The sequence below is a fragment of the Nevskia ramosa DSM 11499 genome (assembly GCF_000420645.1).
GTDB lineage: Bacteria > Pseudomonadota > Gammaproteobacteria > Nevskiales > Nevskiaceae > Nevskia > Nevskia ramosa.
Genome location: NZ_ATVI01000006.1, coordinates 55,411 through 509,857, shown reverse-complemented (window position 1 = coordinate 509,857; position 454,447 = coordinate 55,411). Strand labels below are relative to the sequence as shown.

Genomic DNA, 454,447 nt, shown 5'->3' with positions numbered 1-454,447 from the left:
TCGTCCCAGGTCGCGGACCAGCGCCTGGTGACAGGTTCAAAGCATTGGCTGCATAGGGAAAACTCAGCCGTTAGGGTTCCGTTAGCGCGCGGTTATGACAGGCGGCCGGCGGCCGTTGCCCACTGCAGGCCTCTTACCCACCGCAGAGGCCGCCCGCCATGATGCCCAGCCGCCGTTCCTGTCCGAGCCTCCGTCCGCAGCGTGGCCGCATCGCTGCCGTGCTTGCCATCGCTTTGCTGCTGGTCGCCTGCGGCAAGAGCGGCAGCCCCGGCAATCAGCCCGCTGCTGCGGCGGCATCTGCCAGTACTGAACGGGCGGGCGATGGCCTGCCCGAGGTCGACTGTCCGGCGAAGATCAGGAGCAAGGTCGATGGTCCTGACATCGCCGGCCTGAAGCTCGGCCTGACGCGCGACGAAGCGCTGAACCTGGCGCGCTGCGCGCAGAAGAACGCGGTGGTGGTCAACGAGGACCGCTTCTTCTCCGAGCTGAACACCGGTGCGATGAAGCTCGGCCCGCAGCAGTTCACCGTTCAGTCCGGCGAGACCGCCGAGTGCAAGTACAAGAGCATGGCCGACATGCAGGCCTGCGGCCTTGGCAACCGAGTCTGGAAGCATGTCGACGAAACGGTGACCGTGGCGACACCCGGCGTACCGGGGCGCGAGACCGCGGTCGGCATCTGGCGCACGCAGTACTACCGGCCGGGCGAGCAGCCCGCCGCCGACTCTGTGCAGCAGGCGCTGATCGCCAAGTACGGTGCGCCACAGCGCACCCAGAAGAACGATGGCGGCAATCGCCCCTGGGTGCAGATCTGGTGGCTCAGCGATCCCGGCGGCCAGCCGATCTCGGCCCAGAATCCGCTCGCCAGTCGCTGCCCGACGATCAATGCCCGCGGTGATGTCCACCAGGGCTGGAGCGAAGCCTGCGGCATAACCGTCGCCGCGATGATCAATCTGGCGCCGGACAATCCGCTGCTGGTCAACGAGCTGAGCGTCGGCATGGCCGACCAGGCCAGGCTCTACGCCTACGGCACGGCGATGCAGGAAGAAATCCTGGCGCTGGAGCAGCAGCGCCAGCAGAACGAGCTGAAGGCCGCCCAGCAGGGCGCCGCGGCGCCGAAGCTGTGAGCGGCGCGATGACTTTCGCTCCGCGAATGCTTCCAGGCCCGGTTGTCTTCGCTGCCCTGGCGACGCTGGTCCTGCTTGCCGCCTGCAGCAAATCGGCCAGTCCGGCGGCCCCGCCAGCGGCGGTCTATGGCGCAGCTCCAGCAATGTCGCCGACACCCGCGCCAACGGCGTCCGCTGCTTCGTCGTCCGAAGCGTCGCCGTCATCAGCGCCGGGTGTCGTCGGCACCGGGACGCTGGACTATCCGGACAACCTGCAATTGCTGCTGCTTGCCTACCGGCTCGTCGGCCAGACGCCGCCGCTGGAAGCCTGGGCGGCGCAAGCCCCGACAGTACGGACGGCCGACGAGTTCTCGCGCGCCGCCGCACTCAAGGCCGAGCTGGAGCGGCTGGAGGCGATCGCCGCGTCGACCGCCGAAACCGGCTTCCTGAAGCTGAAGACCGACTGCAACCTCAGCGAATACGACGCTGGCCGCGGCGGCTATTACCTGCCGGCCTTCGAACCCGGTGTCAGCTACAGCTTCGAGGCTTACGGCGAGAAATTCGCGCTGCAGCTGGGCAACAGCGCCGATGCCTATCTCTGGCCACTGGCGCCGGACGCCGCCCGCGAAGCGCTGCGCAAAGCCGGCATGCGCGCCGTCGACGTCGACATGCGCATCGCCATCGGCCGGGCCACGCGCCGTGCCGGCGGCCTGCTGATCGAAGGCCGGGTGCTCGACTACCGCGTGATCAGCCGCCAGTACGGCAATCCGGCGCAGCTCGGCGCCGTGGCCCTGCGCTGAAACCGCTCGAACCCTTCGTCCACCAGGGAGACATCGCCATGAAGAAAGCCGCTTTGCATCTGCTGCTGATCGCCACGCTCGCCGCTTGCGGCGGCGGTGGCCTGTCCGGCGAGTACGGCAGCGTCAACGAGATCAACGGCCGCTGGGACACGCTGTACACGTTCAAGGGCGATCGGGTCGAAATCGACCTGCTCGGCAACATCCAGGTCGGCAGCTTCAAGGTCGAGGACGGCAAGGTCTACATCACCTTCGCCGGCCAGACCCAGGCGATGCGCATCGACGACAGCGGCTGTATCGACGGCGGCCTGCTGCTCGGCCGCGCCTGCAAGAAATCCTGAACGCGACGTTCGGCCCCGATGCGCCGAGCGCGACCCATGCCGTCCTCTTACTGGCTTTTCCACGCAACCGGATGTGAACGATGACCAAATACTGCGGTGAAATCTCTGTCGGTGCGGTTGACGGCGGCGGCACGGTATCGGCCGGCAGCCGCGACCCAATGACGGGCCACTACAACCCCGGCTTCACGGTTCCGGTGGCCGTGGAACTGATCAGCTTCCGCATCGGCACGACCTTCTTTCGGAAAATACGGCTCTGCCAGGCGTTCGTGTCGCAGTTCGTCCACCCCGGCGACCATGCCTGCATCTATGTCTTCAAGCAGCTCGGAATCACCAACGTCATCATCGGCATCAAGTCCAGCCAGTTTCCGTCTTACGCGATCAGCCGGCGGCGCATGGTGCTGATGGTCTTCGCGCAATACCTGTTCGGCGTATTGCTGGGCATCATTCCCGCGCTGATCCTGCTTGGCTGGCTCAGCCCGGTGCTGGCAATCCTGGCGACGTTTGCGCTGCCGACCTACGGGGCCTGGACGCTGGTCGAGGCGTACAAGGAAATGAGCGCCGATTTCGCTGCCGCACCGGCCTGACGCCGCGTCGCCGCGCACGAAAAAGGCCGGACGAGATGAACTCGTCCGGCCCGGTTTTCAGCACATCCGGATCAGGCAGCGGCAGCCATCTTCGGCGACTTCTTGGCCGGCACGCCGTACTGCTCGTTGATCGCGTCGATCTGGTTCAGGAAGTGGCGGTTGTCGTGATCCCAGGGATGGAAGCCCGGCTTGAAGTAGTCCAGCCAGGGCAGCGCGATGCCGCGCAGGCCGCCGGCCGGGCCAACCATGAACCAGGCGAACTTGGCCCATTCACGCAGCCCCTTCTTGGTGGTCTTGTCGGCAATCAGCATGCGCGCCATCGCTGCCGCGATCAGCGACAGGAAGATGCTGGTGATCACCACCAGGGTCGAGGTGCGCAGCAGATAGGCGCGCAGATCGCTGCCGACCACTTTCGAGTAGACGTCGAAGGCCACGGCCTTGTGCTCGGTTTCCTCGAGCGCATGCCATTGCCACATCGCCGTCATCGTCGGATTGCTGCCCTCGATCAGTTCCGGCTTGCGCAGCAGCAGATCGCCATAGATCGCGGTGAAATGCTCCAGCGCGATGGTGATCGACAGCTGCGCCGGCTCTGGCAGGCGCTTGGCGGCTTCGATGATCTTGAAGATGCTCTGCACCAGCTGTTCGGCGGGCATGCCCTGCTCGGCGAGGCGCTCGTTGTATTCCTCATGCTCGCGGCCGTGCATCGCTTCCTGGCCGATGAAGCCGGTGACCTGGGCCTTGAGCTCCGGATCGGTGATCTGGTCGCGGTAATGACGCAGGGAATGGATGAAGAAGCGCTCGCCGTCCGGAAAGAACAGCGACAGCGTATTCATGTAGGCGCTGACCAGCGGACCATTGGCATTCCAGGTCTTCAGATCGACATCGGCCAGCTTGAACTGCAGATCGCGGCGGACGGGCATCATGGTGCGGCTCCTCGGTTTGTAAGGTCAGCGGTAGCAAGCTAGTGCTGGGCTGAAACTGTGACATCAATTGATGTCACAGTGCAATAGTAACAATGCCAGCAAGGAGACTGTCAAGCGGCGGGTGTCGATCGGTATGATGGCGACCATGAAAGGCATTCTCGGCCGCTTGTCATCGCTTTCCTTGCCCGAACTGGGGAGGGCAACTCCCGTGCCCGTGCCGCCGGTGGGGCCCGAATACACGATCGACCAGCTGGCGCGGCAGGCCAACACCACGGTGCGCAACGTCCGCGCCTATCAGGATCGCGGCATCATTCCGCCGCCCGAGCGCCGCGGCCGGGCTGGCGTCTACAACGCCGATCACCTGTCGCGCCTGCGCATCGTCGGCCAGCTGCTGGCCCGCGGTTACACGCTGTCGTCGATCGGCGAGCTGATCGAAGCGCTCGACCAGGGCCAGAATCTGGCGCAGGTGATCGGCATCGAATCCGCCGTTGCCAGCCCCTGGAGCGACGAGCAGCCGGTCACGTTCACCCTGCAGGATTTGGTCAAGCTGTTCGACGGCAATTTCGACCCGCGCCTGCTGGCCAGCGTCGTCGATCTGGAAATCCTGCAACAGCAGGGCGGCAAATTCATGGCGCCCAGCCCGAAGATGATCCACGCCGCTTCAGAACTGGTGCGGATCGGTATTCCGCTGGCCGACATGCTCAATGTCGTCGGCCTGCTGCGTGCCAATGTCGAACGCGCTGCGGAAGCGATGGTGCAGTTGATCGACCGCCACCTGCTCGACAAGTACGGCGACGGTCTGCCGCCGCCCGAGGAATCCGCCGAGATCGGCGATCTGATCTGGCGCCTGCGGCCACTGGTGGAAATGGCCGTGCACGCCGAGGTCTCGCGAGCGATGCAGCGGGCGGCCAGTCAGCATCTGGGCGATCGCCTCAGCCACGTGCTCGAGCAGTTCGAGCGCAGTCGTCAGCCTGCACAGCCGGTCGACGACGACGCCTGAGCTGTGGCGAGGCTTCAGCCAGCCGTCACCGCCAGCGCCCGATCCGGGTAGTCGCTGAACACGCCGTCGACGCCCATCTCGCGCAGCATCCGCATCTCCGCCGGATCGTTGACCGTGTAGACGAACACCTTGATGCCGTGCTTGTGAGCGTCCTCGATCAAGCGCGGATCGACGAATTCGGATGACAGGTTCAGCGTTGCCGCACCCAGTTCCACCGCACAGCCGGCCCAGTCCAGCGGCACACCGCAGATCAGGGCGCCGATCGGGATTTCCGGTGCGTACTGCTTGAACTCCCAGAGTTCGGGCAGGTGGAACGAGGACACCAGGAATTTCTCCGGCGGCCAGCCCGCCTCGAGATAGCTGCGGATCACGCTGGCCACCGCTTCGCCGGTGCCGCCGGCGCTCTTCAGCTCGATGTTGACGCCAACCTGCTGCTCGACCAGATCGAGCACCTCGGTGAGCGTCGGAATCTGCTGGCCCTGGCCGGCGTCGAGCGCCCGCAGCATGCCCAGCGACTGGCTGGCCAGAAAGCCCTGGCCGTTGGTGGTGCGATCCAGGGTCAGATCATGGAACACCAGCAGCTCGCCGGAATCGTGCAGCTGCACGTCGAACTCGACCCAGGGCGCGCCGAGGCGGATCGCGGTGTCGATCGCCAGCAAGGTGTTCTCCGGCGCGTGCCCGCGGGCGCCCCGGTGACCGATCACGGTGAACTCGTTCGCGTACATGAATGCCTCGTCTGCAAAAGGCCCATTGATACTTTACGCTCCGCCGTCAGCAGCCGGACCGGGCCGTTCAAACCGGTATGTGCTGGCGTCGAAAAGGTCTTGGACGGTTTCGACGCATGCCGATAGTGTCGATTTTTCAAGGGGTTGGCGAGCGATTGTCCGGCGACCTCACGACTACCTCCACGGAAGGGATCAGCCATGACCGTGTCCTCGCGCAGCGAAGCAAAGCACCGCCCGTTCCGACCAGCCATCCGCCAAGCCGCCGCCGGTCGCCACTGCCGCACGATGGTCTCGCTGCTGGCCGGCCTGTTCGCCGTGGTGCTCCAGACGCCCGCCCAGGCCCAGGCCCCGACCGCTGGCCTGACCGGCTGCGACTGGTACGAAGCACCGATCAAGCTCGCCTATCCGGAAACCAACGCCCGCTATTACCAGGCGGATCTGCCGGTGCGGCCGCCGGCCGGTTCGCGCATCCGCATCGAGGGCCAGTATCCGGCGACGCGTTATTTCTCGTTCCAGATCTACGATCCGAGCTATGCGCCGATCGATGACCTGAGCGATCACCTGATCACGGCCGACCGCGGCAGCCAGTCGACCCTGCTCGGCCCGACGACGGGCAATCCCGACGTCGAACCCGGCGGCCGTTACACCGCCTACGTGAGATACGGCGCGGTGCCCAAGACCCGGCAGCGCAACACCCTGTACACCGATGACAGCATCGGTGCCGCGCGCCAGTACCGGCTGACGATGCGCACCTATCTCGAAGACCAGCGGGTGCCGCTGCCGAAACTGGTGCTTGAAACGCCGAACGGTGATCGGCCGATCGGCGTCGGCCTGTGCCGGCCGCCGATCAGCCTGCCGCCGCTCGAAGAACCGTCCCTGACGCCGCCGGTGAGCGGCGTGGTCAGCCTGCTCGGTTCGCGCCGGGTGCCGTTCGAAGTGTTCTATGGCGCGCAGAACGGTGACAGCGAGTTCGGCCTGAACCAGAACGCCGCCTACATGTCGGCGACCGTGCGCAATGTCGGCGAATTGATCCTGATCCGCGGCCGGGCGCCGACGTTCCGCGAGCGTGACGGCCGCGTGCCTCTGCTGCCGGACGTGCGCTACTGGTCGTTCTGCCAGAACGCCAAGGTGCTGACCACGGTGATCGCCTGCCGGGCCGACCGCGAGATTCCGGTCGATGCCAGAGGCAATTACCACATCGTGGTGGCCGATGGCGCTGCCGAGCGCCTGCCGAAAGACAGCGGCTACGCGGCCCTGCCGTTCGGCCCCGTGGTGCTCGGCTTCCTGATCTATCGCCAGTTGCTGCCCGACGCCGATTTCGTCGGCGCGATCGGCCAGGTGCCGCAAGGCACACCGCCACGAGACGTGATCGGCGACTACACGCCGGTTGCCACCTACTGCCCGCCAGCGCTGTTCGAGGCGAGGGTCAGGGCCGGCGACACGCCGTACCAGGTCTTTGCAGCCTGCGCCGCGGCGCCCTGAGTCGATTCAGACGATGCTGACGATCTTCATCGTGTTGGTGCCGCCGAGCTCGCCGGTGAGATCGCCGCGAGTCAGCAGCACCCGGTCACCGGTGGCGATGACCTTGCGATACTTGAGGCAGTCGATTGCTTCGCGCTCGGCCTGCATCGCATCGGCGGTCGAGGGATCGAAGGCCACCGGGTAGACGCCGCGGCACATCGACATCTTGCGGCGCGTGGTTTCGTGGCGAGTCAGCGCGTAGACCGGGATCGTCGTATCGGTACGCGACACCATCTGCGCCGTCGAGCCGGATTCGGTCAGGGACACGATCGCCTTCGCCTGCATGTGCTGCGCGGTCCAGGTGGTGGCCATCGCCACCGCTTCGTCGACTCGGCCGAAATGCGCGTCCATGGTTCGCCGCGAACGCTCGCGCGACGGCATCGCCCGTTCGGCGCCGAGGCAGACGCGGGACATCGCTTCGATGGTCTTCACCGGCCAGCGGCCAGTCGCGGTCTCGGCCGACAGCATCACCGCATCGGTGCCGTCCATCACCGCATTGGCGACATCGAGCACTTCGGCGCGGGTCGGAATCGGATTGACGATCATCGATTCCATCATCTGCGTGGCAGTGATCACCATGCGGTTCGCTTCGCGCGACGCGGCGATGATCTTCTTCTGCCAGCCCGGCAACTCGGCATCGCCGATCTCCACGCCGAGATCGCCGCGAGCGACCATCACCACATCACTCGCCGCGATGATTTCTTCGAGATTCGGCAGCGCTTCGGCACGCTCGATCTTGGCGACCAGGAACGCCGAACCACCGGCCGCGTTCATCAGCGCGCGGGCTTCGTCCATGTCCGCCGCCGAGCGCGGGAAGCTCACCGCGATGAAATCGGCGCCGATCGAGATTGCGTGGATCAGGTCTTCGCGGTCCTTGTCGGTGAGCGCTGCGGCGGACAGACCACCGCCCTGCTTGTTGATGCCCTTGCGGTTCGACAGGATGCCGCCAAGCACCACGACGGTATCGATCCGCGTGCCTTCAACCGCTGTCACCCGCAAGGTGATCGCGCCATCGTTGAGCAGCAGGATGTCGCCGGCCACGGTGTCGCGCGGTAGATCGGCGTAAGCGCAGCCGACCGCGTTGACGTCGCCGGCATCGGCGCCGATCGAGGTATCGAGCACGAAGGCCGCGCCCTCGATCAGTTCCACCGGCCCGTTGGCGAAGCTTTCGATGCGGATCTTCGGGCCTTGAAGGTCAGCGAGGATGCCGATGTCGTAACCCATCTCGTGAGCGACGGCGCGCACGGCCGTGGCGCGGCGGGCGTGATCGCTGGCCTTGCCATGCGAGTAGTTGAGGCGGACCACGTCGACACCGGCGATCAGCAGCCGCTTCAGCACGGCGGGGTCATCGGTGGCCGGGCCGAGCGTGGCGAGAATCTTGGTACGACGAGTCATGGCAGCTTCGTTCTAGTTAGGGCCGACTGGTGGCGCAGTGTGACGAGCGCCTGTGACAGTATTCTCCCCCTTCTCGGCCCCGATGCACGAATACGTTCACCCGAATATGCACACGACAACCGCTACCGTCCTCGGCACCCCGCTCGCTCCCAATGCCACTCGCGTGATGCTGCTGGGGGCTGGCGAACTCGGCAAGGAAGTGGTCATCGAGCTGCAGCGGCTCGGTGTCGAAACCATCGCTGTCGACCGCTATGCGAACGCACCGGCGATGCAGGTGGCCCATCGCAGCCATGTGATCAAGATGCTCGATGCCGCCGAACTGCGCCGGATCATCGCGTTGGAAAAGCCGCACTACATCGTTCCCGAGATCGAAGCGATCCACACGGTGACCTTGCAGGAACTGGAAGCCGAAGGCGTTGCCACGGTGATTCCGACCGCCCGCGCCGCGCGCCTGACCATGGACCGCGAAGGCATCCGCCGCCTCGCCGCCGAAACGCTGCGCCTGCCGACCTCGCCGTATCGCTTCGCCGACAACTGGGATGACTACGCGGCCGCCGTCAAGACGATCGGCATTCCCTGCGTGGTCAAGCCGATCATGTCCTCGTCCGGCAAGGGCCAGAGCACGATCAAGTCGCAGGCCGATGTGAAGAAGGCCTGGGACTACGCGCAGGCCGGCGGCCGTGCCGGTGCCGGGCGGGTGATCATCGAAGGCTTCATTCCGTTCGACTACGAAATCACCTTGCTGACCGTGCGCAGCTTGGGTGCCGATGGCGCGATCCAGACCCGCTTCTGCGCGCCGATCGGCCATCTGCAGATCGACGGCGATTACCGCGAATCCTGGCAGCCGCACCCGATGTCGGTCACCGCGCTGAAGAAGGCCGAAGCGATTGCCGAGGCGGTCACCGCCAACCTCGGCGGCCGGGGGCTGTTCGGCGTCGAGCTGTTCGTCAAGGGCGATGACGTGATCTTCAGCGAAGTGTCACCGCGCCCGCACGACACCGGCCTGGTCACCCTGATCTCGCAGGATCTGCCGCAGTTCTCGCTGCACGCCCGGGCGATCCTCGGCCTGCCGATTCCGAGCATCCGCCAGCGCGGTGCGGCGGCGTCCTGCGCACTGCTGTTCGAGGGCGAAGTGATCGCACCGCGCTATACCGGCCTGGCGCAAGCGCTGGCTGATTCGGACACCCAGCTGCGCCTGTTCGGCAAGCCGGAAATCTCCGGCCGCCGGCGCATGGGCGTGACCCTGGCGCTGGCCGCGACGGTTGACCAGGCGCGCGCCAAGGCGCGCAAGGCGGCCGCGGCGATCAAGCTGGCGCCTTGAATCAAAGTCCCCGTCATGCCCGCGGAGGCGGGCATCCAGTTCTCCGGCTTCCAGCGGTTCGCCAACGTCAAAACTGGATTCCCGCCTGCGCGGGAATGACGTGAGCTAGAAGAACGCCATCACTCGAACTTCGATGCTTTCACGCGGCTTGGCATCAGGCGCGGTGTGCGGATGCTCGAAGGCGCTGTGGAACATGAAGCGGGCGCGGCCGTCGGTTTCGCTGTCGTAGGTTTTCAGCAGCAGCGCCTGGCTGGCGTCCATGCCGGGAAAGTAGTTCCAGCGATGCGCCGGATTGGCGCGCATCACGTGGATCTCGCCGGTGCGCTCGCGATACTTCAGATCCATCGTCAGCAGGTCTTCCGGCACTTGCGTGCTGGCATCGCACATCGCCAGCGGTAGTTCCTCGACCCGGGCGCGCAGCGGCTTCCAGACGTTGTAGAAGGCGACGCGGCGAGTCAGCAGCGTCTCGGCTTCTGCCGGCAGCAGATCGCGCAAGCGCTGCGGGCCGCTCTGCTCGGTGTAGTCGCTGTGCACCACCAGCACCGCCGGGCGCTGCACGGTGGTCTGTGCGCTGAGGTCCGCCGGCAGGCGCTTGCGGATGGTGTGATCGAACACTTCGACGCGCTGCGCGCCGGTGTGCGCTTTCACGTAGGCGATGATCTGCGCATAGAACGCCGACTTGATCGCGGCATCGTCCTCGAAGCTCGCGAAGCCGGGTGCGAAATCGTGCAGCTCGAAGCCTTCACGATCAACCGAGAACGCAGAGGCGCGCGGCCAGCCATCGTGGATCAGCACTTCGCGGGCTTCGGTGCCGGGCGGGTTCGGCTCGACCGCAGGGTCCGGCTCGTAGAAGTAGGTATCGAGGCGGCGACCGTTGTCGACGCTGTAATTCATCGTGGCGCGCACGGAAGCATGGGCGGCGGCGGTCATCGGACGAGACTCCTTCTTCAGGTGCAGCGAGTGCAGCGAACTTCAGTCGATTGAGGCGACATAGGGATTCTAAAGAGCACGGGCGGCAACCGGCAGTCGGCGCAGCCCCTGCCACGGAACTGTCATCAGCCGGGCTCAGGCTGCGCGTCCCGAGTCCTCGTGACGTTTTCGCCTCGTTCGATGAGCCAGATCTGCGGCCTGTTTGCCACGCCCCTGATGCGCGTCGAGCGTCTGCTGCCGGCCCCGCTGGTGCAGGCGCTGGTCGCAGGCCATGTGGACACCGCCGTGAAGCGCAACACGCAGGACGTTCGGCTGAGCCATACCGAAATCCTCACCGAACAGACCTCGCCGGAGCTGATCCAGCTGCGCAGCCTGCTGACACCGAAGCTGGCCGAGTTCGGCGAGCTGCTGTTCGGCGAAAAGCTGGCCTGGTCGATCAAGGAGCTGTGGCTGAACGTGCTCGAAGCCGGCGGCCATCAGGCGATGCACAACCACGCCAATTGCTTCGTGTCCGGCGTGCTGTATCTGACGCCGACCCATCCATCGGCGAGCACGGTGTTCGTCAAGGCGCTGGGCGGCAGCGGCTATGTGTTCGCCAACGCCCATCGCAACACGCGCCCCGGCCCGTTCAACTCGGACAAGTGGATGGCCCCGGAAGCCGCGCCCGGCGATCTGATCCTGTTCCCCAGTCATCTGCTGCACGAGGTGCCGGCCAACCAGGGCGGCCGACGCATCACCCTGGCTTTCAACGCGATTCCGGAGCGGCTGGATTCCTGGGGCTACGCCCTGCGCTTTGCCCGCGCCTGAGCTTTTTCGAGAACCCGAGATGCCCTCACGCTTGACCGCCGCCTGCCTGGCATTTGCAACGCTGCTGCCGTTCGCGGCCAGTGCCCACGACTACACCACCGGCAAGATGAAGGTGCTGCATCCCTGGACCGATCCGACGCCGGCCGGTACCGCGTCGGCGCCGCTGCGGCTGCGGATCGTCGAGATCCAGGCGGACGATCGCCTGCTGGCAGCGGAGACGCCGGTGGCTGCGCGTATCGAAGTGATTCCGGCTGCCGGGGACGCCGAACCCGGCATCGCCCTGATCAACGGCCAGGATCTGAAGCTGGGCGATGAAGATGCTCGGGGTGGGGCTCGCCTGCGCCTGCACGGCATCAACACGCAGCTGTTCTTCGGCCGCGAATACCCGCTGAATCTGCACTTCGCGAAAGCCGGAATGGTCGAGGCCGGGCTGATCATTTCCGACCCTGAGTGAACGAAATGTGAAGGGTGCGTACGGCCGCAAGTGAGTGATGCGTAAGACAAAAAACTGATTTCGCACATCGCTTGACGCTTCATCAAAGCTTCACCGAAGCGTCAACTGCGGCCTCTACGGTCTGGGTCTCGCGACAGCTGCCAGTGGGGCCGGCGACTGATCGCGAAAACGCTGCCCAAAAAATTCCTGGATTCCCAGATTCCTCATCGGAGATTCTCAATGCATCACTCGTTCAAGCCGAACGTCTTTCGCGTGGCTGTGACCGCCGCGTTCGGCGTTGCGGCCGCAGTGGCCGCCACCTCGGTCAGCGCCCAAACCCGTGACCAGGGTCGCTATGTCGTTGGCGATTTCCACAATCACACCACCTGCTCCGACGGCCAGATCTCGGTCCAGAAGCTGGTCAACAAGTCGGTCGATACCTACGGCCTCGACTGGTTCATCCTCGCCGGCCACGGCGGCGGCGGCACCCGCAACTGCACCCTGGCCGACGACGAAACCGTGTTCACCCCGTCCAGCAATCCGTTCGTGCCGGGTCAGGGTCCGGGCACGTCCTGGGCGGATTCGATCGGCATCGCTGCGGTGAAGGGCGATCGCGCGGCCGAGGGCTACATGTTCCGCTGGCAGTCCACCCAGCAGTTCGAATACCCGCTGCTGGAAGCGATGGCCGAAGCCAAGCGCAAGCCGATCTTCATCGGTCTGGAATCGGTGGTTGCCGGTCATGAGCACTCCGATACTGCCGTCATCACCGGTCAGCTGCCGGCCACCGGCCGCGGCAATGCCGATCCCGGCGCGCAGTGGGAATACTGCTTCGATCGCGCGGATACCGATCTCAGCCGTGGTGCCGACAACCAGTGGGATTGCACCGTGCCGGGCGGCGCCCGCAACGAATTCCTCGATGCCCGCGGCCGCAAGCTGACCGGCGCCCAGGACAGCGGCACCCTCGGCCACCTGAAGACGGTGGAAGGCGTGCGCTGGCTGCAGGCCAAGTACCCGACCAGCAGCTACTACATCCCGGCGCATCTCGAGCGTGCCGGCGTGTTCAATCCGAACGGCAGCAACGGCTTCAACATCGAGCACCTGCGCAACTTCAACAACGCCGGCCCGACCGTGGCGTTCGGCTTCGAAGGCGGCCCGGGCCATCAGGCCAGCAACAACCGCAGCTACGGCGCTGGCGCGACCGGCGGTGGCACCTACGGCGGCGCCGGCTACTACACCGGCAAGCTCGGCGGCGTCTGGGATGCCCTGCTCGGCGAAGGCCGCAACTGGTGGATCTTCAACAATTCGGACTACCACAGCCGCGGCTCGTTCGGCCCGGATGATGTCCGTTCGACCAGCGATCAGTACCCGGGCGAGTTCAACCGTTCGCACGTGCTGGCCAAGACCGGCGGCAAGCCGCTGACCCCGCAGGCGATCGTCGATGGCATGCGCAGCGGCAACTCGTACTACGTCAACGGCGATCTGATCGACCGTCTGGCGTTCGTCGCCTGCCGCAGCACCGGCGTCAGCGCTGACGACCAGCTGGCGGCAATTGCTGCGGTCACCCGCGCGGCCATTCGCAATGAAGGCTTCGAAACCTCGCGTTGTGCCCAGCAGGGTGAAAAGCTGGTGATCAACAAGGGCGAAGAAGTCACCATCGTCGCCGTGCTGCGTGATCCGGAAGGCACCAATCTGTCGCCGTACACGATCCCGAACCCGTCGCTGCTGCAGGTCGGCATCACCCAGCCGCTGAACCAGCCGGTGCTCGATCACGTCGATCTGATTTCCGGTCTGGTCACTGGCTACATCTCGCCGGACAGCCCGCTGTATGCCGGTGCTGCTCCGGGCGGCGTGGGCGGCGCGCAGGACAGCCCGAACGCGACCAACCCGTCGACGGCCATCCGTGCCACCTACAGCGCGGCCAACTGGACCGCACTGCCGGGCGGCTACAAGGTGATCAAGCAGCGCGTGCCGAACGTCAAGCAGTCGCAGTACATCCGCCTGCGCGGCAGCAACATCCCGGCCGCCGTGCCGAACGAGACCGATGCTGCGGGCAACCCGCTGGTCGACACGCTGGCCAACAACATCACGGTGTTCCCGGATGCCGTGGCCTGCGCTGATCCGACGGCCGCTGCCGCCAACGTCAACTGCCTGACCCATCTGCCGGTGCAGGGCGCCGGCCGTCGTCTGGACGTCGACGTCGAAGCGTTCACCGATCTGTGGTTCTACTCGAACCCGATCTATGTCGAAGTTCGCGGCGGCACTGTAGTGGCCGGCGTGAAGTAAGGCAGTAGCGTTTGTTGAACCCGGCTGCGGGCGTTTGCCCGCAGCCGGTTTTTGACGTTGCAGTGTCTTGATGGATTGCTCGTTGCCCTTGAATTCTCCCGCTGTTCCGCTGCCGTCGCCCGCGACGGCTTTGCCATTTCTGCAAGCCGTGCCACGCCCTGCCGGCGTGGCGCTGCTGATGCTCGTGTCCGGCTTCGCCGGGCTCGTTTACCAGATCGTCTGGACCCAGCAGCTTGGCGTCTGGCTCGGTCATGAAATCGTTTCGGTGCTGGCCGTGGTCGCCGCGTTCTTCGGTGGCCTGGCACTGGGTGCCTGGCGCTGTGGCGCCTGGATCGCGCGCAGCGCACGGCCCGGCCGCGGCTACGCGTTGCTCGAACTGACCATCGCGCTCTGGGCGCTGCTGCTGATCCCCTTGATGCCGATGCTCGGCGGCGCGCTGACCGTCGCCATCGGCCCCGAACCCGGCGCGCTGCGCCACTGGCTGGTCGCCTTCCTCGGCCCGCTGCTGATCCTGCTGCCGGCCACGGCAGCGATGGGCGCCACCCTGCCGGCGCTGGCACAGGTGTTTGGCCGGCTGCGTGCGCAGGGCTACGCGATCGGCGGCCTGTATGCAGCCAACACGCTGGGTGCGGTGTTCGGTGTGATCGCCAGCGCCTTTCTGCTGGCGCCGAAGCTCGGCTACAACGCCACGGCTGCGATCGCCGCTGCCTTGAATCTGCTCTGCGCTGTGTATGCCTGGCGCGCTTTCGGTGGACTTGAGTCAGCTGCCGAAGCGCCGGCCGCTGCGCGCAGCGCGGTACCGCTGCTGCGCCTGGCCGCGACCGGCTTGCTCGGCATCGGCTACGAGGTGCTGATCGTCAGAGTGATCAGCCAGATCGCCGAGAACACCGTCTACACCTACGCCGCAGCGCTGGCGATCTATCTGCTCGGCACCGCCCTGGGTGCGGCGCTATATCAGGCTGGGCAGCGCTGGCTCGGCGCGCATCGCGATGCCGCAAGCTTGCGCACGCGTCTGCTGGTGCTGACCGCGTTCGGCGTGCTGCTCGGCGGCCTGGCGATGACCCGGGGCGTGGCGGTCAAGCAGATCGTGGCCGGTGCGCTCGGCGGCGGTTTCGAAGCCGCACTGATCGCCGAAGCCACGCTTGCCGCGCTCGCCTTCCTGATCCCGACGCTGGCGATGGGTGCGCTGTTCAGCCACCTGAGCGTCGAGGCTCGCGACGCTGGCTGGCGGCTCGGCGATGCGCTGGCCGCGAATACGCTGGGCGCAACTTTCGCTGCGCCCTTGATTGCCGTCGCGCTGCTGCCGCTGCTCGGCGCCGGGCCGCTGATCGGCCTGCTGGCGCTGGCTTATCTGCTGCTGTTGCCGATCCGCCAAGCGCGCCGCGTGCCTGTGCTCGCCGCTGCGGCCGCCGGCATCGCCTGGCTGCTGGTCGCGCCCTCGCTGCGCTTCGTCACCGTGCCGGACGGCGGGCGGATTCTCAGCTATCGCGATGGCGTGATGGCCGCGGTTTCGGTGATCGAAGACGCCGGCGGCGAGCGGCGTCTGCACATCAACGATCGCGCTCGCGAAGGCTCCAGCCAGACGCGTTTCACCGATGCCCGCGAAGCCTGGGCGCCGCTGCTGCTGCATGGCGATCCGAAGCGCGCGCTGTTTCTCGGGCTTGGAACGGGCATCACGTCCAGCGCCGCAGCGGTTGACAAGAATCTGAGCGTCGACGCTGTCGAGCTGTTGCCGGAAGTGATCGAAGCCTCGCGGCTGTTCGTACCAAGCCCGGCGCCGCAACCGCACATCGTCGCCGCCGACGCACGCCGCTACGTGCGTGCCAGCGAGACGCTCTACGACGTCATCGTCGCCGACCTGTTCCACCCGGCGCGCAGCGGCTCGGGCGCGCTGTACACCGTCGAGCATTTCGATGCGGTGCGTGCGCGGCTCGCGCCCGGCGGCCTGTTCTGCCAGTGGCTGCCGCTGCATCAGCTCGATCTCGCCAGCTTGCAGGCGATCGTCGCGGCCTATCTGGCCGTCTATCCGGATGCCGTCGCGATGCTCGCCACCTACAGCCTCGATACGCCGGTGCTCGGGCTGGTCAGCGGCGCGCCGTTCGATCGCGCGCAGCTGGCTGCGCGTCTGAGCGCAGAGCAGCGTGGTGACGCCTTGGCCGGCTTGCAGTACGACGATGCTTTCGTTCTGCCCGGCAGCATCGTCGCCGACGCTGCGTCGCTGCGCGCTTTCAGTGCCGGCGTGATCGCCAATCGCGACGATCATCCCGTCGTCAGCTATCGCGCGCCGCAACTGACCTATGCGCCGGACAGCCGCCCGCGTGATCGACTGATGAGCGTGATCGATCAGTGGACGGCCAGCCCGGCCGCCGTCTTCGGCGCGCCACGAGCCGCGGCCGACACCGAATGGCAGAGCCGCATCGCCGCCTACTGGCAGGCCCGCAACGCTTTCCTCAAGGCCGGCATGAATGTGCAGCCAGTCGCCGATCCACAGGCGATGCTCGCGCAGGTTCACGAGCCGCTGCTCGCCGTGCTGCGCCGGAGCCCCGATTTCCGTCCGGCCTATGAGCCGCTGCTGCGGATCGCGATGGCGCTGGCCGAGCGCGCGCCTGACGACGCCCGCGCCGTGCTCACCGAACTGGCCGCGATCCAGCCCGATCGCCCCGAAGCCGCTGCCGCCTTGCGCCAGCTCGAATCCTTACCCTGATGCATCCCGAGAAACCATGAACGCCACCACCCCTTCCGCGCTCGATCGCCAGACCGATGTTTCTGCCAAAGGCCCGCGCCGCTGGCTGCGCGAACCGCTGCTGCACTTCTTCGTCTTCGGCGGCCTGCTGTTCGCGCTCGACAGCGCGCTGGTCTCGCGCCGCGACAGCGGCAACGTGATCCTGCTCAATGCCGGGGCCGATGCCGAGCTGCACCAGATCGTCCGCGATGAACTCGGCCGCGAGCCGACCGCTATCGAACTGGCCGCGATGCGCCGCCGCTGGTTCGACAACGAACTGCTCTATCGCGAAGGCCTGGCGCTGGGCCTGGATCGCGGCGATACCTCGATCCGCGAGCGGGTGATCTTCAAGGCGCTGAACGTGGTGCAGGCCAATCTGGTGTTGCCGAAGCCGGACGATGTCGAACTGCGCGCCTGGTTCGAAGCCAACCGCAGCCGCTACGACAATCCGCCGCGTATCGATTTCCTCGAAGCGGTGATCGCCGGCAAGCCGAGCCTGGCCGAGGCCGAAGCCTTCGCGACAGTGCTCAACAGCAAGGCGACGACGAAGCCCGACACCGATGTCGAAAGCGGCCTGCGCATCTATCGCGGCCGGCCGCTGTCGACCTTGACGCCGGCCTTCGGCGAAGCCTTCACCACGCAGCTTGCGACCCTGCCGCTGAACCGCTGGGTGGCGCTGAATGCTCAGGACGGCCCGCGCGCAGTGCTGGTCGAAAAGCGCGCCGATGGCCAGCCGGCCGAGTTCGAGCCGCTGCGCGACAAGGTGCTGCTCGACTGGCGCGATCAGCGCATGGCCGAGCTGCGCAGCGAAGCAGTCCACAAGCTCGGCGACAAGTACACGCTGAAGGTCGCCGGGGAAGCGTCGTGATTCGCAGCCTGATCCGGAGTCTGGGTGTTGCGCTGCTGGCGCTGCTGCCCTGGTTCAATGCTTCGGCGCACGAGATGTCGATCGCCGAACTGAATCTGCGCGAAGTGCTGCCCGGTGAATTCCTGTGGAACTGGGGTCAGGGCGGTATCGGCCGCCAGCCGCAGGACGAGCTGACGCCGCGCTGGCCGGACGGCTGCCGCACCGAAGGCGACAAGCTGGTCTGCGTCGGCGGCCTGAGTGGCGTGGTGGCGATCGACGGCGTCGGCGACAGCTACTCAGCCGCGATGCTGAGAGTGCTCTGGCTCGACGGCACGCCGCAGGTCTACACGATCACCGCGTCGCAGCAGAGCGCCCGCCTGTACGGCAGCGCCAAGGACAGCCGCGGCGGCGGCGAGATCGCTTCCGCGTACACCATCCTCGGCGTCGAACACATCCTCGGCGGCATCGACCATCTGCTGTTCGTGGTCTGCCTGCTGTTCCTGGTCGGCTTCCGGCGCAAGCTGATCTGGACGATCAGCGCCTTCACCGCCGCCCACAGCCTCACCCTGATCGCCAGCGCGCTCGGCTGGCTGACCCTGCGCGGCCCGCCGGTGGAAGCGGTGATTGCCGCGTCGATCGTGCTGATGGCGGTCGAAGCGCTGAAGCGTGAGGACACGCTGGCGCGACGCGCACCGGCGATCGTCGCCTTCGGTTTCGGCCTGGTGCACGGCCTCGGCTTTGCCGGCGCGCTGAAGGAAATCGGCCTGCCGCAGGATCATCTGCTGCTGGCGCTGCTGACCTTCAACGTCGGCGTCGAGATCGGTCAGCTGCTGACCGTGGCCGTGGTGTTCGTCGCGACGCGTGCCGTGTCGCGGCTGCCGATGATCGCAGCCCGTGTGCCGGTGCCGGCGCTCTACGCGATCGGCAGCATCGCCGCGTTCTGGACCTGGCAGCGGCTGGCGGCGGTGCTGGTCGGCTGAGGCCTAGCGCCGCTCGACCTCGACCACCGACACTGCCGGCGCATCGTTGCCCCATTCGCTGCGCACGTAGGTCAGCACGGCGGCGACGTCCGGACGGCTCAGGGACTGGCTGAACGGTGGCATGCCGTAGGGGAACGGATTGCCGGCCGTCGATGGCGGGAAGCCACCGTTGAGGGTCAAGTTCAGCGCGTTGGTTGCCGACACCGCATTGACGTTGGCGTTACCGGCCAGCGCGGGATAGACGTTGGCGCGGCCTTCGCCGGCATCGCCATGGCAATCGGCGCAATGCTCGGCGTAGACGATCTTGCCGCGCGCCCGCAGGCTCTGGCGCTGCTCGGGCGAGACCTGCGCTACGCGCGCCGCTGGCGGTGAATCGGCTGGCGGCAGTGCGCGCAGGGTCGCGACGATCGCGGCGAGGTCGGCATCGTTCAGGTGCTGCAGGCTGTGGAACACCACTTCGCTCATCGGCCCGGCAACCGCCTTGTGGGTGTTGATGCCGGTCTTCAGCAACTGGCCGAGTTCGTTGGCTTCGCTGTCGGTCATCGGTTTCGATGGCACCAGGGAAAGCGCATCCCAGCCGAGGCTGGCGATCTCGCCGCCCATGTAGCTCATCTTGTTGCGCAAGCCGCCGAGCGCGCCGCGCGAGGTATGGCAAGCGGCGCAATGGCCCAGACCTTCGACCAGATAGCGGCCGCGATCCATCGCCGCGATGTCAGCCGTGGTCGCCGGCTTGAAGTAAAGCGCGCGCCAGGCGCGGGTCGCCAGCTGAGTGCCGTACGGGAAGCGCAGCGTGTCCGGCGTCTGCGCGCGTTTGACCGGCGGCAAGGTCTGCAGCCAGGCAAACATCGCGTCGGAATCTTCCCGCTTGAGGTTCGTGTAGCTGGTGTACGGGAAGGTCGGCGACAGCCAGCGATCGTCCTTGGAACGGCCGTGGCGCATCGCCCGGTAGAAATCCTGATTGGTCCAGCGGCCGAGGCCGGTTTCGTCGTCCGAAGTCAGGTTGCTGCTGTAGACGTCGCCGAACGGCGTCGGCACTGCCCGTCCTCCCGCAAACGGGGCGCCGCCCTGCGCCGTGTGGCAGGCCACGCAGTTGCCGATCTGGACCAGGTATTCGCCGGCCTTGATCTGCGGGAGCGTCGGCGATTCCAGCGTTGCCGGCGCCAGCGGTTCTAGATCGAGATCCGGCTTGTTCAGCCAGATCGAGAATGCGAATGCGGCCGCGACGGCGCTGCCGAGAACGATCACCCGGCCCTTCATGGCAGCACTCCGCAATCCATCGGCATGGTGTTCGGCAGGCTGTCCAGGGGTTTGGCGTCAACGGCATACGGCTGGCTGGCCAGCCAGGCGCTGACGGCGGTGATCTCTTCGGGCTTCAGTGCGCGGGCGATCTTGCCCATGCAGTCCGGCTCGCGGGCATGGCGCACGCCGTTCTTCCAGGCGCCGACCTGGGCATCGAGATAGCGCGCCGGCAAGCCGCGCAGGCCGGGGATCATCGGCACCACGCCGGTCAGCTGTTCGCCGTGGCAGGCCTGGCAGGGCGGGATCTTGCGTTCCAGATCGCCGAGCACGGTCAGCCGTTCGCCGAGGGCCAGCTGCTCCGGCGTGGCGCCGGTCATTGGCGGTTGGGCGGCGTGCGGGCGTGCCGCGTAATACAGCGCGATCTCGCCGAGATAGGCATCGGACAGATTGGCCAGCAGGCCGGCCATGATCGTGTGCTGGCGGCGGCCTTCGCGGAAGCTCAGCAGCTGGTTGTACAGATAGCCGGCCGGCTTGCCGGCGATCGACGGGTAATAGTCCTCGCCCACCGTGCGGCCTTCATCGCCATGGCAGGCGGCGCAGGCGGCCAGACGCTCGCCCATCACCTCGGCAGGTTCCGCCGCGCTTGCCGGCAAGGCCAGCAGATTCAGCAGCAGAGCGGGAACAGCGAGCCATCGGATAGTGCGATTGCGGCGGCGCATCGGATTCGTTCGGACTTGGTTCAGGAGGCGGCGACATGGTGCAGCATCAGGCGCTGCATCGGTATCGACAGTTGCCGCGTCGAAAGGCAGGGCAGATGGCTACTTGATGGTCGCCGCTTCGGGCGGCACCGCAGTGCCTAGCGGCCGACGCCGCGAGCGCAGCAGGCCATCGCCGCCGTAGATCACCAGCGCCATCCAGATCATCGCGAAGCCGATCGCCCGGGTGGCGGTGAACGGCTCGTGGTACAGGAAGATGCCGAGCAGCAGCTGCATTGTCGGGCCGATGTACTGGATCAGGCCGACCGTGGAGTACGGGATGATCCTCGCGCCGAACGCGAACAGCGCCAGCGGAATCGCGGTGACGAAACCGCCGGCGAACAGCATCAGGTCGATCACCAGCGTGCTGTGGCTGAACGCGCCCTGGCCGCTGTACTCGAGCCAGCCGAGGTAGATCGCCGCGAACGGCGCGATCAGCAGGGTTTCCGCACCGAGCCCGGCAATCGCATCGACCTTGACCAGCTTGCGGATCAGGCCATAGAGCCCGAACGAGATCGCCAGGCTCAGCGCGATCCACGGCAGCTTGCCGGTCTGGATGGTCAGCCAGGCGACACCCAAGCCGGCGAAGGCCACCGCTGTCCATTGCGCCTTGTTCAGGCGCTCGCGCAGGATCACCACGCCGAGCAGCACGTTGACCAGCGGATTGATGAAGTAGCCGAGGCTGGTTTCCAGCACATGGCCCGAATTCACGCCCCAGACGTAGACGATCCAGTTGACGCTGATCAGCAGTGCGGTGAAGAACAGCCGCAGCCGCGTCGGACCATCGGCAAGCGCCGTCCGGACATTGCCGAGCTGGCCACGCCAGGCCAGCCAGGTCATCACGAACAGGCAGCACCAGAGCAGGCGGTGCGACATGATCTTCAGCGCCGGCACTTCGTGCATCGGCTTCAGGTACAGCGGCAGCAGTCCCCAGATCAGGAAAGCGCCGACGACGGCGAGGATGCCGCGATTGAACGATGCCGGCGCAGCGGCAGCGGGGGTAGTCATGGTTCCTGGACAGCTGCGGGCGGAGAGGCGCGCGATGATACGCCTGCCCGCCCGCCGCAATCCCCCTCGATTTCATTACAGCCGACTCGCCGCCCGATCTCCATATGCCGACGCTTAGCCATATCGAAGCCTGGTACGCGCGTCGCCGCTGGACTGTTTTCGACTTCCAGCGCGCCTGCTGGGCTGCGTATGCGCGGGGCGAATCGGGTCTGATCCACGCGCCCACCGGCACCGGCAAGACGCTCGCCGCCTGGCTCGGGCCGCTGCTTGAAGCCGAGAGCGCCGACGAGCCGATCCGCGTCTTGTGGATCACCCCGATGCGCGCCCTGGCGGCCGATACCGCTGCCAGCCTGCAGGCGGCCTGCAAGGAACTGGACGTGCCCTGGAAGGTGGAATGCCGCACCGGTGACACCAGCGCCGGCGCGCGGGCAAAGCAGCGCAAGCGCTTGCCGCATTGCCTGGTCACCACGCCGGAATCGGCCTCGCTGCTGCTCAGCTACGCCGACCTGATTCCGCAGTGGCGCGGCCTGCGTGCGGTGATCGTCGATGAATGGCACGAGCTGCTGTCGACCAAGCGCGGCGTGCAGACGGAGCTGGTGCTGGCGCGCTTGCGGGCACTATGTGAGTCAGCAACTCCGTCCCCGGTAGGGACGGAGCGGCCGGAGCTTCGGGTCTGGGGGCTGTCGGCGACGCTTGGCAATCTCGATGAAGCGCTTGCTGCGTTGCTCGGCTCATCCAATGCTCTCCCCCCGGGAGAGGGTGGCGCGCAGCGCCGGGTGAGGGCGCGCGGCCAGACCTACGGCGCCGACCTCCCCAAGACCATCGCCATCGAAACCCTGATCCCCGATGCCGTCGATCGCTTCCCCTGGGGCGGGCACATGGGTTTGCCGCTGCTGCCGAAGGTCGCCGAAGTGCTGGATCGTGCCGGCTCGACGCTGGTGTTCACCAACACCCGCGCCCAGGCCGAGCGCTGGTTCGAAGCGATCCAGATGATTCGCCCGGAGCATGCCAGCGCGCTGCATCACGGCTCGATCGACGCCGCGGCGCGCGCTGCCGTCGAGCAGGGCTTGAAGGACGGCAGCCTGCGCGTGGTCGTTGCCACCAGTTCGCTCGATCTCGGCGTCGATTTCTCGCCGGTCGAACAAGTCGTGCAGATCGGCGGCCCGAAGGGCATCGCCCGGCTGCTGCAGCGCGCCGGCCGTTCCGGCCATCAGCCGGGGGTTGCCAGCCGGATCGTCTGCGTGCCGACCAACGCGCTGGAACTCACCGAGTTCGCGGCTGCGCGCGCTGCCGTCGAGCAGCGCCGCATCGAACCGCGTCGGCCGCTGACCAACTGCCTCGATGTCCTCGCCCAGCACGTCGTCACCCTGGCCTTGACCGGCACTCTGACCGCCGCTGCGATCCGCGCCGAAATCGCCACTTCGCACGCTTACGCCACGCTGCCCGATGAGCAATGGCAATGGCTGCTGGATTTCGTGATGCGCGGCGGTGCGCTGCACGCCTATCCGCAATTCCGCAAGGTGATGGCGCGCGAGGATGGCGTGCTGTTCGTCGAGGACGCCACCATCGCCCGCCGCCATCGCATGAGTGTCGGCACCATCACCGCCGATTCGATGATGCGGGTGAAGTTCCTGAGCGGCGCCGGCATCGGCCAGGTCGAAGAGAGCTTCATCGCGCGCTTGAAGCCGGGCGAAAGCTTCCAGTTCGCAGGACGGAAACTGACCCTGGTTCGCGTCAAGGACATGGCCGCCTACGTGAAGGCCGGCGGCAACAGTCAGACGATTCCGCGCTGGGCGGGCGGCAAGATGCCGCTGTCGTCAACCTTGGCGGCGAGCCTCGTCGAACTGCTCGCTGCGGCCGATCCCGGGTCGCCGCCTTCAAACCTTCGTCATTCCCGCGAAGGCGGGAATCCAGTTTTCGCGCCATCGACGGACAGCCCGGAAATGCAGGCACTGGCGCCGCTGCTGGCGATCCAGCGGCAGTGGTCGCAGCTGCCGCGTCCCGGCGTGCTGCTTGCGGAACGCTCGAAATCCCGCGAAGGCGAGCACCTGTTCGTCTATCCGTTCGCCGGCCGCCACGTCCACGAAGGGCTGGCGGCGTTGCTTGCGTGGCGGCTGTCGAAGCAGCAGAAACTCACCGCGACGCTGACGCCGAACGACTACGGCTTCGAACTGCTCGCGGAAACCTTGCCGCCGCTCGATGGCGCAGCGCTGAAGGCGCTGCTGTCGCCCGTCGATCTCGACATCGATCTGCCCGCCAGCCTCAATGCCGCCGAAATGGCGCGGCGTCGCTTCCGCGAAATCGCTCGAGTTTCCGGCCTGGTCTTCGAGGGTTATCCAGGTAACGGCAAGACCGTGAAGCAGGTGCAGGTTTCGTCCGGCCTGCTCTATGACGTGCTCACCAAGTACGACGGCGATAACCTGCTGACCCGCCAGGCGCTCGCCGAAGTGCTCGAACAGCAGCTCGACTATCGGCGGCTGCGGTTGGCTGTCGAAGCCATCGCCACGCATGACGTGATGATCGTCGACACGCCGCGCTTCACGCCGTTCGCGTTCCCGCTGTGGGCCGAACGCATCGGTTCGAGATTGTCGACCGAAGATTGGAAGGACCGCGTGCAGAAGATGGTCGCCACGCTGGAGAAAGCCGCCGCACCCAAGCTGCGGAAATAGACACGCCGAGCACATCGCCATCGACATCCTTGTTGCCAACGAAACGCTTAACGCCTGCGCGGACCGCTCACTGTGGTGGCCGCGCGAGCGCACGCTGATCGTTGCCGACGTGCATCTGGGCAAGGCGGCCGCGTTTCGCCGAGCTGGCGTGGCGGTACCGAGCGGTGCCACCGCCGCCGATCTCGCCAGGCTGGATGTTCTGATTGCCGAACACGCGCCGCAACGGCTGCTGGTGCTCGGCGATCTGTTCCATACCCAGCTCAGTTTCGATGAGCCCGCCGTCGCGGCGATCGATGCTTTCCGCGGCCGGCACGCGCAGCTGCAGATCAGCGTGATCCAGGGCAATCACGATCGCCAGATCGAACGTCTGCCTGCGGCTTGGCGTCTGGAATGGATCAGCGGCGCGCTGCATCAAGCGCCATTCGTGTTCGCCCACGAGCCGGCTGCGGACTCGCGTGGCACCGTGCTGGCCGGCCACATCCATCCGGTAGTCCGGCTGCAATCGCGACGCGATTCGGCACGACTGCCGGTGTTCTGGTTCCGGCATCGGCAGGCGATCGGCGTGCTGCCTGCGTTCGGCAGCTTCACCGGTGGCTATGCAGTGACGCCGTTGAAGGAGGATGCGGTGATCGCCGTCACGCCCGACGGCTTGGTCAGGCTACAGTCCGGCGAACCTTTCGGAACAAAAGCACCATGCACGTCCTGATCACCGGCGGCACCGGTTTCATCGGCCGCGAACTGGCCATCGGCCTGCTGCGAGACGGCCATCAGGTGACCGTGCTGACCCGCGAACCGGATGCCGCCGCCAAGCGGCTTCCCGAGGGAGCCGAAGCGATCGACGATCTCGCCCGCACCGAATCGGTGGATGCCGTGGTCAACCTCGCCGGTGCGAACCTCGGCGGTCAGCGCTGGAACCGGGTGAGCAAGCTCGGCTTCCGCAGCTCGCGCATCGATACCACGCGGCGGCTCATCGACTGGATGAGCGAGCTGGCAGTGAAGCCGAAAGTGCTGGTCTCCGGCTCGGCGATCGGCTGGTACGGCCCGCGCGGCGATGAAAAGCTCAGTGAGGCCGATGCTCCCGGCAGTGACTACTCGGCCCTGCTGTGCAGTGACTGGGAAGCCGAAGCCCTCAGGGCGGAAGCGCTCGGCGTACGCGTCTGCCAGTTGCGCACCGGCATCGTGCTGGGTTCCAAAGGTCCGGCCGGTGGCGGCGCGCTGGCGCAGATGCTGCCGGCCTTCAAGCTCGGCGGCGGCGGCCCGATGGGTTCCGGCCAGCAATGGATGAGCTGGGTGCACCGCGCCGATCTGATCGCGTTGATCCGCTTCCTGATCGAGCACGACAGCGCACAAGGCCCGTTCAACGGCACCGCGCCGGAGCCGGTGCGCAACGGCGAATTCGCGCAGACGCTCGGCCGCGTGCTGCATCGTCCGGCGATCCTGCCGATGCCCGGTTTCATGCTCAAGCTGATCGTCGGCGAGATGGCCGAGATCCTGCTGACCGGCCAGCGGGTGATTCCGCAGGCGGCGCTCGATGCCGGCTTCGTGTTCCGCTTCAGCAGCCTCGAAGCGGCGCTACGCGACGTCCTTGGGCGCTAGCGCTTTTCGTAGCTGCGCAGCCTGAAGACGGATCGCGTCGATCGCTTCGGGTTTCAGCCGATCCAGATTGCGCACCTGCATCACCAGCCGCGGATGGCTGGCGAAACGCTGGCGATGGCGATCGAGAAAATCCCAGTACAGGGTCGTGAACGGGCAGGCTTTCGGGCCGGTGCTGAGCGCTGGATCGTAGCGGCAGCCGGTGCAGTAGTTGCTCATCTTCTGGATGTATTTGCCGCTGGCGATGTAGGGCTTGGAGCCCATCAGGCCACCATCGGCGAACTGGCTCATGCCGATGGTGTTCGGCAGCTCGACCCACTCGACGGCATCGACGTACACGGCCAGATACCACGCGTGGACGGCGCGCGGCTTGACCCCGAACAGCAGCGCGAACAGGCCGGTGATCATCAGCCGCTGGATGTGATGCGCGTAGCCGTGCGCGAGCGTGTCGCGCACCGCCTGATGCAGGCAGTTCATCTCGGTATCGGCGGTCCAGTACAGCGCCGGCAGCGGCTGCTCCGCGCCAAGCGCGTTGTCATCGAGATAGTCCGGCATGTGCCACCAGTAGAGGCCGCGCACGTACTCGCGCCAGCCGATGATCTGGCGCACGAAGCCTTCGACACTTTCGATCGGCGCCTGCTTCGCGTGATACGCCGCGACCGCCGCCGCGATCACCTCGCGCGGGTTCAGCAGCTTCAGATTCATCGCTGCCGACAGCCGCGAGTGATAGAGCAGCGGCTCGCTGTCCCAGACCGCATCCTCGAACGGCCCGAACGCGGCGAGGCGTTGGTCGATGAAGTCCTGCAAAGCGAGCAGCGCATCCGCGCGGGTCACCGGCCAGTCGAAATGTTCCAGCGCGCCGGGATGATCGGCATAGCGCTCGGCGATCATCGCCAGCACCGCGGCAGTGATCGCATCCGGAAGGAACCGGCGCGGCTTCGGCACGAAGCCCGGTCCTTGTTTTCCGAAGGCCTCGCGATTGTCGTGATCGTAGTTCCAGGCGCCGCCTTCGGGCTCGCCATCAGCGTTCATCAGCACGCCGGTGCGCTGCCGAACCGCGCGATAGAAGTGCTCCATGCGCGGCTGTTTGCGGGCGCCCATCCAGTCACGGAACTCGGCGACCGTGGTGATGAAGTGGCGATCGCCGCGGACTTCGAAGCCCAAGCTCGCCGCCGCACAGACCCGCTCGATATCCCGCGCCAGCCGCCATTCGCCGGGTTCGACGACGATCAGATGCCTGGGCTTGAGTGCGGCAATCGACGCCGCCAGTGCTTCGGCCAGCGTCGCGTGCGGATGCTCGGCCGTGGCCAGGTAATCGACCTCCCAGCCGCGTGCCTCGAGCGCAACCCTGAAGTGGCGCATCGCCGAAAGGAAGATCGCGATGCGCGCCTTGTGGCTCCAGGCGTAGGTGGCCTCGGCCGTTGCCTCGCACATCCAGATGCGGTCCTGTGCCGGGTCGTAGCCGTCGAAGGCGGCGGAGTGATCGTCCAGCTGATCGCCAAGGACGACCACGAGATTGCGCATGGGAAGAAGGAGTGTCAGGTCAGAAAATCAGCGCAACGCGGGATCAGCCTTGGCTGGCGAGCTGCGCCGAGCCCGGCAGGCATCCGAGCAATAACGCACCTCGTCCCAGACCTTCTCCCACTTCTTGCGCCACGCAAACGACCGCCCGCAGACCACACAGGTTTTCTCTGGAAGATGGGGCTTTCGATGAATCAAGGGATTGAGCGGCACACAAGGACGCGCGAGTGCCGGCATTGTGCCCGAGCGGTCGTCGCCAACCGCGTCAGTCACTGCTGACTGAGGCCCTGTTTCGATTAGACTACGCATCTCGCGCCCGTAGCTCAGCTGGATAGAGTGCTTCCCTCCGAAGGAAGAAGTCACAAGTTCGAATCTTGTCGGGCGCACCAAAATCAATGACTTAGAGCCCGCTTCGGCCTTGCCGACGCGGGCTTTTTGTTATCTGTGCGTCGCTGGCCTTTAGCGCCAGACCATGAAAAAGCGCTTCGCAGGGTTGTGATCACTGTGCCCGTCGGGTGACTTGCCAGTGCCCTTGCTGAGCCAAGGTTCAAAAGCCTTTGGCTTCTTTTGGTGAGTGGTCTCCGCGCCCGCAATCTTGGCGGCTTCAGACCTCAGTCTGGCCGTGTGCCAGCACAACGCGAAGAGCCCGGCGCGAACCGCTCCTTGGCGAATAAGGTTTATCACCATCACGAAAAGACGATGGCGTACGAATAGTCGAGACTCGCCGTCGACGAGGAGCCATGACGCGCCACGGAGACGCGGCAGGACCCTCGCCGGGATGGAGGAGAGCCGAACATGTACGAATCCAGCAATCTCGAGCTGAGCACGGGTGGCAGGGCAGTGACGGTGGAGATCGTTTCCCGCAGCGAGGACGCGCACCCGCTCGCGCACATCCGGTCGCTCGTCGACGATCTCTGCGATGGCGCCCCGGATGCCGCGGCGCGCCATGCGCCGTTGATCCGTGCCGCTCTGTTACAGGCGCTGTACTCGTTCCCCACGGATGAACAATTGCTGGAGCAGCTGCGCTACAACGCGCTCTATCGCTGGTTTGTCGGCCTGCGCGGCGGTGAATCACTGTGGTGCGAGTCGGATTACGCTGGTGCGCTGGAGGCATTGCGCAGCGACGAGTCGGCCGCCGCACTGTTCCGTCGTGCAGTGAACGAGGCGCGTGCTTATGCGGCCTTGATGCCTGGCAGATTTCGGGTCGACACGGCGCTGATCGAAGCCTGGGCACGAACACCGGCGCCGTCACCCTTGAACGGCACGGACTGGTTCCGTTCCGACGCTGCGCGCACCAGCCGCCTTGATCGCGCTCGTGCCGTGATCCTGCGCAGAGTCGCCGATCCCAAGCTCGATGCCGATGCTGTCGCCGCTGAACTCCACATGTCGCGCCGCGCCTTGTATCTACTTTTCGAGCGCTGTGGCTTGACGCCTGCACGGGCCATCCGCGAAATCCGTCTCGACTGCTGCTTTCGCTTGCTTCGCGATGAGCGCTATTGCCACCGCAAGATCACCGACATTGCGATGGATCATGGATTCAAGCATTTCGCATCATTCTCGCGCCAGTTCAAGATGCGCTACGGCATCTCTCCGAGCGCGGTGTTACCGTCGATCGCGAAGCATTGAATCTAGTTGCCGTAGGGATGGAAGGGGTCGGCGTGGAGATGATCCTCATCGATTCCACGCCGGCGCAGCAGATGTACCGCAGCATCGATCGCGAAGGGCGAGCCGTACAGGTTGGCCTGCCAGTTCTTGAAATGGCTGAAGTCTGCTTCCAGAACTTCGGTCAACAGACCGCGGCGCAAGCCGCGCTTCAGCTGGCCGTAGGCGACGACGAGATGTGAGGCCCTGAGGTTGGGGAGTGCTGCCAGGGCCGCCGCAAGCTCGTCGAGCCCGTAGATGTCTTCGCGCGACATGAAACTGGTGTAGACGTGCACCGGATTCTGCAGGCGCGCCGCGGCGATACCGCGCAGCACAGACAGCAGCGGACCCAGGCCAGTGCCCGCCGAAGCCAGCAGCATCGGGCCTTCCTGTTGTCGACGCAGCCAGGCAACGCCATAGGGCGCGCGCAGGCGCAGCATCGCGCCCGGCTGGAGCCGTTCCGTGATCAGCTGGCTGGCGCTTCCCTGGGGATGGATGCGGATGTGGAAGCGCAGCTCGTCGTCGCCTGGCAATCCAGAGAGCGAATAGGCCCGCGACAATCCACGGCCGAATTCCAGTTCGACAAACTGGCCCGGCGAGAACAGCAGCTTGTCGGCATTGCTGAGGCGCAGCAAGCGAACGTTATGGGTGATCGACTCGATCCCCAGCACCTGAGTGCGTAGTCGTCGAGGCGGATGGATCACGGGCTCGCCGGCATCGGGAATCTCGATGGCGCAGTCTTCCGCTGCCGAGCTCTGACAGGCGAGCAGATAGCGCGTGCGACATCCGAACAAGGGTCGCGGTGGACGACCAGACTCGACTACCGTTCCCCGTAGCAGCTTGCAGCGGCACAGTCCGCAGCGTCCGTCCTCGCAGCTGTAGGAAATCGGCAGCCCCTGAGCGCGCAGCGCGGGCAGCAGGGGTTCTCCCGGCTTGAGGCTCAGTACATGGTTGCCCGGGCGAATGAGGACTTCCATCCGTCAGGTGCTTCCCTGAGCCTGATCGGAGAACAGCTTGAAGATCAGCCGCCGCAGCCACTGGTTGGCGGGATCCCGTTGCAGGCGTGCATTCCAGAAGACGTCGATGGAAATTTCAGGGAGCGCGACTGGATGCGGCGCGTGGCCGATGCCGAACGGGCGCCGCAGCATCTCGGCCAGATTCAGCGGCACGGTCGCCACCAGATCGGTCGCTTCCAGAATGGGGCCAACGGCGTCGAAGTAAGGCACGGTGGTCCGGATACGACGCTCGATGCCTTTGCGCTCCATCAGGCGATCGATGTCGCCATGCCCGGAGCCCTGCGAGACTGCGACATGCTCGCAGGCGATGAAGTCATCGAGGCCGATCGCCGACTTCTTCGACAGCGGATGATCCTGGCGGAAGGCCAGGACGAAGTTCTGCCGGAACAGGCGCTGCCTGAAGAAGTTGCCCTGCAGCTGCGGCATCAGGCCGATCGCGACATCGATCCGGCCGGTTTCCATGTCTTCCTTCAGGCTGGAATTGATACTTCTTGCCACGTTGATCCGCACGCCGGGCGCCTGCTGACAAACCTGCACCAGCAGCGAGGGCAAGAAGAACATCTCTCCGAGATCGATCAGTCCGAGCACGAAATCCCGATGCGCAGTCGCCGGATCGAAATGAACTTGATGGTTGACGACCGAACGGATCGCGTCGATCGCGTAGGCGATGGGTTCGGCGATCTGCTCCGCCAGCGGTGTCGGCAGCATGCCTTGCGCAGTGCGCTGGAACAGCTCGTCTCCCAGCAGGCCACGCAATCGCTTCAAGGCATTGCTGACTGCCGGCTGCGACACGCCCAGTGATTGCGCCGCGCTCGACACACGGCGCTCGATCATCAGCTGATGGAAGACGCGAAGCAGCTTGAGATCCAGATCATTCAGGTTCATCAGATGCTCGGTGGTCGGGCCCGCGCTCGTTCCCATTCGCGAATCCGGGCCCGGCGTCTGTCTTCTCTTGTGGACGAGCAGATATCAAGCACCTTTGCGATAGTGGCCAGCGGTCATCTCCGCTCCGCCACGCGCTGTAGTTTCCTTCACTACCGAGCCGCCGTGCATTCACCGCGATGATGACTTCCATCATCTCCGGCTTATTGAAGCTTGCACTGCATTTGTCGATGCTGTCGGCATTCAAGATGAAGCATGAAGGAGCGTATGAACAGGAACGAGATGCGCTGCGACGCGAAGCTGGAACCGGATCTGGCGCAATGATGATGCGTATCAAGCTGCCCGGCTGTGCTCGGCCTCGTGCCGCTGGCGCCATCGGGCAAGGAAGGGTGCGCTGATGTCTGCGGAAGGTGGTGCCGCAGGCTATAGCATTCGTCTCACTGACGGTGGCCCGGAGTTCGCATGCATGCCAGGCGACACCGTGCTGCGCGCTGCGCTACGCAGCGGCATCGGCTTGCCGTACGAGTGTGGCTCTGGCGGCTGCGGCACTTGCCGTGTGCAGCTCAAGAGCGGCGAGCTCGAAGATCTGTGGCCCGATGCGCCAGGTCTGACGGCACGCAGTCGTGATCGCGGTTTTCGGCTGGCTTGCCAGTCGCGGCCTCACTCTGACTGCACGATCACCGTGCGTGTACCGCTCAAGCTTGGCCTGGAACAGCGGCCGCGGCGGCGCTCTGCGGTGCTGGTTTCAAAGATCGCCATGACCCACGACATCACCGAGTTCACATTCAAGACGGCCGATCCCGCGGAGTTTCTGCCCGGACAGTTCGCCTTGCTGAGCCTGCCGGGTGTGACCGGTGACCGTGCCTATTCGATGTCGAACCTGCCGAACGAGCAGGGCTCGTGGAGTTTCGTGATCAAGCGCATGACCGAAGGCGCTGGTGGCCGCGCGCTGTTCGACAGCATGAGCGTCGATGACCAGATCATGCTCGATGGCCCTTACGGCTTGGCGCATTTACGCGCGGACAGCACGCGCGACATCGTCTGCATTGCCGGTGGCTCCGGGTTGTCACCGATGCTGTCGATTCTCTCGGCCGCATCGCGCTCCGGGCCTCGTGAACGCAAACTCGATTTCTTCTATGGCGGCCGTCGTCCTGCTGACCTTTGCGCGTCGACGATGATCGAGCGCGATGCGCTGCTGCGTAAGCGCGTTTCGTGCTTCAGTTCGATTTCTGATTCGACCTACGCGGAGCCTTGGGGTGGCGCACGCGGCTTCGTCCACGAGGTCGCTCGCAGAAGTCTCGAAGCAGGCAGTGACCCGACGAGCAAGGACTACTATTTCTGCGGTCCGCCGGCGATGACCGATGCCGTGCAGCGCATGCTGCTCGATCTGAAGGTTCCGGTTTCGCAGATGTTCTACGACCGATTCGTCTGATCCTGCGCTGAGTGGTCAAGGCTTCAGGCTTTCAGTACGAGTGAAGCCCGGCCTGCTCCTTGTGGCAGCAGGCCGGGCTCCGATTCAGATTCCCAGCGATTGCCGGAACTTCTCCGCAGCTTCTTTCGCGTTGCTGGCTGCTTCCGGTGACTCTGTCAGAGCGGCGCAGTAAGCATCGACTGCGGCATCGGCGAGCGGCGTCCATTTCGCGACCCAGCCACGGATCACGTCGCCATTGCCTTCGGTCCCCAGCGCCATCTTGACCAGCGCTGTTGCCCAGCGGCGGTGACGTGCGGCATCGATCAGTTGCGCGTCGGCCAGCAGGCTCAGCGTCAGATCGCCATGGTGCCGTCCGGCGTTGCCGAGCTGGCGCAGCACACATTCCTCGATCGCCGGCTTGGCAACCAGGTTCAATGCCGTGAAGCATTCCGCCCAGTCGTAGGCGACGAGCAGTTTTTCCATCAACTCGCGGATTCCCTGCCAGGCCGGGTCCTGCTCCCAGTACGTCCGTTCGTTGATGCAGAAACCCTTGTCCGGGAAGGTGGCCTGAAGTTCCTTGGTGCGGTAGGCGGTGTGGCTCAGCCACCGGAACGCATCCATGCCCTGGAAAGTGGCGACGTTGCTGATCGTGCTTGCTGGTGCCATCTGCGCCAGGTAGGCGGAGGCCATCTGGATGGTGTGGAACAGATAGCGCGCAGGCGTGTATAGCCGTGCGAGCGTGCCGGCCCAGAGCGGGCTGAGCGCCTTGTCGTGCTCGCGCTCGTTGAACTGATCGAACAGACCATGGACATAGGTCTCCTGGCCGTCCTGCAGCAGGCAATAGGTGCGATAGATCAACTCGTCCGGATCGCGGAAAGCATTCCAGTCGGCATGCTTCAGCGGGCTGCCATTGCGGTGCTGGACATACCAGCGGTTCATGAACAGATTGGTATCCAGTTCGTACGGCGCGGCCGAACCCGGGCGATCGTTGTAATGCAGCGACACCGAGACGATTTCGTACTCGCTCGGTTTGCGCCGCCTTGCAGCCAGATGGCTCCAGGTTTTCAGCGGCTTGAGAATTTCGACTTCGCTCATGACAGCTCCTAGAAGGTTTTTTCGAAATAGAAACGAATCTGCTCGGCACCATTCTCGATGCGGCCCGAGAAAGAGCTCAGCTCCACTTCCAGTTCGTTCATCTGGAATGATTTTCCGAGCATTTCTTCGATGGTCGTGCGGCGCAGGATCATCTCGCCCTCGGTCGAGATGCGCACGTAGGCGACCTTGTCATCGATGGTGATGGTCTTGTCCGGGTTATCGACTTCAGCGGCTTCGGCAACGGCCTTGGCCAACGCTCCCTGACGCAGCACGGGCCCGACCCGGTTGTTGAGATGTGCGTTCGCAATATCGTTTCTGGTGCCGTTCATCAGCTTCCTCAGGTCGCGGAAAACAGAGGCTTGATGCCCTCTATCTGCACCAGTACATCGCCGTTTTCGACCTTGATCGGATAACGGGCGAGCTGGGTGTGGTCGGGATTAAGGCCTTTGCCGGAGTTGGCGCAGAAGCTCCATTGGTGGGCGCGACAGATGACGGTCTTGCCGTCGAACTTGCCTTCGATCAGCGGAATGTCCTGATGCGGGCAGGCGCCCTGGAAGGCGCAGGGTTCGCCGCCTTCGGGCCAGACCACGAGCACTTCCTCGCCGTCGACATCGAAGGCTTCCATCTCGCCTTCCCAGAGGTCGTCGAGCTTGCAGACTTTGTGGAACGTCATGACCGTTCTCAGTGGCGCGGGTCGCGGACGCTGCCGGCCGAGCCTTCCCAGTAGATCTCGACGCATTCCATCGGGCGCAGACCGGCATCGCCGACCTTGAGGTCTCGCGGAAACGCTTCGTCCGTGCCCTGACGGCGCACGCGCAGCACGCCCGGCCGTGGTTTCACCCGGCGTCCGACCGAGTGCACGGCAGCAGCGGCGGCGACTTCATCCATGCTGTTGTCAGTATCGACCGCGACCAGCTGGAGGACGAAGTCTTCCTGGAAGTTCGAAGTCAGTGGAAATAGAGCCATCGGTCTCTTGTCCCTGTAGGGTTCGTTATGTCGTGTTTGCAAGGACCGCAAGCCTTCCGCCTGCGGTCCTCGTCCTCGATGCGCGCCTGCTCAGCTCGCCTTCTTCATCCGTTCGGCGCGAACTTCCTCGAGCCAGGCGAACTTGAGGGCGTCATCGCCCATTTCGCCGGGCGCCAGACCCATATACTTCACCGCGCCGCCGAGATCCGGCGGCTGAATCTGGCCGGCAAGGAAGCGGTCGACCAGCGACAGGTGATCCTGGTAACGGGTCGGCTCCTGTTCGAAGCACCAGCGGCAGCCTTCCGAGCAGAAGTGATAGTCGCGGCTCTCATAAGTGAGCGGGAAGTCGCGCATCTTCCAGGCCGCGCCCGGCGTGAAATTGATCGGCAGCTGGCACATGTTGCAGACCACCGGCAGCGTCACCGGCAGCGTCTGCTCCATCTTGTTGTCCAGCGCGTTGTCGGTGATGACATCCCAGCACTGACCCCAGGTCGCGTTCCAGCCCGGATACTTCTCTTCCAGCCACTCGCGTTCTGCGGGGGCGACGCCGGCCGCCGGATTCCACCAGACGGTCGGACGCCAGAACCAGACGCCAAGATGCATGCCGTGATGCTGTTCGTCGATCTCGTGCAGGAAGTCGTCCCAGAACCAGGGCTTGTCGAGGCCCAGTTCAAGCAGCGAGCGCTCGAACTGCACCACGATCCACTCCTGCATGAACTCCTTGAACGATTGCTTCCGGTGCTCGAGCGGCGTGTAGTAATCCATCACCGGGCCGGTGAGGATCGAGAACAGCTTCCAGGCGCGCCAGATGGAAATGTCCACCAGCTTCTGCGCTTCAGCCTTCTTGCCGTTCTTGACCAGGATCTGTACCAGCGGAGCGCCGATCTGCGCGTGGCGCGATTCATCGGTCTGGATGCTCGAAATCAGGCTGGAGAAGGTCCAGTCTCCGGCTTCGGCCGCGTCAGCTGCGAGGCCGAGGAACTGCATGTTGGTGAAGCCGGACTCGAAGGCGAAGGTCAGCGTCAGCGCCACGCCGACGGCACCGCGGGTGACCATCACGTCGTCGAAGAAGTGGCGCGCGGCGATCATTGCCCATTCGTTGGTGTCGTAGGCCTTGAAGGCCCAGTCGAACTGACGGTCCTTGGACACGTACTGATGCGGGAAGAACAGCTGCAACTGGCTGTGGCGGATCTCGTCCATCATGCCGAAGGTCGCCATGTTGCGCATGCCCGGCGCGCGGCCGAAGCGGACCATGCGTGCCTCGGCGCTCGACGCCGAGTACTCGCCGCGGGCAATGGCCCCGAAGTGCAGCTTGAGCACCGACAACCAGCCCGGCGACGCATTCTCGAACATCTTGCTGCGCTCCAGCGCAGCCTTGACCGAGTAGGCACCCGCATCCTTCTCGCGCTGCACCTTCACGTATTCCGGATACGTGGTCTTGTACGGCTCGTCGTAGGTCTCGAACACTTCGGCCGGCAGGCCGAACGCACTCGAAAGCTCTTCGGGAAACAACTCGCTCTCCGCGACGTACGTGGGCGTCCAGTTCGTGTTGCGCGCGATGTCATACCAGTCGAGACGATTCAAAACGGCCATGGGCTTGCTCCTCGGTGCTCTTTGGAATTCTGTTGCCCCGCACGCCGTTGGCGAAAACGCGGAGCAGCAGCCAGATCGATTGTTGAGCGATGAGTATTTGCACGCAGCCGCCGAGCCGGCAACCGTCTTTGCAGCGATGTGCACGCGATAACAGCCACATTGCACTCTGAGTCATGCGCGCACTTCTGCGATGGCGTCTTAATCATCCGTGCTTGGTTGTGGCCGGTCTTGCCATGGGGGAGCGCCTGTTGGCGCGTCGAGATGACGGCGCCTCGCTCAGGCTGACGCTCGTGTTTGGCTGCCCTGCTTCCTGGTCGTAGAGCGCCTTCCAAATGGAGTGTCCCGCGGCAGTTTGCGCCTGAATGCAGGACGGGCCGGCCCAGGCCGCCAAGGTCCGCGTCAGCAGCAGGCAGAACGTTGTGCACTCGGGGACAGCGAAATTGCACAAGCCGTCAAGCGTCGCCGAACCACCTCCGAATACTCTAATCCTCACGAAGGCCGCAATTGAAGGGCCACGCACAGAAGAGCCGGATCGGGAATTCGGCCCGATCATTATTAGGAGGCGTCATGTTGAATCCGCTCGTCGGCAGCAGTCCGGTAATTGTGATGTGCGTCGGTGAAAATTCCCCCGCGACCGCAGTCCAGTGCCTTGTCTGCTCACGCAAGAACGAGGTCGTCTGCCGCTAATGGATAATTTCCGCTTCCGGTTGGCTGCATGGATCGTTGGTCGGCGCAAGAGCGTCGGCATCTTCTTCATTCTGGTCACGCTGGCCTTTGCCGCCGGCTTGCCGAGGCTGGACATCCGGACGATCTTCGCCGATCTGCTGCCGGCCGATGATCCCTTCGTGCAGACGTATCACGATCACCCGAATTTCGGCGATCCGCTGACCGTCACGATCATGCTGAAGCGGACCGACGGCCAGAAGATCTACAACGCCGACACGCTGCAAAAGGTCTGGACGTTGACCCGTGACGTCGATCTGATTCCCGGCATCGATCACGACCGCATCCTGTCGATCACGACCGAGAAGGCGACTTATGCCGAGGCGACCGCCGACGGCATCCAGATGCAGCCGCTGATGGGCAACGAGGTGCCGACAGATGCCAAGGACCTCGCGGATCTCGAACGCAAGGTCGAGCGTTCGCCGGTGGCCCGCGCCTTTCTCGTATCAGCCGACCAGACGGCGACCTTGCTGCGTCTGTCGTTTCGTGAAGACGACCAGCTCGACTATGCCAAGGTATTCGCGTCGATCGGTGACCTGACGCGTGCCGCGACCGACGACAAGCATGCCTTCAGCATCGTCGGCCAGCCAATCCTGACCGGCTGGGTCTACAAGCTGCAGAAGCAGACCTACATGATCTTCGGCGTGACGCTGACCTTGCTGGTCCTGGCGCTCGCTTTCTACATGCGCAATGTCACCGGCATCGTCGTGCCGATTGTCTGCAGCTTCGTCGCGGCGATCTGGGGCTTCGGCATGGTCGGCTGGCTGCGTTCGCCGATCGAACCGCTGCTGATGGTGGTGCCGCTGCTGCTGGTCGCGCGGTCCTTCTCGCACTGCATCCAGTACACCGAACGCTACTACGAGATCTACGCGCACGTGCGCAATCGAGTGAAGGCCTCGGAGATGACGCTGGCCGTGATGATGGCGCCGAGCGTGCTCGGCATCATGACCGACGTGATCGCGATCTTCGTGATCGGCGTGGCGCCGATTCCCGCGATGCGCCGCTTCGCGCTGTTCTGCGGCATGTGGGCGGTCTACCTGATCCCGACCGGCGTCATGCTGATCGCGATCCTGCTGTCCTATCTGCCGGCGCCGAAGAACATCGACGCCATCGTTGGCGGAGCGCCAAAGAAGGGCATCCACAGGTTGCAGGAGGTCCTGCTGCTGGGAATGGCCAAGCTTACTTATGGCAACAGGGCTCAGATCACCCTGATCGTGCTCACCGCAGTCACCACGGCCGCGATCGTGCTGGCGGGCCGGATTGCGATCGGCAATCCTGTCGAGGGCAGCAATCTGCTGTGGGCGAAGTCGGAATTCAACACCGCGGTCCGCCAGATCAACGACCATTTTCCAGGCGTGAACTCCCTGGAGATCATCCTCGAGTCGAAAGATCCTGAAAATGCCCAGGTCCGCGCAGCCCGCACTCTGGAGGCCTATCAGCTCTCGAAATCGATCCAGAGAGCGGCCGAGAGCGGTCCATTCCCGGCTCGCGCAACGCGCTCGTTCTCCGATGTCGTCGACGAGGGCAATCGTCTGTACTCGGGCGGCTATCCGGGCTGGCTGCCGGTCGATCCCAGCGACAAGTCAGTCGGTGCGGCTGCCACGGCGGTGGCCTTCGGTCAGAACCCGCTGAACTTCGCCGACATGACCGACTTCCATTACCAGCATTCGACGGTCTCGCTGTTCTATCGCGACAACAAGCAGGCCACGGTCGACGGCGCACTGGAAACGGCGCGCAAGGCTGTCGCGGCGGTGGGAGTCGAGCACGAGCACATCCGTGTCCGTCTCGCGTCCGGAACAATCGCGTTGCAGCAGGCGATGAATAGTGTCGTCGAGCGCTATCACTGGATTCTGGTCGGCCTGTGCTGCGCGGCGATCTTTCTCATTGCGACCTATGCCTACCGCTCTGCAGTCGCCGCGATCATCCTGCTGGTGCCGACGCTGTTGGCGAACTTCTATCTGCTGGCAACGATGCATCTGATGGGCATCGGCCTGGACATCAACTCGGTGCTGGTGACCGTGCTCGGTGTCGGTGTCGGTATCGACTACGGCATCTACCTGCTGTCGCGTATCTGCGAGGAGTATCACGCGCAGGGCCAGGACTGGGACAAGGCGATCACCGTTTCGATGACGACGACCGGCAAGGCGATCATGTTCACCGCCTCGATCATGCTGGTTGGCATCCTGCCCTGGTACTTCCTCTCGGACCTCAAGTTCATGGCCGACATGGGGCTGCTGCTGGCCGCGATCATGCTGATCAACATGGTGCTCGCACTGATCATGCTGCCGCTGCTGGTCTGGCTGATCAAACCGAAATTCGCAACTCGCACCGATCTGATGATTGGCGAGGGTATCGATCTCTCCAAGTATGTAGCAGAGAGCAGTGGGGATTCATTGCACCCTATGGACGCAGGCAAAGACGGTTCCGCCCTGCTAGCCAACAAGTAAAAGAGGGGCACCGGTTTATCGTCCCCGGGCATCGATCGGACGCTTACTAGTGATGAGGAAATGACATGTTCAGAATCAGAAAGTACGACGTAGATTACGGTCGCCGGAAGATGATGCAGTCTGTGGCTTACGGACTCGGTTCCGGCGTGCTGATGCCGCTCGACCAGGCCTACGCGAAGGACATCAACGACATCAGCAAGGCTTATCCGGATGAGCTGCTGTCGATCGAGACCCAGAGCAAGGGCAAGGTCAAGGTCGGCGACTACATCACCAAGGACAACGTCGAGCACGTCAAGCACCTGCTGGATCCGGGCGCCTACGAGCAGATCACCGGTGTGGAAGGCCGCAAGATCCGGATCAAGGCACCGACCTTGAATCCTCGCGATCTGGACAACGGCGACTACTACGAAGCGACCATTGCCGACATCAAGTCCGGTCACAAGGCCAAGTGGGATGCCGACGGCAATGCCGTGGACGAAAACGGCAAGCGCTGGCAGGGCGGTCTGCCCTTCGTCAATCCGACGGAAGCCAAGCAGGTCTGGTGCAACATGGCCATGAACATCGGCCGGAACGACGCCGCTGCTTACGTGGTCGAGCAGAAGGACATCGGCGTCAGCGGCAAGCTCGAGTACCACTACAACTTCCAGTGGGTCGAGGTGAACAGCACCGGCCGTGCCGATCGCAAGGTCTTCAAGGGGCTGGAGAATGAGCTGCGTCGTCAGGCCGTGTTCTTTGCCGCCTCGCCAGACGTCCGCGGTACTTCGTTCCTGAGCGTCTGGGATTACGATGCGCGCAAGATTCCAGAGCTGTATGGCTATCTGCCGGAGTTCCGCCGGGTACGTCAGTTCCCGTCGAATCAACGCTTCGAGCCGCTTGTTCCCGGCGCCGTGTGGTTCCTCAGCGATCCCTGGGCTGCCGGCGATCCCTTCCTGACCTGGGGCAATCACAAGATCGAGGCGCGCAAGCCAATGCTCGGCCCATGGTCTTCCGAGTTCGCGACCCACGACGCCAACTGGGAGCCGCCGCGCCAGAAGGACAACCCGAAGTTCTTCGACATTGCCTACGAGATGGCGCCGGAAGTCATCGTCACCAGCTGCGAGCCAACTGGCTATCCGCGTTCGCCGGTGTCCAAGCGCGTGGCCTATGTCGATGCGCGCAACAGCATCGCTTCCAGCAACATTCGCTACGACCGTCAGGGCAAGCTCTGGTCGAATTTCGAAATGGCGCATGGCCAGCTCAAGGGCGGTGGTTCGGACGGCAAGCGCGTCATCGTTGGCCGCGATGGCAAGACTCCGCAGTTCACCTGGACCTACGTGCATATCTACGATTTCCAGAATCGCCGCATGTCGCTGTGCAACCACAGCAAGGGCGCCGCGGGTGTCGAAGCACGCTTCCAGGCCGATCCGGAATGGCTTTACAACACCTACTGCACCGCACAGGCGCTGCAGTCTCTGGGCCGTGCGTAATCACGCGGCACTGAAGTAGTCCTCTTTGTGGCGGCCGCCAGTCCGCGGCCGCCACATCTCCATTCGATTTCTCTGTCGGCTCCTGCCATGAACGTATACGCACGCCCGTTGTCAGCAATATTCCTGGTACTTATGGCCGTGGCGGGTAGTTTCGCGGTGGCTGCCGATGGCCGCGGAAGCCGCGCGCTGAACCAGTTGACACCTCACGATCGTCTCTACTCAGTCGCCTTCAGTGGCGACTTCGGCGAAGCGGTAGGCGACGGTGGTCTCGTACTCGAAACCACCGACGGCGGCAAAACCTGGGCGCGCGACAAGAATCCGCCAACCAATCTGTCTTTGCTCAGCGTTGCCATCGCGGGTTCGCGTTCGATCGCGGTCGGGCAGCAGGGTCTGATTCTGATCCGTGATCAAGGCAAACCCTGGCGCAAGATCGAGCCGGTCACGGATCGTCGTCTGCTGCGAGTCAGCCTCAACAAGAATGGCCTTGCGGTGGCCGCTGGTGCTTTCGGTACCTTGCTCAAGTCGACCGACGGCGGAGAGACCTGGGCCGATCTGAAGCCGGATTGGGCGACGCTCTACCAGACGGGCGTCACCGGAGCCTTCGAAGCGATCCGCGACGAGCCGACCATCTATGCCGCCAATGTCTTCGATGATGGCGCCATCGTGATTGGCGGCGAATTCGGCCAGCTGAATCGCTCGACCGATGGCGGCGTGACTTGGGCACCGGTGTTTCAGGTGCCGGCGGCGGTGCAGGGTTCGATTCCGCCGACGATCTTCGGCATGCATTTTCGCGACGACGGCGTCGGCTATGCGGCCGGTCAGACGGGCTTGATCGTCACCAGCACGGACAGCGGCAAGACCTGGACCCAGCTCGCCACCAATTCGGAGGCCAGCCTGTTCGCCATCGAGACGACGCAGGATGGTCATGTGGTCGTCGTCGGCATGCGCAGCGGCCTGGTCAGTGCTGACGCTGGCAAGACCTGGCAGCCGCTCAAGGCCCTGGATCTGAGCCTCAACTGGTACTGCGGCCTCAGCCGTGGCGCAAGCACGCCGGATGGTTCGGTGATTGCCGTGGGTCACAGCGGCCGGGTGCTCGAACTGGCAACCGGCGGCAATTGATTCAGAGCAGGAAGAACGCACGCAAGGGATAGAAATCAGCAAGCGCCATTGGCCACAACGGCCGGGCTTTTGAACTGGCAGCAAGCGGCAACTGATTGCAACAAACAAACGACAAGTACTGGGGGAGCAGAAAAATGGATTCAGCTCAGCGTGCACGCCGACTCATTTGTGCCGGCATAGCAATGATGGCCGCATCGACAACGGTGTGGGCCGATGATGGCGACTCAAGTGGATTTCTATCCAATCTCTGGGGGCGCACGACGTTCAACGGCCTGTTGCGCAATGACACCGGGTTCAGGACGACGGGCTTCCAGAACTACAATAACCAAGGCAATGCGCCTTTCCAGCACGTCGATGTGCCGCGGCAGGCTTATGTGCCGCCAGCGTTGAGCAGTCAATTGCTGGGTATCCAGCTGCTGCCACAGGCGACCAACTGGAATGTTCCCATTCCGAACTCTGCCGGGCTGATCCATACCAACGATACCGTACGTCGCGACAACTTCGTGCCGGGTAGTGATCCGTACCTCAACTATCAGGAGTACCGCGCTTCGGGCGAAATGAATGTGTCGTTCACGGACAGCTTCCGGCTGAACATTCAGGCGCGCGCAATCTTCGATCCGGGTATCTACAACAGCTTCGATGCGAAGGACGTTGCCAATATCCAGGGCGGCATCGATGGCGGCGGTGGCAACCGCTATGCCGACACCGGCAAGGCGCAGTATTTCCAGTCCCTGGGACGCAACGGGGGCAAGCTGAATCCGACGGAATTCGCCGGGCGTCAGTACCTGATCGATTTTCCGACCGCGCTCCTCGAATACAAGAGCGGCGCCTACAACATTCGTTTCGGCATGCAGCAGATCGCCTGGGGACAGGCAATCTTCTTCCAGTCTTTCGATGTGCCGGATGGTCTCGATTTCCGTCGGCACCTGGTGCTTGATCGGGCAATCGAGGAATTCTCGGACAAGCGCGTTCCGGCCCTGGCGCTTCGCGGCACGATCCAGGCGTCAGACGCGATCATCGTCGACGGCTACGTGCAGAAGTTCCAGCCCTCGGTCCTGCCGAATCCGAACACGCCTTACAACGTCATTCCGTCGCAGTTCTACAAGCCGCTGGATAACTATTTCACTGGCGACAACGACACCCGGCTGAGCTACGGCATCCGCATGAAGGCCGACTACGGCAACTGGGGTTACTCGGCGCTCGCAGGCAGCCGCATCAATCCGCTCGGCGTTTTCAGCTGGGCAGAGAGCGGTATCAACAAGGGCCTGACGGGAACCAATCCAGACGGAAGCCGGTACGGCAACTTGCTCGGTGCTGCCGTCGAAACGGCTTACGCCGCCAAGCTCGGTCCGGACAGCCCGCTCTGCGCCGGCAATCTCTACAACCCGACGACCTGCCGCTTGTACAGCAACCTGGGTGAAGCGCTGTCGCACACTCCGTTCACCGTCGGACCGGCTGGCGTCTACAGCAACAAGGAGTACTTCGGAGCCGCGGGCAGTGTGCGTCTCGATGCCACGAAGACTGTGAATACGGCCATCGACGAGTTCGCCGCGCTGCGGGACGTCTATGCGTCACATGTCGACGACAACCGGGAGGCGAGCAATCTGCTGAATACGTTCTTCCTCGCTTCCGACGGCAGCCTCCGCGGCAACGTGCAGCGCGACTACTTCCGCGAGGAAGTGTTCGGTCTGGGTGGCAGTTATGTGATCGAGACCGAGAACGCCGCCTCGTTCTGGAACCAGTTCATCGTCAACGTCGAAGCCCAGTACACGCCGAATCGGCGCTTGACGGATACCGGCCTTGGTCGCGGCGGAGACAAGACCGACGAGTACATCATCACGGTGGTCGGCGAGCGCTGGTATCGCTTCACCCCGGCATTCCCGGCGGCCTATCTTGCCTTCGAGTATCAGCACCGCAGCGCCACCGATATCGTCGGTCTGAATCTGAAGGGCTATGGCGGCAACAGCGGCACCTTTGGCGTGAGTGATCCGGTCGGTCTTCAGGGCAACGACTACTCGGGTCTCAGGAGTCCGAAAGGACTTACCGATGTCGGAGCCAATTACCTGGTGTTCGCCGGCTTCCTGCCCGCCCCGAACCGCAAATTCGTGCTGGAGTGGGCCTTCCTGTACGACGTGCAGGGCGGTCTGCTGGCGCAGCCACTCCTGAAGTGGAATCCGGGAAACAACATCAGCGTCGATTTCTTCTACAACTACGTGAACGGCCATCTGTACGGCAACCCGACCAACAACGTGGTCCGTGCAATCAGCTTCGCCGACGAAGCCAATATTCGCATCGGCTATCAGTTCTAGTCCTTCAGATCTTCACGGATACAAGTCAAGCGCAAGACGTCCGCACGCCGAGAACTGGATCTCGGAACTTTTGCCGGCGGTGCTCATCACGCCGCCGGCTACCTTTATCTGTCAGGACGACCGGCGAGCCCCTGGAACATGCGGATCACGCGATACGACGGTGGCTACAGCCGCCGCAAATTTCTTGCCGATGCGAGCAGAGGCGCGCTTGCGACGGGTGTGCTGATGCCGCTCTCGCAGGCCATTGCGCAGCATGGCGACATCAGCAAGGCCTATCCCGACGAGTTGCTGTCGATCGAGGGCTACACCAAGGGTCGGATCAAGACCGGTGACGAGATCACCGCCGCCAATGTGGAACTGGTCAAGGATCTGATCGAGCCGATCCGCTACGAGCAGATCCTCAAACAGGGCCGCAGGCTCAGGGTCGTCAAGACGACGACGGATATCATGCGGACCTCGCCGTGGGAGTATCTCGAGGCGACGCTGCGCAATGCCGGCAAGGCCAAGTTCGATGCCCGCGGCAACGTCGTCAATTCCGCGGACGGCAAACCCTGGATCGGCGGCAATCCCTTTCCCGACCCCAAGACTGCCGAGGAGTTGTTTGCCGCGCAGACACTCAGCTGGGGCCGTCATGATGGGTCGTTCTACGCCATCAAGATCAAGAACGTCGGCGCCGATGGCAAAGTCGGCTTCGAATACGAATGCGGCTGGGCCGAGCTGTCGGCGGTGTCCCGCGTCAGCATGGAGCCCAAGCCGTACTGGCCGGAGCATCTCGACAAGCTGCGTTATCAGTCGGTGTTCTTCACCAAGCCAGGCGTCTATCGCGGCACGTCCTTCCTGAATATCTGGGATTACGACCAGAGCACGTTTCCGGTGCTCTACGGCTATGTCCCCGAGTTCCGGCGCATCCGCCAGTTTCCGACCAATCAGCGCTTCGAGCCGCTGGTGCCGGGGCTGACCCTGTTCCTCTCCGATGTCTGGGGCGCAGGCGACCCGATGTACACCTGGGGCAACTACAAGATCGTCCACCGCGGGCCGTTTCTCGGCGGTGTATCCGGCGGCTGGAACGCCGATCATCCGAACTGGGAGCACAAGACCCACGGCGGACCGAAGGATCTCTCGTTCTGGAATACCGATGTGGAGTTGGTGCCGGAAATCGTTGTGGTCGAAGCCGAACCGACCAAGTTTCCGCGCGCGCCGGTATCCAAGAAGCGGGTCTGGTTCGATGCGCGCAACCAGACCTTCGCCGGCATGACCACTTACGACCGCAATGGTCTGCCCTATCGCTCGTTCGATGGCTGCTATGGGCTCTACGAGTCCGGCGAGAAGAAAGTGATGGATGGCAAGCATCCGTACTGGAGCTGGGGCCACCTGACCTGTTCGGATATCCAGACTGGCGCCATCACCCGCCTGGAACAAGTGAAGGCAATAGATGGCATTCATCAGAGCGGGGCGAACGATCCGAGGATGTACGACCGCTACCTGACCCAAGGGGCCCTGATCGGGCTCGGCTCAAGCTGAGGGGATCGACGCTGCACCTCTGTCCGCGGGTCTTGCCGTTATCCGGGAAACATCGAGGCCGCGCCATCAAACGAGTTGGCGCATCGCGTATTGCAGATTCCTGTCCCTGGGTGTCTCTGACGGACCTGAGTGCCCGTCTGGTGTTTTGACCGCCAGAATCCGTCCTGGCGGCGTTGGCCATAGGTCGGCCACGGCAGGCGCTGCGTCCGTGCAGCGGCGCCTGCCGATCTTTTTTTCCGTGGCAGCGAGCGGAGCTGAATCCGATCATCCATCCGATCGGAACGAGAAGTTTGCTCAGAGCGAGCCGCCGAGCCCGCGCTGATTGAGCCGATAGACCAGCCTTGCCCGAGTGATGCCGAGCAAGCGCGCGGCGGCCGACAGATTGCCCTTGGCTTTCTCGATGGCGTGCTGCAGCAGGGTGTTCTCCAACTCCGCCTCGATTTCGTCCAGCGAGCCGCTGTCGGCCAAGCCCTGGCCGGACATCAGGCGTTCTATGCGATCGGTGATTGTCTTCAGCGGATTGCCGAGACTGCCAGCAAGGTTCTCGTCGATGTCATCGAGCCTGCCGCTGGTGGCGACGCGGCCATCGCGGCTCAAACCCCAGGTGGGGCTGTCCCAACGCTCGCCGGCCGTGAACAGGTGGCTGACGTCGATGGCGCCGCCGGGGCGAGCGAGGATCACGCCACGCTCGATCATGTTTTCCAGCTCGCGGATATTGCCCGGCAGCTCGTAGCTGAGCAGCGCGTCGATGGCACGTGCAGTGAAGCCGGTCACGTCGCGGCGATGGCGACGAGTGAACTTCTGAAGAAAATGGTTCATCAGTACCGGGATGTCCTCGCGGCGCTCCCGGAGCGGCGGCACCTTGATCGGGAACACGTTGAGTCGGAAATAGAGGTCCTCGCGGAAGCGTCCGGCGCGAACCTCGGCCCTCAGATCCAGATTCGTCGCCGCCACGACGCGGACATCGACCTTGCGCGTATGACTGTCGCCGACTCTCTCGATCTCGCCCTCCTGCAGCGCGCGCAGCAGCTTGCCCTGCGAAGTGAGGCTCAACGTGCCGATCTCATCGAGAAACAGCGTGCCGCCATGGGCGCGCTCGAAGCGGCCCTCGCGAGCCGATGTGGCGCCGGTATAGGCCCCGCGCTCGACACCGAACAGTTCGGATTCGATCAGCGTTTCCGGAATCGCCGCACAGTTGACCGCGATGAACACCTTGTCGGCTCTGGCACTGATCCGGTGGAGCGTGCGGGCGAACACTTCCTTGCCGACGCCGCTTTCGCCGAGAAACAGCACCGTTGCGTTGGTGTCTGCGACACAGCGCAGCATGTGGCAGACCGCGTTGAAACCGGTCGACACGCCGACGATGTCGCCATCGGCGAACATCGCCGCAGTCTCGGCGTTGGGCGCTTCGCCGACCGGCTGGCGGCTGGTCGCGGATAGCCCGCGAGTGAACTGTTCGGCCTGCAGGAAGCTGGCGTCGACCTCGGCATCTTCCCAGGCTTCCACCGGTTTGCCGACGATACGACAGTGGGCGTGGCCCATCGCTCGGCATTCGACTTCGCGGAACAGGATCGGCCGGCCGACGAACACGCTGGTATAGCCGCTCGCATAACCGATCTGGCTCCAGCACACGGGCTCGGCGCTGATGCCATAAGTGCGGACATGCTCCTCCGCTTCCGAGGAGCCGCGCCAGATGAATTCGCCGCGGTAATGGCCGCGCTCGATATCGATCTCCATCGATACCGGCTCGACCAGCACGATGCCTTCCAGCGCGTGCAGCTGCGGACCCACCACGAACATGTCGTGCAACGGCGCATTGGGCCGCAGCTTGCGGGCCAGGTGGGCGTCGTGAGAGCCGGAGTTGTAACCCATCCGGGTCAGCAGGCCGCGTGCGCGCTCGATGCCCAGGCCTTCGATCAGCTCACGACGCAACACGCCCATCGCAGAGGTATGGATCAGCTGCATGCGCTGGTCGTCGAGCCAGATACGGCCATCTCCCGGCGCGAAGTGCAAGCGCGCCATCAAGTCGGCCATGTCGGGCAGGCGCTGGGCATCGACGCCGGCGCTGCTCGGCGTCCAGGCCTGCTCGCGCCGCGGCCGGCTGTTGGTGTCGACAGTCATCGAAAGCTCCTCCTGACATGCCCGCGCTCGTGCGCGAGTCATTCTGATGCCGGTGCAGTCGCGATGAACGACAGACCGCGCGGCAGTGTGGGCGGATTCCTCTCCATCCGCGAGCCCTTTGCGCGTCGCCTTGTTCGCGGCATCGATACGTTTGCAGATTTTCATCAAAGCACCGCAGACGCAGGCTTCTGGATTCAATGAATTTATGAAATCGCTGTGATGAAAGAGCGGAATTCCAATGGATTCCAAAGGCGCTCTGATACCCATAATTCCATTCAACTGAAGCACTTGCCGAGTTGTTGCGCTGCGATCTGCGCGGCATGGCACAACCGGTGCAATGAGCGAGATAACAAACATCTGATTCGACGAGCGCGACGGCATCAGCCGGCACCGATCGAACCGGACTCAAGCGCGGAGGAGAGGCGTGGCACTTCAATCATTTCGCGGGTCACCGCCCGAGCCTTTGCGCACGCCTGATCCGGCATTCGACGTTCATCGCCGCTACGTGCGCTTTCGTGAACTGAACCAGGACAACTATGTGCTGTTCGATTTCGCGATCGGCGATCCCGAGCTGTGGATTGAACTCATCTTGCCGGTACCGGCCTATCAAACCTTCTGCCGCGAGAACGCGGTCACTTACCTGACCCGCGAGCAGGAAGACGCAGTCGATCACGAACGATCCAAGTGGCGTTACGGCCAGCCTGGAATGAACAACGAACAGGAGCAGGACGGATGAACGTCGATATCAAGACCACCGCGGTCACGCAGATACGCCAGACCTTCTCGCATGTCGCGAGGCAGATCGGCGGTGACAAGCCGGCGTCGCGTTACCAGGAAGCGACGATCGGCATGCAGCCGATGGTCAACTTCCATTACCGGCCGCTGTGGCAGCCGGAAATGGAGGTTTACGATGTCCGCCGAACCAAGCTGGTGATGCGCGACTGGTACACGTTCAAGGACCCGCGCCAGTATTACTACGGCACCTACACCATCGCCCGCTCGCGCCAGCAGGAGACGATGGAGCGGAACCTGGAATTCGTCGACAAGCGCGGCCTGCTGCGCGATCTGCCGGAAGCCTTGCGCGCCAAGCTGATCTTCACGCTGGTGCCTTTGCGTCACGCCGAGTGGGGCGCGAACACCAACAACTGCTACATGACCGCCTACGGCTTCGGCGTGGCGATCACCCAGGCGACGATGTTCCACTCGATGGACCGCCTCGGCCTGGCCCAGTACCTGAGCCGCATCGGTCTGTCGCTGGATGGCAACAGCGGCGACTCGCTGGCCGAGGGCAAGCGCCTATGGCTGGAAGAACCGGCCTGGCAAGGCATCCGTCGCCTGATCGAGAACATGATGGTCTGCGAGGACTGGTTCGAGCTGTTCGTCGCTCAGAACCTGGTGCTCGATGGCCTGCTGCAGCCCTTGGTATTCCAGAATTTCGAACAGGGCTTCGCCAAGGCCCATGGCCCGGCGCTGAGTCTGGTCACCGAGTTCAGCAACAACTGGTTCGACGAAACCTCGCGCTGGGTCGACGCCACGATCAAGACCGCCATCGCCGAATCGCCGGCAAATGCCGAACTGGTTCAGCAATGGATTGCCGACTGGCGACTTGCTGCGCGGGAAGCGCTGGTGCCGTATGCCGCGGCGGTGTTCGTCGAAGCTGCCGATGACGAATTGAGCAGCGTTGAAGCGGTATTCGACAGCCGGCTGGCCAAGCTTGGTTTGAAAGCGAAGGCAGCTGCCTGATGAATGCCATTGCCAAGGACAAGGTGTTCATCGCCTTTCAGACCAATGACGAAACCCGGTCGATCGTCGAAGCGATCGAGGCCGACAACCAGGAGGCCATCGTCATCCGCTATCCGGCGATGGTGAAGATCGAAATGCCGGGCCGCCTGGTCATCCGCCGGGAAACGATCGAAGAACTTATCGGCCGCGCCTACGACCTGCGCGAGCTGAATCTGAACCTGATTTCGCTATCCGGAAACATCGACGAGTCGGACGACGAGTTCGTCCTGTACTGGAACCAGCACTGAATAGACTGAGGAATTGACCGATGAACATGCCAACCAATCCGCAGAAGCCTGCGAAGAAGCTCAGCCTGAAGGAAAACTACAGCCATCTGACCCGCGGACTCGGCTGGGACACCAGCTACCAGCCGATGGACAAGGTATTTCCGCAGGACAAGTTCGAAGGCATCAAGATTCATGACTGGGACAAATGGGAGGACCCCTTCCGTCTGACCATGGATGCCTACTGGAAATATCAGGGCGAGAAGGAAAAGAAGCTCTACGCGATCGTCGATGCCTTCCAGCAGAACAATGGTCAGTTCAACGTCACTGACGCTCGTTACATCAACACGCTCAAGCTGTTCCTGACCGGCGTCAGTCCGCTGGAATATGCGGCCCATCGTGGCTTCGCGATGGCCGGCCGCAACTTCCGGGGAACCAGCGCCCGGATCGCAGCGCAGATGCAGGCGATCGACGAGCTGCGCCACGCGCAGACGCAGGCGCACACGATCAGCCACTACAACAAGTTCTTCAACGGCCTTCACGACTACACGCACATGCATGATCGCGTGTGGTACCTGAGCGTGCCGAAGTCCTACTTCGAAGATGCGATGAGCGCCGGGCCGTTCGAGTTCGTCACCGCAATCTCGTTCTCGTTCGAGTACGTGCTGACCAACCTGCTGTTCATGCCGTTCATGAGCGGTGCGGCCTACAACGGCGACATGGCGACGGTGACCTTCGGCTTCTCGGCGCAGAGCGATGAATCGCGTCACATGACGCTCGGGCTCGAAGTCGTGAAGTTCATCCTCGAGCAGGACCCGGGCAATGTGCCGATCGTCCAGAAGTGGCTCGACAAATGGTTCTGGCGTGGTTACCGCCTGCTGGCGCTGGTGTCGATGATGATGGATTACATGCTGCCGAAGCGCGTGATGTCCTGGGCCGAGGCCTGGGAGATGTACTTCGAGCAGAACGGCGGAGCACTGTTCAACGATCTGACTCGCTACGGCATCCGCATGCCGAAGTACCACGAGGTTGCGGCGAAGGAAAAGCATCGCTTGAGCCACGAGACCTGGGCGACGTTCTACAACTACACGCACGCCGCTGCCTTCCACACCTGGGTGCCGGAAGAGAGTGAAATGAAATGGCTGTCGGAGAAGTATCCGACCACCTTCGACAAGCTCTATCGCCCACGCTTCGAGCATTGGCGCGAGCAGCAGGCGAAGGGCGAGCGCTTCTACAACGGCACCCTGCCGATGCTCTGCCAGCTATGCCAGATCCCGATGTTCTTCACCGAGCCGGACGACCCGACCAAGATCTGCTATCGCGAAACGACATATCGCGACGAAAAATTCCACTTCTGCTCGGACGGCTGCAAGGACATCTTCGATAACGAGCCGGAGAAGTACATCCACAGCTGGCTGCCGGTGCACCAGATCTACCAGGGAAACTGCTTCCGCCCGGGCACCGATCCGACCGCGCCCGGCTTCGATCCGCTGGCCGAGGTGCTGCAGTACTACGGCTTCCATGTTGGCGAGGACGGCGGTGAATACCTCGGCTCGCTGGACGCGAAAAACTGGAAAGCCTGGACCGGCAAGCCAGCCGTTTCCGAATAAGCAGAGGAGACACGACATGAGCGTTGTCGCACTGAAGCCCGGCTACAGCGGGGACATGAAGGACCGCGTGGAGAACTTCCACGGCAAGCAGCTGCTGTACATCGGCTGGGAAGACCACCTGATGTACTGCGCGCCGCTGTGCATTCCGATCGAGGGATCGACCCCGTTCGGAGCGCTTACCGCAGCGGTGATCCCGAGCCTGTATCCGGCCCATCCGGACACCGGAAAGATCAACTGGGACGAAGTCGAATGGTTCCGGTCCGGCGAGCGCTTCACGCCGGACCCTGCCCAGTCGCTGGCTGCCAACGGCCTCGGCCACAAGGCGAGCCTGCGCTTCCGAACCCCGGGACTGACCGGCATCAAGGGCTCCTGCACGTAAGCCAGATGAGCTACCAGATCACCATCGAGCCGTTGGGTCATACGGTTGAAGCGGAGGAGGGTCAGACGATTCTCGACGCCTGTCTGCGCGCAGGCGTCTGGCTGCCGCACGCCTGCTGTCATGGCCTGTGCGCCACCTGCAAGGTGCAGGTCGTCGACGGCGATTACGAGCATGGCAACGCCTCGCCGTTTGCGTTGATGGATTTCGAACGCGAGGAACGCAAGGCGCTGGCCTGCTGCGCGACCGTCACCTCCGATGTGACCATCGAGGCCGATGTCGACGAAGATCCCGATGCGCGTCACTACCCGGTGCAGGACTTCGAAGGCGTGGTCGAAGAGATCGTCGCCCTGTCGCCGACGATCAGGGGCATCCGCATTCGCCTGCCCGGTGAAGGCATCGCCTTCCAGGCCGGGCAGTACGTGCAGGTGCAGATTCCCGGGCTCGATCAGCCGCGTGCGTTTTCCCTGGCCAGCCGGCCGGACGATCCGACCTTGGTGGAACTGAACGTGCGCCGGGTGCCGAACGGACAGGGCACCACGTATCTGCACGATGTGTTGAAGCAGGGCGACACGATCCGCTTCACCGGGCCGCTCGGGCGCTTCTTCGTGCGCCTGTCCGATCCCCAGCCGTTGATCTTCATGGCCGGCGGCTCCGGATTATCGAGCCCGCGTTCGATGATTCTCGACCTGCTGGCCAGCGGCGAGCAGCGCGACATCACGCTGGTCTACGGTGCCCGCAATCGCGCCGAGCTTTACTACGACGAGGAGTTCCTGGTGCTCGCGAGCCAGCATCCGAACTTCCACTACCTGCCGGCATTGAACGAGCCGACCGAAACCTGCAACTGGACCGGTGCCCGCGGCTTCGTCCACGACGCAGCGGTGGCTCACTTCGGCAACGACTTTCGCGGTCACCGCGCTTATCTGTGCGGGCCGCCGGTGATGATCGAAGCCTGCATCCGCAGCTTGATGCAGGGACGCTTGTTCGAGCGCGACATCTACACCGAGAAGTTCCTGACCTCGGCTGACGGCGCCAATGCGCTGGCGCGTAGCCCCTTGTTCCGGTCGCTTTGAATGAGCCATTCGATGCACGTGTGCTCTCGCTGGTCGGCACACATAGGCGTTGTGAGCACGCCTGGATGAGCCATCGCATTCGCATCGTTGGTCTCGCCGACGAGCAGCCTTCACCGGAGAGCACCAGCTTCGAGGTTCGCGCCGACGAACACCTGCTGTGCGGCATGGAGCGTCTCGGCCGCCGAGGCATTCCGGTGGGCTGCAGGGGCGGCGGCTGCGGCGTCTGCAAGGTGCAAGTGCTCGCGGGTCGGTACCACACCAACAAGATGAGTCGTGATTGCGTCAGCAGCACGGAAGAGACGCAAGGCTACGCACTGGCCTGTCGGTTGTACCCGGACACGGATCTCGATATCCGCGTGGCCGGGAAGATGGGCAGGGCATTCACGAAAGCGGAACTGAGCCCATCACAGGGTGGAGATTCCGTCACCGCCGGCAAATCGCCGGCATTCGATATGAGCTGGAGGAACTGAAATGGCTTTGACTGGAGTGCTGCGTCCGGGGCATGTGGCCCTGCGGGTGCTGGACATGGAAGCATCCATCCACCACTACACCCACGTGATGGGTCTGCTGGAAACCGCCCGCGACGACAAGGGCCGGGTGTTCCTGAAAGCATGGGATGAACATGACCATCACAGCGTCGTGCTGCGCGAAGCGGATTCTGCCGGCATGGACTACATGGGCTGGCGCGTCGATTCCAATGCGACCCTGGAGAAGTTCGCGAAGGAAATCGAAGAGTCGGGTCTCGCCAGCGAACTGAGCTGGGTCGCGGCCGACGAACATCCGCAGACCGGCCGTCGATTCCGCTTCACCACTTCCACCGGCCACGTCATGGAGTTGTATGCCGAGAAGGGAAAGGTCGGCAATGGCATGCCGACGCTCAATCCGGAGATCTATCCGGACGGCCTGAAAGGCATGTCGCCGAGCCGCTTCGATCATTGCCTGCTGTACGGCGATGACCTCGACAACACGATGAAGCTGTTCATCGAGATCCTTGGCTTCACACTCACCGAACAGGTGATTGCCGGGCCGGACAAGCTGGTGATCAGCGCGTTCATGACCTGCTCGAACAAGCCGCACGATGTCGCCTTCATCCGGCAACCCTGCAAGGGCAAGTTTCACCACGCCTCGTTCCTGCTCGACAACTGGGGCGAAGTGCTGAAGGCCGCAGACCTGATCAGCCGCAACCGCGTGTCGCTGGATATCGGCCCGACACGCCACGGCATCACGCGCGGCGAAACCATCTATTTCTTCGACCCGAGCGGCAACCGCAACGAAGTGTTCTCCGGCGGCTACATCAGCTATCCGGATCGCCCGGTGCTGACCTGGACCGACGACGAGCTGGGCCGCGCGATTTTCTATCACGACCGCAAGCTCAACGAAGCCTTCCTGTCGGTCGTGACCTGAGAGCGGGAATGAATGGGGCGCGATGCAGAACTTGTATCGCAGCCTCCTGAAAACAACAGCACCTCAACAAGGTTCATGAACAATGCGTGAGCGAGACAGACTGTGAAGCAATTCCTGCATTTCATCGGCGGCGCCTTCGTGCCGTCCGACAGTGGCAAGACGTTCGAGAACCGGAACCCGATCGACAATTCGCTGATCGGCCTGGTCAGCGAAGGCGGCCGCACGGAAGTCGAGGCAGCCGTCGCCGCTGCGCGCGCAGCAATGAAAGGGCCTTGGGGCAAGATGCCGGTCACCAAACGCGCCGAGCTGCTGCACGCGGTGGCCGACGAGATCAATCGCCGTTTCGATGACTTCCTGGCCGCCGAAGTCGCCGACACCGGCAAGCCGATGGCGATGGCCTCGCACATCGACATTCCGCGTGGCGCCGCGAACTTCAAGATGTTCGCCGACGTGATCAAGAACGTGCCGACCGAGACGTTCGAGATGGCCACACCCGATGGCGGCGAAGCGCTGAACTACGCGATCCGCAAGCCGCGCGGCGTGATTGCCGTGGTCTGCCCCTGGAACCTGCCGCTGCTACTGATGACCTGGAAAGTCGGCCCGGCGCTGGCCTGCGGCAACACGGTGGTGGTCAAGCCATCCGAGGAGACGCCAGCCACGGCGACCCTGCTCGGTGAAGTGATGAACAAGGTCGGCATTCCGAAAGGCGTCTACAACGTCGTTCATGGCCTCGGTCCGGATTCTGCCGGCGAGTTCCTGACCTCGCACCGCGATGTCGACGCGATCACCTTCACCGGCGAAACCCGCACCGGCCAGGCGATCATGGCTGCGGCCTCGAAGGGCTTGCGGCCGGTGTCGTTCGAACTGGGCGGCAAGAACGCCGGCATCGTCTTCGCAGACGCCGATTTCGAGGCCGCCATCGATGGCATCGCCCGGTCTTCGTTCGTCAACTGCGGGCAGGTCTGCCTCGGCACCGAGCGTGTCTATGTCGAGCGGCCGATCTTCGACAAGTTCGTCGCCGCCCTGAAAGTCCGCGCCGAAGCGATGAAGCCCGGCGTGCCCAGCGACAAGGCCACCGGTATCGGGCCGCTGATTTCCCAGGAGCATCGCAGCAAGGTGCTTTCGTACTACGCCAAGGCCAAGGCCGAAGGCGCGACCATCGTCACCGGTGGCGGGGTGCCGGACATGCCGGGCGAACTGGCCAGCGGCGCCTGGGTGCAGCCGACGATCTGGACCGGCCTGCCGGAAACCGCGAGCGTGGTTCGCGAGGAAATCTTCGGGCCCTGCTGCCACATCGCGCCGTTCGACAGCGAGGACGAAGTCGTGGCACTGGCCAATGACACACCCTACGGCCTGTGCACCACCGTGTGGACGCAGAACCTGGGGCGCGCGCATCGCATTGCCGGCCAGATCGATGTCGGTCTGTGCTGGATCAACAGCTGGTTCCTGCGCGATCTGAGAACGCCATTCGGCGGCAGCAAGCAGTCCGGCATCGGCCGCGAAGGCGGCGTGCACTCGCTCGAGTTCTATACCGAGCTGCGCAACGTCTGCATCAAGTACGCATGAGGACGCCATGACTGCCAACAGCAATCCGGAAATCGGCCTGAGCATCGTCGCCGCAGGCATCCGCACCAACTATCACGACCTCAACAGCAGCGCGCCGGGCGTGCCGCTGCTGCTGATCCACGGCTCCGGCCCGGGCGTCAGCGCCTTCGCGAACTGGCGGCTGGTGATGCCGAAATTCGCCGAGACCCGCCGCGTCATCGCGCCGGACATGGTCGGCTTCGGTTTCACCGATCGTCCGGTCGATCATCAGTACTCACTGGATCGCTGGGTAAGTCATGCCATCGGCCTGCTCGATGCACTCGCGCTGCCGCAGGTCGATCTGGTCGGCAATTCCTTCGGCGGTGCCTTGTCGCTGGCGCTGGCCATCCGCCACCCCAAGCGCGTGCGCCGACTGGTGCTGATGGGCGCAGCCGGTGTGCACTTCGAACTGACACCAGCGCTCGATGCGGTCTGGGGCTATCAGCCGTCGTTCGAAAGCATGCGTCGGATGATGGATCTGTTCGCCTACGACCGTTCCCTGGTCAATGACGAACTCGCGCAGCTGCGCTATCAGGCCAGCATCCGCCCCGGCTTCCAGGAATCGTTCTCGGCGATGTTTCCGGTCCCCCGTCAGCGCTCGATCGATGCGCTGGCCAGCCCGGAAGCCGACATCTCCCAGCTTGCCCACCAGACCCTGGTCGTCCACGGCCGCGAGGATCAGGTGATCCCGCTTTTCACTTCGCTGAAGCTCGCCCAGCTGATCCCGAACGCGCAGCTGCATGTGTTCGGCAAATGCGGCCACTGGACCCAGATCGAACATTCGGCGCGCTTCGCGCGGCTGGTCACCGATTTCCTGCAGGAAGCGGCTTGAGCGCTGGCCTGCACTGAACAGACAAGATCGACATGAACCCACAAGACATTCGCCAATACGGCGACGAGTTGTACGAAGCACTGGTCTCGCGCCGTGCCGTGGCACCGCTCACCGAACGCCAGCCCGAGATCACGCTTGATGATGCCTACCGCATCCAGCTGCGGATGATCGAGCGGCGTCTGGCCAACGGCGAAACGATCGTCGGCAAGAAGATCGGCGTCACCTCGAAAGCGGTGCAGGACATGCTCAAGGTCTACCAGCCGGACTTCGGTCAGCTGACCTCGGCCATGGTCTATCACGAAGGTCAGCCGATCCCCGTCGACACGCTGATTGCCCCGAAGGCGGAGGCCGAGGTGGCCTTCATCCTGAAAGCCGATCTGAATGGCCCGGGCATCATCGCGGCCGATGTGTTGCGCGCCACCGATTACGTGCTGCCGTGCTTCGAGATCGTCGACAGCCGCATCCGCGACTGGAAGATCAAGATTCAGGACACCGTCGCCGACAACGCCTCCTGCGGCGTGTTCGTGCTCGGCGGCACGCCGCGATCCCTGCGCGGCTTCGATCTGTCGGTGGCCGGCATGGTCGTCGAGAAGAACGGCGACATCGTCAGCACCTCGGCGGGTGCCTCGGTGCAAGGCTCGCCGGTCAATGCCGTCGCCTGGCTGGCCAACACCCTCGGTGCGCTCGGCATTCCGCTGAAGGCCGGCGAAGTGATCCTGTCCGGCTCGCAATCACCTCTGATGCCGGTTGTCGCCGGCGATTCCTTTACCTGCAGCGTCGGCGGCCTCGGTGGCTGCTCGGTGCGCTTCGTCTGAGCTCGTCATGACTCTCGATAACAACACCATCCAGCAACTCGCCGCCCATCTCGAAAACGCCGAGCTGAGTGCCACCGCCGTCACCAAGATCACCGATGCCCATCCGCAGCTCGACTGGGATGATGCCTACGCCATCCAGGCCGCGATCCGGACCCGCAAGGAGTCGCGCGGCCATCGCATTGCCGGCTTGAAGGCGGGACTGACCTCGCGCGCCAAGATGAAGCAGATGGGCGTGGAAACGCCGGTCTTCGGCCTGATCTTCGATTACATGAGCGTCGCCGATGGCGGCGAGATCGATACCAAGAAGCTGATCCATCCGAAGGTCGAAGCGGAGATCGCGTTCGTGCTGAAGAAATCGCTGCGTGGTCCCGGCTGCCATGTCGGCGCCGTGCTCGCGGCCACTGATTTCGTGGTGCCGGCAGTCGAGATCATCGACTCTCGCTACGAGAACTTCCGCTTCGATCTCGCCAGCGTGATCGCCGACAACACGTCTGCTTCGCGCTTCGTCGTCGGTGGCGTCGCCCGCAGTGTCGAAGGCCTGGACCTGCGCACGCTCGGTCTGGTGATGGAGAAGAACGGCGAGATCGTCGCGATGGCCGCGGGTGCCGCCGTGCTCGGCCATCCGGCGGTGGCGGTGGCTGCGCTGGCCAATCATCTGGCGACGCGTGGCGAGGAGATTCCTGCCGGCACTTTCATCATGAGCGGTGGTGCGACCGAAGCGATTCCCGTCGCGGCCGGAGACGCCATTTCCGTGCGCTTCCAGGACCTCGGGTCCGTATCGATGCGCTTCGTCTGAACCTGAGATCCAAACCATGAAAAGAATCCGCTGCGCGATCATCGGCCCTGGGAACATCGGGACGGACCTGCTGTACAAGCTGAAGCGTTCGAGCGTGCTGGAGCCGGTGTGGATGGTCGGCGTCGATCCGGAATCGGAAGGTCTGGCGCGGGCGCGGGAATACGGCCTGAAGACCACGGCCGAAGGGGTGGACGGCCTGCTGCCGTTCGTGGCCAGCGACAACATCCAGATTGCGTTTGATGCCACCAGCGCCTACGTCCACAAGCAGCACTCCGATGCGCTGACCGCGCTCGGCGTGATGATGATCGACCTGACGCCAGCCGCGATCGGCCCGTTCTGCATCCCGCCGATCAACCTGAAAGCCCATGCCGGCAGCCGGCAGATGAACGTCAACATGGTCACCTGCGGCGGCCAGGCGACGATTCCGATGGTCTACGCCGTATCCCGCGTGCAGAAGGTGTCGTACGCCGAGATCGTGGCGACGGTGGCCTCGAAATCGATTGGCCCCGGCACCCGCAAGAACATCGACGAATTCACCCGCACCACGGCCGCTGCCGTGAAATCAGTCGGCGGTGCCGAACGCGGCAAGGCGATCATCATCGTCAACCCGGCCGAACCACCGTTGATCATGCGCGACACCGTCCATTGCCTGACGGTGGACGCACCGAAGCAGAAAGAGATCGAAGCCTCGGTGCGCGAGATGCTCGCCGAAGTCCAGAAGTACGTGCCCGGCTACCGGGTCATGAACGGCCCGGTGTTCGACGGCAACCGGGTCACCACCTTCCTGCAGGTGGAAGGGCTCGGTGACTACCTGCCGAAGTACGCCGGCAACCTCGACATCATGACCGCCGCGGCCGCCCGCACCGCCGAAATGTTCGCCGAAGAAATCCTCGCCGGGCGCATCACGCCCGTGGCCGCCTGAAGGAAGCACGATCCATGAATCTCAAAGGCATCAAGGTCAGAACGCATGACATGTCGCTGCGCGACGGCATGCACCCGAAACGCCACCAGATCAGCATCGAACAGATGCAGAAGATCGCCACCGGCCTCGATGTCGCCGGCGTCCCGCTGATCGAAGTCACCCATGGCGATGGCCTCGGTGGCGGATCCGTCAACTACGGCTTCGCCGCCGCCAGCGACGAAGACTATCTGCGCGCCGTCATCCCACTCCTCAAGCAAGCCAAGGTCTCGGCCTTGCTGATTCCGGGCATCGGCACGGTGGACGACCTCAAGGTCGCGGCCGACTGCGGCATCCACACCGTCCGAGTCGCCACCCACTGCACCGAGGCGGATGTCAGCGAACAGCACATCATCGCCGGCCGCAAGCTCGGCCTCGACACCGTCGGCTTCCTGATGATGGCGCACATGTCCGAGCCGGAAGCCCTGCTCAAGCAAGCCAGATTGATGGAAAGCTACGGCGCCCAGTGCATCTACGTCACCGACTCCGCGGGTTACATGCTCCCGGACGACGTCAGTGCCCGAGTCGGCCACCTGCGCCAGCATCTGAACGCCGACACCGAACTCGGCTTCCACGGCCACCACAACATGGCCATGGGCATCTCCAACTCATTGGCGGCGATCGAAGCCGGAGCAAGACGCATCGACTGCGCCTGCGGCGGCATGGGCGCCGGTGCCGGCAACACGCCACTGGAAGTGTTCATTGCGGTCGCCAACCGGATGGGCATCGAGACCGGGGTCGACCTGTTCAAGGTCACCGACGTCGCCGAAGACCTGGTCACCCCGATCCTCGACTTCCCGGTGCGCATCGACCGCAACTCGCTGACTCTGGGCTATGCCGGCGTCTATTCGAGCTTCCTGCTGTTTGCCCGAAGAGCCGAGGCCAAGTACGGCGTGCCGGCCCGCGAAATTCTCATCGAACTGGGACGCCTGAAGATGGTCGGCGGCCAGGAAGACATGATCGAAGACACCGCCATCAATATGGCGCGTGAACGTGGGTTGAGCGCCGCCTGATCTCGTTATTCCCTTCACAGGAGTGCAGGCCGATGCCGATTGCCCATGTCCATCTGATCGAAGGGCGCAGCGATGCGCAGAAGGCGGCTGTGATCGCCAAGGTGACCGCCGCGCTGGCCGAGGCTGCGGAGGTGTCACCCGAGGCCGTGCGCGTGCTCATCCATGACGTGCCCAAGGTGAACTGGGGGATCGGAGGCCACTCCGCCAAATCCCTCGGCCGCTGATCTCGCGCCATACTCAGGTCCTCGCATGCAGCCGAGCGGACAACCTATAAGTCCGCCGCGCCCGCAGAGAGGAGGAGGAGCCATGTCGCATAGCAGCAGCCTTGGTGCGTCATTGACGACCAAGCTCATGCCGCCGACACAGCGAAGCGTGCTGGTCGACCGGCCCCAGTTGATTGCCCGCATCGAACGCGGCCAGGAGCAGAAGCTGCTGCTGGTCTGCGCGCCGGCGGGTTATGGCAAGACCAGCGTGCTGGTCCGCGCGCACTCGCAGCTCAAGGCCGCAGGACGCAGCGTCGGCTGGATCAGCCTCGACGAGAGCGACAAGGATCTGAGCCGTTTCATCTCATATCTGGTCGACGCCGTGCGCCGCACCGGCATCCGCTTCGGCCAGGGGCTCGCGATCCTGCTCAGCGGCGGCGCGAGCCTGCCATCGGACACGCTCAAGACGCTGCTGCTGAACGAGCTGTCGACCCTGGATCAGGACTTGTTCCTGATCCTCGATGACTACCATCTGATCGCCGATGAGGACATCCGGGATCTGGTCAACGCCATCCTGCTGTCGCCGATTCCCCACATTCATTTCCTGATCGCGACGCGCACGCACAATGAGCTGCCGGTCAGCCGGCTGCGGGCGCTCGGACAACTGCATGAGGTCGCCGTGGCCGACCTGATGTTCTCCGAGCTGGAGGTCGGGGAGTTCGTCGCCAAGGTCAGCGGCGTACAGCTCAGCGAGGCGCAGGTCACGCGCCTCCGGGAAGGCACCGAGGGCTGGGTCGCCAGCCTGCAGATGGTCGGCATCGCGCTCAGTGACAGCGGCGACATCGATCACTTTCTCGATCGCTTCTCGGGCGAGCACCGGAGCATCGGTGATTTTCTGGGCGAGGAAGTGCTGCGGCGCCAGCCCGAGGAACTGCAGGACTTCCTGCTTGCGACATCGATCCTGAACCGGTTCAACTGCAGCCTGAGCAATGCCGTGCTGGAGCGCGAGAACGGACGGGCGATGATCGACGAGATCGAGCGTCGCAATCTGTTCGTCTTCTCGCTGGATGCCGAGCATCACTGGTATCGGTATCACCACCTGTTTTCCGATTTCCTGCGCCGCCGCCTCAAGGACCGCCACCCGGATCGCGCCGCGGAATACCACCGGCATGCGTCGCGGTGGCTTGCCGAGCACCGGTTCATGATCGAAGCGATCGGGCACGCCTTCAATGCAGGCGATAGCGCCCGCGCCGGCGAGCTGCTCGACAGGGCCAGTGGCGATCTGTTCGCGGCGGGCCAGACTGCAACCTTGCTGTCGCTGTCATCGCGCCTGCCCGGCGAACTGCTGCATCGCTTGCCGCGTCTGCAGCTGGAGTGCGCCTGGCACAGCGAGCTGTCCTGGAAGTTCACCGACGCCAAGCTCGCGCTGGAACATGTGCGGACGGCGCTTGACGAGCGGCTGGAGCACGGCGAAGCGGGCAGCTGCCCGGAAATGGTCTTTCTAGAGGCGAAGCTGGCGCATCGGCAGATGATGCTGGCCCTGCTGTCGGATGATTCGGCGACGACGCTCCGATTGGCGCAGGCCTGGTTGAAGGACGGCAAGACACGGGATCCCTTCATGTGTGCGTCGGCGGGCTCCGCAATCATGGCGGCGAATCGCGAGCTGTTCCATTGCGAGGGCGTCACTACGTCGAGTCGGATGCTGCATGAGCGCTTCATCGAAGGCGGTGCGTCTTACGGGGTCGTCTTCCATCAGTCGATCGCGGGGGCGACGTTCATGGCCCGTGGTGATCTGGCGCATGCGCAGGAGGCGTACGAACGAGCCCTGCAGGTGGCGGTGGAGCTCCATGGCGAGCACTCGACGCTGTACAACATGCCCGCCCTGATGTTCGCCGAGTTGTACTACGAGCGAGACCAGCTGCATCAAGCGGAAGAGATTCTCGCGCAGCGCGAAATCGCTTCCGAGCTGGGCTTCGTCGACAACCTGATTGCCGGCTTCGTCACCTCGGGACGACTGCTGATGCTGCGTGGGCGCCGCATCGAGGCCGAAACGCTGCTGGAGGACGGCGCCTGGCTGGCAGCGCAATACGGCTTCGAGCGCATGCAGGCCGCCATCCTCAACGAGCGTGTGCGCGTGCTGCTGCTCGGCAACGGCGTGAAGGAAGCTCAGGCCCTGGTTCGGGCCAGTGAGTTCAAGGATGGTCCGGAGGCCGCGCTGGCACCCAGGGAAGGATCGACGACCCGGGAAGAGCTGCTGGCGCTGGTCGCGGCGCGCTTGCTGCTGGCTGCCGGCAACGCCCGGGAGGCGGCGACTCAGCTCCGGCTCTGGTACGTGTTCACCAAAGGCCGGCACTGCCATCGCTCCGCGTTGCGCTGTGGCGTCCTGCTGGCGAAAGCGCTGTCTGCCGCTGGCGATCGCCGCGCGGCGCTGAGAGTCATGGTCGAATGTCTGCAGATGGGAGAAAGCGGCTGCTTCATCCGCTCGCTGATCGACGAGGGCGCCGATATCGTCGATCTGCTGATGGAGATCGAGCGGACCAGCCTGCCCGAGGGCGGTTCCTGCTCCCAGGACTATCTGCGCATGGTGCTGGCGGCAGTAGGCGTGCTCGATCGCCTTCCCGCTGAACGTTCGTCGCCGGAGAACGGTTCCGCGGATCACGCCTCCTTGAGTCAACGGGAAATCCAGATCCTCGACCTCGGCGCCAAGGGCTACCAGAACCTCGATATCGCGGAATCCCTGTGCCTCGCGGAAAGCACGGTGAAATGGTACTGGCAGCGAATCTTCGACAAGCTCGATGTGCGTCGAAGGCCGGATGCCATCAAGCGCGCGCGGCAGCATCACTGGATCAGCTGAGTATCAGCGCGCAGTTTCAGTTTCTGGACGCTGCCTGGCGGAGCATCACTTCGCGGAAAGCCAGTGGCTGGAAACCATAGCGCTGCTTGAACTGCCGGCTGAACGCGGCGGCGCTCGAGAAGCCGAAATTCAGGGCGATATCGATCACTTTGCGGCTTTGCTGGCGCGGATCTCCGAGGGCTTCCTTGCAGCATTCCAGACGGATGTTCCGGATCGCTTCATTCGGCGTCAGATTCTGTCGCTCGAACAGGTAGTACAAGGAGCGACGGGACATTCGCAGCGCCGTGGCGAGCGAATCCGAGTTCAGTGCATGGTCGCCGATCCGCTTGATGATCACTTCCAGTGCCCGGTCCAGGGGGCTGCGCTCCGGTGGCTGGCAGGCTGCGGCTTCGAGATCCTGCCGTTGCCGGAGCGACAGCGGAAGATCGCTGACTTTCCGATGCCGCTCGATCCCGAGCCAGGCATCGAACAGGGATTCATCGATCCGGAAGTGTCGTGACCACTGCAGCGCGACGGTGCGTACCCGGCCGAGAACCAGGCGGAACGCAGCGCCCTGCTGAAACGAACCGAGCATGGCCGACCGAAGCCGTGCAAAGGTCTCCGCGTCCCAGACGTCCTGCGGATTGTGCAAGCCGACGAACCATCGATAGAGCAGGTTGTATTGCAGTTGCTCGGCCAGCTGGTTGTCGCAGCGGAACGAGTAGAGGGCCTGCAGCAGTAGCGCCCGGATGATCCGCTCATCAAGGAGCGGGAACTCGGTGCCTCTGGTCGCGACAGTGGCCTCGGCCTTGTCCAGCGAATGGCGGACGATCTGGTCGATGACGTGAAGCGGATGGCACTCGCGGCCGTCTGCCTGCCCGGGCGGTGGATCGACGAAGACGGACCGAGTGCCGATGCCGGAAAACTCGACATCCATGACGGAGTCGCCGCTCGACTCCGAGTAATCAAAACGTTCCATGCCGTCTCCTCTCTGATCGCGGTCGTGCCGGATCTCGCGTTATCGATGCGGCTCAAGCCGCTTTTTCCGTCGAGCGATCGTCCGGTCTGATGCGATCTCTGTCACCGACCGCGAAGACGGGTGAACTCACCGCGTGTTGCCCGCGAATCCACCCGTTGGTGGCACGGGTGGTGGCCGCCGACCTTACTTCCAACCTTCTCGGAGGGTGATCTGTCTCTGCGCGAGTCCTAGATTGCCGGCACAGGCAACTCGGTGGAGCGAGTTCGGCTTGAGCGACCCATAGCGAGCGGTCGCTTTGCATCCATAACCGAATAGGAGATCGACATGTTTCTGAAGAACGCCTGGTACTGCGCCGGCTGGGACTACGAAATTCACCAGGGCCGCGATGCCATCGTTTCAAGAATGATGGCCGGCGAGCGTGTGGTGCTGTACCGCAAGCCTGATGGCGGCATGGTGGCTTTGGAAGATCGTTGCCCGCACCGGCAGGCTGCGCTCTCCCTGGGTCGCAAGGAAGGAAACTCGCTGCGCTGCCTGTACCACGGCATGAAGTTCAACAGCGAAGGTGTCTGCGAGGAAATTCCCGGTCAGACGACAATTCCCGAGCGCGCCTGCGTGCGCGCCTATCCGGTGGTCGAAAAGGACAACTGGATCTGGGTCTGGATGGGCGAGCCCGCCAAGGCCGATCCCAAGTTGATCTGCTTCTCGGTCGGGCCGGGTGATCCCAACTGGCATATCAAGACCTCCCAGATGCGCGTGGAGACCAACTATCGCTGGGAGATCGAGAATCTTGCCGATCTCAGTCACCTGACCTGGGTCCATCCGAACACGGTCGGCGGCGACCGCGCCTACGGCGAGATCAAGCCGATCCACACCATCACGCCACGCGGCCTCAACACAGTGTTCTGGGTTCGCTCGGTTGCGCCCACCGGATCGGTGAAGCACATCTTCCCGGAGGACATGAAGCTCGACATCTGCTTCGATATCCAGCACACCGTGCCTTGCAACTGGATCATGCGCTTCCGCGCGTTCAGCGCCGGAACCAACACCGAAGGCGAATCCAACGGCCAACTGCTCGTCGATACCTGGACTTGTCAGGCGGTCACGCCTCGGGATGAGGATTCGGTCGATTACTACTATTCATGGGGCGCCAGCAAGGAAACCGAGATCAAGGGGCTGAGCGATCTGCTCGGCAACGCGCTCGATGAAGCCTTCACCGAGGACAGGATCATGCTCGAGGCCCAGCATCTTCGGCGCAAGGAGAAGCCCAATCTGAAGATGATCAACATCTCTCATGATGCCGGCCCGGGAAAGATGCTCTGGGTGCTGGACAAGCTGATTCGCGAAGAAGGACAGGCTCAGCCAGTCGCCGAACCCGCCTGACCATCGGCGTCAGCCTGCCCGGTCGAGCCTTGTCGTCGGGTTGCCAGGATTTCCATACGTGACCAACATTCTGCAACTCGAAGTGGCAAGCATCCGCAGCGAAGCCAAGGACGTTCTTGTGCTGGAGCTGCGCGCTCGATCGGGCGTGCCCTTGCCGGCTTTCAGTGCCGGATCTCACCTCGAAGTGAATCTTGGCAATGGCCTGATCCGGCATTACTCGCTTTGCAACGATCCGGCCGAACGGGATCGTTATTGCATCGGCGTCGGGCTTGCACCCAGCAGTCGAGGAGGGTCTCGCCGCATCCATGATCTGGTGCGTCGGGGCGACCTGCTTTCCGTCAGCCAGCCGAGAAACAACTTTCCCCTCGTTGCGGATGCAGAGCAGTACTGCTTCGTGGCGGGAGGCATCGGCATCACGCCGATCCTGTCGATGATCCGATGGTGCGTGGCGGCCGGGAAGCGATGGCAGCTGTTCTACTGCGTCCGTTCACGGCAGCGGGCGGCGTTCTACGAAGACATCAAGGCGCTGGGCAACCCGGCTGCAGTCCATTTCCACATCGACGAGGAGCAGTCCGGTCGATTCTTCGATGCGGAGTCCGCGCTGCGCGCCGTACCGGCAACGGCCCACGTCTACTGTTGTGGCCCCGCTCCGTTGATGCGGGCGGTGCAGGAAGCCGGCCGTGATCGGCCCAGTGATCATGTGCACTTCGAGTGGTTCTCCGCCGAGCCGAAGACGCAGGAGGACCTTCAGGCATTCGATGTCGTCGTTCGAAGCTCGAAGCAGCGTTTCAGGGTCGGCGCCGATCAGAGCATTCTCGGCGTCCTCGAAGACAACGGCATTCTCCTTCCGAGCGCCTGCCGTGAAGGTCTCTGCGGCACTTGTCAGGTTTCGGTCCTGTCCGGAATTCCCGATCACCGCGACACCGTGTTGTCGGCGGAACAGCGGGCATCGAACCAGACCATGCTGGTCTGTGTTTCGAGAGCGCAATCGGACGTTCTGGAATTGGATCTGTAGCAGGCGCTGCCGCTGGCGACTAAACGCCCGCGGCCGACAACCGCCCCACGCTTGCCTCGGCCACCGTCAGCGCCGTCATGTTGACGATGCGGCGCACCGTCGTGCTCGGCGTCAGGATGTGCACCGGTCGCGCGCAGCCGAGCAGGATCGGCCCGACGGCGACGTTGTTGCCGGCGGCGGTCTTGAGCAGGTTATAGGCGATGTTGGCGGCGTCGATGTTCGGCATCACCAGCAGGTTTGCCGGGCCTTCGAGCGTGGTCTCCGGGAGGATGCGTTTGCGCAGCGCTTCGTCGAGCGCGCAGTCGCCGTGCATCTCGCCATCCACTTCCAGATCCGGTGCCTGTTCGCGCAGCAGCGCCAGGGTCTTGCGCATCTTCAGCGATGACGCGGTGTCGTAGCTGCCGAAATTGCTGTGCGAGAGCAGCGCTACCTTCGGCACGATGCCGAAGCGGCAGACCGATGCTGCGGCGAGCTGGGTGATCTCGGCGAGCTGTTCGGCGGTGGGATCGGCGTTGATGTGGGTGTCGACGATGAACACCTGGCGGTCGGGCAGGATCAGCGCGTTCATCGCGGCATAGACCGAGCTGCCGGGCGCATTGCCGATGGTGCGATCGATGAACTGCAGGTGCCGCGCGGTGCTGCTGATGGTGCCGCAGATCATCCCGTCCGCTTCGCCCTTGCGCATCAGCATGCCGGCGATCAAGGTGCTGCGGCGGCGCATCTCCAGCTTCGCGTACTGCGCGGTGACGCCGTGGCGGGCCATCAGCGCGTGGTACTCGGTCCAGTACTGGTGGTAGCGATCGTCGTGCTGCGGATTGACGATGGTGATGTGCACGCCAGCCTTGAGCCGCAGGCCGAAGCGCTGGATGCGTTCCTCGATGACATCCGGACGGCCGATCAGGATCGGCTGCGCCAGCTTTTCATCGACGATGATCTGCGCCGCCCGCAGCACCCGCTCTTCTTCACCTTCGGCGAACACCACGCGGCCGGTGCTGGCGGAGGCCTTGCGTGCCGCGGTGAACACCGGCTTCATGAAGGTGCCGCTCTGGTAGACGAACTGCTGCAGCTTCTGCCGGTAGGCCTCGAAGTCCTCGATCGGCCGACGCGCCACGCCGGAGTCCATCGCCGCCTGTGCCACCGCGGGCGAGATCTGCACGATCAGTCTCGGGTCGAAGGGCTTGGGGATGATGTAGGCGCCGCCGAACGACAGGTTCTCGGTGCCGTAAGCGGCGGCCACGACATCGCTCTGCTCCATGCGCGCGAGATCGGCGATGGCACGCACGGCGGCGATCTCCATTTCCCGGGTGATGGTCGTCGCGCCGACATCGAGCGCGCCGCGGAAGATGAATGGGAAGCACAGCACGTTGTTGACCTGGTTCGGATAGTCGGTGCGGCCGGTCGCGATGATCGCGTCGCCACGCACGGCCTTCACATCTTCCGGCAGGATTTCCGGATGCGGATTGGCCAGCGCGAAGATGATCGGCTTGGTCGCCATCGACGCGACCATCTTCGGCTTCAGCACGCCGCCGGCCGACAGGCCGAGAAACATGTCGGCACCGTCGATCACTTCGGCCAGGCTGCGCTGCTCGGTAGGCTGCGCGAAGCGCGCCTTGTCCGGGTCCATCAGTTCGGTGCGGCCGCTGTAGACGACGCCGGCGAGATCGGTCAGCCAGATGTGTTCGATCGGCAGGCCGAGATCGACCAGCAGGTCGACGCAGGCGAGTGCTGCCGCGCCGGCGCCGCTGACCACCACCTTGATCGCGCGGATGTCCTTTCCGACCACCTGCAGCGCATTCAGCGTGGCGGCGCCGACGATGATCGCGGTGCCGTGCTGATCGTCGTGGAACACCGGGATCTTCATCCGCGCACGCAGCTTGCGTTCGATCTCGAAGCACTCTGGCGCCTTGATGTCTTCGAGGTTGATGCCGCCGAAGGTCGGTTCGAGTGCTGCGATGATGTCGACCAGCTTGTCGGGATCGGTCTCGTTGACTTCGATATCGAAGACATCGATGCCGGCGAACTTCTTGAACAGCACCGCCTTGCCTTCCATCACCGGCTTGGCCGCCAGCGGGCCGATGTTGCCGAGGCCGAGCACGGCGGTGCCGTTGGTGATCACCGCAACGAGGTTGCCGCGCGCGGTGTAGCGATAGGCGTTGAGCGGATCGGCGGCGATCTCCTCGCAGGCGGCGGCGACGCCGGGCGAATAGGCGAGGGCCAGATCGTGCTGGTTGGTGAGCTGCTTGGTGGCGGTGACCGCCAGCTTTCCGGGAATCGGGAACTCGTGATAATCCAGTGCGGCCTGGCGCAGGCTTTCGCGGACCTTGCTTGCGATCGGTGTGTCCTGGCTCATGCGTCTCTCGGTGTTCGCAACGAAGTGGTTCGGATGCGCCGGCAGGTCTGCCGGGCACAGCGAAGGGCGCGGCGATTATAGGAGCCGCATGCCGACGAGCCGGCCGGCAGCAGCTAGTACATTCGGGTTAGGCAGCACGGCAGTTACTACCATCCGGCTATTCCGTGAAGGCCGTTGCACGGCGCAGGATCAGCTCATACCCAGGAAGGCTTGAAACCATGAGCCGCCGCAACCCGCGATCAGGAGACACATGACCACTTCAACGCATGCATCCGCCAACTCATCCAGGCGCCTGTACCTGTGGGTGCTGCTGGCGATCGTGATCGGCGGCTCGATCGGCCACTACTTCCCGGAAACCGGCGTGGCGTTGAAGCCGCTCGGCGATGCCTTCATCAGCCTGATCAAGATGCTGATCGGCCCGATCATCTTCCTGACCGTGGTCATGGGCATCGCCGGCGTGTCCGATGTGAAGAAGGTCGGCCGGGTCGGCGTCAAGGCGATCCTCTACTTCGAAGTGGTGTCGAGCTTCGCGCTGGTGATCGGCCTGATCGTCGTCAACCTGTTGAAGCCGGGCGCCGGCTTCAATGTCGATCCGGCCACGCTCGATGCCGGTGCGGTGGCCAAGTACGCCGCTGCTGCGCACGACCAGAGCACCGTCGGCTTCCTGCTGCACATCATCCCCAAGACCTTCACCGATGCCTTCACCGGCAATGGCGATCTGCTGCAGGTGCTGCTGATCGCGCTGCTGTTCGGCTTCGCGATGAGCGCGGTCGGCGAGCAGGGCAAGCCGGTGATGAGCTTTCTCGATGCGATCTCGAAAGTGTTCTTCCGGATGATGAGTTCGATCATGCGCCTGGCGCCGATCGGTGCCGGCGGCGCGATGGCCTTCACCATCGGCAAGTACGGCCTCGACAGCCTCGGCCCGCTGGCCAAGCTGATGGGCAGCTTCTATCTCACCTGCGCGCTGTTCATCGTGCTGGTGCTCGGCACCATCGCCAGGCTCTCCGGCTTCAGCATCTTCCGCTTCCTGCGCTACATCCGCGATGAGCTGCTGTTGGTGCTCGGCACCTCGTCGTCGGAATCGGCGCTGGTGCCGCTGATGCAGAAGCTGGAGCGCCTCGGCTGCGGCAAGCCGGTGGTCGGTCTGGTGGTGCCGAGCGGTTACTCGTTCAATCTCGATGGCACCAACATCTACCTGACGATGGCGGCGATCTTCGTGGCGCAGGCGCTCAACGTCGATCTGACCCTGACCCAGGAGATCACCCTGCTGGCGGTGGCGATGCTGACCTCGAAGGGCGCTTCCGGCGTCACCGGTGCCGGCTTCATCACCCTCGCCGCAACCCTGGCCGTGGTGCCTTCGGTGCCGGTCGCCGGCCTGGCGCTGATCCTCGGCATCGATCGCTTCATGAGCGAAGCGCGGGCGCTGACCAACCTGGTCGGCAATGGTGTGGCGACAATCGTCGTCGCCGGCTGGGAGAACGAGCTGGATCGCGATCGCCTGCGCCGCGAACTGACCGCCGGCCCGGATGCGATGTCGGAACCGTTGCCGGAAGGTCTGACGCAGAGTTAGCTTGCGGCTTCACCTGATGGGGATCGCGAAATGACTGACAGCAGCTGCCTGAACGCGCACCGCGCTCGTGGCTGAAGCTGCTGCGCCGGGTCCACGGCGACAGGGCCACCGGCTGCGGCTGGTGGCCATCGTGCTGCTGGTCATCGCGGTGCTTGGCGGCGCGATGACCGCGGTGGCGCGGCAGGCCACGCAGCAGGCGCTGCGCGAATCGGCGGCGCGCAGTGCCGAGCAGCTCGGTCTGTATGCGGCGTCGCTGCAGTCGATGATCGACCGCTACCGCACCCTGCCGACGGTGCTGGCGCTGGACCCGGAGCTGCGCCAAGCATTGAGCCGGGCGCAGCGCGCGCCGATCGATGTCGCCGCCAGCCAGCAGCTCAGCCGCCGGCTGGAAGTGGTCAACGGCGCGGCCCATACCTCGACCCTGACCCTGCTCGATCGCCAGGGCATCGGCGTCGCCGCCAACAACTGGCAGCTGCCGGGCAGCAATGTCGGCGTCGACTACCGCTTCCGGCCGTACTTCCAGCAGGCGATGCGCGACGACCGCGGCAGCTTCTACGGCATCGGCGTCACCACCGGCGTACCCGGCTACTACATGACCCAGGCGGTGCATGACGATGACGGCAGCCGCATCGGCGCGGTGACCGTCAAGGTGGAACTCGGCGAGCTGGAGCAGGAATGGCAGAAGGCCGCCGATGTGGTGCTGATCAGCGACGCCCACGGCATCGTCTTCCTGGCCAATCGCGAGGCCTGGCGTTATCGCCAGCTGAAGACTCTGAGCCCGGCCGAGCTTGATGAGCTGGCGCGTACCCAGCAGTACGCCGGCCAGCGCCTGAAGCCGCTCAGCCTGCGCGATGCCAGAGGCCCTGAAGGAACGCGGAGGGTGAAGCTCGAAAGCGCGGGTCTGCGGGGCGACTTTCTGTGGCAGTCGCTGCCGCTGGCCAGCGATGGCTGGACCCTGCATCTGCTCCATGAAACCAGTGACAGCGAAGACGCCGGCCTGATCGCCGCGCTCGCGGCCGGCGGTGCGCTGCTGAGCCTGTTGTTCCTGGTGCTGTTCGTGCAGCAGCGCCTGCGCTTGTCGCGCCTGCGCCGGCGCAGCCGCGAGGAACTCGAGCAGCTGGTGCGCCAGCACGCGGAAGCGCTGCACAGCGCGCAGGACGGCATCGTCATCGCCGCCGAACGGGCCAGCGTCGGCCAGCGCCAGAGCCTCGAACATCTGGCCCAGGGCGTCAGCGTCATCGATGCCGATCTGCGCCTCGTGGCTTGGAACCGCCGCTATGTCGAAATCTTCGGCTATCCGCCGGAACTGATGCGCATCGGCCGGCCGATCGAAGACCTGCTGCGCTACAACGCGCGCCGCGGCCTGCTCGGCAGTGGCGATGTCGAGGTCGCCGTGCAGCGGCGGCTCGATCATCTGCGCGCCGCGCGGCCGCACATGTTCGAGCGCGAGTGGGCCAACGGCACGGTGATCGAGATTCGCGGCAATCCGCTGCCGGCCGGCGGCTTCGTCACCTCGTATGCCGACATCACCGCGTATCGAAATACCGCGCGCGAGCTGCGCACCCTGGCGGTGTCGCTGGAGCGCCGGGTCGACGAACGCACCCAGGATCTCGATGCCGCGCGCCGCGAGGCCGAGCGCGCCAATCGCTCGAAGACCAGCTTCGTCAGCGCCGCCGTCCACGACCTGCTGCAGCCGCTGAACGCGGCGCGCATGTACACCTCGGCCTTGCGCGAACGCCTGGACGACGCGCAGGCCGCGGCGCTGGCCGACAACATCGAGGAAGCGCTTGCCGCCGAGGACGGCATCCTGTCGAGCCTGCTCGATATCTCGCGTCTGGAATCCGGCGCGCTGCAGACCCAGGTGGGGGATCTGGCGCTCCAGGATATGTTCGACACGCTGCGCCGCGAGTTCGAGCCCACCGCGCAGCTGCGGGGCCTGAGCCTGCGCGTGGTGGCGACGCACGCCGTGGTCAAGAGCGATGCCGCGCTGCTGCGGCGCATCCTGCAGAACTTCCTGTCCAACGCGCTGCGCTACACCGTGCGCGGCAGCGTGCTGATGGGCGTGCGGCGCAGCGCCGGTGGCTTGCGCATCGAAGTCTGGGATACCGGTTGCGGCATCGCCGAAGCGCATCGTGTCGTGATCTTCGAAGAGTTCCGCCGCCTCGATGGCGGCTCGGCACAGTCCGATCGCGGCGCCGGCCTGGGCCTGGCGATCGTCGAGCGCATCGCGCGGCGGCTCGATCACCGGATCGGCCTGCGCTCATGGCCGGGGCGTGGCAGCGTGTTCAGCGTCGCGCTGCCGGCCGGTGATCGCAGCGGCGTGAGCACGCCGGCCACGACCATCGCTGAGCCGGCCACCGCATTGCAGGGCCGCCATATCTGGTGCATCGACGATGACCCGCGTGTACGCGAAGCCGCCCGTGCGCTGCTGCAGGCCTGGGGCTGCCAAGTGACGCTGATCGGCAGTCTGGAAGAGGCGGCTGCATCAACCGCCGAAGCGCCTGATCTGGTGCTGCTCGATCATCGCCTCGGTGCCAGCACCGGTGCCGATCTGATGCCGTCGCTGTTCCGGCGCTGGGGTCGCCAGCCGCCGGTGATCATGATTTCGGCAGAGCGCGAAGCGGCTTCGGAAGCCGCCGCCGATGCCGGCTGGGCGTTCCTGCCGAAGCCGGTGCGGCCACCGGCCTTGCGGGCCTTGATGCGGCAGTTGCTGTTGCGGAGCGGCTAGCCCGGATCGCCAGCTTCAGGCTCCGGCTGCAGCGCCTTGACCTTCACCGCGGCCTGCGTGCGGCTGTAGCACTCCAGCTTGCGCAGCACGGCGGTGATGTGGACCTTCACCGTGTTCTCGGCCAGACCCAGTTCGTGGGCGATCTGCTTGTTGAGCAGGCCATCGGCCATCGCCATCAACACGCGGAACTGCTGTGGCGTCAGCTGGGCAAGCTGTTCGGCCAGCTTGGCGTCTTCGGCGCTGCGCGCGGCACGCTGCGGCGGAAACCATTCATCGCCCTGCATGACCACGCGCAGCGCGTTCTGCAGCACCGCCGGTGGCGCGGACTTCGGCACGAAGGCCGCCGCGCCGAACTGCTGGGCGCGGCCGACGGTGCGCGGATGATCGTTCGACGAGATCACGATCACCGGCAGCGCCGGCCGTTCGCCGCGCAGATAGACCAGCGACGAGAAGCCCTGCGCGCCGGGCATGTTCAGATCGAGCAGCACCAGATCCAGTTCGGGATTCTCGATGACGGCAGCGCTCAGCGACGCGAAGCTCGAGGCTTCGGCGATGCTGCCGCCCGAGCCAGTGAACGGCTGCAGCGCATGGACGATGGCGGCTCGGAACAGCGGGTGATCGTCGGCCACCAGGATGCGCAGATTGCCGGCGTCCATCGCGGTCATTTCCATGACAGCGCGGTTGCTGTGATCGGGCCGCCGGGCGTCGGGACATGGTGCATGCCGTCAGTGTAGGCAAACGCTGCACAGGCAGCTAACACCATCAGGCCGGATCGAGCCGGCCTAGCTCCATGGTGTTATTTCCCGGCGCGCGCGCCGCGACCAAGATGGCGACATTCAACCGGCCTGCCATGGCACCCGCCAGGCAACCGGAAAAACGATTCCCGACCCTTCCCTGACGCGCTGCCCGAAGCGGGCGGATCGACTGCGGCCTGCGGCGAGGGATCACAGCCTGATCATCGTGCGAGGAGTCGTGCATGTCCTGGAATACCACGCTGTCGCTGCGCCTGGCCTGCGGTGTCTTGTCTGCGGTGCTGGCACTGGCCGCCGAAGCCGCGACCGAGGCCAGCGGCGCCGATCCCGAGATGCCCGCGGCTGTGGACGCGCCGGCCGCCAAGGTGCCCGCGCCGCCGATGCCAGGCGGCTACCCGGTCGCTGCGGTCGGACAGGGTGCGACGGTCAACGGCTACAACGTCGCACGCTGGGCCGAGGACTGGCAGCGCATGGGTGATCCCGGCCAACGGCATGATTTCCTCGACCGGATCAAGTACCTGCCGATCGGCCGGCCGGACGTCTACCTGAGCTTGTCCGGCGAACTGCGCGGGCGCATCAACTACACCGAGCACGCGCAGCTGCGTGACGGCGAGCAGCGGCAGGACATCTATCGCGTGTTCGTCGGCACCGACCTGCATCTCGGCCCGCATCTGCGGCTGTTCGGCGAACTCGGCCGCGGCGTCATCGAGGGCCGCAACATCGGCGCGCCGTCCGGCGCGCTGCGCAACGATCTGTTCCTGCAGCAGCGCTTCGCGGACTGGACCGATCACTTCGGCACGGTCGAGGTCGGCGTGCGTTACGGGCGGCAGTTGTTCATCGATGGACCGAACCTGCTGGTCGCGGCGCGCGACAACAACACGCTGCATGTCACCGTCAACGGCCTGCGCACCTGGATCAACGGTGAATACCTGCGCGCCGATATCTTCGATTTCGACTTCAACCGCCTCGGCAATGGCGGCATCGACGACGACCACCGGGACCGTGATCGCCGGTTCTCGGGCATCACCGGCGGCATCGTGCTGCCGCGTCGCTGGCTCGACGGCAAGCTCTATCTCGATCCGTTCGTGTGGCGACAGCGCCAGCGCAATGCGACCTGGGGCGCGCTGTCCGCACGCGAGGAACGCTATTACGGCGGCCTGCGGCTGTGGGGCGAGATCGGCGCGGCGACGCTGGACTGGACCGTCAACCACCAGTGGGGCGATCACGACGGGCGTCGTCTCGAAGCCTGGCAGGCGCTGTTCGCGCAGAACTGGCGGCTGGGCCAGGACCGCCTCGCGCCACGCCTCGGCTTCCATGCCGACTACGCGAGCGGTGGCGGTGCCTATGGCGGACGGACGCTGCGCAATGCCTCGGCGCCGTACGGCAACAACATCTACTACGCCTACGGCCTGTTTCTGACGCCGACCAATCTCGCTGCATTCGCGCCGAACCTCGTGCTCCAGCCGCTTGCCGATGTGCGGGTGACGCTCGAATACCAGTGGACCTGGCGTGTCGACCGCGACGATGCCGTCTACCGCGCCAACGGTACGGCCTATGCCGGCACGGCCGGCGCGGGTGGCAGCCACACCGCCGATGTCGCGCGCCTGCAGGTGGTCTGGAGCCTCACGCCGCGGCTGTCGCTGACCACACGGCTCGAGCACCTCCAGGCCGGCTCCGCGCTCGAACAAGGCGGCTACCGCAGTTCGAACTTTGCCGCGGTGTTCGCGAGCTACCGTTTCTGAGCCGCGTCTGATCGCCGAAGACAGCCGTAGGGGAAACGCAGCGGGTAGATGGCCGGAGGGACGAGCCGGAGAACTTGACCTTGCGCTTCCGGATGAACGGGTGAGTGTCGATCGGCAGCCTTGAATCAGCTGTGGTTGCGCTACCGGCCGCTGCTGCGAATGCGACATCTGAAGCTTGCCGCAAGTGGTTCCTGCAGCGGCATGACGCTGCTCCAGCTACTGCCAGACGGGTGATTGAAAAAGTCGCCGGAAAAGACCCGGTTCCACGGTTTCGTCAATTCGCTTTGTGCGGCGGGAGCACTTTAAGATTTGCCGCGCTGAACAGACCGATCGTTCACGACAGGGAGACGGAAGACGAGTATGGATACCGGAGCAGATGATCGTGCTGCGCCTGAGCGCGACCAGGCCGCGCTGAGCGTCGCCGTGATCGGCGCCTCCGCCGGTGGCGTGGAGGCGCTCAGCCGCCTGATCGAGCACTTCCCGGAAGTGCCGCGTTTCGCGATCGTGGTGCTGACCCATCTGGATCCGGATCACGAAAGCCAGCTGGTGCCGGTGCTGCAGAAGTGCACGAGCATCCCGGTGCAGTCGATGAGCGATGGCGACATGCTCGAAGCCGGTCGCATCTATGTGCTGGTGCCGGCGATGACCGCCACCCTGCTCGATCGCAAGCTGGTGCTGACGCCGCGCGGCCCCGGCCTGAATCTGCCGATCGATATCTTCCTGTCATCGGCCGCACGCGACAGCGAGATCGATGTCGCCGCCGTCATCCTGTCCGGCACCGGCCAGGACGGTACCGCAGGCGCTGCCGAAGTGCGTCATGCCGGTGGCTATGTCGTGGTCCAGGAGCCGGCCACGGCAACTCATGACGGCATGCCGCAGTCGGTGCTCGACAATCAGCTGGCCGATGCCGCACTGACGCCGGAGCAGATTGCGCCGGCGATCCAGCGCTATCTGGAAAGCGATGCGCCGAGCGACCCCGCCGTGCTGCCCGATGCCAAGGTGCTCGACGAGGTTCATGCGCTGATCCACAAGCAGTCCGGCCTCAACCTCCGTTACTACAAGGACGTCAACGTGCGCCGGCGGTTCATGCGCCGCGCCTTCCTGCAGTCGGGTGGCGATGTCGGCCATTACCTGGTGCGCCTGCGCGACGATCCGGACGAAATCCTCGCCCTCAAGGACGATCTGCTGGTCGGTGTCACCGCCTTCTTCCGCGATCCGGAACTGACCGAAGGCCTGCGCCAGTTCGTGATCCCGGCGATTCTCGAATCGAACGCCAACCCGATCCGCGTCTGGGTGCCCGGCTGCTCGACCGGCGAAGAGGTGTATTCGATCGCCATCCTGTTCGTCGATGCTATGGCCGCGGCCGGTGTCACCCGCAAGCTGCAGATCTTCGGTACCGACATCAACGAGCGGGCGATCAGCCGCGCGCGCCTCGGGCGTTACTCGGCAGAAGCGATGGCGGCGGTGCCCGAAACCTGGCGCGCGCAGTATTTCGTGGCCGAAGAGGGTGGCTGGCGGCTGACCAAGGATCTGCGCTCGCTGTGCATCTTCGCGACCCACAATCTGCTCGCCAATGCACCGTTCTCCGGCGTCGATCTGGTGTCCTGCCGGAACCTGCTGATCTACCTGCACAAGGATGCCAAGCAGCAGGCCTTCGAAGCGTTCTCGTATGCCGCGGCGAACGGCGGCAGCCTGCTGCTGGGCCGTTCGGAAGCAGCCGATCCGGAACTGTTCGAGGAAGTGTCGACCCGCCACAACCTCTACCGCCGCCGGCCGAAAGCGCCGCGGCCGGTGCGCGGCTTCACTTTCACCGAGCCGCTGCCGGCCGGGCTGCTCGGTTTGCCGAGTGGCGAGAAGCCGGATTTCGCGCTCGAGAATCTTGCCGATCAACTGGCCCTGGCCCATTTCGGGCCGCCCGGTTTCGTCGTCGATGCCAACGGCCGGGTGCTGCAGTTCCGCGGCGATACCTCGCCGTTCCTGCTGCCGAGCAGCGGTGACGCCACCTTGTCGATCGCCCGCCTGGTGCGGCCGGAACTGCAGGTGGATGTGCGTGCCGTGCTGATGGAAGCCGCGCGCAGCAAGCTGCCGGTGCGCCGTGATCGGGTCTTCGTCGACAACCATCAATACACGCTCGAAGTGCTGCCGCTGCAGGCCGGTGCCTCGCAGCGCTACTTCCTGGTCGCACTGCAGCGGCGCGATCTGACGGCACTCGTACCGGCGGTGTCGGGCGACCCCGATGTCCGCAACGAGGAGCTGGAGCACTACATCCGCGTGCTCAGCGATGAACTCGAACAGAGCCGCACCCAGTTGCGCGCGGTGGTCACCGAGTACGACACCACCAGCGAGGAACTGCGCACCGCCAACGAGGAAGTGCTGTCGGCGAACGAGGAACTGCAGAGCGCCAACGAGGAGCTGCAGACCGCCAAGCAGGAACTCGAAGCAGCGAACCGCGACCTCACCGGCGTCAACGACGAAATGGCGCGGCGCAACCAGGAGCTGGTGCAGCTCAACGATGATCTCAGCAATCTGATCAACGGCATTCCGGTGCCGGTGCTGATGCTCGACCGGCAACGCCGGGTGCGCCACTTCTCGCCGGCGGCCGGGCCGATGTTCGGGCTCACCGCGGCCGATCTCGGCGGCGCCTTGCCGAGGTCCAGCGCGTTCGCGCCGGAAATGCTCGATGCCATCCTCGACGACGCCGTGCAGGAACTGCGGCCGGTGGAGCAGGAAACGCAGGATCTGCAGAGCCGCAGCCACATCATCACGGCGCGCGCCTATCAGACCAGCGACAACCGCATCGAAGGCGCGGTGCTGGCCTTCCAGGACATCCAGCGCCTGCGCCTGGCGCTCGACGAAGCCAATGCCGCGCGTGCTGAAGCGGAGCGCGCCAACGCCGCCAAGAACGAATTCCTGGCGCTGGTCAGCCACGAACTGCGCGCGCCGCTGAACGTCATCACCGGCTGGAGCGCGGTGCTGCAGAAGCTGTCCGGCGATGGCGACACCTCGGCGATCACCAATCGGCCGACCATGCAGCGCGCGCTGGACATCATCGATCGCAACTGCCGCCTGCAGGCCCGGCTGATCGACGATCTGCTCGATGTCTCGCGCATCATCAGCGGCCGTCTGAGCCTCGATCTGCGGCTGACCAATCTGTCCAGCCTGATCCGCGCAACGGTTGAAGGCATGGCGCCGACGGCGGAAGCCAAGAAGATTTCCCTGAGCGCCGACGGCATGGACGAAGCGACGATGCTGCTCGCCGATACCCGGCGCGTGCAGCAGATCATCGCCAACCTGCTGCAGAACGCCATCAAGTTCACGCCGGAGGGCGGCCGCATCGTGGTGTCGCTGGCGCGCGTCGAGACCTGGGCCGAGCTGACCGTCACCGATACCGGCATGGGCATTCCCACCGATCGCCTGCCGCGCATCTTCGATCGCTTCAGTCAGGCCGACACCAGCCGCACCCGCGAGCACGGTGGCATGGGTCTGGGACTCTCGATCGTCCGCCACCTTGCCGAAGGCCATGGCGGCACCGTGGCCGCGCACAGCGAAGGCCCGGGCAAGGGCGCGCGCTTCGTGGTGCGGCTGCCGCTGGCACCGGCGCAGATGTTCGAGGAAGTGCCGGCCAGCAACGGTCAGACGCTGAACCAGTCGCTGCGCGGCTATCGCATCCTGATCGTCGATGACGAAGTCGGCGGCCGCGAGGCGATCACCCATCTGCTGAACGCTGCGGGTGCTGAAGCCACAGCGGTGCCTTCGGCTTCGGAAGCGCTGCAATTGCTGGAATCGGAGCGTTACGACGCCATGGTTTCCGACATCGCGATGCCGGGTACCGATGGCTACACGCTGGTCCGCGAACTGCGGGTGATCGAGGCCGCGCGGCGCTTGCCGAGAACCCTGGCGATTGCACTCACCGGCTTCGCCAGTATTGCTGATCGCGACGAGGCAATCGCCGCCGGCTTCGATGGTCATCTGACCAAACCGGCTGATCCCACCGAACTGGCCAATCGCATCGCGGCCGGCTGCGCGCGCTAGGCGCTTTTCTTCGCAGCCCTTGAACCCGTCATTCCCGCGAAGGCGGGAATCCAGTTTGGGCCGTGGCGCGCCGCATCAGAACTGGATTCCCGCCTGCGCGGGAATGACGACCGGATGTTGGTAGCTGCAAAAAGAAAACTGCCCTAGGCGTCGATCAAGCGCAGCGGCGCCAGCGGATCGAAGTCGGTCCATTGGCCTTCGACGAGCGTGCCTTCGGTACGCTCGATGTCGGTGCCACCGCGTGTCCTCAGGATGTCGGCAACCTTGCGCTGCAGCTCTGGCGTCGGTGCCGCCACGGCGATCAGCGAGCCGGCCTTGCGGCGTGCCGACGGGTCCGGAAGCACTTCGGCGGGCGTCTCGGCACTCGGCTCGTTGTGATCCTCCACCTTGAGCATCGCGCCGGCGAACGAGCCGACATAGGCACCCGCGCCAGCCACCGCAACGGCAGCCGGGCCGAGCAGCGGCAAGGTCGCCAGTCCGGCAACCGCACCGATCGCAGCGCCGACGGCGGCGCCGGATGCACCGCCCTTGGCGGCTTCATCGACAGGCGGCGGACCATCGCCTTCGAAGTACTGGTCCGGCTCGGCGGACGGGCTGACGAAGAAAGTGGTCATCTGCCCGGCGGCGATGCCGGCGTCAGCGAGATCGGACAAAGCCTTCTGGGCGTCGGGAAGCTGCTCGAAGTTGCCGGTGATGATGATGGTCATGGAGCCTACTCGTGGCGGGCCCTGCCGGGTCGTTTGGGGACCCTGATCAGTGCCATTGCGGGATCTGGACTGCCTGCGGTTCAAGCGGGCGCGATGGGCGCCTGCGGGGTGCCGAAGCTCGGTGCGCGGGGGCTTCGTATCAGTACCGAATGTCATGGATTCCTCCATTGGTCTGGTTGACGAAGAAAGGCGATTGCATCGCGCGTGCCCGCTGCTGGTGCGCGTTCCCGATCGTGGAATCGGGCAGTTATTACAAGGCGGCGGGCAGAAAGGGTGAGGTCGGCGCGGTCGTCAAACCGCGCTGACCCCGCACCCATCAGCGAGTGGAGCGGCCGATCAGACCGCCTGCTCGCTGCGCTCGTAATGCTTGAGCCTGGCGATCGCGGCGATCACCGCAGCCCACTCGGATTTCGACGAGGCGAAGCGGAACACGCCGATCGAATCCGCCTTGACACCAGCGGCTGCGAGTAACGGTGCGGCGTCCTTGCAGGCGACGATGGTCTTCAGGTGGTTGTGGGTTTCGCGCACGAACGCCGTGCCTTCCACGGTCTTCGCCAAGGCGGCCGGCGAGGCGCCGCCGGGAATCACCAGCGCATCGAAAGCCACCGACGGCATCGTCGCCAGGGTGTGATCGACCTGCACCTCGCCATGCTGGCCCTTGAGCGTGCCGAGCTTCGCCGCCAGCACTTTCACCGTGGCGCCGGCCGTGGTCAACGCCGTCTTCGCCGAAGCGATCTGCTGATCGTTGCAGCCGGGCCCGGCGAGCACGGCGATCTTCAGGCCGCGAACGCCATTGCTGCCCGGACGGAACATCAAGCTCAGCGCTGCCGACTGCTTGATCGGATTCTTGACCTTCACATCGACCGCCGGACCACCCTTGCGGGCATCGGGAACGATGTTCAGGTTGTCGCCGATGGTCTTCGCCAGTTCGCTGCTGACCTTGGCCAGATTGCCGAGCATGCGTTCACGGATCGCCGGCGTTTCGAGCTTGCCGAGTTCGAAGCTGAAGGCAGCCGCGATGTGGACGCGTTCGACCGTGGTTTGACTGTTGTAGAACAGCGTCGCCTGCGAGAAATGCTCGGCGAAGCTGGCGGCGCGGATGCGCTGCTTGACGCCGGATAGCGGCGCCGGAAAGGTCTTGAAGCCCGGCCGTCCGGTCATCGGGCAACCGCCGCCGACCGAGTTCGGCGAGTACGCGGCACGGCCCTGGTTGATGGTCATGCGCATGTGGGCATCACGCTGGTTGCTGTGCACCGGCGAGCGCGAGCGGTTGATCGGCAGCTCGTTGAAGTTCGGGCTGCCGAGGCGCGACAGCTGGGTGTCCTGATACGAGAACACGCGGCCCTGCAGCAGCGGGTCTTCGGACAGATCGATGCCCGGCACCAGATGGCCGACGCTGTAGGCCACCTGTTCGGTCTCGGCGAAATAGTTGTCCGGATTGCGGTTCAGCACCATCTTGCCGACCACCACCACCGGGCACAGTTCCTCGGGCACCAGCTTGGTCGCATCGAGCACGTCGAACGGCCACTTGGCGGCGTCCTTCTCGGTGAACATCTGCAGGCCCAGCTCCCATTCCGGGAAGTTGCCGGCTTCGATCTGCTCCCAGAGATCACGGCGATGGAAATCCGGATCGGCACCGGAGATCTGCACCGCTTCATCCCAGATCAGGCTGTGGGTGCCGGCCTTCGGCTTCCAGTGGAATTTCACCAGGGTAGCGGCACCGGCCGCGTTGATCAGGCGGAAGGTGTGCACGCCGAAGCCTTCCATCATCGCCAGCGAACGCGGCAACGCGCGATCACTCATCACCCACATCAGCATGTGCGTGGTTTCGGTGGTCAGCGAGGCGAAATCCCAGAAGGTGTCGTGGGCCGACGCGGCCTGCGGAATGGCGTTGTGCGGTTCCGGTTTCACCGCGTGGATCAGATCGGGAAACTTGATCGCATCCTGGATGAAGAACACCGGGATGTTGTTGCCGACCAGATCGAACACGCCTTCTTCGGTGTAGAACTTGGTCGCGAAGCCGCGCACGTCGCGGGCGACATCGGTGGAGCCTTTCTCGCCGGCCACGGTGGAGAAGCGCACGAACACCGGTGTCTGCGCGCCGGGCTTCAGGAACTTCGCCTGAGTGACATCGGAGATGTCCTTGCTGGCTTCGAAGTAGCCGTGGGCACCGACGCCGCGCGCATGAACCACGCGCTCCGGAATGCGCTCGTGATCGAAGTGCTGGATCTTTTCCAGGAAGTAGAAATCTTCCGCCAAGGTCGGCCCGCGTTCGCCGGCGCGCAGGCTGTTGTCGTCATCGGGAATCGGAATGCCCTGATTGCTGGTCAGGCCGGAACCTTCATCGGATACCCGATAAGCATCCAGTACATCGGTATTGCCGCGCGGAGCTGCGCGGCGCGGGTTTTTTGCCTTTGCCATGGTGTCGGTCTCCTCGGATGGGTCCCATCGCGGATATCGACGATGGGAAACAGCAGGCGGTCCGGACGTAGTCCGGAGCAGTGGTGGATTGCGGGAAACTGCGGTTGAAAAAAGCCTGCGCAGCGCTCAGGTCTGCGCGGACCGCTGCTGTTGCGGGATGGCGGCAGCAGTCTCTTCGGGGTGTTCTGCTGCGTCGTTCTCTGCATCGAGCTTGTGGCTGCGGCCCTGGGCCTCGAGCAGGAAGTAAACCGGGATCGCAGCGCACAGCGGCATCAGGTAATAGAGCGCGCGGTAGGTGAGCAGCGCGGCAAACAGTTCGGCATGCGGCACGCGGCTGCCGAGCACGGCGAAGAACACCGCTTCGGTGACGCCGAGACCGGCGGGCACATGGGTCGCTGCGCCGGCGATGGCGGCCAGCAGGAAAACACCGAGCACCAGCGGAAAGTCGACGTGCTGGCGCAGCAGCACGTACAGGATGCCGGCGATCAGCAGCCAGTTGAGGCTCGATACCAGCACCTGCAAGGTAGCGAAACCGGCGCTGGGCAAGCTCAGTTCGCGGCCGCGTATCGTCCAGCTGCGCCGCTTCGCCAATGCCGAAGCACCGATGTAGAGAACCAGGGTCGCCAGCAGCGCGACACCGGCGATGGTCAAACCCAGCCTGCCGATTTCCCAGCCTGCCGGCGGCTTGACGAAGTTGAACGCGAAGGCCACGCCTGCAAGCAGGAAGTAGCCGGACCAGTTGGTGACCAGACTCATGCCGACCACTCGCGTGACCTGCTCGGCATCGAGACCGATGCGCGAATAGAGCCGGTAGCGGAAGCCGATGCTGCCGACCCAGGAGCCGAAGTTCAGATTGAAGGCGTAGCAGACGAAGGCGATTGCCATCGCCTTGGCTTTCGATACCTGCAATCGCAGCGCATGGCGTGCGAACAGATCGACGCAGGCATAAACGGCGTAGCTGCCGATCGAGCAGGCCGCAGCCAGCAGCAAGGTGCTGCGATCGATTTGCTGCACCGAGCGCCAGATCTGCTGCCAGTCCAGCGTTCGGCCGTAGCGATAGATCAGCCAGGCGACGAGCAGAAAGAACGCGACCGCGAGTCCGCGCTTGAGCAGCTGATAGTGATGTTGGCGGCTGGGCGGATTGGTCTGCATCCCTGAGCCGGGGCAGTTAGCGTGCCTGTCTAGCTCCGCGAACTGGGCGGCAGGCGCAGGAACGGAACGTGCCGCTACTGCCAGTGGACACTGACCAGATTCCGTCGCGCCGTATGCCAGCAAGCCTTCCCACGCTGACCCTGATGACCCTGAACATCCACATGGGCTTTGCCCAGTTCAATAGGCGCTTCGTGTTGCCGGAGCTGAAGGCGGCGGTGCACGCGGTGCACGCCGATATCGTGTTCCTGCAGGAAACGCTGGGCAGCCATGCGGGTCACGCACTGCGTCATGCCGGCTGGCCGGCGGAAGAGCAATCGAGCTTCATTGCCGACACCCTGTGGGGCAACGTCGCCTACGGCCGCAACGCGGTCTATGCCGATGGCCATCACGGCAATGCGGTGTTGTCGAAATTTCCGATCCTGCGCTGGGACAATCACGATATTTCCATTCTCGGCACCGAGCCGCGCGGCTTCCTGCATTGCGTGCTCGCAGTGCCGCAAGGCGGCAAGCGGCCGCCGCTGGAAGTGCATGCGATCTGCACCCACCTCGGCCTGCGTGAAGCGCATCGCCGGCAGCAGCTGGAACGTCTCTGCGACTTCATCGCCGAGCTGCCTCCGGAAGCGCCGCTGATCGTCGGCGGCGATTTCAATGACTGGCGCCAGCGCGCCGGCCCGATGCTGGCCAAGGCCGGGCTGGTCGATGCCTTCGTTGCCACCGGCCAGCTCAGCCCGCGCAGCTTCCCGGTGCGGGTGCCACTGCTGCGCCTGGATCGCATCTACGTCCGTGGTGTCACTGTCGCCGCTGCCGAAGTGTTGTCGGCGCCGCCGTGGAAGCATCTCTCCGATCACGCCGCACTGACCGCCACCCTGCAGCCATGAACGCTCCCGCAAGTAGCCGTCCTACCAGCATGGCCTCCTCCACACGGCACTGGACCGAAGGCAATCGACTGCGCCTGCTCGAGAACGGCGAAGCGTTCTTTCCGCTGGTGTTCGACGCGATCGCCAGCGCCACGCAGGAAGTGCTGATCGAGACTTTCATCCTCTTCGAGGATCAGGTCGGCAACGAACTGCAGCTGAAGCTGATCGACGCTGCGAAGCGCGGCGTTCATGTGGAGCTGGTGGTCGATGGCTATGGCTCGGAGGAATTGACGCCCGCGTTCATCACCGCGCTCATCGATGCCGGTGTCCACTTCAAGCTGTTCGATCCGCAGCCGCGCAAGCTCGGTTATCGCACCAATATCTTTCGCCGCCTGCATCGCAAGACCGTGGTCATCGATGGCAAGCAGGCACTGATCGGCGGCATCAACCTGTCGGCCGAGCACCTGAGGGCCTACGGACCGGAATCGAAGCAGGATTACGCGGTGCTGGTCGAAGGCCCAGTGGTCGAGCACATCCACGCGCACTTCAGCAAGAACAACGATGTGGCGACCAGCCCGCGCTGGCGCTGGCGATCCTGGCCGTTGCGGTCGCGCAAGCCCGAGACCGGCGATCACGGCAAGACCGGCGCCATGCTGGTGGTGCGCGACAACGATCAGCATCGCGACGACATCGAGCACGTCTATCGCATCGGCATTCGCAACGCGAAGCGCGACATCATTCTGGCCAACGCCTACTTCCTGCCCAGCTATCGGCTGATGCGCGAATTCCGCCGTGCGGCCGAGCGTGGCGTGAAAGTCCGGCTGATCCTGCAGGGACGTCCGGACATGCCGATCGTGCGCTGGCTGGCGCGGGCGCTGGATGACGAACTGCTGCGTGCCGGCGCGCGGATCTTCGAGTACACCGAGCGGCCGCTGCACGCCAAGGTTGCGGTGATCGACGATGACTGGTCGACGGTGGGATCGAGCAATCTCGATCCGCTGAGCCTGTTCCTGAATCTGGAATCGAATCTGGTGATGCGCGACGCCGAATTCGCGGCGACCCTGCGCAGCAATCTGGAAGGCCTGATCGAAACCAGGTGTCAGGAGCTGACGCTGCACAAGGCGCGTCTGCCGCCGATGCTGCGTCGGCTGATCAGCATCCTGGCCTACCACCTGCTGCGCCGGCTGCCGAGCCTGGCCAGCGGTGTGCCGGTGGGTTCGTCAAAGCCGGTGGTGGTGACCGATCAGGGCTTGCCGCCGTTGAGCGAGCATTCCTGAACCCTGTCGAAACGAGTCAGGCCGAGCTTGCGCCCGGCCTGACTCGGACTTGGTTCAGTGCGGCTTCGGCGTCTCGGATTTGCCCGCGCCGTAGTCATGGCCGGCATCCGGTTCGCCGGTCTTCTTGCCGCTCTGGGTGTCGCTGCTGCCCGGCGTGGTCGGCTTGCCTGCGGTGCCTGGCTCTTCCGCCGGCGTCGCCGTCGGCGTGCCGGGCTTGGCACCGCTCTGCGTGCCTTCGGTGCCGCTGCGCTTGTTCTTCTTCGCTTTCATGTTCGACTTTTCGTCCGGCCCGCCGGGAGTCGGATTGCCGTCGGTCTTGCCGTTCGAAGTGCCGGCACCGACGCCGCCGGTGGGTTTGCTGTCGGCCTGGCCTTGGGCGTGGAGTTGCGTGGCACTCAGCAGCAGGACGGTTGTCGCGATGAGGGTTCTGACTTTCATGATGGTTTCTCGCTCGATGATCTGTTGATGGAAGGACTGGCGGGCTGATCTCCCACTCCAGCCTCGAACGAGCCACAAGCGCCCAGACAACCAGCTGCAGACCTATCGGAGAGCGCAGCAGGCTCGTGACGCTCCATGGGCAAGCCCCGCTCCTGCACCGATGGCATGAGTTGGGGCGATGACGGGCACGTTGGCTGCTGCGGAGTCAAAGACGGACCCGGCTGGCAGCAAGCGCACTGCGTAGCAGCGTGCGTAATCAGTATCAGTGAGGGTCTTTGGTACCGGCAGCCTGTGTTTCGGCTCGCCACTTTTACTTTCGGGAGCAAATCCGACATGCATTACGTAACCACCGACGACAACACCCGACTTTTCTACAAGGACTGGGGCACCGGCCGCCCGGTCATCCTGATGTCCGGCTGGCCGCTGTCGTCCGACAGCTGGGACGATCAGGCGATGGACATCGCCGCTGCCGGCTTCCGTGTCATCGCCTATGACCGTCGCGGTTTCGGCCGCTCATCGCAGCCCTGGAGCGGCTACGACTACGACAGCCTGTCCGACGATCTCGCCGCCGTGATCAAGCACACCGAGGCCAGGGACGCGACCCTCGTCGGCTTCTCGATGGGCGGTGGCGAGGTGGCGCGCTACATGTCGCGCCATCAGGGCGCTTCGGTGATGCAGGCCGCGCTGATCGCCTCCGTGGTGCCGTACATGATGAAGACCGAAGACAACCCGGAAGGGACCGAGCCGGCGGTGTTCGAGGAGATGACCGAAGGCATGAAGAAGGACCGCGCCAACTTCTTCGCCAGCTTTGCCCGGGACTTCTACGGTGACGGCATGCTGACCCATCCGGTCAGCGAGGAAGTGCTGGACTGGACACGCGGCATGGCCTTGCAGGCCAGCCTGCGTTCGACCCTGGAATGCGCCAAGTCCTTCGCCACCACGGATTTCCGCAAGGACCTGCCGTCGTTCAAGGTGCCGACTCTGATCATCCACGGCACCGCCGACAAGACCGTGCCGATCGACGCATCGGCCCGCGCTGCCGCCCAGGCGATCGCCGGCTCCACGCTGATCGAATACGAAGACGCGGCGCATGGCCTGTTCGCCACGCACAAGGAACGCTTGAGCGCGGACCTGATCGCGTTTCTACGCAGCATCTAGCGCCACCAGGCCACACGGACCCGCAGGGAGCAAGACCGATGAACTTATGGGCAGGCAAGTTTTCAGGAAAGGTTGCGGCCGGGTCGGTCGGCGCTGGCGAGGTGAGGCGGCAAGGCGCGTCCCGGGAACCCGCGCGTCCCGGCATCAATGATGGTCTGCGTGATCTGCTGGCGGCGTATCGCCGCAGCGCATCAATCGATGGACGAAAGATGCTGATCTCTCAGATCTGCCTGGAACTGCGGGCGCGCCATCATCAGAAGGAGCAGCTTTTCTATGGCAGCGTTCGAGAGGTCTTGAGCGCTGCTGAACAACGCCGTTGATGCCGTCGATGGCGTCGTCATGCCCGCGAGACGGACATGACGAGGGTTCGGCGTATCCGCAGCGGAATAACTCAGCCGCGCTGAAATCCCGGCCACCGGGCATGGCTGAAGAAGCCCATCGCCACCGCAGGAATCAGCAACAGGACCGCTGCGATCAGGATCATCGGCAGCGAGCTGGTGGCGCTTTCAAGCTTGCCCGACACGCCCATTTCCATTGGATAGCTTGGTGCGGGCTGCACGGTCTGCACGAAGCTGGCTTTCTGGTAGTGCGCCGGCCCCGAAGCAGCGACGTTCCGACAGGTGCTTGCCGCCCCACCGTCGCTTTCCACACAGGCTCGCCCCAGGGTCACTGAGAGTGGCGCGTCCAGTTGTCTCGAAACAGGTGCGTACATGGCGATCTCCGGCTTACAGGAATGTCGATTCCACAGGCTTGAATGAGGCTGCAAGCTGAGAGAGCAAGCGGCGTTCCCGAACGGAAATCCGTCACCGCAGGGGTATCGAGCCTGTAGCTGTTCCGTTCCCGGCTTGTAAGGAAAGCGCTGGCGACGCTGAATTTTTTACGTGGATCGACGGTGTAAACAGGCATTGCGGAAGGCAATGGCCGGGCGCGCAAGAGCCACATTAGAGCCACATTCCATGCCGAATCCACCGGGCACGCTGCTTGCCGGGTTTCCCTGTGTGAACTGGATTGCCGATACCCAACGACGTGTTTCGGCTGCGCGACGAAGCGCTCCTTCAGCTTCACCCCATTTCCAATTTTCAAACTTTTCAAACAAGGAATGACCCGATGACTCAGGCAACGCTGACCGATACTTCGACGCTGCGCGCCCAGGCCCGCAAGCATGTCGAGGATGGAGCCGTAACCGCTGGATACGCCGCGGACCGTGAAATGGTGCTGAAGCTTCTCAACGAAGCGCTGGCCACCGAACTGGTCTGCGTGCTTCGCTACCGGCGTCATCACTTCATGGCGCGCGGCATCAATTCCAAGAGCATCGCCGACGAATTCCTCGTTCACTCGAACGAAGAGCAGGGCCATGCCGATCAGCTGGCCGAGCGCATCGTCCAGCTCGGCGGCGAACCGGATTTCTCGCCGGACACCCTGACCAGCCGCAGCCACGCCGAGTACGTGCCCGGTGCCTCGCTGGCCGACATGATCCGGGAGAACCTGGTCGCCGAACGCGTTGCCATCGACAGCTATCGCGAACTGATCCAGTACCTCGACAAGGCCGATCCGACCACCGGCAAGCTGATCAAGGAAATCCTCGCCGTCGAAGAGCAGCACGCCGACGAACTGGCCGATTTCCTTGTCGACGTTCCGGCCTGATCGATGCGATCGCCAACCGCGCCCATCTCGGTGTCGGCAACGGAACTGCAGGCCCTGAGAATGCTGGCGGACGATCAGCGCGCGCCGCTCTCGGTCGATCTGGCCGGTGATCTGGAGCGCAAGGGTCTGGTGTTGCGCGGCTGGGATGGCATGCACGTGCTGACCTCGGAAGGCGAGGCTGCGCTGCGCGGTCTGGGCAGTCTGATCAAGCCACACTAAGCCTCTTTTCGGGTTCTCAGGACGCCCGTCATGCCCTCCTCCGCAGGCATGACGGGATTTTTTTGGGGCTATCCAGCACAAAAATTCCTGACAGCAGGTCGAGGCACCAAACGCATATGGATCTGAAAAGCGGCTACCCGTTCTGGGCAGTGAAGAACGGTCTGATGAAGTCGTTTCCAGCGTTGACGGCCGATACCCGTTGCGATGTATTGATCGTGGGCGGTGGCATCACCGCCGCGCTGATCGCGCATTCGCTGGCCGAGGATGGTCAGTCCGTAGTGGTCATCGAGCAGCGCGATATCGGCTGGGGCAGCAGTGCCGCCAGCACCGCGCTGCTGCAGTACGAGATCGACACCCACATGACCGAGCTGGCCGAGTTGTATGGCGAGGACAACGCGGTGCTGGCCTATCGCGCTTGCGCCGATGCGATTCCGCAATTGCAGGAACTGGCGGGTGTCGTTCGTGATGTCGATTTCGCCCGGATGCATAGCCTCTATTTCGCCAGCAGCCTGTTTCACGTCGGTCGCCTGAATGCCGAATACGAACTACGCAAGCGCCACGGCTTTGCGGTGAGCCTGCTGAAGCGCGGCGAGATTCGCGAGCAGTACGGATTCTCGTCGGCGATGGCGATCTTCAGCGAACTGGCTGGCCGCATCGATCCTTACCGGCTCACTTATCGTTTGCTGATGCGGCTGGAAAAGCGCGGCGTCTCGATCTTCGATCGCACCCGGCTGGAGTCTTTCGAGGCCAGCAGCCGGAGCGTTGTCGCGCGCACGGCGGACGGCATCACCATCAAGGCCGGGCATCTGGTGTTCGCGGCCGGTTATGCCTCGCAGCAGTATCTCGATACCCGCGTCGCCAGAAACCGCAGCAGCTATGCCTTCATCACCGATCCCATCGATACCGAAGCGCTTGGCCCGCTGAAGGAGACGATGGTCTGGGAATCGGCGCGGCCGTATCTGTACATGCGTGCCACCGGCGATGGCCGGCTGCTGATCGGCGGGGAGGACGATGACATCGACGTGCCCTTGCGCCGCGATGCAAGCGTCGATCGCAAGGCCCGCATCCTGCGCAAGCGGGTGGCCAAGCTGTTTCCGGATCTGCCGCTGCAACCCGCGTTCGCCTGGGCCGGCACCTTTGCCGAAACCGATGACGGCCTGCCGTTCTTCGGGCCGCATCCGCAGCATGGCCCGCGTGTGCAGTTCGCCATGGCCTATGGCGGCAATGGCATCACCTTCAGCGCGGCCGGTGCCGGGCTGATCACCAGGCTGATCCGCCGTGAATCGCACCCGCTGGCAGCGCTGTTCTCTTTCGATCGTCTTCAACAATAGCGGCATCACTCCACCTACAGGCAACAAGCTCCATGAAAACCTTCCACTGTGACGCCTGCGATGCGCTGGCCTTCTTCGAAAACGTACGCTGCATGACCTGCAGCGAATCCCTGGCTTTCGTTCCCGCCGTGATGGATATCTGCACGGTGCGGCCAAACGATCAGAGCGCCGAGCCGGGCCAGTTCACCAGCGGCGACGAGAAAGTGAGCGGCCAGGTTTTCCGCCCGTGCAGGAACGCCGCCGATCACGAAATCTGCAATTGGGTGCTGGCCGCCGATGATCCGCACGAGTACTGCGAATCCTGCCGCCTGACCCGGACCATTCCGGACCTCTCGGTGCCCGGCAACCTGCAGTTGCTGCAGAAGATGGAAACCGCCAAGCGCCGCCTGACCTTCACGCTGATGAGCCTCGGCCTGCCGGTGTTCGGCAAGGACGTCGATCCCGTGCGCGGGCAGGTCTACGAGTTCAAGGTCGATCTGAGCGCCGAAGGTGGCGAGCCGGTACTCACTGGCCACGACGAAGGCGTGATCACCATGAACCTCGCCGAAGCCGATGACGCCGAGCGAGAGCGCCGCCGGCAGAAGCTCAACGAACCGTACCGGACGCTGATCGGCCACTTCCGCCACGAGGTGGGTCACTACTACTGGGATCTGCTGGTTCAGGAATCGAAGTGGAGTGAAGCCTGCCGCGCGATGTTCGGCGACGAGCGCGAAGACTACGAAGAAGCGCTCAAGAAGCATTACGAGAACGGCGCGCCGGCGGACTGGCCGAACAACTTCGTCAGCTCCTACGCGACCATGCATCCCTGGGAAGACTGGGCGGAAACCTGGGCGCACTACCTCCACATCGTCGACACGCTGGAAACGGCGGCGGCCTGCGGCTTCGCGCTGATGCCATCACGAGTCAACGAGCCGTCGCTGTCGCTGATCGATGAAGACGAGCCTTCGGCCAGCGTTTTCGACGTGATGATCGATCGCTGGATCGCGCTCACCTACGCGCTGAACAGCCTCAACCGCAGCCTCGGTCACCCGGATGCCTACCCGTTCGTGCTGACGCCGCCGGTGATCGAGAAGCTCCGCTTCGTTCATGACGTGATCGCCGATGCCGCGACCAGCAATGGCCAGCACGGCGAAGTCATCGAGACGCTGGAAGAAGCGGCAACGGCCTGAGAAGACGTGGAAGCAGCGTTGCAATGAAAGCCGCCGGCAGTGATGCCGGCGGCTTTTCAGATCTCGTCATCCCCGCGAAGGCGGGGATCCGGTGTGGGCCGTCGCGCGCCGCATCAGAACTGGATTCCCGCCTGCTCGGGAATGACAGGCAAGCGCTAAGGCACCAGACTCTCGAACACACTCTTCAGCCGGTCCGGACTGGCGGGCTTGACGAAGTGCAGATCGAAGCCGGCATTCACCGCGTTCTGCTTGTCTTCGGCCTGGCCCCAGCCGGTGACCGCGACGAGCTTGATCGGGTGGCTGGCTTCGGTCGTTGCCCGCAGCGCCTGGGCGACTTCGTAGCCGGAGATATCTGGCAGGCCGATGTCGAGGAAGGCGATGTGCGGTTTCAGCTCCTGCGCCAGCGCGATCGCTTCGCGGCCAGTAAATGCGGTGCGTACTTCGTGACCGTCGATCTCCAGCAGGATCGCCAGCGATTCGGCGGCATCGCGGTTGTCGTCGGCAATCAGCACGCGCAGCGCGGGTGCGACGGCGGCGGCCTGCGGTTGCTCCGGCGGCTGCGCGGCCGTCGTTGCCTGACGCACGATCGGCAGGCTGAGCTTGAAGCTGCTGCCAAGGCCGAGGCCGGGGCTGCGCGCTTCGATCGTGCCGCCATGCAGTTCGACGATGCCCTTGACCAGGGTCAGGCCGATGCCCAGGCCGCCTTCCGAACGGCTTTGCGAAGACTTCACCTGCGAGAACATGTCGAACACGCCGCCGAGCTGTTCTGCCGTCAGGCCGATGCCGGAGTCGCGCACTTCGAAGACCAGATCGTTGCCGTGAACATTCGCCGACAGGGCGATGCGGCCCGGTGCGTCGGTGTATTTCGCGGCATTGGTCAGCAGATTGGTCAGCACCTGGGCAAGGCGCACCGGATCGCCATCGATGCCCGGCACGAAGGCCGGCCGCACTACTTCCAGATGATGTCCGCGAGCCTTGACCAGCGGGCCGGCGCTTTCCAGCGCGGCATCGATGACGCTGTCGATCGAGACATGATCCTTCTTCAGTTCCATCTTGCCGCGGGTGATCCGCGAGATGTCGAGCAGATCGTCAAGCAGCCGCGCCATGTGCTGCACCTGGCGCTGGATGATCGAGGTGCTGATGGAAATCTCGCGACTGCCGATGCCTGGCAGCGACAACACTTCCGCGGCGTTGCGGATCGGCGACAGCGGATTGCGCAGCTCGTGCGCGAGCGTGGCCAGGAACTCGTCCTTGCGGCGATCGGCGTCATGCAGCGCCATCAAGGTCTGCTTGCGCTCGGTGGCGTCGCGGAAGTAGATGCTGATGCCGGCAGATGAGGTCGGATAGACGGAGACCTCGAACCAGCGATTCCAGGGATCGTAGAAGTAGTCGAAGACTTCGGCGGTTCGGTCGTCCATTGCGCCACGCACGGCCACCGAGTATTTGGTGTTGTCGAGCGCCGGATAGAGCGCCCAGAAATGGCCCCCGAGCAGATCGGCGCGCTGCACCGCCAGCAGTTTTTCGGCGGCGCGGTTGGCGTAGGCGATGGTCCAGTCCGGATCGATCGACAGGAAGCCTTCGTTGATCGATTCGAGAATGCTGTCGCGATCGGCCTTGAGCTTGGCTTCCACGCGCAGCGCTTCGCGGCGCGTGCTGGCCAGGGTCAGCACGCTGGTCACCCGGGCCACCAGTTCCTGGGCCCGGAACGGCTTGGTCAGGTAATCATCGGCACCGGCACGCAGGCCTTCGACGCGCGCCTCTTCACCAGCGCGAGCCGACAGCAGCAGCAGCGGGATCGAGGCCGTCGCCGGATCGGCCCGCAGCGCTTTCAGCAGCTCGAAGCCACCGAGGCCCGGCATCATCACATCGCTGACCACCAGATCGGGCTTGTCGCGCTGGATCGCTTCCAGCGCTTCCAGGCCATCGCCGACGGCGAGCACTTCGCAGCTTTCCGAAAGCAGGCGCTTCACGTAGTTGCGCATGTCGGCGTTGTCATCGGCGAGGACGATGAGCGGCCGGTTGTCGCGGCTCTGAACCGGGCTTGCCGGTTCTGGCTTCGGCTCCTCCAGTTCCAGGCTCCAGCGCTCCGCTTCGGCGGCGTAGCTGCGCGCCCGCTTGGAGATCAGATCGGGCTGGCGCGGCTCCACGGCGAGATCGGTCTGGGCGTTGCGCTGCATGATCGGGATCGACACCGTGAATTCGGTGCCGATGCCCGGCGTGCTGGTCACCGCCACGGCACCGCCATGCAGCTTGGCCAGTTCCCAGACCAGCGCCAGGCCGATGCCGGTGCCTTCGTGGGTGCGGCCGAGCGAGCCCTTGACTCTGCGGAAGCGCTCGAAGATCTGCGGCAGCTCGGAGGCCGGAATGCCGATGCCGGTGTCGCGCACCTTGAGCAGCACGTTCGATCCGGCGGCCACCAGACTGACGGCGATGCTGCCGCTGAGGGTGAACTTGTAAGCGTTGGAAAGCAGATTGAGGATGATCTGTTCCCACATCTCCCGATCGATCCAGACCGGTTCCGGCAGCGCCGGGCAATGCACCGTCAGGCTCAGGCCGGCGCGTTCGGTGGAAGAGCGGAACAGGCTGGCCAGTTCGAGGGTGAACGCCGGCAGATCGGTCGGCTCGAACTGCAGTTCGAGCCTGCCGGCTTCGATGCGGGAAAAATCGAGCAGGGTGTTGACCAGCTTCAGCAGACGCTGCTGGTTGCGATGGACCAGCGCCAGCTGCTCGCCGGCCAGCGTCTGTCCGGGGCTGTCCAGCGCCGCTTCGGTGGGGCCGAGCATCAAGGTCAGCGGCGTGCGGAACTCGTGGCTGACATTGGAGAAGAACGCGGTCTTGGCGCTGTCCAGCTCGGCCAGTTCCTCGGCGCGGCGGCGCTCGAAGTCATAGGCGCGGGCCGAGGTCAGCGCGGCCGACAGCTGACCGAGCAGCAGCTTGAGGAAATCGGCGTAGGCACTGCTGAACGGCCGGTTCGGATTCAGGCCGGCAATGAAGACGCCGACCGCTCGCCCGCGCTCCATGCCATGGCCAAGAATCGGCATCAGCACGGCCTGCGTCGGTGCTTGTTCCCCAGGCGGCATCGGCAGCTTGCCGAAGGGCAGCGCGGCGACGATCTGCGGTTCGCCGCTGGCCAGCACGGCATGCAGCGGCCAGTCCCGTTCGGCGTTGCGGGCCAGCCGCTCCCGCTGCTCCGGAGGGATGCCGGTCTGGGCCGCGAGCGACACGCCGCCATTGGCCTCATCGCGCAGCAAGGTGATCGAGAACGGAACCGACTGTCGCGCTGCGGACAGCTGTCGTTCGAGCGTCGAGAACAGCTCGGTTTCGGTGCTGACCGCGGTGAATGCCGTGGCCAGATCGCGCAGCTGCGCCATGTGCTGTTCGCCGATGATCCGGTCCGTCTCTTCGACGACGACGCAGAGCAGGCCGCGGTTGACGCCGTCGTCACCGACCAGGGGGCTGTACGAAAACGTGTGGTAGGTCTCTTCGCGATCGCCGCCGCGCTCCAGATACAGGCACAGGGCTTCGTCCCAGGTGGAGATGCCCTGGCCGATCACCGCGTCGATGCGTGGTTTGACGTCCGGCCAGATCTCGCTCCAGACCTCGTGGGTGGCGCGGCCCAGCGCCCAGTCGTGCTTGATGCCCAGGGTTGGCCGATAGGCATCGTTGTAGAAGAAGGCGAGGTCATCGCCCCAGCCCACCCACATCGCGAAACGGGAACCGAGCAGGATGCGTACCGCGGTCTGCAGGCTCAGTGGCCAGCTGTCCGGCGTGCCGACCGTCGTCGAGGCCCAGTCATGCCGTGCCATTCGCTCGGCCATCTCGCCGCTCGCGCCGAAGAAGGTCGCGGCCTGCGGCGCTGTGGTCTCAACCATGTGCAATGTCCTGAAAGCCCCGCCGTGGAGACAGCAAGATATTGCACCTCGCCAGAGCTTTCGAGCCCGTTGTCTGTTTCATCTTATGCCAGACGGTTGGTCCGTAATGACGGCGGCATCAACAGAATCCGCGGGTTCGATGCTGGTCAATATTGGCGACGGGATCGACCACGCAAAAGAGGCTGCCGAAGCAGCCTCTTGGGGTCGATGAACGCCGAACCTCAGTTGTTGTTCATCCGCTCTTCACGACGGTCAGCTCGGTTCTGCTGACGTTCCGCGGCGTTCTTCTGTGCCGTTTCGATCAGCTGCTGGCCGGCCAGATCCTGACGCTCATCGCGACGGTCCTGACGATTCTCCTGACGCTGGGCGGCGTTGTCCTGCGCCCGCTCGCGAAGCTGATCGGCGGAGGCCAGTTCGACACGGTCCTCGCGACGGTTCTCGCGATTTTCCTTGCGCTCCGCAGCGTTCTTCTGCGCGGTTTCCTTCAGCTGTTCACCGGCCAGACCCTGACGCTCATCGCGACGAGCCTGACGGTTTTCCTGGCGCTGCGCCGCGTTGTCCTTCGCCGTTTCGCTGAGCGGGGCGCCGCTCAGCATCTGCTGGGCATTGGCACGACGCTCTTCACGGTTGTCCTTGCGCTCGGCGGCATTCTTCTGCGCGGTTTCCTTCAGCTGTTCACCAGCCAGACCCTGACGCTCATCGCGACGATCCTGACGGTTCTGCTGACGCTCTTCGGCATTGGCCTGGGCCTGCTCGCGAAGCTGGTCGCTGGTCAGCATCTGCTGGCCATTGGCACGACGCTCTTCACGATTGGCCTTGCGCTCGGCAGCGTTCTTCTGCGCGGTTTCCTTCAGCTGCTCGCCGGCCAGACCCTGACGCTCGTTGCGACGTGCCTGGCGGTTTTCCTGGCGCTGCGCCGCGTTGTCCTTCGCCGTTTCGCTGAGCGGGGCGCTGCTGGCCGTCTGGCTGCCCTGACGAGCGGCCGGTGCCTGCCTGGCGTCATCGCTGGAGCGAACCACGGTCTCGCCATTGGCTGGCGTCAGCTCGCGGCGATAAGTGACGTCGAAGGCCTTGCCGTCGAACGGACGGGTGCTGTCGAACTTGCCCGAGTAGTCGGTCTTTGCGGAAGTGCTGGTTTCCTTGTCCGACGAAGCCGTGCCCTCGACCTTGGTGTTGCGGCTGGCATCACGGTTGTAGTTGACGGCCATCTCGACCTTGCCGAGCTTCAGGGCGCGGCCTGGCGCGGCCACCGGCTCGCGCTCGCCGTTCAAGGTAAAGCTGGTGTCGAGCTTGGTCTTGCTCTTGGCGTCGACCGTTCTGGAAGCGTCGGCGTCATTGAACAGCACCTTGGTCGTGCGGCTGCCGTCGGTTTCCCGCTCGAAGGCCGTCGTGTAGGTACGCGACAGGCTGCCGTCGCTGTTGGTCTTGGTCGATGAATCAAAGTCGAAGCTGGAGTTGCCATCGCCCTTGCCGACATCGCTGAGCAGCGACGGACGATCAGCCCGGTTGGCGGCACGCTCGCGGAGCGCTTCAAGTCCTGGCAGGCCGCCGGCGTCGGCATTGGCCAGCGCCATCGCGCCGTTGTTAGAGGACACGGCATCGGCGAAGCGATCGGCACGTGCAGCGCGGGCGGCCTGTGCCGAGCGCAGTGGGGTCAGCAGCAGCGAGCTGCCGAGGTTCGGAAACACGTTCAGTGCGGCAGTCCGGCCCGGAGTCAGCAGACCTGGGGCGGCGCTGGCCGAACCGGTAGCGACCAGAAAGGCGAGTACGAATGCTTTCTTCTTCATGTTCATGTTCAGCTCCTGCTTCTTTATTGGAATTGGCGAAATTCTGGGGTGAGGCTTCGCGGCTTCCTGTCGACTCGACGAGCGACCTGCGAAACGCTTCATGAAGAGCGACTGTCTGTTTTTCTTGCAGATCGGGCCTCTGTGCGACCTGTTCGGAAATCTGAACAAGCCGTGCTCTTCAGTGGCATGCCCAACAGCAGAGCACCCGCCGTGCCCGGCTGCCGAGAATTTCGTAAGTACTTGCTGGACAAGAGTTTTTAGAATAGGCGGGTAGCGATGCGTCGAACGATTCCGGGCGAACCCGCGGGAATCAGACGAAGCTGGCGTCAGGACGATCGGTAGAAAGTACGCGTCAAACGGGACTGCTGACGGCTTTGTCGGTACTCGACCGCAGAACGCAAAAGGCCGGGCCGAATCGCTTCGGCCCGGCCTCGATGCAGGTTCAGCGGCCGCTGTCTGCGTCTTCCAGCTCGCGCAGGCGCAGCTTTTCGTTCTCGCCCGGCTCGTAGGTTTCGCCGAGCATGATCGCCTTGGCGATGCCGAAGGCATTGACGATGCCGCTGCTCGGCGCATCCCAGTATTCGGCCTGGATGATGCGGACGTGGATCAGCGTCAGGCTCGGGTCATCCACACCTTCCGGGAACCAGGCCTTGTGCACCGGCTTCCACAAGCGCCGGATGCGTTCGAGATCGCGTGTCGCGGTGGCGGTGCCGGATACCGACACGAAGCGCTTGTTGGCCGGATCGGCGTAGGACAGATTGACGTGCTGGTCGTCGGCAATCTCGTCGACCTTGGGCGTGTTGCCGGCGGTGAAGAACCACAATTCGGCAACGCCTTCCTGCGCGTCGGTATCCAGCGTCTGCAGCGGGCGGCTGCGCATCATGCCGTCATGGTCGGTGGTCGTGAACATCGCGACCTTCACGTCCTTGATCAGTTCTCTCAGTTTCAGAATGCTCATGTCTGTTGTCTCCGATTGATGGCCTGTCGAATGGCCGGGCCCTCAGGGGGCGCCTCGATCAGCGGCATCTCGTGTGCCCACGATGGGCGAAACAGCCACGCTTTCGTTGCGGACTGCGGACAGGCGCGTCCAGGCAGCGGCGAATTCGGCACCGAACAGAAACACCGCGGCCGAATAGAACAACCACATCAGGATCACCGCCAGCGAACCGGCGGCGCCGAAGGCATTGGCAGTGCCGGCGCGGGCAAGATAAAGCCCGAACAGATGCTTGCCGGCAGTGAACAGCACGGCGGCCACCAGCGCGCCGGCAAACACGTCACGCCAGCGCAGATGCTGCTCGGGCATCAGGCGCAGCAGGATCGCGAAGATGGTGCACAGCATCAGCAGCACCGTGGCCTGCTGGGCCACATACAGCACGCTGTCGACGCCCCACAGCCACTCGATGGCAACGGTCATCCCGGCATCGAGCACCAGCAGCACCAGCATCAGGAAGCTGATGCCGATGACGATGCCGAACGACATCAGCCGCACCTTCAGCAACTGACGGGCGCCGACCCACAGCGTTGTGGAGGCGGGTGGCGCAAGGGCATCGGAGCGACGCCAGATCGTGTTCACCGCGTCGTGCAACTGCGAAAAGGTGGCCGAGGCACCGATGACGATGGCGATCGTCGAGATCGTCGTCGTCCAGGTGCTGTTGTCGGCTTTCCAGGCGCTGGCCACCATGGTCTGGATGACCTTTGCGCCATCGTCACCGGTAAGTCCTGCAATCTCCTTGAGCAGGCGGCCCTGCACGGCTTCCGGCCCGAAGAAGAAGCCGGCCACGGCGATGACGATCACCAGGGTCGGTGCCAGCGAGAACGAAGCAAAGAAGGCAACGGCGGCGGCCATGGTCACGCAGTTGTCCGTGACCCACTTGCCGCCGGCTTCGATGAAGCTGTCCCAGCAGAGTTTGAGCACCGACAGATTCATCTTCATCGCGGGATACCTGCGATCAGCGATCGAAATCGTCCAGCGAGGTCGGCTCGATGATCGGCGAGCCGTTGAGTTTGGCGCGCAGCGTTGCCGACATCTCGTAGCTGAGCTTGCGGGCCCGCATCACCGAGCCCAGCGGCTGATGTGCTGCAATGCCATGCCAGGGACTGAACGACAGGCTGTCGTCGAGGAATTTCTGGCGTGTTACATCCCAGGCGGGCTGAGGGCGCACGGTGATCCGTGCCACGGTGACGTAGGGGCTGCGGTCTTCCGGCCAGACCACGGAGGCATCCTCGATCGGCATGGTCTCCAGATCCGCGCACAGCTGCGCGCGCAGTTCCCATTCGCCGGTATTGGCGGCGAAGTACAGGCTGACGGTTTCGCGCAGGCCATCGGGCCGTTCGGAAAGATCGAGCTTGGCGCCGGTCAATGCCGTCAAGGCGGGCGATACCGGTGCCAGCGAAATCTTCGCCACGTAATCGCCAAAACGCAGCGGCACCTGGCTGTAGAAGGTTTCGCCAAGGATGTGGGTTTCCGGATGTCCGCCCAGGGTCATCAGCGTCGAGCTCTTGCCACCCAGGGCTTCGACGACTTTCTCGACACCCTGCGTGATCGCCGAAGTCACCACCTTGACGCCTTCCATCTTGTCGGTGGTCTTGGCCAGCATCTTCAGGCTGCCGAGGAATTTCTTCGCGTTCGGCGCCGAGAATGCCGGGCCGTTGACCAGCACGAAGTCCTGGGTGGTCGCGGTTTCCGAACCGGGCAGGCGTGCGCCTTCGACGCCGATCACCTTGAGCGCCAGGCCCCGCGGTGTGGAAACCTTGTCCGGCAGGATGTCGCCGGGAATTGTCGACAGCCGCAGGATCACCTGATAGCGGCCGGGCCTCGCGAACAGGCCCTGGCGCAGTGATTCCGGCAACTTGTCGACAACCGTCATCTCGCCGGCCAGCAGGCCATGACACTTGGCGTGCACGCCGCGCATCGCATGGCCGGAATCGGCATAGGTGGTTTCGCTGATCTTGCGCAGGCTGTCGGTGAGGCCGGCAAGGGTCTCCGCTTCATCAGCTTCCAGCTGCTCGAGGTCGGGGCTGTAGCGGACGGGCGTGATTGCGGTGTCGTACGCCATGGCTAGTTTCTCTGGCTGTGAGTCATGACAACGGGGAGCAAGCCCCATTCCCATGTCCGCAGGCCAAGTCTGCAGCAGGGCCGGCCGCTACTTCGATTTCGCGTCGCGCTCGAACTTGGGCTCGAATGCCGAAACGAAGGCGTTCTTGAGCAGATTGATCAGTGAGGTCGAGACATCGACATTGGGCGCATCGAGCCGCCCCGAAAACGGCATGCGGGTCGCGAGCTGATCCTTGGCCTGGTTCTGCAGAACCAGATTCAGCACGCTGCCGACGGCGTTGATGGCGAGTTCGAACGGGTTGTGTTCGCCCTTCATTTCCTGCTTCCAGTCGACCACCTTGAGATCGGTGAACAGCGGTTTCACATAGCCTTCGACGCCGCCGTCCTTGCCGGTGGCTTCCAGCACCACGTCGAGCTTGCCTTCAGTGGGATCGAACGGCGTGTAGGCCTGCATCGCCGGGCGCATGCGCGCCACCTGCAGGCCGAGCAGCTTCATCTTCAAGGCGAAGTCCGGCTGCAGCGCGAAGGGATCGATCTGCAGATCCAGGGTCAGCTTCGACTGCGCCATCGCCAGCGCTTCCAGCTGCAGATCGGCCACTCGATCGCCCTGTTTTTCCCCGGCGTTGGTCAGATTGGTCAGCACCGCTTCCACTTGGTCGAGATGCACGTCGACTTTCGGCTTGCTGTAGAGATCGTAGTAGTGCACCTGCCCGGAAACGATCTCCAGCCTGTCGATGCGGAACGGCGTCAGCTGATCGAGCAGATCAGCCCAGTTGACGCCCTTGCCGGTCTGCGCAGCCTTGTCGCGGTGACCGGCGGCGAAGCTGATGGTCGGCTCCAGCGCGCGGATGCGGGCGACCACGGTGCCTTTCATCAAGGCGAACCACAGCACCTGGATGTCCATGACCGGCGCGGCGAACAAGGGCTCGTCGACGGCGCTGTTGATCTGCTGGATGTGCACGCCGCGCAACTGGTACGAGCCGCGCAGCAGCGAAACGCTGACGTCCTCGACATGGCCCTGATAGTTGCCCAGCGACGCGAGGCGCTGGTTCAGCCAGCCCTTCATCGCATACGGCAAGGCCAGTCTTGCGGCGATGCCGACGCCGATGACGATCGCCAGCCACCAGGACCAGCGCCGGTCCCAGCGCCAGTGGCGGACATGGAACCAGCGGCGGTTGGCGGTGCTCGGCTGATTCAAGCGCGCACTTCGAGGCGATCGGCCAGCCGCGTCACCGCCGTCAACGGCTGGTCCGTCCAGCGAACCCGGCCGGCCGGTGGCGGCAGCAGACGTTCGTTGGCCTTGCGGATCGCGCCGTAGCATTCGCAGCTCAGGCGTTCGAGGTGCCGGCGGTCGAGCACGGTGATCTCGCTGCGGCCGCAGCGGATCACGCCGAGCTTGTGCAGCTTGAGCGTGGCCCGGGTGATGTTCTCGCGGCGCACGCCGAGCCGGTTGGCGATCTGTTCGTGGGTGATGCTCAGCGTCTGGCCTGGGCGATGGTCATCGAAGCGCAGCAGCCAGCGACACAGCTGCTGGTCGATCGAATGATGGCGATTGCAGACGGCCATCTGCGCTGTCTGCAGCATCAGGCTGTGCGTGTAGCGCAGCATCAAGCTGAGCATCGCCGGATGCTGGCCGGCTTCATCGCGCAGCCGTTGTCCGCTCACCGAATAGGCGTAGCCGGCGCTCTGCACCACGGCCACGGTCGGGCCGCTGTCGTCGGCCATGAATGCGGCAATGCCGACCAGCCCGTCATTGCCGACCTGGGAAATTTCGGCACCTTCACCGCCGGCGGTCTGGCAACTCAGGGAGACGATGGCGCCAGCCGGAAAGTAGACCTTGGTCAGCGGCTGTCCACCGCCCTGCAATACCGTGCCTTGCGATAGAAAGACCAGCTTCAGATCGGTCGCCAGCCGCTGCTTCACTTCGGCGGAAAGCGCGGCAAGCAGATGGTTGTGCGGGTGCAGCAGGATGTCGGGCATGTCGGTACTTCCTTTGTGTTCCTGGGGGAAAACACCGCTCAGATATCTGTCCGTGACGCTCGCTTGATCGCCTTCCGATCGCGCGAAAACTGTTGGATGGTCCATCAGCAAGTCCCGAGCCCGGGTGTGGGGTGCGGCCTGCAGGAACGTCTCGAATGCACGGCACTGGATAGGGCCGGCCAGTTAAACTACGAAACCGGCAAGATTTCCCTGCGGCAGCCAACAAGAACTCCCGGTTCGGGCAAGCGCAACGCGATGAAGGCTCCACTCAAGGCGACACTTTTTCTGGGCGCCGCCGTTGCGGTGATCCTGCTGGTGATCAGCGTGGTCCTGGCAGTCGCGAACATTCGCCAGCTGCACGATCGTTCCTACTGGGTTTCGCACACCCAGGACGTGATCCACGGTCTCGACAATCTGGTACTGCTGAGCACCACCGCCGAAAGCAGCCAGCGCGGCTATCTGCTGACCGGTGAACCTCGCTATCTAGGGCCGTACATCGCGGCCGTCGGCAGCGTGGGCGAAGCGGCCGACGAACTGCAGCGCCTGGTTGCCGACAACGGGCGGCAGCAGGCGCGGTTTACAGAATTGCGCCAGCGCATTCAGGCGCGGCTGAGCACGATGGTGGAACTGATCGAGTACCGGAAGGCGGGCGGCTTCGACGCCGGCCACGAGCTGCAGGTGCTCGATCGCGGCAAGCAGGAAATGGATGCGCTGCGCACCATCGTCAGCGAAATGATTGCCGACGAGCGCGAGCTGCTGACCGTGCGCGAGCAGCACTACGAGCGCACCTATCAAACCGCGCTGATCAGCGGCGGGCTGTCCGGCCTGCTGGCGCTGGCCGCGATCACCGCCTATCTGCTGCTGCTGCGCAGGCACTTGCGGCAGCTCGATGCCGCGCAGCAAGTCATCGCCGAACAGGCGGAACGTCTGCGGACCACCTTGGCCAGCATCGGCGATGCCGTCATCTCCACCGACTGCGATGCCGCCATCACCAACATGAACGCGGTGGCGGAAGCCCTGACCGGCTGGCCGCTGGCCGATGCCCTGGGCAAGCCGCTCGAGCAGGTGTTCCGGATAATCAACGAGACCAGCCGCAACACGGTGGCCAATCCGGCGAGACGGGCCTTGAGCGAAGGGATCATCGTCGGGCTGGCCAATCACACCTTGCTGATTACCCGCGATGGCTTCGAGCGGCCGATCGACGACAGCGCCGCACCGATCCGCTGCAAGGATGGCGAGATCGTCGGCTGCGTGCTGGTGTTCCGCGATGTCACCGAGCGGCACCAGGCCGAGACACAGCTGGCGGCCAGCGAGCGGCGGCTGCAGTCGGTCATGAATGCAATGCCGCAGAAGATCTTCACCGCCACGCCGAATGGCGACGTCGACTACCTGAACCCGCACTGGTCGGAATTCACAGGCCTGAGCATGGCGGAGCTCAGCGGCTGGTCGTGGGCGGAGTCCATCCACCCCGACGACGTGGCCGACAACATCAAGGCCTGGCAGCAGGCGGTGAGTTCCGGTGAACCCTATCTGTTCGAACATCGGTTCCGGCGTTTCGACGGTGAGTATCGCTGGCATCTCAGCCGCGCCAAGGCGCTGACCGACGAAGCCGGCAAGATATTGCTGTGGATAGGCTCGAATACCGATATCCATGAGCAGAAACAGATCTCGAACGAGCTGCGTGACATCGCTGCCCAGTTGTCCGAAGCCGATCAGCGCAAGAACAACTTCCTGGCCATGCTCGCCCACGAGCTGCGCAATCCACTGGCGCCGATCAGCAACGCCCTGCGTACGGTGCAACTGTTTCCCGAGGATCAGACGACCGTTCAGTCCGCCTCGCGGGTGATGGAGCGGCAGGTCCGGCAGATCGTCCGCCTGGTCGACGATCTGCTCGATGTCAGCCGGATCAGCCACGGCAAGATCGAACTCCGCCGCGAGTGCGTGGAGCTGGGGCAGATCATCCAGATGGCGGTGGAAACCAGCCGCCCCGCGATCGATGCGGCGCGTCATCAGTTGACGGTCACGCTGCCGTCAGCCTCGGTGTTCCTCGATGCCGATCCGGTGCGGTTGGCGCAGTCGTTCAGCAATCTGCTCAACAACGCCAGCAAGTACAGCGATCCCGGCGGTCATATCGAGCTGACCGCGACCTGCGAAGGCAGCGAAGTGGCGGTGTCGGTCAAGGACACCGGCATCGGCATTGCGCCGGATCGGCTGAACAGCATCTTCGAGCTGTTCACTCAGGTTGATCAGTCGCAGGAACGGTCCCACGGCGGTCTCGGCATCGGCCTGACCCTGGTGCAGCAGCTGATCGGCTTGCACGGCGGCTCGGTGCGCGCGTTCAGCGAAGGCGCCGGCCAGGGCAGCGAGTTCGTGGTGCGCCTGCCGATCATCACCGAGCGCTCCGCCGAAGTGCATGCGGAGTTGGCCGACGCGGTCGCGGCGACCACTGCGGCATCGCCGGGCTGGCGCATCCTGGTGGTCGACGACAACGAGGATGCGGCTGCTTCGCTGTCCCTGCTGCTCGACATGGGCGGCAACGAAACGGCGATGGCGCACGACGGCCTTGAAGCGCTGCAAATGGTCGAAACCTTCCGGCCCGACGTCGTGCTGCTCGATCTCGGCCTGCCCAAGCTCAACGGCTACGAAGTGGCGCGGAATATCCGTTCACGGCCGGGCGGCGACAGGATTTTCCTGGTTGCCCTGACCGGTTGGGGTCAGGACGACGATCTGCGCAAGACCCGCGAAGCCGGCTTCGACAAGCACATGGTCAAGCCCGCGAATTACGCGGTGTTGATGGCGTATCTGGAAACATTGCGCACCGACGCTGCGGCTTCCTGAGCCGGACGCGGCGGCGGCATCGAGTTGTCGATGGTCGTCAGGTTCGACGGGCGTACCGTCAGCGCGTCGTCATCACCGACGCCGGCCGTGACGGTGGTCTTGATCTGGTCCCAGCTATCGATGCGATTCCATCTCATTGCCGCGCTCCTCGTTGGTGTCCTGGTCTGGAGCCAAGGATTCAGCATCCGGCATGCCCGAGGATGGGCGCGGTGACGCTTCGCTCGTCGGCTCAGGTGCCGTTCGAGGTGTCGGGGCCGGTGGCTTCGATGCGATAGGCCTCGAGCCGGTTGTAGAGCGTCTTCAGACTGACCCCGAGGGTCTGCGCGGTCTGCCGCTTGTCGCCGGCAAAATGTTCCAGGGTGGCCAGGATCATCTCGCGCTCGGCATCGGCCAGCGGGGTGCCGATGCTGATCTGCAGATGACCGTCGCGCCGGGTCGGCTTGCGGGGAGCGGCGCTGGCCGGAATGGTCGGCAGGTCCAGCACGTCGTCGCCCAGGATGAAGGCACGGCTGACGGTGTTCTTCAGCTCGCGGACATTGCCCGGCCATTGCTGCATCTGCAGTTGCCGCAGATAGGGGCGAGAGAAGGTTTTCTTGCTGCCTTCCTTGGCATTGAGCACATCGAGAAAATGCTGCGCCAGCACCGGGACATCGCCATCGCGTTCGCGCAGGCTCGGCACCCGCAGCGGAAATACCGCAAGGCGATACATCAGATCCTCGCGGAAGCGGCCTTCGCGCACCGATGCCTCCATGTCGCGATTGGTGGCGGCGACCACGCGCACGTCGGCGCTGATCGTTTCCGAACCGCCGACTCTCTGGAAGCGCCGTGACTCGAGCACGCGCAGCAGCTTGACCTGCATCTCCAGCGGCATCTCGGTGACTTCATCGAGAAAGATGGTGCCGCCGTTGGCGCGCTCGAAATAGCCGGCGCGCTGGCGATCGGCGCCGGTGAAGCTGCCTTTTTCATGGCCGAGCAATTCAGCCTCGATCAGGCTCGGCGCGATGGCACCGCAATTGACCGCCACGAACGGCCCCTTGGCTCGCATGCTCAGCGTATGCAGCGCCTGGGCGACCGCCTCCTTGCCGGTGCCGCTCTCGCCAATGATCAGCACCGTGGCCTGGGTCGGCGCCACACGGCGGATCTGATCGCGGAGACGAACCATCACCGGCGCCTGGCCGATCAGGCCGGTCAGCCCCGGATCGTTGCCCGAAGGGGGGCTCGGGGCCGGTTGGTCAGAAGGCGCGTTCAAGGTGGGAGCGGGCATGGCGGCAAAGGCGGTCTGCAGGTCTGAAATTACCAGCGGTTGTAAAGGTTACTCGAAGCAATCGCCAGCCACGCGCTGAAAGCCTTGATGCAGCGCTTTCTGCCGGCCGCAGGCGTGCGGGCACGCAATCTGCCTATTTCAAATCATCAAATCGATGGCGGCAGATGTGCTTTCCCTCCCCTTCGTTGTTGCTGGATGAAGGACATCTGACGGTTTCGACATGGGCCCGCTGTCGGGCCTCAACACTGGAGGCACCATGAAAAAGTACATCACCCTGATTTCGCTGGTCCTTGCCGGCGGCTTGGCCGTTTCGGGCTGCGAATCGCCCCGGAACCCGGCCAACCCGGTCCCGCAGGAGCAGCCACCTACCGTCAACGGTGACGCTACGCCGCCGGCCAGTTCTGACGCGTCCGCCGAACTGGCGCGTGGCGACAGCCCCGCCGGCGCCAGCATGCAGTCCACCGGCAAGGCCGTGGACGACACCTGGATCACCACCAAGACCAAGACCGCATTGCTTGCCGAACCTGAACTCAAGGCCGGCAGCATTCAGGTCGAAACGCACGATGGCGTGGTTGCGCTGACCGGCAAGGTGCCGTCGGCCGAGCACAGCAAGAAAGCCACGATGGTGGCCCGCGGCATCGAAGGCGTCACCGACGTCGACAACAAGCTCACCGTGACGCAGTAAAGCGTCTGCAGCCCGCCGGGATTTCAGTCCCGGTCATTTCACCTCAAAGGAGAACACCCATGGATGATTACAAGCAGCAGAACGGCAGCCTGGCTTCGAGCGCACGCGATCTGGCGAGCAACGCCGAGGAACTGATGCGGCAGACCGCCGCTGTCTCCAACGACAGCATCGCTGTCCTTCGCGAGAAGCTGCAGGAAAGCCTGAAGGTTGCCCGCACCCAGATTGCCAACGCCCAGGATTACGCCGTGGAGCGTGGCAAACAGGCGGTCACCGCGACCGATACCTACGTGCACGAGAAGCCATGGCAGGCGATCGCCGTCGCCGCGCTGTTCGGTGCGCTGATCGGCTTCATCAGCAGTGGTTCGCGCCGCTAAGGAGCACGACACTCGTGACCCCGTCGCAAAGTAGCGTTGCCGATAAACCCCTGTCGGATCCCCCGCTGTCCGATACTTTGCGGCGGCTGGTCGCGCAGTCGATGAACGTCCTGCAAGGCCGTTTCGAGCTGTTCAAGCTGGAAATCCACGAGGAGCGAGTACGGCTGGGGCAGTTGCTCGGCCGCGGCCTGCTCGCCGCCTTGTCGATCTTTCTGGCCGTACAGCTGATTGCCATGCTGATCGTGGCGCTGACCTGGGATACGCAGTGGCGGATTCCGGTGGTGGTCGGCCTGGCCGTGACCTGCATCGTCGTCGCCCTGCGCGCCGTTCATTCCTACCGGGCCGTTGCCGCGTCGACCTTGTTCGAAGACAGCGTCAATGCGCTCGCCGACGACAAGCAGGAAATCAGGGAGGCCAAGCAGAAATGAGCGATCGCGACGCGGATCACGCGGCTCAACGCAGACAGGTGCTCGCCCGTATCGAGCAGGATCGCGAACAACTGGCGGGCACGCTGGAAGAATTGCGGCGTCCGCTGCACACCCTCAATCAATTGCAGAAGAACACTCGCGCGATCGTGCCGGCACTGTTTGCCGCGGGTGCGGCGTTCCTGATCCTCAGGGCGCTGCGCAGCAGCAGCCGGAACCGGCGGATCGACAAGGCCCTGGCGAGCGGACATCGGGGCCACTACCCCGCGGTCCAGGCCAAGCGCAGCACCAGCTGGTTTGCCTGGGTGCTGAAGTTCGTCAGCGCCTATCGAATCGCCGTGTCGGTCAGCGAAACGGTGCGCTCGGTCAGCCAGGCCGGCGGATCGCATAAAGCCGTCGGGGCCATCGGGCCTGCTGCCGCAGCAACGGGCTTCAGATCGGCCAGCCCACAAGTGAGCCGAGCGCATCCCACTCTCGAGAGGAATCCAACATGAACTTCAATACCAGCACGCTGAACGACGCCGCATCGACGGTCGCCGCGAAAGCCGAGCACTTTGTCGACGCCGCCAAGCCGCGTCTGCGTGATGTCGCCAGCTCGGCGCTGGACACCATCAAGCCGGTCATTGCCTTCGCCCTGCCGCTGGCACGCCGAGTGAACTGGCAGCTGGTCGCCTTCGGTCTGGCCGCCGGCGCCGCGGGTTATCTGATCCGTTCCGGTATCGGTTCGGCAGCGGAGCGCAAGGCCAGGATCGCTGGCGCCAAGCCCCACGAACTGAATCGCTGGGAGAACGAAGGCGGCATGACCGCGACCTCGACGCCCGCTTCGTCGCCAACTGCATCACAAGAGCGTCCAGCGGATGCCGATGGCGCTGCCGCCAGCGACGGCCCGCGCTGCAAGGTCGAGGATCGCGTCTGGGGCACGTGAGGATCGCCAGTTGAGGGCGGCTGACAGCTTCGATTAAGGTGGTACGGTGCGCGAAAGCATCGGAGCCGCAGAGTGAATCAAACGTTGCAGCAGGAGAGAAGCTGAATGGCGCATGCCTTGATCGTCGATGACGACGAGAACACGCGCGAATCAATGGCCGCGCTGGTCGAAGCCGAAGGCTTCACCACGGCCTGCGCGGCGGATTTGCGGGCGGCGCACATCCAGCTGACCCGGCAGCAGCCGGACATCGTGCTGATCGATCTCCATCTGCCGGATGGCGATGGCCTCGATCTGATCGATGCCATCGAAAACCGCTCCGAAACCGAGATCATCCTGATCACCGGCAACGCCAGCGTCGATACCGCGATCGCCGCGCTGCGCGCCGGTGCGGCGGACTATCTGGTCAAGCCGGTCAACATCGCCCGCCTGCGCTCGATCCTGCAGCGAGTGCCGAAGGCGTCGGACCTGAAATCGCAGATCGGCGCCTTGCGCAGCGAACTGCGGCGGGTCGGCTACTTCGGCCACATGCTCGGCAAGTCGCCGATCATGAGCGTGCTCTACGACCAGATCAGCCGCGTGGCGCCGACGGCGGCCACCGTGCTGCTGATCGGTGAAAGCGGTACCGGCAAGGAACTGGCGGCGCAGACGCTGCACGAGATGAGCCGCCGGCCGAAGCAGCCGTTCATGGCGGTGAATTGCGGCGCGATCTCGCCGAACCTGATCGAAAGCGAAATGTTCGGTCACGAGAAGGGCAGCTTCACCGGCGCCGATCGCCAGCATCGCGGCTATTTCGAACGCGCCGACGGCGGCACCTTGTTTCTCGATGAAATCACCGAGATGCCGATCGAGCTGCAGGTGAAACTGCTGCGCGTGCTGGAAACCGGCAAGTTCATGCGCATCGGCACCGACAAGGAAGTGGAGACCGACGTTCGCGTCATCGCCGCGACCAATCGCGATCCGGAAGCGGCGGTGGCCTCCGGCAAGCTGCGCGCCGATCTCTATCACCGCCTCAACGTGTTCCCGATCCAGATGCCGCCGCTGCGTGATCGGGTCGGCGATGTCGAGCTGCTCGCGCAGCGTTTTCTCGATGAGCTCAACCAGGCGCACGACACCCACAAGACCTTCCCGCCGGAAGGCTTGGGCAAACTCGCGGCGCATCGCTGGCCGGGCAATGTCCGCGAGCTGCGCAACTTCGTGCAGCGCGCCTACATCATGGGCGAAGAAGTGATCGACATCGGCAGTGCGCTGTCGCTCGTCGCCTCACCCTCCGAAACCGAAGCCCCGGCGCCGGAGACGGTGATCGAGATTCCGGTCGGCATGTCGCTGGCGGCCGCCGAGAAGCAGCTGATCCTGGCCGCGTTCGCGATGTACGGCGGGGTCAAGAAGTACACCGCGGAACAGCTCGGCATCAGCCTGAAGACGCTCTACAACCGGCTCGAGGAATATGGCCTGCAGGGCGCCGGTGTCGAAGGCGGTGAAATCACGGCCAAGGCGACGTCGGCCGATTAGGGTTGCCGGGTACGTCGCTTGCTAATCCCCTCCCCCGGAAGGAATCTCCGACGGTGATGATGGGGCGGTATGGGGCGGCCAGAACATGCAGTTTGAGCACCAGACACGGTCTTTTCGGCCGGTTCGATCGACGATCGCGCCGGTCTTCCGTGTGTGCGGACAATGGAAAGATTTACTCCCGTGGTGAGCAAGAAAAGCCCGGTTGACGAGCCAGCGGCGCGCCGGCAGCGGCTCAGCGCAGCGATGGGTATCGGTTACTGCGAGGGCGATCCGCGCAGCGGCACTCTGCTGCTCGATGAAACCGCCGCCCGGCTGCTCGATCTTCCGGCGGGTGTTCCGCTGCCGATCAGCGACTGTCTGAGCCGGGTGCATCCGCGTGATCTGCTGGCGATCGAAAAGATCGGCGCCGAGCTGATCGCCTCTGGCGACAGCGCCGAAGTCGACTTCCGCTACGGCCGCAACGGCCAGGCGCGCAGTCTGAACGCCACCGCCTGTGTCGAGCGCGACGCTGCGGGCCAGGCCGTGCACCTGACCATCGGCCTGCGTGACATCACCGCCGCTCGCCGCCTGCGTTCCGAACTGCGCGACGTCAAGCAGCGCTTCAGCGTACTGATCGAAAACGTCGACGACGTGTTCTGGATCGTCGACTGGCAACCCCGGCGACAGATCTATGTCAGCCCGAGCTACAGCCGCTGCTGGGGTTTCGACGAAGTCGCGCTGCTGGCCGGCGAGTCGCGCTGGCTGGACAACATTCACCGCGCCGATCGTGACGCGGCAGAGGCGGCCTTCGAAGCCCTGGGCGAGGCCGAGGAAGGCGAGGACCACTTCGCGATCGAGTACCGCATCGTCCTCGACACCGGCGAGCAGCGCTGGATCCGCGATCGCGGCATCGCCGTGCGGGCCGTCGACGGCTCGATCGAACGGGTGGTCGGCATCGCCGAAGACATCACCGATCGGCGCACCGTGGTCCGTGAACTGGCCGAGCGCGAACAGAACCTGCATCAGGCGATGGAAGCCGCGCAGCTGCACGTCTGGACCCTGCATACGCCGACGCGTCGCCTGAAGATTTCCGATGCGCTGTGCGCGATGTTCGGCCTGAATTCCGAAGCCTGCCGCCGGCTCGGCCCCTGGCGACGGCGTCTGCACCCGAAGGACCGGGTGCGGGTGGAAGCGGCGCTGCGCAAGCTGATGGCCGACGGTACACCGCTGCGCGAGGAGTTCCGCGTCCAGAAAATCGACGGCAGCATCACCTGGCTCGATGCCCGCGCCATCCTGATCGCCGACGAGGATGGTCAGGGCGCCGAGGTGCATGGCGTGGCGGCCGACATCACCGAACGCAAGCAACTGGAGCAGATGCAGGTTGCCAGCGGCAGGCGCCTGCAGCTGGCGCTCGACGCGGCGCACCTGTTTGCCTGGACCTACGAGCCGGCCACCGGCAGGGTCGATGGCGATGACGGCATCTATCCCCTGTTCTTCGGCGAGGAAAAGCGCGCCGTCTACACCGTCGAGGACTGGCGCGCCGCCATCCATCCGGAAGACTGGTCGCGGGTCGCGGCCGAATTCGCGGAGACGCTGGCCGGCGGCAGCGAATTCGATGCCGAGTACCGAGTCGTCCGGCTCGACAAGAGCATCCGCTGGGTCCGCTCGCAGTTGGTGCTGGTGCGCAACGACGAGGGCTCCTCGATCGGCTATGGCGTGCTCGGCGACATCACCGAACGCCGCAGGGTCGAGCAGCAGCTGCGGCACAGCGAGCGCGAACTGCGCACCATCACGGCTGCCGTGCCGATCGGCATTGCCCGTATCGGCCGAGACCTGCGCTACCAATTCATGAATCAGGCGTTCGCAGCGCTGATGCGCTCCGAAACACCGGAGGAATTCATCGGCCGCAGCATTGCGGAGGTTGCCGGTGAACAGGCCTTGGCCGCCATCAAGCCCTACGTCACCCAGGTGCTGTCCGGGGAGACGGCCGATTACCAGATTCGGGTGCAGTTGCCGCTCGGTGAGCGCTACATCCACGCCAACTACACGCCGGAGTGGAACGACGCCGATGAGGTCACCGGCTTCATCGCGGTGATCATGGACATCACCGAGCGGACGCTGGCCGAAGGCAAGCTCTACGAGCGCGAGCGCGAGTTCGAGACGCTGGCCGAGAACGCGCCAGACCTCATTGCCCGCGTCGATCGCGACCTCGCCTATCTGTACATCAACAGAGTTGCCGAATCGACGTTCGGCGTGGTCCGCGATGCCTATGTCGGCCGCACGGCGGACGATCTCGGCTTCCCGCCGCAGTACGTCAGCGCCACCACCGAAATCATCACCGCCGCGTTCGCCCAGGGTGCCGAGCAGGCGACCAACTTCGCCGTTCCGAATGGCCGCGAGCGCAGCTATTTCAGCGCCCGCGCAGTGCCGGAGCTCGATCGCGGCGGTTTACTCGAATCGGTGTTGCTGATCGTCTACGACATCAGCGAGCGCATGCGCGGCCAGGCCGAGCGCGACACCCTGCTGGCCCGCGAGCACGAGGCGCGCAAGCAGGCCGAAGCGGCCGCACGCGGCCGCGACGAATTCCTGGCCATCGTTTCGCACGAACTGCGCTCGCCGCTGAACGGCATCCAGAACTGGGCGCATGTGCTGGAAAGCGTGCCGGGCAACGGCAACAAGCTGATGCTGCGGGCGATCTCCGGCATCAAGACCGGCGTCGAGCAGCAGGTGCGCCTGATCGACGATCTGCTCGATGCCACCCGCATCATCACCGGCAAGCTGAGCCTGTTGCTGACGCCGGTGAAGCTGGCGCCGGTGATCGTCGCGTCGATCGCCAGCGTGCGCGACAAGGCACTGGCCAAGCACATCGAGCTGCACGCCGAGATCGATCTCGAAGACGAAGCCATCGAAGGCGATGCCGACCGCCTGCAGCAGATCGTCTGGAACCTGCTGTCCAACGCGATCAAGTTCACGCCTTCCGGCGGCCACGTCTGGCTGTCGGCCAGCCGCGAGAACGATATCGCCGTGATCAGAGTCCGCGACGACGGCCGCGGCATCGACGCCGATTTCCTGCCGCAGCTGTTCGAGCGTTTCCGGCGCGATGAAACCGGCAACAGCCGCGGCCAGGGTGGCTTGGGCCTGGGGCTGATGCTGGTCCGCAATCTCTGCGAACTGCATCGCGGCAATGTCATCGCCACCAGCCCGGGTCCAGGGCTCGGTGCGGTGTTCACGGTGCGTCTGCCATTGCGCAAGTCCGGCACGGCGGCGGTGCCGGCGATCGTGCCGTTCCCGCTCGATCAGGCGGGCACCTTGCCGAGCTTGAGCGGGCTGCGCCTGCTGCTGGTCGATGATCACGTCGAATCGCGTGATCCGCTGGCGGTGCTGCTGTCGCAGACCGGTGCAGTGGTCGACGTGCTGTCGTCCGGCGAAGAAGCGGTGACGGTGATCCGGCGTGGCTTCGGCAAGGAGCAGCAGCCGGATCTGCTGATCTGCGACATCGCCATGCCCGGCCAGGATGGCTACGAAACGGTGCGATTGATCCGCGAGTTCGAGAAGAGCCGGGGCCAGCCGACGATGCCGGCGATCGCTCTGACCGCCTTCGCCCAGAACGAGGATCGCGCGCGGGCGCTCGAAGCCGGCTTCCAGACCCATATGGCCAAGCCGGTGATCGTCAAGGAATTGATCGCGACGATCGCGGTGCTGGCACCGGTGCGCGGCAACGCGTAGTCAGCGGTGCCGGCATGGCCTGGGGGAATAGTGGCCAGTCGCGTTGCGGCTTGCTGGCCAGGCAAGCCAGGCGCGATGAGAGGGGAAATCTCAACCGCGCCCCGCTGAACTCAGTGGGACTTCTTGATCGCGTTGATGCCATCCAGGTGAGACTGGATCAAGGGCAGTTCCTGACGCGCGAAATCGGCAACTGCGGCATCGGTGAATGCGGTTGCCTTCTTGAACTCGCCGACATCGCGCTTGTGGTCGATGCGGATCGAGCTGATGAAATTCTGGTCGAAGTGTTCGCTGTCCGAGTCGATCAGATCGTTGAGGCCATCGCGCTTGTCGTCGCTGATCACCGCCGGCACCGTCACCTGCACTTCCAGCGCCAGCAGTTCGAGGCGGCTCAGCAGCCGGGTCTGGTCGCGCATCATCAGACGGCCGTAATCGCGGATCGCCTCAGTGCTGCCGCGCCTTGCGGCGAGCTGGCCTTCCTCGAAGTCCATCAGCCGGGCATCGACCATCTCGACCAGAAACTTCGCCGCCGGTTCGCTGACGGCCACCGACTTCGCATCGTTGACGTGCTTGGCCACGGCGACGCTGTCGGGCTCTTCCGGCGGCTTGCTGCTGGCGCAGGCGGAGATCGCCGCGGCAGCCAGCACGCTCATCAGCAACGGGGTGAATCGCGACCTCGCGGGCCGTGATCCCTCTCCGTGCTGACGCCGTGCCGCGCGCGCCGCTGTCATCTCCTGTCCGCCGATGACTCCAGCAGCCTGTGCACCACGCTCAGCAGTTCGACGACGTTGTAGGGCTTGCGCAGGAAAGCGTCGTAACCAGTGAAATTCTGCCGGACCATGTCTTCGCTGGTGCCGCTGTTCATCACGATCGGGATGTTCTGGGTCGCCGGGTTGGCGCGCAGACGGCGGCCCATTTCCGCACCGTTCATCAGCGGCATCATGAAGTCGAGAATCACCAGTTCCGGCGTCACCATATCCATGCGCTCGAGCCCGTCCACGCCATTGGCAGCGGTGTAAACCCGATAGCCGCTGTCGGTGAGGATGGCTTCCAGCGGCTCGCTGTTGCTGGCTTCGTCATCGACGATCAGGACGGTGCCGAGATACTCGTCGCCGTTGGGCTGGACAGAACCGTGCTCGCCGGGCTGCGAGCCCGAGTGCGAAAACGGCCTCTGGTTATCGGCCGAATATTCGTGATGGGTCTGCTGGTTGTTCATGGCTGGCACCGCATTTCGACCGGCGGCAGCTTTAGCTGATTCCGGTATTTGGTAACGGTTCGGCGAGCGACGCAGATGCCGTTCTCGGTCAGCATCTTGGCGAGGCTGACGTCGGACAGCGGGGCGTCGCGATTCTCGCCCTCGATCATTTCCTTGATGGCCGCACGCACCGCGGTGGCCGAGCAGCTGCCGCCGGTGTCGGTGCTGAGCTTGCGCGAGAAGAAATGCTTGAATTCGAAAGTGCCGCGCGGCGTCGCCATGTACTTCTTGCTGGTGGCGCGCGACAGCGTGGATTCATGCAAACCCAGTTCGTCGGCGATCTCGCGCAGCAGCAGCGGCTTCAGCGCGATCTCGCCGTACTCGAAGAAGGCGCGCTGGCGCGCGACGATCGCTTCGGCAACCTGCTTGATGGTGACGTAGCGCTGTTCGATGTTGCGCAGCAGCCAGCGGGCTTCCTGCAGCTGCTGCTGCATCGCCGGGTACTTGCCGTCACGCGACATGCGCAACAGATCAATGCAGCCGCTGTTCAGGCGGGCTTTCGGCATGACCGCCGGATTGATGACGGCGTTGAGCTTGCCCTTCTGGCGAACGACGATGACATCCGGCACCACGTAGTCGACCCGCGCGGCGGCGAAGTTCGCGCCCGGGTGCGGCTCCAGGGTGCGGATCAGCGCATGGGCTTCGTGGATCGCCGGCTCGCTGCAATCGAGGCGCCGCTGCAGTTCGCGATGATCGCGCTTGGCCAGCAGTTCGAGATGGCCGGTGAGCTTCATTGCCAGGCTGCGGCCCGGGGTGCCGACGGCGGTGGCACGCAGCTGCAGCATCAGGCACTCGGGCAGATCGCGGGCGCCGACGCCGGCCGGATCGAACTGCTGGACGATGCGGATGCCTTCGGCGATTTCGGCTTCGCTGAGCGGCTGCTCCAGTTCCAGGGCCAGCGCGGTATCGGCGACGTCATCGCGCAGGTAGCCGTGGTCATCGAGGGTTTCGATGACCAGCACCGCAGCGAAGCGCTGACGCTCGTCGAGCTGGATACCGCAGACCTGCGCATGCAGGTGTTCGCGAAGCGTGGTTTCGGCCGAGATCCAGTTGCAGGGATCGGCTTCCGGATCGCCGCTGACACCGCGGGAAAGCGTTTCGAAGCCGGGGGCTGGCAGCTCGTTCCAGTCCGCGGCCTGCAGGGACGACACTTCGACGCCGTCCACCGTGTAGCGATCGCTCTCCGCTTCGAACTGGGCAATGCCTTCGCCGGATTCGCCGTCCTGACGCAGCGCGGCGTTGTCGTTCGCCTGTTCGGCGGCCACGACTTCAGCGCCCTGCTCACCCGGCTCGCCTTCTTCGAGAAACGGATTGCTGGCCAGCTCCTGCTGGAATTCTTCCTGGAATTCGAGCGCCGACATCTGCAGCAGACGCATCGCTTGCTGCAGCTGCGGCGAAGCGGACAGCTGCTGTCTGGCGGCAATGGAGAATGAGGACTGGGTCATTGCAACGGCTCCGGCTTTGAGGGCGGCGAAAGGACTGTTGACGTTCAAGGGGCACAGTCCGTGCCATCCATAAAAATCTTTCTAGAACAAATGCTTGGGCTTATTTTTGAAATTCTGGCCTGCGCCAGTTCTACATGGCCCTGTAATTTTTATCCGTGCTTCTTGCCGATTCCGCGGCGGCCGCCGGCAGGGCGATGTCCCAGAGATGGGAGCTGGTGGCGGACGCTGTGGTAGCCGCTGCCGGCTGCACCGAGACATTGGTGGTCGGTGCGTTGACCAGCACCAGGTAGTAGGGCGCCGGCACATTGGCCTGCTGGGCTCGGGCGGCAACGGCCATGGCCACCGGGCCAGCCAGGCCTTCGCCCATGACCACGACCCGGCGCGGATCGCCGCCCAGGCTGTCGGCATTGGCCAGCGCCCACTGGTAGGCGCCATAGGCTTCACGGTCGTCGCCGCTGCGGAAGTCGACGTCGGTGACGCCGGCCGCGGCAGTGCGCAGGCTGACCGACACCACGACGGCATCAGCCGATTTCGCCAGCGCCCGCGCGGCGCCGGCATGTTCGGTATCGCTATTGGCGCTGCCGGCTTCGCGGTAATAGACCACCACCGAGTACGGTCCCGGACCGGCGGGCCAGTACAGCTTCACCGTCGATCCGGGCGCTGGCTCGGCAACCGGCGCTTCGATGCGGACGTCGTTGTCCTTCAGACTGCCGACGGCATCGTCGACTCCCTGCGTGGCTCGTTCCTCGTAGCTCATCGCGGCAAGGCCGTAGCGATGGCCGTCGGCATCGACGATGGTCGTGTCGGCAATTGCCTGCAGCTGCTGCGCCTGGTCATGAAGACGCTCGCCAGCCGTCGTCGACAACCAGACGGCTGCCAGCAGGGTCCCGGCGAGGATGGACGAGGAGGTTTTCGCGAACATGACCAGGCTCCTGAAGTAGCGTCGAACGGCGGCACCGATTGCTTTCGGCGCTGACCCGCAGCAGGGCGCGTGCCCGGCGCTGCAGTTCGTTCAGTGCGGCTTCAAAAGTCCTGGTCAGCAGGCTTCCGCGAGGGAGCCTGGGCTCAGGCGGCAGGAGTCGCCGGCAGGCCGGAGGTGTCCGCGGGCTTGATGCGCGGCGGCCTCAGCACCAGCACGAAAGCCAGGCCAAACGCCGCCATCACCGCCCCGGCCAGCGCGACTGCCGGATAGCCCAGATGGGCGCTGATCACCGCGCCACCGACCACGGCACCCACAGCATTGCCGAGGTTGAAGGCGCCGATGTTCATCGCCGATGCCAGATTCGGCGCATCGCCCGCGGCGGCCATCACCCGCATCTGCAGCGGTGGCACTACCGCGAAGCTGGTGATCCCCCAGAGGAAGATCAGCACCGCGGCCGGCAGCGGCCAATGCATGCCGACCGAGAACAGCACCAGCAGCGCCACCATGCTCGCCAGCGTGACGATCAGCGTGCCGTCCACCGAACGGTCGGCGTAACGCCCGCCCAGCCAGTTGCCGGCGGTCAGGCCCAGCCCGTAGATCACCAGCATCCAGGCGACGAAGCTGGTCGAGGCGTGAGCCTCGGTCAGCAGGATCGGGGCGATGTAGGTGAACACGGTGAACATCGCGCTCGAGGCGATCACCGTCAGCGCCAGGGCTTTCAGCACCGGTGCCCGCCCCAGCACGCGCAGCTCGGCGCGCATGTCGGCACCGGCATCGGCCGGAAGTTTCGGCAGCGCCAGCCGCAGCGACACCATGGCCAGCACGCCCAGCCCGGCAACCGCCCAGAACACCTTGCGCCAGCCGAACTGTTCCGCCGCCCAGGTCGCCAGCGGCACGCCGCCGACGGTGGCGATGGTCAGGCCCATGAACATCGCCGCGACGGCGCTGGCGCGCTTGTCCTGCGGCATCAGCCGCGCGGCGACCACCGCACCGACGCCGAAGAACGCGCCGTGACAGAACGAGGTGAGCACGCGCGCGAACAGCAGCGTCGTGTAGCTCTCGGACAGGGCCGCGAGCAGGTTGCCGGCGGTGAAGATGGCCATCAGCGCGATCAACAACGTGCGCCGGGGCACGCGGCTGGTGGTCAAGGTCATCAGCGGCGCGCAGAGCAGCACGCCGAAGGCATAGGCGCTGACCAGCAGGCCGGCGGTCGGAATCGACACGCCCAGATCGCTGGCGATCACCGGCAGCATGCCCATCGGCGCGAATTCGGTGACGCCGATGCCGAAGGCGCCGATGGCCAGCGCCAGGATGGCGGTATTGAACTTCATGATCTTTTCCGTAATGGCCGTAATTGAGCGTGACGCAAAGATAGACACTTTCATGCCCTTTCAATAAATAGAGAGCAGGACCAGTACCTTTGCCTTGAAATCACAGATGGGCCCAGCCGATGATTGATCGTGCCAGCGAGATGGAAGCTTTCGATGCCGTCGTCCGTGCCGGCAGCCTGTCAGGCGCCGGACGGGCACTGGGGCTGACGCCGTCGGCGCTGAGCCGGATCATTTCCCGCATCGAAGTGCGGCTGGGCGTGCGCCTGCTGATCCGCACCACGCGAACGCTGACCCTGACGCCGGAAGGCAACGCCTATCATCAGGCCGCGCGCCGCATCCTGGCCGATCTCGCCGAATCCGAAGACGCGATCGCCTGGCAAGCCGCACCGCGCGGCCGGCTGCGGGTCAGCGTCGGGCCGGCTTATGGCCGGCTGACCATCGTTCCGCTGCTAGCCGGCTTCGTCGCGCGTTATCCGGAGATCCTGGTCGATATCAGCGTCACCGATGCGCTGGCCGATGTGCTCGCCGGGCAGGCCGATGTCGCAATCCGCTTCGGGCCGCTGGCCGACAGTCCCTTGACGGCCCGGCGGCTGGGCTCGAATGGCCGAACCATCGTGGCGTCGCCGGCCTATCTGGCGCGCGCCGGTACGCCGGTGGTGCCTGAAGACCTGTTCGGCCACAACTGCCTCAACTTCAACTTCAGGCGTGCCGATCCGGGCTGGCCGTTCCGCAGTGAAGGTCGGGATTACGTGCTGGACGTCGGTGGCAACATCGAGGCGAACAATGGCGAGACGATCTCTCAACTGGCCCTGCAGGGCGTCGGCATCACGCGACTGGGCAGCTTCCATGTCGAAGCCGATATCGCTGCAGGCAAGTTGGTCGCGCTGCTCGAAGACCACAACCCTGGCGATACCGAGGAGATTCACGCCTTGTTCGTTGGCGGCACCCGGACGCCGAGGCGGGTTCGGGTGTTCATCGATTTCCTGATCGAGCAGTTGTCGCCGCCGTCCGATGGCCCATTGCAGATGGGCCATCGGGCGACTTGAGTGAGGCTCAAGCCCGGGCGTTGACCGGCGCGCGCAGCACCGACAGCAGGGCGCCCAATGTCTTGGTCTTGCCGGCGCTGCGGCTGCGTGCGGGCATGGCATCGATCTGCCCGCGTCCGGCGGTGGTTGCACCGGCCCTGATCGTCGGCTGCGCGCGTTCCTGCAGACGCCAGTAGCGACGCAGGGCTTTCTCGGCATCGAGACCGCGCAGCGGTTCCTGATGCGGGTTGTCGCTGACGAATTCGAGGAAGGCGCAGACCGCGGCCGTCTGCGGCGCGTCGAGCGACTGGAAGCGATCGAGCAGCTTGCGGGACCAGACGCGGTCGTCGGCGGCATAGGTCAGGTTGAACAGCACCGCGCCCGGCAGGCCGGTTTCCCAGACGGGAAGGGAAAGTTTTTCAAGCGCGGCAAGCAGAAATGCCGGCAGATGGAAGCGCCAGTTGGCGACGCTCAGCATCGGCAGCAGCCCTGCGTAGCCATCGAGTTCATCGGTGCTGTAGGCGGACCAGTGCCGTGGCGTGCCCGGATCGTTGACGCTCGACACTTCGGCATCGGCTTCCAGCGCCCGTTGCAGCGTGTCCAGGCTGGGCTCGCCAGCGGCCGCGACATCAGCAAAAGCGGCCTTGATCCGGGCGCGCAGGGCCTCTCCGGCGGGTGTCGGCAGCGATCGCGTGATCGCCTGATGGCCCAGTTCGATCGGATCGCCCAGCCCACTATCAAACTGCTCGCCCAACTGTTGGTCGTACATCAGCCTTGCTCCTGCTGGGGGCAAAGCTGCTTGGCAACCTCGCGATTCAGGGTCTGGTTCATGGCGCATCCTCCTGGCTTGTAGCCTTGAGGGAGCACATGGCGTGCCCGCAGCTGGCGGGCACGCCACGCGACGCAGAAGCGACCTGGGCAGGAATTACCGGAAAACCTGGGCGCCGCCGGTAAGTGCGCGTTTGGTCGACGTCAAATCCGGTAGCGCAGCAACGCCACCGGCAGGTCCTGAAGCGCATCGGACAGGGTGATCCGCCCGCCGTCTGCGGCCACGGCGGCGCCGCCCAGGGCGTCGTAGAGCGCCGTCGGAGCATCGGCCGGCAGCAGTACCGCGCTGTCCTGCCAGTGGCCGATGGCGACTTTCGGCAAGCTGATCGCCTTGTCGGCCCGCGCGCCCAGCCGGGTGACGATGGCGATCACCACGTCGGTGCCGGCGCGGCGAGCAAAGGCGAAGGTGCTGTTCGCCTGCGGGCCGATGATCGCCAGGCGCTCGTAGCTGCCAGTCTCGAAAACTTCGGGCAGCGCCTTGCGCAGCGCCAGCGCGGCAGCGATCAGCGCCTGCTTCACATGGCCGTCCTGCCAGCGATCGATCAGCGCGACCGGCGGGGCCGCAGCATCCAGCGCCTGCCGGCGCGCGAGGTAATCGACCGGCCGGCGGTTGTCCGGATCGACCAGGCTCAGATCCCAGAACTCGGTGCCCTGGTAGAGATCAGGCACGCCGGGCACGGTCAGCCGCAGCAGGGTTTGCGACAGGCCATCCAGTGCTGCGTACGGCGCGATGCGGGCGACGAATTCGGCCAGTATCTGGACGATCGCGGGATTGCTCAGCAGCGCATCGAGAAAGGCACGGTTGTTGTGCTCGAAGGCTTCATCCGGATGCGCCCAGCTGGTCAGCAGCTTGGCTTCGCGCAGCGCCTTCAGCTGCCAGCCGGCTACGCGCTCTCCAAAGGCAGTGATGGCTTGGCGGTCGTCCAGATCGAGATCCAGCGGCCAGGAGCCGACCAGCGTCTGGTAGAGCATCAGCTCGTCGGCCGGCGTCGGCGTGTCACTGTCCGTGCGCAGGCCGTTCGATGCTTCGTGCAGGCGCTGCACGGTGGCCGCCCATTGCCGCGGCAACTCGCTGAGCACGGCTAGGCGCATGCGGGTGTCTTCGCCGCGCTTGTGATCGTGGGTGGCGGTGGCAACCATCGAGCGCGGCACTCTCAGCGCGCGATCGAGATTCAGCGCGTGGAATTCCTTCGGCGTCATCGCGAACTGGCCGGGCCAGCTGCCGACCTCGTTGCGCGACAGCAATCGCCCGTAGCGATAGAACACCGTGTCCTCGACCGATTTCGCATCGAGCGCCGGCAGCAGCTTCTGCATCCGCTGCAGGGCGCGATGGGCGCGCTGCGTGGCTTCATCGGCCTCGGCCGGCAACTGGTCCTGTGCGGCGTCGAGCCAGCGCACCAGCACCGTCAGCGCGCGGCCATCGTCGTGGATGCCCTGCGCCTCGATCGCCTGCAGGGTGACCAGGATGACCTTGCGGTCGTGCATGTCGGCATCGTCTTCGCCGACATAGCTGCGATAGGTCGGGAAGTGCGCCAGGAATTCAATCAGCGCCACGCGCATGTTGATCGGATCGATGCGCCACTCAGGTGTGGCGATGGCGGCGTAGTCCATCAGCAGCGCGGTCAGCGCATCGACATCGCCGGCGAAGCTCGATTCCGCCAGTTCCTTGCGGGCGCGATACGCGTAATGCGAAGCGTCGTCGTGCTCGCCGGTGAAGCTTTCCCAGAGTTCGGTCAGCGGCGCTTCGCCGGCCGGATCGTGGAGCAGGCCGGAGACGGCATCCATGAACTTGTAGCCGGTGGCGCCATCGGTCTGCCAATCATCTCTGAGCACTTCGCCGTGGCCGAGGATCTTCTCGACCACCAGCCACGGCGTTTCCAGCGCGAACTGCTGTGGCCGTTCGGCGTGCAGCAGATCGAGCCGCTGACGGAGACGTGCGAGATAGGCTGCCGGATCGGCCAGGCCGTCGATGTGGTCGACACGGAAACCATCGACCAGACCCTCCTGATACAGCCGCAGCGGCAGCGCATGCGTGGCTTCGAACACTTCGTCGCGATCGGCGCGGATCGCCGCCAGGCTGGTGACATCGAAGAAGCGCCGCCAGTTGATGCGGGCGCCGGCTTCATGCCAGTCGACCAGAACATAGTGCTGGCCCAGCAGCAGCTGACGAAGCCGCTCGGTGCCTTCGGTGCTGTGGTCGTAGCGGGCCAGTGCCTCGGCGATCGAGTGCGGTTTGGTGATTCCGGCGTAATCGAACGGCGAGATCGGAAAGCGATGCGGGCCGTAGTCGACATGGAAGCTGCCGCGCGTCTCATCGAAGCCGAGTTTCAGATCACCATCGGCGAGTGCCGCTTCGAAAGGTTTGCCGAGAAACGGCGCCAGCAGCTTGCCGTGCAGTGCCTCGTCCGGCGGCGACCAGTCGATATCGAAGAACTTCGCGTAGCGGCTGGCCGGGCCGGATTCGAGCACGTCCAGCCACCAGGGATTATCGGCTTCGCCGACCGCCATGTGATTGGGCACGATGTCGACGACCAGGCCCATGCCGAATTGACGCAAGCGCGCGACCATCCGGCGCAGTCCGTCTTCGCCACCGAGTTCCGGATTGACCGCGCCGAAGTCGACCACGTCATAGCCATGCGCCGAGCCAGCGCGCGCGGTGTAGATCGGCGAGGCGTAGTAATGGCTGATGCCGAGCTTCGCGTAGTAGTCGACGCAGGCGGTGGCGTCGTCGAAGGTGAAGTCCTTGTTGAACTGCAGGCGGACCGTCGAGCGCAAAACATTCATGCCTTCGGTGTCCCCGCCTGCATGCTGAACAGCAGCGTGCTCGAGCCGATCAGCAAACCTTTCGCGGCGTCGCTTTCGGCTTCATCGCTGCTCGCGTAGAGCAGCTTGGCCGAAGGAGCCATTTCGAACTCGACCGGTGCCTCATCGAGATTCGCGTACAGCCGCAGCCAGGTATTGCCGCTCAGCCAGCCGACGCTGACTGCAGCGCGGCCGAGCACGGCGGACTCGCGCTGGCCGATGCCGGCGAGGCTGGGCATCACGTGCTCGCGGCGCAGCGCCAGCAGGCTGCCGTAGAACGCACGCCACAGCGCGGACTCGGCGGTCGGTTGCGGCACCGAGGCCGCGAAGGTCGTCGGCTCGTTCGGGTCCGGCAAGGTCGGGCTGTCGGCGCTATCGGCAAAGCCTTCGAACTTCGAGAACTCCTCGATCCGGCCAACCCTTACCTGCTCGGCCAGCTGCGGATGGTGATCGGTGAAGAACAGGAACGGTTCGCGAGCGCCGTCTTCCTCGCCCATGAACAGCAACGGAATCTGCGGCGACAGCAGCACCAGGGCAGCGGCAGCGCGGAAGGCATCGGCGCGGCACAGGGTCAGCAGGCGTTCGCCGAACGCGCGGTTGCCGATGTGATCGTGGTTCTGCAGGAACAGCACGAAGGCGGTCGAGCGCAAGGCCTTGCTCGGCTCGCCGCGCGTACGGCCGCAATGCTCCGAATGCTCGCCCTGATAGACGAAACCTTCGGCCAGACAGCGGGCCAGCTTCTCGGCCGGCGTCACCGCGTAATCGGCGTAATAGCCTTCGTGCTCGCCGGTCAGCAGCACATGCAGGCAATGATGGCCGTCGTCGTTCCACTGCGCGTCGAAGCTCGGAGAGGCGCCATCGAGCAGGCTGGCGCAGTTGTCCTCGTTCTCGACGATCAGATGGATGTGTCTTTCCGGCGCGACGCTGCCGCGCACGGTACGAGCGAACTCGAACAGGTAATCGGGATCGTCGATCGCGTGCACGGCGTCGAGGCGCAGGCCATCGAAGCGATAGTCGTTGAGCCAGTGCAGCGCGTTCTCGATGAAGAAGTCGCGCACCTGCCTGCGGCGGAAGTCGATCGCCGCGCCCCAGCCGGTGCTGCGATCCTCGCGGAAGAAATCGCTGGCGAACAGATGCAGGAAATTGCCGTCCGGACCGAAGTGGTTGTAGACGACATCGAGCAGCACCATCAGTCCCAGGCCGTGGGCGGTGTCGATCAATTCCTTGAGCTCGTCCGGCGTGCCATAGGCCACCGCGGGCGCGAATGGCAACGCGCCGTCGTAGCCCCAGTTGCGGGTGCCGGGAAACTGCGCGATCGGCATCAGCTCGATCGCAGTGACACCGAGCGCAGCCAGTTCGGGGAGATTCGCGGTGACGCCCTTGAAGCCGCCGCAGACGCCGACGTGCAGCTCGTAAATCACCGCTTCCGACCACGGCCGGCCCTGCCAGTCGGGGTGCTGCCACGGATAGGCATCGTGATCGACGACGATGCTCCAGCCGTGGGCATCGTCCTGCTGCTGGCGCGATGCCGGATCCGGGACATCGGTGCCGTCTGCGAGCCGGAACTTGTAACGCGCACCGGCAGCACAGGGAACTTGCACCTCGTACCAGCCGGCGCGTACGGCGTTCATCGGCACCGGTTCCTGGCCTTCCAGCAGCAGCGAAACCGCTGTGCAGTTCGGCGCCCAGAGCCTGAAGAAGACCATGCCGGTCGCGGCATGGAGTTGCGCACCGAACGGGAAGCGCGCGGCTGTCATCGGCCCATTCACGCGGCTTCGGCCTCTGCGGGAGCCTCGCCTGCCGGGCCGCCCGTCTGCGCGCTGAGCAAGGAAACACTATGCGCCCGCACCAGCAGTGCGTCTTCGGTGATCGGCCTGACTTCGGTGGTCGCTTCGGCACTATCGATCAGCAGATGCCAGCCCAGTGCCGGCGGCGGCAGCTTGAAGCTTTCGTCCTGGTTGCTGGAGTTGCAGAGCAGCAGCACCAGCATGGTGTTGTCGGGGCCGACCTTGGCGCGGCGCAGCGCCAGACAGCGGCCCTCGGCGTCGTCCCATTCGTCCGGCATCAAGGGATCGCCTTCGGTGTTGAACCACTCGATGTCGCGCACCCCGGCGTCGGGGATTTCCTCGCCGGTGGGGAAGTCGAGGCTGTGCAGGATCGGCATGCCCTTGCGCAGTTCGAGCAGCCTGGATGTGAAGGCGTACAGCGAGCTGCCGGCCGGCGTATCGAGCAGCGACCAGTCCAGCCAGCTCAGCTCGTTGTCCTGGCAGAAGGCGTTGTTGTTGCCATCCTGAGTGCGGCCGAACTCGTCGCCGCCGAGCAGCATCGGCGTGCCCTGCGAGAACACCAGGGTGGTCAGCTGCGAGCGCTTGACCCGCTCGCGCGTCTCGTTGATGCCTTCGTCATCGCTCGGGCCTTCCGTGCCCCAGTTGTTGCTCCAGTTCGAATCCGAACCATCGCGATTGTTCTCGGCGTTGGCGTCGTTGTGCTTGCCGTTGTAGGTGACGACATCGTGCAAGGTGAAGCCGTCATGCGCGGAGATGAAGTTGACCGAGGCCCAGGGCTTGCGGCGGCGATGATTGAAGGTCGCCGATGAGCCGAGCAGGCGATCGGCCAGTTCCGGGCGCTGATGGGAATCACCGCGCCAGTACTTGCGCACGCTGTCGCGGTACTTGTCGTTCCACTCGGCGAAGCCCGGCGGATGATGGCCGAGTTGATAGCCGCCGGGGCCGATGTCCCAGGGCTCGGCGATCAGCTTCACTTCGCTCAAGACCGGGTCCTGACGGATCGCATCGAAGAAGCCGCCGTTCGGATCGAAGCCGGTCGGCTCACGGCCGAGGGTCGAGCAGAGATCGAAACGGAAGCCGTCGATCTGGTAGGCCGTGGCCCACCAGCGCAGCGAATCCATGACCATCTGCAGCACGCGCGGGTGCGGCAGGTTCATGGTGTTGCCGCAGCCGCTGTCGCTGACGTAATAGCGTTCCTGGCCGGGAATCAGCCGGTAATAGCTGGCATTGTCCAGCCCACGGAACGACATCGTGGCGCCGCGCTCGTTGCCTTCGCAGCTGTGGTTGTAGACCACGTCGAGGATCACTTCGAGGCCGGCCGCATGCAGCGCCTTCACGGCATCGCGCATCTCGTTCGGATCACCGGACGACAGATACGCGGGATGCGGCGCGAAGAAGCCAAGCGTGTTGTAGCCCCAGTAATTGCTCAGGCCCTTTTCTTCCAGGAACGGCTCGTCCAGGAAGGCGTGGATCGGCAGCAGTTCCACGGCGGTGACGCCGAGCTGCTTGAGGTGATCGATGAAGCGCGGATCGGCGAGTGCTGCGAAGGTGCCGCGCTTGCTGTCCTCGATGCCGTCGCGACGCATCGAGATGCCGCGCACATGCGCTTCATAGATCACCGTTTCCGACCACGGCACGTCCGGCTTCTTCACACCCTGCCAGTCGTAGTGATCGTTGGTGACCAGGCACTTCGGCATCAGCGCAGCGCTGTCGGCATCGTTGAAGCTGAGATCGGCACGGGCGGCATTGAGCCGGTAACCATAAAGCTCCGGGCCATGCTTCACGTCACCGACCAGTTGCTTGGCGTAGGGATCGGTCAGCAGCTTGTTGACGTTGAAACGGTGGCCGGCCTTCGGCTCGTAGCGGCCTTCGGCGCGATAGCCGTAGCGCAGGCCGGGCTGCGCTTCGGGCAGATAACCGCACCAGACTTCGTCGATGCAATCGGGCATCGGCAGGCGAGCGGTTTCGGTGCCGCCTTCATCGAACAGGCACAGCAGCATGCGATCGGCATTGGCGGAGAACACCGCGAAGTTGACGCCATGCTGATCCGGCGTGGCACCGAGTGGATACGGTCGGCCACGCTGTAAAGGGTTTGCGCTGCTGCTCATACAGGAATCTCGAAGGAGGGTTGCAGGATCAGCACCGCCAGCGGCGGCAAGGTGAGATTGAGCGAGGCCGGCTGGCCATGAGCCGCGATGGCATCGGCTTCGATGCCGCCGCCGTTGCCCTGATTGCTGCCGCCGTAGAGCTGGCCATCGCTGTTCAGGCACTCGCGCCAGTGGCCGAGCTGCGGTACGCCAACGCGATAAGCGTGCCGGGTCACCGGCGTGAAGTTGGCGACCACCAGCACCGACGCATCGCCGACCCGGCCGCGACGCAGGAAGGCGAAGACGCTGTTGGCGCGATCGTCGCCGATGATCCATTCGAAGCCGAGACCATCGCAGTCAAACGTGTGCAGCGCTGGCAGCTCGCGATATAGATGATTCAGATCGCGCACCAGGCTCTGCACGCCGCGATGGCCGGGATCGTCGAGTTGAGCCCAGTCCAATGCTGCGTCGTGATTCCATTCGCGCGGCTGGGCGATCTCGCAGCCCATGAACAACAGCTTCTTGCCGGGATGGGTCCACATGAACGCGAAGTAAGCGCGCAGGTTGGCCAGCTTCTGCGCGGCATCGCCCGGCATCTTGTCGAGCAGCGAACCCTTGCCGTGCACCACTTCATCGTGGGAGATCGGCAGCACGAAGCGTTCGGAAAACGCATAGACCAGACCGAAGGTCAGCCGGTCATGGCTGTAGCTGCGGTAGATCGGATCAGTGCGGATGTAGTCCAGCGTGTCGTGCATCCAGCCCATGTTCCACTTGTGGCTGAAGCCCAGGCCGTTCTCGTTCGCCGGCCGGGTGACGTTCGGCCAGGCGGTGGATTCCTCGGCGATCATCAACACGTCCGGATGACGTTCGCTGACCACGGTGTTGAGCGTCTTCAGGAATTCGATCGCTTCATAGTTCTCGCGGCCGCCGTGGACGTTGGGCACCCACTCGCCGTGCTTTCTGGAGTAGTCGCGATAGAGCATCGAAGCGACGGCATCGACTCGCAGACCGTCGACATGGAAGCGCTCCAGCCACTCTAGCGCGCTGGCGATCAGGAAGCCGCGCACTTCGCGGCGGCCCATGTTGTAGATCAGCGTGTTCCAGTCCTGATGCCAGCCTTCGAACGGATTGGCGTGCTCGTACAGCGCGGTGCCATCGAAGCGGGCGAGGCCGTGGGCATCGGTCGGGAAATGCGCCGGCACCCAGTCGAGGATCACGCCGATGCCCGCAGCATGGGCGCGGTCGACGAAGCGACGGAAATCATCCGGCGAACCGTAACGCGCGCTCGGCGCATACAGGCTCAGCGGCTGATAGCCCCAGGAGCCGCCGAACGGGTACTCCATGATCGGCATCAGCTCGACATGGGTGAAGCCCATCGCCTGCACGTACGGAATCAGCTTGTCGGCGAGCGCGGACCAGTCGAGCGTCTGCTCGGCATCATCGCTACCATTTTCGTTGTTTTGGGGACGCAGCCAGGAGCCGGCATGCACCTCGTAGATCGACAGCGGTGCGTCCGGCCCTTGACGGCCGGCACGCTCGGCCAGCCAGTCCTGATCGCGCCATTCGAAAGTGCTGACCGACGCCACTCTGGACGCGGTGGCCGGCGGTGCTTCGGTGGCTAGTGCAAGCGGATCAGCCTTCCAGGGCAGCGGGCCTTGGCTTCCAACGATGTGGTACTTGTACGCGGCCCCTTCGGCGACTCGCGGGACGAACAACTCCCAGACGCCGGAAGCCCTGCGCAAGCGCAGCGGATGGCGACGCGCATCCCAGCTGTTGAAATCGCCGACGACCGATACCGCGACCGCGTTCGGGGCCCAGACCGCGAAGCGCGCGCCTGGAACGTCGTCGATGACCACGGTCTGCGAGCCGAACTGCTGGCCCAGCTCCCAATGCCGGCCTTCGTTGAACAGATAGAGATCGACTTCGCCGAGCAGCAGCGGATAGGTGTACGGATCCTCGGTGATCTGCTCGATGCCTTCGCCGTCGGCATTGCCGTCATTGGGCCAGATGACCCGCAGGCGATAAGGCTGTGCCGGGCTCAGGATGCCTTCGAACAGACCGGATTCGTCCGTACGCGAAAGCTCGCCGAGTGCCTGATCGCCGTCACCGGCCAGCAGATGCACGGCGCGAGCGCCCGGCATGAACACTCGGACTCGCTGACCGCGCTCGGCGGCATGCGCACCGAGGATCGAGAACGGATCGCCGTGGCGGGCTTCGGCCAGCGCACGAATCGCATCCTGATCGAGGCTCGGTTTGGCCACGGCCTGCACGGTTGCAACGGTTGCCGGTTTCGCTTCAGGCGTTTCCGTTGACGGTGCTTTCACCGTCTTCGCGCGGCTGCTGCGGGCCGTCGATTTCTTGGCGGCTTCCTTGGCAGCGGTTGGCTTGTCGACGGTATCTTCCGATGACGAATCAGACCTCGGCATGGACGGCCTCCTGGGTGGCAGGGGTGGCAAAGGAGCGGACCAGCGCCAGCAGGCCTTCGATCGGCAAGCCGATCCAGGCTGGGCGCGATTCCGCTTCGTACTGCACCTCGTAGGCGGCCTTGCCGAGCAGGAACAGATCGGTCAGCGGCTGGAAGCTCTGTTCATCGAACCACTGACGTTCGGCGGTCGCCGCCACCTCGCGATAGGCATTCAGGAAGGCGGTCTGAGCCTGGACATGGAACTGCCCGGTCAGCTTGTGGCGCAGCAGCGAGCGCTCGCGTGGCATCGTTGCGCCCGCTTCCGGCTGGGCGGTGGCCGAAGAAAGTGCGGCGTAATGCAGCGAACGCAGCAAGCCGGCGACATCGCGCAGCGGGCTCGATTTGGCACGTCGCGCCATCAGCGAGCGGCCCGGTTCGCCTTCGAAGTCGATCAGGCAGACATCGCCGGCCACGACCAGGATCTGACCGAGATGGAAGTCGCCGTGGATGCGCGTGCTGAGCATCGTGCCAGTGAGCTTCTTGAAGCTGTCGAGCTTGGCATACAGGGTTTCGCGCGCAGCAAGCAGTTCGCTGGCGGCAGCCTGGGTTTCGGCATCCGGCCATTCGCGGCGGCTGCCGAGCAGGGCCAGCGCCTGATCCAGTTCCTTGCGCACGTCGGCTACCCAGCCGGCGATATCCTCAGCTGTGGTCGCTGTCGGCTTGAAGGCCGGATCGTCGCTGTCGACTGCCAGCGCCACATGCATCTCGGCGAGGCGGCGGCCGATCGCGGCGGCGGTCAGCGCGTAGCCGGCAAAGGCTTCGCGGACGTTTTCCTCGGCGGCATCGGTGAGACTCAGCGGCTCGAAGCTGCGCTGCAGCCAGGATAGCGTCCAAGCCCAGGCATCGCCTTCGTTGTGGACGTAGCGCTCGACGATCGCCATGGTCCGCTGCACGCCATCGGCTTCATGCTTGACGATCTCACCGAGCAGTTCCGGAATCGCCTTGAAGCCCTGTGTCGTCAGATGGCGCGACATCTCGGTCTGCGGATTAAGACCCGGCCGGATGCGACGAACGATCTTGATCACCGCCGTCTCTTCGATCAGCACCGAGCTGTTCGACTGTTCGGCGGCGATCCAGCGGACGGCGGGTGGCGATGACAAGGTGATCGCATCCAGCCCCGGCTCGCCGATGAAGCGCACTTCACCGCCTTCGCGGGACAGCACGGTCTGCGAACTGCGCAGCGCTTCGAGCAGCGCCACCGGCAGCAGTTCGAGCGAGAAGGCATCGGTCATCAAGCCGACCTTGCGGCCGAAGCGGACCCGGGCCAGCGCCAGCTGCTGCGGCAGCGCGCGGGCCACTTCGTTGTCCCAGACCAGGGCCAGGGGAATCAGATAACGCGCCTCGGCGGCAGGATCGCCGACCTCGATTTCGGCCAGTACCAGGTTGCGGTCACCGCTGGTGAGCAAGGTGGTGTCGGCCATCCGCACGGTGCCGACCGCCACGTCCTTCGACGCGAACCAGCGCCGCTTCGGCAGATAGACCGGCAGGATTTCCTGGGTCAGCACGGTGCGGTGCTGGGGATCGCGCAGTTCCTCGATGCCGCGGCGAACCACCATCGTGGTCAGCTCCGGCATCTGCTCCGGCGCCGGCTTGTACCAGCTCGGCATGTTGGCGGCGGTGCACAGCTGCAGCCAGTAGAAACCATACGGCGGCAGGGTCAGCAGATAGGTCAGCTGGCCCACCGGCGGGAACACCGAGTTGCCGCCCATCTCCACCGGCACGCGGCCGGAGAATTCGGACAGATCCAGCTCCACGGCCTGCGGTGCACGCGACAGGTTGGCGACACAGAGCAGGGTTTCGCCTTCCCACTCACGCAAGTAGGCGAGCACCTTGCGGTTCGACGGATGCAGGAAGCGGATCGTGCCGCGGCCGAAGGCCTTGTGCTGCTTGCGGGTGGCGAGCATGCGCCGCATCCAGTTCAGCAGGGAATGCGGATCACGGCTCTGCGATTCGACGTTGACCGATTCGAAGCCGTACAGCGTGCCCATGATCGACGGCAGCACCAGCTGTTCCGGATCGGCGCGCGAGAAGCCGCCATTGCGATCCGGCGACCACTGCATCGGCGTGCGCACACCATCGCGGTCGCCGAGATGGATGTTGTCGCCCATGCCGATCTCGTCGCCGTAATAGATCACCGGCGTGCCAGGCATGGTCAGCAGCAACGAGTTCAGCAGTTCGATGCGGCGGCGATCGCGCTCAAGCAACGGGGCGAGGCGACGACGGATGCCGAGGTTCAGGCGCGCGCGCTTGTCGCTGGCGTAGGTCTGCCAGAGATAGTCGCGCTCGGCGTCGGTGACCATTTCCAGGGTCAGCTCGTCGTGGTTGCGCAGGAAGATCGCCCACTGACAGTTGTCGGGAATCGCCGGCGTCTGCCGCATGATGTCGGTGATCGGGAAGCGGTCTTCCTGAGCGATCGCCATGTACATGCGTGGCATCAGCGGGAAGTGGAAGGCCATGTGGCATTCGTCGCCCTGGCCGAAGTATTCCTGCACGTCTTCCGGCCACTGGTTGGCTTCGGCGAGCAGCAGGCGATTGCTGTATTTCTCATCGAGCGCGGCGCGGATCGCTTTCAGCACCGCATGCGTCTCCGGCAGGTTTTCGCAGGAGGTGCCTTCGCGCTCGATCAGGTAGGGCACGGCATCGAGGCGCAGGCCGTCGACACCGAGATCGAGCCAATAGCGCATCACCGCGAAGATTTCCTTCAGCACCGCCGGATTGTTGAAGTTGAGATCCGGCTGATGGGCGTAGAAGCGATGCCAGTAGAACGCTTCGGCGACCGGGTCCCAGGTCCAGTTCGAGGGCTCGGTATCGCAGAAGATCACGCGGGTGCCGAGGTACTTTTCCTTGGTGTCAGACCACACGTACCAGTCGCGGTACTTGGAATCCTTCGGCGCATTGCGGGCGCGCTGGAACCAGGGATGCTGATCCGAGGTGTGGTTGATGACCAGTTCGGTGATCACCCGCAGGCCGCGATCGTGGGCCGACTGGATGAAGCGCTTGGCGTCCTTCAGGTTGCCGTAGTCGGCATGCACGCCGCGGTAGTCGGCGATGTCGTAGCCATCATCGAGGCGCGGGCTGGGATAGAAGGGCAGCAGCCAGATGGTGTCCACACCCAACTCGACGATGTAGTCGAGCTTCGCTTCCAGGCCTGCGAAATCGCCGACGCCATCGTTGTTGGCATCGAAGTAGGACTTGATGTGCAGCTGATAGATGACCGCATCCTTGTACCAGAGCGGATCATTGCTGAGCGCGGATTGCGCGTCGGCTGGATGAGCAGGCTGATGCTGGATCGGTGGTGCGTTGCCAAGTGCCATATCAGGCTCCCTGTTGATGGGTGTGGACCGGCCGCACGCGCCAGATGGCGTACGGTTTGGCCGGATCGAGCCGCAGGGTCTGGTTTTTGCCACGCCAGACAAAGCGCGAACCATCGAGCAGATCTTCAGCGGCAAGCTCCGCGTCATCGGCGAGCTTCCAGCGCCACAGCGGCACTTCGAAATTCGCCGTCTGCGGGTGATGCGGATCGAGATTGATGGCGATCAACAGAACGTTGTCGCGGTCTTCGGTCGCCTTCTCGAAATAGAGAATCTGGTCGTTCAGCGCGGTGTGGAATTCCAGGCCGCGCTGCGAATGGAGTGCCGGATTTTCGCGGCGGATGCGGTTCAGCGCCGTGATTTCCTGCGTGATGTGGCCGGGCCGCAGCCAGTCCCAGGCCTTGAGCTGGTACTTCTCGGAATCGAGATATTCCTCCTTGCCCGGAATCGCCCGCGCTTCGCACAGCTCGAAGCCGGAATAGACGCCCCAGAGTCCGGACAGCGTGGCCGCCAGCGCGGCGCGGATCAGATGGCCGGCGCGCCCCGAGTGCTGCAGGAACACCGGATTGATGTCCGGCGTGTTGACGAAGAAATGCGGACGGAAGCAGTCACGCAGCGGTGGCGTGTTCAGCTCGGTCAGGTACTGGGTCAACTCCGCCTTGGTGTTGCGCCAGGTGAAGTAGGTGTACGACTGCGAATAGCCGATCTTCGCCAGCTCCAGCATCGGCCCCGGCCGGGTGAAGGCTTCAGCCAGGAAGATCACTTCCGGATGCTGGCCGCGCACTTCGGCGATCAGCCATTCCCAGAACGGCAGCGGCTTGGTGTGCGGGTTGTCGACACGGAAGATGTTGACGCCTTCGCCAACCCAGAACAGCACCACGTCGCGCAGCGCATGCCACAAGCCCGGCTTGGCGCCCGGCGCATAGAAATCGACGTTGACGATGTCCTCGTACTTCTTCGGCGGATTCTCGGCGTACTTGATGGTGCCGTCGGCACGCCAGGCGAACCATTCCGGATGGTCCTTCAGCCAGGGATGATCCGGCGAGCACTGGATCGCGAAATCCAATGCCAGCTCCAGACCGTGCGCGGCAGCGGCGTCGCGCATGCGGCGGAAGTCTTCGAGGGTGCCGAGCTGCGGATGGATCGCGTCATGGCCGCCATCCGGCGAACCGATCGCATACGGGCTGCCCGGATCGTCCGGCGCCGGTGTCAGCGTGTTGTTGCGGCCCTTGCGATTGGTCTTGCCGATCGGATGAATCGGCGGCATGTAGAGCACGTCGAAGCCCATGTCGCGGATGCGTGGCAGTGCGGCGATCACGTCGTCGAAATTGCCGTGACGGCTGGTGTCGCCGCTCATCGAGCGCGGGAAGATTTCGTACCAGGCACCGAAGGCCGCGGCGCTGCGCTCGGCATCGATCTGGGCACCCGGTTCCAGGCGCGTGGCGAACGGCTGGTCATCGGCAGCGGCCATCGCGGTGGCGGTATCGAGATCGAGCAGCAGCTCGATGCGATCGCGTTCGCTGGCCGTTGCCAGGCGGTCGATCAGCTTGCGCAGCGGCTCGGCGAGCGGCTTCGTCGTGCGCTCGGCCGCGGCTTCGATCAGATGCCGGCCTTCGTCGATCTCCACCGTGACCCTCTGGCCGGCGCCATGCTTCTTGCGCAGCTCGCTACGAAAGCTGGCCCAGGCATCGCGCCAGGCTTCGACGGTGAATTCGTGGCGGCCGAGCTCTGGCAAGGTGAAGCGGCCGCGGAAGCGATCGTTGCCGAGCGGCTGCATCACCGAACGGTTCCATTTCGCGGCGCCCACCGGGCGCCAGAGCAGATTCACGGCAAGCTGATCGTGGCCATCGGTGAAGACATCGGCTTCGACGACGACGCTGTCACCGACCACGCGCTTGGACGGATAGCGGCCGTCATCGATGCTCGGGTCCAGATTGGCGATGACGATGCGCCGGGCCGCCAGTGCCGCATCGACATTGACCTTGGTCTGCGCGCGCTTGGCAGTGAGGCTTGCCTTGGCAGCCTTCTCGACCTTCGGCTCGGCCGGCGTCTGCAGGGCTTCGGTGATTAGCGAGGTTGGCCGCAGATGGCCTTCGGCATCGAGCGCGGCGCGGCCGAAATCCATCGGCAGCATCACGCCATGCGTGGCACCGGCGGCCAGCGCGCGCACCTGGCAGCAGGCACATTCGAGCATTTCGTCGCTGCCGTTGGCGGTCTGGTCGAGCGGACCATCGAGCAGCGCCAGCATGGTGACGGCCGGATCGCTGGACTTGAGCCCGGCGCGCAGCAGCGAGGCCGGCCGCCAGTCGATGAACTGCGCACGCGTAGCCAGATCGCCGACCAGCGCCTGCTGCAGTGACTGCAGGCGAGCGGGTGCAGCCAAGCGGAAGCCGGCGATGCCGGTATCCAGCCAGGTGCTCAGCTGCGCCCGCCAGTGACGGGTGACGGCCGGCAACTGCGCCGGGGCGGCACTGAGTTCAAGAGAGGTGACCGGCGGCGCGGCGCGGCGCGGATCGAGCGCGGCGGCGTCGTGGCGCGGCGGCACGCGGAACCAGTCAGCATGTTCGACGACCACCGGGCTGCCGGCGGCGGCGCGGTCGAGCGGCACATCGAGATACAGCGCCAAGCCGTGCTGCTGCGCTTCCTGCACTAGCAGCGCCAGCATCTTGGTCGCCGGCTCGGCATCGGTGGTGCCCTGCGGCGGCAGCAGCTGATCGGCCACGAACGGCGAGGACAGCAGCACGGCATCGCAACCGAGTGCGGCACAGCGGTCGAACAGCGCCGGCCATTCGCGTGCCGGGCCGGCCTTGCCGACGTCGAGGAAGAACACCGATGCCGGCGCAACCGACGCGCCGCGAGTCGAGCGCTGGGTCCGCGACTTGGCGGGCAGCGTCCCGACTTCAGCAGCTGCGGTCGATTTTGGCGTGGCTCGGAGCATGTTTTCCCTGGAATCGACTGAAGTGTGTCCAGGTAACAACAAGTGCCGTGCCCGGCCTGCCGCAGGCGCTTTCAGCGTGTTTGCGACAACGCTGATAAAAATTACAAGACCAAAGGGCGTATCGGCGCAGCTCTTGCCGATGAGGGCTCGAAACGCCTGCCAGCCGCTGTCAGCGCGTCGCGCTGGCTTCTGAAAGCGCCGTCACGAAGCGTTGGCGCCAATGGGCAAGGTCTTCGTCGTGCAGGCCCTGGAGCAGGGTCTGATGGCGCGCACGGCGTTCTGCCAGCGGCATCTGCAGCGCGCGATTGATGTTCTCGGCGACGCTGACCGGGTCATAGGGGTTGACGATCAGCGCTGCCGACATCTGCTGCGCGGCGCCCGCGAAACGCGACAGGATCAGCACGCCGGGATCTTGCTGGTCCTGTGCCGCCACATATTCCTTGGCGACCAGGTTCATGCCGTCTCGCAGCGGCGTCACCAGGCCGATGGCGCTGGCGCGGAACAGGCCGGCCAGTGCCCGCCGCGACACCGTGCGGTTCATGTAGCGGATCGGCGTCCAGTCGACCTCGGCATGGCGGCTGTTGATGCGCCCCGCTGCCTGTTCGAGCTGCTCGCGGATATTCACGTACTCGGGCACTTCGCCCCGCGAGGTCGGCGCGATCTGCAGCAGCTCTACCCGGCCGTGCGCCTCCGGGTAGTTGTCGAGGAAATGCTCGAAGGCGATGAAGCGATCCGGCAGGCCCTTGGTGTAGTCGAGCCGGTCAACACCGATGATCTGCGCGCGGCCACGCAGGGCGGCGCGCACGCGCTCGGTTTGGCGGCGGCCGTCTTCGGTATTGGTGAAGCTGGCGTACTCGGCGGTATCGATGCCGATCGGGAAATCCATGACCCGGACGTTGCGGCCGAAGGCATGCAGGACGTCGCCGACCAGTGATGAGCCTTCGACTTCGTTGAGTACGTAGTCGACGAAGCGGCCGGTGTCGGCTTCGGTCTGGAAGCCGACCAGATCGTAGGAGAACAGCGCGCGTACCAGCGAATGGTGGTGCGGCAGGGTGGCCAGCACTTCTCGCGACGGGAAGGGGATGTGGAGGAAGAAGCCGATCAGCTGCTGCACGCCCAGTTCACGCAGCACCTGGCCGAACGGCAGCAGGTGGTAGTCGTGCACCCAGAGCAGATCGTCCGACTTGAGCAGCGGCACCAAGGCATCGGCGAAGCGTCGGTTGACTCTCAGGTAGCCGTCGTAGAAGCGGCGGTCATAGGCAGTCAGATCCATCCGGTAATGGAACAGCGGCCACAGGCAGCGATTGGCGAAGCCGTTGTAGTACTCGTCGAACTCGTCCTGGCTCAGATCCAGGGTGGCGGTGGTGATGCCGCTGGAGCGCTCGGTCTTCACCGCGCCTTCGTCGGCGATCTTGCCGCTCCAGCCGAACCACAGGCCACCGGTCTCACGCAGCGTATCGACCAGTGCCACTGCCAGCCCGCCGGCTCTCGAGGCGGAACGCACCGGCCCGACTCGGTTCGATACCGCGACCAAGCGCTGCTTGCGCGGCAGGGCCGTCTTCCTGACCGTGCGACGTGGCTCCGGCACCAGTCCGGGAGACGGCAGCGGCGTGACCATGTCCTCGCCTGCCGCCTCGGCAGGTTCGGACGCGCCGGCATCGAGGCCGCGTTCGGGCGTATCGCCTTCAGGCTCGGTGGGTGTATCGACGATGTCGGTCATGCGGATCAAATCATTCCTGCCTCTTGTGACGCCTGGAAAGGCCGATCCATGAGCTGAAGGCCGCCGGATTCGGGCGAACTGCAGGCTGGATGCAAGGGAGGCGTCAGTTATCGTGCCCGCGAGCTTCGTGTGGCTTGGCTTGATGGCCCGCGAAGCGGAATGAACGGGCCGGCGCAAGCGTTGAAACGCCGGGAGTGGTCCTGCACGAATAATGGCCAGACAAGAAAAAGCCCCGTCACCGGGGCTTTTTCTGTGCATCGGAAGTACCGCCGACGACTATTTCTTCTTGTCGCCGGTAAGCTTTTCCTTGACGACTTCGACACCGGCCTTGACCTTGTCCTTGACGTCTTCGATCGTTTCCTTGATCTCGCCCTTCAGGCGATCCGTCTTGCCTTCGGCGTTCTGGGCATGGCCCTTGGCTTCCAGTTCCTTGTCGCCGATCAGGCTGCCAACCTTGGCCTTGATGCTGCCGACCACTTCCTTGGTGTGGCCCTTGGCCTTGTCGGCTGCTGCGCTGGAGGCGGCATCATCGACGGCTTTCTTGGTGGCATCGGCGGTTTTGTTCGTGCTCATTTGAAGCTCCTGTTGAATGTCAGTTCTCGAGTACTACTCGATGTGTGGTGTGGGCTGCTTGAAATGTTGAATGAGAAAACTTGCTGCTGTTTACGTCTGCTTCTTCCACTTCCTGCATAACTGCAAATCACAAATCCAGACGAGGACGGCGGCCCTTGATCAGCGAAATCACGAACAGGACCAGGAAGACCAGGAAGAGAACCTTGGCAATGCTTGCTGCGGTGCCGGCGACGCCGCCGAAGCCCAGCACGCCAGCAATCAGTGCAATGACCAGAAATACGATTGTGTAATGCAGCATTTGTCCTTCCTCCTTCAATCCAGCCTGGTTGGGGTGATCGTGATCGAATACGTGTTCATTAATGCTTCATCAGATCTGGAGCATGCGGCGTTCCCGCCGCATGACTCCATTCGCAAAAAGCTCAACGCTTGATCGGGGTGACCTTGGTGCCTTCGATGCTCAGCGACGCCATCAGGCCCTGCTGATCGAAGATGAAGGCATAGGCATCCTTGCGGACGGTCGAAGTCGAGATGTTTTTGGCAACGCCTTCGTTGACTACGACCACGGACGGGCCCGTGCCCAATTCCCAGCCAGAGGACTTCTCGAGGTACTTGATCGCGGCATCGCTCATTAGAAAAATGGCGTAGCCATAGGTCGTGGCGCCGGCCTGCAGGCCCCATGACGCGGAGATCGAGTTGTAGTAGCCGGACACCGTGCTGCCCTTGGTCAGCACGCCTTCGCCATAGGAGCCGCCGAAGACCAGGCCGGCCTTGACGATGTTCGGGAACACCAGCACCGCCTTGGCTTCCTTGGCGAGCTTCTCGGCCGTCGGATTGCTCTTGTACAAGGCCTTGAGGGCGCGCTCGCCGTCGGCATTCAGCTCTTCGGCAGTGGCCGCCGCAACGGCCTGTCCGCCGCCAAAGGCGCCAGTTGCCAAGACCATGGCGGTAACAACGGTCAGCAGGAAGTTTCTTTTTTGAATGTTCATTTTTGTTCTCGAGTGATGGAGCAATGCAGGGCATGGAATGCCGATGCGGGTGAATTCATGGGAGGTAATGAGCAACTGCCATTCCCGAGGCCGCGACAGCGATCGCGGCACGCCATCGGCACCGGAATTACCGAGTGCGGTGCTGGTCCGTGTAGAAAATGCCAGCTCTTCCCGGTTGCTGATGCATGAGCGCCTATGCCGCGCATGGCGTCGCTGCCCGATCAGCGATTGCACGCCGGGCATGGGGAGTGCTCACAAAGTCCATCGCCGTATCCGTTTCCGGATACAAGCTCCTCAATCTGGCCGTACCCGGAGAACCCATGCTTTTCTATTTCCTGCTTTCCCTGCTGGGACTTCCGTTGGCCGTTGCGGTCGGCAATCGCATCCGTATTTGAGCCTGCCCGAATGGCTGATGCTTCTCTTCGCAACGCCGGCGGTGCCTTGAAAGAGCCGAAAACCGAGCTGTCGAACCAGCCGCCGGCGCTCACCGCCGGGCACGCGCTGTTTCTCGATTTCGACGGCACGCTGGTAGCGCTCGCCGATCATCCGGACCGGATCATCGTGCCGGCATTGCTGCTGGAAACCCTGGCTGTGCTCGAACGCCAGCTGGATGGTGCGCTGGCGATCGTCACCGGGCGCAGTCTCGAATCGCTGGACGGCTTTCTAGAGCCGCTGAAGCTGCGCGCTGCTGGAATTCACGGCGCCGAGCTTCGTCATGATCCGTCGAACCCGACGACGGACGTGGCATCACTCGGTGATCTTGCGGCACGTCTGAATGCTCGCTTCGCTGGTGACCCTCACGTCTGGATCGAAGACAAGCGCGCCGCCGTGGCCGTGCATTACCGGCAGGCGCCGGAGCGGCAGAACGAGCTGTTCGCGGTGGTGACCGACATCGTCAGCGCCCAGGGCAGCGATCTGGAAATCATCAGCGGCAAATGCGTGTTCGAAGCGCGCCGTCACGGTCACGGCAAGGACGCTGCCGTGCGCGCCTTGATGTCCGGCGCGCCGTTCCGCAATCGCATTCCGGTGTTCGTCGGCGATGACCGCACGGACGAAGACGGCATTCGCGAAGTGCAGGCTCAGGGCGGTTTCGGCATCAAGGTCGGCACCGGGGCCAGCGAAGCGCAGTGGCGTTTGTCGACGCCGATTTCCGTGCTGGTCTGGCTACGGGCTCAACTGATCGTCAGCGGCCTTATTGCTTGAAGTAGCGACGGTTCAACAGGTCTTCCAGCTTGCTGCGCTTGCCTTCCAGCTGCGTCCGGGTCTTTTCCAGAAAGCTTTTCAATCCCGGTTCCGGCTCGCGCTCGATCATCACGCCGACCAGGTGGCGTTGCTCGTCGAGCGCGTTGTAGAACATCAGCACCAGTTCGCGCTCGAAGGCGACGCCGCTGTTGCCGACCAGCGGCGCAAAATCCTTGGCCATGTCGATGCCGATCGCCTTGCGCGTGTCGACCAGGATGTCCGGCATCGTCACCGCATCGAGGCGCAGCGCCGGATTCTTCGCGGCAACCTGCTCCATCGACTGCGCCAGCTGCTTGTAGTACTCCATCATGCCGGTGGCAGTCTGATCGAGCTCGTTGCCCTTGTCCTTGAACATCAGGATCCATTTCATTTTCGGAATGCCGTCAGCCTGCTGGTACAGCAGGCTATAACCGACGTTCAACTCCGCCCGCAGCTTGCCGGGTTCGGCAGCCGCCGGCTTCGGCTCCGCAGGTTTGCCGCAGCCGAGCAGCAGCGCCGTGACGATCACTGCGGCGATCGCGATGGGCGATGTCCGCCGCGCGACGGCATTCGCTGTCTGCATGTTCATGAGTGCGGCCGCTTCTGTCCGAGGAAGCACTCAAGCCGCAAGCGCAGTGCCCAATGTCGATTGCGAACGGCCGATGCTTGACAGCATCGAATGCGCACCGGATTATGGACCAATCAGTCCAGAATCTATATCCGATCCCAGATGGCGCGCCCCAGAGAGTTCGATGAACAGCAGGTCGTCCAGCGTGCGCTCGATCTGTTCTGGCACAAGGGCTATAACGCGGCATCGCTGAACGAGCTGCTGGCGGCAACGGAACTGAGCAAGAGCAGCTTCTACGAAAGCTTCGGCAACAAGCGCGAACTGGTCGTCAAAGCGCTGCGCTGCTACGCCCGTGTGCTGATGGAGGGGCCGATCGGCGCACTTGCCAAGCCCGATGCCGGCCGCGCGGAAATCGAGAACGCGCTGAAGGGGGTGGTCGCTGTCGCCCTGACTCAGGAAGGCCAGCGCGGTTGCTTCGTCAACAACTGCATGACCGAAATCGCACCGCACGATCCTGTCGTGCTCGCTGCTGCGCAGGCTGTGGTGCAGCAGCTGGAGAACGCGCTGGCCGCCGCCGTGAAGCGTGGCCAGGACGACGGCACCATCAGCCGCGTCGAGCGCCCGCGGGCGCTGGCGCGCTTTCTGGTCAACACGCTGACGGGAATCAACCTGGCGGCTAAATCGAAACCGGCAAAGACCACGCTCGACGACATCGTGCGCGTGGCTTTGCGAACGCTGGACTAGAACAAGACCTAGTGCGAACCAAGGAGCGCTTCACATGAACCCGTTGAAATCACTGTTCATCACCGGCTATTCGATGGCCGGTGTTGCTGGCTTGATCGCGGTGCTGCCAGCCCGGCGAATGCCGGGCTGCATTCGCCCTGGCTCGGTACGGCGATCTCCTGTGCCGGCAATGCCGCGCTCAGCGTCGGCGCACAACTACCGGACTTCGAGCTGATCGAACGAGGGCGCTGCGCATTCTCCTCAGAATGATCGGCCAATCATTCAAATTGAACTGGTACTGGCAAGCGACTCGATCACGCGTTGGCATCGCGCATGATCAGCTGCGTCCTCGCCTGCGCATTACGACAACCTAACGTTAAGGGAACACGAAAATGGACGTCACTCAAATATTTGTGATGCAGCTTGTTTCGAGCATTCTTGTTTTTGGCCTCGTTGCGGCGTGGTACGTTTGGCCGCATTTGACGAAACTTTCTTATAGTTCTGCTCTAGTTCTGCTGCTCTTTGTTCATGTTCCGCGCTATGTGGGAATGACGCTATTGGTCCCGGGTATCGTCGATCCGAATCTGCCCATGGATTTTCTTTCCAGTGCTGCTTACGGTGATCTCTTGGCAGCAACTCTGGCATTGGTTTCCATCTTTGCTCTACGCGGCAAATGGGGTTTTGCAGTTCCTTTGGTATGGGTGGCCAACACCTGGGGATTCGTGGACGCGCTGAACGGAGGACGCGCCCTCGTGCGTTTCAACGTGCCGAGCTTCAACCTGGACACCTTCTGGTATCTCTTCACGTTTTACGGTCCGTTGGTAATCGTTTCACACCTGATGATCTTCTGGGTTTTGATTAAGTCCAAGTCGTGGAACAAGTAAGGTTTCGTACCATCAATACAACGGATGACAGCTCATCATGAGTACTCAGATACAAACCGAAGATAACGACTCTCGTATTCTCTTCATTGGAGTTGAAGAATGATAGATCTCTATACCTCGGCAACGCCGAACGGCTGGAAAGCTTCCATCACGCTTGAAGAGCTGGGTGTGCCGTACACGCTGCATGCGCTATCGCTGTCCAAGGGCGATCAGAAGACGGCAGACTTTCTGAAGATCAATCCGAACGGCCGCATTCCGGCGATCGTCGATCGCGATGAAGGCGATTTCGCGGTGTTCGAATCCGGCGCGCTGATGATCTATCTCGCCGAGAAGTTCGGCCGCCTGCTGCCCAGCGATCGCAAGGGTCGCTCTGAAGTGATCCAGTGGCTGATGTTCCAGATGGGCGGGCTCGGCCCGATGCAGGGCCAAGCCAACGTCTTCTTCCGCTATGCACCGGAGAAGATTCCCTACGCGATCGAGCGCTACCAGACCGAAACCAAGCGTCTGTACAAGGTGCTCGATACCCGGCTCGCCGATCGCGAATTCCTGTGCGGTGACTACTCGATCGCCGATATCGCCAACTGGAGCTGGGCGTCGATCCACTTCTGGGCCGGCGTCAACATTTCCGATCTGCCGAACCTGCAGCGCTGGATCGAAACGATTCGCGCCCGCCCAGCCGTGCAGCGCGGCATCGTCATCCCCGAGCCGATCAACTTCGGCTTGACCGCTGAGGAACTGACGAAGATGGCGCAGTCGATGCTCGTCACCGGCGCGAAGGCGGCCTGAGGCCAGACAAAGGCTAGTCCGAAGTCTCGATCCGGTAGTAGTCGCGCAGCAGGCCGTACAGCTGCGGATGCAGCAGCCGCAGTTCGGTGCCGCGCTGGAAATAGGCTTCGGTGGCCACCGCGAAGAACTCTGTCGGGCCTTCGAGGCCGTAGTCGTCGATCACCTGTGATGAGCGCTGTTCCAGTGCCTTGAATTCGGCGCTCATCACTTTCGACCAGCGGCCGTAATCCGGCAGCAGCGGTGCGCCTTCGGTATCGGGGTTTTCGGCGTCGAGCTGGTGGGCGAACTCGTGAACCAGGACGTTGACGGCATCGCCTGCCAGCGCGGCTTCGACATCCTCCCAGCTGAGCACCACGCGCTCGCCGTTCCAGGATTCTCCGAGACGCAGCTCCGGCTCATCGCTGACCAGGCCGATCGCATCGGGTTCGTGGTGGCGCACCCAGAATGCGGTCGGATAGACCAGCACGGTACGCAGGCCGCGGAACACGTAGGCATCGGGCCTGAGCAGCATCAGGCAGGCGTATCCGGCGATCAGCACCCGCACTTCTTCGGTAACCAGGAAATCGTTGCAGCCCTTGATGCGGATGTCGGCGAGGAACTCCATCACTCGCCGTTCGTGCATGCGCCTTTGCTCCGGGCTCAGACGGCCGAGGAGTTTCAGACGCCGGCTCAGCAGGTCACGCCAGGATGCGGGGAACGGCGCCAGTTCGCGGCTGCGTCTGGCCTGCCGCTTGCGCCAGTAACTGACGCACAGCACCGCGGCGAACACGGCCATGCCGAAGCCGATGTAGCCCTCAGTCCAGTTCATTGCCGCCCGGTTCGCTTGCTCATGACCGGGACATGGGTGCAGCAGGACCGACAATCAAGCGGCAGCGCGCTGCTCCGCTACCGGAAGCCGATCACCAGAAGCCGGTCGGCTTGTTCGGATCTTCGTCGTCGGGCTTGTCGTCCTTCGGTTTCGCAAGGCGACGCGCCTTGTAGTGCGAGACCGCACGCAGGGTCGCGAACGGACCGACGATCAGCACCACGACCAGTGCCAGGACCCAGATGACTGTGATGTTCATGAGTTAGAGACTACGCAAGAGGCAGGTGTACTCAAGCTTCTTCCACCATTATTCCACTTGGCCCGATCGACGGTGCTGCAAGCCCGCGATCGAAGACGATCTGCATTCGTACGGCGTCTGGATCGCTTGCCATGTGATCCGATGCCAACACGCGTCGCTCATAGCATTTGGGCGCTACGAGCGACGCGTTACCGCTGGTGCGAAATGCTGTTAGTTGTTCCGCACGCAGGCGCCGTAAACCCTGAGCGAGGTCAGGGCGCGCACTGCCGAACCGAAGGTGATGCGGACAGCGTCGAAGTCCTTGGTTGCTGCTCCACCCAGGACGAAGAAGTCCTGCGAGTTCAGGAGGCCTAGTAAGTCGAGTTTCAACGGGCCGCCGACCGAGAAGGACTGCCGATCGACGCCATTGAGGCTCGTGGTCACCGTAGCCCCACGCAGCAGGTCAAGACTGAGCACCTTGTCTGCACTACGCACGACAAAACCGGCACCCTTCGGCTTGACGCTGCTCGCCGCGTAACGCGTGCTGGAATCGGTGACCGTGAGCGACACGTTGGACGCCACGCCAACCGCGGTCCGCAAGGTGGCGTAAGTGCTGCGCTTGCGGTCGACGACGGCAAGCGCGTCTTCGATGCCGCAAAGCAGACAGATGCCGTCGACATCGGTACGGACAACGGCGTTCGGATCCAGGATCGGCTCGTAAAGCCCTCCTGGTGTGCAATCAACGACGGGATCCAATGCGGCAGCTTGGGCGCTGATCAGCCCCGACAGACCCGCCAGGAAAAATGCGGCAGTGACAGTGGAACGCAAGCTTTTGCGAATGTTCATTGTTGCCCCCTTGAGCGTCTTTTTTGTGAAGAGAACCGTGGCCCGCCGAACTTGCGCGCGCCATCGGGTTCGCCGGCATGTTTCCTGAGCGAACGCCCGGAGTGTCTACCTGCACTGCGTTCAGGTCCATAGGCATGTTCATACGTGAACATTTGTCCAATTCTCGGACGATCAGAATTGGAGTTCAGACCTCCTGTGGACAGGGGACGCGGTTTCCGTCCCGGCCCATCCGCTATCGGCGCCGATCAGGCGCGTTCGAGATGCGCGTAAGACAGCATCAGCCACTTGGTGCCGGCATCGCGGAACTTGATTTCGATGCGGGTGCGATCGCCGTCGCCATCGAAGCTCAGGATGGTGCCTTCGCCGAATTTCGCATGGCGCACGCGATCCCCGAGCCGGAAACCGCCCGGGCCTTCGCCGGTGGTCGCGGCCGTCATCTTGGTCCGTGAAGGAGGCACGTCGGAGGCACGCGCGTAACGGCCGCCGCCGTAGGAACCGCCGCCACCGCCACCCCCGTAGCCGCCATAGCCACTGTTGCCGGACGGGCCGCCGTAAGCCTGGCGCAGCACGCCGGCGCGCGGCCGGGTTTCGACGATCGTGTCGGCCGGAATGTCCTTCAGGAACATCGACGGCATGCCGATCTGCTCCTGGCCGTGGATGCGTCGCACTTCGGCGTAAGTCAGGTACAGCTGCTGGCGCGCACGGGTGACGCCGACGTAAGCCAGACGCCGCTCCTCTTCGAGCGAACCGCCATCGACGGCGCGCTGGCTCGGGAACAGGCCGTTCTCCATGCCGACCAGAAACACCACCGGGAATTCCAGGCCCTTCGCCGAGTGCAGGGTCATCAGCTGCACGCAATCCTCGCCGACGCCGGCCTGGCGTTCGCCGGCTTCGAGCATCGCGTGAGCGAGGAAGGAATTCAGCGGATCGAGACCATCGTCTTCAGGCGGCCGCTCGAAACCGCGTGCGGCGTTGACCAGTTCGTCGAGATTGTCGAGGCGTGCTTCGGCCTGCTCGCCCTTCTCTTTCTTGTAATGCTCCTTCAGGCCCGAGCGCTCGATTGCCATCGCCATCAATTCGGCCAGCGGCTTGCCGGCGCCATCGCGGGCGAGGCCGTCGATCAGATCGAGGAACACTTTCAGATTGTTGGCGCTGCGGCCAAGCGCAGTGCCAGCGCCTTGCGCGGCCTTCCATTGCGAGACGCCGGCATCGCGCGCCAAGGTCCGCAGGCGTTCGATGGTGGTCGCGCCGATGCCACGCGGCGGCGTGTTCACGGCGCGCTCGAAGCTGGCGTCGTCGTCGCGGATCGCGACCAGCCGCAGATAGGCCAGCGCGTCCTTCACTTCCTGACGCTCGAAGAAGCGCAGGCCGCCATAGATGCGATACGGCAGGCGATTGCGGATCAGCGATTCTTCGAGCACGCGGCTCTGCGCGTTCGAGCGATAGAGGACGGCGCAGTCCTTCAGCGCATACGTTCCTTCGTGATGCGCCTTGATTCGGCCAACGACGAACTCGGCCTCGTCGAACTCGTTGAACGCGGCATAGAGCTGGATCGCATCGCCATCCTGACCATCGGTCCACAGCACTTTGCCGAGACGCCCTGAGTTCTTCTCGATCAGGCCGTTCGCGGCCTTCAGGATGGTGCCGGTCGAGCGGTAATTCTGTTCGAGGCGGATCACTTCCAGACCGGGAAAATCCTTGCTCAGCCGCGCCATGTTCTCGACCTTGGCGCCGCGCCAGCTGTAGATCGACTGATCGTCATCACCAACCGCGAACATCGTCCCGGTATTGCCGGCGAGCACTCTCAGCCAGGCGTATTGCAGCGTGTTCGTATCCTGGAATTCGTCGACCAGGATGTGCCGGAAGCGCTGCCGGTAGTGCTGCTGGATCTGCGGCACATCGCGGCACAGCTCATGGGCGCGAAGCAGCAGTTCGGCGAAATCGACCAGACCGTTGGCTGCGCACTGCGCTTCGTAGGCGCTGTAGATGCGCACCAGCTGCCGCTGCGCGAAATCGCCCTGATCGACCATCGCATCCGGCCGCCGCCCCTCTTCCTTCTGAGCGTTGATCCAGCCGGTGATCTGCTTCGGCACCCACTGCTCTTCGGACAGATCGAGGCCGCGAATCACCCGTTTGACCAGTCGCTGCTGATCGTCGGCATCGAGAATCTGGAAGTTCTGCGGCAGCCGCGCTTCCTTCCAGTGCAGGCGCAGCAGGCGGTGAGCGATACCGTGAAAGGTGCCGACCCACATGGTCCGCACCGGCACGGTGACCAGGCTTTCGATGCGGCCTCGCATCTCGGCGGCCGCCTTGTTGGTGAAGGTGACCGCGAGGATGGAGTGCGGCGAAACGCCTTCGACGGCGATCAGCCAGCCGATGCGATGAGTCAGCACCCGGGTCTTGCCGGAGCCGGCACCGGCCAGCACCAGGCGGTGCTCGGGCGGCGCGGTCACTGCTTCGCGCTGGGCCGGATTCAGGCCCGCGCAGAGCAGGGCGACATCGGCCGATTCAGCGTGCATCAGGCTTCAATGACCCGCGGCGGCCAGCCGCTTGCGCAGCCGCAGATTGAGGATTTCCACGGCCACCGAGAAGCCCATCGCGAAATAGACGTAGGCCTTGGAGATATGGACGTCCAGCCCTTCGGCGATCAGCACGGCACCGATCAGCACCAGGAAGGCGAGCGCCAGCATTTTCACCGTCGGGTTGGCATCGACGAAGCGAGACAAGGGCCCCGAGAAGAACATCATCGCGATCACCGCGCTGACGATCGCCGCGATCATCACCGGCAGATTGCTGGTCATGCCGATGGCGGTGATCACCGAATCGAGCGAGAACACGATGTCGAGAATCATGATCTGCACGATCACGCCGACGAAGCTCACACCCACCGCAGCGGCGGTGCTGCCGGGTGCGTGCAGCGCGCCTTGCAGCATGTCGACGATCTCCTTGCCGGCCTTCCAGATCAGGAACAGGCCGCCGCCGAACAGGATCAGATCGCGGCCCGAGAAGCCCATGCCGAATACGGTGAACAGATCGGCAGTCAGCTTGGCGATCCAGTTCAGGGACACCAGCAGCGCGATGCGGGTGAGCATCGCACCGGCCAGGCCGATGGTCCGCGCGCGGGCCTGCTGATGCAGCGGCAGCTTCGCCGCCATGATCGACAGAAAGATGATGTTGTCGATGCCCAGCACGATTTCCAGCGCAGCCAGCGTCAGGAAAGCGATGATCAGTTCGGGGTCAAGCAGGTTCACGGGCGCTGGGTAAGGGCGAGGCAGGAGCGTCCGATTATGAGGGAAAGCTGCCAGGCCGGCCCTTGGTGAGGCGCCGCGGCGGCGCGCAGCAGGCCGCCGCGGCGCTGTCATCGAACCGTCACCGCTCCGTCATTCGAGGTTTACCGCCAGTTCTTATCGTGTCGCGTACTCACCCGAAAACCCCGACTTGAACAGGGGGGGAGCAGCGACGATGAAGATTGCCTACGGCGTGATGGGTTACGGGCGCGGCCATGCGATGCGCTCGATGGCGGTGCTGCCGAGTCTGATGGCCCGGCACGAGGTCACCGTGTTCGCCGGTGGCGATGCCTACGATGTGCTGGCGCCGCTGTTTCCGACCGTGCGCATTCCGATCATCGGCTATGTCTATCAAGCCAATGGCAGCCATTCGGTGCCGAAGACGATCAGCCGCAATCTCGCGCCGATGGCCGATCTGTTCTTCGGCGGCCATGGTTCGGAAGTGGTGGAGCGCGAGATCAAGGCGCGCGGCATCGAACTGGTGATTTCCGATTCCGAAGCCTGGACCCACCGCGCCGCGAAGAAACTGAAACTGCCGCGGATCAGCTTCGACCATGTCGGCATCATCGCCTACTGCAAGCCGCACTTCCCGCCGGACCTCTGGCTGATGGGCATGCGCGACGGCTTTGGCTATCGCCGCCTGATGGGCATTCCGGAACGCATCCTGATCGCCAGCTTCTATCCGGCCGAAGGCGCCTATCCGGGCGTGAAAGTGATCGGCCCGATGCTCCGCGACGAAGTGCTGCGCACTAAACCGAGCGACGGTGATTTCCTGCTCGCCTACTTCAACAAGGGCGAGCATCAGTACCGGCCGAACATCGATCACGCGCTGCGTCAGCTCGATTGTCCTGTCGTGGTCTACGGCACGCCGTATCGCGGCAAGGTCGAGAACCTCGACTTCCGTGCGCCGAGCAACGAATGGTTCGTTCACGATCTCGCCGCCTGCCGCGCGGTGATGTCGACCGCCGGCAATCAGACCATTGGCGAAGCGATCCACTTCGGCAAGCCGATCCTGGCCTTGCCCGAGGAAGCCTTCGAACAACGCCTGAACGCCTGGATGATCGAACGCATGGGTGTCGGCATGCGCGGCGATCGTCTGAACCTGACGCCGAGCGACGTCGATCGCTTCATGGGCAACCACGCGTTTTACAAATCGAACATGAGCGCCCACGCCGGTGATGGCCGCGCCGAGGCGATCGCGACCTTGCTGCAGTACATCGACGAGCTGGCCGTGGACACCAAGTTCGGCAGCAAGACCCGGCGCAAGCGCGGAGCGGCGATCCCTGCGGCTTAGTTGAAGCGGTTTGTCGACAAGCAATCCGACGCGGATTTGCTGCGCCTTGTCATATGGCGAGACCAGACCGCCACCGCGCGGCGAGTCCGCGCGTTAAAGTCGCTCCACAACAAGAAATTGACTGGAGCGGCATCGATGGCAACCCGACTCAAACCGCTCGACGCGTCCTGGCTGTATGTCGAGTCGCGCAACACGCCGATGCACGTCGCCGGCCTGAACATCTTTTCGCTGCCGGCCGATGCGCCGCCGGATTTCCTGGCCAGGCTGGTCGCCCAGCTGAAGGACGCCAAGGATTTCGTGCCGCCGTGGAATCTGCGCTTGAAGAAATCCCTGCTGCGCGGCGTGCTGCCGGCCTGGGAAATCGACGACAGCCTCGATCTCGACTACCACGTGCGCCACTCGGCGTTGCCGCATCCCGGCGGTGAGCGCGAGCTGGGCGTGCTGGTCTCGCGCCTGCACAGCCATGAGCTGGACCTGAACCGGCCGCTCTGGGAATGCCACGTCATCGAAGGCCTGGAGAACAACCGCTTCGCGCTGTACACCAAGATGCACCACGCGCTGATCGACGGCGTCGGCGGCATCCGCATGACCGCGCGGGCGTTCTCGGCGAGTGCCGCCGCCGGCAAGGTCGTCCCGCCTTGGACCATCGGTGCGGAGATTCGCAAGCGCAAGGCGCAGGTCGAGGGTGAAGTGCTGCCGAGCACCTTCGAACGGTTACGCGAGCAGTTGCAGCAGCAGGCCGAGCTGGTGCCGCAGGTGACCCGCGCGCTGACCAAGATCTGGCGCGGCAAGAAGCCGAATGACGCGCTGGCCACGCCGTTCAAGGCGCCGAAATCGGTGCTCAACGACAGAGTCGATGGCCAGCGCCGCTTCGCCACCCAGCAATACGAACTGGCGCGTCTGCGGGCGATCGCCGAGAAGGGCGGCGTGACCCTGAACGACGTCGTGCTGGCAATCTGCGCCGGCGCGCTGCGGCGTTTTCTCAAGGAGCTGAACGTGCTGCCGCGGCGCAGCCTGACCGCCGGCCTGCCGGTGTCGCTGCGGCCCAAGGGCGACGAGCAGCTCGGCACCGCGATCAGCTTCATGCTCGCCGATCTCGGCACCTCGATCGCCGATCCGGTCAAGCGCCTGCAGTGGATCCACAGCTCCACGCTCAGCGCCAAGGAGCATCTGCAGAGCCTGCCGAAGAGCGGGCTCAACAACTACACGATGCTGTTCATGGCGCCGTACATCATGGGCATGCTCACCGGCGCCGCCGGGCGCATCAAGCCGATGTTCAACCTGGCGATCTCCAACGTCCCGGGCCCTGACAAGACGCTCTACCTCGGTGGCGCCAAGCTCGAAGCGATGTACCCGGTCAGCGTGCTGCAGCACGGCCAGGCGCTGAACATCACCTGCCTGTCCTACGCTGGCAAGCTCAACTTCGGCTTCACCGGCGCCCGCGATGCACTGCCGCACATGCAGCGGCTCGCGGTCTATACCGGCGAGGCGCTGGATGAGCTGGAAGCGGCGGTGAAGGCGGCGATCGCTGCATGAATGCCGTGCCGCTCCGCGCCCCTGCCACGGGGCGCCTGAGCGGCATCGATCGGCTGCGCGGCATCGTCATCGTGCTGATGGCGCTCGATCATTGCCGCGATTACTTCAGCGCCTTCCCCTATCGGCCGACCGATCTGTCGCAAGCCGACTGGACCTTGTTCCTGACCCGCTGGATCACCCATTTCTGCGCGCCGGTGTTCGTGCTGATGGCCGGCAGCAGCGCCTGGCTGCACGCGCGCAACGCCGGGCTGAGCCGCGCCGAACTACAGCGTTTCCTGCTGACGCGTGGCCTGTGGATCGTGCTGCTCGAACTGAGCTGGAACAACTTCATGTGGCGCTTCGCGCTCGACGGCATGACCCTGCAGGTGCTGTGGGCGCTCGGCTGGTCGATGGTCTTCCTGTCGACGCTGCTGTGGCTGCCGCGGGCGGCGATCATCGCCATCGGTGCGATCACGGTGCTCGGTCACGACGCGCTCGACGGCATCGAAGCCTCAGCGTTCGGCAGCGAATGGTCGCCGGCGGCGGTCGCCTGGTATCTGTTGCACGAGCTGCATTTCGGCGACATCGGCGGCAGCTTCGAGCTGGTGATTCTGTATCCACTGCTGCCCTGGATCGGCGTGATGGCGCTGGGCTACGGCCTGGGCGTGGTCTTCGAGCGGCCGGCGAAGGTTCGTGATCGAACGCTGCTGCGCGTCGGCCTGCTGCTGAGCTTGAGCTTCATCGCGCTGCGGCTCGGCAATCTGTACGGCGAGCCGCAGATGTGGGCGGTCAATCCGCGCGGTGAGTTGTACACCGCGCTCGGCTGGCTGAACCTGTCGAAGTACCCGCCGTCGCTGCAGTATCTGGCGATGACCCTCGGCCCGGCGCTGATGCTGCTGCCCTGGCTGGAACGCTGGCGCGGCGCGGCTGCCGAGGTATTCGCGACCTTCGGCCGGGTGCCGATGTTCTTCTACCTGCTGCACGTGCCGCTGATCCACGGCGGCAGCGTCGCGGCGCGTTATCTGCTGTTCGGTTCAGTGCAGGCCGATGCCTTGCCGTCGACCTATGTCCCCAGCCTGCTGCCGGTCTACGGCGCCTGGCTGCTTGCGGTTGCGCTGCTGTACCCGGCCTGCCGCTGGTATGCCGGCTACAAGCGGCGCCATCGCGACAACCGCTGGCTGAGCTACCTGTGAACGCTCAGAACAGATCCGCCGGATCGACATCCAGCGACCAGCGTAGCCGAGTCTTCTGGCCCAGCGCTTCGATCTCCGGCAGCCAGACACCGAGCAGGCGATGCAGCGCCGAGCGGGACGGGCTTTTCAGCAGCAGCTGGCCGCGTTGATAGCCGGCGCGGCGTGCCATCGTCGCCGGGGCCGGGCCGAGGATTTCGACCTCGTCGGCGGCCGGTAGCTGGCTGCGCAGCGTACGCAGGAAGTTCATCACTTCGCCCTCGCTGCGCGCTTCGACTCTCAGCAGCGCCAGGCTGGCGAACGGTGGTAGGCCGAACTGCTTGCGCTCGGCCATCAGGGTTGCCGCGAACGCTGGGTAACCGCGTTCGACGAGCAGGCGCAGCAGCGGATGCTCGGGCTGGTGGGTCTGCAGCAGCACTTCGCCGGGTGCATCGGCGCGGCCGACTCTTCCGGCGACCTGGGTGACCATCTGGCCCATCCGTTCGATGGCGCGGAAATCGCTGCCGAACAGCGCCTGGTCGACGTCGATCAGGCCGGCGAAGGCGAGGCCGGCGAAATCGTGGCCCTTGGCCAGCACCTGGGTGCCGACCAGCAGCTTCACGTCGCCACGCTCGACGTCGGCAAGCAGCCGCGCGATCGCCGCGCCACTGGACAGGCGATCGGAATCGAAGCGCTCGACCCGGTACTCCGGGAAGCGCATCCGCAGCGCATCCTCGATCCGCTCGGTGCCCTGGCCGACCGGCACCAGCTTGCCGCCGCAGTCGCTGCAGGCCGGCGGAATCGGTTCGACATGGCCGCAGTGGTGGCAGGCCAGGCGCTTGCGGGCGCGATGGACGACCAGCCGCGCATCGCAGTTCGGGCACGGCGTGACCGCGCCGCAGTCGTGGCAGAGCAGCACTGGCGCGTAGCCGCGACGATTCAGGAACAGCAGCGCCTGATGGCCGGCTTCGAGCTGGCGCGACACCGCCTCGATCATCGTCGGGCTCAGGCCGTTGTCGAGCGGCGCGTGGCGCACGTCGAGCAGATGGATGCGCGGCGGCGCCTGCTGGCGGACCCGCTTCAGCAGGCGCAGATGCCGATAGCGGCCGGTCTCCGCGTTGTGCAGCGATTCCAGCGATGGCGTGGCGCTGCCGAGCAGCACCGGTGCGCCGGCCCGGCGGGCGCGCAGCACGGCGACATCGCGCGCCTGATAGCGCAGGCCGTCCTGCTGCTTGTAGGAGACGTCGTGCTCCTCGTCGACGATCACCAGCGCCAGCCGCGCCATCGGCACGAACACCGCCGAGCGGGTGCCGACGACGATGCGCGCGCGGCCGTCGCGCGCGGCGAGCCAGTTGCGGGCGCGCTCGGTTTCGCTCAAGCCGGAATGGAAGCTGGCCACGCCATCGCCGAAGCGGGCCTTGAAGCGCGCCACGAGTTGCGGCGTCAGGCCGATTTCCGGCGCCAGCACCAGCACCTGGCCGCCGGTGGCGAGCACGGTTTCGGTCAGCCGCAGGTACAACTCGGTCTTGCCGCTGCCGGTCACGCCTTCGAGCAGGCTGACCGCGAAACCGGCGCTCAAGCCTGCGTCGAGGGTGGTCAGCGCGGCAGCCTGTTCCTCGGTCAGCGGCAGGCGGGCCTCGAGCGGCGTGACCACATCCAGCGCACAGCGCTCGACCCAGCCGCTGTCGAGCGCTTTCTTCAGCGCCGCGGCTGCACTTGGCAGTGCGGCACGGACCTGCGCGCTGCTGCCCGGAGCCGACGCCAGCCGATCAAGCAATGCCTTCATGGTGGTCGAACGCGCCGGCAAGCTCGCCATCGCCACACGACCGGCTTCGGTCAGCTGCAGGCCATCAGGCGGCGGCATCGTCACCGGCTCGCCGCGCCGCAGCGGGCCGGGCAGCGCGGCGGCAATCACTTCGCCGAGCGGGTGCAGGTAGTAGTCGGCGACCCAGCGGCACAGCGCCAGCAATTCGGGGCCGACCATCGGCCCGGTCAAGGCAACGTCGTCGAGCACGCTGGTGATCGGGCGCGGTTCGAACTCCGGGACTTCGACTTCGCGGACGGCGTCGACCACCACGCCGACCAGTTCGCGGCGGCCGAACGGCACCCACACGCGCACGCCCGGCACCAGCGCTGCGACCAGAGCGTCCGGCGCTTCGTAATCGAAGCGCTGCCGCAAGGGCACCGGCACGGCGACTGTGACGAGCCTCACGCGCGGCCTGTGGATAAGCATGTGTACATCATTGAAGCTCGCGCACGGCTTTTGTCGCGGCGCAACATCGGCCGCTGGGCAATCCACAAAGCTGAAAAATTAATGATCACTGATTCAATGACTTGAATATTTTTATCAAGGCCTTGGCGGGAACGGGGCTTGATAGTCCCGGAATTGTCCGTCGAACCGCGCTTGTGCATAAGCCTTGGCCTCATGCCCAATTCCGGTGCATGCCGATCCGGGACGAAGGCGCGGAAACGGGTCGTCATCATAGGGCCGTTGGTACGCCGGCTCAGGCGACATCGCGCTGCCGGCCCCGAAGTCCGACAATGCCGTCCTCCCCTGAAGCATCCGATCCCGCGATGTCGTCGCCCGATTCCACCCCTGCTGTCACCCGTAGCGGCCTGCCCGGCCTGGTGCTCGGCGCGGTGCTCATTGGTTTCGCGGCGATCATCGTCCGGCTGGTCGACGTCGGGCCGACGGCAGCGGCGTTCTGGCGGCTGGCGATCGCCGTGCCGGTGCTCGGCTTGCTGCGCTGGCGGCTGCAGCCACGCAGCGAAGCGCCGACGGACCGCCGCGCGCTGGGCCTGATGCTGCTCGCCGGCATCGCGTTCGCGCTCGATCTGGCACTGTGGCATCGCTCGATCCATCTGACCTCGGTGGCCAACGCGACCCTGATGTCGAACCTGTCGCCGGTGTTCATCGCGCTGACCCTGCATTTCGGCTTCGGCGACCGCCACCCGCTGCGCTTCTGGATCGGCCTGGCGCTGGCGCTGATCGGCGCCGGCGTGCTGGTCGCCGACAGTTTCCGGATCAGCCACGAGACCGCGATCGGCGATCTGCTGGCGGTCGGCACGGCCGTGTTCTATGCGATCTACCAGCTGCTGGTCAGCCGCAGCCGGCGGCGCTATTCGGCGCTCGACGTGATGTTCTACGCGAGCCTCGCCGGCGCTGCCCTGCTGCTGCCGATGGCGCTGCTCAGCGGCGAACGCCTGCTGCCCACCGGCCCGCGCGACATCATGTTGCTGCTGGCGCTCGGCCTGGTCGTCCACATCGGCGGCCAGGGCCTGATCGCCTGGGCGCAGGCGCATGTCACCGCCTCGTTCGCGAGTGTCACCCTGCTGGTGCAGCCGGTCGCTGCCGCCGTGTTTGCCTGGGTCCTGCTCGGCGAAGGTTTCGGCTTGCAGCAGACGCTCGGCGGCATCGTCATCCTGGCCGGCATCCTGAACTGCCGGCTGGCGATGCCTTCGCCTATCCTGCCGTCCAACCCACCAAGAGCTTCGCCATGACCACCCAGACTGCTTCCGGCGCATTCGATGTGACGCTTGCACCGCTGAGCCTCGATCAGCCCGGGGACGACAGCGCGCGTGGCCGCATGCGGCTCGACAAGCGCTTCCACGGTGGACTGGATGCCACCGGTGCCGGCGAAATGCTGACCGGCATGGGCAGCGTCAGCGGCTCGGCGGCGTATGTCGCGATCGAGCGGATCAGCGGCACGCTCAACGGCAAGACCGGCAGCTTCATCGTCGTCCACCGCGGCCTGATGACGCGCGGCGCACCGGAGCTGGCGGTGACCATCGTGCCGGACTCCGGCACCGGCGAACTCGCGGGCATCAGCGGCGCGATGAATCTGATCGTCGGCAACGGCCGCCACGACTACACGATCGATTACACGCTGCCAGCAAGCGCCTGATCGCCGGCTTTCGATGACCGATCTGCCTTACCTCACCGGCTACCCGCCAGCCACGCTCGACCAGGTGCGCAAGCTGATCGCCGAGCAGCGGCTGAGCGCGCATCTGGCGAAGAAGTATCCGGCTCGCCACGAGATCCAGTCCGACAGCGCGCTGCAGACCTATGTCGGCGATCTGAAGAGCGAGTACCTGCGCAGCGCGCCGCCGCTGCACCGGGTCTGCTACGAAGGCGGCATGGAAGCGGTACGCAATGCGCTCGGCGTGCACGTCCGCTCGTCACGCGTGCAGGGCGGCAAGCTGAAGATGAAGCGCGAGATCCGCATCGCCGCCGTGTTCCGCGAAGCGCCGCCGGAGTTCCTGGAAATGATCGCCGTGCACGAGCTTGCGCACATCCGCGAGCAGGATCACGACAAGGCCTTCTACCGTCTCTGCGAGCACATGTTGTCCGACTACCACCAGCGCGAGTTCGATGCCCGGCTGTGGCTGACCGCGCGGCGGCTGGAAGCTGCAAAGTGACCCCGACATGACGCTGTACAAACGCTACGCCGACGAACTCGCGACTCTGATCGCCAGCGGTGCGCTGCAGCCGGACGAGCGCCTGCCTTCGGTGCGCGAAGCCAGCCGCAAGCGCGGCTTGAGCGAGATGACCGTGCTGCGCGCCTATCACCGGCTGGAAGCCAGCGGCCTGATCGTCGCCAAGCCGCGCTCCGGTTATTACGTCTGCGCGCAGCGCGCCAAGCCGCCGAAGCCGGCGCTGTCGAAGCCGCTCGCCCGGTCGACGACCGTCGACAAGAGCGAGTTGATCTACGAACTGCTGGCCGCCATCCGCCGGCCCAGCGTGGTGCCGCTGGGCTCGGCATTCCCGAGCCCGAAGCTGCTGCCGCTGAAGGCGCTGCATGCCTCGCTGAACCGCAGCGTCCGCGGGCTCGATCCCTGGCGCACGGTGGTCGATCTGTCGCCGGGCAATCCGGAATTGCGGCGGCTGATCGCGCTGCGCTATAGCGGTGACGGCATCGCTATCGAACCGGAAGGCCTGGTGATCACCGATGGCGCAATGGAAGCGCTGAGCCTGTGTCTGCAGGCGGTCACCTCGCCGGGCGATGCGGTGATCATCGAATCGCCGACGTTCTACGCCTCGCTGCAGGCGCTGGAGCGTTTGCGGCTGCGCGCGGTTGAAGTGCCGACCGATCCCGAAACCGGCGTCGATCTCGATGCCCTGGCCACCGCTCTCAAGCGCCACAAGCCGGCCGCCTGCTGGCTGATGACCAGCTTCCAGAATCCGCTCGGTGCGTCGATGCCGGATGCTCGCAAGCAGGCGCTGGTCACGCTGCTGGCGCAGCACGGCGTGCCGCTGATCGAGGACGACGTCTACGGCGAACTGCACTACGGCGAATCGAGGTCCAAGCCGGCCAAGGCCTGGGACGAGGAAGGGCTGGTGCTGCACTGCTCGTCGTTCTCGAAATGCCTGGCGCCGGGCTATCGCATCGGCTGGGCAGCGCCCGGCCGCTACACGGCACGCGTCGAGCGCCTGAAGCTCGGCAGCAGCCTGTCGGCGGCGCTGCCGTCACAGCTGGCACTGGCCGATTACCTCGCCACCGGCAGCTACGAACGCCACCTGCGCAAGCTGCGCGAGCAGTTGATCGCCGGGCGCGATGCGATGCTCGCGGCGATCCAGCAGCACTTTCCGGACGGCACGCGGGTGACCCGGCCGGACGGTGGCTACTTCCTGTGGGTCGAGCTGCCGAAGGGCGGTGATACGCGAGCGCTGCAGCAGGCCGCACTCGCACAGGACATCAGCATCGCGCCCGGCGCGCTGTTTTCGGCGCGCGACGATTTCGCTCACTGCCTGCGCCTGAACTACGGCCATCCGGACGATGGCCGAGTCGGCGCGGCGCTGGAAACGCTCGGGCGTCTGGCGCGCGGCTGAATCGAGGTCTCAGTGCGCCGCGAACGCCAGCGCCAGCTGGGCGGCACCAACGAACAGGCCGACGACCACACCGGTCAGCAACACGCCGACGACGATGAAATGCAGCGGCTTGCCGCTGTTGAAATCGCGCACCCGGTTGCGATGGCTCTGCACGCCGAAGAATGCCCAGGCGACGCTCTGGATCACCTGCAGGGTCGATACGCTGGGGGCTTCGGTTTCGGGACGTTGGCTGGACATGGCGGGCTCCTCGATACGTCCTGGATGGACGCTGCCACGATGAGCCCGATGACGAAGCGATCCAAGCACCAGATCGCTCGCGAAAAGCTAGAGCAGATGTGCGCGGTCTAGAGTGCGCGCGCCGGCACCAGCCGCGCTTCCCGCACCGGCAGGCAGCTCAATGCGGCGATCAGCGCCAGCACCATGTCGGCGATCCACATCCACGAGTAATCGCCGAAACGGCTGATGGTCACCCCGCCCAGCCAGGCGCCGAAGAAGCCGCCGATCTGGTGGCTGAGCAGGGTCAGGCCGAACAGGGTGCCGAGGTAGCGGGTGCCGTAGAGCTTGGCGACCAGCCCGGCCGTCGGCGGCACCGTGGCCAGGAAGGTGAAGCCGAGGCCGGCGGCGAACAGGTAGACGCTCAAGGCATTGCGCGGCGACATCATGAACAGCGCGATGAACAGCGCGCGGCTCGCGTACATCGCGCAGAGCAGCGATTTCATCCGCACCCTCTGGCCCAGCCAGCCGGCCGATAGGCTGCCGGCGATGTTGAACGCGCCGACCAGCGCCAGGGCCGTACCCGATACCGAAGGCGACAAGCCGCACAGCGCCACCTCGCCCGGCAGATGGGTGACCAGGAAAGCGACGTGCACGCCACAGGTGAAAAAGCCGAAGTGCAGCAGCCAGTAACTGCGATCGGCGAGGGCGATGTTCAGCTGCGCGCGCAGTCCGGCGTCGGCGACAGCGGCCGGTTTCGCGGGCCCGGCCAGACGGCTCGCCAGCGGCAGACTCAGCAGGGTCGACGCGGCGAGCGCATAGGCCGCGGTCATCCAGCCGAAGGCGGCGATCAGTGCCTGCACGATCGGCGCGAACAGCAGCTGCCCGAATGAGCCGCCGGCATTGATGAAGCCGGCAGCGAAGGCGCGCTTGTCGGCCGGCAGCTGCTGCGAGGTCGCGCCGATCAGGATCGAGAATGCGCCCGCGCCAGCACCGGCGGAGGTCATCACGCCAAGACAGACCAGCAGGCCGAACTCCGAACTGAACGACGGCGCCAGCGCCAGCCCCGCGGCCATCAGCAGCCCACCGAAGACGACCACACGCACCGAACCGGTCTGATCGGCAATGGCGCCGAACAGCGGCTGCACCGCGCCCCAGACCAGCTGGCCGATGGCCAGCGCGAAGCTGATCGACACGATGCTCAAGCCGGTACTGGCGCCGATCGGCTGCATGAACAGACCCAGCGACATCCGCGCGCCCATGGTCAGCGCCAGGATCGCGGCGGCGGCCAGCATCAGCGTCCAGGCGGCGCGGGAGGAGCTGGCAGTCGGAGTGGTCATCAGTGGACGTTGCAAAGGGCGATGGCGAAAGCTTAGTCCAATGCTCCGGCCGGGCCTCAGGCCGCTGCGGTCTCGAACGCCGGCATCACATCGCGGCTGAACAATTCCACCGAGCGGGTGACCTGCTCGACCGTCAGATCGCCGAACGCGAACCAGGACACCAGGTAGTTCATGCCGGTGCGCTCGGCTTCTTCCTCGACGAAACGGCGGACCGTCGCCGGCGAACCGGCGATGCCGTTGCCCGCTGCTTCGACGCCTTCCCACTCGTCCGGATAGAGCGCCGCCAGCGGCGGAAACGCCTGCCGCACCGACAGGCCATTGGCCAGCCACAGATGATCGAAGCTGGCGAACCATTTCTTGTACGCGCGGCTGGCGATGCGCTTGGCCTCGGCATCGGTTTCGGCGACCACGACGTGACGGCTGACGCCGATCCTCGGCAGGCGCGCGAGTGGCTTGCCGAGCCTGGCCCATTCGGCGCGATAGCGGTCGGCAATCGCTTTCGCGCCTTCGTTCAGCGCCAGGGTGACGATGTTGACGTCGTGTTCGGCCGCCCAGACGCAGGACTCCGGCGACAGCACGCCGTACCAGAGTTCCGGATGCGGCTGCTGCACCGGCCGCAGGGTCATCGGCACGTCGTTGAACTGGTAGTGCTTGCCGCTGTGGCTCAGACGCTCGTCGCGGAAGCCTTTCATCAGCACGTCGAAGGCTTCCAGATACATCTCCTGCGCCTTGGCGAAATCGAGACCGAAGAACTTCAGTTCGTAAGGCGATACTCCGCGACCGACACCAAGCATGAAGCGCCCCTGGCTCATCTGATCGAGCATGCAGATCTCTTCGAGCAGACGCAGCGGGTGATACAGCGGCAGCAGATAGACCAGCGGCCCGATCTTGATGCGCCGGGTCCGCTGCGCAACGGCGGCCAGCAGCAGGCCCGGGCTCGGCGCATAGCCGAGCGGCGTCGAATGATGCTCGGCCACGTGATAGCCGTGCAGGCCACAGCGGTCGTAGACCTCGGCCATCCGCAGCCGCGCTTCCAGATGCTCGCCCAGCGGCAGGGCGCTGTGATCGACATGGTCGAACACGCCGAACTTGATGGTCATCGTCTCGCTCCTTTCGCCTCGAATTCGCCGCGCTCTGTGGCGGGCTGGTCCGAGTATCGAGGCGTCGCTACGCAGCAAGCCAGCGTCGGCGGCGAACTCAGGGTTTGCCCCCGCTGTACCTCAGGGTCGCAGGAAGGCTTTCAGGTCGTCGAGCGGTTGGCATCTGCCGATTTTTTATCGGTGCGCCAGCGGGCGATACGCGGAAAGCGCAGCGCGATGCCGGCCTTGTGCCGCGATGACGCCTGGATGCCTTCGAAGGCGATCTCGAAGACCTGGCCGATTTCGGGCCCGGCGTCGACGCTGCGCACCGGGCCGAACTTCTCCCGCGTGTGCTGCTTGATCCAGTGATCCATCTTGGTCAGCTCGGCATCGGTCAGGCCGGAGTAGGCCTTCGCCACCGGCAGCAGCGCGCCTTCGCCGGGTGCGGGGCCGGCCCAGACGGCGAGCGTGTAGTCGGTGTAGAGATTGGCGCGCCGGCCGTGGCCGGCCTGGGCGTAGACGAGCACGCAGTCGATGCTCATCGCGTCGAGCTTCCACTTCCACCAGGCGCCGCGGCGGCGGCCGGTCTGATAGCCGGAATCGAACCGCTTCAGCATCAGCCCTTCGACGCCGCGTTCGCGGGCTTCGGCGCGCTGCGTGGCGAGGCTGCTCCAGTCTTCGGCCACGAGGCATTCGGACAACTGCAGCCGAGGCGCGGCAAGTTGCGCGACGATCGTGGCCAGCTGCGCGCGCCGTTCGGCCAGCGGCCGTGCTCGCCAGTCCTCGCCCTGCCATTCGAGCAGGTCGTAGGCGACGAACGCGACCGGCGCGTCGGTCAGCAGTTTCTTGCCGACGGTCTTGCGGCCGATGCGGGTCTGCAGCCTGGCGAACGGCAGCACCTGGCTGCCGTCGTGGGCAAGGATTTCGCCGTCCAGCACGGTGCCGTCCGGTAGCAGCGCGGCGGCGGTTTCGATTTCCGGGAAGCGACCGTTGAGCAGTTCCTCGCCACGCGACCACAGGAAGCTCTGCCCGGCGCGGCGAATCAGCTGGCCGCGGATGCCGTCCCATTTCCATTCGGCGAGCCAGTCGGCAACCGGCCCGAGCCCGGACGGCAGGCCGTCCTGCCAGACGCCGTCCGCTGCGTCTTCCACCGGACTCGCGAGGCAGAACGGATACGGCTGCGAGGGATGGGCTTCGGTCGTGCCCGGCGCGATGAGCGAGTGCCAGGCCGCCGCGGCTTTCCAGAGATCGTTCGCTGGATCGTCACCGTCCATGGCTTGAGACGGGACTACTCGATCACCCCCGGCCCGGCCATCCTTGGCCGGGCGCTCGTGGCTGCTGCGAGGCCTGCTCGCAAAGCGCAGCCACTCGCCCATCAGTCGTTGCGCGATCAGGCTGTCGGGCAGCCCGGCATGTGCCGCCAGCGCGCGGGCTGCCAGACCGGAGGACACGCCGACTCGCAGCGAGCCGGTCAGCAGCTTGTTGAACAGGAAGCACTCGTCCAGCGGCAGCCCCGCCCAGACCTCGATCAAGGCGGCGCGCTGCTCGTCCGGCGGACGGTCGCGCAGCGCCATCAGCCAGGCGACCCATTCGGCCAGGCCGCGCTCGATCGGCGCGGGCCGATCGGCGCGATCAAGCAACAGCGCCAGGGTTTCGGCGAGATCGCCGACATGGGCGTAGCACTCCTCGATCACGGTCGGCGACAGGCCGGTGGCGTCGCTGATCCAGGCGCGTAGCTGGGTTGGCGCGATCAGGCGCTTCAGCCGCTCCCCGGTCAGGAAGTACAGGCCCCAGGCGGCATCGGCGGGCGGTGCCTCGGCGAAGTAGGCGCGCATCGCCTCGACTTTCGCCGACGTCGCGCGCGTTTCGTCCAGCCGCGCGTAGAGGGCGGCGAAGCGCTTCAAGGTTTGCCGTACTCAGTCACCGAAGCGCGGCAGCTCGTCGTCGGTGGTGTCCCAGTCGGCCTTGGCGCCGAGCAGGTAGTGATAGTCCGGCGTCCGGCCGACCGGCTGGTCCAGCGAGCCGAGGCGGATGCGGACCAGCTCCGGATAGCTCGCCGATTCGCTGTACACCGGCGAACCGCAGTTCGAGCAGAACCAGCGCTTCTTGCCCGGACTGGAGGCGTAGGCCTTCAACAGCTCGCTGCCCGAGAGCAGGCGGAACTGGTCGCGCGGCACCGGTGCGTTGGCCGCGAACGCCGTGCCGCTGGCCTTGCGGCACATCGCGCAATGGCACAGGCCGATGCGCGTGACCTCGCCATCGAATTGGTAGCGGATGCTGCCGCAGAGACAGCTGCCTGCTTGCATGGGTCGGTCTCGTACGAGGCGCAAAACTGGGGTGGACTTCTGGGGCAGAAGCGTGATTTGAAGACCGTCGGACGATGCCAAAATTCCATCGTGATGGTCGTCTCGAATATTTCACGGCGCGAGCAAATGACCTCTTGCAGACACAACATGCGCCTTCACATTTCGCCGCTCGCCGATGGCCAGACGCACAAGCGAGTAAAATCGCGCCGTCATTCGAGTGCCGCTGTTCTTGCGGGCGTTCGCCGGCCTTTCAACTGGCCTCCCCCAAGACCCGGACGCTCGTGCGCGAGTGTCTCTTTCAGGTATCGACATGTCCGAACCGGCTGCTGAAGTTTCCGTCACGTTCCGCGATCTCGCGCTTTCCGAACCGGTGCTTTCTGCGCTCGACGCAGTCGGTTACGAATCTCCTTCGCCGATTCAGGGCGCCACCATTCCGCATCTGCTCGCCGGCCGCGATGTGCTCGGCCAGGCGCAGACCGGTACCGGCAAGACCGCCGCTTTCGCACTGCCGATCCTGTCCAAGCTCGATACCGAGCAGCGTCTGCCGCAGGCCTTGGTGCTGGCGCCGACGCGCGAACTGGCGATCCAGGTTGCCGAAGCCTTCCAGAAATACGCGGCGAAGATTCCGGGCTTCCATGTGCTGCCGATCTACGGCGGCCAGAGCTATGGCCCGCAGCTCTCCGCGCTGAAGCGTGGCGTGCACGTCGTCGTCGGCACACCGGGCCGCGTGCTCGATCACATGAAGCGCGGCACGCTCGATCTGTCGCAGATCAAGTGTCTGGTGCTCGACGAAGCCGATGAAATGCTGCGCATGGGTTTCATCGAGGACGTTGAATTCGTCCTCAAGGAAACGCCGCCGGAACGTCAGGTGGCGCTGTTCTCGGCAACCATGCCGGCGGTCATCCGCCGCATCGCCCAGACCTATCTGAAGGACCCGGCCGAAGTCACGATCAAGTCGAAGACGTCCACTGCGACCAACATCCGCCAGCGCTACTGGCTGGTGTCGGGCATGCAGAAGCTCGATGCGCTGACCCGCATCCTCGAAGCCGAATGCTTCGATGGCATGATCATCTTCGCCCGCACCAAGGCGGCGACCCAGGAACTGGCAGACAAGCTCGAAGCGCGCGGCTACAACGTCGCCGCACTCAACGGCGACATGGAACAGCGCGCCCGCGAGCTGACCGTCAATCGTTTGAAGGACGGCCGCCTCGACATCGTCGTCGCCACCGATGTCGCCGCCCGCGGTCTCGACGTCGAACGCATCAGCCACGTCTTCAACTACGACATCCCGACCGATACCGAGAGCTACGTGCATCGCATCGGCCGCACCGGCCGCGCCGGGCGTTCGGGCGAAGCGATCCTGTTCGTGGCGCCGCGCGAGCGGCACATGCTGAAGCTGATCGAACGCGCCACGCGCCAGCCGATCACGCCGATGGAATTGCCGTCCGTCGAAGCCGTCAACACCCAGCGCATCGCCCGTTTCACGCAGAAGATTTCCGATGCCCTGGCCAGCGGCGGTCTCGAACCATTCCGGCCGATCATCGAAGCCTTCGAGCGCGAGAAGAACATCCCGGCGATCGAGATTGCCTGCGCGCTCGCCAAGCTGGTGCAGGGCGATGCCTCGCTGCTGCTCGACGACGTGCAGGAACTGCCGAAGCCACGCAGCTACAGCGTCGAGTCGTCGCCGTCGAGCTACAGCCCGCCGCCGCGTCGCGAATACGATCGTGGTTCGTCATCCGAAGGTGCGCCGCCGCGCCCGGCGCGTCCGCGTCCGGAATCGGCCAGCGCGCCGTTCGAGCGCAGCGATCGCCCGGTGCGCGCCGAGCGCCCGGAACGCAGCGAGCGTCCCGAGCGTCGTCCGCCATCGGCCGCTGCCGCAGCGCCGTCGTTCGCTGCCCGCAGCGAGGAAACGCCGCGCCCGAAGCGCGCGCCGCGCGAAGAATCGGTGCCGATGGAAACCTTCAGAGTCGAAGTCGGCCATGTGCATGGCGTCAAGCCGGGCAACATCGTCGGCGCGATCGCCAATGAAGCCGGTGTCGAATCGAGCTTCATCGGCCGCATCGAGATCGAGAACGAGTACAGCCTCGTCGATCTGCCGGCCGGCATGCCGAAGGAAATCTTTCGCGACCTGCAGAAGGTCTGGGTCGTCGGCCGCCAGCTGAAGCTGAGCCGGCCGGGCGCACCCCCGGCGAAGACGCCGTACGAAGCGGGTGCTGCGCCGCGCCCGAAAGCGAAGAAGCCGCCGCCGCGCCCCTGAAGTTTTCGCTGCGCGCCGACCGTTGGTCGGTCGCGCAGCGAGTTCAGTTCTGATTCATCGCGAGCCCTGCAATCTGTGCCCAACACGACGCGAACCCGCGTCGTTTTCGGATCACGGCATCAGGAGTCACGTCATGTTCAAGACCTTCATCGCAACCGCCTTGCTGCTCGGCGCGGCCTCCAGCATTCCGGCTTCGGCCGGCAACCGTGGCAACGCCATTCTCGGTGCCGTGATCGGTGCTGCGGCCGGTGTCGCCATCGGCGACTCGGTGGGCGGCCGTGATGGTGCGGTGGTCGGCGGTGCCGTCGGCGGCCTGGTTGGCGCGTCGATCGGCAACCAGAGTGGCCGCCGCAATGACGATCGTCGTTACGATGCCCGCTATGACAATCGTTACGACGGCCGTTACGACAACCGTCGCTATGACAACCGGTATGACGGTCGCTACGAGCGCAGCTACCAGCCGCGTTACGAGCCCCGCTATGTCGAGTATCGCGGCTACGATCGTGGCCGGGACTATGGCCGCAGTCATCGCCACGACCGCTACTGCAACGATTGATTGCAGCTGACTATTCCAGAATCGAGGAGATTTCGATGAATCGTAAATTTGCGGCAGCGCTGATCCTTGGCGCCATGCTGTCCGGTACTGCCCACGCGGGTGATACGACCAACGCCGTCATCGGTGGCGCCATCGGCGGTGGTGCCGGTGCCGCGGTCGGCGATTCGGTCGGCGGCCGTGATGGCGCCATCGTCGGCGGTGCGGTGGGTGGCGCGCTCGGCGCCGGTGTCGGCGCCAATGCCGGCTCCGACAACGACCGCGACGATCGTCGTCGCCGGGCCGAGCGGGATCGTCATGAGCATCACCATCATGACAACGGCAAGCACAAGGGGCAGCGCAAGAAGCGCTAGGCCGATTGATCGGCTGCGCGTTGCAGGCTGTTCGAAAGCCCGGCTCCGGCCGGGCTTTTTGTTGGCGCTGTCGTGATTGCACTACTCAGCGCCGATAATGGCGCATGCCGCTGAACGTCCCCAAGACCATCCTCGAAGCCGCGATCGGCAACGGCCAGGTGCGCCGCTTTCGGGATTTCGCGCTGGTGGTACTCGATGGCGAAGGCGCGCTCTGCGTGCCGAACGACATCTGGCTGCCGGCTGCGTCCTGGGCGACATCGCGCGCGCCGTCCGGCAACCGCATGCGTGATCGCATGAATCTGCTGCAGCGGCTGGAAGTGCTGGTCACCCGGCGCGGTACGGCCGTGGTGTCGACCACCGGCGGGCCGTTGCGGCTGGCGCGGCTGCGCGACCTCATGAAGCGCGATGGCCTGGACATCGGCGAATGGAATTTCCCGCCGCAGGCGGTGCTTGATCAGGCGCTGAATCCAACTCCGTTGCCAACAAAGCCGGTGCAGCCACCACCGCCTGAAGATGCGGCCTAGCGCCTATCATTCGGCATCCCCTTCGGAATGTTCGATCGATGAATTCGTCTTCAAGCGCAGCGTCCAGCTGCATCCTCGACCGCATCGCCGGCCGCACGCGCGATCTCGGTGGTTTCTCGGTCAAGCGCGTGCTGCCGATTGCCCATCGCAAGATGGTCGGCCCGTTCATCTTCTTCGACGAGATGGGCCCGGCGACCTTCGCGGCCGGCAGCGGCATGGACGTGCGGCCGCATCCGCATATCGGCCTGGCCACGGTCACCTATCTGTTCGAAGGCCGCATCCGCCATCGCGACAGCCTCGGCACCCTGCAGGACATCACGCCGGGCGACGTCAACTGGATGACCGCCGGCCGCGGCATCGTCCACTCCGAACGCACCCATCCGGACGATCGCGCCAGCGGCTATGCGGTGCACGGCATCCAGAGCTGGGTCGCGTTGCCGCTGGTCGACGAAGAATGCGCGCCGGCCTTTGTCCATCACCCGGCCGCCAGCCTGCCGGCCTTCGAGCGTGATGGCGCCAGCCTGCGCTTGATCGCCGGTCACGCCTACGGCCGCTGCTCGCCGGTCGAGGTGCGCTCGCCGACGTTCTACCTCGCCGCCGAACTGCCAGTCGGCACCCGACTGACGATGACCGATGAGCACGAAGAGCGCGCCGTCTACGTGGTCAGCGGCGCGGTGACGATTGGCGGCGAGCGCTTCGAACCCGGCGAGCTGGCCGTGCTGGTGCCGGGCGCGGAAGCGATCGTCGTCGCTGACACGATAAGTCGCGTGATGCTGCTCGGCGGTGCCCGCCTGCCCGAGGAGCGCCACATCTGGTGGAACCTGGTGTCGACGCGCGCCGAGCGCATCGAACAGGGCAAGCGCGACTGGCTCGACTATGGCCAGGAACGGGGCAAGAAGGGCCCGTTCGACCAGGTGCCCGAGGAACACGAGTTCATTCCGCTGCCGGCGAACTGAGCTTGGCAACGATCCCCGCTGCGATCGACTGCGAGTTCGATGCCGAATTCGACCACTATGTCGGCATCGACTGGTCTGGTGCCGCGCAGCCCGGCTATGCCGGCATCGCCGTCGCCCGTTGTGTGGCGGGACGCGCCGCGCCGCAGCTGGTCAAGCCGCCGGGCAAGACCTGGACGCGTAGCAGCGTGCTCGATTGGCTGCGCGCCGAACTGGCGCGTCCGCAGCGCTTGCTGGTCGGGTTCGATTTTGCCTTCCATCTGCCTGGCGATGGCCGCGCCGCGTCGGTGCTTTGGGCGGAAGTCGAAGCCCGCTGCACCAACGAGCCGGACTTGCTCGGTCGTGCCTACGCCGAGGGCGATCCGCGCTTCTGGACCGCCGGCCCGCAGCCGAAAGGCTGGAACGAACGGCCGCGCCGCGCTGAAACCGCGTGCCGTGAAGCCGGGCTCGGCAATCCGCAGACGCCGTTCCAGCTGATCGGCGCGAAGCAGGTCGGCAAGGGCGCGCTGGCCGGCATGCGCCTGCTGCACAGGCTGGAGACGCAGGTGCGCGAGCGGGTTGCGATCTGGCCGTTCGATACGTCCGCCGGACAGGATCGCCGCTCGGTCTGCGTCGAGATCTATCCGCGCCTCTACATCCGCAAGGCAGGCTTCGGCAACGCCAAGCTGCGCAGCCGCGAAGACATCAATCACGTGCTGAACGCACTGGCCAGCATCGGCTTGTCACCGGCCAAGACCGCCAGTTCGGCACGAGTCGAGTTCGACGATCACGAGGCCGATGCGCTGGTCACCGCGGCCGGTCTGCGCGAAGCCGCCAGCAAGCCGGCGCTGTGGGCGGCCGGTGCCGGCGAGCCGGAAGGCTGGATCTTCGGCGTGCCGAAACCAGCCTGAAGCTACTTCCCGAACAGGCCGCCGAACGAGCGCAGATCGGGCAGCACGGTCGGCTCGGCCGGTAGCGCGAACCGCGATGGCGCCGGCGTTGCGGTATCGAGCTTTTCGAGCCTGAAGCTGCGGCCGACTCGCAGGATGCCGGTGCCGCGCTGCTTGAGTTCCGCGGCCAGGCGTTCGTTGGCGTCGGCATCGAGCTCGGGCAGCGAGCGCGCCAGCAGGCGGCCGGTGCTGAGCATCGCGTCGGTCAGTTCGCGCACTTTCGGATCGTTGGTCAGCACCATTTCGTCGACCCGCTGACGGCCGGCCTTGTTGACCGTGGTGAGCTCCCAGACGCGGCCCGAGAAGCCGGCGATGGTCTCGATCGCGCCCGGCCCGGTCAGGTTCACGTAACGGCCATCGGTGATCAGCGAGCGCGGCGCCAGGCTGCGCGCCATGCCGCCCATGGTCTGCATCATCTGCGCGAAATTGAGCACGATCGGCTGGCCTTCGAGCGCGGTGATTGCGTACGGCACGTTGTCGCGGACGATCAGATAACCCTCGCGGCGGTTCTCGGCCTGCACGCGGACATGGGCGGTACCATCGAACTCGATGCTCGAACGCACGACCTGCAAATTCGGCTGGCTGAAATCTTCGCCGGCCAGCACGGTAGCGGTGCCGCCGGCCTGCGCGGCTTGCAGCGCGGCGATGCCGAACAGCAGCGACGCAAACAGACGATTGGACGATTTGACGGACAGACTCATGCGGATGATCCCGAGTGAAAGGTTGAGGACAACGGTCGGCCACCGTCGCAGTTCGAAGCCGAACGCCCGCTGAACGAGCGTTTCCGCGGCCGCACTATTTCAACGACTTCGTGTCGCCCTCATCCTTCAGCGAGAACGGCGAAAACGAGATGTCACGATCGTAGGTGTCGACGCCCTCGGCGCGCTTCAGCGCGTTGACCACCCAGTAGGTGGCCGGCGTGAACGCCACTTCGACGCCGATCTTGAACAGCACGTTGAAGACCATCAGCGAAGCCAGGGTCGCGTTATCAAGCAGGCCATAGAACGCGATCGGATAGAACAGCAGGCTGTCGATGCCCTGGCCGCAGATCGTCGAGCCGATGGTGCGCATCCACAGATGCCGGCCTTCGCTCCAGATCTTCATCTTCGCCATCACGAAGGAATTGACGAAGTCGCCGACCCAGTAGGCCGCCATGCTGGCCACGACGATGCGCCAGGTGTTGCCGAATACCGTTTCCAGTGCCGGCTGCAGCAGCTTGTTGTAGTCGCTGGTCGGGCTCGCCGGCATGCCGACGACGATCGCGCTCATGAACGTTGCAAAGATCATCGCGCCGAAGCCGGCCCAGATCGCACGCCGGGCACGCGCATAGCCGTACACCTCGGTCATCACGTCGCCGAAGATGTAGCTGATCGGGAAGAACAGGTTGCCGGCACCGAAGGTGACAATGCCGATCACCGGCAGGGTGACGACGCAGGCCTTGGCCGGGCCGATCAGGTTCGAGCACAGCAGCACGGCCACCGTGCCGGCCATCAGGAAGTCGAAGTAGCGGAAGTTGCGCAACAGCTGACTCCATCAGGCGGGCCGTGAATTGCGGCCCGCCGAGTTTAGCGGGCAGCCGGTTCGGCGATGAGCCTCAGCACCGGTGAATCAATTGGATGACACCGACCTCGGCCCGCCGCTGTTGAGGATGGTCGGATCGAAGTCGGGCGGGTTCGGGGTGCCGTTGATGCCGAGGAAATAGAACGTCGCCTTGCCCGATTCCCAGGTGGTGTCATCCGGGTTGACGGTGATCGTGATCTGGCTCGGTTCGAGGTCCCAGCTGATCGCCTGGGTGCGATCGACACCGCCGACGATGAAGCTCACCGGCCTGGCCTCGTTGAACTTGTAGAGCTTCGCGGCGGCCGGCGTCATCTTGTAGGTGACCGTATCGGCGTCAGCGCGCTTCCTGGCCCAGATCAATTTGACGATGCCGATGCCGATGTCATTGCCGCTGCGGATCGCGGGCAGCGTGAGGATCTTCGGAAAATTCTGTCTCGGCGGGAAAAGCTTGATCATCGATCGTCTCTGGTCTTCGATAGGCGTGGATGCTGCGCATCCGGTGGGTACTGGCTGCACAGCTGCTTGTTCAGCAGTGCATTCGGCTTGCCGCAGTGACGCTCGACAAAGCGCTGCACACTGTAGGTCCACGGTGCCTTCGTATTCGGCTGCGCCGCTGCTGGAATGTGATCTGCACCACTCATCAAGCCCAGCAAGGCACGAAGACGGGCGCTGGCATGCGCGTCATCCGCCTGGCTTTCGTCCGCGTCGGTCAGCGCGTTGCGCGCTGCTTCGCGATGGACCTGCGCCGCAACTTCGTCGTGATCCTCGTAGACCGCCAGCTCCAGCGCGTACAGATGCGCCTGCGCGTAATCGACCCGATCCGGTTTTGCGTCCGGAAGTACCTTGCCGACGAAGCCCAGAGCCTCGTCGACAACGGAGCGGGCCTGGGCAACATCGTGACGCAGCCAGGCCATCTCGTACGCAAGCTGGGCTGCGGTCATGTAGCGGCGCCGGGTTTCGCGATTGGTCCCATCGTGCGCGAGCAGATCGTTCAGCAAGCGCAGCGATTCCGCGTTTTCGCTTGCCGCCGCCTCCATGTGGTTCGCCTGAAACTCGGCACCGGCCAGGATCTGCGAATGCATCAGCAGCGTCTGGCGGTAGTCGAAGTTGCTTGGATCGGCGCTGACCATTTGCTTGGCCAGCGCCGCACCTTCGGTCCCGGCGCTCAGTGCAATGGCGGTATCGCCGGTATCGAGCGCGGAATAACCCAGGGTCGACAGTGAAAAGGCCAGCGCGTAACGCTGCCATTGATCGTCCGGCTGGGCCTGCACGCGTGCACGCAGCAGGTCGGCGTGTTCCTGCAGCTTGGCGAGCGCTTCCGCGTTGCGGCCTAGGCGGAGCAGGGTCGAACCCTGCCAGGACAGCGCGCCCAGCAGCTTGGTCGCTTCGGAAGCGAGCGCGGCGTCATCGACCAGCCCACGCGCTTTCGCGACCACCTGCTCGAACAGCGGCAGCGCTTCGGTATAGCGGTGGCGCTCGAAGGCGAGGATCGCCAGATTGTTCAGCGCGTAGGCCACCTCGATCTGCCAGCTGAGATTGGCCGGATCGCGGCTGACCAGCTTCTGCGAGATCGCCTGGTAAGCGAGGAAATTGGTTTCCGCCTGATCGAACTGGCCGGCGCGCCAGCCCGCGTAGCCGACCCAGAATTCGGTCTGGCCCAGCTCGAACAGCAGAGCGTTGTCGTCCGGCGCCGCGGCCACCAGATCGCGCTGCAGCTTCAGGGCGGCGGACAAGGTTTCCACGGCATCGGCCGGTCGGCCTTGTGCGAAGCGCACTTCGCCGATCTGGCGCAGCGCCTTGGCGCGTGCCGCCAGGGCGCGTGGGCCGGGATCGCTGCCGCGATCGAGGCCGGCGAAGTAGGCGGTGGCCCGATCGCCGACGGCATCGAGAATGTCGAGCTTGCCGAGCGGTTCGAGCTTGCCTCGGAGATCGCCGAGCATGAAGCCGATCAACTCCTCGCCCTGCTGGCGGCTGTGCTCGGCTTCGCGCTGGGCGAGCACCGCGAAGATCGCCAGCGCCACGGTGACGGCCGCGACGCCGACACTCAAGCCGGTGAGCACCGCCAGCCGACGATTGCGGGCAATCAGATCGCGGCGCTTGAGTTCATCGAAGCCGACGCCGAGCAGGCCGGCAATGATCTTCAGCCGGGCATTGTCGCGGCCATCGGCATCGTCATCGAGCTGGGCGGCCATCGGCTCCAGCGGCAGGCCGTTGACGGTGGCGTTGCGCAGCGCCGGCGGAAAGCATTCGCGTTCCGGATGGCCCTTGGCGGTGGCGTTCGGTTCACCGTCGACGATCAGGCAGAGCAGGCTGGCCGGATCGCGGACGCTCAGGAAGTGTTCGACCTCCTCGTTGACCCAGCGCGACGTCGCCGCGTGCGGCGAGCAGATCAGGATGTAGCAACGGCTTTGCGCGATCGCCAGCCGCAACTGCTCGGCGAGCGCACCGGCGGACAGCTCTTCGCGATCGCGGAAGATCGGATACAGCCGGGCCGGCACCGGGCCGAACTGGCCGGCGCTGCCGACCAGGCGTTTTGGCACGCGATAGTTTTCGAGCGCGCGATGCAGCCATTCGGCGACCTTGCGATCGCGATGGCTGTAGCTGATGAAGCCCGGATATTTGTAGTTGCTGCCGGTCACGCCCAATCCCCACCCCGAACCGCAAGCTGCTTCCGCCTTGTCGTGTCCTCGTCCCCGTCGCTTGTACGCATGACGGCGGTTAGGCCGCGAGCGTAGTCAGCTTGTCCAGGCACGGCAAGCCGCTGCGGCAAGCGATTCAGGCCCGATCGTCGGGCTCGTCGTCGAAATCCAGTCCGAGCTGGGCCTGCGCCACTTTCCTGCGCGGCCGGGTGGTCGGCGGCAGGCCGGCCTTGCGGCTGCCGTGACGCTCCTGGATGACATCGGCCTGGCGATGGAATTCGGCACCGTCGCGCACCGCCCAGACTCGGTCCCGTGCCTCGCGGGCCGCCTCGATCGGATCGACGATCGGCAGCGGATAGTCGTGGCCGAGCCGCACGCCGGCTTCGGCCTGCTGCCGCTCGTCCATCTGCCACGGCGTGTGGATCAACGGCGCCGGCACCCTCGAAAGTTCCGGCAGCCAGCGGCGGATGAACAGGCCATCCGGATCGTGATCGAGCCCCTGCTTGACCGGGTTGTAGATGCGGATCGTGTTGATGCCGGTGACGCCGCTCTGCATCTGCATCTGCGGGTAGTGGATGCCGGGCTCGTAATCGGTGAAGAGCCGGGCCAGATGCAGCGCCGGGCGCTGCCAGTGCAGCCACAGGTGGTAGCTGGCCACGGCGCACAACATTGCCCGCATCCGGAAGTTGATCCAGCCGGTGGCGATCAGGCTGCGCATGCAGGCATCGACGAACGGCAGGCCGGTGCGGCCCTCGCACCAGGCGGCGAAGCGTTGCTCGTCGAACTCGTTTTCGCGCAGGCCGTCGTAGGCCGGATGGGTGTTGGTGAATTCCAGGCGCGGTTCGGATTCCAGCTTCTGGATGAAATGGCAGTGCCAGTGCAGCCGGGCGATGAACGAGCGCAGCGCGCGCTTCCAGCTTTGTTGCTGATCGAATCGCTGCGCCGCGGGCTTCCGCAATTGCATGGTCGCGGCCTGCGCGGTTTCGCGGATCGAAAGCGTGCCCCAGGCCAGATGCGGCGATAGCCGCGAACACGATTCGGCCGCCGTCAGCGGGCTCGACATCTCGCGGTGATAGTGGCCGCCGCGCTCGGTGAGAAAGCTGTGCAGCGTGCGCAGCGCTTCCGAGCGGCCGCCGCGCTGGCGACCGGGGCAGGCATCGGCCGCCAGCCACGGCAGTTGCTGTGGCGGCATCGGGCCAGGATCGACATCGAGCGACATCAGATTGGCCGGTGCTTCGGCGCAGTCGGCCGACATCATCCGATCCCAGCGCTGGGCCCAGCCTTCGCGCGAGCGCAAGCGCCGGATCACGCCTTGCTGCGCGATCTCCGTCCAGCCGATGCCTTGCTCGCGCGCCCAGGCGCCGACCGCGAGATCGCGCGCATAGCTCCAGCCGTTGCCGGTTTCCTGATGGCTCCACAGCGTGAAGGCGCCGCGTTTCGCGCGCAGCGCTTCGAACACCGCCACCGCTTCGCCACGGCGGATCACCAGCGGCTGGCCGAGCCTGGCGAGCGCGGCGCGCAGCTCGATCAGCGATTCGCGGATGAACGCCCAGTGGCGGCCCGAGGCATCCGGCTGCTGCCAGAGCGAGGGCTCGATCAGATAGATCGGCAGCACTGGCCCGGCTGCCGCAGCCAGCGCCAGCGGCGCGTGGTCGGCAATGCGCAGATCGCGCTTGAACCAGACGACTTGCAGCATCACCGTGCGGCTCGCGAGGATCGGATCTGCAATGTAGCCGTGCAAGGCGCAGCATGTCGCGCGGCCAGCGGAGGGTTTTCCGCGAATGTCCGGTCCGCGCCGGGAATCCCGTCTGGATCTGAAACGTCATCTTTGATCGGCTCGAAGAGCCAGGCAGGCGGCAGTCGGCGCAAGGTCTGCTCGGTCGCGATGGCGATGAACATTCAGCAGCGAGTGGAAGACCATGAACGGAATTGGGGCAGTCGTCATCAGGCAGGCGCCGCGTGCGCTCGTGCTGTCGGCAATCGGTTTCCTGGTTGCACGACCTGCGATGGCCGAAGTGGAGCCGGCGGAAGGAGAAGTCGTTGCCAGCGCCGCCCGTTCCTTGAAGCTCGATGCCAGCCCGATTCTCGCCGCCGCGAAGCTGCCAACGCCGTCGCTGCCGGCCCTCGACGGCGCGCTGCTGGATCGCCTGGGCCTGACGCTCAGCCTGTCGACCGAACTCCTGCTGGCGCCGAGAGCCCGAGTCGGCGCCGCCGTGGGCACGGCCGGAGGGCGCGATCCTTCCGCGGTCGCCGTCGGCGATTTCGACGGCGACGGTCTGCCCGATCTGGCGGTGACCAACCACGACGGCAACAGCGTCTCGATCCTGCTCAACAGCAGCCTGCCGGGCGCTGAGCAGGCTCACTACCATCTGGCCCTCAGCCAGGCCGTCGGCGCGCAGCCGCAGTCGGTGGTCGCCGGTGACTTCAATGGCGATGGCCTGCTGGATCTGGCGACCGCGAACGCTGGTGATGGCAGCGTCTCGATCCTGCTGGCCGATGGCGCGTCGCGCGGCGATGTGCACTTCAGCGCGTTCGAACTGCCGGTCGACCCACTGGGGTCGATCGCCATCGTCGCCGCCGATTTCAATGGCGACGGCAAGCTCGACCTGGCCACCGCCAACTACCTCGGCAGCAGCGTTTCGATCCTGCTCAACGACACCACGGATGGCGCGACCATCGCCAGCTTCAGCGTCGCCGCCAAGCTGCTCGCCGGCATGGATGGCCCGTATGCACTCGCCGTCGGTGACTTCAATGGCGATGGCAAGCCCGATCTGGCGACCGCCAACAGCTATGGCAACAGCGTGGCGGTCCTGGTCAACGAGACGCTTTCGGGCAGCAGCGACCTGCACTTCGACCTGGCCGCCAACCCGGCCGTCGGCCAGGGCCCGATCGCGATTGCCGTCGGCGACTTCAATGGCGATCACCGGCCCGATCTGGTCACCGCAAACCACTACGACGACAGCCTGTCGATCCTGCTCAACGACACGGCGCCGGGCGCCGCCGGTGCCCGCTTCGGCGCTGCCGCGACCACCACCGTCGGCATCAACAGCGGCTTGACCGCTGTTGCCGTGGCCGACTTCAACGGCGACGGCAAGCCCGATCTGGTCACCGCCAACGACGGCAGCGACAGCCTGTCGATTCTCGGCAACGACACCGCAGCGGGCGCGGCCACCGTCCGCTTCAGCGTCGTCGCCAACCCGGTGGTCAGCGGCAATCTGTACGCACTGGCGATCGGCGATTTCAACCGCGACGGCAAGCCGGACCTCGCCGTGACCTCGGGCGGCAGTTCGGATGGCAGCACCGTCTCGACCCTGAGCAACGACACCCCGGCCCGCCTGCTGCTGCAGCCGCGGACCTTGCAGGCTCGGGGTGACGATCGCCTCTTGAAACCCTAGTAACGGAACTCAAGCGCCAGCGCCGCGCGCACCAGGCGCTTGCCCTGCTCGGGCCAGTACATCTGGGTATCGATGACCACCGCCCAGCGCGTACCGAGCGTGTGGCGCACGCCGAGCCCGGCCATGACGCCGCCGAAGTCATCGTTGCCGCGTTCGGTGATGCCGTTGATCGTCACCTGGCGCTCGGAATGGCCGTAATAGCCGCCGAGGCGAGCGATGGCATCGAGCGTCGGCGACAGCGGCAGGCTGCCGCGCAGCCGCAGGCCATAGGCATCGCCGCCGATCGGCAGTGCGTTGAGCAGATCGCGGCCAAGCTGCTGTGGATTCGGTGACGTGCCGCTGACGATGGCGCCATAGCGGCCGAGGTTGTCGTAGGACGCCTCCAGCGCCAGCCAGTCGTTCAGCTCGCGGCCGCCGTAGACGCCCCAGCTGAAGTCCAGCGTGTTGATCGTCGCATCGGCATCGTTGCCATTGCCGGCGATGGCGCGATCGCCGTCACCGCGCTGGCCGCTGGCGGCGTTGCCGATCGCGACGCCGGTGTACCAGGCGTTGCCTGATCCGGCAGGTGCCGGACCTGCAGCGGAAGCACCTGCCGACAGCAGCAGCGCTGCGGCACCGATCAATCCGCGTCCGCGCAGCATCTTCCAGCGCAGGGTGACCCGGCGCAGCAGCGCCGCCAGTGCCAGCCAGCCGAGCAGGCCGCCGGCCGCGCCACCGCCGCGTCTGGCCGAACCGTTGACGCTGTCGTCCGGCCCGACAACGGGCGGCACGACGGCGCCCACTACGGTGATGGTGACGGTGGCGGTCTGGGTGCTGTCGCCTTCGGCGTTCGGCCGGCGGCTTGTAGTGCCGGCACTGACCCGCGGCGGTGCTGCGGTTTCGCGGCGCGGCGTGGCGATGGTGTAGCGGAAGCTGTCGGTGCCGGCGAAACCGCTGGCTGGCGTGTAGCGGATCGCGCCGTCGACGATCTCCACCGTGCCGTTGGCCGGGTTGGTCACCGAGGCGATCTCGAAGGCATCGCCATCGGCGTCACGATCATTGGCCAGCACGTCGACCAGCACGGCGGTGCCTGCGGGCGTCGTCGCCGTGTCGTTGACGGCCACCGGCGGCGTGTTGGCCGGCGCTGCGGCGCTGACCGTGATGGTCACCGTGGCGGTCTGGCGGCTGTCCGCTTCGGCGGCCGCGAAACGGTCTGCCCGGGCGGGTGGTGCCGGGCTCTGGCCGTCGTTGATCGTGTAGCGGAAGGTATCGGTGCCAATGAAGCCGGCGGCCGGCGTGTAGAGCAGCTGGTTGTCGACGATCTCCACCGTGCCGTTGGCCGGCGTGCTCACCGCAACCACGCTCAGCGCATCGCCGTCCGCGTCGCTGTCGTTGAACAGCACGTTGATCAGTGCGGCGGTGTTGACGAGGGTCTCGGCGCTGTCGTCGACGGCGACCGGCGCCGTGTTCTGCACCGGCCCGCCGGCGGTGACCGTGATGAAGTCCTCGCGGAACTCGTCCGGCCCGGCGCTGAGGATCAAGGTGGTGGTCACCGCCGTGCCCGGGGTCGCGGCACTCGTGTGGCGGACGCAGATGCGCATGCCGTTGTAGACCTTTTCCATCGACGTTTCGAACAGCGGTTCGCCTTCGCCGGCACAGCCGGCGGAGTACTCGCCGTTCTCGACCCGGATCAGCGCCGGCACCGACGGTTCCAGGCCGGAGACGGTGTAGACGTTCGAGCGCTGCTCGGTGCTCAAGGGCACGTCGATGCGATCGTCGAACGAGAAAGCATCGGGTCGGGTATCGACACTGGCGCCACCGCAAAGCCGAGCCAGTTCGATGCTGGTGTTGCTGCCCACGCGATTGTCGAGATTGCCGATCAGCACGGCGCCGAGGCTATCGACGGCCAGGCCGCCGAAGATCGGCGAGCCGGCCAGCGGCACACTGATGCGATCGTCGCCGAAACCGGTATCCGGCAGGCCGTCGGCATGGAAGCGGGCGACCTCGGTGCGTTCATCGCTGGTGCTGCCGCCGGTCAGGAACTTGCCGTCCGGCTGCAGCACCAGCCACTTGGTCGCGGTCCGGGCCAGGCCGCTGGTCAGCTCGCGAGTGTTGCTGGCGTCACGGAAGACGAAGCCGTCGCCGCCGAACGTGGTGTCCGGGCTGCCGTTGGCGTTCAGACGGCCGATCACGCACTCGGCGGTGAACAGCAGCTTCTGGTCCGGTTGCACCAGCAGTTCCGGGCGGATGCAGAAGCCATCGCCGCGGATGTCGCGGATCACGCCGCCGCTGCCGAAGCTGGCATCGAGGCTGCCGTCGGCCGCGTGGCCGAACAGGCGCACTTCGTTGACCGCGTCGGTGGTGTCGATCACCACGATGCGCGTGCCCTGCACGCGCACCCGGTAGCCGGTGCTGCTCAGCGCGAAGGCCGCCGGGCTGCGATTCAGGAACACGCCGTTGACGCCGTCAGCGTCGTTGTTGCCGAAGCTGTCGCCGGGCGTGCTGTCGAGGGCCGAGCCGTCGTCGAGCGTGCCGTCGACATTGAAGCGGGCCAGGAAGTAGCCGATCGACTGGCCGGTGGTCTGGCTGATGCTGCCGATGCCGACGATGCGGCCATCGGCCTGCACGGTGACACCGACCAGGCTGCCGACCTCGTTGTTCGGCAGCGGCTTCGGCAAGGTCACGCCGCCATCGCTGCCGAAGCTGCCGTCACGGCTGCCATCGGCGTTCAGGCGCAGCACGGCGCTGTCGACATTGGCGAAGCCGCCCTGGATGCCGAGGCGCGTGGTCAGCACCAGCTTGCCGTCCGGCTGACGCACGGCGTCGGAATAGCCGCCGGTGAAGTCGCGGCCGTCGAGGCTGTCGGCATCGGCGAGGCCGTCGCCGGAAAAATTGCTGTCGTCGAGGCCGCGGACAGTGAACTGGAACAGCGCCGGATCGGACTCGTTGCTCGGGAACGGGCTGCCCGGGCGGACTCGGGTGAAATTGGCGCCGGCGGCGAGCTGCACGCTGTCGTCATCGCGCAGCAGCATGGTCGGCTTGAAGCTGTTGTCGGCGCCGATCGCGCGGCTGCGGCGGCCCTCGACACCGAAGCCGATATCGAGCGTGCCCGGAATCGTGCCTAACGCGCAGCTGCCGCCCGCGGTGACGCTGATGAAGTTCTCGCTGACCGCATCGTCGCCGACGCCGATGGTCAGCCGGGTGACGGTGCGAGTGCCCGGCGTGGCGGCCGAATCGTGGCGCACGCGGACGACATCGCCATTGCGCACCAGGCGGATCGCATTGCCGGCATTGGCGTCGGTGTTGACGCCGAAGCTGCCGTTGTCGATGCGCACCAGCGCCGGCACGGTGAGGCCGGTGATCAGCACATTGCTATCCAGCCCGGCCACGGTCACGGCATTGGACTCGCGCCCGGTGCTGACCGGCACGTCGAACTGATCGACCAGCACGAAGGGATTGACCCTGGTCGGCACCGAGGCGCCGCCCTGCAGGCGCACGATATAGGTCAGCGCCGGTTCGCCGAACACGCTCTGAGTGCCGATGACGACGATGCGGCCATCCGCTGCCAATGTCAGCGCCAGCGGCGCGTTGCCGTTCTGCTGGCTTTGCCGCGGGCCGCGCAGCAGCGGGCCGACGTCGCCGAAGCCGGTGTCCTGCAGGCCATTGGCGAGGAAGCGCCCGACCTGCGCGCCGGTGAAGCCCGGCGAACCGCCGAGGCTGGTGCGCGCCAGTACCACGATCTTGCCGTCGGCCTGCAGGGCGAGATCGCGGATATCCGCGGCCACCGCCTGGCTGTTGCCGCCGGTGCCGGCGGCGAGATCCTGATTGTTGCTGCTGTCGACGATGCCATCGCCGTTGCCGAAGCTGGGATCGAGGCTGCCGTTGGGCAGCAGTTGCAGCAGCGAGCCGACGCCGACACCCGGGCGGAAGGCGAACACCAGACGGCGATCCGGCCGAATGGCGACGCCCAACCCGGCACCGAAGCCGCTGAAGCCGATCTTGACCACGCCGCCAGTGCCGAATGCCGGATCGAGCTGGCCGCTGGCGGTGAGGCGCACCGCACCGAACACGCCGCCCTGGCTGTTCAGCGTGGCGTTGCCGGCGAAGATCACCGCGTCGCCGTCGAGCACCAGGCCGCTGATGTCGCTGATCGCATCCTGGGGCGAACCGGAGGTCTGCGCGAAGCAGCCATCGACACCATCGGCATCGCCCGCGCCGTAGCTGGCATCGAGTACGCCGGTGCTCAGGTACCGGCAGACCACCCAGGCATTGGTGAGGCCGCTGGTGGCGCTGCGCACGTAATTGGCGGCGACCAGAACGCGGCCCTGGCGGTCAACGACCATCGGCTGCGTCACCACGCCGCTCTGCCAGCCGCCGGCGCTGGCGGGGAAGGCGGCGGTCGATAGCGATACCCGGCCGTCGGTGCCGAAGCCGGCATCGAGCGCGCCGCTGGCGGTGAACTTGATCAGATCGAAACGCGCCGCGCCGTTCTCGGTGGCCAGCGCCACATAGCCGCCATCCGGCGTGGCGGCGAGCCGGCCGAAGCCGGGGACGTTCAGCCCACCGATGACGTCCTGACTGAAGCGGCCGTTGCTGGCGAAGCTCGCATCCGGCGTGCCGTTCGGCAGCAGCATCAGCAGCGCCGGAATGGTGTTGGTGCTGCCTTGCGGCCCGGAGTCCGCCGCGATCAGGGTGCGGCCATCAGCCAGAGCCAGCACGTCGCCGTAAACGCCGTTGTCCGAACGATTGAGCCCCGTCAGCAGGTGCCCCGGCACTTCGCTGCCGGGTCCCAGGCGGCTGTCGTAATCGGCCGGTGCAGCCAATGCATCTGGGGCGGCGATGCTGGACAGCGACAGCAGCAAGGCGGGGATGGCGGACTTCATGTCGGTTTCTCGGCGGTGCAGGGTGATGCCGGCGACCTTGCCTTGCGGGCGGCCGGAAAGTGCGACCGATTTCCGACCATTTCCCGACGATTGCGCGGCTGATTCCAAGCCATTGATACGGCTGGCTTTCGTCGGATCGTCCCGGCGAAACTTTTGCCGCTGCGCCGTGGATGCCGCACTATCCCGCCCATCACGAGGGTCTGCTGCCATTTCTTTGCTCGCTGCGGCGGAGGTCGTTTTTCCGCAGTGCAACTTGATTGGAGCGGCCAATGGCCGACCCATTGGCGCGACGAGCAAGGCAGCAATGCGGAAAAACGGCCCCGCCCCGAAGGGTTGCAGCCAAAAAGCCGCCGGGACTTCGTTGCGAACCTTGACCATAGCTAGGCTATGGCCTGCGGTTCGCGCCTCGCCCGGCGGCTTTTTGACCTGCAACGCAGCGAGCAAAGTAATGGCAACAGACCCTAGCAGGGCAGCGCGAGACCGATCGGTGGCAGGACCAGGACATCCAGATACCGGCATCGGACGCCGCCCGCCGCCTTCCGCCGAGCGCGTGCTGATCTATCGCTTCGCCGAGTGCGTGCTCGATAGCCGCAGCCTCGAGCTGAGCGTGCGCGGCGCCATCGTCAAGCTGGAGCCGAAGCCGCTGGAACTGCTGCTGTTCCTGCTCCGCCATCCGGGCGAGGTGGTGACCAAGGACGAGTTGCAGGACGGTGTCTGGCCGGGCCGCATCCTGTCGGAATCGGTGTTGACCAAGGCGGTCGCCAAACTGCGCCAGGGTCTTGGCGACGAGGACCAGACCATCCTCAAGACCGTGCACGGCTATGGCTACCGGCTGGTGGCGCCGGTCACCTTGGAAGTCGCCGGGCCGACGCCGTCCGCGCCGCAGTTGCAGCTGGCGGTCGGCGACCATCCGCCGCTGCGACCGCACTGGCAGCTGACCGAACGACTCGGCAGCGGCGGGCTCGGCGAAGTCTGGCTGGCGGCGCACGCCAAGACCGGCGAGCGGCGGGTATTCAAGTTCGCGCTCGATGCCAACGGTCTGACCGCGCTGAAGCGCGAGATCACGCTGTTTCGCGTCCTCAAGGACACCCACGGCGATCGTCCGGACCTGATCCGCCTGCTCGACTGGAATGTCGACGAGCAGCCGTATTTCATCGAATCCGAATACGCCGCCGGCGGCTCGCTGCCGCAATGGGCCGAGGCCAGGGGCGGCCTGATCGCCGTGCCGCTCGACGAGCGCCTGGAGCTGGTCGCCCAGGCCGCCGATGCACTCGCGGCCGCCCACGCCGCCGGCGTGCTGCACAAGGATCTGAAGCCGGCCAATCTGCTGATCAGCTTCGATGACGCCGGCCAGGCGCGCGTCCGCCTCGGCGATTTCGGCAGCGGCCGGATGATGGATCTGGCCCGGCTCGAACGGCTGGAGATCACCCGGCTCGGTTTCACTCGCGCGGCCGGCGAGCAGGACGACGACAGCAGCGGCACGCCGTTCTACTTCGCGCCGGAACTGATCGCCGGCCAGCAGCCGACCGTGCAGACCGATCTCTACGCGCTCGGCGTGATCCTCTATCAGATGAGCGTCGGCGATCTGAAGCGGCCGCTGACGGCCGGCTGGGAACGCGATGTCGCCGATCCGCTGCTGCGCGAGGACGTGGCCGCGGCGGCAGCCGGGCAGATCGACGGCCGGCTCGGTGATGCCGGCGAACTGGCGCGCCGCCTGCGCGGCCGTGCGGACCGCGCCGCCGCTCGCCATGCCGAGCGTGAACAGGTCGCCGAAAGCGAGCGTCTGAAAGCCAAGCTGGCGCGCCTGCACGCGGCACGGCGCCGGCTGATTCCACTGGCCGGCGTGCTGCTGATCGGCGTCATCGCCACTTCGCTGATGGCACTGCGCGCCAGCCAGGCGCGGATCGCCGCCGAACTGGAAACCGCCAAGAGCCAGGCGATCAACCGCTTCGTCAACGAAGATCTGCTCAACGCCGCCAACCCGCTACAACGGCCGCCCGGCGCGCCGGAAGTGACGGTCCGCGCGGCGCTGGCGACGGCCGAGCAGACTGTCGATGCGCGCTTCGCCGATCAGCCGGCAGTCGCCGCTTCGGTGCTGACCACGCTTGGCGTGCTGCGCCACGAATTCGGCGATTACGACCAGGCCTTGGTGCTGCTCGATCGGGCAATCGCCAAGGCCGAATCGGCGCCGGCCGAGCGCGACAAGGCGCGGCTGGAACGCGCTTCGCTGCTGATCTCCGCGGATCGTTACGACGAAGCGATCGCCGCACTCGACAGCCTGCTGGCCGACCAGTTGCGCGAGCCTGGCACGGCTAAGACCGATGTCCTCGAAACCCGGCTGCGTCTGCTCGAAGCGCGCTCCGGCCAGGGCAGCGATCCGGACTTCCTCGATGACTTGGCGACCCTGCGTGACGATGCCAACCGCGCGCTCGGCGAACCGAACTGGATTGCCGGCGAGGCCGGTGGCCTGATCGCGTCGATCCATCGGGTTGCCGGCCTGCCGGAACGCGGTGTCGACGATGCCCGCCGCGCCTACGCCGCGCTGCGCGTCGTGCTCGGCGCCGATCACCCGACGACCCTGAAGGTGCAGGTCAGCCTTGCGCACAGCCTCAATGCGCTCGGCCAGAAGGACGAAGCAGTGAGTGCGCTGCGCGAAGCGTTCGAGCGCATGAAGCTGCGTTTCGGGCCGACCGGAACCGACACCCTGCACGTGCAGAACGAATTCGGCTTCGTCCTCAACCTGCAGGGTCGGTATGCGGAAGGCGAAGCGGTGTTCGCCGATCTGGTGGCGCGCCACGAGCAGCGTGGCAACGGTCAATCTCTCGACATCACCGCGCCGCTGTCGAACCTTGCCAATGCCCGCCTGCAACTCGGCCGGCCGGCCGAGGCGCTGCCCTTGATCGAGCGCGGCCTGGCGATCCTGAAAGCCTTGCCGGAGCCGCAGCCGGCACGCACCGTGATCCTGCGCCGGCTGCAGGCCGAAAGCCTGATGGCGCTGAAGCGCAACGATGAAGCGAAGCTCGCGCTCGATGCCGGCGAGGCGGCCGCCAGCGTGTTGCCGGACACCGATCTGCGTCGTCTGGCGTTGTATGGTCAACGCGGCTGCTGGCTGATCGTCAGCGGAGATTCGGTGGCCGGTGAGCGTCTGCTCGATGCAGCGATCGCCGGCCTGCGCAAGCAGATCAAGGACGATCACCCCTTGCTGGCACCGCTGCTGCTGGCGCGGGCATCGGTCCCGCATTAGCCATCGACGTTGCTGTTGCGGTAGCTTTGCCGGGCCTTGCGTTGGTTCGTCAGCGAACCTTCACAGGGGCCGTCTATAACCACAATGAAACCTGTTAGGAGATACGACGCATGAAGAAGCTCATTGCAATCGCTGCCGTCAGCCTGCTGCCTTTCGGTACGGCGCTCGCCGCCCAGGACATCGGCTGCGGTCTCGGTACCGAATTGATGAAGGACCAGAAGGGCCTGATCTTCCGGGTGCTCGGCGCTACCACCAACGGCACGTTCTTCAACCAGACCTTCGGCATCACCAGCGGCACGCTGGGCTGCGCGAAGAACGGCGTGGTCGCCAGCGATGTGCGCCGCTCGATGTTCGCGGCCGCCAACGTCGACCAGTTGTCGGCCGAAATCGCCGCCGGTGAAGGCGAAACGCTGGCCACGCTGGCTGCGCTGTACAACGTCGATGCCGCTGACGTCGCCGCGTTCAACGCGATGGCCCAGTCGCACCACGCCGCGCTGTTCCCGAACGCCCAGGTCACCACCGGTGACGTGCTGGCCGCGCTCGAAGTGGCCATGGCTCAGGATGCACGTCTGGCCCGCTACATCGCCTGATCGATGCTGCGTCTGCTGGTCCGGACGGCCCCCCTCGTGGGGGCCGTTCTCTTTTTCTGCGCTCTGTTGCTGGCGCCCGTTCGGGCGCTGGCAGCAGATGGCTATGGCGACGAGCTGATCGCTGCCGCTGAGCATCAGGGTCTCGCCGCGTCGCCCGAATGGGCGAACCTGCTCCACGTCGAGTCGCCGGTCTTCGGCGCCGCGCGCAGCAGCATCAAGAGCGACTGGTTCTTCCTCGCGCCGAACGGCGCCGATGACCCCGCCGCCGAACTGCGGGCGACCCTCGTCGCCTTCCTCGATCCGACCATCCGTGCGCCGAGGAACGAATCTGCGCAGTGCATCTTCGGCGCTCGCTACGCCTGGCTCGACGCCCGCCTGCATTTCGATGCCGAACGCCTGCCGCGCCAGCCCTGCGCCGAGCGCGAGGAATGGCTGGCTGCGCTGGCACCGTCGCAGGTCTGGGTGGTGTTTCCGTCGGCCTATCTGAACAGCCCGGCGTCGATGTTCGGCCACACCTTGCTGCGCCTCGACGGCCCGGAGGTGAAGGCCGGCACGCCGCTGCTCGCCTATGCCGCGAACTACGCCGCCGAGACGCCGGAAACCAATGGCCTGGTGTTCGCGATCAAGGGCCTCGCCGGCGGCTACGTCGGCCGCTACAGCGTGCTGCCGTACTACGAAAAGGTGCGCGAATACGCGCGCCTGGAAAGCCGCGATCTCTGGGAGTACCCGCTGGCGTTCGACGCCGGGCAGCGCGAGCGCCTGCTGCTGCATCTCTGGGAGCTGCGCGGCGCGGCGTTCACCTATTACTTCTTCACCAAGAACTGTTCGTACCAGCTGCTGACCCTGCTGCGGGTCGCCGATCCGAGCATCGACTGGGGCAACCGCTTCAGCTGGTGGGCGACGCCGACCGACACCTTGCGCGCGCTGCAGCCCGGGCTCGGCGCACCGCATTACCGGCCGGCACTGGCGACGACTGTCGCCGCCGAAGGCCAGGCGCTCGATGCCGATCGCCGCGCGCAGGCGCTTGCGCTGGCGGACGGTGCGCCGCCCGCGGAAGGCATCGCCGCGGCGCAGTTGAGCCTCGCCAACGATCTCGTCCAGTACCACTTTCTCGAAGGCGAGCTGCCGCGCGAGGTTGCCGTGCCGCGATCGCTGGCGCTGCTGCGCGCCCGCGCCGCCACCGGCGAGAAAGGCGGCAAGGTGACGGTGCCGACGCCGGACACCGATCCCACCGGCGGCCATGCCACGCAGCGCCTGATGCTCGGTGCCCAGGCACGCAGCGAGGGCGGCGACATCGCCACCATCGACTGGCGGCCGGCGTATCACGACCTGCTCGATCCCGCCGCGGGCTATGGCGAGGGCCAGCAGATCAACTTCGTCGACCTCGGCCTGCGCACGCGGCTGGCCAACGGCGCGACCACGCTCGACCATCTGGCGCTGCTCGACATCCTGTCGATCGCGCCGCGCAGCAGCCTGTTCCAGCCGATCTCCTGGCGCGTGCGCCTTGCCCACGAGCGCCCCGATCTCGGCATCGGCCGCGATCCACGCACCACCGTGCTGGAGGGCGGCCCGGGCCTGGCCTGGGGACGCTTCGGCAGCCTTGTCGCCTACGGCCATGCCGAGTTGCGTGCCGAAGTCGGCAATGTCCGCAACAACGGTTATGCCCTGCAGCTCGGCCCGCGCCTCGGCCTGCTGGCGCAGCCGCTGAAGCTCTGGGGCGTGCAGCTCGAAGCGAGCTGGCTGCCCGGCTTGGCGGGTGACGATGCCGATCGCCGAGCGATCAGCCTCGAACAGCAGTGGCAGCTCGGCAAGGACTACGGCCTGCGGCTCGGTGCGCGCGCGCTGTGGCTCGGCTCCGAGGAAACCCGGCAGCTCGATCTGCGTCTGATCCGCTATTTCTGAGCGCTGCCGAGTTGGAGTGGCGGCTGTCACGCCGCGCTGCCTACACTCGCTGAGAGCAGTGCCTTCGACACTGCCATCACCAGCGGTTCAGGGGCATCGCGATGATCCTGCAGCTACTCGACGTGCTGATCGGCCTGACCCTGGTCTATCTGATCTTTTCGACCGCCGCCTCGATCGGCGTCGAACTGCTCGAAACCTGGCTGCGCCGGCGCGGCAAGCTGCTGGAGCGCGGCATCGGCGAAATCCTGTCGCAGATCGTTGGCGGTGCCGGCCAGGATGACAACGCTGCGGCGAAGGCGATGGTGCGGCAGTTGTACGACAGCCCCTTTGTCTATTCGCTCTACGAAGGCAACTATCAGGTAGGCGGCTCGAAGCTGCCATCGGCAATTCCGGCGGCGCGTTTTGCCGGTGCCGTGATCGCGCTGGCCGCCGAGCACGAGGACTTCCGCAAGGCCGCGAACACCATGCTCAAGGTCGTCGGCCTGAAGCTCGGCGATGACGATGCGAAAGTGCGCGCCGCGCTCGCCGCCTACTTCGAGGAGTCGATGGAGCGGGTCACCGGCTGGTATCGCCGTCATGTGCAGCTGGTGCTGCTGGCGATCGGCGCGGTGTTGGCGATCGCGCTGAATGCCGACACCCTGAACATCGTCCGTACCCTGTCGCAGGACGATGCGTTGCGCGCGAAGATCGTCGCGACAGCGGTCGGCGTCGCGGGCGAGGGCCAGGTGACTGCGCCGGTCTGCAAGGAAGCAACAGCGGATTGCGAGCGCCAGCTGGCGCAACAGGTCAACAGCCAGCTGGCACTGGCCAGCAACCTCGGCCTGCCGCTGGGCTGGAATGGAATCACCGGCCTGCCGGCCTGCGCGCCGACCATCGCTGGCCAGGCGTGCAGCGACAGCCGGGCCTTCCTGACCGGCGCCTTGTTCGTGCTCACCAAGATCCTCGGCCTCGCGCTGACCGCACTGGCCACCACGCTCGGTGCGCCGTTCTGGTTCGATCTGCTGAACCGATTGATCCAGACCCGCAACGTTGCCGCGCAAGCACGGGAAGCGGTCGACGAAATCAGCTCGCGCAAGCGCCCGCCGGCCAAGCCCGTTGCAGAGCCCAAGCCCGAAGCCGAATCGCAGTCCGAACCTACGAATGCCGCCAACGGCGACGACAGTTCGGACCTCGATCCCGGTCCGAACAAGCCACGTACCACGCGGACGCCGCGCCGCCGTCGCAGTTCGCCCCGGCCACCGCGCGCGCCGGCGGCCTGACACGGAAAGCCTGTTCCAGCATCTTTTCCCTAGAACAGCAGACCGTCGTTCGATACCACGGGCAGAAGCAAACGCGACCCACTGTCGCCGCCCACCTCCACGCGGTTGATGCCCAGGCTTACCGGCAGCGAAAACGCGGATACGCCGAGCACGTGCAGGCGCAGGCGATGACCTTTCTGAAAGCGATTGCCGATCGGCCAGAACTCGACGTGGTACAGGCGCGCGGTGCCGATCGGCGCGAAGTCCTTTTCCGAGTAAAGGCCATACGGCTGCACGACGTTGCCATCGGCATCCTTGAGTGATTTGTCGGGGTCGATGAAAGGGAAGGAGCTGCGCAGCCGTCCGGTCGCTACCGGATGCGCGCTGCCATCCGGCCAGACATCCGAGATCACCGCGTAGATGTCGGTCTGCCGCACGGTGCTGGCCAGGCGCAGCTCCAGACTCGCGGGCCCCACCGCCAGCAGATCGTCAGGCAGCGGCTCACTCGTGTAGGCAAGGCCCAGCAGCTCGGCCAGCGTCATGTCGTCCAGCTGCGGGATCGCGGTCAGCAAGGTGTTGAGGCCGGCGCCACCGATCACGGCCGTGGTGTAGGGGTCGGTCGCGGTGGGCAGCGAGGGAAGCTCCAGGTACGACTGCGTGGCGGCTGTCGTCGGCGTGCCGCTGCTCAGCGAGCCATCGTTGAGCGAGCGGGAGGTGCCGCTGCGGGCGGCGTCCAGCGCCAGTGCCTGCCAGCGTGTGCCGGGCACCGGCCAGTCATTGGCGTCGTAGCGCAGGAAGCCGCCGTTGAGCGCGTCGATGCGATCGCCGTCGGACAGGAACAGCTGCACTTTCGGATCTCGATCGACACCGTTGTCGATGCCCGCCAGATAGCGGTCGTACCAGCGTTTTCCCTGCTCCTGGCGCAGACCCTCGGTGCCCGCCGGCGCACCGTCATGGCCACCGATCGCCAGCAGATGGGCGCCGCTGCCGCGCAGTTGCTGGAAGGCTTGGAACGGGCCGCGCGGCTCCACATCGTAAAAGCTGGTGATCATCATGATCGGCACGTGGTTGGCATCGCCGCGATTGCCGCGCTCCTGCCAGAAGCTGTCCAGCGTCGGGTGCGCGAGATAACTCAGCACTGTGTCGAGCGTGCCGACCAGCGGCGCGACGATGCTCTGCAGCGGATCGCGGAACAGGCGGCTGAACGTCTGCGTGGCGGCCAGCGTGCCGATGCCGACCAGCACGACAGTGCCCGGCACGACGTTCTGGATGCCACCCGGCACCAGCAGATCGCGAAACAGCTCATGCGTGCCGGTGCCGAGCACCGCGGTCTTCAGACAGGACAGCGGCTGGTGCAGCGAGTTGTAGACCATGATGGCGCTGGCCGAAAAACCATACAGGCCGATGCTGCCGTTGCTCCAGGATTGCGCGCAGGCCCATTGCAGCACTTCGGCCACGTCCTGCTGCGTGCGCGGCCCCAGTGCGTCGAACTGACCATCGCTATTGCCGGTACCGCGGATGTGGACCTGCAGGTAGTTGTAGCCGGCGCCGCCGTATTCCTCGCAACAGCCCGGCGCGTAAGGGCTGAACTCGACGATCAGCGGCCGCGGCGAAAAGTCGCCACGGCCGCCGAGCTTGACCGCCAGGCTGATGCCGTCCGATGCCGTGAAGCGCAGATCCTGGCTGATCTGCGCCGGCTGTTCGGCAGGCTCGGTCGGGGTGCCGGATTCAGGCACGGTGCTCGATCCGCAGCCGTTCAGAAGCAGGCACCCCAGAAGAAGGCCGGCGTAGCCGATCCGTTCGATGCGATGCATGTCACGTCCCTGTGTCGAAGTTCGCGGACAAACATAGCCAATGCGACCTGTCTTGTCGGTTTCTCCTGTCGGTTTCCTGCCAGTTCGACGGCGGCGCGGACCGAGCCTAGGGCGCGGCGGACAGGGTCAGGATGGTCTGCAGTTCGTGCAGCGTGCTGCTTTCCGTGGCGTCAGTGAAGGTGGCGGCGAACTGGGTACAGGCGGTGGCTACCGTGTAGATGCCGGGCTGCAGCACGCCGCTGCGGCTGCCGAACTCCTGATTAATGCCCGAATCCGCTTCGTAAATCACCACCAGGGACAGCGGATTGCTCGGGTCGACTGCCGTCGGCGAGCCGCCGTAGAGCCGGGACTGTCCGTCCTCTTCAGGTGGCAGCTGATTGCCTTCGGTCAGGCCGACGCTGACTGTGGCGCCGCCGCGCGTGCTGAAGTTGACGACGTTGGCTTTCGGGATATCGATCCGGTAGCTGACCGGCTGGCTGACGGCGAACGCGAACTGGCTCAGCGTGTGGCCCGAGCTGGCCGGCGTTCCTTTGCCGTTCTGCGGCAGGTAGCCGGAAGCTTCGGCATCGCCGTTGCAGCTCAGTGAAATGGTCGAGAACAGGCTGCGGCCGTCGAGGCCGATCTCGGCGTCGCTGCCGATGGTTCCTCGCGTGGCCGTATTCACCGAACGGGTGATCAGTGTGTAGCGGGCCTGGACGGCGCTGCCGAGCGAATCCTCGATCCGGATTTCCTCGTCGTCGGGGTTGTTGCAGGTTTCGCTGCTGCAGTTCGCGGAGCCCGAAACGGCTTCGACACGGGCTCGCAGCAACTCGCCAAATCCTGCAGCGCGCACTTGGCCGAGTTCCAGGGACAGCAGGTCTGCCGGCAGCAGACGGGTGAGCACGAAGGCGAAGAAGTTGCCGGTGGTGCCGCCCACCGCGGCCACATACGGCACCGTGAAGCGGGTGGCGCCATCGGTGGCCGTCTGGCGGGCGCGAATCACCGCGGTATTGTCTGCCAGCTTTTCCACGATCAGCACTTCGGCGATGTTGTAGATGCCCAGAAAACTGGTTTTCGCGGCATCGAGATCGATCGTGAAGTGGGTGGTTTCGCCAGCCAGGAAGTCGTTGCGGTCGGCGCTGACCTTGCCGGTCGGCGAGTTGGCCAGTTCGGTGTCCACCTTCAGCTCCAGCTTGGCCAGTGATTCCAGGCCCAGCAGGGTCAAGGTCAGTGCCATCTCGCTGCCGGCCTTGGCTTCGGCGCCGAGCTTGAGCTTGTAGTCCGACTGGTAAGGGCTGGCGAGCATCTGGGTGATCTGCGGCGCGAAGCTGCCTTCCAGCGCGGCGCCGACCTTGGCTTCCAGGGTCTTGAAGCGCAGCGACTTGAAGAAGCGGTTGCCGATCGCGACCTCGGCATAACCGAAGACTTCGAGCTTCGGCTCCACGCGCAGGCTTTCCAGTGTGCGCAGCACCAGGGTCGGCGTGTTGGTGACCGTGAACTCGCCGAACGAGCGCTGGAAATCACAGACGCCGAAGTTGCAGGCGAGGCCGAACTCCAGCTCGGTGCCGACGGCGCTGCTGGTGCCGACCGTGACATCGGCGACGGTCAGCTTGCCGCCGGCTTCGACGCCGACGCCGACCGGCACCATGCCGCCGACGATCAAGGACAGTGGCCCACCGATCGGCAACGGGATGTTGAACAGCTCGGCCTTGCAGCTGATCTTGCCTTCGAAAGCGGCGGTGAGCTTGGCCTGGACGTTGAAGGTGAAGGTCGGCGTCGCGGTCAGCAGCAGGTGCTCCAGCCCGCGGTTAGGCGTGTACAGCAGGTCCAGCGCCGGCTTCAGCGACACGCTGAACGCGGGCTGGGCGGTCATCGAGATCGGCGGATTCTCGGCCTCGAAATCGGTTTCGCAACCCTGTTCGAAGGCGCGCGTGCCGATCGGCGTCCCGACCACGGATGGCCGCGCGCGCGGCTTTGCCGTTTGCGATGCCGCCCGCCGCGAAGTGCCGGCCGGTCGGCTGGCGTCCGCGGCCTTCGCGGTGAAGTGCAGGGTGTCGCCATCGCGCCGGATGTCATAGGCGCTGGCGATTTCCGGCGCGATTTCGGGTTCCACCTGGCTCAGATCGAATACCTGATCGATGTCCAGATTCGGCAGCAGCTCGGTGGCCGGTGCCAGTTGCAGGGTCAGGCGTACACCACCAGCCGCGGCCTCGGTGCCGACCACCCGGCCGGCGATCGGCTGCGAGCCGTTGCCGATGACCAGCGTGCCGACCGTGGGCGCCGCGATGCCGGCGACGACGACGCTGTAGGTGTTGTCGAAGCTCGGCGTGGAATCGGGATTGATCTCTGCCGGTGGCGTGATGACCTGTTCATCGGCAATCACCAGCGTGCCCGGCGCCAGCTCGGTGACCACGGCGAGCAGCGGCACCGAGCGGACGGCGCCGACGGCAGCGACGATCTGGGTCGAGCCGCCGCGACCGCTCGCCGTGGCCAGGCCCCCGGCGCTTACCGCGATGGCGCCGGTATCGGACGAACTCCAGCTCACCGGCAGCGGGATGGCATTGCCGGCCGCGTCGAGAACGCGCGCTTCGAGTTGCCGGGTCTGGCCAGCTGCGGCGAACAGCAGGCCGGTCTGGACGATCTCGACACGTGCCGCTGCTGCCGTTGGGACCGGCGGCACCGTTGGCGGGGGCGGTTCTTCCAGCGGCGCCCGGTTCGAGCCGCCACCATCGCAGCCTGCGAGTGCCGCGAGCATCAGGATCGGCAGCGCCAGTTTCGGGGAGAACAACTTCAGGGTGCGGGACATCGGCCAACTCCGGCTTCGGATCAAGGTGACGATGGTGGTGGCCGACCTCCGCCAAGTCCTGACCGAATTCCGACGATTTCCCGACTGTCCGCTTGCCGCCGGGCGCAGGTCACAAAAAAGCCGCCCTAAGGCGGCTTTCTTGATGCAGCAATGGCGGTTTAGTGACCGCCGCCATCCAGCGACTTCACCGCCTGGATCATCTGCACCAGCACCTTCTGGGCGTCGCCGTAGACCATGTTGGTGTTGTCGGCGAAGAACAGTTCGTTCTCGACACCCGAGTAGCCCTTGCCCTGGCCGCGCTTGACCACGTAGACCTGCTTGGCGTGGTCCACGTTGAGGATCGGCATGCCGTAGATCGGGCTGCTCTTGTTGGTGCGGGCGGCCGGGTTCACGGTGTCGTTGGCGCCGATGACGATCGCCACGTCGGCTTCCTTGAACTCGCCGTTGATGTCTTCCATGTCGTAGATGATGTCGTACGGCACGCCGGCTTCGGCGAGCAGCACGTTCATGTGGCCGGGCATGCGGCCGGCTACCGGATGGATGGCGAACTTCACGTCGACACCGGCGTCCTGGCAGAGCTTCACGAACTCGTAGAGCTTGTGCTGCGCCTGCGCCACCGCCAGGCCGTAGCCCGGGGCGATGATGATCTTCGACGAGTAGCGCATGTTGATGCCGGCATCGCCCGCATCGACCGGCTTCATCGAGCCCTTGATCTCGCCCTGCTCTTCGTTGCCGGTGGCGCCGAAGTTGGAGAAGATCACGTTCGACACCGAACGGTTCATCGCCTTGGCCATCAGCAGGGTCAGCAGGGTGCCGGCCGAGCCGACCACCATGCCGGCGATCATCAGCGCGGGGTTCTGCAGCACGAAGCCTTCGAAGCCGACCGCGAGGCCGGTGAAGGCGTTGTACAGCGAGATCACCACGGGCATGTCGGCGCCGCCGATCGGCATCGTCATCAGCACGCCGAAGATCAGCGCCAGGACGAAGAACGAAGCGGTCATCCACACCGGCGCATGGCCGTGGGCACCGAAGGCGATGTACAGGCCGAGCGCCAGGGTGGCGACGAAGAACGTGCCGTTCATCACCTGCAGGCCGGTGAAGCGCCAGACGCCGTTGATGCGGCCATCGAGCTTGGCCCAGGCGATCACCGAGCCGGACAGCGAGATCGCGCCGATCAGCGAACCGATGATGGTGACCACCAGCGGAATCAGCGTGTGCTCGGCCGAGGTGCGGAACAATTCGACCGCGCCGATCGCGGCAGCAGCGCCACCGCCCATGCCGTTGTAGAGCGCGACCATCTGCGGCATCGCGGTCATCTCGACCTTCTTGCCGCTGGTCCAGGCCCAGCCGAGGCCGATGGCGAGTGCCACGGCGCCGAGCGCGGCGTTGACCATCAGATGCGGCTTGGCCGCTTCGTTGACGTTGAACACGTACAGGAAGCTGGCGAGTACGGCGACCAGCATGCCGAGGCCGGCGACGCGAATGCCCGAGGCCGCCGTGACCGGCGAGGACATGCGCTTCAGGCCGTAGATGAACAGGAACGCGGCAGCCAGAAAGCTCGCGTCGATGATAAGTGATGGATTCATTTTCTTAGTGTTCCCTGTTCCTGTTCAGCAGCCGACTCGGCTTGCCGTCGCTCCCGCGCCAGAAGCCGCGCGGGTCCCTCGCCGGGTGCCTCGCGTCTGCACAGACGCGGCAGCCAGGAAGCTGGCGTCGATGATGAGTTGAGCGGTCATGTCGGTCTTAAGCCTTCTTCTTGTCCGAGGACTTGAACATCTGCAGCATCCGTTCGGTCACCACGTAACCGCCGGCGGCGTTGCCGGCGCCGAGCAGCACGCCGACGAAGCCGATCACCTGTTCAGTCACCGACGTGGCGTTGAGCAACGCGAACAGCGCGCCGACGACGACGATGCCGTGCACGAAGTTCGAGCCCGACATCAGCGGCGTGTGCAGGATCGACGGCACGCGGCCGATGATCTCGTAGCCGGTGAAGGCGGCGAGCATGAAGATGTACAGCGCGATGAATCCGGTCAGCATGGTTTAGCCCTCGACAGCTTTCTTTGCCGCTTCGTTCTTGATCTCGCCGGCATGCGTCAGGCAGCTCTTGGCGATGATCTCGTCGTTCCAGTCCAGCGCGATCGCCTGTTCCTTGAGGAACAGTTCCATCAGGTTGTACTGGTTCTTCGCGTACAGCTCGCTGGCGTGTTCGCCGAGCAGGCTGGGCACGTTCAGCGGCGCGACGATGGTCACCTGGCCCACCGTGGTGGTTTCGCCGGGCACCGTGTACTCGGTGTTGCCGCCGCCTTCCGCCGCGAGATCGATGATCACGCTGCCGGCCTTCATGCCATCGACCTGCGCCTTCGAGATCAGCTTCGGGCTCGGACGGCCCGGGATCGCGGCGGTGGTGATGATGATGTCGGCAGCCTGGATGTGCTTGGTGACGACGGCGGCGATCTTCGCCTTCTCGTCGTCGGTCAGCTCGCGGGCGTAGCCGCCGGTGCCGCGGGCGTCGACACCGGTGTCGATGAACTTGGCGCCGAGCGATTCGACCTGCTCCTTCACCTCCGGACGCACGTCATAGCCTTCGACCTTGGCGCCGATGCGGCGCGAGGTGGCGATGGCCGACAGGCCGGCGACGCCGACGCCCATCACCAGCACCGTGCCGGGCTTGATCGAGCCGGTGGCGAAGGTGGTCATCGGCATCATGCGGGCGATGCTGGTGGCGCCCATCAGCGCGCCGTAGTAGCCGGCAAGCGCGGCCTGGGACGACAGCGCGTCCATCGACTGCGCGCGGGTGATGCGCGGCACCAGTTCCATCGCGAAGCAGGTGATCTTCTTGTCGCGCAGCGCCTTGACCAGCTCGACTTCCTTGTGGGCATAGACGAAGGACAGCAGGATCGCGCCCTCCTTCATGGCGTTGACGGTTTCGACGCTCGGCGGCTGCACGGCCAGCACGATGTCGGCGTCCGACACCAGACCCTGCGGGTTGACCGCGAATGCGACGTTCTTGAACGCGGCATCCGGCAGCTTCACGGCATCGCCGGCAGAAGACTGCATATGCAGTTCGGCGCCGAGCTTGGTCAGCTTGTCGGCGACGGCGGGAACCAGCGCTACCCGGCGCTCGTTGGCGCGTGTTTCCTTCAGCACGGCAATTTTCACCGGCATGGACAATCCTCGATTGCAGACGTGATATGCACGAAAAAGCCGAAGTTCCCGGGGTTTTCGGGCTTCGGCGGTGCGAAGTCTAGCCGATGGGGTAGGCAATCACACAGCGGCTGCATCCGATGCCGATGACGGCGAGTAAGGCCAAGAGCATGGTCGAACACGACCGGACCGTTGCCCGCCACAACCATAACGACATCGGAGATCAACATGTTCATGAGGAAAGCAATTCCGCTCGCGCTCGCGGCTGTCGCCGCCAGCCTGACGGCCCAGGCGTCCAGCCACCGTGAAGCCCCGTTCATCGCGCAGAATCCCAGCGTCGATGGCACCGATTTCTACATGTTCAACAGCTACGAGGCCGGCCGCAGCGGCTTCGTCACCTTGATCGCCAACTACAACCCTCTGCAGGATTCCTACGGCGGCCCGAACTACTTCGCGCTGAACCCGCAGGCCCTGTACGAGATCCATATCGACAACAACGCCGATGCGGTCGAAGACCTGACCTTCCAGTTCCGCTTCACCAACACCTTCAACAAGCTTGCCGTGCCGACCGGCGCCGCCAGCAATCTGTCGATTCCGCTGATCAACCTGCCGCCGACCGGCAACGTGCCGACCCTGAACCGCAGCGAGACCTACACGGTCAGCCTGGTTCGCGGCCCGCGCCGCGGCGCCAACGTGCAGCCGGTGACCAATGCCACCGGCGGCGGCACCACGTTCACCAAGCCGGTCGACAACATCGGCAGCAAGTCGATTCCGGATTACGCGGCCTACGCCAACCAGTACATCTACACGGTCAACATTCCGAGCTGCGCGACGCCGGGCCGGATGTTCGTCGGCCAGCGCAAGGAAGGCTTCGCGGTCAACCTTGGTGAAGTGTTCGATCTGGTCAACCTGGTGCCGCTGGCCAGCGTCACGCCGCGTGATTCGAAAGGCAGCGCCACCGCCTACAAGAACGTCACCACCCTGGCACTGGAAGTGCCGACCAGCTGCCTGACGGCTTCCACCGCGCAGCCGATCATCGGTGCCTGGACCACGTCCAGCCTGCGTCAGGCCCGAGTGCTGAACCCGGCGCCGCAGGGCCCGGTCACCGCCACCGGCCCGAGCCCGCGCACCTTCGGACCGGAAGTGTCCGGTGGCGCCTGGACCCAGGTTTCGCGCCTCGGTTCGCCGCTGGTCAATGAAGTGGTGATCGGCATCGATGACAAGGACAAGTTCAACGCGTCCGAGCCGAAGAACGATGGTCAGTTCGCTGCCTACGTCACCAACCCGACGCTGCCGGTGCTGCTCAACGTGCTGTTCGGCGCTGCAGCCAATGTGCCGCCGGTGCCGCGCAACGACATCGTCGCCGCGTTCCTGACCGGCGTTGCCAACGTCAATCAGCCGGCCGGTGTGGTCGCCTCCGAAATGCTCCGTCTGAACACGGCGATCGCTGCGACTCCGGCGGCTGCCCAGGTCAATGTCGGCGCCGCGCTGTGCTTCACGCCGACCGGTGAACTGGTGCTGACCAATCCGGGCTGCGATCCGGCCGGCTTCCCGAACGGCCGTCGTCCGGGTGATGACGTCGTCGACATCGAACTGTCGGTGGTCGAAGGCTTCCTGCTCGGCACCGCCAATCCGAACCGCACGCCCGAGGGTGCCTATCAGGTCTACACCGATGGCGCGCTGCAGGACGCTTCGCAGTTCGACGTCACCTTTCCGTACCTGAAGACGCCACTCGGCGGCGCGCCGAACGGCAGCAACGGCGTCATCAACCCATCGCCCGCGGGCTGAGCCGGCATAGGAGACGAACGATGAAGAAGTCCCTGCTAGTCCTGTTGCTAGCCAGTGCCGTGCTTGCCGCCTGTAATGGTGGTGGCAACGGCGACGCACCGGCACCCGATGGCCCGACCGGCCCGGCGCTCGCCGCCGTCGTCAACGACGCTTTCGCCCAGACCAGCGAAACCGCGTTGCCGTTCGACATCAACGTGCTGGATATCGACCCGTCCGACGAGACGCCGACCCTCTACAACGGCCTGCTGGTCTGACCAAGCCGCAACTCACTGAACCCCCGCTGTAAGTCTTGAGCCCCGCCCCTGGCGGGGTTCTTTTTTTGTGTTGCCGGATGGCTTCAGAACGGCATCGGAATCGGCAGGCCTAAGGCCCGCTGCAGCAGCCAGGCCAGGCCGGCGATGGCGACCAGGATCGAGCCCGGCACCAGCACCGCGTTGCGGAACAAGGCTGAGTTCCGGCCGGCGAAACACAGCGGCACGACCACCGCAATCAAGCCCAGCTGGGCGAACTCGACGCCGAGATTGAACGCCAGCAGCGCCCAGACCCGGCCAGAGGTCGGCAAGCCGAGTTCGAGCAGCGCGCCGGCAATCGCCGCGCCATGGATCAGGCCGAAGAAACCCGCCAGCAGCCACAGCCGGCGATGGACCATCGGCAGCAGATTGTTCAGCCCGGCGAACAGCACCGAGGCTGCGACCAGGGATTCGACGACTCGTGACGGCGGGCTGAATGCGCCGCTGGCGGCCAGCGCCAGGGTGGTTGCATGGGCCAGCGTGAACGCGGTGACCAACGCTGCGGTATCGCGCAGCGCGGTGCTCAGACGCTCGGCCGGCTGCCAGCCCCCGGCACGGCGGCGCAATACCGCTGGCAGGAACAGGCCGGCCAGAAACAGCATGTGATCGGCGCCGGTCCAGACATGCCACAGGCCTTCGACCAGATAGGTGCGGAAGACATCGGCCGGCCGGCCGGACTCGAAACTCTGCGTACCGCGATCCGGCCCGAACACGCCGGTCTGGGTCTGGCCGGCGAGTGACAGATTGAGCAGGCCGCGATGCTGGGCGTCGATATCGAACAGCAGCGAATAAGCGATGCCCAGCTTGGCCGGCGTCTGCGGGCACGCGGCCTTCAGGCTCAGCACCGCGTAACGGCCATCGCTGTGCTCGGCGATCTGCAGGCCGGGCGTTGCCTCGAGGGTGCAGGGCCGGTTGTCGCTGCTGAGTTTCAGCCGGCTCAGCGCGTAGGCGTCGATCGCCGCTTCAGCCTTGCGCACTTCGCCCCAGGTGATTGCGCCATCGGCATCGCGATCGAGCCCGATCGCGAAATCGAGATCGCGCAGCGCGATGTCCCAGCGGCCGTTGACCGTGCTGCCATCGACATTCAGCCGCAGGAAGCTGTCGCTGGCCTTGTGCGCTTCGGCGCTGCCGATGATGCCGAGCAGCAGCATCAGCCCGACGAGGCTGCGAATCGCGCAGTTCATCGGCTGGCTCCTGCATGCAGCTGGTCCGCGAGCTTGTGCAGCGCCGGGTCTTCGATGCCGGTCTGCTGTAGCCAGGCCAGCGCTGGCTGCGCGGCAGCCGGCTTTGCAGCCGCGAGACTCGCTTCGAGCAGCAGCCGGGCATCGGCCGGCTCGCGCTGGGTCTGCCAGTTCAGAGTGGCGAGTGTGACGGCGCGCGCCGCATCGTGCTGCAGCTTGAGCGCGTACAGCGCTTCCTCGCGCAGATGCACCGATCCGCCGCGCAGTCCGGCTTCGGTGAAGCGGGCATCGAGCTGCGCCAGGCTGTCGACGAGTCCGGGATCACCGAGCGCGGCCTGGGCCAGTGCCAGACGCAGCAGCAGATTGTCGATCTGCCGAGAGTCCTTGGTCAGCTCGCGCGCCTCGGCGGCGCGGCCCGCTGCGAGCAGGTAATCGGCATAGGCGGTCAGCAGATAGGGATCGTGTTCGCCGCTGGCGCGCAGCAAGGCGATGGCGGCTTCGAAGTGTTTGCCGGCTTCGGCGTCACGGCCTTGCCGGGCTTCGATCTCCGCGAGTGCGGTCAGCGCCCACAGTCGCTCGCCAGCCGGCGCGGCGGCCGATTCGGCGAGCGTCGCATTGAGCACCTCGATTGCCGCGCTTGCGTGGCCATCGAGGCTGCGCACGCTGGCGATGCAGGTGGCTGCGGCAATCAGGTCGCCATGGGCTGCGATCAGCGCATTGCAGTCTGCGAGCGCATCGGCCGGACGGCCTTGCACCGTCAGGATCGTCGCCCGCGTCAGCCGCGCCTGGGCGTTGCCGTTGTCGCGGACGATCAGCTGATCGAGGTCGCTCAGCGCACCGCTGAAGTCATGACGCTGCTGGCGCAAGGTGGCGCGCAGCAGACGCACGACCGGCGGCGGCTCGGCCAGTGCCAGCCAGGGTTTCAGCGCCGATTCGGCCTGCCCGTGGTAGCGCGGATCCGCTGTTGCGCGGCCCAGTTCGATCGCGCGTCGGGCGTAGGCGACGGCGGCCGGAAGATCGTCCGGATGGGCGGCGAGTGCGCGCCGCTGGACATTCAGTGCCCGCACGTTGTCGGCTTCGGCCCGTGCGGTGGCAACGTGCTCGAGTACCTCGGCATCGTCGGTCGGCACGTAGGGATCGGACGCGGCGAGGGCGGCCGGCATGAAGACGGCGACCAGCAAGCTGGCGAAGAAGAGATGAAAGGACATGTCCGCCTTACGCGGCGGGCTGCGGGATGGACGCGGCGGCGGATTTGGCGGGCTTGGTCGATTGGGTCAGTGCGTCGAAATCGTCGGCGAGTTCGAGCACGCGCTCGCGCACATGTTGGCGTTGCGGCGCATCGCAGGCTTGCAGCAGTTCGATCAGCAAGCTGCGATCACGCGCCGAATCGCGAGCGCTGCGTTCCTGTTCGCGCTCGTCGCCGTTGGCGTTCAGCCGGTCGATCAATCCGGGCTCGTGGCGCGTGGCGAGCACGGTCACGAATTCTTTGAAGGTGGCCAGGCGCTGCGCCTTGCGCTGTTCCGGGCTCAGCAGGCTCGGTACGCGGCGCTCCCAGCCCGCTTCGAGCAATTGCTTCTGCCGGTCGTTCAGGCGGCCGGTCCAGCGTTCCAGATTTTCGCGCTGTTCGCGCAGCCAGCGCTTGCGGCGCTCGGTGGGCTTCTCGTCGGCACGGTCGGCTTCCTCATCGTCGATCCGTTCGCGCGTGCGCTTGCTGAACTCGTCGATCTGCTCGTCGCGCAGCGAGGCGAGCAAGCCCGCCGTCGCCGGCTGCGCCTGTTGCCAGAGCCGCTCGCCATGCGCCTCGATCTGGCTCATCGCGCGTTCCAGTGCTTCACGCGGCGCCGGATCCTGCTCGAACGCGGCGGCGAGGCTGCGCAGGTCAGCCGAATACAAGGGCAGCTGGGTGCTGCGATGCCAGCTCTGGAGCGTGCCGAACTCGCGGCGGAAGGCAGCTTTCTGTGCCTTGTCCAAGCTCACGTAATCGTCGAGCGTCCACAGCGCCAGGCGATCGAGGTTCTGGTAGGCGAGCCTGAGCCCGGTGCTGCAGCCCGCCAGCGCCAGCAGCAGCGCGGTAAGCAGGGAAAAGCGCAGCAAACGGGTCATTGGCATCCGGGATCGTGAGCGGTGTTGCGCCGAACGATGGACTGCCGATTGAAGATGAAAGTTCGCGGCGCGACGGGCGCCTCACGAATACAGCGGTTGCCGCGCCGGCCGGACGATCATCGTTGATCGAGTCCGAACGACGCGGCAGGACAAACTTCAGTCGACCTCGACCATCTGGAAGTCAGCCTTGCCGGCGCCGCAGTCCGGGCAGGTCCAGTCTTCCGGCACGTCTTCCCAGCGCGTCCCCGGCTTGATGCCTTCATCCGGCACGCCCTTGGCCTCGTCGTAGACGAAATCACAGACCAGACAACGCCACTTCTTCATTGCGAACCCCATCAGATTGGATTAATGAAAGCGGCGCAACGCAGGCCGGAATGAGTCCGATCTGCTGCGACACCGCTCTGTCATGAGCGCGCGCGGTCAGCGCGCCGGTCGCGATTATGCGGTGACGCTGCGGTACTGCGCCAACACCCGGTCGCGGATCGAGGGTTTGATGTTCGCCCGCGTCATGTCGCCATTGAAGTGGGCGACCACTTTCGGGTTCATCACCCGGAACCACAGCGGCGGCACATAGGCGAGGAGAATCATGCCGGCGTAACCGTTCGGCAGGCGTGGCAGATTGTCGAAATTGCGCAGCGTCTGGAATGAGCGCGTCGGGTAGGCGTGGTGATCGGAATGGCGCTGCAAGTGATACAGCAGCACATTGGTCGCCAGGTGATTCGAGTTCCAGGAATGATGCGGCTGGCAACGCTCGTAGCTGCCGTCGGCCTTCCTTTCGCGCTTCAGGCCGTAGTGCTCCAGATAGTTGACGACCTCCAACAGCGCGCCGCCGAACAGCCCCTGGAACAGCATGAATGGCAGCGCCAGCCAGCCGAGCCAGGCGACCATCGCGCCGTACAGCAGCACGGTCAGGCCCCAGGCCTGCAGGTTGTCGTTGCCGAGCGACCAGACGCTCTTGCCCTGCTTCGCGAGCCGGGTCTTCTCGAGTTCCCAGGCCGAGGCGACCGAGCCGATCACGCTGCGCGGCAGGAACTCGTAAAAGGTTTCGCCGAAGCGCGAGGTGGCCGGATCTTCCGGCGTCGCCACGCGCACGTGATGGCCGCGGTTGTGCTCGACATAGAAGTGCCCGTAGGCGACTGGCGCCAGCGCGATCTTGGCCAGCCAGCGCTCGATCTTCGAGGTCTGATGGCCGAGTTCGTGGGCGACATTGATCGACAGGCCAGAAGCCATGCCCAGCGAAATGAACAGGCCGAGCAGTTCGTACCAGCGGAGGCCGCCGGACATTGCCATCCAGGTGCCCCAGATGAAGGTCGCGTACTGCACCGGAATGGCCGCGGCGACTGCCCAGCGGTAATAGCGATCGGCATTCAGCGGGATCATCGCGGCATCCGGCGGATTCTCGTTGTCCTCGCCGATCACGTGGTCGAGGAACGGGATCACCGAGTAGACGACGATCGGCGTCAGCCACCAGAAAACCGACAGCCCAGTCCACTGCACGAGCCCGTAGCCGTAGATCGGCAGGCCCATGACGAACACGCCGAGCAGCCAGAGATAGCGTTTCTTGTCCTTCCAGTCTGCTGGGGATGCGGTCATCGTCGACATGGTGTTGCTCCTCGCACTTGCGTCGGTCATTAATAAACCGTTCGGTTAATAAATGGTGAGCAAATTGACTGTACTTGTCAACGGCCGGCATCAGGATCGGAATGGCTCCGCCAGTGCGATACACAGGCACAACATATCTGCCTATCCGCATGGAAGGATACAATCACTGCGTTCACATGGATGCCTGCAATGCTTGATGCCCCGCTGTCCTTCGACCCCGCCGCCCTCGCAGCCGAACTGGATGCGATTGCGGCCAAGCGGATCCTGATCATCGATGGCGCGATGGGCACGATGATCCAGGGCTACAAGTTGAGCGAGGCCGACTACCGCGGCGAGCGCTTCAAGGAATGGCCGCATGATCTGAAGGGCAACAACGATCTGCTGGTGCTGACCCAGCCGCAGATCGTCCGCGAGATTCACCGCAAGTATCTGCAGGCAGGCGCGGACATTCTCGAAACCAACACCTTCAATTCGCAGACGATCTCGTTGGCGGATTACCACATGGAGGAATTGGCCTACGAGCTGAATTTCGAGGCGGCGCGCATCGCCCGCATCGAGACCGATCTCGCCTCCACACCGGACAAGCCGCGCTACGTCGCCGGCACGCTCGGGCCGACCAATCGCACCGCGTCGATCTCACCGGACGTCAACGATCCCGGCGCCCGCAACGTCACTTACGCGAAGCTGGTCACGGCCTACGCGGAGTGCACACGCGGCCTGATCGATGGCGGCGCGCACATCATCATGATCGAGACAATCTTCGACACCTTGAACGCGAAAGCTGCGGTGTTCGCGGTCGAGCAGGTGTTCGAGGAGCGCGGCTACAAGCTGCCAGTGATCATCAGCGGCACGATCACCGATGCTTCCGGCCGCACGCTTTCCGGCCAGGTCACCGAAGCATTCTGGAATTCGCTGAGCCATGCGCGGCCGTTTGCGATCGGCCTCAACTGCGCGCTCGGCGGCAAGGACATGCGGCCGTACATCGCCGAGTTGTCGCGGATCGCCAACTGCTATGTCAGCTGCTATCCGAACGCCGGCTTGCCGAACGCGTTTGGTGAGTACGACGAAACGCCGGATGAAACTGCCGCGATCATTGCCGAGTTTGCTGACAGCGGATTGGTCAACATCGTCGGCGGTTGCTGCGGCACTTCGCCGGGGCATATCGGCAGCATCGCCAAGTTCGTCGCCGGCAAGCCGCCGAGAGTGCCGGGCAAACCGGCGATGGCCTGTCGCCTCGCGGGTCTCGAACCGCTGACCATCGACGACGCCCTGGGCTTCGTCAACATCGGCGAGCGCACCAACATCACCGGCTCGGCCAAGTTCCGCGACCTGATCAAGGCCGGCGACTACACGGCGGCCGTGGCCGTGGCGCGCCAGCAGGTGGAAGCCGGCGCGCAGATCATCGACGTCAACATGGACGAGGGCATGATCGACGGCAAGGCCGCGATGGTGCGCTTCCTGAATCTGATCGCTTCCGAGCCGGACATTTCGCGGGTGCCGGTGATGATCGATTCCTCGAAATGGGAAGTGATCGAGGCTGGCCTGCAATGCGTGCAAGGCAAGCCGATCGTCAACTCGATTTCGATGAAGGAAGGCACCGAGAAATTCATCGAGCAGGCCAAGCTGTGCCGCCGTTATGGCGCGGCGGTCGTTGTCATGGCTTTCGATGAACAAGGCCAGGCCGACACCCTGGAGCGGCGCAAGACGATCTGCGAGAAGGCTTATCGCATCCTCGTCGACGAAGTCGGCTTCCCGCCGGAAGACATCATCTTCGACCCCAACGTGTTTGCGGTCGCGACCGGCATCGAAGCGCACAACAACTACGGCGTCGATTTCATCGAAGCCGCGCGCTGGATACGCCAGAACCTGCCCGGTGCGCACATCTCCGGCGGCGTTTCCAACGTGTCGTTCTCGTTCCGCGGCAACAACCCGGTGCGCGAAGCGATTCACGCCGTGTTCCTGTACCACGCCATCAAGGCGGGCATGGACATGGGTATCGTCAATGCCGGCTCGCTGGTGATCTATTCGGAGATCGATCCGGAACTGCGCGAGCGCATCGAGGACGTGATCCTCAATCGCAAGCCCGGCACCGATGGCACCGAAGCTTTGGTCGAGATTGCGCCGCGCTTCAAGGGTGATGGCAGCAAGGTCGAAGTGGCCGACGAAGCCTGGCGTTCGCTGCCGGCCGGCGAGCGCATCACCCATGCGCTGGTGAAAGGCATCGATGCTTTCGTCGAAGCCGATACCGAGGAACTGCGCCAGGAGATTTTCGCCCGTGGCGGCCGGCCGATCGAGGTCATCGAAGGCCCGCTGATGAGCGGCATGAACGTGGTCGGCGATCTGTTCGGCGCCGGCAAGATGTTCCTGCCGCAGGTGGTGAAATCGGCCCGCGTGATGAAGAAGGCTGTGGCCTGGCTGATCCCGTACATCGAGGCCGAGAAGAAGCCCGGCGACGTGGCACAGGCCAAGGGCAAGATCCTGATGGCGACGGTCAAGGGCGATGTCCACGACATCGGCAAGAACATCGTCGGCGTCGTGCTCCAGTGCAATAACTACGAGGTCATCGACCTCGGCGTGATGGTGCCGGCGCAGAAGATTCTCGATGCCGCGCGCGAGCACAAGGTCGACATCATCGGCCTCAGCGGCCTGATCACGCCGAGCCTCGACGAGATGGTTCATCTCGGTAAGGAGATGCAGCGCCAGGGCTTCACCTTGCCGCTGTTGATCGGCGGCGCGACCACGTCACGCGCGCATACGGCGGTGAAGATCCAGCCGGCCTACAAGGGGCCGATCGTCTGGGTGAAGGATGCTTCGCGCTCGGTGCCGGTGGCGTCTGCCTTGCTCGACGAGACGCAGCGCGCAGCGTTGATGCTGGAAACCAACAAGGAATACGCGGCGATCCGCGAGCGCCACGCAAACAAGGATCGCGACCAGAAATATCTGTCGCTCGCCAATGCGCGCGCCAACGCCAGCCCGCTGGATTGGACGACCTTCCGGCCGATCAAGCCGCGCCTGCTTGCCCAGCATGAGCAGCACATCAGCGCCCGCGAAGCCGGCACGGCGACGACGGCGCAGCACATCAAGCTGCTGCGCGATTACCCGATCGCCGAGCTGCGCGAGTACATCGACTGGCAGCCGTTCTTCATCTCCTGGGAACTGAAGGGCCGCTATCCGGACATTCTCAACAATCCGGCGAGCGGTGAAACGGCGCGCAAGCTGTTCGCTGACGCCAACGCGATGCTGGACACGATCATTGCCGAAAAATGGCTGATTGCTAACGGCGTCATCGGCCTGTTTCCGGCGGCGAGCATCGGCGACGACATCGAGGTCTACGCCGACGAATCACGCAACACGGTGATCCATACGCTGCGCAATCTGCGCCAGCAGAGCGAGCACCGCGCCGGCGTGCCGAACCGCTGTCTCGGCGACTACATCGCACCGAAGACCAGTGGCGTGCACGACTGGGTGGGCGGCTTCGCGGTGACCACCGGCATCGGTTGTCACGAACGGGTCGCGCAGTTCAAGAAGGACAACGACGACTACAACGCGATCCTGCTCGAGTCCCTGGCCGATCGCTTGGCCGAAGCCTTCGCCGAGCGTCTGCACCAGCGCGTGCGCCGCGAATTCTGGGGCTATGCCGCCGACGAGCAACTCGACAATGCGTCATTGATCGACGAGAAATATCGCGGCATCCGTCCCGCACCCGGTTATCCCGCCTGCCCGGAGCACACCGAGAAAGGCACGCTGTGGCAGCTGCTCGATGCCGAAGCGAACACCGGCATTTCCCTGACCGAGAGCTATGCGATGTGGCCGGCGGCAGCGGTCAGCGGCTGGTACTTCGCCAACCCGGAATCGCAGTATTTCATCGTCGGCCGAATCCAGAAGGATCAGGTCCACGACTACGCCACGCGCAAGGGCTGGACCCTGCAGGAAGCGGAGAAGTGGCTGGCGCCGAACTTGGCTTACGAGCCTGAGGACTAGACGTCCTCCAGTCGGGCTCAAGAGCCGAGGACTGAGCCGTAGGAACTGTGAGGCGTTTCACGGTGCGAGGTTTGGCGCCGCGAACGCCTGCTTGGCAGTTTGCCGCCTTGGCGACAGACTGCGCGGCGGTGCGATGCCGGTAAGGGGCCGTCGTCGTTTCCCCCCGCAAGAGGTTCGCGATGATCCGTCTGCTGATGGCTTGGCTGCTGGTGCTGTGCGCGCAGCCCCTGGTTGCGAACGCCGAAGTGCCGATCGCCGACTTCGCCCGCAATGACTCCTACGACGATGCTTCGATTTCGCCGGATGGGCATTACGTCGCGCTGACCGTTCCGATAGGCAAAGGACGCGGCGTCGCCGTCTTCGATCTGCTCCAGAAAAAATTGATCCTCAAGCAGAGCGTTGGCGAGGATCGCTCGGTTACCGACTATCTGTGGGCCAGTGGCAACCGTCTGGTGATCAGCCTTGCCGAGAACTTTGGCAGTCGTGAAAGTCCGATTCCCACTGGCGAAATGATTGCCTTCAACGCGGATGGCTCGAACATGCAGTACCTGTTCGGATTCCGCGGCGGTCTGCCCTCGGGTACCAGGGCTCTGGGCTCGCGACTCGGAAAAGAGGGGCGCGCGACGAACGGCTTCGGCATCCCGATCCGCAGCCTGCCGAACGACCCGGAGCACATCCTCATCCAGGCAAAGACTTTCGCAGTCAATGCGGACTCAGGCAGGACTGCCGCCTACCGAATGAGTGTGCTCGACGGCAAACTCGGCCCAGGACTGGCTGCGCCTATGAATGGCGACGTGCGCTTCGTCGCCGACGACGATGGCTTCGTACGCTATGCCACGGGTTTGGACGAGCGCAACGTGTCGCGCTCCTACTCACGGACGCCCGAACAGCCTCAGTGGGCAGAGTTGCCGGTTCCAGCCGGTAGCTACACGGTGCCGCTGTTTCTGTCGAACAACGGCCAACGCGTTTTTCTGACCTCCAACGAAGGCGGTAATTACAACTGCCTCATCGAACTGCAACTCGACGATGGCGCCCGCAAGCCGCTGGCCTGCGACGATGGATCAGATCTGATCGACGTCATCCTGTCCTTTGACAGCAATGAACCAGTTGCGGCCCGCTTCCAGGATGGCCGCCAGGACGTTCGCCTGCTCGCGACCGATAACCCCTCGCGGGCCAAGCTGGCGGAGTTGCTGAAAGCGTTTCCGGGCCAGCATGTCCGGCTCAGTTCGACCACGCGCGACGGCAGCAAGGCGATCGTGCTGGTCGACGGCGATCGCAATCCTGGCGATTACTATCTGTTTGAGACGGCGACCTTGAAGGCCGACTATCTCGTTGGCCGCAGTGCCTGGCTGGACCCCGCCGCGATGCCGGAACGCCGGCCGATCGAATTCAAGGCGCGGGATGGACAGCGGATTCGCGGTTACTTGACGCTGCCCAGCGGTTTGGAGGCCAAGCAACTGCCACTGATCGTCAACCCGCATGGCGGACCGTTCGATGTTGAAGATGGCTGGGGATTCGATCCCGATCCTGCCGCCATGGCTGCGCGCGGCTACGCGGTGCTGCAGATCAATTTCCGGGGTTCTGGCGGCTACGGCAGGGCGTTTGTCGCGGCCGGCAAACGTGGTTGGGCAACGACCATGATCGATGATCTGGCCGATGGCACCCATTGGGCAATCGAGCAGGGCTACGCCGATCCGGCACGGGTCGGCATTTACGGAGCCAGCTATGGGGGCTACGCGGCGCTGATGAGTGGCATCCGGGAGCCGAATCTGTTCCGCGCAATCGCCACGTTCGCCGGGGTTTCCGACCTGCTGACCTGGAAGGCCGACAGCGATGTTTCGGGGCGCCGAAGTGGCCGCAACTACATCGACGACTTCATTGGCGCCACCGATGAAGGTTTGCGCGCAGCCTCCCCGTCCTCTTACATCGAACTATTGAAGGCGCCGGTGTTCATCGCCCACGGCGATGTCGACCAGAGAGTGCCGTTCAGCCAGGCCAAGGCGCTGCGCAGGGCTCTGAAGGAGGCAGACCACCCGCACGAGTGGCTGGCGTTTGAAGGAGAAGGCCATGGCATCTTCAAGCCGGAGAACCGGACCCTGTTCCTGACCCGGCTGATCGCCTTCTTCGACCGCACGCTGGCCGCGGCGCCAGCCCCATGATTCCTCAGCGCGAGACTTTCGGTTTCACGAACTTCAAGGTCATCCGGTCCGATTCGCCGATCGCGAGGTACTTGTCGCGGTCGACGTCTTTCAGGCGCAGCACCGGCGGCAGGGTCCAGACGCCTTCCGGGTAGTCCTTGGTGTCGCGCGGGTTGTCGTTGACCGGCGAGGAGCCGGCGAACTCGAAGCCGGCGCCGAAAGCCAGCGCCTTGATATAGGCCTCGGTGACATAGCCGTTCTTCTTCGATTCCTCGCGCGACTGCCCGGCCGGGGCGCGGTGTTCGACGACGCCGAGCACGCCGCCCGGCTTCAGCGCCGCGTAGAACGCCTTGAAGGCATCGGCCTCGTATTCAGCTGCCATCCAGTTGTGGACGTTGCGGAAGGTCAGCACCAGATCGGCAGTGCTCTGCGGGGCGATCTCGACTCGCTCCGGTGGCTTGAATTCGCTGAGATGGACCTTGTCGTAGGCGTCCGGCTTGGCGGCGAGCTTGTCGCGGAAGCTGGCGACACCCTTCTTGGTGCCGTCACTGGCGTTGGGCAGACTGGCGGCAGGCGTTGCCGCGTAATACTGGCCCGAGTCGCGCAGATAGGGCGCCAGGATTTCCGTGTACCAGCCGGTACCCGGCCAGATCTCGACGACGGTCATGTCCGCGCGCAGGCCGAAGAAGCTCAGCGTTTCCAGCGGATGGCGATAACGGTCGCGTTGCACGAATTCCGGAGTACGACTTGGCGCGGCGATCGCGTCAGCAAGCGTCGCCGGAGCAGCGGACGCGATGTTCGCGGCAATGAAGGTCGCGGCAGCAAGGCAGCGAAGAAGCTGGTGGATCATTTTCAGGGGCTCCTGGGGTTCGGGACGGGGCAAGTGCGAACAGCATCACAGAGAACGCGATGGACGTTCATAGGCTAAGCGCTATTGATGTGACCATTCGGGCGCGAATCGCCAAGGATCGCGCGGAAATCATTGCATTCTGAAATCGACAGGAGAACTCGCGATGCGTTGCCATGTTCCGAGGCCGCGAATGGTCGCAAGCGCGGTGCTGGCGTTCCTCGCGCGGCCTATCGGCACCCCACCGTGATGCGCTCGGTTGGATTGCGGGATGTTGCCAGCCGCCTGCTGCTGCTGGCGCTTGTGCTGCCTGCCGCGTTGCGGGCTGAAGATGCGACCGCAACGGCGCCAGCGTCTGAACCTGCGGCCATTCCGATCGAAGCCTTTGTTCGCCCGAATGCGTTCCGCTCGCCGGAGCTGTCTCCGGACGGACGCTACATCGCGTTTGTGATCCCCAAGGCATACAACTCCGTGCTCGCCATGCTGCGTGTCGCTGACCGCCAGCAAGTCGGGCATCTGAAGCTGCCGTCGGGGAACCACATCGTCGATTTCGACTGGATCGGCGATCGTCAGTTGCTGGTGTCGCTCGGCGTGAATTTTGCGGCGGACGAGCCAGCGGTCGCGACCGGAGAATTGGCGAAAGTCGATGTCGACGGCAGCAATTTCAAGGTGGTCTACGGCGGTGCCGGCTTCCGCAACACGGAGGGCGCACGGGCCTTGCGCAAGCAGTTCTACTACGGCCGGGCGTTTCTCGTTGATCCGCTGTTCGACGACCCCGAACACGTCGCGATCCAGACCCGCAAGTGGGTGAGCAGCGATCGGCAGCCGGATCTGATCATGCGGCTCAACGTCAATACCAGCGTGTTGACCGAGATCGCCAGATCGCCCGAGCCTGGTAGCCAGACGCACTTCCTGCTCGATGGCAAGGGACAGGTTCGCTACGCGGTGACGAGACGCAACACTTTCAAGACCAAGACCTGGCAGCGGGCCGACGATAACCAGGCGTGGCAGCCTCTGGAAATCGAAGGCGAGCATCCGCCTGTGCCGCTGGTGTTTTCGGCCGATGGTCGTTCGGTGTTCGAGGAAGCTTATGACTTCGGCCCGACCACCTGCCTCGTCGAGCACGTGCTGGAAACCCAGGAACGCCGCGCGCTGGCCTGCGATCCGAACGCCGATCTGTTCAACGTCTACCGGTCCTTTGATCGCAATCGCACGCCGATCGCTGCCGTGTTCTCGGCGGGGCGTCCGGAGGTCCGTTTTCTCGACAACGACCATCCGCATCGCGCCCTGCAGCGGGAGTTGCTGGCTGCGTTCCCGGGCAAGCAGGTCGTACCGTCTTCGGTCAGCCGTGATGGCTCGGTGGCGCTGCTCTATGTTTACGATGACCGCTCGCCAGGCGACTACTACCTGTTCCACCCGGCGTCGAAGAAGGCGGATTATTTCGCCGCGGTCGGCGAATGGCTTGATCCGGAGCTGATGGGCGAGCGCCGGCCGTTCAGCCTGAAGTCACGTGATGGCACCCCGTTATGGGGCTATCTGACGTTGCCGCATGGCCGGGAGCCAAAGAATCTGCCGCTGGTCGTGAACCCGCATGGCGGGCCGTTCGGAATACGCGACAAATGGGCTTTCGATCGCGAAGCGCAGTTGTTGGCGAGCCGCGGCTACGCGGTGTTGCAGGTGAACTTCCGGGGCTCCGAAGGCTATGGCACAGGGTTCATCGATGCCGGCAAGAAAGCCTGGGGCACGACCATGATCGACGACATCACCGACGCCGTGCGCTGGTCGATCGGCCAGGGTTTTGCTGATCAGCAGCGCATCTGCATCTACGGCACCAGCTACGGTGGCTACGCGGCGGTCATGAGTGCGATCCGCGAGCCCGAGCTTTACCGCTGCGTGATTGCCGCGGCCGGTGTCTACGATCTGCAACTACTGAAGAAGGAATCCGACATCGCCGACACCAAGCCCGGGCTCGAGTACCTTGACGAGGCGATTGGCAGCACGCGAGAGGAGCAGATCGCGCAATCACCGATCAGCCACCTCGATCGTCTGAAGGCTCCGGTATTCATCATCCATGGCAAGGACGATGAGCGCACGCCGGTGTCGCAGGCCAAGGCCCTGCGTGCCGAACTGATCAAGCGCAAGCACCCGTACGAGTGGCTGGTGAAGGATGGTGAAGGCCACGGTTTTGTCGACACGCACAACCGTATCGAGCAGTACACGAAGATCTTCGCGTTTCTCGAGCAGTACATCGGTACATCGGCCGCTGTCCCGAGCGCCGTTGCGGCAACTCCCGGAAGTACGCCACGCTGACGGCCCGCAAAAAAGCCCGCGTCACCAGCTGAGGTGACGCGGGCTCCTGTTTAACTACAGGCCGCTCAGTGGTGATGACCACCGGCGCCATGCACGTGGCCGTGCAGGACTTCTTCGACGCTGGCTTCGCGCACTTCGGTGATTTCCACGGCGAAGTTCAGGGTTTCGCCGGCCAGCGGATGGTTGCCGTCGACGGTCACTTCATCGCCGTCGATCGCGGTGATCACGACGCTGACCGGGCCCATGTTGCTTTCGGCCTGGAACTGCATGCCCGGCTCGAGGTTGTCGACGCCCTGGAACGCCGCCTTCGGCACTTTCTGGATCAGGGACGGGTTATGCGCGCCGTAGCCTTCTTCCGGGCTGACGACGACGTTGAGCTTGTCGCCCACTTTCTTGCCGACCAACTGCTTTTCCAGGCCCGGCACAATGTTGCCCTTGCCGTGCAGATAAGGCAGCGGGTCGCGCCCTTCGGAGGAGTCGATCACTTCGCCGGCCGAATTGGTCAGCGTGTAGTGGAAGTAGGCAACGCAGCGGTCTGCGATCTGCATGACGGGTACCGGTGGAAGAAAAATGAGCGCAGATGGTATCGGAATCGGGCTGACCGGTCGTGAAGCCGCGATGACCGAAGTCTTCAGCGAGGCTTGATTTCCCTGCCGAAGCCGGCACTGTAGAAGCTGATCATTCGGATTTGGAGACTGACGATGAGCGCAACGAACAGTGGTTTGAACGGCGACCGAGGCAGCGTCTTATGGGGCGGCGTCTGGATGATCGTCATCCCGGTGCTGCTGTTCTGGTTGCCGGGTATCGGTGGCTTCATCGGCGGGCTGGTGGGCGGCAAGGTGTCCGGCGGCATCGGCAATGCGCTGATCGCCTGGCTGGTGTCCTCGCTGCTGGTCGGCGTCCTGTTCGCAACGCTCGGCACGATGCTGACCGGCATGGTCGCGATCGGTGTGCTGGCGGGCCTCGGCGGCCTGTTCCTGGCGTTTCTCGATGCCGGCGCGCGCCTGATCGGCGCGATCATTGGTGGGCTGATCGCTTAAGGCTGTCTACCAAGGCCCTACCAAGGGACTTCGCGGCCGTCCCAGGCGTAGAAGCGGCCGCTTGATTCCCGGCTCAAGCCGGCGATCACGGCGAGCAGGCGCTCGGCAGCGAACGCCGGGGGGAATAGCTTGTCGGCCGAGACATTGCCGCGAAACGGTGCTGACAGCCCGGTTTCGACCGTACCCGGATGCAGCGACACGCAGATCAGCTTCGGCGAGCGGCGGGCTAGTTCGATCGCGGCGGTGTGCATCAGCTGGTTCTGCGCGGCTTTCGCGGCGCGGTAGGCGTACCAGCCGCCGAGGCGGTTGTCGCCGATCGAGCCGACTCTGGCTGACAGCGTCGCCAGCACCGCGCGCGCATCGTGGCTCAGCAGCGGCTGGAAATGCCTGGCGACCAGGATCGGCCCGACGGCGTTGATCGCGTAGCTGCGCAGCAGTTGTTCCGACTGCACGTCGGCCAGCCGACGCTCCGGTGACAGGCCTTCGCCATGCAGCAGGCCGGCGGTGTTGATCAGCAGGTGCAGCGCGGGATGACGGGCGCGCAGCGCGGTCGCGGCCTGCTCGACGCTCGCCTCGCTGCCGACATCGAGCGCGAGGGTTTGCAGGCGTTCGCCGTGTTCAGTTTTCAGCGCGGTCAGTTCAGCGGTTTCGATGGCCGAACGCGAAGCCGCGGTCACACAAGCCCATTGCGGATCGGCCAGCAGCGCTTCGACCAGCGCCAGGCCGATGCCGCGGCTGCCGCCGACGATCAGCGCATGCAATCCCTGCATCAATGCGGGTTCTCGAAGAACAGGTAGTTGGTCGAGTAATCGCTGATCTCGAAGTACACCTTCTTCTCGTCCGGGTCCTTCTGGAAGTTCAGGTTCTCGTCGAGCACGCCGTAGCCGTAGCGATAGGCGCGGACTTCGCCGGTGCCCGTGCCGCTGGCGGTGGTCAGCTTGTCGATGCCGATGAAGCGGCGCACGACCTTGTCGCCGGCATAGACCTCGAGCACGCCGTTGGTGCCGGTCCAGTTCTGGATGCTGCGGCTGATCTGGTTCTGGGTTTCCTGGGTGCAGCCGGCGGCCAGACTCAGGGCGGCCACGAGACAGGGCAGGGCGAGTTTCGACGTCATCGGTGCGGCTCCTTCGAGCGATGGGAAAGTGGTGGCGGATGACAACACGGCTTGATGTCAAAGTCAGCATCAGGGCGGCCAGCGTCGCCGTTGGCACGCATTTGCCGCCGGGGTGTATCCTTTCGCGCCTTTTCCCGTGATGGTTTTGACGATGTCTGCCCGCGTTGCCAGTGTTCGCCGCGATACCCGCGAGACCCAGATCGGCGTCGAGATCAATCTCGACGGTTCCGGCAAGATCCAGTTCGATACCGGCATCCACTTTCTCGAGCACATGCTCGAACAAGTCGCGCGCCACGGGCTGGTCGATCTCGTCATCGAAGCCAAGGGCGATGTCCACATCGACCATCACCACACCGTCGAAGACATCGGCATCTGTCTCGGCCAGGCCTTCGACAAGGCGATCGGCGACAAGCGCGGCATCGTTCGCTACGGCCATGCCTATGTGCCGCTCGATGAAGCGCTGTCGCGAGTCGTGCTCGACTGCTCCGGCCGTCCGGGCCTGGAATGGTTCGTCGAGTTCCCGCGCGCGCGCATCGGCGAGTTCGATGTCGACCTGTTCCGGGAGTTCTTCCAGGGCTTCGTCAACCACGCCAAGGTGAGCCTGCACGTCGACTGCCTGCGCGCTCGCAACGCGCATCACGTCGCCGAAACCATCTTCAAGGCGTTCGGCCGCGCGCTGCGCATGGCCGTGGAGTTCGATCCCCGCGCCAATGGCGCGATGCCGTCGACCAAGGGCGTGCTTTAAAGCCCCGAGCCTGCCGAATTCCACGATGTCCGCTCCCTGCTGTTCCCCTCCCGTTCGTCTGTTGCGTTCTCCGTCCTGATGGAAAAGATCGGCGTCATCGATTACGGCATGGGCAATCTGCATTCGCTCGGCAAGGCGCTGGAGCGGGTGGCCGGTAATCAGCGGATCGTCATCAGCTATGACCCGGAGGAGTTGATCGCCTGCGATCGCCTGGTGCTGCCCGGCGTCGGTGGCGTCAAGGCGGCGATGAACGAGCTGCGCCGTCTGGAACTGAACCAGCTGGTCGTCGAAGCCTCGCGCAAGCGGCCGCTGCTCGGCATCTGTCTGGGCATGCAGGTGCTGCTCGATCGCAGCGAGGAGAATGGCGGTGTGCCGGCGCTGGGCCTGATTCCGGGCGACGTGATCCGTTTTACCGATCCGCCGCGCGATGCCGTCGAACGGCTCAAGGTGCCGCACATGGGCTGGAACCGCGTTCGCCAGACCCGGCCGCATGCCGTCTGGGCCGGCGTGCCGGAAGACAGCTGGTTCTATTTCGTGCACAGCTATCACGCCGCACCGGTGCATGCCGAGCATGTGCTTGGCAGCAGCGAGTACACCAAGGTGTTCGCTTCGGCAGTGGCCCGCGACAATATCGTCGGCTTCCAGTTTCACCCGGAGAAGAGCCAGTCAGTCGGTTTGCGGCTGCTCGGCAACTTCGCGCACTGGAACGGTGAAAGCCGCTGAGCCCCACCGCCTGATTGGGGTCGCCTTGCCTAGCTCCAGGCTTTGCGGCACAGTTTCGATCAATCATCAAAGCCTGACGTTGCCCTTCGAGGCGTCGCGTCCGAACCTTCAAGACCTCGCCTCCGGGCAACCCGCCGACTGCTCCCCATGCTGCTGATTCCTGCGATTGACCTGAAGAATGGCCAGTGCGTCCGCCTGCGCCAGGGCCGGATGGACGACGTCACGGTGTTTTCCAACGATCCGGCCGAGGTTGCCCAGCGCTGGGTCGACGAAGGTGCGAGCCGCATCCACGTCGTCGATCTGGACGGCGCGCTGAAAGGCACGCCGGTGAACCTCAAGGTGATCGAGCGGATCGCCAAGGTCTGCGGCAACGTACCGGTGCAAGCCGGCGGCGGCGTTCGCGACGAGGACACCGTGCAGGCCTATCTGAATGCCGGCGTCAGCTACATCATCATCGGCACCAAGGCGGTCAACGCGCCGCATTTCCTGCGCGATCTGTGCCTGGAATACCCGCGCCACATCATCGTCGGCATCGATGCCAAGGACGGCCGCGTCGCCGTCGACGGCTGGTCGAAGCTGTCGGCGCATGGCGTCATCGACATGGCCAAGCAGTGTGAGCATGACGGTGTCGAAGCGATCGTCTATACCGACATCGGCCGCGACGGCATGATGGCCGGCTTCAACGTCGAGGCCACCCGCGATCTCGCCCGGGCGGTGAAGACCGACATCATCGCCTCCGGCGGCGTGTCGACGATCGAAGATCTGCATCTGCTGAAGTCGATCGAGGAAGACGGCGTCATCGGTGCCGTCATCGGCCGCGCACTGTACGAGGGCGGCCTGCAGTTCAAGGATTGCCTGAAGGCAGTCCAGTAGTTCATCCCCGGCGGTCTCCCAGAATGCTTGCCAAGCGCGTCATCCCCTGTCTCGACATCAACGCCGGCCGCGTGGTCAAAGGCGTGAAGTTCGAGGACCTGCGCGACGCCGGTGACCCCGTCGAAGTCGCTCGCCGCTACGACGCGCAAGGCGCCGACGAACTGGTGTTCCTCGACATCACCGCATCGAGCGACGATCGTCCGACCCTGTTCAAGACCGTCGAAGCCGTGGCGTCGGCGATCTTCATTCCGCTGACCGTCGGCGGTGGCGTGCGCACTTGCGCGGACGTTCGCGCGCTGCTCTCTGCGGGTGCCGACAAGGTGTCGATCAACACCTCGGCGGTGCTGCGGCCGGATTTCGTCACCGAAGCCAGCGATCGCTACGGCGTCCAGTGCATCGTCGTCGCCATCGACGCCAAGCGGGTGTCGAAGAAAGGCCAGCCGCCGCGCTGGGAAATATTCACCCACGGCGGCCGCAAGGCGACCGGGCTCGACGCCATCGAATGGTCTGCGCTGATGGTGGCCAAGGGCGCTGGCGAACTGCTGGTCACCAGCATGGACCGCGACGGCACCAAGTCCGGTTACGACAACGAACTGCTGCGCGCGATCACCGATGCCGTGCCGGTGCCGGTCATTGCCAGCGGCGGCGTCGGCTCACTGGAACATCTGGAGCAGGGCCTGAGCCTCGGCGGCGCCGATGCGGTGCTCGCGGCCAGCATCTTCCACTCCGGCCAGCACACGGTCGGCGAAGCCAAGCAGTACCTGACCCGCCACGGCGTCACCGTGCGCAGCCCGGCGCCGCTCGCGTTCACGATATGAGCGGCGATATCAGTGGCAATCCGGGCCTGACCGCGGTGCCGTCAGCCAACGTGCTCGAGGCGCTGTACGCAACCCTGCAATCGCGCAAGGGCGGCGATCCGGCGCAAAGCTATGTCGCCAGCCTGTATGCCAAGGGCACCGACGCGATCCTCAAGAAGATCGGCGAAGAAGCGGCGGAAACGATCATCGCCGCAAAAGATTGTGCATCCGGCGGGGCACTTGAACGCGTAAAGATGGTTCATGAAGTGGCCGATTTGTGGTTTCACGTCATGGTCTTGTTGGCCGCGTATGATGTACCGCTCTCGGCCTTGACCGATGAGCTGGCGCGCCGGACCGGTCGGTCCGGACACGATGAAAAGGCGTCGCGCAGCCCGTCATAACCGGCCTTTCGGCCGCACCCGAATCAGGAGCACACCATGGGCAGTTTCAGCATTTGGCACTGGTTGATCGTGCTGGGCATCGTCATCCTCGTGTTCGGCACCAAGAAGCTGCGCGGTGCCGGCGGCGATCTCGGCGCTGCGGTGAAGAATTTCAAGTCCGCGGTCAAGGAAGGCGAGGCCGAAGGTCAGAAGAACGCCGAAGCGCTGCGCGCGGAGATCGTTCCGCCGCCACCCCCGCCGCAGCACACCGGTGACAAGCACGACGAAAAGGTCTGATCGTCTCGATCACCCCCTGACCCGCCGCCGATAACCCGCGCGCCATGCTCGACATCAGCTTTTCCGAGCTGCTGCTGTGCTTCCTCGTGGCCCTGGTCGTGCTCGGCCCGGAAAAGCTGCCGCGGGTTGCGCGTGGCATTGGCCGCTGGACGGGTCAGGCCAAGGCTTACATGCGCAACTTGAGCGCCGAGCTGGATCGCGAATCGCATGCCTCCGATCTCAAGCAGCAGATGATGGATGCCCGGCGCATCTTCGACGAGGAATCGACGGCGATGAAGCGCGAGTTTCACGGCGCTGCCGAGCAGGGCCGCAATGCGATGAGCGATTCGCTGCCGGCGGCCGATGCCACGCCGACGCACAGCGAAACGCCGGTGACGCACACCCCGGCGCCGGCGCCGCGGGCTGCCGATGTTCCGTCGTTCAGCGAATCGAAGACGCCAGACAAGCATGTCTGAGCCGGAATCAGCACCCGAACAACCACTGCTCGCTCATCTGATGGAGCTGCGGACCTGTGTGGTCCGCGCCATGTTCGGCTTCATCATCGTGCTGCTGCCGCTGCTGTTCTTCGCTGGCAAGCTCTATCACTTCCTGGCCACGCCGATGATGAAGCTGCTGCCCGCCGGCAGCAGCATGATCGCCACCGAAGTCGCCGCGCCATTCCTGACGCCGTTCAAGCTCGCCGCCGTCGTCGCCTTCGCGCTGGCGCTGCCGTGGATCCTGTACCAGATCTGGCTGTTCGTGGCGCCCGGCCTGTACCGCAACGAACGCCGGCTGATCATGCCGATGCTGGCCAGCAGCACCTTGCTGTTCTATGCCGGCGTGGCGTTCGCGTACTACCTGGTGCTGCCGACGGTGTTCAAGTTCTTCGTCACCTCGGCACCGGAAGGTGTCGCGGTGATGACCGACGTCTCGAAGTACCTGGACTTCGTGCTCAAGCTGTTCCTCGCCTTCGGCTTCGTGTTCGAGATGCCGGTGGCGATCGTGTTGATGGTGCTGACCGGCTTCGTGACCCCGGCCCAGCTCGCCGCCAGGCGCGATTACGTGCTGGTCGGCGTGTTCATCGCGGCGGCGGTACTGACGCCGCCGGACGTGCTGTCGCAGATCATGCTCGCGGTGCCGGCTTACCTGCTATACGAGCTGGGCATCCTGGTGGCCCGCTGGGTGGCACCGGTGCCGGAACCGGCGGAATCGACCGAAATCTGAGGGTCATTCGAGCGTCCGAATTCGTCACCGGCGGTCGACAATGACATTTCATTCGCATGGGCTTGATAAATTGGGGTTAACCCAACCTGAGATCGACCATGCACGTGCTGCTTGTTGAAGACCACCCGGACCTGGCCGCCAACCTAGGCGATTTCCTCGGCAACCACGGCCACAGTGTCGATTTTGCCGCCGACGGCCCCAGCGGCCTGCGTCTGGCCCAGGCCCAGCGTTTCGACGCCATCGTTCTCGATCGCCTGCTGCCCGGCCTCGATGGCGCCAGCGTCTGCCGCCGTCTGCGTGCCTCGAGCAGCCGCCATGTCCCGCTGCTGATGCTGACTGCGATGGATACCGTCAACGATCGCGTCGAAGGCCTGCGTGCCGGTGCCGACGACTATCTGGTCAAGCCGTTCGCGATGGTCGAACTGCTGGCCCGGCTCGAAGCGCTGCATCGCCGAGCGACGGCGGCCGGCCTCGACCGCGTGCTGACCCTCGGCGATCTCGAATTCGACCTCGATACCCTGATCGCCCGCCGCGGCGGCGAAACCATCAGCCTGACGCCGGCACTGCGCAAGCTGCTGGAACTGCTGATGCGCGACACCCATCGCGTGGTCACCCGCGAGGAACTGGAACGCCGCCTGTGGGGCGATGCACCGCCCGAAGGCGATGTGCTGCGCGCCCACATCTACGCGCTGCGGGTCGCCATCGACAAGCCCTGGCCGAAGAAGCTGCTGCACACCATCCACGGTAGTGGCTACCGTCTGGCCGACCTCGGCGACGACTGATCCTGCCTGACGTTCCGGAGTCCGCGATGGCGACCAGGGCCGAGGTTTCCTCCGGCCATCTGCGGCGGCGCCTGACTGGTGCGCTGATCGCGCTGACGGTAGCGGCGGCGATCATCCTCAGCACCTTCGTCTGGGTCACCGAGCGCTGGATCGAACGCGGCAGCGTTGAAACGCTGATGGAACGCGAGCTCGACTACCTGATCCGGATCGGCGCGCAATCCAGCACCCGCGACATCGTCGACAACAGCGACGATCTCGAACCGGCGCTGCTTTACTACCGCCCGGCCTGGGGCGGCAGCGTGCCGCCGCCGCTGCGCAAGCTCAATACCGGCTGGCATCGCGATGTGAAGATCAGCGGCAATTCGTTCCAGATCCTGATTCGCGATCTGGCACCGGACGATCGCGTCTACCTGATGCACGACATCTCGCCGCTGGAAGCGCGCGATCAGCGCCTGGTCGGCTCGTTCGGCTTCGGTCTGGCGCTGGTCAGCCTGCTGGCGATCTGGGGCGCGCGCCGGGTGGCCGATGAAGCGCTGTCACCGCTGGCCAAGCTGGTGGCGCAGATTCGAGGTCTCGATCCGGAAAACGGCAGCGCCCGCCTCAAGCCCGAGGACGATCCGGAACTCGACGTGATCGCCGATGCACTGAACGGCTACATGGCCGAACTCGATGCGCTGATCGAGCGCGAGCAGGCGTTCGCGGCGGCCGCCAGCCATGAACTGCGCACGCCGCTGGCGGTGATCCGTGGCGCGGCCGAACTGCTGGAAGCGCGGCCGGCCGATCCGTCGCGCGCGCTGGCGCGCATCCAGCGCGCGGTCGCCCAGGCCCAGGAAGATCTCGACGCGCTGCTGGCCCTGTCCCGGCTGCGCGAATCGCCGCGCGCCTGGAATCTCGATCTGGAACGGCTGCTGCCCGAATGGGCGGAAATGGACGCCGGCTCGACCAAGCTGGTCTGGCGCATGCAGCCGACCCTGCTGACCGCCGCTGCCGGCAGCATTCACGTGATCTTCTCGAACCTGCTGCGCAACGCCGTGCGTGCGGCCGGGCCAGATGGCGAAGTGATCATCGAGCTGGACCAGCAGGCGCTGCGGGTGATCGACAACGGCCCCGGTATTCCCGATCACGAGTTGCCGCTGGTCTTCGAGCCGCACTTCCGCGGCCGTGACGGCGGTACCGGCATCGGCCTCTATGTGGCGCGGGCGATGGCACGGCGCCACGGCTGGCAGCTGAAGCTCGACAACCGCAGCGATGGCGGCGCGATCGCCACCCTGCTGTTCAGTGCGCCGCCGCGCCCGACGCCTTCGATCGCTGCCTGATTTCCGCGAGCCGGCTGCGCGCCTGATCGAAGGCGGCGCAGACGGCGATCACGCCGTCGAGCATGCGCGGGCTGGCGCGGCCCAGCAGATCAGGATCGATCGCGTAGAGATTGCCGGCCCTGGCCACCGGCGCGCTGCCCAGCCGCGCCCAGTAGGCGCGGATCGCCGCGGCACTTTCCTCGCGGCCGTAGAGCACTACCTCCGGCGCGGCGGCGAGCATCGCTTCCTGACCGATGGCGGCCGAGATCGTCGGCAACGCGGCGAACACGTTGACGCCGCCACACAGGCTCATCACTTCCGAGATCGGGCTGGCCGCGCTGATCGTGTAGGCCGGCGAGGTTTCGATCTGATACACGGCGCGGATCGCGGGCTCGTCGCGATGCTGCGCGCGCAGGCCGGCCAGACGTTGGCGATAGTCGTTCGCCGCGGCGGCCGCTGCTTGCTGTGTGCCGAGCCAGCCGCCGACCGTTTCCAGCGCCGCACCGATGCTGTCCAGCGTGTTGGCCCGCAGCCAGACCACGCGCAGGCCCAGCTTCTGCAGGCGCGCGACCTGATCCGGCGGCGTGCCGTCGGCCCAGGCGATGACCAGATCCGGCCGCTGCGCGAGCACCGCTTCGAGATTGATGCTCCAGGCGCCGCCGAGCTGCGGCAGCTGGGTCACCGAAGCCGGATAGTTGCTGTACTCGGACACCGCGACCAGCCGCGCACAGCCACCCGCCGCGCAAACCAGTTCGGCCAGATGGGGCGCCAGGGTGGCGACGCGTTGTGCTGGCGCTTCGGCGCTTGCGGCCGGCATGGTCAGCGCCACGGCCAGCAGCAGGAAGAACTTGAGATGGCTGCGCATCAGGCGACCCAGACGCCAGCCGAAAACACAGCCGCCAGCGCCAGCAGGATCAAGGTCGCGCGGGTTTCCATGCGCAACACCTCGGCAAGGGTGGCATCGAGCGAGGAGGCGATCATCGGCCCGCTGCCCGGCGCGTCTTCCCAGTCCAGCGAGGCATTGGCGGCTTCGGCGAGCAGATTCCAGGTGCGCCGCTGCCAGCCGGCCTGATCGGGTGACGGTGGCTCGGCGTGCACCCGTTTCAACGCTTCCAGCGCATCGTCCATGCTGCCGGCGAGGCCAAACAGCAGCGCCGTCAGGCGTGCCGGAACCCAGGCGAGCAGGCCGTGCAGCAGCGCCGCCTGACGTTGCGCGCCGGGTGATTCCATGACCGTGCCGATCCGGCTGGCAACGCGATACAGCACCGCGCCCGCTGGCCCGGCGACGATGAACCACAGGCAGGTGCCGAAGCGCCGCTCGTGCGACTGGATGAACAGCGCGCCGAGCAGCGAGCGGTGATCGGCATCTGGCGTCGGGCCGTGATGCAGCAGGCGGGTCAGGCGAGCAACTGTCGCGGCGTCGCCAGCAGCGCGGGCGGCACGAAGCCGCTGCACGTCCTCGGCAAGATCGCGGGGGCCGAGGCAGACCAGCAGTGCGGTGGTCGAAAACAGCAGTTCGGCGAGCAGGGTGTGAACCTGGGCATACAGCCAGCCGGTCAGCGCGGCCAGGCCGAGCGCCAGCAGCCAGGGCGCGAACGACTGCTGGCGCAGGAAGCCCGGCAGCTGCGGCCACAATTGCTCGAGCAGCGCCGAGACGCTGCCGCCATCGCGGTGCGTCGACAGCAGACGTTCCAGACCCAGGGCCAGCAGCAGCGCGAGCAAGGTCATGGCGTTGCGATCCCCAGTGCGGTGCGCAGCCGTGGCCAGTCGAAGTGCGGACCGGGATCGGTCTTGCGCCCCGGGGCGATATCGCTGTGGCCGGTGATCGCTTCGCGTGGCAGTTGCGGATAGCGCGTCTGCAGCCAGCGGATGGTGTCGATCAGCGCCGTGTACTGCGCATCGGTGAATGGCCGCGTATCGCTGCCTTCCAGCTCGATACCGATCGAAAAATCATTGCAGCGCGAACGGCCCTGCCAGGTGCTCGCGCCGGCGTGCCAGGCGCGACGGTCGAAGGCCGCGTATTGATGGATGCGGCCGTCGCGGAAAATGCACAGATGGGCGGACACCTGCAGCCCGGCGATGGATGCGAAGTACGGGTGCGCGGCCGGGTCTAGCCGGTTCAGGAAAAGATCGTCGATATAACTTTTGGGGGGGCTTCCCTCGGGTGCGTCCGGATGCGCGTCGTAGCTGTCCGGTGGCAGCGAGATGTTGTGGATCACGATCAGTGCCAGATCAGCTGGATCGGGGCGCTCGTCGCTGTTCGGTGAGGCGCACCAGAGCGCGCCCGGCAGGCGCTGCGCGATGGCATCCGCCGCCAAGGGAACGCAGTCGATGGACAATGGGTCAGACACGCAGACGGCTGCCTGGATTGCGGCCTTCGCAGGCCCTTTCTCGAACAACAATCATCCGGGGTTCTCCATGCGCATCATTGTCACACTGGCTGCGGCGTTCTGCCTCGGTCTCGGCACCGCTACAGCTGCGACGCCGGCCAAGCCAGCGCCCGGCAAGGCCGATGCAAGATCGGTCACTGCCAGTCTGCCGACGATCGATGTGCCGTTCGAGAAGTTCCAGCTGGCCAATGGCCTGACGGTGATCGTTCACGAGGATCACAAGGCGCCGCTGGTATCGGTCAACGTCTGGTACCACATCGGTTCCAAGGACGAACCCGAGGGCCGCCACGGTTTCGCGCATCTGTTCGAGCACCTGATGTTCAATGGCTCCGAGCACTACAACGACGAGTTCTTCCGCGCGCTGGAGCCGGCCGGCGCGACCGGCATCAACGGCAGCACCAACCGCGATCGCACCAACTATTTCGAAACCGTGCCGACGGCCGCACTCGATCTGGCACTGTTCCTGGAATCCGATCGCATGGGTCATCTGCTCGGCGCCATCGACCAGGCCAAGCTCGACGAGCAGCGCGGCGTGGTGCTCAACGAGAAGCGCCAGGGCGAGAACCAGCCTTATGGCTCCTTGCGCGAAATCCTGTCGCAGCAGAGCTACCCGCCCGGCCACCCGTATTCGTGGACGACCATCGGCTCTGAAACCGATCTCAACGCGGCCACGCTCGATGACGTCAAGGCCTGGTTCAAGCGCTACTACGGCCCCAACAACGCGACCCTGGTGATCGCCGGCGACATCGATGTGGCCACCGCGAAGGCCAAGGCCGAGCAGTTCTTCGGCGCCATCCCGGCCGGCGAACCGGTGCTGCATGCCAAGGCCTGGGTCGCGCCGCTGAGTGGCGAGAAGCGTATCGAGGTCAACGATCGCGTGCCGCTGCCGCGTCTGTATCTGATGTGGAATCTGCCCGGTGACGGTGAGCGCGACACCGTGCTGCTCGACCTGTTCTCGGACCTGCTCGCCAGTGGCAAGACCGGCCGCCTGTTCGAGCGGCTGGTCTACCGCGACCAGACCGCGTCCGCGATCAGCGCCTCGGTCAGCAGCGATGAAATCGCCGGCCAGTTCTCGATCGTTGCCAGCGCCCGTCCCGGTGCCAGCCTGGCACCGATCGAAGCGGCAATCCGCGAGGAACTCAAGCGCCTGATCGACCAGGGCCCGACCGAGGCCGAGCTGCAGCGGATCAAGACTCAGCGCTATGCCGATCTGCTGCCGGCCTTCGATGGCGTCGGCGCCAAGGGCCAGCTGCTGGCGGCCAACGAGCTGATGCACAACGATCCGGCGCACTACAAGAAAGAGCTGGCCTGGGAACGCGAGGCCACCGCCAACGACATTCGCGATGCCGCGCGCCGCTGGCTCGGCGATGGCCGCCTAGTGCTCGAAGTGCTGCCGCAGAACATCGATCAGGCGGCCAAGCCTGAGACCGTCGATCGCTCGAAGCTGCCGGTGCCGGCGGCTTCGGCGGCGCTGTCCCTGCCGCCGCTGGTGCGCACCACCTTGAGCAACGGCCTGAAGCTCGCGGTGATCGAGCGTCGCGGCGTGCCGCTGGTCGAGATGGCACTGATCGTCGACGCCGGGCGCGCCGCCGATCTCGGCGCCGGCGACGGCGGCAAGTCCGGCCTGGCAGCGCTCACTTTCGGTCAGATCGACGAAGGCACCGGCTCGCTCGATGCGCTGGCGATCGCCCGCAAGCAGGCCGATCTCGGCATCTCGATCGGTGCTTCGACCAGCCGCGAGGTTTCGATCGTCAGCCTGTCGTCGATCAAGCCGAGCCTGGGCCCGGCGCTTGATCTGTACGCCTCGATCATCCGCGCGCCGAGCTTCCCGGCGGCCGATCTGGCGCGCGGCAAGCAGAATCTGCTATCGGCCATCGTTCAGGAAAAGGCTTCGCCGGGCGGTCTGCTGCGCCGGGTGCTGTCGAAGCAGATCTATGGCGAAACGCATCCCTACGCCTACACCGGCAGTGGCGAGGAAGCCGTGGTCGCCGGCATCACGCGCGAGGATCTGGTCGCTTTCCATCAGCGCTGGGTGCGGCCGGACAACGCCACCTTGCTGATCGTCGGCGATACCTCGCTGGCGGAAATCCAGCCGCTGATCGAAGCCCGCTTCGGCGACTGGCGGGCTCCGCAGGCGAAGCCGCCGATCAAGCCCCCGGTCAAGCAAATCCCCGCGGTCGCGCTCGCTGCCAAGCCGCGCGTGTTCCTGCTCGACAAGCCGGGCGCCACGCAGAGCATCGTCGCCGCCGCGAACATCGCGCCGGACGGCCAGGCCTCCGGTCAGGAAGCGATGTCGACTGCTAACACCGTGCTCGGCGGCCAGTTCATCTCGCGCCTGAACCTGAACCTGCGCGAGGACAAGCACTGGAGCTATGGCGCCAGTTCCAGCGTCACCCGCACACGCGGCCCGCAGGTGTTCCTGGCTCAGGCGGCGGTCGAGCGCAATCGCACCGCGGATTCGATCGTCGAGATGCAGAAGGAACTGCGCGAAATGGTCGGCAAGCATCCGCCGACCGCCGCCGAAGTGGACGCTGCCAAGCGTGCCGATCTGCTGGCGCTGCCTGGCAGCTTCGAGACCGCAGGCCAGGTGGCTGGCGCGTTTGCCAGCAGCATCGAACTCGGCCAGCCGGACGACTACTACAACCGCCTGCCAGCCCTGATCAGCGAGCAGACGCCGGAAGCGGTGGCGGCGGCCGCGAAGCAACTGGTGAGGCCGGAAGCGCTGACCTGGTTCGTGGTCGGCGATCTTGCCAAGATCGAAGCCAGCGTGCGCAAGCTCAACCTCGGCGAGGTCAGCGTGCTCGATGCCGATGGCAAGAAGCTGCGCTGAGGCGTGTTTGGAGCGGTAATGAAAAACCCCCTGATCTCTCTCGAGATCAGGGGGCGGGTATTTGAAACTCCGGCTTTCGCCGGGATGAGTCGGCTTCGCCGACTCAGTTCACGCCTTGGCCCAGCGGGCGGGTGAACGTGAAAGTCGCCGGTTCGACGACCAGCGACTGGGCCGGATCGGCGAAGTTGCCGGCCAGGGCCTGGAACGGCAACGACACGACGAACACTGCCGTGCCGAGCAAGGTCGCGGCCAGGCCCAGCGGTCGGGCGATCAGCAGATCGGCGGCCATTGCCATGCCCGAGGGCGCACCGGTGTTGTCGACTTCATAGCCGCTGCCATTGGTGCCACTGCCCCCATTTGAACTCTGGGCACTCGCCGAGGCCGCCGCCAGCGACAATACGGCGCCAGCCAGCACACTCAGACTGCGGGAAGCGATCGCCATGACATTCTCGAAATGATTGAAAAATTGCAGAAAGGCAGCCTAGGCGGGGGTGGAGGTGGTGTCAATCGGCTGCGACTGCCCGGGGCGCTGCGATGATCCAGGTCGCGCTGATCGAGCCGGAAATTCCGCCGAACACCGGCAACGTCATCCGCTTGTGCGCGAACAGCGGCGCGGCGCTGCATCTGGTGCGGCCACTCGGCTTCACCCTGGATCACGCCAAGCTGCGCCGCGCCGGGCTCGATTATCACGAGCACGCCGCGATGCAGGTGCATGACGATATCGCCGCCCTGCGTGCCGCTACGGGCAGTGCGCGCTGGTTCGTGTTCACCACCAAGGGCAGCACCCGTTACGACCAGGTGCCATGGCAAGCCGGCGACGTGCTGCTGTTCGGCGCCGAGTCACGCGGCCTGCCGGACAGCCTGATCGAATCGGTGCCGTCGGAGCGGCGCGTCTATCTGCCGCAGCAGCCGGGCATGCGCAGCCTGAACCTGTCGAACGCGGTGGCCGTGGCGGTCTATGAAGCCTGGCGCCATCTCGGCTACGCCGGCGCGCGCGACCCCAGCAACTGAGCGGCGGCAGCGATCACTCGCGCTGCGGTCATCCGATCGAGGCAATCCGACGGGCTGGCCAGATGTCGCTCGCAGCCTTCCTGCAGGCAGGGAATGCAGCCGATCTGGCGGCCGTGATCGCCCTGCAGGATGCCAGTGTTGCCGATCCGCTGGAACGGCACCGCCAGCCGCCACGGGCTATCGGCCTCGCCATCCCAGCCTGGCGGCCACGGCCCCCAGGTGACCGGGCTCGACGGCCCGAACAGCGCCAGGGTCGGCGTATTGCAGGCGGCGGCGAGATGAGTCACCGAAGTATCAGGGCCGACGAACAGGCGCGCGGCTTCGATCATCGGCGTCAGTGCGGCGAACGGCAGGCGGCCGGAGACATCGATGACGCTGTCACTCGGCAGATCAAGCGGCAGGTCGAGCTTGGCCAGCAGCGCGCTGACCGCCGCCCGTTCGTGCTCGGCCGGCCCGCCGCTGATGACGACGCGCAAACCCTGCGCGGTCAGCCAGCGGATCAGCGCTCGCCAGCCGTCGTCGGTCCAGGCCTTGTAGCGGTACATCGGCTGCGGATGCAGCACCACGTAAGGCCGATTGCGCCAGTTCGATCCGAGCACGGCATCCAGTGCCGAGTCATCGGCTGGTCTGGGCGGCACCACCTCCGGCACCCGGGGAATGCCGAGCGCATCGGCCAGCAGCAAACTCTGCACCACGGTGTGCAGGCGCGCCGGATCGTGGATGACGATGGTCTTCAGCAGCCAGTGCTTCCAGCGCGTGTTCAGCGAACCGACGGCGGCGCGCTTGTCGCTGGCGATCCAGGCGGCGTAATGGGCACGGTCGCTATTGGTCACCGCCACCGCCAGGTCGTAGCGCCGCCACAGCTGCCGGACCAGCGTCAGCTGGCCCTTCTTCGGCATCGCGATCACCGCGTGCAGATCGGCATTGCCGGCGAGCACGCCGGCAGTCGGCGCGAACACCAGCGCGTCGATCTCGGCATTCGGATAAGCCTGCTTCAGGCTGCGGATCAGCGGCGTTGCCAGCAGCACATCGCCGAGCCGGCGCAGGCAGATGACGAGGATGCGTTGGGGCGGATTCAAAGGTAATCGGGAGGGCAGGCGGTACTGCGATAATCTAGCCCGGTTCCCGAATCCCCTTCGTTCCGGTCAACGCCGACGTGTCCGCGCAGCCCTTCATCCTGTTCGTTCCCGCGTATGGCCGAGGCGGTTACGGCGAGTTCGTGCGCGCCGTGCTGCTGGCGCAGGCAACGAAAGCGCGCTGGCCGCAGATGCGCATCGAATTCCTGCTGCCCGGCGGGCCGGGCACCCGAACCGATGCGCCGTTCCCCAGCCTCTGCCATGACGGCGAGGCAGCCACCAAGGGCGCATTCGATCTCGAACACATCGAGCGCCTGCGGCCCGATCTGGTGATCTTCGACTCCGCCTGCCGCAGCCCGACCCTGCGCCACTGCCGCCGGCTCGGCATCCGTACCGCCTATGTCACCAGCCTGGTCGGCGGCCGGCGCAAGGCGTTCCGGCTCGACTGGCTGTGGCTGCTCGACGAACACTGGCATCAGCGCGAAGACCTCACCGCCGCGCCATTCACGCCCTTGCAGCGCCTGCTCGATCGTCTCGGCCGCACCCGGCGGCGCGTGTTCGATACCTGCTTCTCCGACGCTGCGCCTGATTTCGCAGCGCTCCCGGCTGCGGTGCAACCACTGCTTGATCAGGACTACGTGCTGTTCTCGCCGGGCGGTGGCGGCTACCGGATCGGCGATCGGCCGGTTGCGGAAATCTTCCTCGAAGCCGCCGAGCAACTGCAGGCGCAGTCCGGCCTGCCCTGCCTGATGATTCTCGGCCCGCTGTACGCTGCACTGGCGACGGCGAAAGCTGGCGAATCGCAGGTGCATTGCCTCGTCGAAGTGCCGCAGGCCACGTTCATGGGCCTGATGCGCAAGGCGCGGCTGGTGGTCACCAATGGCGGTCACAGCCTCGATCAGGCGCTGGCCTGCGGCGCGATCAGCGTCGCCGCGGCTCTCGGCGGCACTGATCAGCCAGGGCGGATCGCCGCTTACCGCGATGCCGGCTGGGTGCTGGAATCAGCGCCGGATACCGACTCCCTGGTAGCTGCCGCACAAGCGCTGCTCGGTGATCCGGCACGCGAACAGACGCTACGAAAAACGCTCGCCGAGATGAAGGTCGCCAACGGCATTCCGGTGATGCTCGACGGCATCGCGAACCTGCTGCGGCTGCCGGCATGAAGGTCGCCCTCGTCCACTACAGCCTGCGCCGCGGCGGCGGCATGGAGTCCTATCTCGCCGATCTGGTGCGCGGCTTCCGCGCGGCCGGCGACACCGTCGATGTCTGGGCGCGCGAAGTCGATGGTGACTGGGCGCGCGCCCTCGGCGCCAATGCCTATCGCCTGCTGCCCTTGCCGCTGCCGCGCGCGTTCCGCAACCGCGTGTTCGCTTCGCGCATCGCCCGGCTGGAACTGACCGAGCGCTATCCGCTGGTGATTTCCCTGGCGCGCACGCGGGGTCATCACATCGCGATCAACGGCGGCACGCACCCCGGTTTCTGCGCGGCAATGCAGCGGCCGGATTCCGCCCACGACCGCCGCGAAACGCGACTGGAGCGAGCGATGCTCGACAGCGCGGAAACCGTCGTCGCTCATTCCGCAACCTTGGCGGCGCAGATCCGCGAGTTCTATCCGGACACCATCGATCGCTTGCGGGTGATCTACCCGCCGGTCGACGAACAGCGCTTCGCACCGCGCGATGACCGCGCGCGTGCCGTCGCTCGGCAGGCGCTCGGGCTGAAGGCGGACGACATCGCTTTCGTGTTTCCGTCTATGGATCACGCCCGCAAGGGCCTGGGTCCGCTGCTCGATGCGTTTGCGCAGCTCGGCGAGCCGCGCGCGCGCCTGCTGGTCGCCGGCCGTGCAGCGCGCAAGGAGTTGCCGCCCAGAGTCACGCCGCTCGGCTATGTCGACGACATGCCGGCGCTGTACGCCGCGGCCGACTGGACGATACTGCCGTCGCGCTACGAGCCGTTCGGCCTGGTGATCGCCGAATCGCTGGCCTGCGGCACGCCGGCGATCGTCGGTCGCGAAGCCGGTGTCGCCGAGCTGATGGATGCTGACGATGGTCTGAAGCTCGACGAGATCAGCCCGTCGGCAATTCTTGCGGCGCTGCGTCTGGCCTGCGCTGCGCCGCATCGCGTCGCACCCGGTTTCGTCGCTCGCCGTGGGCTGGGTCTGGCTGCGCATATCGCGGCATTGAAGCAATGCCGGAGTGCGGGATGAGCCTTGCGCCGAGGGAAATATTGAGTGCGGCGCGCCGTGTCGTGGTGCTCGATTTCGGCGGTCTCGGCGATCACATCCACAGCCTGCCGAGCTTGTGGCTGATCCGGCAGAGCGCGCCGCAAGCCGAGTTGCACGTAGTCGGCACCGCTGGTTTCTACGGGCCGCTGACGCCGTGGATTGCGCACACGCATCTGTACGTGAAGCGCGGCCTGCGCGGCGATCTGGCCTTTCTCGGCTGGCTGCGCGGCCTCAAGGCCGATGCGGTGATCGCGATCACCGGCAGCAATCACGCCTGCGCCTTTGCGGGCTTGAGTGGCGCGGCCTTGCGCGTGGCCCGCAAGGCCGACGCGAACAAGCGCTGGCGCTGGCAGCCCTGGCTGCTGAACGCGGTGGTCGATGCGCCGTATCACGAGATTCCGATGTACCGCAGTCGCTGGAATGCATTCCGGCAACTGGGCCTGGACGGCGAAGTGCCGGAGTTTCCAGTCGCCATCGACACCGGCCTGCGCCGCGCCGCGGGTGTCGACAAGGACGGCTATCTGCACCTCAGCGCCAGCGCTTCCGACGATCGCCGCGATCTGCCGATGGCGCAGATGATCGCGCTCTGGAATCAGCTGCACGCGCGCCTGCCGCAGCATCGCATCGTCGTCTCCGGCAATGCCACGGTGCGCGGCCGGGAACGGCTGGCGACACTCGTCGCCGGCATCGCGTTCAAGCCTTGGCGGGTCTTCGATGGCACGCTCGATGTGCCGGCTTTCCTGTCGGTGATGCAGGGCGCGGTGCTGCACGTCGGCCCGGATTCCGGCGGCCTGCACGTGGCGCGCGTTGCCGGCACGCCGTCGGTGTCCTGGTTCCGGCCCAATCACCATCTGGCCAACTGGTTTCCCGATGATCCGGAGCGGCATCTCGCCTTCGTGGCTCCGGAATCCCGTGACGATGGCCTCTACGGCATCGCCACCGAAACCCTGGTCGAGGCCACGCTGAGTCTGCTGCCGGCGACGGCAACGGTCACGGAAACGGCGTGAGCACTTCGCGTTTCGTGCTGTTCGTGCCGCAGCACCAGGGCGGCGGCACCGGCGAGTTCTTCCGGCTGCTGACCTTGGCGATGGCACTGCACGCGGCCGATGCATCGGTGCGCATCGAATTCCTGATGCCCAAGGCTTGTCGCCTGCGCCCGCTGCTGCCGTTCCCGCATACCGAAAGCGATCTGCCTGACGAGCAGCGCCAGCAATTCCACGCTCGCGAGCTGGCGCGGCTGAAGCCGGCGATCGTTGTGTTCGACAAGACCTGTCGCGGCAGCATGCTGCGGCTGTGCCGGCGGCTGAAGATCCGCAGCGTCTGCATCAGCGACGAGCCCGGGACCCTCGGCAAGACCTTTCGCGCCGACTGGCTGTGGTCGCTCGACGAGCACTGGCATCAGCGCTATCTGCTCGGCCGGCCGGCGTTCAGCGCCTGGCAACGCCTGCTGGCGAGGATCAGCAGCACCCGGCGCGTGCTGTTCGATGTCTGCCAGCTCGAAGACGCCGTTGCGGCACTCGCGCCGTCTGGGCCCTATCTATTGTTCATTCCGGGTGGCGGCACTTACCGGATCGATGGGCGAACCACCGCCGAGCTGTTCATCGAAGCGGCGGATCGCGTCGCCAGGGCCAGCGGCCTGCCGGCGCTGGCGATCGGCCAAGCCGCTTCTGGCGATCAGCAAGTCACCGTGCTGCCGCCGCAACCGCAAGGCCAGCTGATTGCGCTGATGCGCGGGGCGACGATCGTCGTCACCGGTGGCGGTCATCTGATCAACCAGGCGATCAGCGTTCGGGTGCCGACGGTGTCGATGCCGCTCGGCGGCAGCGATCAGAGCCTGCGGGTGGACGACTTCGCCAGCCGTGGCTGGACGGTGGCTGCGCAGGCGCAGCCTGATGACATCGCCGACAAGACGCTGCGTCTGCTGGGCGATGCAGCGGCGCTGCAGACGATGCGTGAACGCCTGCAGGCGGTCGAGATCATCCAGGGCGTACCGCTGATGGTCGAGTCGCTGCTGCGGCGGCTCTGAGAAGCTTCAGCCCAACTCTGCGCGCAGCGGTCTTTCGGCAAGCCGCTTCAGCGCTTCGATCGGCGACACCTGGCCGGCGATCACTGCGCCGGCCATTTCCAGCAATGGCATGTCGACACCAAGCCGATGCGCCAGCCGCAGCACTTCGGGTGCCGCGCGCACGCCTTCGACCACGCCTTCGATCGCCGCCCGGGCCTGCTCGGGCGTCGCACCTTCGCCGAGCTGGATGCCGTAGCGGCGGTTGCGCGACTGGTTGTCGGTGCAAGTCAGGACCAGATCGCCGAGGCCGGCCATGCCCATCAGCGTTTCCGCTTCGGCGCCCAGCGCGGTGGCCAGCCGCGTGATCTCGTTCAGGCCGCGGGTGATCATTGCCGCGCGGGTATTGGCGCCGAGGCCGAGGCCATCGGCAATGCCGACCGCGATCGCCAGCACGTTCTTCGCCGCGCCACCGATCTCGACGCCGACCAGATCGCGCGAGGTGTAGGCGCGGAAGCCATCGCCGTGAAAGCGCAGCGCCATCCGCTCGGCGAACGCCGGGTCGTTCGAGGCCACCGTCACTGCCGTCGGCAGGCCGAGGCCCAGCTCCTTCGCGAAGGTAGGACCGGAGATCACCGCAACGCTGCGGGTGAGGCCGAGTGCGGCACCGATCACTTCATGGGCCAGCCGTCCGCTGCCCGGTTCCAGGCCTTTTGCCGCGCAGGCGATGCCTTGCTCGGGACGCAGCAGCGTGCCGAGCCGCTCGCAGGTTTCGCGCAAGCTGTGGCTCGGCGTGGCAATGACGATGTCGCCGGATTCGGCGACCACGCGGACAAGATCGCTGGTCGCGATCAGCCGCGCCGGCAGCGCGCAGCCTTTCAGGTAAACCGTGTTCTCGCGGCTTTCCTGGATCGTCGCCATCGTCGTCGCATCGCGTCCCCACAGGAACGCGGGCGCACCGCGACGCGATAGCTGGATCGCCAGCGCCGTGCCGAACGCACCGGCACCCAGAACTGCGACCGGTGTCTGCTCAGACATGCCGTTCCCTTGCGCTGGCCTGGACGCCACTCGCCTTGGCGGCTGGCTGCGCCGGCCGCAGGGCTCGGACGTCCCTCGCGGTACCAAACGCGCCAGCGCCCAGAACCGCAACCGGGATTTGCTCCGACATGCCGCCGCTCCTGAGAGCTTGGGCTGTGCTGGCGGGTTTACTGCACCGTCGTCGGCGCCGCGCCATTGGCACCGTTCGCGGCCTGCTGAGCGAGGTGCTGGGCGTACAGCGCGTCGAAGTTGATCGGCTGCAGCATCACCGGCGGATAGCCGGTACGGCCGATCAGGTTGGCGATCGCTTCGCGGGCGAACGGCAGGATCACGCTCGGGCAGTACGCAGCCAGCACGTGCTGCAGTTCGCCGCCGTCCGGGAAGTTGGCGAGCTGGAAGATGCCGGCCTGATGCACTTCAACCAGGAACGCGGTCTCTTCGCCGATCTTCGCGGTGACCGTCACCTGCAGCATGACCTGGAAGATGCCGGGGTTGAGCATGTCGATCGCGGTGCCGACCTGCACGTCGATCGCCGGCGGCGTCTCGTTGGTCAGGATGCGTGGCGCGTTCGGCATTTCCAGCGAGGCGTCCTTGAGGAACAGGCGCTGCAGGAAGACCTGACGGGCGGGGGCGTCTTCGACGGTGGGGACGGACGGCGGAACCGGGTTCGGAGTGCTCATGAATTCAATGATCGTGCGGACGGTGGAGGCAGGTTGCGGGTGTGATGCGGTAATGCGAAGCAGCTGCCTGCGATTCAGGCTTCGCGCAGCAGCGGATCGAGCTGGCCGGCGCGGTCCAGCGCGGCGAGATCGTCGAAGCCGCCAACATGACGGTCACCGATGAAGATCTGAGGAACGGTGCGGCGGCCGGAGCGCTGCATCATCTCGGCACGCAGGGCGTCATTCTGGTCGACCATGATTTCCTGGTAGCTCACGCCCTTGTTGCCGAGCAGACGCTTGGCGAGCATGCAGTACGGGCAGATGCGGGTCGAATAGACGGTGACCGGCTTCATCGGAAGAACCTCGCGCCGGTGTGCGGCGGCCATTGCGACGCTTTTGGGGAGAGCTGGATGGCTTCTATTTCGCGGTGACCGGCAGGCTGGCACTCATCCAGCCGTTCAGGCCGCCGCGCAACAGATAGACCTCGGTATGGCCGAGTTTGCGCAGGCTGGCCGCCGCTTCGCTCTGGCTGGAGCCGAGCGCGCAATAGACGATCACCGGCCGCGCCTTGTCCTTGCCGATCTCGGCGGCGCGCTCGGCGAGCTTCGCCAGCGGCAGGTTCAGCGCGTTGAGCAGATGGCCTTTCTTGAAGTCCGCCGGCGGTCGCACATCGATGACCAGCGCATCGCGGTCGTTGATCAGGCGCACGGCGTCCTTCGGCGCCAGACGCTTGCCGCCCTGCAGGGTGCCATGCACTTCATTGGCAATCAGCGCCGCGCTGGCCAGCGCGAGGGCGAGAAACAGGAGCAGGTGAGCCTGCACGAAGGTCAGCAATTGGTCGGTCAAGGGAGGCGCGCATTTGAACAAGGGGGTGTTGCTCTGGGATTATCGCACCCGATGCCACCCCCGGAAAGCCGAACCCCTTTGAAGGCAGCCTTTTGCTGGTCTCGTTTGCGCGCTGTTGCCGTCGGGCTGCTGCTCGCGTTTGCCGTGTCGGCGCCGCTCGAAGCCGCCAACGACACCGCCACCAAACTCAAGGCTGGTTCAGAGGATCTGAACCGGGTGCGGGCCAAGATCGGCGCTGCCAATCAGAGCATCGACCGTGATCGCAGCGCCCAGAGCACGCAGCGGCAAGCGGTGGAAACCGCCGAGCGGAAGATCGCCGAATCACAGGCGCAGTTGAAGAAGCTCGCCGCCGAGGTCGAGGAGCAAGACGCGCGTCTGCGCGCCGCGCAGGCCAGCCGGGCGGCAGCCGAGGCGCGGCTGGTCCAGGCCCGCGAGCGTCTGGCGCGCCAGGTGCGTTCGGCCTATGTCGCCGGACAGGGCGGCTCGACCGCCTTGCTGCTCAGCCAGGAAGAGCCGGATCGCATCGGCCGCTTGCTGACCTATTTCGATTACCTGAACCGGGCCAGCGCCCGGAACATGGACGAGATCAACGCCGAGATCGCCGCCGTCAGCGCCGAAGAGGCCAAGGTCGAGACCGAGCGGTCCGCGCTGCAAAAGCTGCAGACCACGCGCCAGCGCGCGCTGGCCGAACTGGAAAACGATCGCAACGAACGCAAGAAGGCGGTGGCCTCACTCGACGCCAAGATTGCCGACGCGGGCGAAAAGGTGAAGGCGCTGCAAAGCAGCGAGAAGGAAATCCAGGCGCTGCTCGGCAAGCTGCGCGAAGCGCTGAAAGCCGTGCCGGCACCGGCCAGGCCGTCCGGCTCGAAGAATCCTTTTCCGAAGATGCGCGGCGTCCTGGCCTGGCCGCTGCGCGGCAACATCCTGGCCAATTACGGCGACAGCAAGAGCGACAGTCGCCTGCTCTGGAAAGGCCTGTGGATTGCGGCCAGCGAAGGCGCGCCGGTGCGGGCCAGCGCTGCTGGGCGGGTGGCCTATGTCGGCTGGCTGTCGAGTTACGGCCTGATCGTGGTCATCGAGCACGACAAGGGTTTCTTCACCTTGTACGGCCACAACGCAACGGTGGCCACGGCCGCCGGCGAACAGGTTGCCGCCGGCGAAGTCATCGCGGCAGTCGGCAACACGGGCGGCTACGAGCGCAGCGGCCTGTACTTCGAAGTGCGGCGCGGGACCGAGCCGCAGGACCCACGCGACTGGCTTGGCCCTTGAAGCGGACCAGCACTGCCTCCCGGCTGAACGAAGCGGCGCGGCCGGGGTCTGCTGAAGGTGCTGTGATACATTCAAAAAAACGTTGTACATCCCTCCATAAGAAGTAAATTCATGTCCTCATCGACCCGCGTTTCCCTGGCCTTGCTGGCTGGTGTCGTCTTCGGCGTCAGCGCCACGCTGACCCATAGCGTGTTCGCCGAAAAGCAGGTACCGGCTGAAACCTTGCCGTTGAAGGATCTGCAGACCTTCGTCGAGATTCTCAATCGCGTGAAGAGCGATTACGTCGAGCCGGTGAAGGATGAAACCCTGCTCGAGAACGCGGTCCGCGGCATGCTGTCCGGCCTCGATCCGCATTCCTCCTATCTCGACAAGGAGGAATACAAGGACCTCAACGCTTCGACTACCGGCAAGTTCGGCGGCCTCGGCATCGAGGTGCAGCTGAAGGATGGTCTGGTCAAGGTGGTGTCGCCGATCGACGACACGCCGGCAGCGAAAGCCGGCGTCAAGGCGGGCGATCTGATCGTCAAGATCGATGACACGCCGGTGAAGGGCCTGACCCTGCAGGACGCCGTCTCGAAGATGCGCGGCGATCCGGGCACCAAGATCGTGCTGACCCTGATCCGCGAGAACGCACCGGCGCCGCTGGTGCTGGAACTGAAGCGTGACTACATCAAGGTTGCCTCGGTGCGCGGTCGCTCGATCGAACCGGGCTTCGGTTACATCCGCATCTCGCAGTTCACCGCGACGACCGGCAAGAATCTGTCCGAAGAACTCGCCAAGCTGAAGAAGGCCGGCGAGCTGAAAGGCCTGGTGCTCGATCTGCGCAACAACCCGGGCGGCCTTCTGACTGCCGCCGTCGATGTCTCCGACGAATTCCTGAACAAGGGCGCGATCGTCAGCATCAAGGGCCGCGATGCCGATTCGACCCGCGAGTTCGATGCGTCGGTCGGCGATGCGCTCGATGGCAAGCCGCTGGTGGTGCTGGTCAACGGTGGGTCGGCTTCGGCCGCGGAAATCGTCGCCGGCGCGCTACAGGATCAGAAGCGCGGCGTGCTGATCGGCAGCAAGACGTTCGGCAAGGGCTCGGTGCAGACCATCCTGCCGCTGAACAACGACTCGGCGATCAAGATCACCACGGCGCGTTACTACACGCCGAGCGGCCGCTCGATCCAGGCCGAAGGCATCGTCCCGGACGTCACCATCCAGCCGTTCAAGGTGTCGAAGCTCGATCCCTCGGAATTCGGCGAAGGCGTGCATGAGGCCGACCTGAAGGGTCGCCTCGACAACCCGAATGCCAAGCCGGAAGAGATCAAGGCCCAGGACAAGGGCAAGGAAGGCAAGACGGACGAAAAGAAGGAAGGCGACAAGGGCAAGGACAAGGACGTCAAGAAGGACGAACCGATCAATGTCGCCGATCTGCCGGTCAATGATTACGAGCTGTATGAAGCGCTGACCTTGCTGAAGGGTCTGAGCATCACGCAGAACCGCTGAAGCGCTGAGCGGCTGTAACGAAAAACGCCGGCCAGATAGTTTCTGGCCGGCGTTTTTCATTGGTGCCGCCGATCGGAATCAGCGCAGCAGCCAGTGCCAGATACCGTAGCCGATCGCCGCGACCATCAGCGCGCCACCCACCCGCAGCCACAGCGGCGCCCGCTGTCGCACGCCGATCGGCGCGAGCATCGGCGCGTATTCCTTGTACAGCAGTGCGAAGTTGCGACGGTGCGATTTGAATACCGCATCGAAGGCATCCCCGATGCCTGGAATCAGGCCGCCGGCGAAATCGATCGCGACGTTCCGTCCCATCCGCATCAGCACCTTGCGCGGCACGCCGATGCGGGCGGCGCGAGTGATGGTCAGCACCGAAACACCAGCCGCCAGTAAGTCGCCGGCAAACGGAATCAGGCCGGTGATCGCATCGAGCCCGAAATGGAAGCGGGTGCCGGGCACGGTCAGGCAGTCGTCGAGCCACCACGCGGCCTTGTCGCAGTAGGCGACCAGTTCGCGTATCTGCTCGGGCGACGGGCCTTCGGCCATCTCCTTCACCGGGCGGGCCATCTCAGCGGAACGCTCGCACCCAGCCCCAGAGGCCGACGCCGGCGAACAGCAGGCTGGCGACTACCACTGAGGTAGATGGCGTTGCCGCGTTCAGCGAGGCCATGCCGTAGAGCGCCACACCCGCTACCCAAGCAGTGCCGCCGATCGCGGCATGCAGGCTTTTCCGGGTCGAGGCGCGCAGCTCGCTGCGCAGCGCTTCGACACCCGAGGCATCGAGCGTGTGACTCGGCAGCGCGCCGCCCTTGGCGAGAAACTTCATCGCGTTCTGCGCCAGTTCCGGCAGCGCTTCAGCCAGCTGCGGCCCTTCCTTACGCAGCCGCGCGAAGGTGGCGGCCGGATTGATCCGGTTCCACATCCACTGCTCCATGATCGGCTTCGCGGTCTTCCACAGATCAAGCTCGGGATAGAGCTGGCGGCCGAGGCCTTCGGTGGTCAGCAAGGTCTTCTGCAACAGGACCAGTTGCGGCTGCACCTGGTAGTTGAAGCGCCGCGCGATCTCGAACAGGCGCAGCAGGAAGACACCGAAGGAAATGTCCTTGATCGGCTTGCCGAAGATCGGCTCGGAGACGGTGCGGATCGCGCTCTCGAAATCTTCGGCGCGGACATCCGCCGGAATCCAGCCGGACTCCAGATGCAGCTCGGCGATGCGCCGGTAATCGCGATTGAAGAAGGCCAGGAAGTTCTCGGCGAGATAGCGCAGATCGGCCGGCGACAACTGGCCGACGATGCCGAAATCGACCGCCAGATAACTCGGCTTCCGCACGTCGGAAACGTCGACGAAGATGTTGCCGGGATGCATGTCCGCGTGGAAGAAATTGTCGCGGAACACCTGCTTGAAGAAGATTTCCACACCGCGCTCGGCGAGCACCTGGAAGTTCACGCCCATCTCGCGCAGCTGATCGAGATGGCGCAGCGACACGCCGTGGATGCGCTCCATCACCAGCACATTGCTGCGGGTGAAATCCCAGAACACGATCGGGTGATAGATCAGCTCCGAGCCCAGCCAGTTGCGGCGCAGCAGCGAGCAGTTGGCGCCTTCGCGCATCAGATCCAGCTCGTCGAAGATCACCTTCTCGTATTCGGCGACGACTTCGCGCGGCCGCAGACGCTTGCCCAGCGGATGCCAGCGTTCGGCGAATTCGGCCAGCGCGCGCAGCAGCGCCACGTCTTTCTCGACCCGCTCCATGACGCCCGGGCGCAGTACCTTGACCACCACTTCGAAACCGGGATCGCCGTCGTCCTGCGGCTTCAGCCGCGCGGTGTGCACCTGGGCAACCGAGGCAGCAGCCAGCGGTGTTTCGTCGAACTCATGGAACAGCTCGGCGATCGGCTTGCCAAGCGAGCGCTCGATGATCGCCCGCGCCTCGGCGCCGGGAAACGGCTCGACCTGATCCTGCAGCTTGGCCAGCTCGGTCGCCACGTCGACCGGCACGATGTCCGGCCGCGTCGACAGCGCCTGGCCGAACTTGATGAACACCGGCCCGAGTTCCTGCAGCGCCAGCCGCAGACGCTCGCCACGCGGGCGCGAGTCCGACGAAGGCTTGCCGCCCCAGAACTCGGACAGGCCGTAGCGACGCGTGACTTTCCAGATCGCCCACAGGCGCGGCGTTGCCTTGATCACGAGGTCTTGCTCTGCTGCTGTTCCAGCCGCGCGAGACGCGCCTCGAAGCGATCCGCACCTTCGCGCAACTGGTCGACGCTATCCATCCATTCCTCGACATCGGCCGCGCGGGCCAGGTCTTCGCTTTCTTCGGTGAGATATTCGGCGGCGTCGACGCTCAGGCGATCCGCCGCCGTGCGACCCCAGCCGAACAGGCCCTTGAGCCCGCCGACCAGCCGATGCGCCGCGCCGTCGCCGATCACTTTCGCAACCAGTTCCTCGGGGTCGAAACCGACCTTGGTCAGCAGCGCATTGAAGCGATTCAGCAGCTCTGTATCGCCAACCACTTCGAGGCCGGTCGGCAGGCCTTCGCGGCCACTGACCGTGCTCAGCGCCAGCTTCATCAGTCGCAAGCTCGGTGCCGAGACCAGGACATCCGGCTCGTCCTCGGCGATGTTGCTGACCCGCACGCCGGTCGCGATCGGTTCGATCACGAAGATCCAGCCGAGATCGGCCGCTTCGAGCGCGATCGACTTGCCTTCGAGTGCGGCGCAGTCATCGAGCACGCTGCGCTCCAGGCGCAGGTAGCGGTTCAGCGCGACTTCGACGGTCGCGCAAACAAGGGCAGGAGCCGGCATTTCAGTCGAGGCGATAACCGCGATGCACGGCGACGATTCCGCCGGTCAGGTTGTAGACCTGCACGCGCGCAAGGCCGGCGTTTTCCATCATCCCCTTCAGCGTGTCCTGATCCGGATGCATGCGGATCGACTCGGCGAGGTATCGATAGCTGTCCGCATCGTTGGCCACCAGCTTGCCCATCAGCGGCAGCAGCTTGAACGAGTACTGGTCATAGACCTTGGTCAGCAGCGCAGTCTGCGGCTTGGAGAATTCGAGGACGAGAAGCCTGCCGCCGGGCTTCAGCACGCGGCGCATCGAGGCCAGGGCCTTGTCCTTGTCGGTGACGTTGCGCAGGCCGAAGGCGATGGTGATGCAGTCGAAGCTGCCGTCCTCGAACGGCAGGCATTCGGCGTTGGCCTGAACCAGCGGCACGTCGACGACGCCCTTGTCGGCAAGAGCCGCGCGACCCTGACCCAGCATCGCGGCATTGATGTCGGCCAGGGTGACCAGGCCACGAGTGCCGGCCAGCTTGCGGAATTCGCGGGCCAGATCGCCGGTGCCGCCGGCGAGATCGAGCACCTTCTCGCCGCTGCGAACGCCGGCGAGATCGATGACGAAGCGCTTCCACAGGCGATGGATGCCGAACGACATCAAGTCGTTCATCACGTCGTACTTGCTCGCGACCGACGAGAACACTTCGCGGACTCGTTTCTGCTTGTCGCCGACCGCCACCTGCTCGAAACCGAAGTGAGTGGTGCCGCGCGGGTTACGTTCGTCTTGCTGGGCCATGGGCGGCGGGGGAAGTCGGGTCGTGGCCATTATCGCAGTTCATCGGCTGCCCGCGCCCGGCTTCGCCCGCCGTCATGACTTCAAGTTGAAGCTCAGGCGTTGACCGCGCCCATGTGTTCCTGCGGATAGCGGGTGCCGACCACGGTGCTGGCTTCGATCAGGTCGCGGATCGCCCGCAGTTCATCACTGCTCAAGCGGATCGTTGCCGCCTTGGCGTTCTCGTCCAGCCGCTCGATGCGGCGGGTGCCGGGAATCGGCACGATGTCCGGCGCCTGGTGCAGCAGCCAGGCCAGCGCCAGCTGACCCGGCGTGCAGCCGTGCTGATCTGCCAGCGCGGTGACGGCATCGACCAGCGCCAGATTCTGATCGAGGCTGTCGCTCTGGAAGCGCGGATTGTGGTGCCGCCAGTCGTCGGCCGAGAGATCGCCCGGCTTGCGAATGGCGCCGGTCAGAAAGCCGCGGCCCAGCGGGCTGTACGGCACGAAGCCGATGCCCAACTCGCGGCAGGTGGGCAGCACTTCGTCTTCCATGTCCCGCGTCCACAGCGAGTACTCGCTCTGCACAGCGGCAATCGGTGCGACATACGCCGCTCGGCGAATGGTGATTGCAGACGCTTCCGATAAGCCGAGATAGCGGACCTTGCCGGCGTCGACCAGGCGCTGCATCGCGCCGACGGTTTCCTCGATCGGCACCGTGCGATCAACCCGGTGCTGGTAATAGAGATCGATGTGATCGACCCCCAGGCGCTTCAGGCTGGCGTCGCAGGCGGCGCGTACATATTCCGGGCTGCCATCGACTCTGATGAAGCTGCCGTCGGCCGCTCGAACGTTGCCGAACTTGGTCGCCAGCACGACTTCGTCGCGGCGAGTCTTCAGCAGTTGTGCGATCAGTTCCTCGTTGCGGCCCACGCCATACATGTCGGCGGTATCGAGAAAGTTGATGCCGATGTCGACAGCGTGATTGAGCACCGCGAGGTTTCGGGTGTCGTCCGCCGGGCCATAGAAATCGGACATGCCCATGCAGCCGAGGCCGAGTGCGGACACTTCGAGGCCACCGAGCTGACGGCGTGGATAAGGGGTAAGGGTGTTGTTCTTGCGGTTGTTCATCGGATTGCTCCAGACGTTTGGGGAAGCTGCCGGCACAGTCTGGGAGCGCGATGCAGTGCTGCGTTAGCCCGATGCTGGCGCATCCTTGCCTGATCCTGCACGGGGCTGTTCGACGCCGCAGATTCGCCAAAACCGCAGCGCATAATCCGGCCACGTTCAACAGCGGGACAACACCCATGCCTGACCAGACCACGGCGAGAATCCATCCAGCGAGCTTCGGGCTCGAAGCCCAGCAGGCCGAGCTGGCCGACCGGATGATGCGCCGCACGCCGCTCGAAGGCGTCAACGATCCGGGCATTCCCGGTTTTTCGATGATGCGCATCAGCGAGCCTTCTCAGCCGCTGTCGACGGTCTACGAGCCGTCGATCTGCGTTGTCGTCCAGGGCAGCAAGCAGGCGATGCTCGGCGCCGAACGCTATGTCTATGATCCGCTCAACTATCTCGTGGTGTCGATGAGCCTGCCGGTGGTCGGCAACGTCATCGAAGCAACCGTCGCCAAGCCCTATCTCTGCCTGCGCCTCGATATCGACGCCAATCAGGTCAACGAACTGCTGCGCCAGACCCCGGTGCCGGCAGCCAGCGCGGCCCCACGCAACGGTGGCCGCGCACTGTTCCTGGCCTCGACCTCGGCACAACTTCTCGATGCCGTGCTGCGCCTGGTGCGCCTGCTCGATACGCCCGAGGAAGCGGCGGTGCTGGCGCCGCTGGCGCTGCGCGAAATCCACTACCGCGTGCTGACCGGCGAACTCGGCCAGCAGCTCTGCGAACTCTGCGCGGCCGATGGTCAGGCGCAGCGCATTGCCAGCACCATCGCGCTGCTCAAATCACGCTATGCCGAGCCGCTGCGGATCGAGGAACTGGCCGATGCCGCGCACTTGAGCGTGTCGGCGCTGCATCACCGCTTCAAGGCAGTGACCGCGATGTCGCCGCTGCAATACCAGAAACAATTGCGGCTGCAGGAAGCGCGGCGCTTGATGTTGTCGGATGGCTGCGAAGCGGCGGTTGCCGCGCATCGCGTCGGCTACGAAAGCCCCTCGCAGTTCAGCCGCGAATATCGCCGGCTGTTCGGTGCGCCGCCACGTGCGGAAACGCAGGCGCAGCCGATCTTCAGACAAGCCGGCAGCTAATCGTCGGCTTGATCCTCGCCGAAGATTTCGCGGGTGAAGCCGAACTGCCGCAGATCGCGAATGCGTTGCGGATAGAGAATGCCGTCGAGGTGATCGCATTCGTGCTGCACGACTCGGGCGTGAAAGCCCGAGACTTCGCGTTCGATCGCCACGCCGTTCTCATCGCAGCCGCTGTAGCGCAAGCGCGTGTAACGCGGCACCAGGCCGCGCATGCCGGGCACGCTGAGGCAGCCTTCCCAGCCGTCTTCCTGCTCATCCGATAACGGCGTCAGTACGGGGTTGCAGAGGATCGTGAACGGCACATCCTCGGCATCCGGATAACGCTCGTTGTGCTCGACGCCGAAGATCACCACGCGCAGGCCGACACCGATCTGCGGCGCGGCAAGGCCAGCGCCGTTCAGCGAGGCCATGGTGTCCTGCATGTCGACCAGCAGCGCCCGAAGTTCAGGCGTGCCGAACGCAGTGACGGCTGCCGAAACTTCCAGCAGCCGCGGATCGCCCATCCGTAAGACGTCTCGAATCATGGTCAGCCCACCGGTTTGAACTTGCCGACGCCGAGCGCCGACAGCTTCACGACATCGCGATCACGCGACATGCCGTGTTCGGCCAGACGCTGTTCGTAGTGCGCCCACCAGGCCGTGTGGTTGTCGGCCAACTCGCGCAAGGTCGGCCAGGAATACAGGCCGCTGTCGTGGCCATCGTCGAACTTCAGTCGCACCGCATAGCGGCCGACTGGCTCGACGGCGCTGATGTTCACCTCGCGCTTGCCCGCCACCAGCATCGTTTCGCCGCCGCCGTGGCCGCGCACTTCCGCGCTCGGCGAGTAGACGCGCAGGTACTCCAGCGGCAGCGAATCGGTGCGGCCATCGGGCCAGACCACTTCGAGCAGGCGCGACTTGCGATGCAGCTTGATGTCCGTGGGAACGGCGTTTGGAGCGGCGACCATCGGTACGGCCTCTTCAGCAGATGAACGAAAGCGGTCGCCGAAAACGGCGACGCGGCTTCGATCTGGATCGAAGCCGCGTCGATTATCGCTGCTGTCGGCTCCGCGCAGGAGCCGGACGATCAGCCTTCCGCTTGTAGCTCGAAGTCCAGCTTTTCGCGCACCGCGCAGTCCGGACAGACCCAGTCCTCCGGCACCTGTTCCCAGCGGGTGCCGGGCGGGAAGCCTTCATGCGGATCGCCCTTGCCTTCGTCGTAGGCGTAGCCGCAGCCGGGACAGATGAAACGGCGGTAGCCGCTCATGCTCAGGCACCTGCCGCCGCATTGCTGCCGCGCTTGCCCCAGCGGGCTTCGAGTCGGGCGCGGTAACCGGGACGGATATTGATGCGATCGAAGCGGCCATCGGCCCAGGCGACTACGCGCGGGTTCATCACCGCGAACCAGAGTGGTGGAAACAGGGCGATCAGGAACATCAACGGATAGCCGCTCGGGTACTCGGGCAGATGCTCGAAGTTGCGCAGGCTCTGGTAGCGGCGCGTCGGGTTGGCGTGATGGTCCGAATGGCGCTGCAGATTGAACAGGATCAGGTTCGACATCACGTGGTTGGAGTTCCACGAGTGGTAGGGCTGGCAGGCTTCAAAGCGACCGTTGTCGCGCTTCTGGCGCAGCAGTCCGTAATGCTCGATGTAGTTGGCGCTGGTCAGCACGCCGAACCAGCCCCAGACCATCTGAAGCGCGAGGTACGGGAGCATCACCCAGCCGAACGCAACAATCAGGCCGGCATACAGCGGGACGGTGATCAGCAATGGCTGCAGCACTTCGTTCTGCAAGGTCCAGGGGCCCTTGCCGCAGCGTTCAAGGCGCGCCTTTTCCGAGCGCCAGGCGCGACGCATCGCACCGGGAATCTCGCGGCAGGCGAAGCCGTAGATGTTCTCGCCCATCCGCGAGGAGGCGGGATCGTCCGGCGTCGCCACATCCTTGTGATGCCCCTTGTTGTGCTCGATGAAGAAGTGGCCGTAGCCGACCACCGCGAGCACGGTCTTGGCGAGCCAGCGCTCCAGACCGGTGGTCTTGTGGCCGAGTTCGTGGCCGGTATTGATGGCGATGCCGTTGACCAGACCGACCGACAGCGCCAGCCCCAGGATCGAGTACCAGGCCAGATCGCCGGTGCTGATCACCCAGGCGCTGTAGATCAGCGTGATGTAGTGGATCGGCACGGTCAGCATCGGCAGCAGGCGGTAGTACCAATCGGCATCAAGCTTCGGCACCACTTCCGGCGGCGGATTGCTGCCATCGGCCGGCAGCAGGTGATCGATCACCGGCACGATCAGATACCAGATGATCCAGGTCGCCCAGAACCAGACGGCCTGGCCGGTCTTCTCTGCGACCACGCAGGAGATCACCGGCAGCAGCGGCCACAGCAGCGATAGCGACCACAGCCAGCGTCGCTTGTCGGTGTAGCGCACGATCTGGCCTTCGGAATTCAGCGCCTGGATGCTCATGTCTCGTTCGTCCGTCAAATGCCTTGGGTGAAGGTGATTGGACGGTGACAGAGCCGCAGCGCACCATTCCAATTCATTGTTATTGGCGAATCGGTGAATATTTGTCATGAGTGAATCGCTCCGGCAGTTGCGCCACGTGCTGGCGCTGTACGAGCACCGCAACTACCGGCGCGCAGCCGAAGCGCTGCATCTGACCCAGTCGGCGCTGTCGGTCAGCATCCGCCGCATCGAGGATGAGTACGGCGTGCCGCTGTTCATCCGCGACCAGTCCGGCGTGCGGCCCACCGAGTACGGCGAGGTCGTGGTGCGACTGGCGCGGGAAACGAGTTCGACGCTCGAGCAGGGCCGGCGCGAGATCGAACTGCTGCGCTCGCTCGACTCGGGCAAGGTGATCATCGGCTCTGATCCCTGGATGGCCGACATCATCGTCGCGCCGGCCTTGTCGAAGCTGCTGCGCAAGCACTCGAAGCTGCGCTTCCGTCTGCGCACCCAGGGTTGGGACGAACTGCAGGGTGAACTGCTGGCGCGGAAGGTCGATGTCTACGTGGGGTCGCCGTTCGATGCGCTTGATCCCGGCATCCAGGCGACGACCTATGACCTGTCGTCCCCGGCGATCCTGTGCCGGCGCGACCATCCGCTTACGCGGCTGCCGGAGATCCGCATCAAGGACGTGCTGCCGTACCCGCTGCTGGTGCCCAAGCTGCCGCGCTGGTACCTGTCCTGGCTCGCCGAGCAATACAGCGGCGTGGCCGATTCCGAGGAACTCCACGATCTGTTCCTGCAGACCGAGGACTTCACCGTGATCCGTCACATCGTCCATGAAACCGACGCGGTCACGGCCGGCGTGATCCGCACCTTTCCGGCCGAGTTGTCACCGTCGGAATTCGTCATGCTCGACATCGCCGACCTCGCCCATGTGCGGGCGCCGGTAGTGGTCGCGACACTTGCGGAGCGACCGATTCCAGCCGCCGCGGCCGCCTTCATCAGCCAAGTCGTCGAGGAGATCGACCAGCTGCGGAATGCCTTGCAACAAGTCCGCGCCGGTCGAGCGACAACAGCCCCGGCCTTTACAGGATGAACCGGCTCAGATCTTCGTTGCCGGCCAGCTTTTCGAGCTTCGAATCGACATAGGCAGCATCGACGGACAAAGTGGTGCCGGCGCGGTCCGAGGCCTCGTAGGCTGCTTCTTCCATCAAGCGTTCGAGCACCGTGTGCAGACGCCGTGCGCCGATGTTCTCGGTACGCTCGTTGACCTGCCAGGCGTACTCGGCGAGCCGGCGCAGACCTTCCGGCGTGAATTCCAAGGCCACGCCTTCGGTGGCGAGCAGCGCCTTGTACTGGTCGGTCAGCGAATGCGTGGGCTCGCTGAGAATCCGCACGAAATCCTCGGTCTTCAGCGCATCGAGTTCGACCCGGATCGGCAGGCGGCCCTGCAGCTCCGGAATCATGTCCGACGGCTTCGACATGTGGAACGCGCCGCTGGCGATGAACAGGATGTGATCGGTCTTGATCGCGCCATGCTTGGTCGACACCGTACTGCCTTCGACCAGCGGCAGCAGATCGCGCTGCACGCCTTCGCGAGAGACATCGGCACCGCCGTATTCGCCGCGCTTGCAGACCTTGTCGATCTCGTCGATGAAGACGATGCCGTTGTCCTCGGCGTTCTTCAGCGCTTCGACGCGGATCGCTTCCTCGTCGACCAGCTTGCCGCCTTCTTCCTCGATCAGCAGCTTCATCGCTTCCCTGATCTTCAGCTTGCGGGTCTTCTGCTGGCCGGCGCCGAGGTTCTTGAACATCGCCTGCAGCTGGTTGCTCATGTCCTCCATGCCGGGCGGGCCCATGACCTGCATCGGTGGCGGTGCGACCGCCAGCTTCAATTCGATCTCGGTGTCGTCGAGCTTGCCTTCGCGCAGCTTCTTGCGGAACACCTGACGCGCCGCGCCGTTCTCGTTCTCGCGATGCGTGCTGGCTTCGCCGAAGTTGCTCGGCGGCGGCAGCAGGGCGTCGAGCACGCGCTCTTCGGCCGCGTCATGCGCCTTGGCCTGGACGCGGACGATCGCCTGATCGCGAGTCAGCTTGACCGCGACATCGGCCAGCTCGCGGATGATCGAGTCGACATCGCGGCCGACATAGCCGACCTCGGTGAACTTGGTCGCTTCCACCTTCACGAACGGCGCATTGGCGAGCTTGGCCAGCCGGCGGGCGATCTCGGTCTTGCCGACGCCGGTCGGGCCGATCATCAGGATGTTCTTCGGCGTGATTTCGCCGCGGATCGCTTCCGGCGTCTGTTGCCGGCGCCAGCGATTGCGCAAGGCGATTGCCACCGCTTTCTTGGCAGCGGACTGGCCGACGATGTGGCGATCGAGCTCGGTGACGATCTCGCGCGGCGTCATCGCGGCGGCGCCGCTCAGGCTGGACTTGAGGACTTCGGGGGGAATTGCGTCGTTCATTTCGTTTCTCGACTAGCGCTCTGCCTGCTGGAGAGCGGCAGTTTCAGCCGATCGTCTCGATCGTCAGATTGTGGTTCGTGTAGATGCAGATGTCCGCCGCGATATGCAGCGAACGCTCGGCGATCTCGCGCGCCGACAGATCGGTGGAGCCGACCAGCGCGCGCGCCGCAGCAGTCGCGAACGAGCCGCCGGAGCCGATCGCCATCACGCCGTGGGCCTCCGGTTCCATGACGTCGCCATTGCCGGAGATCATCAGCGTGGTATCGGCGTCGGCAACCAGCAGCAGCGCTTCGAGACGGCGAAGGTAGCGATCGGAACGCCAGTCCTTGGCCATTTCAACGGCGGCGCGAGTCAGATGGCCGGAGTGCTTTTCGAGCTTGCCTTCGAAGCGTTCGAACAAGGTGAAGGCATCGGCGGTGCCGCCGGCGAAACCGGCGATGACCTTGTCGTTGTAGAGCCGGCGCACCTTGCGCGCGTTGCCCTTGACCATGGTGTTGCCCATCGACACCTGGCCGTCGCCACAGACGCAAACTTGCGTTCCGCGGCGCACGGCGAGGATGGTCGTGCCATCAAACTGTTCCAAGGTTCTTCTCCATCAAGCCCGCTGGCGCGAGCGTTTGCGATGGACAAGTGATTGGGGGCCGGGCGCCGCGATTCAAGCGAATGCACAGTCGGCCTCGGCCCCTTCAGCCGTCGATGACGAGCTCCTTGATCTTGCGGGTCAGCCCCCCGCGCCGATTCTGGCGCGGACAAATATGACGAATACGCCAACCGAACTGAGCGATCAGAACTGGTAACAGTCAGTCGTCGATGCCGAGTTCCTTGATTTTCCGGGTCAGCCCCCGCGCCGATTCTGGCGCGGACAAATATGACGAATACGCTGACCGGGCCGAGCGATCAGAACTGGTAACAGTCAGTCGTCGATGCCGAGTTCCTTGATTTTCCGGGTCAGCGTATTGCGGCCCCAGCCCAGGCGCCGCGCCGCTTCCTGCCGCTGGCCCTTGCAGGCGACCAGCGCGACTTCGATCAAGGTGCGTTCGAACAGCGGTGCCGCGTGGCCGAGCAGATCTTCATCGCCGTTGGCGAAACGGCCTTCGGCCCACAGACGCAGCGCTTCGTGCCAGTCGCCGGAGAAGGCTGGCGCGCTGGCCGGCGCGGCTGGATAGCTGATCGGCGCAGGCGCAGTTGGCGGCACGGCCGGGACTGTCGCCACGGCAACGGCCGGTACCGGCGATGCAACGACGGCGCTGGTTTCGCCACTTGGGCGGCCCCGCAGTTCCGGCGGCAGATCTTCCAGATGCACGTCCTGGCCGGGTGCCATCACCGTCAGCCAGCGGCAGGTGTTTTCCAGCTGGCGGACGTTGCCGTGCCAGTCGTAAGCCTTCAGCACCGCCAGCACTTCCGGCAGCAGCCGCTTCGGTTCGGTCTTCAGCTCGCGCGCAGCGGCATCCAGGAAGTGACGCAGCAGCAGCGGGATGTCCTCGCTGCGCTCGCGCAGCGGCGGAATGCGGATGCGGATGACGTTCAGGCGGTGATAGAGATCTTCGCGGAAGCGGCCTTCGGCCACCGCGCGATCGAGATCCTGATGGGTCGCGGCGATGATGCGCACGTCGACGCTGATCGGCGAGATGCCGCCGACGCGATAGAACTGGCCGTCCTGCAGCACGCGCAGCAGGCGGGTCTGCAGATCGGCCGGCATGTCGCCGATTTCATCGAGGAACAGCGAGCCGCCATCGGCCTGCTCGAAGCGGCCCTTGCGCTGCATCGCGGCGCCGGTGAACGAGCCGCGCTCATGGCCGAAGAATTCCGACTCCAGCAGGTCCTTCGGGATCGCTGCCGTGTTGATCGCCAGGAACGGCTTGCTGGCGCGCGGCGAATTGACGTGCAGCGCGCGGGCGATCAGTTCCTTGCCCGTGCCGGATTCGCCGGTGATCAGCACGGTGATCTGCGACTGGCTCAGGCGGCCGATGGCGCGAAACACGTCCTGCATCGCCGGCGCTTCGCCGATGATCGCGGCGCGCGGTTCCAGCGGCTTCAGTTCCGGGGTGACGACGACGCGCTTCTGCGCGGCACGGCGAACCAGACTGGCCACCGAATCGACATCGAAAGGCTTCGGCAGATACTCGAAGGCGCCGCCCTTGAACGAGGACACGGCGGCATCGAGATCGGAATGTGCGGTGACGATGATCACCGGCAGTTCGGGCTTGGCGGCGCGCACGCGTTCCATCAGCTCCAGGCCGTCGAGGCCGGGCATGCGGATGTCGGTGATCATCACGTCGGGCATATTTTCCGGCGTGGCTTCGGCGAGGGCGTCGAGCAGCTCCGCGGCGCCTGGGAAGCTTTCCACGCCCATGCCTTCGCGGGTCAGCGACTTTTCCAGCACCCAGCGGATCGATTCGTCGTCGTCGACGATCCAGACGCGGATCGGAACGCCGTCCTGCAGCTTCATCACATTCATGTGGCCCATGCTTCGGGTGTTGCCGCCGGCGCTTTCCGCCGCCGCGCCGTTGCCAGCGCGATCAAGCAGCTTGCTCCAGCGGCAAGAAGATCGAGAACACGGTGGTGCCGGGACGCGACTGGCATTCGATCAGGCCACCGTGGGTATTGATCAGATACTGAGCAATCGGCAGGCCAAGACCGGTCCCTTCTGCGCGTGTTGTCACCATCGGGTAAAAAATTTTCTCGATCATTGTCGGCGCGACACCGGAACCGTTGTCCTCGATGTCGATCTGCACGGCCAGACGGTGACGGACGCCGGCGATCGTGAACTGCCGGCGCATGCGGGTTCGCAGGGTGATCTGCGGGTTGTCGGGCTGCATTTCGCCGGACAGCGCCTGCATCGCGTTGCGGGCGATGTTTAGCGAGGCCTGGATCAGCTGTTCGCGATCGGCGCGGATTTCCGGGATCGACGGGTCGTAGTCGCGCATCACATTGAAGCTGCCGCTGCCTTCGGCCTCGATCAGCTGGCGCACGTGTTCCAGCACCTCGTGGACGTTGACCATCTCCTTCTGCGGCAGCCGGTTCGGGCCGAGCAGACGGTTGACCAGGTTCTGCAGCCGATCGGCCTCGCGGATGATCACCCGCGTGTATTCCAGATGTTCGGAATCCGGGAATTCGCGCTCCAGCAACTGCGCCGCACCGCGAATGCCGCCGAGCGGATTCTTGATTTCGTGCGCCAGGCCACGGATCAGCTCGCGGCTGGCGCGATGCTGGGCGAGCAGTTGTTCGTCCCGCGAGATGCGCAGGTGGCGGTCGAGCGGCAGCAGTTCCAGCACCAGGCCGGGGCCACTGAATTGCGCGGGAGTGACGGTGAGGTCGACGGTCAGCAGTTCATGGCCGATGTCATCGCCGGGGCGGCGCAGTTTCAGCTCGCGCTCGATGAAACCGGTGCCGGTTTCGATCGCACGGCGCAGCCGCATGCCCTGCTCTAGCAGGTGCGGGATGGCGACGGTCAGCGTTTGTCCCTGAGCATGACGGCGGCTGACGCTGAACAGCGTCTCGGTCGCCGAATTCAGGTAGGTGACGCGCAGAGCCGAGTCCAGCGTGATGATCGCCGTCGTCAGGCCATCGAGAATGCTGGCCGGCTGAACACGGTTCAGCACGGGTAATTTCATCCGCATCGGATCGCAAAATGTGAGCCACCCCGAGGCGGCTGGACGATCACCGAAGGACGATCGGCGGCTTGATGTAGATGGTCACCGGCGCGGCGCGGATCAGTTCCTTGCCTTCGGCCGTGACGACTGCCGCCGTGATGCTGTGCTCGCCGCGTTCCACCGCTTCGAACAGATAAGCCGTCGACACCGTGGCGATCTTGTTCTGCTGCACGCCATCGAGAAAATACAGCAGACCCTGGCCTTGCCTCAGTGCCGTGTCGACGCTGACGCTGAGCTGTTTGCCGGCCTCGCGAATGGTTTCGTCCTGCGCCGGCGAGGTGATGCGGATCGGCGGCGGCTTGCCCGATTCGGCCGGCTTCTCGGCGGACGCCGCGGGTTTCTGCGAGGTCGATGATACCGGCGGCGGGCTGTAGGTCTGCAACGGCGGTAGTTCCACCGGCTTGACCTGATCGGACGGCGGCTTGTCGCCGTACTGGGTCACGCCCTTGGCGTCTTTCCAGCGATAGACCTCGGCCGAGGCCGGTGTCAGGCCCAGCAGCGGTAGCAGCAGCAACACGGTAAGTAGAGCGCGCATGGTCGGCACGATAGCGCTGCGCGGGCCCGGGCAGCAAACCCGCAGGCGGCGGCAGCGCCAATGAAAATGCCCCCGTTTCCGGGGGCATTTCCTGATCTGCATCCCTTCGACATCGCCTTCTGGAGGCCCCTTGGGGCCGGCTGTTCAGGCCGTTTTCTGGCCTGAACAGCGGGGGCAAAATCGAAGGTATTGCAGCCTCTGAGCAGAGCTCAGAGGCTGTAATACATCTCGAACTCGATCGGGTGCGTGGTCATGCGGAAGCGGGTCACTTCCTGCATCTTCAGCTCGATGTAGGCGTCGATCAGATCCTTGGTGAACACGCCGCCCTTGGTCAGGAAGTCGTTGTCCGCCGCCAGTGCTTCCAGCGCCATGTCGAGGCTGTGGCAGACGCGCGGGATCAGCTTGTCCTCTTCCGGCGGCAGATGGTAGAGATCCTTGTCCGCCGGTTCTCCGGGGCTGATCTTGTTCTGGATGCCATCGAGGCCGGCCATCATCATCGCGGTGAACGCGAGGTAGGGGTTGGCGCTGGAGTCCGGGAAGCGGACTTCGATGCGACGACCCTTCGGGCTGGCCACGTACGGGATGCGGATCGAGGCCGAACGGTTGCGCGCCGAGTAGGCGAGCATGACCGGCGCTTCGAAGCCCGGCACCAGGCGCTTGTAGCTGTTGGTGCCCGGGTTGGTGAACGCGTTGATCGCCTTGGCGTGCTTGAGGATGCCGCCGATGTAATACAGCGCGGTTTCCGACAGGCCGCCGTATCCATCACCGGCGAACAGGTTCTTGCCGCCCAAGCTGAGCGACATGTGCACGTGCATGCCCGAACCGTTGTCGCCAACGATCGGCTTCGGCATGAAGGTGGCGGTCTTGCCGAACTGGTCGGCAACGTTCTGAACCACGTACTTCAGCTTCAGCACGTCATCGGCCTTCTGCACCAGGGTGCCGAACTTGACGCCGATTTCGCACTGGCCAGCCGTCGCCACTTCGTGGTGATGCACTTCGACGACCATGCCGACCGCTTCCAGCGTCTCGCACATGGCGGAGCGGATGTCCTGCAGCTGATCGACCGGCGGCACCGGGAAGTAGCCACCCTTCATGCCCGGACGATGGCCGGTGTTGCCGTCCTCGTAATCCTTGCCCGAGTTCCAGGCGGCATTCTTGGCGTCGATGTAGACGTAGCTGCCCCACGGACCGGAGTCCGAGCGGATCGAATCGAAGATGAAGAATTCGTTTTCCGGGCCGAAGAAAGCGGTATCGGCGATGCCGGTGGACTTCAGGTATTCCTGGCCGCGCTTGGCGACCGAACGCGGATCGCGCTCGTAACCCTGCATGGTGGCCGGCTCGATGACGTCGCAGCTCAGCACCAGCGTGGTTTCTTCGAAGAACGGATCGATGAACGCAGTGCCGGCTTCCGGCATCAGGATCATGTCGGACTCGTTGATGCCCTTCCAGCCGGCGATCGACGAACCGTCGAACATCTTGCCGTCGACAAACAGGGCTTCGTCGATCGTGTGGGCAGGCACCGAAACGTGGTGTTCCTTGCCACGGGTATCGCAGAACCGGAAGTCGACAAACTTCACGCTTTTTTCGCTGATGATCTTGAGTACGTCTTTACCCGACATGGGGGTCTCCTGAGGGTGAAATGCGCTGGGGAAGCGGCGAATGGTGTAGCAGCAAATATGCCAGTTCAAGCCGGTTATGCGCCAAAACGGGGCGCAGGCTTGTGCTCAAGATCGTTCAGCCCGCCTTGCAACCCTTCAGGAACGTGGCTTTCTGCTCGCCGGAGAAATGTTCGCGTTCGGCGATCGACTCGCAAACCTTGGCGCGCTGATCCGGCGAGACGGTGGCAGGCGCGCTCGGCGTGCTGCCAAGGCAGGCTTTCAGAAATTGCTCCTGCTGGTCGGCCGGCATCAGCTTGGCCTGGGCGAAGCATTGATCCGGCCCCTGAGCGGCAACCCGGGCGACCGGGAGCGAGCTCAGCATCAGCAGAGAAATCGACAGCATCCGCTTCATGGAACTCTCCTTGATGGCCCGCGGCGCAAGCGGCGGCGGCGAACGGAAACGGCTCGGCGACAGTCCGAATTTCGGCGTATCGCGACGGGCCGCGAGCGTAGCACGCAGCCCGAAAGCCCCGTCGCCATTGGCTATACTCGCGACCCTTCCGGCCGCAGTCCGATCCCCGGAACCCCGTAGCCGCAGCCCGCCGAAGCACAAGAAACCATGACTTTCCAGGACCTCATCTTCACCTTGCAGACCTTCTGGGCGAAGCAGGGCTGCGTCATCGTCCAGCCGCTGGACATGGAGGTCGGCGCCGGCACTTTTCACCCGTCGACGTTCCTGCGCGCGATCGGCCCGGAGCCGTGGAACGCTGCGTATGTGCAGCCTTCGCGCCGCCCGACTGATGGCCGCTACGGCGAGAACCCGAACCGCCTCCAGCACTACTACCAATTCCAGGTGCTGATGAAGCCGAGCCCGCCGGATATCCAGAATCTGTACCTGGAATCACTGAAGCTGCTCGGATTCGACCCGCTGGTTCACGATATCCGCTTCGTCGAGGACAACTGGGAAAGCCCGACCCTCGGCGCCTGGGGTCTCGGCTGGGAAGTCTGGCTGAACGGCATGGAAGTCACGCAATTCACGTATTTTCAGCAAGTCGGCGGGCTGGAATGCCGGCCGGTCGCCGGCGAGATCACCTACGGTCTCGAGCGTCTGGCGATGTACATCCAGAAAGTCGAATCGGTCTATGACCTGGTCTGGTCGAAGCATGTCGACAAGGACGGCGGCGTTCACGTCGTCACCTATGGCGACGTCTATCACCAGAACGAAGTCGAACAGAGCGCTTACAACTTCGAGCATGCCGATACCGCCGCGTTGTTCAAGCGCTTCGATGTCGCCGAAGCCGAATGCAAGCACCTGATCGAGAACAACTTGCCACTGCCGGCGTACGAGCGTGTGCTGCAGGCCAGCCACAGTTTCAACATGCTCGATGCCCGCTCGGCGATCAGTGTCACCGAACGCCAGGGCTACATCCTTCGGGTGCGTACCCTGGCCCGCTTGTGTGCGGAGGCCTACTACGCCGCCCGTGAAAAACTGGGTTTCCCGATGATTTCTGCAGCCAGCACGGCAAAGGCGGCCTGAACATGAGCTTGAACGCCCCCTTGCTGATCGAAATCGGCTGTGAAGACTTGCCGGCTCGCTACGTCGTGCCGCTCGCAGAAGCCTTGTCCAATGGCATCACCAACGGCTTGTCCAAACGCGGCGTCGCTACCGGCACAGCCCGCACGTTTGCAACCCCGCGGCGCATCGCCGTGCAGATCGATGCCGTGGCCGTGCAGCAGCCGGATCAGGCGGTCGAGCGCTTCGGCCCGGCCGTTGCCGCAGCGACCAAGGACGGTGTGCCGACGCCTGCGGCGCTCGGCTTCGCCAAGACCTGTGGTGTCGAGTTTGCGGAACTCGGCGAGAAGAACGGCAAGCTGCATTTCTCGAAGCTGCAGCCGGGCAAGGCGACGGCGTCGTTGTTGCCGGAAATCTTCGAGGAAACCCTGAAATCGATGGACGAACTGGTACCCAAGCGCATGCGCTGGGGCTCTGGTGAAGAAACCTTCGTCCGCCCGGTGCAGTGGCTGACCGCACTGCTCGGCACCGATATCATCCCGCTGCGTCGTTTCGGCCTGGAATCAGCTCGTTCGAGCTACGGGCACCGCTTCCATGCCCCGGCGGCGATCTCGCTGGCCGGTCCGGATGGCTATATCGAAAGTCTGAACAAGGCCAATGTATGGGCGGAAGTTGCAACCCGAAAATCTGAAATCGAGCGACAGATCAAGGCCGAAGCCGCGAAACTGGGTGGAACCGCCAGAATCGATGCGAGCCTGCTGGATGAAGTGACCGCGCTGGTCGAATGGCCGGTGGTCATTTCCGGGCGCATCGAGGAACGCTTCCTGGAGCTGCCACCGGAAGTGATCGTCGCGACCGTCGAGACCAATCAGCGTTATTTCACTGTATTCGACGGCGGCGGCAAGTTGTTGCCGTCGTTCATCACGCTCTCGAACATCGAGTCGAATGATGTGGCGCAGGTCATCCAGGGCAATGAGCGCGTCGTGCGGCCGCGGTTGAGCGATGCCTTGTTCTTCTGGCAGCAGGATTTGAAGCTGCCGTTTTCCGACGAAGCGCCGTACACCGAGAAGCTTGCTTCCGCGACGTTCCAGAAGGATCTCGGCACCGTTGCCGACAAGCTGAAGCGGATCCACACGCTGGCGACTTTCGTGATCGCCGAGAAGCTGGCGGAAAAGGCTGCGATCAGCGCCGGGCAGGTCGAGGGCGCCGCGCGTGCCGCCAGGCGTTGCAAGTTCGATCTCGTCTCCAAGATGGTTTACGAGTTCCCGGAACTGCAGGGCGTGATGGGCGGCTATTACGCGCGCAAGGCCGGTGAATCGCAGGCCGTCGCCGACGCCATTCGCGAGCATTACTTGCCGACCCAGGCCGGCACCGCGATTCCGTCGGCTGTCGAAGGCCAGATCGTCGCGCTGGCCGACAAGCTCGACACTCTGGCGGGCATCTTCGCGATCGGCCAGAAGCCGACTGCCAGCAAGGACCCGTACGCACTGCGCCGCGCTGCCCTCGGTATCTTGCGCATCCTGGTCGAAGGCAAGCTGCCGCTCGATCTGCGCGAGTTGCTGAGCGGGGCGCTTCAGGAACTCCCCGCCGGCAAGCGCGACGAAGCCACACTCAAGGAACTGCTGACCTTCGTCCAGGACCGCCATCGCGCCTGGCGAGTCGGCAGCGAATTCGATGGCCGCCCGGTGACCGTCGAGATGTTCGAAGCGGTCGCCGCACTCGGCATCACCCAGCCACTTGATTTCGAAGCCCGTCTGCGCGCGATCCACAGTTTCTGGGCGCTGCCGGAAGCGGCCAGCCTTGCTGCAGCCCACAAGCGTGTCCGCAACGTGCTGAAGCAGGCGGGCGACGGCGGTTCGGACGTCGATGCCTCGAAGTTCGAATCCTCAGCGGAATCCGAGCTTTACGCAGCGCTGAACGCGGTCAACGCAGCACCGGCCAGCGATTACGCCGAGCGTCTGAAGCAGCTCGCCAGCCTGAAAGCGCCGGTCGATGCCTTCTTCACCGGTGTGATGGTGATGGCCGATGATCCGATGGTGCGCGCGAACCGGCTGGCGTTGCTGCGGCAGCTGGATCGGGTGTGCCGCGAGGTTGCCGATATCTCCTGTCTTCCGGGCTGACTCGATTCGTCATCCCCGCGCAGGCGGGGATCCAGTTCTGACGCGAGTGCTCCGCCGGAAACAGAGAACTGGATTCCCGCCTGCGCGGGAATGACGGTTGTTGGAGCCGGTGGAATTTCCTGAGCTTTTGGAGCAAATCTGATGAAGCTGGTGATTCTCGACAGGGACGGCGTCATCAACGAAGACTCCCCGGACTTCATCAAGTCGGTGGCCGAATGGCAGCCGGTGCCCGGCAGTCTCGAAGGCATCGCCTTGCTGTGTCAGGCCGGGTTCCGGGTATTCGTGGCGTCGAACCAGTCCGGCATCGGCCGCGGCCTGTTCGATTTCGATGCGCTGTTCGCCATCCACGACAAGATGCAGCGCGCCCTCGCCGAACTCGGTGGCCGCATCGATGGCGTGTTCTACGCGCCGGAGCATCCGGACCAGGCCAGCGTCATGCGCAAGCCGGCACCGGGCATGCTGAAGGACCTCGCCAAGCGCCTGAATGTCAGCCTGGACGGCGTGCCCTTCGTGGGCGATTCAGGCTCCGATCTGGAAGCGGCCCGCGCGGCTGGTGCGTGCCCTGTTTTGGTGCTTTCCGGAAATGGAAAACGCACCAAAACAAAGCATGACACCGCTGATGTCGAGATTCACGACGATCTTCTGGCCTTCGCGCGCACTCATATAGAGCGTTCCGCGGCGCAGTCCTGCTAGGTAGTCGGCCGCCTGAACGGTCGCCAATCCGGCCAGAACCAGCCAGCGAGCAACAGCAGCGCCAGCCCCCCGGGGATCCAGCGCAGATCGGTATCGACTTCTGCCGGATGGGACAGCTTGCGGTCGTGCAGCGCCTGATCCAGAGAATGGCTGTCGACCAGGCGCAGGTAGTCGAAGCCGACGTTCTTGGCCAGCTGCTGCAGATGCGGCTCGCGCAGTTCCGACAGGTGCTCGTGGTTGGTGCCGCCGGTCGACGAGGCGGCGCCAGCCCACTGCAGCACTTCGGTGCCGCGCCAGTAGCCGATGCGGGCGCCCTCGGCATCAGTTTTCGGGATCGGCCTCGGCTCGTCACCGCCGACGCCCACCACCCAGCCGCGCACTTCGCCGATCTGGCCGTCGTAGCTACGTACCCGTTCCGGCGGCAGCGGCGGTGCTTCCTGGCCGTCGGTCATGAAGATCACCGTGGGCAGCGGCTTCAGATCGCGGACGTTGATCATCGTCCACAGCAGCCCCTCCTGGATTTCGCTGGAACGCTCGAAGGCCATGCGGCCGTCGATGCCGCTCAGCGCTTCGAGCAGTGCGCTGTAATTGCGGCAGACCTCGACCGGCGCCAGCAGCATGACGACCTTGCGGCCGGCGAAAACGCCCCAGCCGATGCGGGTGTCGCACTTGGGATTCTTCAGCGCTTCGGCGACCGAATGCTTGGCGAATTCGAGACGGCTGACCGGCTTGCCATCGAGCTGATAGTCCTCGACGTTCATGCTCTGCGAGACGTCGAAGATCACCAGATGATCATAGGCGTCGCGGGTCACCGGCAGCTTCGGCAGCCACGCGGCGACCGCCAGCAGCACGAACACCGGCAGCAGCAGCCAGCCACCACCGCGCAGCGCGTTCCGCAGATAGGCGCCGAGGCCGGGCCTCACGGCAGCTCGGGCTTGTCGCCGTTCGGGCGTTCGACCGAAGGCGGCGGCGTGACGTCGACATTGCCGTCGTCCGCTTCCGGTTCCAGCCACAGCGCCCGCTCTAGGTTGTAACGCGCTTCCCAGTGCTGCGGGTCTTCGTCGAGCACGCGTCGGTAGGACTGCTTGCCGAGTTCGACCAGGGTGCGGCCCTTGGCCACCTGCTCGTCGCCGATCAGTCGCGCCTGGCGCATGTGCAGATTGGCGAGGTCATAGCGGGCGATCAGGCGGATGTCATCGCGCTGCGATTGCGCCAGCGCTTCGAGCGCTTTCAGCGCCCGTTCGTAATCTTCGGTGTGGGCGATGGCGACCGCGAAGGCCAGCGCCGCTTCGGGCGTATCGAGCACCGGTGCGGCCAGCTGACCACCGGCTTCGGCCATCCGGCTCGCTTCCGCTGCGTAGGCCGAAGCTTCGGCGATCACCGTGTTGGCGCGCTCCGCGGATTGCAGGCGCAGGCTTAAGCCCAGCGCGGTGCCGGCCAGGGCCAGCGCAGTCAGGCCGAAGGTGAGATGAATGGGGCGACGTTTCACGAGGTCTGGAAGCTCCGCACGGTGAGGCCGCGATGGATCAGCAGCGCGAACGCCGCGACCATCGCCAGCCCGTAGAACAGGTGAGTGAAATCGCGGCGCGGAATCCGTTCGCGATATTCCAGCGGCAGGTTCTGCTGGCGCTCGATCTCGGCCACCGCTTTGGAGACCGCGTCCGGGCTTTCCGCCTCGAACACCTTGTAGGTGGTCGGCAAGGTCTTGAAGAAGCGGTGCATCGCCACGTCGGTAATCAGGCCGACGGCCTCCGGCTCCTTCTCGTCATCGAGCCTTGGCCAGTTCGCCGAGCGCAGATACAGCCAGTCCAGCGCCACCCGATGCCTGGCCATGCCGTCGCGGATGCGCTGACGCGTCACGTCGTCGATCTCCGCCGCGCCATCGGAGACCAACAGGATCACCCGGCTGCCGGAGTACGCGCGGCCTTCGAACTGGCTCAGCGCGGCGATCAGGCCGCGGCCGAGATCGGTGCCCGGCAGACCGTTGGAAATTCCGGCGGCGGCGATACCGGCCTGGATCACTTCCGGCGATTGCGAGAACGGGGTGACGCGAAACGGCGCGGCGCCGAACATCAGCAGCGAGAAGCGATCTTCCTTGCGCCGTTCGACGAAACGGGACAGCGCCTCGCGGGCGACATTGCGCTTGCGCAGCGGGCTGTCGCGGCGCCGTTTCGGATGCGCCCCGCGGGCCACCATCTCGTCATCCATGCTCAGGGACGAATCGAACAACACGACGATTTCCGCACCACGGCCAATCCGTTCCACTTCCCATTCCGGCCGGCCGGGCCGGGCTAGCGCCAGCACGGTGGCGAGAATCGCGAGAATCGCGGCCGCGCGGCCGAGCCGTTCGATCCAGTGGCCGAGCGAATCCTCCGGCAGCCACGGCAGCGAGGAGAAGGTCAGCTCCTCGCGACGACGGCGCAGCAGCGGCAGCACGGCCAGCGGCAGCAGCAGCAGCGCCCAGGGCTGGGCGAAATCGAGTGGCAGCGCGGGCAGCCCGTCGATCATGCTTCGTGCTGCTTCTCGATTGCTCGCAACTGCGCACAGAGCGCGTTCGGCGACAGGCTTGCGTGGTCACGGCCGCCGAAGAAGCGCGCGGCGGACTCGGCGTAGAAGCGTTCGATGACATCGCGCGCAGCCTCCAGATGCGGCGCGGCGCGGAACAGCAGCGCCAGCGTGGCTGGCTGCACGACTCTGCCGGCCGTCGCATCGAAAGCCTGATGCAGGCAACGCCAAGCAGCATCGGAATCTGCTTCGGAATCCGGCGACAGATGACGCAGCTCGCGCCGCGCACGGGCGAACGGCAGCCGCTCGGAAGCCTGCCATTCGCGCCAGCGCCACCAGGCCAGCCAGGCAAGCAACACCGCGACGAGCGCGGCCAGTACCAGCTTCAGCGGATGGCGAATCGCCTCGGTATCGATCACCGGTGCCGGACGATCCGGCTGCAAGGAGCGCAGCGCGCCCTTGTTGCTGATCTGGACGGCGGTGATCGCACCGACCGAGATCGGCCAGTCCGGCACGTCGATGAACAGATCCGGTGTCGTCGTGCGCAGTTTCAGCTTCGGCAAGGCGATGACATCGACATCCTTCGAGGCATTGACGATCTGGTACTCCATGACCAGCCAGCGCGTGCCGTCGGCATGCCGCTCGACCGTGGTCGCGCGCCGCGCGATCCAGACGCCGTAGCGATCGCGACCCGGCAGTTCGGCCAGTTCCACCGGTTTGCCATCGACGCTGAGCTGCACCTTCTGCACCAGCAGATCGCCGACCAGATAACCGTAGGCGCGCGGGTTCTCGACCGGCGTGCGCAGCGGCTTGCGCAGCGCCGCTTCGGCGGCAGCCAGCGCTTCCGGCGATGGCGGTACATATCCTTCGGCGACCGGCATCGGCGCGGCTTCAGGCGCCGGGCTGGCCGCGGGTTCCTGCGGCGGTGTGGCTGGCGCCGGCTCGGTCTTCACCGTCGCCGCCTCGATCGCCGCCGCTTCCTCGGCGGCCTTGCGCTCGGCCTCGGCGGCTGCGGCCGCGCGCTTTTCAGGCCGCGGATCGAACACCGCTTCGCCCTTGAACGGCGGTTGGTAGTCGCGGTTAGGCGGGTCCTGGGCGACGGCCCACAGCGGCGCGGCGAGGATCAGCACTAGGGCGGCAACGCTCGCGCGGCTCATGCGTTCGCCTCGAAGAAATATTCCGACATCGCATCGGCATCGAAAGCCCCCTGCGCCCAGAACGGCCGCAGACCGCGATTGGAGAAGAAGGTCTGCAGGCTGGCGCGTCGCGCCGCGACAGCATCGCGCCATTCTTCCCGCAGCTTGGGCCGCAGCCACATCGTCCGACGCGCCGCGGTTTCGGCATCGCGCAGCGCGATCAAGCCATTGGCTGGCGGCGGCTCGGTCTCAGCCGGGTCCCAGAGAATCACCGGCACCACATAGGCGCGCGACAGGGTATCCAGCGCTTCATCGAGCCGGGCCAGCGGGAAGTGGAAATCGGAAGCGAGGAACACCAGGCATTGACGGCCAGCGAGCCGCTGCAAGGCCTGCAGCAGGCCTTCGACCGGATCACCGCGATGGCGCTCGCCGGCCTCGGCATGCTCGACCAGCGCCGGGTTTTCGAGCTGGGCGGCCATCACGTGGCCGACGCCGCGGCTCAGCGATGTCGGCACATAAAGATCCTCGCGCTCGACGGTATCGAAGGCGACCATGCCGGCCGCGTCGCCGACCCGGAACGCGCTCGCGCCAATCGCTCTTGCGAGATCAGAGAGCACCGCGAGCTTCGAGCGGCGCGCGCCGAACAGCATCGACGCCGAGACATCGGCGACCAGTTGCACCGGCACGCCGACTCGCTGCCGCATCACCCGCACCAGCCACTCGCCGCGGACGTCGCGCAGCGACGCGCGGACATCGAGCCGGCGCGGATCGGGGTGGCTCATCAGCGAAGCGTGCGTGACGAATTCCTGACCGTTGCCGTGGCTGGTGCCCGGATGCGAGCCGGGCCGCTGGCCGCCGGCGCGCAGCGGCAGGCGATAGTAGAAATCGCTGGCCTGGCTCATCTCAAGGCGCCGGGACGCGCTCGAGAATCTGCGCGACCAGCGCATCGGCAAGTTCGGCGCGGCGCAATTCATAGACCGGCGTGAAGAACACGCGATGAACCATCGTCGACGGGAACACCGCCTGGATGTCGTCCGGTACCAGATAGTCGCGGCCTGCGAGCCAGGCAACGACTCTGGCCGCGCGCACCAGCGCCGACACGCCACGCGGGCTGGCACCGGCGAGAATCAGCCGGCGCATGTCGACGTTGTCGATCTGGATGCCGGCGGCGAGCGGATTGCGCGTCGCTTCCCAGAGCGCGAGCACGTATTTTTCCAGTGCTTCGCTGGCCCGTACCGAGGCCTGGATGCCGGCGCCGATCTCGTTCAGCTGTTCCCAGGGCAGCAGCCCCGCAGGCACGGTTTCGATCAGGCGATCGCTGTCGTGAAAAGCCGGATCGAAAGCCAGCGCGCGGCGGATCGCCGGATCGGAAGGCGTGGCCATGCGCAGTTCGAACATGAAGCGATCACGCGCGGCGGAGGCGAGTTCGAAGGTTTCCTCGCGCTCGATCTTGTTGCGATCGGCGAACACGGTCATGTGCGGAAACCGGTATTCGCGATTGAACGCCGACACCGTGCGCTCGGCCATCGCGCGCAGCAGCAGCGATTGCACCTGCGGACGGGCGCGGTTGATCTCGTTGAAGAAGAAAGTCACCAGCCGTTCGCCGTGGCGCAGCAGCGGGCCGGGGTCGATGCGCGGGCGGCCCTGATCATCGACATAGGTGTGATAGATCAGATCGCCCGGCAGCAGATCGACCGTGCCTTCTACTCGCTCGAAATCACCACCGATCGCTCGCGAGAACGCGCGCAGCACCGTGGTCTTGCCGACGCCGACATCGCCTTCGAGCAGCACATGGCCGCGGGCAAACAGCGCGATGTTGATCAGCCGCACGGTATCCGGCTGGCCGATCACCGCGCGGCCCACTTCGGTCTCGATCTTCAGCGCCTGCGAGCGCCAGTCCTGCAGCAGGTTATCGGCAATCTTCGACATCGAGTCGCGCTCGTGCGTGGTGGCCGCGCGCTTCGGCGCGCAGTGGGGACGGATCAGGGAGTCGGGATCAGGAGGAAGCAGGCGCGTGCGCAAGCAGCGCCCGGGCAGCGCCGGGCGCGTGGCTACGATCGACAACGAACGTCCGGGCAGACGGCAACCGGGTCATGCGAGCTCCTCCAGAACTTGGCGCGGATGCCTCGTTGGGCAGCCCGTCTAATGGCCCGAACTTAGCTCAGATTGGCACGGCCGTGGCGCAGTGCGCGCCCCTGTGTCGACAGGCGTCAACTGGCGCGCCGACCTGTCCCGCGGGCGAACCACTTACGGCCCGCGCGCTGATTTCTCAGAGTAGCGGCGAGGAGGTATCCGGCCCCTTGATGCGGGCATAAGCCGCCAGTGCACGTTCACGCGATTCGCTCAGGGAAACGATCGGCTTCGGATAGTCCTGCCCCGGCGAGAACTTCGCGGCCAGCCAGATCGCCGGCTTCGCTTCCCAGGGTGCGTGCAGGCTGGCATCCGGCAGCTTGCTGATCTCCGGCACCCAGTGGCGCAGATAGACGCCTTCGCCATCGAACTTCCCGCTCTGCAGCACCGGATTGAAGATGCGGAAATACGGCGCGGCATCGGCGCCACAGCCGGCGCTCCACTGCCAGCCGAGCGAGTTCTGCGCCAGGCTGGCGTCGACCAAGGTGTCCCAGAACCAGCGCGCGCCTTCCTGCCAGGGAATCAGCAGGTTCTTGGTCAGGAAGCTGGCGACGATCATCCGCACCCGGTTGTGCATCCAGCCGGTGATCCACAACTGGCGCATGCCGGCATCGACGATCGGCACACCGGTGTGGCCGCGTTGCCAGGCGCGCAGATCGTCCGCGTAGTCCTTGGCATCACGCCACGGGAACGCGGCGAACTTCGGATACAGCGGCTGATCCGGCGTGGTCGGGAAATGAAACAGCAGGTGATGCGAGAACTCGCGCCAGCCCAGCTCGCGGATGAAGTGCTCGATGTTGCCGGTCAGCCCCTTCACCTGCCGCTCGCCGATCAGCCGCCGCGTGTGATGAACCAGCTGCACCGGGCCGATCTCGCCGAAGTGCAGATGCGGCGACAGGCGCGATGTCGAAGCCTGCGCCGGCAGATCGCGCTGCTCCTTGTAGTGCGCCGCGCCATCGCTGCAGAAGGCTTCGGTCTGTGCCCAGGCACCGGTTTCACCGGGTGTCCAGTCGGCATAGAAACCGTCATCCCAACGGATCGTCGGCAGCAGTTTCAACTTGTCGATGCCGAGGCTGGCGGGAATCTTCTTCGGCGCCGAAATCTTCTTCGGTGCAGCCAGCGGTTCGCGGACTGCGCGGGCACCGGCATTGCGCCAGAACGGCGTGAACACTCGGTAAGGATCGCCATTGCCGGTCTTCAACTCCCAAGGCTCCACCAGCAGCGCCGAGTTATGGCTCTCGGCATCCAGACCATCGTCACGCAGCGCCTGCTTGATCCGGGTATCGCGAGCGATAAGCGCCGGCTCGTACAGGCGGTTCCAGTGCACGGCCGTCGCGCCGGTCTCCTTCACCAGCTTGCGCAATTCGGCCAGCGAATCGCCGCCCGCGCGGATCACCAGCGGCGCGCTGAGTGCCGCGAGACGCGCCGAATGCGCTGTCAGCGAGTGATGCAGCCACCAGCGGCTGGCCGCGCCCGGCTGCCACGGCGCTTCCTCGTCCGGCGCGTGGATGTAGACCGGCAGCACCTGATCATGGGCAGCGAGTGCGGCGATCAGCGCGGGATTGTCGGCAACGCGGAAATCGCGCCGGAACCAGACGAGGGCAGTGCTCACGGGAAGCGGAAATTGAGGATCAGGAAGCGGTGGGAAGCGATGGCAGGCGAGTGCCGCACTGGCCGCAGAAGCCGGCGCTGGCATTGGCTGGCGTGCCGCACTGGGTGCAGAAGCGGGTGGCGCCGGCGGCTGGCGCGGGCGCAACACCGAGCGCCTGCTGCACGCCGGCCGGCAGCGCGCTGCCGGTGTTCTGCGGCGGGTTGATCTTGTCGAGCACGGCGAGACGCTGCAGATCGGTCTGCGAACTCGGCGCGATGATCGAGGCCTGGCGCACACCGAAATCGGCAAGATGCGCAGACAGCCGCTCGGCCTCGTCCGGCAGGCCGCGGATCGACAGCAGCGAACGCTCGGTATCCGGCCCGAAGCTGACCGTATCGACCTCGGCCACCCACAGCCGCAGGCTCATGTCCTCGACGTTGACGATCTCCTTCTGGGTTTTCACCCGGTCCTGCAGCAGGGTACCGATCGAGGTCTGCGCGCGCTGGTAGTTGCCGTGGGTTTCCAGCCAGTAGATGCGCGAGGTGAACTCGAAACGCCGCCACAGCGCATTGCCGCCATCGAAGCCGAAACGGGCGATCAGCAGCAGCGACAGGCCGATCAGTATCGCGCCCCATTGCTGCGGCACCTGCGCGGCATAGAGCGCCATGCCGGCGCCGCTGGCGGTGGCGAGCAGCGAGAAAGCGTCGAGCATCAGCAGCCAGCGATAGGTATCCAGCGACAGGCAGCGCGACAGGCTCAGCGGCTCCATGTCGTTCGGCAGCGGCTGAGTCTCTTCGATGGCATGGCCTTCGAAGCTGCCGGCCGGCGCGCTGCCAAGCTTCGGCAGCTTGCGCAGGTAGATGCGGTTCGGCACCGTTTCCGTCCAGCTGCGCTGCATCTCGCGATCGAACTCGAGGAAGATCTGCCCCGGCGGCGCGTTCATCGAAATCGTGTGCAGCCGCTGCGCCATCGCGATCTGGTTCGGGCGCACCACCTGGGCAACAGCCGCCTTCAGCAGCAGCGAGGCGGCGATCAGCGCGGCGACCAGGATCGCCACCGTCACCGGCACGAACTGCACCGCGCCCTTGAACGGCGTGCCGGCATTGCCGATCGCCTGGCTGAGCAGCAGCGGGCCGATCATCGCCGCGATGATGAAGGCGACGATCGCCCGGATCGACAGCTTGCGGCCGCCGAGCGCCCCCTGGCGCAGCGGCAGCAGCACGATGGCGTTGACCAGCACGAAGTACAGCGCGCCGACCCAGCCGCGCACCGCGCCCGAACCGACGCCGATGATCGACACGCCGAAGCACAGCAGCAGGAACGCCAGGCCGAGCGCGTTGTGGAACTCGGCGCGCGCGAGGTACTGGGTGCGGCGCGGCGAGAACACCAGATCGCGGACCAGCGAATAGAGCAGGTTGTCGATCGCGCCAGTCGGCACTGCGTAGTTGATCGCGTTCTGGCGGATGGTTTCGCGCAGGCCTTCGCCGTCCGGGCTGCTGCCTTCGACATCCTTCGGCAGCTGCGGCGCCAGACCCACCGGCTGATCGCGACCGAAGAAGAAGCGCAACTGGCGCAGCGCCTTGACGCCGAACACCAGGCCGAACAGCAGTAACACGGCGGCAATCACTACCGGCGCCACGGCGGCGCCATTGGTGCCCAGCTGCAGCGAATGGCGGGCACCTAGCAGTGCGACCACCGCGCAGACCAGACAGATCACCGACGCCGCGCCGAGAAACAGGTTCTCGACCCGGTGCGGGTTCGGCAATTCGAAGCGGGTCGACGCGGGGTTGTACTCGTAGCTCACGGCAGCATCCGGCTTAGGTTCGGGGCAGTGTAGCCGCCGAAGCGCGGCGCGCCGCCGGTGCGCGCCGGTGCGGGGGATATAATCCTCACATCCATGAATACCTCCCCAACGGCCGCCCTGTCGATCAGCGGTGTCCGCAAAGCTTACGGTGCCGTCAAGGCATTGAACGGCCTCAGTTTCGACATCCGGCAAGGCGAGTTCTTCGGCCTGCTTGGCCCGAACGGCGCCGGCAAGTCGACCCTGATCAGCATCATTGCCGGCCTGATCCGCGCCGACGAAGGCAGCGTTGCCGTGCTCGGCCACGACACCGTGCGCGACTGGCGCACCGCGCGCCGGCAGCTCGGCGTGGTGCCGCAGGAACTGGTCTTCGACCCGTTCTTCAACGTTGTCGACATGCTCCGCATTCAGGCCGGCTATTACGGCGCCGGCAAGGAAGTCTGGCCGTGGATCGACGAAATGCTCGAACGCCTGGATCTCTCGGCCAAGCGCACGGCGATGATGCGGTCCCTGTCCGGCGGCATGAAGCGCCGTGTGCTGATCGCCCAGGCCCTGGTGCACAAGCCGCCGGTGGTGATCCTCGATGAGCCGACCGCCGGCGTCGACGTCGATCTGCGCCGCACCCTGTGGGCGTTCATGCGTGATCTGCATCAGAAGGGCACGACCGTGGTGCTGACCACGCATTACCTCGAAGAAGCGCAGGAGATGTGCGAGCGCATCGCGATCATCGACAAGGGCGTGGTGCGGGTCATCGAAACCACCGAGGCGCTGCTCAACCGCCACCCGTTCCGCTTCCTGACCCTGAAGCTGGTCGACGGTGCCGAACTGCCGGCGAGCCTGCGCGAACTGGTGACCACCGAGAAGGCGGGCGCCGTCGAGCTGAAGCTGGAGCGCGAGAAGCATCCGATCGCCAGCGTCTTCGCCGCTCTTCGCGCGGCCGGCATCGGCATCGCCGATGTCTCGACTCGCGATCCGGATCTCGAAGACATCTTCATCGAGCTGACCGGCAAGGCGCTGTCCAGTGCGCAGGGAGCAGCGAAATGAACGCCAACCAGCTGGGTTTCTACACGCTGCTGAAGAAGGAAGTGATGCGCTTCTGGGTGAGGCGGGATTTGTTCGATGTCCAGTGGACATCGAACCCGCCGAACGCCGCGCCGCTTGCGGCGTGGCTGGGCACAGAACCGCAGGCGGAGGCTAGCCGATGAACGCCAACCAGCTCGGCTTTTATACCCTCCTCAAGAAAGAGGTCATGCGGTTCTGGGCTGTGCTCGGCCAGACGGTGATGGCGCCGGTGGTCACTGCGCTGCTCTATCTGCTGGTCTTCGCGCAGGCCATGAGCGGCCGCGCCGAGGTCTACGAAGGCGTCACCTACACTCAGTTCCTGCTGCCCGGTCTGGTGATGATGACGGTGCTGCAGAACGCCTTCGCCAACTCGTCCTCGAGCCTCGCGCAGGCCAAGATCATGGGCAGCCTGGTGTTCCTGCTGATGGCGCCGCTCGGCCATTGGGAGTTCTTCTTCGCCCATGTTGCCGCTGGCCTGATTCGCGCAGCACTCGTTGCGATCGCGATGCTGGTGGTGGCGATTCCGTTCGTCGATCTGCCGATCGCCCAGCCGTTCGCGCTGATCGCGATGTTCCTGCTCGCCGGCGGTTCGCTGGCGGTGCTCGGCATCATCGCCGGCATCGTGTCCTCGAAGTTCGATCATCTGGCGGCGTTCTCGAACTTCATCATCACGCCGCTCAGCTTTCTGTCCGGCGTGTTCTATTCGGTGCACTCGCTGCCGGCCGTGTGGTTCAAGGCTTCGCATCTGAACCCGTTCTTCTACATGATCGATGGCTTCCGCTATGGCTTCTTCGGCCGCTCGGACGTATCGATCTGGCAAAGCCTCGCCTGGACTTCCGGCTTCTTCATCGCGATCTCTTCGGTCGCGCTGTGGATGCTGATGACCGGCTACAAACTCAGGAAATAGTACCTTTATTTATGGCAATGATGACCAAGGAACAGATCAAGGCCCTGCTCGATGCCGGCCTGCCGGGTGCGGTGATCGAAGTCAAAGGCGACGACGGCCAGCATTTCGAGGCGGATGTCAGCTGGAGCGGCTTCGCCGGACTCTCCATGGTCAAGCAGCATCAGGCCGTCTACGCCGCGCTCGGCGAAAAGATGGGCCGCGAGATTCATGCGCTGGCGCTGAAGACTCGCGCGGCCTGAAACCTCTGCACGAAAAAGCCATACGCCCTGCGCTTGGGGCGCATCCGGCTTGCCGACACTGATTGCCTCGCGGTCCTTCCGCGCATCACGCGAAACGAATCTGAATGGACAAATTCCTGATTGAAGGCAACGGCCCGCTGTCCGGCGAAGTTGCTGCCAGCGGCGCCAAGAACGCCGCGCTGCCGATCCTCTGCGCCAGCCTGCTGATCGATGGCGAGCTGAATCTTTCCAACGTGCCGGACCTGCACGACGTGGTCACCACCAAGAAGCTGCTCGCGCAGATGGGTGTTGCCGTCGCCAGTCCCGGCCCGGGCCTGTTCACCGCCGATGCCAGTGGCATCACCACCTGTGTCGCGCCGTATGAGTTGGTGAAGACCATGCGCGCGTCGATCCTGGTGCTCGGCCCGCTGCTGGCCAAGCGTGGCCATGCCGAGGTGTCGCTGCCCGGCGGCTGCGCGATCGGCGCACGTCCGGTCGATCTGCATCTGATGGGCCTGAAGGCCATGGGTGCCGAGATCGAACTCGAAGGTGGCTTCATCAAGGCCCGCGCGACCCGGCTGAAAGGCGCGCGCATCTACTTCGATACGGTCACCGTCACCGGCACCGAAAATCTGCTGATGGCGGCCGCGCTCGCCGATGGCGAAACCGTGCTCGAGAACGCGGCGCGCGAGCCGGAGATCGTCGATCTCGCCAACTGCCTGACGGCGATGGGCGCCAAGATTCGCGGCGCCGGCACCGGCACCATCGTCATCAAGGGCGTTGCCAATCTGCATGGCGCCAGCCACGCGGTGATTCCGGATCGCATCGAAGGCGGCACCTTCCTCGTCGCCGCCGCGATCAGCCGCGGCAAGGTGCGGCTGGTGAAGACCGATCCGAATGCGCTCGACGCGGTGCTGGTCAAGCTGCAGCAGGCCGGCGCAAGAGTGTCGACCGGCGAGGACTGGATCGAGGTCGACATGCAGGGCCGGCGTCCGGCGTCGATCAATCTGCACACCATGGCGCATCCCGGTTTCCCGACCGACATGCAGGCGCAGTTCATGGCGCTGGACTGTTATGCCGAAGGCGTTGGCACCATTCGCGAGACGATCTTCGAGAACCGCTTCATGCACGCGCAGGAGCTGTTGCGCCTCGGTGCGGACATCCGCATCGAAGGCAATACCGCGATCGTCACCGGCCGCGAAAAGCTCACCGGCGCGCCGGTGATGGCCACCGATCTGCGCGCCTCCGCTGCGCTGGTGCTGGCGGCGATCGCCGCCGAAGGCACGACGACGATCGACCGCGTCTACCATATCGATCGCGGTTACGAGCACATCGAGACCAAGCTGGGTCAGCTGGGCGCGAAGATTCAGCGAGTCAAATAACGAGGCCAAGGGCACGTCCTTCGGCTGGAAAAAGTCAGAGGACGACACATGAGCATTGGCATCAAGGCGCTGGGCGCGCTGTTGTTCGCGGCGACACTGATCGGCAGCAGCGCTTCGGCAGCGGCGCCGCTGCTGATCGACAGCATCAAGGCGAAGTCGCCCACCGGTGGCGCCGAGCTGCGCTTCCCGAAGCTGGCCGGCAACGGCGCCAACTTCCGTGCGATCAATCTGTACCTGTTCGCGGTGGAACTGCAGCAGCGGCCGGCCCGCGATGCGAAGGCCGCGCTCCTGCTTCCGAAGGACGGTTCGCTCAGCGAGCTCGATTACGAAGTGGTCGGCGATACCGGCCGGGTGTTGTCGATCCGCGTCATCGGCAAGCGCAGCGGCGTGGGCTTTTCGCACCTGCACAACTTCGACGTTGCCAGCGGCCTGCCGATCCTGCTCGCCGATCTGTTCACGCCGGAAGGCTACGGCCGCCTGCGCACGCAAGTCGCGACGCCGCGCGTGCAGCGCATCCGCGATTTCCAGGAGACGCTCAACCCGAAGGACGATCTGCAATCCGAGCAGCGCGAGGTCTACGAGGATTGCCTGCCGGCCGTTCGTGGCGACACGCTGACCGACAACCAGCTGCTGCTGGCGATCGATCACCTGGCGCTGGAGCGCCCCGACTGCACGACACAAGATCAACTCGAACTCGACGTGCTGCGGCCGCTGAAGGTGAAGCTGCCGCTCACCGTTCTGGCGCCGGATCTCGGGCCTTACGGTCGTTGTGCGCTGTTGCCGGCGGAGTCGTCGTCGCCCGCGTGCGCGCTGCCGCCGAAGCAGGGGCTGCGGCTCGGCAGCTATGCCGGCACGATCGACAAGGAGAAGATCAATCTGGTCATCGAGCGTCTGTACGACGGCGATCGAGTCGATGCCAGCTGGTCCCGCGAAGCCGATGGCCGCTATCACCGTCTTCAGGGCCGCGTGCAGCGCGACGGCAAGGCCAAGCTGTTCGAGACCGAAGCGGGCAGCGAAGCCTTGCTGGTCGAATTCACGCTGTTCGGCAAGGCCGACGGCAGCTTCGCCGGCCAGTGGCGCACAGTCACCGGCGGCTCGGCATTGAAGCCGCTGGAACTTAAAGTCCTGCAATAGGGCCGTAGCGGATAAGCTCCGCCCGCTCGCGCGATATGCGCCGATCAACAATCACGAGAACAACAATGGAAACCTCCCCGCAAGCCCAGCTTGCCGTCCTGATCGACGCCGACAACGCCAACGCCAAGCGCATCGACGGCCTGCTCGCCGAAGTCGCCAAGTACGGCCGCGCGACCACCAAGCGCGCCTATGGCGACTGGACGACGCAGAACCTCGGCAGCTGGAAGCAGACGCTGGCCCGCCACGCGATCCAGCCGATGCAGCAGTTCAGCAACACCAAGGGCAAGAACTCGACCGACAGCGCGCTGATCATCGACGCGATGGACCTGCTCTACACCGAGCGTTTCGATGGCTTCTGCATCGTCTCCTCGGACTCTGATTTCACGCGCTTGGCTTCGCGCATCCGCGAATCCGGCCTCACCGTCTACGGCTTCGGCGAGCGCAAGACGCCGCAGCCTTTCGTGCGCGCCTGCGATCGCTTCATCTTCGTCGAGGTGCTGCGCGACGGCGAGCCGGATACGCCAGCCGAAGCACCGCCGCCGCGCGCTGCCGAACGCGCGGTGCTGCCGCCGGGTCGCGGCAAGCCCGTGCCGCCGGCACCGGTTCAGCCGAACAATGCTCGTCCTCCGGTGAAGTCTGCCGAGGGCGCGTCGTCCGGTGACGAGCGCCCGGCACGTGGTGCGCCGATCGACGATCCGGCGCTGCTTGGCCCGCTGCGCGCGGCGGTGGCCGATGCTGGCGACGAGGATGGCTGGGTTGGTCTCGGTGCCGTCGGCAGCCTGCTCAGCAAGCGCATGCCCGAGTTCGATCCGCGCAATTACGGCCGCAAGAAGCTCAGCGACCTGATTGCCGCGATCCCGCTGTTCGAAGTCGAAGAACGTGGCGAGCCCGGCCGCTCGCGGGCCTTGTTCATTCGCGAAAAGCGCGTGCGCGAAGGCGGTGATGCCAAGCCCGAGCAGAAGATCGAAGCGCGCCCTGAATTCAAGTCGGAATCGAAGCCTGAAGCGAAGTTCGAGCCCAAGCCCGAGCCCAAGCCCGAGCCCAGGCCCGAGCCCCGGTTCGAGCCGAAGTCCGAGGTCTTCGCCGACGTTCGAGCCGAGCCGCCGTTCGAAGCACCGCGCGCGCAGCCGAAGCACGAGCCGCGTCCGCAGCCGCTGCATGAGCCGCGTGCGCATCAGCCGAAGCCGCCTCAGCAGCCACCTTCGCAACCGACGCCGAGGCCGCAAGCGCAGACCGGTCACGAAGGTGACAAGGACTGGGCGCCGCGTCGCGATGATCGCCGGCCGTCCTGGGCGATTCCGAAGCCAGTGATCGCGGCCGAGCCGGAGCCAGTTCAGCCGGCACCGACGCCGGCCGTGGTCGTTTCGGCCGAGCCGATCGTCGTTGCGCCCGCGGCAGCGGCAGTCGAGAAGAAAGCCGAAGCTGCGCCGCGCGCACCGCGCAAGCAGGCAGCAAAGAAAGTGGTGGCGGCGAAGACTGCTCCGGCAAAGACTGCGGAGCCAGTTGCTGCCGATCCCGCTGCTGATTCAGCCGTTGCGGCGAAACCGCGTCGCCGTGCCAAGGCTGTCGCCCCCGGCGGCGGCGAATAAATCACGGCGGGATGCCGATTCCGGGCGAGCCTGATGGCCGCCCGGATTGCGCAGCAGGCTGAAGACAATCTCGACATCAAAGTGACGCTCGACTGACCCAGTCGGACCCACTACTATCGCCGTACCCACCGACATTGCAGTTCCTTAGGCAGGCAAGACCACCGCCTCCTGATAAGGATTTCTGCAATGCCCGCAGCACCCTCCCGCCGTCATCATTTCCCCATTGCGCTCGCCCTGACCCTGGGCTGGCCGGTGTTGGCCGTCGCCGCCGATGACCCAGCCGCCGAGACAGTCAATGAGGACAAGCAGCCGGTCGTGCTCGGCACGGTCACCGTCGCGGCAAGCACCCAGCCGGGCTACACCGTCGAGGAAAGCCACTCGGCGACCAAGCTGGATCTGAGCCTGCGCGATACGCCGCAGTCGATCACCGTGATCACGCGGCAGCGCATGGATGACCAGAACCTGCAGTCGCTGCGCAGCGTCCTCGACAACACCACCGGCGTCTATTCCTACGCTTACGACAGCGAGCGAGTGGTGTTCACCTCACGCGGCTTTCTGGTCGACAACACACTTTACGACGGCATTCCGGTGGCCAGCGACCAGAACACCAGCGCCGTCGACGCGACCCTGGATACCGCGCTTTTCGAGCGCATCGAAATCGTCCGCGGTGCGACCGGCTTGCTGACCGGCGCCGGCAGCCCGTCGGCGGCCGTGAATCTGGTGCGCAAGCATGCCGACAGCCGCAGCTTCGATGGCGAGGCTTCGTTCGTCGCCGGTTCCTGGAACAACTACCGCGCCGTCGGCGATCTCAGCACGCCGCTGAACCGCTCCGGCACGATCCGCGCGCGCGTGGTCGGCGTCTATCAGAATGCCGATTCGTACACGGATCTGTACAACAACGAGAAGACCGTGTTCTACGGCATCGTCGATGCCGATCTGGCACCGCGGACGCGGCTCAGCGTCGGCTACGGCTATCAGCAGACCTTGCCTCAGGCCAACACCTGGGGTTCGTTCCCGCTGTTCTTCAGCGATGGCACGCGCACCGACTGGAAGCGATCGGTCACCACCGCGGCGCAGTCCAGCTACTGGAACATCCGGACCCAGAACGGCTTCGCGCAGTTCGATCACGCGTTCGATAACGGCTGGACTTTACGTACCACCGCGCAGCGTCGCATCGTCGACGGCCGTTCCAATCTGTATTACCTGTACGGCTTCCCCGACCCGGTCACCGGCGAAGGGCTGGTGCCGTTCGCCTACCGTGCCAATGACGCCAACCGGCAGACCTCGGTGGATACCTATCTGAACGGCAAGTTCGATCTGTTCGGACGCAAGCACGAGTTCGTGCTCGGCGCTCTCGGCTCCTGGCTGCGTCTGGATACCGATGAGTTCGCGCCCGGCGAAATCGCCGACCCGGGCAATTTCTTCAAATGGGACGGCTCCGTGCCGCCGCCGGAATTCGCCAGCGAAGGCTCCCTCGTGGTTCGCGACCGCACGCGTCAGTCCGCAGCCTATTCAGCGCTGCGGCTGTCGCTGGCCGACCCGCTGCGGGTCATCCTCGGCGCGCGCTACAGCAGCTGGAAGAGCGATCGATTCGACCTCTATGGTGCCAATGAGGCCGACGTCCAGAACTTCCGCAAGCTGACACCGTATGCCGGCGCGATCCTCGATCTCAGCCAGCAGTTCTCGCTGTTCACCAGCTACACGAAGATCTTCAATCCGCAGAACAACCTGACTCGCGAAGGACAGTATCTGGACCCGCTCGACGGCCGCAGCGTCGAAGCCGGCATCAAGGGTTCGCATTTCGACAGTCGCCTGAACACTGCGCTGACCTTCTTCGACACGCGCCAGGACAATGCCGCCATCATCGACGAAGGGCATTTCGTGCTCGATGACGAGACCCGCCGCCGGCAGGCCTATCTGCAGGTCGACGGCACCCGCACCCGCGGCGTCGAAGCCGATATCAGCGGCCAGCCGATCAAGGACTGGAACCTGTCCATCGGCGTGTCGCACTACGCGATGAAAGACGGCGACGGCAACACCATCAAGGGCTACATCCCGCGCACCCTGGTGCGCAGCTTCACGACCTACCGGCTGGGTGGCGCGCTGCAGGACCTGACCATCGGCGGCGGCGTCAACTGGCAATCCGAGAACCACGTCAGCGTCGAAAGCCCGAGCGGATTCACCGAAGTCCGTCAGCGCGCGTACTCGCTGCTCGGCCTGATGGCGCGCTACCGGGTCACCTCGCAGCTATCGGTGCAGCTCAACGGCGAAAACCTGCTCGACAAGAAGTACTACGTGATCGACGAGTACGGAAACCTGTACTACGGCCCGCCGGCGAGCGTATCGGCGACGGTCCGCTACGGCTTCTGATCGCGAGTCGGCAGCAGGTTCGACGGCTCGCGCAGTGCCACGCCGGATCGCCTTGTCGCAAGCGCTGCACGCAGGCTGGCGGCGATCAGGGTTGCCGCGTCGCCGATCGCGCAGCCTTCGGGGCGGATGTTGGAGATGCAGATACGCGCCTCGTCGGTGGTGCCGACCTTCGGCGCGTAGGTGAGGTAGGCGCCGAGGCTGTCCGGCGAGGACAGCCCCGGTCGCTCGCCGATCAGGCAGACGACCAGCCGGGCGCCCAGGCTTTCGGCGATCTCGTCAGCCAGCGCGACCCGGGCTTGCGTTGCGATCACCAGCGGCCCGATCCGCAGCCCGTCGAGTTGTGGCAGCAGCGCCGAGATCAGTGCCGACGCATGCCGCTGCGGTGCGACGGCGGACAGGCCGTCGGCAATCACCAGCAGCACCTCGGGGCTATCGCTGCGGGCCAGCGCATCCAGTTCCTGGCGCGATTCCGGCGACAGCCGGCGTCCCCAGTCCGGCCGCGCCAGATAGGCGCTGCGGGTTTCGGCGGCGCTCTGCGTGCGGATGATCGGCAGGCTCAGCGGCTGCAGCGCAGCTGCCAGCGCATCGACATCAAGTGCCGCCTGCACCGCATCGCGCGCCTGAGCGTGGGCAATGCCGAAGGCCAGCACTTCGCGGGTCGGCAATGAAGCGCCGCTGCGGCCGAGGGCGATGCGGGCCGGCGTCAGGCTGCGCAGTTCGGTCCAAGGATCGGATGGCGCCAGTGCATCGCTGGTAATGGGCTTCGGTAACTCGCTCATCGTCTGAGCCCATCCATTGCTTCATGTAGCGGCAGCGCCTGCAGACTGCGCGCGTCCTGCAGCCGGCCCTGGGCATCGATCAGCTGCAGGCGCTGCAGCCAGCCTTCGAACTCCGGCGCGTGTTTCAGGCCAAGCATTTCACGCAGGGCCAGGCCGTCGTGAAAGCTGGTGCTCTGATAGCCGAGCATCACGTCATCGGCGCCCGGCACGCCCATCACGTAGTTGACGCCCGCCGCGCCGAGCACGGTCAGCAGGGTGTCCATGTCGTCCTGATCGGCTTCGGCGTGATTGGTGTAGCAGACGTCGACACCCATCGGCAGGCCCAGCAACTTGCCGCAGAAGTGATCCTCCAGGCCGGCGCGGATGATCTGCTTGGCGTCGAACAGATATTCCGGGCCGATGAAGCCCACCACCGTGTTGACCAGCAACGGCTGGAAGGCGCGGCAGACGGCGTAGGCGCGCGCCTCGCAGGTCTGCTGATCGAGACCGTGATGGGCGTTCGCTGACAGTGCAGCGCCCTGGCCGGTCTCGAAGTACATGACGTTGTTGCCGACGGTGCCGCGCTTCAGGCTCAAGGCCGCTTCCTGCGCTTCGCGCAGTAGCGCCAGGTTGATGCCGAAGCTCTTGTTGAGTGCTTCCGTGCCGCCGACCGACTGGAACACCAGATCGACCGGCGCAGCGCGTTCGATCGCTTCGATCTGCCGCGTGACATGAGCCAGCACACAGCTCTGGGTCGGGATCTCGTAGCGGGCGATCAGCGCATCGAGCATGTCCCAGAGCATGCGCAGCTTGGGCATTTCGTCGCTTGCTGGATTGATGCCGATGCAGGCGTCACCGGCGCCATACATCAGACCGTCCAGGGTCGCCGCGAGGATGCCGCGGGCATCGTCGGTCGGATGGTTCGGCTGCAGGCGGATCGCCAGCCGTCCCGGCAGACCGAGCGTCGAACGGAACGCGGTGACCACGCGCATCTTTTTCGCGGCCAGAATCAGGTCCTGATTGCGCATCAGCTTCGACACCGCCGCCGCCATTTCCGGTGTGATGCCCGGCGCAACGGCCGCCAGCACCGCGCTGCTGGCGGCATCGGACAGCAGCCAGTCGCGAAAAGCCCCGACGGTCAGGCTGCGCAGCGCTGCAAACGCGGCGGTGTCATGCGTGTCGACGATCAGCCGCGTGACTTCGTCGCTTTCGTAGGCGATCAGCGCGTCGTCGAGAAAGGCGGTCAGCGGTAGATCGGCGAGCGCGCAGCGCGCCGCCATCCGCTCCTCGGCACTCGCCGCCGCAACGCCGGCCAGCGCATCGCCGGAACGCATCGGCGAGGCTTTCGCCAGCAGTTCGGCAAGCGAGGCGAAGACGTAGCGGTGGAGGCCGACAGTCGCGTGGTGGGTCATGGTGTTCCGAGCCTGCGTCGCCCGGCGCCCGCGTGCAAGCGGCTGCCGCACTGCGCCATTACAATGCCGCGCTCATTCTCCGGCCGTACTCGTTGCCATCGCTGCCATGACTTCCCTGACCCTGGCCCTGTCGAAAGGCCGCATCCTCGATGACTGCCTGCCGCTGCTGAACGCGGTGGGCATTGCGCCGTCCGTCGATGCCGGCCGCCTGCTGCGCATTCCCACCCAGGACCCGGGCGTGGAACTGCTCGAAGTCCGCCCGACCGACGTGCCGACCTATGTCGAATACGGCGCCGCTGATCTCGGCATCGTCGGCAAGGACATCCTGCTCGAACACGGGGGTGGTGCCTTGTACGAGCCGGTCGACCTCGGCTTCGCGGTCTGCCGCCTCAGCGTGGCGACCAAGAACGATTCGCCGCTGGTCAAGAATCCGCGCCACAACTTCGGCCGCCGCCTGCGCGTGGCGACCAAGTACCCGGAAGTGACGCGCCGCTACTACGCCACGCTCGGTGAACAGGTCGAGGTCATCAAGCTGTACGGCTCGATGGAGCTTGCGCCGCTGGTCGGGCTTGCCGATGTCATCGTCGATCTGGTCGCCACTGGCGGCACCTTGCGCGCCAATGGTCTGGTCGAGATCGAAACCATCTTCACGTCGAGCGCGCGTCTGGTGGTCAACAAGGCGGCGATGAAGATGAAGCACGCGGCGATTCGCGCGCTGCTCGATCGTTTCGTCGGGGCGGTTGCCAGTGCTTGAGATCAATCGGCTCGATTCGCGCTCGGCGGACTTCGACGCGACGCTCGGTGCGCTGCTCGACCGCGCGCCGGAAGCCGACCCGAAAGTCACCGCCGTGGTTGCCGACATCATTGCCGACATCCGCGCCAGCGGTGATGCCGCGCTGGTCGATTACACCAATCGCTTCGATCGTCGCAGCATCGCCTCGGCCGCCGAACTGGAAATCCCGAAGGCAGCGCGTGAAGCCGCCTGGCATTCCCTGGAGCCGGCGCTGCGCGCCGCGCTGGAAGCGGCCGCCGAACGCATCCGCGCCTACGCCGAACGCCAGAAGCTCGAAGGCTGGGAGTTCAGCGACGCCCACGGTAATCGCCTTGGCCAGAAAGTCACGGCGATGGATCGCGCCGGTCTGTACGTACCCGGCGGCAAGGCGGCGTATCCATCCAGCGTGCTGATGAACGCGATCCCGGCCAAGGTCGCCGGAGTTGGCGAACTGATCATGGTGGTGCCGGCCAGCGGCGGTGAAGTGAATCCGGTGGTGCTCGGCGCCGCCCATCTTGCCGGCGTCGATCGGGTGTTCACGATCGGCGGCGCGCAGGCGATTGCTGCGCTTGCGTATGGCACGGCGACGATTCCCGCAGTCGACAAGATCGTCGGTCCCGGCAATGCCTATGTCGCCGCGGCCAAGCGCCTGGTGTTCGGCAGAGTCGGCATCGACTCCATTGCCGGTCCGAGCGAAATCGTCGTCATCGGCGATGGCCTGACCGATCCACGCTGGATCGCGATGGATCTGTTCAGCCAGGCCGAACATGACGAAGTTGCCCAGAGCATTCTGATTTCGCCGAGTGCCGAACATCTCGATGCCGTGTTCGCGGCGATGAACGCGCGTCTTGCCGAGCTGCCGCGCGCCGATATCGTTCGCCAGTCGATTGCCGGCCGTGGTGCGCTGATCCTGGTGCGTGATCTTGCCGAGGCTGCGCAAGTATCCAATCGGATCGCGCCGGAACATCTGGAGCTGTCGGTCGCCGAGCCGCGTGCCTTGCTGGAATCCATTCGCCATGCCGGCGCGGTGTTCCTCGGCCGTCATGCCCCGGAAGCCTTCGGCGATTACTGCGCTGGCCCGAATCACGTGCTGCCGACTTCACGTGCGGCGCGCTTCTCGAATCCACTCGGCGTCTATGAATTCCAGAAGCGCTCCAGCCTGATCGAAGTCACGCCAGGCGGCGCGAAAGTGCTGGCCGACATCGCCGGGACGATCGCCGACGCCGAAGGCCTGCAGGCGCATGCTGCCAGCGCGCGCGATCGCGGCTGAGCTCGATTCGGGTCAAAAAGCGCGAGCGTTATCGAGATCACAGATCGCCTTGCGGTCCGATTTCAATGTGAGCTCCATCACTGTTTTCTGCGCTCCGAGAGCGAAGTATTGGCTCGCGCCGGACGGGAGCAGAGTCAGAAGTCGCCTCCATCGACGCAATCCTCAGTCACACATGCAAGGGAGCGTTGATCATGAAAATCCTCAAGGGAATTCTGGCTGGTGTGGTGCTCGCATTCTCGTCGCTGGTCTGGGCGGCATCGATTGATGTCAATACCGCCGATGCGAAAACTCTGGAAACGCTGAATGGAGTCGGCCCGGCGAAAGCGGCGGCGATCGTCGAGTACCGGACCAAGAACGGGCCGTTCAAGACTGTCGACGATCTGGAGAAGGTGCCGGGTATCGGCGCCGCGACAATCTCCAAGAACAAGGACAGTCTGTCGGTCGGCGGCAAGGCTGCCGCAGCTGCCAAGCCGGCCGCGAAGTAGGCCGCCGCTTTAGGCCACGGGTGCAAGGACTCAAGCCACCGCCGCGAGTCCTTGCACCTTCCGATTTCCCGACATTCGTTCCAGGGTCTGATAGGTCCGGACATGTCCCAATCACAGATCTCCACTCAATTGGTCGGCCCTGAACTGCTGGCCGGCTTCGTGCCGATGAGCGCGCTGGCTGCAGAGTCCCTGCAGCGGCTCGCCAAGCAGGCAGCCATCCATGCGCATCCGGCTGGCAGCGTGCTGTTCCGCGCCGGACAGACACAGACCAAGGCCTGGTATCTGCTGCGCGGCCAGGTTCGCCTGCGCGATGCCAATGGCTGGACCCTGGTCGATGTGAAAGCCGGTGAAACGCGCGCGCAGCAGTGCCTGTCGGCACCGCCGGCGGTCGACGTTTCGGCCGTGTGCGTCGGCCCGGTCGAAGTACTGGTCGTCGACGCCGGTCTGCTCGATGTGCTGCTGACCTGGGAGCAGGGCGTTGCCTGCGAGGTTGCGGCGATCACCGAAGTGGCGGCTGATGACTGGATGACCCGCCTGCTGCAGCGGCCATCGTTCCAGCGCCTGCCACCGGCGAATCTGCAGGCGCTGTTTCAGCGGCTGGATACGATCACGGTCGCCGAAGGCGAGGTGGTGATCGAGCAGGGCTCGGCGGGCGATTACTTCTACGTGATCGTCGAAGGCCGCTGCCGGATCGTCCATCGCGGCATGAGCAAGCAGACGCTGACCCTGGCCGAGTTCGGGCCCGGCGACTGCTTCGGCGAAGAGGCCCTGATCGCCGGCCTGCCGCGCAATGCCAGCGTGACGATGCTGACCGCCGGCACGCTGAAACGCCTGGCGCGGCGTGATTTCGAGGAACTGCTGAACGAGCCCTTGCTGGTCCGGCTCGATCGGGCAACCGCGAAGGCGCAGGTTCAGGCCGGCGTGGCGCAATGGCTGGATGTGCGGCTGCCCAGCGAATACGAAGCGGGGCATCTGTCCGGCAGCGTCAATCTGCCGTTGAGGCTGCTCAGGCTGAGGGCGTCTAAGATCGACCGTCAGCGTCTGCAGGTCTGTGTCTGCGACACCGGGCGCCGTGGCGCAGTAGCGGCGTTCCTGCTCGCACAGCGCGGCATCTCGGCAGCGGTGCTTGCTGGCGGCCTGCGCGGTAGCTGAGCTTTTGAAGCGCGGCGCTCAGGCGCGGTGATAGGGATGGTTGTTGAGCAGGGTCCAGGCCCGGTACAGCTGCTCGGCGACGATCACCCGCACCAGTGCATGCGGAAAGGTCAGCTTCGATAACGACCACTTGGCATCGGCGCGTGCCAGCACCGCAGGCGCATGGCCATCCGGCCCGCCGATCAGCAGCGCGACATCGCGGCCGTCCTGCATCCAGGTTTTCAGCGACTTCGACCAGGCGACGGTATCCGGCTGCGTGCCGTGCTCGTCGAACGCGATGATCCGGGCCTCGCCGGCCGCTTTCAGCAGGCGCTCGCCTTCGGCTTCGCGCAGACGCGGGATATCGGCGTTCTTGCCGCGATGTTCGACGGCCAGTTCAACCAGCTCCAGCTTCAGCTCGCGCGGCAGGCGGGCCGCGTAATCCTCGTAGCCGGACGCGATCCAGTCCGGCATGCGCGTGCCGATCGCGATCAGGCGAATGCGCATCGGCTAGTCCCTCGTTGCGTACCGCTTCAGGCGCTGCGGACGGCCGGTTCGCGCTGGGTGAAGTCCCAGAGTTTTTCGAGCTGGTAGAACGCGCGGGTCTGGGCCTGCATCACGTGGACGATGACGCCGCCGAGGTTGACCAGCACCCACTCGCCCTCGTTCAGGCCTTCGACGCCGACCGGTCGGTGACCGTTCTCCTTGGCCTTGTCGATGACACTGTGCGCCAGCGAAGCCGCATGGCGGTTCGAGGTGCCGGTGGCGATCACCATGATGTCGGTGATCGAGGTCAGCTTCGATACGTCGAGCACCTTGATGTCGACGGCTTTGAGGTCTTCAAGCGCGGCAACGGCCAGGGCGCCGAGCTCGGTGGACGGGGCGGAGGAAGCGACGGAGGTTTCAGTCATGGGCGGGATTTTTCTCTTCATTGATGGTGAGTGCGCGAACGTCCTCGGAGGTCAGGGAACGGATGACAGCTTCAGGCACCAGACCGCGAACACTGCGGCCGGCTTGCAACAAGGCTCTGATACGGGTGGCCGAGATCGCCAGCGGTGGCAGGCTGACTGGTAGCCACAGGCCGGCAGACTGACGACTCAGCGCTTCGACCGAAGTCACTTTCCGGTCATGCAGAAACTCGGCCAGTTCCGGGGCGGGTACATCGGCCGGATGCGGACGCTGGACGACGACGAGGTGCGCCAGGTCGAACAGTTCGCGCCAGCGATGCCAGGTGTGCAGGCGGTTGGCGGCGTCGTCACCGAGCAGCAGATGCAGTCGCGCGTCCGGCGTTTCGGCCTTGATCGCCGCCAGCGTGTCGAAGGTGTAGGACGGATGCTGCTGCGCGCGTGCGCGGCGCAGTTCGCGATCGTCGACGATCAGGCCGGGCTCATCGCCAACGCCGAGTCGAGCCCATTCCAACCGCCGCTCGGCGCTGACGCCGGGGGCGGTGCGGTGCGGCGGGCGGGCGCTCGGAGTGAGGTGAACGCAGTCGAGACCGAGCAGATCGCGCAGCTCGATCGCGAGCCGCAGGTGGCCGTTGTGTATCGGTGCGAAGGTGCCGCCGAAGAAGCCGATCGCTTTCATTCAGGGCGCGGCGGCTTCAAGCGCGAGCCGTCATGCGGCTTGCTCAACGGACATTGCCATCTCCGAGCACCACCCACTTCACCGACGTCAGGCCCTCTAGGCCGACCGGGCCGCGGGCGTGGAACTTGTCGGTGGAGATGCCGATTTCGGCGCCCAGGCCATATTCGTAGCCATCGGCGAAGCGCGTCGAAGCATTGACCATCACCGAGCTGGAATCGACTTCGCGCAGGAAGCGGCGCGCCTTCGTGTAGTTCTCGGTGACGATCGCATCGGTGTGCGCCGAACCGTGGCGGGCGATGTGGTCCATCGCTTCGTCGATGCCGTTGACGATCTTCACGGCGAGGATCGGCGCCAGGTACTCGGTATCCCAGTCTTCGGCCTTCGCGGCCTTGGCCTGCGGCAGGATCTGGCGGGTGCGTTCGCAGCCGCGCAGTTCCACGTCGTGGCCGCTGTAGATCGGTGCCAGCAGTTCCAGCAGCCGGGCGGCTATCGGGGCATCGATCAGCAAGGTTTCCATCGTGTTGCAGGTGCCGTAGCGCTGGGTCTTGGCGTTGACGGCGATCGACACCGCCTTGTCGAGATCAGCCTCGTGGTCGACATAGACGTGGCAGTTGCCGTCGAGATGCTTGATCACAGGCACCTTGGCGTGTTCGGAGACGAACGCGACCAGGCCCTTGCCGCCGCGCGGAATGACCACGTCGATTGCTTCCGGCATCGCCAGCATCGCGGCGACGGCAGCGCGGTCGGTGGTGTCGACGACCTGCACCGCATCGCTGGGCAGGCCTGCGGATTTCAATGCGCGCGAGATGCAGCGAGCGATCGCCTGATTGCTGTGCATCGCTTCCGAGCCGCCGCGGAGCACGCAGGCGTTGCCGGACTTCAGGCAGAGCGCGGCAGCATCGGCAGTCACGTTCGGGCGCGATTCGTAGATGATGCCGACGACGCCGAGCGGCACTCGCATCTTGCCGACCTGGATGCCGGACGGCCGCATCTTCAGATCGAACATTTCGCCGATCGGATCGGGCAGGGCGGCGACCTGGCGCACGCCATCGGCCATCGCGGCGACGCGGGACGGGTTCAGCTCCAGGCGCTCGACCAGCGCTTCGTCGAGCTTGGCGTCACGCGCGGCGCGCAGATCCAGCGCGTTGGCTTCGAGGATGGTGGTGGCCTCGGCCATGATCACATCGGCCAGCGCGAACAGGGCGGCGTTCTTCTCGCCGGTGCTGGCGCGGGCGATCAGGCGGGCGGCCGCGCGGGCGCGCGTGCCGACCTCTTTCATGTAGCGGTTGACCGCGTCGTTGCCGGCCGCGTCCTTCCGGAATTCCTTGTGGGTTGCCGCAGTCATCGCCTTGCCGTTGCCGCCTTTTTCCTCGCCGTCGTCGAAACGGCCACGATCAATGTTAACAACTCTTCCCAGGCCTGCGGCTGGCCGCCGCTGGACTTGGCCTGGGCATCCACCTGCGCGCACTTGCGCAGCCAGCCAAGCACCTGGTTCGGCGTCGAGCGTTCCGCGGCCTTCGTGTAGGCCGCCTGGTTGGCCTTGTGGATGCGTGCGGCTTCCACGGCCGCGGCCGCATTGCCGGTGCGCGCCATCAGATTGGCGACGTTGGCGAGCTGGCGCAGGCCGGTGGCCAGCAGCAGGGTGATCGGCACGATGTCCATGCCTTCGCCGCGCAAGGTATCGAGGCCGCGCATCGCGCCGCGGGCATCACCGGCCATGATCTTGTTGATCCAGCCGAAGACGTCGATATGCGCGGAATCGGCGACCGCGGTGTCGATCGCATCGACGTTCAGCCGCGCGCCCTTGCCGTGCAGCAGTACCAGCTTCTGCACCTCCTGCTGGGCGGCGAGCAGATTGCCTTCGGTGCGCTCGGCGAGCAGTTGCAGCGCTTCCGGTTCGGCATCGAGCCCGGCCGCTTTCAGGCGGCCGCCGATCCAGCCCGGCAGCTCGCCCGGCTTCATCGCTTCAAAATACAGGCTGGCACCGGCCGTTTCGAGCGCCGAAAACCAGCCGCCGCTGCGGGTGCGCCATTCCAGCTTGTTGACGTGGATCAGCAGCAGCACGTCGCGCGGTGGCGCGCTGGCCAATTGCTGCAGGATCTTGCCGCCGGCGACATCGGGCGCGTTGTGCAGGCGCAGTTCAACGACGCGCAAGGACGCGAACAGCGACATCGCATTGCAGGCATCGAGCAGCAGGCCCCACTCGAAACCCTTTTCGGCATCGAGCACTTCTCGCTCGGAATAGCCGACGGCGCGCGCCTTGGCGCGGATCGTATCGAGCGCTTCCTGGGCCAGCAGCGGTTCCTCGCCGCCGACGACGTACAGCGGCGCCAGGCCCTTGGCGAGCGTGGTCGGCAGTTGCGACAGATTCAGGCGCGCCATGGCTGGCTCAGGCCGACAGGAACGTGGCGACCAGCGCCGCGGTTTCTTCGGGGGCGTCGAAATGCAGCATGTGCCCGGCCTCGGGCAGCACTTCGACCCGGTGGCGGCGGAAGCAGCTGACCCGCGCCGCGCGCTGTTCGGGCGGCATCTTGACGAAGGATTTGCCGGCGTCGACGAACAAGGTATCCGCCGTTACCTCGCGCCAGACCGCGTTCGAGTCCTCGGCGTGATAAAGCCCGGGACCGTGGCGGTAATGCTTGGGATCGGCACACAGGGTGACCTTGCCGTAGCCATCCTCGCGGCCCCAGCAGCGCGACACGAACGCGGCGTGTGCCTCCGACAACTGCGGATGCTGGCGGCGGATGCGCCCGGCCAGCTCGTCGAACGAGGCATAGCTGCGTTCACGCGGCGTCTCGCGCAATTCGTCCAGCCAGTGCAGGAAGCGTTTCGGCGCCAGCGCCGCCGGCATGTCCGGCAGGGTGATGCCGTCGAGCAGCACCAGCTTCTCGACTCGCGCCGGTCGCAGGCCCGCATAGAGGCTGACGATCTGCGAGCCCATGCTGTGGCCAGCCAGGCGCAGCGGCGCATCCGGCGAGTAGTGGTTGACGATGGCATCGAGATCGGCCACGTAGTCGTGGAACCAATAGCCTTCCTGTGGCCACTCGGTATGACCGAAGCCGCGCCAGTCCGGCGCAAGCACCTGCCAGCGGTCGAGCAGCGGTGCGACCAGCGGTTCGAAGGTTGCCGACACATCGAGAAAGCCGTGGCCGAGGAACAGCAACGGCAGGCGCTCAGCGCCCCAGCGACGCAGGTGATAGCGCAGGCCGCGGACGCGCAGGAATTCGGAGCGGCTGGTCAGGTTCAGCGAGGTCATGCGCGATTATCGCAGCCGGATGCGTGGCGCGGGCCGTGACGCGATCCAGCCACTGATAAACCCTGCGGTGACGGACCCGTCCGTCGCGTCAGCGCGGCACAAGTTATGCTTCCGTCAGCCAGCGGCCGAGCATGCGTCGTCAATTCACAAGAACAGGCCCGCACACAGCCATGACCTACTGCGTCGCGATCAAAGTCAACGACGGCATCGTATTCGCCGCCGATACCCGTACTGCTGCTGGCGTCGATGACGTGCGGACGTACAACAAGCTCCACGTACTCGAAGTGCCCGGGGAGCGCGTGTTCGTGATCCTCTCGGCCGGCAATCTGGCGACCACGCAATACGTGCTGGCCTATGCCCGGCGCGAGATGAACGACCCGAACTGCAAGGTGTCGCTGCGCACCGTGCGCCATATGTTTGACGCGGCCGACTACCTCGGCCAGCTGTCGGTACGCGCTCAGAAGCAGAGCGCGGAATCGAGCATGAACGTCAACGTCGAAACGACCTTGATTCTCGGCGGCCAGATCATGGGCGAAGACCCCTCGATCTATCTGATCTACCCGCTCGGCAACTGCATCGCTGCCAGCCCGGAAATGCCGTTCCTGCAGATCGGCGAGATCAAGTACGGCAAGCCGATTCTCGATCGCTTCGTCCGGCCGGGTGCCAAGCTCGAAGACGCCGCACGCTGCGCGCTGGTGTCGCTGGATTCGACGATGCGCTCGAACATTTCGGTCGGCCCGCCGGTCGATGTCGCGATCATGGAACGCGATCGCTTGTCGATCGCCCATTCGTTCCGGCTCGACTACGACACGCCGTACTACGCCGCGCTCAAGGAAACCTGGGCGCGCCAGCTCGAGAACGCGGTGCGCTCGCTGCCGAAATTCGACTGGGAAGTGCAGCAGTCGCTGGCCTTGTCGATGCAGCATCAGCAGGCTGCCCAGGCACCGATGTCGCAGCAGGCCCATCAGTCGACGCCTACCTGGCCGTCGCAGCAGGGACCGAACGGTGCCTGGCTGATGTCGTCTGCGCCTGCCGGTTCTGGCCAGAACAGCAGCCAGTCCCAGAATCGCGGCAGCGATCGCGATGCGCCGGCCGATAACGACGACGGCAACGGCTACAGCGGCGGTTGAAACGAAAAAGCCGGCCGCATTGCGGCCGGCTTTTTCCGGTTTCCCGTTTCGCGACGGGTCTACTTGCCGGACTGACTGAAGTAGGCGTCCGCCAGCGCGGTGTGCAGGTCGTTCAGGCCGATCTGGATTTCGTCCATCAGGTCCGGCACGCCCATCGACATCTTCATCAGACCCTCGATGTTCGCGTCGCGCACCAGGCCACGGGTGCGGTCGATGGTGCGCTCGATGCTCCGGCTGTTCGGCAGGTGCGGCAGGGTCGAAGCGATGGTGTCGAGGCAGAACATCGCGCTGCGCGGGAAGTCCCGGTTCTGCAGCAGGAAGCGCACCACGCCGTTGCCGTTGACGCGGGTGCGCAAATGGCGGCGATACATCTGGTAGGCGGTGAGCGAGCGCAGCACGCTCATCCAGACGATGTTCTCGAACGGTGTCAGGTCGAGCTTGTCGTCGTTCTGATTCAGGCGAAGCGTGCGCACGTCGAGGATGCGCGTGGTCATGTCGGCCTGTTCGATGTTGGTGCCGATGCGCAGGAACTGGAAGCCGACATCGCGGCTCATGTTGCTGGTCAGCACGCTGTAGACCAGCAGCGCGCCGCTGATCACCTGCTGCACGAAGGCCTGCCGGGCGGTGCGCAGGATCGATGATTCGCCACGCTCCTGAACGTAGAAGTAGATGTCGTTCAGGCGTTCCCAGGTATCGCGCGGCATGGTGTCGCGGGATACGCGGAGAATTTCGCGGGCGTTGTTCAGCGAGGTGACGATCGAGCCCGGATTGCGCGGATCGATCATCAGGAAGCGGACCACGTTTTCCTCGGTCGCTTCGTCGTACAGCTCCTTGAAGGCCGCCTCGGCGCCGGTGATCTCGATCAGCGGCGCCCAACCCAGCGGCATGCGCCGCGGCAGGTCGAGCATCAGGTTGGCGTTGACGTTGATCAGGCGTGCGGTGTTCTCGGCGCGCTGCACGTAGCGGCCAAACCAGTACAGGTTTTCTGCAACACGGGACAGCATCAGAGAGTCCCCTTCTGCGATTGCGATTGAGCCTGTGCGGCGGCGGCAGGCGAGGTCACGACACCTGGTGCGTCGTCGTCGATATCGACGATCCAGGTGTCCTTCGAGCCACCACCCTGCGAGGAATTGACGATCAGCGAGCCCTTGACCAGCGCCACGCGGGTGAGGCCGCCGGTGGTCACGTAGGTGCTCTCGCCGCGGCTCAGGATGAACGGCCGGAGATCGAGATGACGCGGTTCGATCTCGTCATCGCAGATGGTCGGCGCGGTCGACAGGCTCAGGGTTGGCTGGGCCATGTAGTTACGCGGATTGCCTTCGATCAGCGCCTTGAACTTGGCGTGCTCCTCCTTCGAGACGCGCGGGCCGATCATCATTCCGTAGCCACCGGATTCATTGGCCGGCTTGACCACCAGCTTGTCGAGATTGGCGATCACGTAGTCGCGCTGCTTCTTGTCGAAGCAGAGATAGCTCGGCACGTTCGGCAGGATCGCGTCCTCGCCGAGGTAGTACTTGATCATCTGCGGCACGTAGGCGTAGACGACCTTGTCGTCGGCAACACCGGCGCCCGGCGCATTGGCGAGGCCGACCTTGCCGGCGATCCAGGCTCGCATCAGGCCTTTGCAGCCGAGGATCGAGTCCGGATTGAAGACGTCGGGATCGAGGAACAGATCGTCGATGCGGCGATAGATGACGTCGACGCGCTTCGGGCCGTCGATGGTGCGCATGTAGACGCAGTCGTCATCGCCGACCGTGAGATCCGAGCCCTCGACCAGTTCCACGCCCATCTGCTGCGCGAGGTAGGCGTGTTCGAAGTAGGCGGAGTTGTAGATGCCCGGGGTCAGCAGCACCACGTTCGGCGCGTCGCCGGGCCGCGGGCTGATCGCCACCAGGGTGTCGTAGAGCTGGGCGGCGTAATCGTCGACCGGCAGAATGTTGGTGGTCTGGAACAGTTCCGGCCAGATGCGCTTGATGACGCCGCGGTTCTCCAGCATGTAGGAGACGCCGGACGGCACGCGGAGATTGTCTTCGAGCACGTAGAGCGTGCCGTCGCCATCGCGGACCAGATCCGAGCCGCAGATATGCGCCCAGATACCGTGCTTGGGCTTCACGCCGACGCACTGCTTCCGGAAGTTCACCGACTCGGCGAGGATCTCGGCCGGGAAGATGCCGTCCTTGACGATCTGCTGCTTGCCGTAGACGTCCTGGATGAAGTGGTTGAGCGCGTCGACTCTCTGCTTGAGCCCCTTCTCCGTCGTTTCCCATTCCTTCTTCGGGATCACCCGGGGAATGATGTCGAACGGCCAGGCGCGATCAACGTTCTTGCCCTCCGAGTACACCGTGAACGTGATGCCCATGACCTTGATCGCCAGATCCGCTGCCAGACGCCGATCGGCGAGGTCACGCGGGGACAGGCTCTGCAGGTATTCGACGAGACTGCGGGCGGCGGGGCGCGGTGCTCCCGAGACGGCAAACAGTTCGTCGTAGGCGGCATCACAGCGGTAATTTCGCCAATCGAAAGCCATTCTTATTCCAGTTTTTTACAATTCGGCGGCTGAGCGATCCGGCTGCCGCAGCCGGAACGTTGATATTGCAGGGTTTGGTCTCTAACCTAGCAGCACGTCGAAGCAAAACATAGGCCACGCATCGCAATCGACTGCGGCGGCCGGACAGGTACTACTCCCTAATCAATGACTCGCTCCCGCCCTGCCCTCGAACTGAAGGGCCGCATGTTGCCGATCACGCGTGCGCGGGTGCTGATAGCGGATAGCGCCGCGATCCGGATACAGCTCGCTGAAATGGTTCGCCAGATGCCGCAGGCCGTCAAAGGCATGGCCGTGGTGATCGACAGCGACATCGCCGCCGACCTCGATGCCGTGCTCGCCGCCCTGCGCGAAGTGGGCATCCAGCCGCTCGCGGTATCCGAAGGTCCGCTCGCCGATGCCGCGCGCGCCATCGGCCTGCCAGTCGTTTCCAGGGACAGCGGCAAGAGCGCCGCTGCGCCGGCACCCGCACCCGTTGCCGTTGCAGCTCCGCCTCCGGTTGCCGCAGCGCGCCGGCCAGCCCGCGTGATCGACGAGCCGGTGCGCTCCGGCCAGCAGATCTATGCCGAAGGCTGCGATCTGATCGTGCTGAATACCGTCAGCCCGGGTGCGGAAGTGATCGCCGATGGCTGTATCCACGTCTACGGCAAGCTCGCCGGCCGCGCGCTGGCGGGAGTGAAAGGTGACGAGTCCGCGCGGGTGTTCTGCCGCAAGCTCGACGCTGAGCTGATCGCCATTGCCGGCATCTATGCGGTGGCCGAGCAGATCAAGGCCGGGCCGGTCAACGAGCCGGCGCAGGCCTGGCTGGTCGACGGGCGCTTGAAGATCGAGGCCCACAAAATTTAGGCTCTGGCTCATGCGCGGCTTGGTGCCGCGCGCCAGCGCATCGTTCACACGGCATTCGGAAAGCGGGTGCCGCATCTATCGGGGAGCACCGTTGGCCAAGATCATCGTAGTCACTTCAGGCAAGGGCGGCGTCGGCAAGACGACCACCAGCGCCTCGTTCGCCACCGGCCTCGCGCTGCGCGGCAAGAAGACCGCCGTCATCGATTTCGATGTCGGCCTGCGCAACCTCGACCTGATCATGGGTTGCGAACGTCGGGTGGTCTACGACTTCGTCAACGTGATCAACAAGGAAGCCACGCTGAAACAGGCGCTGATCCGCGACAAGAACGTCGAGAACCTGCACATCCTCGCGGCCAGCCAGACCCGCGACAAGGACGCGCTGACCGAAGAAGGCGTGGAGCGCGTGCTGACCGAACTCGCCCAGGACTTCGACTACATCATCTGCGACTCGCCGGCCGGCATCGAACGCGGTGCCTTCCTGGCGATGTACTACGCCGACGAAGCGCTGGTGGTCACCAATCCTGAGGTGTCGAGCGTGCGCGATTCCGATCGCGTCCTTGGCATCCTGGCTTCCAAGTCGCGCCGCGCCGAGAAGGGCGATCAGCGGGTCAAGGAACATCTGGTGCTGACCCGCTACAACCCGACGCGAGTCGCCAAGGGCGAAATGCTCAGCGTCGACGACGTCAAGGAAATCCTCGCCATTCCGCTGCTCGGCATCATCCCCGAATCGTCGACCGTGCTGACCAGCTCGAACTCCGGCGAGCCGGTGATCAAGGATTCGCTCAGCGAAGCCGGCCAGGCTTATACCGATCTGGTGGCGCGCTTCCTCGGCGAAGAGCGACCGATGCGTTTCATGACGGAGCAGAAGAAAGGCTTCATGGCCAAACTGTTCGGAGGCTGATCATGGATTGGCTGAAGATTTTCAGAACCGAGAAGAAGAACAGCGCCCAGACGGCGAAAGATCGCCTGATGGTCGCCGTCGCCTATCAGCGCGAAGGGCGCATGAACGGGCCGAACTACCTGCCGCAGATGCGCGAGGAAATCCTCGCCGTCGTCCGCAAGTACATCCGGGTGCCGGACGACGCCGTGCATTTCAATGTCCAGCGCGAGGATGGTCTCGAAGTGCTGGAGCTGAACATCACGCTGCCGGAAGACGCGCCACGCTGAAGCGGGCTGCGTAGAGCGGGCAAGGCCCGCCCTACGTCCGTGCCTCAAGCCATCAGCAATTCGAGCGCCTGCGAATCGCCGGTCTCGAGCAGGTTCATCGCGTGGGCACGCAGGGCGTGCACGTCGGACTCGATGATGATCCGCTTCACTTCCAGCACGCTGGCGGGATGCATCGAGAACTCGGTGAGCCCCAGGCCGAGCAGCAAGCGCGTGTAGCGCGGATCGCCGGCCATCTCGCCGCACATCGCTACCGGAATACGGCCGCGATCACCGGCCTCGATGGTCATCCGGATCAGCCGCAGCACGGCCGGATGCAGCGGGTCGTACAGGTAGTTGACCTCGTCATCGACGCGGTCGATCGCCAGGGTGTACTGGATCAGATCGTTGGTGCCGATCGAGAAGAAGCTGCACTGCTTGGCCAGCCACTGCGCTGCGAGCGCTGCCGCCGGTACTTCGATCATCGCGCCGACCGGCACGTGCTTCGCCATCGTCGCACCCTCGCGTTCCAGCTGCGCGCGAGTCGCATCGATGAAGCTCTTCGCCTGCCGGTACTCGGCCACACTCGAAATCATCGGCAGCATGATGTGCACGTCGCCGTGTGCCGAGGCCCTCAGCAGCGCCCGGACCTGAGTGCGGAACAGCTCCGGCTCTTTCAGGCATAGCCGGATGGCGCGCAGGCCCAGCGCCGGGTTGTTCGGTGTCGGCCCGGAACGCGAGCCGGAGTCGACCTGCTTGTCGGCGCCGAGATCGAGCGTGCGGATCGTGATCGGTCCTTTCACCGACGCGACGACTCGGGCATAGGCCTCGTACTGCTCGTCCTCGGTCGGCAGCCCTTGCCGGTTCATGTAGAGGAACTCGGTGCGATACAGGCCGACGCCTTCGGCACCGAGATCCGCGGCGTGAGTCGCGTCCTCGCTGAGTTCAATGTTCGCCAGCAGGCGGATCTTGATGCCGTCGCGCGAGATCGCCGGCTTGTCGCGCAGGCTGGACAGCGAAGCGCGGCGTGCCAGCTGACCGGCGCGCTTGGTCCGGAAGAAGCTCAGCGCCTGCTCGTCGGGATCGGCCAGCGCGTGGCCGAGATCGCCGTCGACGATCACCGCTTCGCCATCCTTGAACAGACGCCGCGCGCCGTGCAGGCCGACGATCGCCGGAATCGAGTACGAGCGCGCCAGGATCGCCGTGTGCGACAGCGGGCCGCCGTACTCGGTGATGAACGCTGCAACGCCGGCTTGAGCCAGCAGGATGATGTCGGCCGGCGTGATGTCGTCGGCGACGATGATGTTCGGTTCGGCGGGCGCTTCTGCGGCTTCGCCGACCGGCAGGCTGCGCTCCTGCTTCAGGAGAATCCGCAGGATGCGCGCCGACACGTGCTGGACGTCGTCCTTGCGCGAGCGCAGGTAGGCGTCGTCCATCTGCTCGAACACCGCGACCAAGGCATCGCGCTGCCGCTTCAGCGCCGCTTCTGCATTGATGCGGCTGTTGCGGATGGTGGCGACCACGGCTTCGGTCAGCGAGCGGTCATCCATCATCAGCAGATGAGTGTCGATGAACGCGGCGATCTCGCTCTGGGCGCCACCGAGGCCGGCCGGTACCTGCGCGCGCACCTGTTCGAGTTGCTCCCTGGCGCGCGCCTGCGCGGCACAGAAGCGCGTCTCCTCGGCTTCGACATCGGCCTCGGCGATCGTGTACTCGGGGATTTCGAGATCACCGCCCGATAGCTTCTGGACGCGGCCGATGGCGATGCCGCGCGATACGCCGATGCCGTTGAGCCACAGGCTCATGGCGGCGCCTCGCCCTTGATGTTCGGTGGCAGGCTCATGCGTCCTCTTCGAAGCGATTGGCGATCAGCGCCGCCAGCGCTTCGAGCGCTTCGACGGCGTCGTCGCCGACCGCGGTCAAGGTGATCACGCTGCCTTGGGCTGCGGCCAGCATCATCACGCCCATGATGCTTTTGCCGCTGACCGTCTTGTCGCCCTTGGCGACCTTGATCTCGGACTGGTACTTGGCCGCCAGGGTCACCAGTTTGGCCGCCGCGCGTGCGTGCAGGCCCAGACGGTTGACGATCGACACGGTCTTCTCGGCGCTGACGCTCATGACTTCGGTTCCTGGTTCGGGACGGGCGACGGCGGCGTGCAGATCGCAACCCCGCGCTGGCCGCCTTCGACGGCGGCGCGGCACATCGCGGCGAGGTCGAGCTGCGGGTAATTGAAGATCTTCACCAGCATCGGCAGGTTGATGCCAGCTACCAATTCGGTATTCGGTGCTTCGGAGAGCCGGCTGGCGATGTTGCTCGGTGTCGAGCCGTAGGCGTCGGTCAACAGCAGCACGCCGGCGCCGGAATCCAGGCGCTCGATCATCCGCCGGCCCTGCAGCAGCAGTACATCGGTGGCCTGCACGCGGCGCACTTCCAGCACATCGACCGACAGCGGCGGCGGGCCGATCATGTCCTGCATCGTTTCCAGCAGGTGATGGCCGAGCTTGCCGTGGGTGACCAGCAACAAGCCCACCGTCATGGTGTGCAACTCATGCGTTCAACTCCCGATGTTTGACCACCACCTGTTCGAAGCGGCCCTCGAAGGCCTGACCCAGGCGCTCGGCCAGATAGACCGAGCGATGCTGGCCGCCGGTGCAGCCGATCGCCACCGTGACATAGGGGCGATCCTGAGCCTCGAACGCCGGGAGCCAGCGCTCCAGATAGGCTCGAGTGTCGTCGAGAAACTGGCTGACCAGGGTCTGGCTCTTGAAGTAGTCGACCACCGGCGCATCGCGTCCAGTCAGCGCGCGCAGATCCGGCACCCAGTGCGGATTCGGCAGCACCCGCGCATCGAAGACGAAATCGGCACCTTCCGGGCCGCCGTTCTTGAAGCCGAATGACAGGAACAGCAAGGACAGGCCGTGCGTGCCCGGTTCCGGCAGCCGTGCGCCGACCGCAGCGCGCAGTTCGTAGAGATTGAGATTGGTGGTGTCGAGCGGCACGTCGGCGAGATCGGCGATCGGCTTCAGCAGCCGGCGTTCGAGCCGGATCGCATCGAGCAGCGACACCTCCGGGTTCGACAGCGGATGTCGGCGCCGGGTCTCGTTGTAGCGGCGCAGGATGACGCTGTCGTCGGCGGTCAGAAACAGCACGTGAACGTCGATCGCCTGGCCGCGCAGCAAATCCAGCACGGACGGAAAGCGTTCGATTTCCAGCGGATCGCAGCGTGCGTCGATGCCCAGCGCCAGCTTGCGGTAGCGCGGCCCGGGATTGTCGACCGCATGGGTCAGCAGCGGCTGCACCAGATCGAGCGGGATGTTGTCGATGCAGTAATAGCCGCGGTCCTCGTACTGCTTGAGGGCCACGGTCTTGCCGGCACCGGAAAGTCCACTGACGATGACAAGGCGCATGCGTTCGGCTCAGAGAGGTTCGGTGACGATGCGCTGCGCCTGCCGCGCGACCAGATCGGCGCAGGCGTCATACCCCGCCAGACGCAGCCGATGATCGCGGCAGGCGGCTTCGACCAGCACCGCCAGATTGTGGCCGACTCGTCTCGGCAGGGCGACGGTCGCTACCGCGATTCCGTGCACTGTGGTCAGCGTGCGGCGGCCGGACAGGCGCTCATCGGGCGAGGCTTCGCCGGTGGCGTCGAGATCGATCACCAGATCGAGCGTTGCTTCGGCGACCAAGGCTTCGTCGCCGTACAGCCGGCGCAGATTGAGGATGCCCAAGCCACGTACCTCGATGAAGCTTTCCAGCAGTGGCGGACAGCGGCCGATCAATCGGGGGCCGCTTGGCTCATCTTCCAGATGCAGGTCGATCGCGTCATCGGCGATCAGGCGATGGCCGCGGGAGATCAATTCCAGCCCGAGTTCGCTCTTGCCGGCGCCACTCGCGCCCTTCAGCCAGACGCCGAGACCATCGACCGCCACGAACACGCCGTGCACGGTCACTGGTGGTGGAATGGCGCTGCTCACGGGCGCGGCGCGTTTATCGTGGGATCAGGCGCTCAGCAGCGCGTAGACCGCGGCATCGTCCTTCGCCGCGTGCACCTGGGCGCAGAAGTCGTCCACGGAGAACTTTTCGGCGATCGCTGCGAGGTGCTGCAAGTGCTCGCCGGTGGCGTTCTGCGGCACCAGCAGGCCGAACACCAGATCGACCGGCTGGCCGTCATGGGTGTCGTAATCGATCGGATGCTTGAGGCGCACGAAGGCGCCGACGCTGGTCGACACACCGGCCATGCGGCCATGCGGAATCGCCACGCCGTGGCCGAGGCCGGTGGAGCCGAGCTTCTCGCGTCCGGCGAGGCTGGCGAGGATGTCTGCCGGCGCGACGCTGGGCGCGCCGAGCGCCAGCAGACGGGCAATCTCTTCCAGCGCGCGCTTCTTGCTGGTCACCGCGACACCGACGGCGACCCGGCCCGGATTGAGAATTTCGGCAAGTTTCATGAGATTTCCGGATGTCGTGAACGAAAAAGCCCCGCTTCGAAAAGCGGGGCTTCTCCAAGGCCCGGGTAGTGTAGCGCCGCGCTATGCAGCGCTGGCCTGCCCGGCAAGAAAGCTAGTTGATGGTGTGTTTCTGAACTTCGCGCGCGTGATGGTCGCGAAGCTTGTCCTTGAATTTCCGGGTCTGCTGATCGAGTTTGTCGATCAGGCTGTCGATCGCTGCGTACATGTCGCCGTTGATCGACTCGGCATGCAGGTTGGTCCCTCGTGCATGAAGCGTCGCTTCGGCCTTGTGCTGCAGTTTGTTGTCGACCGAGAGGATCACGGCGGCGTCGATCAGGTGATCGAAATGGCGCTCGACGCGCTTCAGCTTGTCGGTGACGTAAGTGCGCAGGGCCGGCGTGAGATCGAGATGATGACCGGAAATGTTCAGGTTCATACACGCAACTCCTATTCGATAATCCGTACCGGGCGCCGACCGGAATGCGGCAGCGGGCAGTACGGACAATTCACGTTGCAGGTTTCAGACCATGAAACGAACCGTGATCAGGATTCCGATCGGGGCTCAGCCGATCGGCTTGCGCTCATGTGACGGCGGGATGCGCAGCGCCTCGCGATACTTTGCGACCGTGCGACGGGCCACCTGGATGCCTTCCTTCAGCAGCATCTCGGCGAGCGTCGAATCGGACAAGGGCTTGGTGGCATCTTCGGCAGCGATGAGTCGCTTGATCATGGCCTGGATGGCTGTGGCGGAGCAGGTACCTCCTTCCGTGGTCTGGACATGACTGGAGAAGAAATACTTCAGTTCGTAAAGGCCTCTGGGCGTCAGCATGTACTTGTTTGCTGTCGCGCGCGATACCGTTGACTCATGAATTCCCAACTGTTCGGCGACATCCCGCAGCACCAGTGGCCGCATTGCCTCTTCGCCGTAGTCGAGGAAGGCCCGCTGTTCCTCGACTATGCATTGGGCAACCTTGAGCAGGGTTTCGTTCCGCGCCTCGAGTGAATTGATGAAATAGCGCGCTTCCTGCAGGTGCTGCTTCATGGTCAATTGATCGCGCGAGGTATCGGCGCGCTTGACCATGCCCTGATAGAGCTGGTTGATCCTGAGCTTCGGCGTGTGCTCCGGGTTCAGTGAAACGCGCCAGCGGCCGTTCTTCTTGCCGACGAAGACATCGGGGGCGATGTAGTCGCTCTCGTGCGCCTGATACGGGCGGCCCGGGTGCGGCTGCAAGGTCTGCACCAGGGCCAGACCTTCGCGCAGCGCCTCCAGGGGCAGGCCGGTGGCTTTGATCAGCGCGGTTTCATCGTGGCGCGCGAGCATCGCCATCGGCGCTTCGAGGATTCTGAACGCAGCGCTCAGGCCAGGCGTTTTCGCCGGATACTGCTGCAGTTGCAGGCGCAGACATTCGGGCAGATCCCGAGCGGCGACGCCGGACGGATCGAAGTCCTGCACCGAGCGCAGGATCTTTTCGACGCGCTCCAGCGGAATGTTCTGGCCGCCGACCAAGCGATCGCGAACGCCGTCCCAGTCTTCGAGATAACCGTCGTCGTTGATCGCATCGATGATGTGCAGCGCCACTTCGGCGTCGACTTCATCGAATGGCGCAATGCTCGCCTGCCAGGTCAGATGGTCGCGCAGCGATTGCGAGCCGTGCAGATTGGCCTGCATGAAATCGTGCAGGCCGTCGTCGTCCTCGCCACTGCCGCTGCCGGCCGAGCCGGCGCTGTCGTAGATATCGCCCCAGTCGGCATCGACTGGCATCTCTTCGGGAATGACGTTTTCGCCGCCGAGTTCGATCACCGTTTCGGCCGCCGAGCCTGCTTCGGCGACGGCGGCATCGCTGTCGGCCTCGGCCATCGCTTCTTCGGTGGTCTGCATTTCGAGGTCGTCGCCGTCGGCCTCCAGCATCACGTTCGATTCCAGCGCCTGGCGTATTTCCAGTTGCAGATCGAGGCTGGACAACTGCAACAGGCGGATCGCCTGCTGCAGGGCAGGCGTCATGGTCAGGGCCAGACCAGTGCGGAGCGACAGCGACTGCTTCATGCGGGCTTTTTCAAGAATTCCAGTGTTGGCATTCTACTTGCTCAGAATTCATTGCGATGGGCTATAGTCGAAAAGTAATAGGCCCAGCAGCCGCTGATTTCTGACGTCGCGCTTGGCGCCCAGCCGCCCTCAGAGGCGGAACTGCTCGCCCAGATAGACCTTCCGCACTGTCTCGTTCTCCATCAGCTGATCCGGCGTGCCTTCGGCTATGACCTTGCCGCCGGCCAGGATGTAGCCACGCGTGCAGATGCCGAGCGTTTCGCGCACGTTGTGATCGGTGATGAGCACGCCGATGCCGCGCTCGGACAGGTGACGGACGATGCCTTGGATGTCGATCACGGCAATCGGATCAACACCGGCAAACGGTTCGTCGAGCAGCACGAAGCGCGGATTCGCCGCCAGCGCGCGGGCGATTTCGGCGCGCCGCCGTTCACCACCGGACAGCGACATGCCCAGTCCTTCGCGGACATGGCTGATGTGCAGTTCTTCGAGCAGCCGTTCCAGTTCCTGCAGGCGAGCGGTCTTGTCGAGATCCTCGCGCAGTTCGAGGATCGCCATGACGTTGTCGGCGACCGACAGCTTGCGGAACACCGAGGCTTCCTGCGGCAGGTAGCCGATGCCGGCCTTAGCGCGCGCATGCATCGGCAGCTTGGTGATGTCACGGCCATCGAGCTCGATGACGCCGGCATCGGCCGGCACCAGGCCGACGACCATGTAGAACGAGGTGGTCTTGCCGGCACCGTTCGGGCCGAGCAGGCCGACGATTTCGCCGGCGCGCACATTCAGCGATACGCCATCGACCACGGTGCGCTTCTTGTAGCGCTTGACCAGATCGCGTGCCTGCAGCACTGAACGCGGCTGTTTATCGTCCAAGGTGGTGCCGGTGGTGCCGGTGGTGCCGGTGGTGCCGGTGGTGGCGCTCACTTCGGACCTCCTTCGGCGGGTGGTGCCGGTGCCGGAGCAGGGTCGTTGGACGCCGGCTGGATGATGATCTTGACCTGGCCGCCATCACCGCCCGAGGCCTGGATGCGGCGCTCCCTGACGTCGTACTTGATGGTGTCGCCGGTGATCTCGTCGGTGCCGCGCAGCACGTAGGCATCGGTCAGCAGATCGAGCACGCCGCTGCGCGAGTCGTAGTTCAGCGTCTTCGCGCGGGCGGCGACGGCCGGATTTTCGGTGCCGTTGCCAGCGTGGTTCATCCGCGCCGGACCGCCGGTGATCTTGGCTTCGTACTGGCCGCCCGGATACTGCTTCAGCTCGACTCTGTCGCCTTCAAGCTTCAGCGTGTCCGAGGTCAGCACGACGTTGCCGGTGTAGACCGCCGAGTTGCCCTGCACCAGTTCGGCTTTGTCCGAGGTCAGCGTCACCGGGCCGGTCGGCTTCAGGTCCGAGCCTTTCGGCAGCTTGACCAGTTCGGCCTTGTCGACCGAGGGGCCCTTCGGCGCCGACGGCGCGGCCTGAGCGCTGCCAGCCAGCAGCAGCGCGGCCAGCAAGCGCCAGCCTTGAGGCCAGACCCGATAACTCGCCCGTTCAGCGATTGACTTCATAGCGCATCTTCACGTTGTTGAGCAGGTGCAGGTCCTGCTGTGCCCAATTGGCAGTCATGCCGGTCGCCGTGCCCTTGCGCGTGCGGCTGTCGGCGTTCACGTCGACGTCGGAACTCAGCAGATGAGCATCCGGATCGATCTTCATCGTTGGCGAGCGCACGACCACCGCTTCGCCATTGTCCGGCCATTGACCGTTGGCGATCACCTCGCCGGACAAGGTCATCACCCGGCTGCCCGGCGCCAGGCTGCCGGTGGGCGCGGTGACGTGCCAGGGCGTCTTGGGGCCGGACAGCACGTCGACCACCAGGGTCGTCGCCTGTGCCGATTCATCGTCGAAGTATTCGAGGCTGGCGGCGGTCGCTTTCAGAGACGGCTTGCCGTCGGCGTCGTAGCGAGTCAGCTCGGCGGAGGTCAGCGTATAGCGCGGCAGCTTGTTGTCGGCTGCGCTGCTCACCACGGCGACGTCGTCAATCCGGTTCAGCGTGTAGAGCAGGCCGGCGAGTGCGGCGACCGCGATCGCGGCGACGGCAACGCGGGTCATGCCTGCGCTCCCGCCACGGTCATCGCCTGAGCGTTGAGGATCAGATCGGCGGCATCGCGCACGGCACCGTTGCCGCCGGTCAGGCGGCTGGCCCAGTGGGCGACGGCGAGCACTTTAGGATGGGCATCGGCCACGGTCATCGCCAGGCCGGCGCGCTGCATCAGCGGCAGATCCGGGGTGTCGTCACCCATCATCATCAGTTGATCGTCACGCAGTCCGAGCTTGGCAAGCAGCGCGTCCCAGGCCGGAATCTTCTGCTCGACGTTCAGCCAGACATGCTGGATGCCGAGATATTCGAAGCGCGCCTGCATCGCTGCCGACGGCCGGCCGGAAATCACCGCGACTTCGATGCCGGCCTGCATCAGCAGTTTCAGCCCGAGGCCATCGCGGACATGCACGGCTTTCAGCTCGGTGCCGTCCGGCGCCAGATAGAGCTTGCAGTCGGTCATCACGCCGTCTACGTCGAATACCGCGCAACGGATGTTGCGGGCCCGCTCGGTCAGGGTTTGCATCAGACCACGCCCGCGCGCAGCAGATCATGCATATGCAGAACGCCTTCGAGATGCCGGTTGTCGTCGAGTACCATCAATACGGTGATGCGGTGCTTTTCCATCAGATGCACGGCCTCTGCCGCCAGTTGCGTCGAGCGGATCGATTTGCCGCCGCGGGTCATCACCTCGGTGATCCGGGCGCTGCGGACGTCGAGATTGGCGTCCAGCACGCGGCGCAGATCGCCGTCGGTGAACAGACCGAGCGCCTCACCGTTACCGTCGATGACGGCGGTCATGCCGAGCCCCTTGTGGGTCATCTCCAGCAGCGCGGTCGACAGGGTGGCGTCGGCTGGCACCTGCGGAATGCGCTCACCGGTCGCCATCAGATCGCCGACCTTGAGCAGCAGGCGACGGCCGAGCGTGCCGCCCGGATGACTCAGCGCGAAATCTTCCGGCGTGAAACCGCGAGCTTCGAGCAGGGCCACGGCCAGCGCGTCGCCCATCGCCAGGGTGGCGGTGGTGCTGGCCGTCGGGGCGAGATTGAGCGGGCAGGCTTCCTGGGCGACCGAGACATCGAGATGAACATCGGCCGATTTCGCCAAGGTCGAGCCTGGGCGGCCGGTCATCGATATCAGCGGAATCCCCATGCGCTTGATCAGCGGCAGGATGGTCAACACTTCGGCGGTTTCGCCGGAATTGCTGATCGCGATCACAGAGTCATCGCGGGTGATCATGCCGAGGTCGCCGTGGCTGGCTTCACCGGGGTGGACGAAGAAGGCCGGCGTACCGGTCGACGCCAGAGTGGCGGCGATCTTGCCGCCGATGTGGCCGCTCTTGCCCATGCCGGTGACGATCACGCGGCCGCGGCAGCCGATCAGCAGCTGGCAGGCGCGGGCGAAGCGATCGTCGATGCGCGGCAGCAGCGCAGCCAGCGCATCGCGCTCGATGCCGAGTACGCGGCGCGCGGTTTCCTGCAGAGCGGTGCTGTCGACCACGGGAATGATTAGTGCTGAGTCAGCCATGAGGGACGTATCGTACCCGAGCGTCCCGATGCGGTTCGCGTCCCGGCAATTGCTCAACTATGAGTCGGGCGCTTGTTGCGTCACGCAAGTGGCAGGCTTCTCTCTATAATTGCGCGCTGCGCGGCATGGCTGCCAGCGCAGTTCCGCGCCGCGGCCAGTGTTCGTGCCCTGTTTTGTCGCGAGTTTCGGCGTTTCGCACCGTTATGGGTCATGCATTCTTTTGTTGGTGCATCGCCCGCCTCATTCATCTGTTGCAAGCCTTTTCCATCTGCCGGCCCCGGAGACCGTTGTGAGCAAAGACCAGGACAAGAAGTTCATGATTTCGTTCGCCGGCGTTCTGGCGCTGCTGTTCGGAATCACGATCGCCATCATCGCGCTAGCCGCGATCATGACCCCGAAGCACGATACGGCCGATGAGTCCGAAGTGAAGAAGGTTGCCGCCCGCACCGCGCCGATCGGCACCGTGATCACCGACCCGGCGCTGCTGGTCAAGGCCAAGGCCGCGGTGAAGCGCGAGCCCTACAGCGGCGAGCAGGTCTACACGACGGTCTGCAGCGCTTGCCACAGCGGTGGCTTGCTGGGCGCGCCGAAGTCGGACGACAAGGCCGCTTGGGCCGCGCGCAAGGGCGCTGCCGGCGGCGTCGATGGTCTGACCGCCTCGGCGATCAAGGGCAAGAATTCGATGCCACCGCGCGGCGGCAATGCCGATCTGACCGACGACGAAGTCAAGGCCGCCGTCGAGCACCTGCTGAAGCTGTCCGGCGCCTGAAGCTGTCTCTCAGTCTTCGTCGCTGAAGAAGCGGCACCGGAGAGATCCCGTGCCGCTTTTTTTATGCCTGTCTGGGGTCGGGATTGCCCGATTTTGGTGCGTTCGATCTGAAGTCGGCCCTGTAGCGGCCCGCAGCAGCATGCGCAGTGCCCGGGTTATCACCGAAAAATCCATAAAGGCCAATGAAAGCATGAGTTTGTCGAGAGTGGCATGGTCCATGCTTTTTCGTCGCGCTGGCCAATTTCAGCGAAAAACCCACTCGAAGGAGAGTCATGAGCAAGTACACCAAGTTGCTGTCCGTTGCGGGTCTGGCCTGCCTGCCAGGCATGGCATTCGCAGATACCCCCACCATTGGTTCGATGCTGGAAGCTTCTGGTATCGCCGTGAGCGGTTATGTCAGCGCCTCGTACTCGGCGAATCTCAATGACGGACAGGTCTTGAACTATCGTGCCTACGACAGCTCAACGGACACGGTCACCATCGACCAGACATCGCTGACCATTGCCTACGCACCGACTTCGGGCTTCGGCGCCACCGCCAACGTCATCATTGGCGAAGACTCCAAGGTCATCAACGCCAACTTTGGCGACGGCAATTCGATCATCAGCCTGCCGACCGCCTTCGTCAGCTACGCCAACGGCGGTCTGACGGTCATCGCCGGCCGCTACGGTTCGCTCGCCGGCTACGAAGTGACGGCCGACAACGCCGCCCCGTTCGTGTCGCGTTCGTTCCTGTTCAACAACACCCAGCCGTTCTTCCACACCGGTATCCGCGCTTCGTACAAGGTCAGTGATCTGATCCTCGTGCAGGGCGGTATCGTCAACAGCGCCCCGCTGGCGCTGACGGTTGATGACAACGAGCAGAAGACCATCGAAGCGAACGTCACCCTGACGCCGAGCGACGCGCTGTTGCTGTCGGTCACCGACTACTACGGCTTCGACCAATTCGGCGCCGGCGGCACAACCGTCGGCACCAACATGTTCGACGTCGTTGCCCAATGGAAGGCTACCGGGCAGCTGACCCTGGCCGTCAATGGCGACATGTACAAGGTCGATACCGTTGCCAAGACTCAGGGCGTTGCGCTCTATGGTCTGTTCCAGGCCACGGATCTGATCGGCCTTCGCGCTCGTGTCGAATTGGCCGAGTTCAACCCGAAGGGCGGCAGCAAGGATACGTTCAAGGTTTTCACCGGCGCGGTGGTCCTGTCACCGGCAAAGAACTTCGACCTGATCGCCGAAGCTCGCTATGACACCTCGAATCATGACGTGTTTCTGAACGGCTTCACCAACGACGGCGAGAACGGCAGCGTTCAGGCTTTCAAGGACACCGGCGGCAACGTTGCCGTGAAGGGCATCTTCAAGTTCTGATCGCTTGAGCTGAACGCAGTCCCCGAAAAGGCCGCTCACGCGGCCTTTTCTTTTGGAGCTCGGCTACAGTGCCGGAGCTGCTCGAACCCCGCTCCGACATGCTGATCTTCAGACGTCTACTCATCGCCGTCTTGCTGCCGATGCCTGCGGCATTGGCGGGATCGCTCGATCTGCGCACTACGGTGGCGACCGACGAGCTGTTTCGCGGCATTTCGCAGAACAACAGTCTGAGCTTCAGCCTGCGCGGCGACTATCGCTTCGACAATCGTGTCTATCTCGGCGCCCGGGCACTGAACAATCGCAGCCTCGGTGGTGCGCAGGGCGATTTCTACATCGGCTACAGCCATACGCTGAACCTGTTGGGCCTGATCCAGGCGACTGCCGATGGTGGCTTGTCAGCCAGCGTTTTCGGCAATGACGACAGCCGTCTCCAGAATCCAGACTACGTCGAGGGCTACGCCAGCCTCGGGGTTGGCCCGCTGAGAGTCAGCGGCAGCTATGCGCCCGATTACTTCGGCACCGGCGCAGCCGGCTATCGCATGGCCGGTCAGCTGAAATTGCCTTTGCCGTTTCCAGGCTTGAGCGTCACCGGCGTGATCGGCTTGAATGTTGGTGACGGCGTGCGGCGGCTGGTGGCCAGCCGCCAGCAGGATGGGCGCGGCGCGCAATACGCCGATTACAGTCTGGTCATCAATCAGGAATTGCCGTTGGCGTTCTCGGTGTTCGGACAGGTTTCAGGTGCTACCGTGGAGATCGATGATTCCCGCGCGCCGACCTTCCTCATGGGACTGCGCTGGCGCTACGGCGTCTGATCAACCGGCCGATAGCGCAGCGCCTCGGCGATCTGCGCGGTGCCGACTTCGGCAACGCCAGCCAGATCGGCAATCGTCCGCGCCACTTTCAGCACCCGATGAAACGCTCGGGCCGACAGGCCGAGCCGGGTCATCGCCGTCTGCAGCAAGGCCCGGCCGGCTTCATCGGGCGCGGCATCGCGGTCCAGCTCGCGAACGCCGAGCGCGGCGTTGATCTTGCCGGCGCGCGCCAGCTGAAGTGCTCGTGCTGCCTGTACGCGCAGCCGGACCGTCGCGCTCGATTCCGCTGTGACCGGCGTTGCCGAGGTCAGCGCCGTGGCCTCGAGCCGCGGCACGAAGACGTGCAGATCGATGCGATCGAGCAAAGGCCCGGACAAGCGGCCGCGATAGCGGGCGACTTGATCCGGCGTGCAGCGGCAGCGCGAATTCTGGCCGCTGTCTCCCAGGTATCCGCAGGGGCAGGGATTCATCGCGGCGACGAGCTGGAAGCGAGCCGGAAAATCGACCTGCCGGGCGGCGCGGGAAATGGTGATCCGGCCGTTCTCCAGCGGTTCGCGCAGCACTTCGAGCACGGCGCGTTCGAACTCGGGCAGTTCATCGAGAAACAGCACACCGCCGTGCGCCAAAGTGATTTCGCCCGGCCGGGGATTGCCGCCGCCGCCGACCAGCGCCACGGCGGACGCGGTGTGATGCGGGCTGCGATAGGGACGGCGCCCCCACAGCGCCGGATCGAAACCGCCATGGCCGATGCTGGCGATCGCGGCCACTTCCAGCGCTTCATCCTGAGCCAGCGGCGGCAGCAGGCCAGGCAGGCGCTGCGCCAGCATGCTCTTGCCACTGCCGGGCGGCCCGGCCATCAGCAGCGAATGACCGCCAGCGGCAGCGATTTCCAGCGCTCTCCGTGCCTGCAACTGGCCGCGGACGTCGGCGAGGTCCGGGCCGTGATCGACGGTTTCTTCCAGGATCGGCCTTGGTGCGACGCTGAGGCGGTTCTCGTGCAGTTCGGTGCACAACGCACCAAGACTGAGCGCACCGTGAACGATTGCATGCTCCGCCAGCGAGGCTTCGCCGATATTGGCGGCTGGAACCAGCAGCGCGCGCCCCATCTTGGCGCATTGCAGCGCTGCCGGCAGTGCGCCGCGCACGGGGCGAATCTCGCCGGTGAGGGACAATTCGCCCAGCACTTCGAGCGCGGCCAGCGGTTCCAGCGGAATCTGACCCGAGGCGGCAAGCACGCCGAGCGCGATCGGCAGATCGAAGCGGCCACCTTCCTTGGGCAGATCGGCCGGCGCCAGATTGACGGTGATCCGACGATTCGGGAACTGGTAGCCGGAATTGACGATCGCCGCGCGTACTCGATCGCGCGACTCGCGCACCGCCGCTTCCGGCAGGCCGACGATCGCCAGGCCGGGCAGTCCCGGCGCCAGATGCACTTCCACAGTCACGGCTTCGGCGGTTAACCCGTTCTGTGCGCGGCTATGAATGATGGCGAGCGTCATTTGTGTCGAGCCATCCATGGCGCGGCGCCCGGCCCGGCCATCCATGGCCGGTCGCAACGCGCGCGGCGCAATGCTCCGCTCACAACGCGCGTTGCCCCTTCTGCGCGCGGCTATGGACGATGGCGAGCATCAGTCGCTGAGAGCGTCCGGCACTTGCGGACCTTGCGTCTAGTCGGCTTGGCCAGCCGCCTGCTTTTCCAGCGCCTTCAGCCGCTTTTCCAGCACCGCCAGGCGGGTCTGGGTGCGGGCGAGCAATTCGGCCTGGGTGTCGAAGCGCTCGCGGCTGACCAGTTCCAGGCGGTCGAGGTTGGCTCGCAGCACGGCGCGGAAGTTGTCTTCCAGCTCGGTCCTGAGGCCGCGCAGACCGGGTGGCAGCACGCGGCCGAGGCGGGAGGCAATTTCTTCGAGGGCGCGGGGATCGATCATCGTGGCGGGCAGGTTGAGCGTCAGAACAGCAGGAAAGCGAAGAACATCAGCAGCGTAGGCGGGAGTGCGGCGATAAACAATCCACCGGCGCCGACGGTCTGGTTCGGAAACAGCGGCTTCAGGATCGCCATGCCGGCCGGGTTCGGCGCGTTGGCGATCACCGTCAGGCCGCCGCCGGTGATCGCACCAGCAACCACGAAGTACTTGAACTCGTCGGACAGGTTCGGCACCTGGGCGGCGAGATAGGTAACGGCGGCGTTGTCGGTGATCGCGGTCAGCATCGTCGCGGCGACGAACACCTGCTGCGGGTTCAGCGCCTGCAGCACCGGCTTCAGCCACCATTGCTGAAGGCCGCCGATGATCACCAAACCGGCCAGAAAGCAGGCCACCAGCAGCGCTTCCTTGAGGATCAGGCGGTTCTGGTGCACGGGGTAGGCGTGAGCCCAGAGCAGGAACAGCAGCAGCACGCCGAGGAACATCGGCGGATGGTGGGCGAATACCACGATGGCGACCAGGAAGCCGAGGTGCAGCAAGGCCTGCGAGACGGGTACGCGATGATCGTCACCGGAAGCGTCTTCGGTCGGCAGCTTGCGCAGCGTGGTCATGAACATGCCGGTGACCACCGCGGCATTGATCAGCACCACCGGCACCACCTTGACCGCGAAGTTGTTGAGCATGAAGTTCAGGTCCCAGCTCCAGATGCTCGCCACCATCAGGACCGGCGGTGCCGCGAACGGCGTCAGCGCGCCGCCCACCGAGACATTGACGAACAGCACGCCGAGCGTGGCGTAGCACATGCGTACCGGCAGGCGATAACGGAAATGGCTTTCGCGCAGCAGCAGCGCCGCCAGGGTCATGGCGCCGGGCTCGGTGATCAGCGAGCCGAGCAGCGGGATCACCGTCAACGCCGCGAAGTAGGTCGCCGCGGCACCCGGCAGCGGCAGCACGCGGGCGACCACGCGGGTGACATTGCCCATCGCCGCCAGCACCGGCCGGCTGGCGGCAACCACCATGATTGCGAACACGAACAACGGCTCGGTGAAATTGCGGCCCTCGACATAGGCGATCGCTGCCGCCGGACCTTCCACGGCCATGAAGGCGGAGATCAGCGCCGCAGCCCACAGGGCGAACACGATCTCGACTTCGGCCAGTGAGTGGATCAGGCCGGCATGGTGCGGAAAACGGTGGGCGATCTTCGCGACGAAGGCGACCGAGAAGGTATGCAGCAACGCCAGCGCAAACATTGCGGCAGCAAGCAGCTGGAAGAGCGTCGGCGTCATTGGGCGCGGGTCCGGTCGGTGCTGGATCGGGATTGAATCCGGGTCGTGACTATACGGATTCAGGCGCATTGATGGACCTTTCATCGGCTGCTCACGAACCGTTGACGGCGCGCGATCCGAGGTTGGGGGCGCGTTTCCGAGCTATCCACGTCGCTGCGAATGGGCGGCTGTCATCAATGCCGTGCGAAGCGCAGCAAAAGCCGTTCGTCAGCCGGTGAATGGCACGCTCCGTGCTAAACCTGACCGGCTGTTTGCAGACCCCAGCCTGCACAGCGCCAGGGCGGTTCGCCGCCGACGATAACCAGGAGTTGCTTGCATGAAACTGATCACAGCCATCATCAAGCCTTTCAAGCTTGACGAGGTGCGTGAAGCCCTGTCGGAGATCGGCGTCGCCGGCATCACCGTCACTGAAGTCAAGGGCTTCGGCCGCCAGAAAGGCCATACCGAGTTGTACCGGGGAGCGGAGTACGTTGTCGATTTCCTTCCGAAAGTGAAGATCGAAGTCGCCATCGACGACGACAAGCTCGAATCCGCGATCGAAGCGATCACCAAGTCGGCACACACCGGGAAGATCGGTGACGGCAAGGTTTTCGTCACTTCGCTCGACCAGGCCATCCGCATCCGCACCGGCGAGACCGGGCGCGACGCGCTCTGAACGACGGCTCAATACTTTTAGGGGACCCCCGATGATTTCTCTTGGCAAGCTTTCCCAAGCACTGCTGTTCGCCAGCCTGACGGCTGTCGGCGGCATTGCATTCGCCGAGGAGGCCGCAGCACCCGCGCCGCCAACGGCTGAAGCGACTGCTGCACCTGCGGCCGAAGCCGCAGCTCCCGATGCGGCAGCTCCGGCCGCCACCGAAGCGGCTGCAACCGAAGCCCCGGCCGCCGATGCGGCCCCGGCCGTAGCGGCCAAGCCGCCGGTGTTCAACGAAGGCAATGTCGCCTGGATGCTGGTGTCGACGGCCCTCGTGCTGCTGATGTCGCTGCCTGGCCTGGCGCTGTTCTACGGCGGCCTGGTCCGCTCCAAGAACATGCTGTCGACGATGACCCAGACCTTCGGCATCTTCTGCCTGATCGGTGTTCTCTGGGTGGTCTACGGCTACTCGGTGGCCTTCAGCGGTACCGGCCCGTTCTTCGGCACGCTCGACAAGATGCTGCTGAAAGGCGTGGTCTATGACGCCAACGGCTTCTTCACGGCGACCGGCACCTTCTCGAAGGGTGTGGTCATTCCGGAACTGCTGTTCGCCGTGTTCCAGATGACCTTCGCCTGCATCACCGTGGCACTGATCGCCGGTTCCTACGCCGAGCGCATGAAGTTTTCCGCGGTGCTGATCTTCTCGGTGGTCTGGTTCACGCTGTCCTATCTGCCGATGGCCCACATGGTCTGGTGGTGGGCGGGTCCGGATGCCTACACGAGCGCTGATGTCATCGACGCCACCAACGCAACCGCGGGCTACCTGTGGCAGCTCGGTGCGCTGGACTTCGCTGGCGGCACGGTCGTGCACATCAACGCCGGTGTCGCCGGTCTGGTGGCCGCGATCATCCTCGGCAAGCGCACGGGCCACGGCAAATCGGCCATGGCGCCGCACAGCCTGACCATGTCGATGATCGGTGCCTCCCTGCTGTGGTTCGGCTGGTTCGGCTTCAACGCCGGTTCCAACCTCGAAGCCAACGGCTATGCCGTGCTGGCCTTCGCGAACACCGCGTTCGCCACCGCTGCTGCCGGCGTGGCCTGGTTCTTCGCGGAGTGGATCTTCAAGGGCAAGCCTTCGCTGCTCGGCATCATCTCCGGTGCGGTTGCCGGCCTGGTGGCGATTACCCCGGCCTGCGGTTTCGTCGGCATCGGCGGCGGCCTGATCATCGGCCTCGTGTCCGGTGTGGTCTGCTTCTTCGCCGTGGCCTACCTGAAGTCGATCCTCGGCTATGACGACGCGCTCGATGCCTTCGGCGTCCACGCAGTCGGCGGCATCATCGGTGCCATCCTGACCGGCGTGTTCGTCGATCCGGCCAAGGGCGGCGTTGGTGTCTACAACAACTGGGTCGACCTGGTTCCGGGCTATTCCTCGGGCCAGATCCTGATCCAGGTGAAGGCGGTGCTGGTGGCTGTCGTGCTCAGCTCCGTGGTCACCGCGGTCACCCTGCTGATTCTCAAGTACACGATCGGCATCCGTGTGTCGGAAGACGCCGAAGCCGAAGGTCTGGATCTCGCCGAGCATGGCGAGAAGGCCTACAACCCGTAAGCGTTCTGCCGTAAGCGCCCGAGCCTGCCAGCGGATTCGCATCCGCTGGCAGGTGGCGCAAACCGAGTTCTCCAAGGGAAGTTGTCATTGGGCGGACCTGTCGCCGGGTCCGCCTTTTTTATGGAAGTTTGTGAGCTTGTACTTCCTGTACCAGACCGCGAGTCTGTACATCCGGTACGAGGCCGCGCCATCCCTGGCGCGGGCTACTCAAACAAGCAAGAATCTTTACACTCGCAAAGTGCTTCAGGAACGAGAAACCAACAATGAAAATGCTGATCGCCATCATCAAGCCCTTTCGCCTCGACGCCGTGCGTGAAGCGCTCGCCGAAGCGGGCGTTCAAGGCATGACGGTGACGGAAGTGCGCGGCTTCGGTCGCCAGAAAGGTCATACCGAGTTGTACCGCGGTGCCGAATACACCATCGATCTGCTGCCGAAGATCAAGCTGGAAGTGGCGCTGACCCCCGATCAGGTCGACAAGGCCGTTGAGGCGATTGCCCGTTCCGCGAAGACCGGACAGATCGGCGACGGCAAGATCTTCGTCTACGATCTCAATCAGACGGTTCGTATCCGCACCGGCGAATCGGGCGTCGACGCGGTCTGACACGGTAGCGCCCCCAATCCTGGACCGCCGCCTGCAGATCCACAGGAGGCTGTCCCATGAAACTGCACCGTGCGTTGCCGCTGAAAATCTCGCTTGCAGTGCTCCTGCTGAACCTGCCGGCAGCGATGCCCGCGGCGGCACAAAGCCGGGTCTACAAATGGACCGATGGCAATGGCGTGGTTCATTACGGCGACAGCACCCGCGGGCCTGCGAAAACGATCCTGATCAAACCGACCAGCAGCGGCCTCGACGGCGGAGCCAACACGCCTGCAATCGATCAGGCGGCATGCGGGGCCAAGCGCGAGCAGCTCAAGCGCTATAGCAGCGCCAGCCGGGTCACCGAAACCAATGCGCTCGGCGAAACCCGCGATTACGATGACGCCCAGATCAAGAAATTGATCGAAACCACCGAAGCCGCCGTTCGCAGCACCTGCGGCGACAACTGACGTCACGACCTTGCCCACGCGCCCGATCATCGCCGTGCTATTGCTGGCCACTGCAGGCTCAGCCGGCATTGCCCATGCGGCCGGCGCCTACAAGTGGGTCGATGCGCAGGGCAACACGCACTACGACGATCAGAACAGCCTCAAGCAGCGGCTGACCCTGCAATATCTCAACCAGCGAGCAGTCCCCGAGCAGATCGAAGCCACCACGCCGCGCGACTTCATCGAAGCCGTGGCCAGGGACTGCGCCAATGCCCGGGATCGCGCCGCCGTGTACCGGGGCGCCAGGAAGGCCTACGGCCGCGATCGTGGCGGCAATGCCTATCTGCTGTCGGCTCGCCAGCAGGCGCTGGAAGTGGAAACGGCTGAACGCAACGTCCAGCGCTACTGCAGCGATGGCGCCGCTGCCAGCTTGTATCGCGAGCAGCGGCTTGCGGCGTCAGCGCCGAAGGCCAGAAAGATCGAGGTCGAACAGCGCCGCTAGTCGACCTTATCCGGCAATCGCCTTCTTGACGAACGTCGGCAAAGCGAAAGCCGCCGCATGCGTATCGACGTTGTAGAACTGGCAGTCCATGGCTTCGATCGCCTTCTCGTCGAGCCGCGCCGCCAGCGGGCCAGCCGTCTTCTGCGCGATCGAACCGCTCCACCAGCCGCTCGGGTAGATCGTCTGCGGGAAGTGGATCAAGCGGGTCTGGGCGAAACCGGCCTGGCGCATGAACTTGTGCATCTCGGTGATCAGCGGCAGATGCAGGATCGGCGATTCCGACTGCTGCACCAGCAGGCCGCCCGGCTTCAGGGCACGCAGGCAGTCGACATAGAACTTCGCGCCGAACAGGCCTTCCGCCGGCCCGACCGGATCGGTCGAGTCGATGATGATCACGTCGAGGCTGGCCGGTGCCACGTCCTTCATCCAGGCCAGGCCGTCGCCGAAGAACAGCGTGGCGCGCGGATCGTTGTTGGCGACGCACAGTTCGGGGAAGTATTGCTCGGACAGGCGCGTCACCCGCTCGTCGATCTCGACCTGGGTGGCGGTCTTCACTTCCGGGTGCTTGAGCACTTCGCGAAGCGTGCCGCAGTCACCGCCGCCGACGATCACCACATGCTCGGGCGCCGGGTGCGAGTTCAGCGCCGGGTGCGACATCATCTCGTGGTACAGGAAGTTGTCGCGGGTCGACACCATCGTGCAGCCGTCGATGGTCATCAGCCAGCCAAAGGTTTCGGTCTTGAAGATTTCGATCTTCTGGAACGGCGTCTGCTCGCTATGCACGCGCTCGCCGAGTTTCAGCGAAAATGCCGTCCCCGTCGCATCGACGGGCTCCGAAAACCAAGTGTTATCCAATGACATTTGTCGCGCTCCAGAAATGACGGGCGAGTATACGGTTTGGAGTATTTGAATTGAGTGACGGAATGAAGCAACCCAACTGGACCCCCGCCGACTCGGTCGACCTCTACAACATCGCCAAATGGGGCGATGGTTACTTCGATGTCAACGATGCTGGCCATGTGATCGTGCGGCCACAGGGCGCCGGCTCAGCCGTGACCATCGATCTGCACGAGCTCGCCGAGCGCCTGCCGCGCGAAGGGCTGGACCTGCCGGTGCTGGTGCGCTTCACCGACATCCTCAAGGATCGTGTCGACGTGCTGACAGGCGCCTTCGCCTACGTCATCAAGGAACTGCATTACAGCGGCCACTACACGGCCGTGTACCCGATCAAGGTCAACCAGCAGGGATCGGTGGTCGAAGCGATCGTCGATTACGGCGGCGAGCGAGTCGGCCTCGAGGCCGGTTCGAAGCCGGAACTGGCGGCGGTGCTCGGTCTCGCACCGACTGGCAGCATCATCGTCTGCAATGGCTACAAGGATCGTGGCTATATCCGCCGCGCGCTGATCGGCGCCAAGCTGGGCCACACGGTCTACATCGTCGTCGAGAAGCTCTCCGAACTGCCGCTGGTGCTGGCGGAATCGCGGGCACTCGATGTCGCGCCGATCATCGGTCTGAGAGTGCGGCTTTCGGCAGTTTCCGAATCGACGCAGCAGAACACCGGCGGCGAGAAATCCAAGTTCGGCCTGACCGTGCCGCAGGTGCTCGAAGCGGTCGAGATGATGCGCGCGGCCGGCAAGCTCGATGCGATCCGCATGGTGCATTTCCATCTCGGTTCACAGGTCGCCAACGTCCAGGACGTGGCGCGCGGCATGCGCGAAGCGGCGCGCTACTACGTCGAACTGCGCAAGCTTGGTGCGCCGGTCGATACCGTCGACGTCGGCGGCGGTCTCGGTGTCGACTACGAAGGCACGCGCTCGCGCAGCTACTGCTCGATGAACTACTCGGTGCGCGAATACGCCCGCAACATCATCCGTACCTTGGCCGAAGTCTGCGAAACCGCGGGCGAGCCGCAGCCGAATCTGATCTCGGAATCGGGCCGCGCGCTGACCGCGCATCACGCGGTGCTGATCACCTCGGTAGTCGATTCGGAAGTCGCGCCCAGCGGCGCGCTCGAAGCCCCGCATGCCGATGCGCCCGCCGCGCTGCGCGCGCTGCATGAACTGCCGAGCCATATCGATGCCGATGGCCCGATCGAATGCCTGCATGACGCCGCGAACTACCTGTCCGACGCCCAGACCCAGTACACGCTCGGCCTGATCCCGCTGCGTGATCGCGCCTATGCCGAGCGCGCCTATTACACCGTGGCTCGCGCCGTGCTGCCGAAGCTCGATCCGACCATCCGCGCCGAACGTGACGCCCTCGACGAGCTGCGCGAAAAGCTGTCGGCCAAGTACTTCTGCAACTTCTCGGTGTTCCAGTCGGTGCCCGATGCCTGGGCGATCGATCAGGTGTTCCCGATCGTGCCGATCCATCGCCTGACCGAGCGTCCGTCGATCCGCGGCCGGCTCTGTGATCTGACCTGCGATTCCGACGGCCGCCTCGATCTCTATGTCGATCGCGAAGGCGTGGTGTCGACGATGGCGCTGCACGAGCTGAAGCACGACGAGCCTTATCGGCTGGCGCTGTTCATGGTCGGTGCGTACCAGGAAATTCTCGGCGACATGCACAACCTGTTCGGCGATACCAACGCCGTCAATGTCGTCGTCAAAGGCGACTCGTGGCGACTCGAAGGTGCGGAGCATGGCGACCGCACGGACGAGTTGCTGCGCTACGTGCACCTCGCGCCGGAAGCGCTGGCGCAGAGCTATCGCCGCAAGTTCGCGGCGACCGATCTGCCGCAGGCCACGCGCAGCGCCTTGCTCTCCGAACTCGAAGCGGGCTTGAGCGGCTATACCTACCTGAGCTGAACAGCGGGCCTCAAGCGGCCCGCAGGAAGTGCCCGAACTCGGTGATGAAGCGCCGCGGTGATTCGAACGGAATCACGTGGCCCGAGTTCGGAAACTCGATCAGCTTGGCGTGCGGCACCAGGGTGCCGAGCAGGCGCTGGCCTTCGGCCGGATACATCGCCGAGCGGCCGCCGATCATCACGGTCATCGGTTTCTGCATCGTGCTCATCGATTCGCGCCAGTCGAAGCCGTCTTCCAGATAGGAACGCAGCGAGTCGACATAGACCGTCCAGTTGGTGGTCGGCACGAGGCGTTTCGCCAGCTGGTCGTAACGGGTCAGGCTGGCCGCGCCGCGCCAGCCGCGATGGCTGAACGCGAAGCTCAGGAACTCGGCGAGCAGCGCCCAGAAACGCTGGCGCAGATGGCCGGGCAGGCGCTCGAACGGCGTGTCGCGATAGATCTTCAGGCGGTGCAGCAGATCGCTCCAGTCGGCCAGCCGCTCGGTCTGCACGCTGCCGAGCACGCCGTGCTGCCAGTCGTCGCCATTGATGATCCGCGGCGCCTGATCGATGTGCAGATAGCTGTGCACGCGATCGAAACCGTAGCGCGCGTGGTAGTCCATCGCCGTGCAGGCGCCCATCGACAGGCCGGCGAGCCGGACCTGATCGAGGCCCAGGCCTTCGATCAGATCGGCGAGGTCATCGGCGTGCTGGTTGATCAGCTGCGGCGTGGTGATGCGCAGGCCATGCGAACCGCCGAAGCCGCGCAGGTCCGGCAGGATGAAGCGCTGCTTGAGCAGCAGCGGCGCGATCACCGGCAGCCACATCGCGCCCTGCATGCCGAAGCCATGCAGCAGCACGCAGGCCGGACCCTTGTTGCGACCGACGTCGAGGTAGTGGAGGCGGGCGCCGTCGCGGGTGGTCAGATGGGGCATGAGGCTTCAGTTCAAAGCGGTGGCGGGGACGACCGGCAGCACGACGCTCGAGGGCCGCGCCGCGTCGTTGTAGATGGTGAGGATGCCGGCCAGCGACTGCAGCAGCGTCGGCAGCGGCGGCACGCCCTGCGGCAGATTGCTGGCGCCGACCGAGACGCGCAGCTTGTGGCCCGCCGCGATCAGAGCGCTGGTCTGGAACACTTCGACTGGCACCAGCACCGGCTCGCCTCTCGGCAGCGCCACGACCGACGCCTGGGTGTACGGATGCCAGGGCTGGATCATCTGGCCATCGAGCGTCCGGCTCTTTGCCGCATCGACGGCGCGCAAGGACGCGGTCTGCAGGCCGTTGGTCAGCGTGCGCGCGATGCCGCGCTCGTCGACATCGGAGACCCGGATCGACAGGCCGGCGTCGCCGGCGGTGCTGTCCATCCAGATGTCGGCCTGGATCGGGCCGTTCAGATACATCGGCTCGGTCAGCACGGCGGTCTCGTAGACGATGGACAAGCGATCCGAAGCATTCGAGTTCTCGAAGCAGGGCAGCGGGATGTAGCCGGCGGCACCGGCCGTCCATTGCACCGTCGAAGCCGAGCACAGGCCGGCGATTGGCACCTGCAGCGCACGGTTGACCGGTTCACCGGCAGCCGGTGCCTCGCTGCTCAGCAGATGGCTGCCGTGCAGGAACAGGCGCAGCGCGCTGGCATCCGGATGCGGCCAGTCGCGGGCCGTCACGTAGCGCTCGGCGCCATAGACCCATTGGGTGACGTTGGGAATCGTCTCGGCGCCAACGTCAAGGCCCTTCACGTACTGATCGAACCAGCGCAGCTGGATCTGATTCATCAGCGGCACGCCATCGACGGGCAGGCCGGCGCCGAACGCGGCGTCGAGATGAGTCCACGGGCCCATCAGCAATTTCGCCGGCACCTTGCGCTTCAGCACTTCGTAGCTCATCGGCTCGCTGCGCTGGAACAGATCACGCAGGCCGCCGACGACGAAGGTCGGCACGGTGATCGCATCGAGCACTTCCAGCGGCGAACGGGTGCGCCAGAACGGGCCGTCGTAAGCAGTATCCGGATCACCGGCCAGGGCGTTGAGGATCAGCGGCGCCTGGAATTTCAGTGCGGCGTTGGTGATGTGCTCGAGCACGATCGGCAGACCGTTGGCCGGATCGGTCAGCGCCGTCGGGTTGGTGACGCCGAGCACGGTGATCAGGCTCAACCACAGCGGGATGAAGGTCGGGTTGATCTGGCCGCCGGTGAACACGATGTCGCGGTAGCCGTCGCCGATCGGAACGATCGGGAACGCGGCCTTCACTGCCGGGTGGTGCTGGGCGGCAGTCAGCATCGTCGCGATGCCGAGATAGGAAACCCCGTACAGGCCGATGCGGCCGTCGCTGAACGGTTGGGTGGCCGCCCATTCGGTGACTTCCGCGTAGTCGCCCTGCTCGGTTTCACCGAACGCTTCCCAGACGCCTTCGGACTGCCCGGTGCCGCGCACGTCGACAACCACGGTCGCATAGCCGTGGCGGACGATGTACGGATCGGCGCCGCCGAGGCCATCGACCTGGCCACCGACCACGCCGTTGTAGGGCGTCTGCACCAGCACCACCGGAAACGGGCCGGTCGCCGGATTGCCATCGGCATCGGCCGGCACCGTGACATAGGTCGCGAGGCGGATGCCGTCGCGCATGGTGATGAACTGCAACGGCAGGCGCACGATGCCAGCGTACGTGGCCGGCGGATCGTAGGCGGTCCAGCTCGCCTTGTTGTTGGTATCGACGGACATGCCGGTGCCGGCGGCGGCCTCCCGGTTGCCCAGGGTCGACCAGTCGGCGCTGGCCGCCGGGGTTGTCGTCGAGCCGCCCGGAGCGCTGCTACCGCCGCAGGCGGCCAGGAAAATGGCGACGGCCGTGCCGGCAACCTGCAGGGAAACCCTGCCGAAGTTCAAGATGTTCATGTCCCCTCCCGTTATGAAACGTCTCGGTTTCGCCCGACTGTGATCGTCGGGTCGAACGAGAACGCTTGTTCACTGGAGGGCGATGATACCCCTCGCGGGGTAGCGCCGGCGATCAGCCCCGGCTACGCGCTCTTGCGATCGCCGCGCGCACCTGCGCCGGCGCGGTGCCGCCCCAGTGATTGCGCGCGTTCACCGAACCGTCGAGCGTCAGCACGTCGAACACGTCGGCTTCGATCAGCGCCGAGAAGCCGCGCAGCTCGTCGAGCGACAGCTCGGACAGATCGCAGCCCTTTTTCACCGCGTGGCCGACTGCCGAGCCGACCGCGTGATGCGCGTCGCGGAACGGCAGGCCGCGCTTGACCAGGTAGTCGGCCAGATCGGTCGCCGTCGAATAACCCTTGAATGCGGCGGAGCGGCAGGTGGCGCGTTCGACCGTGACATTCGGCAACATCGCCGCGAACAGCCGCAAGCTCGCCGACAAGGTGTCGTGGGCATCGAACAGCGGCGGCTTGTCTTCCTGGTTGTCGCGGTTGTAGGCCAGCGGCTGGCCCTTCATCAGCACCAGCAGCGCATTGAGATCGCCGACCACGCGGCCGGTCTTGCCGCGCACCAGTTCGGGAACGTCCGGGTTTTTCTTCTGCGGCATGATCGATGAGCCGGTGCAGAAGCGATCCGGCAACTTCACGAAACCGAACATCGGCGTGCACCACAGGATCAGTTCCTCGCTCCAGCGCGACAGGTGAACCATCGCCAGCGCGGCGGCCGACACGAACTCGATCGCGAAATCGCGATCACTGACCGCGTCCAGCGAGTTCTCGGATACCGAATCGAAGCCCAGTTGTTCGGCGACGAAATGGCGATCGATCGGATAGACCGTGCCGGCCAAGGCAGCCGAACCGAGCGGCAGCACGTTGGCGCGGCGGCGACAGTCGAGCAGGCGCGCGCGGTCGCGCAGCACCTGTTCGCGCCAGGCCAGCATGTGGTGGCCGAAGGTCACCGGCTGGGCGATCTGCATGTGGGTGAAGCCCGGCATGATGGTGTCGGCTTCGCGTTCGGCTAAGTCGAGCAGCACCTCGGCGAGCACGCCGATGGTGATCACCAGTTCGTCGATCGCATCGCGGACGTACAGGCGCAGATCGGTGGCGACCTGATCGTTGCGCGAGCGCGCCGTGTGCAGGCGCTTGCCGGCGTCGCCGATCATCGCGGTCAGCCGCGATTCGATGTTCATGTGCACGTCTTCGAGCGCCAGCTGCCATTCGAACTTGCCGGATTCGATCTCGCTGCGAATCTGCGCCAGGCCGTCGACGATGGCCTCGACATCCGCGGCCTTCAGCACGCCGACCTTGCCGAGCATCCGCGCATGCGCAGTGCTGCCGGCGATGTCCTGGCGCCACAGGCGCTGATCGAAGCTGACCGATTCCGAGAACGCCTCGACCAGCGCATCGGTGCCTTCGGCGAAGCGGCCGCCCCACAATTTGGCGGCGGGCGGGGTCTTCGGGGAAACGGGATCGGCGGGAGTCATTGTCGGCGCGGCACGGCTGGAAACGGGGGGAGATCGTGTCAGCCAGGAGCGGATTTAGGCTTCGGCCGGGCCTCTATTGTAAGTCGGTGGCCATAGCCCCGGAGACAGACCCCGGAGACTTCCGATAGGCTTCGTCGATGAAGCGATTCGAAGTCGCCGCCCACTCGGAAAACAGCCTGATCCCGGAGTTCTGTCGGGCGAATTCGCTGTTGACGCTGGCCTATGTGATGGAGCTGATCGCGGTGGTGCTGACCCTGGCGGTCGGCAGCTCCGATAGCCCTCAGGCGCTGCGTCAGTTATTGCTGCTGTCGCTGTACCTGCAGTGGACGGGGCTCTGCGCCGCTGCGGCCTTGTGCATGGTTCGCCGCTTCCTGACCGCGTTGCCGAGCGGCGTGCTGTTCTTCATCTGCTGGTTCGTGCTGGTGCTGGTGACCTTCGGGGTCAGCACCGCCACTTGGCTGCTCGATCTGCGGTTTGGTCTCAACCTGCTGCCGCCGGCCGAGGCTTGGTCGTTCGTGCTGCGCAATGTCTGCATCGCCGCGATCGTCGGCCTGTTGCTGTTGCGCTATCTCTGGGAGAACCACCAGTGGCAGGAGGAATCCCGCGCCGAGGCCGATGGCCGCTATCTGGCGCTGCAGGCGCGCATCCGCCCGCACTTCCTGTTCAACGCGCTGAACTCGCTGGCCGAGCTGATTCCCTCGAAGCCGGACGTGGCCGAGGAAATGGTCATCGATCTCGCCGACCTGTTTCGCGTCAGCCTCGATTCGCGCCAGCGCCTGATTCCGCTGCGCGAGGAGATCGAGATCGTCAAGGGCTACATGCGCATCGAGGAAATTCGCCTCGGGGACAAGCTGCTGGTCAACTGGGAAGTGCCGGACAGCGTGCTCGATGCCCAGGTGCCGCGCCTCACCGTGCAGCCGCTGGTCGAGAACGGCGTGCTGCACGGCGTGTCACGGCTGCGCGCGAGGGGCATGCTGCACGTCATCGCCCGCCGCGAAGGCGAGTTCCTGATCATCGATGTCGAGAATCCGATTCCGCCCGAGGACTCGCCGAAGCGGGCGGGCACGGGTACTGCCATCACCAATATTGCGCAGCGCATCAAGCTGATCTACGGCGAGCGTGCCAAGCTGATCCTCGGAGATGACCGGGATGAGTTCGGACCGCTGTTCCGCGCGCGCCTGCGTTTGCCGTATGTCTTGCATAGTGGCGCGGAATTGAACGCGCCCACCGCCGAGGAGGAGTGAAGCATGAGAGTCGTGATCGTTGATGACGAGCCGTTGGCTCGCGAGCGCCTGCGTCGTCTGGTCGCGGAATTTCCGGGTTACGAAATCGTCGGTGAAGCCGGCGACGGCGAAGCGGCGATCGACATGATTCGCGAGGAAGAGCCGGACGTGGTGCTGCTCGACGTGCGCATGGGTATGGTCGACGGCCTGCAGGTGGCGCGGGCGATCAAGTCCGAGGACATGCCGCCGGCGATCATCTTCATCACTGCTTACCCGGAGCACGCGCTGAGCGCTTTCGACGCCCAGGGCGATGCCTACCTGCTGAAACCGGTGCGCAAGGAAAAGCTCAAGGAGGCGCTGCAGCACATCCGCAAGCTGTCGCGCGCGCAAAAGCCGACGATCGCGCTGCCCGGCACCAAGCCGGCCCGCGAGTTCGTGCTGGCCACCACGCGCGAAGGCCTGGTGCGGGTGCCAGCCGAGGACATCGTCTATTTCCTCGCCGATCAGAAATACACCACGGTCTGCCATCTGCACGGTGAAGTGCTGATCGAGGAATCGCTGAAGACGCTGGAGGACGATTTCGCGCCTTGGTTCCTTCGCGTGCATCGCAAGGCGCTGGTCGCGACCCGCTTCATCGCCGGCCTGGAGCGCGGCAAGGGCGATGAATCCCAGCACTGGTTGAAGGTTCGCCACGCGGCGACCCTGCTGCCGGTCAGCCGCCGCCGCCTTGCCGAAGTGCGCCGCTTCCTGACCGATGACGGCAGCGACAAGACGCTCGACTGATCACGCCGAAGACTCACGCCCACGACTCACGCCCACGACTGCTGAAGGAAGTTCTGTCTTGTCGATCCGAATCGCAACCCGCGAAAGCCCGCTGGCGCTATGGCAGGCCGAGCACGTCAAGGCGCTGATCGAGCGCACCCATCCCGGCACTGTGGTCACGCTGGTGCCGATGACCACCATCGGCGACCAGCTGCTCGATCGCAGCCTGGCCACTGTTGGCGGCAAGGGCCTGTTCGTCAAGGAACTGGAAACGGCGATGTTCGAGAACCGCGCCGACATCGCCGTGCACTCGATGAAGGACGTGCCTGCGCAGTTGCCGGAGGGTCTGGTGCTGACCGCGTTCCTGGCTGGTGAAGACCCGCGCGATGCCTTCGTCTCCAATCGCTATGCCTCGCTGGACGAGCTGCCCCAGGGCGCAGTGGTCGGCACCGCATCGCTGCGCCGTCAGGCCCAGCTGCGCCAGTTGCGGCCGGACCTGGTGATCAAGGAACTGCGCGGCAATGTCGGCACCCGGCTGCGCAAGCTCGACGAAGGCCAATACGACGCCATCCTGCTCGCCGCTGCCGGGCTGATCCGGCTCAACCTCGCGGCACGCATCCGCGAAAGTTTTGATATGCGCCGCTTCGTACCGGCCTGCGCCCAGGGCGTGGTCGGCATCGAATGCCGGGCCGACGATGTCGCCACCCGCGCGCTGCTGGCACCGCTGCACGATCCGCAGTCGGCGATCCGGCTGGCCGCCGAGCGCGGCCTCAATGCGCGGCTCGGTGGCGCCTGCACCGTGCCGGTCGCCGGCCATGCGGTGATCACCGGCGATCGCCTGCGGCTGACCGGCCTGGTTGCCGCACCAGATGCCTCGGCCTGCGTCCGCGACGAGATCGAAGGCCCGACCTCGGAGGCCGCCGCTCTCGGCGTGCAACTGGCCGAACGCCTGCTCGCCAACGGCGCGCGCGACATCCTCGCCAAGCTCGGCATCCATGCATGAGCAACTCGCGCGACTGGACGGTCTGACCGTCCTCGTCGCGCGGCCGGCGGAGCAGGCGGATGCGCTCTGCGCGTTGATCGAGCAGGCCGGTGGCAGAGTTCTGCGTCTGCCCTTGTTCGAGATCGCGCCCGTAACTGATCCCGCGGCCGCTGCGTTTCGCTTGCAGACCGCGTGTTCGTTCGATCGCTGGCTGTTCACCAGCAGGAATGCCGTCGTTCATGCCGCCGAACTGCTGTCGCCGCCGTGGCCGCCGCTGGCGGCCGTCGGCGCGGTGACCGCTGCCGCACTGACGGGCCTGACCGGCACGGCGGTGCTGGCGCCGGAAGATGGCGATGGCGCCGAAGCGCTGCTGCGTCATCCGGCGCTACAGGAGATCGCCGGGCAGCGCCATCTGATCGTCACTGGCGAGCAGACCCTGCCGCTGCTCGAAGCCGGCCTGCGCGCGCGCAAGGCCGAGGTCGAGGTGCTGGCGGTCTATCGGCGCGTCGCCATCGACCACGCGCCGGAACGGATCGCCGAACTGCTGGGTCAGGCCAACTTCGCGATCATCCCCAGTGGCGAAGCGCTGGCTCGTCTGGCAGCGCTGACGCCGCCTGCCGCGCAGTCCCTGCTGCAAGCGCTGCAACTGGCCGTGCCGTCGCCGCGTGTGGTAGAAACTGCGCGGATTCTGGGCTTCGTGCACCAGCCTCTGCTGCCGCAACGGGTCACCGATGCGGCCTATCTCGAAGTCCTGTTGCGCCACCGCCCCGGCCACTCCCTGAACGCATGACCGAATACGAAGTTCCTGCTCGCGTGACACCAAGCCGTTCGGTTTGGCCCGTTCTGCTGAGCCTGCTGCTGATCGCCGCGCTGGCTGGCACCGGCTACGCGGGCTGGCGGCTGTGGCAGCAGCGCGTTGCGACCGAGGAAACCGTTGCTGCCCAGGACACCTTGCTGCGCCGGCTCAGCCGCCAGCTCGGCGATGCCAGCGCCGAGATCCAGCAACTGCGCCAGCGCCAGAGTGATGTCACCGAAGCGGCGCGCCGCAACACCGACACCCTGGGCTCGCTCGCCAGCCGTGCCGACGACGCCGATGCCACGCTGGCCCGCATCAACACCACCATCCAGGGCGGCCGCAGCCGCGCCCAACTGGTCGCCGTCGAGCAGCTGCTGCTGATCGCCAATGAACGTGCCCGCTTGGCCCATGACGCCAAGGGCGCGGCCGATGCGCTGAGCCTGGCGCAGGATCGCCTCGGCGCACTTGCCGAGCCGCAGCTGTTCGCGATCCGCGAATCGCTGGCCGCCGAACGCGGCGCATTGCAGGCGCTGCCCGGTGTCGATCTCGAAGCCTCGGGCTTGAGCTTGTCCGCGCTGATCCGTCGCGCGCCGCAGTTCCCCCAGCGCTCGCGAACACCGGCGCAGTCTTCGGTCGTCGACTCCGGGCCGTCGCGTGATCTGAAGCCGGCGGGTGACAGCGCCTGGTCGCGCGGCTGGGCTTCGTTCCGCGAAGTGCTCGGCGCGGTGTTCATCCTCCGTCGCAACGACAAGCCGGTGGACCGCCTGCTGCCGCCGGAGCAGGAAGCGCTGGTCGGCCAGCTGCTGCTGATGAAGCTGGAAACCGCGCGCGCCGCACTGCTCGCCCACCAGACCGGCGTGATGCGCGCCACCATCGAGGACGTCGATGCCTTCCTCGACGATTACTACCGCAGCGATGACCCCGCCGTGCTCGGCGCTCGTGCCGAACTCGATCGCCTGCAGAGCCTGGATCTGGATCCGCCGCTACCGGAGCTGGGCCGCAGTCTCGGCCTGCTGCGCGCCTACCTCGACGCGACGCCGCGCTGACCCGTGATCATCGTCTTCCTGTTTCTGCTCGTCGTCTTCGTCGGCGGACTCGTCGCCATCCTGCTGCTGCGGCCGGACACCGGCTATGTCCTGATCAACTACGGCCCGTGGGTGGTCGAGACCTCGCTGGCGGTGCTCGTGTTTGGCGTGGCGCTGTGGTTTCTGGTGGTCTGGCTGGTGGTGCGCTTGTCCGGCTTCGCGTTCCGCCTGCCGACGAGTCTGCGCGAAGCGGTCGATCGCCGCCGCTCCGATCGTGCCCGTGATTCCTTCGAAAACGGCCTGCTGGCCCTGTTCGAAGGCAACTGGGCGCGTGCCGAGAGTGAGCTGGTCAAGCGCGCCAGCGACCATCACGCGCCACATCTGAACTACCTCGCGGCTGCCCGTGCCGCGCAGCGTCAGGCGGCTTCGGATCGTCGCGATCACTACCTGCGTCTGGCGGCGCTGAACAGCCCGGAGCATGAGTTCGCCACCTTGCTGTCGCAGGCTGATCTGCAGCGCAAGCGCGGCGAGTTCGAGGCCACCCGGCAGACCGCGCTGCAGTTGCGCGAGAAAGACCCACGCCATCCGTTCGCGATCGAACTGCTCGCCGAAAGCCATGCTGCGCTCGGTGATTGGAGTGCGCTGCGCGAACTGCTGCTGGAACCGGCCAGCGAAGGCGCGATCATCGTCAAGCGTCGCGAGCAGCTGATGAGCCGGGCGCTGCGCGAGCTGATGCAGCAGGCAATCGACGAGGCCCGCCTGCCGGTGCTGAAAGCGCTGTGGGAATCGGCGGGCACGCAGCGCGAGGACCGCGAAGTGCGCCTGGTCTATGTCCGCGGCCTGGCCCGGCTGAATGCCGATTCCGAAGCGCTGGCGCTGATCGCGCAGGCGCTGTCGGTCGACTGGGATGGCGATCTGGCGCTGCTCTACGGCGATCTGCACGCCAACGATCCGATCGGCCAGCTGGCGACCGTCGAGCAATGGCTGGCGCTGTATGGCGAGAAGCCGGAACTGCTGCAGGTCGCCGGTCACGTCTGCCTCGCTAATAGGCTATGGGGCAAGGCGCGCAGCTATCTGGAAGCGGTACTGGCCGTTGCGCCAACGCCGAAGGCCTGTCTCGATCTGGCCCGCCTCTGTGCCGATACCCAGCAGCCTGAAGAAGCGGCGCTGCATTACCGGCAGGGTCTGGAGCTGGCCGCCGGCAATCGCTGAGCGATCTGGCGTGCGGGTTCCCAAGCCCGTCTGCCTGCGCGACACTCCGGGCACGCGGCCGTTCGAGCCGTGACCGATGGAGGAGCGAACCGATGAGCGAGCCAGAGGAACAGAGATTCACCACGGCGCAGCGCGCGCTGCAGCGGGAGTTCGGTACCGAGATGCTGGCGGACCGGGTGTCGATGATCACCATGCACCCGGAATTGAGCGATCCCGAGAAAGCCTTCATCGGCAGCCGCGATCTGTTCTTCCTGTCGACGGTCGACCCGGATGGCCAGCCCACCTGTTCGTACAAGGGCGGCGCCGCAGGCTTCGTGAAGATCGTCGACAGCGGCACCATCGCCTTCCCGAGCTACGACGGCAACGGCATGTATCTGTCACTCGGCAATCTCAAGACGCACGCCAAGGTCGGCCTGCTGTTCATCGATTTCGAGACGCCGAATCGCCTGCGCCTGCATGGCAATGCCAGCATCGATCCGAACGATCCGCTGCTCAAGGAATACCCGGAGGCCGAGCTGGTCGTGCGGGTGGCGATCACCAATCTGTTCGTCAACTGCCCGCGCTACATCCATCGCTATCAGAAGCTGGGTGATTCGTTGTACGTGCCGAAAGCCGGCTGCGAGACGCCGCCTGCGAAGTGGAAGCGCATCGATGCCTTCGGCGATGCACTGCCAGCGCGCGATCTCGCACCCGTGGCCGCTGCTGGCGGCGCAATCACTTTCGACAAGTACATCGCGGACTTGATGGAAGGCGACGGTTGATGCCGGCGAGCGAGTGCGACCGATGCAGGCACTGATCGTCGGCTGCGGCGATGTCGGCTGCCGCCTCGCGCTGCAACTGATGGCACGCGGCATCACGGTGACCGGCATCGTCCGCTCCGAAGCCAGCGCTGCGGCGCTGGGGCGGCTCGGTATCAAGGCGCAGACAGCTGATCTCGATGCCGATGCAATCGCCGATCTGCCCGCAGCGGACTGGTTGTTCCATTTCGCGCCACCACCGGAAAAAGGCGAGAGCGATCCGCGCCTTGCCCAGGTGCTCGATGCGCTGAACCTGCCGCCTGCGCGGCTCATCTATCTGTCCACCTCGGCCGTCTACGGCGACTGCGAAGGCCGCTGGATCGACGAGGGCGAATCCTTGAAGCCGAAGAGCGCGCGCGGCTATCGCCGGCTCGATGCCGAACGTCGCGCGTTGGCCTATGGCGAGCGTCACGGCATCGCGGCGATGATCCTGCGCGTGCCCGGTATCTACGGGCCAGGGCGCCTGCCACTGCAGAGACTCAAGTCCGGCACGCCGCTGGTACAGCGCGACCAGTCGCCGTACACCAATCGCATCCACGCGGACGATCTGGCGTCTGCGGCGCTACGCGTGGCCGAGGCCGGCGACGCTGGCGCGGCCTACAACGTGTCCGATGGCCAGCCGACGACGATGAGTGACTACTTCTTCCGCTGCGCCGCGCTGCTTGGCCTGCCGGCGCCACCGGAAGTGCCGCTGGCAGTGGCGCTGCAGACGATGTCGCCGATGCTGAAATCGTTTCTCGAAGAATCGAAGCGGCTGTCGAATCGCCGACTGGTCGATCAGCTGGGCTGGCAACCGCAGTACGCGAATCTCGAGGCCGGTCTGCCGATCTGTCTTGTCGATGACAGAGTCGTCAAAGCGTTCGCTGGCCCGGCATAGAATTCGCTGCAACCAAGAAAATCGTTCCAAGCCCCCGGAGAACAGCATGAGCATTGCCCAGGAGTTCAAGAGTTTCGCGATGCGCGGCAACGTCATCGACCTTGCCGTTGGTGTCGTCATCGGCGCCGCGTTCGGCGCCATCGTCACTTCGCTGGTCGGCGACGTGATCATGCCGGTGATTGGTCAGCTGACTGCCGGCGTCGATTTCTCGAAATCGGCGTTCGTGCTGAAGGCCGCCTCGGAAGACGGCAAGACGCCGGCCGTACTGCTCAGCTACGGCAAGTTCATCCAGACGGTGATCAATTTCCTGATCGTCGCCTTCGTGATCTTCCTGGTCGTCAAGGGCATCAACACGATGAAGAAGGCCGAGGCGGCAGCACCGCCACCGCCGCCGGGGCCGACCAATGAGGAAAAGCTGTTGATGGAAATTCGCGACCTGCTCAAGAAGAGCTGAGATCCGAGTTTCAAAATAGCCGGCCTGATCAATCAGGCCGGCTATGAGTCAATCAAGCAGCCAGCGCCATCGGCACCACCAGCTTTTCATTCGCCATCCGCGGCGAAATCTTGCCGCTCTTGCCGGACGGCAGTGACAGCTTGGCGATGCGCTTCCAGGTGCTCAGGGTCTGGCGTGAGAACGAGCCGGTCTTGTACGGCAGACCATGCTTCTCGCAGATCGCGCGGACTTCCGGGGCGATCTCGGCATAGCGATGCGCCGGGATGTCCGGGAACAGGTGGTGCTCGATCTGGAAGCTCAGGTTGCCGCTCATGATGTGCATCAGCTTGCCGCCGCTGAAGTTGGCCGAGCCGAGCAGCTGGCGGACGTACCACTGGCCGCGCGTTTCGTTCTCGATCACCGATTCCGGGAACTGCTCGACGTCTTCCGGGAAGTGGCCGTTGAAGATGACTGCACAGGCCCAGATGTTGCGCGCCAGGTTGGCCAGCACGTTGCCGGCAAACACCATCGGCGCCATCGGGCCGGCCAATAGCGGGAACAGCACGTAGTCCTTGGCGAGCTGCTTGCGCATCTTCTTCCACACCGGCTTGAACTCTTCCTTCAGCTGCGCCGGGGTCTTGGTCTTGTAGATCATCACCTCTTCGAGCTTCAGGTTCTGCACCGCGACGAAGTGCTGAAAGAAAGTGTGCAGCAGCACCGTCAACGGCAGGTTGGCGAGGAAGCGCGGCTCCCACTTCTGATCGGTCGACATACGCAGCAGGCCATAGCCGATGTCATGGTCCTTGTTGAGGACATTGGTGTAGGTGTGATGTTCGTAGTTGTGCGTGATCTTCCAGTTCTTGGACGTATCCGCGCTGTCCCACTCGAAGTTCTTCGAGTTCAGTGACGGATCGCCCATCCAGTCGTACTGGCCGTGCATGACGTTATGGCCGATCTCCATGTTGTCGAGAATCTTCGACACGGACAGCGCGGCCACACCGGCCGGCCAGACTGGCGGAATCATCATCATCACGCGGCCGGCAACTTCGAACTGGCGCTGGCGCTTGATCATCGTGCGGATGTACTTCGCGTCGCGCTCGCCGAGGTCGGCGCGCATGCGGTTGCGGATGGCATCGAACTCGGTGCCGATGGCCGCGAACTGGGCCGGCGTGAGCGAGCTGAAAGTGTTTTTCTGGATGGCGGTCATGAGCGTTCTCTCGTTCAATTCGTGAGTCGTAAATTGGGGGGCTTAGATTTCGATCGTCACGGTGCCGACTGGCACGCTGATGCAGATCTGGATATCGCCTTCGCCGGCATCGCTGATCTCGCCGGTGCGGGTATCGCGCACGCGGCCCGCCGTCTTGCGGCAGGTGCATGCGTGGCAGATGCCCATGCGGCAGCCCGATTCCGGCTTCAGGCCAGCGGCTTCGGCCTGATCGAGCAAGGTGGCGCCGCTGTTCTTGGCGAGACGCTCGCTGCGAGCGAAGCGCACTTCGCCTTCGGAATTGGCGCTGTCGATGACGACCGGCGCGGCCGTGAAGTGTTCGAGATGCAGGCGCTCGGCGATGCGTTCATCGGCCCACAGCTTCTGCACAGCTTTCATCATGCCGGGCGGGCCGCAGAGGAAGGTCTGCGCTTCGGCGTAGTCCGGCACCGCGTCATTCAGGTGCGCGCGGCCGAACAGGCCGCTCAGCTCGCCGCCCTGGTCGGCTTCGACATAGCCGCGCAGCAGCTGCACGTTCGGATGCTTCGCGGCGATCTCGGCCAGCTCGGCAGCGTAGATCTGATCCTTCGCGGCGTTCGAGTAATGCAGGAAGGTAATCTGACCGGCGTGGCCTTCATCGCAGAGCGTGCGCAGCATCGCCATCACTGGCGTGATGCCGCTGCCGCCGCTGATCAGCAGGACTCGCGAAGGACGCGTTTCCGGCAGCGCGAACGTGCCTTCGGCCTGCGACAGACCCACCGTCGTGCCGACCTGCAGCTCCTGCTGGAGATGCCTGGAAACGAAGCCACCGGCATGCGCCTTGGCGGTCAGTTCGATCAGGCCGTCGGCGGCATGCACCGAGTTGGCCGGCGAATAGCAGCGCGTACGGCGCACGCCGTTGATCTCCACCGTCAGACGCACGTACTGGCCGGCGCGGAAGCCCTGCCAGTTGCCGTTCGGGCGCAGCGTCATGGTCACGCTGTCGCCGGTCTGGTAGCGGACTGCGGTCACTTCGGCGCGGACTTCGTTCAGCGAGAAGGTCGGCGCAAAATGCTCCACGTAGCGGTCCACGCCATGCGGATAGGCCAGCGTGGCCGCGATGCGCGAGCTCAGCGCGCGGCGCAGGCCGGTGCTGAAGAAATGGGTACGCGGGGCGGTGGCAGACATGACGGGCTCCTCGGTTGGTGGACGTATGTTCACGCAAGAAGATCGGTATGTCAACAATCGTTCACTGAAAATATCTACCTGTTCACTGATGATTGCCCTTGTCTGGTCAGTGCGCGGGCTGAACGCGGCCAGAACACGGATTTTCAAGGGGTTTCGCTGTTACCATCACGCTTGTACACCGAGGAACAGTGATGAGCGTGCGCAGTCGCCAACCGTCCGGGCCAGAAATTCCGGAATCCGAAGAGGAAGTGTTGCCCGCGCGTGGCCAGCGCAAGCAGCGCACCCGCGATGCGCTGATCGATGCCGCGCTGCAGCTGATGAACGAGGGACGCAGCTTCAATTCCCTGGGTCTGCGCGAAATCACCCGCGTCGCCGGCGTGGTGCCCACTTCGTTCTACCGCCACTTCCGCGATACCCACGAGCTCGGTCTGGTACTGGTCGAGGAAAGCGCGCTGACCCTGCGTCGCATGCTCCGTGAAGCGCGCCGCGCCGGCGCGCCGGTGAAGGACATGATTCGCCGCTCGGTGCAGGTCTATTCGGCCTTCGTGCTGGCCAATCGCCTGCATTTCCTGTTCATCGCCGGGGAGCGCACCGGCGGCTCGCCGGTGATTCGCGGCGCGATCCGCAACGAGGTCGACCAGTTCACCGCCGAGTTGACCCAGGATCTGCGTCATCTGGCGATCTTTCCGCAGCTGACGCCCGAGTCGCTGCAGATGATCTGCAGTCTGGTCGCCAGCACCATGCTCAATGCGGCGACCGACATTCTCGATCTGCCGCCCGGCGAAGCGTCCCAGCCGCTTGAAGACAGTCTGGTCAACCAGCTGCGGGTGATCTTTCTCGGCGCCCAGCTCTGGCGCGACGAGTGATCTGCTGACTAGCTGAAGCGCAGCTTGTAACCGGCGGCCACGAGGTAGCCAGCTTCTAGCTCCAGATCCTCGCGGGTCAGCGGATGACGATCCAGCCAGCCGCTGCGGAATGCCAGTTTCAACTGCTTGCCGCTGGCGCCGAGTTCGAACGGAATGCGCAGCCCCGGCGCCCGTGAGCGATGCAGCACGATTGCAAGCCGGAACAGCACGGCAAGTCTGGCGATCGGCTGCTTCCAGCTTTCCGGCAGATCTTCCAGTGCGCTCTGGGCGAACTTGCCGCGCTGCAGCCGCACCAGGGCGGCGACCAGACGCTGATCGGTCTGCGAGAAGCCGAACAGCTCGGCATTGCGCAGCATGTACTCGCCGTGGCGATGGCTGCCCTCGTGGGCGATGACCAGGCCGATCTCGTGCAGCAGCGCCGCCCAGCGCAGCAGGCGCGCCGAGACTTCGCGATCGAGCTGCCAGGCGTCGTGTGCCTGGTCGAGCAGCTTCAGTGCCGAGCGTTCGACTTCACGCGCCTGTTCGTGATCGACGCCGTAGCGGGTTGCCATCGCATCGACCGAGCGGCTGCGCACGTCGTTGTCGGCAAGCCGGCCGAGCAGGTCGTAGATCAGGCCTTCGCGCAGCGCGTGCTCGGAGGTTTCCATCGCATCGATGCCGAGGCTGTCAAAGACGCCGGCGAGCACCGCCAGCCCGCCGGCGAACACCGGGCGACGATCCTCGCGCAGGCCGGGGAAATCGATCCTGGCGACGTTGCCGGTGCGGATCACCAGTTCCACCGTGCGGTTGACGGCTTCGCGGGTGATCTTCTCTTCGGCCCAGCCCTGAGCGCGGGCCACGCGCCAGACGCCTCGCACGGTGCCGCTGGCGCCGATCGCGACATCCCAGCCGGCGGCGCGGTACTGGCGCTCGACGAATTCCAGTTCGACTCTCGCTGCCAGCCGCGCTTCCTGCATTCGCGCGCGGGTGATGACGCCGTCCGCGAAATAGCGTTGGGTGTGGGTGACGCAGCCGAGCGCCATGCTTTCCATCAGCCGCGGATCGGCGCCTTGACCGATGATCAGCTCGGTGGAGCCGCCGCCGATGTCGACCACCAGCCGTCGCGGCTTGGGCTTGCCAAGGCCGTGGGTGACGCCGTTGTAGACCAGGCGCGCTTCCTCGACGCCGGAGATCACTTCGATCTCGTGCCCGAGCGCTTTCTCGGCCGAGCGCATGAAGCGGCCGCCATCTGCCAGCCGGCGCATGGTGTTGGTGCCGACCACGCGCACCCGCTCGGGCGGGATGCCGCGCAGGCGCTGGCCGAAGCGCTTCAGGCAATCCAGCGCACGGCTTTCGGATTCGGCCGTCAGCATGCGATTGGCATCGAGCCCGGCCGCCAGGCGCACGGCATCGCGCAGACGATCGACGATCTGCAGCTGACCGCCGCTGTCACGGGCCACCAGCATGTGGAAGGAATTGGAGCCGAGATCGACCGCCGCCACTTCTCCGGCTGCCGGATTCGCAGCGGGCTTCGTGCGCTTGCCGGCCACCGTCGTCAGAACGAGGTGATGACCGCTGCCAGCAGCAGCAGCGACAACAGCAGCAGGCAGAGGTAGGACAGGCCGGCACCGATCCGGCGCAGCGGATGCACCGGCGCCAGGCTGAGGCCGATGGCGAAACTGAAGCGGGCGAACAGGAACAGCGCGACCAGCGTGATCAGCATCCCGTTTGCGCCGGCGTAAAGTTCGTAGCAGAGCGACAGGATCACGAATATCGGCAGGAATTCGACCGTGTTCGCGTGGGCGCGGATAGCCCGCAGCAACTCGTGATTGCCGCCGTCGCCGAGCGCGATCCGGTGGCGGCCACGCAGCAGCGATACGCGCAGCGCCAGTGCCAGGATCAGCAGACCGCCAAGCGCAGCGCAGGTGGCAGTCACGGGGATTTGCATGGCAGCACCGGGTCGACGATCGGGCGAGAGGAACGCCGCCGAACTATAACTGAACTCGATGACCAGCCCGATCGTGTCGATGCCCTCTGCCGAACGCAAAAACAGGCTCTGAAACAGCCGGTTTTATTGACGCAAGCCCCGGATTCGCCGACCATACCGCCCGCTGCGCGGCTGCTCTTCGCGCACTGCCACGATCCTAGGAGACACCCTGATGATTTCAGTGCGATGGGGCCTGATTGCCCTCACCGCCGCCCTGACCTGCACCGCTGCCAACGCCGAAGGCGACGCCGCAGCGGGGAAGGTCAAGGCTTACACCTGTTACGGCTGCCACGGCATCGTGAACTACACGAACGTGTACCCGAGCTACCACGTGCCGAAGCTCGGTGGGCAGCATCCGGAATACATCGTCGCTGCGCTGAAAGCCTACAAGTCCGGTGAGCGTCCGCACGCCACCATGCACGCACAGGCTGCCAGCCTCAGCGATCAGGACATGGCCGACATCGCCGCCTATCTGACCAAGGCCCCGGAAAAGAAGTGAGCACGACGATGAACTCCCGTCCCTCGAAGTTGCTGTCCTCGATCGCCGTTGCGCTGCTTGGCCTGTCGGCCATCGGCGTCGCCTCCGCCAACGAAGAAGCCGCTGCCCCGGCTGCTGCCGCAGGCGGCAAGCCTGCCCAGGTCGGCGTCTGCGCTGCCTGCCACGGCGAAAACGGCGTCAGCTCGTCGCCGCTGTTCCCTAACCTTGCCGGCCAGCATCGCAGCTACCTCGAAGTGGCCCTGAAGGGCTACAAGAGCGGCGCCCGCAAGAACGCCGTGATGGGCGGCCAGGCTGCTGGTCTAAGCGATGCCGACATCAAGGCGCTGGCGGTCTGGTACTCCAGCCAGAAGCCGGTGCTGTACACGGTCAGCCCGGAAGGCGAAGCCAAGAAGTAACAGCTTAGGCTGATCCAACCGGCCCCTCGCTTGTGCGACGGGCCGGTTTTTTATTGCCCGGTCTCCGTCGATGACCTTCAGAAACGAACAACCCCGCGCGCGGCGGGGTTGTTGTACAGCCGCTTGAGCGTTGTCGCTTATTCGTCGAGGAACGAACGCAGGTAGTTCGCGCGTGACGGGTGACGCAGCTTGCGCAGTGCCTTCGCTTCGATCTGACGAATGCGCTCGCGGGTGACATCGAACTGCTTGCCGACTTCTTCCAGCGTGTGGTCGGTATTCATGTCGATGCCGAAACGCATGCGCAGAACCTTGGCTTCGCGAGGTGTGAGCGAGGCCAGTATCTGATGCGTGGCTTCCGCCAGGCTCTGCGAGGTCGCCGATTCCAGCGGCGAGACGGCCGCCGTGTCTTCGATGAAATCGCCCAGATGCGAATCTTCGTCGTCGCCGATCGGGGTTTCCATCGAGATCGGTTCCTTGGCGATCTTGAGGACCTTGCGAACCTTGTCTTCCGGCATTTCCATCTTGATCGCCAGCTCTTCAGGCGTGGGCTCGCGGCCCATCTCCTGCAGCATCGTGCGGCTGATGCGATTGAGCTTGTTGATCGTTTCGATCATGTGCACCGGGATGCGGATGGTGCGCGCCTGATCGGCGATCGAACGGGTGATCGCCTGACGAATCCACCAGGTGGCATACGTCGAGAACTTGTAGCCGCGGCGGTATTCGAACTTGTCCACCGCCTTCATCAGGCCGATGTTGCCTTCCTGGATGAGATCGAGGAACTGCAGGCCGCGGTTGGTGTATTTCTTGGCGATCGAGATCACCAGGCGAAGGTTGGCTTCGACCATTTCCTTCTTGGCGCGGCGAGCCTTGGCTTCACCGACCGTCATGCGCCGGTAGATGTCCTTGATCTCGTCGATCGACAGCAGGTTGTCGCCTTCGATCTGGGTCAGCTGGTCCTGCAGCAGCTTGATGTCATCCTTCTTGGTCGCCAGCGCCGCCGAATACTTGCGCTTGGCGCGGATGGCCTTTTCCAGCCAGCCGAGATCGGCCGTGCCGCCTTCGCGGTACTTGACCAGGAATTCTTCGCGCGACATGCCGCATTCGGCCACGCAGATGCGCAGCACCGAACGCTCGATCGAACGGATCAGCTCGACCTTGTTGCGCAGGTTGTTGGTGACTTCGACGACGATCTTCGGCGACAGCCGGAAGGTCATGATCAGATCGGCTACCGCGGCGCGGCGAGCCTGCGTCTTCTTGCTGGCGGTACCGAGGCGGAGCAGCGAATCCCAGGCCTCGTCATAGAGCGCCTGCAGCTTGCCGAAGTTCTCCGCGCACAGGACCGGATCCGGACCCGTATCGACGGCTTCCTCTTCTTCCTCTTCAGCAGCGCCTTCGACCACTTCCGGCTCGATTTCGGCGACTTCCGGCGGCAGCACTTCTTCAGGCGCAGCTGGCACCGGTGCGTTCGGATCGAAGAAGCCGACCACGACTTCGGCCAGACGCTTCTTGCCGTTGACGGCGTTGTCGTACTGTTCGAGCAGGATCGCCACCGTTTCCGGATAGCTGGCCATCGCATACAGCGCTTCGCCCAGGCCTTCCTCGATGCGCTTGGCGATACGGATTTCGCCCTCGCGATCAAGCAACTCGACCGAGCCCATTTCGCGCATGTACATGCGCACTGGATCGGTGGTGCGGCCGAACTCGGAATCGCTGGCGGCAAGCGCGGCAGCGGCTTCCTCTGCGGCTTCCTCGTCGTCCTCGGCGGCGGCAACGGCCGGCTCGCTGAACAGCTGGGCCTCGGTGTCCGGGGCTTCGTCATGGACCGGAATGCCCATGCCCTGGATCATCGTGATGACGTCGTCGATCTGCTCCGAATCGACGATTTCAGGCAGGCTGTCGGACACTTCGGCAAAGGTCAGGAAGCCCTTTTCCTTGCCGAGCGCGATCAGGTTCTTGATCTGGGATTGCTGGTCAGCTGCTGCCATCTGAATACTCTTGCGTGAAACCGGCGTGTGTGGCGTCGGTCAAGAACTGCGCAGTTTACTGGATTAGGCGGTCAATCAGCCAGCCAGATGCGCAGAAATGGGGGCAAGGTCGGCGCTTGCAAGCGCCGCGCATCCGCTCGTTGCCGGCCGGCGTAAGTGTTCGGGACGACATCAGAGCACGACCCCAATGACCATCTTCACGGTTTTTCGTTCGATTTCCGGCATTGCCGTGCTGCTGGCGGGCTTGGCATCAGCCGCGGCAATGGCTGCTCCGCGCAACGAGTCTGCAGCCACTGCGGCCGGTCTGGCACTGGTTGAAGCCGCCGCCAGCGGACGCGTCGACGAAGCGTTCAAGAGCGCAGCGACGCTGGGTCGCGCGAACGACTCGGCCCTGGCGATAGCGCTCGATGTGCAGCAGCGCGCGCTGACCCCGGCCAGCATCAGCCTCGGCGCGTCGAGGGGGCCGGTCCGGCTGCAGCCGATCGAAGCGACGATCTTCAGCGGCTGCATCAACCGGGAATATCGCGCGGTCTACGCTGGTGGCGAGCAGCGCTGGCGCCTCAAGTTCCGGCGCGGCGCTGGCGGCTGGGCACTTGCCGATCTGGCCGTGATCAGCGAACCGTCGAGCTGAGGCCGGTCAGGGTCGCTGCATCAGCGCCATCAGTTCGGCCTGCTCGGCCGGTTCCAGCGAGCGCTCGCGGGCAGTATCGAGCAGTGCCTGCTGACGTTCGCGGATCGCCCGCTTGCGCAGATGCGTCAGGCAGTCGAGAAATTCCGCCTCCAGCGAGGCGTCGGCGATGGTCAACGGCATGGCACTGATGCGAGTAAGTGCTGCGCCACGGGCGGTGCCGCGATGCAGTTCCAGCCATTGTGCAGCATGAGCCTCCGGGTTCTCGCGAAAGAACTCGATGGTGTCGATCAGGATGTCCAGGCCGGGCTGGGCGAGCATCTCGATCTGGCCGAGATGTTCGGCTTTCGACGCCAGGGCCGGCTCTTCGAGCAGCAGTTGCAGCGCGATGCGCACCGGCTTCGCGCCCGGGCTTTCGACTCGTCGCGCGTTGTCGTTCGGTGCCGAGGAGGCTGCAGCTTCGGGCTTCGCTCTGGCCGCCAGGGCCGCTTCGAGATCGCCGCGGCCAAGACGTGTCAGCCGCGCCAGTTCATCGACGATCAGGGCGCGCAGCGGCCCATCGCGCAGCTTCTCGACATGCGGGCGGGCGAGGCCTGGCAAACGGGCGCGGCCATCAAGCGTAGCGATGTTGACCTGCTTCTGAAGCTCGCCGAGCAGGAAGTCCGATAGCGGCTGCGCCTGCTCGATCAGCACGCGGAAAGCGTCGGCGCCGATTTCCTGGACCAGCGAATCCGGATCGTGACCGTCCGGCAGGAACATGAAGCGGCATTCGCGGTTGTCGAACACTTCCGGCAGCGCCTGTTCCAGCGCGCGCCAGGCGGCCGAGCGGCCGGCACGGTCGCCATCGAAACAGAACACCACGCGCTGGGTCGACTTGAACAGCAGGGTCAGGTGCTCGCGCGTGGTCGCCGTGCCGAGCGTGGCGACCGCGTTGCGGATGCCGTGCTGGGCGAGCATGACCACATCCATGTAGCCCTCGACGACCAACAGCGACGTCAGCTCCGATTTCGTCGACTGCTTCGCTTCGAACAGGCCGAACAGGTTGCGGCCCTTGTGGAACAGCGGCGTCTCGGGCGAGTTCAGATACTTCGCCGGATCGTTCGCCAGGGTGCGGCCACCGAAGCCGATCGTGCGGCCGCGGGTGTCGCGGATCGGGAACATCACGCGGTTGCGGAAGCGGTCATAGGCACCGCCACCACTGTCGCGCTCGATCAGCAGGCCGGCGTCCATCGCATGCTTGCGCTGGCCGTCGGCCTCGGGAAACAGGCGAGTCAGCGCATCCCAGGATTCGGGTGCGTAGCCGACGTTGAACAGCTTGGCGGTCTCGCCATCGAGGCCGCGCTTCTTCAGATAGTCGATCGCCGGTTGATGCGTGCGCAGCTGGCCGCGGTAGAACTTCTCGGCGACCGCCAGCGCATCGAGCGGCCCATCGAGCACCAGGCGGCTGACTTCGTTGCCACCTTCGCGGGGGACGTCAACACCGGCGCGCTTGGCCAGTTCTTCGACCGCTTCGACGAAGCTCAGGCGATCGTTTTCCATCAGGAAGGTGATCGCCGTGCCGTTCTTGCCGGACGAAAAATCGAAGAACATCTGCTTCGCCGGATTGACGAAGAACGAGGGTGATTTCTCGTTGGTGAACGGCGACAGGCCCTTGTACTCTCGGCCGGCACGCTTCAACTCGACCCGCGAGCCGACCACTTCGACGATGTCGATGCGCGTCAGCAGGTCTTGAATGAAGGCGTCTGGAATGCGGGACATGGCAACAGTGTCCAGTGACTAGCGTTCAGTGGCTAGTCGGCGGCAACGAATCAATGTTCGACCGCCAGCTACAAGCTTGCAGCTTTATCCCAGCTTGGCCTTGATCAGCCCGGACAGCTTGCCCATGTCGGTCTTGCCGGCAACCTGCGGCTTCAGCCAGGCCATGACCTTGCCCATTTCCTTCATGCCGACGGCACCGGTTTCGCTGATGCCCTGAGCGATCAGTGCGCCGACTTCCTCATCGCTCAACTGCTGCGGCAGATAGCCGGTCAGCACGACGATTTCCGCTGCTTCAATGGCGGCGAGATCCGGCCGGTTACCGGCGAGGAACTGCGATTCGGAATCGCGACGCTGCTTGAGCATCTTTTCGAGCGTGGCGATCACCACTGCATCGGTCAGCTCGACGCTGTCGACGACTTCGCGATTCTTCATTTCCGAAGTCAGCATGCGCAGCACGCCGAGGCGCGCCTTGTCGCCGGCCTTCATCGCCAGCTTCACGTCTTCGGTGATGCGGGTCTTGAGATCGGTCATGGGAAGGCGCCTGAATATGGAATCGGGAAAAACACAAATCGCGCCCAGAGGCGCGATTTGGAGTGCTTTTTATTGAACAGTCCGCGCCAAGAATGGCGCGGCACTGGTCAGAGCGGCAGATTCGCTTAGTACAGCCGGATCTGCTTCGAGGTTTCGCGGGAAACCTTCTTGGCCTGACGCTTCACGGCAGCAGCGCGCTTGCGCTTGCGTTCCTGGCTCGGCTTTTCGAAGAATTCCTTCTTGCGGAGGTCGGTCAGAACGCCGGCCTTTTCGCAGGTACGCTTGAAACGGCGAAGAGCAACTTCAAAGGGCTCGTTATCGCGGACGCGGACATTCGGCATCAGTTCACTCTCAACAGCGGACAAAAACGGAATTAGGGAAGCACTCCGATCAGCAGGCAGATCAGGAGGGGCGCAAAGTCTAGTCAATCGTCGGCTGTAAAGCAACGCGCCATGCCCCACAATGCTCGGCATGCGCGTTCTCGGCCTTGAAACCTCCTGCGATGAAACCGCCGCTGCCATCTATGACGGCGAGGCGGGCCTGCTTGCCCATGTCCTGCACAGCCAGGCGGCAATGCATGCCGAGTATGGCGGCGTGGTTCCGGAACTGGCGGCACGAGACCACGTCGGCCGCATCCAGATGCTGGTGGCTGCCGTGCTTGCCGAAGCAGGCCTGGCCGCGTCCGAACTCGACGGCATCGCCTACACGGCCGGCCCTGGCTTGATCGGCGCGCTGCTGGTAGGGGGTGCGTTCGCGGCAGGTCTGGCCGCTGCCATCGAAAAGCCGCTGCTGCCGATCCATCATCTCGAAGGTCATCTGCTGGCGCCGATGCTGGAAACGCCGCGCCCGCAATTCCCGTTCGTGGCGCTGCTGGTTTCCGGCGGCCACACGATGCTGGCGCGCGTGGATGGCGTCGGCCGTTACGAGATTCTCGGCGAGACGCTCGACGATGCCGCTGGCGAGGCTTTCGACAAGACGGCGAAAGCGCTGGGCCTGCCATATCCCGGCGGCCCGGAGCTGGCGAAGCTGGCGAAGGACGGCCGGCCCGGCGTGTTCCGCTTCTCGCGACCGATGACCGATCGCCCCGGGCTCGAGTTCAGCTTCAGCGGGCTGAAGACCGCGGTGCTGAACCAGCTGAAACCGGACTTTGACAGCCAGGCCAAGGCCGATCTCGCCCGCGCCTTCGAGGAAGCGGTGACCGACACTCTGGCGATCAAGTGCGAACGCGCGCTCGATGCCACCGGCCTGAGTGCGCTGGTCGTCGCTGGCGGCGTCGGCGCCAACCAGCGTCTGCGCGCGCGCCTCAAGGTTGCGACCGACAAGCGCGGCGCCGGTCTGTTCTTTCCGCGCCCCGAGTTCTGCACCGACAACGCGGCGATGATCGCCTACGCGGGCTGGGCGCGGCTGTCTGTCGGCGAGCGCAGCGCTGGCCTGCCAGCGCGCGCACGCTGGCCGCTGCATGAACTGCGCGCGCCTGCACCCGCAACTGCCTGATCGTCGCTTCTTCTGCGCCTCAGTCCCAAACCCACGTCACCACGATCCGACTCATGCCGCTCGACACCGTCTTCATCCAGGCACTGCAAATCGAAACCATCATCGGCGTTCACGCCCATGAGCAGAACGCACCGCGTCCGCTGCTGATCGATCTGGAGATGGGCACCGATATTCGCGAAGCAGCATCGAGCGACCGCATCCGCGATGCCATCGACTACAGCGCAGTCGCCGACGCGATCATCCGGCTCGCTGCCGAGCGCCGCTTCCAGTTGCTGGAAACCCTGGCTGAAACCCTGGCGCGGATGCTGTTCGAGCGCTTTCCGATCGCCAGCCTGCGGATGACCATCGGCAAGCCTGGCGCGGTCGATGCGGCGCGGACGGTCGGCGTGCGCATTGATCGCCGGCGCGAGGATTACGCCGCCTGCGGCGTGCGCTGACGGTTATCCTGTCGGCCCGTCTCTTTCGTCGAGCGCGCGTCATGAAGAAACTGCAACGCATCGAGCTGCTGAAGGATTTCATCCAGGAAGCCGTCGATCGCGGCGCGACTTCCGTGCAAGCGGTGCACGAGTACATCGCCGATCTGCCGTTCGAAGCGCTGGAGCAGACCGGCCTGCTGACCGAGGACAAGACCGGACTGCGCCAGAAGCAGCAGCAGACCATCGGTGTCGTCTACGACGCGATCCGCCGCATCAACCGCGAGATCGGCCAGCTGATTTCCGATCAGTTCGAGAACATCGAAGAGTCGACCGAGGCTGCTTCGCGCATGGCGCCGGAGCCGCCCGCCAAGCCCGCCGCGCCGCGCAAGGCGACGGCATCCAAGGCCGCCAAGAAGGCAGTCAAGAAAGCTGCGCCCAGCAAGGCAGCAGCGAAAAAGAAGGCTGGCTGAGCAGCCTCTTCAGCCTGCGCTAGTCGCAGACCGGCAGCAGCACGCCGCGTGACACCCAGGCGCCGGCCTTGCGCTCGAACTGGTAGGCCGTCGAGCCGCCGCAGCCCGGGTTGACCAGGCTGTTCGAGGGATCGCAGACCATCACCTGATCCTTGCCCTGGCTGAACCACAACACCTCAGCGTTATCGGGGAGATTGGCGCGAACCAGCAGTTCGCTGCCATCGGCGGGCGTGGCGGAGAGCCGTGACCAGCCCGGGCCGGCAATCGCTTCGCAATCCTGAGTGCCGCGCGAGGCGCAGCCAGCAAGGACGAGAGCGGCGGTGATCAGCAATGCAGTTCGGAACACGCGGCAGATCCTTGTTTGAAGTTTGACCAGAAGCCCGTTCAAGCGCCGCCAGCGACGGTCATCGCGTCGATCAGCACCGAGCCGCAGCGCACGCCGCCCCGGGTATCGACATCGGAGCCGATCGCGGCGATGCCGCGGTACATGGTCGCCAGATTGCCGGCGATGGTGATCTCGTCGACCGGGTAGGCAATGACGCCGTTCTCGACCCAGAAGCCGCTGGCGGCGCGCGAATAGTCGCCGGTCACGGTGTTGACGCCCTGGCCCATCAGATCGGTGGCGATCAGGCCATGGCCCATCTCGCGGGCCAGCGCTTCAAGGCCGCCGTCGAAGGTCGAATCGACGATCAGGTTATAGATGCCGCCGGCATTGCCGGTCGATTCCATACCCAGCTTGCGGGCGCTGTAGCTGCCGAGCAGATAGCCGCCGAGCACGCCGTGATCGATCAGCTGGCGCTCGGTCGTCGCCACGCCTTCCTGATCGTAGGCGCTGCTGCTGGCGCCGCGGAGCAGCCACGGCATCTGCCGGGCGCTCACTCTCGATGCGAACACCGCTTCACCGAGCTTGCCGTGCAGGAAGCTGGCACGGCGATACAGGGAAGCGCCTGAAATCGCGCCGATGAAGTGACCGAACAGGCCGCGCGCCACTTCGGCCGGAAACAGCACCGGCGCGGTCTGCGTGCTCACCGAGCGGCCGCCGAGGCGCGCAGCAGCTCGCTCGCCGGCACGCTTGCCGATCGCGGCAGCAGCGTCGAGATCGGCGTAGCGACGTGTCGCGCTGTACCAGTGGCCGACCTGCATCGCATCGCCGTCAACCGCGATCGCGGCGCAGCCAAGGCTGTAATCGGTGGCACGGCGGCAGCCGAGGAAGCCGTGGGTGTTGGCGTACAGGCTCAGGGATTCGCGGGTGTCGACGCTGGCGCCTTCCGATTGGGTAATGCGCGCATCGGCGGCAAACGCCGCAGCCTCGCACTCGCGGGCGAGATCAATGGCCGCTTCCGGCTCGACGATCGCCGGGTGATAGAGATCGAGATCGGGAAATTCGCGCGCCATCCGCGACGGATCGGCGAGGCCGATGCAGGGATCTTCGCCACCGACGCGGGCAATTGCGCAGGCCGCTTCGACGGTGCGCTTCAGTGCTGCATCGGACAGGTCCGTGGTGCTCGCCGAGCCGGTGCGATGGCCGAAGAACACCGTGACCGACAGATCACGATCGCGCTGGAACTGTACCGATTCGACTTCACCTTGACGCACAGCCACCGACAGGCCGCGGCTGACACCGAGATAGCTTTCAGCAGCACTGGCACCCAGTGATTGCGCCAGCGCCAGCGCAGCGTGCAGACGCGGTTCGAGGTCGCGGGCTTCGGGCAGGCCCTGAATCCGGGCCGGGGGCGTTGCAGTCATTAGCAGGGACGGAAAGGTCGCAAAGGATCGCGGCAGCTTACGGCAATCCACGGGCGTAAAGGCTGGCGAAGGCGGCGCGGGCCCGTGCGAAGATTGGTTCGCTGCCGCCACTCCATCCTCCACGAACCTGCTCCCATGAACTTCACCACGCTCAAGATCGAACTCGACGGCCCCGTCGCCCGCCTGCTGCTGAATCGGCCGGACAAGGCCAATGCGATGTCCGAAGCGATGTGGGCCGAGCTGCCTCAGGCCGCCGCCTGGCTGAACACCCAGAAGCAGGTGCGTGTGGTGATCCTCGCGGGCAGCGGCAAGCATTTCACCGCCGGCATCGATCTCGAAGTGCTCGCCGGCCTCAGCCAGCGAGTGCTGGGACCGGGCTGCCCGGCGCGGGCACGCGAATACCTGCGCGACTGGATCCTCGGCGCCCAGGCAACGATGACCGCGATCGAAAACATCCGGGTGCCGGTGATTGCCGCGATCACCGGTGCCTGCGTCGGTGCCGGGGTCGACATGATCGCGGCCTGCGACCTGCGCTATGCGACGGCCGATGCGAAGTTCTGCATCAAGGAAGTCGACCTCGCCGTGGTCGCCGATGTCGGCACCGTGCAGCGCCTGCAGCCGATCATCGGCTACGGCCGGGTCGCCGAGCTGACCTATACCGCCGAAACCTTCGATGGCAACAAAGCCGAGCGTATCGGCCTGGTCAACGGCGTGTTCGCCACCTCTGAAGCGCTGATGGCCCACGTCGAAACCCTGGCCCGCGAGCTTGCGGCGAAATCGCCGATCACCGTCCGCGGCGTCAAGAAAAGCTTGCTCTATTCGCGGGACCACACGGTCGCCGAAGGCCTGGAATTCGTCGCCGGCTGGAACGCTGCGATGCTGATCTCGGCCGATATCCAGGAAGCGGTTGGTGCCTACCTGCAGAAGCGCAAGCCGACGTTCGCTGACTGAAGCAACAGGGCAGGCTGCCATGCGTGAACAAGCTCACGGCAGATGGCAACGGAGCAGGTGACCATTCCCGCGCCCCGCCTGCCTCGTGAGCGGGGCCATCCTGAACTCGGAGACCGATGAAGATGAGTTCGACGATTGCGGTCCGCTGGTTGGGACTGATGCTGCTGGTGCTTGCGCCGTTCAAAGCCATCCAGGCGCAGGACGCCAATTCCACAGCCGAAGCGGCGAAGGTCGCCTGGCAAGATGCTGCTGCGGCACTGCAGCGGGGCCCACAGGAAGTGAAGCTCCGTGATCAGGGGCTGTTGAAGCTTCCCGAAGGCTACGGGTTCGTGCCGCTGGCCGAATCGCGCAAGTTGATGGACGTGCTCGGCAACTCGGTCGGGGACAATTTCCTGGGCCTGATATTTCCGGTCGGCAGCGAAGATGCGGACTGGACGGTATCGATTGACTACGATGCCGCCGGCTATATCCGTGACGACGATGCCCGAGAGTGGAACGCCGACGACATGCTGGCAGACCTCAAGAAAGGGACCGAAGCTGGCAACAAGCGGCGCATCGAGCGTGGCTATCCGGGTCTGGAAATCACCCGCTGGATCGAGCCGCCGACCTGGGATGCCATCAATCAGCGCCTCGTCTGGTCACTGGAAGCGCGCCAGATCGGTGCGGCGCCGGACGCCGACACAACGGTCAACTACAACACCTACGTACTCGGCCGCGAAGGCTTCTTCGAGATGAACCTGATCACCACGACTTCGAAGATCGAGCGTTACAAGTCGGACGCCCGGACGCTGCTGGCGGCCGTCGCCTTTGACGACGGCAAGCGCTATGCGGACTTCAAGCCCGATACCGACAAGGTCGCCACTTACGGGCTCGCGGCGCTGGTCGGTGGTGTGGCGGCGAAGAAGCTGGGTCTGCTGGCCGTGCTCGGGCTGTTCCTCGCCAAGTCCGCGAAAGTGATCGTCCTTGCCGTCGCCGGCATCGGCGCGCTGGTGACGAAGTTCCTGCGCGGCAAGAAGGCTTGATCGGCGGATGCTGAGCGCGCTGCTACTGCTGCTGAAAGGCGCGAAGCTCGGCAAGTTCCTGGTCACCGGCGGCACCATGCTGGTGTCGGTGTTCGCCTATGCGCTGCTGTTCGGCTGGCCGTATGCGGCCGGTTTCGTCGGGCTGATCTTTGTTCACGAGATGGGCCATTTCATCGCGGCGCGGTCGCGCGGACTGGACGTCGGCGCGCCGACCTTCATCCCCTTCGTCGGCGCCTGGATCCAGCTGAAGGATCAGCCGCGCGATGCCGAGACCGAAGCCTACATCGGCATGGCCGGGCCGCTGGTTGGCAGCTTCGGCGCGCTGGCCTGCTACTGGATGGCACGCGAGACCGGCAGCCGCCTGTTGCTGGCCCTGGCCTACTCGGGCTTCTTCCTGAACCTGTTCAATCTGATCCCTGTATCGCCGTTCGACGGTGGGCGGATCACGGCCGTGATCTCGCCGCGACTGTGGCTGATCGGCGCGCCGCTGCTGGTCGCGCTGTTCTTCTGGCGGCCGAGCCCATTGCTGATCCTGATGGCGGTCCTGGCCTGGCCACGTCTGGTCGAGGCCTGGCGCGGTATCCGTACGCCGGAAGCGGCGCAGTATTACGAGGTCGATATCGAGACGCGCACCTCGTACGGCCTGCTCTATCTCGGACTCGCAGCTTTCCTGGCGATCATGTGCCACGAACTACATAGCGAACTGCCGCGCGGCTAGGGTTGCAGCAATGAAAAAGGCCGACCCTCGCGGGCCGGCCTTCTGTTCTACCTCGTGCTACTTCAGCGCAGATCGATCGCGATGCTGCGGACCTGGGTGCCGCCGGCCGGGCCGATAAGCGCCGTACTACCAGCCACGCCAACTGGTGTCGCAGCACCCGTGGCCAGGTTGATGCGATACAGGTCCGACGGGCCGCTGCCGGTGGTGTTGATCGCCGCCAGCACCAGGCCATTGGCGCCACCGGCGATGTCCAGCCCTGCGTCGCCGCTGGCAGTGACGCCGAGCGGGCCGACTGCCACCAGCGTGCCGTCGTTCGGCGGCGTCTGGGTGTACAGCGTCGTCGCATCGAGGTCGTACAGCGTCGTCGTCGTGGTGCCGGCGTAGCTGTTGGTGTACGCCGCTGCGACGATCTGACCGGCTGCGCCGTTGAGTGTCAGATCGGCATCGGTGGCGCCGGTGGCAACGTTGATGCGCAGATTGCTGCCGGTATTGTCGACCACCCGCAGACGATCCGGAACCGGATTGAAATCGACGCCGGAAATCGCGCCGGCGGGCAGTGTCGTGTAGACCGGAGGCAGCGTGTCGGCCGGGTTCGCGGCCAGGGTCGCCGACAGCGTGGCCAGACCCGTCGAAGTGTTGATCACGTAGATCTGGTTCAGCGAGCTGACGGCGTACAGCAGGCCGTTCGCGGGCCGGAAATCCATGCCCAGCAGTTGCTCGCCGGAAACGGTGCCGGTGATCGCCAGATCACTGGTCGCATTCGGCGCCAGCACGTTGCCGGTCTGCGAGAACGACAGCAGGCGGTTGTCGCTGGTCAGCGCGTAGACCTTCAGGCTGGTGCCAGTGGTCAGCGCCAGGCCGCGCAGCGGTGCCGCCGCCGTGGTGCCGAGGCCGCCGCCGACGGTGCCGATCACCGTTGCCGCGCCGGTGGTCAAGTTGACCGTGTACAGCGTCGATGCCGCGGCGCCCGCCACGCTGGTCGCCAGCAGGGCGGTGTTGTTGCGGCCGTCGATCAGGAAGGCATCGACCTTGCCGACATCACCGGCACCCAGCGCGCCGATGGTGCTGGCCACGCCGCTGTTTGGATTGCCCGGATCGTCGGCAATGCCGTTGGCCGGGTTGCTGCCGATCTGCACCAGGGCATCGGCGCCGCTGTCTATCGCGTACAGCGTCGTCGTGCCGGCCGCCGGCACCGCGTTGGTGTAGGCCGCGCCGCTGAGCGAGCTTGCGCCGGAGATCGCCGTATCGGTGGTGACCAGGCACTGGCCGGCAGGATTGGGATTCGGGTTGATGCGCAGGTTCAGGCCGCTGTCGGCAATCACCCGCAAGCGATCCGGTACCGGGTTGAAACCTACACCGTAGCTGGCTCCGGTCGGCAGCACCGAGTAGGGCAGCGTGGTGTCAGCCGGATCAGTGGCCAGCGCGCACAACGCAGCGGCGACACCGGCATTGCTGAGCGAATACAGCTTGTTGTCGCTGCCAAGGCCGACGATGCCGCCCGTCGATGGGCGGGTATCGATGCCGAGCAGATCGGTGCCCGCGGGCAGGCCACTGATCGCGCCGCTGGTGCACAGCTTGGTCGGCGAGCCGCGCATGAAGCTGACATAGCGGTTCGCGTTGGTCAGGCCGACCAGTTCACCCGGGGTCTGGCTTGGCGTTGCCGTCTGCGGGCTGGTGGCGAAGCCCGCCGCCGATTCGCCGGCGTTCAGAGCGATGCTCTTCGTGACAGTTGCCGCGCCCGTCGTCGTGTTGATCGTGTAAAGGCTGGCGCCGCTGGACGTGGTCAAGACCGCATAGGCGGTATTGGTGCCCTCGGCAGAGGTGGCGATCCCGAAGCCGTTGACGGAGTCGATATCGAGGCCCAGGCTGCCGATCGCCGTCAGAACGCCATCGTTCGGCGGGTTCTGCAGAAACAGCCGATCGCTGGCCGGATCGATCGTGAATTGCTGAGTCCGGCAGGCGGCGTTGAAGGCATTGGTATAGGCGGTGGCCGAGGCACCGCTGGCTGCGCCGTTGAGCGCGGTGTCGGTGATCGTCAGGCCGGTATCGATGTTGATGCGCAGGTTCTGGCCCGCGTCAGAGATCACGCGGAGGCGATCGGGCACCGGGTTGAAGTCGATGCCGAAACGGACACCGGCGAGGCCGGTGTACGGCGTCGTCGTATCGGTCGGGTCGGCGGCCAGCGTGCTGACCGCGATCGCAGCGCCGGTGGTTGGATCAAGTCGCACGATGCGGGCACCCGCGGGCCCATTGACCAGTGCATAGAGCAGACCGTTGCGTGGACGGAACGCGAGGTCGAGCACTGTTTCGCCGGCGGCGAGGCCGCTGATCGCAGCGCTGAACAGTACGTCGCCGGTGCCCGCGAGATTGATGCCGAGCAGACGGTTGGCACTGGTGACCACGTAGCTGTCGGTGATCACCGGTGAAGTCGGTGACGGGGTTCCTGGCGGGCCGTCCTCCTTGCTGTCGCAGCCGGACAGGAACAACGCAGCAGCAACGAGGGCCCAACTCTTGTGGCGCGTCAGCATGATGAATCTCCATGAGTTCAGTGCACAGCCAGCGATTGCCGGCATCCTTGTGGTTCGAGGCCGCGCAGCAAACAGCGCGGCCTCGCGGCCCCCGCTCACCCGTGTTTCGGAAGGTGGAAATGCGGAAGGCCCACGAGTCTGCGTACACCGATCACATGGAATCGGATGCGCAAAATGGCCATGAAAAATCACATGGCCGACTTTCATCGGAGACATGTCAGACGTGTGTTATTTCAACGTCATGAAAATGTCGATTTCGCGCTGATTCAGGTCTTCAGCAGATCGAGCAGCCGCTGATGCAAGCCGCCGAAATCGCCATTGGTCATCACCAGCACGCGGTCGCCCGGGCGGGCTTCGGCGGCGATCGCGGTGGCCAGCTGGGTTGGATCGTCATGCAGGCGCAGGCGCTCGCCGATCGGTGCCAGCGCGCTGCCGGCGTCCCATTTCAGATCGGGCCTAGCGTAGACGAAGGCGAGGTCGGCATCGGCGAGGCTGTCGGCGAGATCGCCGCCGGCATGGCCGCCGAGCCGCATGGTGTTCGAGCGCGGTTCGAGCACTGCCAGGATGCGTCCGGGACCGCGTTCGCGCAGACCGGCGAGAGTGACGCTGATCGCCGTCGGGTGATGGGCGAAGTCGTCGAACACTTCGACGCCGCGCGCGGTGCCGAGCAACTCCAGCCGGCGCTTGATGCCGCGGAACGATTCGAGGCCACGCAGCGCATCGGCCGTCGATACGCCGACATGTGCGGCCGCCGCGATTGCCGCCAGCGCATTGGCGCGGTTGTGTGGCCCGGCCAGCGGTGTGTGCGCGGTGCCCAGCGTTTCGCCGCGATAGCCTAGGGCGAAGCCGTCCGCGTTGCGCGTCGCTTGCCAGCCACGCGCATCCCGGCCTTCGCCATCGAACCACTCGATGCCAGACCAGGCGCCCATCGCCAGCACGCGGGGCAGGTTCAGGTCCTGCGTATTGACGATCAGCCGGCCTTCGCCGGGCACGGTGCGCACCAGGTGATGGAACTGTCTTTCGATCGCCGCCAGGTCCGGAAAGATGTCGGCGTGGTCGTATTCGAGGTTGTTCAGGATCGCGGTGCGCGGCCGGTAGTGAACGAATTTCGAGCGCTTGTCGAAGAACGCGGTGTCGTACTCGTCGGCCTCGATGACGAAGCACTTGCCGCGGCCCAGGCGCGCGGACAGGCCGAAGTTGACCGGCACCCCGCCGACCAGAAAGCCCGGTTCCAGTCCTGCTTCCTCGAGCAGCCAGGCGAGCAGGCTGGTGGTCGTGGTCTTGCCGTGAGTGCCGGCAACGGCGAGCACATGGCGCCCCTTCAGCACATGCGCCGCCAGCCATTCGGGGCCGGAGACATAGGGCAGACCGACGTTCAGCACGTGCTCCATCGCCGCATTGCCGCGGCTGACGACATTGCCGACCACGACCACGTCCGGTGCCGGATCGAGATGCTCGGCCAGATAGCCGGGCATCACTGCGATGCCGAGCTTTTCCAGCTGGGTCGACATCGGCGGCCAGCCGTTGGCATCCGAGCCGGTGACCTTGTGGCCAGCCTCGCGGGCGAGCGCGGCGATGCCGGCCATGAAGGTGCCGCAGATACCGAGGATGTGCAGGTGCATCAGCTTCCTCCGAAGACGAGCTTCAGCACCGGTCCGGCGAAGGCGACCAGCAGCACCACATTCATCACGCAGAGCAGTGCCAGCACGCCGGAGCCGAAGTAGCCGAGGTTGGCCGCCTGGCGGAGCACGTGGCCGGTGACGGCGAAGAACCAGATGGTCAGCAGATCGAGCAGCAGCGAAGCACCGCCGGGCAGATCCGGCATCTGATCCGGGCTGATGGTCAGCGGTGCGCCGCCGGCGGGAATGGCGTCCTGCGCCACGCGCAGCGATTCCAGGAACGCCATCATCCCCGGCATGATCGCCGACATCGGCAGGCTCATGATCAGCAGCAGCACCGAGCCGGTGGCCAGCAGTGTGTTGCGGGTCTGCACGTAACGAGGTTCGAGGCCGCGCAGCCGCAAGGTGGTGCGGACGAACATCGACAGAGCGGCAGTGGCGACCACACCGCTGGCGAGCGCCATCGCCAGCGGCAGCATCTGGCCAAGCACCGCCGCGGTCGCGACGATGCCGAGAACGATGCAGCCACGGCTCAAGCCCGGGTCTTCGCGATAGGGAAAATCGGCCGGGCCGGCACGGAACAGCAGGATCTTCAGCGTTGCCTGGAACGCCTCGCTCAGCATCGGAATAGGGAATGGTGGGTGCGGGAAAGCCGCATTCTAAGCGGCCTGTTGAAGGCTCAGTCGTCCGATACGCGTGCACGCCGGGCTGGTCGCTGCTGCCGTCGAGGCTTGCGCCCCGAGATACCGGTGGCTTCGTGCGAAACTGCCGCGCAAATCCACGAGACTCGACCTTGAACGCCGCCGTTGAACTGATCGTCACCGCCGATGCACTCGCTGCACGAGTCGAAGGCTGGAAGCACCGTCCCTGGCTGGCGCTGGATACCGAGTTTCTTCGCGAAGACACCTATCACCCGATCCTCTGCCTGGTGCAGGTCGGCGATGGTGAATCCGATGTCTGCATCGACACCCTGGCGCTGGCGCCCGAAGCGCTGAAGCCGCTTTGGGCCCTGCTCACGGCACCGGCGATCACCAAGGTGCTGCACGCGCCCTCGCAGGATCTGGAAATCTTCGTCCGCCTTGGCGGCGATACCGTCACGCCGCTGTTCGATACCCAGATCGCCGCCGCACTGCTTGGCCATGGCGATCAGCTCGGGTATGCGGCCCTGGTCGACAAGCTGCTCGGCATCAAGCTCGACAAGAGCCTGACCCGCACCGACTGGTCGCGCCGGCCGCTGACCGGCCCTGAGCTGGCCTATGCCGCTGCCGACGTGCGTCACCTGTCGGAAATCCATCCGCGCATGCGCGAGGAACTGATTGCGCTGGGTCGGCTGGCCTGGCTGCAGGAAGACTGCGCACGCCTGGCCGAGCCGGCGCGCTACCGCAATCCGCCGAACGAAGCCTGGAAACGCCTGAAAGGGCTGGGACGGATGCCGCCCGCGGCGCAGCCGGTGGCGATGGCACTGGCCGGCTGGCGCGAGCGCATCGCCCAGGAGCGGGACCGCCCGCGCAAATGGATCCTCGATGACGATGCCCTGTACCGCATTGCCGAACGCGCGCCGCGCGATCTCGAAGAACTGGCGGCGCTGAAGGTGCTGCCGGTCAAGACCGTCGAACGTCACGGTCAAGCGCTGACATCACTGGTCGCTGCCGCGCAGGCCGAAGCGCCACGGCCAGCGCTGGTCGACGAGCCGCTGACCGAGCCTCAGAAGGCGAAACTGAAGCGGCTGCAGGATGGTCTGCGCACGATCGCCGAGGCGCAGAACCTGCCGATCTCGCTGATCGCACCCAGGGCCGATCTCGAAGCGATGATCCGCTTCGGCGCCGCTGCCGAGGCCACCGTGCTGCAAGGCTGGCGTCGCGAACTGGCCGGCGAAGCGCTGCTCGCACTGCTCTGAGCGGAAACGACAACGCCCGGGTCTCGCATGGCGAGGCCCGGGCGTTGGATGCTGCGGCGATCGATTACAGCGTCGCGACGATGCGATCGAAAATCTGGTCCATCGTGCCGATGCCGTCGACGGCGACGACCTTGCCCTGCTTGCCGTAGTAATCCAGCAGCGGATGGGTTTCGGCGTTGTAGACGTTGATGCGGTGGCGGATCACGTCTTCCTTGTCATCGTCGCGGCCTTCCTTCTGGGCACGGTCGAGCAGGCGGGCGATGATTTCCTCATCGGCCACGGCGAGGTGCACGGCGCGCGAAATGCCGGGCTGACCGAGACGCACCAGCATCGCGTCCAGCGTTTCGGCCTGCGCGGTGTTGCGCGGGAAGCCGTCGAGAATGAAACCCTTCTTGGCGTCATCCTGGCCAAGGCGTTCCTCGACGATGCCGATGACGATCTCGTTGGCCACCAGCTGGCCAGCGTCCATCACCGCCTTCGCCTTGCGGCCGAGTTCGGTGCCAGCCTTCACGGCAGCGCGCAGCGCGTCGCCGGTGGAAATCTTCGGGATGCCGTAATGGGCGACCAGCTTTTCGCCTTGCGTGCCCTTGCCCGAGCCGGGCGCACCCAGCAGGATGATTCTCATGGTGCAGACAGCCCCTGTGTGAGCCGCATGTGTGCGGCTTCGTTCGGAAGAAAGCGATCACAACAAAGCGGCAGTCTGGCGTGTGTGGTGACGCCGACCGCAGCGATAAGTGAGCGCGATGGGCGAAACGGTACCCGGTGGATGCGTACCACGTCAACGCGGAAATCGTGCCAGCGCGGTTATACTTTGGGCCATACCCATCGCGTTCTCCGCGCCGGACCCCGCTCCGGTCCGTCAGCCTCCGGTCCTTTCGCCTCGTCCTTGCCATGCCTCGCAATGCCTTCTACGCCCAATCGGGCGGCGTCACGGCTGTCATCAATGTTTCCGCCGCCGGGGTCATCGAGACCGCAAGACGCTATTCGCAGACGATCGGCAAGGTCTACGCCGGCCGCAACGGCATCATCGGCGCACTAACCGAAGATCTGATCGATACCTCGCTGGAATCCGATGCCGCGATCTCGGCACTGCGCTACACCCCTAGCGGCGCCTTCGGTTCCTGCCGCTACAAGCTGAAAGGTTTTGACAAGAATCAGGCCGAGTACGAGCGCCTGATCGAAGTGTTCAAGGCCCATGACATCGGCTACTTCTTCTACAACGGCGGTGGCGATTCGGCCGATACCTGCCTGAAGATCAGCCAGATGGCCGAGCGCCTGAACTACCCGCTGCAGGCGATCCACGTACCGAAGACCATCGACAACGATCTGCCGATCACCGATTGCTGCCCGGGCTTCGGCTCGGTGGCCAAGTATGTGGCCGTGTCGATCCGCGAAGCCGGCTACGACGTCGCGTCGATGGCCAAGACTTCGACCAAGGTGTTCATCCTCGAAGTGATGGGCCGTCACGCCGGCTGGATCGCCGCTGCTGGTGGCCTGGCCTCCGAGAACGAAGGCGACAGCCCGCACATCATCCTGTTCCCTGAAGTCACCTTCGACGAAGCCGCGTTCCTGGCGAAAGTCGATCACTGCGTGAAGACCTACGGCTACTGCACGATCGTCGCCAGCGAAGGCCTGCACGCGCCGAATGGCGAGTTCCTGTCCGAAGCCGGTGGCAAGGATGCTTTCGGCCACGCGCAACTCGGTGGCCTGGCGCCGCTGCTGGCCGGCATCGTCAAGGACAAGCTTCAGTACAAGTATCACTGGGCGGTGGCCGACTATCTGCAGCGCGCCGCGCGCCATATCGCTTCAGCGACTGACGTCCAGCAGGCCTATGCGGTTGGTCAGGCGGCCGTCGAGATGGCCGTGGCCGGCAAGTCCGGCGTGATGCCGGCAATCATCCGCACCAGCGATTCGCCGTACACCTGGAACATCGCCGAAGCGCCGCTGGCCAGCGTCGCCAACGTCGAGAAGAAGATGCCGCGCGACTTCATCACCGCCGACGGCTTCCACATCACCGCAGCCTGCCGCCGCTACCTGGCGCCGCTGATCCAGGGCGAGGACTATCCGCCCTACGTCAACGGTCTGCCGGCCTACGTGCAGTTGCAGAACATCGCCGTGTCGAAGCTGACCGGCCGCGAGTTCACGGTCTGAAGTTGCAGCACTCCCCTATACCGACAACCTCCACACAACAGGTAAGCAGACATGGGTTTTGAAGCACTGGGTCCGGGCGAAAAGGCCCCGAACGAATTCTACGTCGTCATCGAAATCCCGGCCTATGGCCCGCCGGTGAAGTACGAAGTCGACAAGGACACCGGCCTGCTGATGGTCGATCGCTTCATGAACGTGGCGATGAGCTACCCGGCGAACTACGGCTACGTGCCGAAGACGCTGGCCGGCGATGGCGACCCGGTCGACGTGCTGGTGATCACCCCGCATCCGGTCGTTGCCGGCTCGGTGATCAAGTGCCGCGCGCTGTGCGTGCTCGACACTGAAGACGAGAAGGGCACCGACGCCAAGCTGCTCGCCGTGCCAGTCGACAAGGTGTCGAACGGCGCCTACGACCATCTGCGTGATCTGGCCGACGTGCCGGAGCGGGTCAAGAACGAAATCCACCACTTCTACTCGTCCTACAAGGCGCTGGAGAAGGGCAAGTGGGTCAAGATCTCCGGCTGGCGCGATGCAGCTGCCGCGCGCGGCGAGATCGAAAAGGGCATCGCCGACTACAAGGGCTGAGCCCAAGCGACACTCGCTGCACCGCTGATCGGAAAAGGCAGGCCGCGCGCCTGCCTTTTTCTTGTCCGACGTATAACCGCCTCACGATTCAGGAATGTCCCTCATGAAGCAGCTCGCTCCGCAGAAAGTGCTGGTCATCGGTAACGGTGGCCGCGAGCACGCGATTGCCTGGAAGCTGGTGCAATCACCGAACGTTGCCGAAGTGCTGGTGGCGCCGGGCAATGCCGGCACCGCGACTGAAGCCGGCTGCCGCAACTGCCCGGTGGCCGTCGAGGACATTGCCGGCCTGCTGAAACTGGCGGCAGACGAGGGCGTGGGTTTCACTGTGGTCGGGCCGGAAGTGCCGCTGTCGAAAGGCGTCGTCGATGCGTTCCGCGCGCAGGGCAGGCGCATTTTCGGGCCGACCCAGGCCGCGGCTCAGCTGGAATCGAGCAAGGCGTTCACCAAGGCTTTCCTCGCGCGTCACCAGATTCCGACTGCGCAGTACCAGGTATTCACCGACGTGCAGCCGGCACTCGATTACGTTGCCGGCCGCGGCGCGCCGATCGTCGTCAAGGCCGATGGCCTGGCCGCCGGCAAGGGCGTGGTGGTCGCCGAAACGGTTGCCGAAGCGCAGGCCGCGATCCGCGACATGCTCGGCGGCGCCTTCGGTGGTGCCGGTGCCCGAGTCGTCATCGAGGACTTCCTGCAGGGCGAGGAAGCGAGCTACATCGTCGTCGCCGCCGGCACCAAGTACGTGCCGCTGGCGTCGGCCCAGGATCACAAGCGCGTGTTCGATGCCGATCAAGGTCCGAACACCGGCGGCATGGGCGCGTACTCGCCGGCGCCGGTGGTGACTGCCGAAGTGGACGCGCGTGTGCGCCAGCTGGTCATCGAACCAACCCTGGCCGGCATGGCGGCCGAGGGCACGCCGTTCACCGGCTTCCTCTACGCCGGCTTGATGATCGACTCGAAGGGCATGCCGAGCGTCGTCGAATTCAATGCGCGGCTCGGCGATCCGGAAACGCAGCCGATCCTGATGCGCCTCGATTCCGATCTGCTGAGCCTGCTCGAAGCGGCCGTCGATGGCGATCCGAACGCCGCGCCGCCGACCTGGAATCCGCAGGTTGCGCTCGGTGTGGTGCTCGCTGCCGGCGGCTATCCGGGCGAGATTCGCAAGGCCGATGAAATCTCCGGCCTCGATGCCGCATTCGGCGACAAGGCCAAGGTCTTCCACGCCGGCACCAGTTTGAACGCGGCCGGCAAGGTCATCACCTCGGGTGGCCGCGTGCTGTGCGTGACCGCCCTTGGCGATACGGCAGCGGCCGCGCAGGCGGCGGCTTACGAGGCGGTCGGCAAGCTCGGCTGGACCGGCGTACATTTTCGCAGCGACATCGGCTATCGCGCAGTAGCTCGGGAACGGAACATCGAATGAACCGGATAGCGGTCGCAGTGCTCGCAGGTCTTGCAGTCGTGTCGACGGCGCAGGCCGAGACCTATGGCCGCACCGAACGGGTGAGGGTCCTCGGCAGCTCGGCCATCGAAGTCATCGGCCGGCTTGATCCTGCGGCCAATGGCTCGAGCCTGCGTGCCGTCAACGTCAAGTATTTCAATCGTGACGGCGGCACCTGGGTGCGCTTCACGATCGACAACGGCAGCGTGCTGCCTGGCAGCCGGGTCACCCTGGAGCGTTCGATGCTGAAGGACGTGAAGCTGAAGCAGCGCGATGGCGGCGTCGAGCATCGGCCGCAGGTGGCAATTGCGCTGTGCGTCGGCCGCACGACGCTGGAAACGACGCTGACGGTTTCGGATCGCACCGGCTATACCCCGCCACTGACCATCGGTGCTGACGATGTGCGCAAGCTGGGCGCGGTCGATCCGGCGCGTGAGTACACGATCGAGCCGAGTTGCCCCGCGCAGGCGAAAGTCGAGCCTGAGCCGCACGACATCCCGGAGCCGGCGCCGAAGCGCTGAGGTTCCTGGCGCCGGTCGAGAGGCAACAAAAAAGCCGCAGCAAGCTGCGGCTTTTTCGCATCTGGCTGCGATCAGTTCCGCTTCATCGAATCGAAGAAATCGGAATTGGTCTTGGTGCCGCGCAGGCGATCGAACAGCAACTCCATCGCCGCCAGTTCGTCCATCTGGTGCAGCAGCTTGCGCAGGATCCAGACCTTTTGCAGCTCGCCCGGATCGACCATCAGCTCTTCCTTGCGGGTGCCCGAACGGTTGATGTTGATCGCCGGGAACACACGCTTTTCGGCGATGCGGCGCTCGAGGTGCAGTTCCATGTTGCCGGTGCCCTTGAACTCCTCGTAGATGACTTCGTCCATCTTCGAGCCGGTGTCGATCAGCGCCGTGGCGATGATGGTCAGCGAGCCGCCCTCTTCGACATTGCGCGCAGCACCGAAGAAGCGCTTCGGCTTCTGCAGCGCGTTGGCGTCGACACCGCCGGACAGCACCTTGCCCGATGACGGAGCGACCGTGTTGTAAGCGCGGGCGAGGCGGGTGATCGAGTCGAGCAGGATCACCACGTCGCGCTTGTGCTCGACCAGGCGCTTGGCCTTCTCGATCACCATGTCTGCAACCTGCACATGGCGCTGGGCGGGCTCGTCGAAGGTCGAGGAAATCACTTCGCCGCGCACCGTGCGCTGCATGTCGGTGACTTCTTCCGGACGCTCGTCGATCAGCAGCACGATGAGATAGACGTCCGGATAGTTCGCCGCGATCGACTGCGCGACGTTCTGCATCAGGATGGTCTTGCCGGCCTTCGGCGGGCTGACGATCAGGCCGCGCTGGCCCTTGCCGAACGGGGCTACGATGTCGATGACGCGCGCGGTGATGTCTTCCGTCGTGCCATTGCCGCGCTCCATCACGAAGCGCTCGTCGGCGAACAGCGGCGTCAGGTTCTCGAAGTTGACCTTCTTCTTCGAGACTTCCGGAGCCTCGTAGTTGATGGTGTCGACCTTGAGCAGCGCGAAATAACGCTCGTTGTCCTTCGGGCTGCGAACTCTTCCGGCAACGGTATCGCCGGTGCGCAGGCCGAAGCGGCGAATCTGGCTCGGGCTGATGTAGACGTCATCCGGGCCCGCCAGGTAGCTGGCGTCGGCACCACGCAGGAAGCCGTAGCCGTCCTGCATGATTTCCAGCACGCCATCGGCCTGGATGAAGTCGCCACGACGCGCGGCGGCGCGCAGCAGGTTGAAGACGATGTCGGTCTTGCGGGCGCGGGAAATGTTCTCCAGGCCCATCGCTTCGGCGGTTTCGTACAGCTCGGCGGCGGTCTTCTTCTTCAGATCCGAGATGTGCAGGATCTTCTGCTCTCGCGGCGGCAAGGGCTCGCCGTTCGGGCCGAACTGCGGCGCTTCCTCGATCGGCTCGTCGCCGGGGCCGAAATTGCCGCCGACATTGCCGTCGCGATCAGGACGCTGGCGCTCGCCGTTGTTCTGGTTGCCGCGCTCGGCCTGGCCGCCGTTGTTGCCACCGCCGCCGTTATTGCGGTTCTGGTGGCCGCCACCGTTGTTCTGCTGGTGGCGACGCCGCTGATTGTTGTTCTGGTTGTTATTGTTATTGTTGTTGTTCTGTTGCTGCGGACGGGGCGGGGCGACGACGACCGCAGCTGCGGACTCTCCGCCACCACCGCCATCGCCGCCTTCAAGCATCTCGACGTCGGCCGGCATGCCTTCGAGGCGTTCGCCCCGGTCCTGGGCGCCATTCTGGCCGTTATTGCCTCCGTTGTTCTGACCGTTGGAGTAATGCGGACGGCGACGATGCTTGATCATTTTAAACGGGGAGGGGGTCGCGGAGGATCAGGCGGTCGCCAGATGGGGCTGGACGAACGCGGCGAGCTGGGCCTTGTGCACGGCACCAACCTGGGTGGCGGCAGGCGCGCCATTCTTGAACAGGATCAACGTCGGGATGCCGCGAATCGCGAACTTCGGCGGCGTACCCGGGTTTTCGTCGACATTCAGCTTGACGATCTTCAGCTTGCCCTTGGTTTCGACGGCGATCTGTTCAAGCACCGGCGCAATCATCTTGCAGGGTCCGCACCATTCGGCCCAGAAATCGACCAAAACCGGCACGTCGCTGTTCAGCACGTCGGCTTCAAAGCTGGCGTCGGTGACAGCCGAAATGTTTTCGCTCATTTACGAACTCCGATGGTGTCTGCCGGATAGTGGCGGACGAATGTTGATGGCCCTGTTGACGATCTGGGGTGGGCCGATGCGTGGTGCAAGGGCCGTGACACGTCAGTGGGGACGGGCCGCGCGCGTTCAATGCGCATGCCCTGACGATCTGCTTTAATAGCCGGAAGAATTTCTGCGATTTCGACTGTGATTGCGCGACGCGTGGTGCGCTTCAGTCGTTGTGATTGCTCGTATTTCAATCCAAGTCCCGATCAAATGCAAGCCTCGTTAGACGCCACTGCTTCAGAAGCCGCGCGTCCCCAGCACTTAAGCGACACCTCCTTCGACAGCCTGCCGCTGCACGAAACCCTGAAGTCGAGCCTCGCGGCGATGGGTTACTCCCATTGCACGCCGATCCAGGCCGCGACCCTGCCGCTGGCGTTGCAGGGCAAGGATCTCGCAGGTCAGGCGCAGACCGGCACCGGCAAGACGGCGGCCTTCCTGCTGGCGACCATGCATCACTTGCTGACTCAGCCGCGCATCGGCGAAGAAGGTCAGCCGCGCGCCTACATCCTGGCGCCGACCCGTGAGCTGGCGCTGCAGATCTATAACGATGCGCTGCAACTCGGTGCCCACACCGGCCTGAAGCTCGCCGCCCTGTACGGCGGTACCGGCTATGACACCCAGAAGAGCGCGATCGCCGAAGGCGTCGACATCCTGATCGGCACGCCGGGCCGGATGATCGATTTCTTCAAGCAGGGCCTCTACAAGCTCAACGGCATCGAAGTGCTGGTGCTCGACGAAGCGGATCGCATGTTCGATCTCGGTTTCATCGCCGATATCCGCTTCCTGATGCGGCGCATGCCGCGCCCGGGTTCGCGCTTGAACTACCTGTTCTCGGCAACGCTGTCGCACCGCGTCCTGGAACTCGCTTACGAGCACATGAACAGCCCGGAGCGGATCGAGATCGAGCCTGATCAGGTCACTGCCGAGCGCGTGCGCCAATCGCTGATCCACGTCGCCAACGAAGACAAGCTGCCGATGCTGGTTGGCCTGATGCGCCATCACGCGCCGATTCGCACGCTGGTGTTCGTCAACACCAAGCGCGGTGCCGAAGACGTCGAAGCGGCACTCAAGGCCAACGGCTTCAACGCCGGCGTGCTGTCCGGCGACGTCCCGCAGAACAAGCGTGAGCGCCTGCTCGGCGAGTTCAAGCTCGGCGAACTGCCGGTGCTGGTGGCGACCGATGTCGCCGCTCGCGGCCTGCACATTCCCGAGGTGTCGCACGTCATCAATTTCGATCTGCCGCAGGACGGCGAGGATTACGTGCACCGCATTGGCCGCACGGCGCGCGCCGGCGCGTCGGGTGACGCGATCTCGCTGTGCTGCGAGACCTGGGTCTACTCGCTGCCGATCATCGAGAAAGCCATCGGCATGCGCATTCCGCAGTCGCTGAATCCAGACGATCTGATGCCGCAGGACTACATCAAGCCGAAGCACGTGCACCGCGATCGCAGCGGTGCGCCGCCGCGTCGCGATGGCGGTCGTCCGGGCGGCGGTCGTCCTGGCGGTGGTGGTGGACGTCCGCGCTCGACGCGTCCTGTTCGCTAAGGTTTCGCCGAGTTTTCGCTGAGCTGGCGCATCGGCACCGGCAGCAACTCCGGCAGTCGATTCACCGCGGGGAAGCCGTCGATCACCCGCGGTGCGGCGGTCGAATCCGGATGCAGCATCGCGATCACTTCGCGAATGCCGTGATCACGTGCGGCATGCAGCACCGGCAGGCTGTCATCGGCGAACAGCGAGCGTGCCGGATCGAACGGATAGCGCTCCTGCAGCAAGGGCCAGAAGCGCGCGTCCTCTTTCGGCATGCCGAAGTCGTGCGAGGAAATCACCCGATCGAAATACTGGCCGATGCCGGTCTTGGCCAGCTTGACCGTCCAGCTGCCCGGATGGGCATTGGTCACCAACCATAAGGGCCGGCCGCTGGTGCGCACGGCAGCCAGAAAATCCTCGCTGCCCGGCAGGACCTGCATGCGGTGCTGCATCTCGATCTTCATCGCGATCACGTCGAGCCCGGTCCAGCGGCTCCAGTAATCGAGGCAGTACCAGTTCAGCGTGCCGCGCGTGGCCTGGAACTCGGGCTCCATCCTGGCCAGTGATTCGGCAAAGCTGATGCCCTGCAGATCGGCATAGCGCTGAGGCAGCAATTCGAGCCAGAAATGGTTGTCGAACGCGAGATCGAGGATGGTGCCATCCATGTCCAGCAGTACCTGGTCGATGGCCGACCAGTCGATAGTCAATGCAGTCATGCCGTTATCATAAGGCCAGCCCCCTACGTCCTGACCATGAGCCTGCCAAGAACTTCTGCCGACGCCCTCGCCGCGCTGCTCGACCCGGTGCTCGCCATTGCCATCGCTGCCGGCGACGCGATCATGGAGGTCTACGAGTCCGACTTCGCGGTCAGCACCAAGGACGATGCCTCGCCATTGACCCAGGCCGATCTGCGCGCCCACCGCGCGATCATCGACGGCCTCACCCAGCTGACGCCGGACATCCCCTGCCTCAGCGAAGAAGATGCCGACATTTCCTACGAGATGCGCCGCAACTGGACGCGTTACTGGCTGATCGATCCGCTCGACGGCACCAAGGAATTCATCAAGCGCAATGGCGATTTCACCGTCAACATCGCGCTGATCGACCAGCATGAATCGGTACTCGGCGTGGTCCACGTGCCGGTGACGAAAACCAGCTACATCGCCGCGCGCGGCGTTGGCGCGAGCGTCATTCGCGATGGCAAGAAGACGGCGATCCACACGCGCGCGACGCCGGCCAAGCCGATGCTGGTGGTCACCAAATCGCACCGCGATGCCGCGCTCGACGAGTTCCTGGCCCATGCGCCGGAGCATGAACAACTCAGCCGCGGTTCTTCGCTGAAGTTCTGCATGGTCGCCGAAGGTCTGGCCGATCTTTATCCGCGTACCGGCCCGACCAGCGAATGGGATACCGCTGCCGCGCAATGCCTGGCTGAAGTGGCCGGCGCGACGGTGCTGCGTCTGCCGGACTGGCAGCCGCTGCGCTACAACACCAAGGACTCGCTGCTGAATCCGGGCTTCGTCGTCATCGGCGATCCGGCTTACGGCTGGCGCGAACGGCTGAAGGCCGGCTGATGGCGGCGCGGTTGCCAGCGGCGTATCGGGCGCGCATCCAAGCGTACTGGAGCGAATTCGGCATCTCGCAACGCGCAGTCAGAGCCCGGCGATTGCCGCTGTTCATCGAAGCGCAGCGCCTGCAGCCAGTCGGTCTCGGCAGTGATGGCCGCGACAAGCTGCTGGTGCCGGGCGCTGCCGCGGCCTGGGCGGCGATGCGTATGGCGGCGAGTGACGACGCCATCGACCTGTTGCTGGTGTCGGCTTTCCGCAGCGTCGATTTCCAGGCCGGGCTGATCCGCAACAAGCTCGCAAAGGGCAGGGAGATCGCGGAAATCCTGACTGTCAACGCGCCGCCCGGCTGCAGCGAGCATCACACCGGGCGGGCCGTCGATATCGGCGTGGCGGGTTGCCCGCCGCTGGAAGAGGAATTCGACCAGACGGCCGCCTTCCACTGGCTGACGGCGAATGCCCGGCGCTTCGGCTTCACGATGACCTACCCGAAAGGCAATCCGGAAGGCTATCTGTACGAACCCTGGCACTGGTGCTGGAAGAAGCTCGGCTCCGGTCAGGACAGCGGCGCGCTGGCGGCCGAAGCCGCCGTACCGCTACTTCAGTCGATCGTGATCCCGGAAAAATCCTTCGCCTGAGGGTGGGCCGGGAATGGCTTGGCCTGGGCGTCTCGGATCAGCTGGCAGGTCTTAAGGCCGGCTTCACGGGCGGCGTCGAGTTCTTCGCCGATATCGGACAGGAACAGCACCTCGCTGCCTGGCAGGCCGATCCGTTCCAGAATCGTGCGATACGCCGCGGCCTCGCGCTTGGCGCCGATGCGGGTGTCGAAATAGCCCGAGAACAGCGGCGTCAGATCGCCGGCATCGGAGTGGCCGAAGATCAGCTTCTGCGCGGCCTCCGAGCCTGAGGAATAGACGTACAGCTTCTTTCCCGCGGCATGCCACTGCTCCAGGTAGATCGGCGTATCGGCATAGACATGGCCGCTCAGTTCGCCGTCCGCATAGCCCTCGGCCCAGATCAGGCCCTGCAGATCCTTCAGCGGCGTGGCCTTGCGATCCTCGGCGATCCAGCGCTCGAGCACGTCGGCTGCTTCGTCGATGGACGCGAAACTGCGGCCTTCGAGTTCGGCCGTCGCAGCCAGCTGCGCCGCGACCTCCGGCTGGTCCGCATGTTCGTGCAGATAGCGCCGCAGATGCTGCTTCGCGTACGGGAACAGCGTCTGGTGGACAAAGTCGATCGAGGACGTGGTTCCCTCGATGTCGGTGACGATGGCTTTGATCACGGCGATGAATCCTCCAAACGACAAGGCCGCTCAGGAGCGGCCTTGTCGGAAAACTGGATTCCCGCCTGTGCGGGAATGACGATTGCGGGTCAGGCAGCCTTCAGATAATGCGGCGCTTCCAGACGCGGGAAGCTGTCGGCGATCTTGTCGCCGGTGAAATTGGCGACCCAGCCGTCCGGCGTGATGAACAGGCGGATGGCCTTGAAGCTCGGGTTGGGGCCCATGTCGAACCAGTGACGGACATTGGCCGGCACCGAGATCAGATCGCCCTGCGAGCACAGCACGCCGTGAACGCGGCCGGCATCGCGGATATAGAACAGCGCTTCGCCTTCGACAAAGAAGCGCACTTCGAATTCGTCGTGACGATGCTCGCTGAGGAACTTGCTGCGCAGCACGTCCTTCTGCGGATGCGCCGGGTGCAGGCTGATCACGTCCACCGACTTGAAGCCGTACTGGTTCATCAGGCGGTTCACCGAGCCGCGATAGGCCTCGATGATCTCGTCCTGCGTCGCCTGGGCATCGAGCTGACGCGTTGCTTCCCAGCGCTCGAACTGCACGCCGATCGACTCCAGCTGATCGCGGATGTCTTCGAACCGGGTGTGGCTGGCCACGGGCTGGCCGTTCTCTTCGTAAATCCGGAGCTCACTCATAGGGTCACCTCTCGTTCCACAACTCGCACTCGAACATGAATTCCAGGGCTTCCAGCCGGTGCCGTGCTTCGCGCACCGACCCGCCCCACGTATATAAACCGTGTCCGGCTATCAGATAGGCCGGCATGCGGCTCGGTTCCATCATTTTTGCGTCCACTTGTCGGCTCAAGCGGTCTATATCCTGATCGTTGCCGAACACCGGGATATCGACGGTCACCGACGGCTCGACGATCCCCGGCAGGATCTTCATCAGTTCGTATCCGGTCAGACGGATCAGAGGATGACGTCGCGACAGTACGGTGTTGGCAATGCTGTGGACGTGCAGTACCGAACGTATGGCCGGGTCGCGGCGATACAACTGGGTGTGCAGTCCGGTTTCGTATGACGACTTGCGGCCAGCTTCGAGCGCCTTGCCGTCGACATCGACGATCATGAAATCGGCCCGCGTCAGCTCGCCCTTGTGCACGCCGCTGGCCGTGATCAGCAGATGCTGTTCGTCGAGCCTTGCCGAGAAATTGCCACCGGTGGCCGGCACCCAGCCACGCGAATGGAACAGCTGGCAGGACGCGATCAGCTCGTCGGCCAGTTGATCGAGACGGGCTTCGGCGCCCAGGGAATCAGCATGCATCAGCGACCTCCTGACCGGTCAGCACGAAAACGGACCGGCACATTAGGGCAAGCCCCTGGCGTAAGCAACGACCGTGTAGTTCTTCAAATCAGCACCAGGGTCGCCAGACCCAGGAAGATCAGAAAGCCCATGCTGTCGGTCAGCGCGGTCAGGATCACGCTGGAGCCCAGCACCGGATCGCGCCCGAAGCGTTCCAGCGACACGGGAATGATTGCGCCGGCCGCCGCTGCAACCAGCAATTCCAGCATGGTGGCGGAGGCGATGACCATGCCGAGTTTCACGTCGTGATAGATCGCGAAGGTGACCACGCCGAGCGCCGAGCCCCAGATCGTGCCATTCATCGCCGCGATCAGCAGTTCCTTGATCAGCATCTTCTGCAGCAGCCGCCCGCCGAGCTGGCCCAGGCTCAAGGCACGGATCACCAGCGCCATGGTCTGGTTGCCGGTATTGCCGCCGATCGAAGCGACGATCGGCATCAGGGTCGCCAAGGCCACCAGCTTTTCGATGGTCGGCTCGTAGAAACCGATGACTCTCGAAGCCGCGAACGCCGTGAACAGGTTCAGCGCCAGCCAGGGCCAGCGATTGCGGCCGCTCTGCCAGACCGGCGCGAACAGATCCTCGTCCTCGCGCAGACCGACCTTGCGCAGCGATTCGCGCTCCTGCTGATCCTTGATCGCGTCGACGATCTCGTCGACGGTGATCCGGCCGACGACTTCGCGATGCAGATTGACCACCGGCGCGGAGATCAGGTCGTAGCGCTCGAAGGCGTCGATCGCGTCGGGCACCGCATCGTCGGTATAGAAGAAGTGCGGGTTCTCGGTCATCACTTCGGCAACCGTCTGCTCGGGCTCGCTGAGCAGCAGTTGTTCGAGCGTCAACACGCCGCGCAGCACCTTGGCGCGATCGACGACGATGATCTGGTTGGTTTCCGCCGGCAGTTTCTTGCGCCGGCGCAGGAAGCGCAGCACTGCTTCGAGCGACGCGTCGTCGCGCACCGGGATGAAGTCGATGTCCATCAAGGCGCCGACGGTGCCGTCCGGAAACGACAGCACCGAACGCACTTCAGCCTGATCGGCGGAGTCTAGGCGGGCCAGTACTTCGGCACCGGCATCCGAGGGCAGCGAGGCGATCAGCTCGGCGATGTCGTCCGATTCAAGGTGATGAAACGCGGCGGCGATGTCGCCCGGTTCCATGTCCTCGATCAACGAGCGACGAACGACGTCCGAGGTTTCCAGCAGCACCGAACCGCGGCGTTCGGCACGGACCAGCTGCCAGGCCATCTCGCGGGCATCGGGCGGCAGGCTTTCGAGGACAAAGGCGATGTCGGCCGGATGGAAGTGGGCCAGGCGCTGCTCGAGTGCGGCGTGCTGCTGACGGGCAACCAGCTGGCTGACCACGTCGACCGGCGCGCCGGTCGTCGACTCGCTCTTCGACACCAGCTCGCGCTCGAGCGCCTGCCGGGTCAGCATCTCGATCACCTGCGCGCGGGCGCGCTCCAGGTTGCGGTGATGCGGGTTGTCGCGGCTGGCAGCGTCCATGAGCTCGATACCCTACATGCGGGCTATCTCAAATCGGAGACAGCACGAACTGCAGAAACGAGAAGGCCCGCAAGCAGCGGGCCTTCTGGACCCCGGCCTGGGCCGGGATGATCTTTCGGCTATTGCCGAAGAATCACTTGATCTTGCCTTCCTTGAACGGGACGTGCTTGCGCACGATCGGGTCGTACTTGGAAAACTCGAACTTGTCCGGCGTGTTCTTCTTGTTCTTCGTGGTCGTATAGAAGAACCCGGTTCCGGCGGTCGAGATCAGTTTGATCTTTTCGCGGTCTTTCTTGCCTTTGGCCATTTCTTACACCTTCTCGCCGCGCGAGCGGAGGTCGACGATGATCGCCTCCAAGCCCTTCTTGTCAATGATGCGCATGCCGTTGGCGGACACGCGCAGGCTCACAAACCGCTTCTCGGCTTCGAACCAGAAACGATGGGTATGCAGATTGGGCAGGAAGCGACGGCGACGCTTGTTGTTCGCGTGCGAGACCGTGTTACCCACGATCGGCTTCTTGCCGGTGACTTGGCAGACTCTGGACATGACACAACCTCGAAACTGGGGAGGTACCGCGAAAAAGGACGCGAAATGTACCAGCACGACCTTGCTCCGGCAAGTGCTGACAGCATAAAAACTTCCTGAATGTCGCAACTGGGCTTGTTATTCGGACGTCAGAGCCAGCCACGTTCGGCGAAGGATACCGGTTGTCCCTCGCCAACGACGAAATGATCGAGCACGCGGACGTCGATCAAGGCCAGTGCATCACGCAGGCGGTTGGTCAGCGTGCGGTCGGCAAGGCTCGGTTCGGCGATCCCGGACGGGTGGTTGTGCGCGAAGATCACTGCCGCCGCCTGCGCCCGCAGCGCTTTCTTCAATACTTCACGCGGATAGACATCCGCCGCGTTGATCGTGCCGATCGACAAGGTCTCGAAACCGAGCACCTGATTCTGGCTGTCGAGAAACAGCGCGCAGAACACTTCATGGTCGAGATCGCGCAGCTTCAGGCGCAGGAAATCGCGCGTGGCGGCCGGGTTCGGCAGCGACGTGCGCTCGTTCATCGCCTCGGCGAGATGACGGCGAGCGATCTCCATCACCGCCTGCAACTGCGCGTACTTGGCATCGCCCAGCCCATGCGCCGCGCAGAAATCCTCGCGGCTGGCTTTCAGCAAGCCGCGCAGGCTGCCGAAGCGGATCAACAGATCGCGCGCCAGATCGACAGCACTGCGGCCGACGACCCCGGTGCGCAGGAAGATCGCCAGCAGTTCGGCATCGGACAGCACGGTGGCGCCATGCCGCAGCAACTTCTCGCGCGGCCGCTCGTCTTCGGGCCAGTCGGTGATCGACATGTCCATTGCTCCACATTTATTGATCGCGGACGGCGATCGCCGAAGGCTAGCGCGGCCAGCGGCTACAATTCCGCGCGCCAAGTCACAGCCTCTCTCGCTGCATCGCTCCCGTTTCGCGTCCGGTCCGAACTCAATGCGCTCATCTTCGAATTCCGATCCGAATCACGGGCCAGTTCCCGGCCGGCGCATCCTGCTGGCGCTGTGCGGCGGCATCGCCGCCTACAAGTCCGCCGAGCTGGCCCGCCGCTTTATCAAGGCCGGCTGCGAAGTGCAGGTGGTGATGACCGATTCCGCCCTGCGCTTCATCGGCGCCCAGACCTTCCAGGCGCTGACCGGCAAGCCGGTGCGCAGCTCGCTGTGGGATGAAGCGGCTGAAGCGGCGATGGGCCATATCGAGTTGGCCCGCTGGCCGGACGCCATCGTCATCGCCCCGGCCACCGCGAACACGCTGGCCAAGATCGCGCACGGCTTTGCCGACGATCTGCTGACCACCTTGGTGCTGGCCACCGACAAGCCGATTTTTGTCGCTCCCGCAATGAATCGCCTGATGTGGGCGAATGCCGCGACGCAGGCAAACATGAGCACCTTGCGCAGCCGCGGCTTCAAGGTCATCGGTCCCGGCAGCGGTGCGCAGGCCTGCGGCGAAGTCGGCGAAGGCCGCGTGGCCGAGCCGGAAGACGTGGCGGCCGTGGTACTGGCCGCGTTGGCTTCGGGCAGCGCGGCCAAGGCCTTGGACGGCCCACTCAGCGGCCGCCGCGCCGTGGTCACTGCTGGCCCGACGCGCGAGCCGATCGATCCGGTGCGCTTCATCACCAATCGCTCATCCGGCAAACAGGGCTATGCCGTTGCCGAAGCGCTGCGTGCGCTCGGCGCCGAGGTGACCTTGGTCAGCGGCCCGGTGAATCTGGAGACGCCCGCGGGCGTCCAGCGCATCGACTGCGAAACCGCGCAGGACATGCTCGATGCGACGGTCGCCGCCTGTGCGACGGCGGACATCCTGGTCGGCACCGCCGCGGTTGCCGATTACCGCTGCGTGGAAGTTGCCGGCCAGAAGATCAAGAAGAAGACCGAAACACTGGAACTCGAGCTGACCAAGAACGCCGACATCCTCAGCGAGGTGCGCTCGCTGCAGCCGCAGCTGTTCATCGTCGGCTTCGCGGCCGAGACCGAGAAGCTTGCCGAACATGCCAAGGGCAAGCTGGCGCGCAAGAAACTGAATCTGATCGCGGCGAACTGGGTCGGCAACGGCCGCGCCTTCGATCGCGATGACAATGCGCTGACCGTCTACTGGGCCGATGGCGAACTGGCGATCGGCCCGGCCGACAAGCGCGAGGTCGCCGGGCAACTCGCCGGCCTGATCGCCGAGCGCTACGCGGCAGCATGCAACACAGCGGCATCCTCCACCAAGGCGCGCAAAGCGAAATGAGCAGCAAGGCGATCCAGCTGAAGATTCTCGACCCCCGTGTCGGCCGCGACCTGCCGCTGCCGGCCTACGCAACCGGCGGCTCCGCCGGCCTGGACCTGCGTGCGCTGCTCGATGAGCCGCTGAGCCTGGCGCCGGGTGCGACCAGTCTGATCCGCACCGGCCTCGCCATTCATATCGAAGACCCGGGCCTGGCCGCGGTGATCCTTCCGCGCTCCGGCCTCGGCCACAAGCACGGCATCGTGCTCGGCAACCTCGTCGGTCTGATCGACTCGGATTACCAGGGCGAACTGATGGTCAGCTGCTGGAACCGCGGCCAGACCCTGTTCGTCATCGAGCCCGGCGAGCGCATCGCCCAGCTGGTCATCGTGCCGGTGGTGCGAGCGGAGTTCGAGCTGGTGTCGGAATTCGGCAGCAGCGAGCGCGGCGCCGGCGGCTTCGGCCACACCGGCAGACACTGATTTCCACCGTTCACTGATTCCATGATTGCCGACAAAGCCAACCCTTCGACCATCGCCCAGGTTCTGACCGAGGCGCTGCCGTACATCCGCCGGTTCGCCGGCAAGACCATCGTCGTCAAGTACGGCGGCAATGCGATGGGCGACGACGACATGATCGAATCGTTCGCCCGTGACATCGTGCTGATGAAGGCGGTCGGCATGAACCCGGTCGTCGTCCACGGTGGCGGGCCGCAGATCGGCAAGCACCTGGAAAAGCTCGGCAAGAAGAGCGAGTTCATCGACGGCATGCGGGTGACCGATGCCGAAACCATGGACGTCGTCGAGATGATGCTCGGCGGCCTGGTCAACAAGGCCGTGGTCAACGCGATCAACCAGCAGGGCGGCCGCGCGGTTGGTCTCACCGGCAAGGACGGCGGCCTGATCCGCGCCAGGAAGATGCTGGTCAAAGGCGGCGACATCGGCCAGGTCGGCGAAGTCGAAGCGATTGATCCGCGAGTCGTCGATCACCTTGAAGCCGGCGGCTTCATTCCCGTGATCGCACCGGTCGGCGTTGGCGCCAAGGGCGAGGCTTACAACATCAATGCCGATCTGGTCGCCGGCAAGCTGTCCTCAGTGCTGAAGGCCGAGAAGCTGATGCTGCTGACCAATGTCAGCGGTCTGATGGACAAGCAGGGCAAGGTGCTGACCGGCCTCACGGTGGCTCAGGTCAATGCGCTGATCGCCGACGGCACGATCTACGGCGGCATGCTGCCGAAGATCGCCTGCGCGCTCGATGCAGTGACCAGCGGCGTCAAGAACGCGGTGATCATCGACGGCCGGCTCGAGCATGCGGTGCTGCTCGAACTGTTCACCGACGAAGGCATCGGCACGCTGATTCGCGGCTGAACAAAAAGCCCTCCAGCGCGTCATCGACGAGCTGGAGGGCCGGGTCAGTGTTGCTCCAGACCGGGATCAGCGCGGTACGTTGACGATCGTCACCCGCTGGACCTTCGGATTGTTCAGCTTGACGCCACCGGTCGGTGCCGACAGCTCGATGCGGAAGTTCTCGCTGCGCTCGGCAAGGCTGTCCCAGACGATCGGGATCGTGAAAGTCTTGTCGGCAGCATCGCCTGCGCTCCAGCTCAGATCGCCAGCAGTGGCCGCGTAATCGGCACCGGCCAGCGCGCTGCCGTTGACGGTCACGTAATGAATGCCGACGGCGCCTGCCTGGCCGCCGCTGCGCTGTACGGTGACGGTCAAGGTGCCGGCATTCTCATCGACGCTGACCGCGGAAGCGCTGAACGCCAATGCGCCGGCCTTGTCGTCGTCGACGATGTTGGCGGTGCTCGATGCGCGGCCGAGGATGGCGTTGCCGGTGGGTGCCGACAAGCTCAGCGTGAAGCTCTCCTTGTCTTCGACGTTCTGATCGTCGATCAGCGGCACGGTGATCGTCTTCGCTGCGGAGTCGCCCGGTGCCCAGCTCAGCGTGCCGGAGGCTGCGGTGTAGTCCTGACCGGCGATGGCGCTGCCATCGGCCGTCGCGTAGCGGACGCTGACTGCGCCATCAAAGCTGCCCGAGCGGTTGACCTCGAACACGGCGCTGCCAGCGCCTTCCTTGACGTTGATGCTGGCGGCGGCCAGTGCCAGTCGCATCGGCTTGTTGCTCGCGGTGCCGCCCGTGCCGCTCAGGCTGGCCAGGGTCGGGCTGCTCGCGGCGCTGCTGGAAACGCTCAAGGTCCCGCTGCGCGAACCGGTTGCGGTCGGCGCGAAGCTCACGTCGATCGTGCAGCTCGAGCCCGCTGCCAGCACCAGGCCGCAGTGGCTGGTCTGCATGAAATCGCCGGTGGCCGCGATGCCGCTGATGGTCAGCGCGGCGTTGCCGGTATTCGCCAAGCTGACACTCTGCGCCAGGCTGTAGCTGCCGACGGCCTGTGCCGCGAAGTTCAAGCTGGCCGGATTCAGCGAGGCGCTGGCTTCGGTGCCGATGCCCTGCAGGGTGAACCGAGCCGCTGCGCCACTCTGCGCCGGCGAGCTGTTGACGCTCAGGCTGGCGCTGCGGCTGCCCGAGCGTGCCGGTGTGAAGCTGAAGCTCGTGGTGCAGCTTTCCTGCACGGCCAGCAGACGGCCGCTGCAGTTGTCGTTGCCGATCGCGAACTCGGTCGGCTGATTGCCGCCGGCATTGAAGCCGGTGATGGTGATCGCGACGTTGCCGTCGTTGCTGAAGCTCAGGCTCTGCGCGGCGCTGGGGCTACCGACCGGCTGATTGCCGAAGTCGATCGATGCCGGGCTCACCGACAGGCTGTAGATCGCCGCGACGCCGGTACCGGACAGATTGACGCTGACCAGGTCGGCGCTGTTCGACGGAATCTGCAGCGCCGCACTGCGGCCGCCGGCCGCCGCTGGCTTGAAGCTGACGCCGATCAGGCAGCTGGCGTTCGGGGCCAGGCCGCTGCTGCAGGTATTGCTGCCGAGCAGGAAGTCGGCCGCATTGCTGCCGGTGATCGTCGGCGTGCCGACGTTCAAGGTCACTGTGCCGGTATTGGTCACGGTGACGGTCTGCTCGTCGCTGCTGGTGTTGACCAGGCGTTCGGCGAAGCTCAAGGACGTCGGGCTGGCGTCGATCTTCGCGGCGGTGCGCAGGATCAGCGCAGTCGGCGTCACTTCGAGGGTTGCTTCCAGTCCGGGCGGCAAGCCGCCGAGCGCGGCGTTGGCGGCGAGGAAGCCGTTGGCGCTGCCGTAATTGATCAGCGTGTAATCGGTGCCGGCGACCAGACCGGCGTCGACGATGTCGATCACCGCCGCGCCACCGCCACTGAAGTTCAGTGTGCCGCTGATGTTGAGGCGGTCGGCGCTGCTGCCCAGTTCGAACGAGAACCGGCTGCCGCCAGTGATCGCCAGATTGCCGCTGATCGAAAGCGATCCGAGGTTGCCGGGAGTGATCGCCTTGCCCGGCGCAATCGTGCTGCCGGTTTCGGCGACGACGTTGCCGACCGTGCCGCTGCCGCCCAGCACCGCGCCGCTCTTGACCGTGACCGCGCCGGTGCCAGTCGCACTGCCGCTGACGTTGTTCGCGTAAAGGCTGCCGCCGCTCACTGTGGTGTTGCCAGCGTAGGTGCTGGCGCCGGACAGGCTGACGATGCCGCTCTTGATCTCGACGCTGGTGAAGTTCGACAGGATCCCGGCGTAGGTGAAGCTGCCATCGATATCGAGCGTGTTGCTGCCGCTGCCGCCGGACACATCGCCGATGATCGAGCCGCCGATCAGATGCAGCGTGTCGTTGCCGGCTTCGAGGTCGATCGCCAGGCCGTTATCGCCCTGGATCGTGCCGCGGTTGGTCAAGGTGTCGTTGCCATCGCCGGTCTGGATCGCGGCACCTTCGGCGGCGTTGCCGGCGCCCTGTATGACGCCGGTCGCGTTGTTGCTGATGGTGTCGGCGTAGCTGCCGATGAAGCGGATCGCGTAGCTGTCGTAGCCACGGATCAGGCCGCCGTTGGTGACGGTGGTGGCACTGAAGGCATTGCCGCCGCTGGAGTTGTCGACCAGCACGCCGTGGCCCTTGCGGCCGCTGCCGGTGGTTTCCCGGCCGGTGATTTCGGCGCCGGCGTTGTTGACGATCATGCCGCCGCCGATCGACACGCCTTCCGGATTGTTGCCGCCGCCATCGGAGCCGTTGCCGCTCGCGCCGGTGCCGCGAATGATGCCGTTGTTGGTCAGCGTGAGCAGGCCGTCGACATCGACGCCATCACCGTCGCCGGTGTTGTACTTGGTCGAATCGAAGTTGCCAGTGATGGTGCCGTTATTGATCACCGTGGCATTGCCGAGGAAGGCGCCGTTGTTGTCGATGTTGATGCCGGAGCCGTTGACGCCGGTGATCGTGCCGCCGACGTTGTTGGTCACCGTGATCGCGAAATTGGCGCTGGTAGTGGCACCGCCGGTGATGCCATGTCGGCCGGAAATGGCCGCGCCATTGTTATTGGTCACCTGCACACCGGTGACCACGGCCGTGCCGTCAGGGTCCGCCTGGATGCCGTCGTTGCTGCTCGCCTGGGTCACGCCACCGGCGACGCTTTCCAGCACCGGCACCGCTTCGATCAGGCCGGAGTTGTTGATGATGCCGTTGACGCCGGGGCGAATCGCATCGTTGCCGGTGGAGCGCAGCACGCCGCCGGCATTGTTGGTGATGCTGTTGCTGCCGCCGATGTCGCGCAGGTTCACCGCGCGGGAGTTGGTCGACATCACCGTGCCGCTGTTGTTCAGCGTGAAGCTGCTGCCGGCGGCATTCGCGGAGATCTGGATGGCGTCGTCGCCGACGGCCGACAAGCTAGCGCCAGCGCGGTTGGTGATGTTCAAAACCACGGCAGACGAATTGGCTCTGACTGCGCGGCCGGTACCGGTCTGGCGAATCACGCCGCTGTTGTCGATCACCGCAGTGCGGGTGCCGCTGCCGCCGTTCACCGTCACCGCGACCGTGCTGCCGGAGATCGCGAGGTTGCCGGTGCTTGCCACGGTGCCGGTCTCGGTTCCTCCGCTCGCTGGCGCCAGCGTCTTGGCAGACGTATCGCTGCCAGTGATGGAGAAACTGGCGGCGTAGGCCAGAGGCACGGCGGCCAGAACAGCGAGCACAGCACCAGCACGCACAGCGCGCGTTTGCGACATGGAATTCCCCGAGGATGCCCAGCTAGAAAAGTCGATCTGTCGTCGGGCCTTGAGCCTCGCTGCTGTCGCAGCGTGCTTCGGCCATCGTTATGACTTTTCGGAGACTAGAGATGCGGGGTGACGAAAAGATGATGAAGAAATGACAGCCGCAGCGCTGCTAGCTCGCCGCTTCGATCGCCGCACGTAGTTGACGATAGCCTTCGACGACCCGCGGCCCGGGGCGGCCGAGGAATTCCTCGCTGATCGCGACGATCTGCTGATTGCGCACCGCCGGCACCGCCTCCCAACCCGGACGGCGGCTGACGACATCGGCGCGGTAGTTGGCGACCTTGACGCCGCACCAGCTCATTGCGATCACGTCCGGCGGCGAGGCCAGCACCTGTTCGTCGGTCAGCGGTGTGCTTTTCGCGTCGATGCCTGCCCAGGGGTTCTGGCCGCCGGCGAGTTCGATCAGGTCGGTCGCCCAGGCTTGCCGGGTCGGTGTGATCACCGGCTTCGGCCACCATTCGATCAGCACTTTCGGGCCGTTCCTGTTGGCTCGCGACGGCATGGCCGCGCGCATCTCGGCGATCAGCTGCACGCCGCGCTCAAAGATGCCGAGCGCTTCGGCAATCCGGGTGATGTCGCCGTAGATGTCTTCGAGGCTGAGCGGATCGCAGACCAGGGTGCGAATGCCGGCGGCTTCGATCGCATCGACGATGCGTTCGTGGCCGGGCACCGTCAGCGAGGTCAGCACCAGATCGGGCCGCATCGCGATCACTTCATCGACGCGGAGATCGAGATCGCGGCCGAGCTTGGGAATCGCAGCGACCACGTCGACCGGAAAATCGGAATCGTCATCGCAGCCGATCAGGCAACTGGCGGCGCCGAGCGCGCTGACGATTTCGGTGTTCGAGCAAGTGTGCGAAAAGACGCGCATCAGGGAGCCCCGCCGATGAACTGCGGGAAGTAGCCGAGCTGATCGTGAACGCTGGAATCGTGCGCCGGCACGATGATCAGCCCCGGATTGGCGTCGCGCAGCGCGCGGATCTTCAGCACTGCCTGCCAGGTGGCATCGCGATCGGCATCGACGATCAGGCTGGAGACGCTGAACTTGGCTGCCGGCCGATCGATGCCGAGATGATTCCAGACCGTGTCGCCGACAAAGAAATAGCGGCGGCCATCGGCCAGGCTCAGCAGCAGGCCGGTGGAACCCGCGGTGTGACCGGGCAGCGGCAGCAGCACGGCGCTGCCATCGCCGAACAGATCGAGACTGGCCGCGAAGCCGGCGTAGGCCGGGCCATCGAAGCTGAACGGATGCCAGCGGGTATCGGCACGGTTCAACTGCGAGGGCAGGAACGCCGGCGGATGGCCGTGCTTCGTGGTTTCACGCTCGGCCGTCGGCAGCCAGATTTCGGCCTGTGGAAAGTCACCGAGCGCGCTGGCGTGATCCCAGTGTGCGTGCGACAGGAAGATGCGCGGCGGTGCTTCGATGCCGGCAGCCTGCAACTGGTTGATCGCCGGGTTGACGTGCCTGAAGGCGAAGATCGGCTTGGCCCAGAACGACATTTCCTCGCCGAACTGCTGATCGACCTGGGTGCCGAGCCCGGCGTCGAACAGGAAGCGACCCTGCGGATGCTCGACGAGTACGGCGATATGGCCGATCTGTGTTGGCCGGAACAGGCCGCCATCGGCAACGACCATCGCTTCCAGGGTCGTCGCTTCGCCGGTCTTGATCAGCGCGAAGCGCAGGCCGGCTGGTGCCTGCGCTTCCGGCAGCGCCGTACCTGCGGGAATCACCGCGGTCGGCAGCGGCCAGAGCCGCCAGGCAGCGAGAGCGGCGAGCACGATCAGCAACATCAACTTGCGCATGAGAAAAGCCTGATAGAAGGACGCGGATGATAGCGAGGGCGCGCGGTGCTTAACGCGTACAATCTGCCCCGGGAGTCGGCCAGACAACCGCTGCTGCCGCAAGGTAGGGGAGGAAAGTCCGGGCTCCGCAGGGCGATGTGCCAGCTAACGGCTGGGCGGCGCAAGCCGACGGACAGTGCAACAGAAAGATACCGCCGATGAACGCACGCTTGCGTGCGGAACAGGCAAGGGTGAAATGGTGCGGTAAGAGCGCACCGCGAGTTCAGCAATGAACCGGCACGGCAAACCCCACATGGAGCAAGGCCAAATAGGGAGGGAGGTGTCTGGCAGCAATGCCATTGGCACGACACGCGGCCCGCGTGCTCTCCGGGTAGGCTGCTGAAGACGGCGAGTGATCGTCGTCGTAGAGGAATGGTTGTCTCGGCGGCGTTGCGCGCAAGCGGGGCGTCGGTAGACAGAACCCGGCTTATCGGCCGACTCCCCTTTGATTCAAACGAGCCCGCAATGTGAAAGCACTGCGGGCTTTTTCGATGCGGCAAACGCCCTTCCAAACGGGAGGCGCCACTGCCGGGGCATGCCCAAACGGTTCACGATTGTTTACCGATCGTCCGCTGCATTCGCCCACCCTTCCGGGCGGGGAAACCCGAAACGACTTGAGCTAGTGCCGCTAAATCATTGTTTTTCATGATTTAGATGAGCCCGTTAATTCTCCGTTAAGCCATTGTCCCTGCTGGGTTTTTAGCGGGAATTGCGCTTGCGGGGTGGTGTGGGGTGGCATATAGTGGTTTTAACGGGGGACAAGTGGTGACACTTGGGCTCCCTGCGCGCCATTGTGGGGCTGAATGCCATGTTTGCTGGATCCAACCGACTGACGATTGACGACAAGGGGCGCCTCGCGATCCCCGCGCGCCTTCGTACCCAGCTCGGCGAGGAGTTCGGCAAGAACGTCGCGGTCACTCTCGGCCCGGAATGCGTCGAGATCTATCCGGCGCCGGTGTTCCGAAAGATGGCCGAACAGATTCCGAAGATCGCCGACCGCGCCAAGCGCGTGCTGGTGCAGCGCCTGTTCCTCGGCAATGCGGTCGAATCCGAGATCGACGGCCAGGGCCGGATCAGCGTGCCGTCGCTGCTGCGCGACATGAAGGCGCTCGGTACCGATGTCGTGCTGGTTGGCGCCTACGATCATTTCGAGCTGTGGTCCTACGCCCAGTGGCAGGCCAACAACAGCGAAGGCCAGATCCACTACGCCGACGCCTTCGCGGCGCTGGCCGTGCCATGAGGCCTCCTCGTGCCTCCTGCATCGCTCGCCCGATCGTCGACAGGGATCACTAGCCGGATGTACTCCCACCGGCCAGTCCTGCTTGATGAAGCCCTGGCCGGACTCGCCATCCGACCAGACGGTATTTATGTGGACGGCACCTTCGGCCGCGGCGGCCACTCCGGCGCGATCCTCGAACAGTTGAGCGGTGCCGGCGCGCTGCATGCGCTGGATCGCGATCCCGAAGCCGGCCAGCACGCCTGGAAGGTCTTCACCGGCAAGACCAATTTCCATTTCCATGCCGCCAACTTCGCCGACCTGGGCCGCGTCGCGCTGGAAGCCGGCATCGCGGGTCACATCGACGGCATCCTGCTCGACCTCGGCGTTTCCAGCCCGCAGTTCGACGATGCCTCGCGGGGCTTCAGCTTCCAGAACGACGGCCCGCTCGACATGCGCATGGATCCCTCGTCAGGCGTGTCGGCGGCCGACTGGCTGGCGCGCGCCGATGAGGCCGAGATCGCCGACGTGCTCTACACGCTCGGCGAGGAACGCAACAGCCGAAGGATCGCGAAGAAGATCGTCGAGTCTCGTGTCGCCGCACCACTGAAGACCACCGCGCAGCTCGCCGCGCTGATCGCCAGCGTGCCTGGTCCGCGCTCGTTCAAGATCCATCCAGCCACGCGCGCCTTCCAGGCGCTGCGCATCTACGTCAACGGCGAGCTGTCGGCGCTGGAAAGCGTGCTGGCGGCGGCACCGGCCCTGCTGGCGCCGGGCGGCCGGCTGGCGGTGATCAGCTTCCACTCGCTGGAAGATCGCATCGTCAAGCGCTTTCTCCGCGATGCCGAGGGTACCGAGCGCGACGTGCTGACCGGCCAGCGCCTGAACAGCGATGGCGCGCCGCAGTTGAAGCGCGTCGAACGCCGCTTTCCGACAGAGGCGGAGACCGATGCCAATCCGCGCGCCCGTTCGGCAGTACTGAGAGTGGCCGAACGCACGGCCGGAGTGGTTCAGTGAGCGCCACGCCACGCGGCGGCAACAAGGTCCGTGCCGGCGGCACGCTGGTGCCGATCACGCTCGGCCTGTTCGTGGTGGTCACCGCGCTCGCCGTGGTCCAGATCAAGAACGAGCATCGCCGGCTGACGGTCAAGGCCGAAGCGCTGCGGGTTGAAAACGAAACGCTCGATCTTGAGTGGACCCAGCTGCAGCTCGAGGAAGCCACGCTCGCGCAGCAGGCGCGAGTCGAGCCGATCGCCCGCGCGCAGTTCAGTCTGGTCGAGCCTTCGGCGTATCAGATCATCGAGACTCAGAACTACGAGGGCCGGCCAGTTGCACCGGCGGCCGCCGCCATTTCCGACGTTACCGATCCCGGGTCGGCGCCGGGTGGCACGCCATGAAGCGGCCGGTGAATCCAGCCCAGCGCTCCTTGCCCGATGCGCCGGGCGGCTGGCGCCGAGTGGCGGTGCTCGGCGTGCTCGGCGTGTTCGCGCTGGCGATTACCGCGCGCGCCTTCCAGCTGCAGATTCTCAGCAACGACGCCTACAGCAAGAAGGGCGACAACCAGTACGTGCGCATGCAGCAGATGCGCGCCCATCGCGGTGCCGTGCGCGATCGCAACGGCGAGCCGCTGGCTTTGTCGGCGCCGGTGGTGTCGATCACTGCCGAGCCGGAAAAGCTGCTGGCGGCAACCGGCACTCACGCAGCGCTGGCCAGCCTGCTGCAGGAAAGCCCGGCGGCGCTGGTCACCCGCGTGACCAAACTGCGCAAGCAGGGGCAGATCTATCTCAAGCATTACCTGACGCCGGAAGAGGGCGTGCAGATCGCGGCGCTGAAGGTGCCGGGCATCGGTGTCGAGCCGAACTACCGGCGCTTCTATCCGGCCGGTGAAGTCGCCGCTCATGTGGTCGGCTTTCTCGATTTCGAAGGCAATGCCGCCACCGGTGTGGAACGCAGCGCCGACGAGCGTCTGGCCGGCATGCCGGGCAAGCGACGGGTGATCCGCGACAACAAGAAACGCATTGTCGAAGATCCCACCGAGCTGACCCCGGCCCAGCCCGGTGACGATGTCGAAGTGACGCTCGATCTGCGCCTGCAGTACCTCGCCTATCGCGAGCTGAAGGCCGCGGTGGCCGAGAACCGCGCCAAGGGCGGCTTGATCGTGCTGGTCGATCCCCGCAGCGGCGACATCCTGGCCCTGGCCAGCCAGCCGGGCTTCAACCCTAACCGCTCCGATGTCCGCGATCCGGAGGCGATGCGCAACCGCGCCGTGGCGATGACCTTCGAGCCGGGCTCGACGGTCAAGCCGCTGCTGATCGCCCAGGCGCTGGAGACTGGCGCGATCCGCCCGGACTACACCGTCGATACCGGTAATGGCTTCCTGAAAGTGGCTGACGTCAACGTGCGCGATGTCCATGCCGCCGGTGTCGTCGATCTGGCGACCTTGCTGGCCAAGTCCTCGAATGTCGGCGCCGTGCACATCGGTCAGAAGATGGGCACCGAATCGATCTGGAACGGCTACACGAAGTTCGGTTTCGGCGACAAGGTGGGCTCCGGCCTGCCCGGCGAAGAACGCACCGTGCTGCGCGACTATCACCGCTGGCGCGCCTCGGACACGGTCACCGCGTCCTACGGCTATTCGTTCACCGCCAACGCGCTGCAACTGGTGCGTGCCTATTGCGCACTGGCCAACGATGGCCTGATGCCGGCGATCAGCATCTTGAAGCGCGACAGCGCCGTGCCGCCCCAGCGGGTGGTGTCGGCGCATACCGCGCAGCTGGTTCGCGGCCTGCTCGAAGGCGTCATCGTCAAGGGCGGCAGCGGCACCAAGGCCGCGGTGGCCGGCTATCGCGTTGCCGGCAAGACCGGCACGGTCAAGAAGAACGGCAAGGGCGGCTACATCAAGGGCGCCTACCAGTCGACGTTCGTCGGCATGATGCCGGCCGAGAATCCCAGCCTGGTGGCGCTGGTGATGATCGACGAGCCAGGCAATGGCGACTACTACGGCGGCGCGGTATCGGCGCCGGTGTTCGGTCATGTGATGGCCGGCGCGGCACGTCTGCTGCAGATCAAGCCGGACGAGCTGCCGCCGCTGCCGGAGCCGACGCCGGTGATCCCGCCGGTGCCGACGCAGCGAGTCGACATCGGCATGCCGATCGCGAGGGCGCAGCCGTGAACGCCGCACTCGCAACTCGCAGCCTGCGGACGCTGCTCGATGGCTATGCCAGCGACATCCCGGAACTCGCCGTCACCGGCCTGGCGCTCGACAGCCGTCAGCTCCAGCCCGGCGCACTGTTTCTCGCCGTGCAAGGCACTGCCACGCATGGCCTCGCGCACGCCGAAGCGGCGCTGAAGCGTGGCGCGACGGCGATCGCCTGGGAGTCGGCAGCGGGTGTCTCCGCGCCAGCGCTGCCGGTGCCGACGATTGCCGTGCCGAACCTGTCCCGCCATGCCGGCGAGATCGCCGCGCGCTGGTATCGTCAGCCATCGGCCGCGCTGTTCACCGCCGGCATCACCGGCACCGATGGCAAGACCTCCACCGCGCACCTGATCGCTCAGGCGCTGGATCGCCTCGACGTGCCTTGCGCCTACTTCGGCACGCTCGGTTACGGCCGGCTCGGTCGGCTTGCCGATGCTTCGCACACCACGCCGGATCCGGTGCGCCTGCAAGCCCTGCTTGCCGACAGCCGCGACGCCGGCGCGCAAGCCTGTGCGATGGAAGTGTCGTCCCATGCGCTCGATCAGGCACGCGTCGGCGGCGTTGCTTTCGATGTCGCCGTGCTGACCAATGTCGGCCGCGATCATCTCGACTATCACGGCACGGTCGAGCATTACGCGGCTGCCAAGCGCCGCCTGTTCGCGAGCGATGGCCTTGCGGCTGCCGTGCTGAATCGCGACGACGTCCACGGCGCGCGCTGGGCCGATGAACTGCTCGCCGAAGGCCGCACGCCGGTCGTCGTCTATGGTCTCGATGGTGCAGTCCCGGCCAGCGGGCAATACCTGATCGGCCGCACGCTGCGCCTGCATGCCGCCGGCCTGACGATGCAGATCGACAGCAGCTGGGGCGGCGCTCAACTGGACTGCCGCCTGCTCGGCCGCTTCAACGCCCACAACCTGCTTGCCGCACTCGCGGTGCTGCTGGTCAAAGGCATTGCGCTCGCTGATGCCGTCTCAGCGCTGGCCGAGTCGCAGACCGTGCCCGGCCGCATCGAAGCCTTCCGTGCCGAACACGGCCCGCTGGTGGTCGTCGATTACGCGCACACGCCGCAGGCGCTCGATGCGGTGCTGCGCGCCGTTCGCGCCCACACCGCTGGGAAGCTGGTTTGCGTGTTCGGCTGCGGCGGCGATCGTGATCGCGGCAAGCGGCCGTTGATGGGTGCGGCAGCCGTCAACGGTGCCGATGTCGCCATCGTCACCGACGACAACCCGCGCTCCGAATCACCTGCTGCGATTGCCGCCGACATCGTCGCCGGCCTGCCGCAAGGCAAAACGGTTCGCGTGATCCACGATCGCGCCGAAGCGATTCGCGCCGCGATTGCCGAAGCAGGCAGCGACGATGTCGTGCTGGTTGCCGGCAAGGGCCACGAGGACTACCAGCTGTACGGCGCCGAGCGGCGCTCGTTCTCGGATCGCGCCTACGTTGCGCAAGCGCTCGGTCTGGCGGTGCGCACATGAGCGACACCATGGAACGCCTGAGCGATGTCGCTCGCCGCATCGGTGCCAGCCTGCATGGCACCGATGCCGTGTTCTCACGCGTGATCACCGACACCCGTCAGCTGCAGCCGGGCGATCTGTTCGTCGCCTTGAAGGGCGATCGTTTCGATGGCCATGACTACGTTGCCCGGGCGATGAGCCTCGGCGCGGTCGGCGCACTGGTGTCGCGGATCGTCGACGGCGGCGGTTCGCAGATTCTGGTCGCCGACACCTTGGATGGTCTGCAGCGCTACGCACAGAGCTGGCGTCAGGATTTCGACCTTCCGGTGATCGGCATCACCGGCTCTACCGGCAAGACCACGACCAAACAGATGGTTGCCGCCGTGGTGGCCGCACGCGGCCCGGTGCTGGCCACGGTCGGCAATCTGAACAATCACATCGGCGTGCCGCTGACCCTGCTGACCCTGCGCGCCGAGCACCGCACGGCGGTGATCGAGATGGGCGCCAGCGGCCCGGGCGAGATCGCGCTGCTGGCCAGGTTGGCGCAGCCACAGATCGGCATCGTCACCCAGGCCGGCGATGCCCATCTCGAAGGTTTCGGTTCGCGTGAAGGCGTTGCCCATGCCAAGGGTGAGCTGTTCGCAGCGATCGCGAATCAGGCTTCAGGTGGTGTCGCGATCATCAATGCCGACGATCCCTACGCGCCCTTGTGGCGGCAGCTTGCCGGTGATGCCGCGGTGCTGAGCTTCGGCTTGGCCGAGACTGCCGACGTGCGTGCCGAAGATCTGGTCGGCGTGCCCGAGCACGCGCCGGAAGCGACGGCGTTCACCCTGGTCGCACCGGTCGGCGGCGCCCGTATCGAACTGGCGCTGCCGGGATTGCACAACGTGCAGAACGCGCTGTCGGCGGCGGCGGTCGGCATCGCGCTGAATCTCGGCATCGAGCAGATCGCCAAAGGTCTGGCCAATGTCGAGCCAGTGGCCGGGCGCCTGAACTGGAAGACCACGCGCGAAGGTGCGCGGGTGCTCGACGACAGCTACAACGCCAATCCCACGTCCTTGCGCGCCGCGCTGGATCTGCTCGCCAGCCTGCCGGGTGAGCGCTGGCTGGTGCTTGGCGAAATGCGCGAACTGGGGCCGGATGCCGCCAGCATTCACGAAGATGCCGGCCGCGCCGCGCGTTCGCTGGGCATCGATCGTCTGTACACGCTCGGCGAGATGGCCGGCCATGCCGCCGACGGCTACGGCGATACCGCAGACAGTTACGAGGAGCTCGACGATCTCGTCGCAGCGCTCAAGGATCAACTTGCAGAGGGCGTGACGGTGCTGGTGAAGGGTTCGCGCGGCGCGCGCATGGAACGAGTGGTGGCCGCGCTGACCGGCGCCAAGACCGAGGCAGCGCACTGATGCTGTACGCGCTCTTCCATCATCTTGAGCATTACGTCAGCGGCTTCAACCTGTTCGGCTATCTGACCTTCCGCGCCATCCTCGGCGTGCTGACCGCGCTGCTGTTCTGCTTCGTCACCGGTCCGGCAATCATCCGCCGCCTGCAGGTGCTGAAGTTCGGCCAGGTGATTCGTACCGACGGCCCGCAATCGCATCTGAAGAAGACCGGCACGCCGACCATGGGCGGCTCGATGATCATCGCCGGCATCGCCATCGCGACCTTGCTGTGGGCCGATCTGAGCAATCGCTTCATCTGGTTCGCGCTGATCGTGACCTTGGCTTTCGGCGCGGTCGGTTTCGCCGACGACTACCTGAAGATCACCCGCAAGAACACCAAGGGCCTGGTCGCGCGGAAGAAATATTTCTGGCTGTCGCTGGCGGGCTTCGGCACCGCAGTGGCGATCTACCTGACGGCGAAGACACCGATCGAAACCAGCCTGATCGTGCCGTTCGTCAAGGACGTGACCATTCCGCTCGGCCTGTTCTTCATTCCCTGGACCTATCTGGTCATCGTCGGCTCATCGAACGCGGTGAACCTGACCGATGGCCTCGATGGTCTGGCGATCATGCCGACCGTGCTGGTCGCCTCCGCACTCGCGGTGTTCGCGTACTCCACCGGCAACGTCAAGATCGCCGCCTACCTCGGCATTCCATATATCCAGGGCGTCGGCGAACTGGCGGTGTTCTGCACCGCGATCGCCGGTGCCGGCCTGGGTTTCCTGTGGTTCAACGCCTATCCGGCCGAAGTATTCATGGGCGATGTCGGCGCGCTGGCGCTCGGTGCAGCACTCGGCGTGGTCGCGGTGCTGGTGCGGCAGGAAATCGTGCTGGCGATCATGGGCGGCGTGTTCGTCGCCGAGACCTTGTCGGTCGCGATCCAGGTGCTGTACTTCAAGTACTCCGGCGGCAAACGCATCTTCCGGATGGCGCCGCTGCACCACCACTTCGAGCTGAAGGGCTGGCCCGAGCCGAAGATCATCGTCCGCTTCTGGATCATCACGCTGATTCTGGTGCTGATCGGCCTGTCTACTCTGAAGGTGCGCTGATGACACGGTTCCGCGAAGCGTGGGTGCGGGAATCAGCGCAGCGCGCCGCCAGCACGACCGTCGCTGGCGATTCGACGCTCCCGGGGGCGCGGTGATGGGCCGTTACGCCAATCAGTTCATCCTGGTCGTCGGCCTCGGCAAGAGCGGTAGCTCGACGGTCCGCTACCTGGCGCGCGAAGGCGCGACTCTGGCGCTGACCGATTCGCGAGCGACGCCGGCCGGTGTCGACGAACTGCTGGAGCTGGCACCGGGCGCGGTGCTGAAGCTCGGTGCCTTCGCAGCGCCCGAGCCGCTGTCACAGTTCGCCTTCGCGGTGGTCTCGCCCGGCGTGCCGCTCGATGATCCGTTCATCGCTCGCTTGCGTGCCGCCAAGATCGAACTGATCGGCGACATCGAACTGTTCGCCCGCGCGGTCGGCGATACGCCGGTGATCGGCATCACCGGCTCGAACGGCAAGAGCACGGTCACCGAACTGGTCGGCGCGATGGCGCGCGAGGCCGGCGTCAATGTCGGCGTCGGCGGCAACCTCGGCACGCCGGCGCTGGACCTGCTCGATGATGCCCGGCAGCTCTATGTGCTCGAGCTGTCGAGCTTCCAGCTGGAAACCACCGAAACCCTGAAGCTGGCCGCGGCGACGGTGCTGAACATCTCGCCGGACCATCTCGACCGCCACGGCTCGATCGAGCGCTATACGGCCGCCAAGGCGCGCATCTACGCGCATGCCCAGACCGCGATCGTCAATCGCGATGACCGCTCCACGCATACCGGCGCGCATACCGCGCGGCGCGTCATCAGCTTCGGCCCGGACGTACCGGGCAAGGGCCATTACGGCCTGATCCAGCACGACGGCGAGCCCTGGGCCGCACGCGGCGACACGCCGCTGTTCCCGCTCGCCAGCCTGAAGATCGAAGGCCAGCACAACGCCGTCAATGCGCTCGCCGCGTTCGCGCTTGCCGAAGCGGCAGGCTTGAACGAAGTCGGCATCTTCTCGGCACTGTTCAGCTTTCCCGGGCTGGCCCATCGCTGCGAATGGGTTGCCGATCTCGACGGCGTGTCCTGGATCAACGATTCCAAGGGCACCAATGTCGGCGCCACGCTGGCGGCATTGCAGGGTCTGCAGGGGCCACTGGTCTGGATCGCCGGCGGGCAGGGCAAGGGCCAGGATTTCTCTGCGCTGCGCGCGCCGCTGGCCGAGAAGGCACGAGCCGCGATCCTGTTCGGACAGGACGCCGCCGCGATCCAGAAGGACCTCGGCGGCCGGATCGAAGTGAAGCGGGTCGATGACCTTGCGGCTGCCGTCGCCGAAGCACGGACCATTGCCCGTCATGGCGATCGCGTGCTGCTGTCGCCGGCCTGCGCCAGCCTCGATCAGTTCAAGAACTACGAAGAACGCGGCAGCCGTTTTCGCGAATTGGTCCGCGAGTTGGCCCGCGAACAGGTGCCGGGGCTCGTCACATGAGCGCCACCCAGCAAGGCAACCTGCCGTTCCGCATTTCGCCGGCCCGCTATGGCCTCGATACCGGCCTGTGCCTGGCGGTGACGATCCTGATCTCCTGGGGGCTGGTGATGGTCGCTTCGGCTTCGGTCGCGGTGTCCGAGCGCATGGCCGATGCGTCGACGATGTATTACTTCCAGCGCCAGCTGATGTTCGTCGCGATGGGCATCAGCGCCGGTGCGCTGGCCTTCGTGGTGCCGATGAAATCCTGGGAACAGGTCGGGCCGCTGCTGCTGGCGCTGGCGCTGTTCCTGCTGGTGCTGGTGCTGGTGCCGGGCATCGGCATCGTCCGCAATGGTGCGCGGCGCTGGATCTCGATCGGCCCGTTCCTGCTCCAGGTGTCCGAACCGGCGCGGCTGGCAGTGATCGTCTATCTCGCCGGCTACATCGTTCGCCGCCAGGTGCCGCTCCGCTCGACGACGATGGGCCTGATCGCGCCATTCATTCCGCTGGCGATCGTCGGCGGTCTGCTGATCCTCGAACGCGATTTCGGCGCCACCGCGATCCTGATGGCGGTGGCGCTGCTGATGCTGTTCATCGGCGGCGCGCGGCTGCGCGACATGCTGCTGATCGGCGGCGGCGTGGCCGGTGTGCTGGCGATGTTGGCGGTTGCCGCGCCGTATCGCGTGCGTCGCCTGCTGAGCTTCGCCAACCCGGACATGGGCGCGCGCGACGAGAACTTTCAGCTGGCCCAGTCCCTGATCGCGGTCGGCCGCGGCGAGTGGTTCGGCGTCGGCCTCGGCAACAGCCTGCAGAAGCTGCTGTACCTGCCCGAGATGCATACCGATTTCATCTTCGCGATCCTCGCCGAAGAATTCGGCCTGTTCGGCGTGCTGGTGTTGATGGGCCTGTTCGCGACCGTGGTCTGGCGCGGCTTCGTGATCGGCCAGACGGCCGAACGGCTCAACAACCGCTTCAGCGCCTATCTCTGCTACGGCCTGTCCGGCTGGTTCGGCCTGCAGACGCTGATCAACCTCGGCGTCAACATGGGCGCCCTGCCGACCAAGGGCTTGACCCTGCCGTTCATGAGCTACGGCGGTTCGAGCCTGATCACCGTCTGCGTGATGGTCGCGCTGGTGCTGCGGGTCGATTACGAGAATCGCTTTCTTCAGGCCGGGCATCCAGGGCAAGCGAGGTCGCTTCGCGAGCATGTCTCGCGGACCTCGCTTGCGACCAGCCATGGATGGCTGGGCCGGCGCTGGGGAAATTGGCTCGGTCGCGGCAGGGATGCCAGTGCGAACTCGTCGAAGAGGGCGCGCTCATGAAAATCATGATCTGCGCCGGAGGAACCGGAGGCCACGTCTACCCGGCACTGGCCGTCGCCAAGGTGCTGATGCATCGCGGCCATGAAGTGGTGTGGATGGGTACGCCGGACAGCTTCGAAGCGCGCGTGGTCCCGCAGCACGGCATCGTCATGGAACTGGTGCGGGTCAAGGGTCTGCGCGGCAAGGGCGTGATCAAGCTGCTGACCGCGCCGCTGACTCTGGCGCGGGCGATGCTCGATGCCATCAAGGTGCTGCGTCGCGTGCGGCCGAACATGGTGCTCGGCATGGGCGGATTTGCCGCTGGTCCGGGCGGGCTCGCGGCCTGGCTGTCTGGCCGACCGCTGGTGATCCACGAACAGAATGCCGCGCCGGGCCTGACCAATCGCCTGCTGGCGCGGATCGCGTCGAAGGTGCTGCAAGCGTTCCCGGATACCTTCGAAAAGCTCGGTTTCAAGGACGCGATCACGGTCGGCAATCCGGTGCGCACCGGCTTTGTGGAACTGGCGTCGCCCGCGGCGCGATTGACCGCGCACGATGTGGTGCCGCGCCTGCTGGTGCTCGGCGGCAGTCAGGGCGCGCGGGCCCTGAACGAACTGGTGCCGGCCGCACTCGCGCTGCTGCCGGAAGGGCCGCGTCCGCAGGTCCGCCATCAGGCCGGCCGGACGCTGGACATCGCCAAGGCCGCCTACGCCAAGGCCGGTGTCGATGGCGACGTGACCGCGTTCATTGACGACATGCCGGCCGCCTACGACTGGGCCGATCTGGTCATCTGCCGCTCCGGCGCCTCGACGATCGCCGAACTCGCTGCTGCCGGCAGTGCTGCGCTGCTGGTGCCGTTTCCGCATGCGGTCGACGATCACCAGACTCGCAACGGTGAATACCTGGTGCACGCGGGTGCTGCGCAGATGATCGCGGAAGCCGAGCTGTGTCCTTTGCATCTGGCCGAAACGCTGCGTGCGCTGCTCGGCGATCGCGCCCGCCTGGTCGAGATGGCGACGGCTGCGCGCACCGCTGCCTGGGGCGCTGCCGACGAGCGTATTGCCGATCTGTGCCTTGAAGCGGGAGGCGCAAAATGACCACGCTCGGCACCCAGCCGATGCGCCGTATCCGGCGCATCCATCTGCTCGGCATCGGCGGCTCCGGCATGGCTGGCATCGCTGAAGTGCTGCTCAATCTCGGCTATCAGGTCTCCGGTTCGGATCTGAAGGAAAGTGCTGCGACCAGGCGTCTGATCTCGTTCGGCGCGGTGATCGCCTACGGCCATGACGCGGCGCGAGTCGACACCGTCGACGTCGTGGTGATCTCGACGGCGATCAAGGCCGACAACCCTGAACTGGTCGCCGCGCGCGCCGCGCGCATTCCGGTGGTTCGCCGCGCCGAAATGCTCGCCGAGCTGATGCGCTTCCGCTACGGCGTCGCCGTCGCCGGCACCCACGGCAAGACCACGACCACCAGCCTGGTTGCCAGCGTGCTCGCCGAGGGCGGTCTCGATCCGACCTATGTGATCGGCGGCAAGCTGAAGAGCGCCGGCACCAACGCCAAGCTCGGCGGCGGCACCTATCTGGTCGCCGAGGCCGACGAGAGCGATGCCAGCTTCCTGCATCTGACGCCGATGATCGCGATCGTCACCAACATCGACGCCGATCACCTGGAAACCTACGGCGGTGACTTCCGCCGCCTGCGCGCCACCTTCATCGAATTCCTGCAGCGCCTGCCGTTCTACGGCCTCGCGGTGCTCTGCGCCGACGACGCCGAAGTGCGCGACATTATCGAAGAGATCGGCCGCCCGGTGCTGACCTACGGCATCGACGAACCGGCCGATCTGCGCGCAGCGAACATCCGCTTCGAAGCCAGCGGCGCCCACTTCGATGTCGTGCTGGCCGACGGCTCGATCGAGCCGATGCATCTGAATCTGCCGGGCCGCCACAACGTGCTGAACGCGCTCGCCGCGATTGCCGTGGCGCGCGAACTCGGTGTGAGTTTCGAGGCGATGCGCAAGGCGCTGTCCGAATTCGAAGGCGTTGGCCGCCGCTGCGAATCGCATGGCGACTGGACGATCGGCGACGCCACCGTGCGCCTGGTCGACGACTACGGTCATCACCCGCGCGAGCTGAAGGTGACCTTCGACGCGATTCGCGGCGCCTACCCGGGCCGCCGTCTGGTCGTCGCCTTCCAGCCGCACCGCTACAGCCGCACGCGCGATCTGTTCGACGATTTCTGCGCGGTGCTGACCGAAACCGATGCGCTGCTGCTGACCGAGGTCTACGCCGCTGGCGAAGCCCCGCTGCCGGATGCCGATGGCCGTGCGCTGGCGCGCGGTATCCGCGCGCGCGGCAAGGTCGAGCCGGTGTTCGTTCGCACCGTTGCCGAAGCGCCGGACGCGCTGGCTTCGATGCTTCATGACGGCGATGTGCTGCTGACTGTGGGCGCTGGTGACATCGGTGGCCTCGCGGGTTTGCTGGCCAGTACCTGGGAGGCAGCCCAGTGATGCGCGAGCCGATGCCCGTCCAGATTCGCGGCCTGCTGCATGCCGGCGAGCCGCTGTCGCGGCATACCAGCTGGCGAGTCGGTGGTCCGGCGGATCGTTATTTCGAGCCGGCCGATCGTGCCGATCTCGTCGCGTTTGTCCGCGCGCTGCCGGCGAACGAGCCGGTGCTGTGGCTCGGCCTCGGCTCGAACCTGCTGGTGCGCGATGGCGGCTTCCGTGGCACGGTGATCGCGCTGCATGGCGCGCTCGATGAACTGACGCGGGACGAGGCTGGACAGGTCTACGCCGAAGCCGGGGTGCACTGCGCACGGTTGGCGAAGTTCGCCGAGCGCCAGCAGCTGGCCGGGCTCGGCTACATGGCCGGCATTCCCGGCACCGTTGGTGGCGCGCTGGCGATGAACGCCGGTGCCTGGGGCGGAGAGACCTGGCCGACGGTCGCCGAAGTCGATGTGCTGATGCGCGACGGCAGCATCGTGTCGCTGACGCCGTCGGCGTTCGAGATCGGCTATCGCACGGTCGTGCCGCCAGCTGATTTCCTGGGCTTCCTGGCCGCGCGTTTCAAGGTGACGGCCGACGTCGATGGCCGCTATGCCGCGGCAACCCGCGACTCGCTGGCCCAGCGCAAGGCGACGCAGCCGGTCGGCAAGCCGAGTGCCGGCAGCACTTTCCGCAATCCGCCCGGCGATCACGCTGCGCGGCTGATCGAAAGCTGCGGCCTGAAAAACCATCGCATTGGCGGCGCGCACGTCTCGCAGCAGCACGCCAATTTCATCCTGACCGAGGAGGGCGCTTGCGCCGCCGACGTCGAAGCCCTGATCGAGCACGTCCGCACCACCGTGAAGCTGAAAACCGGCATCGAGCTGCATCCCGAAGTTCGCGTCGTCGGGGAGAACGTCGATGCGTAAGCGCACCAGCAATCCCAAGGACTTCGGCAAGGTGGCCGTGCTGATGGGCGGCTGGTCCGCCGAACGCCAGGTCTCGCTGTGGTCCGGCGAAGGCGTGCTCGCGGCCCTGAAGCGGCTGGGCATCGATGCGATCGGCGTCGATGCCGATCGCGAAGCGCTGTTGACGCTGCCGAAGCTCGGCGTCGATCGCGCGTTCAGCGTGCTGCACGGCACCGGCGGCGAAGACGGCACCGTGCAGGCGGTGCTCGATCTGCACGGCATTCCGTATCCGGGTTCCGGCGTGCTGGCTTCGGCGCTGGCGATGGACAAGCTGCGCACCAAGCGGATCTGGAAGGCCGAGCGCCTGCCGACGCCGGACTGGCGGATTCTCGGCAGCGTGGCTGACGCGCATGCCGCGGCCGAACGCTTCGGCTACCCGTTCATCATCAAGCCGGCGGCCGATGGTTCGTCGGTGGGCGTGTCGAAGGTCAAGGAGAAGGGGCAGGTCGAGGCTGCATACGTCGACGCGCTCGGCGAGGGCCGCGTGGTGATGGCCGAAGCGTTCATCGCCGGCGGCGAATACACCTGCGCGATGCTCGATGGCGAGCCGCTGCCGGTGATCCGCATCGAGCCGGCCGGCGAGTTCTACGACTACCACTCGAAGTACATCTCCGACGACACCCGCTACATCTGCCCGACCGATCTGGTACCGACCCACGAGCAGGAACTGCAGGCGATCTGCGCCCAGGCTTTCGAAGCGATCGGCGGCCGCGGCTGGGGCCGGGTCGACTTCATGATGGACGCCAACGGCGCGCCCTGGCTGCTCGAAGTGAACACCCTGCCAGGCATGACCTCGCACAGCCTGGTGCCCATGGCCGCGCGAGCCGTCGGCATGGATTACGACGCCCTCTGCTGGGCCATTCTCGAAACCACGCTGCACCAAGATGGAGGCGCCGCCTGATGAGCGCGACGAGCCTGCGTTCGCCGTCGATCGCAACCCCAAGCCTGCCGCGTCCGGTGCTCGGCGTGCTGGCAACGGCCGCCACCGTGGCGTTGCTGATGCTGCTGTGGACGATGGTCGCGCCGCTGGTCAATCGCCCGGTGACGGCGCTGCGGGTCGATGGTGCGCTGAACCGGCTGAGCCCGGTCGATATCGCGATCGCGGTGGATGCCGGGCTCAACCTGCGCCTGTTCGATGCCGATCTCGAGACCCTGCGCGAGCATGTCGAAGCGCTGCCGTGGGTGGCCTCGGCGCGCGTCAGCCGTGTATGGCCGGACGTGCTGGCGGTGAAAGTGGTCGAGCGTGTGCCGTATGCACGCTGGGGCGAGGGCCGGATGATCGACAGCAACAGTCAGATCTTCGCGCCGAGCGCCGACGAAATTCCTCAGAGCCTGCCGCTGCTGTCGGCGCCCCCAGGCCATGAAGCCGAGGCCGCAGCCGTGTTCGACGATCTGCGCCTGCGTCTGTCCGGCAGCGCCTTCGCGCCGAGCGGGCTGGCGCTGGATGCGCGTGGCGAATGGCGGATGAGCAATGCCGTCGGCATCGAACTGCGCCTGGGTCAGGGCGATCCGCGCGAAAGGCTGCCGCTGATTCTCGGCGCGGTCAGCACGACCCTGGCTCATCAGCTGGAGAAGGTCGCTTACATCGATCTTCGTTATTCAAATGGATTTTCGGTGGGCTGGAAGGATGGCATTGCGCCACCAACCGGCGGCCGTGCACCCACCGTGAGCAGGAAGCCATGAACAAGAACAGAAAGCCGGAGTATCTCGTCAGCCTCGATGTCGGCACCTCCAAGGTCGCCGCGATGATCGGTGAAGTGGGCGCCAACGGCGTCGTCCAGGTCGTCGGCCTCGGCGTCGCGCCGACCCGCGGCCTGAAGAAGGGTGTGGTGATCAATATCGACAACACCGTCGACTCGATCCGCCGCGCCGTCGAAGCCGCCGAGCTGATGGCGAATTGCCGCGTCCGTGCGGCGCACGTCGGCATCACCGGCACCCATATCCGTTCGCTGAACTCAGTCGGCGTGGTGCCGATTCGCCACCGCGAGATCACCGCGCGCGATGTCGACGCCGTGATCGAAGCGGCGAGCGCGATGGCGATCCCAGCCGATCAGCAGATCCTGCATGTGGTGCCGCAGGAATACGTGGTCGATGGCCAGGAAGGTATCCAGGATCCGATCGGCATGAGCGGTGTGCGCCTGGAAGCCAAGGTGCACATGGTCACCGGCACCTTGTCTGCCGCGCAGAACCTCTACAAGTGCGTCGAGCGCTGCGGCCTGACCGTCGAGCGTCTGGTGCTGCAGCATCTGGCGTCGGCCGACGCGGTGCTTTCGGCGGACGAGCGCGACCTGGGTATCTGCCTTGTCGACATTGGCGGCGGCACCTGCGACATCGCCGTGTTCAAGGGCGGTTCGATCCGCCACACGGCGGTGATCCCGATTGCCGGCGATCTGGTCACCAGCGATATCGCGGTGGCTTTCCGCACGCCGGCCCAGCATGCCGAAGCGATCAAGCTGAAGTACGGCTGTGCGCTGCCGGAACTGGTGGCGCACGACGCGCCGATCGACGTGCCCGGTGTCGGCGAATCGCCGACCCGGCATCTGTCGCGGCAGATGCTCGCCGAGGTGATGCGGCCGCGCTTCGAGGAACTGTTCCGCTACGTACGCAAGGAACTGCATCGGGCCGACGTCTACGAACTGATCGCCGGCGGCGTGGTGCTCACCGGTGGCGTGGCGCAGACGCCGGGAATTCTCGAGCTGGCCGAGGAAGTGCTGGAAGTCGGCGTGCGCCTCGGTCTGCCGCAAGACGTGTCCGGCATCGAGGAAGTTTCGCGCTCGCCGGCCTATTCGACCGGCGTCGGCCTGCTGCTGTTCGCGCGCCAGCAGCGCCCGTTCAGCGGTGGCGGCAGCGGCGGCGGCATGCGCCGTCTGGGCGGCAGCGATGCCGGCCAGTTGATCAGCCGGATGAAGGGCTGGTTCAAGGGAAATCTGTGAATGGATTCGAGCCGGGTTGTTTGCGCGATCCGGCCTGAGCGTTGCGATGGAAAAGTGGCCGAGGCGGCAGAAAAACCAGCAGTAAATCAGTAGCGAATGACGATTTGATGGGCGGCGGCAGAAACAAGGCTTCATCTGCGGTTCCAGCGTGGCAACATTGACGAATGACGGAGAAAAACATGGGCGGAAGCAAGCAATCCAACGAGCTGTATGAACTGGTCGACGGCGTCACGCCGCGCGCGGTCATCCGCGTCATCGGTGTCGGCGGCGGCGGTTGCAACACGGTCAACCAGATGGCTGCGGCAAACATCGACGGCGTCGAGTTCATCGTCGCCAACACCGATCGGGACCATCTCGAGAAGTGCCGGCCGACGCTGCAGCTGCAGATCGGCGCAGAAGTGACGCGCGGCCTCGGTGCCGGCTCCAATCCGAAGGTCGGCCGCGAGGCTGCCGAGGAAGATCGCGACCGCATTCGCGAAATGCTGGAAGGCACCGATCTGCTGTTCATCACTGCCGGCATGGGGGGTGGTACCGGCACCGGCGCTGCGCCGGTGATCGCCGAGATCGCCCGTGAACTCGGCATCCTGACCGTGGCCGTGGTCACCAAGCCGTTCCCGCATGAAGGCAAGAAGCGCATGGCGATCGCGCAGGAAGGCATCTTGCAGCTGCAGCAGCATGTCGACTCGCTGATCATGATTCCGAACGAGAAGCTGCGTCTCGTCCTCGGCGGCGCGGTCACCCTGCTGTCCGGCTTCAAGGCCGCCAACGACGTGCTGCAGAACGCGGTGCAGGGCATTTCCGACCTGATCACCCGTCCGGGCATGATGAATGTCGATTTCGCCGACGTGAAGACGGTGATGACCAATCGCGGCATGGCGATGATGGGTCTCGGCGCTGCCAGCGGCGAAGACCGCGCCCGCAAGGCCGTCGAAGCCGCACTGTCCAGCCCGTTGCTCGATGATCTGGAACTGACCGGCGCCCGCGGCATCCTGGTCAACATCACCAGCGACGAGTCGCTGACCCTCGACGAACTGGAACTGATCAACGATCGCATCGGCGAGATCGCGTCCGGCGAAGCCGACATCAAGTGCGGCACCTCGTTCGATCCGACCCTGGGCGGCGAACTGCGCGTCACCGTCGTCGCCACCGGCCTCGAAGGTTCGCGCGTCGCGCTCAAGGCGGTGCCGCAGGAACAGCTTTCGACCCGTCTGCGCGCCAGCGGCGCGCCGCTCGGCACCGAAGGTCTCGGTAGCCGTGGTGGTGTGGTGACCGCGCTGCGTCAGCAGACCGAGCCGAGCTGGGCGCCGCGCCTGCACGAATCGACGAATGCCGCGCCGGTGCGCAATGCGCGTCCGGGCGTCAATCCGGCGTTTGCGGCGCTCGATTACAACGAGGAAATGCTCGACATTCCGGCTTTCCTGCGCGCGCAGGCCGACTGAGAGGTAGATCAACCTGAGGCTGGCCCTTCGCCCGGTCAGCCTGCGTCTTCGTCGCTGAAAGGCGGCGCGCGACCTTCGCCCAGTCGCGTGCCGTACTGCCTTCGTCGCCGTCATTTGCCGCAGCGTCAGCGGCCGGACGAGCAGACAAATGTTGCACTGCGATCGTGACCGGAACTCGATGTTAAAATCCTGGTCAGAGCAGCAATCCTTTTCCGACCCGCGACTCACGCGGGCGACCCATCCGGACGCCGTCAATGATCCGCCAACGTACCCTTCGCTCCGCTGTCCGCGTCAGCGGCATCGGCTTGCACAGCGGTCAGAAGGTCTACATGGCGCTGCTGCCGGCAGCGCCGGACAGCGGCATCCTGTTTCGCCGCACCGATCTCGATCCGCCGCGTGAAGTCCGCGCCACGGCGCAGGGCATCGGCGAAACCACGCTGTCGTCGAATCTGATCGAGGACGGCGTCAAGGTCGCCACCGTCGAGCATCTGATGTCTTCGCTTGCCGGTCTCGGCATCGACAACTGCCTGGTCGAGTTGTCGGCCGCGGAAGTGCCGATCATGGATGGCAGCGCCAGCCCGTTCGTGTTCCTGATGCAGTCAGCCGGCATCGTCGAGCAGGATGCACCGAAGCGGTTCATCCGTCTGAAGTCTTCGGTGCAGGTCAGCGACGGCGACAAATGGGCGAGGCTCGAGCCTTACAACGGTTTTCGCCTGACCTTCAACATCGAGTTCGATCACCCGCTGATCAATTCGACGGCGCAGAGCGCGTCGGTGGAGTTCTCGACCGGTGCCTACATCCGCGAAGTGAGCCGGGCACGTACCTTCGGTTTCATGCGCGAATTCGAGTTTCTGCGTTCACGCCGTCTGGCTCTCGGCGCCAGCCTCGAGAACGCGGTGGCGGTCGACGAGTTCCGGGTGCTGAACCAGGATGGCCTGCGCTACGACGACGAATTCGTTCGTCACAAGATCCTTGATGCCGTCGGCGATCTCTATCTTCTCGGCCGTCCGCTGCTGGCCAGCTACACCGCGTTCAAGTCCGGGCATGCGCTGAACAACAAGCTGGCGCGTGCCTTGCTCGCCCAGCCGGCAGCGTGGGAAGAAGTGATTTTCGACGACGTTGGCGACAAGGCGAGCGGTTTTTACGGTAGTTCGAGCCCCGTTCTCGCCTGAAGCCCGCTTGCACCGTTCGTCATGCGGCGCTTAGACTCGGTCCAACCTTCATCCCTGTGATGCAGGTCGCATCTTGATTTCAAGACTCAAGGAAGGGTTGCCGAGGCCGTTACGCAGGAGTTGAAGCATTTCTTGCTGGCGGTAACGGAGTTGGGTGTGAGCAGCGGCGGAGTCGACATAAACGACCACCACACCCTCCCGTTCATTGGCAATTCGCAGGGAACTCGCCAGCGGCTCGCGCGCCCAGTCACGAAGCATCTTCTGGATGCCTTCGAGACGGCTCGCCTGTCTCAGCAGGCCCTGTACCGGAGAGTCAGGATGGACCAGGTGTGCGCCGAGGCGGTCATCGTCAGCGTGCATGGGATGGTTTGCCGCCGTAATCGTGGGTGAAGCGTTGCATGGATATTATCGTCGTAAGCCATAGCCGGGGTCGGACCTGGCGACTGCGCCTGGAGGCGCGTCGGGTTTGGGGTTGGCTGCCACTGGCAGCAATAGCGATTGGCGTGCTGGGTCTGACCTTCGTCGCCGGCATGAACCTTCAGTCCGATCGTGGCCTGCTGCCGAAGCGCATCGCCGGTGTCTGGAGTACCGAGTTTTCCCAGCAGCGTGACGAGCTGGCCCAGGTCAAGGCCAAGGCCGAAGAAGATGCCAAGGCGCTGGCGCGCCGTATCGCCCTGTTGCAAGCGCACGTGATCCGACTCGATGCTGCCGGCACACGAATGACCCAGATCGCCAATATCGATTCTTCCGAATTCAGTTTTGACCGTGCGCCCGCAGTCGGCGGCCCGGAGACCGAGGCTTCCGGTACACCGGCGATGCTCGAAGACGTGATCGGTTCGCTCGATCGCCTGCAGAAGACGCTCGGTGACCGCGAACGGCAGATGCGCGTGCTGGAAGATTTGCTGCTTGCCAGCCGCCTGGAGCGCGAGATCAAGCCGTCCGGATGGCCGATCGATTCGGGCTACATCACCTCCGGCTACGGCAGCCGCACCGATCCGTTCACCGGCCTGCGGACCACCCATCCGGGCATCGATTTCGCAGCGGCCGAAGGCTCGCAGGTTCACGCCGTGGCTAGCGGCATCGTCACCGAAGCGGCTACCGCGAATGGTTACGGCGAGTTGATCGAGATCAATCACGGCAACGGTTATCGCACCCGTTACGGCCACAATTCGAAGTTGCTGGTGAAGATCGGCGACCGCGTACTCAAGGGTCAGCCGATCGCGCTGATCGGTTCGACGGGCCGCTCGACCGGACCGCATGTGCACTTCGAACTGGTCATGAACGGCAACGTCGTCAACCCGGGTCAGTACCTCGACGCGACGCACTGATCGGTTGCATCTACAGGAAATGGGGCGCAGCTATTGAAAGCCGCCCCGTCGCGCCAATGCTTCGCAGGGCTGACTGTCATCGCCCTGACCGTTGCATCCCGGACGATCGCAGCCAGCCCCTGAGGCATAATTGCTGCCCTGTCCGCCCCGGACGGGTCCAGGCTCGTGCCGTTTCCAGACTACGGAATCCATGTTCAACAATTTTCTGGCGCGCATTTTCGGCAGCCGCAATCAACGCAACGTCCGTCGTCTGTCCAGCGTCGTCAGCGCCGTCAACGCGCTGGAGCCGAAGTACCAGGCGATGTCCGACGAGGAGCTGAGCCAGCAGACCGTGGTGCTCCGCGAGCGGCTGGCGAAAGGCGAAACGCTCGACGAGCTGCGTGCCGATGCCTTTGCCGTGGTCCGCGAAGCCGGCCGCCGCGTGATGAACATGCGGCACTTCGACGTGCAGCTGATCGGCGGCGCCGCGCTGCACGAAGGCAAGATCGCCGAAATGCGCACCGGCGAAGGCAAGACCCTCGTCGCCACCCTGCCGACTTATCTCAATGCCTTGAGCGGCAAGGGCGTGCACGTCGTCACCGTCAATGACTATCTCGCCCGGCGCGATTCCGAGTGGATGGGCCGCATCTTCCGCTTCCTCGGCATGAGCGTCGGTGTCGTCGTCTCCGGTCAGGAGAACGAGGAGAAGCGCGCTGCCTATCAGGCCGACATCACCTACGGCCAGAACAACGAATTCGGCTTCGATTATCTGCGCGACAACATGGCCTTCTCGCTCGACGAGAAAGTGCAGCGCGGCCTGAACTACGCGGTGATCGACGAAGTCGACTCGATCCTGATCGACGAAGCGCGCACGCCGCTGATCATCTCCGGCCCGACCGACGATGATCCCGAGTTGTGGCGCAAGCTCAATGCGCTGATCCCGAAGCTGACCCGGCAGAAGACCGAGGAAGATCTGGAAGGCGATTTCCACGTCGACGAGAAGGGCAAGCAGGTGCATCTGTCCGAACTCGGACACGAGCGCATGGAAGACCTGCTGCGCGAAGCGGGCCTGCTCGGTGAGGACGAAAGCCTGTACGACGCCAGCCGCATCGTGCTCGTTCACCATCTGAACGCGCTGCTGCGCGCGCACCAGCTGTACAAGAAGGACGTCGAGTACATCGTCCGCGGCAATCAGGTGATCATCATCGACGAGTTCACCGGCCGCATGATGTCCGGCCGGCGCTGGTCGGACGGTCTGCATCAGGCCGTCGAAGCAAAGGAAGGCGTGGCGATCCAGCAGGAAAGCCAGACCCTGGCCTCGATCACCTTCCAGAACTACTTCAGGCTCTATTCGAAGCTGTCCGGTATGACCGGCACCGCGGATACCGAAGCCTTCGAATTCCAGAACATCTACAACCTCGAAGTCATCGTCATCCCGACCAACCGGGCGATGGTGCGCGATGACCGCGGCGATCTGATCTACATCAGCGCCAAGGGCAAGTTCGATGCGGTGATCAAGGACATCGAAGAGGTGCATGCCAAGGGCCAGCCGATCCTGGTCGGCACCGCGAGCATCGAGACCTCCGAGCTGCTGGCCAATCTGCTGACCCAGAAGGGCATCGTCCACGAAGTGCTGAACGCCAAGCAGCACGAGCGCGAAGCTGAGATCGTCGCCCAGGCCGGTCGCCCCGGTGCGGTGACCATCGCCACCAACATGGCGGGCCGCGGCACCGACATCGTGCTCGGCGGTTCGCTGGAAGCCGAGCTGCACGCGCTGCCGGAAGACGACAGCAATGTCCGCGAAGTCGCCAAGGCGGCTTGGAAGGAGCGCCATGCGGCGGTCGTCGCCAGCGGTGGCTTGTACGTGATCGGCTCCGAGCGCCACGAATCCCGCCGTATCGACAACCAGCTGCGTGGCCGTTCCGGCCGCCAGGGCGATCCGGGCGCCACCCGCTTCTATCTGTCGCTCGATGACACGCTGATGCGCATCTTCGCGCCGCCGTCGATGCGCGGCCTGCTGCAGCGCCTCGGCATGCAGGAAGGCGAAGCGCTGGAAGCGAAGATGGTGACGCGCTCGATCGAGACCGCGCAGCGCAAGGTGGAAGCGCACAACTTCGATATTCGCAAGAACCTGCTCGAGTACGACAACGTCGCCAACGACCAGCGCAAGGCGATCTACGAGCTGCGCGACGAGCTGATGGGCGCCGCTGTGGTGACGCCGATGATCGACGACATCCGCACCGACGTGGTCACCGCCGTGGTCGCCGTGCACGTGCCGCCGCAGAGTCCCGAGGAGATGTGGAACCTCGAAGCGCTGGAAGAAGCGCTGCGCAAGGATTTCGGCACCGTGCTGCCGATCCGCCAGTGGGCTGAGGAAGACCCTCAGCTTGACGACCGGAAGATCAAGGAAAAGATCGGCGAGATCCTGTCGACGACCTACGCCGACAAGAAGGCGAAGATCGGCGGCACCGTACTGGAGTCCTTCGAGCGCGAAACCCTGCTGCGCGTGCTCGATACCTTCTGGCGCGAGCATCTGGCGGCGATGGACTATCTGCGGCTCGGCATCCATCTGCGCGGCTATGCGCAGAAGGACCCGAAGCAGGAGTACAAGCGCGAAGCGTTCACCATGTTCAACGACATGCTGGCGCGCTTCAAACATGAAGTGGTATCGCGCCTGGCCCGCATCCAGATCCTCACCGAGGACGAGGTGCATGCGCTTGAAGAAGCGCGTCGCGCCGCCGCACCGCCGATGGAGTTCCAGCATGCCGATGCCCAGTCGGTCATCGAAGCCGATGCCGCGGCGATCGAGCCGGTTGCCTCTGGCGAAGGCCGAAGCCTGAGCCCGCCGACGTCAGCCGAACGTCCAGAAGCTTTCGTCCGCGACATGCCGAAAGTCGGCCGCAACGATCCTTGCCCCTGCGGCTCGGGCAAGAAGTTCAAGCAGTGCCACGGGGCGCTGGTCTGAGCCGCGAGGCTCGCAAGAACAAGGAATTCGCGGCATGGCCGTCAATCTGAATGAACCGGGACCGCTGACGCCGATCGCCGGTGCCCGCCTGGGTTCCGCGGAAGCGGCGATCAAGAAGCCGGGCCGGCAGGATCTGCTGATCATCGAGCTGGCACCGGGCACTCGCGCCGCGGGCATGTTCACGCAGAACGCGTTCTGTGCTGCGCCGGTGCAGGTCTGCCGCGAGCGGCTGGCGGTCAGTCAGAACATCCGTGCGCTGCTGATCAATGCCGGCAACGCCAATGCTGCGACCGGTACTCAGGGGCTCGCCAACGCGCGTGAAACCGCTGCTGCGGTGGCTGCGGCGATTGCTTGCGAGCCGTCCCAGGTACTGCCGTTCTCGACCGGTGTGATCGGCCAGCAACTGCCGGTGTCACGGATGATCGAGGCGATTCCGAGGGCCGCCGCGAATCTGCAGGCTGACGGCTGGAACGCCGCCGCGCGCGCGATCATGACCACCGACACGATCCCGAAGGGCGCGACGCGCACTGTCGCGACCTCGCAGGGGCCGGTCACGGTCACCGGCATCGCCAAGGGCGTCGGCATGATCTATCCGAACATGGCGACCCTGCTGGCCTACATCGGTACCGATGCGCGGCTGACGGCCGAAGCGACGCAGACCCTGATCCAGCACGCGGTCGCGGCCTCGTTCAACAGCGCCACCGTCGACGGTGATACCTCGACCAACGACTCCTGCCTGCTGTTCGCGACGGCCCAGGTCGGCAGCAGCGATGTCGATACCGATCACGCCGATTACCCGCTGATCGCGGCAGCGGTCACCGAAGTCTGCATCGAACTCGCCCAGGCGATCGTCCGCGATGGTGAAGGCGCGACGCGCTTCATCACCGTCGATGTCGAAGGCGGCGGCACCGTCGACGAAGCGCGGCTGGTGGCGTATTCGATCGCCCACTCGCCGTTGGTGAAGACCGCGATGTTCGCCGGCGACGCCAACTGGGGCCGACTGGCGATGGCGATCGGCAAGGCCGGCGTGCCCGGCCTCGATCCAGGCAAGGTCGATCTCTGGCTCGACGACGTGCGCTTGCTCGACGGCGGCGAACCACATCCTTCGTACCGCGAGGAACTCGGTTCGGCCGTGGTCGCCAAGCCGGAGTTCACGATCAGAGTCGGCCTTGGTCGTGGCACCGCGACGACCCGGGTCTGGACCTGCGACTTCAGCTACGACTACGTCAAGATCAACGCCGAATATCGGACCTGAACCTCGCCGCGCGCATTACGCGGCGAGGCTGCTGATCTCAGGCCAGCACTTCGGCCAGGAAATCCTGCATCGACTTCATCGACCGCGCCTCGGCCACCGCGTCGTAGGCGGCTGTACCGGGCATGTTCGCGCCGGGCATCGAGAACGCATGCAGGGTCTTGCCGTAGATATGCAGCTGCCAGTCGTTGCCGGCGGCGTTGAACTCGTCGCGGAAAGCGATCACGTCCTCGAACGGCGCCAGGGGATCGGCATCGCCATGCAGCACCAGCGCCTTGGCGGTGATCTTCTCGGCCGGCAGGCCGTTGCCCTTCAGCAAGCCGTGGAAGCTGACCACGCCGCGCACATCTGCGCCGCTGCGGGCGAGATCGAGCACGCAGAGGCCGCCGAAGCAGAAGCCGATCGCGGCGATGCGCGTGGCATCGACCTCAGGCAGCGCCTGCACCGTGGCGACGGCGAGCTTGATACGCCGCGTCAGCATCGCCCGATCTTCCATGAAGGGCGTCATCAGCGCGCTGCATTCCTGTACCGTTTCGCCGGTGACGCCGACGCCGTACATGTCCAGTGCGAAGCCGACATAGCCGAGCTTGGCGAGCTTTTCGGCCTGGCCGTTGCTGAAGCTGTTGCGACCGCCCCAGGCGTGGCTGACCAGCACTGCCGGACGCGGCCCGAGGCTGTCATCGAAATAGACGCGGCCGCGCAGTGCGACGCCTTGATCCTGGTAATCAACTCTGCGGGTAACGATGGCCATGCCGGTGACTCTCCTGAACGGGATGTGGATGACGAGATGAATGCAATGACGATCCGCGCGCGCCTGTTTCCGAGGCGCGTCGAAGCCTGCCGGCGCGATTGTGACTGCAGGCCGCAGCGGCTGGCGAGCCGCCGATGACGACACCGCTGATCGATGTCGCCTGCGGCGTGCTGATCGACGGCGAAGGCCGGCTGCTGATCGCCCAGCGTCCGGCCGGCAAGATCGCCGCCGGCAAGTGGGAATTTCCCGGCGGCAAGATCGAGCCGGGCGAAACCGCGCTGGCAGCGCTGAAGCGCGAACTGCATGAGGAACTTGGCGTCGGCATCACCTCCGCCCGGCCGTTGCTGCGCTTCCGCCACGACTACAGCGATCGCCAGGTATTGCTCGACACCTGGCTGGTCGACGGCTGGGATGGCGCGCCGCAATCCCGAGAGCAGCAGGCGTTCGCCTGGCGCCGGCTCGATCAGCTCGACGATCTGGATCTGTTGCCGACGGTGACGCCGATCGTCACGGCGCTGCGCCTGCCGCAGCACTATGTGTTCACTCGTCCGGACGCGACCTTGATCGAGTTGCTGACCCAGCTCACCCGGTTGCCGCGCGGCGCCTTGTTGCGGCTGCGGCTACCAGGGCTCGCAGATCGCGCCTATGCCGCGCTGGCGACGGCCTTGCTGCCCGCCTGTCAGGCTGCGGGGCTGAAGCTGATCCTCGATCGTGATCCGGCAATGGTTGCCGCGATCGGGGCCGATGGCTGGCATGCAACCGGGGCTGCGTTGATGCGCTACGGCGCCAGGCCGGTCGCACCCGAACTGTGGTTCGGCGCTTCGGTGCACAGCGCCGAGCAACTGCGTGTCGCCCAGATCGTCGGTGCCGATTTCGCCGTGCTGGGACCGGTGTTCCCGACCGTCACTCATCCAGACGCAGAGGGCATCGGCTGGGCCGGTTTTGCCGAGCGACGCGGCGTGGTCGGCTTGCCGGTCTATGCGCTGGGGGGCTTGTCGCCCGGCGATCTGTTCGATGCCCTCCGCGCTGGCGCGCAGGGCATCGCGGCGATCAGCACGTACTGGCCGAGGTAGAGGCGACCCACGGCCGCCGTCCTTTTCGTCCGAACCGAGCAGGGCGGCCGCGGGCCGCCCTACGATCTAGTCGCCTTCAGGATCGGGCGCTGTCGAGATCGCATGCCGACCATCGAACCAGGCGCCGAGGTCGAGCAGCTTGCAGCGTTCGCTGCAGAACGGGCGCGAGGGGTTGCGCTCGTCGAGGCGACTGGAGGCGCCGCACTGCGGGCAACGGGCGATGCGGATGGCGTCCGCCTTGGTATTGGCGCTCATTCCTGGCCGTTCAGGGTGCAGCACTGAAGATGGAAGACGATGTCTTCGGCGGTCTGCACGTTGCGCTGGTTGACGTCGCCCAGGCGCATGAAGCGGAACGAGAACCGGTGCTTGCCGGCGCTGATTTCCGGATAGACATCGCTGTCCGGCGGCACATGGACCCGGAGCAGCGGAAATACGCCGGTCGGCACATGCAGGTAGACGCCGCCCTGGGCGATCTGCTCGCTGCTGGCGGTGGAATCACGCAGCAGGCGCAGGTACAGGCCGATCGCCACCTGATACGGCTTGAGGATCGAGAACCAGCGCGACAGGTCACGCTCGGTGTTCGCGTACGGCCGCGCCAGCCAGCGGTGGAAGGCCGGCAGATCGAACATGCAGGTGCCGCCGGGAATGCCGCTGCGGTTCATCACCGCGAACAGGAATTCATTCTCGCGCAGCACCGTCGACGGATGAACGCCGGAGTTGTGCAGGCTGGTCAGCACGGCGGTGATTTCGGCGAGCACGGCATCGAGCCGGGCGCGGTCCAGTTCAGGGCGGGTACGAAAGCGGTTCAGCAGGCTGCGCTGCTCGGTGAGATCGCGGATCAGCTCGGTGCGCAGATCACTGCGGCCAATCACCGACAGGATATCGAGGAGCGTCTGCAGGCCGGCGCGAATGCCCCAGGCGGTGGTGTCGCTGCCGCAGTGCGCGTATTCGGCGAACAGGAACTCCAGACGCAGCAGGGACCGCGTCCGCTCGTTCAGCGGCTGCTCGAAACAGACCCATTCGGCAGTACGGTCCATTGCATCCCGGTTGCGCGCGTGTCGGGCATTGTGCCCCGCAACATCCGGTGCGGCAAACATGGACGGTCAATTACGGTGCAGCGCGGCGAGCCGAATCAAGGCTCGTGTAGTGACGATGCAGCCGGGCGACTTGCGCCTCGACGCTGCGTGTCTCGTCGCGGTTGTCGATGACATCGTCGGCACGGCCCAGACGCAGGCTGCGACTGGCCTGAGTGGCGATCATCTGCCGAGCCTGAGCCTCGTCCGAACCGTCACGCGCCGTCAGCCGGCGCAGCTGCACGTCCTCCGGCGCATCGACCACCAGCACCCGGTCGACCAGCGCCGCCATGCCGGCCTCGATCAGGATCGCCGCCGAATAGATGCAGTACGGCGCGGTCTGCGCGGCACGCCAGGCAGTGACGCGCGCGCGGATCGCCGGATGGGTGATCACTTCGAGACGCTTCAGCGCGGCCGGATCGGCGAACACGACGTCGCGCAACGCCCGGCGGTTCAGCGTGCCGTCGGCATTCAGCATGTCGGCACCAAACGTCGTCGCGATTTCGGCCAACGCCGGCGATGGCGGCGCGACCACTTCGCGGGCGACCTCGTCGGCTTCGAGCAGCGGCACGCCCAGCTTGATGAACAGGTTGGCGACATGGGTCTTGCCGCTGGCGATGCCGCCGGTCAGGCCGATCGTGAGGCTGCTCATCAGCGCACTCCGGTGACGCCGCTGATCGCGTCACCCCAGATCAGCATCAGCCAGCCGGCGCCAGCGATGTAAGGCCCGAACGGGATTGGCACGTTGCGATCATGGCCGCGAAACACGATCAGGCCGATGCCGATCACGGCACCGACGGCGGACGACAGCAGCAGCAGGATCGGTAGCGACATCGCGCCGAACCAGGCGCCGAGGCCGGCCATCAGCTTGAAATCGCCATAGCCCATGCCGTGCTTGCCGGTGATGATCCGGAACAGGTGATAGATCGACCACAGGCTCAGGTAGCCGACGATCGCGCCCCAGATGCTGGCCGACATGTCGACGAACACCGGCACCGTGCTCAAGCCCAGGCCCAGCCACATCAGCGGCAGGGTCATGTTGTCGGGGAGGATGGTTTCGCGCAGATCGATCACGGTCAGCGCGATCAAGGTCCAGGTCAATACCAGTGCCGCCGCCAGTTGCGGCGACCAGCCGAAACGCCAGACGCAGACCGCCGACATCAGCGCCGAGGCCAGTTCCACCAGCGGGTACTGGATCGAGATGCCGGTCTTGCAGCTCGCGCAACGGCCGCGCAGCAGCAGCCAGCTGACAATCGGAATGTTCTGCCAGGCGCGGATCGCGCTGCCGCAGCCAGGGCAGCGTGATGGCGGCTGGGTCAACGACAGCTTCGGTGCCTCGACCGGCGCGAGGTCCAGCAGCTCGCGGGCCTCGGTCTGCCAGTCGGCTTCGAGCATCCGCGGCAGTCGCAGGATCACCACATTGAGGAAGCTGCCGACCACCAGGCCCAGCAGGGTCGTGGTGATGCCGAGGAACAGCGGGTCATTGGCAAGCGCGTCGATCAGGGCGGTCATGCGCAGCGGTTGGCTTTGGCGAAAAGGAGCGGCGCTGATCGTAACCGCTAGCCCGCCACCGGCGCAGTCCGTCGGCAGAGCGGTTCAGGCCAGCGGATGGGCGCCGCCGACCTGAACCAGCCACCAGCCCGAGCTACGCCTAGCGGGTCGCCGCCGCCAGCGGATCCGCCGGTGCCGTCCAGCCGCAGTTCTTGCCGGCGTTCTGCTGTTCCAGATAAGCCTTCAGCGGCGCGAAGTATTCGAGGATCGCCGAGGCATCCATCTGCCTGGTGCCGGTAAGCTTTTCCAGGGTTTCCGGCCAGGGCTTGCTCTGACCTTCACGGAGCATGGCCATGAACTTCTCGCCGGCGGCCTTGTTGCCGTAGATGTCGCAGTCATGCAGCGGGCCCTTGAAGCCAGCCGCTTCGCACAGCGCCTTGTGGAACTGGAACTGCACGACGAAGCTCAGGAAGTAGCGCGTGTACGGGGTGTTGCCGGGAATGTGGTACTTCGCGCCCGGATCGAAATCTTCCTCGCTGCGCGCCATCGGCGGTGCCACGCCCTGATATTCCTCGCGCAGCTTCCACCAGGCCTTGTTGTAGTCGGCCGGCTGCACTTCGCCGGAGAACACCTTCCAGCGCCATTGATCGACGAGCTTGCCCCAGGGCAGGAACACGATCTTGTCGAGCGCCAGCTTCATCTGCGAATTGATCACCGCCTTCTCGTCGGTCTTCACATCCTTGACCAGGCCGATCTTCTTCAGGTGTTCCGGCGTCAGCGACAAGGTCACGGTGTCGCCGATCGCTTCGTGGAAGCCATCGTGCGCGCCGTTCTGGAAGATCGGCGGCTGGTCCTTGTACATCAGGTAGTAATAGATGTGGCCGAGCTCGTGGTGGATCGTGGTCAGCGATTCCTCGTCCGGCACGATGCACTCCTTGATCCGCACATCGCTCTCGCCATCCATCGGCCAGGCCGAGGCGTGGCAGACCACATCACGATCACGCGGCTTGACCAGCATCGACTTCTGCCAGAACGATTCCGGCAGCTTCGGCATGCCGAGCGAGGTGTAGAAGTCCTCGGCGACCTTTGCCATCTTCACCGCGAACTGGGCGTCGGCCTTGTGCTCAAGTTCGGCGAGGTCGACCGGCGTCGGCTTGCCCTTGAACGCCGCGAGCAGCGTCTGGTACTCGGTCTTGCGCTGCGCTTGCAGAGAAGCGCTGACATCGAGATCGGAGACGCCCTTGTATGGCTCGACCAGCGGATAGAGATTGCCCCACTGCTGCGCCCACATGTTGCCGAGCAGATGGGCCGGGATCAGGCCGTCCTTGGCAACGACGCTGTCGCCGTATTTCTCGTTGAGCTTGTTGCGCACGTGGCAGTGCAGCGCGTCGTACAGCGGCTTCACCTGGCCCCAGAGACGTTCGGTCTCGGCGGAGAAATCCGCCGGGCTCATGTCGTAGCCGCCGCGCCACCACTCGCCGGCATCGGCATAGCCGGATTCCTTGGCGGCGCCGTTGTAGAGACCGACGAAGTTCTGGTAATCGTCGCGGATCGGCTTGGCAGTGGCGTGCCAGCCGGCCCAGGCTTCGGCGATCTGCGCCGGGCTGTTCTTCAATTCGACGTTGTTGACGATCTTTTCGACTTCCGGCAGCGACAGGCATTCATCGTTGCCGGCGGCGCTCTTGCGGCACCACTGGCCCTTGCCGTAATTGGCTTCCATGTCCGACAGCACGGCGGCCAGCGCAGTGCGGTCCTCGGCCTTGCTCGGTGATACGGAACTGATGCGGATCAGCTGCAGCGATCGCTCGGTGACCGGCGACAGATCCTTGAGCACATAGAACGGCTTGGCGGCCTGGCCTTCGTTGTAGCTGAACTCCAGCGCCTGCTCGCCGGCGCGCGAGGCGATCATCTGCGAATCGTCGGTGATGTAGGTCGACTGCAGCCATTGCGCCGAGGCCACGTACTTGCCGAGCGCCTTGAACTGCTTGTTGAAGTCGGCGACGAAAGCATCGGCCTGCGCCGCAGTGGGCGCCGACTTGGCTTCGGCCGCGGGTGCGGCGGTTTTGTCACCGCAGGCGGCAAGGCTCAGCGCGGCGCTGGCGGCGAGGCTGGCCCACAGGGCCGATGAAGGGGTCAGACGAAGCATCAGGTTCTCCCGGATTGGTGCGGGGCGCTGCTCAGCGCCCGATGCGCTTGGATGGCGATTGGCCAGAAACGGTTTGAATGCAGCCTCAGCGCACGGTGCCCATCAGGCGCTTGATCGGCTTGATCATGATCGCCATCAGCAGCCCCAGCGTGCAGGCCAGCGCGAAGATCATCAGATAGCGGCCCGGTGCACTGGCGATGTCATCGGCGCCGAGGTGCCCGGCGATCAGGCCGGACAGCAGGTTGCCGAGCGCAGTACCCGCGAACCAGGTGCCCATCATCTGGCTGACATAGCGCGGCGGTGCCAGCTTGGTCACTGCGGACAGACCGATCGGCGACAGGCACAGTTCGCCGAAGGTGTGCAGCAGATAGGTCAGCAGCAGCCATACCGGCAGCACCTTGGTGCCTTCCGCGCCAGTCACCACCAGATGCGCGGCGTAGGCGATGACGATGAAGCCGAGGCCCATCTGGATCAGGCCGAGCGCGAATTTCGCCGGGATCGACGGCTCCAGATTGCGCTTGCCCAATTGCACCCAGAGGGCTGCGAACACCGGCGAGAACGCGACCACGAACAGCGGATTCAGCGACTGATACCAGCTGGCCGGATGCTGGCCGTCGGTGAAGAAGCTGCCGAAGGCCGAGCGATCGGTGAAATCGCGGGCGAACAGATTGAAGGTGCTGCCGGCCAGTTCGAAGCCCATGAAGAAGGTGGCCGCACCGAAGAACAGCACCAGGATCACCGCGACTCGCTTGGCTTCCTCAGAGGTCAGCTTGCCGAACAGGAACACGTAGCCGAAGAAGAACGCGGCAATCAAGACGATGGCGACGCCGACTTTCTGTGCAATGGCGACCGGCTCCAGATCGAAGGCGCCGAGCGTGGCGGCGGCGATGAATGCGGCGAACATCGCGACGCCGATGGCCAAGCCGGTCCAGGCCTTCTTGCGTTCTTCCGGTGTTTTCGCGCTGGCGTCGTTGGCAGTGGCCGGCAAGGTGCTGCGCATCAGATGGAACTGCACGAGGCCGGCGAGCATCAGCAGGCCGGCGCCAGCGAAGCCCACCTGCCAGGAAATCTTTTCGCCGATGGTGCCGACCAGCAGCGGCGCTGCCACCGCGCCGAGGTTGATGCCCATGTAGAAGATCGAAAAGCCGGCGTCGCGCTTGGAGCTCGGCATATCGTCATACAACTTGCCGACCATGGCGCTGATGTTGGGCTTCAGCAGACCCACGCCGAGCACGATCACCACCAGGCCGAGGAAGAACAGCGTGCGATCGCCGATCGCCAGCATGAAATTACCGGCTGCAATCAGCAGGCCGCCGGCGATCACAGCATTGCGCTGGCCGGTGAGGCGATCGGCGATCCAGCCGCCGGGCAGCGCGAACAGATAGACGCAGGACAGATACAGCCCGTAGATCGCGTTCGCTTCACCTTCGGTCAAGCCCAGGCCGGGATTGTTGCCGCCGACCACCGCCGCAGTCATGAACAGCACCAGCAGGCTGCGCATGCCGTAGAAAGTGAAGCGCTCCCACATCTCGGTGAAGAACAGGGTCGCGAGGCCGCGCGGATGACCGAGAAACGTCGGGCTGGACATGGACTGAGGGAGAGTGGGGATCGATCGGACTATGGCGGCGCGTTTGTCGCCGGGTCAATCATGCAATGCAATAAGCGCGCACAAGCGGTTGCGCCGGCCGCGACAGGGCGCTTTCTGCCCACGCTTCTATAATCGTGAAAAGACGACGGTCGTTGTCATGACCGCTACCCGCTCTCGGAACCGAATTTGCTCACGTGATCCACGACTGCCCTGTGCCTGATGCCCGCCGTGGAGTGCCGCGTTGAACGCCGCGCTGATCGCGTTCAGCTATCTGATCGCCCGCTGGCTGTCGAAGCCGCTGATTCATCTGATGAAGTACCGCGTGGCTCCGGAAGCGATGCCGGGCTCGCTGAGTCTCGATCCGGCCAAGCCGGTGGTCTACGTGCTGCCGCAGCGCAGCTGGATCGATCTGTTCGCGCTGCAGCGCATCTGCACCGATCTCGGCCTGCCGTTGCCGGCGCGGATCAGCCATTCGCTGCCGACGCCGGAGCGCGCCGGTCTGGTCTATCTGCCGGCGCTGCTGGAAACCTTTGCCCGCAATCGCGCCGGTGACAGCGAACTGGCGCGGATGATGGCGGTTGCCGCCGATCGTGCCGATTACGACATCCAGATCGTGCCGGTATCGATCTTCTGGGGACGCGATCCGGGCCAGGAAACCTCGTTGTTCAAGTTGATCTTCGCCGACAGCGTGCAGGCCGGGCGCCTGCGCAAGATCCTGATCGGCGCAGCCAACGGCCGTAACGTGCTGGCCAACTTCGGCAAGCCGCTCGGCTATCGCGAATTCCTGATCAATGCCGGTGCCGGCTCGGGCCACAACAGCGAACAGGTCGTGCAGAAGCTGGCGCGTGCGCTGCCACGCGCGCTGCATTTCCACTTCCTGCGCGCACGTACCGCCGCACTCGGCCCGACCCTGCTGCGCCGCAGTGTCGTGCTCAAGGGCGTGCTCGAATCCGAAGGCGTGCGCGCCGCGATCATTGCCCGCGCCCGAGGCGACAACAGCTCGCTGGAAAAGGCCTCGATCCACGCCCGCAAGTGCGCCGAGGAAGTGGCGGCCGATTATTCGGCGGCGACGATCCGGGTCATGGAGCGGGTGCTGACGGCGATCTGGAACCGAGTCTTCAAGGGCGTGGAAGTGCAGGGCCTGGAGCGGGTGCGGGCGCTCGCGCAGTCGCACGAAATCGTCTTCATGCCGTCGCATCGCAGCCATGCCGATTACCTGCTGCTGTCCTACGTGCTGTACACCGCCGGCCTGGTGCCACCGCATATCGCCGCCGGCATCAATCTGAACTTCTGGCCGATCGGCGGCCTGCTGCGCAAGTGCGGCGCCTTCTACATGCGCCGCAAGTTTTCCGGCGATCCGGTCTACACGGCGGTGTTTCGCGCCTATGTCGATTCGCTGATCCGCCGCGGTTACTCGATCGAATTCTTCCCCGAAGGCGGGCGCTCGCGCACCGGCCGGCTGCTGCCGCCGAAGACCGGGCTGCTGGCGATGGTCGCCGAATCCGGCCTGCGCTCGAAATCGCGCAAGGTGGCGCTGGTGCCGGTGTTCCTCGGCTACGACAAGGTGTTCGAGGTCGGCAGCTTCTTCAAGGAACTGAAGAGCGGCCAGAAGCAGCGCGAATCCGCTGAAGGCTTGCTGAAAGCGACCAAGATTCTCGGCAAGAGCTATGGCCGCGCCTATGTGAATTTCGGTGAGCCGACCATCCTGCAGGACCACGCCGACGCCAACCTGCCCGGCTGGCGCGAAGCGATGGCGGCGGACCCGAACACCCGTCCGGACGGCTTCTCGAAGTGGGTGCGCGGCCTGGCCTTCGAACACATGCGGCGCATTCAGGCGGCATCGATCGCCAGCCCGGTGGGGCTGGTTGCCTGCGCGCTGCTGGCCTCGCCACGGCGCGCCGCCACCGAAGATGAACTGGTCGACCAGATCGCCCACTTCATCGATCTGCTCAAGCCCTGGCCGGGCGGCGCCGAGTTGATGCTGCCCAACGCCGATCCGAAGTCGATCCTCGCCTGGGCGGCGCCGATCGCGCGCATCCAGAGAGTCGAGCATCCCTGGGGCGACGTGCTGTTGGCGGTCGGCCGCGATGGCGTGCTGATGACCTACAACCGCAACAACATCCAGCACCTGTTCGCGGTGCCGGCACTGATCGCGGCGTTTTTCCGCACGCGCGGCATCCTCAGCGAAGAACTGGTGCTGACTGGCTGCCGCGCGCTGTATCCATTCCTGCGCAACGAGTTCCTGCTGCCCTGGTCGGTGTCCGACTGCGAGCCGGTGGCTCGCAATTACCTGGAACGGATGCTTGCCGCCGGCCTGTTGTTGCGCGATGCCGATGGCCGCCTGCGCCGGCCGGAAGTCGGCGATCCTGCCTATTCCGGTTTTGCAGCACTCGGCCGGGTGCTCGGCGAAACGCTGGAGCGCCAGGCGATGGCGGTGCTGCTGCTGACTGAAGAAAAGAAGCGCGGCGGGCCGGTGCGGCGCGAACAGTTCGAGAGCGATTGCCGCCTGCTGGCTGAACGCATGGCAGTGCTGACCGGCCGTGAAGCGCCGGAGTTCTTCGACAAGGGACTGTTTGCGGCGTATCTCGATACGCTGATCGAAGTCGGCGTGGTCACCACCGGCGCCGGCGGCGTATTGATCCTCGATGCGCGCTGCGATCGCATCGCCGAACGCTCGGTGGAACTGCTCAGCGATGAAACCCGGCAGACCCTGTTGCAACTTCTGGCCCGCCGCCGTGGTCCGAGCAGCGCGGAGCCGCCTTCGAACGAGCCCGCCGGAGGCGCTGATGCAAGCCCCGGCAGGTCTGCCGAAGCGGTCATGACTGAAACAGACTCCGGGCTATAATCCGGCCGCATCGCAGGCGCTGAATGCTGTAAAGCGCCCTTATGGGCTCTCCAAAACCTCTTTCCTGACAGGATTTAACTCATGTTCAAGCATTCCCGTGCGCTGACGCTGATTGCCAGTGCCGCGTTCATCGTTGCCTGCTCGAAGCCGGCCACCGAAGGCGCTGCCGCCCCGGCCGCCGGCGATGCCGATCTCTCGACCGATGCCCAGAAGTTCGGTTATTCGATCGGTGTCGACCTCGGCCGTTCGCTGGCCACCGTCAAGGACGAAGTGGATATCGCTTCGCTAAAGAAGGGTCTCGACGAAGTGTCGTCGGGCAAGGAGCCGCGCATGGACGACAAGGCGCGCGAAGAAATCAAGAATTCGGTTTCCAAGAAGATCCAGGAAAAGCAGGTTGCCGAGCGCGCCAAGGCTGCTGAAGAAGCGACCGGCAAGGGCGCTGCGTTCCTCGCCGAGAACGGCAAGAAGGAAGGCGTCAAGACCACCGCTTCGGGCCTGCAGTACGAAACGCTGACCGAAGGCACCGGCGCTGCGCCGACGGCTTCGGACAAGGTTGAAGTCAACTACAAGGGCACGCTTCTGAACGGCGAAACCTTCGACAGCTCCTACGACCGCGGCCAGTCGGTGACCTTCCCGCTCGCCAACGTGATCCCGGGCTGGACCGAAGGCCTGCAGCTGATGAAGGTCGGCGGCAAGTCGAAGTTCTACATCCCGGCCTCGCTGGCCTACGGTGATCGCGGTGCGGGCGGCAAGATCGGCCCGAACGAGACGCTGATCTTCGAAGTCGAGCTGATCAAGGTCGAGAAGGGCGATGCCCCGGCCGCCGAAGCGCCGAAGCCGAAGAAGTAATTCTTCGAAGCTGCTGCAGAAAAGCCCGGCATTGCCGGGCTTTTTTGTGGGCGTGATTCAGGCGCGGTTGCTGCGCTTGAAAACCGGGAATCCGCCGGAATCTTTGCAGAGCCGGTATCAGGAGGGACTTTTGACCATGAACGACAGCACGCGCCTCTGGCGCTCCGACGAGCACAAGATGATTGCCGGCGTCTGCGGCGGCATTGCCGATTTCCTGGGCTGGACGCCGACCTCGGTGCGCGTGCTTTACGTGCTGATCTCGGTCTGCTCGGTGGCGTTCCCCGGAATCTTCGCCTACCTGATCCTGTGGTTCGTGATGCCGCGGCAGCTCAACGTATCGAGAGGCTCGCCTCAGCCGGGCGCCAGCGGTTCCGGCCATTCCGGCTGAACGCAGCGCTTCAGGTGCAGTTGGCGGCTTCGACGTCGCGCGCCTGGTCCAACTCGGTCTTGAAGTCTTCGTCGGTGTACCGCGCCGGCTGGCCATCCGGGCCGGTCTTGAACAGGCGGCGCGCGGTTTTCTCTTCCAGGAAGCTGATCCGCTCGCGCGCCTTGGCACAGCGCTCCAGGGTTTCGGCCTTGAGTTTCAGGCCGGCGTCGCGCGTCTTCGGCCCGCCGCCGAGGGGTGAGTCGGTTCTCTTCGGGGCGTTGCTGCCGGAGGCCGGAGGTGGATTGGCACTGGGCTCGGCAACCTCGATGCGCTTGAACGGCACACCTTTCGCCGGCGCCTGCTGGGAAAACTGCTTGACTCCGTTGGCGTCGACCCAGCCATAGACCTGGGCCGCGGCGGCAGTCATCGGCAGGCTCAGCGTCAGCAGCAGCGTTCGAAGCGTATTCATGGCCGGAGTCTAGGCAAGCGCTGACGGCACAACAATCGGCGACGCCAGATAGCTCGATGGACGGCTCGATTCACCGGAACAGCGCTGGTCGTGTCGACGGACAGACGCTGAACCGGCCGGGGCTTGCCCCCGTATGCCGGGGTCCGTACAGTCGTTTCCATACGTCAACGTACGGGATGAGCGAATTTAGATGCCGATGTCGAATCAGAAATCGCCGGGCGCACGCGGCAGCGATGCCGTGAAGTCCAGTCTCAGTGTCGAAGCCTGGGCCGAGGCGGCGCTCGATGCGCTGGCCACCGGCGGGCTCGATGCCGTGGCGGTGGAGCCGCTGGCGCGCCGGCTCGGTGTCACCAAGGGCAGTTTCTACTGGCATTTCCCGAGCCGCGAAGCGCTGTTGCGCGAAGCGCTGAAGCTCTGGGAACGACACGAAACCATTGATGCCCGTGCCGGTGTCGAGGAAATGACCGATCCCTACGAGCGCATCGTCCGTCTGTTCAAGCAGGCCAATTCCAGCTACAAGGCCGGCCGGCTGTATCTGGCGCTGGCGGCGGCCAGTGACGATCCGGCGGTAGGCGAAGTGGTCAAGCGGGTGTCGGCGAATCGGCTCAATTACCTGAACCAGTGCTACCGGGCGCTGGGCCTGTCCGAACTCGATGCGCGGCTGTGGTCGACGTTCGCCTACGCCACCTTCATCGGCAACCAGCAGGTGCACCGCGATACACCGGAACAGTTTCCGGTCGACGAAGACTTCCGCGCCTACTTCAAGCTGATGCTGAAGACCCTGGTGCCGCGACCGGGCGGGCCGGTCGACGGCGAGGCTTGAAGGCAGGACTTCTGTCCGGCGCACGGCGCGAGCACACTACTGCGTCCGGCTCTTTGCCGGATCAATAGAAACAGATAAGCCGACTCGATCGGCCACGATGACCGCCGGTGCCCAGGGAGCCTTGCCATGTCTATCCGTCTCGCCCGTATTGCCCAAGTTGTTTTCCTCGCCGCCGCCACGCTGATCTCGATTCCTGCTGCGCAGGCCGCGAAGTTCGGCGATGTCTCGGTATTCGCCCAGGTGCCGATTCCGAACGGTTTTCCTGAAGGCATCGCGGTTCGCGGCACTCGCGTTTACGTCGCCGGCCCGGCAACGCTCGGCACCGTGCTCAACGGCAAGCCATCGCGGGTGTTCGAGTACGACCTCGCCAACGGCAAACTGCTGCGCACCCTGGAGACCGAGGGCGAAACCGTGTTCGGTGCCGAGCATGCCAACTCCTGCCTGACATTCGATGGCGCGGGTCGTCTGTACGTGCTGAACAACCAACTCGGCACCCTGCGCTTCGATCTGGCCACTGAAGTGCAGGCCAACTACACGCCGCCGTATCCGAACCTGCGCGCCTGCTCGATCCTCAGCGGCAAGCCCTGTTCGCCGACGCCGGTGAATCTGCCGGCGCTGCCGAACGATCTGGCCTTCGACGACGCCGGCAACCTGTACGTCACCGACTCGCTGCAGGCAACGATCTGGAAAGTGCCGGCCGGTGGCGGCCAGCCGCAGGTCTGGTTCCAGGATTCGCGGCTGGCCTCCGCCTATGTCGGCGTCAACGGTCTGCGTCTGTCGCCGAACCGCAAGCGCATCTTCTTTACCGTGACTCTGGACCTGCTCGGCCTCGGCCATGTCTACAGCCTGCCGCTGGTCGCCAGCCCGAAGAAGACCGATCTGGTCGAGTTCCACCGCTACTACGCGGGCGCCCCCGATGGCATCGCCTTCGGCGCCAGCGGCAAGCTCTATGTGGTGCTGGCGTTGCCAGGCTCCAACGGCATCTCGATCCTGAACTCGAATGGCACTGAATCGGCCCGCATCGGCAATCCACTGTTGACGCCGCTGGCGCCGTTCGATTCGCCAGCCAATCTGGCCTTCGACGGCCTCGGCAATGCGCTGGTCACCAATCACGCGTTCGCCACCGGCTTGCTGCTGCCAGATCATTTCCAGGTGCTGAAGGTGGTCGTCAACGACACCGCATCGCCGCTCGCCGGGCCAATCGTTCCTTGAACGCATCGAGCCTGCTGCTGCAGACCCTGGGTGCGTCGCCGTCTGGTCGCCGACGTTTCGAGCTGCTGCAGGCAATCGCTGCAACCGGCTCGATCCTGCAGGCCGCGAAAGCGGTGGGCATGAGCTACAAGGGCGCCTGGGATGCGATCGATGCGTTGAACAACGGCGCCGATGAAGCGCTGGTCCATCGCGTTGCGGGTGGCAAACGCGGCGGCGGCACCCAGCTGACCGAACGCGGTCACGAGCTGCTGGCGCTGTACGAAAAGCTGCGCACCGAGCAGAACCAGCTGGTCGCGCGCATCGAACGCGAGCACGCCAACGCCAGTCGCGATCTGCCGGTGCTCGGCCGGCTGACCATGCTCAGCAGCGCCCGCAATCAGCTGGCGGGAAGAGTCGTGGAAATCCAGACCGGCGCGGTCAACGATCAGATCAGCCTCGAACTGAGTGGCGGCGGCCGGGTGATCGCAACAATCACCCGCGAAAGCACCAAGCTGCTGCAACTCAAGCGCGGCACGCCGCTGACCGCGCTGATCAAGGCGCCGTGGATCATGCTCGCTGCGGTCACTGCCACGCCGCTGGCCTGCTCGGCGGCGAACCGGCTCGAAGGTGTGATCCGCCGCATCAAGCGCGGCGCTGTCAGTGCCGAAGTGGTGCTCGAACTGCCGGGCGGACAGACGCTCGCTGCCGTCGTCACCGAAGACAGCATCGAAGCGCTCGGCCTGCGCCGCGGCCAGCCGGCGATCGCGCTGTTCAACGCCTCCAGCGTCATTCTCGTTCGGCTCGACTGACCGGCTTTCAGTCACATATTGTCCCGCAGTCGTTATTCGCTATAAAGTTAAAACGCTTAAATACTAATAACGTCTGGGGAATTTCATGTTTTCAGTTTTGCATCGGCTCGGTACGGCCGGTCTTGCGCTTGCGTTGGTGTTTGGCACCGCGGCGGTTGCCGAAGAAACCGCTTCTGCAACGGCAGAAAAGGCCGAAACCACGCCGGTGTTCGATCTGGGTGTCGTCGAAGTCATCGCCAAGCGTCCGCTGGCGACGTCGACGGTCGAGAAGATCGATGCGACGACACTGCGGGAATATCACCGAGACGATCTCTCTACAGCGCTCGATCTGCTCCCCGGTGTGGCGATCCAGAACGTCGGCCAGCGCCGCGAGCGGCTGATTTCGGTGCGCGGCTTTTCCAGTCGGCAAGTGCCTTTGTTCATCGACGGCGTGCCGGTCTATGTGCCGTACGACGGCAATGTCGATCTGTCGCGCTTCGGTGTCGACTACGTCTCCGAGATCGTCGTCAGCAAGGGCCTGGCTTCGCTGCTGTACGGGCCGAATGTGCTGGGCGGCGCGATCAACGTGATCAGCCGTCGGCCGACGCAACCGTTCGAAACCTCGCTGCGCTACACGTCTGAAACTGGCGACAGCGACGGCACACTACAGACGCGCGTGGTCGGCTCGATCGGCGGCATCCAAGGCAACTGGTACGGCCATGCCACCGCGTCTTACGTCAACGCCGAGGGCTACAGCTTGCCCGACAGCTTCAAGCCGACTGTCAACGAGGACGGCGGCACCCGCAACAATTCGGACAGCCGCGATCTGGTGGTCAGCGCCAAGCTCGGCTATGTCACCGACAGCGGTGACGAGTATGCGCTGAGCTATTACCGGCAGGACGGCGACAAGAACGTGCCGCCATATGCCGGCCGCGCTGCGGGCGTGCAGGCTCGTTTCTGGCGCTGGCCGTATTGGGACAAGCAGAGCTTCTACTTCACTGCGCGCAATGAGCTGGGTAGCCAGGCAACCGTGCGCTGGCGCGCCTATTACGACCAGTTCAAGAACGCGCTCGATTCGTATGACGACGCGACCTACACCACGTTCCGCCGCCCGTATGCGTTCAAGGGCAGCGAGTACGACGACTACACGATCGGCGGCAATGGCGATTTCGAATGGCGCTGGGATGCGCGCAATGCCACCCGCATCGCGCTGCATCTGAAGCAGGATGTCCATCGCGAGGTCGACGCCATCAACTCGCCGAGCGAGCGCTCGGAGGATCTGTCGTATGCGGTGGCGATCGAGCACGTCTACCGGCTGACCGATACCGTGACCGTCACGCCGGGTTACTCGTACACCGTGCAGGATGGCCAGGAAGCGGACAACGCAGTCAACGGCGTGCTGGTGCCGTTCGACACCAGCCGCGCCGATGCCCACAACGGCCAGCTGGTCGTCAATTGGACGGCGACAGACAACGGAACCTTGACTGCCGGCGTCAGCCGCAAGACCCGTTTCCCGACGATCAAGGATCGCTTTTCGTTCCGGCTGGGTGCTGCGATCCCGAACCCCGCGCTGGGGCCGGAAGCGGCGCTGCAGTACGAACTGGACTGGACCCAGCGCTGGAACAGCGTCGAACTACGCGCGGCGCTCTTCCAGTCCGATCTCGACGATGCAATCGAGAACGTCACCGTCGCCCGCGGCCTGTGCACGGCGCCGAATCCAAACTGCTTCCAGCAGCGCAATGTTGGCAAGCAGCGCAACCGCGGCGGCGAGCTGGCGCTCGGCTGGGCGCCGACGGCGCAATGGAAGTTCGATGCCCAGGCCAGCCTGCTGGATCGCGACAATCGCAGCAGCCCCAACATCCGCCCGATCAACACGCCCGAGCAGAAGTACCGCCTCGCCGCCAGATGGCAGCCGCAGCGCATCCTCAGCCTGCGCGCCGATCTGCAGCACGAGACCAAGCGCTACAGCACCACGGACAGCAGCCGTGTCGCCGAGCATTTCACCATCGTCAACAGCTTCATCCGCCTCGAACCGGTACCGAAACTCGGTTTCGAGTTCGGCGTGCGTAATCTGTTCGACGAGCTGTACGCCTACGAGGAAGGCTTCTTCGAGGCTGGCCGCACCTGGCTGGCGCAGGTCGATTACCGCTATTGAACGCCATGAAAACCATACCGATGCGCTTGTCCTGCCTGAGCCTGCTGCTTGCCTGCAGCTTCGCGTCATCGGCGTTCGCCGGAGATCCCTGCATGGATTTCAAATGGAACGTCTCCGCCGAACATGCGCTGTTCGCGGGTGAGGCGGAGACGCTGGCAGTCGGTGCTTCGGCCGCGGCGGCGCCGCTGGTCGAGATCGGCCAGCTTTACCAATTGGCGCTCGCCGAACAGCCACAGGTGGTGTTTGCGGCGGCACCGGGCAAAAAGATGCTGGCCGATGGCGCGTCGGCGGGGCTGGTCCGCTTCAAGTCCGGTGCGGCGGGGCCTTATCGGGTCTCGCTGAGCCGCGGGATCTGGATCGACGTGATCGCCGGCGGCAAGGCGATCGCGTCGAGCGATTTCGGTGGCGCGCCCGGTTGCGAAACGCCACGCAAGGTCGTGCTCTATCAATTGCCGGCGAACACCGAACTGTTGCTGCAGTTCAGCGGTGCTGCCGATGCGGACGTGAGAGTCGCGATCACGGCTGTGCCACCAACGCCCTGAAGATTGATGCGGCGTCTTTCGGGGTGTTTAGCGTTGCTGCTGGCGCTCGCTGCAGTTCCCGCATCAGCAGCGCAGGTGCTGCGGCCGTTCGACGATCCCCGCGATCCGCCGACCTGGCGCCCGCTGACGGACGCCGAGCAAGCGCTTCACGAACTGGGTCTGACCGTGTTCAACACCAGCTGGCGTCCGGCCGGTGCGGCGCGCGCCGAGCGGATCGACGGGCTGGGGCCGGTGTTCAACGCGGCAAGCTGCGATGCCTGCCACAACAACGGTGCGCGGGCCCGTACGGCTGTCGAGCCTGGCCTCATTCCGGTGTCGATGGTGGTCCAGCTCAGCGGTCCCGACGGCAAGGCGGCCGATCCGTCCTATGGTCATGTGCTGAACACCGCAGCGATCGACGGCTTTCAGCCGGAGGCGCAGATCCGCCTGAGCCACGTCGAGCGGCCGGGCCGCTACCCGGACGGGCGGCCGTGGTCCTTGCGCGTACCGACCTATCGTTTCGACGAGCTGCGGCTTGGGCCGCTACGAAGCGACACGGTCATCAAGCCGCGACTGGCACCGGCGTTGTTCGGCAGCGGCCTGCTCGATGCCGTGCCAGCCGCAGCTGATGACGGTGCGGCTGGCCGTTTCGGCTGGCAGGGCAATGTTTCATCGCTCGCCGCGCAGACCGGTCAGGCTTTCGCGCAGGACATGGGGCTGACGTCGGCAGACCTTGCGCAGGATGACTGCGGAGCAGCGGATGCCCTCTGCCGCGCGGCCGAATCTGGCGGCGAGCCGGAAGTGTCGAATGAGCTCCTGGCTGCCGTCATGGCCTATCAACGGCTGCTCGCGGTGCCGGCATCGCCGCCGCTGGAACGGCCGCTTGAGAAAGCCGGACTCGCGTTGTTCGAGCGACATGGCTGCGCAAGCTGCCATCGCAGCAACCTGCCGGTCAGCGGCATCGAAGGGCTGTCCAGCATCGCGCCGTATACCGATCTGCGTCGTCATGATCTCGGCCCGGGACTGGCCGATCGCAGCGTGTCCGGCGAGATTCAGCGGTCGCGCTGGCGCACCGCGCCGCTATGGGGGCTGGGCTACGCGGTGCGACGGCCGCCATATGCGCTGCTCCATGATGGGCGGGCGCGCAGCATCGAAGAAGCCGTGCTTTGGCACGACGGTGAAGCGGCATCGGCCCGTCGACGTTTCGAGCGCAGTTCCGCTAAAGAACGGCAAAGTCTGCTGGACTGGCTTTCGGCGCGCTGACCCCCGAAGCTAGCATCCGATTCCACACGCCTCGGATCCCATGGACAACCAGTTACTGATCGGCAAAGGCTCGGCGGCAGACAGCGCACAGCAATGGTTGCTGGCGAAGTACGGCAACCGTCACGGCCTGATCGCCGGGGCGACCGGCACCGGCAAGACCGTGACCCTGCAAAGCCTCTGCGAAGGCTTTTCCGATCTCGGCGTGCCGGTGTTCGCCGCTGATATCAAGGGCGATCTGTCCGGCCTTGCGATGGCCGGTGAGATCAAGCCGAAGCTGGTCGAGCGTGCCGCCCAGGTCGGCCTCGCCAACTACGTGCCGACCATCTACCCAGTGGTGTTCTGGGACGTGTTCGGCACCCAGGGCCATCCGCTGCGCGGCACGATTTCCGACATGGGGCCGTTGTTGCTGGCGCGGCTGCTGAATCTGTCCGACGTCCAGGAAGCGGTGCTGCAACTGGTATTCAAGTTCTGCGACGACAACGGCCTGCTGCTGCTCGATCTGAAGGATCTGAAAGCCGCGCTCAATCACGTCACCGAGAACGCCAAGACGCTGGGCCCGGACTACGGACTGATTTCGAAAGCTTCGATCGGTGCAATCCAGCGCGGCCTGATCGCGCTCGAAGCCGACGGCGCGGAAAGCTTCTTCGGCGAGCCGGCGCTCGATCTCGAAGACCTGATGCGCCAGGACATGACCGGCCGCGGGGTCATCAACATCCTTGCCGCCGACCTGCTGTACCAGAAGCCGGCGCTGTACTCGACCTTCCTGCTCTGGCTGCTGTCCGAATTGTTCGAGCGCCTGCCGGAAGCCGGCGACCTCGACAAGCCGAAGCTGGTGTTCTTCTTCGACGAAGCGCACCTGCTGTTCACCGATGCGCCGAAAGCGCTGGTCCAGAAAGTGGAACAGGTGGTGCGGCTGATCCGCTCGAAAGGCGTCGGCGTCTACTTCGTCACCCAGAACCCGCTGGACCTGCCCGATGCCGTGCTCGGTCAGCTCGGCAATCGCGTGCAGCACGCACTGCGGGCGTTCACCCCACGCGATCAGAAAGCGGTTAAGGCGGCAGCGGAAACCTTCCGCGCCAATCCGAAGCTCGATGTTTCGGAGGCGATTCAGCAACTCGGTGTCGGCGAAGCGCTGGTGTCCTGCCTTGGCGAAGGCGGCATTCCGGGCGTCGTCGAACGCACGCTGATCCGCCCGCCGCGTTCACGAATCGGCGCGATCACGCCGGACGAACGCAAGATGGTCCGCTCGCGCAGCCCGGTCGGCGCCAAGTACGACACCGCGGTGGATCGCGAATCCGCTTACGAAAAGCTGGCGGCGCGAGCAGCGCCGGCGGCGGCCGATCAGGCGCCAGCGGCGACTCCATCTGCCTCGCAAGGCGGCGGTTGGTGGGATGCGGGAAGCGCTACGCCTGCACCGACGCCATCCACACGCCCAGCCGTACGGCCGTCGAATCGCGAAACGGTCTTCGAGGCGGCAGCGAAAAGCGTGGTTCGCAGCGTCGGTTCGCAGGTTGGTAGAGAAGTAGGGCGACAACTGCTGCGTGGGTTGCTCGGCTCGCTGACCGGCAGTGGTAGCCGCCGCCGATAAGTCGTAAGCGGGCCGGCGACCAGTCGCTGCAGGGAGCGTTCCGGTTTTGTGCCTGCTGGATCGGGAGGGACTGGGCCTGCCGGCACATCTTGGACGATGATTTTTGTAGTGGACGCGCGGCCGCTCGCACCGATCAGTCAATGGTATTTAAATGCGATTGTTCGAGAAGCGGTAACATATGTATGCTAAAAATTGTTTATTCGAGGGTTTTCGCCATTCCTCGAATATCCATGGCACGTCGTATGCATTGGGGAATGCACGACGCGCCGACGAAATTGATGAAGCCCTCGTTGTTGGGAGACAGGGCAGGCGAGACTTTAGGGAGTGCTTGACGTGCCGGTATTGCTTGGCACTAGGCGGAATGTGGTCGATCGTCGCGCGAATGTCTCGGCGATGCCACCACTGATTCAGGCTGTAAAAGGCGAAAACATAAGCAGTTATTGAATAGCTGAAACCGGGGATTCATCATGGTCCGCTTCGTCGCCTTTTTGTACGGGGCACTCCTGTTGTCGTCGAACGTTTTTGCTGCCGCGGGGGCACGCACATCGACGTCACCAAGTACGCTAATCGACTTGTCCAAGTTCAACCTGACGTTGCCAGTCAACAAGAACGGCGGAACTTCAGGCAAGGCTGAGACAGTCAGCAACACCGAGCTCAACGATCCGTCAGGCTACTCGTCGAAGTATTTCTATTCTGACTCCACCGGTGCAGTGGTGTTCTATGCACCCGCCAACGGCGCCGATTCCAGTCCCGATTCCGGCGCAGATCACACCCGCTCTGAGCTACGCGAATTCTATCGGGTGGCTGGACCAACGGAGTGGACCAATTCGATAGGCGGTACCATGCGGGCGACGTGCAACGTCTATCGCATTGCCAAGAAAGCTGGACGCGCAATTATCGGTCAGATTCACGGACTGGATTCGATGATGATGCTGTTGTATTACGAGCCGTCTAGCAAATCGGTCATCGCGAAGTTCTTCGACAAGCCCAAGAATGATTCTGCGACCGTGTATGTGGTCGCAAAGAACGTGGAACTCGGCGGTCGGATCGATTATCAGATTCAGTGGATCGGCTCTTCCGCCTCCGTGACGGTGAATGGCAATACGATCAATCGCACCACGCATTCGTCCTGGAACAAGGTCAAGGTGTACTTCAAGGCGGGTGCGTACAGTTCCGCACCGATTTCGGGCAATTCTTCAAATGACGTAACGGAAGTTGGGTTCTACAGCCTGCAAGTACAGCACTGATTCTTTCCGCGGCCCTAGTTCAGGCGTTCCGAAAGATAAAGTCGAAGCGCGCCAGCATCCCTAGCCACTGCGCGAACAGGAACTTTGAGGGCCCTACCGCCGGGAGCGGCCGCCAGAGAGGAAGTTAGCAAGTTCCGTTCCGATCATCCCTGCCCTGGTGCCGCCAAATCATAAACAGCGCTGCGCCGCCTTGAGTCTTTAGGGCTCGGCCGTCCACCGCTTGATCCAGGCCAGCACCGTGTTGTGCCACTGAACGCTGTTCTGCGGCTTCAGCACCCAGTGATTCTCATCCGGGAAGTGCAGTAGCTGGCTCGGTATCCCACGCCGTTGCAGCGCTGTGAAGGTCGCGATGCCCTGCTCAAGCGGAATCCGGTAATCCTTGCCGCCCTGAACCACCAGCATCGGCACGCTCCACTTGGCGACGTGGTTCACCGGGTTGAACTGCTCATAGTTCGCAGGTTTTTCGTATTGCGTGCCGAGGTTCTCCCATTCGTCGAACCAGAGTTCTTCGGTGGAATAAGCCATCGAGCGGTTGTCGAACACGCCGTCGTGATTGACCAGGGCTTTCCACGGCGATGACCAGTTGCCGGCCATCCAGTTGATCATGTAGCCGCCGTAGCTGGCGCCAAGGGCGACGGCGCGCTTGGCGTCGAGGAAGTTGTACTTGGCGAGTGCCGCGGCATAGCCCTTCTGCAGATCTTCCAGCGGTCGGTCGCCCCAGTGGCCGGAGATCGCGTCGGTAAACGCCTGCCCGTAACCGGTGGAGCCGTGGAAGTCGATGAACACGGCCGCGAAGCCGGCGCCGGCGTAGGTCTGCGGATTCCAGCGGTAGTGGAAGTCGTTGCTCATGCTGCCTTGCGGGCCGCCGTGGATGATGAAGGCGATCGGGTACTTCTTGCCTTTCTCGTAGCCGACCGGCTTGACCACGTAGCCGTACACGGTGTCGTCGTTCCAGCCCTTGAAGCTGAACTGCTCGTAGTCACCGAAACCCAGGCCGGCGAGTGTGGCGGCGTTGTGATCGGTGAGCGCCAGCGGTGCGCTGCCGGACAGCTTGATCTTGTACAACTGGTTCGGGCTTTTCAGCGTGTTCATCGCGAAGATCAGGGAATCGCGGGCCAACGCGAAGCCGTCGACGTGGCCGTCACCGGTCATTGCCTTGACCTTGCCGCTGGCGATGTCGACCGAGAACAGCTTGTGCTGGCCGAGGTCGTCGGCCGCGGTGTACAGCTTGCGGCCGTCCGGCGAGAACTGGAGGCTGTCGGCGGAGCGATCCCACTTCGGCGCGATCGCGCGCGCCGGGCCGACTTTCCCGTCCTTGCCGATGTCGCGAACCATGATCGCGAGGCGATCGGCCTCGAAGCCCGGACGCTTCATCGCGCGATAGGCGAGCAGCTTGCCGTCCGGCGACACCACCGGACCGGTATCCATGGCCAGGTTGTCGGCGGTCAGGTTTTCCGGCTTCGCGGAGCCATCGGCCGGGACGCGGTAGAGATCGAAGTTGGTGCTCCAAGGCTCTGTAGTGCCGGCGATGCGGGCGCTGTAGATCACCGATTTGCCGTCCGGCGTGAAAGTGATTTCCTCATCGCCACCGAAAGGCTTGCTCGGCACGTCGCCGTCGATGCCGGCGCTGAGCCAGGCTGGATTGCCGGTCACCGCACCTTGCTGGTCGAGTGCGTACGAGAACAGCTGGGCGCGGGTGCCGTCCTTCCAGGTGTCCCAGTGGCGGATGAACAGCTTTTCGTACAGCTCGCCGGTGTTCTTCTGCGCTGCGCGTTCATCGAAGCGCTTTTTGGTCGCGGCGAGATCGGCACCGAGATCCGGGAAGCTGTCGACGCTGATGGCGATGCGATCACTACTCGGCGCGAGCACGAAGGCGCTGACATCGAGCGGCAGTTCGGTGACCGGCTGCGCTTCGCCGCCCGCGGCGAGATCGAGCTTCCAGACCTGCTGCGAGCCGCTACGGGTCGACAGGAAATACAGCGCGCCGTCAGTGGCCCAGCGTGGGGTGTGCGAGGAGCCGGTGCCGGCGGTCAGCTTGCGCGTGGTACCGGATTCCAGATCGTGCAGCCAGATCGATTGAATGCCCTTGTTGGCTTCGTAATCAGTGGTTCGCAGGGTGTAGGCGATGCTGCGGCCATCCGGCGAAACGCGAGGGTCGGATACCCGTTCAAGGCGCACCAGTGCATCGGCGTTGAACGGCTGGAGGGCGGGTGCAGCAAGAGCGGTTGGCGTGGTCATCAGGGCGGCGAGGCTCAAGGTGGCGAGGCTCAAGGTGGCGGCGAGCGCCAGACGAGAAATGATGGGCTTGGACATGATGGGTTCCGGATCAGGAATGGGGCGCGGACGGATCGGGCCGGGTGGCCGCGCGATACAACAGCCAGGCGGTCACGGCGAGCACGACGAGGCCGACGAACTGGCCGAACTGGAACTGCTCCGGCAGCGCCAGGATGTCCCCCTTGCCGGAGACGACGATCGGGATCGCAATCAGGATCCCCATCAGAGCTTCGCCAGTGATCAGACCGGCGGAGAACAAAGTGCCGGGGCGATGGATGCGATCACGTGCCTCCTCGTCCCTGGCGTCGACCTTGTGGAAGCGCTCGACCAGATGAGCGAGCAGGCCGCCGAGGAAGATCGGCACCATCAGCTCCAGCGGCAGGTAGATGCCGATCGCAGCACCGAGCACCGGCACGCGGAAACTCGAACCGCGCGCTTTCAGCATTTCATCGAGCGCGACGATCACGGCACCGATCAGCGCGCCGATGGCGATGAAGTTCCACGGCAGTTCGCCGCCGAACATGCCCTTGGCGACCGAGGCCATCAGGTTCGCCTGCGGTGCTGCGAGCGCATTCGGATGCTCGGGCGTCGGTGCACCGATGCCGTAAGCCGCAGCAAGCAGATTCAGCACCGGCGCCATCACCAGCGCGCAGGAAAAGGCGCCGATGCCGAGCATCAGCTGTTGCTTCCAGGGCGTGGCACCGACCAGATAGCCGGCCTTCAGATCCTGCAGGTTGTCGCCGCCGACCGAAGCCGCGCAGCAGACCACGGCGCCGATCATGATCGCGGCGACGGCACCGATCGGTGAATCGCGGCCGAGCAGCAGGATCAGCACCAGCGAGGCGAACAGGATGGTCGCGATGGTGATGCCGGACACCGGATTGTTCGATGAGCCGACCAGGCCGGCGAGATAGCCCGATACCGACACGAACAGGAAGCCGGCGACGATCATGATCAGAGTCATCGGAATGCTGACCAGCCAGTCGTGGACGATCGCCTGGTAAAGCAGTGCCAGCGGAATGGTGAACAGCACCAGCGCGATCAGCATCCACTTCATCGGCAGATCGCGATCGGTTTCGGCGATCACCGTCCCGGCCGTGTTCTTGCGGGCGGCCGCCAGGCCGCTCTTGATGCCGGAGGCCAGCGACTTGCGCAGAGAGAACAAGGTCCAGATGCCGCCGGTCAGCATGGCGCCGACGCCGAGGTAGCGGATCTTCGCCGACCAGATCGCGTAGCCCAGGTCTTCGGCGCTGGCGCCGGCGATCTTGGTGGCGAGGACCGGATCGGTATCGAGGAAGAACGCGTGGTAGATCGGAATCGCGATCTGCCAGCTGAGGATGCTGCCGCCGACTACGACGATGCCGACATTCAGGCCGACGATGTAGCCGACGCCGAGCAGCGCCGGCGACAGGTTGGCGCCCATGAACGCGAAGAACTTGCCGATGAAGGTGGCGCCGATCGCGGCATCGGGAATGATCTTCAGGCCGCTGGCGGCGGCGAGCTTGATGACTGCGCCGAGCGCGCCGGAGAACGCCAGAGTCCGCACACCGGGACCTGGATTGTCGCCGGCCTTCAGCACTTCGGCAGCGGCCTTGCCTTCAGGGAAAGCGAGCGGTTCTTCGACGATCATCGTCCGCCGCAGCGGCACCGAGAACAGCACGCCGAGCAGGCCACCGAGGCCGGCGATCGCCAGCACCCAGGAGTAACGAAAGTCCTGCCAGTAGCCGAGGATGATCAGCGCCGGAATCGTGAAGATCACGCCGGCGGCGATCGATGAGCCTGCCGAAGCGCCGGTCTGGACGATGTTGTTTTCGAGGATGGTGCCGCCGCCGAGTACCCGGAGCACCGCCATCGACACCACGGCAGCGGGAATGGCGGTGGCGATGGTCAGGCCGGCGAACAAGCCGAGATAGGCGTTTGCCGCGGCGAGGATCATCGCCAGGATCACCGACAGCACGACGGCGCGAACCGTCAGCTGAGGCACGGCGGGAGGTGAGGCAGATGCGCTCATGGAGTTCTCTGGATAGGGCTTTGACCAAAAGCCGCATACCAAGCTGCGGCCATCGGGAGGATGGCCGATTGTGACATGAGCAATTCCGGGTTCAGGGCTGGCTGCGCAAGCCGCCTAGAACCTTCGCCATCAAGGCGTCGGCTTGACCAGCAGCATCCGATCGATGTCGGCGAGATCGGTCTCGGTCAGCCTTCCGGCCTGCTGTTTCAGGGTCAGCACGCTGATCAGATAGTCGTAGCGGCTCTGATAGAAGGTGCGCTGGGCGATGTACAGATTGCGCAGCGTGTTCAGCACGTCGACCTCGGTCCGGGTGCCGACCTGCAGGCCGACCTGGCTCGATTCCAGCGCCGTCTGATTCGACTTCACCGCTTGCATGTTGGCGCGCACCGACGCGATGCCGGAGATCACGCCCTGATAGGCGTCACGCGTCTGGCGTTCGATCGAACGCTTCGAGCCTTCGAGCTGCGACTGGCTTTGATGGAAGGTGGCCGCCGCCTGGCGAACCTGCGACTGGGTCAGGCCGCCACTGAAGATCGGCAGGCTGACATTGACGCCAACGGTGCCGCGATCGGCATTGGTCTGGAAATCCGATGAGTTGGTGTTCGAGCCGTAGGTGCCGGTCAGATTCAGCGTCGGGTAATGCCGCGCATAGGCCACGCCGACGGCCTTCTCGGCAACGGCAGTATTGAGTTCCGCGATCTGCACGGCGTAGTTCTGATCGCGCGCGACCTTCAGCCAGTCATCGACGCTGACCGGGTCCGGGCTCGGCAGCGGAATTTCCTCGATCAGGCCCTCGGCCGTTTCGGCATAGCCGTTGGTGATTTCGGCCAGCGCGCGCCGCGCGTTGGATTGCGTGCGCTCGGCGCCGATCAAGGTTGCCACGCTGGCGTCGTAGGCGGCCTGCGCTTCCTGCACATCGGTGATTGCGGCGAGGCCGACTTCAAAGCGCTTTTTTGCCTGCAGCAGCTGGCGCTCGTTGGCGTCGCGCTCGGCGGTGTTGGTGCGCACCGCGTCGCCGGCTGCCAGCACGTTGAAGTAGGCCTGGGCAACGCGCAGGATCAGCGCCTGCTGGGCATCGCGGAACGTCGCTTCAGCGAGTGCGACCTGGGAATCGGACTGCTTCAGCAGCCGCCAGGCTTCGAAGCTCCAGATGGTCTGCGACAGCGACACCTGGTACTGATCGGCGCGGTTGAAATAGGCGCTGGGCCGAACGTTCTGGGTGGGATCGGTCTGGATCGCATCACCACCGGTATCGATCTTGGTGCGCTCCAGCGAGCGCCCGGCCTGGGCGGTCAACTGCGGCAGGAAGGCCGACAGCGCCTGCGGTTTCGCTTCCACCGAGGCATCGCGCTGGAATCTGGCCGCGGCCAGCGTCGTGTCCTGATCGAGTGCCTTGCGATAGGTTTCCAGCAGATCGTTCGCCGGGACAAGAGTTGGCGTCAAGAACAAGGACGCCAGCAGGACGCGGGCAAGGGGACGGCGCATGAACATGAATCTTCCTGGGTTCGATGTGGGTCTTACGGGCGCGGGGCCATTTCAGCGAGCTTCAGTAACGGGGAATGCGGGTGTCGATGACGCGTGACCAGACGTCGATGCCGCCTGTTAGATGCGATACATCGACGAAACCGTTGCGCTCCAGCAGACGACCCGCCATCTCGCTGCGGACACCGTGATGGCATAAGACGGCGATCGGCGCCTCAGGGTTTAATTCGCCCATCCTTGTGCCGAGTTCAGCCAGCGGAATATTGACCGCGCCGGGCAAGGCGGCGATCTCGATTTCCTCGGGCAGGCGCACGTCGAGCAGCACGGCGTCAGCGCGCGCGATCAGAGCCTGGAACTGTGCGGGGTCGAGATTGCGCATCGTCGTGACGGTGTCTACGGACTGTGAAGGCCGCAGCCTAGCATGCAGAAAAGCCTTGTCCGGGCTGAATTTCCGGGGTTTCCGTTCAGCTTTGCCTAGCTTTACGAAGTCTGTCCCGGGCTGGGCTGCAACCTCACTGCGCCGATGGATAGACCAGCGCCGCGAGTGCCGTGCGGCTGTAGACGCCGAGCTTGCGATAGACGCGGTACAGATGATTGGCGACCGTCGATGGCGCGATGCCGATCCGCTTCGCTGCCTGCTTGAATGACAGGCCGTGGGCAACGGCATAGACGATCTGGCGTTCGCGGGCGGTCAGGCGATCCAGAGGCCCGGCGGTCCAGACATAGACGCAGCGCAACTCGTCGAGCGGTTCGCTACGGATGCACAAGCCGTCGATGACCCGGGTCTCACCTTCGGCTGGCAGCTCGAACGGTAATGTCTGTGCAGCGCGGTCAGGGAAGTGGAGGTCGAGCAGTTCGAAGAAACGCGGCATCGCTTCGTGGAACGCGCCGGTCCTGTCGACGGCTGCCGCTGCGCTTTCCGTGGGGCGGTCGGTCAGCATCCGCGACATCTGCAGGAAGAAGGCATGCGACGCGGCGTTGAACAGATGGAAGATCACCCGTCCAACCCGGGCGCTGTCTTCCGCAGTGAACGGTTGAGCGCGATCAAAACGGTAGAGCGACACCAGCGAATACAGGCCGCTTTTCGGATCGGCATGGCCGGTCGACAGAATCCGCTCGATGCCATGCGGCGCGAACGTGTGCTGATAGATCTCGGATTTCTCGAAGCAGCCATCGGCGAGCACGCTCTGCATGTCCACCGGCCGGTCCAGGCGTTTCAGCAAGGCCGGCACGATCGGATTGATCGCGTGGGTTTCTTCCAGCCGCTGAGGGAATTCGGCCGGCAAGCCGACGACGCTGCAGATATGGAATTTCATCTGCGACAAGGTGCCGGTGCCCCAGATCGCGGCATCGAAGGCCAGCACCTGCTGCAACTGGCCGAGTGCCCAATGCCGGAAGCCGTCCGGCGGCACGCTCAGGCCGCCGCGATACAGGCGGCTGATGAAACGGTCGACGACGTCGATGGGGTCCTTATCGACGGGATCGCTGCTGGCTGGCTCTTCGAGCATTCGTCGTCCCCAGTCCCCCGACCGGCTGCCGTGGTGTCACGCAACGCTTGCTGCTTGGGGTCTATTTACTATCGGCTGACCGTTCTGGCCGCGCACTGCCGAGCATACCCTGTGGCTCCCCACTCTCCGTAGCCCGCGCCAACCCCATGAAGTCGATCCACGTCTGGCTTGCCGAATACAGCGACAGCCATCGCAATCCGATCAACAAGCGTCTGCACTGGCTCTGCGTGCCGCCGATCGTGCTGACGGCATTCGGCTTCCTGCGTGCCATCCCCGGTGGTGATGCGCTGATCAACGCGGCGACCGTGGCCGGCGTGCTGACCTTGATCTACTACTCGCTGCTGTCATGGCGGCTGATGCTCGGGCTGGTGCCGGTGGTGGCGATCGTGCTGAGCCTGGTGCAGATCAGTTACGCCGCGCTCGGCGGTTGGCATCTGCCGCTGATGGCAGGAATCTTCGTGCTGGCCTGGATCGGCCAGTTCATCGGCCATCAGGCCGAAGGCAAGAAGCCATCGTTCTTCAAGGACATTCAATTCCTGATGATCGGCCCGCTGTGGCTGCTGGCGGATGTCTACCGCCGTGCTGACCTGCCGCTGACGGCACCGGAGAGGCGCTGATCCTTCCGGCCGAACGCAGTCTGCTCAGGCTGCGTTCAGGCACTCCGGCTATTCTTCTTGGTGCTGCCCTGGAGCACCTCCAGCAGCGCGAACGCTCGCGACCGTCTGCGGTCTGAGCGCTATGCCGAACAAAACCAGAAGAAGGGTGATGAACCATGATGCTTCGTAAACTCGCGCTGCTAGCCTGTTCCTTTGCGCTGACCTTGGGGCTGGCCACGCCCGCAAGCCTGCAGGCCGAAGAGCCGCCCGCCGAACCGGCGATCGAGCAGGGCAGTGCCGGCGGCGACGTGCCGCAGGAAACTTTTTCCGAAGAAGAAACCGTGGCGGCGGCCGAGAAGTTCTTCGGCGGCACCACCAGCGGTCTCGCCAAGGCGATCGAGAAAGCCTTTTCCGAGCTGGGTCGCCCAGTCGCCTACATCATCGGCAGCGAAGGTTCCGGCGCGTTCGTCGTCGGTCTGCGCTACGGCGAAGGCAACCTGGTCTACAAGGGCGGCGGCTCGACCAAGGTCTACTGGCAGGGTCCGTCAGTGGGCTGGGACATCGGCGGCAATGCGTCGAAGGTGTTCACGCTGGTCTACAACCTGCACTGGACAAAGGACCTGTATCAGCGCTTCCCCGGCGTCGACGGCAGTCTCTATGTGGTTGCCGGCATCGGCTTGAACTACCAGCGCGCCGGCGATATCACGCTGGCGCCTATCCGTACCGGCGTTGGCCTGCGCGCCGGTGCCAACATCGGCTATCTCGCCTACACCCGCGAGAAGCGCCTCAACCCTTTCTGAGCTGGAACTGGGTTGCAGAGAGCGGCCGCCTTCGGGCGGCCGTTGTCGTTCAGGCGAGCGTGATCGCGATGCGCCTGAGCAGCTCGCTGATGTCGCTTTCGTCGTGATAGACGCCGAAGCCGATGCGCAGGCGATCGTCGCGGTAATCGCAGATCACCTCGGCCGATTTCAGCCGCGCCTGCAACGCGCCAGCCTGTGGCGTGCGGAAGCACAGGAAGTTGCCGCGTGGTTGGCCGCGAGCCGGAATCAGCAGCTGGCTGTTCAGCAACGGCAGCGACAGCTTGTCGAGGCCGTCGAGAAACTGATCCTGCAAGGCGGCGACTCTGGCGTGAATGCGGGCCGGCGTCAGCTTCTGCGTGTGGAGCCAGTCCATGACCGCATTGAGCCGGTACAGCGCAGTGGGATCGTAAGTGGCGCCCATCATCCGCAGGCCGCCATCGGCATAGCCGACCTGCACCGGGCCGGTCGACAACTCGGCGAAGCCGGCGAACCAGCCAGTATCGACCGGGCGCAGCGCGAAGTTCGGCGGGCAGTGCATGAAGCCGTTGCCTTCACCGGACATCGCGTACTTGTAGCCGCCGCTCAAGTAGAACGCGCGATGGGCGATCGCCGACAGATCGGTGTGCACGGCCATGTAGCCGTGATAGCCGTCGATGATCACCAGGGTTTCCGGATCACGGACCGCGCTGACGATCGGTGCCAGCTCATGCACCAGCCAGCCGCTGTTGTAGAAGCACTGGCTGAAGTAGACGAGATCGTGGCCGCCGCGGGCTGCGGCCTGCGCGAAGCGTTCGGCAAAGCTCGCGAACGGCTCCACCGGCACCCGCTCGATCACCGCCTTGCCGGCTTCCTCAAAGCGCTGCATCTGCCGGTTGAAGCTGTGGAATTCGCCGTCGGTAGTCAGCACGCTGATCGGCTGACGCTCGATCGACGAGATCGCCCGCATGAACAGTTCATGGGTGTTGCCGGCGAAGCAGATCGTCGACGGATCCGGCAAGTGCAGGATCGCAGCCACATGTGCCTGCGCTGCTGGAATCGCAGTGTTGAACACCAGCAGCCACTTGTCGTCGATCAGCTCGGCGGCATCGACCCAGGCCTGCATCTGCGCATCGAAGCTGACATCGGGCCAGGGATGATGACTATGGGCAGCCACATGCAGACGCGAAGGCCGTGCGGTCAGGAATCGCGAGAAATGCAGCTTCCAGGAATGGTTCATCAGCTATCCAGCGTTTTCACGAAATGGAACGAGGTGATCTGCAGGCCCTCGCGGAAATAGAACTTGTGCGCTTTCAGTCGTGGCGTGCCAGAGTCCAGGGTCAGTTGGGTGCAGCCGACATCGCGAGCCTTCGCTTCGCACCAGGCGAGCAGGGCCTTGCCGACACCGGTCGAGCGGTGGCCGGCATCGGTGACCAGGTCATCGATGTACAGCTCGCTGCGCGAGAAGGTCTTTTCCAGAATCCGCCAGACCGTCAGGCCAAGCACACGGCCGTCTTCAACGGCGACCAGCATCTGCGCGCCGCCCGCGAACACCCGCTGCATCTGACCGAGGTAATCCGGCATCAACTGCGGCCGCAATTGTCGATGCACCGCCTCGGCCTGCTGCAACCACTCGCCGGCAACGATGCGCCCTGCGGAATCGGTGATCTCGATGATCTGCGTCATGGGCTGGACTCGCGACGGTGGGCTGGGCAGCGTGTCGGGCAGTCTGGGGGCAGGTCGGGACGAGCTGCAAATCGAGTCTCTGCGGCGACGGATCGTCAGCAGCAGGGACATCACCGTCCGGCTGCTGGGCGGGAACTCCCGGCTGCTATGATCGGTCCACTTCGACGCTGGCAAAAACCTGTCGCCACGCGAATATTTACCTTTTGTTTACAAGGAGTAAGACCTGATGAGTACGCCCAATCCGTTCCGTGGTGTCCCGGTCACCGGGAGTACCGCGTCACGCGGTGGCAGCAGCGCGCTGAGCACCAATTCGGTGCTGCGCAACACCTATCTGCTGCTGTCCGCGACGCTGCTGTTCTCGGCGCTGATGGCTGGCGTCTCGATGGCGATCGGCGCGCCGCGCGGCGCCGGCATGGTCTGCTCGCTGGTCTCGCTCGGCCTGCTGTGGTTCGTGGTGCCGCGCACGGCGAACTCGGCGAACGGCATCTGGGTCGTGTTCCTGGTCACTGGCCTGCTCGGCTTCGGCCTTGGCCCGGTGATGAACAGCTACATCGGCCGCTTCGCCAACGGCTCGCAGATCGTCATGATGGCCTTCGGTCTGACCGGTTCGATCTTCGTCGGCCTGTCCGCCTACGCGGTGAAGTCCGGCCGTGATTTCAGCTTCATGCGCGGCTTCGTCTACGGCGGCGTGATGCTGGCCTTCGTGATGTCGATCGGCCTGCTGGTGGCGTCGATGTTCGGCTACTACTTTCAGCCGCTGGCGCTCGCCATCTCGGCGATGTTCGCGCTGCTGATGTGCGGCATGATCCTGTCGCAGACCTCGGACATCATCCACGGCGTGGAGACCAACTACATCCTGGCGACGATCAGCCTTTACGTCGCGATCTACAACCTGTTCGTCAGCCTGCTGCAGTTGCTCGGCTTCGCCGCCGGCGACGATTGATCCACGGCTCTGTAAAGAAAAACCCCGCGTTGATCGCGGGGTTTTTCTTGTCCGCAACTACTGTTCCGCGTTTAGTTGCCAGCCGCGTATCGAAGCAGATCGAAGCCCTGAATGGTGGCGTCCATGCCATCCCGCGCGGGGCCGAACAGGCCGATGTTCAATGCCGTATCCGGCAGCACGCTGGCGTCATCGCCGGGCCAGTTGTGGCCGTTGTTGACCGCCGTGGCCAGCACGACCTTGCGCCCGCCCGCGCAGTTGGTCACGTAGCTGAACTGGATCGTCGAACCGTTGCTGGTCAGCGTTGCCATCTGATCGGTACCAGTGCACTGATCGTAGGTTTTGAAGTCCGCATAGTTCTCGGGAACGCTGCGGGTCAGGCCGAGCAGACCGTTGTACGGCACGATCGGATCGGAAGTGCCATGGACGATGACCAGGCCCACCGGCCGGTTGGGGCGGCAGGTCGCTGCGGCTTCGGCGGTCTGGGTGCCGGCAACCGCAAGCACGGCTTCGACGCGATCGGCACGGCCGCAGGCGTAGAAATAGGCCATCGGCGTGCCGTTCGACAATCCCGACACATAGAGCGGCGCGGAGCTGGCGCTGAAGCGATTGCGGGCATCCGCCACCACGCCATCCAGCAACTGCAGATTGTTCTCGACGGCCTGGTTGACCATCGTCGGCCAGCGCGACAGCAGTCCGGTATTCGGCGATGGAAGCCCTACTATCGGCAGCGTGATCAGGCCGCCATCACCTGGTGCCTGCGGGATCAGCACCAGAACGTTGCGCGCCTTGGCCAGTTCGCTCATCCGGATCAGGTTCGCGTAGTAGCTGGTGTTGGCGTTCAGGTAGTGCAGCGCCATGTAGATCGCCGACGGCGTTCCGCCTCCTGCCGGTCTGATCGCGAGGTACTGCGTGGTGAAGCCGCCACCGGACGCACTGTTCGTCGTGACTTCCACGCCGTCGCAGGGAATGACGGTGGTGCGGCTGGTCAGCAGATCCAGACCCGAAACCAGCGGGCAGAACTTGGCGCGATTCAGCGCTGGATCGCAATTCTCGCCGGCGGCCACTCGGTCCGGCGTGAAGTCGTTCTGGCAGGACGTCGGGCTTGGAGTGCCGCCGCCCGTGCTGGTTCCGCCACTGGTTCCACCGCCGCTGGTCCCGCCGCCGGTCGTACCGCCACCAGTCGTCCCGCCGGTGGTGCTCCCGGTTGTACCGCCAGTCGTGCTGCCACCTCCGCCATCATCAGTGCCACCACCGCCACCGCAGGCGGCAAGTACCAACGCTAAAGCCGCCGACAGGACCAGACGGTTCACGGTTGTCAAAGGTATTGCCCTCAAGTGGTTAGCAGCTAATGGAGGCGGAAGTTTACCGACTCGGTCTGCCACTTGTTATAAGGGTATAACCGCCGTCCGTCGGGCCGAGGGGCGCGAAATCAACCGCCGTAGAATGCGTTTTGTGCACTTCGTCGATGCTGTCACCACTGCGCTGTTTTCGGCTTCGGCACCATGAGCCTTGCGCGACTGAAGATCCTGCAGGAGGTCATCACCCTGCTGGTGTTTGTGCCGTTCGCGCTGCTGGCGATGAAGCAGCCGCTGACGCTCGATTTCATATGGGCCGGTTTGTGCATGTGTGGTGCCGTCTATTTCATCTTTCGCTGATCGCGGCGGCATTTCCCGCCGATCGCACAACCAATTTCTTCCCATCATGTTCAAGGAATATCCGGCGCATGACGCCACTGGCCTCGCCGAGCTGGTGGCCCAGCGCGAGGTCAGCGCTGTCGAACTCCTCGATGCCGCGCTCGCCCGGCTCGATGCGGTCAACCCGAAGATCAACGCCTTCTGCGCGCCAATGATCGATGCGGCGCGGCAACGCGCCGACGGTCCGCTCAGCGGTCCGTTTGCCGGCGTGCCATTCCTGATCAAGGACATCGCCCAGAACGTGGCCGGTGTGCCGACCAGCGCCGGCAGCCGCGTGCTGAAGGACTGGCGCCCGGATGTCAGTTCCGAAATCGTGCTGCGTTTCGAGCGCGCCGGCCTGGTCAGCTTCGGCAAGACCACGACGCCCGAGCTGGCGCTGAAGGGCTGCACCGAGTCTCTGCTGTTCGGCGCCACGCGCAATCCCTGGAATCTGTCGCGCACACCCGGCGGTTCGTCCGGTGGCGCGGCTGCGGCTGTCGCCGCCGGCATCGTGCCGGTGGCCAGTGCTTCCGATGGCGGTGGCTCGATCCGCATTCCGGCTTCGTACTGCGGCTTGTTCGGTCTCCGCCCGGGGCGTGGTCGGGTGCCGCCGGGGCCCAGCCACGACGAGTTCTGGGAAGGCGCTTCCAGCGAGCACGTGCTGAGCCACACGGTGCGTGATTCAGCGCGAATGCTTGATGCGATCCACGGCGCCGACGAAGGCAGCCCGTTCCGCATCGCCGGGCCCGAGCGGCCGTATGCCGAGGAAGTCGGTCGCGATCCGGGACGGCTGCGGATCGGTTTCTCGACCGCGTCGCCGATCAACCAGCCGGTCGATCTCGACTGCGTCCGTGCCGTCCACGAAACCGCGAAGCTGCTGGAAAGCCTCGGTCATCACGTCGAGGAAGCTGCGCCGGAGATCGATGGCGAGTCGCTCGCCCGCTGCTACCTGACCATGTACTACGGCCAGACCGCAGCGACCGTCGATCACGCCTGCGAACTGAGCGGTGCAGAAGAAAGCGCGTTCGAACTGGATACCCGCGCGCTGGCCGCGTTCGGTCGCAGCCTGACCGCTGGCGAATACGTGGCCAGCCGTCAGCGCTGGAACGATTTCATGCGCGCGATGGGCCGCTTCCACAGCCGCTTCGATCTGTACCTGACGCCCACCGTGGCGCAACCGGCGGCAGGCATCGGCGCGCAGGACACGCCGCTGGCGGAAAGGATCGGTCTGCGTGCGGTACTCAAGCTCGGCCTCGCCCGGCGCCTGCTCGACAGTGGCGTAGTCGACAAGATCGCCGCCAAGAGCCTGGGCAGAGTGCCGTTCACGCAGTTGTCGAACCTGACTTTCACGCCGAGCATGTCGGTGCCGCTGGCGAGCTTCGCCGATGGCATGCCGCTGGGCGTGCAGTTCGTTGCCGCCACCGGCGGTGAAGGTCTGCTGATCAGGCTGGCATCACAGCTCGAACAGGCGCAGCCCTGGGCGGGGCGGCGGGCTGCGATCTAGGTTCTGCCGACACCGGATGACGCGCGGCGCGAGCGTTTCGGCACTTCGGCCACCGGCTTCGGTGCAGCGGCGGCAACCCGCGGGCGGCGCACCGGCTTTTTCAGCGCATCGATGCGCAGCAGCAGGTTGGGATCCGGGCAGCGAGCCATCCAGGTGGCTTTTTCCGAGGCTCTGCAGACGCCCGGATAGTCGCCTTCGCGGCCATCCAGTTCGCGGATGATCTGGAAGTGCAGATGCGGCGCCCAGCCGACGTTCTCGTGCGGCTGACCGAGCCAGCCCAGCGGTTCGCCGATGCCGACCTTGCGGCCGCGCGGCGACAACTGCAGCGACTGCCGCGACAGATGCCCGTACAGCGTGTGGAAGCGGATGCCCTGCAGCTCGTGTTCGAGGATCAGGGTCGGGCCGTAGTCGCCGAACTCCTTGTTGTCGCGCGTCGAATGGACGACACCCGGCAGCACCGCATGCACGACGGTGCCGGCCGAAATCCACAGATCGACGCCGAGATGCACGGTACGTGGCTCTTCCGAACCGGTGCCGTAGAGATCGCTCATCCGGTACAGCGCGCGATCCTCGCCATAGCCGCCAGCGGCGAAATCGGCGTTGGCGGCGCGCAGCTTGCGCAGGATCCAGCGATGGAACGCGGCGGCGTCGGCCGGGTCGGTGCCTTCCAGGGCGTCCGGGCTCGGCCCCAGGATCAGCGGCAGGCAGCGCTTCGCGTTCAGCGCGAACGATAGCGGGCTCGCGGCCGGCGTCGTCGCCAGTAACTTGCTGAAGGTGTCGCGTGCCATCGTGCTCAGGCCCTGTCCATAAACCCTGTCATTGCCGCGCGCTACGCGAGTTAAACCCGGAGCTGGCAACGGCAAACCGTCATTGTGCCGCGTAGCGCGCCGCAAGTCGCCCCCGATTTTCACGATGTGCTCCGTGTGCGTGGGTCAAAGTTCGGGAATTGCGCCTGCATCTGCTCGTAAATCTGTCGCTGGGCATCGGTTTCCGGTGCTGGCGTCTGCACCTGGATGGTGACGAACTGATCGCCGTCCGGACTTCCTGGCAGGCCGCGTCCTTTCAGGCGCAGGCGTCGTCCAGACAGCGTGCCTGCTGGCAGGTTCAATTCGACGATGCCGCCAAGCGTCTGCACCGGCACGGACTGGCCCAGCGCGGCTTCCCAGGGCGCCACGTTCAGGCTCATGTGCAGATCGCGGCCTTCCGGCTTGAACAGCGGATGCGGCGAGAACGTCACGTCCAGTAGAAGATCGCCACCGCGCGGCGCCTGGCCGGGCAGACGGATGGTCTGGCCGGAGGCCACACCTTTCGGAATGCGCACATTCAACGTGCGATTGCCGATCGATATATTGCGCGTGGCGCCGCTGTAGGAATCTTCGAGCGCGATCGACAACGAGGCCTGCTGATCGCGCGGCGGCCCGCCGAAACCACCGCCTTGATCGAAGCCGCCACCCGCGCCGCCGGCATTGCCGAACAGCGTCGAGAAGAAGTCGGAGAAATCGCCACCGCCGGCGCCGCCACCCATGCCGCCACGGCCACCACCGCCCCAGCCGGGGGGCGGCGTGAAGCGCTGGCCGTTCTGCCAGTTGGGCCCCAGCTGATCGTAGGCGGCGCGCTTTTTCGCATCGCCGAGGACTTCATTGGCTTCGTTGGCCGCCTTAAAGCGGTCCTCGGCATCCTTGGCCTGATTGCGGTCCGGATGGAATTCGCGCGCCAGCTTGCGATAGGCGCGCTTGATCTCGGCCTCGCTGGCGGTACGCGGCACGCCCAGAATCTTGTAGTAATCCTTGTATTCCATCGGTTTCCGGAAAGCGGCGGCGGGGCGTCGACAAGCTGTGAAGGCGTCGCTCAATGGCTTGGGGGCGAGCGCCGATCGTTCAAGAGGCTGGCCTTGGAGACAACCCTTGCGGCCGCTGCGTGAAGTGAAGGACGAGAGGTCTGGACGATGTTAACGATCGGTTACGCTACGTCTCCCGCGCGCACCCTCGCGCCAGCCGGCAGATGCCGTCATGCCTTCGCTCTCGCACCACGCCGTACCCAATCTGACCACCGCCCAGACGGCGCCGCTATTGCGTTTCGAAAGCCTGCTGCTGGAGCGCGCGGCGGAGATCGAACGCTGGTTCCGCAGTCAGTGGGCGACCACGCCGCCGCCGTTCTACTGTTCGGTGGATCTGCGCAACGCCGGCTTCAAGCTGGCGCCGGTCGATACCAACCTGTTTCCCGGCGGCTTCAACAATCTGAACCCGGCGTTTGAAGCGCTGTGCGTGCAGGCGATCCAGTCGGCGCTTGATCGGGTGATGTCCACTGCCTGCGACGTGCTGCTGGTGCCCGAGAACCACACCCGCAATCGCTTCTATCTGGAAAACGTCGCCACCTTGCAGGGACTGATCCAGAAGGCTGGCTACACGGTGCGTCTCGGTTCGCTACGCAGCGATCTGAATGAACCGGAAACCATAACTCTCGATTCCGGGCGCACCCTGCACCTGGAGCCGATTCACCGCGACGGCGATCACGTCTACGTCGGCGATTTCCGGCCTTGCGTCGTGGTGCTCAACAACGACCTGTCGGCCGGCCGGCCGCCGATTCTCGATCAGATCGTCCAGCCGGTGATTCCGCCGCTCGGCGTGGGCTGGAACACCCGCCTGAAGACCCAGCACTTCGGCATCTATCGCGAAGTGGCGGCCGAGTTCGGCAAGCTGCTCGGCATCGATCCCTGGTGGGTCGATCCGCTGTTCCGCAATTGCGGCCAGATCAATTTCAAGACTCGTGAAGGCGAGGACTGCCTGGCCTCGAACGTCGAACTGCTGCTCGAAGACATCGCCGAGAAGTACCGCGAATACGGCGTGAAGGACGAGCCGTTCGTGATCGTCAAGGCCGATGCCGGCACCTACGGCATGGGCGTGATGACGGTGCGCAGCGCCGACGAGATTCGCAACATGAATCGCGATGCGCGCAAGAAGATGGCTTCGGCCAAGGAAGGCAACGAAGTCACCGGCGCGATCATCCAGGAAGGCGTCTACACCTTCGAGCGCTGGGGTGACGAACAGGCCACTGCCGAGCCGGTCGTGTACATGATCGATCGCCACGTCGTCGGCGGCTTCTATCGCGTGCACGGCGGCCGTTCGAACATCGAGAACCTGAACGCACCCGGCGCCAGCTTCCAGCCGCTGGCGTTCGCTGAACCCTGCAACTGCCCGGACACTGCGCAGAATCCGGATGCCTCGCCGAACCGCTTCTACGCCTATGGCGTCGTCGCTCGCCTGGCGCTGGTGGCAGCGGCACGGGAAACCGCCAATGCCCAGATGCGCGAGCCGAGCGTTGCCGAAGTCGCGGCCTGAAGCTTCCCCGAGCATGAGGCCTTGATCCGATGATCAAGCTCCTGCTCTGGCTGCTGCTGTTCGTGCTGTGCTGGCCGCTCGCACTGCTGGCACTGATTCTGTACCCGCTGTTCTGGCTGATCGCGTTGCCGTTCCGCCTGATCGGCATCACGTTCGAAGGACTGTTCGCACTGCTGCGCGCCGTGCTGCTGTTGCCGGCGCGGCTGCTCGGCGGCGGACCGCGCAACTCAAACTGAACCCCGCTCCATGACCATCCTGCTGACCCCTGATTCCGATCTGCCGACCGTGCCGCTGGCGCCAGCGCCCTGGTCGCTGACCGGCAGCGGCTACATCCTGATGGTCAAGCTGCCGTCCTCGGTGCTCGACGATCCGCGCCACGTGCCGCCTGAACTGCGCGGCAAGCGCAGCGGCAAGTACGCGACGGTGATGCTGGTCGATTACGAGGATTCCGCAGTCGGCCCGTACCGCGAGCTGCTGTACATTCCGGGCAAGTTTCCGTTCAAGGGCGGACCCAAAACAAGAAACTTCCAGTCGATCACTCGCATCTATGTGTCGAGCATGGAATCGGTGGTCAACGGTCGCCGCAACTGGGGTATTCCGAAGGACGTGGCCAGCTTCGACTACCGCTACGGCGTCGACGGCATCGATCGCTTCGATACCAGCCTCGACGGCAAGCCGTTCGCCAGCTTCACCTTCAAGCCCGGCAAGCTGAAATGGCCGTTCTCGACCGCGATCGTGCCGAATGCCCTGCTGCAGCTGGCACAGCTGCACGGCGGCCAGCAGTTCGTCTACGCGCCGTCCGCGAGCGGCAAGCTGCAGTTCGCGAAAGTGCTGGACTGGTCGTTCGACAGCACGCTTTTCCCGGACCTTGCCCAGGGCAAGGTCGTGGCCTGCGTCAAGGTGGCGCGCTTCACGATGGGCTTTCCGGTGTCGGCGGTGACGCCGGCCTGAGATAGCGGTCGTCCGCTGGCGGCCGCAGCTTCTCCACGCATGAATGTCGTAGCCAGACGATGAACTTCGGCATCGGCGAGTTCTATTCCCTGAGTTGCGCGCTGGTCTGGGCGATCGCGGTCGTGCTGTTCAAGAAGGCTGGCGAAAGCCTTGGCCCGTTCGCGCTGAACCTGTTCAAGAACACGCTGGCGGCCGGCCTTCTCGGCCTGACCGTGCTGTTCGTGTCGCCCACCGTGCCGGCGCTGCCGCCGTTATCGCTGCTGCTGATTCTGCTGTCCGGCTGGCTCGGCATCTGCCTCGGCGATACCTATTACCTGCGCGCGCTGAACCAGATCGGCGCCAGCCGTATGGCGGTTGCGCAGACCTTGTATTCACCGTTCGTGATCGGCCTGTCGGCGCTGTTCCTTGGCGAACATCTGCGTGGGCCGCAATGGCTGGGTGCGTCGCTGGTGCTGCTCGGCGTCGTGCTGGTGACCTGGAGCCGTGATCCGATGCGGAGCGCGATCGACACCCGCAGCCTGAGGGTCGGCACTGCGATCGGCGTGCTGTCGGTGCTGCTGATGGCGATCGGCATCGTCATCGCCAAGCCGATGCTGGCGCTGCACGATTTCCTCTGGGTGGTCTGGCTGCGCCTGATCGGCGGCCTGATCGGCATGGGAGTGATCGTTGCGTGGCGTCGCAACGGACCGGCGGTGATCGCCGAGTTCCGCACCGTGCGGCACTGGCCGCAGGTGATCGCCGGTTCGGTTGCCGGCAGCTACCTGTCGATGCTGCTGTGGCTGGCCGGCTACAAGTACACGAGCGCTTCGGTTTCCGCGGTGCTCAACGAGACGGCGGCGGTGTTCATCGTGCTGTTCGCGGTGCTCTTTCTGCACGAGCGAGTGCGGCCTCGACAGTACGCCGGAATCACGCTGGCCATGCTCGGTGTTGCGCTGGTAGTGCTGCGTTAGCGACGCATATTTGGCGCACTTTTCAATGATTTAAGCGGCTGTCGCTGGCCCTGCGCCGCCCATCGCGCCTCGATTGCGGAGGCTCGGCAAGCGGTCGCAAGGTTTTCACGAAATCTCTCTACAACCGAAGAGCAAGTCGTGAAAAAATACTATTCCTCCTGGTTCGTTCGTTGCGCTGCGGGCCTGCTGCTGGCGCTGTCATGGAATGCCACCGCCGCGGTGACCAAGACTGCGACCGTCACTACTGCCAGCATCGATCCAGTCAGCGGTTTCCAGACCCTCAGCAGCCTCCTGAAGCGGACCTGGACGGTGCTCAACGGCACCTACGTGCAGACCACGTCGAACACCACGGCCTTTTCGGCAACGATCAAGGTCGCTGGCGTCAGCCGCCGCTACGTCATCGTGCGGCCGAACCCGGTTCGGGCAGGTGCGCCGGTGCTGCTGCTGCTCCATGCCAACGGCGTGACGCCGGAGAACATGGCGAACCTGACCGAGGTGGCCGACTACGTGCAGACCCAGGGTTTCTGGGCCGTGCTGCCGGCCGCGATCGGCGGCACCTGGAAGGATGATCCAAGCACCAGCAACAAGGACGACACGCAGTTCATCTCGGCGCTGATCGACACGCTGGTCGCCCAGGGTGTCGATGCCAGCCGCGTCTACGCGGGTGGTTATTCGAACGGTGGTTTCATGGCCGAGCGACTGGCCTGCGAGCTATCGGACAAGATCGCCGCGTTCGGCATCAATGCCGCGACCCTGCGCACCGGCCTGGCCAATGTCTGCGCGCCAACCAAGCCCCGCGCCAAGGTTTATCTGCTCGGCACCGCCGACACCATCGTTCCCTACGACGGCTACCTCAACATGAAGTCGGCGCTGTCGACGATGGCCTACTGGAGCAGCAAGCAGGCCTGCGGCGGCGTCTTGGCCAGTTCGCTTCCGGACCGCGCCGCCGATGGCACCACGGTGCAGCTGACGCGCTACACCGGCTGCAACGGCGGCACGCTCGAGAACCGGCTGTACACGATCACCGGCGGCGGCCACGCGTGGTCCGGTGGCCTGACCGGCGCCCAGTACGTCACCAGCCAGGACCTCAAGGCCACCGGCGTGATCTGGAGCTTTGTCAGCGCCTACCGGCGCTGAGCGTCGGTCCGATTCATCGGGCTATTCGGGCAGCACATCCGACAACGGCACCGGCTTGAACGAGCAATCGGCGTTCAGGCCAGATTCCGCCAGCGGCAGGCAGCGCAACGGCCGCTGTTCCGACAGGCTGTTGATCACTTCGCCCTTCGGGCAGACACGCAGTTCGGCGATCTGCTGACTGCGGCAGATCACCAGGCTGCGGCAGCTCTTCGGATTGAGGTAATCGCCATCGGCCTCATCCACGCAGAAGCCGGCGTCCGGCGCCGGTTCCGCGATTTCCACAGCCGCAGCGGCCGGTGCCGGTGCCTCGCGCTGGCAGGCGCCCAGCAGGACAACCATCATCAGGACTGACACGCAGGCACAGCGGTTCATGGGCGATTCCGGATGTTTCAGCGAGCTTGGGGCCTGTTAACAATCACTTCAGTCGCTGCGTTGCGAGTCAAAAAGCCGCCAGGCAAGGCGCGAGCCGCAGAGAATAGTTGTTCTATTCTCAAGGTTCGCAACGGGGCATGGCGGCTTTTGGGCCGCAACCCTCCGGGGCGGGATCGTTTTTGCCCATTGCTGCCTTATTCGTCGCGCCAATGGGTCGGCCATTGGTCGCTTCTCGTTCGTTGCACTGGGCAAAAACGACCTCCGCCGCAGCGACCGAAGTGATTGTTAACAGGCCCTACGTCAGACTCCTGCGCGATATAGCCCGCAGGCCCGTCACGGGCTGGAGTCGATCGGATGAATCAGTGGCTGAAAGGAGCGGTGATGGCTTTGACCTTGTTCGGTAGCGGTATCACGGCCAGCACGGCGGCGGAAACGGCAGGCGACGATCCTTATCTCTGGCTGGAAAACGTCGATGGCGATCAGGCGCTGGACTGGGTCCGCGCCCGCAATGCGGTTTCCCAGAAAGAGCTGGAAGCCTCGGCCGATTTCAAGCCGATCCACGAGCGGCTGCTGAAGATCTACGATTCGAACACGCGCATCCCGTTCGTCACCAAGATCGGCCCGCACTACTACAACTTCTGGCGTGACGCGAAGCAGGTACGCGGCGTCTGGCGGCGCACCAGCCTGGCCGAATACCGCAAGCCGGAACCGGCTTGGGAAACCGTGCTCGATCTCGATGCGCTGGCCGCCAGCGAGAAAGAGAACTGGGTGTGGAAGGGCGCGTCCTGCGTGCATCCGGACAATGATCGCTGCCTGCTCAGCCTGTCCCGCGGCGGTGGCGATGCCGTGGTGATCCGCGAGTTCGATATCACCAAGAAGCGCTTCGTTGCCGATGGCTTCCAGCTGCCGGAAGCGAAGTCCGACGTTGTCTGGGCCGATCGTGACCGGGTGTTCGTCGCCACCGATTTCGGTGCCGGCTCGCTGACCGACAGCGGCTATCCGCGCATCGTTCGCGAATGGAAGCGCGGCACGCCGCTGGCCGATGCGGTGCAGGTCTTTGCCGGTGCCAAGGAAGACGTGGCGAGCGGCGCCATGGTCGTCGATTCTGGCGGCCATCATCACGAGTTGATGCGCCGTGCGACGACCTTCTACAGCGGAGAAAGCTGGCTGCGGGTCGATGGCGAATTCAAGCGCCTGGACGTGCCGGACGACGCCCAGATTGGCTTGTGGCAGGACCAGTTGACCGTCGAACTGCGCACCGACTGGGTGATCGGCAGCAAGTCCTATCCCGGTGGTTCCCTGCTGGTCATCGGCCTGGCCGACTTCCTTGGTGGCAAGCGCGCGTTCGCCAATCTGTACACCCCTGGGGCACGCAAATCGCTGAGCGGCCTTGCCAAGCTGAAGTCTGCGCTGATTGTCAACGAACTCGACAACGTCCGCAGCAAGCTCTACGAGCTTAAGCAGGTCGATGGTAAGTGGACGCGGACGGCGATCTACGCGCCGGCCTTCGGTGCGCTGGGCGTCTCGGCTGTCGACGATGACGAGTCCAATGACTACTGGCTGACCATCACCGATTTCCTGACGCCGACCAGCCTGCACTACGCCGTACTCGGCAAGCCGGGCAGCGAACAGCTGAAATCGCTGCCGAGCTACTTCGACGCCAAAGGCCTGGAGATCAGCCAACACGAGGTCAAGTCGAAAGACGGCACCTTGGTGCCGTACTTCCAGGTCTCGAAGAAGGGTCTGAAGCTCGATGGCAGCAACCCGACGCTGCTCTACGGCTACGGCGGTTTCGAAGTGTCGATGCAGCCGGGCTACAGCGCCGGCATGGGCGCGGCCTGGCTGGAGCGCGGCGGCGTCTATGTGCTGGCCAATATTCGCGGTGGCGGCGAGTTCGGCCCGGCCTGGCATCAGGCAGCGCTGAAGGAGAATCGCCAGCGCGCCTATGACGATTTCATCGCCATCGCCGAAGATCTGAGCAAGCGCAAGCTGACCAGCCCGAAGCATCTCGGCATTCAGGGCGGTTCCAACGGCGGCCTGCTGATGGGCGTGATGCTGACCCAGCGTCCGGACCTGTTCGGGGCCGTGGTCTGCCAGGTGCCGCTGCTCGACATGCGCCGCTATAACCAGCTGCTCGCCGGCGCCTCGTGGATGGGCGAATACGGCAATCCGGACGTCGCCGCGGAATGGGCCTGGATCTCGAAATACTCGCCGTACCAGAACCTCAGGAAGGACGCGAAGTATCCGCGAGTGCTGTTCACCACCTCCACCCGCGATGACCGCGTCCACCCCGGCCACGCTCGCAAGATGGCCGCCCGCATGGCCGAGCAGGGCCATGATTTCCTGTACTACGAAAACATCGAAGGCGGCCACGGTGGTGCGGCGAACAATCAGCAGCAGGCGTACATGAACGCGCTGGCCTACACATTCTTCTGGAAACAGCTGCACTAGTCGCGAGGAGCCGCAGCAACTTCGGAGACAAATTCCCTACACTCGCCCACACAACCAGAACAAGTGCGAGTGAGGAGTCGGTCATGAACAAGCTGATGCGGGTGCTGGTGCCAGGCCTGATGGTGTTGCTGTCTGCCTGCGACAACAAGGACTCGGCTTCCACTGATCCCGGTGACCCTGCAGTTCCCGGCACGCCGCCGCCAGTTGCCGGGTGCACGAATCCGCTGCCGGCCGGTGCTTTCGATCGTTCACTGGTCGTCAACAGCCCGTCGGATTCCGATGCCTCGACCAATCCGACGCCGACTTCGACGATCTACTTCACCGTGCTGCTGCCCGAACGTTGCCCGGGCGCCGGTTATCCGCTGGTGCTGCACAGCCACGGCTATGGTGGCAAGCGGCTGCGCAGCCTGGCGGCGACCGGCAGCCTGCCGACCAGCGACCCGCACTTCCCATCGATCGATGCCCTGACCCAGGCCTTGCCGCGCCACGGCTATGCGGTGATCAGCGTCGATCAGCGTGGCCACGGCGAATCCGCAGCCAACACCAAGGCGCGGATCGTCGATCCGGCGCTGGAAATCCAGGACCTGCGGCGCATCCTCGACTGGGCTTACGACAACGCCGCGGCGTTCAACTTCCAGACCGAGACCGGTACCGGCATCGATCGCGATCTGAAGGTCGGCACCATCGGCTACAGCTACGGCGGCGGCTACCAGATGACGCTTGCCGCGCTCGATCCGCGCATCGACACCATCGTGCCGAACGGCACCTGGAACAACCTGCTGTACAGCCTGCTGCCTGGCGATGGCGTGAAGCTGGGTTTCGATGGTCTGCTGTGCCTGCTCGGCGCCACCGGCGGTGTCGAGAACACGCCGATCGTCGCGGCGCTGTGCAATCAGGTGGGCGTGCAGAACCTGTTCGCCTCGACGGTGCGCACGCGCGACGATCTGGTGGCAGCCCTCGGCCGTCCGTTGACCCGGCCGCGGACGATCGACGAAGCCGAGGTCAATCCGTTCTTCTACAGCCACAGCACGCGCTATTTCGAGACTCAGCAGGCGGCTGGCCAGCCCTGGGGTTTCGGCGAAACCAGCGCGACCTTGCGACGGGTGCCGGCGCTGTTCCTGCAGGGCAATCGCGACGTGTTGTTCAACCTCACCGAAGCCAAGCGCAACGCCGATTACTTCGCCGCCACCGGCGCCGATGTGCGGCTGCTGTCGACGGAAGGCGGGCACATGAATCCTCTCGCCAACCAGATCGAAGGCACCGCGAACTGCGGCACAGTGATCGGCCTTGACAGCATCCTCGCCTGGTATGACCACTGGCTGAAGGGCGTCGATTCCGCTGCCTTCGACGGCATTCCGAAAGTCTGTATTTCGGTTGCGGACACGGTTGCCGGCCAGCCTGGCGGCACGCCGGCTGGGCTGGCGCTCGATGCGATGCCGGTCGGTTCGCAGACCGGTGCCGGCGGCGTGCCGGCGCGGCTGGAGATAGCCATGGTCAACGTGGGCGCGGTGCTGTCCAGCGCCCCGACCTTCGTGCCGGTGACCACGATCGCCGGCAGCGGCCGGGTGCTGGCAGGTGTGCCCAGAATGAGTTCGATCAGCGTCGTCGGCGGCCCTAACGTGCTGCCGCGCGCGGCGATCGCGCTGGTCGGTGTCGGCATTCGCCGCAATGGCTCGCTGATCCTGGTCGATGATCAGGTCACGTCGTTCGTCGAAGGTCTGCATACCTTCAATCGCAGCCATCAGAACAGCATCATCGAGCTGCCGGCGATCGGCGAGCAGCTGCAGGATGGCGATGAGGTCGGCCTACTGTTCTACGAGCAGCAGGTGCAGTACGCGGCGATCCTCAGCGCGACCAGCGCCCCGAACCTGACCAATGTCGTCAACGTGGCGCTGGGCACTTCGCTGCCGGCGTTTGGCTCCGCACTCGACGGCAGCCTGCTCTCCGCCCCGAACCCGTATGACGCCGTCGCGACCGGCATCGAATTACCGATCCTGATTCCGGCCGAGTATCCGGGCGCTTCTCTGCGCCGCTGAAGCCGCGCCTGACACCGCGCTGACATCATGTGTCAGCGCGGCGACATCAGACTGATACCGGCGCTGAGTAGGCTGGGCAGATAGAAGCAAGTGCTGCGATGAACCCGGACCGAAGCGTTGCGATGACCGATGCCGACCCAGCGATCTCCGCTGATACAGCGGCGGATGCCGATCTCAGCCTGCTGCGTCCGGCGGTAGGCGATGGGCATCAGGTGAATCTGGCCGATTGGGCCGATCTGGCCGAATCGCTGCCCGGCGCGGTGTTCCAGCTGAGCATGGATCGTCAGAGACGCATTCGCTATCACTACGTGAGCAGCCGGGTGCGAGAACTGCTGGGTGTTGATTCACAGGCGGTGCTCGACGATCCCATGCTGCCGCCGAGCCTGGTGCTGCAGGAAGACTCGGCGCTGCTGTACCAGGCCTATGTGCAGTCTGCGATCGACGTGAAGCCGTTCTCGGTCGATGTTCGCATCGTCCGGCCCGACGGCGTGCAGCGCTGGATGCGCACCTCGGCCACGCCGCGCAGGACCGACGATGGTTCGCTCTGGAACGGCTGGTGGAACGATGTCACCGACGAGATCGAAAGCCGCGAGCGATTGATCGCCACCGAACGCTCGCTGCGCGATGCCGCCGAGCGCGCCGAGCGGCAGTTGCGCACGATCACCGATTCGCTGCCCGGCGTCGTCTACCAGTACCGCATGGCGCCGAACGAAGTCGGCCGCTACACGATGATCAGCGATCAGGGCGCCGCCCTGTTCGGCAAGACCCGCGACGAGGTACTGAACCATCCGATGAGCCTGATCGGCCTGGTCAGCGGTGCGGACCGGGCGAAGCTGGTCGGCGGCTTCATGCTCGGCGCCAAGGAGCAGCGCAACATCGAGGTCACCTATCGCTCGAAGGTGGCGGGGGATCGCGAAGCCTGGCTGCGCACGTTCGCCAAGCCGGTGCCGCAGGATGATGGTTCGGTGGCCTGGAGTGGCTTCACGCTCGATGTCACCGCCGAAGTCGCCACCCGGCAGAAACTGGAAGCGACCGAGCTGCGGCTGAGCGAGATCGTCAAGGCAGTGCCGGGCATGGTCTATCGCTTCCGGGCGTTCGGGGACAACCAGTTCGAAACCACTTTCGTCAGCGAAGGCATCCGCGAGCTGGCCGGCATCGAACCGTCCAACGATCCGGCGCGGCTCAACGCCCAGGTCATCCAGGCCATCCTGCCGGACGACTTGCCGATGATGCTGGCGGTGACGGCAGCGGCGATCGAGACCCAGACCGAGATGCACTGCGATTTCCGCATTCGCCATCTGAAAACCGGCGAACTGCGCTGGCTGCGCACCATCGGCATGCCGCGTCGCCAGGCCGATGGCAGCACCGCGTTCACCGGCGTCTGGCAGGACATCAGCCATGCCAAGGCGCTGGAACTGGAATTGACGGCGGCGACCGAAACGGCGCGCGCCGCGAGCCGCGCCAAGAGCGAGTTTCTGGCCAACATGAGCCACGAGATCCGCACGCCGATGAACGCGATTCTCGGCTTGTCGCAGCTCGGCAGCCGCGCCCGCGATCTGCCGCAAGCGCGTGACTACCTGGCCAAGATCCACAGTTCGGCGCAGTCGCTGCTGCAGGTGCTCAACGATGTGCTCGACGTCTCGAAGATCGAGGCCGGCAAGCTGTCGCTCGAAGCCACGCCGTTCAAGCTGCATGCGGTGCTCGAAAACCTGTCCGGCATGCTCAGCGTGCACGCGGCGCAGAAGGGCCTGGAACTGCTGTTCGATATCGACGCCAGTGCGCCCGATGTGCTGATCGGCGATCCGTTCCGGCTTGGCCAGATTCTCGCCAACCTGACCGGCAATGCGATCAAGTTCACCGACACTGGCGATGTCGTGGTGCGGGTCGGCGTGGTCGAGCGCAGCGAGCACGAGGTGCGGCTCGGCTTTGCCGTCGAGGACAGCGGCATCGGCATGAGTCAGGAGGAGATCGGCCGCTTGTTCCGCGCCTTCTCTCAGGCCGATTCCTCGACCACCCGCCGCTACGGCGGCACCGGCCTGGGGCTGACCATCTGCAAGCGTCTGGTCGAGATGATGGATGGCGACATCAGCATCGACAGCCAGCCGGGGCAGGGCAGTTGCTTCCGCTTCTCGGCGCGCTTCGGCGTGGCCGCCACGCCGGCGGCGCGCATCGTGCCGGAAGCGCTGCGCGACCTGCGCGTGCTGGTGGTCGATGACAACCCGATCGCCTGCGAAATCCTGGACAGCCATCTCGCCGGCTTCGGTTTCCGGGTCACCATCGCCGGTGATGGCATCGAAGCGGTGGCACGGGTCCGCGGTGCGCGCCACGATCCATTCGGCCTGGTGCTGATGGATTGGCAGATGCCGCAGATCGATGGCATCGAAGCGGCGCGGCGCATCCGCGCGCTCGGTCCGCCGCAGCCGCCGTTGATCATCATGGTCACCGCGTTCGGTCGCGAGGAAATCGAACACGAGGCGCACGAAATCGGTCTTGACGGCTTCCTGGTCAAGCCGGTCAATCCGTCGCTGCTGCTCGATGCGATTCTCGATGCCTTCGGCAGCCCGGCGACGGCGCTCGTGCCGGCACCGGCAGTTGACGTGGAACTGCTGCGCCCCGCGTCACTTCGCGGCCTGAGGGTGCTGGTGGCCGAGGACAACGAGATCAATCAGCAGGTTGCCAGCGAGTTGCTCGAAGCGGCGGGAGTCGAGGTCTGCATCGCGCCGAACGGCCGCGTTGCCGTCGAAATGGCCAGCGCGCATCGCTTCGATGCGGTGCTGATGGATTTGCAGATGCCGCTGATGGATGGCCTCGAAGCAACCCGCCGCCTGCGCGCGATGGGTGGCGCGCTGGCCCATCTGCCGATCATCGCGATGACCGCCAACGCGATGGCCGAGGACCGCGCACGCTGCCTGGCCGCCGGCATGAACGATCATCTCGGCAAGCCGATCGATGTGCGCCGTCTGTATGCGCTGCTGGCGCAGTGGACGCAGAACGGACCAGCGACTGTAGTGACGCCAGCGCTGCTTGCAGCTGCGCCATCAAACCTCATGCTGGCTGACGATGATGGCTGCGATTTCGCGGCCGCAATCGAGCGGCTGGGCGGCAGCCGGGAACTGTGGAAGAAGCTGGCCCGCCGCTATCTCGATACACCGCGTGCCGCGACGGAGATCGAACAGGCGCTGGCTGCCGGCTTTGCCGGAACGGCGAAGCGTGCGGCCCACTCGATCAAGAGCATGGCGGCAACGCTGGGCGCGGTCGGCATCGCCGAGGTCTCCGCGCAGCTTGAACAAGCCTTGTTGACGGATGCTTCAGCGGATGAGATCCGGCTGCGGCTGATCGTGCTCGACCGGCTCGACGTCGGTGTCCGCAACACCATTCGCCAGCAGATCGACGCCGGCTGAACCCGCTTGCCATCGATGACACGCTAATCTCTGCGGGCGCAGCGCGAGCTTGCGCCTGACCAGGAGCCTGACCGTGTCACCCCGGATCGCCATCGTCGACGACGACCCGCTGCTGCGTGATCTGCTGATGGATTACCTGAGCGGTCAGGGCTATGCGGCGCTGCCTTGCGATGGGGGCAACAGCCTGCGTGCGCTGTTCGCGAGCAGCCCACCGGATTGCGTGATCCTCGATCT

409 protein-coding genes, 1 tRNA gene, 1 other RNA gene and 1 pseudogene (1 of these 412 cut by a window edge) are annotated in these 454,447 nt (G+C 65.0%); 220 read left to right on the top strand and 192 right to left on the bottom strand.

Translation table 11 applies throughout. The features are described 5' to 3' along the window. The first annotated feature begins 158 nt into the window (after positions 1 to 158). The 4 genes from G513_RS0109140 (at position 159) to G513_RS0109125 (ending at position 2,825) form a co-directional block, all read left to right on the top strand. On the top strand, positions 159 to 1,124 hold the full coding sequence (locus tag G513_RS0109140; RefSeq protein ID WP_022976533.1) for a hypothetical protein: 966 nt from the start codon (positions 159 to 161) through the stop codon (positions 1,122 to 1,124). A 143-nt stretch (positions 1,125 to 1,267) separates the two neighbouring features. After that, the gene (locus G513_RS22250) at positions 1,268 to 1,903 is read left to right on the top strand and encodes a hypothetical protein (protein ID WP_156891504.1); all 636 of its coding nucleotides are present in this window, start codon (positions 1,268 to 1,270) and stop codon (positions 1,901 to 1,903) included. Between the two features lie 38 nt (positions 1,904 to 1,941). Next, positions 1,942 to 2,241: a hypothetical protein gene (locus G513_RS0109130; protein WP_022976531.1), complete on the top strand. Its 300-nt coding sequence runs from the start codon at positions 1,942 to 1,944 to the stop codon at positions 2,239 to 2,241. Positions 2,242 to 2,321: 80 nt separating this feature from the next. Further along, positions 2,322 to 2,825, top strand: coding sequence for a hypothetical protein (locus G513_RS0109125; protein ID WP_022976530.1), 504 nt, complete (start codon positions 2,322 to 2,324; stop codon positions 2,823 to 2,825). A 71-nt stretch (positions 2,826 to 2,896) separates the two neighbouring features. Here the strand turns inward: G513_RS0109125 and G513_RS22245 are convergent, their stop codons facing one another. Beyond that, entirely contained in the window at positions 2,897 to 3,748 is an 852-nt protein-coding gene (locus G513_RS22245) for a metal-dependent hydrolase (RefSeq protein WP_022976529.1), read from the bottom strand. A gap of 136 nt (positions 3,749 to 3,884) precedes the next feature. On the opposite strand from G513_RS22245, the gene G513_RS22240 reads away from it, so the two are divergent. Beyond that, positions 3,885 to 4,748, top strand: a complete 864-nt coding sequence (locus G513_RS22240; RefSeq protein WP_245563095.1) for a MerR family transcriptional regulator — start codon at positions 3,885 to 3,887, stop codon at positions 4,746 to 4,748. Positions 4,749 to 4,762: 14 nt separating this feature from the next. On the opposite strand, the gene G513_RS0109110 is transcribed toward G513_RS22240, so the two are convergent. Continuing rightward, entirely contained in the window at positions 4,763 to 5,473 is a 711-nt protein-coding gene (locus tag G513_RS0109110) for a glycerophosphodiester phosphodiesterase (protein ID WP_022976527.1), read from the bottom strand. A gap of 198 nt (positions 5,474 to 5,671) precedes the next feature. On the opposite strand from G513_RS0109110, the gene G513_RS0109105 reads away from it, so the two are divergent. Then, on the top strand, positions 5,672 to 6,955 hold the full coding sequence (locus tag G513_RS0109105) for a hypothetical protein (RefSeq protein WP_022976526.1): 1,284 nt from the start codon (positions 5,672 to 5,674) through the stop codon (positions 6,953 to 6,955). A gap of 6 nt (positions 6,956 to 6,961) precedes the next feature. On the opposite strand, the gene pyk is transcribed toward G513_RS0109105, so the two are convergent. Continuing rightward, on the bottom strand, positions 6,962 to 8,389 hold the full coding sequence (gene pyk / locus G513_RS0109100) for a pyruvate kinase (protein ID WP_022976525.1): 1,428 nt from the start codon (positions 8,387 to 8,389) through the stop codon (positions 6,962 to 6,964). A gap of 106 nt (positions 8,390 to 8,495) precedes the next feature. On the opposite strand from pyk, the gene purT reads away from it, so the two are divergent. Next, positions 8,496 to 9,710 (top strand): formate-dependent phosphoribosylglycinamide formyltransferase, encoded by a 1,215-nt coding sequence (gene purT, locus G513_RS0109095; protein ID WP_022976524.1) that lies wholly within the window; start codon positions 8,496 to 8,498, stop codon positions 9,708 to 9,710. Between the two features lie 105 nt (positions 9,711 to 9,815). On the opposite strand, the gene G513_RS0109090 is transcribed toward purT, so the two are convergent. Then, positions 9,816 to 10,640: a CmcJ/NvfI family oxidoreductase gene (locus G513_RS0109090; protein WP_022976523.1), complete on the bottom strand. Its 825-nt coding sequence runs from the start codon at positions 10,638 to 10,640 to the stop codon at positions 9,816 to 9,818. A gap of 180 nt (positions 10,641 to 10,820) precedes the next feature. Here G513_RS0109090 and G513_RS0109085 point away from each other — a divergent pair, with 180 nt between their 5' ends. The 6 genes from G513_RS0109085 to G513_RS0109060 all read left to right on the top strand — a co-directional run bounded on the left by G513_RS0109085 (position 10,821) and on the right by G513_RS0109060 (position 18,712). Further along, complete coding sequence (locus G513_RS0109085; protein ID WP_022976522.1) at positions 10,821 to 11,447, top strand: putative 2OG-Fe(II) oxygenase; 627 nt, start codon at positions 10,821 to 10,823, stop codon at positions 11,445 to 11,447. A gap of 19 nt (positions 11,448 to 11,466) precedes the next feature. Continuing rightward, a complete protein-coding gene (locus tag G513_RS24860; RefSeq protein WP_022976521.1) occupies positions 11,467 to 11,901 on the top strand; it encodes a copper chaperone PCu(A)C domain-containing protein in 435 nt (144 codons plus the stop codon). Positions 11,902 to 12,120: 219 nt separating this feature from the next. Next, positions 12,121 to 14,163 carry a hypothetical protein gene (locus G513_RS0109075; protein WP_022976520.1) on the top strand — a complete coding sequence of 681 codons (2,043 nt, stop codon included), beginning with the start codon at positions 12,121 to 12,123 and terminating at the stop codon, positions 14,161 to 14,163. 148 nt (positions 14,164 to 14,311) lie between these two features. Beyond that, positions 14,312 to 16,867 (top strand): fused MFS/spermidine synthase, encoded by a 2,556-nt coding sequence (locus G513_RS0109070; protein WP_245563094.1) that lies wholly within the window; start codon positions 14,312 to 14,314, stop codon positions 16,865 to 16,867. Between the two features lie 16 nt (positions 16,868 to 16,883). Continuing rightward, positions 16,884 to 17,753, top strand: coding sequence for a peptidyl-prolyl cis-trans isomerase (locus G513_RS22230; RefSeq protein ID WP_022976518.1), 870 nt, complete (start codon positions 16,884 to 16,886; stop codon positions 17,751 to 17,753). After that, positions 17,750 to 18,712, top strand: a complete 963-nt coding sequence (locus G513_RS0109060) for a HupE/UreJ family protein (protein ID WP_022976517.1) — start codon at positions 17,750 to 17,752, stop codon at positions 18,710 to 18,712. The genes G513_RS22230 and G513_RS0109060 overlap by 4 nt, the downstream gene beginning before the upstream one ends. 3 nt (positions 18,713 to 18,715) lie before the next feature. On the opposite strand, the gene G513_RS0109055 is transcribed toward G513_RS0109060, so the two are convergent. The 3 genes from G513_RS0109055 to rarD all read right to left on the bottom strand — a co-directional run bounded on the left by G513_RS0109055 (position 18,716) and on the right by rarD (position 21,714). Next, entirely contained in the window at positions 18,716 to 19,969 is a 1,254-nt protein-coding gene (locus tag G513_RS0109055; protein ID WP_022976516.1) for a cytochrome c, read from the bottom strand. Then, on the bottom strand, positions 19,966 to 20,670 hold the full coding sequence (locus G513_RS0109050) for a c-type cytochrome (protein WP_022976515.1): 705 nt from the start codon (positions 20,668 to 20,670) through the stop codon (positions 19,966 to 19,968). Before G513_RS0109050 ends, G513_RS0109055 begins: the two co-directional genes overlap by 4 nt. 99 nt (positions 20,671 to 20,769) lie before the next feature. Continuing rightward, positions 20,770 to 21,714 carry an EamA family transporter RarD gene (gene rarD / locus G513_RS0109045; protein ID WP_022976514.1) on the bottom strand — a complete coding sequence of 315 codons (945 nt, stop codon included), beginning with the start codon at positions 21,712 to 21,714 and terminating at the stop codon, positions 20,770 to 20,772. 104 nt (positions 21,715 to 21,818) lie between these two features. Between rarD and G513_RS0109040 the strand changes: the two genes are divergently transcribed. Genes G513_RS0109040 through G513_RS0109030 form a run of 3 tightly spaced genes read left to right on the top strand, consistent with a single transcriptional unit; the run spans position 21,819 to position 25,979 of the window. After that, positions 21,819 to 24,383, top strand: a complete 2,565-nt coding sequence (locus G513_RS0109040; RefSeq protein ID WP_022976513.1) for a ligase-associated DNA damage response DEXH box helicase — start codon at positions 21,819 to 21,821, stop codon at positions 24,381 to 24,383. After that, complete coding sequence (gene pdeM / locus G513_RS25420) at positions 24,313 to 25,089, top strand: ligase-associated DNA damage response endonuclease PdeM (protein ID WP_084711423.1); 777 nt, start codon at positions 24,313 to 24,315, stop codon at positions 25,087 to 25,089. Before G513_RS0109040 ends, pdeM begins: the two co-directional genes overlap by 71 nt. Continuing rightward, positions 25,077 to 25,979, top strand: coding sequence for a TIGR01777 family oxidoreductase (locus tag G513_RS0109030; protein WP_022976511.1), 903 nt, complete (start codon positions 25,077 to 25,079; stop codon positions 25,977 to 25,979). The genes pdeM and G513_RS0109030 overlap by 13 nt, the downstream gene beginning before the upstream one ends. On the opposite strand, the gene G513_RS0109025 is transcribed toward G513_RS0109030, so the two are convergent. Together G513_RS0109025 and G513_RS26450 are read right to left on the bottom strand one after the other, a co-directional pair. After that, the gene (locus G513_RS0109025; RefSeq protein WP_022976510.1) at positions 25,956 to 27,500 is read right to left on the bottom strand and encodes a cryptochrome/photolyase family protein; all 1,545 of its coding nucleotides are present in this window, start codon (positions 27,498 to 27,500) and stop codon (positions 25,956 to 25,958) included. The two genes, G513_RS0109030 and G513_RS0109025, sit on opposite strands and share 24 nt — an antisense overlap. A 27-nt stretch (positions 27,501 to 27,527) precedes the next feature. Then, the gene (locus G513_RS26450) at positions 27,528 to 27,734 is read right to left on the bottom strand and encodes a DUF2256 domain-containing protein (RefSeq protein ID WP_084711477.1); all 207 of its coding nucleotides are present in this window, start codon (positions 27,732 to 27,734) and stop codon (positions 27,528 to 27,530) included. A gap of 75 nt (positions 27,735 to 27,809) precedes the next feature. Here G513_RS26450 and G513_RS0109020 point away from each other — a divergent pair. Both G513_RS0109020 and G513_RS26390 read left to right on the top strand, forming a co-directional pair. After that, positions 27,810 to 27,886, top strand: a tRNA-Arg gene (locus G513_RS0109020). Positions 27,887 to 28,292: 406 nt separating this feature from the next. Next, positions 28,293 to 29,123: a helix-turn-helix transcriptional regulator gene (locus G513_RS26390; protein ID WP_051144378.1), complete on the top strand. Its 831-nt coding sequence runs from the start codon at positions 28,293 to 28,295 to the stop codon at positions 29,121 to 29,123. Positions 29,124 to 29,125: 2 nt separating this feature from the next. Here G513_RS26390 and G513_RS0109005 read toward each other — a convergent pair whose 3' ends face one another. Beyond that, a complete protein-coding gene (locus G513_RS0109005) occupies positions 29,126 to 30,115 on the bottom strand; it encodes a 2Fe-2S iron-sulfur cluster-binding protein (RefSeq protein ID WP_022976508.1) in 990 nt (329 codons plus the stop codon). Positions 30,116 to 30,118: 3 nt separating this feature from the next. Next, positions 30,119 to 31,075: a LysR family transcriptional regulator gene (locus tag G513_RS0109000; RefSeq protein ID WP_022976507.1), complete on the bottom strand. Its 957-nt coding sequence runs from the start codon at positions 31,073 to 31,075 to the stop codon at positions 30,119 to 30,121. Between the two features lie 140 nt (positions 31,076 to 31,215). Here G513_RS0109000 and G513_RS25755 point away from each other — a divergent pair, with 140 nt between their 5' ends. Then, positions 31,216 to 31,434 carry a hypothetical protein gene (locus G513_RS25755; protein ID WP_022976506.1) on the top strand — a complete coding sequence of 73 codons (219 nt, stop codon included), beginning with the start codon at positions 31,216 to 31,218 and terminating at the stop codon, positions 31,432 to 31,434. Next, positions 31,434 to 32,468: a 2Fe-2S iron-sulfur cluster-binding protein gene (locus G513_RS0108990; protein ID WP_022976505.1), complete on the top strand. Its 1,035-nt coding sequence runs from the start codon at positions 31,434 to 31,436 to the stop codon at positions 32,466 to 32,468. Before G513_RS25755 ends, G513_RS0108990 begins: the two co-directional genes overlap by 1 nt. A gap of 84 nt (positions 32,469 to 32,552) precedes the next feature. On the opposite strand, the gene G513_RS0108985 is transcribed toward G513_RS0108990, so the two are convergent. From G513_RS0108985 to G513_RS0108965, 5 genes are all read right to left on the bottom strand, one after another. Beyond that, positions 32,553 to 33,542, bottom strand: coding sequence for an aromatic/alkene monooxygenase hydroxylase subunit beta (locus G513_RS0108985; RefSeq protein ID WP_022976504.1), 990 nt, complete (start codon positions 33,540 to 33,542; stop codon positions 32,553 to 32,555). Positions 33,543 to 33,550: 8 nt separating this feature from the next. Beyond that, positions 33,551 to 33,871, bottom strand: a complete 321-nt coding sequence (locus G513_RS0108980) for an MmoB/DmpM family protein (protein ID WP_022976503.1) — start codon at positions 33,869 to 33,871, stop codon at positions 33,551 to 33,553. An 8-nt stretch (positions 33,872 to 33,879) separates the two neighbouring features. After that, a complete protein-coding gene (locus G513_RS0108975; RefSeq protein ID WP_022976502.1) occupies positions 33,880 to 34,215 on the bottom strand; it encodes a monooxygenase system ferredoxin subunit in 336 nt (111 codons plus the stop codon). Positions 34,216 to 34,223: 8 nt separating this feature from the next. Beyond that, entirely contained in the window at positions 34,224 to 34,508 is a 285-nt protein-coding gene (locus G513_RS0108970; RefSeq protein WP_022976501.1) for a toluene-4-monooxygenase system B family protein, read from the bottom strand. A 90-nt stretch (positions 34,509 to 34,598) separates the two neighbouring features. Beyond that, positions 34,599 to 36,101, bottom strand: a complete 1,503-nt coding sequence (locus G513_RS0108965) for an aromatic/alkene/methane monooxygenase hydroxylase/oxygenase subunit alpha (protein WP_022976500.1) — start codon at positions 36,099 to 36,101, stop codon at positions 34,599 to 34,601. A 686-nt stretch (positions 36,102 to 36,787) separates the two neighbouring features. Here G513_RS0108965 and G513_RS22220 point away from each other — a divergent pair. The 5 genes from G513_RS22220 (at position 36,788) to G513_RS0108935 (ending at position 45,686) form a co-directional block, all read left to right on the top strand. Continuing rightward, positions 36,788 to 39,271, top strand: a complete 2,484-nt coding sequence (locus G513_RS22220) for an efflux RND transporter permease subunit (protein ID WP_022976499.1) — start codon at positions 36,788 to 36,790, stop codon at positions 39,269 to 39,271. Positions 39,272 to 39,336: 65 nt separating this feature from the next. Further along, positions 39,337 to 40,737: a DUF1329 domain-containing protein gene (locus G513_RS0108950; protein WP_022976498.1), complete on the top strand. Its 1,401-nt coding sequence runs from the start codon at positions 39,337 to 39,339 to the stop codon at positions 40,735 to 40,737. An 87-nt stretch (positions 40,738 to 40,824) separates the two neighbouring features. Continuing rightward, on the top strand, positions 40,825 to 41,856 hold the full coding sequence (locus G513_RS0108945; protein WP_022976497.1) for a WD40/YVTN/BNR-like repeat-containing protein: 1,032 nt from the start codon (positions 40,825 to 40,827) through the stop codon (positions 41,854 to 41,856). 185 nt (positions 41,857 to 42,041) lie between these two features. Continuing rightward, positions 42,042 to 44,165: a DUF1302 domain-containing protein gene (locus tag G513_RS0108940; protein ID WP_245563093.1), complete on the top strand. Its 2,124-nt coding sequence runs from the start codon at positions 42,042 to 42,044 to the stop codon at positions 44,163 to 44,165. Between the two features lie 138 nt (positions 44,166 to 44,303). Continuing rightward, positions 44,304 to 45,686: a DUF1329 domain-containing protein gene (locus G513_RS0108935; RefSeq protein ID WP_022976495.1), complete on the top strand. Its 1,383-nt coding sequence runs from the start codon at positions 44,304 to 44,306 to the stop codon at positions 45,684 to 45,686. A 294-nt stretch (positions 45,687 to 45,980) separates the two neighbouring features. Here G513_RS0108935 and G513_RS0108930 read toward each other — a convergent pair whose 3' ends face one another. Continuing rightward, on the bottom strand, positions 45,981 to 47,807 hold the full coding sequence (locus G513_RS0108930; protein ID WP_022976494.1) for a sigma-54-dependent Fis family transcriptional regulator: 1,827 nt from the start codon (positions 47,805 to 47,807) through the stop codon (positions 45,981 to 45,983). Positions 47,808 to 47,870: 63 nt separating this feature from the next. On the opposite strand from G513_RS0108930, the gene G513_RS25750 reads away from it, so the two are divergent. The 17 genes from G513_RS25750 to G513_RS0108850 all read left to right on the top strand — a co-directional run bounded on the left by G513_RS25750 (position 47,871) and on the right by G513_RS0108850 (position 63,331). Next, positions 47,871 to 48,008, top strand: coding sequence for a hypothetical protein (locus tag G513_RS25750; protein WP_156891498.1), 138 nt, complete (start codon positions 47,871 to 47,873; stop codon positions 48,006 to 48,008). Positions 48,009 to 48,231: 223 nt separating this feature from the next. Next, a complete protein-coding gene (locus G513_RS0108925) occupies positions 48,232 to 48,543 on the top strand; it encodes a phenol hydroxylase subunit (protein ID WP_245563092.1) in 312 nt (103 codons plus the stop codon). Then, positions 48,540 to 49,550: an aromatic/alkene monooxygenase hydroxylase subunit beta gene (locus G513_RS0108920; RefSeq protein WP_022976492.1), complete on the top strand. Its 1,011-nt coding sequence runs from the start codon at positions 48,540 to 48,542 to the stop codon at positions 49,548 to 49,550. The genes G513_RS0108925 and G513_RS0108920 overlap by 4 nt, the downstream gene beginning before the upstream one ends. After that, positions 49,550 to 49,837 (top strand): MmoB/DmpM family protein, encoded by a 288-nt coding sequence (locus G513_RS0108915; protein ID WP_022976491.1) that lies wholly within the window; start codon positions 49,550 to 49,552, stop codon positions 49,835 to 49,837. The genes G513_RS0108920 and G513_RS0108915 overlap by 1 nt, the downstream gene beginning before the upstream one ends. A gap of 20 nt (positions 49,838 to 49,857) precedes the next feature. After that, a complete protein-coding gene (locus G513_RS0108910; protein WP_022976490.1) occupies positions 49,858 to 51,423 on the top strand; it encodes an aromatic/alkene/methane monooxygenase hydroxylase/oxygenase subunit alpha in 1,566 nt (521 codons plus the stop codon). 16 nt (positions 51,424 to 51,439) lie between these two features. Beyond that, the gene (locus G513_RS0108905; protein WP_022976489.1) at positions 51,440 to 51,802 is read left to right on the top strand and encodes a phenol hydroxylase subunit P4; all 363 of its coding nucleotides are present in this window, start codon (positions 51,440 to 51,442) and stop codon (positions 51,800 to 51,802) included. A gap of 5 nt (positions 51,803 to 51,807) precedes the next feature. Further along, positions 51,808 to 52,872 carry an NADH:ubiquinone reductase (Na(+)-transporting) subunit F gene (locus G513_RS0108900; RefSeq protein WP_022976488.1) on the top strand — a complete coding sequence of 355 codons (1,065 nt, stop codon included), beginning with the start codon at positions 51,808 to 51,810 and terminating at the stop codon, positions 52,870 to 52,872. Between the two features lie 65 nt (positions 52,873 to 52,937). Beyond that, entirely contained in the window at positions 52,938 to 53,342 is a 405-nt protein-coding gene (locus tag G513_RS22215; protein WP_084711476.1) for a 2Fe-2S iron-sulfur cluster-binding protein, read from the top strand. 1 nt (position 53,343) lies between these two features. Continuing rightward, positions 53,344 to 54,276 carry a catechol 2,3-dioxygenase gene (locus tag G513_RS0108890; protein WP_028475327.1) on the top strand — a complete coding sequence of 311 codons (933 nt, stop codon included), beginning with the start codon at positions 53,344 to 53,346 and terminating at the stop codon, positions 54,274 to 54,276. 102 nt (positions 54,277 to 54,378) lie between these two features. Further along, positions 54,379 to 55,842 carry a 2-hydroxymuconic semialdehyde dehydrogenase gene (locus G513_RS0108885; protein ID WP_022976485.1) on the top strand — a complete coding sequence of 488 codons (1,464 nt, stop codon included), beginning with the start codon at positions 54,379 to 54,381 and terminating at the stop codon, positions 55,840 to 55,842. A 7-nt stretch (positions 55,843 to 55,849) separates the two neighbouring features. Next, positions 55,850 to 56,692 carry an alpha/beta fold hydrolase gene (locus G513_RS0108880; protein ID WP_022976484.1) on the top strand — a complete coding sequence of 281 codons (843 nt, stop codon included), beginning with the start codon at positions 55,850 to 55,852 and terminating at the stop codon, positions 56,690 to 56,692. Positions 56,693 to 56,724: 32 nt separating this feature from the next. Continuing rightward, the gene (gene dmpE, locus G513_RS0108875; RefSeq protein ID WP_022976483.1) at positions 56,725 to 57,507 is read left to right on the top strand and encodes a 2-oxopent-4-enoate hydratase; all 783 of its coding nucleotides are present in this window, start codon (positions 56,725 to 56,727) and stop codon (positions 57,505 to 57,507) included. Positions 57,508 to 57,514: 7 nt separating this feature from the next. Further along, a complete protein-coding gene (gene dmpH, locus G513_RS0108870; protein ID WP_022976482.1) occupies positions 57,515 to 58,303 on the top strand; it encodes a 2-oxo-3-hexenedioate decarboxylase in 789 nt (262 codons plus the stop codon). A gap of 16 nt (positions 58,304 to 58,319) precedes the next feature. Further along, positions 58,320 to 59,225: an acetaldehyde dehydrogenase (acetylating) gene (locus G513_RS0108865; RefSeq protein ID WP_022976481.1), complete on the top strand. Its 906-nt coding sequence runs from the start codon at positions 58,320 to 58,322 to the stop codon at positions 59,223 to 59,225. A 14-nt stretch (positions 59,226 to 59,239) separates the two neighbouring features. Then, on the top strand, positions 59,240 to 60,274 hold the full coding sequence (gene dmpG, locus G513_RS0108860) for a 4-hydroxy-2-oxovalerate aldolase (protein ID WP_022976480.1): 1,035 nt from the start codon (positions 59,240 to 59,242) through the stop codon (positions 60,272 to 60,274). 32 nt (positions 60,275 to 60,306) lie between these two features. Beyond that, positions 60,307 to 60,498, top strand: coding sequence for a tautomerase family protein (locus tag G513_RS0108855; RefSeq protein ID WP_022976479.1), 192 nt, complete (start codon positions 60,307 to 60,309; stop codon positions 60,496 to 60,498). Positions 60,499 to 60,580: 82 nt separating this feature from the next. Continuing rightward, entirely contained in the window at positions 60,581 to 63,331 is a 2,751-nt protein-coding gene (locus G513_RS0108850) for a winged helix-turn-helix domain-containing protein (RefSeq protein ID WP_169560588.1), read from the top strand. Positions 63,332 to 63,347: 16 nt separating this feature from the next. Here the strand turns inward: G513_RS0108850 and G513_RS26540 are convergent, their stop codons facing one another. Beyond that, a complete protein-coding gene (locus tag G513_RS26540; protein WP_281167388.1) occupies positions 63,348 to 64,247 on the bottom strand; it encodes a helix-turn-helix domain-containing protein in 900 nt (299 codons plus the stop codon). 366 nt (positions 64,248 to 64,613) lie between these two features. On the opposite strand from G513_RS26540, the gene G513_RS0108840 reads away from it, so the two are divergent. After that, positions 64,614 to 65,669 (top strand): Rieske 2Fe-2S domain-containing protein, encoded by a 1,056-nt coding sequence (locus G513_RS0108840; RefSeq protein WP_022976476.1) that lies wholly within the window; start codon positions 64,614 to 64,616, stop codon positions 65,667 to 65,669. 58 nt (positions 65,670 to 65,727) lie between these two features. Next, the gene (locus G513_RS0108835) at positions 65,728 to 66,684 is read left to right on the top strand and encodes a PDR/VanB family oxidoreductase (protein ID WP_022976475.1); all 957 of its coding nucleotides are present in this window, start codon (positions 65,728 to 65,730) and stop codon (positions 66,682 to 66,684) included. Positions 66,685 to 66,703: 19 nt separating this feature from the next. Here G513_RS0108835 and G513_RS0108830 read toward each other — a convergent pair whose 3' ends face one another. Next, positions 66,704 to 69,034 carry an NADP-dependent malic enzyme gene (locus G513_RS0108830; RefSeq protein ID WP_022976474.1) on the bottom strand — a complete coding sequence of 777 codons (2,331 nt, stop codon included), beginning with the start codon at positions 69,032 to 69,034 and terminating at the stop codon, positions 66,704 to 66,706. A 250-nt stretch (positions 69,035 to 69,284) separates the two neighbouring features. On the opposite strand from G513_RS0108830, the gene G513_RS22205 reads away from it, so the two are divergent. Next, the gene (locus G513_RS22205; protein WP_022976473.1) at positions 69,285 to 70,604 is read left to right on the top strand and encodes a dicarboxylate/amino acid:cation symporter; all 1,320 of its coding nucleotides are present in this window, start codon (positions 69,285 to 69,287) and stop codon (positions 70,602 to 70,604) included. A 163-nt stretch (positions 70,605 to 70,767) separates the two neighbouring features. After that, on the top strand, positions 70,768 to 73,332 hold the full coding sequence (locus G513_RS0108820) for a hybrid sensor histidine kinase/response regulator (RefSeq protein WP_084711475.1): 2,565 nt from the start codon (positions 70,768 to 70,770) through the stop codon (positions 73,330 to 73,332). Here G513_RS0108820 and G513_RS0108815 read toward each other — a convergent pair. Next, entirely contained in the window at positions 73,329 to 73,988 is a 660-nt protein-coding gene (locus G513_RS0108815; RefSeq protein WP_028475324.1) for a response regulator, read from the bottom strand. The two genes, G513_RS0108820 and G513_RS0108815, sit on opposite strands and share 4 nt — an antisense overlap. A 320-nt stretch (positions 73,989 to 74,308) precedes the next feature. Between G513_RS0108815 and G513_RS0108810 the strand changes: the two genes are divergently transcribed. Both G513_RS0108810 and G513_RS0108805 read left to right on the top strand, forming a co-directional pair. Further along, on the top strand, positions 74,309 to 75,826 hold the full coding sequence (locus tag G513_RS0108810; protein ID WP_022976470.1) for an alginate export family protein: 1,518 nt from the start codon (positions 74,309 to 74,311) through the stop codon (positions 75,824 to 75,826). A gap of 360 nt (positions 75,827 to 76,186) precedes the next feature. Further along, positions 76,187 to 79,858: a chemotaxis protein CheB gene (locus G513_RS0108805; RefSeq protein WP_022976469.1), complete on the top strand. Its 3,672-nt coding sequence runs from the start codon at positions 76,187 to 76,189 to the stop codon at positions 79,856 to 79,858. Positions 79,859 to 80,001: 143 nt separating this feature from the next. Here the strand turns inward: G513_RS0108805 and G513_RS24840 are convergent, their stop codons facing one another. The 3 genes from G513_RS24840 to G513_RS22190 all read right to left on the bottom strand — a co-directional run bounded on the left by G513_RS24840 (position 80,002) and on the right by G513_RS22190 (position 84,138). Next, entirely contained in the window at positions 80,002 to 80,565 is a 564-nt protein-coding gene (locus tag G513_RS24840) for a hypothetical protein (protein WP_022976468.1), read from the bottom strand. 336 nt (positions 80,566 to 80,901) lie between these two features. Continuing rightward, positions 80,902 to 82,986, bottom strand: coding sequence for a catalase (locus tag G513_RS22195; protein ID WP_022976466.1), 2,085 nt, complete (start codon positions 82,984 to 82,986; stop codon positions 80,902 to 80,904). Positions 82,987 to 83,112: 126 nt separating this feature from the next. Then, entirely contained in the window at positions 83,113 to 84,138 is a 1,026-nt protein-coding gene (locus G513_RS22190) for a lysylphosphatidylglycerol synthase domain-containing protein (protein ID WP_022976465.1), read from the bottom strand. Positions 84,139 to 84,251: 113 nt separating this feature from the next. Here G513_RS22190 and G513_RS0108780 point away from each other — a divergent pair, with 113 nt between their 5' ends. Both G513_RS0108780 and clsB read left to right on the top strand, forming a co-directional pair. Further along, the gene (locus G513_RS0108780; RefSeq protein WP_022976464.1) at positions 84,252 to 85,016 is read left to right on the top strand and encodes an endonuclease/exonuclease/phosphatase family protein; all 765 of its coding nucleotides are present in this window, start codon (positions 84,252 to 84,254) and stop codon (positions 85,014 to 85,016) included. After that, positions 85,013 to 86,272 carry a cardiolipin synthase ClsB gene (gene clsB / locus G513_RS0108775; RefSeq protein WP_211219633.1) on the top strand — a complete coding sequence of 420 codons (1,260 nt, stop codon included), beginning with the start codon at positions 85,013 to 85,015 and terminating at the stop codon, positions 86,270 to 86,272. Before G513_RS0108780 ends, clsB begins: the two co-directional genes overlap by 4 nt. Before the next feature lie 54 nt (positions 86,273 to 86,326). On the opposite strand, the gene G513_RS0108770 is transcribed toward clsB, so the two are convergent. After that, positions 86,327 to 86,710 (bottom strand): hypothetical protein, encoded by a 384-nt coding sequence (locus G513_RS0108770; RefSeq protein ID WP_022976462.1) that lies wholly within the window; start codon positions 86,708 to 86,710, stop codon positions 86,327 to 86,329. Between the two features lie 333 nt (positions 86,711 to 87,043). Here G513_RS0108770 and G513_RS0108765 point away from each other — a divergent pair, with 333 nt between their 5' ends. Continuing rightward, complete coding sequence (locus G513_RS0108765; RefSeq protein ID WP_022976461.1) at positions 87,044 to 87,868, top strand: alpha/beta fold hydrolase; 825 nt, start codon at positions 87,044 to 87,046, stop codon at positions 87,866 to 87,868. 38 nt (positions 87,869 to 87,906) lie between these two features. Beyond that, positions 87,907 to 88,188, top strand: a complete 282-nt coding sequence (locus tag G513_RS25745; RefSeq protein ID WP_156891496.1) for a hypothetical protein — start codon at positions 87,907 to 87,909, stop codon at positions 88,186 to 88,188. A gap of 71 nt (positions 88,189 to 88,259) precedes the next feature. On the opposite strand, the gene G513_RS25740 is transcribed toward G513_RS25745, so the two are convergent. Continuing rightward, positions 88,260 to 88,580: a hypothetical protein gene (locus G513_RS25740; RefSeq protein WP_156891494.1), complete on the bottom strand. Its 321-nt coding sequence runs from the start codon at positions 88,578 to 88,580 to the stop codon at positions 88,260 to 88,262. Between the two features lie 395 nt (positions 88,581 to 88,975). Here G513_RS25740 and G513_RS0108750 point away from each other — a divergent pair, with 395 nt between their 5' ends. The 4 genes from G513_RS0108750 to G513_RS22185 all read left to right on the top strand — a co-directional run bounded on the left by G513_RS0108750 (position 88,976) and on the right by G513_RS22185 (position 92,231). Further along, complete coding sequence (locus tag G513_RS0108750; protein WP_022976458.1) at positions 88,976 to 89,512, top strand: ferritin-like domain-containing protein; 537 nt, start codon at positions 88,976 to 88,978, stop codon at positions 89,510 to 89,512. 30 nt (positions 89,513 to 89,542) lie between these two features. Beyond that, on the top strand, positions 89,543 to 89,731 hold the full coding sequence (locus G513_RS0108745; RefSeq protein WP_156891492.1) for a hypothetical protein: 189 nt from the start codon (positions 89,543 to 89,545) through the stop codon (positions 89,729 to 89,731). 116 nt (positions 89,732 to 89,847) lie between these two features. Continuing rightward, entirely contained in the window at positions 89,848 to 91,062 is a 1,215-nt protein-coding gene (locus G513_RS0108740; protein WP_022976456.1) for an NAD(P)/FAD-dependent oxidoreductase, read from the top strand. A gap of 32 nt (positions 91,063 to 91,094) precedes the next feature. Next, a complete protein-coding gene (locus G513_RS22185) occupies positions 91,095 to 92,231 on the top strand; it encodes a zinc-binding metallopeptidase family protein (protein ID WP_022976455.1) in 1,137 nt (378 codons plus the stop codon). A 155-nt stretch (positions 92,232 to 92,386) separates the two neighbouring features. Here the strand turns inward: G513_RS22185 and G513_RS0108730 are convergent, their stop codons facing one another. The 7 genes from G513_RS0108730 to G513_RS22175 all read right to left on the bottom strand — a co-directional run bounded on the left by G513_RS0108730 (position 92,387) and on the right by G513_RS22175 (position 102,925). Further along, positions 92,387 to 96,103, bottom strand: coding sequence for an ATP-binding protein (locus G513_RS0108730; RefSeq protein ID WP_022976454.1), 3,717 nt, complete (start codon positions 96,101 to 96,103; stop codon positions 92,387 to 92,389). A gap of 221 nt (positions 96,104 to 96,324) precedes the next feature. Then, entirely contained in the window at positions 96,325 to 97,896 is a 1,572-nt protein-coding gene (locus G513_RS0108725; protein ID WP_022976453.1) for a coiled-coil domain-containing protein, read from the bottom strand. 436 nt (positions 97,897 to 98,332) lie between these two features. Beyond that, on the bottom strand, positions 98,333 to 98,848 hold the full coding sequence (locus G513_RS0108720; protein ID WP_022976452.1) for a pyridoxamine 5'-phosphate oxidase family protein: 516 nt from the start codon (positions 98,846 to 98,848) through the stop codon (positions 98,333 to 98,335). 42 nt (positions 98,849 to 98,890) lie between these two features. Further along, positions 98,891 to 99,823, bottom strand: a complete 933-nt coding sequence (locus G513_RS22180; RefSeq protein WP_022976451.1) for a YihY/virulence factor BrkB family protein — start codon at positions 99,821 to 99,823, stop codon at positions 98,891 to 98,893. A 16-nt stretch (positions 99,824 to 99,839) separates the two neighbouring features. Next, complete coding sequence (locus tag G513_RS0108710; protein ID WP_022976450.1) at positions 99,840 to 100,946, bottom strand: catalase family protein; 1,107 nt, start codon at positions 100,944 to 100,946, stop codon at positions 99,840 to 99,842. Between the two features lie 87 nt (positions 100,947 to 101,033). Continuing rightward, a complete protein-coding gene (locus G513_RS0108705) occupies positions 101,034 to 102,143 on the bottom strand; it encodes a DUF748 domain-containing protein (protein ID WP_022976449.1) in 1,110 nt (369 codons plus the stop codon). Then, a complete protein-coding gene (locus tag G513_RS22175) occupies positions 102,140 to 102,925 on the bottom strand; it encodes a Crp/Fnr family transcriptional regulator (protein WP_022976448.1) in 786 nt (261 codons plus the stop codon). Before G513_RS22175 ends, G513_RS0108705 begins: the two co-directional genes overlap by 4 nt. Positions 102,926 to 103,180: 255 nt before the next feature. Here G513_RS22175 and G513_RS24835 point away from each other — a divergent pair, with 255 nt between their 5' ends. Next, complete coding sequence (locus tag G513_RS24835) at positions 103,181 to 105,763, top strand: CHASE3 domain-containing protein (protein WP_022976447.1); 2,583 nt, start codon at positions 103,181 to 103,183, stop codon at positions 105,761 to 105,763. On the opposite strand, the gene G513_RS25410 is transcribed toward G513_RS24835, so the two are convergent. Together G513_RS25410 and G513_RS22165 are read right to left on the bottom strand one after the other, a co-directional pair. Further along, positions 105,706 to 105,900, bottom strand: a complete 195-nt coding sequence (locus G513_RS25410) for a hypothetical protein (RefSeq protein ID WP_022976446.1) — start codon at positions 105,898 to 105,900, stop codon at positions 105,706 to 105,708. The genes G513_RS24835 and G513_RS25410 overlap by 58 nt on opposite strands. A 92-nt stretch (positions 105,901 to 105,992) precedes the next feature. Next, positions 105,993 to 107,027: a sigma-54 interaction domain-containing protein gene (locus G513_RS22165; RefSeq protein ID WP_022976445.1), complete on the bottom strand. Its 1,035-nt coding sequence runs from the start codon at positions 107,025 to 107,027 to the stop codon at positions 105,993 to 105,995. 256 nt (positions 107,028 to 107,283) lie between these two features. Here G513_RS22165 and G513_RS26105 point away from each other — a divergent pair, with 256 nt between their 5' ends. From G513_RS26105 to G513_RS24825, 7 genes are all read left to right on the top strand, one after another. Beyond that, entirely contained in the window at positions 107,284 to 107,712 is a 429-nt protein-coding gene (locus tag G513_RS26105) for a BON domain-containing protein (RefSeq protein WP_211219631.1), read from the top strand. A 59-nt stretch (positions 107,713 to 107,771) separates the two neighbouring features. Beyond that, entirely contained in the window at positions 107,772 to 108,086 is a 315-nt protein-coding gene (locus tag G513_RS0108675; protein ID WP_022976443.1) for an ElaB/YgaM/YqjD family protein, read from the top strand. Beyond that, on the top strand, positions 108,014 to 108,514 hold the full coding sequence (locus G513_RS22155; RefSeq protein ID WP_084711419.1) for a phage holin family protein: 501 nt from the start codon (positions 108,014 to 108,016) through the stop codon (positions 108,512 to 108,514). Before G513_RS0108675 ends, G513_RS22155 begins: the two co-directional genes overlap by 73 nt. Then, positions 108,511 to 109,005 carry a hypothetical protein gene (locus G513_RS0108665; protein ID WP_022976441.1) on the top strand — a complete coding sequence of 165 codons (495 nt, stop codon included), beginning with the start codon at positions 108,511 to 108,513 and terminating at the stop codon, positions 109,003 to 109,005. Before G513_RS22155 ends, G513_RS0108665 begins: the two co-directional genes overlap by 4 nt. Beyond that, complete coding sequence (locus G513_RS0108660; RefSeq protein WP_022976440.1) at positions 109,002 to 109,436, top strand: hypothetical protein; 435 nt, start codon at positions 109,002 to 109,004, stop codon at positions 109,434 to 109,436. The genes G513_RS0108665 and G513_RS0108660 overlap by 4 nt, the downstream gene beginning before the upstream one ends. A gap of 105 nt (positions 109,437 to 109,541) precedes the next feature. Beyond that, entirely contained in the window at positions 109,542 to 110,945 is a 1,404-nt protein-coding gene (locus tag G513_RS0108655) for a sigma-54-dependent transcriptional regulator (RefSeq protein WP_022976439.1), read from the top strand. 183 nt (positions 110,946 to 111,128) lie between these two features. Next, positions 111,129 to 114,650: a PAS domain-containing hybrid sensor histidine kinase/response regulator gene (locus G513_RS24825; RefSeq protein ID WP_169560584.1), complete on the top strand. Its 3,522-nt coding sequence runs from the start codon at positions 111,129 to 111,131 to the stop codon at positions 114,648 to 114,650. 110 nt (positions 114,651 to 114,760) lie between these two features. On the opposite strand, the gene G513_RS0108645 is transcribed toward G513_RS24825, so the two are convergent. From G513_RS0108645 to G513_RS0108625, 5 genes are all read right to left on the bottom strand, one after another. Then, the gene (locus G513_RS0108645) at positions 114,761 to 115,300 is read right to left on the bottom strand and encodes a DUF4142 domain-containing protein (protein ID WP_022976437.1); all 540 of its coding nucleotides are present in this window, start codon (positions 115,298 to 115,300) and stop codon (positions 114,761 to 114,763) included. A gap of 74 nt (positions 115,301 to 115,374) precedes the next feature. Next, positions 115,375 to 115,863, bottom strand: coding sequence for a response regulator (locus G513_RS0108640; RefSeq protein ID WP_022976436.1), 489 nt, complete (start codon positions 115,861 to 115,863; stop codon positions 115,375 to 115,377). Continuing rightward, positions 115,860 to 117,347 (bottom strand): RNA polymerase factor sigma-54, encoded by a 1,488-nt coding sequence (gene rpoN, locus G513_RS0108635; RefSeq protein WP_022976435.1) that lies wholly within the window; start codon positions 117,345 to 117,347, stop codon positions 115,860 to 115,862. The genes G513_RS0108640 and rpoN overlap by 4 nt, the downstream gene beginning before the upstream one ends. 130 nt (positions 117,348 to 117,477) lie before the next feature. Next, the gene (locus G513_RS24820; RefSeq protein WP_022976434.1) at positions 117,478 to 118,269 is read right to left on the bottom strand and encodes an alpha/beta hydrolase fold domain-containing protein; all 792 of its coding nucleotides are present in this window, start codon (positions 118,267 to 118,269) and stop codon (positions 117,478 to 117,480) included. A gap of 143 nt (positions 118,270 to 118,412) precedes the next feature. Continuing rightward, entirely contained in the window at positions 118,413 to 119,600 is a 1,188-nt protein-coding gene (locus tag G513_RS0108625; RefSeq protein WP_022976433.1) for an MFS transporter, read from the bottom strand. 119 nt (positions 119,601 to 119,719) lie between these two features. Here G513_RS0108625 and G513_RS22140 point away from each other — a divergent pair, with 119 nt between their 5' ends. Beyond that, the gene (locus G513_RS22140) at positions 119,720 to 120,646 is read left to right on the top strand and encodes a LysR substrate-binding domain-containing protein (protein WP_022976432.1); all 927 of its coding nucleotides are present in this window, start codon (positions 119,720 to 119,722) and stop codon (positions 120,644 to 120,646) included. Positions 120,647 to 120,653: 7 nt separating this feature from the next. Here G513_RS22140 and G513_RS0108615 read toward each other — a convergent pair whose 3' ends face one another. The 11 genes from G513_RS0108615 to G513_RS0108560 form a co-directional block, all read right to left on the bottom strand. After that, positions 120,654 to 121,394 carry a DUF6714 family protein gene (locus G513_RS0108615; protein ID WP_022976431.1) on the bottom strand — a complete coding sequence of 247 codons (741 nt, stop codon included), beginning with the start codon at positions 121,392 to 121,394 and terminating at the stop codon, positions 120,654 to 120,656. A 203-nt stretch (positions 121,395 to 121,597) separates the two neighbouring features. Next, positions 121,598 to 124,237, bottom strand: a complete 2,640-nt coding sequence (treY, locus tag G513_RS0108610; protein ID WP_022976430.1) for a malto-oligosyltrehalose synthase — start codon at positions 124,235 to 124,237, stop codon at positions 121,598 to 121,600. Next, positions 124,234 to 126,012 (bottom strand): malto-oligosyltrehalose trehalohydrolase, encoded by a 1,779-nt coding sequence (treZ, locus tag G513_RS0108605; RefSeq protein ID WP_022976429.1) that lies wholly within the window; start codon positions 126,010 to 126,012, stop codon positions 124,234 to 124,236. The genes treY and treZ overlap by 4 nt, the downstream gene beginning before the upstream one ends. An 8-nt stretch (positions 126,013 to 126,020) precedes the next feature. After that, positions 126,021 to 128,150 carry a glycogen debranching protein GlgX gene (glgX, locus tag G513_RS22135; RefSeq protein WP_022976428.1) on the bottom strand — a complete coding sequence of 710 codons (2,130 nt, stop codon included), beginning with the start codon at positions 128,148 to 128,150 and terminating at the stop codon, positions 126,021 to 126,023. Next, positions 128,147 to 130,453 (bottom strand): 1,4-alpha-glucan branching protein GlgB, encoded by a 2,307-nt coding sequence (gene glgB / locus G513_RS0108595; protein WP_436197936.1) that lies wholly within the window; start codon positions 130,451 to 130,453, stop codon positions 128,147 to 128,149. The genes glgX and glgB overlap by 4 nt, the downstream gene beginning before the upstream one ends. Before the next feature lie 88 nt (positions 130,454 to 130,541). Continuing rightward, the gene (treS, locus tag G513_RS22130; RefSeq protein WP_022976426.1) at positions 130,542 to 133,907 is read right to left on the bottom strand and encodes a maltose alpha-D-glucosyltransferase; all 3,366 of its coding nucleotides are present in this window, start codon (positions 133,905 to 133,907) and stop codon (positions 130,542 to 130,544) included. Between the two features lies 1 nt (position 133,908). After that, positions 133,909 to 136,842 (bottom strand): alpha-1,4-glucan--maltose-1-phosphate maltosyltransferase, encoded by a 2,934-nt coding sequence (locus G513_RS22125; protein ID WP_022976425.1) that lies wholly within the window; start codon positions 136,840 to 136,842, stop codon positions 133,909 to 133,911. Positions 136,843 to 137,011: 169 nt separating this feature from the next. After that, complete coding sequence (gene otsA / locus G513_RS0108580) at positions 137,012 to 138,562, bottom strand: alpha,alpha-trehalose-phosphate synthase (UDP-forming) (RefSeq protein WP_022976424.1); 1,551 nt, start codon at positions 138,560 to 138,562, stop codon at positions 137,012 to 137,014. Positions 138,563 to 138,838: 276 nt separating this feature from the next. Further along, the gene (locus G513_RS22120; RefSeq protein WP_022976423.1) at positions 138,839 to 139,135 is read right to left on the bottom strand and encodes a CsbD family protein; all 297 of its coding nucleotides are present in this window, start codon (positions 139,133 to 139,135) and stop codon (positions 138,839 to 138,841) included. A 127-nt stretch (positions 139,136 to 139,262) separates the two neighbouring features. Beyond that, a complete protein-coding gene (locus tag G513_RS25405; protein ID WP_022976422.1) occupies positions 139,263 to 139,433 on the bottom strand; it encodes a DUF1328 domain-containing protein in 171 nt (56 codons plus the stop codon). A gap of 121 nt (positions 139,434 to 139,554) precedes the next feature. After that, positions 139,555 to 140,121, bottom strand: coding sequence for a lipid-binding SYLF domain-containing protein (locus G513_RS0108560; RefSeq protein ID WP_028475315.1), 567 nt, complete (start codon positions 140,119 to 140,121; stop codon positions 139,555 to 139,557). 185 nt (positions 140,122 to 140,306) lie between these two features. Between G513_RS0108560 and G513_RS25950 the strand changes: the two genes are divergently transcribed. Beyond that, complete coding sequence (locus G513_RS25950; RefSeq protein WP_169560582.1) at positions 140,307 to 140,516, top strand: hypothetical protein; 210 nt, start codon at positions 140,307 to 140,309, stop codon at positions 140,514 to 140,516. A gap of 10 nt (positions 140,517 to 140,526) precedes the next feature. Beyond that, positions 140,527 to 141,324 carry a trehalose-phosphatase gene (gene otsB / locus G513_RS0108555; protein WP_022976419.1) on the top strand — a complete coding sequence of 266 codons (798 nt, stop codon included), beginning with the start codon at positions 140,527 to 140,529 and terminating at the stop codon, positions 141,322 to 141,324. On the opposite strand, the gene G513_RS0108550 is transcribed toward otsB, so the two are convergent. Further along, positions 141,314 to 141,931 (bottom strand): hypothetical protein, encoded by a 618-nt coding sequence (locus tag G513_RS0108550; RefSeq protein WP_022976418.1) that lies wholly within the window; start codon positions 141,929 to 141,931, stop codon positions 141,314 to 141,316. The two genes, otsB and G513_RS0108550, sit on opposite strands and share 11 nt — an antisense overlap. A 141-nt stretch (positions 141,932 to 142,072) precedes the next feature. Here G513_RS0108550 and G513_RS22115 point away from each other — a divergent pair, with 141 nt between their 5' ends. The 4 genes from G513_RS22115 to G513_RS0108535 all read left to right on the top strand — a co-directional run bounded on the left by G513_RS22115 (position 142,073) and on the right by G513_RS0108535 (position 144,303). Next, positions 142,073 to 142,654, top strand: coding sequence for a TetR/AcrR family transcriptional regulator (locus tag G513_RS22115; RefSeq protein WP_022976417.1), 582 nt, complete (start codon positions 142,073 to 142,075; stop codon positions 142,652 to 142,654). 34 nt (positions 142,655 to 142,688) lie between these two features. Beyond that, the gene (locus tag G513_RS25735; protein ID WP_156891490.1) at positions 142,689 to 142,868 is read left to right on the top strand and encodes a hypothetical protein; all 180 of its coding nucleotides are present in this window, start codon (positions 142,689 to 142,691) and stop codon (positions 142,866 to 142,868) included. A 157-nt stretch (positions 142,869 to 143,025) separates the two neighbouring features. Then, the gene (locus G513_RS0108540) at positions 143,026 to 143,517 is read left to right on the top strand and encodes a DUF8737 domain-containing protein (protein ID WP_022976416.1); all 492 of its coding nucleotides are present in this window, start codon (positions 143,026 to 143,028) and stop codon (positions 143,515 to 143,517) included. 99 nt (positions 143,518 to 143,616) lie between these two features. Beyond that, positions 143,617 to 144,303 (top strand): glutathione S-transferase family protein, encoded by a 687-nt coding sequence (locus G513_RS0108535; protein WP_022976415.1) that lies wholly within the window; start codon positions 143,617 to 143,619, stop codon positions 144,301 to 144,303. 13 nt (positions 144,304 to 144,316) lie between these two features. On the opposite strand, the gene G513_RS0108530 is transcribed toward G513_RS0108535, so the two are convergent. From G513_RS0108530 to G513_RS0108510, 5 genes are all read right to left on the bottom strand, one after another. Next, positions 144,317 to 145,111 (bottom strand): M90 family metallopeptidase, encoded by a 795-nt coding sequence (locus tag G513_RS0108530; RefSeq protein ID WP_022976414.1) that lies wholly within the window; start codon positions 145,109 to 145,111, stop codon positions 144,317 to 144,319. A gap of 91 nt (positions 145,112 to 145,202) precedes the next feature. Next, complete coding sequence (locus G513_RS25730) at positions 145,203 to 145,367, bottom strand: hypothetical protein (protein ID WP_022976413.1); 165 nt, start codon at positions 145,365 to 145,367, stop codon at positions 145,203 to 145,205. A 210-nt stretch (positions 145,368 to 145,577) separates the two neighbouring features. Beyond that, the gene (locus tag G513_RS0108520) at positions 145,578 to 146,192 is read right to left on the bottom strand and encodes a hypothetical protein (RefSeq protein ID WP_022976412.1); all 615 of its coding nucleotides are present in this window, start codon (positions 146,190 to 146,192) and stop codon (positions 145,578 to 145,580) included. A gap of 245 nt (positions 146,193 to 146,437) precedes the next feature. Continuing rightward, positions 146,438 to 148,711, bottom strand: a complete 2,274-nt coding sequence (gene uvrD / locus G513_RS0108515) for a DNA helicase II (protein WP_022976411.1) — start codon at positions 148,709 to 148,711, stop codon at positions 146,438 to 146,440. A 6-nt stretch (positions 148,712 to 148,717) separates the two neighbouring features. After that, a complete protein-coding gene (locus tag G513_RS0108510; RefSeq protein ID WP_022976410.1) occupies positions 148,718 to 149,443 on the bottom strand; it encodes a TerC family protein in 726 nt (241 codons plus the stop codon). A 211-nt stretch (positions 149,444 to 149,654) separates the two neighbouring features. On the opposite strand from G513_RS0108510, the gene G513_RS22110 reads away from it, so the two are divergent. The 3 genes from G513_RS22110 (at position 149,655) to G513_RS0108495 (ending at position 153,481) form a co-directional block, all read left to right on the top strand. Then, positions 149,655 to 150,773: a glycosyltransferase family protein gene (locus G513_RS22110; RefSeq protein ID WP_022976409.1), complete on the top strand. Its 1,119-nt coding sequence runs from the start codon at positions 149,655 to 149,657 to the stop codon at positions 150,771 to 150,773. Between the two features lie 135 nt (positions 150,774 to 150,908). After that, the gene (locus tag G513_RS0108500) at positions 150,909 to 152,309 is read left to right on the top strand and encodes a WS/DGAT/MGAT family O-acyltransferase (protein WP_022976408.1); all 1,401 of its coding nucleotides are present in this window, start codon (positions 150,909 to 150,911) and stop codon (positions 152,307 to 152,309) included. Further along, positions 152,306 to 153,481 carry an acetyltransferase domain-containing protein gene (locus tag G513_RS0108495; RefSeq protein WP_022976407.1) on the top strand — a complete coding sequence of 392 codons (1,176 nt, stop codon included), beginning with the start codon at positions 152,306 to 152,308 and terminating at the stop codon, positions 153,479 to 153,481. The genes G513_RS0108500 and G513_RS0108495 overlap by 4 nt, the downstream gene beginning before the upstream one ends. A gap of 4 nt (positions 153,482 to 153,485) precedes the next feature. Here G513_RS0108495 and G513_RS0108490 read toward each other — a convergent pair whose 3' ends face one another. Continuing rightward, entirely contained in the window at positions 153,486 to 155,669 is a 2,184-nt protein-coding gene (locus tag G513_RS0108490; RefSeq protein ID WP_022976406.1) for a primosomal protein N', read from the bottom strand. A gap of 362 nt (positions 155,670 to 156,031) precedes the next feature. Between G513_RS0108490 and G513_RS22105 the strand changes: the two genes are divergently transcribed. The 4 genes from G513_RS22105 to G513_RS0108470 are packed head-to-tail and all read left to right on the top strand — an operon-like array spanning position 156,032 to position 159,287. Then, positions 156,032 to 156,958, top strand: a complete 927-nt coding sequence (locus G513_RS22105; RefSeq protein ID WP_022976405.1) for a DMT family transporter — start codon at positions 156,032 to 156,034, stop codon at positions 156,956 to 156,958. After that, positions 156,955 to 157,362 (top strand): DUF3224 domain-containing protein, encoded by a 408-nt coding sequence (locus G513_RS0108480; RefSeq protein WP_022976404.1) that lies wholly within the window; start codon positions 156,955 to 156,957, stop codon positions 157,360 to 157,362. The genes G513_RS22105 and G513_RS0108480 overlap by 4 nt, the downstream gene beginning before the upstream one ends. Before the next feature lie 13 nt (positions 157,363 to 157,375). Next, positions 157,376 to 157,876 carry a M48 metallopeptidase family protein gene (locus tag G513_RS0108475; protein WP_022976403.1) on the top strand — a complete coding sequence of 167 codons (501 nt, stop codon included), beginning with the start codon at positions 157,376 to 157,378 and terminating at the stop codon, positions 157,874 to 157,876. A 7-nt stretch (positions 157,877 to 157,883) separates the two neighbouring features. Next, the gene (locus tag G513_RS0108470; protein ID WP_022976402.1) at positions 157,884 to 159,287 is read left to right on the top strand and encodes an aminotransferase-like domain-containing protein; all 1,404 of its coding nucleotides are present in this window, start codon (positions 157,884 to 157,886) and stop codon (positions 159,285 to 159,287) included. A 9-nt stretch (positions 159,288 to 159,296) separates the two neighbouring features. On the opposite strand, the gene G513_RS0108465 is transcribed toward G513_RS0108470, so the two are convergent. The 5 genes from G513_RS0108465 to G513_RS0108445 form a co-directional block, all read right to left on the bottom strand. Continuing rightward, positions 159,297 to 159,524 (bottom strand): DUF2970 domain-containing protein, encoded by a 228-nt coding sequence (locus tag G513_RS0108465; RefSeq protein ID WP_022976401.1) that lies wholly within the window; start codon positions 159,522 to 159,524, stop codon positions 159,297 to 159,299. 107 nt (positions 159,525 to 159,631) lie between these two features. Further along, positions 159,632 to 160,840, bottom strand: coding sequence for an MFS transporter (locus G513_RS0108460; RefSeq protein ID WP_022976400.1), 1,209 nt, complete (start codon positions 160,838 to 160,840; stop codon positions 159,632 to 159,634). A gap of 56 nt (positions 160,841 to 160,896) precedes the next feature. Further along, positions 160,897 to 161,940: an LLM class flavin-dependent oxidoreductase gene (locus tag G513_RS22100; RefSeq protein ID WP_022976399.1), complete on the bottom strand. Its 1,044-nt coding sequence runs from the start codon at positions 161,938 to 161,940 to the stop codon at positions 160,897 to 160,899. 140 nt (positions 161,941 to 162,080) lie between these two features. Further along, a complete protein-coding gene (locus G513_RS0108450; RefSeq protein WP_022976398.1) occupies positions 162,081 to 163,823 on the bottom strand; it encodes an ATP-dependent DNA ligase in 1,743 nt (580 codons plus the stop codon). 12 nt (positions 163,824 to 163,835) lie between these two features. Continuing rightward, positions 163,836 to 164,225, bottom strand: a complete 390-nt coding sequence (locus G513_RS0108445; RefSeq protein WP_022976397.1) for a GFA family protein — start codon at positions 164,223 to 164,225, stop codon at positions 163,836 to 163,838. A 310-nt stretch (positions 164,226 to 164,535) separates the two neighbouring features. Between G513_RS0108445 and G513_RS0108440 the strand changes: the two genes are divergently transcribed. From G513_RS0108440 to G513_RS0108415, 6 genes are all read left to right on the top strand, one after another. Continuing rightward, positions 164,536 to 166,482: a DEAD/DEAH box helicase gene (locus G513_RS0108440; protein WP_022976396.1), complete on the top strand. Its 1,947-nt coding sequence runs from the start codon at positions 164,536 to 164,538 to the stop codon at positions 166,480 to 166,482. A gap of 133 nt (positions 166,483 to 166,615) precedes the next feature. Further along, positions 166,616 to 167,038 (top strand): glycine zipper domain-containing protein, encoded by a 423-nt coding sequence (locus G513_RS24815; RefSeq protein WP_022976395.1) that lies wholly within the window; start codon positions 166,616 to 166,618, stop codon positions 167,036 to 167,038. Between the two features lie 35 nt (positions 167,039 to 167,073). After that, positions 167,074 to 167,388 (top strand): YMGG-like glycine zipper-containing protein, encoded by a 315-nt coding sequence (locus G513_RS26380; RefSeq protein ID WP_022976394.1) that lies wholly within the window; start codon positions 167,074 to 167,076, stop codon positions 167,386 to 167,388. Between the two features lie 104 nt (positions 167,389 to 167,492). Next, positions 167,493 to 167,912: a hypothetical protein gene (locus G513_RS0108425; RefSeq protein ID WP_022976393.1), complete on the top strand. Its 420-nt coding sequence runs from the start codon at positions 167,493 to 167,495 to the stop codon at positions 167,910 to 167,912. A gap of 38 nt (positions 167,913 to 167,950) precedes the next feature. Continuing rightward, positions 167,951 to 168,868, top strand: coding sequence for a pirin family protein (locus G513_RS0108420; protein WP_022976392.1), 918 nt, complete (start codon positions 167,951 to 167,953; stop codon positions 168,866 to 168,868). 2 nt (positions 168,869 to 168,870) lie between these two features. Beyond that, complete coding sequence (locus tag G513_RS0108415; protein ID WP_022976391.1) at positions 168,871 to 169,755, top strand: hypothetical protein; 885 nt, start codon at positions 168,871 to 168,873, stop codon at positions 169,753 to 169,755. Positions 169,756 to 169,757: 2 nt separating this feature from the next. On the opposite strand, the gene G513_RS0108410 is transcribed toward G513_RS0108415, so the two are convergent. The 5 genes from G513_RS0108410 to G513_RS0108390 all read right to left on the bottom strand — a co-directional run bounded on the left by G513_RS0108410 (position 169,758) and on the right by G513_RS0108390 (position 175,689). Beyond that, complete coding sequence (locus G513_RS0108410) at positions 169,758 to 170,495, bottom strand: hypothetical protein (protein WP_022976390.1); 738 nt, start codon at positions 170,493 to 170,495, stop codon at positions 169,758 to 169,760. A gap of 94 nt (positions 170,496 to 170,589) precedes the next feature. Further along, positions 170,590 to 171,285 carry a queuosine precursor transporter gene (locus G513_RS0108405; protein ID WP_051144396.1) on the bottom strand — a complete coding sequence of 232 codons (696 nt, stop codon included), beginning with the start codon at positions 171,283 to 171,285 and terminating at the stop codon, positions 170,590 to 170,592. 117 nt (positions 171,286 to 171,402) lie between these two features. Then, complete coding sequence (locus G513_RS0108400; RefSeq protein ID WP_022976388.1) at positions 171,403 to 171,810, bottom strand: hypothetical protein; 408 nt, start codon at positions 171,808 to 171,810, stop codon at positions 171,403 to 171,405. After that, positions 171,807 to 173,993 (bottom strand): TIR domain-containing protein, encoded by a 2,187-nt coding sequence (locus G513_RS24810; RefSeq protein ID WP_169560580.1) that lies wholly within the window; start codon positions 173,991 to 173,993, stop codon positions 171,807 to 171,809. The genes G513_RS0108400 and G513_RS24810 overlap by 4 nt, the downstream gene beginning before the upstream one ends. 136 nt (positions 173,994 to 174,129) lie before the next feature. Continuing rightward, positions 174,130 to 175,689 (bottom strand): cryptochrome/deoxyribodipyrimidine photo-lyase family protein, encoded by a 1,560-nt coding sequence (locus tag G513_RS0108390; RefSeq protein ID WP_033417518.1) that lies wholly within the window; start codon positions 175,687 to 175,689, stop codon positions 174,130 to 174,132. 223 nt (positions 175,690 to 175,912) lie between these two features. Between G513_RS0108390 and G513_RS22080 the strand changes: the two genes are divergently transcribed. Next, complete coding sequence (locus G513_RS22080) at positions 175,913 to 177,388, top strand: FG-GAP repeat domain-containing protein (protein ID WP_022976385.1); 1,476 nt, start codon at positions 175,913 to 175,915, stop codon at positions 177,386 to 177,388. Here G513_RS22080 and G513_RS0108380 read toward each other — a convergent pair. Continuing rightward, positions 177,385 to 182,250, bottom strand: coding sequence for an Ig-like domain-containing protein (locus G513_RS0108380; protein ID WP_169560578.1), 4,866 nt, complete (start codon positions 182,248 to 182,250; stop codon positions 177,385 to 177,387). The two genes, G513_RS22080 and G513_RS0108380, sit on opposite strands and share 4 nt — an antisense overlap. Positions 182,251 to 182,737: 487 nt before the next feature. Between G513_RS0108380 and G513_RS25725 the strand changes: the two genes are divergently transcribed. From G513_RS25725 to G513_RS0108360, 4 genes are all read left to right on the top strand, one after another. Continuing rightward, entirely contained in the window at positions 182,738 to 185,494 is a 2,757-nt protein-coding gene (locus tag G513_RS25725) for a protein kinase domain-containing protein (RefSeq protein ID WP_169560576.1), read from the top strand. 110 nt (positions 185,495 to 185,604) lie between these two features. Then, positions 185,605 to 186,084, top strand: a complete 480-nt coding sequence (locus G513_RS0108370) for a DUF3015 domain-containing protein (protein WP_022976382.1) — start codon at positions 185,605 to 185,607, stop codon at positions 186,082 to 186,084. A 66-nt stretch (positions 186,085 to 186,150) separates the two neighbouring features. Beyond that, the gene (locus tag G513_RS24800; RefSeq protein WP_169560574.1) at positions 186,151 to 187,986 is read left to right on the top strand and encodes an Lnb N-terminal periplasmic domain-containing protein; all 1,836 of its coding nucleotides are present in this window, start codon (positions 186,151 to 186,153) and stop codon (positions 187,984 to 187,986) included. A gap of 101 nt (positions 187,987 to 188,087) precedes the next feature. After that, the gene (locus G513_RS0108360) at positions 188,088 to 189,245 is read left to right on the top strand and encodes a hypothetical protein (protein WP_022976380.1); all 1,158 of its coding nucleotides are present in this window, start codon (positions 188,088 to 188,090) and stop codon (positions 189,243 to 189,245) included. Between the two features lie 29 nt (positions 189,246 to 189,274). Here the strand turns inward: G513_RS0108360 and G513_RS0108355 are convergent, their stop codons facing one another. The 5 genes from G513_RS0108355 to G513_RS0108335 form a co-directional block, all read right to left on the bottom strand. After that, positions 189,275 to 190,960: a CocE/NonD family hydrolase gene (locus G513_RS0108355; RefSeq protein ID WP_169560572.1), complete on the bottom strand. Its 1,686-nt coding sequence runs from the start codon at positions 190,958 to 190,960 to the stop codon at positions 189,275 to 189,277. A 184-nt stretch (positions 190,961 to 191,144) separates the two neighbouring features. Then, positions 191,145 to 193,823, bottom strand: a complete 2,679-nt coding sequence (locus tag G513_RS0108350) for a hypothetical protein (RefSeq protein ID WP_022976378.1) — start codon at positions 193,821 to 193,823, stop codon at positions 191,145 to 191,147. Between the two features lie 158 nt (positions 193,824 to 193,981). Beyond that, positions 193,982 to 195,409: an NAD(P)(+) transhydrogenase (Re/Si-specific) subunit beta gene (locus G513_RS0108345; RefSeq protein WP_022976377.1), complete on the bottom strand. Its 1,428-nt coding sequence runs from the start codon at positions 195,407 to 195,409 to the stop codon at positions 193,982 to 193,984. 157 nt (positions 195,410 to 195,566) lie between these two features. Then, the gene (locus tag G513_RS0108340; RefSeq protein WP_022976376.1) at positions 195,567 to 195,860 is read right to left on the bottom strand and encodes an NAD(P) transhydrogenase subunit alpha part 2; all 294 of its coding nucleotides are present in this window, start codon (positions 195,858 to 195,860) and stop codon (positions 195,567 to 195,569) included. 3 nt (positions 195,861 to 195,863) lie between these two features. Continuing rightward, on the bottom strand, positions 195,864 to 196,988 hold the full coding sequence (locus tag G513_RS0108335) for an NAD(P) transhydrogenase subunit alpha (protein ID WP_022976375.1): 1,125 nt from the start codon (positions 196,986 to 196,988) through the stop codon (positions 195,864 to 195,866). A gap of 213 nt (positions 196,989 to 197,201) precedes the next feature. On the opposite strand from G513_RS0108335, the gene G513_RS22065 reads away from it, so the two are divergent. Together G513_RS22065 and G513_RS0108325 are read left to right on the top strand one after the other, a co-directional pair. Next, a complete protein-coding gene (locus tag G513_RS22065) occupies positions 197,202 to 198,755 on the top strand; it encodes a DUF4331 domain-containing protein (RefSeq protein WP_033417513.1) in 1,554 nt (517 codons plus the stop codon). 20 nt (positions 198,756 to 198,775) lie between these two features. Beyond that, complete coding sequence (locus G513_RS0108325) at positions 198,776 to 199,009, top strand: hypothetical protein (protein ID WP_022976373.1); 234 nt, start codon at positions 198,776 to 198,778, stop codon at positions 199,007 to 199,009. Positions 199,010 to 199,092: 83 nt separating this feature from the next. Here the strand turns inward: G513_RS0108325 and G513_RS0108320 are convergent, their stop codons facing one another. The 5 genes from G513_RS0108320 to G513_RS0108300 form a co-directional block, all read right to left on the bottom strand. Further along, a complete protein-coding gene (locus tag G513_RS0108320; protein ID WP_022976372.1) occupies positions 199,093 to 200,229 on the bottom strand; it encodes a HupE/UreJ family protein in 1,137 nt (378 codons plus the stop codon). Next, the gene (locus G513_RS0108315; RefSeq protein ID WP_022976371.1) at positions 200,226 to 201,434 is read right to left on the bottom strand and encodes a tetratricopeptide repeat protein; all 1,209 of its coding nucleotides are present in this window, start codon (positions 201,432 to 201,434) and stop codon (positions 200,226 to 200,228) included. The genes G513_RS0108320 and G513_RS0108315 overlap by 4 nt, the downstream gene beginning before the upstream one ends. 7 nt (positions 201,435 to 201,441) lie before the next feature. Further along, a complete protein-coding gene (locus G513_RS0108310) occupies positions 201,442 to 202,329 on the bottom strand; it encodes a DUF6279 family lipoprotein (protein WP_022976370.1) in 888 nt (295 codons plus the stop codon). 156 nt (positions 202,330 to 202,485) lie between these two features. After that, on the bottom strand, positions 202,486 to 202,653 hold the full coding sequence (locus G513_RS0108305) for a rubredoxin (RefSeq protein ID WP_022976369.1): 168 nt from the start codon (positions 202,651 to 202,653) through the stop codon (positions 202,486 to 202,488). 114 nt (positions 202,654 to 202,767) lie between these two features. Further along, complete coding sequence (locus tag G513_RS0108300; RefSeq protein ID WP_022976368.1) at positions 202,768 to 203,931, bottom strand: alkane 1-monooxygenase; 1,164 nt, start codon at positions 203,929 to 203,931, stop codon at positions 202,768 to 202,770. A gap of 189 nt (positions 203,932 to 204,120) precedes the next feature. On the opposite strand from G513_RS0108300, the gene metH reads away from it, so the two are divergent. Both metH and G513_RS0108290 read left to right on the top strand, forming a co-directional pair. Next, on the top strand, positions 204,121 to 207,912 hold the full coding sequence (gene metH, locus G513_RS0108295; protein WP_022976367.1) for a methionine synthase: 3,792 nt from the start codon (positions 204,121 to 204,123) through the stop codon (positions 207,910 to 207,912). A gap of 179 nt (positions 207,913 to 208,091) precedes the next feature. Further along, the gene (locus tag G513_RS0108290) at positions 208,092 to 210,071 is read left to right on the top strand and encodes an alpha/beta hydrolase family protein (protein ID WP_022976366.1); all 1,980 of its coding nucleotides are present in this window, start codon (positions 208,092 to 208,094) and stop codon (positions 210,069 to 210,071) included. A gap of 4 nt (positions 210,072 to 210,075) precedes the next feature. Here the strand turns inward: G513_RS0108290 and G513_RS0108285 are convergent, their stop codons facing one another. Further along, complete coding sequence (locus G513_RS0108285) at positions 210,076 to 210,900, bottom strand: class I SAM-dependent methyltransferase (protein WP_022976365.1); 825 nt, start codon at positions 210,898 to 210,900, stop codon at positions 210,076 to 210,078. A 477-nt stretch (positions 210,901 to 211,377) separates the two neighbouring features. Between G513_RS0108285 and G513_RS0108280 the strand changes: the two genes are divergently transcribed. Continuing rightward, a complete protein-coding gene (locus tag G513_RS0108280) occupies positions 211,378 to 213,207 on the top strand; it encodes an alpha/beta hydrolase family protein (protein WP_169560569.1) in 1,830 nt (609 codons plus the stop codon). Positions 213,208 to 213,272: 65 nt separating this feature from the next. On the opposite strand, the gene G513_RS0108275 is transcribed toward G513_RS0108280, so the two are convergent. Beyond that, positions 213,273 to 213,755 carry an FKBP-type peptidyl-prolyl cis-trans isomerase gene (locus G513_RS0108275; RefSeq protein ID WP_022976363.1) on the bottom strand — a complete coding sequence of 161 codons (483 nt, stop codon included), beginning with the start codon at positions 213,753 to 213,755 and terminating at the stop codon, positions 213,273 to 213,275. Between the two features lie 153 nt (positions 213,756 to 213,908). On the opposite strand from G513_RS0108275, the gene G513_RS0108270 reads away from it, so the two are divergent. Next, positions 213,909 to 214,247, top strand: coding sequence for a hypothetical protein (locus G513_RS0108270; RefSeq protein ID WP_028475300.1), 339 nt, complete (start codon positions 213,909 to 213,911; stop codon positions 214,245 to 214,247). A 17-nt stretch (positions 214,248 to 214,264) separates the two neighbouring features. On the opposite strand, the gene G513_RS0108265 is transcribed toward G513_RS0108270, so the two are convergent. Further along, positions 214,265 to 215,017 (bottom strand): SDR family NAD(P)-dependent oxidoreductase, encoded by a 753-nt coding sequence (locus G513_RS0108265; RefSeq protein ID WP_022976360.1) that lies wholly within the window; start codon positions 215,015 to 215,017, stop codon positions 214,265 to 214,267. After that, positions 215,017 to 215,361, bottom strand: coding sequence for a hypothetical protein (locus G513_RS0108260; RefSeq protein ID WP_022976359.1), 345 nt, complete (start codon positions 215,359 to 215,361; stop codon positions 215,017 to 215,019). The genes G513_RS0108265 and G513_RS0108260 overlap by 1 nt, the downstream gene beginning before the upstream one ends. A 151-nt stretch (positions 215,362 to 215,512) precedes the next feature. On the opposite strand from G513_RS0108260, the gene hisB reads away from it, so the two are divergent. From hisB to G513_RS0108210, 10 genes are all read left to right on the top strand, one after another. Next, entirely contained in the window at positions 215,513 to 216,106 is a 594-nt protein-coding gene (gene hisB / locus G513_RS0108255; protein ID WP_022976358.1) for an imidazoleglycerol-phosphate dehydratase HisB, read from the top strand. Between the two features lie 78 nt (positions 216,107 to 216,184). Further along, positions 216,185 to 216,829 carry an imidazole glycerol phosphate synthase subunit HisH gene (gene hisH, locus G513_RS0108250; RefSeq protein ID WP_022976357.1) on the top strand — a complete coding sequence of 215 codons (645 nt, stop codon included), beginning with the start codon at positions 216,185 to 216,187 and terminating at the stop codon, positions 216,827 to 216,829. 147 nt (positions 216,830 to 216,976) lie between these two features. Next, the gene (gene hisA / locus G513_RS0108245; protein ID WP_022976356.1) at positions 216,977 to 217,702 is read left to right on the top strand and encodes a 1-(5-phosphoribosyl)-5-[(5-phosphoribosylamino)methylideneamino]imidazole-4-carboxamide isomerase; all 726 of its coding nucleotides are present in this window, start codon (positions 216,977 to 216,979) and stop codon (positions 217,700 to 217,702) included. Between the two features lie 23 nt (positions 217,703 to 217,725). Beyond that, positions 217,726 to 218,520, top strand: coding sequence for an imidazole glycerol phosphate synthase subunit HisF (hisF, locus tag G513_RS0108240; RefSeq protein ID WP_022976355.1), 795 nt, complete (start codon positions 217,726 to 217,728; stop codon positions 218,518 to 218,520). Then, entirely contained in the window at positions 218,517 to 218,900 is a 384-nt protein-coding gene (locus G513_RS0108235; protein WP_022976354.1) for a phosphoribosyl-ATP diphosphatase, read from the top strand. The genes hisF and G513_RS0108235 overlap by 4 nt, the downstream gene beginning before the upstream one ends. A 36-nt stretch (positions 218,901 to 218,936) precedes the next feature. After that, positions 218,937 to 219,176 (top strand): Sec-independent protein translocase subunit TatA, encoded by a 240-nt coding sequence (gene tatA / locus G513_RS0108230; RefSeq protein WP_022976353.1) that lies wholly within the window; start codon positions 218,937 to 218,939, stop codon positions 219,174 to 219,176. Between the two features lie 44 nt (positions 219,177 to 219,220). Then, entirely contained in the window at positions 219,221 to 219,631 is a 411-nt protein-coding gene (gene tatB, locus G513_RS24795; protein ID WP_022976352.1) for a Sec-independent protein translocase protein TatB, read from the top strand. Then, a complete protein-coding gene (gene tatC, locus G513_RS0108220) occupies positions 219,624 to 220,379 on the top strand; it encodes a twin-arginine translocase subunit TatC (RefSeq protein ID WP_022976351.1) in 756 nt (251 codons plus the stop codon). The genes tatB and tatC overlap by 8 nt, the downstream gene beginning before the upstream one ends. 98 nt (positions 220,380 to 220,477) lie before the next feature. Continuing rightward, on the top strand, positions 220,478 to 221,161 hold the full coding sequence (locus tag G513_RS0108215) for a response regulator transcription factor (RefSeq protein WP_022976350.1): 684 nt from the start codon (positions 220,478 to 220,480) through the stop codon (positions 221,159 to 221,161). A 26-nt stretch (positions 221,162 to 221,187) separates the two neighbouring features. Then, positions 221,188 to 222,477, top strand: coding sequence for a sensor histidine kinase (locus G513_RS0108210; RefSeq protein ID WP_022976349.1), 1,290 nt, complete (start codon positions 221,188 to 221,190; stop codon positions 222,475 to 222,477). Here the strand turns inward: G513_RS0108210 and G513_RS22055 are convergent. Genes G513_RS22055 through ampD form a run of 3 tightly spaced genes read right to left on the bottom strand, consistent with a single transcriptional unit; the run spans position 222,437 to position 224,774 of the window. Next, on the bottom strand, positions 222,437 to 223,321 hold the full coding sequence (locus G513_RS22055) for a helical backbone metal receptor (protein ID WP_022976348.1): 885 nt from the start codon (positions 223,319 to 223,321) through the stop codon (positions 222,437 to 222,439). The genes G513_RS0108210 and G513_RS22055 overlap by 41 nt on opposite strands. Further along, a complete protein-coding gene (gene ampE / locus G513_RS0108200) occupies positions 223,321 to 224,184 on the bottom strand; it encodes a regulatory signaling modulator protein AmpE (RefSeq protein ID WP_022976347.1) in 864 nt (287 codons plus the stop codon). The genes G513_RS22055 and ampE overlap by 1 nt, the downstream gene beginning before the upstream one ends. Beyond that, the gene (ampD, locus tag G513_RS0108195) at positions 224,181 to 224,774 is read right to left on the bottom strand and encodes a 1,6-anhydro-N-acetylmuramyl-L-alanine amidase AmpD (RefSeq protein ID WP_022976346.1); all 594 of its coding nucleotides are present in this window, start codon (positions 224,772 to 224,774) and stop codon (positions 224,181 to 224,183) included. The genes ampE and ampD overlap by 4 nt, the downstream gene beginning before the upstream one ends. A gap of 100 nt (positions 224,775 to 224,874) precedes the next feature. Between ampD and G513_RS0108190 the strand changes: the two genes are divergently transcribed. Further along, the gene (locus G513_RS0108190; RefSeq protein WP_028475295.1) at positions 224,875 to 227,676 is read left to right on the top strand and encodes a M16 family metallopeptidase; all 2,802 of its coding nucleotides are present in this window, start codon (positions 224,875 to 224,877) and stop codon (positions 227,674 to 227,676) included. Between the two features lie 103 nt (positions 227,677 to 227,779). Here G513_RS0108190 and G513_RS0108185 read toward each other — a convergent pair whose 3' ends face one another. Further along, a complete protein-coding gene (locus tag G513_RS0108185) occupies positions 227,780 to 228,118 on the bottom strand; it encodes a hypothetical protein (RefSeq protein WP_022976344.1) in 339 nt (112 codons plus the stop codon). A gap of 92 nt (positions 228,119 to 228,210) precedes the next feature. Between G513_RS0108185 and G513_RS0108180 the strand changes: the two genes are divergently transcribed. After that, positions 228,211 to 228,687 (top strand): tRNA (cytidine(34)-2'-O)-methyltransferase, encoded by a 477-nt coding sequence (locus G513_RS0108180; protein ID WP_022976343.1) that lies wholly within the window; start codon positions 228,211 to 228,213, stop codon positions 228,685 to 228,687. Here the strand turns inward: G513_RS0108180 and G513_RS22050 are convergent. Further along, positions 228,657 to 229,766 (bottom strand): glycosyltransferase family 9 protein, encoded by a 1,110-nt coding sequence (locus G513_RS22050; protein ID WP_022976342.1) that lies wholly within the window; start codon positions 229,764 to 229,766, stop codon positions 228,657 to 228,659. The genes G513_RS0108180 and G513_RS22050 overlap by 31 nt on opposite strands. Before the next feature lie 77 nt (positions 229,767 to 229,843). Here G513_RS22050 and G513_RS0108170 point away from each other — a divergent pair, with 77 nt between their 5' ends. Genes G513_RS0108170 through G513_RS0108155 form a run of 4 tightly spaced genes read left to right on the top strand, consistent with a single transcriptional unit; the run spans position 229,844 to position 234,013 of the window. After that, complete coding sequence (locus G513_RS0108170; protein WP_022976341.1) at positions 229,844 to 230,926, top strand: glycosyltransferase; 1,083 nt, start codon at positions 229,844 to 229,846, stop codon at positions 230,924 to 230,926. Beyond that, the gene (locus tag G513_RS22045) at positions 230,923 to 231,969 is read left to right on the top strand and encodes a glycosyltransferase family 4 protein (RefSeq protein ID WP_022976340.1); all 1,047 of its coding nucleotides are present in this window, start codon (positions 230,923 to 230,925) and stop codon (positions 231,967 to 231,969) included. Before G513_RS0108170 ends, G513_RS22045 begins: the two co-directional genes overlap by 4 nt. Next, entirely contained in the window at positions 231,966 to 232,994 is a 1,029-nt protein-coding gene (locus G513_RS0108160; protein WP_169560567.1) for a glycosyltransferase family 9 protein, read from the top strand. The genes G513_RS22045 and G513_RS0108160 overlap by 4 nt, the downstream gene beginning before the upstream one ends. Beyond that, the gene (locus G513_RS0108155) at positions 232,991 to 234,013 is read left to right on the top strand and encodes a hypothetical protein (protein WP_022976338.1); all 1,023 of its coding nucleotides are present in this window, start codon (positions 232,991 to 232,993) and stop codon (positions 234,011 to 234,013) included. Before G513_RS0108160 ends, G513_RS0108155 begins: the two co-directional genes overlap by 4 nt. A gap of 6 nt (positions 234,014 to 234,019) precedes the next feature. Here the strand turns inward: G513_RS0108155 and G513_RS0108150 are convergent, their stop codons facing one another. The 4 genes from G513_RS0108150 to G513_RS25720 all read right to left on the bottom strand — a co-directional run bounded on the left by G513_RS0108150 (position 234,020) and on the right by G513_RS25720 (position 236,532). Beyond that, positions 234,020 to 235,027: an NAD(P)H-dependent glycerol-3-phosphate dehydrogenase gene (locus tag G513_RS0108150; protein ID WP_022976337.1), complete on the bottom strand. Its 1,008-nt coding sequence runs from the start codon at positions 235,025 to 235,027 to the stop codon at positions 234,020 to 234,022. Positions 235,028 to 235,194: 167 nt separating this feature from the next. Further along, complete coding sequence (gene secB / locus G513_RS22040; protein WP_022976336.1) at positions 235,195 to 235,707, bottom strand: protein-export chaperone SecB; 513 nt, start codon at positions 235,705 to 235,707, stop codon at positions 235,195 to 235,197. Between the two features lie 74 nt (positions 235,708 to 235,781). Continuing rightward, on the bottom strand, positions 235,782 to 236,039 hold the full coding sequence (grxC, locus tag G513_RS0108140; RefSeq protein WP_028475293.1) for a glutaredoxin 3: 258 nt from the start codon (positions 236,037 to 236,039) through the stop codon (positions 235,782 to 235,784). A 64-nt stretch (positions 236,040 to 236,103) separates the two neighbouring features. Continuing rightward, a complete protein-coding gene (locus tag G513_RS25720) occupies positions 236,104 to 236,532 on the bottom strand; it encodes a rhodanese-like domain-containing protein (protein WP_022976334.1) in 429 nt (142 codons plus the stop codon). 144 nt (positions 236,533 to 236,676) lie between these two features. On the opposite strand from G513_RS25720, the gene G513_RS24790 reads away from it, so the two are divergent. Both G513_RS24790 and G513_RS0108125 read left to right on the top strand, forming a co-directional pair. After that, entirely contained in the window at positions 236,677 to 237,801 is a 1,125-nt protein-coding gene (locus G513_RS24790; RefSeq protein WP_169560565.1) for a murein hydrolase activator EnvC family protein, read from the top strand. Positions 237,802 to 237,912: 111 nt separating this feature from the next. Beyond that, entirely contained in the window at positions 237,913 to 239,292 is a 1,380-nt protein-coding gene (locus G513_RS0108125) for a S41 family peptidase (RefSeq protein WP_022976332.1), read from the top strand. 78 nt (positions 239,293 to 239,370) lie between these two features. On the opposite strand, the gene G513_RS22030 is transcribed toward G513_RS0108125, so the two are convergent. The 5 genes from G513_RS22030 to G513_RS0108100 all read right to left on the bottom strand — a co-directional run bounded on the left by G513_RS22030 (position 239,371) and on the right by G513_RS0108100 (position 243,969). After that, positions 239,371 to 239,856: a DUF4112 domain-containing protein gene (locus tag G513_RS22030; RefSeq protein ID WP_022976331.1), complete on the bottom strand. Its 486-nt coding sequence runs from the start codon at positions 239,854 to 239,856 to the stop codon at positions 239,371 to 239,373. A 1-nt stretch (position 239,857) separates the two neighbouring features. Beyond that, positions 239,858 to 241,477: a ubiquinone biosynthesis regulatory protein kinase UbiB gene (ubiB, locus tag G513_RS22025; protein WP_022976330.1), complete on the bottom strand. Its 1,620-nt coding sequence runs from the start codon at positions 241,475 to 241,477 to the stop codon at positions 239,858 to 239,860. Beyond that, complete coding sequence (locus tag G513_RS0108110) at positions 241,474 to 242,094, bottom strand: ubiquinone biosynthesis accessory factor UbiJ (RefSeq protein WP_022976329.1); 621 nt, start codon at positions 242,092 to 242,094, stop codon at positions 241,474 to 241,476. The genes ubiB and G513_RS0108110 overlap by 4 nt, the downstream gene beginning before the upstream one ends. Position 242,095: 1 nt before the next feature. Continuing rightward, a complete protein-coding gene (ubiE, locus tag G513_RS0108105) occupies positions 242,096 to 242,863 on the bottom strand; it encodes a bifunctional demethylmenaquinone methyltransferase/2-methoxy-6-polyprenyl-1,4-benzoquinol methylase UbiE (RefSeq protein WP_022976328.1) in 768 nt (255 codons plus the stop codon). Between the two features lie 92 nt (positions 242,864 to 242,955). Then, entirely contained in the window at positions 242,956 to 243,969 is a 1,014-nt protein-coding gene (locus G513_RS0108100) for an aldo/keto reductase (RefSeq protein ID WP_022976327.1), read from the bottom strand. Positions 243,970 to 244,145: 176 nt separating this feature from the next. Here G513_RS0108100 and G513_RS0108095 point away from each other — a divergent pair, with 176 nt between their 5' ends. Beyond that, entirely contained in the window at positions 244,146 to 245,096 is a 951-nt protein-coding gene (locus tag G513_RS0108095) for an AraC family transcriptional regulator (RefSeq protein ID WP_022976326.1), read from the top strand. On the opposite strand, the gene def is transcribed toward G513_RS0108095, so the two are convergent. From def to G513_RS0108075, 4 genes are all read right to left on the bottom strand, one after another. Then, on the bottom strand, positions 245,093 to 245,620 hold the full coding sequence (gene def / locus G513_RS0108090; protein ID WP_022976325.1) for a peptide deformylase: 528 nt from the start codon (positions 245,618 to 245,620) through the stop codon (positions 245,093 to 245,095). The genes G513_RS0108095 and def overlap by 4 nt on opposite strands. A gap of 2 nt (positions 245,621 to 245,622) precedes the next feature. Continuing rightward, positions 245,623 to 246,042, bottom strand: a complete 420-nt coding sequence (locus tag G513_RS0108085; protein ID WP_022976324.1) for a gamma-butyrobetaine hydroxylase family protein — start codon at positions 246,040 to 246,042, stop codon at positions 245,623 to 245,625. A gap of 119 nt (positions 246,043 to 246,161) precedes the next feature. Next, the gene (locus tag G513_RS0108080; protein WP_022976323.1) at positions 246,162 to 246,341 is read right to left on the bottom strand and encodes a rubredoxin; all 180 of its coding nucleotides are present in this window, start codon (positions 246,339 to 246,341) and stop codon (positions 246,162 to 246,164) included. Positions 246,342 to 246,343: 2 nt separating this feature from the next. Then, complete coding sequence (locus G513_RS0108075; protein ID WP_022976322.1) at positions 246,344 to 247,540, bottom strand: alkane 1-monooxygenase; 1,197 nt, start codon at positions 247,538 to 247,540, stop codon at positions 246,344 to 246,346. 106 nt (positions 247,541 to 247,646) lie between these two features. Here G513_RS0108075 and G513_RS0108070 point away from each other — a divergent pair, with 106 nt between their 5' ends. Beyond that, the gene (locus tag G513_RS0108070; RefSeq protein WP_022976321.1) at positions 247,647 to 248,618 is read left to right on the top strand and encodes a LysR family transcriptional regulator; all 972 of its coding nucleotides are present in this window, start codon (positions 247,647 to 247,649) and stop codon (positions 248,616 to 248,618) included. On the opposite strand, the gene hslU is transcribed toward G513_RS0108070, so the two are convergent. The 7 genes from hslU to G513_RS0108035 form a co-directional block, all read right to left on the bottom strand. After that, positions 248,608 to 249,933, bottom strand: coding sequence for an ATP-dependent protease ATPase subunit HslU (hslU, locus tag G513_RS0108065; RefSeq protein ID WP_028475289.1), 1,326 nt, complete (start codon positions 249,931 to 249,933; stop codon positions 248,608 to 248,610). The two genes, G513_RS0108070 and hslU, sit on opposite strands and share 11 nt — an antisense overlap. A 100-nt stretch (positions 249,934 to 250,033) precedes the next feature. After that, positions 250,034 to 250,573, bottom strand: a complete 540-nt coding sequence (gene hslV / locus G513_RS0108060; protein WP_022976319.1) for an ATP-dependent protease subunit HslV — start codon at positions 250,571 to 250,573, stop codon at positions 250,034 to 250,036. Between the two features lie 330 nt (positions 250,574 to 250,903). Next, positions 250,904 to 252,448, bottom strand: a complete 1,545-nt coding sequence (gene ntrC, locus G513_RS0108055; RefSeq protein WP_022976318.1) for a nitrogen regulation protein NR(I) — start codon at positions 252,446 to 252,448, stop codon at positions 250,904 to 250,906. 61 nt (positions 252,449 to 252,509) lie between these two features. Next, on the bottom strand, positions 252,510 to 253,604 hold the full coding sequence (glnL, locus tag G513_RS0108050) for a nitrogen regulation protein NR(II) (protein ID WP_033417414.1): 1,095 nt from the start codon (positions 253,602 to 253,604) through the stop codon (positions 252,510 to 252,512). Between the two features lie 46 nt (positions 253,605 to 253,650). Beyond that, the gene (locus G513_RS0108045) at positions 253,651 to 254,178 is read right to left on the bottom strand and encodes a DUF4124 domain-containing protein (RefSeq protein ID WP_169560563.1); all 528 of its coding nucleotides are present in this window, start codon (positions 254,176 to 254,178) and stop codon (positions 253,651 to 253,653) included. Positions 254,179 to 254,387: 209 nt separating this feature from the next. After that, entirely contained in the window at positions 254,388 to 255,797 is a 1,410-nt protein-coding gene (glnA, locus tag G513_RS0108040) for a type I glutamate--ammonia ligase (protein WP_022976315.1), read from the bottom strand. Between the two features lie 115 nt (positions 255,798 to 255,912). Continuing rightward, positions 255,913 to 256,188, bottom strand: a complete 276-nt coding sequence (locus G513_RS0108035; protein WP_022976314.1) for a hypothetical protein — start codon at positions 256,186 to 256,188, stop codon at positions 255,913 to 255,915. A 207-nt stretch (positions 256,189 to 256,395) separates the two neighbouring features. On the opposite strand from G513_RS0108035, the gene glyQ reads away from it, so the two are divergent. The 3 genes from glyQ to gmhB all read left to right on the top strand — a co-directional run bounded on the left by glyQ (position 256,396) and on the right by gmhB (position 260,102). Next, positions 256,396 to 257,313 (top strand): glycine--tRNA ligase subunit alpha, encoded by a 918-nt coding sequence (glyQ, locus tag G513_RS0108030; protein ID WP_022976313.1) that lies wholly within the window; start codon positions 256,396 to 256,398, stop codon positions 257,311 to 257,313. A gap of 2 nt (positions 257,314 to 257,315) precedes the next feature. Continuing rightward, complete coding sequence (gene glyS / locus G513_RS0108025) at positions 257,316 to 259,409, top strand: glycine--tRNA ligase subunit beta (RefSeq protein WP_022976312.1); 2,094 nt, start codon at positions 257,316 to 257,318, stop codon at positions 259,407 to 259,409. 141 nt (positions 259,410 to 259,550) lie between these two features. Next, positions 259,551 to 260,102 (top strand): D-glycero-beta-D-manno-heptose 1,7-bisphosphate 7-phosphatase, encoded by a 552-nt coding sequence (gene gmhB / locus G513_RS0108020; protein ID WP_022976311.1) that lies wholly within the window; start codon positions 259,551 to 259,553, stop codon positions 260,100 to 260,102. Here gmhB and G513_RS0108015 read toward each other — a convergent pair. From G513_RS0108015 to G513_RS0107980, 8 genes are all read right to left on the bottom strand, one after another. After that, on the bottom strand, positions 260,099 to 261,025 hold the full coding sequence (locus tag G513_RS0108015) for a vWA domain-containing protein (RefSeq protein ID WP_022976310.1): 927 nt from the start codon (positions 261,023 to 261,025) through the stop codon (positions 260,099 to 260,101). The two genes, gmhB and G513_RS0108015, sit on opposite strands and share 4 nt — an antisense overlap. Next, positions 261,022 to 261,591 carry a tetratricopeptide repeat protein gene (locus G513_RS22020; RefSeq protein WP_022976309.1) on the bottom strand — a complete coding sequence of 190 codons (570 nt, stop codon included), beginning with the start codon at positions 261,589 to 261,591 and terminating at the stop codon, positions 261,022 to 261,024. The genes G513_RS0108015 and G513_RS22020 overlap by 4 nt, the downstream gene beginning before the upstream one ends. Further along, complete coding sequence (locus G513_RS0108005; protein WP_022976308.1) at positions 261,588 to 262,610, bottom strand: vWA domain-containing protein; 1,023 nt, start codon at positions 262,608 to 262,610, stop codon at positions 261,588 to 261,590. Before G513_RS0108005 ends, G513_RS22020 begins: the two co-directional genes overlap by 4 nt. Then, positions 262,607 to 263,764, bottom strand: coding sequence for a hypothetical protein (locus G513_RS24455; RefSeq protein WP_022976307.1), 1,158 nt, complete (start codon positions 263,762 to 263,764; stop codon positions 262,607 to 262,609). The genes G513_RS0108005 and G513_RS24455 overlap by 4 nt, the downstream gene beginning before the upstream one ends. Next, on the bottom strand, positions 263,761 to 264,645 hold the full coding sequence (locus G513_RS0107995; protein WP_022976306.1) for a DUF58 domain-containing protein: 885 nt from the start codon (positions 264,643 to 264,645) through the stop codon (positions 263,761 to 263,763). Before G513_RS0107995 ends, G513_RS24455 begins: the two co-directional genes overlap by 4 nt. A 1-nt stretch (position 264,646) precedes the next feature. Beyond that, on the bottom strand, positions 264,647 to 265,672 hold the full coding sequence (locus G513_RS0107990) for an AAA family ATPase (RefSeq protein ID WP_028475285.1): 1,026 nt from the start codon (positions 265,670 to 265,672) through the stop codon (positions 264,647 to 264,649). A 340-nt stretch (positions 265,673 to 266,012) separates the two neighbouring features. Beyond that, positions 266,013 to 267,485: a cryptochrome/photolyase family protein gene (locus G513_RS0107985; RefSeq protein WP_022976304.1), complete on the bottom strand. Its 1,473-nt coding sequence runs from the start codon at positions 267,483 to 267,485 to the stop codon at positions 266,013 to 266,015. Positions 267,486 to 267,504: 19 nt separating this feature from the next. Then, positions 267,505 to 269,268, bottom strand: coding sequence for a zinc ribbon domain-containing protein (locus G513_RS0107980; RefSeq protein ID WP_022976303.1), 1,764 nt, complete (start codon positions 269,266 to 269,268; stop codon positions 267,505 to 267,507). Between the two features lie 93 nt (positions 269,269 to 269,361). Here G513_RS0107980 and G513_RS0107975 point away from each other — a divergent pair, with 93 nt between their 5' ends. The 8 genes from G513_RS0107975 to G513_RS22000 all read left to right on the top strand — a co-directional run bounded on the left by G513_RS0107975 (position 269,362) and on the right by G513_RS22000 (position 277,927). Next, positions 269,362 to 270,309 (top strand): ABC transporter ATP-binding protein, encoded by a 948-nt coding sequence (locus tag G513_RS0107975; protein ID WP_022976302.1) that lies wholly within the window; start codon positions 269,362 to 269,364, stop codon positions 270,307 to 270,309. Next, positions 270,306 to 270,470 (top strand): hypothetical protein, encoded by a 165-nt coding sequence (locus G513_RS25715; RefSeq protein WP_022976301.1) that lies wholly within the window; start codon positions 270,306 to 270,308, stop codon positions 270,468 to 270,470. Before G513_RS0107975 ends, G513_RS25715 begins: the two co-directional genes overlap by 4 nt. Further along, positions 270,467 to 271,234, top strand: a complete 768-nt coding sequence (locus tag G513_RS0107965; protein WP_022976300.1) for an ABC transporter permease — start codon at positions 270,467 to 270,469, stop codon at positions 271,232 to 271,234. Before G513_RS25715 ends, G513_RS0107965 begins: the two co-directional genes overlap by 4 nt. A gap of 11 nt (positions 271,235 to 271,245) precedes the next feature. After that, the gene (locus G513_RS0107960; RefSeq protein ID WP_022976299.1) at positions 271,246 to 271,473 is read left to right on the top strand and encodes a BolA family protein; all 228 of its coding nucleotides are present in this window, start codon (positions 271,246 to 271,248) and stop codon (positions 271,471 to 271,473) included. 104 nt (positions 271,474 to 271,577) lie between these two features. After that, positions 271,578 to 272,834, top strand: coding sequence for a UDP-N-acetylglucosamine 1-carboxyvinyltransferase (gene murA, locus G513_RS0107955; protein WP_022976298.1), 1,257 nt, complete (start codon positions 271,578 to 271,580; stop codon positions 272,832 to 272,834). Between the two features lie 48 nt (positions 272,835 to 272,882). Next, positions 272,883 to 273,968, top strand: coding sequence for a hypothetical protein (locus G513_RS0107950; protein ID WP_022976297.1), 1,086 nt, complete (start codon positions 272,883 to 272,885; stop codon positions 273,966 to 273,968). A gap of 65 nt (positions 273,969 to 274,033) precedes the next feature. Further along, the gene (locus tag G513_RS25390; RefSeq protein ID WP_022976296.1) at positions 274,034 to 275,557 is read left to right on the top strand and encodes an NYN domain-containing protein; all 1,524 of its coding nucleotides are present in this window, start codon (positions 274,034 to 274,036) and stop codon (positions 275,555 to 275,557) included. A 186-nt stretch (positions 275,558 to 275,743) separates the two neighbouring features. Then, entirely contained in the window at positions 275,744 to 277,927 is a 2,184-nt protein-coding gene (locus G513_RS22000; protein ID WP_022976295.1) for a TonB-dependent siderophore receptor, read from the top strand. Here G513_RS22000 and eutC read toward each other — a convergent pair. Together eutC and G513_RS0107930 are read right to left on the bottom strand one after the other, a co-directional pair. Then, positions 277,915 to 278,706, bottom strand: coding sequence for an ethanolamine ammonia-lyase subunit EutC (eutC, locus tag G513_RS0107935; RefSeq protein WP_022976294.1), 792 nt, complete (start codon positions 278,704 to 278,706; stop codon positions 277,915 to 277,917). The two genes, G513_RS22000 and eutC, sit on opposite strands and share 13 nt — an antisense overlap. After that, entirely contained in the window at positions 278,703 to 280,097 is a 1,395-nt protein-coding gene (locus tag G513_RS0107930) for an ethanolamine ammonia-lyase subunit EutB (RefSeq protein WP_022976293.1), read from the bottom strand. Before G513_RS0107930 ends, eutC begins: the two co-directional genes overlap by 4 nt. Before the next feature lie 106 nt (positions 280,098 to 280,203). Here G513_RS0107930 and hisG point away from each other — a divergent pair, with 106 nt between their 5' ends. From hisG to G513_RS21995, 4 genes are all read left to right on the top strand, one after another. After that, on the top strand, positions 280,204 to 280,851 hold the full coding sequence (gene hisG / locus G513_RS0107925; protein ID WP_022976292.1) for an ATP phosphoribosyltransferase: 648 nt from the start codon (positions 280,204 to 280,206) through the stop codon (positions 280,849 to 280,851). Then, positions 280,844 to 282,139, top strand: a complete 1,296-nt coding sequence (hisD, locus tag G513_RS0107920; RefSeq protein WP_028475282.1) for a histidinol dehydrogenase — start codon at positions 280,844 to 280,846, stop codon at positions 282,137 to 282,139. Before hisG ends, hisD begins: the two co-directional genes overlap by 8 nt. Positions 282,140 to 282,330: 191 nt before the next feature. Next, entirely contained in the window at positions 282,331 to 282,624 is a 294-nt protein-coding gene (locus G513_RS0107915) for a ComEA family DNA-binding protein (protein WP_022976290.1), read from the top strand. 102 nt (positions 282,625 to 282,726) lie between these two features. Continuing rightward, the gene (locus tag G513_RS21995; RefSeq protein WP_022976289.1) at positions 282,727 to 283,776 is read left to right on the top strand and encodes a cyclic nucleotide-binding domain-containing protein; all 1,050 of its coding nucleotides are present in this window, start codon (positions 282,727 to 282,729) and stop codon (positions 283,774 to 283,776) included. 18 nt (positions 283,777 to 283,794) lie between these two features. Here the strand turns inward: G513_RS21995 and rlmH are convergent, their stop codons facing one another. From rlmH to G513_RS0107880, 6 genes are read right to left on the bottom strand one after another with little or no spacing between them, the layout of a single operon-like run. After that, positions 283,795 to 284,262: a 23S rRNA (pseudouridine(1915)-N(3))-methyltransferase RlmH gene (gene rlmH, locus G513_RS0107905; protein ID WP_022976288.1), complete on the bottom strand. Its 468-nt coding sequence runs from the start codon at positions 284,260 to 284,262 to the stop codon at positions 283,795 to 283,797. Between the two features lie 26 nt (positions 284,263 to 284,288). Next, positions 284,289 to 284,666: a ribosome silencing factor gene (gene rsfS, locus G513_RS0107900; RefSeq protein WP_022976287.1), complete on the bottom strand. Its 378-nt coding sequence runs from the start codon at positions 284,664 to 284,666 to the stop codon at positions 284,289 to 284,291. Then, the gene (nadD, locus tag G513_RS0107895; RefSeq protein ID WP_022976286.1) at positions 284,659 to 285,339 is read right to left on the bottom strand and encodes a nicotinate-nucleotide adenylyltransferase; all 681 of its coding nucleotides are present in this window, start codon (positions 285,337 to 285,339) and stop codon (positions 284,659 to 284,661) included. Before nadD ends, rsfS begins: the two co-directional genes overlap by 8 nt. Before the next feature lie 43 nt (positions 285,340 to 285,382). Then, positions 285,383 to 286,684, bottom strand: a complete 1,302-nt coding sequence (locus G513_RS0107890) for a glutamate-5-semialdehyde dehydrogenase (RefSeq protein ID WP_022976285.1) — start codon at positions 286,682 to 286,684, stop codon at positions 285,383 to 285,385. Then, on the bottom strand, positions 286,681 to 287,721 hold the full coding sequence (holA, locus tag G513_RS21990) for a DNA polymerase III subunit delta (protein WP_022976284.1): 1,041 nt from the start codon (positions 287,719 to 287,721) through the stop codon (positions 286,681 to 286,683). Before holA ends, G513_RS0107890 begins: the two co-directional genes overlap by 4 nt. A 7-nt stretch (positions 287,722 to 287,728) precedes the next feature. Continuing rightward, positions 287,729 to 288,595 (bottom strand): alpha/beta fold hydrolase, encoded by an 867-nt coding sequence (locus G513_RS0107880; protein ID WP_022976283.1) that lies wholly within the window; start codon positions 288,593 to 288,595, stop codon positions 287,729 to 287,731. 170 nt (positions 288,596 to 288,765) lie between these two features. Between G513_RS0107880 and G513_RS21985 the strand changes: the two genes are divergently transcribed. After that, positions 288,766 to 289,725 (top strand): proteasome-type protease, encoded by a 960-nt coding sequence (locus G513_RS21985; RefSeq protein ID WP_022976282.1) that lies wholly within the window; start codon positions 288,766 to 288,768, stop codon positions 289,723 to 289,725. A gap of 59 nt (positions 289,726 to 289,784) precedes the next feature. On the opposite strand, the gene G513_RS0107870 is transcribed toward G513_RS21985, so the two are convergent. Both G513_RS0107870 and G513_RS0107865 read right to left on the bottom strand, forming a co-directional pair. Further along, complete coding sequence (locus G513_RS0107870; protein WP_022976281.1) at positions 289,785 to 290,729, bottom strand: alpha-E domain-containing protein; 945 nt, start codon at positions 290,727 to 290,729, stop codon at positions 289,785 to 289,787. Beyond that, positions 290,729 to 292,252 (bottom strand): circularly permuted type 2 ATP-grasp protein, encoded by a 1,524-nt coding sequence (locus G513_RS0107865; RefSeq protein ID WP_022976280.1) that lies wholly within the window; start codon positions 292,250 to 292,252, stop codon positions 290,729 to 290,731. Before G513_RS0107865 ends, G513_RS0107870 begins: the two co-directional genes overlap by 1 nt. Positions 292,253 to 292,417: 165 nt before the next feature. On the opposite strand from G513_RS0107865, the gene minC reads away from it, so the two are divergent. The 3 genes from minC to minE all read left to right on the top strand — a co-directional run bounded on the left by minC (position 292,418) and on the right by minE (position 294,283). Continuing rightward, a complete protein-coding gene (gene minC / locus G513_RS0107860) occupies positions 292,418 to 293,116 on the top strand; it encodes a septum site-determining protein MinC (RefSeq protein ID WP_022976279.1) in 699 nt (232 codons plus the stop codon). 91 nt (positions 293,117 to 293,207) lie between these two features. Then, the gene (gene minD, locus G513_RS0107855) at positions 293,208 to 294,017 is read left to right on the top strand and encodes a septum site-determining protein MinD (RefSeq protein ID WP_022976278.1); all 810 of its coding nucleotides are present in this window, start codon (positions 293,208 to 293,210) and stop codon (positions 294,015 to 294,017) included. 2 nt (positions 294,018 to 294,019) lie between these two features. Further along, positions 294,020 to 294,283, top strand: coding sequence for a cell division topological specificity factor MinE (gene minE / locus G513_RS0107850; protein WP_022976277.1), 264 nt, complete (start codon positions 294,020 to 294,022; stop codon positions 294,281 to 294,283). Between the two features lie 44 nt (positions 294,284 to 294,327). Here the strand turns inward: minE and ptsP are convergent, their stop codons facing one another. The 13 genes from ptsP to G513_RS0107785 all read right to left on the bottom strand — a co-directional run bounded on the left by ptsP (position 294,328) and on the right by G513_RS0107785 (position 304,350). Next, positions 294,328 to 296,064, bottom strand: coding sequence for a phosphoenolpyruvate--protein phosphotransferase (ptsP, locus tag G513_RS0107845; protein ID WP_022976276.1), 1,737 nt, complete (start codon positions 296,062 to 296,064; stop codon positions 294,328 to 294,330). A 34-nt stretch (positions 296,065 to 296,098) separates the two neighbouring features. Then, positions 296,099 to 296,377 (bottom strand): HPr family phosphocarrier protein, encoded by a 279-nt coding sequence (locus G513_RS0107840; protein ID WP_022976275.1) that lies wholly within the window; start codon positions 296,375 to 296,377, stop codon positions 296,099 to 296,101. After that, entirely contained in the window at positions 296,374 to 296,796 is a 423-nt protein-coding gene (locus G513_RS0107835; protein WP_022976274.1) for a PTS sugar transporter subunit IIA, read from the bottom strand. Before G513_RS0107835 ends, G513_RS0107840 begins: the two co-directional genes overlap by 4 nt. A 10-nt stretch (positions 296,797 to 296,806) precedes the next feature. Further along, positions 296,807 to 297,667, bottom strand: coding sequence for an RNase adapter RapZ (gene rapZ, locus G513_RS0107830; protein ID WP_022976273.1), 861 nt, complete (start codon positions 297,665 to 297,667; stop codon positions 296,807 to 296,809). A gap of 9 nt (positions 297,668 to 297,676) precedes the next feature. After that, positions 297,677 to 298,234 carry a hypothetical protein gene (locus G513_RS21980; RefSeq protein WP_245563090.1) on the bottom strand — a complete coding sequence of 186 codons (558 nt, stop codon included), beginning with the start codon at positions 298,232 to 298,234 and terminating at the stop codon, positions 297,677 to 297,679. 24 nt (positions 298,235 to 298,258) lie between these two features. Beyond that, positions 298,259 to 298,705, bottom strand: a complete 447-nt coding sequence (locus G513_RS0107820; protein ID WP_028475278.1) for a PTS sugar transporter subunit IIA — start codon at positions 298,703 to 298,705, stop codon at positions 298,259 to 298,261. 112 nt (positions 298,706 to 298,817) lie between these two features. Next, a complete protein-coding gene (gene hpf / locus G513_RS0107815) occupies positions 298,818 to 299,141 on the bottom strand; it encodes a ribosome hibernation-promoting factor, HPF/YfiA family (RefSeq protein ID WP_022976272.1) in 324 nt (107 codons plus the stop codon). A gap of 126 nt (positions 299,142 to 299,267) precedes the next feature. Further along, positions 299,268 to 300,749, bottom strand: a complete 1,482-nt coding sequence (locus G513_RS0107810) for an RNA polymerase factor sigma-54 (protein WP_022976271.1) — start codon at positions 300,747 to 300,749, stop codon at positions 299,268 to 299,270. Positions 300,750 to 300,878: 129 nt separating this feature from the next. Further along, positions 300,879 to 301,622, bottom strand: a complete 744-nt coding sequence (gene lptB, locus G513_RS0107805) for an LPS export ABC transporter ATP-binding protein (protein WP_028475277.1) — start codon at positions 301,620 to 301,622, stop codon at positions 300,879 to 300,881. Positions 301,623 to 301,669: 47 nt separating this feature from the next. Further along, entirely contained in the window at positions 301,670 to 302,296 is a 627-nt protein-coding gene (gene lptA / locus G513_RS0107800) for a lipopolysaccharide transport periplasmic protein LptA (RefSeq protein WP_084711405.1), read from the bottom strand. Further along, a complete protein-coding gene (gene lptC / locus G513_RS0107795) occupies positions 302,280 to 302,837 on the bottom strand; it encodes an LPS export ABC transporter periplasmic protein LptC (RefSeq protein WP_022976268.1) in 558 nt (185 codons plus the stop codon). Before lptC ends, lptA begins: the two co-directional genes overlap by 17 nt. Beyond that, the gene (locus G513_RS0107790) at positions 302,834 to 303,349 is read right to left on the bottom strand and encodes a KdsC family phosphatase (protein WP_022976267.1); all 516 of its coding nucleotides are present in this window, start codon (positions 303,347 to 303,349) and stop codon (positions 302,834 to 302,836) included. Before G513_RS0107790 ends, lptC begins: the two co-directional genes overlap by 4 nt. After that, positions 303,349 to 304,350, bottom strand: a complete 1,002-nt coding sequence (locus tag G513_RS0107785) for a KpsF/GutQ family sugar-phosphate isomerase (RefSeq protein ID WP_051144371.1) — start codon at positions 304,348 to 304,350, stop codon at positions 303,349 to 303,351. Before G513_RS0107785 ends, G513_RS0107790 begins: the two co-directional genes overlap by 1 nt. Positions 304,351 to 304,639: 289 nt before the next feature. On the opposite strand from G513_RS0107785, the gene G513_RS21975 reads away from it, so the two are divergent. The 3 genes from G513_RS21975 (at position 304,640) to G513_RS0107770 (ending at position 307,298) form a co-directional block, all read left to right on the top strand. After that, positions 304,640 to 305,119 carry a c-type cytochrome gene (locus G513_RS21975; protein WP_022976265.1) on the top strand — a complete coding sequence of 160 codons (480 nt, stop codon included), beginning with the start codon at positions 304,640 to 304,642 and terminating at the stop codon, positions 305,117 to 305,119. Positions 305,120 to 305,391: 272 nt separating this feature from the next. Further along, on the top strand, positions 305,392 to 306,486 hold the full coding sequence (locus G513_RS0107775) for an outer membrane beta-barrel protein (protein ID WP_022976264.1): 1,095 nt from the start codon (positions 305,392 to 305,394) through the stop codon (positions 306,484 to 306,486). Positions 306,487 to 306,584: 98 nt separating this feature from the next. Continuing rightward, a complete protein-coding gene (locus tag G513_RS0107770) occupies positions 306,585 to 307,298 on the top strand; it encodes a TorF family putative porin (protein ID WP_156891484.1) in 714 nt (237 codons plus the stop codon). Here G513_RS0107770 and G513_RS0107765 read toward each other — a convergent pair. The 3 genes from G513_RS0107765 to G513_RS0107755 all read right to left on the bottom strand — a co-directional run bounded on the left by G513_RS0107765 (position 307,286) and on the right by G513_RS0107755 (position 310,503). Then, positions 307,286 to 308,797: a YifB family Mg chelatase-like AAA ATPase gene (locus G513_RS0107765; RefSeq protein WP_028475275.1), complete on the bottom strand. Its 1,512-nt coding sequence runs from the start codon at positions 308,795 to 308,797 to the stop codon at positions 307,286 to 307,288. The genes G513_RS0107770 and G513_RS0107765 overlap by 13 nt on opposite strands. A 168-nt stretch (positions 308,798 to 308,965) precedes the next feature. Next, on the bottom strand, positions 308,966 to 309,223 hold the full coding sequence (locus tag G513_RS0107760; RefSeq protein WP_022976261.1) for an accessory factor UbiK family protein: 258 nt from the start codon (positions 309,221 to 309,223) through the stop codon (positions 308,966 to 308,968). Between the two features lie 20 nt (positions 309,224 to 309,243). Further along, the gene (locus tag G513_RS0107755) at positions 309,244 to 310,503 is read right to left on the bottom strand and encodes a putative Na+/H+ antiporter (protein WP_022976260.1); all 1,260 of its coding nucleotides are present in this window, start codon (positions 310,501 to 310,503) and stop codon (positions 309,244 to 309,246) included. Positions 310,504 to 310,819: 316 nt separating this feature from the next. Here G513_RS0107755 and glnK point away from each other — a divergent pair, with 316 nt between their 5' ends. The 5 genes from glnK (at position 310,820) to G513_RS0107730 (ending at position 314,272) form a co-directional block, all read left to right on the top strand. Further along, positions 310,820 to 311,158: a P-II family nitrogen regulator gene (gene glnK / locus G513_RS0107750; RefSeq protein ID WP_022976259.1), complete on the top strand. Its 339-nt coding sequence runs from the start codon at positions 310,820 to 310,822 to the stop codon at positions 311,156 to 311,158. 31 nt (positions 311,159 to 311,189) lie between these two features. After that, positions 311,190 to 312,743: an ammonium transporter gene (locus G513_RS0107745; RefSeq protein WP_022976258.1), complete on the top strand. Its 1,554-nt coding sequence runs from the start codon at positions 311,190 to 311,192 to the stop codon at positions 312,741 to 312,743. A 263-nt stretch (positions 312,744 to 313,006) separates the two neighbouring features. Next, entirely contained in the window at positions 313,007 to 313,345 is a 339-nt protein-coding gene (locus G513_RS0107740) for a P-II family nitrogen regulator (protein WP_022976257.1), read from the top strand. 56 nt (positions 313,346 to 313,401) lie between these two features. Further along, entirely contained in the window at positions 313,402 to 313,791 is a 390-nt protein-coding gene (locus tag G513_RS0107735) for a DUF4124 domain-containing protein (RefSeq protein WP_022976256.1), read from the top strand. Between the two features lie 10 nt (positions 313,792 to 313,801). Beyond that, entirely contained in the window at positions 313,802 to 314,272 is a 471-nt protein-coding gene (locus G513_RS0107730; protein ID WP_022976255.1) for a DUF4124 domain-containing protein, read from the top strand. Between the two features lie 6 nt (positions 314,273 to 314,278). On the opposite strand, the gene speE is transcribed toward G513_RS0107730, so the two are convergent. Next, positions 314,279 to 315,133, bottom strand: a complete 855-nt coding sequence (speE, locus tag G513_RS0107725) for a polyamine aminopropyltransferase (protein ID WP_022976254.1) — start codon at positions 315,131 to 315,133, stop codon at positions 314,279 to 314,281. A 62-nt stretch (positions 315,134 to 315,195) separates the two neighbouring features. Between speE and speA the strand changes: the two genes are divergently transcribed. Then, entirely contained in the window at positions 315,196 to 317,079 is a 1,884-nt protein-coding gene (gene speA, locus G513_RS0107720) for a biosynthetic arginine decarboxylase (RefSeq protein ID WP_022976253.1), read from the top strand. 10 nt (positions 317,080 to 317,089) lie between these two features. Here the strand turns inward: speA and G513_RS0107715 are convergent, their stop codons facing one another. The 3 genes from G513_RS0107715 to argH all read right to left on the bottom strand — a co-directional run bounded on the left by G513_RS0107715 (position 317,090) and on the right by argH (position 321,467). Continuing rightward, complete coding sequence (locus G513_RS0107715; protein ID WP_022976252.1) at positions 317,090 to 317,992, bottom strand: alpha/beta fold hydrolase; 903 nt, start codon at positions 317,990 to 317,992, stop codon at positions 317,090 to 317,092. Positions 317,993 to 317,998: 6 nt separating this feature from the next. Further along, positions 317,999 to 319,945: a CocE/NonD family hydrolase gene (locus tag G513_RS0107710; RefSeq protein WP_022976251.1), complete on the bottom strand. Its 1,947-nt coding sequence runs from the start codon at positions 319,943 to 319,945 to the stop codon at positions 317,999 to 318,001. Positions 319,946 to 320,057: 112 nt separating this feature from the next. After that, positions 320,058 to 321,467, bottom strand: coding sequence for an argininosuccinate lyase (argH, locus tag G513_RS0107705; RefSeq protein WP_022976250.1), 1,410 nt, complete (start codon positions 321,465 to 321,467; stop codon positions 320,058 to 320,060). A gap of 137 nt (positions 321,468 to 321,604) precedes the next feature. Between argH and G513_RS21970 the strand changes: the two genes are divergently transcribed. The 9 genes from G513_RS21970 to mscL all read left to right on the top strand — a co-directional run bounded on the left by G513_RS21970 (position 321,605) and on the right by mscL (position 329,595). Continuing rightward, positions 321,605 to 322,711 carry a sensor histidine kinase gene (locus tag G513_RS21970; protein ID WP_022976249.1) on the top strand — a complete coding sequence of 369 codons (1,107 nt, stop codon included), beginning with the start codon at positions 321,605 to 321,607 and terminating at the stop codon, positions 322,709 to 322,711. A gap of 3 nt (positions 322,712 to 322,714) precedes the next feature. Continuing rightward, positions 322,715 to 323,473, top strand: coding sequence for a LytR/AlgR family response regulator transcription factor (locus tag G513_RS0107695; protein ID WP_022976248.1), 759 nt, complete (start codon positions 322,715 to 322,717; stop codon positions 323,471 to 323,473). A gap of 58 nt (positions 323,474 to 323,531) precedes the next feature. Continuing rightward, positions 323,532 to 324,455, top strand: coding sequence for a hydroxymethylbilane synthase (gene hemC, locus G513_RS0107690; protein ID WP_022976247.1), 924 nt, complete (start codon positions 323,532 to 323,534; stop codon positions 324,453 to 324,455). Then, on the top strand, positions 324,448 to 325,224 hold the full coding sequence (locus tag G513_RS0107685; protein WP_022976246.1) for a uroporphyrinogen-III synthase: 777 nt from the start codon (positions 324,448 to 324,450) through the stop codon (positions 325,222 to 325,224). Before hemC ends, G513_RS0107685 begins: the two co-directional genes overlap by 8 nt. Then, positions 325,221 to 326,276 carry a uroporphyrinogen-III C-methyltransferase gene (locus G513_RS0107680; RefSeq protein ID WP_022976245.1) on the top strand — a complete coding sequence of 352 codons (1,056 nt, stop codon included), beginning with the start codon at positions 325,221 to 325,223 and terminating at the stop codon, positions 326,274 to 326,276. The genes G513_RS0107685 and G513_RS0107680 overlap by 4 nt, the downstream gene beginning before the upstream one ends. Positions 326,277 to 326,279: 3 nt before the next feature. Then, entirely contained in the window at positions 326,280 to 327,467 is a 1,188-nt protein-coding gene (locus tag G513_RS0107675; protein WP_022976244.1) for a heme biosynthesis HemY N-terminal domain-containing protein, read from the top strand. Between the two features lie 92 nt (positions 327,468 to 327,559). Further along, complete coding sequence (locus G513_RS0107670) at positions 327,560 to 328,228, top strand: pyridoxamine 5'-phosphate oxidase family protein (protein ID WP_022976243.1); 669 nt, start codon at positions 327,560 to 327,562, stop codon at positions 328,226 to 328,228. Positions 328,229 to 328,250: 22 nt separating this feature from the next. After that, positions 328,251 to 329,141 carry an SDR family oxidoreductase gene (locus tag G513_RS0107665; protein WP_022976242.1) on the top strand — a complete coding sequence of 297 codons (891 nt, stop codon included), beginning with the start codon at positions 328,251 to 328,253 and terminating at the stop codon, positions 329,139 to 329,141. A 46-nt stretch (positions 329,142 to 329,187) separates the two neighbouring features. Next, positions 329,188 to 329,595 carry a large-conductance mechanosensitive channel protein MscL gene (gene mscL / locus G513_RS0107660; RefSeq protein ID WP_022976241.1) on the top strand — a complete coding sequence of 136 codons (408 nt, stop codon included), beginning with the start codon at positions 329,188 to 329,190 and terminating at the stop codon, positions 329,593 to 329,595. Positions 329,596 to 329,647: 52 nt separating this feature from the next. Here mscL and G513_RS21965 read toward each other — a convergent pair whose 3' ends face one another. After that, complete coding sequence (locus tag G513_RS21965) at positions 329,648 to 330,781, bottom strand: fatty acid desaturase family protein (protein WP_022976240.1); 1,134 nt, start codon at positions 330,779 to 330,781, stop codon at positions 329,648 to 329,650. A 42-nt stretch (positions 330,782 to 330,823) separates the two neighbouring features. Beyond that, positions 330,824 to 331,945 (bottom strand): ferredoxin reductase, encoded by a 1,122-nt coding sequence (locus tag G513_RS0107650; RefSeq protein ID WP_022976239.1) that lies wholly within the window; start codon positions 331,943 to 331,945, stop codon positions 330,824 to 330,826. A 191-nt stretch (positions 331,946 to 332,136) separates the two neighbouring features. On the opposite strand from G513_RS0107650, the gene fabR reads away from it, so the two are divergent. Continuing rightward, the gene (gene fabR / locus G513_RS0107645) at positions 332,137 to 332,811 is read left to right on the top strand and encodes an HTH-type transcriptional repressor FabR (protein WP_022976238.1); all 675 of its coding nucleotides are present in this window, start codon (positions 332,137 to 332,139) and stop codon (positions 332,809 to 332,811) included. Between the two features lie 8 nt (positions 332,812 to 332,819). Here fabR and ppx read toward each other — a convergent pair whose 3' ends face one another. Both ppx and G513_RS0107635 read right to left on the bottom strand, forming a co-directional pair. Then, on the bottom strand, positions 332,820 to 334,340 hold the full coding sequence (gene ppx / locus G513_RS0107640) for an exopolyphosphatase (RefSeq protein WP_022976237.1): 1,521 nt from the start codon (positions 334,338 to 334,340) through the stop codon (positions 332,820 to 332,822). A gap of 5 nt (positions 334,341 to 334,345) precedes the next feature. Further along, complete coding sequence (locus G513_RS0107635) at positions 334,346 to 334,738, bottom strand: MAPEG family protein (RefSeq protein WP_028475265.1); 393 nt, start codon at positions 334,736 to 334,738, stop codon at positions 334,346 to 334,348. Positions 334,739 to 334,949: 211 nt separating this feature from the next. Here G513_RS0107635 and G513_RS0107630 point away from each other — a divergent pair, with 211 nt between their 5' ends. Both G513_RS0107630 and G513_RS0107625 read left to right on the top strand, forming a co-directional pair. Next, complete coding sequence (locus tag G513_RS0107630; RefSeq protein ID WP_022976235.1) at positions 334,950 to 335,276, top strand: c-type cytochrome; 327 nt, start codon at positions 334,950 to 334,952, stop codon at positions 335,274 to 335,276. 8 nt (positions 335,277 to 335,284) lie between these two features. Next, entirely contained in the window at positions 335,285 to 335,671 is a 387-nt protein-coding gene (locus G513_RS0107625; RefSeq protein WP_033417493.1) for a c-type cytochrome, read from the top strand. A gap of 137 nt (positions 335,672 to 335,808) precedes the next feature. On the opposite strand, the gene rpoD is transcribed toward G513_RS0107625, so the two are convergent. Further along, positions 335,809 to 337,656, bottom strand: coding sequence for an RNA polymerase sigma factor RpoD (gene rpoD, locus G513_RS0107620; protein WP_022976233.1), 1,848 nt, complete (start codon positions 337,654 to 337,656; stop codon positions 335,809 to 335,811). A 187-nt stretch (positions 337,657 to 337,843) separates the two neighbouring features. On the opposite strand from rpoD, the gene G513_RS0107615 reads away from it, so the two are divergent. After that, positions 337,844 to 338,287: a hypothetical protein gene (locus tag G513_RS0107615; RefSeq protein WP_022976232.1), complete on the top strand. Its 444-nt coding sequence runs from the start codon at positions 337,844 to 337,846 to the stop codon at positions 338,285 to 338,287. A 6-nt stretch (positions 338,288 to 338,293) separates the two neighbouring features. On the opposite strand, the gene dnaG is transcribed toward G513_RS0107615, so the two are convergent. The 3 genes from dnaG to rpsU all read right to left on the bottom strand — a co-directional run bounded on the left by dnaG (position 338,294) and on the right by rpsU (position 340,914). Further along, complete coding sequence (gene dnaG / locus G513_RS0107610) at positions 338,294 to 340,042, bottom strand: DNA primase (protein WP_022976231.1); 1,749 nt, start codon at positions 340,040 to 340,042, stop codon at positions 338,294 to 338,296. 84 nt (positions 340,043 to 340,126) lie between these two features. After that, the gene (locus tag G513_RS0107605) at positions 340,127 to 340,573 is read right to left on the bottom strand and encodes a GatB/YqeY domain-containing protein (RefSeq protein WP_022976230.1); all 447 of its coding nucleotides are present in this window, start codon (positions 340,571 to 340,573) and stop codon (positions 340,127 to 340,129) included. A 125-nt stretch (positions 340,574 to 340,698) separates the two neighbouring features. After that, positions 340,699 to 340,914, bottom strand: coding sequence for a 30S ribosomal protein S21 (gene rpsU / locus G513_RS0107600; protein ID WP_022976229.1), 216 nt, complete (start codon positions 340,912 to 340,914; stop codon positions 340,699 to 340,701). Positions 340,915 to 341,044: 130 nt separating this feature from the next. Here rpsU and tsaD point away from each other — a divergent pair, with 130 nt between their 5' ends. Genes tsaD through G513_RS21960 form a run of 3 tightly spaced genes read left to right on the top strand, consistent with a single transcriptional unit; the run spans position 341,045 to position 342,953 of the window. After that, positions 341,045 to 342,067 carry a tRNA (adenosine(37)-N6)-threonylcarbamoyltransferase complex transferase subunit TsaD gene (gene tsaD / locus G513_RS0107595; RefSeq protein WP_028475263.1) on the top strand — a complete coding sequence of 341 codons (1,023 nt, stop codon included), beginning with the start codon at positions 341,045 to 341,047 and terminating at the stop codon, positions 342,065 to 342,067. Positions 342,068 to 342,120: 53 nt separating this feature from the next. Further along, a complete protein-coding gene (gene folB, locus G513_RS0107590) occupies positions 342,121 to 342,504 on the top strand; it encodes a dihydroneopterin aldolase (protein WP_022976227.1) in 384 nt (127 codons plus the stop codon). Positions 342,505 to 342,545: 41 nt separating this feature from the next. Then, on the top strand, positions 342,546 to 342,953 hold the full coding sequence (locus tag G513_RS21960; RefSeq protein ID WP_022976226.1) for a hypothetical protein: 408 nt from the start codon (positions 342,546 to 342,548) through the stop codon (positions 342,951 to 342,953). Positions 342,954 to 342,972: 19 nt separating this feature from the next. Here G513_RS21960 and G513_RS0107580 read toward each other — a convergent pair whose 3' ends face one another. Then, positions 342,973 to 343,299, bottom strand: a complete 327-nt coding sequence (locus tag G513_RS0107580) for a hypothetical protein (protein ID WP_156891482.1) — start codon at positions 343,297 to 343,299, stop codon at positions 342,973 to 342,975. A 38-nt stretch (positions 343,300 to 343,337) separates the two neighbouring features. Beyond that, positions 343,338 to 344,699, bottom strand: a complete 1,362-nt coding sequence (gene pmbA, locus G513_RS0107575) for a metalloprotease PmbA (RefSeq protein WP_022976224.1) — start codon at positions 344,697 to 344,699, stop codon at positions 343,338 to 343,340. Between the two features lie 135 nt (positions 344,700 to 344,834). On the opposite strand from pmbA, the gene G513_RS0107570 reads away from it, so the two are divergent. The 3 genes from G513_RS0107570 to G513_RS0107560 all read left to right on the top strand — a co-directional run bounded on the left by G513_RS0107570 (position 344,835) and on the right by G513_RS0107560 (position 347,390). Continuing rightward, complete coding sequence (locus G513_RS0107570) at positions 344,835 to 345,650, top strand: crotonase/enoyl-CoA hydratase family protein (RefSeq protein ID WP_022976223.1); 816 nt, start codon at positions 344,835 to 344,837, stop codon at positions 345,648 to 345,650. 122 nt (positions 345,651 to 345,772) lie between these two features. After that, complete coding sequence (locus G513_RS0107565; protein ID WP_169560561.1) at positions 345,773 to 346,672, top strand: DUF2167 domain-containing protein; 900 nt, start codon at positions 345,773 to 345,775, stop codon at positions 346,670 to 346,672. A gap of 7 nt (positions 346,673 to 346,679) precedes the next feature. Beyond that, positions 346,680 to 347,390: a site-2 protease family protein gene (locus tag G513_RS0107560; protein WP_022976221.1), complete on the top strand. Its 711-nt coding sequence runs from the start codon at positions 346,680 to 346,682 to the stop codon at positions 347,388 to 347,390. A gap of 62 nt (positions 347,391 to 347,452) precedes the next feature. Here G513_RS0107560 and G513_RS24785 read toward each other — a convergent pair whose 3' ends face one another. From G513_RS24785 to G513_RS0107545, 3 genes are all read right to left on the bottom strand, one after another. Continuing rightward, the gene (locus G513_RS24785) at positions 347,453 to 349,918 is read right to left on the bottom strand and encodes a DUF4394 domain-containing protein (protein ID WP_022976220.1); all 2,466 of its coding nucleotides are present in this window, start codon (positions 349,916 to 349,918) and stop codon (positions 347,453 to 347,455) included. A gap of 266 nt (positions 349,919 to 350,184) precedes the next feature. Beyond that, complete coding sequence (mpl, locus tag G513_RS0107550; RefSeq protein WP_022976219.1) at positions 350,185 to 351,540, bottom strand: UDP-N-acetylmuramate:L-alanyl-gamma-D-glutamyl-meso-diaminopimelate ligase; 1,356 nt, start codon at positions 351,538 to 351,540, stop codon at positions 350,185 to 350,187. Further along, entirely contained in the window at positions 351,540 to 352,160 is a 621-nt protein-coding gene (locus G513_RS0107545; RefSeq protein ID WP_022976218.1) for a hypothetical protein, read from the bottom strand. Before G513_RS0107545 ends, mpl begins: the two co-directional genes overlap by 1 nt. Before the next feature lie 170 nt (positions 352,161 to 352,330). On the opposite strand from G513_RS0107545, the gene rnd reads away from it, so the two are divergent. Then, entirely contained in the window at positions 352,331 to 353,434 is a 1,104-nt protein-coding gene (gene rnd, locus G513_RS21945; RefSeq protein WP_022976217.1) for a ribonuclease D, read from the top strand. Positions 353,435 to 353,498: 64 nt separating this feature from the next. Here the strand turns inward: rnd and G513_RS0107535 are convergent, their stop codons facing one another. Further along, positions 353,499 to 354,059, bottom strand: a complete 561-nt coding sequence (locus G513_RS0107535; RefSeq protein ID WP_022976216.1) for an adenylate kinase — start codon at positions 354,057 to 354,059, stop codon at positions 353,499 to 353,501. A gap of 266 nt (positions 354,060 to 354,325) precedes the next feature. Between G513_RS0107535 and G513_RS0107530 the strand changes: the two genes are divergently transcribed. From G513_RS0107530 to G513_RS0107515, 4 genes are all read left to right on the top strand, one after another. Further along, entirely contained in the window at positions 354,326 to 355,585 is a 1,260-nt protein-coding gene (locus G513_RS0107530; protein WP_022976215.1) for a 6-phosphofructokinase, read from the top strand. A 51-nt stretch (positions 355,586 to 355,636) separates the two neighbouring features. Next, complete coding sequence (gene ppa, locus G513_RS0107525) at positions 355,637 to 356,167, top strand: inorganic diphosphatase (protein ID WP_022976214.1); 531 nt, start codon at positions 355,637 to 355,639, stop codon at positions 356,165 to 356,167. Positions 356,168 to 356,270: 103 nt separating this feature from the next. Beyond that, a complete protein-coding gene (gene purD / locus G513_RS0107520; protein WP_022976213.1) occupies positions 356,271 to 357,581 on the top strand; it encodes a phosphoribosylamine--glycine ligase in 1,311 nt (436 codons plus the stop codon). Further along, the gene (locus G513_RS0107515; protein WP_022976212.1) at positions 357,578 to 358,120 is read left to right on the top strand and encodes a putative ATP-dependent zinc protease; all 543 of its coding nucleotides are present in this window, start codon (positions 357,578 to 357,580) and stop codon (positions 358,118 to 358,120) included. Before purD ends, G513_RS0107515 begins: the two co-directional genes overlap by 4 nt. A gap of 71 nt (positions 358,121 to 358,191) precedes the next feature. Here the strand turns inward: G513_RS0107515 and rho are convergent, their stop codons facing one another. Both rho and trxA read right to left on the bottom strand, forming a co-directional pair. Further along, positions 358,192 to 359,922 carry a transcription termination factor Rho gene (gene rho / locus G513_RS0107510; protein WP_022976211.1) on the bottom strand — a complete coding sequence of 577 codons (1,731 nt, stop codon included), beginning with the start codon at positions 359,920 to 359,922 and terminating at the stop codon, positions 358,192 to 358,194. Between the two features lie 27 nt (positions 359,923 to 359,949). Further along, complete coding sequence (gene trxA, locus G513_RS0107505; RefSeq protein WP_022976210.1) at positions 359,950 to 360,285, bottom strand: thioredoxin TrxA; 336 nt, start codon at positions 360,283 to 360,285, stop codon at positions 359,950 to 359,952. Between the two features lie 255 nt (positions 360,286 to 360,540). Here trxA and G513_RS21940 point away from each other — a divergent pair, with 255 nt between their 5' ends. Then, on the top strand, positions 360,541 to 361,875 hold the full coding sequence (locus G513_RS21940) for a DEAD/DEAH box helicase (RefSeq protein WP_022976209.1): 1,335 nt from the start codon (positions 360,541 to 360,543) through the stop codon (positions 361,873 to 361,875). Here the strand turns inward: G513_RS21940 and yrfG are convergent. Beyond that, the gene (gene yrfG / locus G513_RS21935) at positions 361,872 to 362,573 is read right to left on the bottom strand and encodes a GMP/IMP nucleotidase (protein ID WP_033417407.1); all 702 of its coding nucleotides are present in this window, start codon (positions 362,571 to 362,573) and stop codon (positions 361,872 to 361,874) included. The two genes, G513_RS21940 and yrfG, sit on opposite strands and share 4 nt — an antisense overlap. A 36-nt stretch (positions 362,574 to 362,609) precedes the next feature. Between yrfG and cysQ the strand changes: the two genes are divergently transcribed. Then, positions 362,610 to 363,431 (top strand): 3'(2'),5'-bisphosphate nucleotidase CysQ, encoded by an 822-nt coding sequence (cysQ, locus tag G513_RS0107490; protein ID WP_022976207.1) that lies wholly within the window; start codon positions 362,610 to 362,612, stop codon positions 363,429 to 363,431. Positions 363,432 to 363,523: 92 nt separating this feature from the next. After that, positions 363,524 to 364,060 (top strand): M15 family metallopeptidase, encoded by a 537-nt coding sequence (locus G513_RS21930; RefSeq protein ID WP_245563088.1) that lies wholly within the window; start codon positions 363,524 to 363,526, stop codon positions 364,058 to 364,060. On the opposite strand, the gene mtnC is transcribed toward G513_RS21930, so the two are convergent. From mtnC to radC, 7 genes are all read right to left on the bottom strand, one after another. Further along, the gene (gene mtnC / locus G513_RS0107480; protein WP_028475257.1) at positions 364,024 to 364,704 is read right to left on the bottom strand and encodes an acireductone synthase; all 681 of its coding nucleotides are present in this window, start codon (positions 364,702 to 364,704) and stop codon (positions 364,024 to 364,026) included. The genes G513_RS21930 and mtnC overlap by 37 nt on opposite strands. A gap of 89 nt (positions 364,705 to 364,793) precedes the next feature. Beyond that, positions 364,794 to 365,354 (bottom strand): 1,2-dihydroxy-3-keto-5-methylthiopentene dioxygenase, encoded by a 561-nt coding sequence (locus tag G513_RS0107475; protein WP_022976204.1) that lies wholly within the window; start codon positions 365,352 to 365,354, stop codon positions 364,794 to 364,796. Between the two features lie 4 nt (positions 365,355 to 365,358). Continuing rightward, positions 365,359 to 365,982 carry a methylthioribulose 1-phosphate dehydratase gene (locus G513_RS0107470; protein WP_022976203.1) on the bottom strand — a complete coding sequence of 208 codons (624 nt, stop codon included), beginning with the start codon at positions 365,980 to 365,982 and terminating at the stop codon, positions 365,359 to 365,361. Positions 365,983 to 366,065: 83 nt separating this feature from the next. Continuing rightward, positions 366,066 to 367,520 (bottom strand): magnesium transporter, encoded by a 1,455-nt coding sequence (gene mgtE / locus G513_RS0107465; protein ID WP_022976202.1) that lies wholly within the window; start codon positions 367,518 to 367,520, stop codon positions 366,066 to 366,068. 133 nt (positions 367,521 to 367,653) lie between these two features. Continuing rightward, the gene (gene rpmG / locus G513_RS0107460; RefSeq protein WP_022976201.1) at positions 367,654 to 367,827 is read right to left on the bottom strand and encodes a 50S ribosomal protein L33; all 174 of its coding nucleotides are present in this window, start codon (positions 367,825 to 367,827) and stop codon (positions 367,654 to 367,656) included. Between the two features lie 3 nt (positions 367,828 to 367,830). After that, on the bottom strand, positions 367,831 to 368,067 hold the full coding sequence (gene rpmB / locus G513_RS0107455) for a 50S ribosomal protein L28 (RefSeq protein ID WP_022976200.1): 237 nt from the start codon (positions 368,065 to 368,067) through the stop codon (positions 367,831 to 367,833). 128 nt (positions 368,068 to 368,195) lie between these two features. Beyond that, positions 368,196 to 368,870: a RadC family protein gene (gene radC, locus G513_RS0107450; protein ID WP_028475255.1), complete on the bottom strand. Its 675-nt coding sequence runs from the start codon at positions 368,868 to 368,870 to the stop codon at positions 368,196 to 368,198. Positions 368,871 to 369,003: 133 nt separating this feature from the next. On the opposite strand from radC, the gene coaBC reads away from it, so the two are divergent. The 3 genes from coaBC to argB are packed head-to-tail and all read left to right on the top strand — an operon-like array spanning position 369,004 to position 371,639. Further along, on the top strand, positions 369,004 to 370,296 hold the full coding sequence (gene coaBC / locus G513_RS0107445; protein ID WP_022976198.1) for a bifunctional phosphopantothenoylcysteine decarboxylase/phosphopantothenate--cysteine ligase CoaBC: 1,293 nt from the start codon (positions 369,004 to 369,006) through the stop codon (positions 370,294 to 370,296). Beyond that, positions 370,293 to 370,754 carry a dUTP diphosphatase gene (gene dut, locus G513_RS0107440; protein WP_022976197.1) on the top strand — a complete coding sequence of 154 codons (462 nt, stop codon included), beginning with the start codon at positions 370,293 to 370,295 and terminating at the stop codon, positions 370,752 to 370,754. The genes coaBC and dut overlap by 4 nt, the downstream gene beginning before the upstream one ends. Positions 370,755 to 370,775: 21 nt before the next feature. Beyond that, positions 370,776 to 371,639, top strand: a complete 864-nt coding sequence (gene argB / locus G513_RS0107435) for an acetylglutamate kinase (RefSeq protein WP_022976196.1) — start codon at positions 370,776 to 370,778, stop codon at positions 371,637 to 371,639. Between the two features lie 66 nt (positions 371,640 to 371,705). Here argB and G513_RS24780 read toward each other — a convergent pair whose 3' ends face one another. From G513_RS24780 to G513_RS0107420, 3 genes are all read right to left on the bottom strand, one after another. Further along, on the bottom strand, positions 371,706 to 375,389 hold the full coding sequence (locus tag G513_RS24780) for a choice-of-anchor D domain-containing protein (RefSeq protein ID WP_022976195.1): 3,684 nt from the start codon (positions 375,387 to 375,389) through the stop codon (positions 371,706 to 371,708). A gap of 157 nt (positions 375,390 to 375,546) precedes the next feature. Continuing rightward, positions 375,547 to 376,308 carry an ABC transporter substrate-binding protein gene (locus tag G513_RS0107425; RefSeq protein ID WP_022976194.1) on the bottom strand — a complete coding sequence of 254 codons (762 nt, stop codon included), beginning with the start codon at positions 376,306 to 376,308 and terminating at the stop codon, positions 375,547 to 375,549. Beyond that, positions 376,308 to 377,240: an MBL fold metallo-hydrolase gene (locus G513_RS0107420; RefSeq protein WP_022976193.1), complete on the bottom strand. Its 933-nt coding sequence runs from the start codon at positions 377,238 to 377,240 to the stop codon at positions 376,308 to 376,310. Before G513_RS0107420 ends, G513_RS0107425 begins: the two co-directional genes overlap by 1 nt. Positions 377,241 to 377,311: 71 nt before the next feature. On the opposite strand from G513_RS0107420, the gene rnpB reads away from it, so the two are divergent. The 18 genes from rnpB to lpxC all read left to right on the top strand — a co-directional run bounded on the left by rnpB (position 377,312) and on the right by lpxC (position 397,372). Beyond that, positions 377,312 to 377,725, top strand: an RNA gene (rnpB, locus tag G513_RS24910) — RNase P RNA component class A. A 362-nt stretch (positions 377,726 to 378,087) separates the two neighbouring features. Then, a complete protein-coding gene (gene mraZ / locus G513_RS21920; protein ID WP_022976192.1) occupies positions 378,088 to 378,519 on the top strand; it encodes a division/cell wall cluster transcriptional repressor MraZ in 432 nt (143 codons plus the stop codon). A 57-nt stretch (positions 378,520 to 378,576) separates the two neighbouring features. Beyond that, positions 378,577 to 379,512: a 16S rRNA (cytosine(1402)-N(4))-methyltransferase RsmH gene (rsmH, locus tag G513_RS0107410; RefSeq protein ID WP_022976191.1), complete on the top strand. Its 936-nt coding sequence runs from the start codon at positions 378,577 to 378,579 to the stop codon at positions 379,510 to 379,512. Then, positions 379,509 to 379,892 (top strand): cell division protein FtsL, encoded by a 384-nt coding sequence (gene ftsL, locus G513_RS21915; RefSeq protein ID WP_022976190.1) that lies wholly within the window; start codon positions 379,509 to 379,511, stop codon positions 379,890 to 379,892. The genes rsmH and ftsL overlap by 4 nt, the downstream gene beginning before the upstream one ends. Before the next feature lie 8 nt (positions 379,893 to 379,900). Beyond that, a complete protein-coding gene (locus tag G513_RS21910; protein WP_169560559.1) occupies positions 379,901 to 381,667 on the top strand; it encodes a peptidoglycan D,D-transpeptidase FtsI family protein in 1,767 nt (588 codons plus the stop codon). After that, a complete protein-coding gene (locus G513_RS0107395) occupies positions 381,664 to 383,166 on the top strand; it encodes a UDP-N-acetylmuramoyl-L-alanyl-D-glutamate--2,6-diaminopimelate ligase (protein WP_022976188.1) in 1,503 nt (500 codons plus the stop codon). The genes G513_RS21910 and G513_RS0107395 overlap by 4 nt, the downstream gene beginning before the upstream one ends. Further along, the gene (locus G513_RS0107390) at positions 383,163 to 384,551 is read left to right on the top strand and encodes a UDP-N-acetylmuramoyl-tripeptide--D-alanyl-D-alanine ligase (RefSeq protein ID WP_022976187.1); all 1,389 of its coding nucleotides are present in this window, start codon (positions 383,163 to 383,165) and stop codon (positions 384,549 to 384,551) included. Before G513_RS0107395 ends, G513_RS0107390 begins: the two co-directional genes overlap by 4 nt. Next, positions 384,551 to 385,636, top strand: a complete 1,086-nt coding sequence (mraY, locus tag G513_RS0107385; protein ID WP_022976186.1) for a phospho-N-acetylmuramoyl-pentapeptide-transferase — start codon at positions 384,551 to 384,553, stop codon at positions 385,634 to 385,636. The genes G513_RS0107390 and mraY overlap by 1 nt, the downstream gene beginning before the upstream one ends. Positions 385,637 to 385,730: 94 nt before the next feature. Then, complete coding sequence (gene murD / locus G513_RS0107380) at positions 385,731 to 387,095, top strand: UDP-N-acetylmuramoyl-L-alanine--D-glutamate ligase (RefSeq protein ID WP_022976185.1); 1,365 nt, start codon at positions 385,731 to 385,733, stop codon at positions 387,093 to 387,095. Next, a complete protein-coding gene (gene ftsW, locus G513_RS21905) occupies positions 387,092 to 388,396 on the top strand; it encodes a putative lipid II flippase FtsW (RefSeq protein WP_022976184.1) in 1,305 nt (434 codons plus the stop codon). Before murD ends, ftsW begins: the two co-directional genes overlap by 4 nt. Beyond that, positions 388,393 to 389,472: an undecaprenyldiphospho-muramoylpentapeptide beta-N-acetylglucosaminyltransferase gene (murG, locus tag G513_RS0107370; RefSeq protein WP_022976183.1), complete on the top strand. Its 1,080-nt coding sequence runs from the start codon at positions 388,393 to 388,395 to the stop codon at positions 389,470 to 389,472. The genes ftsW and murG overlap by 4 nt, the downstream gene beginning before the upstream one ends. After that, a complete protein-coding gene (murC, locus tag G513_RS0107365; RefSeq protein ID WP_022976182.1) occupies positions 389,469 to 390,884 on the top strand; it encodes a UDP-N-acetylmuramate--L-alanine ligase in 1,416 nt (471 codons plus the stop codon). Before murG ends, murC begins: the two co-directional genes overlap by 4 nt. 11 nt (positions 390,885 to 390,895) lie before the next feature. After that, entirely contained in the window at positions 390,896 to 391,789 is an 894-nt protein-coding gene (murB, locus tag G513_RS0107360; protein ID WP_156891480.1) for a UDP-N-acetylmuramate dehydrogenase, read from the top strand. Continuing rightward, positions 391,782 to 392,729, top strand: a complete 948-nt coding sequence (locus G513_RS0107355; RefSeq protein WP_022976180.1) for a D-alanine--D-alanine ligase — start codon at positions 391,782 to 391,784, stop codon at positions 392,727 to 392,729. The genes murB and G513_RS0107355 overlap by 8 nt, the downstream gene beginning before the upstream one ends. Beyond that, the gene (locus G513_RS0107350) at positions 392,729 to 393,511 is read left to right on the top strand and encodes a cell division protein FtsQ/DivIB (RefSeq protein WP_022976179.1); all 783 of its coding nucleotides are present in this window, start codon (positions 392,729 to 392,731) and stop codon (positions 393,509 to 393,511) included. Before G513_RS0107355 ends, G513_RS0107350 begins: the two co-directional genes overlap by 1 nt. Beyond that, complete coding sequence (gene ftsA / locus G513_RS0107345) at positions 393,508 to 394,761, top strand: cell division protein FtsA (protein ID WP_022976178.1); 1,254 nt, start codon at positions 393,508 to 393,510, stop codon at positions 394,759 to 394,761. The genes G513_RS0107350 and ftsA overlap by 4 nt, the downstream gene beginning before the upstream one ends. A gap of 179 nt (positions 394,762 to 394,940) precedes the next feature. After that, positions 394,941 to 396,200: a cell division protein FtsZ gene (gene ftsZ, locus G513_RS0107340; protein ID WP_022976177.1), complete on the top strand. Its 1,260-nt coding sequence runs from the start codon at positions 394,941 to 394,943 to the stop codon at positions 396,198 to 396,200. A gap of 254 nt (positions 396,201 to 396,454) precedes the next feature. After that, positions 396,455 to 397,372, top strand: a complete 918-nt coding sequence (gene lpxC / locus G513_RS0107335) for a UDP-3-O-acyl-N-acetylglucosamine deacetylase (protein WP_022976176.1) — start codon at positions 396,455 to 396,457, stop codon at positions 397,370 to 397,372. Positions 397,373 to 397,420: 48 nt separating this feature from the next. Here the strand turns inward: lpxC and G513_RS25385 are convergent, their stop codons facing one another. Further along, positions 397,421 to 397,732, bottom strand: a complete 312-nt coding sequence (locus G513_RS25385) for a DciA family protein (protein WP_022976175.1) — start codon at positions 397,730 to 397,732, stop codon at positions 397,421 to 397,423. A gap of 143 nt (positions 397,733 to 397,875) precedes the next feature. Between G513_RS25385 and G513_RS0107325 the strand changes: the two genes are divergently transcribed. The 3 genes from G513_RS0107325 (at position 397,876) to argJ (ending at position 402,899) form a co-directional block, all read left to right on the top strand. Further along, positions 397,876 to 398,700: a M23 family metallopeptidase gene (locus G513_RS0107325; protein WP_245563087.1), complete on the top strand. Its 825-nt coding sequence runs from the start codon at positions 397,876 to 397,878 to the stop codon at positions 398,698 to 398,700. A 190-nt stretch (positions 398,701 to 398,890) separates the two neighbouring features. Further along, on the top strand, positions 398,891 to 401,644 hold the full coding sequence (secA, locus tag G513_RS0107320; protein ID WP_022976173.1) for a preprotein translocase subunit SecA: 2,754 nt from the start codon (positions 398,891 to 398,893) through the stop codon (positions 401,642 to 401,644). A 34-nt stretch (positions 401,645 to 401,678) separates the two neighbouring features. After that, positions 401,679 to 402,899 (top strand): bifunctional glutamate N-acetyltransferase/amino-acid acetyltransferase ArgJ, encoded by a 1,221-nt coding sequence (gene argJ, locus G513_RS0107315; RefSeq protein WP_022976172.1) that lies wholly within the window; start codon positions 401,679 to 401,681, stop codon positions 402,897 to 402,899. Between the two features lie 37 nt (positions 402,900 to 402,936). Here argJ and G513_RS0107310 read toward each other — a convergent pair whose 3' ends face one another. Then, on the bottom strand, positions 402,937 to 403,647 hold the full coding sequence (locus G513_RS0107310; protein ID WP_022976171.1) for a dienelactone hydrolase family protein: 711 nt from the start codon (positions 403,645 to 403,647) through the stop codon (positions 402,937 to 402,939). A 134-nt stretch (positions 403,648 to 403,781) separates the two neighbouring features. On the opposite strand from G513_RS0107310, the gene G513_RS0107305 reads away from it, so the two are divergent. Continuing rightward, positions 403,782 to 404,720, top strand: coding sequence for a Nudix family hydrolase (locus G513_RS0107305; RefSeq protein ID WP_022976170.1), 939 nt, complete (start codon positions 403,782 to 403,784; stop codon positions 404,718 to 404,720). 66 nt (positions 404,721 to 404,786) lie between these two features. Here G513_RS0107305 and G513_RS21900 read toward each other — a convergent pair whose 3' ends face one another. The 6 genes from G513_RS21900 to G513_RS0107275 form a co-directional block, all read right to left on the bottom strand. Beyond that, a complete protein-coding gene (locus G513_RS21900) occupies positions 404,787 to 404,975 on the bottom strand; it encodes a DNA gyrase inhibitor YacG (protein ID WP_022976169.1) in 189 nt (62 codons plus the stop codon). Further along, entirely contained in the window at positions 404,972 to 405,757 is a 786-nt protein-coding gene (zapD, locus tag G513_RS0107295; protein ID WP_022976168.1) for a cell division protein ZapD, read from the bottom strand. Before zapD ends, G513_RS21900 begins: the two co-directional genes overlap by 4 nt. A 70-nt stretch (positions 405,758 to 405,827) precedes the next feature. After that, positions 405,828 to 406,445 (bottom strand): dephospho-CoA kinase, encoded by a 618-nt coding sequence (gene coaE, locus G513_RS0107290; RefSeq protein WP_022976167.1) that lies wholly within the window; start codon positions 406,443 to 406,445, stop codon positions 405,828 to 405,830. Continuing rightward, the gene (locus G513_RS0107285; protein ID WP_022976166.1) at positions 406,445 to 407,305 is read right to left on the bottom strand and encodes a prepilin peptidase; all 861 of its coding nucleotides are present in this window, start codon (positions 407,303 to 407,305) and stop codon (positions 406,445 to 406,447) included. The genes coaE and G513_RS0107285 overlap by 1 nt, the downstream gene beginning before the upstream one ends. Positions 407,306 to 407,444: 139 nt before the next feature. Continuing rightward, a complete protein-coding gene (locus G513_RS21895) occupies positions 407,445 to 409,430 on the bottom strand; it encodes a M2 family metallopeptidase (protein WP_022976165.1) in 1,986 nt (661 codons plus the stop codon). A gap of 85 nt (positions 409,431 to 409,515) precedes the next feature. Continuing rightward, positions 409,516 to 411,018, bottom strand: coding sequence for a peptide MFS transporter (locus tag G513_RS0107275; RefSeq protein ID WP_022976164.1), 1,503 nt, complete (start codon positions 411,016 to 411,018; stop codon positions 409,516 to 409,518). A gap of 241 nt (positions 411,019 to 411,259) precedes the next feature. Here G513_RS0107275 and plsB point away from each other — a divergent pair, with 241 nt between their 5' ends. The 3 genes from plsB (at position 411,260) to G513_RS0107260 (ending at position 415,100) form a co-directional block, all read left to right on the top strand. Beyond that, on the top strand, positions 411,260 to 413,863 hold the full coding sequence (plsB, locus tag G513_RS21890) for a glycerol-3-phosphate 1-O-acyltransferase PlsB (RefSeq protein ID WP_022976163.1): 2,604 nt from the start codon (positions 411,260 to 411,262) through the stop codon (positions 413,861 to 413,863). A gap of 81 nt (positions 413,864 to 413,944) precedes the next feature. Beyond that, positions 413,945 to 414,712, top strand: coding sequence for a BamJ family beta-barrel-assembly machinery protein (bamJ, locus tag G513_RS0107265; protein ID WP_022976162.1), 768 nt, complete (start codon positions 413,945 to 413,947; stop codon positions 414,710 to 414,712). 136 nt (positions 414,713 to 414,848) lie between these two features. Continuing rightward, complete coding sequence (locus tag G513_RS0107260; RefSeq protein ID WP_022976161.1) at positions 414,849 to 415,100, top strand: PspC domain-containing protein; 252 nt, start codon at positions 414,849 to 414,851, stop codon at positions 415,098 to 415,100. 10 nt (positions 415,101 to 415,110) lie between these two features. Here G513_RS0107260 and G513_RS24775 read toward each other — a convergent pair whose 3' ends face one another. Next, positions 415,111 to 415,548, bottom strand: coding sequence for a DUF4124 domain-containing protein (locus G513_RS24775; RefSeq protein WP_022976160.1), 438 nt, complete (start codon positions 415,546 to 415,548; stop codon positions 415,111 to 415,113). A 190-nt stretch (positions 415,549 to 415,738) separates the two neighbouring features. Here G513_RS24775 and G513_RS0107250 point away from each other — a divergent pair, with 190 nt between their 5' ends. From G513_RS0107250 to G513_RS0107215, 8 genes are all read left to right on the top strand, one after another. Then, entirely contained in the window at positions 415,739 to 416,371 is a 633-nt protein-coding gene (locus tag G513_RS0107250; protein WP_022976159.1) for a TetR/AcrR family transcriptional regulator, read from the top strand. Between the two features lie 126 nt (positions 416,372 to 416,497). After that, complete coding sequence (locus G513_RS0107245; RefSeq protein WP_022976158.1) at positions 416,498 to 417,583, top strand: SMP-30/gluconolactonase/LRE family protein; 1,086 nt, start codon at positions 416,498 to 416,500, stop codon at positions 417,581 to 417,583. Further along, entirely contained in the window at positions 417,580 to 418,371 is a 792-nt protein-coding gene (locus tag G513_RS0107240; RefSeq protein WP_022976157.1) for a TOBE domain-containing protein, read from the top strand. The genes G513_RS0107245 and G513_RS0107240 overlap by 4 nt, the downstream gene beginning before the upstream one ends. 85 nt (positions 418,372 to 418,456) lie before the next feature. Further along, positions 418,457 to 420,505, top strand: a complete 2,049-nt coding sequence (locus tag G513_RS21880) for a TonB-dependent receptor plug domain-containing protein (RefSeq protein WP_084711401.1) — start codon at positions 418,457 to 418,459, stop codon at positions 420,503 to 420,505. Positions 420,506 to 420,510: 5 nt separating this feature from the next. Next, positions 420,511 to 421,047 (top strand): hypothetical protein, encoded by a 537-nt coding sequence (locus tag G513_RS0107230; RefSeq protein WP_245563086.1) that lies wholly within the window; start codon positions 420,511 to 420,513, stop codon positions 421,045 to 421,047. Positions 421,048 to 421,053: 6 nt separating this feature from the next. Further along, entirely contained in the window at positions 421,054 to 422,289 is a 1,236-nt protein-coding gene (locus tag G513_RS0107225; RefSeq protein WP_022976154.1) for a di-heme oxidoredictase family protein, read from the top strand. Positions 422,290 to 422,329: 40 nt separating this feature from the next. Next, positions 422,330 to 423,877, top strand: a complete 1,548-nt coding sequence (locus tag G513_RS0107220; RefSeq protein WP_022976153.1) for a helicase HerA-like domain-containing protein — start codon at positions 422,330 to 422,332, stop codon at positions 423,875 to 423,877. Positions 423,878 to 424,344: 467 nt separating this feature from the next. Then, positions 424,345 to 425,124 carry a polysaccharide lyase family 7 protein gene (locus tag G513_RS0107215; protein WP_084711400.1) on the top strand — a complete coding sequence of 260 codons (780 nt, stop codon included), beginning with the start codon at positions 424,345 to 424,347 and terminating at the stop codon, positions 425,122 to 425,124. A gap of 198 nt (positions 425,125 to 425,322) precedes the next feature. On the opposite strand, the gene G513_RS0107210 is transcribed toward G513_RS0107215, so the two are convergent. The 5 genes from G513_RS0107210 to G513_RS0107190 all read right to left on the bottom strand — a co-directional run bounded on the left by G513_RS0107210 (position 425,323) and on the right by G513_RS0107190 (position 432,399). Beyond that, a complete protein-coding gene (locus G513_RS0107210; RefSeq protein WP_022976151.1) occupies positions 425,323 to 427,437 on the bottom strand; it encodes a S9 family peptidase in 2,115 nt (704 codons plus the stop codon). A 13-nt stretch (positions 427,438 to 427,450) separates the two neighbouring features. After that, on the bottom strand, positions 427,451 to 429,409 hold the full coding sequence (locus G513_RS0107205; protein ID WP_022976150.1) for an OPT family oligopeptide transporter: 1,959 nt from the start codon (positions 429,407 to 429,409) through the stop codon (positions 427,451 to 427,453). Positions 429,410 to 429,538: 129 nt separating this feature from the next. After that, positions 429,539 to 430,894: a TolC family outer membrane protein gene (locus G513_RS0107200; RefSeq protein ID WP_169560557.1), complete on the bottom strand. Its 1,356-nt coding sequence runs from the start codon at positions 430,892 to 430,894 to the stop codon at positions 429,539 to 429,541. Positions 430,895 to 430,955: 61 nt separating this feature from the next. Beyond that, positions 430,956 to 431,270: a rhodanese-like domain-containing protein gene (locus G513_RS0107195; protein ID WP_022976148.1), complete on the bottom strand. Its 315-nt coding sequence runs from the start codon at positions 431,268 to 431,270 to the stop codon at positions 430,956 to 430,958. Positions 431,271 to 431,403: 133 nt separating this feature from the next. Next, a complete protein-coding gene (locus G513_RS0107190; protein ID WP_051144368.1) occupies positions 431,404 to 432,399 on the bottom strand; it encodes a helix-turn-helix transcriptional regulator in 996 nt (331 codons plus the stop codon). Between the two features lie 146 nt (positions 432,400 to 432,545). Between G513_RS0107190 and G513_RS0107185 the strand changes: the two genes are divergently transcribed. Both G513_RS0107185 and G513_RS0107180 read left to right on the top strand, forming a co-directional pair. Next, positions 432,546 to 433,016 (top strand): Mpo1 family 2-hydroxy fatty acid dioxygenase, encoded by a 471-nt coding sequence (locus G513_RS0107185; protein WP_022976147.1) that lies wholly within the window; start codon positions 432,546 to 432,548, stop codon positions 433,014 to 433,016. A 158-nt stretch (positions 433,017 to 433,174) separates the two neighbouring features. Continuing rightward, positions 433,175 to 433,795, top strand: coding sequence for a DUF1134 domain-containing protein (locus G513_RS0107180; RefSeq protein ID WP_156891478.1), 621 nt, complete (start codon positions 433,175 to 433,177; stop codon positions 433,793 to 433,795). Positions 433,796 to 433,844: 49 nt separating this feature from the next. Here the strand turns inward: G513_RS0107180 and G513_RS0107175 are convergent, their stop codons facing one another. Together G513_RS0107175 and G513_RS0107170 are read right to left on the bottom strand one after the other, a co-directional pair. Beyond that, the gene (locus G513_RS0107175) at positions 433,845 to 435,011 is read right to left on the bottom strand and encodes an aminotransferase class V-fold PLP-dependent enzyme (RefSeq protein WP_022976145.1); all 1,167 of its coding nucleotides are present in this window, start codon (positions 435,009 to 435,011) and stop codon (positions 433,845 to 433,847) included. After that, positions 435,011 to 435,457 (bottom strand): GNAT family N-acetyltransferase, encoded by a 447-nt coding sequence (locus G513_RS0107170; protein WP_022976144.1) that lies wholly within the window; start codon positions 435,455 to 435,457, stop codon positions 435,011 to 435,013. The genes G513_RS0107175 and G513_RS0107170 overlap by 1 nt, the downstream gene beginning before the upstream one ends. Positions 435,458 to 435,683: 226 nt before the next feature. Here G513_RS0107170 and G513_RS0107160 point away from each other — a divergent pair, with 226 nt between their 5' ends. After that, positions 435,684 to 436,400, top strand: coding sequence for a Bax inhibitor-1 family protein (locus tag G513_RS0107160; RefSeq protein ID WP_022976142.1), 717 nt, complete (start codon positions 435,684 to 435,686; stop codon positions 436,398 to 436,400). A gap of 71 nt (positions 436,401 to 436,471) precedes the next feature. Here the strand turns inward: G513_RS0107160 and G513_RS26100 are convergent, their stop codons facing one another. After that, a complete protein-coding gene (locus tag G513_RS26100; protein WP_156891476.1) occupies positions 436,472 to 437,710 on the bottom strand; it encodes a CE1 family esterase in 1,239 nt (412 codons plus the stop codon). A 180-nt stretch (positions 437,711 to 437,890) separates the two neighbouring features. Between G513_RS26100 and G513_RS25710 the strand changes: the two are divergent. Next, a pseudogene (locus G513_RS25710) lies at positions 437,891 to 438,055 on the top strand (DMT family protein); the annotation flags it as partial. Between the two features lie 46 nt (positions 438,056 to 438,101). Continuing rightward, on the top strand, positions 438,102 to 439,577 hold the full coding sequence (locus G513_RS0107145; protein ID WP_028475241.1) for an amidase: 1,476 nt from the start codon (positions 438,102 to 438,104) through the stop codon (positions 439,575 to 439,577). Here G513_RS0107145 and G513_RS21870 read toward each other — a convergent pair. Continuing rightward, positions 439,574 to 440,365, bottom strand: coding sequence for a peptidoglycan DD-metalloendopeptidase family protein (locus G513_RS21870; protein ID WP_022976138.1), 792 nt, complete (start codon positions 440,363 to 440,365; stop codon positions 439,574 to 439,576). The genes G513_RS0107145 and G513_RS21870 overlap by 4 nt on opposite strands. A gap of 119 nt (positions 440,366 to 440,484) precedes the next feature. After that, positions 440,485 to 441,375, bottom strand: a complete 891-nt coding sequence (locus tag G513_RS26375) for a DnaJ C-terminal domain-containing protein (RefSeq protein ID WP_022976137.1) — start codon at positions 441,373 to 441,375, stop codon at positions 440,485 to 440,487. Positions 441,376 to 441,586: 211 nt separating this feature from the next. On the opposite strand from G513_RS26375, the gene gshA reads away from it, so the two are divergent. The 5 genes from gshA to G513_RS21865 all read left to right on the top strand — a co-directional run bounded on the left by gshA (position 441,587) and on the right by G513_RS21865 (position 445,953). After that, positions 441,587 to 442,915, top strand: a complete 1,329-nt coding sequence (gshA, locus tag G513_RS0107130) for a glutamate--cysteine ligase (RefSeq protein ID WP_022976136.1) — start codon at positions 441,587 to 441,589, stop codon at positions 442,913 to 442,915. 29 nt (positions 442,916 to 442,944) lie between these two features. After that, a complete protein-coding gene (locus G513_RS0107125) occupies positions 442,945 to 443,151 on the top strand; it encodes a hypothetical protein (RefSeq protein WP_022976135.1) in 207 nt (68 codons plus the stop codon). Between the two features lie 10 nt (positions 443,152 to 443,161). Next, entirely contained in the window at positions 443,162 to 443,866 is a 705-nt protein-coding gene (locus tag G513_RS0107120; RefSeq protein WP_022976134.1) for an acetoacetate decarboxylase family protein, read from the top strand. Positions 443,867 to 443,925: 59 nt separating this feature from the next. Further along, a complete protein-coding gene (locus G513_RS0107115; RefSeq protein ID WP_022976133.1) occupies positions 443,926 to 444,816 on the top strand; it encodes a DMT family transporter in 891 nt (296 codons plus the stop codon). Between the two features lie 138 nt (positions 444,817 to 444,954). Beyond that, entirely contained in the window at positions 444,955 to 445,953 is a 999-nt protein-coding gene (locus tag G513_RS21865; RefSeq protein WP_022976132.1) for a CE1 family esterase, read from the top strand. A gap of 21 nt (positions 445,954 to 445,974) precedes the next feature. On the opposite strand, the gene G513_RS0107105 is transcribed toward G513_RS21865, so the two are convergent. Next, complete coding sequence (locus G513_RS0107105; protein WP_022976131.1) at positions 445,975 to 446,325, bottom strand: hypothetical protein; 351 nt, start codon at positions 446,323 to 446,325, stop codon at positions 445,975 to 445,977. Positions 446,326 to 446,679: 354 nt separating this feature from the next. On the opposite strand from G513_RS0107105, the gene G513_RS0107100 reads away from it, so the two are divergent. From G513_RS0107100 to G513_RS0107085, 4 genes are all read left to right on the top strand, one after another. Further along, positions 446,680 to 448,776: a prolyl oligopeptidase family serine peptidase gene (locus G513_RS0107100; RefSeq protein WP_022976130.1), complete on the top strand. Its 2,097-nt coding sequence runs from the start codon at positions 446,680 to 446,682 to the stop codon at positions 448,774 to 448,776. Between the two features lie 83 nt (positions 448,777 to 448,859). Then, a complete protein-coding gene (locus G513_RS0107095) occupies positions 448,860 to 450,812 on the top strand; it encodes an alpha/beta hydrolase family protein (protein WP_022976129.1) in 1,953 nt (650 codons plus the stop codon). Positions 450,813 to 450,934: 122 nt separating this feature from the next. Beyond that, the gene (locus G513_RS24770; protein ID WP_051144367.1) at positions 450,935 to 454,213 is read left to right on the top strand and encodes a PAS domain-containing hybrid sensor histidine kinase/response regulator; all 3,279 of its coding nucleotides are present in this window, start codon (positions 450,935 to 450,937) and stop codon (positions 454,211 to 454,213) included. A 67-nt stretch (positions 454,214 to 454,280) separates the two neighbouring features. Next, a protein-coding gene (locus G513_RS0107085; RefSeq protein ID WP_028475240.1) for a response regulator transcription factor crosses the window boundary here: on the top strand, positions 454,281 to 454,447 show its start. It continues 583 nt past the right edge of the window; 167 of the gene's 750 nt are visible here — the first part of the coding sequence; it begins with the start codon at positions 454,281 to 454,283; its stop codon lies beyond the right edge, outside the window.

What these genes read in the sequence shown, in the direction of transcription:
- G513_RS0109140 (WP_022976533.1), top strand. Translation starts at nt 159, where the DNA reads ATGATGCCCAGCCGCCGTTCCTGTCCGAGCCTCCGTCCGCAGCGTGGC.
- G513_RS22250 (WP_156891504.1), top strand. Translation starts at nt 1,268, where the DNA reads ATGTCGCCGACACCCGCGCCAACGGCGTCCGCTGCTTCGTCGTCCGAA.
- G513_RS0109130 (WP_022976531.1), top strand. Translation starts at nt 1,942, where the DNA reads ATGAAGAAAGCCGCTTTGCATCTGCTGCTGATCGCCACGCTCGCCGCT.
- G513_RS0109125 (WP_022976530.1), top strand. Translation starts at nt 2,322, where the DNA reads ATGACCAAATACTGCGGTGAAATCTCTGTCGGTGCGGTTGACGGCGGC.
- G513_RS22245 (WP_022976529.1), bottom strand. Translation starts at nt 3,748, where the DNA reads ATGATGCCCGTCCGCCGCGATCTGCAGTTCAAGCTGGCCGATGTCGAT.
- G513_RS22240 (WP_245563095.1), top strand. Translation starts at nt 3,885, where the DNA reads ATGGCGACCATGAAAGGCATTCTCGGCCGCTTGTCATCGCTTTCCTTG.
- G513_RS0109110 (WP_022976527.1), bottom strand. Translation starts at nt 5,473, where the DNA reads ATGTACGCGAACGAGTTCACCGTGATCGGTCACCGGGGCGCCCGCGGG.
- G513_RS0109105 (WP_022976526.1), top strand. Translation starts at nt 5,672, where the DNA reads ATGACCGTGTCCTCGCGCAGCGAAGCAAAGCACCGCCCGTTCCGACCA.
- pyk (WP_022976525.1), bottom strand. Translation starts at nt 8,389, where the DNA reads ATGACTCGTCGTACCAAGATTCTCGCCACGCTCGGCCCGGCCACCGAT.
- purT (WP_022976524.1), top strand. Translation starts at nt 8,496, where the DNA reads ATGCACACGACAACCGCTACCGTCCTCGGCACCCCGCTCGCTCCCAAT.
- G513_RS0109090 (WP_022976523.1), bottom strand. Translation starts at nt 10,640, where the DNA reads ATGACCGCCGCCGCCCATGCTTCCGTGCGCGCCACGATGAATTACAGC.
- G513_RS0109085 (WP_022976522.1), top strand. Translation starts at nt 10,821, where the DNA reads ATGAGCCAGATCTGCGGCCTGTTTGCCACGCCCCTGATGCGCGTCGAG.
- G513_RS24860 (WP_022976521.1), top strand. Translation starts at nt 11,467, where the DNA reads ATGCCCTCACGCTTGACCGCCGCCTGCCTGGCATTTGCAACGCTGCTG.
- G513_RS0109075 (WP_022976520.1), top strand. Translation starts at nt 12,121, where the DNA reads ATGCATCACTCGTTCAAGCCGAACGTCTTTCGCGTGGCTGTGACCGCC.
- G513_RS22230 (WP_022976518.1), top strand. Translation starts at nt 16,884, where the DNA reads ATGAACGCCACCACCCCTTCCGCGCTCGATCGCCAGACCGATGTTTCT.
- G513_RS0109055 (WP_022976516.1), bottom strand. Translation starts at nt 19,969, where the DNA reads ATGAAGGGCCGGGTGATCGTTCTCGGCAGCGCCGTCGCGGCCGCATTC.
- G513_RS0109050 (WP_022976515.1), bottom strand. Translation starts at nt 20,670, where the DNA reads ATGCGCCGCCGCAATCGCACTATCCGATGGCTCGCTGTTCCCGCTCTG.
- rarD (WP_022976514.1), bottom strand. Translation starts at nt 21,714, where the DNA reads ATGACTACCCCCGCTGCCGCTGCGCCGGCATCGTTCAATCGCGGCATC.
- G513_RS0109040 (WP_022976513.1), top strand. Translation starts at nt 21,819, where the DNA reads ATGCCGACGCTTAGCCATATCGAAGCCTGGTACGCGCGTCGCCGCTGG.
- G513_RS0109030 (WP_022976511.1), top strand. Translation starts at nt 25,077, where the DNA reads ATGCACGTCCTGATCACCGGCGGCACCGGTTTCATCGGCCGCGAACTG.
- G513_RS0109025 (WP_022976510.1), bottom strand. Translation starts at nt 27,500, where the DNA reads ATGCGCAATCTCGTGGTCGTCCTTGGCGATCAGCTGGACGATCACTCC.
- G513_RS26450 (WP_084711477.1), bottom strand. Translation starts at nt 27,734, where the DNA reads ATGCCGGCACTCGCGCGTCCTTGTGTGCCGCTCAATCCCTTGATTCAT.
- G513_RS26390 (WP_051144378.1), top strand. Translation starts at nt 28,293, where the DNA reads ATGTACGAATCCAGCAATCTCGAGCTGAGCACGGGTGGCAGGGCAGTG.
- G513_RS0109005 (WP_022976508.1), bottom strand. Translation starts at nt 30,115, where the DNA reads ATGGAAGTCCTCATTCGCCCGGGCAACCATGTACTGAGCCTCAAGCCG.
- G513_RS0109000 (WP_022976507.1), bottom strand. Translation starts at nt 31,075, where the DNA reads ATGGGAACGAGCGCGGGCCCGACCACCGAGCATCTGATGAACCTGAAT.
- G513_RS25755 (WP_022976506.1), top strand. Translation starts at nt 31,216, where the DNA reads ATGATGACTTCCATCATCTCCGGCTTATTGAAGCTTGCACTGCATTTG.
- G513_RS0108990 (WP_022976505.1), top strand. Translation starts at nt 31,434, where the DNA reads ATGTCTGCGGAAGGTGGTGCCGCAGGCTATAGCATTCGTCTCACTGAC.
- G513_RS0108985 (WP_022976504.1), bottom strand. Translation starts at nt 33,542, where the DNA reads ATGAGCGAAGTCGAAATTCTCAAGCCGCTGAAAACCTGGAGCCATCTG.
- G513_RS0108980 (WP_022976503.1), bottom strand. Translation starts at nt 33,871, where the DNA reads ATGAACGGCACCAGAAACGATATTGCGAACGCACATCTCAACAACCGG.
- G513_RS0108975 (WP_022976502.1), bottom strand. Translation starts at nt 34,215, where the DNA reads ATGACGTTCCACAAAGTCTGCAAGCTCGACGACCTCTGGGAAGGCGAG.
- G513_RS0108970 (WP_022976501.1), bottom strand. Translation starts at nt 34,508, where the DNA reads ATGGCTCTATTTCCACTGACTTCGAACTTCCAGGAAGACTTCGTCCTC.
- G513_RS0108965 (WP_022976500.1), bottom strand. Translation starts at nt 36,101, where the DNA reads ATGGCCGTTTTGAATCGTCTCGACTGGTATGACATCGCGCGCAACACG.
- G513_RS22220 (WP_022976499.1), top strand. Translation starts at nt 36,788, where the DNA reads ATGGATAATTTCCGCTTCCGGTTGGCTGCATGGATCGTTGGTCGGCGC.
- G513_RS0108950 (WP_022976498.1), top strand. Translation starts at nt 39,337, where the DNA reads ATGTTCAGAATCAGAAAGTACGACGTAGATTACGGTCGCCGGAAGATG.
- G513_RS0108945 (WP_022976497.1), top strand. Translation starts at nt 40,825, where the DNA reads ATGAACGTATACGCACGCCCGTTGTCAGCAATATTCCTGGTACTTATG.
- G513_RS0108940 (WP_245563093.1), top strand. Translation starts at nt 42,042, where the DNA reads ATGGCCGCATCGACAACGGTGTGGGCCGATGATGGCGACTCAAGTGGA.
- G513_RS0108935 (WP_022976495.1), top strand. Translation starts at nt 44,304, where the DNA reads ATGCGGATCACGCGATACGACGGTGGCTACAGCCGCCGCAAATTTCTT.
- G513_RS0108930 (WP_022976494.1), bottom strand. Translation starts at nt 47,807, where the DNA reads ATGACTGTCGACACCAACAGCCGGCCGCGGCGCGAGCAGGCCTGGACG.
- G513_RS25750 (WP_156891498.1), top strand. Translation starts at nt 47,871, where the DNA reads ATGAACGACAGACCGCGCGGCAGTGTGGGCGGATTCCTCTCCATCCGC.
- G513_RS0108920 (WP_022976492.1), top strand. Translation starts at nt 48,540, where the DNA reads ATGAACGTCGATATCAAGACCACCGCGGTCACGCAGATACGCCAGACC.
- G513_RS0108915 (WP_022976491.1), top strand. Translation starts at nt 49,550, where the DNA reads ATGAATGCCATTGCCAAGGACAAGGTGTTCATCGCCTTTCAGACCAAT.
- G513_RS0108910 (WP_022976490.1), top strand. Translation starts at nt 49,858, where the DNA reads ATGAACATGCCAACCAATCCGCAGAAGCCTGCGAAGAAGCTCAGCCTG.
- G513_RS0108905 (WP_022976489.1), top strand. Translation starts at nt 51,440, where the DNA reads ATGAGCGTTGTCGCACTGAAGCCCGGCTACAGCGGGGACATGAAGGAC.
- G513_RS0108900 (WP_022976488.1), top strand. Translation starts at nt 51,808, where the DNA reads ATGAGCTACCAGATCACCATCGAGCCGTTGGGTCATACGGTTGAAGCG.
- G513_RS22215 (WP_084711476.1), top strand. Translation starts at nt 52,938, where the DNA reads ATGAGCCATCGCATTCGCATCGTTGGTCTCGCCGACGAGCAGCCTTCA.
- G513_RS0108890 (WP_028475327.1), top strand. Translation starts at nt 53,344, where the DNA reads ATGGCTTTGACTGGAGTGCTGCGTCCGGGGCATGTGGCCCTGCGGGTG.
- G513_RS0108880 (WP_022976484.1), top strand. Translation starts at nt 55,850, where the DNA reads ATGACTGCCAACAGCAATCCGGAAATCGGCCTGAGCATCGTCGCCGCA.
- dmpE (WP_022976483.1), top strand. Translation starts at nt 56,725, where the DNA reads ATGAACCCACAAGACATTCGCCAATACGGCGACGAGTTGTACGAAGCA.
- dmpH (WP_022976482.1), top strand. Translation starts at nt 57,515, where the DNA reads ATGACTCTCGATAACAACACCATCCAGCAACTCGCCGCCCATCTCGAA.
- G513_RS0108865 (WP_022976481.1), top strand. Translation starts at nt 58,320, where the DNA reads ATGAAAAGAATCCGCTGCGCGATCATCGGCCCTGGGAACATCGGGACG.
- dmpG (WP_022976480.1), top strand. Translation starts at nt 59,240, where the DNA reads ATGAATCTCAAAGGCATCAAGGTCAGAACGCATGACATGTCGCTGCGC.
- G513_RS0108855 (WP_022976479.1), top strand. Translation starts at nt 60,307, where the DNA reads ATGCCGATTGCCCATGTCCATCTGATCGAAGGGCGCAGCGATGCGCAG.
- G513_RS0108850 (WP_169560588.1), top strand. Translation starts at nt 60,581, where the DNA reads ATGTCGCATAGCAGCAGCCTTGGTGCGTCATTGACGACCAAGCTCATG.
- G513_RS26540 (WP_281167388.1), bottom strand. Translation starts at nt 64,247, where the DNA reads ATGGATGTCGAGTTTTCCGGCATCGGCACTCGGTCCGTCTTCGTCGAT.
- G513_RS0108840 (WP_022976476.1), top strand. Translation starts at nt 64,614, where the DNA reads ATGTTTCTGAAGAACGCCTGGTACTGCGCCGGCTGGGACTACGAAATT.
- G513_RS0108830 (WP_022976474.1), bottom strand. Translation starts at nt 69,034, where the DNA reads ATGAGCCAGGACACACCGATCGCAAGCAAGGTCCGCGAAAGCCTGCGC.
- G513_RS22205 (WP_022976473.1), top strand. Translation starts at nt 69,285, where the DNA reads ATGACCACTTCAACGCATGCATCCGCCAACTCATCCAGGCGCCTGTAC.
- G513_RS0108820 (WP_084711475.1), top strand. Translation starts at nt 70,768, where the DNA reads ATGACCGCGGTGGCGCGGCAGGCCACGCAGCAGGCGCTGCGCGAATCG.
- G513_RS0108815 (WP_028475324.1), bottom strand. Translation starts at nt 73,988, where the DNA reads ATGGACGCCGGCAATCTGCGCATCCTGGTGGCCGACGATCACCCGCTG.
- G513_RS0108810 (WP_022976470.1), top strand. Translation starts at nt 74,309, where the DNA reads ATGTCCTGGAATACCACGCTGTCGCTGCGCCTGGCCTGCGGTGTCTTG.
- G513_RS0108805 (WP_022976469.1), top strand. Translation starts at nt 76,187, where the DNA reads ATGGATACCGGAGCAGATGATCGTGCTGCGCCTGAGCGCGACCAGGCC.
- G513_RS24840 (WP_022976468.1), bottom strand. Translation starts at nt 80,565, where the DNA reads ATGACCATCATCATCACCGGCAACTTCGAGCAGCTTCCCGACGCCCAG.
- G513_RS22195 (WP_022976466.1), bottom strand. Translation starts at nt 82,986, where the DNA reads ATGGCAAAGGCAAAAAACCCGCGCCGCGCAGCTCCGCGCGGCAATACC.
- G513_RS22190 (WP_022976465.1), bottom strand. Translation starts at nt 84,138, where the DNA reads ATGCAGACCAATCCGCCCAGCCGCCAACATCACTATCAGCTGCTCAAG.
- G513_RS0108780 (WP_022976464.1), top strand. Translation starts at nt 84,252, where the DNA reads ATGCCAGCAAGCCTTCCCACGCTGACCCTGATGACCCTGAACATCCAC.
- clsB (WP_211219633.1), top strand. Translation starts at nt 85,013, where the DNA reads ATGAACGCTCCCGCAAGTAGCCGTCCTACCAGCATGGCCTCCTCCACA.
- G513_RS0108770 (WP_022976462.1), bottom strand. Translation starts at nt 86,710, where the DNA reads ATGAAAGTCAGAACCCTCATCGCGACAACCGTCCTGCTGCTGAGTGCC.
- G513_RS0108765 (WP_022976461.1), top strand. Translation starts at nt 87,044, where the DNA reads ATGCATTACGTAACCACCGACGACAACACCCGACTTTTCTACAAGGAC.
- G513_RS25745 (WP_156891496.1), top strand. Translation starts at nt 87,907, where the DNA reads ATGAACTTATGGGCAGGCAAGTTTTCAGGAAAGGTTGCGGCCGGGTCG.
- G513_RS25740 (WP_156891494.1), bottom strand. Translation starts at nt 88,580, where the DNA reads ATGTACGCACCTGTTTCGAGACAACTGGACGCGCCACTCTCAGTGACC.
- G513_RS0108750 (WP_022976458.1), top strand. Translation starts at nt 88,976, where the DNA reads ATGACTCAGGCAACGCTGACCGATACTTCGACGCTGCGCGCCCAGGCC.
- G513_RS0108740 (WP_022976456.1), top strand. Translation starts at nt 89,848, where the DNA reads ATGGATCTGAAAAGCGGCTACCCGTTCTGGGCAGTGAAGAACGGTCTG.
- G513_RS22185 (WP_022976455.1), top strand. Translation starts at nt 91,095, where the DNA reads ATGAAAACCTTCCACTGTGACGCCTGCGATGCGCTGGCCTTCTTCGAA.
- G513_RS0108730 (WP_022976454.1), bottom strand. Translation starts at nt 96,103, where the DNA reads ATGGTTGAGACCACAGCGCCGCAGGCCGCGACCTTCTTCGGCGCGAGC.
- G513_RS0108725 (WP_022976453.1), bottom strand. Translation starts at nt 97,896, where the DNA reads ATGAACATGAAGAAGAAAGCATTCGTACTCGCCTTTCTGGTCGCTACC.
- G513_RS0108720 (WP_022976452.1), bottom strand. Translation starts at nt 98,848, where the DNA reads ATGAGCATTCTGAAACTGAGAGAACTGATCAAGGACGTGAAGGTCGCG.
- G513_RS22180 (WP_022976451.1), bottom strand. Translation starts at nt 99,823, where the DNA reads ATGAAGATGAATCTGTCGGTGCTCAAACTCTGCTGGGACAGCTTCATC.
- G513_RS0108710 (WP_022976450.1), bottom strand. Translation starts at nt 100,946, where the DNA reads ATGGCGTACGACACCGCAATCACGCCCGTCCGCTACAGCCCCGACCTC.
- G513_RS22175 (WP_022976448.1), bottom strand. Translation starts at nt 102,925, where the DNA reads ATGCCCGACATCCTGCTGCACCCGCACAACCATCTGCTTGCCGCGCTT.
- G513_RS24835 (WP_022976447.1), top strand. Translation starts at nt 103,181, where the DNA reads ATGAAGGCTCCACTCAAGGCGACACTTTTTCTGGGCGCCGCCGTTGCG.
- G513_RS25410 (WP_022976446.1), bottom strand. Translation starts at nt 105,900, where the DNA reads ATGAGATGGAATCGCATCGATAGCTGGGACCAGATCAAGACCACCGTC.
- G513_RS22165 (WP_022976445.1), bottom strand. Translation starts at nt 107,027, where the DNA reads ATGCCCGCTCCCACCTTGAACGCGCCTTCTGACCAACCGGCCCCGAGC.
- G513_RS26105 (WP_211219631.1), top strand. Translation starts at nt 107,284, where the DNA reads ATGAAAAAGTACATCACCCTGATTTCGCTGGTCCTTGCCGGCGGCTTG.
- G513_RS0108675 (WP_022976443.1), top strand. Translation starts at nt 107,772, where the DNA reads ATGGATGATTACAAGCAGCAGAACGGCAGCCTGGCTTCGAGCGCACGC.
- G513_RS22155 (WP_084711419.1), top strand. Translation starts at nt 108,014, where the DNA reads ATGGCAGGCGATCGCCGTCGCCGCGCTGTTCGGTGCGCTGATCGGCTT.
- G513_RS0108665 (WP_022976441.1), top strand. Translation starts at nt 108,511, where the DNA reads ATGAGCGATCGCGACGCGGATCACGCGGCTCAACGCAGACAGGTGCTC.
- G513_RS0108660 (WP_022976440.1), top strand. Translation starts at nt 109,002, where the DNA reads ATGAACTTCAATACCAGCACGCTGAACGACGCCGCATCGACGGTCGCC.
- G513_RS0108655 (WP_022976439.1), top strand. Translation starts at nt 109,542, where the DNA reads ATGGCGCATGCCTTGATCGTCGATGACGACGAGAACACGCGCGAATCA.
- G513_RS0108645 (WP_022976437.1), bottom strand. Translation starts at nt 115,300, where the DNA reads ATGAGCGTGCTGGCTGCCGCGGCGATCTCCGCCTGCGCCAGCAGCAAG.
- G513_RS0108640 (WP_022976436.1), bottom strand. Translation starts at nt 115,863, where the DNA reads ATGAACAACCAGCAGACCCATCACGAATATTCGGCCGATAACCAGAGG.
- rpoN (WP_022976435.1), bottom strand. Translation starts at nt 117,347, where the DNA reads ATGACCCAGTCCTCATTCTCCATTGCCGCCAGACAGCAGCTGTCCGCT.
- G513_RS24820 (WP_022976434.1), bottom strand. Translation starts at nt 118,269, where the DNA reads ATGTTCGCGAAAACCTCCTCGTCCATCCTCGCCGGGACCCTGCTGGCA.
- G513_RS0108625 (WP_022976433.1), bottom strand. Translation starts at nt 119,600, where the DNA reads ATGAAGTTCAATACCGCCATCCTGGCGCTGGCCATCGGCGCCTTCGGC.
- G513_RS22140 (WP_022976432.1), top strand. Translation starts at nt 119,720, where the DNA reads ATGATTGATCGTGCCAGCGAGATGGAAGCTTTCGATGCCGTCGTCCGT.
- G513_RS0108615 (WP_022976431.1), bottom strand. Translation starts at nt 121,394, where the DNA reads ATGTACGACCAACAGTTGGGCGAGCAGTTTGATAGTGGGCTGGGCGAT.
- treY (WP_022976430.1), bottom strand. Translation starts at nt 124,237, where the DNA reads ATGAATGTTTTGCGCTCGACGGTCCGCCTGCAGTTCAACAAGGACTTC.
- treZ (WP_022976429.1), bottom strand. Translation starts at nt 126,012, where the DNA reads ATGACAGCCGCGCGCTTCCCGTTCGGTGCGCAACTCCATGCCGCGACC.
- glgX (WP_022976428.1), bottom strand. Translation starts at nt 128,150, where the DNA reads ATGAGCAGCAGCGCAAACCCTTTACAGCGTGGCCGACCGTATCCACTC.
- treS (WP_022976426.1), bottom strand. Translation starts at nt 133,907, where the DNA reads ATGGCACTTGGCAACGCACCACCGATCCAGCATCAGCCTGCTCATCCA.
- G513_RS22125 (WP_022976425.1), bottom strand. Translation starts at nt 136,842, where the DNA reads ATGCTCCGAGCCACGCCAAAATCGACCGCAGCTGCTGAAGTCGGGACG.
- otsA (WP_022976424.1), bottom strand. Translation starts at nt 138,562, where the DNA reads ATGACCGACATCGTCGATACACCCACCGAGCCTGAAGGCGATACGCCC.
- G513_RS22120 (WP_022976423.1), bottom strand. Translation starts at nt 139,135, where the DNA reads ATGAGCACGAACAAAACCGCCGATGCCACCAAGAAAGCCGTCGATGAT.
- G513_RS25405 (WP_022976422.1), bottom strand. Translation starts at nt 139,433, where the DNA reads ATGCTGCATTACACAATCGTATTTCTGGTCATTGCACTGATTGCTGGC.
- G513_RS0108560 (WP_028475315.1), bottom strand. Translation starts at nt 140,121, where the DNA reads ATGAACATTCAAAAAAGAAACTTCCTGCTGACCGTTGTTACCGCCATG.
- G513_RS25950 (WP_169560582.1), top strand. Translation starts at nt 140,307, where the DNA reads ATGAGCGCCTATGCCGCGCATGGCGTCGCTGCCCGATCAGCGATTGCA.
- otsB (WP_022976419.1), top strand. Translation starts at nt 140,527, where the DNA reads ATGGCTGATGCTTCTCTTCGCAACGCCGGCGGTGCCTTGAAAGAGCCG.
- G513_RS0108550 (WP_022976418.1), bottom strand. Translation starts at nt 141,931, where the DNA reads ATGAACATGCAGACAGCGAATGCCGTCGCGCGGCGGACATCGCCCATC.
- G513_RS22115 (WP_022976417.1), top strand. Translation starts at nt 142,073, where the DNA reads ATGGCGCGCCCCAGAGAGTTCGATGAACAGCAGGTCGTCCAGCGTGCG.
- G513_RS25735 (WP_156891490.1), top strand. Translation starts at nt 142,689, where the DNA reads ATGAACCCGTTGAAATCACTGTTCATCACCGGCTATTCGATGGCCGGT.
- G513_RS0108540 (WP_022976416.1), top strand. Translation starts at nt 143,026, where the DNA reads ATGGACGTCACTCAAATATTTGTGATGCAGCTTGTTTCGAGCATTCTT.
- G513_RS0108535 (WP_022976415.1), top strand. Translation starts at nt 143,617, where the DNA reads ATGATAGATCTCTATACCTCGGCAACGCCGAACGGCTGGAAAGCTTCC.
- G513_RS0108530 (WP_022976414.1), bottom strand. Translation starts at nt 145,111, where the DNA reads ATGAACTGGACTGAGGGCTACATCGGCTTCGGCATGGCCGTGTTCGCC.
- G513_RS25730 (WP_022976413.1), bottom strand. Translation starts at nt 145,367, where the DNA reads ATGAACATCACAGTCATCTGGGTCCTGGCACTGGTCGTGGTGCTGATC.
- G513_RS0108520 (WP_022976412.1), bottom strand. Translation starts at nt 146,192, where the DNA reads ATGAACATTCGCAAAAGCTTGCGTTCCACTGTCACTGCCGCATTTTTC.
- uvrD (WP_022976411.1), bottom strand. Translation starts at nt 148,711, where the DNA reads ATGCACGCTGAATCGGCCGATGTCGCCCTGCTCTGCGCGGGCCTGAAT.
- G513_RS22110 (WP_022976409.1), top strand. Translation starts at nt 149,655, where the DNA reads ATGAAGATTGCCTACGGCGTGATGGGTTACGGGCGCGGCCATGCGATG.
- G513_RS0108500 (WP_022976408.1), top strand. Translation starts at nt 150,909, where the DNA reads ATGGCAACCCGACTCAAACCGCTCGACGCGTCCTGGCTGTATGTCGAG.
- G513_RS0108495 (WP_022976407.1), top strand. Translation starts at nt 152,306, where the DNA reads ATGAATGCCGTGCCGCTCCGCGCCCCTGCCACGGGGCGCCTGAGCGGC.
- G513_RS22105 (WP_022976405.1), top strand. Translation starts at nt 156,032, where the DNA reads ATGTCGTCGCCCGATTCCACCCCTGCTGTCACCCGTAGCGGCCTGCCC.
- G513_RS0108480 (WP_022976404.1), top strand. Translation starts at nt 156,955, where the DNA reads ATGACCACCCAGACTGCTTCCGGCGCATTCGATGTGACGCTTGCACCG.
- G513_RS0108475 (WP_022976403.1), top strand. Translation starts at nt 157,376, where the DNA reads ATGACCGATCTGCCTTACCTCACCGGCTACCCGCCAGCCACGCTCGAC.
- G513_RS0108470 (WP_022976402.1), top strand. Translation starts at nt 157,884, where the DNA reads ATGACGCTGTACAAACGCTACGCCGACGAACTCGCGACTCTGATCGCC.
- G513_RS0108465 (WP_022976401.1), bottom strand. Translation starts at nt 159,524, where the DNA reads ATGTCCAGCCAACGTCCCGAAACCGAAGCCCCCAGCGTATCGACCCTG.
- G513_RS0108460 (WP_022976400.1), bottom strand. Translation starts at nt 160,840, where the DNA reads ATGACCACTCCGACTGCCAGCTCCTCCCGCGCCGCCTGGACGCTGATG.
- G513_RS22100 (WP_022976399.1), bottom strand. Translation starts at nt 161,940, where the DNA reads ATGACCATCAAGTTCGGCGTGTTCGACCATGTCGATCACAGCGCCCTG.
- G513_RS0108445 (WP_022976397.1), bottom strand. Translation starts at nt 164,225, where the DNA reads ATGCAAGCAGGCAGCTGTCTCTGCGGCAGCATCCGCTACCAATTCGAT.
- G513_RS0108440 (WP_022976396.1), top strand. Translation starts at nt 164,536, where the DNA reads ATGTCCGAACCGGCTGCTGAAGTTTCCGTCACGTTCCGCGATCTCGCG.
- G513_RS24815 (WP_022976395.1), top strand. Translation starts at nt 166,616, where the DNA reads ATGTTCAAGACCTTCATCGCAACCGCCTTGCTGCTCGGCGCGGCCTCC.
- G513_RS26380 (WP_022976394.1), top strand. Translation starts at nt 167,074, where the DNA reads ATGAATCGTAAATTTGCGGCAGCGCTGATCCTTGGCGCCATGCTGTCC.
- G513_RS0108425 (WP_022976393.1), top strand. Translation starts at nt 167,493, where the DNA reads ATGCCGCTGAACGTCCCCAAGACCATCCTCGAAGCCGCGATCGGCAAC.
- G513_RS0108420 (WP_022976392.1), top strand. Translation starts at nt 167,951, where the DNA reads ATGAATTCGTCTTCAAGCGCAGCGTCCAGCTGCATCCTCGACCGCATC.
- G513_RS0108410 (WP_022976390.1), bottom strand. Translation starts at nt 170,495, where the DNA reads ATGAGTCTGTCCGTCAAATCGTCCAATCGTCTGTTTGCGTCGCTGCTG.
- G513_RS0108405 (WP_051144396.1), bottom strand. Translation starts at nt 171,285, where the DNA reads ATGGCCGGCACGGTGGCCGTGCTGCTGTGCTCGAACCTGATCGGCCCG.
- G513_RS0108400 (WP_022976388.1), bottom strand. Translation starts at nt 171,810, where the DNA reads ATGATCAAGCTTTTCCCGCCGAGACAGAATTTTCCGAAGATCCTCACG.
- G513_RS0108390 (WP_033417518.1), bottom strand. Translation starts at nt 175,689, where the DNA reads ATGCTGCAAGTCGTCTGGTTCAAGCGCGATCTGCGCATTGCCGACCAC.
- G513_RS22080 (WP_022976385.1), top strand. Translation starts at nt 175,913, where the DNA reads ATGAACGGAATTGGGGCAGTCGTCATCAGGCAGGCGCCGCGTGCGCTC.
- G513_RS0108380 (WP_169560578.1), bottom strand. Translation starts at nt 182,250, where the DNA reads ATGAAGTCCGCCATCCCCGCCTTGCTGCTGTCGCTGTCCAGCATCGCC.
- G513_RS0108370 (WP_022976382.1), top strand. Translation starts at nt 185,605, where the DNA reads ATGAAGAAGCTCATTGCAATCGCTGCCGTCAGCCTGCTGCCTTTCGGT.
- G513_RS0108360 (WP_022976380.1), top strand. Translation starts at nt 188,088, where the DNA reads ATGATCCTGCAGCTACTCGACGTGCTGATCGGCCTGACCCTGGTCTAT.
- G513_RS0108350 (WP_022976378.1), bottom strand. Translation starts at nt 193,823, where the DNA reads ATGTCCCGCACCCTGAAGTTGTTCTCCCCGAAACTGGCGCTGCCGATC.
- G513_RS0108345 (WP_022976377.1), bottom strand. Translation starts at nt 195,409, where the DNA reads ATGAATCCATCACTTATCATCGACGCGAGCTTTCTGGCTGCCGCGTTC.
- G513_RS0108340 (WP_022976376.1), bottom strand. Translation starts at nt 195,860, where the DNA reads ATGCTGACCGGATTCATCGCGCTGTACATCTTCATGCTCGCCGCCTTC.
- G513_RS0108335 (WP_022976375.1), bottom strand. Translation starts at nt 196,988, where the DNA reads ATGCCGGTGAAAATTGCCGTGCTGAAGGAAACACGCGCCAACGAGCGC.
- G513_RS22065 (WP_033417513.1), top strand. Translation starts at nt 197,202, where the DNA reads ATGAGGAAAGCAATTCCGCTCGCGCTCGCGGCTGTCGCCGCCAGCCTG.
- G513_RS0108325 (WP_022976373.1), top strand. Translation starts at nt 198,776, where the DNA reads ATGAAGAAGTCCCTGCTAGTCCTGTTGCTAGCCAGTGCCGTGCTTGCC.
- G513_RS0108320 (WP_022976372.1), bottom strand. Translation starts at nt 200,229, where the DNA reads ATGAACTGCGCGATTCGCAGCCTCGTCGGGCTGATGCTGCTGCTCGGC.
- G513_RS0108315 (WP_022976371.1), bottom strand. Translation starts at nt 201,434, where the DNA reads ATGTCCTTTCATCTCTTCTTCGCCAGCTTGCTGGTCGCCGTCTTCATG.
- G513_RS0108310 (WP_022976370.1), bottom strand. Translation starts at nt 202,329, where the DNA reads ATGACCCGTTTGCTGCGCTTTTCCCTGCTTACCGCGCTGCTGCTGGCG.
- G513_RS0108305 (WP_022976369.1), bottom strand. Translation starts at nt 202,653, where the DNA reads ATGAAGAAGTGGCGTTGTCTGGTCTGTGATTTCGTCTACGACGAGGCC.
- G513_RS0108300 (WP_022976368.1), bottom strand. Translation starts at nt 203,931, where the DNA reads ATGTCGACGATGACCGCATCCCCAGCAGACTGGAAGGACAAGAAACGC.
- metH (WP_022976367.1), top strand. Translation starts at nt 204,121, where the DNA reads ATGCTTGATGCCCCGCTGTCCTTCGACCCCGCCGCCCTCGCAGCCGAA.
- G513_RS0108290 (WP_022976366.1), top strand. Translation starts at nt 208,092, where the DNA reads ATGATCCGTCTGCTGATGGCTTGGCTGCTGGTGCTGTGCGCGCAGCCC.
- G513_RS0108285 (WP_022976365.1), bottom strand. Translation starts at nt 210,900, where the DNA reads ATGATCCACCAGCTTCTTCGCTGCCTTGCTGCCGCGACCTTCATTGCC.
- G513_RS0108280 (WP_169560569.1), top strand. Translation starts at nt 211,378, where the DNA reads ATGCTGCGTGTCGCTGACCGCCAGCAAGTCGGGCATCTGAAGCTGCCG.
- G513_RS0108275 (WP_022976363.1), bottom strand. Translation starts at nt 213,755, where the DNA reads ATGCAGATCGCAGACCGCTGCGTTGCCTACTTCCACTACACGCTGACC.
- G513_RS0108270 (WP_028475300.1), top strand. Translation starts at nt 213,909, where the DNA reads ATGAGCGCAACGAACAGTGGTTTGAACGGCGACCGAGGCAGCGTCTTA.
- G513_RS0108265 (WP_022976360.1), bottom strand. Translation starts at nt 215,017, where the DNA reads ATGCAGGGATTGCATGCGCTGATCGTCGGCGGCAGCCGCGGCATCGGC.
- G513_RS0108260 (WP_022976359.1), bottom strand. Translation starts at nt 215,361, where the DNA reads ATGACGTCGAAACTCGCCCTGCCCTGTCTCGTGGCCGCCCTGAGTCTG.
- hisB (WP_022976358.1), top strand. Translation starts at nt 215,513, where the DNA reads ATGTCTGCCCGCGTTGCCAGTGTTCGCCGCGATACCCGCGAGACCCAG.
- hisH (WP_022976357.1), top strand. Translation starts at nt 216,185, where the DNA reads ATGGAAAAGATCGGCGTCATCGATTACGGCATGGGCAATCTGCATTCG.
- hisA (WP_022976356.1), top strand. Translation starts at nt 216,977, where the DNA reads ATGCTGCTGATTCCTGCGATTGACCTGAAGAATGGCCAGTGCGTCCGC.
- hisF (WP_022976355.1), top strand. Translation starts at nt 217,726, where the DNA reads ATGCTTGCCAAGCGCGTCATCCCCTGTCTCGACATCAACGCCGGCCGC.
- G513_RS0108235 (WP_022976354.1), top strand. Translation starts at nt 218,517, where the DNA reads ATGAGCGGCGATATCAGTGGCAATCCGGGCCTGACCGCGGTGCCGTCA.
- tatA (WP_022976353.1), top strand. Translation starts at nt 218,937, where the DNA reads ATGGGCAGTTTCAGCATTTGGCACTGGTTGATCGTGCTGGGCATCGTC.
- tatB (WP_022976352.1), top strand. Translation starts at nt 219,221, where the DNA reads ATGCTCGACATCAGCTTTTCCGAGCTGCTGCTGTGCTTCCTCGTGGCC.
- tatC (WP_022976351.1), top strand. Translation starts at nt 219,624, where the DNA reads ATGTCTGAGCCGGAATCAGCACCCGAACAACCACTGCTCGCTCATCTG.
- G513_RS0108215 (WP_022976350.1), top strand. Translation starts at nt 220,478, where the DNA reads ATGCACGTGCTGCTTGTTGAAGACCACCCGGACCTGGCCGCCAACCTA.
- G513_RS0108210 (WP_022976349.1), top strand. Translation starts at nt 221,188, where the DNA reads ATGGCGACCAGGGCCGAGGTTTCCTCCGGCCATCTGCGGCGGCGCCTG.
- G513_RS22055 (WP_022976348.1), bottom strand. Translation starts at nt 223,321, where the DNA reads ATGCGCAGCCATCTCAAGTTCTTCCTGCTGCTGGCCGTGGCGCTGACC.
- ampE (WP_022976347.1), bottom strand. Translation starts at nt 224,184, where the DNA reads ATGACCTTGCTCGCGCTGCTGCTGGCCCTGGGTCTGGAACGTCTGCTG.
- G513_RS0108190 (WP_028475295.1), top strand. Translation starts at nt 224,875, where the DNA reads ATGCGCATCATTGTCACACTGGCTGCGGCGTTCTGCCTCGGTCTCGGC.
- G513_RS0108185 (WP_022976344.1), bottom strand. Translation starts at nt 228,118, where the DNA reads ATGGCGATCGCTTCCCGCAGTCTGAGTGTGCTGGCTGGCGCCGTATTG.
- G513_RS0108180 (WP_022976343.1), top strand. Translation starts at nt 228,211, where the DNA reads ATGATCCAGGTCGCGCTGATCGAGCCGGAAATTCCGCCGAACACCGGC.
- G513_RS22045 (WP_022976340.1), top strand. Translation starts at nt 230,923, where the DNA reads ATGAAGGTCGCCCTCGTCCACTACAGCCTGCGCCGCGGCGGCGGCATG.
- G513_RS0108160 (WP_169560567.1), top strand. Translation starts at nt 231,966, where the DNA reads ATGAGCCTTGCGCCGAGGGAAATATTGAGTGCGGCGCGCCGTGTCGTG.
- G513_RS0108150 (WP_022976337.1), bottom strand. Translation starts at nt 235,027, where the DNA reads ATGTCTGAGCAGACACCGGTCGCAGTTCTGGGTGCCGGTGCGTTCGGC.
- secB (WP_022976336.1), bottom strand. Translation starts at nt 235,707, where the DNA reads ATGAGCACTCCGAACCCGGTTCCGCCGTCCGTCCCCACCGTCGAAGAC.
- grxC (WP_028475293.1), bottom strand. Translation starts at nt 236,039, where the DNA reads ATGAAGCCGGTCACCGTCTATTCGACCCGCATCTGCCCGTACTGCATG.
- G513_RS0108125 (WP_022976332.1), top strand. Translation starts at nt 237,913, where the DNA reads ATGTCCTCATCGACCCGCGTTTCCCTGGCCTTGCTGGCTGGTGTCGTC.
- G513_RS22030 (WP_022976331.1), bottom strand. Translation starts at nt 239,856, where the DNA reads ATGGCCCGCCCGGTGAAGGAGATGGCCGAAGGCCCGTCGCCCGAGCAG.
- G513_RS0108110 (WP_022976329.1), bottom strand. Translation starts at nt 242,094, where the DNA reads ATGCCGGCTCCTGCCCTTGTTTGCGCGACCGTCGAAGTCGCGCTGAAC.
- ubiE (WP_022976328.1), bottom strand. Translation starts at nt 242,863, where the DNA reads ATGGCCCAGCAAGACGAACGTAACCCGCGCGGCACCACTCACTTCGGT.
- G513_RS0108100 (WP_022976327.1), bottom strand. Translation starts at nt 243,969, where the DNA reads ATGAACAACCGCAAGAACAACACCCTTACCCCTTATCCACGCCGTCAG.
- G513_RS0108095 (WP_022976326.1), top strand. Translation starts at nt 244,146, where the DNA reads ATGCCTGACCAGACCACGGCGAGAATCCATCCAGCGAGCTTCGGGCTC.
- def (WP_022976325.1), bottom strand. Translation starts at nt 245,620, where the DNA reads ATGATTCGAGACGTCTTACGGATGGGCGATCCGCGGCTGCTGGAAGTT.
- G513_RS0108085 (WP_022976324.1), bottom strand. Translation starts at nt 246,042, where the DNA reads ATGGTCGCCGCTCCAAACGCCGTTCCCACGGACATCAAGCTGCATCGC.
- G513_RS0108080 (WP_022976323.1), bottom strand. Translation starts at nt 246,341, where the DNA reads ATGAGCGGCTACCGCCGTTTCATCTGTCCCGGCTGCGGCTACGCCTAC.
- G513_RS0108075 (WP_022976322.1), bottom strand. Translation starts at nt 247,540, where the DNA reads ATGAGCATCCAGGCGCTGAATTCCGAAGGCCAGATCGTGCGCTACACC.
- G513_RS0108070 (WP_022976321.1), top strand. Translation starts at nt 247,647, where the DNA reads ATGAGTGAATCGCTCCGGCAGTTGCGCCACGTGCTGGCGCTGTACGAG.
- hslU (WP_028475289.1), bottom strand. Translation starts at nt 249,933, where the DNA reads ATGACGCCGCGCGAGATCGTCACCGAGCTCGATCGCCACATCGTCGGC.
- ntrC (WP_022976318.1), bottom strand. Translation starts at nt 252,448, where the DNA reads ATGAATGTGATGAAGCTGCAGGACGGCGTTCCGATCCGCGTCTGGATC.
- glnL (WP_033417414.1), bottom strand. Translation starts at nt 253,604, where the DNA reads ATGAAATTACCCGTGCTGAACCGTGTTCAGCCGGCCAGCATTCTCGAT.
- G513_RS0108045 (WP_169560563.1), bottom strand. Translation starts at nt 254,178, where the DNA reads ATGCGCGCTCTACTTACCGTGTTGCTGCTGCTACCGCTGCTGGGCCTG.
- glnA (WP_022976315.1), bottom strand. Translation starts at nt 255,797, where the DNA reads ATGTCGGGTAAAGACGTACTCAAGATCATCAGCGAAAAAAGCGTGAAG.
- G513_RS0108035 (WP_022976314.1), bottom strand. Translation starts at nt 256,188, where the DNA reads ATGAAGCGGATGCTGTCGATTTCTCTGCTGATGCTGAGCTCGCTCCCG.
- glyQ (WP_022976313.1), top strand. Translation starts at nt 256,396, where the DNA reads ATGACTTTCCAGGACCTCATCTTCACCTTGCAGACCTTCTGGGCGAAG.
- glyS (WP_022976312.1), top strand. Translation starts at nt 257,316, where the DNA reads ATGAGCTTGAACGCCCCCTTGCTGATCGAAATCGGCTGTGAAGACTTG.
- gmhB (WP_022976311.1), top strand. Translation starts at nt 259,551, where the DNA reads ATGAAGCTGGTGATTCTCGACAGGGACGGCGTCATCAACGAAGACTCC.
- G513_RS0108005 (WP_022976308.1), bottom strand. Translation starts at nt 262,610, where the DNA reads ATGATCGACGGGCTGCCCGCGCTGCCACTCGATTTCGCCCAGCCCTGG.
- G513_RS24455 (WP_022976307.1), bottom strand. Translation starts at nt 263,764, where the DNA reads ATGAGCCGCGCGAGCGTTGCCGCCCTAGTGCTGATCCTCGCCGCGCCG.
- G513_RS0107995 (WP_022976306.1), bottom strand. Translation starts at nt 264,645, where the DNA reads ATGAGCCAGGCCAGCGATTTCTACTATCGCCTGCCGCTGCGCGCCGGC.
- G513_RS0107990 (WP_028475285.1), bottom strand. Translation starts at nt 265,672, where the DNA reads ATGTCGAAGATTGCCGATAACCTGCTGCAGGACTGGCGCTCGCAGGCG.
- G513_RS0107975 (WP_022976302.1), top strand. Translation starts at nt 269,362, where the DNA reads ATGAATACCTCCCCAACGGCCGCCCTGTCGATCAGCGGTGTCCGCAAA.
- G513_RS25715 (WP_022976301.1), top strand. Translation starts at nt 270,306, where the DNA reads ATGAACGCCAACCAGCTGGGTTTCTACACGCTGCTGAAGAAGGAAGTG.
- G513_RS0107965 (WP_022976300.1), top strand. Translation starts at nt 270,467, where the DNA reads ATGAACGCCAACCAGCTCGGCTTTTATACCCTCCTCAAGAAAGAGGTC.
- G513_RS0107960 (WP_022976299.1), top strand. Translation starts at nt 271,246, where the DNA reads ATGGCAATGATGACCAAGGAACAGATCAAGGCCCTGCTCGATGCCGGC.
- murA (WP_022976298.1), top strand. Translation starts at nt 271,578, where the DNA reads ATGGACAAATTCCTGATTGAAGGCAACGGCCCGCTGTCCGGCGAAGTT.
- G513_RS0107950 (WP_022976297.1), top strand. Translation starts at nt 272,883, where the DNA reads ATGAGCATTGGCATCAAGGCGCTGGGCGCGCTGTTGTTCGCGGCGACA.
- G513_RS25390 (WP_022976296.1), top strand. Translation starts at nt 274,034, where the DNA reads ATGGAAACCTCCCCGCAAGCCCAGCTTGCCGTCCTGATCGACGCCGAC.
- G513_RS22000 (WP_022976295.1), top strand. Translation starts at nt 275,744, where the DNA reads ATGCCCGCAGCACCCTCCCGCCGTCATCATTTCCCCATTGCGCTCGCC.
- eutC (WP_022976294.1), bottom strand. Translation starts at nt 278,706, where the DNA reads ATGAGCGAGTTACCGAAGCCCATTACCAGCGATGCACTGGCGCCATCC.
- G513_RS0107930 (WP_022976293.1), bottom strand. Translation starts at nt 280,097, where the DNA reads ATGACCCACCACGCGACTGTCGGCCTCCACCGCTACGTCTTCGCCTCG.
- hisG (WP_022976292.1), top strand. Translation starts at nt 280,204, where the DNA reads ATGACTTCCCTGACCCTGGCCCTGTCGAAAGGCCGCATCCTCGATGAC.
- G513_RS0107915 (WP_022976290.1), top strand. Translation starts at nt 282,331, where the DNA reads ATGAAAATCCTCAAGGGAATTCTGGCTGGTGTGGTGCTCGCATTCTCG.
- G513_RS21995 (WP_022976289.1), top strand. Translation starts at nt 282,727, where the DNA reads ATGTCCCAATCACAGATCTCCACTCAATTGGTCGGCCCTGAACTGCTG.
- rlmH (WP_022976288.1), bottom strand. Translation starts at nt 284,262, where the DNA reads ATGCGCATTCGCCTGATCGCGATCGGCACGCGCATGCCGGACTGGATC.
- rsfS (WP_022976287.1), bottom strand. Translation starts at nt 284,666, where the DNA reads ATGACTGAAACCTCCGTCGCTTCCTCCGCCCCGTCCACCGAGCTCGGC.
- nadD (WP_022976286.1), bottom strand. Translation starts at nt 285,339, where the DNA reads ATGAAAGCGATCGGCTTCTTCGGCGGCACCTTCGCACCGATACACAAC.
- G513_RS0107890 (WP_022976285.1), bottom strand. Translation starts at nt 286,684, where the DNA reads ATGACTGCGGCAACCCACAAGGAATTCCGGAAGGACGCGGCCGGCAAC.
- holA (WP_022976284.1), bottom strand. Translation starts at nt 287,721, where the DNA reads ATGGCGCGCCTGAATCTGTCGCAACTGCCGACCACGCTCGCCAAGGGC.
- G513_RS0107880 (WP_022976283.1), bottom strand. Translation starts at nt 288,595, where the DNA reads ATGACCTCGCTGAACCTGACCAGCCGCTCCGAATTCCTGCGCGTCCGC.
- G513_RS21985 (WP_022976282.1), top strand. Translation starts at nt 288,766, where the DNA reads ATGACCTACTGCGTCGCGATCAAAGTCAACGACGGCATCGTATTCGCC.
- G513_RS0107870 (WP_022976281.1), bottom strand. Translation starts at nt 290,729, where the DNA reads ATGCTGTCCCGTGTTGCAGAAAACCTGTACTGGTTTGGCCGCTACGTG.
- G513_RS0107865 (WP_022976280.1), bottom strand. Translation starts at nt 292,252, where the DNA reads ATGGCTTTCGATTGGCGAAATTACCGCTGTGATGCCGCCTACGACGAA.
- minC (WP_022976279.1), top strand. Translation starts at nt 292,418, where the DNA reads ATGACTCGCTCCCGCCCTGCCCTCGAACTGAAGGGCCGCATGTTGCCG.
- minE (WP_022976277.1), top strand. Translation starts at nt 294,020, where the DNA reads ATGGATTGGCTGAAGATTTTCAGAACCGAGAAGAAGAACAGCGCCCAG.
- ptsP (WP_022976276.1), bottom strand. Translation starts at nt 296,064, where the DNA reads ATGAGCCTGTGGCTCAACGGCATCGGCGTATCGCGCGGCATCGCCATC.
- G513_RS0107840 (WP_022976275.1), bottom strand. Translation starts at nt 296,377, where the DNA reads ATGAGCGTCAGCGCCGAGAAGACCGTGTCGATCGTCAACCGTCTGGGC.
- G513_RS0107835 (WP_022976274.1), bottom strand. Translation starts at nt 296,796, where the DNA reads ATGACGGTGGGCTTGTTGCTGGTCACCCACGGCAAGCTCGGCCATCAC.
- rapZ (WP_022976273.1), bottom strand. Translation starts at nt 297,667, where the DNA reads ATGCGCCTTGTCATCGTCAGTGGACTTTCCGGTGCCGGCAAGACCGTG.
- G513_RS0107820 (WP_028475278.1), bottom strand. Translation starts at nt 298,705, where the DNA reads ATGAAACTTGCCGAAATTCTCAATCCGGGCCGGGTCGCCGTCGGTGTC.
- hpf (WP_022976272.1), bottom strand. Translation starts at nt 299,141, where the DNA reads ATGAACCTGAACATTTCCGGTCATCATCTCGATCTCACGCCGGCCCTG.
- G513_RS0107810 (WP_022976271.1), bottom strand. Translation starts at nt 300,749, where the DNA reads ATGAAGCAGTCGCTGTCGCTCCGCACTGGTCTGGCCCTGACCATGACG.
- lptA (WP_084711405.1), bottom strand. Translation starts at nt 302,296, where the DNA reads ATGAAGTCAATCGCTGAACGGGCGAGTTATCGGGTCTGGCCTCAAGGC.
- lptC (WP_022976268.1), bottom strand. Translation starts at nt 302,837, where the DNA reads ATGACCCGCGTTGCCGTCGCCGCGATCGCGGTCGCCGCACTCGCCGGC.
- G513_RS0107790 (WP_022976267.1), bottom strand. Translation starts at nt 303,349, where the DNA reads ATGCAAACCCTGACCGAGCGGGCCCGCAACATCCGTTGCGCGGTATTC.
- G513_RS0107785 (WP_051144371.1), bottom strand. Translation starts at nt 304,350, where the DNA reads ATGGCTGACTCAGCACTAATCATTCCCGTGGTCGACAGCACCGCTCTG.
- G513_RS0107775 (WP_022976264.1), top strand. Translation starts at nt 305,392, where the DNA reads ATGAGCAAGTACACCAAGTTGCTGTCCGTTGCGGGTCTGGCCTGCCTG.
- G513_RS0107770 (WP_156891484.1), top strand. Translation starts at nt 306,585, where the DNA reads ATGCTGATCTTCAGACGTCTACTCATCGCCGTCTTGCTGCCGATGCCT.
- G513_RS0107765 (WP_028475275.1), bottom strand. Translation starts at nt 308,797, where the DNA reads ATGACGCTCGCCATCATTCATAGCCGCGCACAGAACGGGTTAACCGCC.
- G513_RS0107760 (WP_022976261.1), bottom strand. Translation starts at nt 309,223, where the DNA reads ATGATCGATCCCCGCGCCCTCGAAGAAATTGCCTCCCGCCTCGGCCGC.
- G513_RS0107755 (WP_022976260.1), bottom strand. Translation starts at nt 310,503, where the DNA reads ATGACGCCGACGCTCTTCCAGCTGCTTGCTGCCGCAATGTTTGCGCTG.
- glnK (WP_022976259.1), top strand. Translation starts at nt 310,820, where the DNA reads ATGAAACTGATCACAGCCATCATCAAGCCTTTCAAGCTTGACGAGGTG.
- G513_RS0107745 (WP_022976258.1), top strand. Translation starts at nt 311,190, where the DNA reads ATGATTTCTCTTGGCAAGCTTTCCCAAGCACTGCTGTTCGCCAGCCTG.
- G513_RS0107740 (WP_022976257.1), top strand. Translation starts at nt 313,007, where the DNA reads ATGAAAATGCTGATCGCCATCATCAAGCCCTTTCGCCTCGACGCCGTG.
- G513_RS0107735 (WP_022976256.1), top strand. Translation starts at nt 313,402, where the DNA reads ATGAAACTGCACCGTGCGTTGCCGCTGAAAATCTCGCTTGCAGTGCTC.
- speE (WP_022976254.1), bottom strand. Translation starts at nt 315,133, where the DNA reads ATGTCATTGGATAACACTTGGTTTTCGGAGCCCGTCGATGCGACGGGG.
- speA (WP_022976253.1), top strand. Translation starts at nt 315,196, where the DNA reads ATGAAGCAACCCAACTGGACCCCCGCCGACTCGGTCGACCTCTACAAC.
- G513_RS0107715 (WP_022976252.1), bottom strand. Translation starts at nt 317,992, where the DNA reads ATGCCCCATCTGACCACCCGCGACGGCGCCCGCCTCCACTACCTCGAC.
- G513_RS0107710 (WP_022976251.1), bottom strand. Translation starts at nt 319,945, where the DNA reads ATGAACATCTTGAACTTCGGCAGGGTTTCCCTGCAGGTTGCCGGCACG.
- argH (WP_022976250.1), bottom strand. Translation starts at nt 321,467, where the DNA reads ATGACTCCCGCCGATCCCGTTTCCCCGAAGACCCCGCCCGCCGCCAAA.
- G513_RS21970 (WP_022976249.1), top strand. Translation starts at nt 321,605, where the DNA reads ATGAAGCGATTCGAAGTCGCCGCCCACTCGGAAAACAGCCTGATCCCG.
- G513_RS0107695 (WP_022976248.1), top strand. Translation starts at nt 322,715, where the DNA reads ATGAGAGTCGTGATCGTTGATGACGAGCCGTTGGCTCGCGAGCGCCTG.
- G513_RS0107685 (WP_022976246.1), top strand. Translation starts at nt 324,448, where the DNA reads ATGCATGAGCAACTCGCGCGACTGGACGGTCTGACCGTCCTCGTCGCG.
- G513_RS0107680 (WP_022976245.1), top strand. Translation starts at nt 325,221, where the DNA reads ATGACCGAATACGAAGTTCCTGCTCGCGTGACACCAAGCCGTTCGGTT.
- G513_RS0107670 (WP_022976243.1), top strand. Translation starts at nt 327,560, where the DNA reads ATGAGCGAGCCAGAGGAACAGAGATTCACCACGGCGCAGCGCGCGCTG.
- G513_RS0107665 (WP_022976242.1), top strand. Translation starts at nt 328,251, where the DNA reads ATGCAGGCACTGATCGTCGGCTGCGGCGATGTCGGCTGCCGCCTCGCG.
- mscL (WP_022976241.1), top strand. Translation starts at nt 329,188, where the DNA reads ATGAGCATTGCCCAGGAGTTCAAGAGTTTCGCGATGCGCGGCAACGTC.
- G513_RS21965 (WP_022976240.1), bottom strand. Translation starts at nt 330,781, where the DNA reads ATGACCGCCATCCAGAAAAACACTTTCAGCTCGCTCACGCCGGCCCAG.
- G513_RS0107650 (WP_022976239.1), bottom strand. Translation starts at nt 331,945, where the DNA reads ATGTCTGCCACCGCCCCGCGTACCCATTTCTTCAGCACCGGCCTGCGC.
- fabR (WP_022976238.1), top strand. Translation starts at nt 332,137, where the DNA reads ATGAGCGTGCGCAGTCGCCAACCGTCCGGGCCAGAAATTCCGGAATCC.
- G513_RS0107635 (WP_028475265.1), bottom strand. Translation starts at nt 334,738, where the DNA reads ATGCAAATCCCCGTGACTGCCACCTGCGCTGCGCTTGGCGGTCTGCTG.
- G513_RS0107630 (WP_022976235.1), top strand. Translation starts at nt 334,950, where the DNA reads ATGATTTCAGTGCGATGGGGCCTGATTGCCCTCACCGCCGCCCTGACC.
- G513_RS0107625 (WP_033417493.1), top strand. Translation starts at nt 335,285, where the DNA reads ATGAACTCCCGTCCCTCGAAGTTGCTGTCCTCGATCGCCGTTGCGCTG.
- rpoD (WP_022976233.1), bottom strand. Translation starts at nt 337,656, where the DNA reads ATGGCAGCAGCTGACCAGCAATCCCAGATCAAGAACCTGATCGCGCTC.
- G513_RS0107615 (WP_022976232.1), top strand. Translation starts at nt 337,844, where the DNA reads ATGACCATCTTCACGGTTTTTCGTTCGATTTCCGGCATTGCCGTGCTG.
- dnaG (WP_022976231.1), bottom strand. Translation starts at nt 340,042, where the DNA reads ATGTCCCGCATTCCAGACGCCTTCATTCAAGACCTGCTGACGCGCATC.
- G513_RS0107605 (WP_022976230.1), bottom strand. Translation starts at nt 340,573, where the DNA reads ATGACCGATCTCAAGACCCGCATCACCGAAGACGTGAAGCTGGCGATG.
- rpsU (WP_022976229.1), bottom strand. Translation starts at nt 340,914, where the DNA reads ATGCCGAATGTCCGCGTCCGCGATAACGAGCCCTTTGAAGTTGCTCTT.
- tsaD (WP_028475263.1), top strand. Translation starts at nt 341,045, where the DNA reads ATGCGCGTTCTCGGCCTTGAAACCTCCTGCGATGAAACCGCCGCTGCC.
- folB (WP_022976227.1), top strand. Translation starts at nt 342,121, where the DNA reads ATGCCGCTCGACACCGTCTTCATCCAGGCACTGCAAATCGAAACCATC.
- G513_RS21960 (WP_022976226.1), top strand. Translation starts at nt 342,546, where the DNA reads ATGAAGAAACTGCAACGCATCGAGCTGCTGAAGGATTTCATCCAGGAA.
- pmbA (WP_022976224.1), bottom strand. Translation starts at nt 344,699, where the DNA reads ATGACTGCAACGCCCCCGGCCCGGATTCAGGGCCTGCCCGAAGCCCGC.
- G513_RS0107570 (WP_022976223.1), top strand. Translation starts at nt 344,835, where the DNA reads ATGAACTTCACCACGCTCAAGATCGAACTCGACGGCCCCGTCGCCCGC.
- G513_RS0107565 (WP_169560561.1), top strand. Translation starts at nt 345,773, where the DNA reads ATGAGTTCGACGATTGCGGTCCGCTGGTTGGGACTGATGCTGCTGGTG.
- G513_RS0107560 (WP_022976221.1), top strand. Translation starts at nt 346,680, where the DNA reads ATGCTGAGCGCGCTGCTACTGCTGCTGAAAGGCGCGAAGCTCGGCAAG.
- G513_RS24785 (WP_022976220.1), bottom strand. Translation starts at nt 349,918, where the DNA reads ATGCTGACGCGCCACAAGAGTTGGGCCCTCGTTGCTGCTGCGTTGTTC.
- mpl (WP_022976219.1), bottom strand. Translation starts at nt 351,540, where the DNA reads ATGCACCTGCACATCCTCGGTATCTGCGGCACCTTCATGGCCGGCATC.
- G513_RS0107545 (WP_022976218.1), bottom strand. Translation starts at nt 352,160, where the DNA reads ATGCTGAGCGAGGCGTTCCAGGCAACGCTGAAGATCCTGCTGTTCCGT.
- G513_RS0107535 (WP_022976216.1), bottom strand. Translation starts at nt 354,059, where the DNA reads ATGAGAATCATCCTGCTGGGTGCGCCCGGCTCGGGCAAGGGCACGCAA.
- G513_RS0107530 (WP_022976215.1), top strand. Translation starts at nt 354,326, where the DNA reads ATGCCTCGCAATGCCTTCTACGCCCAATCGGGCGGCGTCACGGCTGTC.
- ppa (WP_022976214.1), top strand. Translation starts at nt 355,637, where the DNA reads ATGGGTTTTGAAGCACTGGGTCCGGGCGAAAAGGCCCCGAACGAATTC.
- purD (WP_022976213.1), top strand. Translation starts at nt 356,271, where the DNA reads ATGAAGCAGCTCGCTCCGCAGAAAGTGCTGGTCATCGGTAACGGTGGC.
- G513_RS0107515 (WP_022976212.1), top strand. Translation starts at nt 357,578, where the DNA reads ATGAACCGGATAGCGGTCGCAGTGCTCGCAGGTCTTGCAGTCGTGTCG.
- rho (WP_022976211.1), bottom strand. Translation starts at nt 359,922, where the DNA reads ATGATCAAGCATCGTCGCCGTCCGCATTACTCCAACGGTCAGAACAAC.
- trxA (WP_022976210.1), bottom strand. Translation starts at nt 360,285, where the DNA reads ATGAGCGAAAACATTTCGGCTGTCACCGACGCCAGCTTTGAAGCCGAC.
- G513_RS21940 (WP_022976209.1), top strand. Translation starts at nt 360,541, where the DNA reads ATGCAAGCCTCGTTAGACGCCACTGCTTCAGAAGCCGCGCGTCCCCAG.
- yrfG (WP_033417407.1), bottom strand. Translation starts at nt 362,573, where the DNA reads ATGACTGCATTGACTATCGACTGGTCGGCCATCGACCAGGTACTGCTG.
- cysQ (WP_022976207.1), top strand. Translation starts at nt 362,610, where the DNA reads ATGAGCCTGCCAAGAACTTCTGCCGACGCCCTCGCCGCGCTGCTCGAC.
- G513_RS0107475 (WP_022976204.1), bottom strand. Translation starts at nt 365,354, where the DNA reads ATGAGTGAGCTCCGGATTTACGAAGAGAACGGCCAGCCCGTGGCCAGC.
- G513_RS0107470 (WP_022976203.1), bottom strand. Translation starts at nt 365,982, where the DNA reads ATGCATGCTGATTCCCTGGGCGCCGAAGCCCGTCTCGATCAACTGGCC.
- mgtE (WP_022976202.1), bottom strand. Translation starts at nt 367,520, where the DNA reads ATGGACGCTGCCAGCCGCGACAACCCGCATCACCGCAACCTGGAGCGC.
- rpmG (WP_022976201.1), bottom strand. Translation starts at nt 367,827, where the DNA reads ATGGCCAAAGGCAAGAAAGACCGCGAAAAGATCAAACTGATCTCGACC.
- rpmB (WP_022976200.1), bottom strand. Translation starts at nt 368,067, where the DNA reads ATGTCCAGAGTCTGCCAAGTCACCGGCAAGAAGCCGATCGTGGGTAAC.
- radC (WP_028475255.1), bottom strand. Translation starts at nt 368,870, where the DNA reads ATGTCGATCACCGACTGGCCCGAAGACGAGCGGCCGCGCGAGAAGTTG.
- coaBC (WP_022976198.1), top strand. Translation starts at nt 369,004, where the DNA reads ATGCGCTCATCTTCGAATTCCGATCCGAATCACGGGCCAGTTCCCGGC.
- dut (WP_022976197.1), top strand. Translation starts at nt 370,293, where the DNA reads ATGAGCAGCAAGGCGATCCAGCTGAAGATTCTCGACCCCCGTGTCGGC.
- argB (WP_022976196.1), top strand. Translation starts at nt 370,776, where the DNA reads ATGATTGCCGACAAAGCCAACCCTTCGACCATCGCCCAGGTTCTGACC.
- G513_RS24780 (WP_022976195.1), bottom strand. Translation starts at nt 375,389, where the DNA reads ATGTCGCAAACGCGCGCTGTGCGTGCTGGTGCTGTGCTCGCTGTTCTG.
- G513_RS0107425 (WP_022976194.1), bottom strand. Translation starts at nt 376,308, where the DNA reads ATGCGCGTCTTTTCGCACACTTGCTCGAACACCGAAATCGTCAGCGCG.
- G513_RS0107420 (WP_022976193.1), bottom strand. Translation starts at nt 377,240, where the DNA reads ATGCGCAAGTTGATGTTGCTGATCGTGCTCGCCGCTCTCGCTGCCTGG.
- mraZ (WP_022976192.1), top strand. Translation starts at nt 378,088, where the DNA reads ATGTTTGCTGGATCCAACCGACTGACGATTGACGACAAGGGGCGCCTC.
- rsmH (WP_022976191.1), top strand. Translation starts at nt 378,577, where the DNA reads ATGTACTCCCACCGGCCAGTCCTGCTTGATGAAGCCCTGGCCGGACTC.
- G513_RS0107390 (WP_022976187.1), top strand. Translation starts at nt 383,163, where the DNA reads ATGAGCGACACCATGGAACGCCTGAGCGATGTCGCTCGCCGCATCGGT.
- mraY (WP_022976186.1), top strand. Translation starts at nt 384,551, where the DNA reads ATGCTGTACGCGCTCTTCCATCATCTTGAGCATTACGTCAGCGGCTTC.
- murD (WP_022976185.1), top strand. Translation starts at nt 385,731, where the DNA reads ATGGGCCGTTACGCCAATCAGTTCATCCTGGTCGTCGGCCTCGGCAAG.
- ftsW (WP_022976184.1), top strand. Translation starts at nt 387,092, where the DNA reads ATGAGCGCCACCCAGCAAGGCAACCTGCCGTTCCGCATTTCGCCGGCC.
- murG (WP_022976183.1), top strand. Translation starts at nt 388,393, where the DNA reads ATGAAAATCATGATCTGCGCCGGAGGAACCGGAGGCCACGTCTACCCG.
- murC (WP_022976182.1), top strand. Translation starts at nt 389,469, where the DNA reads ATGACCACGCTCGGCACCCAGCCGATGCGCCGTATCCGGCGCATCCAT.
- murB (WP_156891480.1), top strand. Translation starts at nt 390,896, where the DNA reads ATGCCCGTCCAGATTCGCGGCCTGCTGCATGCCGGCGAGCCGCTGTCG.
- G513_RS0107355 (WP_022976180.1), top strand. Translation starts at nt 391,782, where the DNA reads ATGCGTAAGCGCACCAGCAATCCCAAGGACTTCGGCAAGGTGGCCGTG.
- G513_RS0107350 (WP_022976179.1), top strand. Translation starts at nt 392,729, where the DNA reads ATGAGCGCGACGAGCCTGCGTTCGCCGTCGATCGCAACCCCAAGCCTG.
- ftsA (WP_022976178.1), top strand. Translation starts at nt 393,508, where the DNA reads ATGAACAAGAACAGAAAGCCGGAGTATCTCGTCAGCCTCGATGTCGGC.
- ftsZ (WP_022976177.1), top strand. Translation starts at nt 394,941, where the DNA reads ATGGGCGGAAGCAAGCAATCCAACGAGCTGTATGAACTGGTCGACGGC.
- lpxC (WP_022976176.1), top strand. Translation starts at nt 396,455, where the DNA reads ATGATCCGCCAACGTACCCTTCGCTCCGCTGTCCGCGTCAGCGGCATC.
- G513_RS25385 (WP_022976175.1), bottom strand. Translation starts at nt 397,732, where the DNA reads ATGCACGCTGACGATGACCGCCTCGGCGCACACCTGGTCCATCCTGAC.
- secA (WP_022976173.1), top strand. Translation starts at nt 398,891, where the DNA reads ATGTTCAACAATTTTCTGGCGCGCATTTTCGGCAGCCGCAATCAACGC.
- argJ (WP_022976172.1), top strand. Translation starts at nt 401,679, where the DNA reads ATGGCCGTCAATCTGAATGAACCGGGACCGCTGACGCCGATCGCCGGT.
- G513_RS0107310 (WP_022976171.1), bottom strand. Translation starts at nt 403,647, where the DNA reads ATGGCCATCGTTACCCGCAGAGTTGATTACCAGGATCAAGGCGTCGCA.
- G513_RS0107305 (WP_022976170.1), top strand. Translation starts at nt 403,782, where the DNA reads ATGACGACACCGCTGATCGATGTCGCCTGCGGCGTGCTGATCGACGGC.
- G513_RS21900 (WP_022976169.1), bottom strand. Translation starts at nt 404,975, where the DNA reads ATGAGCGCCAATACCAAGGCGGACGCCATCCGCATCGCCCGTTGCCCG.
- zapD (WP_022976168.1), bottom strand. Translation starts at nt 405,757, where the DNA reads ATGGACCGTACTGCCGAATGGGTCTGTTTCGAGCAGCCGCTGAACGAG.
- coaE (WP_022976167.1), bottom strand. Translation starts at nt 406,445, where the DNA reads ATGAGCAGCCTCACGATCGGCCTGACCGGCGGCATCGCCAGCGGCAAG.
- G513_RS0107285 (WP_022976166.1), bottom strand. Translation starts at nt 407,305, where the DNA reads ATGACCGCCCTGATCGACGCGCTTGCCAATGACCCGCTGTTCCTCGGC.
- G513_RS21895 (WP_022976165.1), bottom strand. Translation starts at nt 409,430, where the DNA reads ATGCTTCGTCTGACCCCTTCATCGGCCCTGTGGGCCAGCCTCGCCGCC.
- G513_RS0107275 (WP_022976164.1), bottom strand. Translation starts at nt 411,018, where the DNA reads ATGTCCAGCCCGACGTTTCTCGGTCATCCGCGCGGCCTCGCGACCCTG.
- bamJ (WP_022976162.1), top strand. Translation starts at nt 413,945, where the DNA reads ATGTTCAAGCATTCCCGTGCGCTGACGCTGATTGCCAGTGCCGCGTTC.
- G513_RS0107260 (WP_022976161.1), top strand. Translation starts at nt 414,849, where the DNA reads ATGAACGACAGCACGCGCCTCTGGCGCTCCGACGAGCACAAGATGATT.
- G513_RS24775 (WP_022976160.1), bottom strand. Translation starts at nt 415,548, where the DNA reads ATGAATACGCTTCGAACGCTGCTGCTGACGCTGAGCCTGCCGATGACT.
- G513_RS0107250 (WP_022976159.1), top strand. Translation starts at nt 415,739, where the DNA reads ATGCCGATGTCGAATCAGAAATCGCCGGGCGCACGCGGCAGCGATGCC.
- G513_RS0107245 (WP_022976158.1), top strand. Translation starts at nt 416,498, where the DNA reads ATGTCTATCCGTCTCGCCCGTATTGCCCAAGTTGTTTTCCTCGCCGCC.
- G513_RS21880 (WP_084711401.1), top strand. Translation starts at nt 418,457, where the DNA reads ATGTTTTCAGTTTTGCATCGGCTCGGTACGGCCGGTCTTGCGCTTGCG.
- G513_RS0107230 (WP_245563086.1), top strand. Translation starts at nt 420,511, where the DNA reads ATGAAAACCATACCGATGCGCTTGTCCTGCCTGAGCCTGCTGCTTGCC.
- G513_RS0107225 (WP_022976154.1), top strand. Translation starts at nt 421,054, where the DNA reads ATGCGGCGTCTTTCGGGGTGTTTAGCGTTGCTGCTGGCGCTCGCTGCA.
- G513_RS0107220 (WP_022976153.1), top strand. Translation starts at nt 422,330, where the DNA reads ATGGACAACCAGTTACTGATCGGCAAAGGCTCGGCGGCAGACAGCGCA.
- G513_RS0107215 (WP_084711400.1), top strand. Translation starts at nt 424,345, where the DNA reads ATGGTCCGCTTCGTCGCCTTTTTGTACGGGGCACTCCTGTTGTCGTCG.
- G513_RS0107210 (WP_022976151.1), bottom strand. Translation starts at nt 427,437, where the DNA reads ATGTCCAAGCCCATCATTTCTCGTCTGGCGCTCGCCGCCACCTTGAGC.
- G513_RS0107205 (WP_022976150.1), bottom strand. Translation starts at nt 429,409, where the DNA reads ATGAGCGCATCTGCCTCACCTCCCGCCGTGCCTCAGCTGACGGTTCGC.
- G513_RS0107200 (WP_169560557.1), bottom strand. Translation starts at nt 430,894, where the DNA reads ATGCGCCGTCCCCTTGCCCGCGTCCTGCTGGCGTCCTTGTTCTTGACG.
- G513_RS0107195 (WP_022976148.1), bottom strand. Translation starts at nt 431,270, where the DNA reads ATGCGCAATCTCGACCCCGCACAGTTCCAGGCTCTGATCGCGCGCGCT.
- G513_RS0107190 (WP_051144368.1), bottom strand. Translation starts at nt 432,399, where the DNA reads ATGCTCGAAGAGCCAGCCAGCAGCGATCCCGTCGATAAGGACCCCATC.
- G513_RS0107185 (WP_022976147.1), top strand. Translation starts at nt 432,546, where the DNA reads ATGAAGTCGATCCACGTCTGGCTTGCCGAATACAGCGACAGCCATCGC.
- G513_RS0107180 (WP_156891478.1), top strand. Translation starts at nt 433,175, where the DNA reads ATGCTTCGTAAACTCGCGCTGCTAGCCTGTTCCTTTGCGCTGACCTTG.
- G513_RS0107175 (WP_022976145.1), bottom strand. Translation starts at nt 435,011, where the DNA reads ATGAACCATTCCTGGAAGCTGCATTTCTCGCGATTCCTGACCGCACGG.
- G513_RS0107170 (WP_022976144.1), bottom strand. Translation starts at nt 435,457, where the DNA reads ATGACGCAGATCATCGAGATCACCGATTCCGCAGGGCGCATCGTTGCC.
- G513_RS0107160 (WP_022976142.1), top strand. Translation starts at nt 435,684, where the DNA reads ATGAGTACGCCCAATCCGTTCCGTGGTGTCCCGGTCACCGGGAGTACC.
- G513_RS0107145 (WP_028475241.1), top strand. Translation starts at nt 438,102, where the DNA reads ATGTTCAAGGAATATCCGGCGCATGACGCCACTGGCCTCGCCGAGCTG.
- G513_RS21870 (WP_022976138.1), bottom strand. Translation starts at nt 440,365, where the DNA reads ATGGCACGCGACACCTTCAGCAAGTTACTGGCGACGACGCCGGCCGCG.
- G513_RS26375 (WP_022976137.1), bottom strand. Translation starts at nt 441,375, where the DNA reads ATGGAATACAAGGATTACTACAAGATTCTGGGCGTGCCGCGTACCGCC.
- gshA (WP_022976136.1), top strand. Translation starts at nt 441,587, where the DNA reads ATGCCTTCGCTCTCGCACCACGCCGTACCCAATCTGACCACCGCCCAG.
- G513_RS0107125 (WP_022976135.1), top strand. Translation starts at nt 442,945, where the DNA reads ATGATCAAGCTCCTGCTCTGGCTGCTGCTGTTCGTGCTGTGCTGGCCG.
- G513_RS0107120 (WP_022976134.1), top strand. Translation starts at nt 443,162, where the DNA reads ATGACCATCCTGCTGACCCCTGATTCCGATCTGCCGACCGTGCCGCTG.
- G513_RS0107115 (WP_022976133.1), top strand. Translation starts at nt 443,926, where the DNA reads ATGAACTTCGGCATCGGCGAGTTCTATTCCCTGAGTTGCGCGCTGGTC.
- G513_RS0107105 (WP_022976131.1), bottom strand. Translation starts at nt 446,325, where the DNA reads ATGAACCGCTGTGCCTGCGTGTCAGTCCTGATGATGGTTGTCCTGCTG.
- G513_RS0107100 (WP_022976130.1), top strand. Translation starts at nt 446,680, where the DNA reads ATGAATCAGTGGCTGAAAGGAGCGGTGATGGCTTTGACCTTGTTCGGT.
- G513_RS0107095 (WP_022976129.1), top strand. Translation starts at nt 448,860, where the DNA reads ATGAACAAGCTGATGCGGGTGCTGGTGCCAGGCCTGATGGTGTTGCTG.
- G513_RS24770 (WP_051144367.1), top strand. Translation starts at nt 450,935, where the DNA reads ATGACCGATGCCGACCCAGCGATCTCCGCTGATACAGCGGCGGATGCC.